The sequence below is a fragment of the Acidiphilium sp. C61 genome, assembly GCF_905116885.1.
Classification (GTDB): Bacteria; Pseudomonadota; Alphaproteobacteria; order Acetobacterales; family Acetobacteraceae; genus Acidiphilium.
Map to the genome: position 1 here is coordinate 2,845,991 of NZ_CAJHNI010000005.1, position 420,136 is coordinate 3,266,126.

At 68.2% G+C, this 420,136-nt stretch carries 378 protein-coding genes, 7 tRNA genes and 5 pseudogenes (1 of these 390 only partly in view); 206 read left to right on the plus strand and 184 right to left on the minus strand.

Annotated features, from left to right (window positions below):
* Positions 1 to 171: the end of a DUF167 domain-containing protein gene (locus tag HUW10_RS16150; RefSeq protein ID WP_174504409.1), read on the plus strand. The gene continues 183 nt to the left of window position 1, outside the view; the window shows 171 of its 354 coding nt (coding positions 184-354); its start codon lies off the left edge, out of view; the stop codon is at positions 169 to 171.
* Between the two features lie 37 nt (positions 172 to 208).
* Here the strand turns inward: HUW10_RS16150 and HUW10_RS16155 are convergent, their stop codons facing one another.
* The 3 genes from HUW10_RS16155 to HUW10_RS16165 all read right to left on the minus strand — a co-directional run bounded on the left by HUW10_RS16155 (position 209) and on the right by HUW10_RS16165 (position 2,200).
* Positions 209 to 805: a TIGR04282 family arsenosugar biosynthesis glycosyltransferase gene (locus HUW10_RS16155; protein WP_174504410.1), complete on the minus strand. Its 597-nt coding sequence runs from the start codon at positions 803 to 805 to the stop codon at positions 209 to 211.
* Between the two features lie 170 nt (positions 806 to 975).
* Positions 976 to 1,662 carry a septal ring lytic transglycosylase RlpA family protein gene (locus tag HUW10_RS16160; protein ID WP_236656455.1) on the minus strand — a complete coding sequence of 229 codons (687 nt, stop codon included), beginning with the start codon at positions 1,660 to 1,662 and terminating at the stop codon, positions 976 to 978.
* 70 nt (positions 1,663 to 1,732) lie between these two features.
* Positions 1,733 to 2,200: a DUF488 family protein gene (locus HUW10_RS16165; RefSeq protein ID WP_174504411.1), complete on the minus strand. Its 468-nt coding sequence runs from the start codon at positions 2,198 to 2,200 to the stop codon at positions 1,733 to 1,735.
* Positions 2,201 to 2,573: 373 nt separating this feature from the next.
* On the opposite strand from HUW10_RS16165, the gene HUW10_RS16170 reads away from it, so the two are divergent.
* Entirely contained in the window at positions 2,574 to 5,849 is a 3,276-nt protein-coding gene (locus tag HUW10_RS16170) for an EAL domain-containing protein (protein WP_174504412.1), read from the plus strand.
* Between the two features lie 58 nt (positions 5,850 to 5,907).
* On the opposite strand, the gene rnhA is transcribed toward HUW10_RS16170, so the two are convergent.
* Together rnhA and HUW10_RS16180 are read right to left on the minus strand one after the other, a co-directional pair.
* Positions 5,908 to 6,375: a ribonuclease HI gene (gene rnhA, locus HUW10_RS16175; protein ID WP_174504931.1), complete on the minus strand. Its 468-nt coding sequence runs from the start codon at positions 6,373 to 6,375 to the stop codon at positions 5,908 to 5,910.
* A 7-nt stretch (positions 6,376 to 6,382) separates the two neighbouring features.
* Positions 6,383 to 7,342 (minus strand): homoserine kinase, encoded by a 960-nt coding sequence (locus HUW10_RS16180; protein ID WP_174504413.1) that lies wholly within the window; start codon positions 7,340 to 7,342, stop codon positions 6,383 to 6,385.
* Positions 7,343 to 7,409: 67 nt separating this feature from the next.
* On the opposite strand from HUW10_RS16180, the gene HUW10_RS16185 reads away from it, so the two are divergent.
* The 8 genes from HUW10_RS16185 to HUW10_RS16220 all read left to right on the plus strand — a co-directional run bounded on the left by HUW10_RS16185 (position 7,410) and on the right by HUW10_RS16220 (position 14,943).
* Entirely contained in the window at positions 7,410 to 7,922 is a 513-nt protein-coding gene (locus HUW10_RS16185) for a hypothetical protein (RefSeq protein WP_236656456.1), read from the plus strand.
* Complete coding sequence (locus HUW10_RS16190) at positions 7,919 to 8,665, plus strand: class I SAM-dependent methyltransferase (RefSeq protein WP_174504415.1); 747 nt, start codon at positions 7,919 to 7,921, stop codon at positions 8,663 to 8,665. The genes HUW10_RS16185 and HUW10_RS16190 overlap by 4 nt, the downstream gene beginning before the upstream one ends.
* Positions 8,662 to 9,426: an SDR family oxidoreductase gene (locus HUW10_RS16195; protein WP_174504416.1), complete on the plus strand. Its 765-nt coding sequence runs from the start codon at positions 8,662 to 8,664 to the stop codon at positions 9,424 to 9,426. Before HUW10_RS16190 ends, HUW10_RS16195 begins: the two co-directional genes overlap by 4 nt.
* Positions 9,427 to 9,486: 60 nt before the next feature.
* Positions 9,487 to 10,107 carry a nucleotide exchange factor GrpE gene (locus HUW10_RS16200; RefSeq protein ID WP_174504417.1) on the plus strand — a complete coding sequence of 207 codons (621 nt, stop codon included), beginning with the start codon at positions 9,487 to 9,489 and terminating at the stop codon, positions 10,105 to 10,107.
* Between the two features lie 159 nt (positions 10,108 to 10,266).
* The gene (dnaK, locus tag HUW10_RS16205) at positions 10,267 to 12,171 is read left to right on the plus strand and encodes a molecular chaperone DnaK (protein WP_174504418.1); all 1,905 of its coding nucleotides are present in this window, start codon (positions 10,267 to 10,269) and stop codon (positions 12,169 to 12,171) included.
* 91 nt (positions 12,172 to 12,262) lie between these two features.
* Positions 12,263 to 13,417: a molecular chaperone DnaJ gene (gene dnaJ, locus HUW10_RS16210; RefSeq protein ID WP_174504932.1), complete on the plus strand. Its 1,155-nt coding sequence runs from the start codon at positions 12,263 to 12,265 to the stop codon at positions 13,415 to 13,417.
* A gap of 112 nt (positions 13,418 to 13,529) precedes the next feature.
* Positions 13,530 to 14,045 (plus strand): glycine zipper family protein, encoded by a 516-nt coding sequence (locus tag HUW10_RS16215; protein ID WP_174504419.1) that lies wholly within the window; start codon positions 13,530 to 13,532, stop codon positions 14,043 to 14,045.
* Positions 14,008 to 14,943 (plus strand): energy transducer TonB, encoded by a 936-nt coding sequence (locus HUW10_RS16220; protein WP_236656458.1) that lies wholly within the window; start codon positions 14,008 to 14,010, stop codon positions 14,941 to 14,943. The genes HUW10_RS16215 and HUW10_RS16220 overlap by 38 nt, the downstream gene beginning before the upstream one ends.
* A 53-nt stretch (positions 14,944 to 14,996) precedes the next feature.
* On the opposite strand, the gene HUW10_RS16225 is transcribed toward HUW10_RS16220, so the two are convergent.
* The gene (locus HUW10_RS16225) at positions 14,997 to 16,214 is read right to left on the minus strand and encodes a CaiB/BaiF CoA-transferase family protein (protein ID WP_174504420.1); all 1,218 of its coding nucleotides are present in this window, start codon (positions 16,212 to 16,214) and stop codon (positions 14,997 to 14,999) included.
* 83 nt (positions 16,215 to 16,297) lie between these two features.
* On the opposite strand from HUW10_RS16225, the gene HUW10_RS16230 reads away from it, so the two are divergent.
* Positions 16,298 to 17,080, plus strand: a complete 783-nt coding sequence (locus tag HUW10_RS16230) for an SDR family oxidoreductase (protein ID WP_174504421.1) — start codon at positions 16,298 to 16,300, stop codon at positions 17,078 to 17,080.
* 2 nt (positions 17,081 to 17,082) lie between these two features.
* A complete protein-coding gene (locus HUW10_RS16235) occupies positions 17,083 to 18,060 on the plus strand; it encodes an MBL fold metallo-hydrolase (protein WP_174504422.1) in 978 nt (325 codons plus the stop codon).
* Between the two features lie 68 nt (positions 18,061 to 18,128).
* On the opposite strand, the gene HUW10_RS16240 is transcribed toward HUW10_RS16235, so the two are convergent.
* Positions 18,129 to 18,632 (minus strand): OsmC family protein, encoded by a 504-nt coding sequence (locus tag HUW10_RS16240; RefSeq protein ID WP_174504423.1) that lies wholly within the window; start codon positions 18,630 to 18,632, stop codon positions 18,129 to 18,131.
* A 73-nt stretch (positions 18,633 to 18,705) separates the two neighbouring features.
* Positions 18,706 to 20,016, minus strand: coding sequence for a chloride channel protein (locus HUW10_RS16245; protein ID WP_174504424.1), 1,311 nt, complete (start codon positions 20,014 to 20,016; stop codon positions 18,706 to 18,708).
* Positions 20,017 to 20,194: 178 nt separating this feature from the next.
* Between HUW10_RS16245 and cydD the strand changes: the two genes are divergently transcribed.
* The 5 genes from cydD to HUW10_RS16270 all read left to right on the plus strand — a co-directional run bounded on the left by cydD (position 20,195) and on the right by HUW10_RS16270 (position 26,821).
* The gene (cydD, locus tag HUW10_RS16250; RefSeq protein WP_174504425.1) at positions 20,195 to 21,967 is read left to right on the plus strand and encodes a thiol reductant ABC exporter subunit CydD; all 1,773 of its coding nucleotides are present in this window, start codon (positions 20,195 to 20,197) and stop codon (positions 21,965 to 21,967) included.
* Positions 21,955 to 23,709 carry a thiol reductant ABC exporter subunit CydC gene (gene cydC / locus HUW10_RS16255; protein ID WP_174504426.1) on the plus strand — a complete coding sequence of 585 codons (1,755 nt, stop codon included), beginning with the start codon at positions 21,955 to 21,957 and terminating at the stop codon, positions 23,707 to 23,709. The genes cydD and cydC overlap by 13 nt, the downstream gene beginning before the upstream one ends.
* Positions 23,710 to 23,828: 119 nt before the next feature.
* Positions 23,829 to 25,442: a cytochrome ubiquinol oxidase subunit I gene (locus HUW10_RS16260; protein WP_174504427.1), complete on the plus strand. Its 1,614-nt coding sequence runs from the start codon at positions 23,829 to 23,831 to the stop codon at positions 25,440 to 25,442.
* A gap of 12 nt (positions 25,443 to 25,454) precedes the next feature.
* Positions 25,455 to 26,594: a cytochrome d ubiquinol oxidase subunit II gene (gene cydB / locus HUW10_RS16265; protein WP_174504428.1), complete on the plus strand. Its 1,140-nt coding sequence runs from the start codon at positions 25,455 to 25,457 to the stop codon at positions 26,592 to 26,594.
* Between the two features lie 17 nt (positions 26,595 to 26,611).
* Positions 26,612 to 26,821, plus strand: coding sequence for a hypothetical protein (locus HUW10_RS16270; RefSeq protein WP_174504429.1), 210 nt, complete (start codon positions 26,612 to 26,614; stop codon positions 26,819 to 26,821).
* Between the two features lie 258 nt (positions 26,822 to 27,079).
* Here HUW10_RS16270 and HUW10_RS16275 read toward each other — a convergent pair whose 3' ends face one another.
* Entirely contained in the window at positions 27,080 to 27,526 is a 447-nt protein-coding gene (locus HUW10_RS16275) for a hypothetical protein (protein WP_236656460.1), read from the minus strand.
* A gap of 224 nt (positions 27,527 to 27,750) precedes the next feature.
* Between HUW10_RS16275 and HUW10_RS16280 the strand changes: the two genes are divergently transcribed.
* Together HUW10_RS16280 and HUW10_RS16285 are read left to right on the plus strand one after the other, a co-directional pair.
* On the plus strand, positions 27,751 to 28,500 hold the full coding sequence (locus tag HUW10_RS16280) for a Crp/Fnr family transcriptional regulator (protein WP_236656461.1): 750 nt from the start codon (positions 27,751 to 27,753) through the stop codon (positions 28,498 to 28,500).
* A 121-nt stretch (positions 28,501 to 28,621) separates the two neighbouring features.
* Positions 28,622 to 29,323 (plus strand): CBS domain-containing protein, encoded by a 702-nt coding sequence (locus tag HUW10_RS16285; protein WP_174504431.1) that lies wholly within the window; start codon positions 28,622 to 28,624, stop codon positions 29,321 to 29,323.
* Positions 29,324 to 29,330: 7 nt separating this feature from the next.
* On the opposite strand, the gene HUW10_RS16290 is transcribed toward HUW10_RS16285, so the two are convergent.
* The gene (locus HUW10_RS16290) at positions 29,331 to 30,503 is read right to left on the minus strand and encodes a pyridoxal phosphate-dependent aminotransferase (RefSeq protein ID WP_174504432.1); all 1,173 of its coding nucleotides are present in this window, start codon (positions 30,501 to 30,503) and stop codon (positions 29,331 to 29,333) included.
* Between the two features lie 7 nt (positions 30,504 to 30,510).
* Positions 30,511 to 31,884, minus strand: a complete 1,374-nt coding sequence (locus HUW10_RS16295; protein WP_174504433.1) for a gamma-glutamyltransferase — start codon at positions 31,882 to 31,884, stop codon at positions 30,511 to 30,513.
* Between the two features lie 183 nt (positions 31,885 to 32,067).
* Between HUW10_RS16295 and HUW10_RS16300 the strand changes: the two genes are divergently transcribed.
* The 7 genes from HUW10_RS16300 (at position 32,068) to lpdA (ending at position 41,342) form a co-directional block, all read left to right on the plus strand.
* Positions 32,068 to 32,217 carry a hypothetical protein gene (locus tag HUW10_RS16300; RefSeq protein WP_174504434.1) on the plus strand — a complete coding sequence of 50 codons (150 nt, stop codon included), beginning with the start codon at positions 32,068 to 32,070 and terminating at the stop codon, positions 32,215 to 32,217.
* Positions 32,218 to 32,268: 51 nt separating this feature from the next.
* Positions 32,269 to 33,423, plus strand: a complete 1,155-nt coding sequence (zapE, locus tag HUW10_RS16305) for a cell division protein ZapE (RefSeq protein WP_174504435.1) — start codon at positions 32,269 to 32,271, stop codon at positions 33,421 to 33,423.
* A 121-nt stretch (positions 33,424 to 33,544) separates the two neighbouring features.
* Entirely contained in the window at positions 33,545 to 34,741 is a 1,197-nt protein-coding gene (gene sucC / locus HUW10_RS16310; RefSeq protein WP_174504436.1) for an ADP-forming succinate--CoA ligase subunit beta, read from the plus strand.
* Positions 34,741 to 35,616, plus strand: coding sequence for a succinate--CoA ligase subunit alpha (gene sucD, locus HUW10_RS16315; RefSeq protein WP_174504437.1), 876 nt, complete (start codon positions 34,741 to 34,743; stop codon positions 35,614 to 35,616). The genes sucC and sucD overlap by 1 nt, the downstream gene beginning before the upstream one ends.
* 216 nt (positions 35,617 to 35,832) lie before the next feature.
* On the plus strand, positions 35,833 to 38,682 hold the full coding sequence (locus HUW10_RS16320) for a 2-oxoglutarate dehydrogenase E1 component (protein ID WP_174504438.1): 2,850 nt from the start codon (positions 35,833 to 35,835) through the stop codon (positions 38,680 to 38,682).
* A gap of 34 nt (positions 38,683 to 38,716) precedes the next feature.
* Positions 38,717 to 39,940 (plus strand): 2-oxoglutarate dehydrogenase complex dihydrolipoyllysine-residue succinyltransferase, encoded by a 1,224-nt coding sequence (gene odhB, locus HUW10_RS16325; RefSeq protein ID WP_174504439.1) that lies wholly within the window; start codon positions 38,717 to 38,719, stop codon positions 39,938 to 39,940.
* Positions 39,941 to 39,950: 10 nt separating this feature from the next.
* Positions 39,951 to 41,342 carry a dihydrolipoyl dehydrogenase gene (lpdA, locus tag HUW10_RS16330; protein ID WP_174504440.1) on the plus strand — a complete coding sequence of 464 codons (1,392 nt, stop codon included), beginning with the start codon at positions 39,951 to 39,953 and terminating at the stop codon, positions 41,340 to 41,342.
* A 204-nt stretch (positions 41,343 to 41,546) separates the two neighbouring features.
* Here lpdA and HUW10_RS16335 read toward each other — a convergent pair whose 3' ends face one another.
* Genes HUW10_RS16335 through HUW10_RS16370 form a run of 8 tightly spaced genes read right to left on the minus strand, consistent with a single transcriptional unit; the run spans position 41,547 to position 51,382 of the window.
* Complete coding sequence (locus HUW10_RS16335; RefSeq protein ID WP_174504441.1) at positions 41,547 to 42,227, minus strand: metallophosphoesterase; 681 nt, start codon at positions 42,225 to 42,227, stop codon at positions 41,547 to 41,549.
* A complete protein-coding gene (locus HUW10_RS16340) occupies positions 42,224 to 43,546 on the minus strand; it encodes an MFS transporter (protein ID WP_236656462.1) in 1,323 nt (440 codons plus the stop codon). The genes HUW10_RS16335 and HUW10_RS16340 overlap by 4 nt, the downstream gene beginning before the upstream one ends.
* On the minus strand, positions 43,547 to 44,764 hold the full coding sequence (locus HUW10_RS16345; protein ID WP_174504442.1) for a cyclopropane-fatty-acyl-phospholipid synthase family protein: 1,218 nt from the start codon (positions 44,762 to 44,764) through the stop codon (positions 43,547 to 43,549).
* Entirely contained in the window at positions 44,761 to 45,525 is a 765-nt protein-coding gene (locus HUW10_RS16350; protein ID WP_174504443.1) for a DUF1365 domain-containing protein, read from the minus strand. The genes HUW10_RS16345 and HUW10_RS16350 overlap by 4 nt, the downstream gene beginning before the upstream one ends.
* Positions 45,522 to 46,802 (minus strand): NAD(P)/FAD-dependent oxidoreductase, encoded by a 1,281-nt coding sequence (locus HUW10_RS16355; RefSeq protein WP_174504444.1) that lies wholly within the window; start codon positions 46,800 to 46,802, stop codon positions 45,522 to 45,524. Before HUW10_RS16355 ends, HUW10_RS16350 begins: the two co-directional genes overlap by 4 nt.
* Complete coding sequence (locus HUW10_RS16360) at positions 46,799 to 48,214, minus strand: deoxyribodipyrimidine photo-lyase (RefSeq protein ID WP_174504935.1); 1,416 nt, start codon at positions 48,212 to 48,214, stop codon at positions 46,799 to 46,801. The genes HUW10_RS16355 and HUW10_RS16360 overlap by 4 nt, the downstream gene beginning before the upstream one ends.
* Positions 48,214 to 48,879, minus strand: a complete 666-nt coding sequence (pdeM, locus tag HUW10_RS16365; RefSeq protein WP_304503472.1) for a ligase-associated DNA damage response endonuclease PdeM — start codon at positions 48,877 to 48,879, stop codon at positions 48,214 to 48,216. The genes HUW10_RS16360 and pdeM overlap by 1 nt, the downstream gene beginning before the upstream one ends.
* A 28-nt stretch (positions 48,880 to 48,907) precedes the next feature.
* Positions 48,908 to 51,382, minus strand: a complete 2,475-nt coding sequence (locus tag HUW10_RS16370) for a ligase-associated DNA damage response DEXH box helicase (protein ID WP_174504446.1) — start codon at positions 51,380 to 51,382, stop codon at positions 48,908 to 48,910.
* Here HUW10_RS16370 and HUW10_RS16375 point away from each other — a divergent pair.
* Together HUW10_RS16375 and HUW10_RS16380 are read left to right on the plus strand one after the other, a co-directional pair.
* Positions 51,347 to 52,411: a ligase-associated DNA damage response exonuclease gene (locus HUW10_RS16375; protein WP_174504447.1), complete on the plus strand. Its 1,065-nt coding sequence runs from the start codon at positions 51,347 to 51,349 to the stop codon at positions 52,409 to 52,411. The genes HUW10_RS16370 and HUW10_RS16375 overlap by 36 nt on opposite strands.
* Positions 52,408 to 53,976: a cisplatin damage response ATP-dependent DNA ligase gene (locus HUW10_RS16380; protein WP_174504448.1), complete on the plus strand. Its 1,569-nt coding sequence runs from the start codon at positions 52,408 to 52,410 to the stop codon at positions 53,974 to 53,976. The genes HUW10_RS16375 and HUW10_RS16380 overlap by 4 nt, the downstream gene beginning before the upstream one ends.
* A gap of 161 nt (positions 53,977 to 54,137) precedes the next feature.
* Here the strand turns inward: HUW10_RS16380 and HUW10_RS16385 are convergent, their stop codons facing one another.
* The 3 genes from HUW10_RS16385 to HUW10_RS16395 are packed head-to-tail and all read right to left on the minus strand — an operon-like array spanning position 54,138 to position 55,974.
* On the minus strand, positions 54,138 to 55,283 hold the full coding sequence (locus HUW10_RS16385; RefSeq protein ID WP_174504449.1) for a 5-(carboxyamino)imidazole ribonucleotide synthase: 1,146 nt from the start codon (positions 55,281 to 55,283) through the stop codon (positions 54,138 to 54,140).
* Entirely contained in the window at positions 55,280 to 55,774 is a 495-nt protein-coding gene (gene purE / locus HUW10_RS16390) for a 5-(carboxyamino)imidazole ribonucleotide mutase (RefSeq protein ID WP_201712631.1), read from the minus strand. The genes HUW10_RS16385 and purE overlap by 4 nt, the downstream gene beginning before the upstream one ends.
* The gene (locus tag HUW10_RS16395; protein WP_174504450.1) at positions 55,771 to 55,974 is read right to left on the minus strand and encodes a YdcH family protein; all 204 of its coding nucleotides are present in this window, start codon (positions 55,972 to 55,974) and stop codon (positions 55,771 to 55,773) included. The genes purE and HUW10_RS16395 overlap by 4 nt, the downstream gene beginning before the upstream one ends.
* A gap of 209 nt (positions 55,975 to 56,183) precedes the next feature.
* On the opposite strand from HUW10_RS16395, the gene HUW10_RS16400 reads away from it, so the two are divergent.
* A complete protein-coding gene (locus HUW10_RS16400) occupies positions 56,184 to 56,351 on the plus strand; it encodes a YdcH family protein (RefSeq protein WP_174504451.1) in 168 nt (55 codons plus the stop codon).
* A 183-nt stretch (positions 56,352 to 56,534) separates the two neighbouring features.
* On the opposite strand, the gene HUW10_RS16405 is transcribed toward HUW10_RS16400, so the two are convergent.
* Entirely contained in the window at positions 56,535 to 57,116 is a 582-nt protein-coding gene (locus tag HUW10_RS16405) for a DUF1013 domain-containing protein (RefSeq protein WP_174504452.1), read from the minus strand.
* 209 nt (positions 57,117 to 57,325) lie between these two features.
* Between HUW10_RS16405 and moaA the strand changes: the two genes are divergently transcribed.
* From moaA to HUW10_RS16420, 3 genes are all read left to right on the plus strand, one after another.
* A complete protein-coding gene (gene moaA / locus HUW10_RS16410) occupies positions 57,326 to 58,312 on the plus strand; it encodes a GTP 3',8-cyclase MoaA (RefSeq protein ID WP_174504937.1) in 987 nt (328 codons plus the stop codon).
* Positions 58,313 to 58,638: 326 nt separating this feature from the next.
* The gene (locus tag HUW10_RS16415) at positions 58,639 to 59,748 is read left to right on the plus strand and encodes a diguanylate cyclase (protein ID WP_174504453.1); all 1,110 of its coding nucleotides are present in this window, start codon (positions 58,639 to 58,641) and stop codon (positions 59,746 to 59,748) included.
* 189 nt (positions 59,749 to 59,937) lie between these two features.
* Positions 59,938 to 60,689, plus strand: a protein-coding gene (locus HUW10_RS16420) for an IS5 family transposase (RefSeq protein ID WP_174502420.1) whose coding sequence is annotated in 2 segments (ribosomal slippage) — positions 59,938 to 60,268 and positions 60,268 to 60,689 — 753 coding nt in all. Because the reading frame shifts where the segments join, the coding sequence is not laid out codon by codon here.
* 22 nt (positions 60,690 to 60,711) lie between these two features.
* Here the strand turns inward: HUW10_RS16420 and HUW10_RS16425 are convergent.
* The 3 genes from HUW10_RS16425 to HUW10_RS16435 are packed head-to-tail and all read right to left on the minus strand — an operon-like array spanning position 60,712 to position 63,316.
* The gene (locus HUW10_RS16425; protein WP_174504454.1) at positions 60,712 to 61,500 is read right to left on the minus strand and encodes a M48 family metallopeptidase; all 789 of its coding nucleotides are present in this window, start codon (positions 61,498 to 61,500) and stop codon (positions 60,712 to 60,714) included.
* Positions 61,497 to 61,853: a hypothetical protein gene (locus HUW10_RS16430; protein ID WP_174504455.1), complete on the minus strand. Its 357-nt coding sequence runs from the start codon at positions 61,851 to 61,853 to the stop codon at positions 61,497 to 61,499. Before HUW10_RS16430 ends, HUW10_RS16425 begins: the two co-directional genes overlap by 4 nt.
* 8 nt (positions 61,854 to 61,861) lie before the next feature.
* Positions 61,862 to 63,316 carry a type II and III secretion system protein family protein gene (locus HUW10_RS16435; RefSeq protein ID WP_236656463.1) on the minus strand — a complete coding sequence of 485 codons (1,455 nt, stop codon included), beginning with the start codon at positions 63,314 to 63,316 and terminating at the stop codon, positions 61,862 to 61,864.
* A gap of 211 nt (positions 63,317 to 63,527) precedes the next feature.
* Here HUW10_RS16435 and HUW10_RS16440 point away from each other — a divergent pair, with 211 nt between their 5' ends.
* The 5 genes from HUW10_RS16440 to HUW10_RS16460 all read left to right on the plus strand — a co-directional run bounded on the left by HUW10_RS16440 (position 63,528) and on the right by HUW10_RS16460 (position 68,756).
* Positions 63,528 to 64,763 carry an ABC transporter substrate-binding protein gene (locus HUW10_RS16440; RefSeq protein WP_174504456.1) on the plus strand — a complete coding sequence of 412 codons (1,236 nt, stop codon included), beginning with the start codon at positions 63,528 to 63,530 and terminating at the stop codon, positions 64,761 to 64,763.
* Positions 64,764 to 64,838: 75 nt separating this feature from the next.
* Positions 64,839 to 65,714, plus strand: a complete 876-nt coding sequence (locus HUW10_RS16445; RefSeq protein WP_174504457.1) for a branched-chain amino acid ABC transporter permease — start codon at positions 64,839 to 64,841, stop codon at positions 65,712 to 65,714.
* The gene (locus tag HUW10_RS16450; protein WP_174504458.1) at positions 65,714 to 66,634 is read left to right on the plus strand and encodes a branched-chain amino acid ABC transporter permease; all 921 of its coding nucleotides are present in this window, start codon (positions 65,714 to 65,716) and stop codon (positions 66,632 to 66,634) included. The genes HUW10_RS16445 and HUW10_RS16450 overlap by 1 nt, the downstream gene beginning before the upstream one ends.
* Positions 66,631 to 68,106 (plus strand): ATP-binding cassette domain-containing protein, encoded by a 1,476-nt coding sequence (locus HUW10_RS16455; RefSeq protein WP_174504459.1) that lies wholly within the window; start codon positions 66,631 to 66,633, stop codon positions 68,104 to 68,106. Before HUW10_RS16450 ends, HUW10_RS16455 begins: the two co-directional genes overlap by 4 nt.
* A gap of 284 nt (positions 68,107 to 68,390) precedes the next feature.
* Entirely contained in the window at positions 68,391 to 68,756 is a 366-nt protein-coding gene (locus HUW10_RS16460) for a hypothetical protein (RefSeq protein WP_174504460.1), read from the plus strand.
* Here HUW10_RS16460 and HUW10_RS16465 read toward each other — a convergent pair.
* Positions 68,724 to 70,028 carry an RNA-guided endonuclease TnpB family protein gene (locus tag HUW10_RS16465; protein ID WP_174502112.1) on the minus strand — a complete coding sequence of 435 codons (1,305 nt, stop codon included), beginning with the start codon at positions 70,026 to 70,028 and terminating at the stop codon, positions 68,724 to 68,726. The two genes, HUW10_RS16460 and HUW10_RS16465, sit on opposite strands and share 33 nt — an antisense overlap.
* On the minus strand, positions 70,025 to 70,633 hold the full coding sequence (locus HUW10_RS16470; protein WP_174502111.1) for an IS607 family transposase: 609 nt from the start codon (positions 70,631 to 70,633) through the stop codon (positions 70,025 to 70,027). The genes HUW10_RS16465 and HUW10_RS16470 overlap by 4 nt, the downstream gene beginning before the upstream one ends.
* Positions 70,634 to 70,743: 110 nt before the next feature.
* On the opposite strand from HUW10_RS16470, the gene HUW10_RS16475 reads away from it, so the two are divergent.
* Positions 70,744 to 71,331 carry a transporter gene (locus tag HUW10_RS16475; protein ID WP_174504939.1) on the plus strand — a complete coding sequence of 196 codons (588 nt, stop codon included), beginning with the start codon at positions 70,744 to 70,746 and terminating at the stop codon, positions 71,329 to 71,331.
* A 149-nt stretch (positions 71,332 to 71,480) separates the two neighbouring features.
* Here the strand turns inward: HUW10_RS16475 and HUW10_RS16480 are convergent, their stop codons facing one another.
* The 6 genes from HUW10_RS16480 to HUW10_RS16505 form a co-directional block, all read right to left on the minus strand.
* Positions 71,481 to 72,074, minus strand: coding sequence for a DUF4142 domain-containing protein (locus tag HUW10_RS16480; protein WP_174504461.1), 594 nt, complete (start codon positions 72,072 to 72,074; stop codon positions 71,481 to 71,483).
* A 429-nt stretch (positions 72,075 to 72,503) separates the two neighbouring features.
* Positions 72,504 to 73,949, minus strand: a complete 1,446-nt coding sequence (locus tag HUW10_RS16485; RefSeq protein WP_236656464.1) for an MmgE/PrpD family protein — start codon at positions 73,947 to 73,949, stop codon at positions 72,504 to 72,506.
* Complete coding sequence (locus tag HUW10_RS16490; RefSeq protein ID WP_174504462.1) at positions 73,946 to 74,767, minus strand: CoA ester lyase; 822 nt, start codon at positions 74,765 to 74,767, stop codon at positions 73,946 to 73,948. The genes HUW10_RS16485 and HUW10_RS16490 overlap by 4 nt, the downstream gene beginning before the upstream one ends.
* Complete coding sequence (locus HUW10_RS16495; protein WP_174504463.1) at positions 74,764 to 75,675, minus strand: MaoC family dehydratase N-terminal domain-containing protein; 912 nt, start codon at positions 75,673 to 75,675, stop codon at positions 74,764 to 74,766. The genes HUW10_RS16490 and HUW10_RS16495 overlap by 4 nt, the downstream gene beginning before the upstream one ends.
* A 5-nt stretch (positions 75,676 to 75,680) precedes the next feature.
* On the minus strand, positions 75,681 to 76,820 hold the full coding sequence (locus tag HUW10_RS16500) for a CaiB/BaiF CoA-transferase family protein (protein WP_174504464.1): 1,140 nt from the start codon (positions 76,818 to 76,820) through the stop codon (positions 75,681 to 75,683).
* Positions 76,820 to 77,995, minus strand: coding sequence for an acyl-CoA dehydrogenase family protein (locus HUW10_RS16505; RefSeq protein WP_174504465.1), 1,176 nt, complete (start codon positions 77,993 to 77,995; stop codon positions 76,820 to 76,822). Before HUW10_RS16505 ends, HUW10_RS16500 begins: the two co-directional genes overlap by 1 nt.
* A 233-nt stretch (positions 77,996 to 78,228) precedes the next feature.
* Here HUW10_RS16505 and HUW10_RS16510 point away from each other — a divergent pair, with 233 nt between their 5' ends.
* Positions 78,229 to 79,557 (plus strand): MFS transporter, encoded by a 1,329-nt coding sequence (locus tag HUW10_RS16510; protein ID WP_174504466.1) that lies wholly within the window; start codon positions 78,229 to 78,231, stop codon positions 79,555 to 79,557.
* Between the two features lie 91 nt (positions 79,558 to 79,648).
* Here HUW10_RS16510 and HUW10_RS16515 read toward each other — a convergent pair whose 3' ends face one another.
* The 6 genes from HUW10_RS16515 to HUW10_RS16540 form a co-directional block, all read right to left on the minus strand.
* A complete protein-coding gene (locus tag HUW10_RS16515; RefSeq protein WP_174504467.1) occupies positions 79,649 to 79,972 on the minus strand; it encodes a hypothetical protein in 324 nt (107 codons plus the stop codon).
* A gap of 256 nt (positions 79,973 to 80,228) precedes the next feature.
* A tRNA-Arg gene (locus tag HUW10_RS16520) sits at positions 80,229 to 80,305 on the minus strand.
* Between the two features lie 79 nt (positions 80,306 to 80,384).
* On the minus strand, positions 80,385 to 80,696 hold the full coding sequence (locus HUW10_RS16525; RefSeq protein WP_174504468.1) for an ETC complex I subunit: 312 nt from the start codon (positions 80,694 to 80,696) through the stop codon (positions 80,385 to 80,387).
* Positions 80,697 to 80,723: 27 nt separating this feature from the next.
* A tRNA-Pro gene (locus tag HUW10_RS16530) sits at positions 80,724 to 80,797 on the minus strand.
* 48 nt (positions 80,798 to 80,845) lie between these two features.
* Complete coding sequence (locus HUW10_RS16535; protein ID WP_174504469.1) at positions 80,846 to 81,331, minus strand: DUF192 domain-containing protein; 486 nt, start codon at positions 81,329 to 81,331, stop codon at positions 80,846 to 80,848.
* A 19-nt stretch (positions 81,332 to 81,350) separates the two neighbouring features.
* Complete coding sequence (locus HUW10_RS16540) at positions 81,351 to 82,445, minus strand: acetoin utilization protein AcuC (protein ID WP_174504470.1); 1,095 nt, start codon at positions 82,443 to 82,445, stop codon at positions 81,351 to 81,353.
* Positions 82,446 to 82,490: 45 nt separating this feature from the next.
* On the opposite strand from HUW10_RS16540, the gene HUW10_RS16545 reads away from it, so the two are divergent.
* From HUW10_RS16545 to HUW10_RS16585, 9 genes are all read left to right on the plus strand, one after another.
* Entirely contained in the window at positions 82,491 to 84,071 is a 1,581-nt protein-coding gene (locus tag HUW10_RS16545; protein WP_174504471.1) for a peptide chain release factor 3, read from the plus strand.
* Positions 84,072 to 84,377: 306 nt separating this feature from the next.
* A complete protein-coding gene (locus tag HUW10_RS16550) occupies positions 84,378 to 85,328 on the plus strand; it encodes an HNH endonuclease (RefSeq protein WP_174504472.1) in 951 nt (316 codons plus the stop codon).
* A 654-nt stretch (positions 85,329 to 85,982) separates the two neighbouring features.
* Entirely contained in the window at positions 85,983 to 86,603 is a 621-nt protein-coding gene (locus HUW10_RS16555) for a Crp/Fnr family transcriptional regulator (RefSeq protein ID WP_174504473.1), read from the plus strand.
* A 233-nt stretch (positions 86,604 to 86,836) separates the two neighbouring features.
* A complete protein-coding gene (locus tag HUW10_RS16560) occupies positions 86,837 to 87,379 on the plus strand; it encodes a GNAT family N-acetyltransferase (protein WP_174504474.1) in 543 nt (180 codons plus the stop codon).
* A gap of 172 nt (positions 87,380 to 87,551) precedes the next feature.
* Entirely contained in the window at positions 87,552 to 88,811 is a 1,260-nt protein-coding gene (locus HUW10_RS16565) for a hypothetical protein (protein WP_217425401.1), read from the plus strand.
* Positions 88,812 to 89,123: 312 nt separating this feature from the next.
* On the plus strand, positions 89,124 to 89,660 hold the full coding sequence (locus tag HUW10_RS16570; protein WP_174504476.1) for a hypothetical protein: 537 nt from the start codon (positions 89,124 to 89,126) through the stop codon (positions 89,658 to 89,660).
* 283 nt (positions 89,661 to 89,943) lie between these two features.
* Positions 89,944 to 91,119 carry a restriction endonuclease gene (locus tag HUW10_RS16575; RefSeq protein WP_174504477.1) on the plus strand — a complete coding sequence of 392 codons (1,176 nt, stop codon included), beginning with the start codon at positions 89,944 to 89,946 and terminating at the stop codon, positions 91,117 to 91,119.
* An 81-nt stretch (positions 91,120 to 91,200) separates the two neighbouring features.
* Complete coding sequence (locus HUW10_RS16580) at positions 91,201 to 91,866, plus strand: hypothetical protein (protein ID WP_174504478.1); 666 nt, start codon at positions 91,201 to 91,203, stop codon at positions 91,864 to 91,866.
* 86 nt (positions 91,867 to 91,952) lie between these two features.
* Positions 91,953 to 93,515, plus strand: coding sequence for a lysine--tRNA ligase (locus HUW10_RS16585; RefSeq protein ID WP_174504479.1), 1,563 nt, complete (start codon positions 91,953 to 91,955; stop codon positions 93,513 to 93,515).
* A 42-nt stretch (positions 93,516 to 93,557) separates the two neighbouring features.
* Here HUW10_RS16585 and HUW10_RS16590 read toward each other — a convergent pair whose 3' ends face one another.
* From HUW10_RS16590 to HUW10_RS16600, 3 genes are read right to left on the minus strand one after another with little or no spacing between them, the layout of a single operon-like run.
* A complete protein-coding gene (locus HUW10_RS16590; RefSeq protein ID WP_174504480.1) occupies positions 93,558 to 94,307 on the minus strand; it encodes a GDSL-type esterase/lipase family protein in 750 nt (249 codons plus the stop codon).
* A complete protein-coding gene (locus HUW10_RS16595; protein ID WP_174504481.1) occupies positions 94,304 to 95,482 on the minus strand; it encodes an MFS transporter in 1,179 nt (392 codons plus the stop codon). The genes HUW10_RS16590 and HUW10_RS16595 overlap by 4 nt, the downstream gene beginning before the upstream one ends.
* Positions 95,482 to 96,330 (minus strand): undecaprenyl-diphosphate phosphatase, encoded by an 849-nt coding sequence (locus tag HUW10_RS16600; RefSeq protein ID WP_174504482.1) that lies wholly within the window; start codon positions 96,328 to 96,330, stop codon positions 95,482 to 95,484. The genes HUW10_RS16595 and HUW10_RS16600 overlap by 1 nt, the downstream gene beginning before the upstream one ends.
* Before the next feature lie 203 nt (positions 96,331 to 96,533).
* Here HUW10_RS16600 and HUW10_RS16605 point away from each other — a divergent pair, with 203 nt between their 5' ends.
* Both HUW10_RS16605 and HUW10_RS16610 read left to right on the plus strand, forming a co-directional pair.
* Positions 96,534 to 98,009: a DUF2142 domain-containing protein gene (locus HUW10_RS16605; RefSeq protein ID WP_174504483.1), complete on the plus strand. Its 1,476-nt coding sequence runs from the start codon at positions 96,534 to 96,536 to the stop codon at positions 98,007 to 98,009.
* 138 nt (positions 98,010 to 98,147) lie between these two features.
* On the plus strand, positions 98,148 to 99,137 hold the full coding sequence (locus tag HUW10_RS16610; protein ID WP_174504941.1) for a glycosyltransferase family 2 protein: 990 nt from the start codon (positions 98,148 to 98,150) through the stop codon (positions 99,135 to 99,137).
* Here the strand turns inward: HUW10_RS16610 and HUW10_RS16615 are convergent.
* The 3 genes from HUW10_RS16615 to HUW10_RS16625 are packed head-to-tail and all read right to left on the minus strand — an operon-like array spanning position 99,132 to position 102,104.
* Positions 99,132 to 99,569: a SufE family protein gene (locus tag HUW10_RS16615; protein WP_174504484.1), complete on the minus strand. Its 438-nt coding sequence runs from the start codon at positions 99,567 to 99,569 to the stop codon at positions 99,132 to 99,134. The two genes, HUW10_RS16610 and HUW10_RS16615, sit on opposite strands and share 6 nt — an antisense overlap.
* Positions 99,566 to 100,819 (minus strand): tyrosine--tRNA ligase, encoded by a 1,254-nt coding sequence (gene tyrS, locus HUW10_RS16620; protein WP_174504485.1) that lies wholly within the window; start codon positions 100,817 to 100,819, stop codon positions 99,566 to 99,568. Before tyrS ends, HUW10_RS16615 begins: the two co-directional genes overlap by 4 nt.
* Before the next feature lie 43 nt (positions 100,820 to 100,862).
* Positions 100,863 to 102,104 (minus strand): glycosyltransferase family 87 protein, encoded by a 1,242-nt coding sequence (locus HUW10_RS16625; protein ID WP_236656466.1) that lies wholly within the window; start codon positions 102,102 to 102,104, stop codon positions 100,863 to 100,865.
* Between the two features lie 99 nt (positions 102,105 to 102,203).
* On the opposite strand from HUW10_RS16625, the gene HUW10_RS16630 reads away from it, so the two are divergent.
* Positions 102,204 to 103,280: an anhydro-N-acetylmuramic acid kinase gene (locus tag HUW10_RS16630; protein ID WP_174504943.1), complete on the plus strand. Its 1,077-nt coding sequence runs from the start codon at positions 102,204 to 102,206 to the stop codon at positions 103,278 to 103,280.
* Positions 103,281 to 103,304: 24 nt separating this feature from the next.
* Here HUW10_RS16630 and topA read toward each other — a convergent pair whose 3' ends face one another.
* The 7 genes and pseudogenes from topA to HUW10_RS18710 all read right to left on the minus strand — a co-directional run.
* The gene (topA, locus tag HUW10_RS16635; protein ID WP_174504486.1) at positions 103,305 to 106,004 is read right to left on the minus strand and encodes a type I DNA topoisomerase; all 2,700 of its coding nucleotides are present in this window, start codon (positions 106,002 to 106,004) and stop codon (positions 103,305 to 103,307) included.
* Positions 106,005 to 106,023: 19 nt separating this feature from the next.
* Positions 106,024 to 107,145, minus strand: coding sequence for a DNA-processing protein DprA (dprA, locus tag HUW10_RS16640; RefSeq protein WP_174504487.1), 1,122 nt, complete (start codon positions 107,143 to 107,145; stop codon positions 106,024 to 106,026).
* Positions 107,142 to 107,720 carry a glycerol-3-phosphate 1-O-acyltransferase PlsY gene (gene plsY, locus HUW10_RS16645; RefSeq protein ID WP_174504488.1) on the minus strand — a complete coding sequence of 193 codons (579 nt, stop codon included), beginning with the start codon at positions 107,718 to 107,720 and terminating at the stop codon, positions 107,142 to 107,144. The genes dprA and plsY overlap by 4 nt, the downstream gene beginning before the upstream one ends.
* On the minus strand, positions 107,717 to 109,003 hold the full coding sequence (locus HUW10_RS16650; RefSeq protein ID WP_174504489.1) for a dihydroorotase family protein: 1,287 nt from the start codon (positions 109,001 to 109,003) through the stop codon (positions 107,717 to 107,719). Before HUW10_RS16650 ends, plsY begins: the two co-directional genes overlap by 4 nt.
* Positions 108,996 to 109,931, minus strand: a complete 936-nt coding sequence (locus HUW10_RS16655; protein ID WP_174504490.1) for an aspartate carbamoyltransferase catalytic subunit — start codon at positions 109,929 to 109,931, stop codon at positions 108,996 to 108,998. The genes HUW10_RS16650 and HUW10_RS16655 overlap by 8 nt, the downstream gene beginning before the upstream one ends.
* Before the next feature lie 45 nt (positions 109,932 to 109,976).
* Positions 109,977 to 110,573 (minus strand): S24 family peptidase, encoded by a 597-nt coding sequence (locus tag HUW10_RS18585; RefSeq protein WP_371808648.1) that lies wholly within the window; start codon positions 110,571 to 110,573, stop codon positions 109,977 to 109,979.
* Positions 110,574 to 110,585: 12 nt separating this feature from the next.
* A pseudogene (locus HUW10_RS18710) lies at positions 110,586 to 110,810 on the minus strand (helix-turn-helix transcriptional regulator); the annotation flags it as partial.
* A 152-nt stretch (positions 110,811 to 110,962) separates the two neighbouring features.
* Between HUW10_RS18710 and HUW10_RS16665 the strand changes: the two are divergent.
* The 3 genes from HUW10_RS16665 (at position 110,963) to HUW10_RS16675 (ending at position 112,972) form a co-directional block, all read left to right on the plus strand.
* Positions 110,963 to 111,193 (plus strand): hypothetical protein, encoded by a 231-nt coding sequence (locus HUW10_RS16665; RefSeq protein WP_174504492.1) that lies wholly within the window; start codon positions 110,963 to 110,965, stop codon positions 111,191 to 111,193.
* A gap of 54 nt (positions 111,194 to 111,247) precedes the next feature.
* Positions 111,248 to 112,048, plus strand: a complete 801-nt coding sequence (locus tag HUW10_RS16670) for a carbon-nitrogen hydrolase family protein (RefSeq protein WP_174504493.1) — start codon at positions 111,248 to 111,250, stop codon at positions 112,046 to 112,048.
* 172 nt (positions 112,049 to 112,220) lie between these two features.
* Positions 112,221 to 112,972, plus strand: a protein-coding gene (locus HUW10_RS16675) for an IS5 family transposase (protein WP_174502420.1) whose coding sequence is annotated in 2 segments (ribosomal slippage) — positions 112,221 to 112,551 and positions 112,551 to 112,972 — 753 coding nt in all. Because the reading frame shifts where the segments join, the coding sequence is not laid out codon by codon here.
* 84 nt (positions 112,973 to 113,056) lie between these two features.
* Here HUW10_RS16675 and HUW10_RS16680 read toward each other — a convergent pair.
* Positions 113,057 to 114,307, minus strand: coding sequence for a DNA methyltransferase (locus HUW10_RS16680; RefSeq protein WP_174504494.1), 1,251 nt, complete (start codon positions 114,305 to 114,307; stop codon positions 113,057 to 113,059).
* A 504-nt stretch (positions 114,308 to 114,811) separates the two neighbouring features.
* On the opposite strand from HUW10_RS16680, the gene HUW10_RS16685 reads away from it, so the two are divergent.
* Positions 114,812 to 114,955 (plus strand): hypothetical protein, encoded by a 144-nt coding sequence (locus HUW10_RS16685; RefSeq protein WP_174504495.1) that lies wholly within the window; start codon positions 114,812 to 114,814, stop codon positions 114,953 to 114,955.
* A 177-nt stretch (positions 114,956 to 115,132) separates the two neighbouring features.
* Here the strand turns inward: HUW10_RS16685 and HUW10_RS16690 are convergent, their stop codons facing one another.
* The 4 genes from HUW10_RS16690 to HUW10_RS16705 all read right to left on the minus strand — a co-directional run bounded on the left by HUW10_RS16690 (position 115,133) and on the right by HUW10_RS16705 (position 118,263).
* A complete protein-coding gene (locus tag HUW10_RS16690; RefSeq protein ID WP_174504496.1) occupies positions 115,133 to 116,149 on the minus strand; it encodes a ribonucleotide-diphosphate reductase subunit beta in 1,017 nt (338 codons plus the stop codon).
* Between the two features lie 277 nt (positions 116,150 to 116,426).
* Positions 116,427 to 117,236: an ABC transporter ATP-binding protein gene (locus HUW10_RS16695; RefSeq protein WP_174504497.1), complete on the minus strand. Its 810-nt coding sequence runs from the start codon at positions 117,234 to 117,236 to the stop codon at positions 116,427 to 116,429.
* A gap of 3 nt (positions 117,237 to 117,239) precedes the next feature.
* Positions 117,240 to 118,121 (minus strand): ABC transporter permease, encoded by an 882-nt coding sequence (locus tag HUW10_RS16700; RefSeq protein ID WP_174504498.1) that lies wholly within the window; start codon positions 118,119 to 118,121, stop codon positions 117,240 to 117,242.
* A gap of 67 nt (positions 118,122 to 118,188) precedes the next feature.
* Positions 118,189 to 118,263: transfer RNA gene (locus HUW10_RS16705), tRNA-Gln, on the minus strand.
* A gap of 152 nt (positions 118,264 to 118,415) precedes the next feature.
* Here HUW10_RS16705 and HUW10_RS16710 point away from each other — a divergent pair.
* A complete protein-coding gene (locus tag HUW10_RS16710; RefSeq protein ID WP_174504499.1) occupies positions 118,416 to 119,618 on the plus strand; it encodes a pyridoxal phosphate-dependent aminotransferase in 1,203 nt (400 codons plus the stop codon).
* 331 nt (positions 119,619 to 119,949) lie between these two features.
* Entirely contained in the window at positions 119,950 to 121,827 is a 1,878-nt protein-coding gene (locus HUW10_RS16715) for a ribonucleoside-diphosphate reductase subunit alpha (RefSeq protein WP_174504500.1), read from the plus strand.
* A gap of 88 nt (positions 121,828 to 121,915) precedes the next feature.
* Here the strand turns inward: HUW10_RS16715 and HUW10_RS16720 are convergent, their stop codons facing one another.
* The 4 genes from HUW10_RS16720 to argH are packed head-to-tail and all read right to left on the minus strand — an operon-like array spanning position 121,916 to position 127,138.
* Positions 121,916 to 124,255 (minus strand): DUF4175 family protein, encoded by a 2,340-nt coding sequence (locus HUW10_RS16720; RefSeq protein WP_174504501.1) that lies wholly within the window; start codon positions 124,253 to 124,255, stop codon positions 121,916 to 121,918.
* Positions 124,255 to 125,571 carry a diaminopimelate decarboxylase gene (lysA, locus tag HUW10_RS16725; protein WP_174504502.1) on the minus strand — a complete coding sequence of 439 codons (1,317 nt, stop codon included), beginning with the start codon at positions 125,569 to 125,571 and terminating at the stop codon, positions 124,255 to 124,257. Before lysA ends, HUW10_RS16720 begins: the two co-directional genes overlap by 1 nt.
* On the minus strand, positions 125,568 to 125,696 hold the full coding sequence (locus HUW10_RS18485; RefSeq protein ID WP_255540109.1) for a hypothetical protein: 129 nt from the start codon (positions 125,694 to 125,696) through the stop codon (positions 125,568 to 125,570). Before HUW10_RS18485 ends, lysA begins: the two co-directional genes overlap by 4 nt.
* Positions 125,693 to 127,138, minus strand: coding sequence for an argininosuccinate lyase (argH, locus tag HUW10_RS16730; RefSeq protein WP_174504503.1), 1,446 nt, complete (start codon positions 127,136 to 127,138; stop codon positions 125,693 to 125,695). Before argH ends, HUW10_RS18485 begins: the two co-directional genes overlap by 4 nt.
* Between argH and HUW10_RS16735 the strand changes: the two genes are divergently transcribed.
* The 3 genes from HUW10_RS16735 (at position 127,137) to HUW10_RS16745 (ending at position 129,719) form a co-directional block, all read left to right on the plus strand.
* Entirely contained in the window at positions 127,137 to 127,739 is a 603-nt protein-coding gene (locus HUW10_RS16735; protein ID WP_174504504.1) for a TlpA disulfide reductase family protein, read from the plus strand. The genes argH and HUW10_RS16735 overlap by 2 nt on opposite strands.
* A 75-nt stretch (positions 127,740 to 127,814) precedes the next feature.
* Positions 127,815 to 129,044, plus strand: coding sequence for an argininosuccinate synthase (locus HUW10_RS16740; RefSeq protein ID WP_174504505.1), 1,230 nt, complete (start codon positions 127,815 to 127,817; stop codon positions 129,042 to 129,044).
* 36 nt (positions 129,045 to 129,080) lie between these two features.
* Positions 129,081 to 129,719 (plus strand): hypothetical protein, encoded by a 639-nt coding sequence (locus HUW10_RS16745; RefSeq protein ID WP_174504506.1) that lies wholly within the window; start codon positions 129,081 to 129,083, stop codon positions 129,717 to 129,719.
* Here the strand turns inward: HUW10_RS16745 and HUW10_RS16750 are convergent.
* Positions 129,716 to 130,522, minus strand: a complete 807-nt coding sequence (locus tag HUW10_RS16750) for an IS5 family transposase (RefSeq protein WP_011930548.1) — start codon at positions 130,520 to 130,522, stop codon at positions 129,716 to 129,718. The two genes, HUW10_RS16745 and HUW10_RS16750, sit on opposite strands and share 4 nt — an antisense overlap.
* Here HUW10_RS16750 and HUW10_RS16755 point away from each other — a divergent pair.
* Both HUW10_RS16755 and HUW10_RS16760 read left to right on the plus strand, forming a co-directional pair.
* Complete coding sequence (locus HUW10_RS16755) at positions 130,521 to 130,940, plus strand: hypothetical protein (RefSeq protein ID WP_174504507.1); 420 nt, start codon at positions 130,521 to 130,523, stop codon at positions 130,938 to 130,940. The two genes, HUW10_RS16750 and HUW10_RS16755, sit on opposite strands and share 2 nt — an antisense overlap.
* Before the next feature lie 150 nt (positions 130,941 to 131,090).
* Entirely contained in the window at positions 131,091 to 131,657 is a 567-nt protein-coding gene (locus HUW10_RS16760) for a YMGG-like glycine zipper-containing protein (protein ID WP_174504508.1), read from the plus strand.
* A gap of 125 nt (positions 131,658 to 131,782) precedes the next feature.
* Here HUW10_RS16760 and der read toward each other — a convergent pair whose 3' ends face one another.
* The 3 genes from der to HUW10_RS16775 are packed head-to-tail and all read right to left on the minus strand — an operon-like array spanning position 131,783 to position 135,161.
* Positions 131,783 to 133,138 carry a ribosome biogenesis GTPase Der gene (gene der, locus HUW10_RS16765; RefSeq protein ID WP_174504509.1) on the minus strand — a complete coding sequence of 452 codons (1,356 nt, stop codon included), beginning with the start codon at positions 133,136 to 133,138 and terminating at the stop codon, positions 131,783 to 131,785.
* Positions 133,135 to 134,481: a PQQ-binding-like beta-propeller repeat protein gene (locus HUW10_RS16770; protein ID WP_236656468.1), complete on the minus strand. Its 1,347-nt coding sequence runs from the start codon at positions 134,479 to 134,481 to the stop codon at positions 133,135 to 133,137. The genes der and HUW10_RS16770 overlap by 4 nt, the downstream gene beginning before the upstream one ends.
* A gap of 11 nt (positions 134,482 to 134,492) precedes the next feature.
* On the minus strand, positions 134,493 to 135,161 hold the full coding sequence (locus HUW10_RS16775; protein ID WP_174504511.1) for a tetratricopeptide repeat protein: 669 nt from the start codon (positions 135,159 to 135,161) through the stop codon (positions 134,493 to 134,495).
* Between the two features lie 135 nt (positions 135,162 to 135,296).
* On the opposite strand from HUW10_RS16775, the gene HUW10_RS16780 reads away from it, so the two are divergent.
* Positions 135,297 to 135,659 (plus strand): hypothetical protein, encoded by a 363-nt coding sequence (locus HUW10_RS16780; RefSeq protein WP_236656470.1) that lies wholly within the window; start codon positions 135,297 to 135,299, stop codon positions 135,657 to 135,659.
* Positions 135,660 to 135,926: 267 nt separating this feature from the next.
* On the opposite strand, the gene rpsA is transcribed toward HUW10_RS16780, so the two are convergent.
* Positions 135,927 to 137,654 carry a 30S ribosomal protein S1 gene (gene rpsA, locus HUW10_RS16785; protein WP_174504512.1) on the minus strand — a complete coding sequence of 576 codons (1,728 nt, stop codon included), beginning with the start codon at positions 137,652 to 137,654 and terminating at the stop codon, positions 135,927 to 135,929.
* A 382-nt stretch (positions 137,655 to 138,036) separates the two neighbouring features.
* Between rpsA and HUW10_RS16790 the strand changes: the two genes are divergently transcribed.
* From HUW10_RS16790 to ligA, 3 genes are read left to right on the plus strand one after another with little or no spacing between them, the layout of a single operon-like run.
* The gene (locus tag HUW10_RS16790) at positions 138,037 to 138,951 is read left to right on the plus strand and encodes an outer membrane protein assembly factor BamD (protein WP_236656472.1); all 915 of its coding nucleotides are present in this window, start codon (positions 138,037 to 138,039) and stop codon (positions 138,949 to 138,951) included.
* Positions 138,952 to 138,969: 18 nt separating this feature from the next.
* Positions 138,970 to 140,649 carry a DNA repair protein RecN gene (gene recN, locus HUW10_RS16795; RefSeq protein ID WP_174504513.1) on the plus strand — a complete coding sequence of 560 codons (1,680 nt, stop codon included), beginning with the start codon at positions 138,970 to 138,972 and terminating at the stop codon, positions 140,647 to 140,649.
* Positions 140,646 to 142,685 (plus strand): NAD-dependent DNA ligase LigA, encoded by a 2,040-nt coding sequence (ligA, locus tag HUW10_RS16800; protein WP_174504514.1) that lies wholly within the window; start codon positions 140,646 to 140,648, stop codon positions 142,683 to 142,685. The genes recN and ligA overlap by 4 nt, the downstream gene beginning before the upstream one ends.
* Before the next feature lie 148 nt (positions 142,686 to 142,833).
* On the opposite strand, the gene dksA is transcribed toward ligA, so the two are convergent.
* The gene (gene dksA / locus HUW10_RS16805; protein WP_174504515.1) at positions 142,834 to 143,250 is read right to left on the minus strand and encodes an RNA polymerase-binding protein DksA; all 417 of its coding nucleotides are present in this window, start codon (positions 143,248 to 143,250) and stop codon (positions 142,834 to 142,836) included.
* Positions 143,251 to 143,371: 121 nt separating this feature from the next.
* A complete protein-coding gene (locus HUW10_RS16810) occupies positions 143,372 to 143,767 on the minus strand; it encodes a flagellar assembly protein FliX (protein ID WP_174504516.1) in 396 nt (131 codons plus the stop codon).
* Positions 143,768 to 143,889: 122 nt separating this feature from the next.
* Between HUW10_RS16810 and HUW10_RS16815 the strand changes: the two genes are divergently transcribed.
* The 4 genes from HUW10_RS16815 (at position 143,890) to HUW10_RS16830 (ending at position 146,957) form a co-directional block, all read left to right on the plus strand.
* Complete coding sequence (locus tag HUW10_RS16815; RefSeq protein ID WP_174504517.1) at positions 143,890 to 145,044, plus strand: flagellar basal body P-ring protein FlgI; 1,155 nt, start codon at positions 143,890 to 143,892, stop codon at positions 145,042 to 145,044.
* Complete coding sequence (locus HUW10_RS16820; RefSeq protein WP_174504518.1) at positions 145,041 to 145,472, plus strand: rod-binding protein; 432 nt, start codon at positions 145,041 to 145,043, stop codon at positions 145,470 to 145,472. Before HUW10_RS16815 ends, HUW10_RS16820 begins: the two co-directional genes overlap by 4 nt.
* Positions 145,469 to 145,876, plus strand: a complete 408-nt coding sequence (locus tag HUW10_RS16825; RefSeq protein WP_174504519.1) for a hypothetical protein — start codon at positions 145,469 to 145,471, stop codon at positions 145,874 to 145,876. The genes HUW10_RS16820 and HUW10_RS16825 overlap by 4 nt, the downstream gene beginning before the upstream one ends.
* A 64-nt stretch (positions 145,877 to 145,940) precedes the next feature.
* The gene (locus HUW10_RS16830; protein WP_174504520.1) at positions 145,941 to 146,957 is read left to right on the plus strand and encodes a glycosyltransferase family 4 protein; all 1,017 of its coding nucleotides are present in this window, start codon (positions 145,941 to 145,943) and stop codon (positions 146,955 to 146,957) included.
* Positions 146,958 to 147,188: 231 nt separating this feature from the next.
* Here HUW10_RS16830 and HUW10_RS16835 read toward each other — a convergent pair whose 3' ends face one another.
* From HUW10_RS16835 to HUW10_RS16880, 10 genes are all read right to left on the minus strand, one after another.
* The gene (locus HUW10_RS16835) at positions 147,189 to 148,928 is read right to left on the minus strand and encodes an ATP-binding protein (protein ID WP_174504521.1); all 1,740 of its coding nucleotides are present in this window, start codon (positions 148,926 to 148,928) and stop codon (positions 147,189 to 147,191) included.
* Between the two features lie 227 nt (positions 148,929 to 149,155).
* A complete protein-coding gene (locus HUW10_RS16840) occupies positions 149,156 to 149,788 on the minus strand; it encodes a VC0807 family protein (RefSeq protein ID WP_174504522.1) in 633 nt (210 codons plus the stop codon).
* Positions 149,785 to 151,710: a S9 family peptidase gene (locus tag HUW10_RS16845; RefSeq protein ID WP_174504523.1), complete on the minus strand. Its 1,926-nt coding sequence runs from the start codon at positions 151,708 to 151,710 to the stop codon at positions 149,785 to 149,787. Before HUW10_RS16845 ends, HUW10_RS16840 begins: the two co-directional genes overlap by 4 nt.
* 256 nt (positions 151,711 to 151,966) lie before the next feature.
* Complete coding sequence (locus HUW10_RS16850) at positions 151,967 to 152,758, minus strand: ABC transporter permease (RefSeq protein WP_174504524.1); 792 nt, start codon at positions 152,756 to 152,758, stop codon at positions 151,967 to 151,969.
* Complete coding sequence (locus HUW10_RS16855) at positions 152,755 to 153,354, minus strand: ATP-binding cassette domain-containing protein (RefSeq protein WP_174504525.1); 600 nt, start codon at positions 153,352 to 153,354, stop codon at positions 152,755 to 152,757. The genes HUW10_RS16850 and HUW10_RS16855 overlap by 4 nt, the downstream gene beginning before the upstream one ends.
* Before the next feature lie 4 nt (positions 153,355 to 153,358).
* Positions 153,359 to 154,765, minus strand: a complete 1,407-nt coding sequence (locus tag HUW10_RS16860; protein WP_174504526.1) for a dipeptidase — start codon at positions 154,763 to 154,765, stop codon at positions 153,359 to 153,361.
* Between the two features lie 65 nt (positions 154,766 to 154,830).
* Positions 154,831 to 155,118 carry a 4a-hydroxytetrahydrobiopterin dehydratase gene (locus HUW10_RS16865; protein ID WP_174504527.1) on the minus strand — a complete coding sequence of 96 codons (288 nt, stop codon included), beginning with the start codon at positions 155,116 to 155,118 and terminating at the stop codon, positions 154,831 to 154,833.
* On the minus strand, positions 155,115 to 155,753 hold the full coding sequence (locus tag HUW10_RS16870; protein WP_174504946.1) for a uracil-DNA glycosylase family protein: 639 nt from the start codon (positions 155,751 to 155,753) through the stop codon (positions 155,115 to 155,117). Before HUW10_RS16870 ends, HUW10_RS16865 begins: the two co-directional genes overlap by 4 nt.
* Positions 155,753 to 156,412 (minus strand): glutathione S-transferase family protein, encoded by a 660-nt coding sequence (locus HUW10_RS16875; protein WP_174504528.1) that lies wholly within the window; start codon positions 156,410 to 156,412, stop codon positions 155,753 to 155,755. Before HUW10_RS16875 ends, HUW10_RS16870 begins: the two co-directional genes overlap by 1 nt.
* Before the next feature lie 55 nt (positions 156,413 to 156,467).
* Positions 156,468 to 157,349 (minus strand): alpha/beta hydrolase, encoded by an 882-nt coding sequence (locus HUW10_RS16880; protein ID WP_236656474.1) that lies wholly within the window; start codon positions 157,347 to 157,349, stop codon positions 156,468 to 156,470.
* Between the two features lie 222 nt (positions 157,350 to 157,571).
* Between HUW10_RS16880 and HUW10_RS16885 the strand changes: the two genes are divergently transcribed.
* From HUW10_RS16885 to HUW10_RS16910, 6 genes and pseudogenes are all read left to right on the plus strand, one after another.
* Positions 157,572 to 157,814 (plus strand): hypothetical protein, encoded by a 243-nt coding sequence (locus tag HUW10_RS16885; protein ID WP_174504529.1) that lies wholly within the window; start codon positions 157,572 to 157,574, stop codon positions 157,812 to 157,814.
* 72 nt (positions 157,815 to 157,886) lie between these two features.
* Complete coding sequence (gene folP / locus HUW10_RS16890; protein WP_174504530.1) at positions 157,887 to 158,729, plus strand: dihydropteroate synthase; 843 nt, start codon at positions 157,887 to 157,889, stop codon at positions 158,727 to 158,729.
* A gap of 84 nt (positions 158,730 to 158,813) precedes the next feature.
* Complete coding sequence (glmM, locus tag HUW10_RS16895; protein ID WP_174504531.1) at positions 158,814 to 160,184, plus strand: phosphoglucosamine mutase; 1,371 nt, start codon at positions 158,814 to 158,816, stop codon at positions 160,182 to 160,184.
* An 8-nt stretch (positions 160,185 to 160,192) separates the two neighbouring features.
* Positions 160,193 to 161,008, plus strand: a pseudogene (thiD, locus tag HUW10_RS16900) (bifunctional hydroxymethylpyrimidine kinase/phosphomethylpyrimidine kinase); the annotation flags it as partial.
* 42 nt (positions 161,009 to 161,050) lie between these two features.
* A complete protein-coding gene (locus HUW10_RS16905) occupies positions 161,051 to 161,473 on the plus strand; it encodes an organic hydroperoxide resistance protein (RefSeq protein WP_174504948.1) in 423 nt (140 codons plus the stop codon).
* 115 nt (positions 161,474 to 161,588) lie between these two features.
* Complete coding sequence (locus HUW10_RS16910; protein ID WP_174504532.1) at positions 161,589 to 162,797, plus strand: histidine kinase; 1,209 nt, start codon at positions 161,589 to 161,591, stop codon at positions 162,795 to 162,797.
* A gap of 165 nt (positions 162,798 to 162,962) precedes the next feature.
* Here HUW10_RS16910 and HUW10_RS16915 read toward each other — a convergent pair whose 3' ends face one another.
* The gene (locus HUW10_RS16915; protein ID WP_174504949.1) at positions 162,963 to 164,243 is read right to left on the minus strand and encodes an amidohydrolase family protein; all 1,281 of its coding nucleotides are present in this window, start codon (positions 164,241 to 164,243) and stop codon (positions 162,963 to 162,965) included.
* Positions 164,240 to 164,827 carry a pyridoxamine 5'-phosphate oxidase gene (pdxH, locus tag HUW10_RS16920; RefSeq protein WP_174504533.1) on the minus strand — a complete coding sequence of 196 codons (588 nt, stop codon included), beginning with the start codon at positions 164,825 to 164,827 and terminating at the stop codon, positions 164,240 to 164,242. Before pdxH ends, HUW10_RS16915 begins: the two co-directional genes overlap by 4 nt.
* Before the next feature lie 102 nt (positions 164,828 to 164,929).
* Between pdxH and fabI the strand changes: the two genes are divergently transcribed.
* Entirely contained in the window at positions 164,930 to 165,766 is an 837-nt protein-coding gene (gene fabI, locus HUW10_RS16925; protein ID WP_174504534.1) for an enoyl-ACP reductase FabI, read from the plus strand.
* A gap of 202 nt (positions 165,767 to 165,968) precedes the next feature.
* Here the strand turns inward: fabI and HUW10_RS16930 are convergent, their stop codons facing one another.
* The 4 genes from HUW10_RS16930 to HUW10_RS16945 are packed head-to-tail and all read right to left on the minus strand — an operon-like array spanning position 165,969 to position 168,751.
* Positions 165,969 to 166,169: a hypothetical protein gene (locus HUW10_RS16930; RefSeq protein WP_174504535.1), complete on the minus strand. Its 201-nt coding sequence runs from the start codon at positions 166,167 to 166,169 to the stop codon at positions 165,969 to 165,971.
* Positions 166,170 to 166,216: 47 nt separating this feature from the next.
* Positions 166,217 to 167,002, minus strand: coding sequence for an ABC transporter permease (locus HUW10_RS16935; RefSeq protein ID WP_174504536.1), 786 nt, complete (start codon positions 167,000 to 167,002; stop codon positions 166,217 to 166,219).
* Entirely contained in the window at positions 166,999 to 167,739 is a 741-nt protein-coding gene (locus HUW10_RS16940) for an ABC transporter ATP-binding protein (RefSeq protein ID WP_174504537.1), read from the minus strand. The genes HUW10_RS16935 and HUW10_RS16940 overlap by 4 nt, the downstream gene beginning before the upstream one ends.
* A 1-nt stretch (position 167,740) precedes the next feature.
* Positions 167,741 to 168,751, minus strand: a complete 1,011-nt coding sequence (locus HUW10_RS16945; RefSeq protein WP_174504538.1) for an ABC transporter substrate-binding protein — start codon at positions 168,749 to 168,751, stop codon at positions 167,741 to 167,743.
* A gap of 72 nt (positions 168,752 to 168,823) precedes the next feature.
* On the opposite strand from HUW10_RS16945, the gene HUW10_RS16950 reads away from it, so the two are divergent.
* Positions 168,824 to 169,159, plus strand: coding sequence for a DUF1491 family protein (locus HUW10_RS16950; RefSeq protein WP_174504539.1), 336 nt, complete (start codon positions 168,824 to 168,826; stop codon positions 169,157 to 169,159).
* 160 nt (positions 169,160 to 169,319) lie between these two features.
* On the opposite strand, the gene HUW10_RS16955 is transcribed toward HUW10_RS16950, so the two are convergent.
* The 15 genes from HUW10_RS16955 to HUW10_RS17025 form a co-directional block, all read right to left on the minus strand.
* A complete protein-coding gene (locus HUW10_RS16955) occupies positions 169,320 to 170,144 on the minus strand; it encodes a formate/nitrite transporter family protein (protein ID WP_174504540.1) in 825 nt (274 codons plus the stop codon).
* Between the two features lie 346 nt (positions 170,145 to 170,490).
* Positions 170,491 to 170,727 carry a formate dehydrogenase subunit delta gene (locus HUW10_RS16960; protein WP_174504541.1) on the minus strand — a complete coding sequence of 79 codons (237 nt, stop codon included), beginning with the start codon at positions 170,725 to 170,727 and terminating at the stop codon, positions 170,491 to 170,493.
* On the minus strand, positions 170,717 to 171,544 hold the full coding sequence (fdhD, locus tag HUW10_RS16965; RefSeq protein WP_174504542.1) for a formate dehydrogenase accessory sulfurtransferase FdhD: 828 nt from the start codon (positions 171,542 to 171,544) through the stop codon (positions 170,717 to 170,719). Before fdhD ends, HUW10_RS16960 begins: the two co-directional genes overlap by 11 nt.
* Entirely contained in the window at positions 171,541 to 174,381 is a 2,841-nt protein-coding gene (fdhF, locus tag HUW10_RS16970; RefSeq protein WP_174504543.1) for a formate dehydrogenase subunit alpha, read from the minus strand. Before fdhF ends, fdhD begins: the two co-directional genes overlap by 4 nt.
* A 12-nt stretch (positions 174,382 to 174,393) precedes the next feature.
* A complete protein-coding gene (locus HUW10_RS16975) occupies positions 174,394 to 175,944 on the minus strand; it encodes an NADH-quinone oxidoreductase subunit NuoF (RefSeq protein WP_174504950.1) in 1,551 nt (516 codons plus the stop codon).
* Positions 175,944 to 176,417, minus strand: coding sequence for a formate dehydrogenase subunit gamma (locus HUW10_RS16980; RefSeq protein ID WP_174504544.1), 474 nt, complete (start codon positions 176,415 to 176,417; stop codon positions 175,944 to 175,946). The genes HUW10_RS16975 and HUW10_RS16980 overlap by 1 nt, the downstream gene beginning before the upstream one ends.
* Positions 176,418 to 176,556: 139 nt before the next feature.
* Entirely contained in the window at positions 176,557 to 177,468 is a 912-nt protein-coding gene (locus HUW10_RS16985) for a LysR family transcriptional regulator (protein ID WP_174504545.1), read from the minus strand.
* Positions 177,465 to 178,538, minus strand: coding sequence for an alcohol dehydrogenase (locus HUW10_RS16990; protein ID WP_174504546.1), 1,074 nt, complete (start codon positions 178,536 to 178,538; stop codon positions 177,465 to 177,467). The genes HUW10_RS16985 and HUW10_RS16990 overlap by 4 nt, the downstream gene beginning before the upstream one ends.
* 113 nt (positions 178,539 to 178,651) lie before the next feature.
* Positions 178,652 to 179,953 (minus strand): folylpolyglutamate synthase/dihydrofolate synthase family protein, encoded by a 1,302-nt coding sequence (locus HUW10_RS16995; protein WP_174504547.1) that lies wholly within the window; start codon positions 179,951 to 179,953, stop codon positions 178,652 to 178,654.
* Between the two features lie 34 nt (positions 179,954 to 179,987).
* On the minus strand, positions 179,988 to 180,857 hold the full coding sequence (gene accD, locus HUW10_RS17000; RefSeq protein ID WP_174504548.1) for an acetyl-CoA carboxylase, carboxyltransferase subunit beta: 870 nt from the start codon (positions 180,855 to 180,857) through the stop codon (positions 179,988 to 179,990).
* 10 nt (positions 180,858 to 180,867) lie between these two features.
* Complete coding sequence (locus HUW10_RS17005) at positions 180,868 to 181,350, minus strand: hypothetical protein (RefSeq protein ID WP_174504549.1); 483 nt, start codon at positions 181,348 to 181,350, stop codon at positions 180,868 to 180,870.
* Positions 181,351 to 181,402: 52 nt separating this feature from the next.
* Positions 181,403 to 182,143, minus strand: coding sequence for a gamma-glutamyl-gamma-aminobutyrate hydrolase family protein (locus HUW10_RS17010; protein ID WP_174504550.1), 741 nt, complete (start codon positions 182,141 to 182,143; stop codon positions 181,403 to 181,405).
* Positions 182,144 to 182,166: 23 nt separating this feature from the next.
* Positions 182,167 to 183,381 (minus strand): multidrug effflux MFS transporter, encoded by a 1,215-nt coding sequence (locus tag HUW10_RS17015; RefSeq protein WP_174504951.1) that lies wholly within the window; start codon positions 183,379 to 183,381, stop codon positions 182,167 to 182,169.
* Positions 183,382 to 183,457: 76 nt separating this feature from the next.
* On the minus strand, positions 183,458 to 183,847 hold the full coding sequence (locus tag HUW10_RS17020) for a YidH family protein (RefSeq protein WP_174504551.1): 390 nt from the start codon (positions 183,845 to 183,847) through the stop codon (positions 183,458 to 183,460).
* Positions 183,844 to 184,743, minus strand: coding sequence for a branched-chain amino acid aminotransferase (locus HUW10_RS17025; RefSeq protein ID WP_174504552.1), 900 nt, complete (start codon positions 184,741 to 184,743; stop codon positions 183,844 to 183,846). Before HUW10_RS17025 ends, HUW10_RS17020 begins: the two co-directional genes overlap by 4 nt.
* Before the next feature lie 206 nt (positions 184,744 to 184,949).
* Here HUW10_RS17025 and HUW10_RS17030 point away from each other — a divergent pair, with 206 nt between their 5' ends.
* From HUW10_RS17030 to HUW10_RS17080, 11 genes are all read left to right on the plus strand, one after another.
* A complete protein-coding gene (locus HUW10_RS17030; protein WP_174504553.1) occupies positions 184,950 to 185,468 on the plus strand; it encodes a MarR family winged helix-turn-helix transcriptional regulator in 519 nt (172 codons plus the stop codon).
* Complete coding sequence (locus HUW10_RS17035; RefSeq protein WP_174504554.1) at positions 185,465 to 186,163, plus strand: response regulator; 699 nt, start codon at positions 185,465 to 185,467, stop codon at positions 186,161 to 186,163. The genes HUW10_RS17030 and HUW10_RS17035 overlap by 4 nt, the downstream gene beginning before the upstream one ends.
* An 81-nt stretch (positions 186,164 to 186,244) precedes the next feature.
* Positions 186,245 to 187,573 carry an ATP-binding protein gene (locus HUW10_RS17040; protein ID WP_174504555.1) on the plus strand — a complete coding sequence of 443 codons (1,329 nt, stop codon included), beginning with the start codon at positions 186,245 to 186,247 and terminating at the stop codon, positions 187,571 to 187,573.
* A gap of 178 nt (positions 187,574 to 187,751) precedes the next feature.
* Complete coding sequence (locus tag HUW10_RS17045) at positions 187,752 to 189,389, plus strand: DEAD/DEAH box helicase (RefSeq protein ID WP_371808639.1); 1,638 nt, start codon at positions 187,752 to 187,754, stop codon at positions 189,387 to 189,389.
* Entirely contained in the window at positions 189,386 to 190,612 is a 1,227-nt protein-coding gene (locus tag HUW10_RS17050; RefSeq protein ID WP_174504557.1) for an acyl-CoA dehydrogenase, read from the plus strand. The genes HUW10_RS17045 and HUW10_RS17050 overlap by 4 nt, the downstream gene beginning before the upstream one ends.
* 318 nt (positions 190,613 to 190,930) lie before the next feature.
* Positions 190,931 to 193,318 carry a bifunctional diguanylate cyclase/phosphodiesterase gene (locus HUW10_RS17055; protein WP_174504558.1) on the plus strand — a complete coding sequence of 796 codons (2,388 nt, stop codon included), beginning with the start codon at positions 190,931 to 190,933 and terminating at the stop codon, positions 193,316 to 193,318.
* Positions 193,319 to 193,366: 48 nt separating this feature from the next.
* Positions 193,367 to 193,867, plus strand: coding sequence for a GatB/YqeY domain-containing protein (locus HUW10_RS17060; RefSeq protein WP_174504559.1), 501 nt, complete (start codon positions 193,367 to 193,369; stop codon positions 193,865 to 193,867).
* Positions 193,864 to 195,726 carry a DNA primase gene (gene dnaG / locus HUW10_RS17065; protein WP_174504560.1) on the plus strand — a complete coding sequence of 621 codons (1,863 nt, stop codon included), beginning with the start codon at positions 193,864 to 193,866 and terminating at the stop codon, positions 195,724 to 195,726. Before HUW10_RS17060 ends, dnaG begins: the two co-directional genes overlap by 4 nt.
* A gap of 45 nt (positions 195,727 to 195,771) precedes the next feature.
* A complete protein-coding gene (gene rpoD / locus HUW10_RS17070) occupies positions 195,772 to 197,688 on the plus strand; it encodes an RNA polymerase sigma factor RpoD (protein WP_174504561.1) in 1,917 nt (638 codons plus the stop codon).
* 8 nt (positions 197,689 to 197,696) lie between these two features.
* Positions 197,697 to 198,296, plus strand: a complete 600-nt coding sequence (locus tag HUW10_RS17075; RefSeq protein WP_174504562.1) for a GNAT family N-acetyltransferase — start codon at positions 197,697 to 197,699, stop codon at positions 198,294 to 198,296.
* Between the two features lie 36 nt (positions 198,297 to 198,332).
* On the plus strand, positions 198,333 to 199,007 hold the full coding sequence (locus HUW10_RS17080; protein WP_174504563.1) for an RluA family pseudouridine synthase: 675 nt from the start codon (positions 198,333 to 198,335) through the stop codon (positions 199,005 to 199,007).
* On the opposite strand, the gene HUW10_RS17085 is transcribed toward HUW10_RS17080, so the two are convergent.
* The 3 genes from HUW10_RS17085 to HUW10_RS17095 form a co-directional block, all read right to left on the minus strand.
* The gene (locus HUW10_RS17085) at positions 198,960 to 200,333 is read right to left on the minus strand and encodes a trehalose-6-phosphate synthase (protein WP_174504564.1); all 1,374 of its coding nucleotides are present in this window, start codon (positions 200,331 to 200,333) and stop codon (positions 198,960 to 198,962) included. The two genes, HUW10_RS17080 and HUW10_RS17085, sit on opposite strands and share 48 nt — an antisense overlap.
* A gap of 1 nt (position 200,334) precedes the next feature.
* Positions 200,335 to 201,045: a trehalose-phosphatase gene (gene otsB / locus HUW10_RS17090; RefSeq protein ID WP_174504565.1), complete on the minus strand. Its 711-nt coding sequence runs from the start codon at positions 201,043 to 201,045 to the stop codon at positions 200,335 to 200,337.
* A gap of 246 nt (positions 201,046 to 201,291) precedes the next feature.
* Complete coding sequence (locus tag HUW10_RS17095; RefSeq protein WP_174504566.1) at positions 201,292 to 202,809, minus strand: glycosyltransferase family 39 protein; 1,518 nt, start codon at positions 202,807 to 202,809, stop codon at positions 201,292 to 201,294.
* A gap of 119 nt (positions 202,810 to 202,928) precedes the next feature.
* On the opposite strand from HUW10_RS17095, the gene HUW10_RS17100 reads away from it, so the two are divergent.
* The 3 genes from HUW10_RS17100 to HUW10_RS17110 are packed head-to-tail and all read left to right on the plus strand — an operon-like array spanning position 202,929 to position 204,431.
* Positions 202,929 to 203,573 (plus strand): SCO family protein, encoded by a 645-nt coding sequence (locus HUW10_RS17100; RefSeq protein WP_174504567.1) that lies wholly within the window; start codon positions 202,929 to 202,931, stop codon positions 203,571 to 203,573.
* Entirely contained in the window at positions 203,573 to 204,043 is a 471-nt protein-coding gene (locus HUW10_RS17105) for a copper chaperone PCu(A)C (RefSeq protein WP_174504568.1), read from the plus strand. Before HUW10_RS17100 ends, HUW10_RS17105 begins: the two co-directional genes overlap by 1 nt.
* A gap of 22 nt (positions 204,044 to 204,065) precedes the next feature.
* Entirely contained in the window at positions 204,066 to 204,431 is a 366-nt protein-coding gene (locus HUW10_RS17110; RefSeq protein WP_174504569.1) for a c-type cytochrome, read from the plus strand.
* Between the two features lie 156 nt (positions 204,432 to 204,587).
* On the opposite strand, the gene HUW10_RS17115 is transcribed toward HUW10_RS17110, so the two are convergent.
* From HUW10_RS17115 to gatC, 4 genes are read right to left on the minus strand one after another with little or no spacing between them, the layout of a single operon-like run.
* Positions 204,588 to 205,292, minus strand: coding sequence for an SCO family protein (locus tag HUW10_RS17115; protein ID WP_174504570.1), 705 nt, complete (start codon positions 205,290 to 205,292; stop codon positions 204,588 to 204,590).
* Complete coding sequence (gatB, locus tag HUW10_RS17120; protein ID WP_174504571.1) at positions 205,289 to 206,755, minus strand: Asp-tRNA(Asn)/Glu-tRNA(Gln) amidotransferase subunit GatB; 1,467 nt, start codon at positions 206,753 to 206,755, stop codon at positions 205,289 to 205,291. The genes HUW10_RS17115 and gatB overlap by 4 nt, the downstream gene beginning before the upstream one ends.
* Positions 206,752 to 208,233, minus strand: coding sequence for an Asp-tRNA(Asn)/Glu-tRNA(Gln) amidotransferase subunit GatA (gene gatA / locus HUW10_RS17125; RefSeq protein ID WP_174504572.1), 1,482 nt, complete (start codon positions 208,231 to 208,233; stop codon positions 206,752 to 206,754). Before gatA ends, gatB begins: the two co-directional genes overlap by 4 nt.
* Positions 208,230 to 208,517: an Asp-tRNA(Asn)/Glu-tRNA(Gln) amidotransferase subunit GatC gene (gatC, locus tag HUW10_RS17130; RefSeq protein WP_174504573.1), complete on the minus strand. Its 288-nt coding sequence runs from the start codon at positions 208,515 to 208,517 to the stop codon at positions 208,230 to 208,232. The genes gatA and gatC overlap by 4 nt, the downstream gene beginning before the upstream one ends.
* A 46-nt stretch (positions 208,518 to 208,563) precedes the next feature.
* On the opposite strand from gatC, the gene ruvX reads away from it, so the two are divergent.
* The 4 genes from ruvX (at position 208,564) to HUW10_RS17150 (ending at position 210,898) form a co-directional block, all read left to right on the plus strand.
* Entirely contained in the window at positions 208,564 to 209,040 is a 477-nt protein-coding gene (gene ruvX, locus HUW10_RS17135) for a Holliday junction resolvase RuvX (protein WP_174504574.1), read from the plus strand.
* Between the two features lie 24 nt (positions 209,041 to 209,064).
* Positions 209,065 to 209,394: a hypothetical protein gene (locus tag HUW10_RS17140; protein WP_174504575.1), complete on the plus strand. Its 330-nt coding sequence runs from the start codon at positions 209,065 to 209,067 to the stop codon at positions 209,392 to 209,394.
* A 24-nt stretch (positions 209,395 to 209,418) separates the two neighbouring features.
* A complete protein-coding gene (locus HUW10_RS17145; RefSeq protein WP_174504576.1) occupies positions 209,419 to 210,177 on the plus strand; it encodes a glycosyltransferase in 759 nt (252 codons plus the stop codon).
* A 124-nt stretch (positions 210,178 to 210,301) separates the two neighbouring features.
* Positions 210,302 to 210,898 (plus strand): lysozyme, encoded by a 597-nt coding sequence (locus tag HUW10_RS17150; protein ID WP_174504577.1) that lies wholly within the window; start codon positions 210,302 to 210,304, stop codon positions 210,896 to 210,898.
* A 164-nt stretch (positions 210,899 to 211,062) separates the two neighbouring features.
* On the opposite strand, the gene HUW10_RS17155 is transcribed toward HUW10_RS17150, so the two are convergent.
* Complete coding sequence (locus HUW10_RS17155) at positions 211,063 to 211,953, minus strand: hypothetical protein (RefSeq protein ID WP_174504578.1); 891 nt, start codon at positions 211,951 to 211,953, stop codon at positions 211,063 to 211,065.
* A gap of 478 nt (positions 211,954 to 212,431) precedes the next feature.
* Here HUW10_RS17155 and HUW10_RS17160 point away from each other — a divergent pair, with 478 nt between their 5' ends.
* Entirely contained in the window at positions 212,432 to 213,247 is an 816-nt protein-coding gene (locus tag HUW10_RS17160) for a hypothetical protein (protein ID WP_174504579.1), read from the plus strand.
* A gap of 268 nt (positions 213,248 to 213,515) precedes the next feature.
* Entirely contained in the window at positions 213,516 to 214,139 is a 624-nt protein-coding gene (locus HUW10_RS17165) for a hypothetical protein (protein ID WP_174504580.1), read from the plus strand.
* A gap of 46 nt (positions 214,140 to 214,185) precedes the next feature.
* Here HUW10_RS17165 and mutL read toward each other — a convergent pair whose 3' ends face one another.
* The gene (gene mutL / locus HUW10_RS17170) at positions 214,186 to 215,910 is read right to left on the minus strand and encodes a DNA mismatch repair endonuclease MutL (RefSeq protein ID WP_174504581.1); all 1,725 of its coding nucleotides are present in this window, start codon (positions 215,908 to 215,910) and stop codon (positions 214,186 to 214,188) included.
* Positions 215,911 to 215,966: 56 nt separating this feature from the next.
* Here mutL and HUW10_RS17175 point away from each other — a divergent pair, with 56 nt between their 5' ends.
* Positions 215,967 to 216,875 (plus strand): alpha/beta hydrolase, encoded by a 909-nt coding sequence (locus HUW10_RS17175; RefSeq protein WP_174504582.1) that lies wholly within the window; start codon positions 215,967 to 215,969, stop codon positions 216,873 to 216,875.
* Here the strand turns inward: HUW10_RS17175 and HUW10_RS17180 are convergent.
* The 4 genes from HUW10_RS17180 to ileS all read right to left on the minus strand — a co-directional run bounded on the left by HUW10_RS17180 (position 216,835) and on the right by ileS (position 222,087).
* Positions 216,835 to 218,064 (minus strand): MFS transporter, encoded by a 1,230-nt coding sequence (locus HUW10_RS17180; RefSeq protein ID WP_174504583.1) that lies wholly within the window; start codon positions 218,062 to 218,064, stop codon positions 216,835 to 216,837. The genes HUW10_RS17175 and HUW10_RS17180 overlap by 41 nt on opposite strands.
* A gap of 77 nt (positions 218,065 to 218,141) precedes the next feature.
* On the minus strand, positions 218,142 to 218,714 hold the full coding sequence (locus HUW10_RS17185; RefSeq protein ID WP_174504584.1) for a DUF3035 domain-containing protein: 573 nt from the start codon (positions 218,712 to 218,714) through the stop codon (positions 218,142 to 218,144).
* Positions 218,711 to 219,262, minus strand: a complete 552-nt coding sequence (gene lspA / locus HUW10_RS17190; protein ID WP_174504585.1) for a signal peptidase II — start codon at positions 219,260 to 219,262, stop codon at positions 218,711 to 218,713. The genes HUW10_RS17185 and lspA overlap by 4 nt, the downstream gene beginning before the upstream one ends.
* On the minus strand, positions 219,259 to 222,087 hold the full coding sequence (gene ileS, locus HUW10_RS17195) for an isoleucine--tRNA ligase (RefSeq protein ID WP_174504586.1): 2,829 nt from the start codon (positions 222,085 to 222,087) through the stop codon (positions 219,259 to 219,261). Before ileS ends, lspA begins: the two co-directional genes overlap by 4 nt.
* Before the next feature lie 250 nt (positions 222,088 to 222,337).
* Here ileS and HUW10_RS17200 point away from each other — a divergent pair, with 250 nt between their 5' ends.
* The 6 genes from HUW10_RS17200 to HUW10_RS17225 all read left to right on the plus strand — a co-directional run bounded on the left by HUW10_RS17200 (position 222,338) and on the right by HUW10_RS17225 (position 228,338).
* Complete coding sequence (locus tag HUW10_RS17200; RefSeq protein ID WP_174504587.1) at positions 222,338 to 223,222, plus strand: sulfite oxidase heme-binding subunit YedZ; 885 nt, start codon at positions 222,338 to 222,340, stop codon at positions 223,220 to 223,222.
* A gap of 191 nt (positions 223,223 to 223,413) precedes the next feature.
* Complete coding sequence (locus HUW10_RS17205; protein ID WP_236656475.1) at positions 223,414 to 224,634, plus strand: hypothetical protein; 1,221 nt, start codon at positions 223,414 to 223,416, stop codon at positions 224,632 to 224,634.
* Positions 224,631 to 225,944, plus strand: a complete 1,314-nt coding sequence (locus tag HUW10_RS17210; RefSeq protein WP_174504589.1) for a hypothetical protein — start codon at positions 224,631 to 224,633, stop codon at positions 225,942 to 225,944. The genes HUW10_RS17205 and HUW10_RS17210 overlap by 4 nt, the downstream gene beginning before the upstream one ends.
* Entirely contained in the window at positions 225,941 to 227,224 is a 1,284-nt protein-coding gene (locus HUW10_RS17215; protein WP_174504590.1) for a Ni Fe-hydrogenase III large subunit, read from the plus strand. The genes HUW10_RS17210 and HUW10_RS17215 overlap by 4 nt, the downstream gene beginning before the upstream one ends.
* Before the next feature lie 27 nt (positions 227,225 to 227,251).
* Positions 227,252 to 227,740 (plus strand): NADH-quinone oxidoreductase subunit B family protein, encoded by a 489-nt coding sequence (locus HUW10_RS17220; protein WP_236656477.1) that lies wholly within the window; start codon positions 227,252 to 227,254, stop codon positions 227,738 to 227,740.
* Positions 227,733 to 228,338: a ribonuclease HII gene (locus tag HUW10_RS17225; RefSeq protein WP_174504592.1), complete on the plus strand. Its 606-nt coding sequence runs from the start codon at positions 227,733 to 227,735 to the stop codon at positions 228,336 to 228,338. Before HUW10_RS17220 ends, HUW10_RS17225 begins: the two co-directional genes overlap by 8 nt.
* Positions 228,339 to 228,413: 75 nt before the next feature.
* Here HUW10_RS17225 and HUW10_RS17230 read toward each other — a convergent pair whose 3' ends face one another.
* The 4 genes from HUW10_RS17230 to HUW10_RS17245 form a co-directional block, all read right to left on the minus strand.
* Positions 228,414 to 228,707, minus strand: coding sequence for a hypothetical protein (locus HUW10_RS17230; protein ID WP_174504593.1), 294 nt, complete (start codon positions 228,705 to 228,707; stop codon positions 228,414 to 228,416).
* A 181-nt stretch (positions 228,708 to 228,888) separates the two neighbouring features.
* Positions 228,889 to 230,733, minus strand: a complete 1,845-nt coding sequence (locus HUW10_RS17235) for a Hint domain-containing protein (protein ID WP_236656478.1) — start codon at positions 230,731 to 230,733, stop codon at positions 228,889 to 228,891.
* Positions 230,734 to 230,927: 194 nt separating this feature from the next.
* On the minus strand, positions 230,928 to 231,791 hold the full coding sequence (locus HUW10_RS17240; RefSeq protein ID WP_174504595.1) for a prephenate dehydratase: 864 nt from the start codon (positions 231,789 to 231,791) through the stop codon (positions 230,928 to 230,930).
* Positions 231,788 to 232,540: a 3-deoxy-manno-octulosonate cytidylyltransferase gene (locus HUW10_RS17245; protein ID WP_174504952.1), complete on the minus strand. Its 753-nt coding sequence runs from the start codon at positions 232,538 to 232,540 to the stop codon at positions 231,788 to 231,790. The genes HUW10_RS17240 and HUW10_RS17245 overlap by 4 nt, the downstream gene beginning before the upstream one ends.
* 83 nt (positions 232,541 to 232,623) lie before the next feature.
* On the opposite strand from HUW10_RS17245, the gene HUW10_RS17250 reads away from it, so the two are divergent.
* Genes HUW10_RS17250 through HUW10_RS17260 form a run of 3 tightly spaced genes read left to right on the plus strand, consistent with a single transcriptional unit; the run spans position 232,624 to position 235,252 of the window.
* The gene (locus HUW10_RS17250; RefSeq protein ID WP_174504596.1) at positions 232,624 to 234,048 is read left to right on the plus strand and encodes a c-type cytochrome; all 1,425 of its coding nucleotides are present in this window, start codon (positions 232,624 to 232,626) and stop codon (positions 234,046 to 234,048) included.
* Positions 234,045 to 234,815: an inositol monophosphatase family protein gene (locus HUW10_RS17255; RefSeq protein ID WP_174504597.1), complete on the plus strand. Its 771-nt coding sequence runs from the start codon at positions 234,045 to 234,047 to the stop codon at positions 234,813 to 234,815. Before HUW10_RS17250 ends, HUW10_RS17255 begins: the two co-directional genes overlap by 4 nt.
* Complete coding sequence (locus HUW10_RS17260) at positions 234,812 to 235,252, plus strand: GNAT family N-acetyltransferase (protein WP_174504598.1); 441 nt, start codon at positions 234,812 to 234,814, stop codon at positions 235,250 to 235,252. Before HUW10_RS17255 ends, HUW10_RS17260 begins: the two co-directional genes overlap by 4 nt.
* Positions 235,253 to 235,304: 52 nt before the next feature.
* On the opposite strand, the gene HUW10_RS17265 is transcribed toward HUW10_RS17260, so the two are convergent.
* Genes HUW10_RS17265 through HUW10_RS17295 form a run of 7 tightly spaced genes read right to left on the minus strand, consistent with a single transcriptional unit; the run spans position 235,305 to position 242,591 of the window.
* Positions 235,305 to 236,369 (minus strand): tartrate dehydrogenase, encoded by a 1,065-nt coding sequence (locus HUW10_RS17265; protein ID WP_174504599.1) that lies wholly within the window; start codon positions 236,367 to 236,369, stop codon positions 235,305 to 235,307.
* Positions 236,369 to 237,778: an APC family permease gene (locus HUW10_RS17270; protein ID WP_174504600.1), complete on the minus strand. Its 1,410-nt coding sequence runs from the start codon at positions 237,776 to 237,778 to the stop codon at positions 236,369 to 236,371. The genes HUW10_RS17265 and HUW10_RS17270 overlap by 1 nt, the downstream gene beginning before the upstream one ends.
* Before the next feature lie 56 nt (positions 237,779 to 237,834).
* Positions 237,835 to 238,734, minus strand: a complete 900-nt coding sequence (locus tag HUW10_RS17275) for a lysophospholipid acyltransferase family protein (RefSeq protein WP_174504601.1) — start codon at positions 238,732 to 238,734, stop codon at positions 237,835 to 237,837.
* Complete coding sequence (gene lpxK / locus HUW10_RS17280; RefSeq protein WP_174504602.1) at positions 238,731 to 239,678, minus strand: tetraacyldisaccharide 4'-kinase; 948 nt, start codon at positions 239,676 to 239,678, stop codon at positions 238,731 to 238,733. The genes HUW10_RS17275 and lpxK overlap by 4 nt, the downstream gene beginning before the upstream one ends.
* A complete protein-coding gene (locus HUW10_RS17285; RefSeq protein ID WP_174504603.1) occupies positions 239,678 to 240,946 on the minus strand; it encodes a 3-deoxy-D-manno-octulosonic acid transferase in 1,269 nt (422 codons plus the stop codon). The genes lpxK and HUW10_RS17285 overlap by 1 nt, the downstream gene beginning before the upstream one ends.
* Positions 240,931 to 241,650 (minus strand): lysophospholipid acyltransferase family protein, encoded by a 720-nt coding sequence (locus HUW10_RS17290; protein WP_174504604.1) that lies wholly within the window; start codon positions 241,648 to 241,650, stop codon positions 240,931 to 240,933. Before HUW10_RS17290 ends, HUW10_RS17285 begins: the two co-directional genes overlap by 16 nt.
* The gene (locus HUW10_RS17295; RefSeq protein WP_174504605.1) at positions 241,647 to 242,591 is read right to left on the minus strand and encodes a LysR substrate-binding domain-containing protein; all 945 of its coding nucleotides are present in this window, start codon (positions 242,589 to 242,591) and stop codon (positions 241,647 to 241,649) included. The genes HUW10_RS17290 and HUW10_RS17295 overlap by 4 nt, the downstream gene beginning before the upstream one ends.
* A gap of 179 nt (positions 242,592 to 242,770) precedes the next feature.
* Between HUW10_RS17295 and HUW10_RS17300 the strand changes: the two genes are divergently transcribed.
* The 13 genes from HUW10_RS17300 (at position 242,771) to HUW10_RS17360 (ending at position 258,861) form a co-directional block, all read left to right on the plus strand.
* Positions 242,771 to 243,190: a hypothetical protein gene (locus HUW10_RS17300; RefSeq protein WP_174504606.1), complete on the plus strand. Its 420-nt coding sequence runs from the start codon at positions 242,771 to 242,773 to the stop codon at positions 243,188 to 243,190.
* A gap of 30 nt (positions 243,191 to 243,220) precedes the next feature.
* The gene (locus HUW10_RS17305; RefSeq protein ID WP_174504607.1) at positions 243,221 to 243,634 is read left to right on the plus strand and encodes a hypothetical protein; all 414 of its coding nucleotides are present in this window, start codon (positions 243,221 to 243,223) and stop codon (positions 243,632 to 243,634) included.
* Between the two features lie 80 nt (positions 243,635 to 243,714).
* Positions 243,715 to 244,578 (plus strand): rod shape-determining protein MreC, encoded by an 864-nt coding sequence (gene mreC, locus HUW10_RS17310; RefSeq protein WP_174504608.1) that lies wholly within the window; start codon positions 243,715 to 243,717, stop codon positions 244,576 to 244,578.
* Between the two features lie 19 nt (positions 244,579 to 244,597).
* Positions 244,598 to 245,125 carry a rod shape-determining protein MreD gene (locus HUW10_RS17315; protein ID WP_174504609.1) on the plus strand — a complete coding sequence of 176 codons (528 nt, stop codon included), beginning with the start codon at positions 244,598 to 244,600 and terminating at the stop codon, positions 245,123 to 245,125.
* A 6-nt stretch (positions 245,126 to 245,131) separates the two neighbouring features.
* Positions 245,132 to 247,015 carry a penicillin-binding protein 2 gene (mrdA, locus tag HUW10_RS17320; RefSeq protein ID WP_174504610.1) on the plus strand — a complete coding sequence of 628 codons (1,884 nt, stop codon included), beginning with the start codon at positions 245,132 to 245,134 and terminating at the stop codon, positions 247,013 to 247,015.
* Complete coding sequence (gene rodA, locus HUW10_RS17325; protein WP_174504611.1) at positions 247,012 to 248,172, plus strand: rod shape-determining protein RodA; 1,161 nt, start codon at positions 247,012 to 247,014, stop codon at positions 248,170 to 248,172. Before mrdA ends, rodA begins: the two co-directional genes overlap by 4 nt.
* A gap of 183 nt (positions 248,173 to 248,355) precedes the next feature.
* Positions 248,356 to 249,585: an NO-inducible flavohemoprotein gene (gene hmpA, locus HUW10_RS17330; protein ID WP_174504612.1), complete on the plus strand. Its 1,230-nt coding sequence runs from the start codon at positions 248,356 to 248,358 to the stop codon at positions 249,583 to 249,585.
* 94 nt (positions 249,586 to 249,679) lie between these two features.
* Positions 249,680 to 250,648 carry a cyclase family protein gene (locus tag HUW10_RS17335; protein WP_174504613.1) on the plus strand — a complete coding sequence of 323 codons (969 nt, stop codon included), beginning with the start codon at positions 249,680 to 249,682 and terminating at the stop codon, positions 250,646 to 250,648.
* A gap of 10 nt (positions 250,649 to 250,658) precedes the next feature.
* Positions 250,659 to 252,305 carry a class I adenylate-forming enzyme family protein gene (locus HUW10_RS17340; RefSeq protein ID WP_174504614.1) on the plus strand — a complete coding sequence of 549 codons (1,647 nt, stop codon included), beginning with the start codon at positions 250,659 to 250,661 and terminating at the stop codon, positions 252,303 to 252,305.
* A 66-nt stretch (positions 252,306 to 252,371) separates the two neighbouring features.
* The gene (locus HUW10_RS17345; protein WP_236656481.1) at positions 252,372 to 256,871 is read left to right on the plus strand and encodes a Hint domain-containing protein; all 4,500 of its coding nucleotides are present in this window, start codon (positions 252,372 to 252,374) and stop codon (positions 256,869 to 256,871) included.
* Positions 256,872 to 257,061: 190 nt separating this feature from the next.
* Complete coding sequence (gene rpsD / locus HUW10_RS17350) at positions 257,062 to 257,676, plus strand: 30S ribosomal protein S4 (protein WP_174504615.1); 615 nt, start codon at positions 257,062 to 257,064, stop codon at positions 257,674 to 257,676.
* Between the two features lie 122 nt (positions 257,677 to 257,798).
* Positions 257,799 to 257,939: a hypothetical protein gene (locus tag HUW10_RS17355; RefSeq protein WP_174504616.1), complete on the plus strand. Its 141-nt coding sequence runs from the start codon at positions 257,799 to 257,801 to the stop codon at positions 257,937 to 257,939.
* Between the two features lie 167 nt (positions 257,940 to 258,106).
* A protein-coding gene (locus tag HUW10_RS17360) for an IS5 family transposase (RefSeq protein WP_371808636.1) occupies positions 258,107 to 258,861 on the plus strand; the annotation gives its coding sequence in 2 pieces (ribosomal slippage) (positions 258,107 to 258,427 and positions 258,430 to 258,861; 753 coding nt in all).
* 71 nt (positions 258,862 to 258,932) lie between these two features.
* Here HUW10_RS17360 and panB read toward each other — a convergent pair.
* Positions 258,933 to 259,739: a 3-methyl-2-oxobutanoate hydroxymethyltransferase gene (gene panB, locus HUW10_RS17365; protein ID WP_174504617.1), complete on the minus strand. Its 807-nt coding sequence runs from the start codon at positions 259,737 to 259,739 to the stop codon at positions 258,933 to 258,935.
* A 42-nt stretch (positions 259,740 to 259,781) separates the two neighbouring features.
* Complete coding sequence (locus tag HUW10_RS17370; protein WP_174504618.1) at positions 259,782 to 260,402, minus strand: carbonic anhydrase; 621 nt, start codon at positions 260,400 to 260,402, stop codon at positions 259,782 to 259,784.
* Positions 260,403 to 260,448: 46 nt separating this feature from the next.
* Here HUW10_RS17370 and HUW10_RS17375 point away from each other — a divergent pair, with 46 nt between their 5' ends.
* The 7 genes from HUW10_RS17375 (at position 260,449) to HUW10_RS17405 (ending at position 268,643) form a co-directional block, all read left to right on the plus strand.
* Entirely contained in the window at positions 260,449 to 260,607 is a 159-nt protein-coding gene (locus HUW10_RS17375) for a hypothetical protein (RefSeq protein WP_174504619.1), read from the plus strand.
* Positions 260,608 to 260,676: 69 nt separating this feature from the next.
* The gene (locus HUW10_RS17380) at positions 260,677 to 261,831 is read left to right on the plus strand and encodes a M20 aminoacylase family protein (RefSeq protein ID WP_174504620.1); all 1,155 of its coding nucleotides are present in this window, start codon (positions 260,677 to 260,679) and stop codon (positions 261,829 to 261,831) included.
* Between the two features lie 12 nt (positions 261,832 to 261,843).
* Entirely contained in the window at positions 261,844 to 263,067 is a 1,224-nt protein-coding gene (locus HUW10_RS17385; RefSeq protein WP_174504621.1) for a hypothetical protein, read from the plus strand.
* A gap of 19 nt (positions 263,068 to 263,086) precedes the next feature.
* The gene (gene recO, locus HUW10_RS17390; protein WP_174504622.1) at positions 263,087 to 263,842 is read left to right on the plus strand and encodes a DNA repair protein RecO; all 756 of its coding nucleotides are present in this window, start codon (positions 263,087 to 263,089) and stop codon (positions 263,840 to 263,842) included.
* Positions 263,832 to 266,066, plus strand: a complete 2,235-nt coding sequence (gene parC, locus HUW10_RS17395) for a DNA topoisomerase IV subunit A (protein WP_174504623.1) — start codon at positions 263,832 to 263,834, stop codon at positions 266,064 to 266,066. The genes recO and parC overlap by 11 nt, the downstream gene beginning before the upstream one ends.
* Positions 266,053 to 268,119: an FUSC family protein gene (locus tag HUW10_RS17400; protein WP_174504624.1), complete on the plus strand. Its 2,067-nt coding sequence runs from the start codon at positions 266,053 to 266,055 to the stop codon at positions 268,117 to 268,119. The genes parC and HUW10_RS17400 overlap by 14 nt, the downstream gene beginning before the upstream one ends.
* On the plus strand, positions 268,116 to 268,643 hold the full coding sequence (locus tag HUW10_RS17405; RefSeq protein WP_174504625.1) for a YqhA family protein: 528 nt from the start codon (positions 268,116 to 268,118) through the stop codon (positions 268,641 to 268,643). Before HUW10_RS17400 ends, HUW10_RS17405 begins: the two co-directional genes overlap by 4 nt.
* Here HUW10_RS17405 and HUW10_RS17410 read toward each other — a convergent pair.
* Entirely contained in the window at positions 268,634 to 269,776 is a 1,143-nt protein-coding gene (locus HUW10_RS17410; RefSeq protein ID WP_236656483.1) for a DUF563 domain-containing protein, read from the minus strand. The genes HUW10_RS17405 and HUW10_RS17410 overlap by 10 nt on opposite strands.
* Positions 269,715 to 271,259 (minus strand): leucyl aminopeptidase, encoded by a 1,545-nt coding sequence (locus HUW10_RS17415; RefSeq protein ID WP_174504626.1) that lies wholly within the window; start codon positions 271,257 to 271,259, stop codon positions 269,715 to 269,717. Before HUW10_RS17415 ends, HUW10_RS17410 begins: the two co-directional genes overlap by 62 nt.
* Positions 271,260 to 271,351: 92 nt before the next feature.
* On the opposite strand from HUW10_RS17415, the gene cysQ reads away from it, so the two are divergent.
* A complete protein-coding gene (cysQ, locus tag HUW10_RS17420; protein WP_174504627.1) occupies positions 271,352 to 272,122 on the plus strand; it encodes a 3'(2'),5'-bisphosphate nucleotidase CysQ in 771 nt (256 codons plus the stop codon).
* A gap of 21 nt (positions 272,123 to 272,143) precedes the next feature.
* On the opposite strand, the gene HUW10_RS17425 is transcribed toward cysQ, so the two are convergent.
* Positions 272,144 to 273,040 carry an ROK family protein gene (locus HUW10_RS17425; RefSeq protein ID WP_174504628.1) on the minus strand — a complete coding sequence of 299 codons (897 nt, stop codon included), beginning with the start codon at positions 273,038 to 273,040 and terminating at the stop codon, positions 272,144 to 272,146.
* A gap of 85 nt (positions 273,041 to 273,125) precedes the next feature.
* Here HUW10_RS17425 and HUW10_RS17430 point away from each other — a divergent pair, with 85 nt between their 5' ends.
* The 5 genes from HUW10_RS17430 (at position 273,126) to HUW10_RS17450 (ending at position 276,727) form a co-directional block, all read left to right on the plus strand.
* On the plus strand, positions 273,126 to 273,404 hold the full coding sequence (locus HUW10_RS17430; RefSeq protein WP_174504629.1) for a sulfurtransferase TusA family protein: 279 nt from the start codon (positions 273,126 to 273,128) through the stop codon (positions 273,402 to 273,404).
* Between the two features lie 46 nt (positions 273,405 to 273,450).
* Positions 273,451 to 274,380 (plus strand): histone deacetylase family protein, encoded by a 930-nt coding sequence (locus HUW10_RS17435; protein ID WP_174504630.1) that lies wholly within the window; start codon positions 273,451 to 273,453, stop codon positions 274,378 to 274,380.
* Positions 274,381 to 274,585: 205 nt separating this feature from the next.
* Complete coding sequence (locus HUW10_RS17440; RefSeq protein WP_174504631.1) at positions 274,586 to 274,852, plus strand: exodeoxyribonuclease VII small subunit; 267 nt, start codon at positions 274,586 to 274,588, stop codon at positions 274,850 to 274,852.
* Entirely contained in the window at positions 274,849 to 275,754 is a 906-nt protein-coding gene (locus HUW10_RS17445; protein ID WP_174504632.1) for a polyprenyl synthetase family protein, read from the plus strand. The genes HUW10_RS17440 and HUW10_RS17445 overlap by 4 nt, the downstream gene beginning before the upstream one ends.
* A gap of 10 nt (positions 275,755 to 275,764) precedes the next feature.
* Positions 275,765 to 276,727 (plus strand): glycosyltransferase family 2 protein, encoded by a 963-nt coding sequence (locus tag HUW10_RS17450; RefSeq protein WP_174504633.1) that lies wholly within the window; start codon positions 275,765 to 275,767, stop codon positions 276,725 to 276,727.
* Between the two features lie 51 nt (positions 276,728 to 276,778).
* Here the strand turns inward: HUW10_RS17450 and HUW10_RS17455 are convergent, their stop codons facing one another.
* Positions 276,779 to 278,404 carry an acyl-CoA synthetase gene (locus HUW10_RS17455; RefSeq protein WP_174504634.1) on the minus strand — a complete coding sequence of 542 codons (1,626 nt, stop codon included), beginning with the start codon at positions 278,402 to 278,404 and terminating at the stop codon, positions 276,779 to 276,781.
* Positions 278,405 to 278,661: 257 nt separating this feature from the next.
* On the opposite strand from HUW10_RS17455, the gene HUW10_RS17460 reads away from it, so the two are divergent.
* The 4 genes from HUW10_RS17460 (at position 278,662) to HUW10_RS17475 (ending at position 282,670) form a co-directional block, all read left to right on the plus strand.
* The gene (locus HUW10_RS17460) at positions 278,662 to 279,246 is read left to right on the plus strand and encodes a hypothetical protein (protein WP_174504635.1); all 585 of its coding nucleotides are present in this window, start codon (positions 278,662 to 278,664) and stop codon (positions 279,244 to 279,246) included.
* A 110-nt stretch (positions 279,247 to 279,356) separates the two neighbouring features.
* Positions 279,357 to 280,856 (plus strand): IMP dehydrogenase, encoded by a 1,500-nt coding sequence (gene guaB, locus HUW10_RS17465; RefSeq protein WP_174504636.1) that lies wholly within the window; start codon positions 279,357 to 279,359, stop codon positions 280,854 to 280,856.
* 3 nt (positions 280,857 to 280,859) lie between these two features.
* Complete coding sequence (locus HUW10_RS17470) at positions 280,860 to 282,140, plus strand: RsmB/NOP family class I SAM-dependent RNA methyltransferase (RefSeq protein WP_174504637.1); 1,281 nt, start codon at positions 280,860 to 280,862, stop codon at positions 282,138 to 282,140.
* Positions 282,137 to 282,670: a GNAT family N-acetyltransferase gene (locus HUW10_RS17475; RefSeq protein ID WP_174504638.1), complete on the plus strand. Its 534-nt coding sequence runs from the start codon at positions 282,137 to 282,139 to the stop codon at positions 282,668 to 282,670. Before HUW10_RS17470 ends, HUW10_RS17475 begins: the two co-directional genes overlap by 4 nt.
* Here the strand turns inward: HUW10_RS17475 and HUW10_RS17480 are convergent.
* From HUW10_RS17480 to HUW10_RS17500, 5 genes are all read right to left on the minus strand, one after another.
* The gene (locus HUW10_RS17480) at positions 282,663 to 283,625 is read right to left on the minus strand and encodes a tyrosine recombinase XerC (protein WP_174504639.1); all 963 of its coding nucleotides are present in this window, start codon (positions 283,623 to 283,625) and stop codon (positions 282,663 to 282,665) included. The genes HUW10_RS17475 and HUW10_RS17480 overlap by 8 nt on opposite strands.
* Positions 283,591 to 284,004, minus strand: a complete 414-nt coding sequence (locus tag HUW10_RS17485; RefSeq protein WP_174504640.1) for a biopolymer transporter ExbD — start codon at positions 284,002 to 284,004, stop codon at positions 283,591 to 283,593. The genes HUW10_RS17480 and HUW10_RS17485 overlap by 35 nt, the downstream gene beginning before the upstream one ends.
* Positions 284,005 to 284,007: 3 nt before the next feature.
* Positions 284,008 to 284,679, minus strand: a complete 672-nt coding sequence (locus HUW10_RS17490; protein WP_174504641.1) for a MotA/TolQ/ExbB proton channel family protein — start codon at positions 284,677 to 284,679, stop codon at positions 284,008 to 284,010.
* Between the two features lie 120 nt (positions 284,680 to 284,799).
* Positions 284,800 to 285,555: an energy transducer TonB gene (locus HUW10_RS18565; protein ID WP_174504642.1), complete on the minus strand. Its 756-nt coding sequence runs from the start codon at positions 285,553 to 285,555 to the stop codon at positions 284,800 to 284,802.
* A 66-nt stretch (positions 285,556 to 285,621) separates the two neighbouring features.
* On the minus strand, positions 285,622 to 286,491 hold the full coding sequence (locus HUW10_RS17500; RefSeq protein ID WP_174504643.1) for an ATP-binding protein: 870 nt from the start codon (positions 286,489 to 286,491) through the stop codon (positions 285,622 to 285,624).
* A gap of 106 nt (positions 286,492 to 286,597) precedes the next feature.
* Here HUW10_RS17500 and yajC point away from each other — a divergent pair, with 106 nt between their 5' ends.
* Complete coding sequence (gene yajC / locus HUW10_RS17505) at positions 286,598 to 286,957, plus strand: preprotein translocase subunit YajC (protein ID WP_174504644.1); 360 nt, start codon at positions 286,598 to 286,600, stop codon at positions 286,955 to 286,957.
* Between the two features lie 69 nt (positions 286,958 to 287,026).
* Here yajC and HUW10_RS17510 read toward each other — a convergent pair whose 3' ends face one another.
* Entirely contained in the window at positions 287,027 to 287,632 is a 606-nt protein-coding gene (locus HUW10_RS17510) for a superoxide dismutase (protein WP_174504645.1), read from the minus strand.
* 117 nt (positions 287,633 to 287,749) lie between these two features.
* Between HUW10_RS17510 and HUW10_RS17515 the strand changes: the two genes are divergently transcribed.
* From HUW10_RS17515 to HUW10_RS17540, 6 genes are all read left to right on the plus strand, one after another.
* Complete coding sequence (locus HUW10_RS17515) at positions 287,750 to 288,460, plus strand: squalene/phytoene synthase family protein (RefSeq protein WP_174504646.1); 711 nt, start codon at positions 287,750 to 287,752, stop codon at positions 288,458 to 288,460.
* Positions 288,461 to 288,505: 45 nt separating this feature from the next.
* A complete protein-coding gene (gene gyrA, locus HUW10_RS17520; RefSeq protein WP_174504647.1) occupies positions 288,506 to 291,238 on the plus strand; it encodes a DNA gyrase subunit A in 2,733 nt (910 codons plus the stop codon).
* Positions 291,231 to 291,740 carry a pantetheine-phosphate adenylyltransferase gene (gene coaD / locus HUW10_RS17525; protein ID WP_174504648.1) on the plus strand — a complete coding sequence of 170 codons (510 nt, stop codon included), beginning with the start codon at positions 291,231 to 291,233 and terminating at the stop codon, positions 291,738 to 291,740. Before gyrA ends, coaD begins: the two co-directional genes overlap by 8 nt.
* Positions 291,737 to 292,291 (plus strand): peptidylprolyl isomerase, encoded by a 555-nt coding sequence (locus HUW10_RS17530; RefSeq protein WP_174504649.1) that lies wholly within the window; start codon positions 291,737 to 291,739, stop codon positions 292,289 to 292,291. The genes coaD and HUW10_RS17530 overlap by 4 nt, the downstream gene beginning before the upstream one ends.
* Before the next feature lie 70 nt (positions 292,292 to 292,361).
* Positions 292,362 to 292,437: transfer RNA gene (locus tag HUW10_RS17535), tRNA-Lys, on the plus strand.
* A gap of 28 nt (positions 292,438 to 292,465) precedes the next feature.
* Positions 292,466 to 292,927 (plus strand): PH domain-containing protein, encoded by a 462-nt coding sequence (locus HUW10_RS17540; protein ID WP_174504650.1) that lies wholly within the window; start codon positions 292,466 to 292,468, stop codon positions 292,925 to 292,927.
* A 9-nt stretch (positions 292,928 to 292,936) separates the two neighbouring features.
* Here HUW10_RS17540 and HUW10_RS17545 read toward each other — a convergent pair whose 3' ends face one another.
* Entirely contained in the window at positions 292,937 to 293,761 is an 825-nt protein-coding gene (locus HUW10_RS17545; RefSeq protein WP_174504651.1) for a hypothetical protein, read from the minus strand.
* A 354-nt stretch (positions 293,762 to 294,115) separates the two neighbouring features.
* Between HUW10_RS17545 and HUW10_RS17550 the strand changes: the two genes are divergently transcribed.
* Together HUW10_RS17550 and recF are read left to right on the plus strand one after the other, a co-directional pair.
* The gene (locus HUW10_RS17550) at positions 294,116 to 295,546 is read left to right on the plus strand and encodes a short-chain fatty acyl-CoA regulator family protein (protein WP_174504652.1); all 1,431 of its coding nucleotides are present in this window, start codon (positions 294,116 to 294,118) and stop codon (positions 295,544 to 295,546) included.
* Between the two features lie 42 nt (positions 295,547 to 295,588).
* The gene (recF, locus tag HUW10_RS17555) at positions 295,589 to 296,728 is read left to right on the plus strand and encodes a DNA replication/repair protein RecF (RefSeq protein WP_174504653.1); all 1,140 of its coding nucleotides are present in this window, start codon (positions 295,589 to 295,591) and stop codon (positions 296,726 to 296,728) included.
* Positions 296,729 to 296,897: 169 nt separating this feature from the next.
* On the opposite strand, the gene HUW10_RS17560 is transcribed toward recF, so the two are convergent.
* The 3 genes from HUW10_RS17560 to HUW10_RS17570 form a co-directional block, all read right to left on the minus strand.
* Positions 296,898 to 297,827 (minus strand): bifunctional riboflavin kinase/FAD synthetase, encoded by a 930-nt coding sequence (locus HUW10_RS17560; protein ID WP_174504654.1) that lies wholly within the window; start codon positions 297,825 to 297,827, stop codon positions 296,898 to 296,900.
* Positions 297,824 to 298,285, minus strand: a complete 462-nt coding sequence (locus tag HUW10_RS17565; protein ID WP_174504655.1) for a MaoC family dehydratase — start codon at positions 298,283 to 298,285, stop codon at positions 297,824 to 297,826. Before HUW10_RS17565 ends, HUW10_RS17560 begins: the two co-directional genes overlap by 4 nt.
* A gap of 151 nt (positions 298,286 to 298,436) precedes the next feature.
* On the minus strand, positions 298,437 to 299,363 hold the full coding sequence (locus HUW10_RS17570; RefSeq protein ID WP_371808640.1) for a glycosyltransferase family 2 protein: 927 nt from the start codon (positions 299,361 to 299,363) through the stop codon (positions 298,437 to 298,439).
* Between the two features lie 144 nt (positions 299,364 to 299,507).
* On the opposite strand from HUW10_RS17570, the gene HUW10_RS17575 reads away from it, so the two are divergent.
* The 5 genes from HUW10_RS17575 (at position 299,508) to HUW10_RS18415 (ending at position 308,026) form a co-directional block, all read left to right on the plus strand.
* The gene (locus HUW10_RS17575) at positions 299,508 to 300,701 is read left to right on the plus strand and encodes a DUF2125 domain-containing protein (protein WP_174504656.1); all 1,194 of its coding nucleotides are present in this window, start codon (positions 299,508 to 299,510) and stop codon (positions 300,699 to 300,701) included.
* 39 nt (positions 300,702 to 300,740) lie between these two features.
* Positions 300,741 to 302,177, plus strand: a complete 1,437-nt coding sequence (locus HUW10_RS17580; RefSeq protein WP_174504956.1) for an MFS transporter — start codon at positions 300,741 to 300,743, stop codon at positions 302,175 to 302,177.
* A gap of 30 nt (positions 302,178 to 302,207) precedes the next feature.
* Positions 302,208 to 303,947, plus strand: a complete 1,740-nt coding sequence (locus HUW10_RS17585; RefSeq protein ID WP_174504657.1) for an ABC transporter ATP-binding protein — start codon at positions 302,208 to 302,210, stop codon at positions 303,945 to 303,947.
* Between the two features lie 588 nt (positions 303,948 to 304,535).
* Positions 304,536 to 305,732: an autotransporter strand-loop-strand O-heptosyltransferase gene (locus HUW10_RS17590; RefSeq protein ID WP_371808641.1), complete on the plus strand. Its 1,197-nt coding sequence runs from the start codon at positions 304,536 to 304,538 to the stop codon at positions 305,730 to 305,732.
* A 26-nt stretch (positions 305,733 to 305,758) separates the two neighbouring features.
* Positions 305,759 to 308,026: a Hint domain-containing protein gene (locus HUW10_RS18415; protein WP_236656487.1), complete on the plus strand. Its 2,268-nt coding sequence runs from the start codon at positions 305,759 to 305,761 to the stop codon at positions 308,024 to 308,026.
* Between the two features lie 410 nt (positions 308,027 to 308,436).
* Here HUW10_RS18415 and HUW10_RS17600 read toward each other — a convergent pair.
* A tRNA-Gly gene (locus tag HUW10_RS17600) sits at positions 308,437 to 308,511 on the minus strand.
* A gap of 434 nt (positions 308,512 to 308,945) precedes the next feature.
* Between HUW10_RS17600 and HUW10_RS17605 the strand changes: the two genes are divergently transcribed.
* From HUW10_RS17605 to HUW10_RS17625, 7 genes and pseudogenes are all read left to right on the plus strand, one after another.
* The gene (locus tag HUW10_RS17605; RefSeq protein ID WP_174504658.1) at positions 308,946 to 310,091 is read left to right on the plus strand and encodes a branched-chain amino acid ABC transporter substrate-binding protein; all 1,146 of its coding nucleotides are present in this window, start codon (positions 308,946 to 308,948) and stop codon (positions 310,089 to 310,091) included.
* A 31-nt stretch (positions 310,092 to 310,122) separates the two neighbouring features.
* On the plus strand, positions 310,123 to 311,025 hold the full coding sequence (locus HUW10_RS17610) for a branched-chain amino acid ABC transporter permease (protein ID WP_174504659.1): 903 nt from the start codon (positions 310,123 to 310,125) through the stop codon (positions 311,023 to 311,025).
* A pseudogene (locus HUW10_RS18495) lies at positions 311,025 to 311,531 on the plus strand (branched-chain amino acid ABC transporter permease); the annotation flags it as partial. The gene HUW10_RS17610 and the pseudogene HUW10_RS18495, both read left to right, overlap by 1 nt.
* Before the next feature lie 118 nt (positions 311,532 to 311,649).
* On the plus strand, positions 311,650 to 311,961 hold the full coding sequence (locus HUW10_RS18500) for a branched-chain amino acid ABC transporter permease (RefSeq protein ID WP_254592125.1): 312 nt from the start codon (positions 311,650 to 311,652) through the stop codon (positions 311,959 to 311,961).
* Positions 311,962 to 312,077: 116 nt separating this feature from the next.
* A pseudogene (locus tag HUW10_RS18715) lies at positions 312,078 to 312,437 on the plus strand (ATP-binding cassette domain-containing protein); the annotation flags it as partial.
* Positions 312,438 to 312,602: 165 nt separating this feature from the next.
* On the plus strand, positions 312,603 to 312,743 hold the full coding sequence (locus tag HUW10_RS18720; protein WP_371808649.1) for a hypothetical protein: 141 nt from the start codon (positions 312,603 to 312,605) through the stop codon (positions 312,741 to 312,743).
* On the plus strand, positions 312,740 to 313,462 hold the full coding sequence (locus HUW10_RS17625) for an ABC transporter ATP-binding protein (protein ID WP_174504661.1): 723 nt from the start codon (positions 312,740 to 312,742) through the stop codon (positions 313,460 to 313,462). The genes HUW10_RS18720 and HUW10_RS17625 overlap by 4 nt, the downstream gene beginning before the upstream one ends.
* A 7-nt stretch (positions 313,463 to 313,469) precedes the next feature.
* On the opposite strand, the gene HUW10_RS17630 is transcribed toward HUW10_RS17625, so the two are convergent.
* On the minus strand, positions 313,470 to 314,342 hold the full coding sequence (locus HUW10_RS17630; protein WP_174504662.1) for an ADP-polyphosphate phosphotransferase: 873 nt from the start codon (positions 314,340 to 314,342) through the stop codon (positions 313,470 to 313,472).
* A gap of 121 nt (positions 314,343 to 314,463) precedes the next feature.
* The gene (locus HUW10_RS18505; RefSeq protein ID WP_255540112.1) at positions 314,464 to 314,586 is read right to left on the minus strand and encodes a hypothetical protein; all 123 of its coding nucleotides are present in this window, start codon (positions 314,584 to 314,586) and stop codon (positions 314,464 to 314,466) included.
* A gap of 232 nt (positions 314,587 to 314,818) precedes the next feature.
* On the opposite strand from HUW10_RS18505, the gene HUW10_RS17635 reads away from it, so the two are divergent.
* On the plus strand, positions 314,819 to 315,982 hold the full coding sequence (locus HUW10_RS17635; protein WP_174504663.1) for an epoxide hydrolase family protein: 1,164 nt from the start codon (positions 314,819 to 314,821) through the stop codon (positions 315,980 to 315,982).
* A 118-nt stretch (positions 315,983 to 316,100) separates the two neighbouring features.
* On the opposite strand, the gene HUW10_RS17640 is transcribed toward HUW10_RS17635, so the two are convergent.
* The 4 genes from HUW10_RS17640 to HUW10_RS17650 all read right to left on the minus strand — a co-directional run bounded on the left by HUW10_RS17640 (position 316,101) and on the right by HUW10_RS17650 (position 317,694).
* Positions 316,101 to 316,724 (minus strand): DUF6969 family protein, encoded by a 624-nt coding sequence (locus tag HUW10_RS17640; protein WP_174504664.1) that lies wholly within the window; start codon positions 316,722 to 316,724, stop codon positions 316,101 to 316,103.
* A 31-nt stretch (positions 316,725 to 316,755) separates the two neighbouring features.
* Entirely contained in the window at positions 316,756 to 316,887 is a 132-nt protein-coding gene (locus HUW10_RS18510; protein ID WP_255540113.1) for a hypothetical protein, read from the minus strand.
* Positions 316,869 to 317,063, minus strand: a complete 195-nt coding sequence (locus HUW10_RS17645; RefSeq protein WP_174504665.1) for a hypothetical protein — start codon at positions 317,061 to 317,063, stop codon at positions 316,869 to 316,871. The genes HUW10_RS18510 and HUW10_RS17645 overlap by 19 nt, the downstream gene beginning before the upstream one ends.
* Positions 317,064 to 317,238: 175 nt before the next feature.
* Positions 317,239 to 317,694 carry a monooxygenase family protein gene (locus HUW10_RS17650; RefSeq protein ID WP_174504666.1) on the minus strand — a complete coding sequence of 152 codons (456 nt, stop codon included), beginning with the start codon at positions 317,692 to 317,694 and terminating at the stop codon, positions 317,239 to 317,241.
* A 180-nt stretch (positions 317,695 to 317,874) separates the two neighbouring features.
* Between HUW10_RS17650 and HUW10_RS17655 the strand changes: the two genes are divergently transcribed.
* From HUW10_RS17655 to HUW10_RS17665, 3 genes are all read left to right on the plus strand, one after another.
* Positions 317,875 to 318,438, plus strand: a complete 564-nt coding sequence (locus tag HUW10_RS17655) for a TetR/AcrR family transcriptional regulator (protein ID WP_174504667.1) — start codon at positions 317,875 to 317,877, stop codon at positions 318,436 to 318,438.
* A 63-nt stretch (positions 318,439 to 318,501) separates the two neighbouring features.
* Positions 318,502 to 319,256, plus strand: a protein-coding gene (locus tag HUW10_RS17660; RefSeq protein WP_371808631.1) for an IS5 family transposase whose coding sequence is annotated in 2 segments (ribosomal slippage) — positions 318,502 to 318,822 and positions 318,825 to 319,256 — 753 coding nt in all. Because the reading frame shifts where the segments join, the coding sequence is not laid out codon by codon here.
* A gap of 368 nt (positions 319,257 to 319,624) precedes the next feature.
* Entirely contained in the window at positions 319,625 to 321,577 is a 1,953-nt protein-coding gene (locus HUW10_RS17665; RefSeq protein ID WP_174504668.1) for a methyl-accepting chemotaxis protein, read from the plus strand.
* 194 nt (positions 321,578 to 321,771) lie between these two features.
* Here the strand turns inward: HUW10_RS17665 and HUW10_RS17670 are convergent, their stop codons facing one another.
* Entirely contained in the window at positions 321,772 to 322,125 is a 354-nt protein-coding gene (locus HUW10_RS17670; RefSeq protein ID WP_236656489.1) for a cytochrome c, read from the minus strand.
* Between the two features lie 606 nt (positions 322,126 to 322,731).
* Between HUW10_RS17670 and HUW10_RS17675 the strand changes: the two genes are divergently transcribed.
* On the plus strand, positions 322,732 to 325,113 hold the full coding sequence (locus HUW10_RS17675) for a TonB-dependent receptor (protein ID WP_174504669.1): 2,382 nt from the start codon (positions 322,732 to 322,734) through the stop codon (positions 325,111 to 325,113).
* A 155-nt stretch (positions 325,114 to 325,268) separates the two neighbouring features.
* Here the strand turns inward: HUW10_RS17675 and HUW10_RS17680 are convergent, their stop codons facing one another.
* Positions 325,269 to 326,408 carry a mechanosensitive ion channel family protein gene (locus tag HUW10_RS17680; protein WP_174504670.1) on the minus strand — a complete coding sequence of 380 codons (1,140 nt, stop codon included), beginning with the start codon at positions 326,406 to 326,408 and terminating at the stop codon, positions 325,269 to 325,271.
* Positions 326,409 to 326,627: 219 nt separating this feature from the next.
* Between HUW10_RS17680 and HUW10_RS17685 the strand changes: the two genes are divergently transcribed.
* On the plus strand, positions 326,628 to 327,275 hold the full coding sequence (locus HUW10_RS17685; protein ID WP_174504671.1) for a hypothetical protein: 648 nt from the start codon (positions 326,628 to 326,630) through the stop codon (positions 327,273 to 327,275).
* Positions 327,276 to 327,349: 74 nt separating this feature from the next.
* Here HUW10_RS17685 and arsH read toward each other — a convergent pair whose 3' ends face one another.
* From arsH to HUW10_RS18420, 4 genes and pseudogenes are all read right to left on the minus strand, one after another.
* Positions 327,350 to 328,093, minus strand: coding sequence for an arsenical resistance protein ArsH (gene arsH, locus HUW10_RS17690; protein WP_255540114.1), 744 nt, complete (start codon positions 328,091 to 328,093; stop codon positions 327,350 to 327,352).
* Between the two features lie 234 nt (positions 328,094 to 328,327).
* Positions 328,328 to 329,464: an NAD(P)H-binding protein gene (locus tag HUW10_RS17695; RefSeq protein ID WP_307781122.1), complete on the minus strand. Its 1,137-nt coding sequence runs from the start codon at positions 329,462 to 329,464 to the stop codon at positions 328,328 to 328,330.
* 225 nt (positions 329,465 to 329,689) lie between these two features.
* Positions 329,690 to 330,795 (minus strand): annotated as a pseudogene (locus tag HUW10_RS17700) (IS3 family transposase); the annotation flags it as partial.
* Complete coding sequence (locus HUW10_RS18420; RefSeq protein WP_236656491.1) at positions 330,770 to 331,006, minus strand: hypothetical protein; 237 nt, start codon at positions 331,004 to 331,006, stop codon at positions 330,770 to 330,772. The gene HUW10_RS18420 and the pseudogene HUW10_RS17700, both read right to left, overlap by 26 nt.
* Between HUW10_RS18420 and HUW10_RS18725 the strand changes: the two genes are divergently transcribed.
* Entirely contained in the window at positions 330,926 to 331,120 is a 195-nt protein-coding gene (locus HUW10_RS18725) for a hypothetical protein (RefSeq protein WP_371808642.1), read from the plus strand. The two genes, HUW10_RS18420 and HUW10_RS18725, sit on opposite strands and share 81 nt — an antisense overlap.
* Entirely contained in the window at positions 331,120 to 331,329 is a 210-nt protein-coding gene (locus tag HUW10_RS17710) for a thiol-disulfide oxidoreductase DCC family protein (RefSeq protein ID WP_174504673.1), read from the plus strand. Before HUW10_RS18725 ends, HUW10_RS17710 begins: the two co-directional genes overlap by 1 nt.
* Positions 331,330 to 331,425: 96 nt before the next feature.
* Here HUW10_RS17710 and HUW10_RS17715 read toward each other — a convergent pair.
* The 3 genes from HUW10_RS17715 to lepA all read right to left on the minus strand — a co-directional run bounded on the left by HUW10_RS17715 (position 331,426) and on the right by lepA (position 334,723).
* A tRNA-Ser gene (locus HUW10_RS17715) sits at positions 331,426 to 331,515 on the minus strand.
* Positions 331,516 to 331,568: 53 nt separating this feature from the next.
* Positions 331,569 to 332,912: a DNA recombination protein RmuC gene (locus HUW10_RS17720; RefSeq protein ID WP_236656492.1), complete on the minus strand. Its 1,344-nt coding sequence runs from the start codon at positions 332,910 to 332,912 to the stop codon at positions 331,569 to 331,571.
* A gap of 5 nt (positions 332,913 to 332,917) precedes the next feature.
* The gene (lepA, locus tag HUW10_RS17725) at positions 332,918 to 334,723 is read right to left on the minus strand and encodes a translation elongation factor 4 (RefSeq protein ID WP_174504674.1); all 1,806 of its coding nucleotides are present in this window, start codon (positions 334,721 to 334,723) and stop codon (positions 332,918 to 332,920) included.
* Between the two features lie 277 nt (positions 334,724 to 335,000).
* On the opposite strand from lepA, the gene HUW10_RS17735 reads away from it, so the two are divergent.
* The 8 genes from HUW10_RS17735 (at position 335,001) to HUW10_RS17770 (ending at position 346,051) form a co-directional block, all read left to right on the plus strand.
* Positions 335,001 to 337,832, plus strand: a complete 2,832-nt coding sequence (locus tag HUW10_RS17735) for a bifunctional transaldolase/phosoglucose isomerase (protein ID WP_174504676.1) — start codon at positions 335,001 to 335,003, stop codon at positions 337,830 to 337,832.
* 222 nt (positions 337,833 to 338,054) lie between these two features.
* On the plus strand, positions 338,055 to 339,074 hold the full coding sequence (gene gnd, locus HUW10_RS17740; protein WP_174504677.1) for a phosphogluconate dehydrogenase (NAD(+)-dependent, decarboxylating): 1,020 nt from the start codon (positions 338,055 to 338,057) through the stop codon (positions 339,072 to 339,074).
* Positions 339,071 to 340,666 (plus strand): glucose-6-phosphate dehydrogenase, encoded by a 1,596-nt coding sequence (gene zwf, locus HUW10_RS17745; protein ID WP_174504678.1) that lies wholly within the window; start codon positions 339,071 to 339,073, stop codon positions 340,664 to 340,666. Before gnd ends, zwf begins: the two co-directional genes overlap by 4 nt.
* On the plus strand, positions 340,663 to 341,484 hold the full coding sequence (locus HUW10_RS17750) for a Cof-type HAD-IIB family hydrolase (protein ID WP_174504679.1): 822 nt from the start codon (positions 340,663 to 340,665) through the stop codon (positions 341,482 to 341,484). The genes zwf and HUW10_RS17750 overlap by 4 nt, the downstream gene beginning before the upstream one ends.
* Positions 341,481 to 342,221, plus strand: a complete 741-nt coding sequence (gene pgl / locus HUW10_RS17755) for a 6-phosphogluconolactonase (protein WP_174504680.1) — start codon at positions 341,481 to 341,483, stop codon at positions 342,219 to 342,221. The genes HUW10_RS17750 and pgl overlap by 4 nt, the downstream gene beginning before the upstream one ends.
* A 12-nt stretch (positions 342,222 to 342,233) precedes the next feature.
* A complete protein-coding gene (gene rpiA / locus HUW10_RS17760) occupies positions 342,234 to 343,502 on the plus strand; it encodes a ribose 5-phosphate isomerase A (RefSeq protein WP_174504681.1) in 1,269 nt (422 codons plus the stop codon).
* A 67-nt stretch (positions 343,503 to 343,569) separates the two neighbouring features.
* Positions 343,570 to 345,354: a glycoside hydrolase family 15 protein gene (locus HUW10_RS17765; RefSeq protein WP_174504682.1), complete on the plus strand. Its 1,785-nt coding sequence runs from the start codon at positions 343,570 to 343,572 to the stop codon at positions 345,352 to 345,354.
* Positions 345,355 to 345,460: 106 nt separating this feature from the next.
* Entirely contained in the window at positions 345,461 to 346,051 is a 591-nt protein-coding gene (locus HUW10_RS17770; protein WP_236656493.1) for a YceI family protein, read from the plus strand.
* Positions 346,052 to 346,113: 62 nt separating this feature from the next.
* Here the strand turns inward: HUW10_RS17770 and HUW10_RS17775 are convergent, their stop codons facing one another.
* The 3 genes from HUW10_RS17775 to HUW10_RS17785 all read right to left on the minus strand — a co-directional run bounded on the left by HUW10_RS17775 (position 346,114) and on the right by HUW10_RS17785 (position 351,976).
* Entirely contained in the window at positions 346,114 to 347,832 is a 1,719-nt protein-coding gene (locus HUW10_RS17775; protein ID WP_174504683.1) for an AMP-binding protein, read from the minus strand.
* Between the two features lie 285 nt (positions 347,833 to 348,117).
* Positions 348,118 to 350,592 (minus strand): putative inorganic carbon transporter subunit DabA, encoded by a 2,475-nt coding sequence (locus tag HUW10_RS17780; RefSeq protein WP_174504684.1) that lies wholly within the window; start codon positions 350,590 to 350,592, stop codon positions 348,118 to 348,120.
* 13 nt (positions 350,593 to 350,605) lie between these two features.
* Positions 350,606 to 351,976, minus strand: coding sequence for a proton-conducting transporter membrane subunit (locus HUW10_RS17785; protein WP_174504685.1), 1,371 nt, complete (start codon positions 351,974 to 351,976; stop codon positions 350,606 to 350,608).
* Positions 351,977 to 352,075: 99 nt separating this feature from the next.
* On the opposite strand from HUW10_RS17785, the gene HUW10_RS17790 reads away from it, so the two are divergent.
* The gene (locus tag HUW10_RS17790) at positions 352,076 to 352,939 is read left to right on the plus strand and encodes a LysR substrate-binding domain-containing protein (protein ID WP_174504686.1); all 864 of its coding nucleotides are present in this window, start codon (positions 352,076 to 352,078) and stop codon (positions 352,937 to 352,939) included.
* A 34-nt stretch (positions 352,940 to 352,973) separates the two neighbouring features.
* Here the strand turns inward: HUW10_RS17790 and HUW10_RS17795 are convergent, their stop codons facing one another.
* Entirely contained in the window at positions 352,974 to 353,171 is a 198-nt protein-coding gene (locus HUW10_RS17795) for a hypothetical protein (protein ID WP_174504687.1), read from the minus strand.
* Between the two features lie 221 nt (positions 353,172 to 353,392).
* Here HUW10_RS17795 and HUW10_RS17800 point away from each other — a divergent pair, with 221 nt between their 5' ends.
* Positions 353,393 to 353,596 carry a DUF6726 family protein gene (locus tag HUW10_RS17800; protein ID WP_174504688.1) on the plus strand — a complete coding sequence of 68 codons (204 nt, stop codon included), beginning with the start codon at positions 353,393 to 353,395 and terminating at the stop codon, positions 353,594 to 353,596.
* A gap of 93 nt (positions 353,597 to 353,689) precedes the next feature.
* Here HUW10_RS17800 and HUW10_RS17805 read toward each other — a convergent pair whose 3' ends face one another.
* The gene (locus tag HUW10_RS17805; protein ID WP_174504689.1) at positions 353,690 to 355,858 is read right to left on the minus strand and encodes a malate synthase G; all 2,169 of its coding nucleotides are present in this window, start codon (positions 355,856 to 355,858) and stop codon (positions 353,690 to 353,692) included.
* 196 nt (positions 355,859 to 356,054) lie between these two features.
* Between HUW10_RS17805 and HUW10_RS17810 the strand changes: the two genes are divergently transcribed.
* Positions 356,055 to 356,828: a ferredoxin--NADP reductase gene (locus HUW10_RS17810; protein WP_174504690.1), complete on the plus strand. Its 774-nt coding sequence runs from the start codon at positions 356,055 to 356,057 to the stop codon at positions 356,826 to 356,828.
* Positions 356,829 to 356,905: 77 nt separating this feature from the next.
* Here HUW10_RS17810 and kdsA read toward each other — a convergent pair whose 3' ends face one another.
* From kdsA to tpiA, 4 genes are all read right to left on the minus strand, one after another.
* A complete protein-coding gene (gene kdsA / locus HUW10_RS17815; RefSeq protein WP_174504691.1) occupies positions 356,906 to 357,733 on the minus strand; it encodes a 3-deoxy-8-phosphooctulonate synthase in 828 nt (275 codons plus the stop codon).
* Entirely contained in the window at positions 357,730 to 359,361 is a 1,632-nt protein-coding gene (locus tag HUW10_RS17820) for a CTP synthase (RefSeq protein ID WP_174504692.1), read from the minus strand. The genes kdsA and HUW10_RS17820 overlap by 4 nt, the downstream gene beginning before the upstream one ends.
* Before the next feature lie 67 nt (positions 359,362 to 359,428).
* Positions 359,429 to 359,878, minus strand: coding sequence for a preprotein translocase subunit SecG (gene secG / locus HUW10_RS17825; protein WP_174504693.1), 450 nt, complete (start codon positions 359,876 to 359,878; stop codon positions 359,429 to 359,431).
* Between the two features lie 160 nt (positions 359,879 to 360,038).
* Positions 360,039 to 360,800: a triose-phosphate isomerase gene (tpiA, locus tag HUW10_RS17830; protein ID WP_174504694.1), complete on the minus strand. Its 762-nt coding sequence runs from the start codon at positions 360,798 to 360,800 to the stop codon at positions 360,039 to 360,041.
* A gap of 111 nt (positions 360,801 to 360,911) precedes the next feature.
* On the opposite strand from tpiA, the gene HUW10_RS17835 reads away from it, so the two are divergent.
* From HUW10_RS17835 to glp, 6 genes are read left to right on the plus strand one after another with little or no spacing between them, the layout of a single operon-like run.
* On the plus strand, positions 360,912 to 362,798 hold the full coding sequence (locus HUW10_RS17835) for a peptidylprolyl isomerase (RefSeq protein WP_174504695.1): 1,887 nt from the start codon (positions 360,912 to 360,914) through the stop codon (positions 362,796 to 362,798).
* A 10-nt stretch (positions 362,799 to 362,808) separates the two neighbouring features.
* A complete protein-coding gene (gene trpE / locus HUW10_RS17840; protein ID WP_174504696.1) occupies positions 362,809 to 364,323 on the plus strand; it encodes an anthranilate synthase component I in 1,515 nt (504 codons plus the stop codon).
* Positions 364,320 to 365,954, plus strand: coding sequence for a bifunctional anthranilate synthase component II/anthranilate phosphoribosyltransferase (locus tag HUW10_RS17845; protein ID WP_174504697.1), 1,635 nt, complete (start codon positions 364,320 to 364,322; stop codon positions 365,952 to 365,954). Before trpE ends, HUW10_RS17845 begins: the two co-directional genes overlap by 4 nt.
* Positions 365,955 to 365,958: 4 nt before the next feature.
* Positions 365,959 to 366,771, plus strand: coding sequence for an indole-3-glycerol phosphate synthase TrpC (gene trpC, locus HUW10_RS17850; protein ID WP_174504698.1), 813 nt, complete (start codon positions 365,959 to 365,961; stop codon positions 366,769 to 366,771).
* On the plus strand, positions 366,768 to 367,241 hold the full coding sequence (gene moaC, locus HUW10_RS17855) for a cyclic pyranopterin monophosphate synthase MoaC (protein WP_174504699.1): 474 nt from the start codon (positions 366,768 to 366,770) through the stop codon (positions 367,239 to 367,241). Before trpC ends, moaC begins: the two co-directional genes overlap by 4 nt.
* Before the next feature lie 3 nt (positions 367,242 to 367,244).
* The gene (gene glp / locus HUW10_RS17860) at positions 367,245 to 368,450 is read left to right on the plus strand and encodes a gephyrin-like molybdotransferase Glp (protein WP_174504700.1); all 1,206 of its coding nucleotides are present in this window, start codon (positions 367,245 to 367,247) and stop codon (positions 368,448 to 368,450) included.
* A gap of 262 nt (positions 368,451 to 368,712) precedes the next feature.
* On the opposite strand, the gene HUW10_RS17870 is transcribed toward glp, so the two are convergent.
* The 4 genes from HUW10_RS17870 to rho form a co-directional block, all read right to left on the minus strand.
* On the minus strand, positions 368,713 to 369,120 hold the full coding sequence (locus HUW10_RS17870; protein WP_236656494.1) for a DUF4149 domain-containing protein: 408 nt from the start codon (positions 369,118 to 369,120) through the stop codon (positions 368,713 to 368,715).
* Positions 369,121 to 369,124: 4 nt separating this feature from the next.
* Positions 369,125 to 370,432 (minus strand): adenosylhomocysteinase, encoded by a 1,308-nt coding sequence (gene ahcY, locus HUW10_RS17875; protein ID WP_174504701.1) that lies wholly within the window; start codon positions 370,430 to 370,432, stop codon positions 369,125 to 369,127.
* Positions 370,433 to 370,507: 75 nt separating this feature from the next.
* Complete coding sequence (locus HUW10_RS17880; protein ID WP_174504702.1) at positions 370,508 to 371,137, minus strand: LysE family translocator; 630 nt, start codon at positions 371,135 to 371,137, stop codon at positions 370,508 to 370,510.
* Positions 371,138 to 371,139: 2 nt separating this feature from the next.
* Complete coding sequence (rho, locus tag HUW10_RS17885; protein ID WP_174504703.1) at positions 371,140 to 372,414, minus strand: transcription termination factor Rho; 1,275 nt, start codon at positions 372,412 to 372,414, stop codon at positions 371,140 to 371,142.
* A 250-nt stretch (positions 372,415 to 372,664) separates the two neighbouring features.
* Here rho and HUW10_RS17890 point away from each other — a divergent pair, with 250 nt between their 5' ends.
* Genes HUW10_RS17890 through tldD form a run of 3 tightly spaced genes read left to right on the plus strand, consistent with a single transcriptional unit; the run spans position 372,665 to position 376,289 of the window.
* Positions 372,665 to 373,768, plus strand: coding sequence for a COX15/CtaA family protein (locus HUW10_RS17890; RefSeq protein ID WP_174504704.1), 1,104 nt, complete (start codon positions 372,665 to 372,667; stop codon positions 373,766 to 373,768).
* Positions 373,765 to 374,841, plus strand: a complete 1,077-nt coding sequence (locus tag HUW10_RS17895; protein WP_174504705.1) for a COX15/CtaA family protein — start codon at positions 373,765 to 373,767, stop codon at positions 374,839 to 374,841. Before HUW10_RS17890 ends, HUW10_RS17895 begins: the two co-directional genes overlap by 4 nt.
* Positions 374,838 to 376,289 (plus strand): metalloprotease TldD, encoded by a 1,452-nt coding sequence (gene tldD / locus HUW10_RS17900; protein WP_174504706.1) that lies wholly within the window; start codon positions 374,838 to 374,840, stop codon positions 376,287 to 376,289. The genes HUW10_RS17895 and tldD overlap by 4 nt, the downstream gene beginning before the upstream one ends.
* Before the next feature lie 64 nt (positions 376,290 to 376,353).
* Here the strand turns inward: tldD and HUW10_RS17905 are convergent, their stop codons facing one another.
* The 3 genes from HUW10_RS17905 to tkt form a co-directional block, all read right to left on the minus strand.
* The gene (locus tag HUW10_RS17905; RefSeq protein WP_174504707.1) at positions 376,354 to 377,547 is read right to left on the minus strand and encodes a phosphoglycerate kinase; all 1,194 of its coding nucleotides are present in this window, start codon (positions 377,545 to 377,547) and stop codon (positions 376,354 to 376,356) included.
* A complete protein-coding gene (gene gap / locus HUW10_RS17910) occupies positions 377,547 to 378,560 on the minus strand; it encodes a type I glyceraldehyde-3-phosphate dehydrogenase (RefSeq protein WP_174504708.1) in 1,014 nt (337 codons plus the stop codon). Before gap ends, HUW10_RS17905 begins: the two co-directional genes overlap by 1 nt.
* 64 nt (positions 378,561 to 378,624) lie before the next feature.
* Entirely contained in the window at positions 378,625 to 380,658 is a 2,034-nt protein-coding gene (gene tkt, locus HUW10_RS17915; protein ID WP_174504709.1) for a transketolase, read from the minus strand.
* Between the two features lie 289 nt (positions 380,659 to 380,947).
* Here tkt and HUW10_RS17920 point away from each other — a divergent pair, with 289 nt between their 5' ends.
* Positions 380,948 to 382,699, plus strand: coding sequence for an ABC transporter ATP-binding protein/permease (locus tag HUW10_RS17920; RefSeq protein ID WP_174504710.1), 1,752 nt, complete (start codon positions 380,948 to 380,950; stop codon positions 382,697 to 382,699).
* Positions 382,700 to 382,815: 116 nt separating this feature from the next.
* Here HUW10_RS17920 and HUW10_RS17925 read toward each other — a convergent pair whose 3' ends face one another.
* The 7 genes from HUW10_RS17925 to HUW10_RS17955 form a co-directional block, all read right to left on the minus strand.
* Positions 382,816 to 383,721: a glycosyltransferase gene (locus tag HUW10_RS17925; protein WP_174504711.1), complete on the minus strand. Its 906-nt coding sequence runs from the start codon at positions 383,719 to 383,721 to the stop codon at positions 382,816 to 382,818.
* Positions 383,718 to 384,623: a dTDP-4-dehydrorhamnose reductase gene (rfbD, locus tag HUW10_RS17930; protein ID WP_174504712.1), complete on the minus strand. Its 906-nt coding sequence runs from the start codon at positions 384,621 to 384,623 to the stop codon at positions 383,718 to 383,720. Before rfbD ends, HUW10_RS17925 begins: the two co-directional genes overlap by 4 nt.
* 1 nt (position 384,624) lies before the next feature.
* The gene (gene rfbC, locus HUW10_RS17935) at positions 384,625 to 385,179 is read right to left on the minus strand and encodes a dTDP-4-dehydrorhamnose 3,5-epimerase (protein ID WP_174504713.1); all 555 of its coding nucleotides are present in this window, start codon (positions 385,177 to 385,179) and stop codon (positions 384,625 to 384,627) included.
* Positions 385,176 to 386,057: a glucose-1-phosphate thymidylyltransferase RfbA gene (gene rfbA, locus HUW10_RS17940; protein WP_174504714.1), complete on the minus strand. Its 882-nt coding sequence runs from the start codon at positions 386,055 to 386,057 to the stop codon at positions 385,176 to 385,178. Before rfbA ends, rfbC begins: the two co-directional genes overlap by 4 nt.
* Positions 386,054 to 387,109 carry a dTDP-glucose 4,6-dehydratase gene (gene rfbB, locus HUW10_RS17945; protein WP_174504715.1) on the minus strand — a complete coding sequence of 352 codons (1,056 nt, stop codon included), beginning with the start codon at positions 387,107 to 387,109 and terminating at the stop codon, positions 386,054 to 386,056. Before rfbB ends, rfbA begins: the two co-directional genes overlap by 4 nt.
* Positions 387,110 to 387,432: 323 nt before the next feature.
* Entirely contained in the window at positions 387,433 to 391,215 is a 3,783-nt protein-coding gene (locus tag HUW10_RS17950) for a glycoside hydrolase family 99-like domain-containing protein (protein WP_174504716.1), read from the minus strand.
* On the minus strand, positions 391,212 to 392,879 hold the full coding sequence (locus HUW10_RS17955; RefSeq protein ID WP_236656496.1) for an amidase: 1,668 nt from the start codon (positions 392,877 to 392,879) through the stop codon (positions 391,212 to 391,214). The genes HUW10_RS17950 and HUW10_RS17955 overlap by 4 nt, the downstream gene beginning before the upstream one ends.
* A 74-nt stretch (positions 392,880 to 392,953) precedes the next feature.
* Between HUW10_RS17955 and HUW10_RS17960 the strand changes: the two genes are divergently transcribed.
* A complete protein-coding gene (locus tag HUW10_RS17960; RefSeq protein ID WP_174504717.1) occupies positions 392,954 to 394,135 on the plus strand; it encodes an FAD-binding domain-containing protein in 1,182 nt (393 codons plus the stop codon).
* 111 nt (positions 394,136 to 394,246) lie between these two features.
* Here HUW10_RS17960 and HUW10_RS17965 read toward each other — a convergent pair whose 3' ends face one another.
* On the minus strand, positions 394,247 to 395,023 hold the full coding sequence (locus HUW10_RS17965) for an SDR family oxidoreductase (protein ID WP_174504718.1): 777 nt from the start codon (positions 395,021 to 395,023) through the stop codon (positions 394,247 to 394,249).
* Positions 395,024 to 395,140: 117 nt separating this feature from the next.
* Between HUW10_RS17965 and HUW10_RS17970 the strand changes: the two genes are divergently transcribed.
* The 10 genes from HUW10_RS17970 to HUW10_RS18015 all read left to right on the plus strand — a co-directional run bounded on the left by HUW10_RS17970 (position 395,141) and on the right by HUW10_RS18015 (position 406,387).
* Positions 395,141 to 396,781, plus strand: coding sequence for a fatty acid--CoA ligase (locus tag HUW10_RS17970; protein WP_174504719.1), 1,641 nt, complete (start codon positions 395,141 to 395,143; stop codon positions 396,779 to 396,781).
* Positions 396,782 to 396,904: 123 nt separating this feature from the next.
* The gene (locus HUW10_RS17975) at positions 396,905 to 398,404 is read left to right on the plus strand and encodes an MmgE/PrpD family protein (protein ID WP_174504720.1); all 1,500 of its coding nucleotides are present in this window, start codon (positions 396,905 to 396,907) and stop codon (positions 398,402 to 398,404) included.
* Positions 398,405 to 398,423: 19 nt separating this feature from the next.
* Positions 398,424 to 399,575, plus strand: coding sequence for a 2-methylcitrate synthase (prpC, locus tag HUW10_RS17980; RefSeq protein WP_174504721.1), 1,152 nt, complete (start codon positions 398,424 to 398,426; stop codon positions 399,573 to 399,575).
* Between the two features lie 10 nt (positions 399,576 to 399,585).
* On the plus strand, positions 399,586 to 400,500 hold the full coding sequence (gene prpB / locus HUW10_RS17985) for a methylisocitrate lyase (protein WP_174504722.1): 915 nt from the start codon (positions 399,586 to 399,588) through the stop codon (positions 400,498 to 400,500).
* A 27-nt stretch (positions 400,501 to 400,527) separates the two neighbouring features.
* The gene (locus HUW10_RS17990; RefSeq protein ID WP_174504723.1) at positions 400,528 to 401,703 is read left to right on the plus strand and encodes an acyl-CoA dehydrogenase family protein; all 1,176 of its coding nucleotides are present in this window, start codon (positions 400,528 to 400,530) and stop codon (positions 401,701 to 401,703) included.
* Positions 401,700 to 402,773 (plus strand): enoyl-CoA hydratase/isomerase family protein, encoded by a 1,074-nt coding sequence (locus HUW10_RS17995; protein WP_174504724.1) that lies wholly within the window; start codon positions 401,700 to 401,702, stop codon positions 402,771 to 402,773. Before HUW10_RS17990 ends, HUW10_RS17995 begins: the two co-directional genes overlap by 4 nt.
* Before the next feature lie 13 nt (positions 402,774 to 402,786).
* A complete protein-coding gene (gene mmsB, locus HUW10_RS18000) occupies positions 402,787 to 403,686 on the plus strand; it encodes a 3-hydroxyisobutyrate dehydrogenase (protein WP_174504725.1) in 900 nt (299 codons plus the stop codon).
* A gap of 39 nt (positions 403,687 to 403,725) precedes the next feature.
* Positions 403,726 to 405,447: an AMP-binding protein gene (locus HUW10_RS18005; RefSeq protein WP_174504726.1), complete on the plus strand. Its 1,722-nt coding sequence runs from the start codon at positions 403,726 to 403,728 to the stop codon at positions 405,445 to 405,447.
* A 35-nt stretch (positions 405,448 to 405,482) separates the two neighbouring features.
* Positions 405,483 to 406,250: an SDR family NAD(P)-dependent oxidoreductase gene (locus tag HUW10_RS18010; protein WP_174504727.1), complete on the plus strand. Its 768-nt coding sequence runs from the start codon at positions 405,483 to 405,485 to the stop codon at positions 406,248 to 406,250.
* Between the two features lie 62 nt (positions 406,251 to 406,312).
* Positions 406,313 to 406,387, plus strand: a tRNA-Val gene (locus HUW10_RS18015).
* A gap of 1,227 nt (positions 406,388 to 407,614) precedes the next feature.
* Here HUW10_RS18015 and HUW10_RS18020 read toward each other — a convergent pair.
* Positions 407,615 to 408,832, minus strand: a complete 1,218-nt coding sequence (locus HUW10_RS18020; RefSeq protein ID WP_174502139.1) for a hypothetical protein — start codon at positions 408,830 to 408,832, stop codon at positions 407,615 to 407,617.
* Between the two features lie 105 nt (positions 408,833 to 408,937).
* Between HUW10_RS18020 and HUW10_RS18025 the strand changes: the two genes are divergently transcribed.
* On the plus strand, positions 408,938 to 409,771 hold the full coding sequence (locus HUW10_RS18025; protein WP_174504728.1) for a hypothetical protein: 834 nt from the start codon (positions 408,938 to 408,940) through the stop codon (positions 409,769 to 409,771).
* Between the two features lie 109 nt (positions 409,772 to 409,880).
* On the opposite strand, the gene HUW10_RS18030 is transcribed toward HUW10_RS18025, so the two are convergent.
* Entirely contained in the window at positions 409,881 to 410,327 is a 447-nt protein-coding gene (locus HUW10_RS18030) for a hypothetical protein (RefSeq protein ID WP_174502140.1), read from the minus strand.
* 382 nt (positions 410,328 to 410,709) lie between these two features.
* Between HUW10_RS18030 and HUW10_RS18730 the strand changes: the two genes are divergently transcribed.
* The 5 genes from HUW10_RS18730 (at position 410,710) to HUW10_RS18055 (ending at position 417,966) form a co-directional block, all read left to right on the plus strand.
* Positions 410,710 to 410,934: an AlpA family transcriptional regulator gene (locus HUW10_RS18730; RefSeq protein ID WP_174504729.1), complete on the plus strand. Its 225-nt coding sequence runs from the start codon at positions 410,710 to 410,712 to the stop codon at positions 410,932 to 410,934.
* A 40-nt stretch (positions 410,935 to 410,974) separates the two neighbouring features.
* Entirely contained in the window at positions 410,975 to 412,078 is a 1,104-nt protein-coding gene (locus HUW10_RS18040) for a PriCT-2 domain-containing protein (RefSeq protein WP_174504730.1), read from the plus strand.
* The gene (locus tag HUW10_RS18045) at positions 412,078 to 414,627 is read left to right on the plus strand and encodes a hypothetical protein (RefSeq protein WP_174502143.1); all 2,550 of its coding nucleotides are present in this window, start codon (positions 412,078 to 412,080) and stop codon (positions 414,625 to 414,627) included. Before HUW10_RS18040 ends, HUW10_RS18045 begins: the two co-directional genes overlap by 1 nt.
* A 1,429-nt stretch (positions 414,628 to 416,056) precedes the next feature.
* Complete coding sequence (locus tag HUW10_RS18050; RefSeq protein WP_174502144.1) at positions 416,057 to 417,277, plus strand: site-specific integrase; 1,221 nt, start codon at positions 416,057 to 416,059, stop codon at positions 417,275 to 417,277.
* The gene (locus HUW10_RS18055) at positions 417,277 to 417,966 is read left to right on the plus strand and encodes a hypothetical protein (RefSeq protein ID WP_174502145.1); all 690 of its coding nucleotides are present in this window, start codon (positions 417,277 to 417,279) and stop codon (positions 417,964 to 417,966) included. The genes HUW10_RS18050 and HUW10_RS18055 overlap by 1 nt, the downstream gene beginning before the upstream one ends.
* A 46-nt stretch (positions 417,967 to 418,012) precedes the next feature.
* Here the strand turns inward: HUW10_RS18055 and HUW10_RS18060 are convergent, their stop codons facing one another.
* Positions 418,013 to 418,342, minus strand: a complete 330-nt coding sequence (locus HUW10_RS18060) for a hypothetical protein (RefSeq protein WP_174502146.1) — start codon at positions 418,340 to 418,342, stop codon at positions 418,013 to 418,015.
* The gene (locus tag HUW10_RS18065) at positions 418,339 to 418,917 is read right to left on the minus strand and encodes a recombinase family protein (protein ID WP_174502147.1); all 579 of its coding nucleotides are present in this window, start codon (positions 418,915 to 418,917) and stop codon (positions 418,339 to 418,341) included. Before HUW10_RS18065 ends, HUW10_RS18060 begins: the two co-directional genes overlap by 4 nt.
* Before the next feature lie 803 nt (positions 418,918 to 419,720).
* Here HUW10_RS18065 and HUW10_RS18735 point away from each other — a divergent pair.
* Positions 419,721 to 420,047: a PadR family transcriptional regulator gene (locus tag HUW10_RS18735; RefSeq protein ID WP_174502153.1), complete on the plus strand. Its 327-nt coding sequence runs from the start codon at positions 419,721 to 419,723 to the stop codon at positions 420,045 to 420,047.
* Positions 420,048 to 420,136 lie beyond the last annotated feature (89 nt).

Here is a 420,136-nt window from a genome sequence, read left to right on the forward strand (position 1 = left end):
GCCAACGAGGCGGTGCTGAAGGCCCTGGCCGAAGGTCTCGGGCTCAGCCCGTCCCGGCTCGCCCTGCGCGCCGGCGCCCAGGCGCGCGACAAGCTGGTGCTGGCCGCAGGCCTCAGCGCCGCCGATCTCGCGCCCCGCCTCGCCGCACTCGGTCAGCAAAACGAAGCGTAAAGTTAGGGCATCATCCGGTCCCCCCGGATCCGCGATCTCAGGCTCGCGTCCCGAAGCGGGCAGGCGAGGGGATCGCGGTGTCCGCATCGGCCAGCGTCCGCAGCATCGCCACGCGATGATGCCGGAAATTGCGCAGCGTGTCGGCGAGCGTGTCCTCGCTCGACCACCTGACCCCGCCGAACGGATCGGCCGGCCGCCTGCCGGAGACGCCGATCAGCCAATACCCGCCATCGACCGCCGGGCCGAACACCGCCTGCGCGCCGCGCAACGCGTGCGCCGCCCGGCGCAGATCCTCCCGCGCGATGCCCGGAATATCGCTGCCGATGATGATCACCGGCCGCCGCCTGTAGTGCCGGAACACCCGTCCCATCCGCGCCCCGAGATCGCCGCGCCCCTGGCCAATGCGCTTTGGGCCAATGCGCCCGAAGCCGCGCATTGCGAACCGCGCGTGATGATCCGGCGTGAGCGCGACGATGCGCTCGAACCCGCGCAGCAAGCGCAGTTCCGCGAGCAGCCGCGCCAGCTCGCCGCGCGCGAAGCGCAGGGCGGCGCGATCGCCGATCCGCCGCGCCAGCCGCCGCTTGCCGACGCCAAGGCGCGGTACACGCGCGAACACGACGACAACCGGCGTCATCGCCCGCCCTCCGGCAGCATCATCAGCGACCGCGCCTTGGCCCGGCGCCGGGTCCGGCCTGTTCGCTCTCGCACGGCATCCGCATCTCCCGCATGGTTCGCATCGCTTTCGTCGGGAGCGCGTTGCAGGTTACGCGCGCATCGTCCAGCGGAGTCCCCCGCCGCGCCGGCTCAGCGGGTCACGTCGGCAGGACCGACCCGGCGCATGATCTGCCGGCTCGTCAGCACCGCGTGGTGGATTTCCGCCGGAGTCACGAGGGCGGCGCCCGCCCCGAGCCGCACCTTGCCATCCGGCTCGGGGATCGCGATCGGCTCGACCAGCACTCTCGCCACCCCCTCCCGCATCATCCCTAGCCGCACCGCGACGGCGGGGCTGACATCCAGCATCCGGCTCGGGACGAAGGGGCCACGATCGTCGACGGTGATGGTGGCGCTGGCGCCATTGGTAAGGTTGACCACCCGCGCCACGGTGCCGAGCGGCAGCGTCTTGCTGGCGGCAACGGCGGCTCTGGGGTTGAACCGCTGGCCGTCGGCGGTCCTGCGCCCGCGCAGGCGCGCGGCATAGAACGACGCCCGGCCGACCTCGCTGCGGCCGGTCAAATCCGTCGGCGGGTGCCGCACCGCCGCCACCGCGATCGGCTTCATCGCCTGCAACCGCGCCGCCTCCGCGAGCCCATGTAGTGCCGCGGGCGCCGCCGGCCGGGGCGGCGGCGGCGGCGGCAGGGCAAGCCCGGTCACCGGATGCAGCCCGGCGCACGAGACCAGCCCGAAACTGCACAGCACGACGAGCCCGAGGCGCATCGCCCCGCCCGCATGCCGCATCCTCGCCGCCCGGGCGCATCCTTTCGGTGTGTCCATGATCCAGATGGATGGCTGCCATGCGTGGCAGAATTAAGGCAATCGTCACGAAGTCGTATCAATCCATGTCTCATGGTGACGGGGTGGAGCCGTGCACGCTGAGATGCCTGATCCGGAATCCATAGCGCGCGGCCAGCATCTCGCCCACGCGCAGCCGGTGGCACTGGCAGGCCGAGGCCTCGTAGCAGAGCAGGCAGGAGGGCGAAGCCGCCGCCCAGGCCGCCGCCTCGGCAAGGGCGAAATCGGCCTCCGGCGTCGCCAGCCGCGCCTCGACGATCCGCCAGAACGTGTCCCATTGCCGCCGCCGGTTGGCTTCCCGTCCCTCGGCCGGCGTGCCCAGCGCCTTGAGATGCCGATACCCGATCCCGGCCTCCGCCAGCCCCGCGGCGAGGCTGCGCTTGGAAAACCCCGCGCGGCGCGACAGCGGCAGGTCCCGCACGTCGATCACCTGGCTGATGCCCGCATCGCGCAGGCACCGCACGAACGCGTCGAACCCGCAGGCCTCGTAGCCGATCGTCGCGATCTCGCCTGTCGCCATGGGCTGATCATAGTCCAGACCCCGCCATGCGGGCGAAAAAAAACCCCCGGACATTTCCGGGGGCCAAGTCGATGGGTCGAACTTCGGAACAGGGAACATCTCCGTCCTATCCGGCGGCGCCGTTCCGGCCGGTGGCGGCGACGTTGCTTTTACGTCAGGTTTTGCCCTGTTTGACGTTGATTTTTATACAAATTTGTTTACAAAAGAGTATTAGTTTGAAACAACAACACATATCGCGACAAAACGTCGAAATTTCTCTGGTTGAGGCGGGAGGCCCGGGTGACATTGTCCTGCTTCCGATACGGGCCTGACGATGTGATGTTTCCGTCTCGCCAGAGGCGGCACGCGCCAAACCACGCCGGAGCAAGACCGTTTGTCCCGCACTGAGCCTCATCCACTCCTGCGAGACACGACGGCGCGCCACGAGCGCGGCGCCGCGCCATCCGACTCCTCGTTCCACCGCATCGCCCGGCTGGCGGCGCACGGGCTCGACCTCCCGGCGGCGCTCGTCTTCCTGGTCGAGGGCAGGGCGCTGCGGCTCGCCGCCGTCTATGGCACCAGCCTCGCCCGGCTGCCTCGCGGCAGCGCGATCCTCGATGCCGCCTGCCGCGAAGCCGGCGGGCTGGTCCTGCCCGATGCCTGCGCGGAGCCGCGCTTCGCCGACGATCCGCTGGTCACCGGCCCGCCGCATGTCCGCTTTTTCGCCGCCGCCTGCCTCACTTTGCCCGACAGCCAGCCGATCGGCGCCGTCTGCGTCTTCTCGCCCTTGCCATCCCCCGCTTTCGCGAAGCGCGCCCGGTTGTTCCTGGCCGACCTCGCCGAGGCGGCGAGCGGCGAGCTCGAACACCGCCGGACCACCTTCCGCCAGACCCGCATCGCCGCCGACCTCGCCTACTGGAACCGCCTGTCCGAGGAGATCGCCGCCGCCGCCGGGTTCGACGAGGCGGTCGACCGCGCGCTGGCCCGCTGCGCCGAGCGCACCGGCGCCTCGCTCTGCTTCCTCGCCGGCTATCACCCGACCTACCGGCTGATCGAATACATCACCGCCCATGTCAGCCCCGACAGCGGGCTGCGCGGCTTCGACATGACCCGCTGGCCCGGCGGCCACGCCGTCGACGATGTCAGTTTCGGCGCTGGCCTCGCCGAAGACCGCATCATCGATTCCGGCCCGCTGCGCGACCTCGCCGACCTCCATGACTACGTCCATCTCAAGGCCCTGTTCCGCGCCGGGGTTCGCCGCCAGCTCGCCTATCCTTTCGACCTCGCCGACCGCCGCTTCGGCCTCGTGCTCGATTTCGAAACCCCCGCCATCCCCGAGAATACCGGCCGCCTGGTGCAGGATTTCCTCGCCCGGCTGGCGCCGCTGCTGATGGGAAGGCTGCGCGAGGATGCGCTCGAACGCGCCAACCGCACCCTGCGCACCATCCACGCCACCACCGAGGCCTTCGCCGGCCTCGCCACCGCCGAGGCGCTCTACGCCGCCCTCTGCTCCCTCGCCGTCGAAACCGGCGGCTACGACACGTGCTGGATCGGCCTCGCCGGCAACGAGCCCGGCCGGCCGATCCGCGTCGCCGCGTGCGCCGGCAACGGCGTCGCCTATGTCGAGCAGCTCCGCCTCTCCTGGGGTGACACGCCGGAGGGCCAGGGGCCGGCCGGCACCGCCATCCGCGAGGGCCGGATTTCCCGCTGGCGCGACATCGCGGTCGATCCGCGCTTCGAGCCCTGGCGCGCCCAGGCGCACGAGGCCGGCTTCCGCGCCTGCATGGCGCTCCCGATCGGCCTGCCCGCCACCCCGGCACCCGCGGTCTTCACCCTCTATTCCTCCAACCCGATGGCTTTCGGCGAGGAGGAACAGGCCCTGCTGGTCGAGCTGACCGCCAACCTGACCAAGGCGCTGCGCGATGTCGCGACCCGGCAGGAGCGTGACGCCGCACTCACCGCCCGCTCGATGAGCGAGCGGCGCATCGAATGGCTGCTCGCGGCGAGCGGCACGGTGCTCTACACCCTGTCCCTCCAGGAAAACGCCGCCCTGCCGCTCGAGATCAGCCGCAACATCATCGACCTGCTCGGCTACGCGCCCGAAGAGGTCAGCGGGCCGGACTGGTGGCCCCGCCACGTCCATCCCGACGACCTGCCGCGGGCCGGGCAGGGCGTCGCCCTCGCCATCGCCGCCGGGCATCACATCCACCGCTATCGCATCCGCCACCGCGATGGCGGGTTCCGCTGGATTCGCGACGAGCTGACCCTGCAGCGCGACGCCGACGGAAGTCCCTCCGCCATCGCCGGTGTGTGGATCGACATCACCGAACATCACGAGGCTGAGGAACAGATCTACCGCCTCGCCCATCTCGATCCGCTGACCGAGCTGCCCAATCGCCGCCTGCTCAACGAGCGCCTCGGCGCCGCCCTCGACGCGGCGCGGCGGGATGGCAGCCATGGCGCCCTGCTGTTCATCGATCTCGACCGGTTCAAGACGATCAACGACATGCTCGGCCACAGCGCCGGCGATGCGGCGCTGGGCGAAACCGCCCGCCGCCTGCGCCTCGCCATCCGCGCAACCGACACCATCGCGCGGATCGGCGGCGATGAATTCGTCGTCGTCCTCGCCCCGTCCGAGGCCTCCGCCGAGGCCGCCTCCGCCCACGCCACCGCGCTCGGCCACGCCCTGATCGAAACGGTGACGAGCCGCCCCATCTCGATCGGCGGGCGGCACTATCATCTCGGCGCCAGCATTGGCGTCACCCTGTTCCCGAAACCGGCGGACACGATCGACACGCTGATCCGCGAGGCGGATACCGCGATGTACCGGGCCAAGTCCGGCGATGGCGACGTGGTGATGTTCCGCCCGCAAATGTACCAGTCGATCCTCGACCGCCACGCCGTCGAGGACGACATCCGGAGCGCCCTGAAGGACGAGCGTTTCGAGATCTGGCTGCAGGAGCAGGTCGATGCCGCCGGCGCGCCGGCCGGGGTCGAGGCCCTGCTCCGCCTGCGCGGGCGCGACGGCCGGCTCACCCCGCCCGACCGCTTCGTCGGCGTCGCCGAATCCTCCGGCCTGATCGTCCCGCTCGGCCGCTGGCTGCTGGGCGAAACCTGCCGGCTGATGGCCCGCATCGGCGCCGACCGACCGGACTGGCGCATGTCGGTCAATGTCAGCCCGCGGCAGTTCCGCGATCCCGCCTTCGTCGCCGATGTTCTGGCCGCACTCGATCAGGAAGGTGTTTCCCCGGCACAGCTGACGCTCGAGATCACCGAGAACCTGCTGATCCGCGACCCCGAGGAGGTCGCCCGGATCATGGACACGCTGGCCGCGCGCGGCGTGCGCTTCTCGGTCGATGATTTCGGCACCGGCTATTCGAGCCTGCTCTACCTGCGGCGCCTGCCCATCCACGAGCTCAAGATCGACCGCGGCTTCATCTCCCAGGTGCCGCACGATGCCTCCGCCGTCGCCATCGTCGAGGCGATCCTCGCCATGGCCCGCCAGCTCGATCTTGATATCGTCGCCGAGGGCGTGGAGACCGCGGCGCATGTCGATTTCCTGCGCGCCCGCGGGCCGATGCGGATGCAGGGATATTTCTTCGCCGCCCCCCGCCCGGCCGCCGCCTGGCTCTCCGCCGCCCCCGCCGCCCCGCCTGCCGCGCCGATCTAGAGAATTATCCGGTCAGATGGGATCATCCGATCGGGTAAAGATGCTCTGGTCAGGCGCCTCACGGCTCCGCCGGCGCGCGGAGCATCGCCTCGCGCGCCGCGGTCGCGAGCTGGTCGACCCGCTCGTTCATCGGATCGCCGGCATGCCCGCGCACCCAGATCCACTCGATCTCGTGGGGCTTCGCGGCGGCGAGCACGCGCTGCCAGAGTTCGTAATTCGCCACCGGATCGCCCTGCGCGTTGCGCCAGTTCCGCCGCACCCAGCCGGTATGCCAGCGGGTGATGCCGTTGCGCAGATACTCGCTGTCGGTGTGCAGCTTCACCCGGCAGGGGCGCTTCAGCGCCTCCAGCGCGGCGGCGGCGGCGGTCAGCTCCATGCGGTTGTTGGTGGTCTCGCGCGCGGCGCCGGAAATCTCCCGCTCCGCCGCCCCGAAGCGCAGCACCGCCGCCCAGCCGCCGGCACCCGGATTGGGCTTGCAGCCGCCATCGGTCCAGATCTCGACCAGCCCCTCCGGCCCGGCCGTCATCGCCGGCTCAGACCCCATAATCCGCCGCCGATCCCGCCTGGAGGTGAAAGCGCAGCCGGCGGTAATAATCGAGCGGGTCCTTCCGCGTCACCAGCGCATCCTCCGGCGTGTTGATCCAGTCATAGAGCCGGGTGAGCAGGAAGCGGATCGCCGCCCCCCGGCACAGCACCGGCAGCGCCTCGGTCTCGGCGGCCGAAAGCGGGCGCACCGCCTGGTAGCCGCGCAGCAGCGCGCGGGATTTCGTGATGTTGAAGCTGAAATCCGGCTCGAAGCACCAGGCGTTGAGGCACACCGCGATGTCGTAGGCGTAAAGATCGGTCGCGGCGAAATAGAAATCGATCAGCCCCGAGATCGCGTGGTCGAGGAAGAACACGTTGTCGGGGAACAGGTCGGCATGGATATGGCCGCGCGGCAGATCCGCCGGCCAGGCGGCGAGGGTGGCCTCCAGTGCCGTGCGAACCTCCCCGGTCAGGCCCGGCAGCACCGCATCGCCGCTGTCGCCGCAGCGCCCGAGCAGCGGCGCCCAGCCCTGCGGGCCGAGCGCGTTCGCGCGGGTGGCCGCGTAATCCTCGCCGGCCAGATGCATCCGCGCCATCGCCGCGCCGAGCGGGCCGCAATGCGCAACCGTCGGCCGCCGCGGCCAGACGCCGGGCAGGAAGGTGGTGATCGAAGCGATCCGCCCGGCCAGCGGGTTGAGATTGGCGCCGTCGCGCGCGCGCACCGGCAGCGGGCAGGGCAGGGACTTCGCCGCCAGGTGCTCCATCAGCCCGAGAAACCACGGCAGCTCCGCCGGATCGACCCGCCGCTCGTAGAGCGTGAGGATGAAGTCGCCCGCCGTGGTCCGCAGCGAATAATTGCTGTTCTCGACCCCCTCGGCGATGCCGCGGAACGCGACCACGCGGCCGATATCATAGCCTTCGAGGAACGCGGCCAGCGCGTCGTCGGTCACTTCGGTATAGACTGCCATGAGTTCGGAGATGACCGATCGCCGTTTTGATGGCAAGGGAGGGTTAACAAATCGGATGGAGACCGCGTTGACCCGCATTGCCCGCCTTGCCGCCCTGTTCGCCCCGCTCGGTCTTGCCGCCTGCGCCGGTGGGCCGGGCCCGAAGCTCGACTGTCCGCAGGTCGCGGTGCTGCAACAGGCCGATCGCCTCGTCCGCGTCGCCGGCCCCGCCGACGATGTCGCGGCGCGGATCGTCGATGCGCGCGTCACCGGCGTTGCCGGCAAATGCGCGCCGCACGGCGATGCCGGCGAGCGCGTCGTCTTCCGCATCGGCTTCGCCGCCACCCGCGGCATTGCCGCCCGGCAGGACCGCTACACCCTGCCGTATTTCGTCGCGATCACCGAAGGCGACCGCATCATCGCCAAGCAGGTCTATCCGGTCCGCTTCGACTTCCGCCACGGCGCCACCCAGGCGGTGGCGACGACCAGGCCGATCCGGCTCGATTTCCCCCGCGCCCCGCGCAGCGCCACCCAGCAGGTGCTGGTCGGATTCCAGCTTACCCCGGCCGAGCGCGCCGCCGCGTCGCGGAGCGCGCGATGAGCCTCTCCGCCCCCGAGGTCATGGCCCATCATCAAGGGGCCGATTATCTCGACTGCCTGCGCCGTCTGCATCGCGCGCTCGCCCCGCGCCGCTATCTCGAGATCGGCGTCTGGCGCGGCGAATCCCTCGCCCTTGCCGAAGCCGAGAGCCTCGCGATCGACCCCGATTTCCAGCTCGACCGCGACGTCCTCGCCGGCAAGCCCGCCTGCCACCTGCATTCCTGCGGCAGCGACGCGTTCTTCGCCCGCCACGATCCGCTCGCCATCCTCGGCGGCCCGGTCGATTTCGCCTTTCTCGATGGCATGCACCGGTTCGAGTTCCTGCTGCGCGACTTCATCAATACCGAGCATGTCTGCCACAGCCGCAGCGTGATCGCCCTGCATGACTGCCTGCCGATCGACCCCAGGATCACCTTCCGCGACCAGAACGAGGAGCTGCGCCGCGATGCGGTGGTGCCCGGCTGGTGGGCCGGCGATGTCTGGAAGATGGCCGTGCTGCTGCGGCGCTACCGGCCAGACCTGCGGCTGCTCGCGCTCGATGCGCCGCCGACCGGCCTGCTCCTGGTCTCCGGGCTCGACCCCGCGAGTTCCCGCCTGGAGGAGGCCTACGAGGCGATGGTCGCGGAGATGATGGAGGTCGATCTCGCCGCCTTCGGCACCGCGCGCCTGTTCGCGCTGCTCGCCCCGCGCCCGACCGCCTTGCTCGACGATCCCGCCGCCCTCGACGCGGCGCTCTTCGCGTGAGCCCGCCCTTCGCGGGTGCCGCCCTCGTCACCGGCGGCGCGAAGCGGCTCGGCGCTTCCATCGTCCGCGCCCTGTCGGCGGCGGGCTTCCCGGTCGTCATCCACCACCGCGCCTCGTCGGCCGAGGCCGAGACCCTGGCCGCCGAGCTGCGCGCGCAGGGCGGGATCGCGCATGTCCTCGCCGCCGACCTCGCCGATCCCGCAGCGGTCGAAACCCTGATCGGCCGCGCCGCCGCCCTCGCCGGCCCGGTCAGCGTCCTGGTCAACAACGCCTCGCGCTTCGAATTCGATTCGGCCGCCAGCGTCACCGCCGCCTCGATCGCCGAGCATATCGCGCCCAACCTCGCCGCCCCGGTGCTGCTCGCGCGCGACATGGCGTCCGGCCTCGCCGGCCAGCCCGGCGTGATCGTCAACCTGCTCGACCAGAAACTCGCCAATCTCAACCCCGATTTCTTCTCCTACACCCTCGCCAAGGCCGGCCTCGCCGCGGCGACCGAGATGCTGGCGATGGCCCTCGCCCCGGCGATCCGCGTCTGCGGTGTCGCCCCCGGCCTCACCCTGATCGGCGCGAAGCAGAGCGAGGAGAATTTCCGCCGCGGCCAGGATGCCACGCCGCTGCGCCGCGGCTCGCAGCCCGAAGACATCGCCCGCGCCGTGCGCTTCATCGTCGAGACCCCCTCGCTCACCGGCACCACCCTCTATGTCGATGCCGGCGAGCACCTGATGCGCCGCCAGCGCGACGTCTCGTTCAGCGCCGGATAGCGCGGCGTCGTACCAGAGACGCCCTTGTGCCGGCGGGGGGCGTGCCCTAATTGCGGCGACATGACCGAAGACACGCTGAACGCCGGCCCCGACCACAAGACGGGCCCGGACCCCCTGGCGGCTGGCAGCGACACGGCGCCCGCCTCCGAGGCTGAACAGCTTGCCGCCGCCCACGAGCGGATCGCCGCCCTCGAGGCCGAGGCCGCCGATTTGCGCGACAAGTGGATCCGTTCCCAGGCCGACATGGAAAACCTGCGCGCCCGCACGCGGCGCGAGGTGGAGGATGCCCGGCTCTACGCGGTGCAGAAATTCGCCGCCGACGTTGCCGAGGCGGCCGAAAATCTCCGCCGCGGGCTCGATGCCCTGCCGCCGCCGCAGGAGGGCGAATCCCCGCTTCTCGCCAAGCTGCGCGACGGGTTCGCCGGCGTCGAGCGCAGCTTCATCGCCATGCTCGAGCGCAACGGCATCCGCGCCGATGAGGCGATCGGCGCCACCTTCGATGCCGACCGCCACCAGGCGATGGCCGAGCAGGAAACCGCCGACTCCCCGCCCGGCACGGTGATCCAGGCCTGGAGCCGGACATGGACGCTGAACGGCCGCCTGCTCCGCCCGGCGATGGTGGTGGTGGCGAAGGCGCCCTCCGGCGGCCAGCCCGGCAAGCCGCTCGATATCGAGGCCTGATCCCCGCGCGTCGGTCATCGCCGCTGCGCCAAAATTCCGGCCCCTCCGGCCAGCCGACCCCTTGTGCCCGCAGGGGTGGTTCAATACATCAAGCGGGCGAAACAATAGGGGTGTGCCCGATGCTTCGGGTCCGGCGCACCCGCTGAAAGGAGTGTTTCTATGAGCAAGGTCATCGGCATCGACCTCGGTACCACCAATTCCTGCGTCGCGATCATGGAGGGCAAGGATGTCCGCGTGGTCGAGAACAGCGAAGGCGCCCGCACGACACCCTCAATGATCGCCTTCTCCGAGAGCGGCGAGCGCCTGGTCGGCCAGTCCGCCAAGCGCCAGGCGGTCACCAACCCGACCAACACGCTTTACGCGGTCAAGCGCCTGATCGGCCGCCGCTACGAGGATCCCACCGTCGAGAAGGACAAGGGCCTCGTCTCCTACAATATCGTCCGCGGCGACAATGGCGATGCCTGGGTCGAATCCCGCGGCCAGCGCTTCGCGCCGAGCCAGATCTCGTCCTTCGTGCTCACCAAGATGAAGGAAACCGCCGAGGCCTATCTCGGCGAAGCCGTCACCCAGGCGGTCATCACCGTCCCCGCCTACTTCAACGACGCCCAGCGCCAGGCCACCAAGGACGCCGGCAAGATCGCCGGGCTCGAAGTGCTGCGCATCATCAACGAGCCCACCGCCGCGGCCCTCGCCTACGGCATGGACAAGAAGAACGGCGGCACCATCGCGGTCTACGACCTCGGCGGCGGCACGTTCGACGTCTCGATCCTCGAACTGGGCGATGGCGTGTTCGAGGTGAAATCCACCAATGGCGACACCTTCCTCGGCGGCGAGGATTTCGACCAGCGCGTGATCGACTACCTGGCCGACGAGTTCAAGCGCGAGCAGGGTATCGACCTGCGCAAGGACAAGCTGGCCCTCCAGCGCCTCAAGGAAGCCGCGGAAAAGGCCAAGATCGAGCTGTCCTCCTCGAAGGAAACCGAGATCAACCTGCCCTTCATCACCGCCGACGCCTCGGGGCCGAAGCATCTCGTGATGAAGCTGACCCGCGCCAAGCTCGAAAGCCTCGTCGATGATCTGGTCGAGCGCACGCTCGGCCCGTGCCGCGCGGCGCTGAAGGATGCCGGTGTGACCGCCGGCGAGATCGACGAGGTGATCCTGGTCGGCGGCATGACCCGCATGCCCAAGGTCATCGAGACGGTGAAGACCTTCTTCGGCAAGGAACCCGCCCGCAACGTCAACCCCGACGAGGTCGTGGCCATCGGCGCGGCCATCCAGGGCGCGGTGCTGAAGGGCGACGTCAAGGACGTCCTCCTGCTCGACGTCACCCCCCTCTCGCTCGGCATCGAGACGCTGGGCGGCGTGTTCACCCGCCTGATCGACCGCAACACCACGATCCCGACCAAGAAGAGCCAGACCTTCTCCACCGCCGACGACAACCAGACCGCCGTGACCATCAAGGTCTACCAGGGCGAGCGCGAGATGGCGGCGGACAACAAGCTGCTCGGCAATTTCGACCTGACCGGCATTCCCGCGGCCCCGCGCGGCGTGCCGCAGATCGAGGTCACCTTCGATATCGACGCCAACGGCATCGTCTCCGTCTCGGCCAAGGACAAGGCGACCGGCAAGGAGCAGCAGATCCGCATCCAGGCCTCCGGCGGCCTGTCGGACACCGATATCGAGCGCATGGTCAAGGATGCCGAGGCGAACGCCGCGGCCGACAAGGTCAAGCGCGAGCTGGTCGATGCCCGCAACCATGCCGACGGTCTCGTCCACCAGACCGAAAAGACGCTGAAGGACAACGAGGGCAAGGTCTCCGCCCAGGACAAGGGCGAGGCCGAGGCGGCCATCGCCGCGGTCCGCTCGGCGCTCGAGGGCAGCGATCTCGAGGCCATCAAGTCGGCCACCGAGCGGCTGACCCAGGTCGCGATGCGTGTCGGCGAGGCGATGTACAAGGCGCAGGCCGAGGCTGGCGCCGCCCAGCCGGGTGCCGAGTCCGCGCCGGGCGACAAGGTGGTCGACGCCGAGTTCGAGGATGTCGACGACAAGAAGAAGTCCGCGTGACGGTCGCCGCCGCACGATAGATGCTTGCCAGTCCCGGACCAGCGATGGTCCGGGACATTCTTGTTTCTGAGATTGTCGGGATTGAGCCGGGATCATGGCGAAGACGGATTATTATGAACTGCTCGGCGTATCGCGGAGCGCCGCCGCCGATGAGCTGAAAAAGGCCTATCGCAAGCTGGCGATGCAATATCACCCGGACCGCAATCCGGGCGATGCCGCGGCCGAGCAGAAATTCAAGGACATCAACGAAGCCTACGACGTCCTCAAGGACGAGCAGAAGCGCGCCGCCTATGACCGCTTCGGCCATGCCGCGTTCGAAGGCGGCGGGCCGGGTGCCGGCGGCTTTGGCGGCGGCGGCTTCGGCGGTTTCGGCGGGTTCGAGGGCGGCATCGGCGATATTTTCGAGCAGATGTTCGGCGAGGCGATGGGCGGGCGCCGCGGCGGCCGGGCCGAGCGCGGCGGGGCGGATATCCGCGCCGCCGTCGAGATCGACCTGACCCAGGCCTTCGCCGGCACCAAGAGCGAGATCCGGGTGCCGACGCGCGTCTCCTGCGATGCCTGTTCGGGCTCCGGCTCGGCCGACAAATCCGCCGCCAACGAGGCGTGTTCGACCTGCGGCGGCGCCGGTCGCGTGCGCGCCCAGCAGGGCTTCTTCGTCGTCGAGCGCACCTGCCCGACCTGCGGCGGCGCCGGCCGCACCGTCCGCAATCCCTGCCGGGTCTGCTCCGGCGTCGGCACCGTGCCGCGCGAGCGCACCCTCTCGGTCTCCATTCCCGCCGGCGTCGAGGATGGCACGCGCATCCGCCTCTCCGGCGAGGGCGAGGCCGGCGGCCGCGGCGCGCAGCCCGGCGATCTCTACGTCCATGTCGCGATCCGCCCGCATCCGATCTTCCAGCGCGACGGTGCGAACGTCTTCTGCCGCGTGCCGCTGCGCATGGCCCAGGCCGCCTTGGGCGGCGAGATCGAGGTTCCCGCGATCGATGGCTCCCGCGCCCGGGTCAAGATCCCCGCCGGCACCCAGACGGGCGACCAGTTCCGCCTGCGCGGCAAGGGGTTCTCGGTGCTGCGCAGTTCGGCGCGCGGCGACATGTATATCCAGGTCGCGGTCGAAACCCCGCAGAACCTGACCAGGCGCCAGCGCGAACTGCTCGAGGAATTCGAGCGCGAGGCCGGGACCACCGCCGCCGGCAGCCCCGAGCATGAAGGCTTCTTCGCCAAGGTGAAGGAATTTTTCGACGGATTGTAACAATCCCCCGCCGCCGCCCCGAAGCCAGGCTCCGGTGCGGCGGCGGGGCGTTGCTTTCCGCCGTGCCTCGCCCAACTATCCCGGCAGGCCGCCAACCAACAGGATGAACATCATGAAGCCAGTTCTGCCTGCCGCCGCCGCCATCGCCCTGCTTCTCGCCGGCTGCGCCGTAGCCCCGCCGAGCGGGCCGAGCGTGGTCTCGATGCCCGGCCCCGGAATCTCCTTCGACCAGTTCCGCCACGACGATTCGCTCTGCCGCTATTACGCGAGCCGCCAGATCAACCCGGCCGAGGCCCAGGCCGCCGGCCAGTCCGCCACCAACACCGCGGTCGGCGGCACCCTGCTCGGCGCCGCCGCCGGCGCGCTGCTCGGCGCTGCCGGCGGCAATGCCGGCACCGGGGCCGCGATCGGCGCGGGTTCCGGCCTGCTGCTCGGCAGCACCATGGGCGGCGGCAACGCCCAGAACGCGGCGGACTCGATGCAGGCGCGCTACAACGTCGCCTATGCCCAGTGTATGGTAGCGCACGGCAACAAGATGGAAGGCTATGCGCGCGGATACCGACCGTCCTACAATTACGGCGCGCCGTCCTATGCGCCGCCCGGCTACTACGCCTATCCGCATTACTGATCCGGTCCGCGCCGGCGGTGTCGCACTCGGTGCCGCGCCGCCGCCGATGGCGCGGCCGCGACGGCGCCGGCGCTGGCGGATTCCGCTCCCGGTCTCGATCGCCCTGCACGCGGCGATCCTGCTCCTGCTGCTCTACGTGGTGCATCGCCGTCGGTTGCCCGAGCCGCACCCCCAATCCGGCATCGAAGTCGTGTTTCAGAATTCCGGCCTGACCCACACGGCGAAGCACGACGCCGCCCCCGCAGAACCCCGCCACGCGCCCGAGGCCACACCATCCCTGCCGCCGCCGCCGCTTGCCGCCCCGCCGCCGCAACCAGCACCCAAGCCGGTTCCCGCGCCATCACCAGCGCCGCCCGCGGTCCATCTCGACACGCGCCAGTTCGCCCCGCCGCCGATGCAGGCCTCCATCGTCCCGCACGCCCCGCCGGTGCCGAAATCGCCGCCCCGCCCGTCTCGCCCGGCGCCGCGCCACAGCTATGTCGTGATGAACGGCATGTCCTTCGGCAGCCGGCCGAGCACCGCGCTCACCCATCGCAGCACGGCGCTCAACCTCGCCCCCGCCGCCCCCGACTTCAACCGCCATGCGCCCGACATCGTCTTCAAGGGCAAGGCCGGGCCGGACTGGCAGAGCGCCTTCAACAAATGGGTGAACACGCATGATTATTACCCCGAGGGTGCCGCCGCCCAGGGCCAGCAGGGCTCGGTGACGGTGAGCTTCACCGTGCTGCCCGACGGGCGGGTGATCGACCTGCACATGGTCAGCCGCTCCGGCGCGCCGCTGCTCGACATGGCGTGGTATGGGCTGTTCAACGGTGCGCAGGTGCCGAAATTCCCGCCCGGCTCGAAGGCGAAATCCGAGCAGGTGACGGCAACCATCCACTTCATCCTGATCCACTGACCCCGCCCCGTGCGGGGCAGGGCAGGGACCAGCCCCACGCGGCGGGGCAAAAATCAGCCGCGCCGGGCGCGGCGGATGACCCCCGCCGCCTCCAGCGCGGCGATCTCGGCCCCGGTATAGCCATGCTCGGCGAGGATCTCGTCGAGATGCGCGGCAAAGCCCGGCGGTGCCGCGTGCGGCCCGCCCGGCGTGCGCGAGAACTTGATCGGCGTGCCCAGCGTGCGCACCCCGTCCAGCTCCGCGACCATGGCGCGGTGGCGCGCGTGCTCGCTCTCCAGCGCCGCATCCACCGGCCGCACCGGCCCGGCCGGAATCCCGGCGCGGATCATCCGCTCGGCGAGTTCCTCGCCGTCATGCCCGGCGAGCGCCTCGCTCAGCGCCGCGGTCATCGCCGCGCGGTTGGCGAGCCGGTCGGCATTGGTGGCAAAGCGCGGATCGGCGGCGAGGTCCGGCCGCTCCAGCAGCGCGCAGAGCTTGCGGAACTGCCCGTCATTGCCGCCGGCGATGAAAATCTCGCAGGTCGCGGTCGGGAAGGTGTCATAGGGGGCGATGTTGGGATGGGCGTTGCCCGTCGCCGCCGGCCGCTTGCCGTTCAGCAGGTAATTCGCCGCCGCCGGGTGCAGCAGCGCCATGCCCGCATCGTGCAGCGTCATGTCGATGAACTGCCCGCGCCCCGAGCGCTGGCGCTCCTGCAACGCCATCAGGATGCCGACCGCCGAATACAGCCCGGTCGCGAGATCGACCACCGGCGTCCCCATCCTGAGCGGCCCCTCGCCGGGGCGGCCGTTGATGGTCATCAGCCCGGTCATCGCCTGCACCACCGCGTCATAGCCCGGCAGCCCGCCGAACGGCCCGTCGGCGCCGAACCCCGAGATCCGGCAATGCACGAGGCGCGGAAAGCGCGGGGCCAGCGCCGCCTGGCCGATATTCCACTTCTCCAGCGTGCCGGGCTTGAAATTCTCCACCAGCACGTCGGCCTCCTCCAGCAGCCGCAGCAGCACCGCGCGCCCCTGCTCGTGCGCGAGGTCGAGCGTCATCGCCCGCTTGTTGCGATTGGCACCGAGGAAATAGCTCGCATCCCGCGCCCCGTCCGCCCGCTCGAGGAAAGGCGGTCCCCAGTCGCGCACCTCGTCGCCCTGCGGCGGCTCGATCTTGATCACGTCCGCGCCGTGATCGGCGAGGATCATCGTGCAATACGGCCCGCCCAGCACCCTGGTCAGGTCGATCACCTTCAGCCCGGTCAGCGCGCGTTCGGTCATGGCGGCGATCATGGTCCCCTGTCGAATTCGGTGTCGCGCCCATCTGATGCTATGGACGCGGCCTCGACACAAGCAGGACAGGGAAGGGAGCGGAGATGGAACTCGGATTGAAGGGCAAGCGGGCGATCGTGTGCGCGGCCAGCAAGGGGCTCGGCCGCGCCGTGGCCGTCTCCCTCGCCCGCGAGGGCGTGGATCTGGTGATCACCGCGCGCGGCGAGGCGGCGCTGGCCGAAACGGCGGCGGCGATCCGCGCCGAAACCGGGGTGAAGGTCGAGATCGCGGCCGGCGACATCACCACCGAGGCGGGCCGCGCCGCGGCGCTCGCCCTCTGCCCCGCGCCGGACATCCTGATCAACAATGCCGGCGGCCCGCCCGCCGGCGATTTCCGCAAATTCACCGACGCCGACTGGGAAGCCGCCCTGCGCGCCAACATGCTCACCCCGATCGCGCTGATCCGCGCGACGGTGGATGGCATGATCGAGCGCCGCTTCGGCCGCATCGTCAACATCACCTCGGCGGCGGTGAAATCGCCGATCCCCGCCCTTGGCCTGTCCAATGGCGCCCGCGCCGGGCTCACCGGCTTCGTCGCCGGCCTCGCCCGCCAGGTCGCGAAGCACAACGTGACGATCAACAATCTTCTCCCCGGCCCCTTCATGACCGACCGTCTGCGGGACAACGCGGCCTCCGCCGCCCGCGCCTCCGGCCGCTCGGTCGAGGACGAGCTCGCCGCCCGCGCCGCCGCCAACCCGACCGGCCGCGTCGGCACGCCGGAGGAATTCGGCGATGCCTGCGCCTTCCTCTGCGGCGCACAGGCGGGCTTCATCGTCGGCCAGAACCTGCTGCTCGATGGCGGCGCCTTCAACGCGGCGTTCGGCTGACCTTGGCCTACCCGGTTTCGGATCATTACGACGGCGCCCGCTTCTTCAACCCCGAAGGCGCCCGCCGCCGCACCGGCCGCTTCCCGATGCTCCGCTGGGTCACGCGGCGCGAGGGACGGGCGAAATGGCCCGACCGGGTGGAAAACCGGATCTTTGCTCCGCCGCCCGCCGCGGTGGCGGCGGGCGAGGCGGCGGTGACCTTCATCGGCCATGCGAGCTTCCTGATCCGCCTGCCGGGCCTCGTGCTGCTGACCGACCCGATCCTCTCGGATCGCTGCTCGCCGGTCGGCTGGGCCGGGCCGCGCCGGGTCCGCCCGCCCGGCCTCACGCTCGAGGCGATGCCGAAGCCGGACGCGATCCTGCTCTCGCACAACCATTACGACCATTGCGACATCCCGACCCTCGCCGCCCTGCACGCGCGCTTCGGCCGCATCCCGATCTTCACCCCGCTCGGCAACCGCGCCTTTCTCACCCGCAAGGGGCTCGGCCCGGTCACCGAGCTTGACTGGTGGCACCATGCCGAGCTGCACGGCACCCGCATCACCCTGACCCCGGCGCGGCATTTCGCCGCCCGCACCCTGCGCGACCGCAACGCCACGCTCTGGGGCGGTTTCATGCTGCGCCATGAAGCCGGCCAGCTCTATTTCGCCGGCGACACCGGCTATACCGGCTATTTCCGCATGATCCGCGAGCGTCTCGGCCGCCCCGGCCTCGCCTTGCTGCCGATCGGCGCCTACGAGCCGCGCTGGTTCATGGGCAATGTCCACATGAACCCGGCGGATGCGGTGCGCGCCTTCGCCGAGCTGGGGGCGGCGCGGGCGGTGGGGATGCATTTCGGCACGTTCCAGCTCACCGACGAGGCGATCGACGCCCCGGAGCGCGACCTCGCCGCCGCCCGCGAGGCCGCCGGCCTGCCGGCCGCGCGTTTTTCCACGCTCGATGTCGGCGAGACCGGCCTGTTCCGCCTCGATCCCGGCTGACCGACCTCAGCCGGATCAAAAACCCGGCTGACTGCCCTCAGCCGGATCAAAAACCCGGCTGAAGGGGGTCAGCCGCGAATCGCCTCGATCCGCGGCGGGTTGCGCAGCGTCTGCAGGATCACGCAATAGCGCTCGGTGCTCTCGATCAGCCGGGCCACGCTTTTCTCGTCCGCATCGGTGTCGAGATCGAAGCGCAGCGAAATCTCGGTGACACCCACCGGCGTGGCGCGGTCGATCGCCAGCGTCCCGCGCGCGTCCCATACCCCCTCGGCGGTGATGCTGCCGCGCTTCACAATCACCCCCATCGCGGTCGCGACGGCGGACAGCGTCACCCCGGCGCAGGCGACCAGCGCCTCCAGCAGCATGTCGCCCGAACAGGCCTGCGAGCCGTCGCCGCCGGCCGCCTCGTGCAGCCCGGCGGTCACCTCGCCGTCATGGCCGCGCACCACGCAGGCGAGCCCGCCCTGCACGATCTCGCCCACCGCGCGCGAGACGATCCGCGCCGAGGCGGCATCCTCGCGGTATTTCTGCTTCAGCGGCGCCTGCAAGGCGCGGAGTTCGGCGGCATCCATCGCGGTCTCCCGGAAACTGTCCTGTGTCTTGCGGCGAGGATGCAGCCGCCGCCCCGCCGAGGCAAGCGGCGGATCAGCGATGCGCCTCGGGCGCCGGCTCCACCGTATTGGGCTTGGGGATCGGCCGGTTCTCGACGACGCGCAGGAACTGGTGCGACATCGCGTGATAGACCGGCTCCTTGCAGACCAGCCGCGAAGCCATGGTGCCGAGGATCGCGGCAATCCCGACCGGCACCGACATCGACGGATCGGAGGTCATCTCGATCACGATCACCGCCGCCGTCAGCGGCGACTGCACGACGCCGGCGAAATACCCGGCCATGCCCACCATCGCGAATCCCGCCACCGGCAATCCCGGCAGCAGATGCACGAACGCCGTGCCGACGCCGACGCCGACAGCGAGGGAGGGCGCGAAAATCCCCCCCGGAATCCCCGAGAGATACGACACCAGGGTGGCGAGGAATTTCAGCGGCGCGAAATCGACCGGCGGCAGCACGCCCGAAACCATCGCATCCCGCGCATTGGCATAGCTCGCATCGAACACCATCCCGTGCGAGGCGAAGCCGATCGCCGCGAGCACGAGGCCGCAGAAGGCGGCGAAAATCACCGGCTGCTTCTGCGCGAGGCGGTTGATCGCGCCGGGCAGGAACTTCCACGGTGTCACCAGGATCTGCGCGAACACCCCGCCCGCGAGCCCGCCGATCACGGCGCAGACCGGGATCAGCAGCCAGACCCAGTCCAGCTTCAGCACCGCGTGCGAGAAGCCGAAATAAGGCTGGTAGCCGAGGACGAACATCAGGGTGATGCCGCTCGCGAAGGCGGCGAGGATGATCGAGCGCACCTGCCGGTCATCGAAGCTGCGCGCCATCTCCTCGATCGCGAAGACGATGCCGGCCAGCGGCGCGTTGAAGGCGCAGGTGATGCCCGCCGCCCCCCCGGCGAGGATCAGCAGCCGCTGCAGCGCATGGGTGCGCTCCAGCCCCATCCGCCCGCAGATATTCATCGCAGCACAGCCGATCTGCACCGTCGGCCCCTCCTTGCCGATCGACGCGCCGCTCGCGAAGCCGATCAGCGTCAGCAGGAATTTCCCCACCGCGATCCGCAGCGACAGCACCGAATCGACATCGGCCGAATCCTGCATCTGCAACCCGGCCATCGCCTGCGGAATGCCCGAGCCCTGCGCGCCGGGAAACACCTGCCGGGTGAGATAGACGATGAGCGCGAGCCCCGCCGGGCAAAGCAGGAACACGATCCAGCCGTGCTGCGCCGTGACATGCTGGAACAGCGCCGTCGCGCGGACGACGCCGATGCCGAAGGCGATGGAGACCAGTCCGGTGATGATGGCGGCGAGAACGAAGATGAGATTGCGTTTCAATGCCGCCATGAATGAAGATCTCCCTGAAAAATGATCCCGGCGGCAGGGCCAGGCCACATCCCGCCGCGCCCGCGGGGCTTGCCCGATACCGCTTGATTCATGTCAATGCCAGAACGGGCACCGCATGTGAACCGTCCGCCGCCCGCGCCCGGCGCTGCGGCCGCCGGCGCCGCCTGAGAGGACAGACTTGACCGCACCATCCAACGAGGCTTCCGCCACCCCGCCCCGCCGCGCGCTCGACCGTCGCCTGATCGCGGCGGGGCAGGGGGCGCGGCGCTGGCTCGCGCTCGCCATCGGGCTCGGCCTCGCCGCCGGCCTCGCGGTGATCGCTCAGGCGCTGCTGCTCGCCCATGTCGTCACCGCGCTGATCTTCCGCCACGAAGCCGCCGCCGCGCTGGCGCTGCCGCTCGCGGCGCTGGCCGGGCTGCTGCTCCTGCGCGCGGCTTTGAGCTTTGCTGCTGAACACGCCGCCCACCACGCCGCCGCCGCGGTCAAGCTCTCGCTCCGCCGCACCCTGCTCGACCATCTCTTCGCCCTCGGCCCCGCTTACGCCGCCGGCGAGCGCAGCGCCGACCTCGCCGCCACCCTGCTCGACGGTGTCGAGGCGCTGGAGCCCTATCTCGCCCGCTACCTGCCGCAGATGGCGCTGGTCGCACTGGTCCCGCTCGCCATTCTCGCCGCCATCTTCCCGGTGGACTGGATCAGCTTCCTCGTCCTGCTCGTCACCGGCCCGATCATCCCGGTCTTCATGGTCTTTGTCGGCTACCGCGCCGAGGCGATCAACCGCCGGCAATGGCGCGAATTGCTGACCATGAGCGCCCGCTTCCTCGATGCCGTGCAGGGGATCACCACGCTGCGGCTGTTCGGCCGCGCGCGCGACGAGATCGCGCTGATCGGGCGCATCGCCGATGAATACCGCCGCGCCACCATGGCCGGGCTGCGCATCGCCTTCCTCACCTCGGCGGTGCTGGAATTCTTCGCCTCGCTCTCGATCGCCCTGGTCGCCGTGCTGTTCGGCGCGCGGCTGCTGCACGGGCATATCGGCTTCTTTCCCGCCTTCTTCGTGCTGCTGCTGGTGCCGGAATTCTTCCTCCCCCTGCGCGGCCTCGCCACCCATTACCACGCGCGAATGACGGCGCTGGCCGCCGCCGGCCGCATCTTCGACGTGCTCGATACACAACCCGCGACGACCTGGGGCGATGCCGCTCCGCCATCCGGTCCGCTGTCGCTGCGCTGCGCCGGCCTCACCATCGCCCACGAGCCCGGCCAGACGGTGCTGCACGGGATCGACTGCGCCTTTCCCGCCGGCACGCTCACCGCCATCGTCGGCCGCTCCGGTGCGGGCAAATCCACCCTCGCCGCCGCCCTGCTCGGCTTCGTCGCCCCGCACTCCGGCGCCGTCCTCGTCAATGACGACACCGCGCTCACCGCGCTCGACCGTGAGGCCTGGTGGGCGCAACTCGCCTATGTGCCGCAGACCCCCCGCGTCTTCGCCGGCACGATCGCCGCGAACCTGCGCCTCGCCCGGCCGGAAGCGGACGACGCGGCGCTGCGCGAGGCCCTCCGCCGCGCCCGCCTGCTCGACGAGATCGACCGCCTGCCCGCCGGGATCGAGACAAGCATCGGCGATGGCGGCGCCGGGCTCTCCGGCGGCCAGGTCCAGCGCCTCGCCCTTGCCCGCGCCTTCCTGCGCGACGCGCGGCTGCTGATCCTCGACGAAGCCACCGCCCATCTCGACCTCGAAACCGAGGCCGAGATCGCCGCCGCCATCGCCGACCTCGCCCGCGGCCGCACCGCGATCCTGATCGCCCACCGCCTCGCCACGGTGCGCCGGGCCGACCGCATCCTGGTGCTGGAGGGCGGGCGCCTCGCCGAATCCGGCACGCATGACGAGCTGCTCGCCCGCGGCGGCGCTTACGCCGCCCTGCTCGGCGCCGCGGAGGCACCATGCGCGACCTGATCCGCCTGCTCCGCCTCTACGCGCCCTACCGGGCCTGGGTGCTCGCCGGCGTAGCACTCGGCCTGCTCACCGTGCTGGCGAATTTCGCCCTGCTCGCGCTCTCCGGCTGGTTCCTCGCCGCCACCGGCGTCGCCGGCCTCGCCGGCTACGCGGCGCAGAACGTGTTCAATTTCTTCACCCCGGCCGCCGGGGTGCGCTTCTTCGCCACCCTGCGCGTGCTCGCCCGCTATGCCGGCAGGCTGGTCGATCACGAGGCGACGTTCCGCCTGCTCGCCCGGCTGCGGATGGTCGCCTATGCCGGGCTCGAACCGCTCGCCCCGGTCGGCCTCGCCGGCGAGCGCGGCGGCGACCTGCTCTCCCGCCTCGTCGCCGATATCGACCGGCTGGGCGATTTTTTTCTCCGCGTCGTCTCGCCCTTCGTGATCGCGGCTGCGGCGGCGCTGGTCATGGCGCTCGGCTTCGCCATCGTCTCGCCCGCGGCCGGGCTGCTGCTCCTGCTCGGCCTGACCATCGCCGGCGTCGCGGTGCCGCTGGCGAGCCTCGGTCTCGGCCGCAACCCCGCCCGCGCCGCCGTCGCGGTGCAGGTGCAGCTGCGCGCCGATCTCGTCGATTCCGTCCAGGGCATGGCCGAACTGCTCACCTGCAATGCGAGCGGGGCGATGGCGGCGCGGGTCGATGCGGCGAGCGTCGCCCTGCTCGCCGCCCAGCGCCGCCTCGCGGCGATCGCAGGCTTCGGCGCCGCCGCCATCCTGCTCGCCTCCGGCCTGACCATGCTGGCGATGCTCCCGCTCGCAGGCACGCTGGCGGCGGCGCACCGCATCGCCGGCCCGGTCATCGCCCTGCTCGCCCTCGGCGCGATGGCCGCCTTCGAAGCGGTCGCCCCGCTGCCGGCCGCCTTCCAGCTCCTCGGCGGCATGGCCGAATCCGCCCGCCGCGTCTTCGACCTGCTCGACCGTCCGCCCCCCGTCGCCGAGCCCGCCTCCAGCCCGCCCCGCCCGGCCCGGCTCGACCTCAGGCTCGATGGCGTCTCGCTCCGCTATCCCGACGCCGCCCATGCGGCGCTCGCCGGCATCGACCTCGCGATCGCCGAGGGCGAGCACGTCACCATTCTCGGCCGCAGCGGCGCGGGCAAGACCTCGCTGTTCAACCTGCTGCTCCGCTTCGCCCCGCCCGCGGCGGGCAGCGCCACGCTCGGCGGCGTCGATCTCGCCACCATCCGCGGCGATGACCTGCGCTCGCTCTTCACCGTGGTCTCGCAGACCACCGCGATCTTCGCCGGCACCCTGCGCGACAACCTCCTCCTCGCCCGCCCGGATGCCGACGACGCGGCACTCTGGCGCGCGCTCGAGATAGCCCGCCTCGCCGATTTCGTCAGCACCCGTCCCGACGGCCTCGATTCGCTGGTGGGCGAGGCGGGGGCAAAACTCTCCGGCGGCGAGGCGCGGCGGCTCTCGCTCGCCCGCGCCGCCCTGCGCGCCACCCCCTTCCTGCTGCTCGACGAGCCGACCGAGGGGCTCGACCCGCTGACCGAGGCTGAATTCCGCCGCGCGCTCGCCGGCCTTGCCGCCGGGCGCACGGTCATCGCCATCACCCACCGTCTCGACCACCTCGCCGATGACGACCGCGTGGTGATGCTGGAGCAGGGCCGCATCGTCGCCGATGGCCGCTTCGGCGCGCTCCGCCGGGGCGAGGGGCCTGTGGCGCGGCTGTCACGGCTGCGGGAGATGTCGCGCCACTTCTGAGCCCGCCTGCAACGGATTGATACAGATCAATGCGGCGCCGCCCCAGCGGTCTAACGCTCTGGGCAATGCCAACCACGGCCGGGCGGGGGTCCCGCCGGTCATCGGGCCAGGAGTTCACCATGATCGACCCGACAGTCGTCGACCTGTCGCGCCTGCAATTCGCGCTGACCGCGCTGTATCACTTCCTGTTCGTCCCCCTCACGCTGGGGATGACCTTCCTGCTCGCGACGATGGAGACGGTCTACGTCATCACCGGCAAGCAGATCTACAAGGACATGGCCCTGTTCTGGGGCAAGCTGTTCGGCATCAACTTCGCCATCGGCGTTGCCACCGGCCTGACCATGGAATTCGAGTTCGGCACCAACTGGTCGATGTATTCGCATTTCGTGGGCGACGTCTTCGGCACCCCGCTCGCCATCGAGGGGCTGATGGCCTTCTTCATGGAAAGCACCTTCATCGGCCTGATGATCTTCGGCTGGGACCGGCTGAGCCGCCCCGCCCACCTCGCCATCACCTATCTCGTCGCCCTCGGCTCGAATCTCTCGGCGCTGTGGATCCTGATCGCCAACGGCTTCATGCAGGACCCGACCGGCGCCAAATTCGACCCCGACACGATGCGGATGCAGTTCCACAGCTTCGCCTCCCTCGTCTTCAGCCAGGACGCGCAGGCGAAATTCGTCCACACCTCGATCGCCGGCTACGTCACCGGCTCGATGTTCGTGATGGGCATCTCCGCCTACTACCTGCTGCGCCGCCAGCACCGCGAATTCGCCGCCCGCTCCTTCCGCATCGCCGCGATTTTCGGGCTGATCTCCACCCTCGGCGTGGTCACGCTGGGCGATGCGCTCGGCCGGATGGACTATCTGGTGCAGCCCGCCAAGCTCGCCGCGATGGAAGGCATCTGGCACACCACCAAGGGGCCGGGCGCGCCGTGGCTGATCGCCGCCGTGCCGAACGACCGCACCCAGAAAAACGATTTCGAGATCGGCGTGCCCTATGTGCTGACCCCGCTGGTCGCGCATGCCTGGAACGTCCGCATCCCCGGCATCGCCGAACTCGAGCAGCAGGCGCAAACCCGCGCCGCCAAGGGCATCCAGGCGGTGATCGCGCTCAAGCAATATGGCGAAACCCACAGCCCGGCGGCACTCGCCGCCTTCCGCAAGAACGAGGCGGACATGGGCTACGGCTTCCTCGCCCAGCGCTTCGCGCCGGATCAGGATCTCTCCAGGATCACGCCCGCGAACCTGCCCGGCATCCTGCAGAAAACCGGCCGCGAATCGATCCCCAACGTCTTCGTCGAGTTCTGGAGCTTCCGCCTGATGGTCGGGCTTGGCCTCGCCTTCCTCGTGGTCTTCGCCTTCGGCGCCTATTACAGCCTGCGCAACGAGCTTGAGAAACACCCGATGGTGATGCGCGCGGCGATGTGGGCGATCCCGCTGCCGGTGCTGGCCTGCGAATTCGGCTGGATCACCGCCGAGAACGGCCGCCAGCCCTGGACGGTCTATGGCTGGCTGCCGACCTTCCAGTCCGCCTCCAGCCACTCGGTCGGCTACATGCTGTTCTCGCTGATCGGCTTCGCCCTGCTCTACAGCCTGTTCATCGCCGCCGAGCTTTACCTGATGTTCAAATACGCAAGGCTCGGCCCCGGCGAGCACGCCCATCCCCGCCCGGTCGAGGCTCCGGTCGGCGTCGGACTGATGCGCCCCGGCTTCGCCGACAAGTCCTGGCAATAAGGAAACCGCGCCATGGAACTCTATATCGCGCTCAAGCTCATCTGGGCGGTGCTGCTCGGGGTGCTGCTCTGCGGCCTCGCCATCATGGTGGGGATGGACATGGGGGTCGGCGCGCTGCTGCGCTTCGTCGGCCGCACCGATGCCGAGCGCCGCACCGCACTCGCCGTGATCGGCCCGCACTGGGATGGCAACCAGGTCTGGTTCATCCTCGGCGGCGGCGCCATCTTCGCCGCCTTCCCGACGCTCTACGCCACCTCCTTCTCGACCTTCTACGTGGTGATGATCCTGCTGCTCTTCAGCATGATCATGCGCCCGGTCGCCTTCGAATACCGCTCCAAGGTCGATGCAAGGCGCTGGCGCTCGACCTGGGACTGGGCATTCCTGATCTCCGGCGCCCTGCCGATGATCATCTACGGTGCCGCCTTCGGCAACGTGCTCCAGGGGGTGGGGTTCCATTTCGGCTGGGACGGCCAGTATTACCAGGACGAGAGCTTCGTCTGGTACCTGCTCAACCCCTTCGCGGTGATGTGCGGCGTGATGTCGCTCGCCCTTGCCGTCCATCAGGGCGGGGCGATGCTGATGATCCGCGGCGAGGGCCCGATCGCCGAGCGCGCCCGGCGCTACGCGGTGCCCGCCGGCCTGCTCGCCGCCGCCCTGTTCACGATCGGTGGCGTCTGGGTCCGCTTCATCAAGGGCTTCGCCTACACCGCCCCGGTCAACCCGGCGATGCCGGCGACCCCGCTCGGCGGCCCTGCGGTCGCGATGCGCGCGGGCGCCTGGATGGACAATTTCCACCAGCACCCGGTGCTCTGGCTGCTGCCGGCTGTGGGCCTGTTCGGCATGATCGCGGGCCTGCTCGCGCTCGCCGCCCGCAAGCCGATCCTCGGCTGGTGGCTCGGCGCGCTGGCCTGGATCGGCACGATCTTCACCACCGGGGCGGCGATGTTCCCCTTCCTGATGCCCTCCACCACCGCCCCGGCGCAGAGCCTGACGGTGTGGAACGCCTCCGGCAGCGCCTATAATCTCGGCTGGATGCTGGCCTTCGCGCTGGTCTTCGTGCCGATCATCCTGAGCTACACGGCCTGGGCCTTCCGCGTCATGCGCGGCAAGGTGAAAACCGAGGCCGTCATCGCCAACGACCACTCCTATTGAAGCGGGAGGCACCATCCATGCTGTCCATGATCAAGTTCGTCGCCCTCGGGGGCATCCTGGTCGCCGCCATCCTGCTCGCGGTGGTCACCGGCGATGAAGGCCCCTGGTATTTCGGCTGGCTCGTCGGCACGGTGATGATCGTGCTGATCGCCGCCAGCGGTGCCGTGCTGTTCGAGGCGCAGGAAAGCGCCGTCCGCGCCCGCAACCACAACAGCAACCACGTTTGAGGAGACCCCCCCATGCTCGGCGGACTCGAAGGCCTCATCCTGTTCATCCCGTTCGTCTATTTCGGGCTCTACGTCATCGCCTGGCTCTACGCCCGCCGCCATTTCCCCTGACGGCGCGGGAATGCGCGCGCGCCCCGATCCGCTGGATCGGGGCGCGTTGGCGCATCCGCCACCACGCGGTGCCGTATTCGGTTTATCAACACAACAGAGCACGACATCCGATCCTGATGGATCGGAACGTGCTCTGGAAAGAGGGGTTCAGAACAGGAACGTATGCTCGCCGGTGCTGGTCACCGCGCGGGCCATGGCGGCGAGCGCTTCCGTGGGCATGTCCGGCCCGGTCGAGACGATCCGCATCGCCCCGCAGCCGGCCGCCCGCGCCATCGCCGCGAGCCGCGTCGCCATGGCGGCGCGCAGCTCCCGCCCATGCAGCGGGTCCATCACCGCGAAGGGCCGCACAGCCATCACCATCCCGTGCTCGATGTCGCTCACGCACCGGTAACAGGCGAGGCCGCACGGATTGTCGCGCCGCACCCAGCGGATCGTGATCGTCCCGCGCCGGTTCGGGTCCGCCCCGAGCAGCCCGCGCGCGTGGCGGCGCCAGCGCGGCAAGTCCAGCCAGGGCTGCACGAGGCGCGCCAGCACGAAACACGGGTCGATCTGCGCCTCGTTCATCGGTTCAATCAGGAATGCCGGTTCGTGCATGATCCTCATCATCAATAAGCATGACAGGATTGCCCGCCACGACGCCGCCCGCCTTGATCGAAATCAAGTATTGCCGCCGGAACCCTGATCAAATTCCGGTTCAGATGCCGCCCCAGGCATGATTTCGATGACATAACGAACAGTCGGTTCAAAATGATTGCGGTTGCGCCCCGCGCGTCGGCTGGCCTAGATACAACATTCTGAGACGTCAGAAGGGCGCGCAGATGTTGGAGCAGCGGGATCGGGCGCATCGTTCGCCGATAAATCTTTCCGAAGCCATCATTCCGGGTCTGTGCGCGGGGTGCGGTGCGCGTCATATCGGCCTGTGCGACGCACTCGCCGACGAAGACCTGCACTTCCTCGCCAGCGTCGCCCGGCAGATCACGGTCGCCCGCGGCCACAGCTTCGCCATCGAGGGCGACAGCGCACGCTATTTCTTCAACATCAATGCCGGCACTGCCCGCCTGCACAAGGATCTGCCGGATGGCAGGCGGCAGATCACCGGCTTTGTCGGCCCCGGCGATTTCGTCGGCCTCGCCGCCGACGACCGCTACACCTTCAGCGCCGAGGCGATCGAGGATGTCCGCCTCTGCCGGTTCGACCGCACCGAGCTGCGCGGCGTCTTCTCCCGCTTCCCCGCACTCGAGCGCCGCCTGCTCGACGTCGCCTCGCACGAGCTGATCGTCGCCCAGGAACAGATGCTCCTGCTCGGCCGCAAGAGCGCGATCGAGCGTCTCGCCAGCTTCATCGATGGCTGGAGCCACCGCGCGATGCTGTGCGGCGGCGGCAGGGAATCGCTGCGCCTGCCGATGACCCGCACCGACCTTGCCGACTATCTCGGCCTGACCATCGAAACCGTCTCCCGCGCCCTCTCGGCGCTGCGCAAGCAGGGCGTGATCGACGTCACACCCGACCACAATATCAGCGTCGTCAAGCCGCACGCCCTGCACGAGATCGCCCGCGCCGGCGCCTAGAGCATCATCCGATCCATCGGGATCGGAGCGTGCTCTATTCGCCCGCGCCAGCGTTTGACGCAGGTCAATGCGCGCGGCGGGCAGCGCGCCCATCATCCCCCTCAGCCAGAAGGAGGATCCGATGAACGTGCGCGAGATCATGACGGTGGGGCCGCTCACCGTCGAGCCGGAAACCACCCTCGCTGATGCCGGCCGCATCATGCTGGACCAGAATCTCTCGGCCCTCCCGGTGATCGACCGCGGCGGCCGCCTGCTCGGCATCGTCACCGATGGCGACATGCTCCGCCGCCCCGAGCTTGAAACCGTGCCGGAAATCGGCTGGTGGCGCGGCTTCCTCGCCCCCGAAACCTCGGCCCGCCAGTTCGCGCGCACCCGCGGCCGCCATGTCGGCGAGATCATGACCACGCCGGTCCGCTCCGTCGGCCCCGACACGCCGCTCTCCGACGCGATCGACATCATGGAAACCTACCATGTGAAGCAACTGCCGGTGGTCCAGGGCGAGGTCCTGCTCGGCATGCTCAACCGCCGCAACATCCTCTCCCGCCTGATCACCGCCCTGCTGGTGATCGAGGACACGCCGGTGAGTGACGACGTGGTGGCAACCCGCATCCGCGCCGCCATCGAGAAAACCAACTGGGCGCCCAAGGCGACCATCGAGGTCAAGGTCGATCACGGTATCGCGACGCTCTCCGGCCCCGTCTTCAGCGATGCCGAGCGGATGGCGCTGATCGTGCTCGCCGAGGGGATCGGCGGCGTCCGCCGGGTGGCCGACGAAATGGTCTATGTCGATCCCACCAGCGGGGTCGCTTTCGGTTCCTACTGAAACAGCCTTACCTGCGTCCGGGCGGCGATTCGGTCAGCCGGCGCGCCGCCTCGGCGATGTCGGCCTCGTCCGCGCAATAGGAAAACCGCACGAAATCGCCGCCGCGCGCGGTGTCGAAATCATGCCCCGGCGTCGCCGCAATGTGCAGCTCGTGCAGCATCGCCCGGCAGAATTCGGCGCTGTCCTGCCCGCTCGCCGCGATGTCGGCATAGATGTAGAAGGCGCCATCCGCCGGCGAGAGCTTCGTCATCCCGGCGCGGGGCAGGGCGTCGAGCAGCAGGGCGCGCGAGCTTGCATAGGCATCGCGCCGCGCCGAGAGTTCGGCGTGGCAGTCGAACGCCGCCTCGGCCGCGCGCTGGGCGACATGCGGCGCGCAGATGAACATGTTCTGCGCCAGGCACTCCACCGGCCGCACCAGCTCCTCCGGCAGCACCATCCAGCCGACGCGCCATCCCGTCATCGAGAAATATTTCGAGAACGAGTTGATCACGATCGCCGAGGGGCTGAAGGCGGCGGCGGTGGCGGCCGGCGTGCCATAGGTCAGGCCGTGATAGATCTCGTCGCTGATCAGCCGGATGCCGTTCGCATGGCAGTGCCGGGTGAGGGCGGCGAGGTCGTCGGGATGCAGCATCGCCCCGGTCGGATTGGCCGGCGAGGCGATCAGCAGCCCGTCCGGCTGCGGATCGAGCGCTTCGAGCATCGCGACCGTCGGCTGGAACCCGGCCTCCTCGGTCGCCGGCAGCAGCAGCGGCCGCAGCCCGAGTGCTGTCATGATGTTCAGATAGGGCGGATAGCAGGGCGCGGCGAGGGCGATCGTGTCCCCCGGCTCGAACGCGGCGAGGAAGGCGAGCGGAAACCCGCCCGAGGCCCCGGCGGTCACCGCGATGCGCGCGGCGGGCAGGTCGAGCCCATACCAGTCGGCGTAATGCGCGGCGATCCGCCGGCGCAGCCCGGCAAGCCCCAGCGCCTCGGTATAGCCGAGCGGATCGCGCCCCTCCATCGCGCAGGCAATGGCGCGGCGCACCCCCTCGGGCGCGCCGGCGCCGGGCTGGCCGACCTCCATGCGGATCACCCGGCGATTCGCCGCTGCCGGACTCGCGGCGAGCGCATTGGCCGCCGAAATCACGTCCATCACCAGAAAGGGCGGAACCCGCCCCGCCGTGCCGGTTTTCAGTGCCATGGCCGCCTCAGCGCGACCCGATGGCGAGCCCGGCGCCGCGCGGATCGGCCACGGCGGCGCAGGATTTCGGCGCTCCCGGCAGCGTGCCCGAACAGGCGATCGCATTCGCCCGGCCCGGCGCCGGCACCGGATGCGGCATCGCCTGGCCGGCGCGCAGCGATTCGGCCATCGCCGCCCCGGCTGCGAGCGGCGCGCCCGCCTGTCCCGCTCCCGTCGTCACCGCGCGGAAGGCGCCATCCGTGGTCGCGAGCGCCACGCTCAGCAGCGGCGGGCTGACCCGCTTCGGCGAGGCGGCGAGCAGGATGCCCGTCCCGGTGGCGATCCGCCCGGTGCCGAACAGGTTGTTCATCGTCGTCGCACAGCCGACCACGCCGCCCTTCGCATCGGCGATCGCATATCCCGCCGAAGCCGGCAGCGCGCCGAACCCGGTCACATGCCGCGCAGCGGCGGCGGCAGCCAGCGCGTCGCGCCCCGCCCCGGCGAGATCGTCCGGCGCGCTCGCCAGCGCCTCTATCGCCGCGCGCGTGCCCATCCCGGCAGCGGTCGGCGGCAAAGCGATGTCCGCGCCCAGCGCATGAACGATATCCGGCGTGGCATAGCGCGCGGCATCGGCGCGCAGGTCGGTCGCGGTCAGCCCCGCGCCCGCCTCGGCCGCCCCGGCGAGCAGGCTGTCCGCCAGGTGCCCCTGGTAGAAGCTCAGCACCCCGCCGCTCTGCAACCGCGCGAGCGTGGCGGCGAGGTCCGGCTGGCGCAGCGTCTCGCCGGCCTGCAACAGCTGGCCGGCGGGGCTGGCGAACACGTTGCGCGCGGCCGGATCGGCCAGCAGCGCATCGCCCACCACGCCAAGATCAGCCGCCAGCGCGCGCGAAACCGGAACGCCGCCGCCGGCCATCGTGGCGGCGGGCGCCATGTCGGTGGCGAGCGGCAGGGCGCCGTAGCGCGCCTGCATGGCGAGCAGCCCGCGCGCCATCTGCGGCACCGCCGCCGGGCGCGCCGCCCCTGCCTGGCTGCCGCGCGGCGTGCCGGGCGGAAACAGCAATGCGACGGGGCGGCCGGTGCCGCCCTCGTCATGCGGCATGTCGATGAGACAAACAGCGCCGCCGCCGAGCCCGGCGCGCGAGGGCAGGGTGACGCCGAGGGCGAAGCCCGCCGCCACCGCGGCATCCACCGCATTGCCGCCCTTCTGCAGGATCTCGTGCGCCGCGACGCTCGCCTCCGGCACCGGCGTGACGACGAACCCCGCCACCGGCGCCTGCGGCTTCGGCTCGCCCAGCCGGGCGTTGCCGCCGCCGCCGACAAGTTCGTTCGACAGGCCGCAGCCGGCGAGCAGGAGTGCGGCGGCGAGCGGGGCGGTGCGGCGCAAGATCGACAAATTCGCCATCCTCGTGACTGTGGAATACGGCAGGAGCGAAACCGGGATAACCGCCTTCGCCCGGCCGGGCAACATTCGAGCCATCCAGCCCCGCGCCCGGCGCGGGTTGCGCCGCCGCCCCCGCACCCCAATTCGACGGCAATGCGGGACGGCGCGCCGCCCGCGAGGATGATGCAGCAGGAGACCGCAACAATGCTGACGACGATCGACGCGTGGCTGAACCGCACTTTGCGCAACCATGACAAGTTGCGCAAGCTGGCCTGGTTTTCGCTCATTTATGTCTCGAGCGTAATCGCTTTTGGAATTTTCGCCTTCGCCCTGCAGGCGCTCGTCCCCGCCTGACCGCCGGCCCGATGTTGCGCTGCCGCATGGAGTGCGCTACCCGCCCTGCTCATGCTCATGAAGGCTCCAGAGCGGACCGATGATGGATTGATGTCGGCCTACCGGGCGCTGATCGAGGCCGGCACGATCCTGCCGGACCCGGTGCAGCGCCGTGCCGCCGAGCGTCTGCACGAACTCTGGTCCCGCCTGCGCGCCTACGATCCCACCCCCAAGGCCCCGCCCAATGGCTGGCTCGGCCGCCTGCTCAACAAGAAGCGGGTGGACGAGGTGCCGGAGGATTACCCCTCGGGCCTTTATCTCGTGGGCGAGGTCGGCCGCGGCAAGTCCATGCTGATGGACCTGTTTTTCAGCGCCGCCGAGGTGCCGCGCAAGCGCCGGGTGCATTTCCACGAATTCATGCAGCAGGCCCATGCGAGGCTGCACCGGCTGCGCGCCGAGCGGCCCGACGAGGATGCGGTGCTCTCGCTCGCCGACGCCATCGCCGCCGAATCCGTGCTGCTCTGCTTCGACGAGTTCCAGGTCCACGATATCGGCGATGCGATGATCCTCGCCCGCCTGTTCGAGGCGCTGTTCGCCCGCGCCGTGGTCGTCGTCGCCACCTCGAACACGCTGCCGGACGATCTCTACCGCAACAAGCCGGGCTATGAGAGTTTCCGCCCCTTCATCGGCCTGCTCAAGCGCCATCTCGACGTGATGGTGCTCGATGGCGGGCGCGACTACCGGCGCGAGCGCGTGCGCGGCGCGCGCAACTGGTACGTCCCCGCCGATGGCCGGGCCGAGCGCGCTCTCGATGATGTGTTCGCCGAACTGACCGGCGGCGTCGCCCCGTGTGCCGAAACCCTCACCGTCTTCGGCCGCAAGCTCGCCGTGCCGCTCGCCGCCAGCGGCGTCGCCCGGTTCGACTTCGCCGCCCTCTGCGCCCAGGCGCTCGGCTCGGGTGATTATCTCGCCCTCGCCACCCATTACGACACCGTGCTGATCGACGGGATTCCCCGTCTTTCGCCGGACAATTTCGACGAAGCGCGGCGCTTCATCACCCTGATCGACGCGCTCTACGAGCACCGGGTGAAGCTCTACGCCTCGGCCGCGGCGGAACCCGCAGCACTCTACACCTCGGGCGAGGGGGTCGCGATCTTCGAGCGCACCGTCTCCCGCCTCGAGGAAATGCGCAGCGAGGCCTATTTCGCCCTCGCGCATCTCACCTGAGATGCTGTTGCGCCGTCCCGGCCATTGGTCTAGGCCGCACGACGGCGGTTCCGCCCAGGACGGACGGCGCGCAGGCAATCGGTTTCGACTGACAGGCGAATGATCACCGTAAGGGGGCCCAATGAACATACATGAATACCAGGCCAAGGAATTGCTGAAATCCTATGGCGTCGCGGTGCTGGACGGGCATGTCGCCTGGACCGGCGAGGAGGCCGCCGAGGCGGCGCGCAAGCTTCCCGGCCCGATCTATGTCGTGAAGTCGCAGATCCATGCCGGCGGCCGCGGCGCCGGCCATTTCAAGGACGATCCCGAGGGCAAGGGCGGTGTCCGCCTCGCGAAATCGCCCGAGGACGTCGCCGCCGCCGCCGAGGCGATGCTCGGCAACACGCTGGTGACCAAGCAGACCGGCGCCGCCGGCCGCGTCGTCCGCCGCGTCTATGTCGAGGCCGGCTGCGACATCAAACGCGAACTCTACCTCTCGCTGCTGGTCGACCGCGCGAAATCCGAGATCGTCATCATGGCCTCGACCGAGGGCGGCATGGAGATCGAGGAAGTCGCCGAGAAGCACCCTGAGAAAATTCTCCGCGTCGCGGTCGATCCGGCGAGCGGCATCTCCGGCTTCCACGCCCGCCGCCTCGGCTTCGGTCTCGGGCTCGACGCCACCCAGATGAAGGCCTTCGCGAAATTCGTGAACGCGATGTACAAGGCCTTCGTGGCACTCGACTGCGCGATCGTCGAGATCAACCCGCTGGTCGTCACCGGCGCCGGCGAGGTTGTCGCCCTCGACGCCAAGGTCAGCTTCGACGACAACGCGCTCTACCGTCACCCCGACCTCGAAAAGCTGCGCGACGAGGCCGAGGAAGACCCGAAGGAACTCGAAGCCGCCAAGCACAGCCTGAACTACGTGGCGCTGGATGGCTCGATCGGCTGCATGGTCAACGGCGCCGGCCTCGCGATGGCGACGATGGACATCATCAAGCTCTACGGCGCCGAGCCCGCGAACTTCCTCGATGTCGGCGGCGGGGCGACCAAGGAGCGCGTCACCGCGGCCTTCAAGATCATCCTGTCGGACCCGAATGTCGAAGGCATCCTGGTCAACATCTTCGGCGGCATCATGCGCTGCGACGTGATCGCCGAGGGCGTGGTCGCCGCGGCGCGCGAGGTCTCGCTCTCGGTGCCGCTGGTCGTCCGCCTCGAGGGCACCAACGTGCAGCTCGGCAAGGACATCCTCTCCAAATCCGGCCTGCCGATCATCGCGGCCGACAATCTCGCTGACGCGGCGCAGAAGATCGTCGCCGCCGTGAAGGAGGCCGCATAATGGCTATTCTCGTCAACGCCGAAACCAAGGTCATCACCCAGGGCTTCACCGGCGCGCAGGGCACCTTCCACTCCGAACAGGCGATCGCCTACGGCACCAAGGTCATGGGCGGCGTCACCCCGGGCAAGGGCGGCACCCGCCATCTCGACCTGCCGGTGTTCGACACCGTGGCCGAGGCCCGCGAGGCGACCGGCGCCGATGCGAGCGCGATCTACGTCCCGCCGCCCTTCGCGGCTGACGCCATCCTCGAGGCGATCGACGCCGAGATCCCGCTGATCGTCTGCATCACCGAGGGCATTCCGGTGCTCGACATGGTGAAGGTCCACCGCGCGCTCGCCGGCTCGAAATCGATCCTGGTCGGGCCGAACTGCCCGGGCGTCATCACGCCGGATGCCTGCAAGATCGGCATCATGCCGGGGCACATCCACCGCCGCGGCAAGGTCGGCATCGTGTCGCGCTCCGGCACGCTGACCTATGAGGCGGTGGCGCAGACCACGGCGGCCGGGCTCGGCCAGTCGAGCTGCGTCGGCATCGGCGGCGACCCGGTGAAAGGGCTCGATTTCGTTGACGTTCTGGAAATGTTTCTGGCCGATGATGAGACCGAGGCATTGATCATGATCGGCGAAATCGGCGGGCAGAGCGAGATCGAGGCGGCAGAGTTCCTGGCCCGCAACAAGGTGAAGAAGCCCACCGTGGGCTTCATCGCCGGCGTCACCGCGCCGCCGGGCCGCCGCATGGGGCATGCCGGCGCCGTGATCTCCGGCGGGCGCGACACCGCGCAGGCCAAGATCGAGGCGATGAAGCACGCCGGCATCCATGTGGCCGACAGCCCGGCTTCGCTGGGCAGCACCATGGTCAAGGCGCTTCGCGCCTGAGCCGGGAGACATCAGGCTTGTCGTTCCGTCTCCGATCGCCAAGGGTGCATGCAGGTGTGCATGCAGGGGTTCATGCAAGGAAAGCATCCCTGAGGCGATCCCTGACGGTGCAACGGCCTGACCGATTGGACTATGTGACGACCACGATTTGAAAGACGCGCCGGCTCCATGCCGGCGCGAACTCCATGAGCCAGATACGGCCGAGGGACATCTGAGATGGCGGGTGTGGATATTCTTGCGACAGCGATGAACGGCGGCAACGCGGCCTTCATCGCAAATCTTTATGCGAAATGGGTCGAGGCGCCTGATTCGGTCGATCCGGATTTCGCCAGCCTGTTCGCCGCCCTCGGCGACGATGCGCGATCGGTGCTGAGCGACGCGGCCGGCGCCTCCTGGGCGCCGCGACCGGTCAGCTTCGAGCGACCGGCAGCCCCTTCCGCACCGGGCAAGGATGCACCGCTTTCCCGCCAGGGCACGATCGATTCGATCCGTGCCCTGATGTTCATCCGGGCCTATCGCGTGCGCGGCCATCTCCAGGCCGATCTCGATCCGCTGGGCCTGCGCGAGCCCGGCCCCCATCCCGAGCTTGATCCCGCGACCTACGGCTTCACCGAGGCCGACATGGACCGGCCGATCTTCATCGACATGGTGCTGGGCCGCGAAACCGCGACGATGCGCGAGATCATCGCGATCCTGCGCGAGAGCTATTGCGGCAAGATCGGCGTCGAGTTCATGCACATCCAGGATCCCGAGCAGAAATCCTGGATCCAGCGCCGCGTCGAGGGCGCGCCCTGGCGCACCGCGCTCGATGCCGCCGGCAAGCGCCGCGTCCTCACCCAGCTCACCGAGGCCGAGGGCTTCGAGACCTTCTGCCAGCGCCGCTATGTCGGCACCAAGCGCTTCGGCCTCGAAGGCGGCGAAAGCACCATCCCCGCGCTGCACGCGATCATCGAGACCGCGGCGGAAGGCGGTGTTGGCGAAATCGCCATCGGCATGCCGCATCGCGGCCGGCTCAACACGCTGGTCAACATCGTCAAGAAGCCCTTCACCGCGGTCTTCTCCGAATTCGGCGGCGAGAGCTTCAAGCCGGATGCGGTGCAGGGCTCGGGCGACGTCAAATACCATCTCGGCACCTCGACCGACGTGATGATCGCCGGCCGCAAGGTGCATCTCTCGCTCCAGCCCAACCCCTCGCATCTCGAGGCGGTGGACCCGGTCGTCGCCGGCAAGGTCCGCGCCCGGCAGGACATGGCGGGCGACACCCGCGGCCGCCGCTCGGTCATGGGCATCCTGATGCATGGCGACGCCGCCTTCGCCGGCCAGGGCCTGGTCTATGAAACCCTGGCGATGAGCCAGCTCATCGGCTACCGCACCGGCGGCACGGTGCATATCGTGGTGAACAACCAGATCGGCTTCACCACCGTGCCGGCCCACGCCTATTCCGGCCTCTACTGCACCGATGTCGCCAAATCCGTGCAGTCGCCGATCTTCCACGTGAATGGCGACGATCCCGAGGCGGTCTCCTTCATCGCCCGGCTCGCCACCGAGTTCCGCATGGAATTCGGGGTGGATGTGGTGATCGACCTGGTCTGCTACCGCCGCCACGGCCATAACGAGACCGACGAGCCCGCCTTCACCCAGCCGCTGATGTATCAGGCGATCCGCGGCCGCAAGACCACCCGCACCCTCTACGCCGAGCGCCTCGCCGCCGAGGGCGCGGTCAGCACCGCCGAATCCGACCAGATCCACAAGGATTTCGTCGCCACCCTGGAAGAGGCCTACAAGGCCGCCGCCAGCTACAAGCCCAACAAGGCGGACTGGCTGGAAGGCCACTGGGCCGGCCTCAACTCCGCGCGCGACGAGGATGGCGAGACCGAGGAACCCACCGCCATCTCGCTCGAAACGCTGCGCCGGATCGGCGATGCGCTCGCCCACGTGCCCGAGGGGTTCGAGGTCAATCCCAAGATCGCCCGCCAGCTCGACGCCAAGGCCGAGATGATCCGCACCGGCGAGGGGATCGACTGGGCGACCGGCGAGGCCCTTGCCTTCGGCTCGCTCCTGCTCGAAGGCCATCGCGTCCGCCTCTCCGGCGAGGATTGCCAGCGCGGCACGTTCAGCCAGCGCCACGCCGTGCTGATCGACCAGACCAACCAGAACGAATACGTCCCCCTCAACAATATCGAGGACGCGCAGTCCCGCATCGAGATCTTCAACTCGCTGCTCTCCGAGGCCGGCGTGCTCGGCTTCGAATACGGCTACTCGCTGGCCGATCCGCGCACCCTCGTGCTCTGGGAAGGCCAGTTCGGCGACTTCGCCAATGGCGCGCAGGTCATCATCGACCAGTTCATCGCCGCCGGCGAGAGCAAGTGGCTGCGCATGTCCGGCCTGACCCTGCTGCTGCCGCACGGCTATGAAGGGCAGGGGCCGGAACATTCCTCCGCCCGTCCCGAGCGCTTCCTCCAGCTCTGCGCCGAGAACAACATGGCGGTGTGCAACATCACCACCCCGGCCAACTATTTCCACGCGCTGCGCCGCCAGCTGAAGCGGAACTTCCGCAAGCCGCTGATCATCATGACGCCGAAATCGCTGCTGCGGCACAAGCTCGCCGTCTCGACGCTGGATGACATGACCAACGGCTCTGCCTTCCGCACCGTCATCCCCGAGACCGACGCGCTGGTGGCCCCCGAGAAGGTGCGCCGCGTCGTGCTCTGCTCCGGCAAGGTCTATTACGACCTGCTGGCCGAGCGGCGGGACCGCGGGATCGACGATGTCGCGATCGTGCGGATCGAGCAGCTCTATCCCTTCCCCAGGAAGGCGCTCAAGACCGCGATCGAGGCCTATGTGAACGCCGAGGTGATCTGGTGCCAGGAAGAGCCCGAGAACATGGGCTACTGGCATTTCCTCGACCGCCGGATCGAGGCGACGCTGGAATGCACCGCAACGAAAATGGCCGCCTCGCGCCCGCGCTTTGCCGGCCGCAAGGCGGCGGCGAGCCCGGCGACGGGGCTGGCAAAGATCCATGCCGCCGAGCAGGCGGCCCTGGTCAGGGAAGCGCTCGGCGTCTGAGGCGCGGGCAGGAACAGGAAGTAAGGCAGGAAGCATGAGCACCGAAATCAAGGTTCCCACCCTCGGCGAGAGCGTGACCACCGCGACCGTCGCGCGCTGGATCAGGAAAGTGGGCGAGACCGTCGCCCAGGATGAGCCGATCGTCGAGCTGGAGACCGACAAGGTCACCGTCGAGGTCAACGCCCCGCAGGCCGGCACGATCGAGGCGATCGCCGCCGATGAGGGGGCCGAGGTCGAGGTCGGCGCCCTGCTGGGCACGATCGGTGCCGGCACCGGCGCCGCTGCCGCGCCGGAAGCCCGCCCGGCCGCCAACCCGCAGCCCGGCGTCAACCCGCCGCCGCCGCCCTCCGGCCCGGTCGCCCGCACCGGCCACGCGCCGATGCCGGCCGCGCAGAAAATGATGACCGAGCAGAAGATCGACGCCGCCCAGGTTGACGGCACCGGCAAGGACGGCCGCATCACCAAGGGCGACGTGCTGGCCTTCATCGAGACGCCGGCCGCAGCCACAGCGCCGGCAGCTCCCAGGGCAGCCCCCAGGGCGCCGCGCACCGCCGATGCGCGCGAGGAGCGGGTGAAGATGACCCGCCTGCGCAAGACCATCGCCGCAAGGCTGAAGGAAGCGCAGAACACCGCCGCCATGCTCACCACCTTCAACGAGGTGGACATGGGCCCGGTCATGGCGCTCCGCGCCGAATACAAGGACGTGTTCGAGAAGAAGCACAAGGGCATCCGCCTCGGCTTCATGAGCTTCTTCGTCCGCGCCTGCATCGCCGCCCTGCGCGAGTTCCCGGCGGTCAACGCCGAGATCGACGGCGACGAGATCGTCTACAAGAACTTCGTCAACATGGGCATCGCCGTCTCCAGCCCCTCGGGCCTGGTCGTGCCGGTGCTGCGCGATGCCGACCAGCTGAACTTCCCGCAGATCGAGGGCGCGATCGCCGATTTCGGCAAGCGCGCCCGCGACGGCGCGCTGAAGCTCGACGAGCTGTCGGGCGGCTCCTTCTCGATCACCAATGGCGGCGTGTTCGGCTCGCTGATGTCCACGCCGATCATCAACCCGCCGCAATCCGCCATTCTCGGCATGCACAAGATCCAGGACCGCCCGATGGCAGTCGGCGGCAAGGTCGAGATCCGGCCGATGATGTATCTCGCCCTGTCCTACGACCACCGCATCATCGATGGCCGCGAGGCGGTCTCCTTCCTCGTCCGGGTGAAGGAAAGCATCGAGGATCCCCGCCGCCTGCTGCTGGACATCTGAGGAGCGCATCATGGCCGATCAGTTCGACGTCATCGTCATCGGGGCCGGTCCGGGCGGCTATGTCTGCGCCATCCGCGCGGCCCAGCTCGGCATGAAGGTCGCGTGCGTGGAAAAGCGCGCGACCCTCGGCGGCACCTGCCTCAATGTGGGCTGCATCCCCTCCAAGGCGCTGCTGCAATCCTCCGAGAACTACCACGAGCTCCTGCACGGCTTCGCCCGCCACGGCGTCTCCGCCGAGAACGTCTCCTTCGATCTGGCCAGGATGATGGGCCACAAGGACGAGGTCGTCGGCGCCAACACCAAGGGCGTCGAGTTCCTCTTCAAGAAGAACAAGGTGACCTGGCTCAAGGGCGCCGCGTCGTTCAAATCCGCCAGCACGATCGTGGTTGACGGCAAGGAATACGGCGCGAAACACATCGTCATCGCCACCGGCAGCGAGAGCGTGCCGCTCCCCGGCGTCGAGATCGACGAAACGCAGATCGTCACCTCCACCGGCGCCATCGCGCTGGCGAGCGTGCCGAAGCATCTCGTGGTGATCGGCGGCGGCTATATCGGCCTCGAACTCGGCAGCGTCTGGCGTCGCCTTGGCGCCGAGGTCACCGTGGTCGAGTTCCTCGACCGGCTGGTGCCGACGATGGATGGCGAGGTCGCCACCGCCTTCCAGAAAACCCTCGGCAAGCTCGGCATGAAGTTCAAGCTCGGCACCAAGGTCACCGGCGCCGCCAAGACCGCCAAGGGCGTCACCCTCACGCTCGAACCCGCCAAGGGCGGTGCCGCCGAAACGCTGGAGGCCGATGTCGTCCTCGTCGCGATCGGCCGCCGCGCCCATACCGAGGCGCTCGGGCTCGACGCTGTGGGTGTCGCGACCGACGAGCGCGGCCGGGTCAAGACGAATGGCCACTACGCCACCAACGTCCCCGGCATCTACGCGATCGGCGACGTCATCGCCGGCCCGATGCTCGCCCACAAGGCCGAGGAAGAGGGCGTCGCCCTCGCCGAGCTGCTGGCCGGTCAGGCGGGCCATGTCAACTACGGCGCCATCCCCGGCGTGGTCTACACCTGGCCGGAAGTCGCCTCCGTCGGCAAGACCGAGGAAGAGCTGAAAGCCGAAGGTGTGGCCTACAAGGTCGGCAAATTCCCCTTCATGGCGAATGGCCGCGCCCGCGCCATGGGCGAGACCGACGGGTTCGTGAAGCTCCTCTCCGACAAAACGACCGACAAGCTGCTCGGCGCCCATATCATCGGCCCGGATGCCGGCACGATCATCGCCGAGCTGGTGCTGGCGATCGAGTTCGGCGCCTCCGCCGAGGATGTCGCCCGCACCAGCCACGCCCATCCCTCGCTCAACGAGGCGGTGAAGGAGGCGGCCCTGGCGGTCGACGGCCACGCCCTGCACATCTGACGTTTCGTCAGACTGGCTAAATGCGCCATGCCCCGATCTCCGGCAAGGAGATCGGGGCATTTCGATTTCCAGTCAGCGCATCTTGTCGGATCGATGTCCGTGCAGGACATCAGTGAAAATCGATGTCCGTGCAGGACATCAGTGAAAATCGATGTCCGTGCCGGACATCAGCGCAAATCGATGTCCATGCTGGACATCAGGATATCAGGATAAATCGATATCCAGCCAGGACAGATGCCCGCCCTTGCCGGCCCCGGTATCCATCATGATCGCCCGTCCGCTGGCGCGTCCCTCCAGCGTCAGCGGCCGCCCGTTGGTGCTGCGCTGGTCATGCCCGCAATAGACCGTCATGCCCTCGGGAATCCGGTCCACCCAGTCGAGCAACCGCTCGGGCTTGCCCATTCCCGTCACCCGCCCGGTGGTCTGGCCAAAGAGCGCGCGGGCGAGCAGCCGGTCGCGCTTGTCCGCCATCGTTCGCGGCCTGGTGAACAGCATCGCCGGATCGAACCCGCCATGCACGAACACCGCCCGCCCGGCGACGATCCAGGCCGGCGCCCGGCCGATCTCCTCCACCGCCCGCGCCGCCATCGCCGGATCGAGTGCGGCAATCGTCGCCGCCAGCGCCTCGCCCACCTGCACACCGTCCCCGCGCAGCGCGCGGGCGAGCTTGTAGTCGTGATTGCCAAGCAGAAACACCCCGCGCCCGGCATCGAGCAGGTCGAACATCAGCCGCAGCGCGCCCGGCGTGTCCGGCCCGTCATCGACGAGGTCGCCGAGCTGGACGACGAAGCGCTCCGTCGCGCAGGCAGCGGCGAAGGCCGCGGAATCGCCATGCACGTCGCCCACCACCCGCAGCTTCGCACCCGGCTGCAGCCGCGCCATCATGCCCGCACCGCGATCGCCGCGCGCAACTGCTCCTGCGCCGTCCGGTCGATCGGAAAGCGCCGCATGATCGCGGCGGCGGCGATCTTCAGCGCCGCCGGCACGCCGCAATAAAGCACGAGCAAAACCATGACCTGCATGGTCCCGTTCTGGCCGTGGGTCGAAAATCCCGCAAGCCCCAGCAGCGGAAAGGCGATCCCCGGCGCCAGCGCGTTGCCGGCCTTCTGCGCCATCGTCGCCGCGGCGAAATACAGCCCCGCCCGCTGCTCCCCGCTCGCCAACTCGTCGACATCGACGACATCCGCCTGGATCGCCGGCGGAATGGTGAAATCCGCCCCCAGCCCGGCGCCGGTGAACAGGCTGATCACGCCGAACCAGATGAGCGGATGCGCCGTATGCAGGATCGACGGCACGAAGCCGAAGGCAAGCCCCGAGACCGCCATCGCCAGCATCCACGCCCGATGCTTCCCCGCCCGCACCGAAAGCGCCAGCCAGAACGGCACCGAGACAACCCCCGCCGCGAAATAGACCAGCAGGATCGGCCCCGAGGCATCGGGCGCGTGCAGCACCTTGTCGAACACGATCAGGATGAGCGCCGCCGGCAGCCCGTTCGCCAGCCCGTTCACCGCCCAGGCCAGGATCAGCCGGCGAAACGGCGCATTGCCGCCGATCAGCCGCAGCGCTGCGCCGAGCCCCGCCGGCCGCATTGCCTGCTTCACCGGCTTCGGGTCCGGCACGGCGAGCAGCGCGAGCGCCACCGCCGGCCCCGCCAGCCCGATCGTCAGCAGCGCGAGCAGATGCGCCTGCCCGACATGCGAGGTGATGCCGAGCAGCACCGGCGCCAGCGCCGAGATCAGGATGCCGAGAATGGTCCCGCCCTCGCGCAGGCTGGTGATCCGCTGGCGCTCGGCATAATCGTCCGAAAGCTCCGCCCCCCACGCCCAATAGGGCAGCGAAAGCGCGGTCCACCCCCAGGTCACCAGCGCATAGAACACGAACAGCCAGAGCGCCCCCGCGCCGGCGGGCGGGAAGAACAGCCCGATCGCCCCCACCGCCGCCACCGGCATCGCCAGCGCCATGAACGGCTTGCGCCGCCCGAAGCGCGAGCGGCTGAGGTCGGAAAGCCGCCCCACCATCGGGTCGATCACCACATCGAAAATCCGCACCGCGGTCAGCACGACGCCGACGGTCGCAAGATCGAGCCGCATCGCCCCGGCCCAGAAATCCGGCAGGATCACCAGCAGCGGCAGGCCCAGCATCGCCAGCGGCAGGGCAGGGGCGGCGTAGGTCAGCAGCTGCCGCCGCGTCGTCCGCGCGGCCAATCAGCCCCGCGCGATCACGAACTGGCCGACATCGGTCCACCCGGCGCGGAACCCGGCCTCGCAATAGGCGAGATAGAACTCCCACAGCCGCTTGAACCGCGCGTCATATTGCCGCGACATCTTCGCGATCCGCGGCCAGGCGGACTGGAACGCCTCCTGCCAGCGCGACAGCGTCTCGGCATAATCCTGCCCGAAATGGAACGCGTCGCGCAGCGTGAACCCGGCGCGGCCGATCTCCGCGCGCAGCCGCGCCGGCGAGGGCAGCATGCCGCCGGGAAAGACATGGCGCTGGATGAAATCGGCGCTGCGCCGATACTCCTCGAAATACCGGTCGGCGATGGTGATCACCTGCAACCCGGCGAGCCCGCCCGGCGCCAGCCGCTCGCGCAGCGCGGTGAAATAGGCCGGCCAGTAGGTCTCGCCCACCGCCTCGAACATCTCGATCGAGGCGATCCGGTCGAAGGTCTCCGGCACGTCGCGATAATCCTGCAACCGGAATTCCACGCGCCCGCCGAGCCCCGCCGCGTCGATCCGCGCCTGCGCATAGGCGAGCTGCTCGCGCGAGAGGGTGATGCCGGTGACCTGCGCGCCATAATGCCGCGCCGCGATCTCGGCGAAACCGCCCCAGCCGCAGCCCACCTCCAGCACCCGCATCCCCGCTTCGAGCCCGAGGGCGCGGCAGAGCCGGTGATATTTCGCCTCCTGCGCGGCTTCCAGCCCGGCTTGTCCCGGCGCGAACACGGCGGCGGAATAGGTCATGCTGGGGTCGAGCCAGGCGGCGTAGAAATCGTTGCCGAGATCGTAATGCTCGGAGATGTTGCGCCGCGCGCCGCGCCGCGTGTTCGGCCGCAGCCGGTGGGCGATGAAATTCACCGCCCGCGCCCAGAGCTTGCCGCGCAGCAATTCCTCCCAGCTCTCCTCGTTCAGCGTGCCGAGATGCAGCACGTCGATCAGCCGGGGGCTGTCCCACCAGCCTTCGAGATAGGCTTCGGCGAGGCCAAGGCTGCCGCCGAAGGCGAGCCTCGCGATCATCCGCGCGTCGCGCACCACCAGCGTCGCGTTCGGCCCCGGTGCGGCGCCGGCGAAATGATGCACCGAGCCATCCGGCAGCACCACTTCCAGCGTGCCCACGCGGATCATCCGCGCGATGCCGAGGCCGAGGCGTAGCCTGCGGTCGCGCGGCAGCGGCGGGGCGGAGAGGGCGGTGGCGTCGGTCATGCAGGATCTCCTCGGACGATCGGCGGATGGCCGTCTTTCGGCTCGCTGTGAAACGTGGCGCCGCGCAGCAGCGTGAGCAGCGCCTCCCAATGGATTGCGGCGATGATCTTGAGCGGCAGCAGCGGCATAAGCAGCACCGCGCGGAGCAGTGCAGCGTCGGTGGCGTCCCGCCGGACCAGCGCCATCGAGGCGGTCAGCCGCGGCGCGGGCGCGCCATGAACGATCCGCACCGCGAAGCGCCGCCCCGGCGGGGTGAGGGTGAAGGCGTAGCCGCCCTGCATGTCGAACAGCGGCGAGACATGCATCCGCTTGTCCGCGCGCTGGCGGATCGGCGATCCCGAAGCCGCCGGGATCAGATAGCCGATCTGGTCGCCGAACGTGTTCTTCACCTGGTGCAGCACGGCGCCGAGCCGGCCCTCCCGGTCGTAGCAGATGTAAAAGCTGATCGGGTTGAACGCATACCCGAGGATACGGGGAATGGTGATCAAACGGATGCGCGCGGCGAAGGCGGAAAGTCCCGCCTCGCCCAGCGCCGCCTCCACCCAGGGGCGCAACGCGCTGCCGTCACGCGGCCCGTGGTCGCGGTCGTGCAGGGCGACGAGGCCGAAGCGATTGTGGCGAAACACCCGGCTCGCGCAAGCGAACCCGTCAATCGCGTCAAGATCGATATCGAGCATCCACAGCCGGTAGGCGAAGCTGCGCCTTGGCGGCGCATGGCGCACATGGCGCAGCACGCCCTCATAGATGCCCGCCCCGCTCATCGCGCCGCGTCCGTGCCCTGCCAGGGGATATCGAGCCCCATCGCCCGCGCCACCCGCACGGCCGAGGCGATGCCGTCCTCGTGAAACCCCCAGCCGGTCCAGGCGCCGGCGAACCACAGTCCGCCCCGCCCCTGGATCTCGCCGAGCCGCTCCTGCGCCGCCATCGCCGCCGCGTCGAATTGCGGATGGGTATAATCGCGCACCACCAGCACCGTGGCCGGATCAGGCGCGACCAGCGGGTTGAGGCTGACCAGCAGCGGCTCGGCGACCGCCAGCCCCTGCAAGCGGTTCATCCAGTAGGTAACGCTGACCGCCCTGCCATGATCGGCGGCGTCGCGGGCGAGATAGTTCCATGACGACCACACCGCCTGTCGCCGCGGCATCAGCGCCGTGTCGGTATGTAGCACCGCGCGGTTGGGCTGAAACCGCACCGCGCCCAGAATCCCCCGCGCGTCCGGCGAAGCGTCGGCCAGCATCGCCAGCGCCTGGTCGGCATGGCAGGCGAACACCACCTCGTCGAATGTTTCCTCTCCCGCATCGGTGACGACGATGACGCCGCCCTCCGCGCGCCGCACCTTTCGCACCGGCGCCGAAAGCCGCACCCGGTCGCCGAGTGAAGCCGCCACACGCTCGACATAGCGGCGCGAGCCGCCGGTCACCGTCCGCCATTGCGGCCGGTCGTTCAGCGTCAGCAGGCCGTGATTGTGGAAGAACCGGGCGAAATGCCGCGCCGGGAACGCCCGCATCCCCTCGACCGAGGCGGACCAGATCGCCGCCCCCATCGGCAGGATATGATCCTCGACGAAATCCCGGCCATAGCGGTTGCGATCGAGCCAGGCGCCGAGCGATTCATCGCCGGTCGCGTGCAGCAGCGACGGCGCCTCGCGGTTGAAGCGCATCACGTCGCGCAGCATGCGCAGGAAGCGCGGCCGCACCAGATTGCGCCGCTGCGCGAACAACTGCCCGAGCGAGCCGCCGCCATATTCGAGCTCGCCCCCACCGATCGACACGCCGAAGGACATGTCGGTGTCATGGGTGGCAACGCCGAGTTCGCGGAAAAAGGCTTCGAGATTCGGATAGTTGCGATCGTTCAGCACGATGAACCCGGTATCGACCGCGATCTCCTGCGTCCCGAGCCGCACATGCTGGGTATCGGCATGGCCGCCGAGGACCGGCGCCGCCTCGAACAGCACGACATCCCGCCGCGCGCGGGCCAGCCACGCCATCGCCATCCCGGCGATGCCGCCGCCGATCACGGCAAGCCGCCCCCCGCTCATGGCGCCGTCCCGCTGATCGCGGCGAAGGCGGCGAGTGCGCGCTCCCGCCCCTCGGAAAGCCCGACGATCGGGTTCGGATAGCGCGTCCCGAGCCTGATGCCGGCGCCGCGCAGCACGATCTCCGGCGCCTCCCATGGCGCGTGGACATACTTGTCCGGCAGATTGGCGAGTTCGGGCACGAAACGGCGGACATAGGCGCCGTCCGGGTCGAATTTCCGCCCCTGCAACACCGGGTTGAAGATGCGGAAATAGGGTGCTGCATCCGCCCCGCTGCCCGCCACCCATTGCCACGAGGCCGCGTTCGAGGCCGCATCGGCATCGACGAGACAGTCATGAAACCATCGCTCCCCCGCCTGCCAGGGCAGCAGCAGGTGCTTGACCAGGAAGGAGGCGACGATCATCCGCACCCGGTTATGCATCCAGCCGGTCTGCCAGAGCTGGCGCATCCCGGCATCGACGATGGGCACCCCCGTCCGCCCGCGCTGCCAGGCGGCGAGGTCCGCCGCACTCTCCCGCCAGGCCATGTTGGCGAATTGCGCCTTCATCGGCCGGGTCGCGAGATCCGGCGTGTGCCAGAGCAGATAGGCGGCGAATTCGCGCCAGATCAGCTCCTTGAGGAAGGTCTGCCGCGCCGCGTCGCGCCCCGCCGCCGCCGTGGCGTCGCGCCAGACCGCATCGATCGCGATCTCCCCCCAATGCAGATGCGGCGAGAGGCCCGAGGTGCCGGCAATCCCCGGCAGGTCGCGCTGGCGGTCGTATTCGCCGAAACCATTGGCGAGAAAGGCGTCGAGCCGCGCCCGCGCCCCGGCCTCGCCCGGCGTCCAGCTCGCCCGCAGCCCGCCGGCCCAGTCGGGCTGCGTCGGCAGCAGCCCCCAATCGGCGAGGCGCTCGCTGCCCGGGTCGCCGGCGGCTTCGATCCGCCCCGGTGCCGCGATCGGCGGGCGCGGCGCAAACGCCTCGAAACAGGCGCGGGAGAACGGCGTATACACGCCATAGACCCCGCCGGTCTTGGTGGTGATCCGCTCCGGGCCGAACATCAGCGCCGAGCGATGGCGGTGAAACCCGATCCCCGCATCCTGCAACGCCGCCGCCACGCGCCGGTCGGCATCGCGCAGCCAGGGCTCGTGCGCCCGCCCGGCATGGACGCCGACCGCGCCAATCTCCTTCGCCAGCGCCGGGATGATCGCCGCCGCATCGCCCCGCCGCAACACGAGCCGCCCACCGCGCGCGGCGAAATCGGCCGCAAGGGCGGCGAGCGAATGATGCAGCCACCAGCGCGACGCCCCGCCCGTCTCCGCCGCCGGGTCGAGCACGAAAACCGCCAGCACCGCGCCGCCCTCGATGGCGGCGGCCAGCGCCGGATTGTCGGCGAGGCGCAGGTCGTTGCGCAGCCAGAGCAGTGAAGTCGCCATCACGCGGCCTTTCCGGCATGGGCGAGGGGAAACGCATAAACCCGCTCGCGCCCGAGCAGGAACACCTGCCCGCCGCGCGGGAACAGGGCACGGATCGGCGGCGAAGTCACCTCCAGCCCGCCGGCATAGGCGCCGAAGGCCGGCAGCAGCACGCGATGCGAATCGGCCACGAAGCACGGCCGCGCCACCGCGGCCGCCCGCGTCGCGATCCGCGCCTTCGGATGGAAATGCCCGGAAAACTCGATCTGCCCTTGCGCCACCTCGCCGGCCACATGGCGAAACACGGCATCGCCCTCGGCGTGTTCGGCAAGCCCCGCGCCGGCATCGTGATTGCCCTCGATCCAGAGGAAGCGATGCGCCGCCTCCATCCGCGCGAGATGCGACGCCTCCTGCGCCGGCAGCCGGGCGCGGCCGGCCGCATCGTGGAAACTGTCGCCGAGCGCGATCACCCGCTCCGGCGCGTAGCGGCGCAACAGCAGCGCGAGCCGATCGAGCGTCGCCCGGCTGTCGTAAGGCGGCAGCAAGCCGCCGCGCGCGGCGATCGACGAGGCTTTCTCCAGATGCAGATCGGCGACGACCAGCGTCCGCCGGTCCGGCCAGAACACGGCGCCGGCGGGGTCGAGCAGGAAGCGCCCGGCGGCGCGGTGAATCGGTGCGGCAGTCATGATGCCGCTCATTTCACAAGCGCGTGCGTTAGACCAGAGTGCCCGTTCCCATCGCCTCGGCGACGAGCGCCTCCGCCTCGCCGAGCAGCGCCTCCTCGGCCTCGGCGCCGCCGACGCGCTCGCGCCCGATTTCCAGCAGCACCGGCACGGCGAGCGGCGAAACCCGGGGCAGGGCGCGGTGATGCACCCGCCCGCGCGCGCGCGCCAGCATCCCGGCGATGCGGGCGAGATCGACCAGCCCGTGCGCGGCATCGGCCCAGGTGGCGCGGAGGAGAATATGGCTTGGATCGTGCTTGCGGAGAACATCATAGATCAGATCGGTATTGACGGTGATCTGTCTACGGTTCTTTTCGCCGCCCGGATGCACCCGCTCGATCAGCCCGGCGATGACCGCGACATTGCGGAAACTGCGCCGCAGCATCGAGCTTTCCGCCATCCACGCATCCAGATCCTCGCCGAGCAGGTCCTCCTCGAACAACCGCCCGATCCCGGTCGGCTCCCGCGCGCACCAGATGCCGAGCACGTAATCGGTCGCGACATAGCCGAGCGGCTGGAAGCCGAGCCGCTCCAGCCGGCGGGTCAGCAGCATCCCCAGCGCCTGGTGCGCCTGCCGCCCCTCGAAGCAATACGCCACGAGATACCATCGCCCGCCGCGCGGAAACGTCTCCACCAGCAGGTCGTCCGGCGCCGGCAGCGCCGAGCGCGCCGCCTGCAGGCCGAGCCATTCGCGCACCGGTTCGGGAAAGCGGTCCCATGTCGCCGGCGTGTGCAGCATCAGCCGCACCCGGTCGGCGAGGTTGGTCGAAAGCGGCATCCGCCCGCCGACATAGGCCGGAATCTTCGGCTCCCCCGTCCCGCCCTCGGCACAGAGCACGCTGGTCTCGCGAATGCCGATAAAGCGCAGCAGCCGGCCGGCGAAGCGGAACGTGTCGCCCGGCGCCAGCATCGCCGCGAAATACTCCTCGACCTCGCCGAGCACCGCCCCGCCGCGCCCTGCGCCGAGCCGCACCTTCAGCACCGGCGCCTCGACGATGGTGCCGATATTCATCCGCAGCCGCCGCGCCACCGCCTCGCTGCGCACATGCACCACCCCCTCGGCATCGCGAAACAGGCGGCGATACCGCTCATACACCGCAAGCGCATACCCCCCGTCCTCGACGAAGCGCACCACCTGGTCGAAATCCTCCCGCGCCAGCGCGGCATAGGGCGCCGCTTCGGTAATCTCGGCGAACAGGTCGTCGGGATGGAAGGAGGCGGCGCAGGCGCAGCCCAGCACGTGCTGCGCCAGCACATCGAGCCCGCCCGGCCGTGGCGGATCGCCGTCGAGATCCTGCGCCGCCACCCCCTCGATCGCCGCGGCGCATTCCAGCACCTCGAAGCGGTTGGCCGGCACGAGCAGCGCGCGCGAGGCCTCGTCGAGCCGGTGATTGGCCCGCCCCAGCCGTTGCAGCAGGCGCGACACCCCCTTGGGCGCACCGATCTGGATCACCTGGTCCACCCCCGCCCAGTCGATGCCGAGATCGAGCGAGGAGGTCGCGACCACCGCGCGCAGCGTCCCGCCCGCCATCGCCGCCTCGACCCGCCGCCGCTGCTCCACCGCGAGGCTGCCGTGATGCAGCGCGATCGGCAGGGTCTCCTCGTTATGCTTCCACAGCGCCTCGAACATCAGCTCGGCCTGGGCGCGGGTGTTCACGAACACGATCGTCATCCGCGCCTCGCGGATGCGCGCCAGCACCGCCGCCGCCGCCATAAGCCCCATATGGCCGGACCACGGCATCCGCGCCGGCCCGATCAGCATCCCGATCTCCGGCGCCGCCCCGGCTTCGCCCGCGATCATCGCGGTCGCCCCACCCTTGCCATCCGGCGAAACCCAGGCGCGGATCGCCGCGGGATGGGCGATCGTCGCCGACAGCCCGATCCGCACCGCCCCCGGTGCGAGCCGCGCCAGCCGCGCGAGGCAGAGCGCGAGCTGGTCGCCCCGCTTGGTCCCGGCCAGCGCATGCACCTCGTCGATCACGATGGAAGCCAGCCCCGCGAAGCGCGACGCCGCCTCGGGATCGTAGAGCAGCAAGGCGAGGCTCTCCGGCGTGGTCAGCAGGATATGCGGCGGCCGCGCGCGCTGCCGCGCCCGCCGGTTCGCCGGCGTATCCCCGGTGCGGGTCTCGATGCGGATCGGCAGGCCCATCTCCGCCACCGGCGCTTCCAGGTTCCGCGCGATATCGGTGGCCAGCGCCTTCAGCGGGCTGACATAGATCGTGTGCAGCCCCTCGGGCGGCGCCTCCGCCAGCGCGATCAGGCTGGGCAGGAACCCGGCCAGCGTCTTGCCCCCGCCGGTGGGGGCGATCAGCAGCGCGCTCTCGCGCCGCCGCACCGCACCCAGCACGGCGAGCTGGTGCGGCCGCGGCGTCCAGCCGCGCGCGGCGAACCAGTCGGCGAAACGGGGGGGCAGGGCGGTCACGCGCCAGACATGGCAGACTTGGCGAAACCTGCAATCCGTCCCCATCTTCCCGCCATGCCTCCGCATCCCGAAACCTGGCTGCATCCCCGCCCCGAAGGGCTCCATTGCGTGCCCGGCGATTTCTTCATCGACCCCACCCGCGCCGTCGACCGCGCGGTGATCACCCATGGCCATGCCGACCATGCCCGGCCGGGCCATCGCCACGTGCTGGCCAGCGCCGAAACCCTCGCGATCATGCGGGTGCGGATGGGCGAGGCGCGGGCCGGCGCCGTGCAGCAGGCGGCCGCCCCGGGCGAGATCGTCCGCGTCAACGGCGTTGGAATCTCCCTCGTCCCCGCCGGCCATGTCCTCGGCTCCTGCCAGGTGGTGCTGGACTACGAGGGCAGCCGCGCGGTGATCTCGGGCGACTACAAGCGCCGGCGCGATCCCACCTGCGCGCCCTTCGTCCCGGTGGCGTGCGACGTGTTCGTCACCGAAGCGACCTTCGGCCTGCCGGTCTTCCGCCACCCGGACGCCGCGTCGGAAATCGCGAAACTGCTCCATTCCATGACGATCTTTCCCGCCCGCGCCCATCTCGTCGGCGCCTATGGTCTCGGCAAGGCGCAGCGGCTGATCGCCCTGCTGCGCGAAGCCGGATACGAGTCCCCGATCTACCTCCACGGCGCCCTGCAAAAACTCTGCGATCTCTATCAAGCCCTCGGCGTGTCCTTGGGCGATCTCCGCCCCGCCACGGTCGCCGACAAGGACGCGCTCAAGGGCGCCATCGTCCTCGCCCCGCCCTCGGCGGTGGCGGATCGCTGGGCGCGGCGGCTCGATGATCCGGTGATCGCAATCGCCTCGGGCTGGATGCGCGTCCGCCAGCGCGCCAAGGCCTCCGGCGTCGAGCTGCCGCTGGTGATCTCCGACCATGCCGACTGGGACGAGCTGCTCGCCACGGTGGAGGATGTCGCCGCCCCGGAAATCTGGGTCACCCATGGCGCCGAGGCGGCCCTGCTGCGCCAGCTCTCGCTGATGGGCCGGCGCGGCCGCGCGCTCAGCCTGATCGGCTATGGCGATGAGGCGGAGCAGGAATGAAACCCTTCGCCGACCTGCTGGAACGCCTGCTCTACACCACCGGGCGCAACGCCAAGATCGCACTCCTCGCCGATTACTTCGCCCACCGCCCCGATCCCGAGCGCGGCTACGCGCTCGCCGCTATCGCCGGCGCGCTCGATTTTCCCGGCGCGAAACCCGCCATGCTGCGCGAACTGGCCGCCGCCCGCACCGATCCCGAGCTGTTCGCCCTTTCCTATGATTTCGTCGGCGACCTCGCCGAGACCATCGCCCTGCTCTGGCCGCCGGCCGCGCGCGCGGCCCCGCCCGGCCTGCCCGATCTCGTCGCCGCCCTGCGCGCGGCGCCGCGCGCCGAAATCCCGGCGCTCATCGAAGCCTGGCTCGATGCGAGCGACGTCTCGACCCGCATCGCCCTGATCAAGCTGATCACCGGCGGCCTGCGCGTCGGCGCCGCACTGCGCCTCGCCAAACTCGCCCTGGCCCGGCAATTCGCCGTCGAGGCCGACGAGATCGAGGAAGTCTGGCACGGGCTGGAGCCGCCCTACACCGCGCTGTTCGACTGGCTGGAAGGCCGCGCCCCGCGCCCGGCCCCCGGTGCCGCCCCCGTCTTTCGCCCGCCGATGCTGGCCCACCCGATCGAGGCGGCGGATCTCGCGACACTCGACTGGTCCGCCCATCGCGCCGAATGGAAATGGGACGGCATCCGCGTGCAGCTCGTCTCCACCCCCGGCGGCAGCCGGCTCTACTCCCGCGGCGCGGAAGACATCTCCGCCGCCTTCCCCGAAATCGTCGCGGCGATGGATTTCAACGCCGTGCTCGATGGCGAGCTGCTGGTCATCCGCGATGGCGCGGTGGCCCCCTTCGCCGATCTCCAGCAGCGCCTCAACCGCAAGAGCGTCCCGGCGAAACTCCGCGCCGCCTACCCGGTCGGCGTGCGGCTGTATGACATGCTGTTCGAGGGCGAAACCGACCTCCGGGGCCTGCCCTTCGATGCCCGCCGCGCCCGGCTCGAAGCCTGGTTCGCCAGCACCTCTCCGGCGTCGATGGACCTTTCGGAGCTGATCCCTTTCGCCGCCGCCGCCGATCTCGCCGCCCTGCGCGCCGGCGCCCGCGATGCCGCGATCGAGGGGCTGATGCTCAAGCGCGCCGACAGCCCCTATCTCGCCGGCCGCCCAAAGGGCCATTGGTGGAAATGGAAGCGCGACCCGCTCAGCCTCGACTGCGTGCTGATGTATGCCCAGCGCGGCCACGGCAAGCGCTCCTCCTATTATTCCGACTACACCTTCGGCGTCTGGACGGCGGAGGGCGCGCTGGTGCCGGTCGGCAAGGCCTATTCCGGCTATACCGATGCCGAGCTGCAACGGCTCGACCGCTGGATCCGCGCCCACACGGTCGCGAGCTACGGCCCGGTGCGCGAGGTGGAGAAGGCGATCGTGCTGGAAGTCGGGTTCGACGCGGCGCAGCGTTCCACCCGCCACAAATCCGGCATCGCGCTGCGCTTCCCCCGTATCCTGCGGATCCGCGACGACAAGCCGGCCGCCGAGGCCGACACGCTGGAAACCGCGCGTCTGCTCCTGCCCAGCTAGAGCATCATCCGATCAGATGGAATCATCTGATCGGATAAAGATGCTCTAATTATCAACAAGATAGAGCATGACATCCGATCCGGATGGATCGGAACATGCTCTAGTCCTGTTTAGCCGCCAGCGGCAGCTTTACTGATCCGTGCCGCCTGCGAGCGGCAGGCTCACTGATCCGTGCCGCCTGCCAGCGGCCCGAGCGCCGCCCGGATGCCGAATTCGCCGGGCAGCGCGCCGTGCGGGAACAGCACGTTGACATGGCCGAGCTTGCGCCCCGGCCGCGCGGCGGTCTTGCCGTAATGATGCGGGATCAGCCCTGACGTCGCGACGATCCGCGGCCAGAGCGCGATATCCTCCGGCCCGACCAGGTTCTTCATCACCGCGTCGGAATGGCGGATCGCCGGCGGCAGGGGCAGCCCGGCGACGGCGCGGATATGCAGCTCGAACTGGCTGGCCGGGCAGGCATCGATCGTCCAGTGCCCGGAATTATGCGGCCGCGGCGCGATCTCGTTGGCCAGCACCTGGCCATCCCGGCCGATGAAGAACTCCACCGCGAGCAGCCCTACCAGGCCGATCCGCTCGGCGACGAGGCGCGCCATCTCCCGCGCCGTCTCCCGCAGCGCGGGGTCGAACGGGGCAGGGGCCAGGGTAAGATCGAGAATATGGTCGCGATGCCGGTTCTCGACCATGTCGAAGGCGCTGACCGTCCCATCCGCCCCGCGCGCGACGACGACCGACCCCTCCGCCGCGAAATCGACGAAGCCTTCCAGGATCAGCGGCTTCGGATGCAGCAGGCCAAAGGCCATCTCCGCCTCCGCCTCGGTGCGGATCAGCGCCTGGCCCTTGCCGTCATAGCCGAGCCGCGTGGTCTTGAGCACGGCGGGCAGGCCGATCGCGGCGATGGCGGCGGTCAGCTCCGCCATGGTTTCCACCGGCGCCCAGGGCGCGGTGCCGATGCCGGCCTCGTTGAGGAAACGCTTCTCCGCGATCCGGTCCTGGCTGATCCGCAGAATCTCCGGCCCCGGCCGCACCGGGCGGCGATCGGCCAGCAGGTCGAGCCCCTCGGCCGAGACGTTCTCGAACTCGAAGGTGATCACGTCCACCGCATCGGCGAAGCGCAGCAACGCGGCATTGTCGTCATAATCCGCCCGCGTCGTCGCGGCCGCGACCTGCGAGGCCGGCGCGTCGGGTTCGGGGGTGAAGATATGGCAGCGATAGCCGAGCCGAGCCGCCGCCATGGCGGACATGCGGCCGAGCTGGCCACCGCCGACGATGCCGATCGTGGCGTTGGGGGGAAGCGGAAAACCGGTCATTCTGTGGGCGGATCCTCGGGCAGGTCGGGCACGCTGTCGGTCTGGGTGCGGCGCCAGGCGTCGAGCCTGGCCTCGATTTCCTTGTCCGTCACCGCGAGCATCGCGGCGGCGAAGAGGGCGGCGTTGATCGCCCCGGCCTTGCCGATCGCGAAGGTAGCGACCGGCACGCCGCCGGGCATCTGCACGATCGAATGCAGGCTGTCCACCCCTTTCAGCGCCGCACTCTCCACCGGCACGCCGAGCACCGGCACCGGGGTGAGGGCGGCGACCATGCCGGGCAGATGCGCGGCCCCACCGGCCCCGGCGATGATCGCGGCCAGCCCCCGTCCGCGCGCTTCATGGGCATACTCGACCATCCGCAGCGGCGTGCGATGGGCGGAGACGACGCGCGCCTCGAAGGCGATGCCGAGTGCCTCAAGCGTCTCGGCGGCATGGCGCATGGTCGGCCAGTCCGACCGGCTGCCCATGATGATCCCGATGCGCGGCGTCACGCGATATCGTCCGGGATCAGCCGGCTTTCGAGCCTCAGGATCTGGTCGCGCAGCAGCAGCTTGCGCTTCTTCAGCCGCTGGATCTGCAACTGGTCGGTCAGCATCTCGTCGCCGAGCCGCGCGATCACCGAGTCGAGATCCCGGTGTTCGCTGCGCAGGCCGTGCAATTGGCGGAGCAGGTTGTCCTTGTCGGTCAGCATGTTTCGCTTCTAGCACAGCCGCGCGAGGCTGGCCTATCCCGGTTTTGCCCTCCCCGTGCCCCGCCGCCTTCCGCATGCTCGCCGGCGCGGGCGCGAATATAAAAGATTGATGACAACCGGAACGCGCAGGACTAGACTTTTGGTCAGGCGCCCGGCCGGGCACCGCCCGGCTTGCGCCACAACGATCCACACTCGGAAAGGAGTCGAGGATGAGCCTGCAAGCGAGACTGGAATCCCTGAAGCAACGTCACGCCGGCCTTGAATCCCGCATCAACGACGAGGACCGCCGGCCGCGACCGGATGATGAAAATCTCGCCCGGCTCAAACTGGAAAAACTTCGCCTGAAGGAAGAAATCGAGCGCATCCGCGTCAGCTGATCGGTGCGCCCCGGCACGAGACATCGTGCCGGAAAATCTGTCCGCACGAGACATCGTGCTGGAAAACATAGCGGCACGAGACATCGTGCCGGAAAAATTTATCGGCACGCGGTTCCGTGCCGTTTGACCCGCCCGGGCCGGATCACCGGTCCGGGCGCCTGATTTCCTGCGGTTGACCCGCTCTCAGGCCGCCTCGTCGCTCGAATCCGTCATCGGCTGCGGCACTTCCTCGCCTTCGCGCTCGATCCGCGCATTCGCCGCCCCCACCACGTCGTTTAGGTCGGACTGCTTGCACAGGCCGAGGATCACCGGGTCGCGCGGCTTGATATTGGCGCTGTTCCAGTGCGACTTGTCGCGCACCTTCTGGATCGTGTCCTTGGTGGTGCCGAGCAGCTTGACGATCTGCGCGTCCTGCACGTGCGGATAGTTGCGCAGCATGAACGCGATCGCATCCGGCCGGTCGATCCGCTTGGCCACCGGGGTATAGCGCGCCCCCTTGCTGCGCCGCCCGCCGGGGATGGCGGCCTGCAACATTTTCAGCCGCGCCTTGGGATCGGCCTCGCAGCGGCGGATTTCATCGGCGGTGGTCTGCTTGTTGGCGACCGGATCGTAGCCGACGATCCCCTGCGCCACCTCGCCATCGGCGATCGCCTGCACCTCGAGCGGATGCATGCCGCAGAAATCCGCGATCTGCTCGAAGGTCAAGGCGGTCTTCTCGATCAGCCACACCGCGGTGGCCTTCGGCATCAGGGGAAGCGTCATCATCATACCTCAGAGAGAGAGCGGCGCGCGCGGCCCTTCGGCGGCGGCGAACGCGCGGGCGTATATATTGCAGCAACATATGGTGCAGAGATCTTGTCCCGGTCAAGCCGCATGGCACGGAAATGCCGCAATTCCCCCCTGCGCCCGCCGCTCCAGCGGTTTGCGCCGCCGCGGGTCTTGCCTTTGGTCGCGCGAGCGTAAACATGACGCCCATGATCGACCCGTTCGGCCGCGCCATCACCTATCTCCGCATTTCGGTCACCGACCGCTGCGATTTCCGCTGCGTCTACTGCATGGCGGAGGACATGACCTTCCTGCCCAAGGCGGACCTGCTCTCGCTCGAGGAGCTGGAGCGGCTGGCCGGCGCCTTCGTCGATCTCGGCGTGCGCAAGCTGCGCCTGACCGGCGGCGAGCCGCTGGTCCGCCGTGGCGTGATGACGCTGCTCAACCGCCTCGGACAGCGTCTCGGCCACGGGCTCGACGAACTGACCCTGACCACCAATGGCAGCCAGCTCGGCCGATTCGCCGAAGACCTCGCCGCCGCCGGGGTGAAGCGGGTGAACGTCTCGATCGACACGCTCGATGCCGAAAAATTCCAGTCCATCACCCGCTGGGGCCGGCTGCCCCAGGTGATCGAGGGCGTGATGGCGGCGAAGGCGGCGGGGCTCAAGGTCAAGATCAACGCCGTGGCGCTCAGGGGCGTGAACGAGGACGAGTTCGACACGATGCTGGACTGGTGCGGCCAGCACGGCTTCGATTTCTGCCTGATCGAAACGATGCCGCTCGGCGAGGTCGACCAGGACCGGACCGATCAATACCTGCCGCTCTCCACCGTCCGCCAGCGCCTCGCCGCGCGCTGGACCCTGACGCCGACCGACTACGTCACCGGCGGCCCCGCCCGGTATTTCGACGTCGCCGAGACCGGCACGCGGCTCGGCTTCATCACCCCGCTCACGCATAATTTCTGCGAAGGCTGCAACCGGGTGCGGCTGACCTGCACCGGCACGCTCTATATGTGCCTCGGCCAGGACGACGCGGCGGATCTGCGCGCCGTCCTGCGCGGCTCGGACGATGACGCCGTGCTGCGCCAGGCGATCCGCGATGCGATCGCCCGCAAGCCGAAAGGCCATGATTTCGTGATCGACCGCGCCGGCCGCGCCCCCGCCGTCGCCCGCCACATGAGCGTGACCGGCGGGTAGGGGATCCGCCGCCGCCCGCCAGACCGGATGTGGCGTTCGCCGATAGCTGCAATCAGAATTTGCAACCGTGACATCCGATCGGCCGACATCTCCCGTATGCCTCATGACGGCAAACGCCGGCTTATGCACCGATTTGGTAGGTCCACGTCACCAAATCAAAATTTGACAAAGGTAAACATCTTGGATACGATTAGCGAATAATCGAGAATAAATATCAATAATAAAATACAACCTAAATACCTGTTTTTTGAGGGGCGCGGCAAGTCGGTCATCCCGGTCTTGCCATCAAAGTCAAAAACCAAATCATTGTCTCCGGGCGCTGAGGAATGGATCTTTCCTACATCTATCTGTTCTTCGACGGTATGACCGTGCTGGCCGGCATTCTTCTTGTCGTGACCGGCTTCCTTTCCGGCGCCGAAATGTTGAAATGGTGGGGTAGCGCCTATTTCATCGGCGCGGCCGGGCTCGGTGCCTTCATTGCCGGCAGGTTCGGCGCCCATTGGCTTGCCCACGGGCTGGCGCCCGGTCTCCTGCTGATGGCCTACGGGATGATGTGGCTGGGCGCGCGCCGCCTCGCCGGCCGGTCCAGCCCGATGCTGCTGGCCTTGCTGCCGGGCCTCGCCTGGTGGGCCATCGGCGCCACGCTCCCCTTCGCCGCCAAACCCTGGCTCTATCTCGTCGCGCAGACGCCGCTGACCCTGTTGATGATCGCGCTGCTGCTGGTCGAGGTCGTGCGGATTCCCGCCCCCGCGGCCGCGCGCTACCCGCTGGCGGCCGCCCTCGTCGTCCATGGCGTCTTCATCGTCGTTCGCGCCGCCGACCTGCTCCAGCACGGCACGCCCGCCGCGCTGCGGCTCTGGCTCGTCATCTCGGCCGGCGAGGGCATCATCTTCGTGTTCTGCGATGCGTTGTGCGCCAGCCATCTGGTGCGGATGCTGCGCGAGCGCCTGCTCGACAGCGCCGCCCATACCGACTTCCTCACCGGCGTGCTCAACCGCCGTGGCTTCACCATCCAGGCCGAGCGCCGCTTGCGCGCCACCTCCTGCATGCTGCTGGTGCTCGACATCGACGGCTTCAAGCGCATCAACGACACGCTCGGCCATGCCGAGGGCGACCGCCTGCTGCGCGAACTGGGCCGGATCTGCATGGAAAGCGTGCGCGCCGGCGATGTGGTCGGCCGGCTCGGCGGCGACGAATTCGCCATCCTGATCGATGGCGGCACCGGCGAAACCGCCTCCTCCATTGCCACCCGGATCCGCCAGGCCTTCGCCCAGACCCTCACGGCGCACGGGCTGGAAGTCGGGGTCAGCATCGGGATCGACGGCGCGAAACCCGGCAATACGCTGGATGACCTGCTGCGCCAGGCCGACATGCGGCTCTACCGCGCCAAGGGCAGCGCGCCGCGGGTCCGCAAGCTCGTCCTCGGCGCCGGCTGAACCCGCACCGCCTGCGCTCTCGCGCTAGAGCATCTTAATCCGATCGGATGGAACTATCTGATCGGATAAAGATGCTCTAATTATCAACAAGATAGAGCACGACATCCGATCCTGATGGATCGGAACGTGCTCTAGAGTTTGTGGGGATTTGGGATTCCCATTTGGGTGTTGCTGTGATTCAAGCTGTGAATGGAACGATTTGTACTGACGGACGCCCAATGGGCGAGGATGGAACCGCATTGTCTTGGCAAGGCGAGTGACCCTGGCCGCAGCGGGCGGGACAATCGGCTGTTTCTGGAAGCGGTACTTTGGATTGTCCGCACTGGCAGTCCGTGGCGTGATCTGCCTTCGATGTTTGGCAACTGGAGCACGGCCTACCGCCGGTTCAACGACTGGCGCCGCGCTGATGTTTTCAAACGGATTTTCGACGCGGTATCTGATGAACCCGATATGGAATACGCCATGGTCGACGCCACGATCGTCAAGGTCCACCGTCACGGCCAGGGCGCAAAAGGGGGACTCAAAGCCAGGCCATAGGCTGTTCCAAAGGTGGCATGACAACCAAAATCCTGGCGCTGACGGATGCCCTGGGCAACCTTGTGCGCTTTCGTCTCATGCCGGGCAATCGCCATGACGGCATCGAGGTCCCGCCACTGATCGACAACGTCGAATTCGGTGGATTGATCGCAGACAAGGCATTCGACAGCAACGCTCTGGTCGCAGAACTCAACGAAAGAGGCGCCCGGGTCGTCATTTCCCAGCATCCGGCCCGGGCACTGAAGCTGAAAATCGACCGCGAAATCTACAAATGGCGTCATCTGGTCGAGAATTTCTTCTGCAAGCTCAAAGAGTTCAAACGCATCGCCCTGCGCGCCTGCAAAACAGACCAGAGCTTCCAGGCAATGATCTACCTCGCCGCAGCCGTCATCAACTCACGATGAATCCCTACAAACCCTAGCGCAGTCAGTTGACCGCGCGCTTCGCCCCTGCAGCCGGCCGTGCCGCAAGCCGCGCCATCCGCGTCTCCACGGCGTCCGCCTCCGCCGCCGGCATCGTCGCGTCGAGCACCTGCCGCGCCGCGCCGTGATGGCCGGAAAGGGCGAGGGCGGCGGCATAATCCGCCCGCTCCGGCGCCGAAATCGGCCCGCCTTGCGCAAGCGGCGCGATGATCGCGGCGCCGGCGCCGGCATTGCCGCCAAGCGCCAGGGCAAGGCCGAGATTCGCCCGCGCCGCCCGGAAGTTGGGGCGCAGCGCCAGCGCCCGGCGGAAGGCCGGCGCCGCCGCGGCGAAGGCGCCGCGCTGGGACAGTGCCACTCCGAGATCGTTGAACGCCACAGCATTGTGCGGGTCGTCCCGCGTCGCCCGCCGGAACGCGGTCACCGCCCCGCGTCCGCCGCCGCGCAACGCGCAGCGGCCAAGCCCGATCTCCGCCCGCGCATCATGCGGTGCGGCGCCGAGCAGCGCGGTGTAATCGCGCGTCGCCGTCTGGCAGTCGCCGAGCAGATAGGCGGCATCTCCATGGATCAGCCGCGCCCGCACATTGCCCGGGTCGAGCTTCAGCACCGCATCGGCGACATGCAGCGCGAGATCCGGCCGGTTCCCCGCCAGCGCCGTCTCCGCCACGTTCAGCGTGTTGGCGCCGAGCGCCGGGCGTGCGGCGCTGGTCCGCGCCGGCCCAGCGCAGCCGGCGAGCGCCGCCGCGACAATGCCGAGCATCGCCCCTGGCAGCCACCGTGTCCTCCGCCCGGTCATTGGGTGATCCCCGACAGCCCGCCGGACGATGCCATGCCGCCGCCACCGCCACCGCCACCACCGCCGGCCCCGCCGAGCGGAGCTGCGCCGCCGCCGCCGCCTGCCGGCGCCTTCAGCGCGCTACCCACCGCCTTTTCCGCGATCGGCCCGGTCAGCCGCGCATCGCCGCGCCCGGCGACGAGATCATGCGGATTGACCAGCTCGATCGCGATATTGTGCATCGGCGCACCGTTCTCCCGCCATGTTCCCGGCCGCGCGAACGGGTCGCCCCCGGCGCAGCCGGCCAGCAGCAGCGCGCTCGCCCCGAGCAGGATGGCCGCGCGACCGTGCCGCCTTGCGCTGCGCTCGCCCATCGTCGTCCTCATCGCAGGATGAACCCGGCCTGGCCCGGCAGCACGACCGCGTGCCCGCCGCCATTGTCGCGCCCGAGAAAGACCCGCTGGATCTGGTTGGGCGGCGACCATCCCTGGTCCGGCGTCATCATCCGCCCCGCCTGGTCCACCGGCTTGACGAGATAGGGGGTCACGAGGATCACGAGTTCCTCCTCCTGCCGGTCGTAGCTGTCGGCGCGAAACGCGGCGCCGAGCACCGGAATGTCGCCGAGCCCCGGCACCGACTTGTCGGTCTGGTTGCTGCTGTTGCTGAGCAGGCCGGCGATGGCGAGGGTCTGTCCGCTGCCGATCACGACCGTTGTCGAGGCCGACTGGGTGGACAGCGACGGCACCACGATCGACGTGCCCGCCACCGCGATCTGGAAGGCGTTCTGCGTCGTCGGCGCGCTCACCGTCGGCTCGACATGCAGGATGATGCTGCCGTTATCGAGCACCACGGGGCGGAATTTCAGCTGCACGCCGAAATCCTTGTACTGCACCGTCACCTGGCCGTTCTGCCCGGGCACCGGCACCGGGAAGGAGCCGCCATCGATGAAGCTCGCGCTCTGCCCCGAGAGTGCGGTCAGCGTCGGCTCAGCCAGGATATGCGCGAGATTGTCGCTGTTCAGCGCGTCGAGAATGCTGTCGATCGCGCCGCCACCGGTCGAAAGCCCGGCATTGTAGCTCCCCGCGGCCGGCGTCGCCGGGCTCGATCCGTTCAGCACGTCGAGCGCGCTGAACCCGAACAGGAACTTGCCCACCGAAATCCCATTGCCCGCGCTCTGCCAGTTGATCCCGAGCTGCTGCGTGATCGTGCGCGACATCTGCGCGATCCGCACCTTGAGCGCCACCTGCTGCGGCAGCCGCACCTCGGTCTGATTGACCACGTGGCCGCCCTTGCCGGCGATCAGGTGCGCCTGCTGCATCACCTGGTAGTCCTGCACCGGCGTCGCCACCGTGCCGCGCACCACCACGCCATGCGCAGCACTGCTGATCGCGAGCCGCGCGCCGGGAGCCGTCCGCGCCGCGCCGGCGCGGATTGCCGCGGCGTGATAGGTGCCGGGGGTCACCGCGACCCGGAACGTCGCCACGTCATGCCCCTGCGAATCGGTCACGGCGATGGTGGTGAAGCCCGGCGCGGTGCCGAACACGAACAGCGTATGCGCGCTGGCCGGTCGCACCGACACCACTTTCGGATCGGCGACGAACACGTTCGCCGCGGTGCCGCGCAGCGTCACCAGCCTGCCGCTGCCCTGGGCGATGTTCAGCCGTCCGCCCGCCACCGCCACCGCCGCCGCGTGCCGCGCCTTCTGTCCGGCCGGGGCCGCCGCCGTGCCGCTCCCGATCGCGATCAGCGCCGCCAGCAGCCGCGTCGCCGCAAGCCTGGTTGAAAATCGCCGCGTCGTCCGCGCGGGCGGGAATATTCTGTCCGGTGGTGGAGCCAAGGCATTTTTCCTCAAACGGGACAGGTCTCAGGGGTGAGACGCGCTAGAGGTAAATTTACGGATGTTCTATTAACGAATGGTTGCCGTCGCGGATTTCGCGTGGCGAATTCCGAAAAGCGCCTTCCTGCGTGCGATACCCCCTTGCCGAATGCGCAACCTATGGCATGATCCCCTCAATCAAATTCAAAACTGCGAATAAGGGGAGCTACCAATGTCCAGAAAGAAAACAGCGTTCGCCGCCGCCTTCGCCGGCGCGGCCATGGCGGTGGTGCCGGTGGCGGCACAGGCCGCGAAGCCGATCGTCGTCGGCATCACCTCCGAAATTGGCACCATTCCCGGCAAGGCCATCGCCAATGGCGCGACACTCGCCGCCGAGCAGATCAACGCCGCCGGCGGGATCGACGGCCGGCCGATCAAGCTGGTGATCGAGGACGATCACCTTTCCACCACCGATGCCATCCGCTCCTTCCAGCGCATGGTGAGGCAGGATCACGCCGTCGCCATCATCGGCACCTTCGTCAGCGAGGTGGCGCTGGCGCTCGAACCCTGGGCCGCCCGCCTGCACGAGCCCTACATGATCACCGGTGCGGCCGCCAACGAGCTGTCCGAATACGTCCACAAGGACTTCAAGGCCCATCAATACATCTTCCACGCCTACATGCCGGCCGCCTATCTCGCCCGCGCGGTGTGCGACGCCTCGAAGGCGACCCTGGTCGACCAGTTCCACATGAAGACCGCCGTGGTCATGAGCGAGGACGCCGCCTGGACCAAGCCGCTCGACGCCGGCTACGATTCCTGCCTGCCCAAGATCGGCCTGAAGGTGCTCGACAATATCCGCTTCGCGCCCAACACGTCCGATTTCACCCCGATCTACCAGAAGATCGAGACGCTGAAGCCCAACGTCATCATCGCCGGCTGGGCCCATGTCGGCGTGCAGCCGACGGTGCAGTGGGCGCAGCAGAAAGTGCCCGTGGCGCTCGCCGGGATCAACGCCCAGGCCGGCTCCGACGTGTTCTGGAAAGCCACCAACGGCGCGACCGAGGGTGTGATCACCGGCAGCACCGCCGCCCCGGGCGTTGCCATCACGCCGAAAACCCTCCCCTTCACCGACGCCTATGTGAAGAAATTTGGTTACTCCCCGGCCTATTCGGCCTACTCGACCTATGATGCCGTCTATGCGCTCGCCGATGCGCTGAAGCGTGCGAAATCCACCAAGCCGCTGCCCATCGTCCATGCGCTGGAACAGACCAACATGGTCGGCACCCAGGGCCAGATCGCCTTTCAGGGCGCGAAGAGCAAGTTCGCCCACGCGCTGAAATACGGCCCCGACTATGTCACCGGCGTTGCCCTGCAATGGCAGGCCGGCCAGCAGAAATGCATCTGGCCGCTGAAGCTCGCCAACGCCAAGGCGAAGTTCCCCGGCTTCGTGCCCGTCCCGAAATCCTGACCCGCCCCGCGGTCCCGCCGGCCCTGTCGCCGGCGGGATCTGCCCACGTTTTCGTCTGACCTGGGAGGGTAGGACTTGCTAGCGATCCAGATCCTGATCGACGGTTTCGCGATCAGCACGCTCTACGCGCTCGGCGCGCTGGGCTTCACGCTCATCTTCGGCGTCTCCGGCGTCCTCAATCTCGCGCATGGCGGCCTGATGGTCATCGCCGCGATGATCGCCTGGTATCTCGATACCTCGCTCGGCTTCGGCCCCTATGTCGGCGCCCTCGCCGGCGTCGCCGTCTGCCTCGTCGCGGCCCTCGTGACCTATGGCGGCATCGTCCGCCCGATCGAGAATTCCCGCGCCGTGCCCGCGCATGAGCGCGAGCTGTTCGTGCTGACGGCGACCCTGCTCTGGGGCGTGATGATCCAGGAGTCGCTGTCCTACGCCTTCACCAACAGCCCGATCACGGTGCAGCCGCTGATCGCCGGCACGGTCTCCATCCTCGGCGTCCGCACCCCGATCAACGAGATCTTCATCGCCGCCGTCGCCTGGGCGGTGATGGGCGCGCTCTGGCTGCTGGTCAACCGCACCCAGGTCGGCCGCCGCCTGCTCGCCGCCTCGATCAACCCGCGGGCGCTCACCCTGCTCGGCTTCGAGCTCGACCGGATCTACCTCTTCGTCTGGGTGATCTACGGCCTGCTCGCGGGCATCGCCGGCGTGCTGCTCGGCAGCTTCCTCGGCTCGGGGTCCGATTACGTGCCGGGGCTGACCGGCAGCGCCTTCACCATTGTCGTGCTGGGCGGGCTCGGCTCGGTCTCCGGCACGCTGATCGCGGCCTATATCGTCGGCTACATCGAAACCGTCACCGCCTACCTGGTCTCGCCCTCGCTGCGCGAGGTGCCGGCCCTCATCCTTCTCGTCGTGGTGATCTACATGCGGCCGCAAGGGCTGCTGGGACGGCGCTGATGTCGACGATACCGAAATCCCGCCTGGCCGCGCTCGCGGTCTTCCTCATCGTGCTGGCGCTCTTCCCGCTCGGCGCCAATGGCTACATCCTCGGCGTGCTGACCACCGCCTTCTACTTCGCCGTCTTCGCGATGTCGTGGGATCTGCTGTTCGGCTATGCCGGCGAGGTCAATTTCGGCCCGACCTTCCTGATCGGCCTCGGCGCCTATGGCGCGGGCATGTCGAACGCGCTGCTCGGCCTGCCGGTGCCGCTCGCCATCGTCGTCGGCGCCCTCGCCGCGGTGGCCGGCGGCGTTGCCCTGGCCATCCCCGCATTGCGCCTCTCCGGCCCCTATCTCGGCCTGATCACCCTGGTCTCGGTGCTGCTGCTGCAACAGGCCATCGTCATCTTCGCCGGCGTCACCGGCGGCGAGATCGGCCTCTCGGTGCCGGACGTGCTCTCGATCAGCAGTGCGGCCAACTACGAATACGCGCTCGCCTTCATGCTGGTCAGCGGGCTGATCCTGTTCCTGATCTCCCGCTCCTCGCTGGGGATGATCCTGCAGGCCGCCGGGCAGGACCAGGTGGCCGCGGCAGCGCTCGGCTTCAACGCGACCCGCCACAAGATCCTCGCCTTCGCCGTCTCCGCGCTGTTCTCCGGCCTCGCCGGTGCCTTCCTCGTCTTCTATCTCGGCACCGCCTCGGTCAGCGCCGTGGTCGACATCTCGATCGGCGTGCGGGTGATCATCGCCGCCGTGCTCGGCGGCCGCCGCACCATCATCGGCGGCGCCATCGGCTCGGTCTTCCTCATCGTCGCCGGCGAACTCCTCCGCCCGATCGGCCAGCTCTCCACCTTCGTCGTCGCCCTGATCGCGCTGGTGGTGATCGTGCTGTTCCCGGACGGTCTGCTCGGCCTGCTGCCGCACCGGAGGGGCGCATGAACACCACCACCACCCCGCGCCTCGCCGTCAGCGGGCTGCACAAGCGCTTCGGCGGCCTCATCGCCGTCAAGTCGCTCGACTTCAACCTCTATCCCGGCGAGATCCTCGGCCTGATCGGCCCCAACGGCTCGGGCAAGTCCACGGTCATGCAGATGATCATGGGCGTCGTCCGCCCCACCGCCGGGCAGATCCTGCTCGACGGGCAGGACATCGCCGGCCGCCCGACCTACGACATCGCCCGCGCCGGGGTCGGCATCGTCTTCCAGCACTCCCGCCCGTTGCGGCTGCAAACCGTGCTGGAGAACATCCTGCTCGGCCTGCTGCCCGACAGCCTGAGCCGCCTCCGCCCGCCGCCGGGCGCGATCGAGACGGCGCGGCGAATCGGCGAGGAATGCGGCCTCGGCGAGGTGCTCGACCGCCTGCCGGCAACGCTCCCCTTCGCCGACCTGCGGCGGATGGAACTCGCCAAGGCGATCGCCCGCAACCCGAGCGTGGTGCTGGTCGACGAACCCTTCGCCGGCCTGACCAGTGCCGAGGTGCATGATTTCTCCGCCCTGATCCGCCGCTTCCGCGACCAGGGCCGCGCCGTCATGCTGGTCGACCACAACGTCAAGAGCATCGCCTCTCTGGCGGACCGCGTGCTCGCCCTCTATCTCGGCGAAAAGATCGCCGAAGGCTCCTCCGAGCAGGTGATGCAGGACGAAACCGTCCGCCGCGTCTATCTCGGCGGCGGCATCGAAACCCACGAACGCCCCGAGGCCGAGATCGCCGCCCACAAGGTGCTGCTCCAGGCCGAGGACATCAGCGTCTTCTACGGCAAGGCGCAGGCGCTGGAGAATGTCTCCCTCACCGTGCACGAGGGCGAGTTCGTCTCCATCGTCGGCCTCAACGGCGCCGGCAAGACCTCGCTGTTCAACGCCATCTCCGGCCTCGTCCCGTTCCGCGGCGCGATCAGCTGGGACGGGGCGAAGCGCGCCGGCGAATCGGCGGCGGCAATCGCGCGCGCCGGCATCGTCCAGTGCCCGGAAACCCGCGAGCTGTTCGGCCGCCTGTCGGTCGCCGAGAATCTCGAACTCGCCGGCCAGCGCCTGCCGCCCGGCGAACGCGCCTCCCGGCTCGACTGGCTGCACGAGCTGTTCCCCATCCTGCGCGTCCGCGGCACCCAGGAATCGCGCACCCTCTCCGGCGGCGAGCAGCAGATGCTCGCCATCGCCCGCTCGCTGATGCTCAAGCCGCGCCTGCTGATCCTCGACGAGCCGACCCTCGGCCTCGCCCCGGTCATCCTCGGCCAGCTGTCCGAGGCGCTGTCCCGCCTGCGCGAGACCACCGACATCACGGTCCTTCTCGGCGAGCAGAACGTCACCTTCGCCCTGCCGCATGCCGACCGTGTCTATGTCATCGAGCATGGCCGCATCATCTGGAACGGCACGCCCACGCGCTTCGCCGCGGAGGCGGGAACCGGCTACCTGTAAGGCCGGTTCCGCCGCGTGTTGATCGAATATTAACCCGTCTTCGCCTAGCCTGAGTGTGACCTTTACGTCACGATCTTACGTAAACGATAACGAAACTGCCCTATCCGGAGGTAATGAGATTGTCATTCTTCGTCACGAATGGCACCACACTATCATCCATCCGGATACTCGCTACCCGATCGGATGATATCGCCCCGATCGGCACTCCAGCAGGGGTTTCCCATTCCGGCAGGATCGGGAAATCTCCAAAAAAAAACCGTGACCACCCAACAAGGAGACCGTCCATGACCGACAAGACAGCCTCGAAATTCTCCCGCGCCGCTTTGTCCGTCGCCGGCGCCGCCTTCGGTGTCGGCCTCGCCGTCGCGGCGATGACCCTGCCGGCCCAGGCCGGCGGCCCGCTGCCGTATGACGCGCCGTCGCCGCCGCCCAATGTCAGCGTCGCGATGCTCTACAACCAGTTCGCCTCGGCGACCACGTTCTACACCCAGCACGGCACCAAGCTCGGCCACACCAACATCGAGACCGACGTGCCGATCCTCCGCCTCGTCCACACCTTCAACCCGGTGGACGGCATGCAATGGGGCGCGCAGCTCATCGTCCCCTATGTCTGCTTCCTAATTTGTGCGCACATGTGCGCACGGGTTTAGCTCTCGGTTCACTGACCGCAGTTTCACCGCCTCTTGCGAGGCGGCCAGCGCCGCAATCTCCCCGAGCGTTGCCGCCGGAATGCCCGGCGACGGTTCGGCCCAAGCCGGGCCTACCACGAGGTGTTCAAGGTTGATCGCCGCGTTCTCGTCGCGGTCGTGAACGGTGCCGCACTCGGCACATGCCCACGACCTGATAGAGAGCGGCAGCTTGTCCACGACGCAGCCGCAGGCCGAACACGTTTTGCTGGACGGGAAGAAGCGATCAGCCACATACACGTGGCCGCCGCGCATCCGCGCCTTGTATTCGAACTGCCGGCGAATCTCACCGAAAGCCGCGTCGGAGACAGAGCCGGCAAGGGCGTGGTTCTTGCCCATGCCGGCGACGTTCAGGTCTTCGAGGACGATCGTCTCGAAGGTGCTGGCAACTGCCGTGGTTGCCTTGTGGATGGCGTCGCGGCGGATGTTCGCCACGCGCCCATGCAGCTTCGCCAGCTGAGCGCGGCGCTTCCGCGTCCGGCGGCTCGTCTTGGCGGCCCGCTTCTTCCGGGCCTCTTCCTGCCGGCTGATGCGCCGGGAGAGCTTCTTGACGCGCCGCATCGCCTTGCGCAGCGCCTTCGGGTTCTCGATCTTCGTGCGCCCATCCGGCATTTGGCGCGACAACGCCATCAGCGCCGAGATGCCGAGATCGACACCAACGACGGAGCCGGGCGCAGGGTGTGCGGCTTCTGCGTCCGGCATCTCGCACTGGATCGCCACGAACCAGCGCCCGGCCTCGCGGCTGACGACAGCGCCGAGGATGCGCCCACCGATCCGCAGCGGTTCGCGCATCCGAACCCAGCCGAGGTTCGGGATGCGGATTTCGCCCCGATCCTTGCCGAACCGTTCACGACAGCTGTGCGCCTCGAACTGGTCGTTCCAAAGTGCGAAGCTGTCGTGCTGGCCTTTCTTCTTGAACTTCGGGTAGCCGGCCTTGGGCTGGCCCTTGGGTTTCTTCAGGTCACGGAAGAAGTTTCCGAAGGCCGTGCCGAGGTTCATGATTGCCTGACCACTGGCGCACTTCGTTACGTCGCACGACCAGGGAAATTCCGTGCGACGTACAGCGTTCCACTGCGCCTTGAGCTTCGTGGCGCTTGGCTTCTCACCGGCTTCGTATAGGCGTTTCCATTCCGCAAGGCCCCAGTTCCATGCGAAGCGCGCGGTGCCGGCGGCGCGGGCAAAGTGAATCGCCTGCTCGACGGTCGGGTCCAATGCGATCTTGTGGGCCAGGATCATGGCTTCACATCCTGGCCGATGGCTTCGCTGAGCTTCTTCTTGTAGTTGCGCAAACCGTAGAGCCGGCTTGAAAAACAATGCACGATGGTCATCAGGTCTTGGACCATCTCCTGTTCCGGCGACAGGCTTTCGTTGTTCAGCACGAGGATGTCGCAGCCGTGCGCCTTGCAGTGATGCTCGAACCACTGGTAGCCGAACCGCACCAGCCGATCCTTGTGTGCCAGAACGATAGTCCGCACCTCCCGGCGTGATACGGCGTCCATGATTTCGAGGAACCGCTTGCGGTTGAAGTTGAGGCCCCCGCCGACTTCTTCGATCCACTCGACATCCACAAGGCCGCGTGCCGCAGCGAATTCCTCCAGAACGCGCCTCTGATTTTTCAGGTCCGGCTTCTGCGCCGCCGACGAGACGCGACAGTAGGCGATGACCCGGTGCGGCTCGGGGCGTCCGATCTGCTGACCAAGGAACGTGTCCAACTGCTCCCGCGTGTAGGCCCGCCGCCCGGTCTTGGTCCTGCCGGCCGGAGAAAGCGTGCCCTCGCGGTCCCACCGCTGAAGCGTCTTCACGCCACGCCCGAGATAGGCAGCGGCTTCGCCTGTGGACATGAAGGCAGGAAACGGTGAGCGCATACGGCACTTTTAGGCACTTTCGAGCATAAAATCAATACCTAGAGTCTACCTCCTTCCTCGGCAACCAGCGGGTCGGCGGCCAGAGCCTGTCGCACCAGGGCGGCTTCGCCGAGCCGCAGCTCTCCGCCTTCATCTACCCGCTCAACAACCCCGCCGAGGACGAAACCGCCGTCCTCGCCTATTTCGTCAGCCCGCCCTCCGGGTCCTACAACCCCTCGATCGCGCTGAACGCCAGCACCAACAACTGGGTGAACAATCTCGAAATCGGCTTCACCCACAAAATCTTCGGCCAGGCCAAGGGCCGCCGGCTCGACCTCCAGGTCTGGGCCGATGGCTATGTCTATGGCGACACCAGCGTCTCCCCCGGCGTCCATCTGAAAACCGACCCGGTCGGCCAGCTGATCGTCTACGCGCCGTATTATTTCCACCCGCAGACGGCCGGTTATGTCGGCCTGAGCTTCGAGAAAACCTTCGGCGGCAGGGTGTCGGAGGTCAAGGCGGGCGTCACGACCGATACCGGCAACCGCAACGATTTCACCCGCCTCGGCATCATCGCCGGTTCGTTCCTCTCGCCCACCATCTTCGGCCAGGCCGAACTCTCGACCGACCTGCAAACCCGTGGCGGCGCGCGCAACAACGTCGTCTTCCTCGCCCAGGTCGGCAAGGTTTTCTGATCGACTAGAGCATCATCCGATCGGATGGAATCATCTGATCGGATGAAGATGCTCGGTTTATCAATATGATAGAGCACTACATCCGATCCAAAAGGATCGGAAAGTGCTCTAATGCGGGCGCCCGGACGGTCCTGCCGTCCGGGCGCTTTTCATTCTGCCATCCCCGGAGGCAGGGCGGCGCGCAGCATCGCGAGGTTGCGCTCCAGCACCGGCAGCCCATCGCGCGCGGTCTGCTGGAACGCCTGGTTCCGCCCCTCGCGCAGTTCGCCCTGGAACACCGCGATGGCGCTCTCATGGCTGCCGATCTCGTCGCGCAGGAACTCGACGGTCAGGTTCGGCTGCGGGTGATAATTGAGCGAGACGAGTTTTTCCTTGAGGTCGAAGGGCAGGGCGGTGGGCAGTCTCACGCCCTCGCGCGCCGCCAGCGCCTGCAGCCGCGGCGCATAGGTCGCGGCATCGGCGCAAACCTGCTCCACCGCCGCCCGCGCCGTCGGCTCGATCGGCCCGCGCCTGACGAACGAACAGGCGTCGAGATCGAAATTCACCAGTTGCGAGGCGGTGGTGACGAACGCGAGATCCGTCGGCCCCAGCGCCGCCCCCAGCGGCGCCTCTGCGGTGGTCGCGCAGCCGCCAAGCGCGAGCAGCGCGCCCAGCGCGGCGAGGCGGAAGCGCGCCCGCCCGGCGCGGCCTCTCGCATCAAGCGGGACAACAGATGCAGCAACGGGTCTGGTTGCAGCTTGCATGATCGTGATCCTCCATGGCGCGCCGGCACTCTTGCCGCGCCCGCCATCGTCCCCCGCGCAGCTGCCGCCGTCATTGATCTAGAGCACTTTCCGATCCGATTGGATCGGATGTAGTGCTCTATCATATTGATAAGTCGAGCATCTTTATCCGATCAGATGATTCCATCTGATCGGATGATGCTCTAGTTCATCGCCCGTGGCGGATTTCGCTTGCCCCATGCAGAAAAATAACCTAGGGTTGCATCGATGTTGGAAAGCAGACCAGAGATGGTTGTTTGACGCCTCATCTCCTCCCATCGATACAAACTGGCCCCGGACATGTCCGGGGCCTTTTTCTTGCCGGGATATTTGTCCCAAATTACGGGATTTTCATAGGTTCTGGGAATGGTCCAGAATTATATACTCGCTGTTAAGTAATTCCCGTTTTGTTCACAGCACCCCGTCTTGCGCCCCGTCTTGCGCCGCTCCCGGCCGGCTCAGCGCGAACAAGCCCGCCACCTCGTCCCGCGCGCCGAGGCCCAGCACCGCATCGGCCAGGCGCTCGGCCTGCGCCGCGCCCAACACCTGCCGCGTCAGCCCGTCGAACTTGGCGCGGAACGCCGCCTCGTCGGGAAACGTCTCCGGCTCGCCCCGCGGCACCACCACGCGCCGCACGAAACGCTGCCCCCGCGCGTGCACCGTCAGCTTGCCGGACATGTTCCGCGGAAACTCGGCCTCGATATCCGGGTCGTTCTCGCAGCGCACCCGCGCCATCAGCGCGCGGATCCCGGGGTCGTCCAGAAGCTCATAGCTCGCCCAGTCCATCCGGCCGGTCGCCAGCGCGGTGGCGATCACGAAGGGCCCGCTGAACTGCGCATCGACGATGTTTTCCGGCCGCGCCTTGCGCGAGGCCGGCTCGCCGATCAGCAGCATCCCCGCGCGCGAGATCCCGAGCGTCGCGTCCTCGATCTCCTCGGCCCGCAGCCCAAGCTCCGCCCGCAGCGCGATCGCCGCGTCGATCCCGGCATGACCCCAGCGGCACGAGGGATAGGGTTTCACCCCGGTCTTCATCAGCTCCCAGTCGGTGCCGAGCCCGGCCAGCACCCGCTCCGGCTCCGGCGCCGGGCTATAGGCGTTGAGAAACCCGTGCCGCCCCTCGATCGGCGCCGCCGCGCCCTTGAACCCCTCGCGCGCGAGGCAGGCGGCGGCCATTCCCGCCATCCCCGCCCAGCCCACCTGGAAGCGCTTGGTCCAGGCCCCGTTGGCGAGGAATTGCAAACTGCCCGCGGTCTGGCTGAGCACGATGCCGAAGCCCGACGCCATCGCCGCCGGGCTCAGCCCGAACACACGCCCGACCGCGGCCATCGCGCCGAAACTCCCGCAAGTCGCACTCGGATGGAAGCCGCGGTCGTAATGCGCGCCGGCCGGCAGCGCCAGGGCGAGCCGCAGCGCCACCTCATACCCCGCCGCGATCGCCGCGATCACCGTCGCCCCATCCGCCCCGCTCATCGCCGCCGCCCCCAGCGCCGCCGGGATCACCGGCGCGCCGGGATGCACGATCGCCGCCGCATGGGTGTCGTCGAAATCCAGCGAATGCACCAGCGCGCAGTTGATCAGCGTCGCCCCGGCGGCGGCATAACCGGCCGGATCGGCGAAAACCGGCGCCTCGCCATCCCCCATGCCCATCGCCCGCACCGCGGCGATCAGCGCCCTCGTGCTCTCCGCCGCCTCCCGCGCCCGCACCGCGTTGCCCACCGCGTCCAACGCCAGCAGGCCGATCCGCTGCGTCACCGCCGCCGGCAGATCCGCCATGCCCAGCCCGGCGGCGAAGCGCGCGAGGTCTCCGGTGATGCCCGCCTCGATGTCCGCGGCGTCGGTCGTCGTCGTCGTGCTCATGCCGTCCCGTCCTGTTCCCTTGTCTCGCCGGCGCGGGCGAGGATCTGCCGCGCCCGCAGCCGCACCGGCGCGTCCACCATCGTCCCGCCAACCGCGACCGCCCCCTCATCCCCGGCGGCGAGGATCTGCCGCGCCCAGTCGATCTCGGCCGCCGCCGGCGCGAAGCCGGCCCGCGCCGGGCCGATCTGTTTTGGATGGATGCAGAGCTTGCCGCCGAAACCGAGGCTCATCGCGTGGCGCGCGTCATCCTCGATCAGTGCCGCGTCATCGAGCGCCGGCGTCACCCCGTCGAGCGGCGCCGCCAGCCCGGCGAGGCGCGATGCCAGCACCAGCTCCGCCCGCGCCGGCAGCAGCACCTCGCGCAGATGCGTGGCGCCGAGATCGGCGCAATAATCGATGCTGCCGAAGGCCAGCCGCCGCACCGCCGGGCTCGCGGCGATCTCGCGCGCCATCGCCATGCCCCGCGCCGATTCGATCAGCGCGATCACCCCGCGCCCCATCGCGGCGCGCTCGGCCTGCGCTGGCGTCTCCGCCTTCGCCAGCACGATCCCGGCAACCGGCAGTGCGACGATCGCGGCAAGATCGTCCTCGTGCCATTCCGTGCCCGCCGCGTTCACCCGCACGAAGGCGGCAACCCCGGCCGGCAGCGTGGCGAACCCCTCCGCCAGCGCCGCCCGGGCCATCGCCTTGCGCGCCGGCGCCACCGCGTCCTCCAGATCGACGATCACCGCATCGGCGCCGCTCGCCGCCGCCTTGGCATAGCGCTCCGGCCGGTCCGCCGGCACGAACAGCGGCGCGATCGCGGCGAACCCGCTCATGCGGCCCGTGCCTCCATCGTCCGCTTGCCGTCATTGGTCTCGACCCAGAGTGCGAACCCATCCCCCTCGCGCCGCGCGCACAGCGCGAACACCTCGAAATCGAACAGCGGCTGCACCCCGCGGAAGCTGAAGCTCTCCGGCCGCCGCCCGCCGATCTCCTCGGCGAACTGCAACAGCCAGGTCGCCTGCAACGGCCCGTGCACGATCAACCCCGGATAGAACTCGACCCCGGTGACATAGCTGCGGTCGTAATGGATGCGATGGCCGTTGAACGTCACCGCCGAGTAGCGGAACAGCAGGGTCGGGCTCGCCGTCATCTCCCGCCGCCACGTCGCCGGCGCCGCCGCCTTGTCCGTCCCCGCCTTGTCGGTCACCGCTGCCGGCCGCGCTCCACCTGGCCCCGCCCCGCCTTGCCCCGCCCCGCCTTGCCCCGCCCCGCCTTGCCCCGCATCAAGGCCGCGATAGACGATGTCGTGCCGCTCGCGCAGCGCCACCCCCCGCGCGGTGGCGAGCGTGTGCCGCACCGTCACGAAACACAGCGTCCCGGTCCGCCCCTGCTTGACGACGACATCGCCGATCTCCGAACTGCGCCGCACCGTGTCGCCCACGCGCAGCGTGTCGTGGAATTCGAGCGCGCCGCCCGCCCACATCCGCCGGGGCAGGGGAACCGGCGGCAGGAATCCGCCGCGCGCCGGGTGCCCGTCGGCGCCGAGCCGCGCGCCCACCACCGTCGGCGGCGACAGGCACCAATGCACCGCGAGCGGCGCGATCTCGCCCGGCGCCGGCATCTCGTCGCCAAGATCGAGCGTCGCGCGGAACTCCCGCACCAGCCGCGGCGCGAGCACATCCTCCGCGGTTTCCTGTCGGCCGATCCACTGCCGCAGCATCGCCTCGTCAACCTGTTCCATCGCGCTCAACCTTTCCCGCCCGCCGCCGCGTCCAGCTCCGCGAGCACCGCTTCAGTATGCTCGCCGAGTGCCGGCACCCTGCCATAATCCCGCATCACCCCGGCCACGATCGCCGGCGGCGCCGGAATCGCCGCCGGCCCGGCTGCGGTCTCCACCGTGATCCGGCGCAGATGCGGATGCGCCGAAAGCGCCGCCATGTCGTTCATCCGCGCGAAGGCGAGGTCCGCGCGGTCCAACCTCTCGGCCAGTGCCGCGCCGGGCAGGCGGGCGAAGGCTTCGGCCACCGCCGCATCGGTCTCCGCCCGGTGGTTCACCCGCGCGACATTGCTGGAAAACCGCGGATCCTCCACCAGCTCCGACCGTTCGAGGATGTCGCGGCACAGCGTGTGCCACTCCCGCTCGCTCTGGATCGAGATCAGCACGGCGTCGCCATCCGCGGCGGTAAACACGCCATAGGGTGCGACCGAGGGATGCGCGAGGCCGACGCGCTTCGGCGGCCGCCCGGCCTCGGCGTTGAGCAGCGGCACCGCCAGCCAGTCGGCGATCACGTCGAACATCGAAATCCGGATATCCGCGCCTTGCCCGCTCTGTCCGCGCGCGATCAGCGCCTCCAGGATCGCCGCGTGCCCGGCCGCGCCGGTCGCGATATCCACGATCGAAATCCCCACCCGCGCCGGCTCGCCCGGCCCGCCGGTGATCGAGGCGAGCCCCGATTCCGCCTGGATCAGCAGGTCATAGGCCTTGCGCCCGGCCAGTGGTCCGCTCTCGCCATAGCCCGAGATCGAGCAGCAGATCAGCCGCTCGTGGGCGGCGCGCAGCGTCTCGATGCCGAGCCCCATCCGCGCCATCGCGCCGGGCTTGAGGTTCTGCACCAGGATATCCGCGGTCCCGATCAGTGCCGCCAGCCGCGCTCGCCCGTCCGGCGTGGCCAGATCGAGCACGACCGATTCCTTGCCCCGGTTGAGCCAGACGAAATAGCTCGACCCCGCCTTGAGCGCGTCGTCATAGAAGCGCGCGAAATCGCCCTCCGGCCGCTCGATCTTGATCACCCGCGCCCCCGCATCGGCGAGCCGCGCCGTGCAATAGGGCGCCGCCACCGCCTGCTCGACGGCGACGACCGTCAGCCCCGCCAGCGGCGCGCGCATCAATACGACCTCGGCATGCCGAGCACGTGTTCGGCGAGATACGACAGCACGAGATTGGTCGAGATCGGCGCCACCTGGTAAAGCCGCGTCTCGCGGAACTTGCGCTCGATGTCGTATTCGGCGGCGAAGCCGAACCCGCCATGGGTCTGGATGCAGGCTTCCGCCGCCTCCCACGAGGCTTCGGCCGCCAGCATCTTCGCCATGTTGGCCTCCGCCCCGCAATTCTGCCCCGCCTCGTAGCGCGCCGCCGCCTCGCGCACCATCAGCTCCGCCGCCCGCATCCGCGCATAGGCCCGCGCGATCGGGAACTGGATGCCCTGGTTCTGCCCGATCGGCCGGCCGAACACCTCCCGCCCGTTCGCATACGAGACCGACTTGCTGGTAAACCACTTGGCATCGCCGATGCACTCCGCCGCGATCAGGATGCGCTCCGCGTTCATGCCCGACAGGATATAGCGGAACCCCTTGCCCTCCTCGCCGACCAGCGTGTCCGCCGGGATCCGCAAATCATCGAAAAACACCTCCGTCGTCGCGTGGTTCATCATCGTGCGGATCGGGCGGATGGTCAGCCCGTTGCCGCGCGCCTCGCGCATGTCGATCAGGAACACCGAGAGCCCGTCGGTCTTCTTCGCCACCGCCTCGCGCGGCGTGGTGCGGGCGAGCAGCAGCATCAGGTCCGAATGCTCCGCCCGCGAGGTCCAGATCTTCTGGCCATTGACCACGTAGTGCCCGCCCTCGCGCCGCGCCGTGGTCTTGAGGGCGGTGGTGTCGGTGCCGCTGGTCGGCTCGGTCACGCCAAAGGCCTGCAACCGCAGCGCCCCGCTGGCGATCTGCGGCAGGTAGGTCGCCTTCTGTGCCGCGCTGCCATGCCGCAGCAGCGTGCCCATGATATACATCTGCGCATGGCAGGCCGCGCCGTTGCAGCCGCTCTGCTGGATCTCCTCCAGGATCGCCGCCGCCCCCGAAAGCGGCAGGCCCGAGCCGCCATATTCCTCCGGGATCAGCGCCGCCAGCCAGCCATCGCGGGCGAGCGCGCCGACGAACGCCTCCGGATAGGCGCCCTCCTCGTCGAGCCGGCGCCAGTATTCGCCCGGAAACCCGGCGCAGAGCTTGCGGATCTCGGTGCGGATCGCCGCATAGGCATCCTCCGCATGGGGTTCGGCGAAACCGTCCATTCTGTCTCCTCCTCGCGCCGCATCGCTCCGATCCGGCGATTTGTCCCGCGCGCAGCCTAACGCGCCGCTTCCCCCTCAGGAACCGGCGTCGTTTCGCTGGCAGCCATCGCATCCTGCGATGGCCCTGCCGGGCGGGCAAGGGGGCGAAACACCGTTCCGCTCTGAAAACGGATCGCGAGCGTGTTGACGAAACTGCCGATTTTCGGTCTGCTGCCTGCAGGGAGGACTTCCAGATGGCACATTCAACCACCGGTGCTGACGCGCCGAAGCCGTGGGCCGCGCGGCTCACGCCGTCGCATTGGCGCATCCTGACCGCGGCGTTTTTCGGCTGGGTCTTCGATGGCTATGAAACCTACGCGCTGATCACCGTGATCGGCCCGGCGATGATCGCCCTGCTGCCCGCGTCCGAGCGCAGCCACCTGCACCAGGCGGCCGGTCTCGCCATCGCCATCACCCTGCTCGGCTGGGCCGCCGGCGGCACGATCGGCGGCATCGTCGCCGACTATATCGGCCGCAAGCGGATGCTGCTGATCTCGGTGGTGGGCTACAGCGTGTTCACCGGCCTCACCGCCTTCAGCTCCTCGGTCCTCATGCTGGTGGCGTTCCGCTTCCTCACCGGCCTGTTTCTCGGCAGCGAATGGAGCACCGGCAACGCCCTGCTGGCCGAGACCTGGCCGAACGAGGCGCGGCCGAAAGGGGCGGGGTTCCTGCAATCGGGCTTCGGCTTCGGCGCGTTCCTCGCCGCCGCGGTGTGGTATTTTGTCCGCCCCCTCGGGCCGGAAGCCTGGCGGGTGATGTTCCTCGTCGGCGTGCTGCCCGGCTTCCTGGTGCTGATCCTGCGCAGCCGCATCGAGGAATCGGCGAGCTGGCTGGCAGCGGTGCGCGAGAAGCGCTGGGCGGTGACCGAGCGTACCCAACCCGTCGCCAGGGCCGATCGCCGGCCCTTCACCCTGTTCCAGCTCTTCGCCGACGCCGAGGGCCGCCGCCGCACCCTGCTGGCCTGCCTGATGTCGGTCGGCACCACGATGGGCTGGTGGGGCATCGCCACCTGGATTCCCGGCTTCGTCGGCGGGTTCGCAGCCCATCACGGCCTGAGCGGGCCCTACTGGGCGAGCGTCGCCGGCCTCGTCTACACCGCCGGCGCGATCCTCGGCTATCTCGCCTCCGGCTTCCTCGCGGACTGGATGGGCCGCCGGCTCTATCTCGTCTTCCTGTTCGCCGGCGGGCTGATCATGACGCCCGCGGTCTATCTCTGGTCGCACTCGCTGCCGGTCCTGCTGGCGGCCGCGCTGCTGAACGGGTTCTGGACGCTCGGCGCCTTCGCCTGGTACGCGATCTACCTGCCCGAGCTGTTCGCCACCAATGTGCGCGGCACCGCCTCGGCCTTCGTCTTCAACGCCTCGCGCTTCATCGCCTTTCTCGGCCCGCTGCTGGCCGGCCAGCTGATCGGCGCGCTGGGCGGGCTTGCGCATGTGGCGATGGATTTCTCGGTGATCTACCTGCTTGGCCTGTTGGTCGCCCCGTTCATGCCGGAAACCAGGGGGCAGCCGCTCCCCGAATGAGACGGCCGCAGGCGCCTTCCTTGCTCCGGCGCCTGAAAAAAACCTCGCCCTGCCGGCTGGTGCCGGCAGGGATGGTGCTCTGGGCTGCGGTTCAGGCTGCCTGGGGAACGGCGGTCGCCGAGAGGTCGACCCCGAGCTTCGCCGCCGCTGCGGCATTCTCGGCCTCCGAGCCGGCGAACCGGTAGCCTTCTTCAAGGAGCTTGGTCGTATAGCGCCGGTTATACGAGAAGGCGAAAATGAATCCGGCCACGCCAGCAGTTAAGATACTCAGGACGATAAAAATCAGCCCGATCATATAATCGCCACGAAATAAAGCGGGAAATCCACCGAAAAAAAACGTTGTCCAGCTAAATCCATAAAATCCATTTTTTGTTATTCCCGTCGCCGGGTTCTTCAACAAAATCTTCTTTGCCATAAATAGCCCTCCTGTATGAGGCGTATTAAATAGTTCTTCACTTTCTTGTCAAACAAAAGATTGTGAATTGACAATGTTTTTAACGATAAAACCTCACCGTGCGGCCCGGTCACGATCGTTCCATTTCCGGATGTATGGCGAGGCGGGGAAAGGTGTCCAGAATCCAGTTTTAGAGCACGTTCCGATCCATCAGGATCGGATGATGCTCTGGCGATTCGCGCCCCGGCACGCACAACAAGAATTGGCGGCGCAAAATTGGCGACCCTGGCGTGACTCGAACACGCAACCACCCGCTTAGAAGGCGGGTGCTCTATCCAGTTGAGCTACAGGGCCGTCCGGTCGCGACAATCGCTTAATTCGTCGCCGATTTCCAGCCACCACGACGCATCGGCGCGGGGGGCGGGCAGGGCGGTCAGTGGGTCCAGTTCGCCCGCCGGTCGGGGCGGAAATTATCGGCATAGGCCTTGGGCTTGCGGTGCCGCTCGGTCGGGATTTCGAGGTCGAAGGCGATGCCATGCGCCTCGGCATAGGCGATGGCCTCCTCGCGGGTCGCGAAGCGCAGCCGCACCTCGCTGGCCAGCATGTCGCCGCTGCCGGTCCAGCCCATCAGCGGGTCGATCCGCTTGGCCATCGCCGGCTCGAATTCCAGCACCCATTCCCTCGTCTTCGCCCAGCCGGACTGCATGGCGCTTTTCGGCGGCAAATAGATTCTGGCGCGGTTCATCGTGCAATTCCTCTCGGCCTGTCCGTCTCGGGGCGCCCGGATTCGAACCGGGGGCCTCTTGTACCCAAAACAAGCGCGCTACCAGGCTGCGCCACGCCCCGCTCGGACGATTGCTACCTACAGCGCCAGCAAGGTGCGAGGCAAGCGCCTCACTTGCCATTCCCGAATTGCGGCCCGATCACCTTGTCGCCGACATCGATGTCGTCCTTCGCGGTGATCCCGCCCTGCAACTCGATCGTCGCCGCCACGGGCACCCGGCTCGAAATGATCCGCAGGCTCTGCGGCACCGTGTCGTTGGCAATATGCCGGATCGTCCCGTGCGGCCCGACGAACACCATGTCCAGCGGCACCAGCGTGTTCTTCATCCACATCTCGGAAACCTGCGGCGGGCTCCACGGAAAGATCATCCCGCCATCGGCGGCAACACTCTTGCGGAACATCAGCCCGACTTCCTGCTGCTTCGGCGTCAGCGCCTGTTCCACCTTGAAGACGAAGCGCTTGCCATGCTGGTTGACGATGGTGATCGTCTCGGTCGGCAGCGTCGTCTGCGGCCCGGTGATCGCCGCCGCCGCCACCCCGCCGGCCAATCCGCCAGCAATCCCGGCCGCGAGGCAAAATCCCATCCAGCGTCTCATCGTCCTGCTCCTCATTGCATCACGCGGCGAGGCGGCGCACCTCATCCCGCACCACGCCCGCCTGCGGCGGATCGTCGAGGCGGGTGAGCCAGCGCGCCGGCCGTGGCCGCGACTGCTGGCGGAAATAGCTGATTCCCGCCAGCACGTCCAAGGCCGCCTGCGGCAGCGCCTCCGGCACCGCGTGCCCGTTCAGCATCCCCCACATCCCCGCCCAGGCCCGCCCGAGCGCATACGGATTGTACCCGCCCCCCCCGAGCACGATCAGCCGCGGCGCCAACCCCCGGATCGCCTCCAGCGCCGCCCACAACCCCCGGTTCGACAGCGCCAGCCGGCTCATCGGATCATCCGCCAGCGCATCCGCCCCCGGCAGGAACACGATCCCCTCCGGCCGCGCCGCCGCGATCGCCGGCAAAATCCGCGCCTCCATCAGGAACGCCAGCTCCGCGTCGCAAAACCCCTCCGGCACGGCGAAATTCAACACCCCCGCCGCCGCGTCGCTCGTCACCCCCGTCCGCGGCCAGCGCCCCGCCTCATGCACGCTGATCGTCGTCACCCGCCCATCGCGCGCGAACGCCGCCTCCACCCCATCGCCGTGATGCGCGTCGAGATCGAGATAGACCAGCCGCTCCAGCCCAAGGTCGAGCCACTCCATCAGCGCCAGCACCGCGTCGTTGATATAGCAGAACCCGCTCGCCCGCGCCGGCCAGGCATGATGGTTCCCCGCCGCCGGCACATGCGCGACCCCGCCCGAAGCCGTCAGCCTTGCCGCCAGCATCGCCCCCCCCGCCGAGGTCGCCGGCCGCCGATACACCGCGCGATGCACCGGATTGCCCTCCGCCCCGATGCCGAACCGCGCCCGCACCTCCGCCGGCACCGCCTGCGTCCGTTCCGCCGCCTCCAGCGCGTCGAGATAGGCCGGATCGTGAAACCGCTCCAGCGCCGCCCGCCCCGCCACCGGCGCCGTCCGATACTGCCCCGCCGCCAGCCACCCCATCGCCCGGATCAGATCCTCCGCCACCGGCGCGCGCATCGTCGCCAGCGGATGCGGCGGCACCGCGATCGCCGCCCGATACACCTCCGCCCCGATCAGCACCGCCTTGCGCGTCCCGCTCATCCGCCTTGCCTACCCATCACGCCCTGCCGTTGCTATAGGCTGGGCATGAGTGACGAATTGACAACGCTCGCGCAGGACGCTTCCCCCGCCAGCACCGGTGCCTTCCCCCGCCGCACCTTCGCGATCATCTCCCACCCCGACGCCGGCAAGACCACCCTGACCGAGAAGCTCCTCCTCTTCGGCGGCGCCATCCGCGAGGCCGGCATGGTCAAGGCCCGCCGCGAGCGCCGCAACACCCGCTCGGACTGGATGGCCATCGAACGCCAGCGCGGCATCTCCGTCACCTCCTCGGTCATGACCTTCACCTGGCACGACGTCGTCTTCAACCTGCTCGACACGCCAGGCCACCAGGACTTCTCCGAAGACACCTACCGCACCCTCACCGCGGTCGACGCCGCCGTCATGGTGATCGACGCCGCCCGCGGCATCGAGGCCCAGACCCTCAAGCTCTTCGAGGTCTGCCGCCTGCGCGACATCCCGATCATCACCTTCGTCAACAAGATCGACCGCGAAGGCCAGGACCCCTTCACCCTGCTCGATGAAATCGCGAGCACCCTCGCGCTCGACGTCTGCCCCCTGGTCTGGCCGGTCGGCATGGGCGGCCTCTTTCGCGGCTGCTGGGACATCCGCGCCAACCGCCCCATCGGCCGCGTCGCCCCGGATGGCGAACCCGCCGAACCCGTCATCATCCCCGACGACCAGATGGCCGAGCTGCGCGACGCCGTCGAACTCACCGGCGCCTACCCCGCCTTCGACCGCGAAGCCTTCCTCGCCGGCCACCTCACCCCCGTCGTCTTCGGCACCGCGCTCAAGGATTACGGCGTCGTCGAACTCCTCACCCTCCTCGCCGAACACGCCCCGCCGCCCACCACCCAGCGCGCCGAACCCCACCCCGTCCGCGCGGAACAGAAAACCGTCACCGGCTTCGTCTTCAAGGTCCAGGCCAACATGGACCCCAACCACCGCGACCGCATCGCCTTCACCCGCATCTGCTCCGGCCGGTTCCAGCGCGGCATGAAACTGCTCCACGTCCGCTCCGGCAAGCCGATGGCGATCCAGGCCCCGATCTTCTTCTTCGCCCAGGACCGCTCCCTCGCCGAGGAAGCCTTCCCCGGCGACATCATCGGCATCCCCAACCACGGCTCGCTGCGCGTGGGCGACACGCTGACCGAAGGCGAAACCCTCCGCTTCACCGGCATCCCGAGCTTCGCCCCCGAAATCCTCCGCCGCGTCGTCCTGACCGACCCGATGAAAGCCAAGCAGCTCCGCCGCGCCCTCGAAGACCTCGCCGAAGAAGGCGTCGCCCAGGTCTTCCGCCCGATGCTGGGTGCGGACTGGATCGTCGGCGTCGTCGGCGCCCTCCAGCTCGACGTCCTGCAAGCCCGCATCGACGCCGAATACAAAATCCCCATCCGCTTCGAACCCGCCCCCTACGTCACCGCCCGCTGGATTTCCTGCCCCGACCCCAAACGCCTGAAAGACTTCATCGAAGCCAACCAATCCACCCTCGGCCACGACCGCGACGACTCCCCCGTCTTCCTCGCCCGCGACACCTTCTCGCTCCGCTTCATCGCCGAACGCTGGCCCGAAATAACCTTCGCCACCACCCACCAATCCGCCTCATGATTCTGCTCCCCCCCCCCCCCCCCCGCTGCTGCGGCGGGGGAGGGGGGGCAGCTCTGTTATAAAAATTGCAACGCAGTCGTCGGTTCTAACAATATACCACTGTTTGCTGTAGGTGCGGCAAGTTCACCTTATGTCGTCATAATTTTCTTGATTGCATATGATGTGCAAACTAAAAAAAAACATTAAGACGAAATAAGCATATATGATGATTTATTGAATTAATTTATATTTAGATTTTTATTTATAAATTGATTAGATTCGATCATAAATTTGAATGTTTGTGGAGCATCGTACTGAATAGAGGAGATGAGTTGTTTGGTAGTAAATCGGTACAATCTACCCCGAAGTATCCCTGCAGAAATTAAGCGCCAGATACGACAAAGAGATGGATTTGGCTGTATTGTCTGCGGTAACGCCTATTATCAATTTGATCATATTGGTACGGAATTCAGAGATGCAGTGATACACGATCCATTGCAGATCATACTACTTTGCGGCAAATGTCATGACAGAAAGACTCGTGGAGTTTTATCAACCGAAACCCTATTATTACATGCTAAATCGCCTCGCTGCAAGCAGATTGATTTTTCTCGGGGAGAACTAGACATTGGTACAGCCCATCCAGAGATCGTTCTTGGTACGATCACAGCGAAAAATGTTAGATCCCTTCTAACGATTGATGAGGAAGAAGTATTTTCTATTTTGCCACCCCAAAAACCCGGTGAAGCATTCCGTATAAATGCATCGCTTTATAATCAAAATGGTGACCAAACGTTAAAGATTTTCGAAAATGAATTTCAAATATCAGTGTCAAACTGGGATGCTGAAATAATAGGTCAAAAATTAAAAATTAGGAGTCAATTAGGGAAGTTTAATCTTGTTCTCAGGGTCGATCCTCCAAAAAGATTAATTATTGAGCAACTAGATATGGTATATAAAAATTTTAATATAGAATGTAGAGAGGGACGAGATACAATTATAAAAAATAGAGAGACGTTATTAAAAACTAGCGGAGCAGAGCTTGATGGATGTGATATAGCTATTCTTGTGAAGGGCTTAGATCTGTCAATTGGTGTAGGTGGAGGATCTGTACACATAACAAAGATGAATTTTTCAATATCTAAAAGGGAACGTCCGCAAGCATCCAGCGTCTACCCAAATTTGTTCCAAAACGGTGCTCCAAAACTTCGGCGAAACGAGAAATGTTTCTGTGGTACTGGAAAAAAATATAAGTATTGCCACGGTCGTCTGAATTAAGTTTTGAATTACGCCTGATATCTTTGTTTCCAGAAAATTTCTCTATTCTGAATCTGACCTCACGGACGAAATTACAGCCTGACCGAAAAAATAGTTGAGTAATTTCAGTAGGCGGTGAATTGGTTCGTTCACGAATACAAACGGATATAACATAGCTTGGACTGAGATTCCTCATCAACGATAACTACACTTGTTCTGCCACTCAAAATAACTAAAAATAAGAGCCCCAGACATCGATCGCTGATCGAACGCGACTTCGATCTCTCCCCACGGAAATGTCGCCGGCAGCTTCCGTTGCGGCTTTGTCTCCATCGCCGCTCATACCCAAGCACACCAATGCCCACCCCGCCGCTTCAGGAATGGCCGAAATCCTACTTGCGTTGTCGAGGAGGCACTTTCATCACGTCTGTCTCATGGCCGCGATCGCTGATACAGGAAAGTAACAAAAATTTGTATATTTAGAATTGGAGACATATTTTAATCTTAGCAACGTAATCCTAATATATAGGTGAGCGGCATCAGGTTTCTGTGTTCTATTCGGACAAAACCTGTTCAGTCGGTCAGCCGTTGAGTATTTTATCTTTTCTAAACAGGTCTGATCTGATCGCCCTGTTCGGATACACAGCTGCGGGTGCGGTCTTCGCGACCTTCTGCATGCGGACCATGCGCCCGTTACGTTCGGTCGCGCTGCTCAGCAACATATTGTTCATCAGCTACGGCGCGCTGGGCCGCCTCTACCCAGTGCTGATCCTGCACGCCTGCCTGCTGCCGATGAATGCGTGGCGCTTGCTGCAAGTCTTGCGGCTCCAGCGTGCCTCCATCTCCGACAACGCCACCTTCGACGTCGCCATCCTCCGCCCGTACACAATGCGCCGCGACCTGCCTGCGGGGGCCACGCTCTTTCACCGTGGCGACCCGGCGAAGGAAGTGTTTTGGGTCGATACCGGCGAACTGGTGCTGCCGGACCTCGGCGTGGCTCTCGGACCGGGGAGCATCGTGGGCGAGCTTGGGGTTCTCTCGCGCCACGGCCAACACACCGCCACCGTGGCGGCGCGCACCGACTGCTCCCTGCTTGCGCTCTCCGCCACCAGGATGCAGAGCCTTTATTTCCAGCACCCTGGCTTCGCGCTTCACCTGCTGAATATGCTCGCCGACCGCCTGATCGAGCATCTCCCGCCCCCCTGCCAGTCCGGTTCGGGAACGCCTGAGCCAGGCTCCCTCGCGCCGCCCGTAGCGCTGACCGCCCAGGCGCCGAACTCATGTGGCAGCTTGTGACAGCCCGACATTTGGTGGGGTCGATGTAAAGAGTGTCTGTCAAAGCTGGAGCCGCAATCAATCTCGGCTTAGCTTCAGGCCTGATCCGCAACCGCACACCCCGCAGCCTTGCCGCTCAAAACAACGAGAGCATCATCAAACCGGATGGATTACCTGATCGGATAAAGATGCGCTGTTTATCAATATGATAGAGCACTACATCCGATCCATCAGCATCAGAAACGGTTTTAGCCATGGACATTATCGCCACCCCGCGCCTCGTTTTGCGAACCCCGCTTTCGGGCGACCTTCAACATCTGCACGACCATGTGCTGTCAGACGCAGACGTGATGAAGATGGCCTTTGCGGGCGCCTCCATGTCTTTTGAACAGTCGATCTCATTCTTCGAAGCCAATTTCGACCATGCGCATAGTGGCAGGAAGTTAGGCATTCTTGTTGAGCGCGACACTGCGGCGTTCGTCGGATTTGCAGGTTTGCTCCCGTGCAACGTCCTGAACCAGCCGGACTATGAATGCGGGTTTGTGCTCAGGCGTGCTGTCTGGGGGCGCGGATACGCGACCGAGATTGGACGTGGTCAAATCGAGTATGGTCTGGAGACACTTCAATTAAGCCGCCTCCTTGCTCAAGCCTCGCCTGAAAACGAGGGATCGATTTCCGTTCTGAAAAAACTGGGCATGGAATTCAAAACCTCGATCCAAAGCGCAGAGAGAGGGGAGCGGCATGTCTATGCCATCGATCGTCTCCCCCCGCCGCGGCGGGAGATGTTGCTCCGTTAGCCGACATGATAGAGCGCACCATCCGATCCGGCGGGATCGGGACCTGCTCCCGCAGCGCCTCAAAGAAATTCACCGAAAGGCCGCCTCGATGCCCCGCAATACCATCACATGGCAAACCACTTGCCTGGCGGTTAGTGTCGCCGTGGTGTCTCTGCTGACATGCTTTGGTCTGATGCATCCCTGGATTACGGGTGACACTGCAAGCTGGCTCGCCCCTTGCTCGGGGATCGCGTGCTTTGCCGGTGCACGCTTTCCGCTGTATCGCATCGTCTATCTGGTCATCACGTTTGACGGCCGGTTTCCCGCCCTGCTGCCTTGGGTGCAGGTCTCGCTATTCCTCGTCGCCGGGTTTCAACTGGCGTCCTCATCCCGTCGCGCCGGCGCATCGCCCGCCGCCGCCGCCGCGATTGCTCTAGCTTTTCCCCTCAGCAATATGCTGCTGATCTGGGGACGCGCCGAAATTCCCGAAATCCTTGCCCGCGCGGCTCTCCTCGCCGCCCTCGCGGCCTCGCTCGACGCCGCCATCGCCCCTGCCTCGCGCCTCGCCTCCCTCCGCGCCGGTATCTTCGGGAGTGCGGCCTATCTCCTCGACCCCGCGCAACTGCCCTTCATCGTCGTTCTCCCCATACTCATCGCGTGGCTCCAGCAACGCAGCAACACATCCCGCGCGCACTGGCTTCAGCCCACCCGCACGGCGGCGTTACTTGCGCTGCCCTTTCTTGTCATTGCCAGCGTCCGTCTCGCAACGCTGGATAGTTTCAACATTGTTTCGTTCGGCGGCTACGAGATCTCCGGCCTCGCCGCTGAAATCCTCACTCCGGCCACCGAAGCGGAATTGCCCCCCAGGCTGCGCCCGATCGGAGCCGAAATCCTGAGCCGCAAATCCGAACTCATCCGCAGTCGCCAGATCCCGGCAACGCCGCTGAATTCTACCGGTCACGCCTCTCTCGCCTCCGAGGCGATCGGTTATTTCGATATCTTCGCCCGCTATTATGACGTCATGCTCCGCGAGACCGTCCTTCCCCTCCGCCAGCCCCAGCAGAGCTGGGTGGCTTTCAATCACGAGATGCAGACATTTTCCTTCGCCGTCATCCGGCATGAAAAAGTGATCTATGTCCTCTGGATTGCCGGTGCGCTCGCGCGGCTGTTCGGACGCATGACGATGCTGAACCTCCCCTTCGTGCTGGCTGCCGCCGCACTTCTGCTGATCCTCATCATGCGCCGGCCAGTCACCCACCCCGCACCGCAACCGCGCGACACATGTCTCCTCTTCGGACTGACCGCCGCGTACACGATCGGCACCGGCATCCTCGGTTGCCTCGTCGCTTTCCCCGCCCAACGATATATCGACGGTGCGGGCCTCCTCATTACCGCCTGGCCTCTTTATGCCTGCTTTCATCTGACCGGACTTTTTGCCCCGGCTCGTACCTGATGCCGCGTCTCGCCTCATCTTGTTGTCCAGACCATCGTCCAATCAGATGGAATCATCTGATCGGATAAAGACGCTGGGTTTATCAACAGGATAGAGCACGACATCCAATCCGAAAGAATCGGAAACTGCTCTGGGCTCTATTCCCGTTTCCGCCACGCGCGCCGCAGTCCATCGCGTCGCCCGCCCACCGCAAATCCTTAGCGACCTAATCATTCATAGAAAAACTGTATAAGTTTGTTAATAATATTAAAATATATACACGATTCCAATATAAAAACGCTACAAAAACCAAAGAATGAAACGGAGTCGGTCGTGCAAGATACAATAAAATGGCTATTTTTTGGTTTTTTTATCGGAATAATTATTACGCTTCCAATCATCGTTTTCGTCGAATATGCTTATTTTGGAAATCTGTATTCTTTCACTCATTATCGTTTCAACGGCAGAAAGAGTATAGCCTATTTTTATCAGTCGCTGGACTTGATGTATATGGGAACCGGACAATTTATACATACAATAGATTATATAAATCACAGATCGAAACACCTTCATATCATTGTCACGCCCATAAGCATAAATGATTACAAGGTAAAAATCGCAAACGTGTCCCAAAACGCCTGCCGCCTCATTGTCGACATGTCGTACAGTTCAAACATAGTAAAATTCATATATATCAATGATACGGCAGTCGGCCTGTTTCACTTCCAGCCGATCAGCGGCCACTTCCTTCTCGTCGACGGCAAGGCCGTCTCCCCCGGCCAGGACGCCTACGCCCGGCGCCTGTGCGCCAGAACCGCCGGGCGCGTGCAGATCGGCATGGAAATATCGGCCCACCCGTCCAACACCTGAGCCGCCAGAATCTAACCCTGAAAGCCATCCCGGATATTTGTCGCTCATCTCAACAATCATAAACAAAACAATAAAAACCTGAAAACGCTATAATATTGGACGTTTTTTCCCATCTCCCGCCATTCTCAGCCCGCACCGGCTAGGGTAAAACCTCTCGCGGTGGGTTAGAGCATCACCCGGTCGGCCGAGCTCATCTGACCGGATCAGCATGCTCGCGATATCAATGAAACAGGGCGCGACACCCGCTCCAAAAGGATCGGCACGTGCTCCAGGGGAGATGGCGTTGATCTATCGATGCATCGATTGCGGGAAAACCTCCTTCGAAACCGAATGCCCGTGGTGCCCGGCGGCGCATGACGCCGATGAGCCCGCGTCGGGCGAAGCGGCGGCGCAGATCCCGCTCGATCCCGCCTTCCTCCCCGAATTTCAATACCGGCCCAGAAACCTGCTCCTTCGCCTGCTCCTGAAGCGGCGAAACCAGGCCCGGCTCGACACCGCGCGCAACAACATCCTGCAAAAATACGCCCGGTTCCGGATCCCCTATTTCGCCAATTTCATCGCCATCGCCGGCTCCGGCGAAGCTGGGCTCGAACTCGCCGCCCTGACCGACCCGGCGGCGAACGACAATCACTCGGATACCGCCATCTTCCGCGAAATCCTGGTCCGCAAAGGCTTCGCCGAATTGCGCGATGCGCCGGAACTCTTCGGCAAGCTTCTGCTCACCACCCGTTTCAGCGAGGATTACCGCGCGTTTTGCCTGGAGTCCGTGCCCCATGTCCGGGACAGCCTGCGCGAGACGCTGAAATCATGGATCGCCGAAACCGGCCCCCGCTTCAGGAACGACCTCTGCCTCTTTCTCCATGTCCTGTGGTCCAGCAACATCAGGCATCCCGAGTTGCCCTTCAACGATCGCGCCGCGACGACCTACGGAACGCCCCTGCTGCCCCGCCAGCGTGTCAGGGACGTGCTGGACATCTGCGAAGCCATTCATCTCGATCTCCTGGTCCAGCGCCTCGATGCCCGGCTGGTTCATTTCGACCCCGACCGCACCGTCTCGATCGCCCATGTCGATGCGATGAACACCGATGATTTCGAAAAATTCCTCGCCGCCCTGTTCAGGATCGCCGGCTTCGAAATCGATGAAACCCGGCCCGGCGGCGATCGCGGCAGCGTGATGTTCGGCGCCCAGTTCGGCAAACGCGTCGTCATCCACGCGATCAGCGAGTCCGGCAGCGTCGCCGCCGCCGCCGTGCAGGACGCGATCTCCGCCCGCAACGTCTACGCCTGCGACGACGCCATCGTCGTCACCAACGCCTACTTCACCAGATCCGCAACCGACCTCGCCAACGCCGCCGGCATCGCCTTGATCGACCGCGTCGAACTCCAGAACTATCTCGACGAATACAATCTCCGCATCACCGAGGCCTATCAGGAAGTGGCAAACCCCGCCCTCGCCTGAAGCAGGGCCAGCCCTGTCAACCACCTTCCCGCCTGCGCATGCTCCTTGCCTACCCCCCGCCGATCGTGCTTGTTAGAAAAAATGACAACCGAAGCCGCACCGCAGGGCTTTCTGCTCCGCTTCGTCGGCTTCATCGCCGCACTCTGCGCCTGCGTCGCCGCCGAGGGCATGCGCTGCCGCCGCGGCGGCCCGGTCACCGTTCTCGCCTGGTCCCGCCTGCGCCGCCTCTGCGCCCGCTTCGAATCCCTCGCCGCCAGGCCGCCCGCGTCGCCGCGCCATCGCGCCCGCCGTCCAGGCCGCGCCGCCGCGCGCTCACCTCTGCCACGCGCCGCCGCGCGCTCGCCCCTGCCGCGCGATTTCGGCTGGCTGCGGCAAACCTTTCCCGCCGCCGCCGCCCTCGCGCCGCAGCTCCGCGCCCTGCTCGATGCGCCGGACATGCAGGGCTTCATCGCCGCAACCCCCACCGCCGGCCGCATCCTCCGCCCGCTCTGCCACACGCTCGGCCTCCGCCTGCCGCCCATCCTCGCGCTGCCGCCCCGCAAGCGCAAACCACGGCCCAAACCCGCGCCCAAACCCGTGCCCGATCTTGCGCCCGATCCCGCGCCCGATCCCGCTTCGGCGGCGACCTACACCCGCATGAACCTGGCCGCCCCGCACCAGGCGCCTGCGCCCGGCGGCAAGCCAGTCACCCCCTGGCCCCGCCCGCCGGACCGCCGCTTCATCCCCCCACACCGCCTCCGCACCTGACGATCCGGCGCCCCCCGCGCCCGGCCGCACACCCATGCCCGATTCAAGCGTTTGACCCGGCCGCGCGCCAATCCTAAACGCAACGCATGACACAGTCCGAAGCCGATACCCCCACGAGCTGGCCCTTCCGCGAAGCCGAACGCGTCGTCCACCGCCTGCACAAATCGGGGAAATCCACGGCCCTGTTCGAAACCGGCTACGGCCCGTCCGGCCTGCCGCATATCGGCACCTTCATGGAGGTCGCCCGCACCTCCTGGATCAGGCTCGCCTTCACCAGACTCACCGGCCTGCCCTCGAAGCTGCTCGCCTTCTCCGATGACATGGACGCCTTGCGCAAAGTCCCCGGCAATGTTCCGCAGCAGGACATGCTGCGCGAATTCATCGGCCAGCCGCTCACCCGCGTGCCCGACCCCTTCGGCACCCATCCGAGCTTCGGCGCCCACAACAACGCCCGGCTGCAAGCCTTCCTCGACTCCTTCGGCTTCGAATACGAATTCGCCTCCTCCACCGAATACTACACCTCCGGCCGCTTCAACGACGCGCTGCGCGCCGTCGCCGCGAAGCACGATGTCATCCGCGACATCATCCGCCCGACCCTCGGCCCCGAGCGCCGCGCCACCTATTCGCCCATCCTGCCGCTGCACCCGCGCACCGGCCAGGTCATGCAGGTCGCGATCGACGAGGTCGATGTCGATGCCGCAACCGTCACCTGGCGCGATCCGGAAACCGGCATCCTCCACGAAACCTCGATCCTCGATGGCGGGGCCAAGCTGCAATGGAAGGCGGACTGGGCGATGCGCTGGTTCGCCCTCGGGGTGGACTACGAAATGTCCGGCAAGGACCTGATCGATTCCGTCCGTCTCTCCAGCGCCATCGTCCGCGCCCTCGGCGGCGAGCCGCCCGAAAGCTTCACCTACGAGCTGTTCCTCGACGAACACGGCCAGAAGATCAGCAAGTCGAAGGGTAACGGCCTCTCGGTCGAGCAATGGCTGACCTATGCCCCGGCCGAAAGCCTCGGCCAGTTCATGTTCGCTTCGCCCCAGCGTGCCAAGCGCCTGTATTTCGACGTCATCCCCCGCGCCACCGACGAATACCTGACCCACCAGGACAATCTGCGCGAAGGCAAGGGTAGGGCGGAGGACAATCCCGCCTGGTTCATCCATGGCGGCGACATCCCCACCGCGTCGAGCAGCCCGATCCCCTTCGCCATGCTGCTCAACCTCGCCTCGGTGGTGAACGCCGAAACCCCCGACCTGCTCTGGGGCTTCATCCGCGCCTACCGGCCCGAGGCAACGCCGGACACCGCCCCCTTCCTCGCCCGGCTGGTCGATTTCGCGGTCCGCTACTATCAGGATTTCATCAAGCCGGCGAAGCAATACCGCCCCCCCACCGAGCTGGAGCGCGCCGCCCTGCTCGACCTCGCGGATGCTCTGAAAACCATCCCCGATGATGCCGACGCCGAAGCCCTGCAGAACCTGCTCTACGACATCGGCAAGCGCCACCCCTTCGCCAGCCTGCGCGAATGGTTCGGCTGCCTTTACCAGGTCCTGCTCGGCCAGACCGAGGGCCCGCGTTTCGGCGGCTTCATCGCCCTGTACGGCATCGCCCCCACGATCGGCCTGATCGAACAGGGCCTCGCCCTCTCCTGATCGCGGGCCTGATCACGGGCCTGATCGCGGGCGCCGTTCAGGTCAGCGCATCAGCCGCTCGATCGTCGGCTGCAACGCGGCGGCGATCCGGCGCATGCCCTCGGCATCCGGGTGCAGCGCGGGCTCGGGGGGGTGCATCCGCGGATCTACATAGAGTGCCGGGTCGGGGCGGCCGCCGGTCTCCAGCACATGCCCGACATCGCGGAACGTGACGAGCGAGCTTGCGGCATAGTGGCGGGCGAGAGCCGCGTTGATTGTCCGCGTCTGCGCGCTGATCCACGCCGAGCGGATCGAGGGCAGGATGCCGAGCAGCAGCACATGCGCGCGGGGAACATGGCGGTGCAGATCATCCACCACCGCCTCGATTCCCGGCACCGTCTGCCCGGCCCCCCAATGGGTGCGGCCGAGATTGTTGGCGCCGATCAGCAGCACGACGAGTCTCGGATGCAGGCCGGCGAACTCGCCATGGTCGATCCGCCAGATCACGCTCGCCGTGGTGTCGCCGATCAGGCCGAAATTCAGCGCGTCGTAACGCCCGTAATAATGCCGCCAGATCGGCAGGATCTGCTGGTAGGGGTGCTTCCCCTCGCGATGCCAGTATTCGGTGATCGAATCGCCGAGCCAGACCAGCCGCGCATTGGGATGCGCGCGCGCCTCCTGCCTCGTGTGCTCGAAACGCTGCCGCCACCAGGGCAGGTCCATCCGCCCGATCGGCGCGGCGGCAAGATTGACATGCGCCTGGGCGGTGAGCGGAACAAGCAATGCCAGCAGCAGGCAGAGGCGAAGGATCATGCGGACCTCGATGGATCGTGGCGCCCGAAGACGCGAGGATAGAAGAACAGATACGCCCCCTGGAACAGCCCGGCGAGCAGGAAGGGTGCGGCGAGGGCGCCGGACTCGAACAGCACGCCGGCCAGCGCCGGGGCGACGCCGCGCGGGATGAGCACCGAGATCGTGTTGACGCTGGCGGCAAGCCCCCGCCGCTCGCTGCGCACAATGCCGAGGGCGACCGCCTGGCGCGCCCCGGCCGTGCCGCGGTTGAAGGCCGAGCGCAGGGCGTAGATGACCAGTGCCACGCCGAAGCTCGGCGCGAAGGGCAGGGCGAACAGGCTGACCAGCCCGATCCCGCGCATCAGCACCACCGCCCGCACCGTGCCGAGAAGCCGGGTCAGCCGCCCGGTGGTCAGTGCCGCGATCCCGGCCGCGGCGAAGGCGATCGCGAGCGCGGGGCCGATGGCGGCAGCCCCTGCATGGAAGCGGGCGGCGAACCACCAGGAGATGAACGGGCCGGACAGGCCGATCCCGGTGCCGTTGAGAACATTGAGCCCGGCGAGTTTCCACAGCAGGCTGTTCTCCGCCTTCGAGACGGCCTCGTGCCCCTCGGTCCGGGCGGCTTCAGGCAGGCGTGGCGGATCGGGGGTGAGGGCGAGCAGCAGGGTTGCGATCAGCGAGGCCGCGAGCGGCAGGGCGAACATCGGCCGCGCCGCGCCGATCAGCCCAGCCAGCACGGCGCCGATGGCCATGCCGAAAAACCCGATCGCGGTGTTGAGCGACAGCACCGTGCCGAACTCCCGCTTCTCGATCAGGCCGGACAGCCAGGATTGTTCCGCCGGCGCAAAGGGGCCGGCGGCGCCGTTCGCACCCCGGCCGAAGCCGCCGATCACCGCGGCGAAGGCGAGCGGCAGCGTCGCCTGGGTCAGCAGGCCGATCAGCGACGCAATCACCGAGATCGCCTCGTAGACGAGGACGAAGCGCTTGCGGCCGAAGCGGTCGCTGGCGGGGCCGACCAGCGTCGTCACCGCAACGGCGAACAGGATCGACAGGGCGAAGACAACGCCAAGCAGCGTGGCACTCCAGCCGAGCCTGGTCACATAAAGCGCGAAATCGACCACCAGCGCGCCCTGGGCGATGCTGCGCGCCCCGCGCGCGCCCATCAGGCGGGCGATGTCGGGGCGCGCCGTTGCCATCAGATGCCGGCCGGGATCAGGATCAGGCTCAGCCCGCCGAGAACGGCGCAGTAGAAGGCGAAGGGGCCGAGCGCCCAGCGGTCGTGATCGCGGAAATAGCGCATCAGGAAGGCGGTCGAGAGATACGCCACCACCCCGGCGACGATGGCGGCGATCACGGCGGTGCCGAACATGCCCCGCGCGGCGGCGGCGTGGTGCAGCAGATGCGGCACCTCGACCACGGCGGCGCCGGCGATCACCGGGGTCGCCATCAGGAAGGCGAAGCGGGCGGCGGCCTCGTGGTCGAGCCCGCGGGTCAGGCCGCCCACGATCGCCGAGCCCGAGCGCGACAGGCCGGGCAGGAAGGCGAGGCACTGGAACAGGCCGATGATCACGGCGTCGCGCAGCGTCATCTGGCCGATGCCGAACCCGTTCCCGGTGCGGCGTCGACGCAGCTTTTCGCCGATCACCAGCACCGCGCCGTTGGCGATGAGGAAGGCGGCGGCGATTTCGGGACTGGCGAAGAGATGCTGGATCGGCTTTTTCAGCGCGAAGCCGATGATCACGGCGGGCAGCGTGGCAACGACGAGGCGCAGCAGCAGGCCGCGCTGGGCATCGACCTCGCCGGGGTCGCCGCGGCCGAGCAGGCCGGTGAACATCGCCCACCATTCACGCCAGAAATAGAGCAGCAGCGCCGTCGCGGTGCCGACATGCAGAAGCACCACGAAGGGCAGGAAGGACGGCGCGGCCTGGTCGATCCGCCAGTGCAGCAGGGCGGGGACGATCACGACATGGCCAAGGCTGGAGACGGGAAAGAGTTCCGTGGCGCCTTGCAGGAAGGCGAACAGGATTGCGGTCAGCAGGGTCATGGCGGCTCCGGCGGTTGAGGGTGCGGCTTCCTTGGCAAACAAGTGGCGCAAAGGCAACGCGGCCGGGTGGCGGCCGCCAACCCGGCGCCGCCCGGCTTGCCATTCCTTCATCCGCCGCACATAGTTCCGTCATTATCCGGAGCCGTTTTTCGCGGTCTGACGTGAGCGTGCCGGCGCCGCATTGCTGAATTTGGAAACCACCATTGTCGATCTCTCCGCTGCGGATGTTTCAGCCCCTGTGCCGTCTGGTCTCTGCGCTCGCCCGGCCGCGAAGACTGGTTGCGCTGTTCCTCTGTTTCGGATTGGCGACCGGCACGGAACTCGCGTTCCTCGTGCCGATCGGCCAGGTGGCCGACGAGCCGTGTCAGATGGCGCGGGCCGATGGGTTGCTCTATGGCCAGCTTCTCGGCCATCGGGTGATAGATCCCCTCCAGCACCATGTCTCTTCCGCGGTGACCAACAACGCCGCCGTCGTCCGTATTTGGCAGCTGATGCTGGAGAACGGGGAAGGCAACAAGCGGGTCTCGCAGGCGCAGATGGCACAGGCGCGGGCGGTAAGGTGGTCCGGTCGCACGACGCTCATGGATTGTCCGAACACCGTTGCGTATTTTCCGGCGCTGTTCCTGCCGGCGACGATCGGGCTCGGCGCCGGTTGGCTCGCCGGCCTGTCGCCCTGGCGGACGGTGCTGCTCGGCCGGGTCCTGATGCTGGCGGCGTTTCTTGCCATGGGGGCGGCGGCGCTGGCGCTGGCGCGCTGGGGGCATGCCCTGCTGTTCGCGATGCTGATGCTGCCGATGACGGTGTCGCTCGCCGCCTCGTTCAACGTCGATGGCCAGATGATCGGCGCGGCCGCGCTCGCGGCGGCGCTGCTGACAAGCGATCCCGAGCGTGAGCCCGCCCGGCGCTGGCTCGCCGCCGCGCTGCTCGTGCTGATGATCATGACCAAGCCGCCCTACATGCCGCTGCTGTTCATCGGCCTGCTGCCGCTGGCGCAGCCGCGCTGGCGCGCCGTTCTGGCCCGGCTGTCACTGCTGGCGGTGCCGTCGCTGGTCTGGCTCGGCGTGGCGCATCATGTCTCGGCGGCGCCCATCTATCACGTCGCCCCCTACCATCCGGGGCCGCTCTGGCCCGGCCGGCACGACCTGTGGCTGACCACGATCGATCCGGCCGCCGGCCTGCGCAGCCTGATCGCGCATCCGCTTGCGGTGGCCCTGCTGCCCCTCCACGCCCTCGCCGCCAACGCGCCGCTCTACCTGCGCGAGGCGATCGGCACACTCGGCTGGCTCTCGGTCATACTGCCCCGATGGGACTATCAGGGCTGGAGCCTCGCCCTGCTCGTGGCACTCCTCGGCACGATGCTGGCCGGCCCCGCCGACCGTCGCTCGGCGGGCGATGCCGGGTTCGCGGCGCTGCTGGTGCTGGGCGGCGTGCTGGCGATGATGCTCGCGGTCTATCTGAGCTGGACCTATACCGGGTACGACCGGATCGACGGTATCCAGGGGCGCTATTTCCTGGTGATCCTGCCGTTTCTGCTTTTCCTGCGGCCCGGACCGGGCTGGAGACCGGGCACGGTGGCTTCGCGTCAGGCGATCGAGACGCTGGCCGCGCTGCCGGCGGCGGTGATGGCGCTGGCCAATCTCGCCGTGTTGCCGCAGATCCTGGCCCGGATCTTTTACTGAGCCGTGCAGGCGCCGTTTGCCGCGGCGCCGGTTTGCCGATAAAAGGAAATCACTCGCGTTATGGTTGTGATGGCGCCGGCCTCTGCGCGGCGCGCGCGGTCGCACGGCGCATGGCGCATGGCGCATGGCGCATGGCGCATGGCGCATGGCGCAGGAAAGGGACATGTCGTGTCGGCACAGGCAAGCCCGGTCACGGTTTCGGTCGTCGTGCCGTTTCACAACGAGGCCGGCAATGTGGCGCCGCTCTACGAGCGGCTCGCCACCGTGCTCGATGGCAGCGGCGAGAGCTGGGAGCTGGTCTGCGTCAATGACGGCAGCCGGGATGCGACGCTCGCCGCCCTGCTCGGCCTCGCCGCGCGCGATGCGCGGGTGCGGGTGATCGACCTGTCGCGCAATTTCGGCAAGGAGGCGGCGCTGACCGCCGGGCTCGACCATGCGCGCGGCGCGGTGGCGGTTCCACTCGACGCCGATTTGCAGGACCCGCCCGAGGCGATTCCCGCGCTGCTGGCGAAATGGCGCGAGGGTTATGACGTGGTCAACGCCACGCGGGTCTCGCGCGAGGGCGACGGCGCGGTGAAGCGGTGGACCGCGCACATGTTCTACCGGGTGATGAACCGGCTGAGCGATGTGCCGATCCCGCGCGATACCGGGGATTTCCGGCTGATCGCCCGGCCGGCGCTGGAGGCGCTGAAGCGGCTGCCGGAGCGGCGGCGGTTCATGAAGGGACTGTTCGCCTGGATCGGCTTCCGCACCACCACCATCGCCTATCACCGCGCCCCGCGCCATGCCGGGCGGACCAGCTGGACCTACTGGAAATTGTGGAATTTCGCGCTGGAGGGGGTGACCTCGTTTTCCAGCGCGCCGCTGCGGCTGGCTTCCTATCTCGGCTTCGCCGTCTCGGTCTTCGCCTTCGTCTACGCGGCGGTGACGATCTTTCGCAAGCTGGTCTATGGCAACCCGGTGCAGGGCTATCCCTCGCTGCTGGTCGCCATCCTGTTCCTCGGCGGGGTGCAGCTCATCGCCCTCGGCATGATCGGCGAATATCTCGGCCGGCTCTACGAGGAGAGCAAGCAGCGGCCGCTCTACATCGTGCGCGAAGTCATCGGCGGGAGCGCGCCGGACTCATGAGGCGGCGAAGCGCTGGATGCGTTCGGACATCGCCGCGACGCCGTTGCCGCGATTGCCGGACAAGGCGCCGATCAGCCCCCATTCCTTGAGGAAAACCGGCGGTGTGGCGCGGATCTCCGCCGGGGGGCGGCCGGAATAGACCTGCAACAGCATGGCGACGAGGCCGCTGACGATCGCGGCGTCCGACGCGCCGGCGAAATAGAGCTTCCCATCCGCGAGCTTCGGCTCCAGCCAGACCCGGCTCTGGCAGCCGGGCACCAGCCGGTCGTCGGTCTTCAGCGCCTCGGGGAAGGCGGGCAGCGCCTGGCCGAGTTCGATGATGAACTGGTAGCGGTCCATCCAGTCATCGAACAGGAACAGCTCGTCATGCAGGGCGGCGATCGCCGCGGCAGCGCTTTCCTGCGCGGGGGTGACGAAGGGCGGCGCGCTCATGCCGGGCGGACCAGGCGGTGGTGCTTCTTGCCGGACGAGAGCTTGGCCGCGCCGTCGATCACGTCGGCGAGGGTGACCATGTGCGCCTCCTCGGCGATCGGGGCGTCGTTGAGCCGCGCGCCGCCGCCGCGGATCAGCCGGCGCGCCTCGCCGTTGCTGGCGGCGAGCCCGGCTTTCACCAGCAGGGCGAAGGCGGGAATGCCGGCTGCAAGCTCGGCGGCGGGGATATCGATCCCCGGCAGGGTTTCCGCCGCCTCGCCGCCCTCGAAGGTGCGGCGCGCGGTCTCGGCCGCGGCCTCGGCGGCGGCGCGCCCGTGGCAGAGCGCGGTCGCCTCGGTGGCGAGGATCTTCTTCGCCTCGTTGATCTCGGCCCCTTGCAGCGCCTCCAGCCGGGCGATCTCGTCGAGCGGCAGGTCGGTAAACAGGCGCAGGAAGCGGCCGACATCCGCATCCTCGGTGTTGCGCCAGAACTGCCAGTAGTCGAACGGGCTGCGCCTTGCGGCCGAGAGCCAGACGGCGCCGGCCGCGGTCTTGCCCATCTTCGCCCCCGAGGCGGTGGTGATCAGCGGCGCGGTCAGGCCATAGACCTGCTTGGCGTCGGTGCGGCGGACGAGGTCGATGCCCTGGACGATGTTGCCCCACTGGTCCGACCCGCCCATCTGGAGCACCACGCCGTAGCGGCGGTTCAGCTCGCGGAAATCATAGGCCTGCAGGATCGAGTAGTTGAATTCGAGGAAGGTCAGCCCCTGTTCGCGCTCCAGCCGCGAGCGGACCGAGTCGAAGGACAGCATGCGGTTGACGCTGAAATGCACGCCGACCTCGCGCAGCAGGTCGATATAGCCGAGCGTATCCAGCCAGTCGGCATTGTTGACCATGACGGCGTCGGAGGGACCGTCGCCGAAGCGCAGATAGGCGGCGATGTTGTCGCGGATGCCGGCCATGTTCAGCGCGATCTGTTCCTCGGTGAGGAGCTGGCGGGCTTCTTCGCGGAAGGAGGGGTCGCCGATGCGGGTGGTGCCGCCGCCGAGAATGGCGACCGGCTTGTGCCCGTGCTTCTGCAGCAGGCGGAGCATCATGATCTGGATCATGTGGCCGACATGCAGGCTGTCGGCCGTGCAGTCGAAGCCGATATAGCCGGCGATCGGGCCGGCACGCATCGCCTCGCGCAGCCCTTCGGTGTCGGTGCACTGGAAAATGTAGCCGCGCGCTTCTGCCTCGCGCAGGAAATCGCCGGTATCGGTCATGATCATGGTTCCGCCGTGGTCGGGGTGGCCGCAACCGGCCCGTTTGTCTTCAGATGGGCGCGGGGTAGCACGCGGGGGCCGGCGTGCCAATTCCGCCCGTCGCACGCGCGGCGCGCAGGGCGCCGAGCAGGATCGCCAGCGGGGCGGCCTCGACATGCGCGAGGCTCGCCAGCAGCGGCCCGAGCACCGGCCAGAGCCAGAGCAGCACATCCGCCGGCTCCAGCCGGCCGCGCCGCCAGGCGAGCCAGGCGGTCATCACCGAAAGCGCGGCCATATCGTTCACATAGGCGTAGGGCGTGACGAGCAGGGTGAGGCAGACGGTGAGCGAGGCGCGGGCGACCGGGTCCGGCGCTGGAACTCGCCAGGCCCGCCAGCACCAGGTCGCGGCGGCCAGTGCCGCGGCGGCCTGCGCCGCGCCGGCAAGCGCCACGCTGGCGCCGAGGCTGCGCGCCATCCAGAACACCGACACACCGTTCAGCTCGTAGCGCGCCGGGAACGGGGCGACGAGATGGGCGTGCGCCGCCGCCATGCCCGGGCCGAGCCAGGCCGCCCAGATCGCCGGGCCGGTGATCAGGGTGATCGCGGCGGCCAGGGCGGCTGCCAGTGCTGCGCCGGTGGCAAGGCCCCGCCAGTCGCCGCGCGCGAGCAGCACCACCGGGCCGAGCAGCCCGGCCTGCGGCTTGAGCGAGAGCAGCCCGAACAGCGCGCCCGCCGCCGGTTGCCGGGCCGACGCCGCGGCGAGTGCGGCGATGAAGATGCAGCCCGAGAGCGGGCCGAATTCACCGATCGACACGCCGATGAGCGACGCGGGCCCGAGCAGCCCCGCCGCGATGACCGGCCATGGCGCGCCGGCGCGGCGTAGCAGGAACGGGCAGGGCAGGGCGATCAGGATCGTCCACACCAGCAGGCCGGCGCCGGGCGCGAGCGGGGCCAGCGGCAGCATCGCGAGAAGCGCCGGCGGCGGGTAGAAGAACTGCATGAAGCCCGGCAGCCCCGCCCCTACATGCGCCGCCGTCCAGCCAAGAAAGCGGAACGGCGTATAGAGGCTCGCCGGCGCGGCCGAGACGGCGATATGCGCGGCCGGCCAGAAGGCGAAGAAATCGCTCGGCAGCACCGCCGGCACCACCTGCTTCCCCTCGAACATGGCGGCGGCGATCACGCCCAGCACATGGAGCATCGCCCGTGCCGGCGACAGCCAGGCCAGGCTCGCGATGCCGAGCAACAGCCAGGGCAGGAAGGTGCGCCCGTTGACCGCCGGGCGGAAGCTGCCGCGCGCCGCGCGAGGTTCCACGTCCGATCCTTTGCTCCGGTTCTTGTAAACCCCGCCGCCGCGGCGGATAAGCGAAGCATGCCCGAAACAGGTTTCCAGACCGCTAACGACGGCGCCGCGCTGCACGCGATCGGCCTGATGAGCGGCACCTCGCTCGACGGGGTCGATGCCGCGGTGATCCGGACCGATGGCGAGCGCATCCTCGCTACCGGCCGCTCGGCCACGCTGTTCTACGAGGAGCCGCTCCGCGCCCGGCTGCGCGCCCTGCTCGACGCCGCCCCCGGACTGCCGGCCGACGACCCGGAACTCCGCGCGCTCGACCGCCTGCTGGCCGACCGCCATGCCGAGGCGGTGGCGATGGTGGCGAGCCGGGCCGATGTGGTGGGGTTCCACGGCCAGACCATCCTGCACGACCCCGACCGGCGGCGGACCTGGCAGATCGGCGATGCGGCGCATCTCGCCCACAAGACGCGGCTGCCGGTGGTGCATGATTTCCGCAGCGCCGATGTCGCCGCCGGCGGGCAGGGCGCGCCGCTCGCGCCGCTGTTCCACGCCGCCCTTGCCGAGGCGCTGGAGAAGCCGCTGCTGGTGGTCAATATCGGCGGGGTCGCCAACATCACCTGGCTCGGCCCGGCGGGCGAGGTACTGGCCTGCGACACCGGGCCCGGCAACGGCCCGCTGGACGACTGGGTGCAGCGCGCCACCGGCGCCGCCTTCGACGCTGACGGCGCGCTGGCCGCCGCCGGGCGTCTGGATGAGCGGCGTCTCGCGCGGCTGATGGACGATCCCTGGTTCGCGAGGCCGGCGCCGAAATCGCTCGACCGGCTGCATTTCTCCACCCGCCTCGCGGCGGCGACGGAGGGATTGTCCGCCGCGGACGGGGCGGCGCTGCTCGCCGCCTTCACCGCCGCGGCGATCGCGGCCTCGCCGCTGCCGGCGCCGCCGCTGCGCGTGCTGGTGGCCGGCGGCGGACGGCACAATGCCGCGATCATGGCGGCGCTGCGCCGGCACTTCGCCGCCCCGGTCGAGCCGGTCGAGGCGGTGGGCTGGGATGGCGATGCGCTGGAGGCGCAGTGTTTCGGGTTTCTCGCGGTTCGCGCCCTGCGCGGCCTGCCGCTCTCGCTGCCCGGGACGACCGGCGTGCCCGCGCCGCTCGCGGGCGGGCGGATCGTCCGGCCCGGCCCAGAGTCAGAATAGGAGTCGGAACCGGAAGCGGGCGGCTCAGCCGCCGGAGCGCGCGGCCTTGCGGGCGGCGGGCTTTGCCTTGGTGGCGGCCGCCTTCGGTTTCGCAGCGGCCTTCGGCTTCGCGGCGGCTTTCGGCTTCGCGCTGGCGGCCTTCGGCGCCGCCGCGTCCCTCGACTTTGCTGTGGGCGACTTTGCTGTGGGCGACTTTGCTGCGGGCTTGGCGCCCTTGCGGCCGCGCGGCGCCAGCGTCTTGCCCTTCTCGGCGAGCAGGGCGACCGCCTCCTCCAGCGTCACCGTGCCGAGTTCGCTGCCGCGCGGCAGGGTCGCGACCGTCTTGCCATGCTGGACATAGGGGCCGAAGCGGCCCTTGCGCGCGGTCACGCTCTCGCTGTCCTTCGGGTGCGGGCCGAGATCGCGGATGCCTTCCTGCTTCTTCGCCAGCACCATCACCGCGCGGTTGAGGCCGACGGCCAGCACGTCGTCATCCTTGTCGAGCGAGGCGAAGATCGGGCCCATCTTCACATACGGGCCGAACCGGCCGATGCCGGCCTGGATCTCCTGCTTCGTCTCCGGATGCACGCCGATCACGCGCGGCAGCGAGAGCAGGCCGATCGCCTGCTCCAGCGTGATCGCCTCGCCGGTCATCCCGCGCGGCAGGGCGGCGCGGCGGGGCTTCGCCTTCTTGTCCTCCGGATCGGGCTCGCCGAGCTGGACATAGAGACCATAGGGGCCGCGCCGCAGCGTGACGGGAATCCCCTCGGCATTTTCGCCGAGCTGCTTCATCCCGTCGCGCAGCTGCTCGCCCTCCTCCTCGCCGCCCTCGACGGCGAGGCGGCGGGTATACTGGCATTCGGGATAGTTCGAGCAGCCGATGAACGCGCCAAAGCGGCCGAGCCGCAGGCCGAGCCGGCCGCTGCCGCAGGCCTGGCAGACCCGCGGGTCCGACCCGTCCTCGCGGGCGGGGAAGAAATGCGGGCCGAGATCCTCGTCCAGCGCGTCGATCACGTCGGAGATCTTGAGATCCTTGATCTGCTCGACCGCGCCGGAGAAGTCGGCCCAGAAATCCCGCATCACCGCCCGCCAGTCGAGCCGGCCGTCGGAGACCTCGTCGAGCTTCTCCTCCAGATTGGCGGTGAAGCCGGTCTCGACGTACCGGCCGAAGAAGCCGACCAGGAAGGCCGTGACCAGCCGGCCGCGATCCTCGGGGATGAAGCGGCGGTTTTCCATCCGCACATAGTTGCGCTCGCGCAGCACGGTCAGGATCGAGGCATAGGTCGAGGGCCGGCCGATGCCGAGCTCCTCCATCCGCTTGACCAGGGTGGCCTCGGAAAAGCGCGGCGGCGGCTGGGTGAAATGCTGCTCGGCGGCCACCGGCCCGCTGGCGAGCGGGTCGGATTTCGCCATCGGCGGCAGCAGCCGCGCGGTCTCGTCCTCCGGGTCCTCGTCCATGCCCTCGCGGTAGAGCTTGAGGAAACCGTCGAAGGCGAGGATCGAGCCGGTGGCGCGCAGGGTGGTGCCGGCGGCATCGGCAAGCTCGACCGTGGTCTGGTCCAGCTCGGCCGACTGCATCTGCGAGGCGAGGGCGCGCTTGTAGATCAGCTCATACAGCCGCGCCTGCTCGGGCGAGAGATGGCGGGCGGCGCGCTCGGGGGTAAGGGCGAAATCGGTCGGGCGGATCGCCTCGTGGGCTTCCTGCGCGTTCTTCGCCTTGGACTGGTATTCGCGCGGGGCGGCGGGCAGGTAGTTCGCACCGAACGCGTTCTTCACCTGGTCGCGGGCGGCGGTGATCGCCTCGCGCGCCATCTGCACGCCGTCGGTTCGCATGTAGGTGATCAGGCCCACCGTCTCGCCGCCGATCTCCACCCCCTCGTAGAGCTGCTGGGCGGTGCGCATGATGGATTGCGCCGTCATATGCAGCTTGCGCGAGGCGTCCTGTTGCAGGGTCGAGGTGGTGAAGGGCGGCGGCGGGTTGCGGCGGACGCGCTTCTTCTCGATCGAGACGACGCTGAAGGTGCCGCGTTCGACCGCCGCCTTCGCCGCATCGGCCGCTGCCTTGTCCGCAAGGTCGAACTGGTCGAGCTTGCGGCCGTCGAGATGGGTGAGGCGGGCGCGGAACGGCGCGCCGGCGGGGGTGCGGAACTCGGCCTCGATCGTCCAGTATTCGCGCGGGCGGAACAGCTCGATCTCGGCCTCGCGCTCGCAGATCAGCCGCAGCGCGACCGACTGCACGCGCCCGGCGCTCTTGCTGCCGGGCAGCTTGCGCCAGAGCACCGGCGAGAGAGTGAAGCCGACCAGATAATCCAGCGCGCGGCGGGCGAGATAGGCTTCGATCAGCGGCGTGTCGAGGTCGCGCGGGGCGCGCAACGCCGCCTGCACCGCCGATTTGGTGATCTCGTTGAAGGTGATGCGGTGGACCTGCTTGCCCTTGAGCACGTTGCGCGCCTCGAGCATGGCGCGGACATGCCAGGAAATCGCCTCACCCTCGCGATCCGGGTCGGTGGCGAGGTAGAGCGTGTCCGCCCCTTTCAGCGCCTTGGCGATGGCGGCCACCTGGCGGTCGCCGCGGGCATCCTCCTCCCACGACATCGCGAAATCCTCGTCCGGGCGCACCGAGCCATCCTTCGGCGGCAGATCGCGGACATGGCCGAAGGAGGCGAGGACGGTGAACCCGTCGCCGAGATATTTGTTGATCGTCTTGGCCTTGGCCGGAGATTCAACGACGACGATGGCATTCATGTCTAGCGCGGTGTCCCGTTCAGCACTCTGAGAGCAGACAGACCCGGTTGCCCGGCAGGGTTTCGATCCGGCCGGCAAGTTCAAGCTCGGCCAGCACGGCAACAATGATCGGTGTGGAGAACTGGCAGTGCCGTGCCAGTTCGTCAACACCGACCGGGCTGGCGGAGAGCAGCGGCGGGATTTCGCGTCGGGCGCGGTCGAGCGCGTCGCCCGGCTCGGGCTCCGCCATCGGCGGCTCGGCGAGGCCGGCGGGCGGGGCGGCGATCCGCGCGTCGGGAAACAGCGCGCCGGGCCGGGGCGGCAGGTTGGCGAGGATGTCGGCGGCTGATTCGGCAAGCCATGCGCCCTGGCGGATCAGCTCGTTGCCACCGCGGGCGCGCTCGTCGAGCGGCGAGCCGGGCACGGCGAACAGCTCGCGGCCATAGTCGCGCGCGAAGCGGGCGGTGAGCAGGCTGCCCGAGCGCAGCGCCGCCTCGATGACGACGACGCCGAGGGCGAGGCCGGCGATGATGCGGTTGCGCTTGGGGAAATGCCGGGCGAGCGGTGCGGTGCCGGGCGGCGCCTCGGCCACCACGGCGCCAGCCTCGGCGATGCGGGCCTGCAGGTCGCGGTGTTCGGGCGGGTAGACCATGTCGAGCCCGCCGGGAATGGCCGCGATGGTGGTGCCCTCGCGCAGCGCCGCCGCGTGGGCAGCGGCGTCGATCCCGCGGGCGAGGCCGGAGACCACCGGATGCCCGGCGGCGGCGATCTCGCCGGCGATGTCCGCGGCGATCCGCCGTCCATTGGCCGTGGCGTTGCGTGCGCCGACCACGGCGACGATCTGGCGATGAAGCAGGGCGATGTCGCCTTTCACCGCGATGACCGGCGGCGCGTCCGGCAGCAAGGCGAGCAGCGGCGGATAATCCGCATCGCCGAGAAAGAGCAGCCTTGCGCCGAGTTCGGCATGGCGGTCGAGCTCGCGGTGGATGTCCGCGGGAGCGGGAATCCGCAGGGCGCCCCGCCGCCCGCCCATGCGCGCGAGGCCGGGCAGCGCGTCCAGCGCCTCCGCGGGGCTGGCGAAGCGCTCGCGCAGGCGGCGGAAGGTCTGGGGCCCCACGCCCTCGGTGCGGATCAGGCGCAGAAGCGTCGCCGGATCGCTCACGCCGACAGCCTGATCCTCGGCTCGGTGCCGGCGCGCAGCCGCGCGATGTTCGCCCGGTGCTTGAAGACGACGAGGGCGGCGATGGCGAGGGCGACCGGCGCCGCATGGAAGCGCCCGGACAGCAGGGCGAGCAGCGGGGCCGCGGCGAAGGCGGTCAGCGCGGCGAGGGAGGAAATCTTCCGCCAGAACGCCATGGCGAGCCAGATCAGGCAGCAGGCGGCGCCGACCGGAAAGACGAGGGCGAGCAGCACGCCGAGCCCGGTCGCCACCCCCTTGCCGCCGCGAAAGCCGAGCCAGACGGGGTAGAGATGGCCGATCACCGCGAACAGCGCGGCGAGATCGGCGGCCGTGCCGCCGGCATGGCGGGCGAGCAGCACGGCGGCGGCGCCCTTGCCGCCATCGAGCAGCAGGGTCAGCGCGGCGAGGCTCTTGCGCCCGGTGCGCAGCACGTTGGTCGCACCGATATTGCCCGAGCCGATCCGCCGCACATCGCCGAGCCCGGCCGCGCGGGTGAGCAGCAGGCCGAAGGGGATCGAACCGAGCAGGTAGCCGAGCAGGGCGTACAGCGCGATCATCCGTGCACCCGCCGCCCGGCCTTCCACGTGAAGCTGACCACCCCTTCGACCGGCCGTCCGTCGAAGGGCGTGTTCTGCGCCTTGCCGGGCAGGGCGCCGGCCTCGATCCGCCAGGGCCGCTCGGGGGCGAACAGGCAGAGATCGGCCGCGACACCGCGGGCGATGCGCCCGGCATCCAGCCCGAACAGCCGCGCCGGCCGGTCGGTCAGCAGGGAGAGTGCCGCGATCAGCCCGAGCCCGCCGGACTGCACCTGCGCCAGCGTCACCGCGAGCAGGGTGGCGAGGCCGGCGCCGCCAGGGGCGGCCTCGGCGAAGGGCAGGCGCTTGTCGTCGGCGTCGCGCGGCTGGTGGTCGGAGACCACGGCGTCGATCGTGCCATCGGCCAGAGCGGCGCAGACGGCGAGGCGGTCGGCCTCGCTGCGCAGCGGCGGCGACAGCTTCGCATAGGTGCGGAAATCGCCGATCGCGTTCTCGTTGAGGTCGAAATAGGGCGGCGCGGTGTCGCAGGTGATCGCGAGGCCCCGCCGTTTCGCGCCACGGATCAGGTCGAGCGCCTCGCCGGTCGAGACATGGGCGAAATGCACCGCGCCGCCGGTGAGTTCGGCAAGGCGGATGTCGCGCGCGACCATCATCGCCTCGGCGCAGGCCGGGATTCCGGGCAGGCCCATCAGCGTCGCCCGTGCCCCGGCGGTCGCCGCACCGCCGGCGGCAAGGCTCGGCTCCTCCGGATGCTGGACGATCATGGCGCCGAAGCCGCGCGCGTAGGACAGGGCGCGGCGCATCAGCCCGGCCGGGCCGATCGCCCGCGCGCCATCGGAGAAGGCGACCGCGCCGGCCGCGCGCAGCAGGCCGTATTCGGCGATCATCTCGCCCTTGCAGCCGCGCGTCGCCGCGCCGTAGGGGGCGATGGTGAGCCGCCCGGTCGCTGCCCCTGCACCGGCAAGGGCGCGGACCAGCGCCGGGTCGTCGGTGGCGGGGATATTGTCCGGCAGCACGGCGATGGTGGTGATGCCGGCGGCATTGGCGGCCTCGGCGGCGGTGGCGATGGTCTCGCGGTATTCATAGCCGGGCTCGCCGAGCGAGGCGCGGGCATCGACCAGGCCGGGGCAGAGGATCTGCTCGCCGGCGTCGATCATCACCGCCCCATCCGGCCGGCCGAGACCGGCGCCGAAATCGGCGATGACGCCGTCGCGCACCAGCAGGTCGCCCACCGCGTCGTGGCCGGTGGCGGGATCGACGATCCGCGCGCCGCGGATCAGCGTGTCGGGGGGCGTGTCATGCATGGGCGAGCGCCGTCCGGGCCAGCACGTCGAGCACCGCCATGCGGATGGCGACGCCCATTTCCACCTGCTCGCGAATCACCGAGCGGGTGGGGTCGTCGGCCACCTGGCTGTCGATCTCGACGCCGCGATTCATCGGGCCGGGATGCATCACCAGCGCGTCCGGCTTCGCCACGGCGAGCTTCGCGGCATCGAGCCCGTAGAAGGTGAAGAACTCGCGCGCGCTGGGGATCAGCCCGGCGCTCATCCGCTCGGTCTGCAACCGCAGCGCCATCACGATGTCGGCGTCGCGCAGGCCCTCGCGCATGTCATGGAACACGGTGGCGCCGAACTGATCGATCCCCGAGGGGATCAGCGTCGGCGGGCCAACCACGCGCACCCGGCTGCCCATCGCGGTGAGCAGCAGCAGGTTCGAGCGGGCGACGCGGGAATGCGCGATATCGCCGCAGATGGCGACGGTGAGGCCGGCGAGCGTGCCCTTGTTGCGGCGGATCGTCAGCGCGTCGAGCAGCGCCTGGGTCGGGTGTTCGTGCATCCCGTCGCCGGCGTTGATCACCGCGGCATCCACCTTCTGGGCGAGCAGCGCGGGCGCGCCGGAGGCCTTGTGGCGGACCACCAGCAGGTCGCAGTTCATCGCGTTCAGCGTCGCCGCGGTGTCGAGCAGGGTCTCGCCCTTGGAGACCGAGGAGGTCGAGACCGACATGTTGATCACATCGGCGCCGAGCCGCTTGCCGGCGAGCTCGAAGCTCGTGCGGGTGCGGGTGGAATCCTCGAAGAACAGGTTGATCAGGGTCCGGCCGCGCAGCACGTCCCGCCGCGTCTTGCCCGACCGGTTGAGCAGCACGTAGCTCTCGGCGAGGTCGAGCAGGGCGGAAATGTCGCGCGGGTGAAGACCTTCGATTCCCAGGAGATGGCGCGTCGGCAACCGCATGACGGTCTCCTTACAGCCCCGCCGCGCCGGCGGGAAGAGTGCCGCCTACTGGCTGATCCATACGATGCGCTGGAGGGCTACGACCGCCTCGGCCGGCAATGCGCGCGGCGCGGCGGCGGGGGTGAGCGCGGCAAGGTCGATCCGCGAGATGGTGCGGCGGAGCAGGCGGCCGGCGACGAGGCCGCCCGGCGCAAGCCGGGCCACCACGAGATCGCCCATCCGCACCGGCGCATCCGGCGAGACGATGACGACATGGCCGCGCCGGCAGACCGGCTCCAGCGAATCGTCCTCCACCACGAGGGCGAAGAGATGCGGATCATCGACGATGCCGGCCTCGGCAATGACCCGTTCCAGCCGGCGCCAGCCTGTGCCGCTGGGATAGCCCTCGTCGTCGAAGGACTCGTCATCGGCCGCGCCGAGGCCGATCACCGGCACCGCGCGCCAGACCGTGCCGGGCTGGACGCCGTCGGGCTCCGCCAGCGTCTCGGGCGGCGCGTCGTCAGGCGTTGCGGGCCTGGCTTCCGCCGGCGGTTCGTCGGGGATCATCGCGGCCTGAGCCGCGTCAGCAATCGCGGCCTGAGCCGCGTCAGCAATCGCGGCCTGAGCCGCGTCCGTCATTGCGGCTTGAGCCGCGTCCGTCATCGCGAGCGGGCTGCCAGCGGCCAGTGCCGCGAAGGTTTCGAATCCGGTTTGGCTGGCGGCCAGGATCTTGGCGATGCTCTCGGTGGAAGGCCAGCGCAGCCGCCCGTCCGGCGCGCGCCGCTTGGAGAGGTTGAAGCTGGTCGCGTCGAGCCCGGCGCTGCGCGCGAGCGCGGAGGGCGAGAGCCCGCGCTGCGCCGCCAGGGCGTCGATCGCACGCCAGATATCGTCATGCTGCATCGCGTTGGTCTTAACGGATTTACCCGGTTTGGGAAGAAAGATTTGCGGTAAACGGACAGTTAATGCTTGCGCAGAATACAACCTGTGGTTATTTTGTTCTTGTTATGTTCCTATCGGCCAGCCGGCCGGTGGTCACGCTGAGGAGACAGACCATGGCTTTCATCCTGCGCAACCTTTCCGTCCTCGCCTATGCCAACGGCTTCACTCTCTGGCACTACCGCGCAGGGGAGGGGGCGCTCGACACGCTGGGCGATGTCGGCTTTTTCGGCCCGGCCGCCGACCTGATCGCGCCGGGCGACATCGTGATGGCCTCGGGCGCCGCCGGGGCGCGGATGGGGGCGATCGCCCGCAGCGGCGACCAGCTGGTTCTGGCATCGATGTAAGGGCGGGCGCCGCGCCGATTGCCCCGCTGCCGGGGCGGGTCTATGCATCGAGGCATGAGCATCACCCTCGCCCTCTGCCAGACCGAGGGGCGGTTCGCCGATCCGGCGGGCGCACTCGACCTGCTCGCCGCCGAGGCGCGGGATGCCGCCTCGGCCGGCGCCGACCTCCTGGTGCTGCCCGAATTGTTTCTCTCCGGCTACAATCTCGGTCCGGCCCGGGCGCGGGCGCTGGCCCTCGCCCCCGAGAGCCCGGCGCTGGCCCGGGCGCAGGAGATCGCCCGCGTGGAAGGCATCGCGCTCTGTTTCGGCTTCCCCGAGCTGGTGGGCGATGCGGTGGCGAACAGCGCGGCGCTGATCGACGAGGCCGGCGGCGTGCGACTGATCTATCGCAAGGCGCATCTTTTCGGCGATCTCGACCGCGACATGTTCGCCGTGCGGGGCGAGGGGTTTCCGCTGGTCGCCTGGCGCGGGCTCAGTCTTGGCGTGGCGATTTGCTATGACATCGAATTCCCCGAAACCGCGCGGGTGATGGCGCTGGCGGGGGCCGACCTCGTTCTGGTGCCGACGGCGCTGATGCCGCCCTATCACGTGGTGGCGGACGCGCTGATCCCCGCCCGCGCCTATGAGAACCAGGTCTACATCGCCTATGCCAATCGCTGCGGCAGCGAGCCGGGCCTCGACTATATCGGCCAGTCCTCGATCTGCGGGCCGGATGGCGCGGTGCTGGCCCGGGCGGGGGCGACGCCGACCCGGCTGCTGGCCCGCATCGATCCTGCCCATCTGGCCGAAACCCGCCGGCGCGACACGCTGCTGGCCGACCGCCGGCCGGCGCTCTACGGCGCCATCGCGTCCTAGTGTCCTGCCCCTGAAATTCGTGGGTGAATTTCAGGGACAAGCAGGCCACTAAACGATTGTTTTTTCTAGTGTCCACTGTGAATCTGAAATCCGATGGATTTCAGATTCGGGACACTAGGGTTTGTGGGGATTTGGGATTCCCATTTGGGTGTTGCTGTGATTCAAGCTGTGAATGGAACGATTTGTACTGACGGACGCCCAATGGGCGAGGATGGAACCGCATTGTCTTGGCAAGGCGAGTGACCCTGGCCGCAGCGGGCGGGACAATCGGCTGTTTCTGGAAGCGGTACTTTGGATTGTCCGCACTGGCAGTCCGTGGCGTGATCTGCCTTCGATGTTTGGCAACTGGAGCACGGCCTACCGCCGGTTCAACGACTGGCGCCGCGCTGATGTTTTCAAACGGATTTTCGACGCGGTATCTGATGAACCCGATATGGAATACGCCATGGTCGACGCCACGATCGTCAAGGTCCACCGTCACGGCCAGGGCGCAAAAGGGGGACTCAAAGCCAGGCCATAGGCTGTTCCAAAGGTGGCATGACAACCAAAATCCTGGCGCTGACGGATGCCCTGGGCAACCTTGTGCGCTTTCGTCTCATGCCGGGCAATCGCCATGACGGCATCGAGGTCCCGCCACTGATCGACAACGTCGAATTCGGTGGATTGATCGCAGACAAGGCATTCGACAGCAACGCTCTGGTCGCAGAACTCAACGAAAGAGGCGCCCGGGTCGTCATTTCCCAGCATCCGGCCCGGGCACTGAAGCTGAAAATCGACCGCGAAATCTACAAATGGCGTCATCTGGTCGAGAATTTCTTCTGCAAGCTCAAAGAGTTCAAACGCATCGCCCTGCGCGCCTGCAAAACAGACCAGAGCTTCCAGGCAATGATCTACCTCGCCGCAGCCGTCATCAACTCACGATGAATCCCCACAAACCCTAGAGCGCTTTCCGATCCTCTCGGATCGGATGCCGTGCTCTACCATATTGATAAACAGAGCATCATCCGATCAGGTGATGCTCTGACCGCCGCCCCCGCTCCGGCGCAGCAGCACGACGCGGTTTGAATTCGTCCCGCGGGTGAAATTGCTCACCCCCCAGCAATTCGACGTCTTGGTGAAAAGCTGCCGGTTGACCAGCACGCCCAGCCGCTCGAACGGCAGGCCCGCCGCCGCCTGCCAGACCTGCCGTTCGAGCAGGATTCGCCCGCCCCGCACCTCGCCCACCTCGAAGGCGACATGCCCGCCCGGCCGTACCAGCCGGGCCAGCTCGGCGAGCGCGCGCCGGATCATCGCCATCCAGCCCGCCGCGCCGCGGTGCTGGCCGAGCGCCGCGGCGCCGGCATCGAGCCCGGCGAACCAGCAGCGCAGCCAGTTATCCGCCGCGTAGTCGACGACATCGAGAAAGGGCGGCGAGGTCACCGCGAGCGCGACCGCGCCGGCCTCGAGCGGGATGTCCCAGGCCGGGCCGGTGAACAGGCAGGGGCGCGCGCCGCCCAACACGGCACCACCCGGCATCGTGCCGTCGCGCAGCAGGGCGCGGGATTTGCGCAGGATCAGCGCGGCGATATCGCGCTCCGGCGGCGCGAGGCCGAGCCGCGCGTTGATCCGCAATTGCGATGCGACCGACACCGCCTGGTTGGGCGGCATCGAGCGGCCGGAGAAGAAGCCGGGGGAGTGGCCGGCGAGGCGGTTGAGCGCCACCATGCGAATCCAGTCCGCGACCGGATCGGGGCGGTCGTCGCCGGGCGGCGCGCGGGCGTCGATCCAGTCCCGCAGCGCCTCGAGCCGGGCCAGGGTTGCCGGGTGGTAGAAGGCGAGCAGCTCGGGCCGGCGGACCGCGCCGCGCGACCATTCGACCCGGCGCAGCGCCGCCTCGACCGCGTCCGGCCCGACCGGCCGCAGCCGTGGGCGGCACATCATCACCCCAAGCCCGCTGATGTCGTTGCCGCCGGCGCGCCGTCCCATCAGGGCGGCCTGCAGCGGCGTGGTGCCGCGCCCCATGAACGGGTCGAAGACGAGATCGCCGGGTGCGGTGAGGCGGGAGATGAAGAATTCCGGCAGTTGCGGCTTGAAGCAGGCGCGATAGGAAATCTCGTGGATCGCATGCGCCTGGCGCTGCCCCGCGGTCCAGAACGCATTGACGAAATAATCGATTCCCTCGGCGCGTTCGTGGAGCGTCGCGCTGCCGGGCGCGGCGAAAGCGAGAATGTCGCGAACCAGAGCAGAGTCCGCGGCAAGGGCGGGCTGCGTTTGGCGCATGGCTGAACCATATCAGCCCGGCGTTGCGGCTCCAAGCGGCGAGATCGCCGGCTGAACCGGGCATCATGGGGGAGATGACATCAAGTCTTCATTTGCCCGTGCGGCGCCCAATGTTAGAAGCGCGCGTCACGAACGATCGATGCGGTTCGAGGCTCCCGCGACTACCCGATGGGATGATCCTGTCCGATTTGACAAGGATACAACCATTATCAACACGATAGAGTGATGCGCCCGGCCCGCGAGGGCGGACGTTGCTCTAACAGAACAAGATGCGGAATCTTCCGTATCGTTTCCGGTTCTCGCACCGGAAGCGAAACGGTTTGTTAACGTCGCCCGCCTATTGCTGCCGCGTCCGCGCGCCGGGTTCGCGGTAGTGTCTCCACCAACTGATGACAGGTCGCCATGTCTGCTCTCACCGACGAAGCCCCGCCGCCCGACCGTCCCGGATCGCGGCCCCAATCCCGCCCCGAAGCGCGTACTGAAACTCGTGCCGAGTCCCGCTCCGTGTCCCGATCCGAACCGCGGTTCCTGCCGCCCGAGGACAGGCTGCTCTGGCCGCAGCTCTTCCCCTATCGCCGCCGCCGCGGCCGGGCTGCCCTCCACCCCGCGCCCCGGCAGGAGCGCGAGAGCGAGGAGAACGCGGCGTAGAGCATCATCCGATCAGATGGAATCATCTGATCGGATAAAGATGCTCGGTTTATCAGTATGACAGAGCACTACATCCGATCCAAAAGGATCGGAAAGTGCTCTAGAACACTGTCCGATCCTGACGGATCGGACATCCTGCTCCGCTGCGCGCCCCGGCTGGGCCCAGATCAGATCAGATCAGATCCAGGCCTCTTCCCAGGAGCCGACCGTCGAGGCCTTGCTGTATTCGGTGGCGCGGTTCTCGAAGAAATTCGCGTGCTCGACCGCGTTCAGCATCTCGTCGAGCCAGGGCAGCGGGTTCTTGTCGACATTGAAAAGCGGGTCGAGACCGAGCTGCAGCAGCCGGCGATCGGCGATGTAGCGGATATAGCGCTTCACCTCTTCCCCGGTCAGCCCTTCCACCGCGCCGAACTCGAACGCGAGGTCGATGAAGGCGTCCTCATGCTCGACGATGGTGGCACAGCACGTATAGAGTTCCTGGCGGAGCGTCTCGGTCCAGATTTCCGGGTTCTCGGCGACGAAGGTGCGGAACAGCCGGATGATCGACAGGCAGTGCAGGCTCTCGTCGCGCACCGACCAGGAGACGATCTGGCCCATCCCCTTCATCTTGTTGAAGCGCGGGAAGTTCAGCAGGATCGCGAAGGAGGCGAAGAGCTGCAGCCCCTCGGTGAAGGCGCCGAAGGCGGCCAGCGTCTTGGCGATCTCGTGCTTCGAGTCGACGCGGAATTCCTGCATGTAGTCGTACTTGTCCTTCATCTCCTTGTATTTGAGGAAGGCCGAGTATTCGACTTCGGGCATGCCGATGGTGTCGAGCAGATGCGAGTAGGCGGCGATGTGGATGGTCTCGATGTTCGAGAAGGCCGAGAGCATCATCAGCACCTCGGTCGGTTTGAACACCTGGCTGTAGTGCTTCATGTAGCAATTGTTCACCTCGACATCCGCCTGGGTGAAGAAGCGGAAGATCTGGGTGAGCAGGTTGCGCTCGCCCTCGGTGAGGTTCCGGTGCCAGTCCTTCACGTCGTCCGCGAGGGGGACTTCCTCGGGCAGCCAGTGCACGCGCTGCTGGGTCAGCCACGATTCGTAGGCCCAGGGGTAGCGGAACGGCTTGTAGACCGGGTTTTCGGTCAGCAGGTCGAAATGCGGCGGCGTCTCGACCGGAATGGGGGCGGCGGTGTCGGGCAGGGTAACGGACATTCGGGACGATCCTTGAGGGCGTGAGAGGCAGACATCAGGCGGGCGACGGTGACCCCGGCGGCCGGCCCCTGGCGCGCCGTCCACCGGTGCGGCGGCGGCTCGGTTGCAGGGAAGGGGGCATGATCACCGGTTTGATTCGCTCCCCACACTATGGGGGCAGAGCCGCCATCCGGCAACCCGGATCGGCGGCGCCTCATGCCGATTTTCACCCGATCTTGTGGCGAGTGCTGGCTTATCCACAATATGTTGTGGAGAGCGCGGCGTCCTGTGGCAGCGCTCAGTCCTGCGCCGGCAGCCGGTCGGCGACATCGCTCCGGCCATGCGCGGCAACCAGCTCGTCGTATTGCTGGGGCGGCAGATAGTCCGCGAGGACCTGCATCGGCAGGCCATCGGCGCGGATCTGCCCGCCCTCCAGCCAGAGCAGCCGGTTGCACCACTCCACCAGGATCGAGGGGCTGTGGCTGGCGAGCACGAGGATGTCGGCATGGCGCACCATGCCCTCGACCCGCCCGCGCGCCTTTTCCATGAAGGCGGCGTCGCCGGCGAGAATCCACTCGTCCATCAGCAGGATCTCGGGGGGAAAGGCGGTCGCCATCGCGAAGGCGAGGCGCACCACCATGCCGGAGGAATAATTGCGCACCGGCAGGTCGAGGAACTGGCCAAGCTCGGAGAAATCCTCGACATCCGCCTCCAGCCGGTCGATCTCCGGCCGCGGCAGGCCGAGGAAGCGGCCGCGCAGGCGGATGTTCTCCCGCCCCGTGAGATCGGGGTTCATGCCCTGCCCGGGATCGAGCAGCGATTGCAGCCGCCCTTCCATCGACAGGGAGCCTGCGGTCGGCTGGTAGATGCCCGAGAGGGCGCGCAGCAGGGTGGTCTTGCCCGAGCCGTTCGAGCCGATCAGCCCGAGCCGGTCGCCGGTCTTCAGCGAGAAGGAGATGTTGCGCAGCGCCTGCACCACCGGGCGGCTGCGCCGGTCCTGCGCGAAGCGCGACGAGGCATGGCCGAGCAGGGTTTTCTTCAGCGACCGGCTATCCCCGTGATAGAGCGGAAAATCCACCGAAATGTCGAAGGCGGTCAGATATGCCATGGTCTAGACCCAGTAGGCCACGCGGCCGCGCATCCGCGCGAAGCCGATTGCCGCGACGCCCACCAGCAGCGCCGAGACGCCGATCGCGGCCAGCACCAGCCGGGTGCTGATCGGGGTGCCGAGCAGCGGGGCGCGCAGGATTTCGAGGATGGGATAGAACGGGTTGAGATCGATCAGCAGCCGGCCGATCGGGTGGCTGTCCAGCACCTTGGCGTACCAGATCACCGGGGTGATGAAGAAGGCGATCTGCATCACCGAGAGGATGATCTGCGGCAGGTCGCGGAACCGCGCGCAGAGCGCGCCCATCAGCAGCGAGATCGCCAGCGCGTCGATCATCCAGAGCGCCAGGGCCGGGATCGCCAGCAGCGAATACAGGCTCTGATGCACGCCCATGATCAGGAACACGACGACGATCACGATCAGGTTATGCCCGAGCACGATCGTGTTGCGCACCACATTGCGCGCGGCGTGCACGCTGAAGGGCATGCGCGTGCCCTTGATCAGCGTGTCGGTCTGGGTGAAGCAGGTGCTCCCCTCCGAGATCAGCGTGTTGAGATAGGTCCACAGCACCAGCGAGATCGCGAGATAGGGCAGGTAGGTATGGATATCGGTGTGGAACAGCACGCCGTAGAGAAAGGCCATGGCGCCGACCTGCACGCCGGTCGAGATGGTCAGCCAGAACGGGCCGAGCGCCGAGCCGCGATAGCGCAGCTTGATGTCGTAGAACGCCAGCGTCCAGACCAGCTGCCACAGCCGCACGCCCTCCGCCATGTCGGCGAGCGCGAGCCGCGCCCGCTGCCCCCAGCCGCGATCGGCCGAGAGGGTGAAATGCGCCGTGCCGCGGAAGCTGGTCGGCAGCGGCGCTGCGGTCTGTGTTTCGTTCATGTCGGAACCCTGCTCCTGCCCGGTCCGGGCCGTCCTGATCCAGGCCAGAGGCGAAGCCCGCCGGCGCTGGCTGGGGTGGGAGGATTCGAACCTCCGCATGGCGGAATCAAAATCCGCTGCCTTACCGCTTGGCTACACCCCATCCGGGCCTGACTGATATGGCGTTGCCGCCGGCTCGGCAAGTCCCGCCATGTGCCGCCATGTGTGCAATTCGGGCCGGATGCCACGCCGCGCCCATGTTCATCGCACCATAGTTCGGTTACATCGAGGCCGTTGTCACGGGGAGTATCGCACATGAACCTGATCGCCGCACGCCTCAATCGCATCAGCCCGAGCCAGACGATCGCCATCTCGACCAAGGCGCGTCAGCTCAAGGCCGAGGGGCGCGACATCATCAGCCTCTCCGCCGGCGAGCCGGATTTCGACACGCCCGACCACATCAAGCGCGCCGCCATCGCCGCGATCGAGGCGGGCGAGACCAAATATACCGACGTCGCCGGCACCATGGCGCTGCGCAAGGCCGTCGCCGCGAAGTTCAAGCGCGACAACGGGATCGACTACACGCCGCAGGAAATCATCGTCTCGACCGGCGGCAAGCAGGTCATCTTCAACGCCATGCTCGCCACGATCGAGGCCGGCGACGAGGTGATCATCCCGACGCCGTGCTGGGTCAGCTACCCCGACATCGTCCAGCTCGCCGAGGGCAAGCCGGTCTTCGTGCCGTGCAGCCAGAACAACGGCTTCAAGCTGCGCGCCGAGGATCTCGAGGCGGCGATCACGCCGAAGACCAAGTGGCTGATGCTGAACTCGCCCTCGAACCCGACCGGGGCTGCCTATTCGGCGGAAGACCTCCGTCCGATCTGCGACGTGCTGCTCCGCCACCCCGACATCTGGGTGTTCACCGACGACATCTACGAGAAGCTCGTCTATGACGGGTTCAAGCCCGCCACCATCGTCGGCGTCGAGCCGAAGCTGCGCGAGCGCACGGTGACGATGAACGGCTGCTCCAAGGCCTATGCGATGACCGGCTGGCGAATCGGCTTCTGCGGCGCGCCGCTCGCGCTTACCAAGGCGATGGACAAGCTGCAGAGCCAGTCCACCTCGAACACCTCCTCGGTCAGCCAGGCCGCGGCCCTCGCCGCGCTGGAAGGCCCGGAGGATGCGATCGATGTCATGCGCGCCGCCTATCGCGAGCGGCGCGACCTCGTGGTCGCCATGCTGAACGAGGCGCCGGGCATCACCTGCGCGCGGCCCGAGGGCGCGTTCTACGTCTTCCCCTCGATCGCCGGCTGCCTCGGCAAGACCTCCGCGGGCGGCACGAAGATCGTCGATGACGAGGCCTTCGTCACCGCGCTGCTCGAAGAGCAGGGCGTCGCCGCCGTGCATGGCAGCGCCTTCGTCTATCCCGGCTATTTCCGGGTCAGCTACGCCACCTCGACCGAGGCGCTGCGCGACGCCTGCACCCGGATCCAGACCTTCTGCCAGGGGCTGCGCTGAGAGCCACTGGTTGACAACAGATTAGGGAACGTTCCGATCCGAAAGGAGCGGAACGTGCTCCAGAACCCGCGCGATGCGATTCGCGCGGGTTTTCTTTTGCCCAGTGCTGTCCGCGCTTGCTGTCCGCGCTTGCTGTCCGCGCTTGCTGTCCGCGCTTGCCGGCCTCCGGCGTCTTGGCTATCCTTGGAACAAACAATGAACACGCTTGCCGCCGCGGCACCGACTCGGGGCAAGAGAAATTTTTTGGACCAACTTGATCTAGTGTCGATTGCGCGCGGCCTGCCCAATATGTAGTGATGGGGGCGCGCTGAACCGAGGAGCTGCAACTGCGATGAACGCGATCAACCGACCCGAACCCGCATTGCTCGACACGGATGTCCAGATCCGCGGTGGGCACCAGATCAGGGTCGACCGCTCGCGCGACCAGCTGCTCACCGAATTCGGCCGCGCCACGCTGAACGACCGCTACCTGATGCCCGGCGAGGGCTATCAGGACCTGTTCGCCCGCGTCGCCTCCTATTACGGCGACGACGCCGAGCACGCCCAGCGGCTGTATGACTACATCAGCAAGCTGTGGTTCATGCCGGCCACCCCGGTGCTCTCGAACGGCGGCACCAAGCGCGGCCTGCCGATCTCCTGCTTCCTCAACGAAGCGTCGGACAGTCTCGAAGGCATCGTCGATCTCTGGAACGAGAATGTCTGGCTCGCCTCCAAGGGCGGGGGCATCGGCTCCTACTGGGGCAATCTCCGATCGATCGGCGAGAAGGTCGGCCAGAACGGCAAGACCTCCGGCGTGGTTCCCTTCATCCGGGTGATGGACAGCCTGACGCTGGCGATCAGCCAGGGCTCGCTGCGCCGCGGCTCGGCCGCCGTCTACCTGCCGATCTCGCATCCCGAGGTCGAGGAATTCATCGAGATCCGCCGCCCCACCGGCGGCGATCCGAACCGCAAGGCGCTCAACCTGCATCACGGCATCCTGGTCTCCGACGCGTTCATGCGCGCCGTCGAGGCGGACGAGATGTGGTCGCTCACCTCGCCCAAGGACGGCGCGCATGTCCGCTCCGTCTCTGCCCGCTCGCTCTGGATCCGCATCCTCACCGCGAGGATCGAGACCGGCGAGCCCTACATCATCTTCGGCGACCATGTGAACAACGCCCGCCCCGAGCACCACAAGCTCGCCGGCCTCGAGGTGAAAACCTCCAATCTCTGCGCCGAGATCACCCTGCCCACCGGGCTCGACCAGCACGGCCAGCAGCGCACCGCGGTCTGCTGCCTGTCCTCGATCAATCTCGAGACCTGGCTCGAATGGCACGACAATCCGCAATTCATCGAGGACGTGATGCGCTTCCTCGACAATGTGCTGCAGGATTTCATCGACAACGCGCCTGATTCGATGGCCCGCGCCAAATACGCCGCGATGCGCGAGCGCTCGGTCGGCCTCGGCGTGATGGGCTTCCACTCGCTGCTGCAAGCGCTCGGCATCCCCTTCGAGAGCGCGATGGCGAAGGCGTGGAACATCCGCATCTTCCGCCACATCCGCGCCGGCGCCGATGCCGCCTCGCGCAAGCTCGCCGAGGAACGCGGGCCCTGCCCGGATGCCGCCGAATATGGCGTGATGGAGCGCTTCTCCCACAAGATGGCGATCGCGCCGACCGCCTCGATCTCGATCATCGCCGGCAATTCCAGCCCGGGAATCGAGCCGATCGCCGCCAACGTGTTCCTGCAGAAGACCCTGTCCGGCAGCTTCTCGGTGCGCAACCGCCACCTCCAGCTTCTCCTCGCCGCCAAGGGCCGCGACGATGAGGAAACTTGGTCGAACATCACCGTCAACAAGGGCTCGGTCCAGCATCTCGACTTCCTGACCGACGATGAGAAAGCCGTCTTCAAGACCGCCTTCGAGCTCGACCAACGCTGGGTGATCGAGCACGCCGCCGACCGCACGCCCTATATCTGCCAGAGCCAGTCGATCAACGTGTTCCTGCCCGCCAATGTGCACAAGCGGGACCTGCACCAGATCCATTTTCAGGCCTGGAAGAAGGGCGTGAAGTCGCTCTATTACTGCCGCTCGCTGTCGATCCAGCGGGCCGACACGGTGAGCGAGAAGGTGCAGCGCCACGAGCATGGGGACGCCGCCCTTATCGCCAAGCTGCCGCCCGCCGCCGCGGCGACCAGCACCACCGATTACGAGGAATGCCTCGCCTGCCAGTAGAGCGAGTGCCGATAAAGCACGGAGAATAGAGATATTTCCGAAGGCCGCCGCGCATTGCCGGCGGCCTTTCGCCGTTCGGCGCCGCGCCTCACTCCCCGCCCAGCAGCCTGCCGTAATAGCGGTGCGCCTCCGCCGGCAGCTCCGGCGTCTGGTCGCGGCGGATCAGCGCGTTCTCGATCTGCCGCGCGGTGGAATGCAGCCCCGCCTTGCCGAGGCTGACATCGCTGGCGTTCTGGTTGCCGAACGCGCCATCGCCGCCGGCCGCGTTCTGCCCCGCCGCCACCTGCCCGCCGCCCGCCGGGCTCTGTCCCGCCATCGCCGCCAGCGCGCCCGCCGCCTGTTGCAGTGCGGCGATCGCCTGCCGCTCGCCGGAAAGCGCGGCCGGAATATCGCCGGTGCCGAGCGCGTTACGCGCGGCGGTCATCGCCCGCTGGCCCTGGCCGAGCGTGGACTGGCCGGGCAGGCCGGCCCCCTGCATCGACCGGGCGGCGGCGGCAAGCTGGCTGCGCAGCCCCTCCTGACTCTGTGCAAGGCCCGCAGCACCGGGCTGCGCCGGTAAAGCGGGCTGGCCACCCGGCGCCGGCATCGCGTCGCGCCGCGCGGTCCGGTCCATCAGCTTCGCTTCCCCGCGCATGATCGCGGCCAGCCGGCGTGCGGCCGCTTGCCGCTGCTGCTGTTGCTGTTGCTGTTGTGCTGCCGCCGAACCGCTCGCCTGCGGCGCGGTCAGCCGGTTCAGCATCTGCCTGAGCCTTGCCATGTCGCGCTCGGCCTGCGCCGTCTGCCCGGAGGCCAGCTCCTGCCGGATCTGGTGCGCCAGCCGGTCGATCGCCGCCCGCTGCGCCGCCTGCTGTGCCTGATCGCCGCGCGCGGACCGTGGCGTGGCGTCCTGCCGCGCCTGCATCGCCCGGTCGAGCCGCTGCATCAGCTGCCGAAACCGCGAAGGCGCCGTCTTCTGGCCGGACATGGGATGGGATAATTCCCGGGAAAGCTCATCCCGCAGCGCCTGCGCCGCCGCGTCGAGCTGGCGCGTCGCCTCGTAGGCGGTGCCAAGCTCGGCGCGCTGCACCAGCGTCCACAGCCCCGCCTCGGCCTGAGCGTAATCCGGGGTTTTCGGCCCGAATCCGGCGGCGAAATGGGCGAGTGCCGCGCGCGTCTCCGGCGTCAGCTTGCCCGGCGGCGCGGCGGCGAGGCTGCGGAGCCGCGCACCGAGCGCCGCGCGCCCCGGGGTGCCGCGCGCCAGCGCCTGGCGGATCGCCTCCAGCGCCCGCGCCGTCGGGTCGTGCAGCGCGGGCGCGGGCAGGAGGAGTTGCGCCGGCGCCGATGAGCCGGTCTGGCCGTCGCGGTTCACCGCCTCCAGCGTCGCCGCCACCTTCATGCCGGCGAGCGGGCTGGCCAGCAGGTCGAGCCGGGCGCTACCGGCGAAATCCTCGCCCTGCGGCTTTGCCACCGGCAGGGCGGCCCGGTCGGCGACGCCCCCCGGCGCCTCCACCGGCCGCAGCACGAGGCCGAGACGGGTCAGCCCGTAGCGGCTGCTGCCGCGCCAGGCGAGGCCGACGCGCCGCGCCGCCGGGGTCGGCGCCGGTGGCGCGGCGAAGCCGATTCGCGGCGGTGTCGGCGCGATCACGGTGATCGTCTTCCGGGCGATCCGGTCCCAGAACGGCCCGATGCTGAGCGTCGTCGAGCGGTCGAGCGTCTGCTGCGCGCGGAAACTGCCGGTGCCGATCCCGGCGAAACCCAGCGCCTTGCCGCCGATCCAGGCCGCCGGCGCGGCATTGCCGGCGCCGGTGACGATGATGGCGAGCGTGGAGCCGGCAAGTGCCGTCACCTTGTCCGTGCCGGCGCCGATCAGGCGCGGCGTCGCCCCCGCCCAGCGCGGCGGCGTGATCCAGGCCTGTACCGCAAGGCCCGGCCGGGCGAAGGGCGAGGTGAACTCGACACTGGCCGCGAGCCGCGATCCGGCCTGCGATCCGGCGGCGATCCAGGCGGCGATCACGCCGAGCAGGAGCAGGAAGCGCAGCGCGAACGGATCGTGTGCGGCGAAATCCGGCCGTGGCAAACCCACCCTGGCGGTGGCGAGGGCGCGATCGGTGCGGGCGCGATGCGCTTCCCAGAGCGGTGCCGCGCCGGCCAGCGCCGGCTCGTCGCCAAGGGCTGCGAGCGGGCGGTGCGGCAGGCGGGAATCGCGCTCGATCCTTCGGTCGGCTGCCTCCGGCGCGGGCGGGCGATAGTGCGTGATCGCGTGGCGCAGCGCGAGGCCAAGGCCGATCAGCGCGGCGAGATCGGCCCGCCAGCCGCCGAACCCGGCAAGCCCGACGATGAGGAATATCGCGATTACGCCGGCCGGCAGCATCGCGGCGAGGGCGACGGCCTCGATCACCAGAACGCGGCGCGCCCGCCGCCGCAGCCGGGCGAGGCGCGTCGCCGGCATTACCGGCGCTGCGGCACGATCTCGTCGCGCCAGAGATCGTCGAGCGCCTGCCGCCGGCGGATCAGCTGCGGCGCGCCATCGGCGATCATCACCTGGGCTGCCAGCGGCCGACCGTTATAGGTGCTGCTCATCGTCGCGCCATAGGCCCCGGCATCGAGCAGGGCGACCAGCGCGCCGGGCGCGAGATCGGGCAACTCGTAACTGCCGAACCGGTCGCTGCTCTCGCAGACCGGGCCGACCGCCTCGGCCGGCAGCGGCGCGCCGGCGGCATCGGCGGCGGCGACGGGGACGATGCCGTGAAGCGCGCCATAGAGCGCCGGGCGCATCAGGTCGTTCATCCCGGCATCGAGCACGACGAATCGCTCGGCACCGGCGCGCTTGACGAGCGTCACCCGGGCGATCAGCACGCCGGCCGGGCCGACCAGCCAGCGGCCGGGCTCGACGATCAGCTCCAGATCCTGGCCGCCGAGCACGCGGCGCACCATCGCCGCCTGCGCCGCGAAGGGGAAGGCGGCGCCGTCGTCATAGGGAATGCCGAATCCGCCGCCGAGATCAAAGCGGCGCACCGCCAGCCCCTCGCCGCGCAGCGTCTGGATCAGCCCGAGCACCCGCTGATACGCCGCCTCGAAGGCGGCGGGGGCGAAGATCTGGCTGCCGATATGGGTGGAAAACCCGACCGCCGCGATGCCGGGCAGGATGGCGGCGCGGCGGTAGAGCGCGCCCGCGTCATCGAAGCCGATGCCGAACTTGTCGCCCTTGCGGCCGGTGCTGATCTTGTCGTGCCCGCCGGCGGCGACATCCGGGTTCACCCGCAGCGCGACCGGTGCCGCACCCCCCATCGAAGCGGCGATGCCGGAGATCATCTCCAGCTCCTCGGCGCTCTCGACGTTGATCTGGCCGATCCCGGCTTCGAGCGCGCGGCGCAGCTCATCCTCCCGCTTGCCCACGCCGGAGAACACCATCGCCCCCGGCGCGATCCCGGCGGCGGCGGCGCGGGCGAACTCGCCGGCACTGGTCACATCCGCCCCGGCGCCGCCGGCCCGGACCAGGCTCAGAATGGCGAGATGGTCGTTCGCCTTCACCGCGTAGCGGATCGCCGGCGCCAGCCCCTCGGCTGCGAACGCGGCGCGCAGGCCGGCGAGCCGCCCCTCGATCGTCGCGGCGCTATAGACCCAGCTCGGCGTGCCATGGGCGGCGGCGATGGCGGCGAGCGGCACGCCATCGAGGCACAGCCCGTCCATCGCGTGGAACGACAGGTTCGGCCGGGCGGCAACGAGGCGGCGCCAGGCCTGGTCGCTGGTGAGGGCGTTCATCATTCGGAGGGATATTGGTGCGGATAGGTGATCTGCCCCGCCGGGCCGGGCGGCGAGGGCGCGCCGGCGCGGCCGCAGGCGGCGAGGGCGGCGCAGGCGAACAGGACGAGCAGCAGCCCGCGGGTCATGCCAGCGCCTCCTGCCAGCGCGCCGCGGCGCGGGCGACATTGTCCGGCGCGGTGCCGCCCAGGGTACGCCGCGCGGCGACCGAGGCCTCGATGGTCAGCACGTCATACACCGCCTCGGTGATCCGCGGCTCGATCTCCTGCATCACCGCGAGCGGCAGGGCGACGAGGTCGAGCCCGCGCGATTCCGCCGCACTCACGATCTGCCCGGTGACGTGATGGGCGGTGCGGAAGGGCAGGCCGAGATCGCGCACGAGATAATCGGCAAGATCCGTCGCGGTGGCGAAATCGGCGCCAGCCACCGCGCGCATCCGTGCTGCGTCCGGCTCCATGTCGCGCACCATGCCGGTCATCGCGGCCAGGCACAGCTCGGCGGCGTCGGCGGCGTCGAACACCGGCTCCTTGTCCTCCTGCATGTCCTTCGCATAGGCGAGCGGCAGCCCCTTCATCACCGCGAGCAGCCCGGTGAGCGCGCCGAAAATCCGCCCCGCCTTGGCCCGGGCCAGCTCGGCGGCGTCAGGATTGCGCTTCTGCGGCATGATCGACGAGCCGGTGGTATAGGCGTCGGACAGCCGGATGAAGCGATAGGGCGCGCTGGTCCAGATGATGATCTCCTCGGCGAAGCGCGAAAGATGCACCGCGAGGATGGAGAGGGCGGACAGGAATTCAAGCGCGAAGTCGCGGTCGGACACCGAATCGAGCGAATTCGCGGTCGGCCGGTCGAAGCCGAGGGCGGCGGCGGTCATGCCGCGATCGATCGGGAAGGTGGTGCCGGCAAGGGCCGCGGCGCCGAGCGGGCATTCGTTCAGCCGCCGGCGCGCATCGGCAAGGCGGCCGCGGTCGCGCCCGAGCATCTCGACATAGGCGAGCAGGTGATGCCCGAGCGTCACCGGCTGGGCGGTCTGCAGATGGGTGAAGCCGGGCATGATCGTCGCCGCGTGCTCGGCCGCGCGGTCCGCCAGCGCGCGCATCAGCCCGCGCACCTGCTCGTCGAGACTGTCGATCGCCTTGCGCACCCAGAGCCTGAAATCGGTCGCCACCTGGTCGTTGCGGCTGCGCCCGGTATGCAGCCGCCGCCCGGCCTCGCCGATCCGCGCGACCAGCCAGGCCTCGATATTGGTATGGATGTCCTCGAGTGCGGGGTCGAAGGTAAAGGCGCCATCGGCGATCGCCCCGGCGATCTCGCCGAGCCCGGCGCGGATCGCCGCCTCGTCCTCGGTCGAGATGATGCCCTGCGCCGCCAGCATGCCGGCATGGGCGAGGCTGCCCTCGATATCCTCCTGCCAGAGCCGCTGGTCGAACCCGATCGAGGCGTTGATCGCCTGCATCACGGATGCGGGACCGGCGGCGAAACGTCCGCCCCATTGCAGGCGGGATGGTTGCGCTCCGGCCGGTTCGGCACCAGAATTCGTCGTATTCGGATTGGAAGAGGTATCGGCGGTCATGCGTTTCGGGCTTTCTCGGCGGCGGTTCGCGCAACTGGGTGCGGGTCTTGTCCTGCCTGACTTAACTTCGCTCGCCGGGATCGGCAAATCCGCCGCGGCGATGACGCTGCCGGATGTCGGCCCCAATCTCGACGCCACCGTGCCGCAGCCGGTGCCGGATTTCCATTTCCTCGACGCCTCCGGCCGGCGGATGACGCTGGCCGCCTTCCGCGGCGAGGGGCTGGTGGTGAATTTCTGGGCCACCTGGTGCCCGCCCTGCCGCGCCGAACTGCCGACCCTGCTGGCGCTCGACCCGAAGATCCGCGCCGATGGCCTGCGCGTCCTGCCGATCTCGGTGGACAGCCAGGGGATCAAGGCGGTGCGCCCCTATTTCGCCCGCCACCACATCACCGGCGTGCCGATGCTGCTCGACCCGAGTTCGAGCGCGCTCGATGCGTTCAACATCGGCGGCATCCCCTTCACCGTGATCGTCGACCGCGCGGGGCAGATGGTCGCCTCGCTGCAAGGGGCGGGGGATTGGGACACGCCGGCGACCATCGCGCGGCTGCGCCGGCTGGTGGGGCCGAAATCGCACGCCGCACCGTCCACCACGTCGACCTGATCCGCCGCGCCGGCTCTTGCCGCGCCGCGATCCGGCTGATAGGCCGCGCCTGAGGCAGAACCGGGACAGAGAACGATGGCTGAAAACACCGTAAAGAAAGTTGTGCTGGCCTATTCGGGCGGGCTCGATACCAGTGTCATTCTCCGCTGGCTGCAGACCGAGCGCGGGGCGGAGGTCGTCACCTTCACCGCCGATCTCGGCCAGGGCGAGGAGCTGGAGCCGGCGCGGCGCAAGGCCGAGATGTTCGGCGTCAAGGAAATCTTCGTCGAGGATCTGCGCGAGACCTTCGTGAAGGATTTCGTCTTCCCGATGTTCCGCGCCAACGCGCTCTACGAGGGCCAGTATCTGCTCGGCACCTCGATCGCCCGGCCGCTGATCGCGCAGCGCCAGATCGAGATCGCCGAGGCGGTGGGGGCGGATGCGGTGGCCCATGGCGCGACCGGCAAGGGCAACGACCAGGTCCGCTTCGAACTCGCCTATTACGCGCTGAAGCCGGATGTGAAGGTCGTCGCCCCCTGGCGCGAGTGGAACCTGACCAGCCGCACGAAGCTGCTCGAATTCGCCGAGGCGCACCAGATCCCGATCTCCCGCGACAAGCGCGGCGAGGCGCCGTTCTCGGTCGATGCCAACCTGCTGCACTCCTCCTCCGAGGGCAAGATCCTCGAAGACCCCGCCGAGGCGCCGGACGAGATCGTCTACCAGCGGACGATCAGCCCCGAGGCGGCGCCGGATGTGGTCACTGAAATCAGCATCGATTTCGCGCAGGGTGATGCGGTCGCGCTCAACGGCGTCTCACTCTCGCCGGCCACACTGCTGACCAGGCTCAACGAGCTGGGCCGCGACAACGGCATCGGCCGGCTCGATCTCGTCGAGAACCGGTTCGTCGGCATGAAGTCGCGCGGCATCTACGAAACCCCGGGCGGCACGATCCTGCTCGCGGCGCATCGCGCCATCGAGAGCATCACGCTCGACCGCGAGGCCGCGCATCTGAAGGACAGCCTGATGCCGCGCTATGCCGAGCTGATCTATAACGGCTTCTGGTTCAGCCCCGAGCGGCGGATGCTGCAGGCACTGATCGACGCCAGCCAGAACTCGGTCACCGGCCGGGTGCGCCTGAAACTCTACAAGGGCAACGTGATCGTCGCCGGCCGCGAAAGCCCCAACTCGCTCTACTCGGCGCGGATGGTCACCTTCGAGGATGACGAGGGCGCCTACAACCAGCAGGACGCGGCGGGCTTCATCAAGCTGAACGCCCTGCGCTTGCGCCTGGGCGGCGCCATCGGCCGGCGCGGCGGCGCGCTGTAAAACCTTTCCGGCTGCATGAAAACGGGAGATTCATCCATGGATAATGTTTCGGAAAATATACAATTTTTACTTGAAAAGATAAATATTCTAGAATCAAAATTAAATAAAATTGAGAGCACCTTTCTGTCGTCAAATTATCTTCCACAGCCTCCATTTAATGAAAATAATAATACAAGTTTTATGAAATATTCAACCTGTTCATCAACTGATTTTTTTAATCCAAAATTTAATAAAATTTGTAATAAACTTAAAACACCTTTTGGATTTCATAGAAAATTATGGGAGTGGGTATTTATAATCCATCATTTAGAAAAAAATAACATCTTAAGGCAAGAGAAAAAAGGTCTGGTTTTTGGGGTTGGGACTGAGAGATTACCGTCTCTTTTTGCTAGTATGGGAGCTTTAATTGTTGCGACCGACGCGCCGCCAGAAATTGGTGATGCTTGGAAGGGTGGAAATCAGTTTAGTGAAAATCTTTCTGGACTCTATTTTGAAGACTTAATTGACTATCATAATTTTGAAAGACGTGTTTCGTATAAAACTTGCGATATGAATAATATAGATAGAGAATTTGTAGATTTTGATTTTAATTGGTCATCATGCTGCTTCGAGCATCTCGGTTCACTCGAAAATGGTATGAATTTTGTTAGAGTCCATTTCGAATCGGATTATTAACGAGCCAATCTGCGTAGCAGGAGAATGCTGGACGCGGCGTAGAGGAAGGCCTCGACACTCTCGATAGTGGCTTCGAAATCCTTTGCCAGCCGCCTGTTGCGATTGATCCAGGCGAAGAACCGTTCGACGACCCAGCGTCGAGCGATGACGGCGAAGCCGACCTGGTTGTTGGCCTTGCGCACCACCTCGATGCGGATCGGGCTGGCGTCGGCGACACGGGGCCCGGCATAGCCGCCATCTGCGTAGCCCAGCGCCACAAACGGCCAACTCGCACGCGACGCACGGAGCAGCGGTCCAGCCCCGTCACGATCCTGGATGGCCGCCGAATGGGCCTGCAGCTTGAGCGCCCGGCCGTCGGTATCGACCATGGCGTGCCGCTTGCGCCCCTTGATCTTCTTTCCAGCATCGTACCCCCGCGTGCCGCCACTCTCTGTCGTCTTGACGCTTTGACTGTCGATCACGGCCGCCGTCGGACTGGCCTCGCGACCCACCCTCTCGCGGTCGCGCATCACCAGATGGTGGTTGATCCGCTCCCAGGTGCCGTCGTCGCGGAACCGGGCAAACCAGCGATACGCCGTGGGCCACGGCGGAAAGTCCTTCGGCAGCAGGCTCCAGGCAATCCCACCACGCAAGACGTAGAAGATCGCGTTGACAATCTCGCGCATCTCCCACTTCCGATGCCGGCCGCATCGGCTCGGCGCGGGCAGGAACGGCGACAGGAGCAACCACTCCGCGTCGGTCACGTCACTTCCATAGCGCAGTCCGGTGCGGCTATGCTGCGCACGGGTGGTTGGCGTCCACATGGTGTCTCCGGCAAGGCTTCGAACACCTGCCCGGAATCACATTTGGCCCAACCATCCAACCCCTCATCAAAAACGTTCCGACCCCATTCCGAAATGGCCTCTTATAAATGCAGTAGAAAAAACACTAAAACCAAATGGACTTGCAGTTCATACCACTGAATTCAATCTTTCATCGAATAATGATACTCTTGAAACAGGTCATACTGTTATCTATCGAAGGCGAGATATTGAGGAATTGGTAAATCATCTTGAAAAACGTGGTCATTCTGTTGAAAGTTTTGTAATTGCACCTGATAGTCATCCATTAGATTTTCATGTCGATATTCCTCCTTATACACATGCTCCACATATCCGACTTATGTACGAAAAATATATTGTTACATCTGTTGGTTTGGTCATAAAGCGTGGCCGTAATTGATGAAATAGGATGTACTCCAGTCTGCTCCACAATCGCCACATTTCCACCATCGCCGGGCCATCTCTTGCCCGCATGGAGTTTTCATGGCTGCGTGCGGTCCGGTCCGGTCGGTCCGGCGAGAGATGCAGTCCATTTGTGGAGGAGCAGAGCATGACCCCGATCCCATCCCGCCTTTCCCCGCGCCGCTCCGGCGCTGCCGTCGCTGCGGTTGCGATGGCACTGGCGCTGGCCGGCTGCACCAACCCCTATGATCCCGGCCAGCGCGCCCTGGGGGGAGCGGCGATCGGCGCCGGCACGGGGGCCGCGATCGGGGCGGCCACCGGCGGCAGCCCCGCGACCGGCGCGCTGATCGGCGGCGCGGTCGGCGCCCTCGGTGGCGCGCTGACAACCCCGCAACCCGCCCCGCCGCCCGGCGCCTATGGCACCTATCGTCGCCCCGACGGGCCGCAAGGCGACCAGTATCGCCAGTACAACCAGTATCGGCAGGACGGCCAGTATCAGCAGGGCAACCAGTATCCGCAGGATGGCCAGTATCAGCAGGGCAACCAGTATCCGCAGGATGGCCAATACCGGCAGGATCACCGTGACCGCTACAACAACGGCGCTCCTGACCAGGGCAACCCGTACAACCAGGGGACTCCCTACAATCAGGGCAACCCCTATAATCAGGGAACCCCCTACAATCAGGGTAACGGCTACCAGAACGGCCAATATTAGAGCATCTCCCGATCCTCACGGATCGGATGTCGTGCTCTATCTCGTTGATAACCAGAGCGTCTTTATCCGATCAGGTGGCTCCATCTGATCGGATGATGCTCTGTCCGCGCCGCCGGTCCGCCGGCCTATTCGTCCACGTAGGGGTTCTTGGTGCCGCGCAGCGAAAGCCGGATCGGCGCGCCCTCGAGGCCGAACCGCTCGCGCAGCGAGTTCACCAGGTAGCGCTGGTAGCTGTCCGGCGTCAGCTCCGCCCGCGTGCCGAACACCGCGAAGCTCGGCGGTCGCGCCTTCACCTGGGTGATATAGCGCAGCTTGAGCCGCCGACCTTCGACCAGCGGCGGCGGAAACCGCTCCAGCGCGCTCTCGAACCAGCGGTTGAGCGCGGAGGTGGTCACCCGCGTGTTCCAGATCCGGTCCGCCTCGCGCACCGCCGGCAGCAGTTTCCTGACGCCCTCGCCGGTTTCGCCCGAAAGCGGCACCAGCGTGATCCCCTTCATCTGCGAGAGCGAGTGCTCGAGCCGTTCGAGAATGGCGCGGCGGGTGCGGTCGCGGTCTTCCACCAGGTCCCATTTGGTCAGCGCGATCACGCAGGCGCGCCCCTCGCGCTCGATCAGCCGGGCGATTGTGAAATCCTGATCGTGCAGCCCCTCATGCGCATCGATCGCGAGCACCACCGTATCGGCGAATTTCAGCGCCTCGATCGTCGATGAGGTCGAAAGCCTCTCCAGCCCCGCCTCGACCCGCGCGCGCCGGCGCAGCCCGGCAGTGTCGAACAGCCGGTAGACCCGCCCGTCCGAATCGGTCAGCTCGGCGGCGATCGCATCGCGCGTCAGGCCCGGTTCGGGGCCGGTGATCACCCGCTGTTCGCCCAGCAGCCGGTTCATCAGCGTCGACTTGCCGGCATTCGGCCGCCCGACGATGGCCAGATGCAACGGCCGCTCGCCATCCTCCTCCGCAGCGCCGTCCGCCTCCGGCAGCGCCTCGACGATGCGGTCGACCAGGTCGGAGACGCCCTCGTTATGCTCGGCCGAAACCGGCACCGGCTCGCCGAGGCCGAGCGCATAGGCCTCCAGCGCCGCATTGCTGCCGCTGCGCCCCTCCGCCTTGTTGGCGACGACGATCACCGGCTTGCCCGCCCGGCGCAGCCAGGTGGCGAAATGCCGGTCCTCCGGCAGCAGCCCGGCGCGGGCGTCGAACACGAACAGCACGAGATCGGCCTCGTCCACCGCCGTCCCGGTCGAGGCGCGCATCCGCCCCGGCAACGTGTCCGGCGGCGCTTCCTCCAGCCCTGCGGTGTCGATCAGCTGCACCTTCACCCCGGCAAGCTCACCCCAGGCTTCCTTGCGGTCGCGCGTGACCCCCGGCTCGTCGGCGACGAGCGCGATGCGCTTGCCCGCCAGCCGGTTGAACAGGGTGGATTTGCCGACATTCGGCCGCCCGCAGATCGCGACCCGCGGGGTGCGGGCAGGGGAGGTGGTCATCGATACGCGGTCAGCACCGCGTTGCGGGTCAGCGCGAACAGCGTCCCCGCAGCGGTGATCGCGGCGAGGTCGGCCTCGCCATTGAGGGCCAGACCCTGGTCGGGCGGGGTGAGCAGCCGGCCGGTCACGGCGTCGACCACGATCATCCGCCGGTCCGAGCCGGTCAGCAGCAGCCCCGCGCCGGCCACCAGCGGGCCGTGCCAGGTGAGCGGCTGGCGCCGCCGCGCCGGATTGCCATAGGCCGGCAGGTCGGTCACCCAGCCGACGACGCCGTCCGCCACCCGGATCGCCGCGAGGCGCTGCCCCTCGGTCAGCAGGAACAGCCAGTCGCCGGCAATGGCGGGGGTCTCGCCGCCGCCGGCGCCGATGCTCCAGATCCGCCGTCCCGAGCGCAGGTCGAAGGCGACGGTGGTGCCGGCGAGCCCGGTGGCGATCGCCAGCCCCCCGGCGATCACCGGGCTCGCGACGATGCTGGAGACATCGAGCGGATTGGTCTGGTCGTAGCCCGCGGCAAGGCTCTGCTCCCACACGGCGGAGCCGCCGGTAGCGTTCACCCCGGCCAGCACGCCCGAGCCGAAGCCGGCGACCACGATGCCATCCTGATAGGCCGGCGTGCCGGCGCCGAACATCGACCCGGCGGCGCCAGTCCCGGTCGGGAACCGCCAGGCGAAGGCGCCGGTCTTCGCATCGAAGGCCTGGAGCGTGTTGTCGAGCATGGTCACGAAGATCATCCCGCCGCCGAGCCCGGGGGCCGAGCGGAACGGCTGATCGAGCGTCTTGGTCCAGCGCGGCTTGCCGCTCGCCGGATCGAGGGCGAGGAGCTGGCCGAAGCCCGAGGCGACATACAGCGCCGCGTCATCCGCCGCGATCCCGCCGCCATAGGCGAAGCTGTTGTCGTGTCGCGGGCGCATCGGGCGCCGCCACAGCCGGTGCCCGTCGGCAACCGCGCGGGCCTCGACCACGCCATTGGCATCCATGGTGAACACCCGCCCGGCGGCGACCACGGGGGCTGCGTGCAGCGTGCGGCGATAGGTCGCGCCAGCGCCGACATCGTCGCGCCAGGCCATGCGCAGCCGCGCGGGCAGGGCGCTCACGCCGGCATCATGCGCGGCGGTGGCGCCGGCCTGGCCCCAGACCGTCCGCGTCTGCGGCGCCGGCAGCGTCACCGGTGGCGCCGCGGCGCCGGCGCGCAGCGGGTTGTGCGGCGGCAGCACCGGGATCTTGCGGCCCGGCACAGGCGGTTTCGGCGGCGTCGAGAGCAGGCCGCAGCCCGAGAGCATCGCCAGCGAGGACAGCAGCGCGCCGCGCCGCCCGATGGTGGAAAGGGCGCGAAGATCGGTCATGGTCCGGAGGGTCATCCCTTCAGTTTCGCAATCAGGCCCTGGGCGAGATTGCGCAGATTGGGCGCGGAGGCGGGATTGGCGCTGACCTCCGCCAGCAGCGCGCTGGCAGGGGCGGTCTTGCCGGCCTTGATGTCGAGCAGGGCGAGATCGAGCTGGGCCAGCGGCTGCCACGGATTGCCGGGCCGGTTCAGCGTCTGCAGCCCGGCGCGGGCGGCGGCATCGTCCTTCGCCCCCATCTCGTGCTGCGCGCCGAGCAGGATCGCGAGATCGCGGATCGTCGGCAGCGCGCCGCTGCCCGGTGCCGCGATCGCCGACCACTGGCGCTGCGCGGCCTGGCCATCGCCGCCCTGCTCATAGAGCGCTGCGGCGCGCAGCCGGGCGAGATTGGCATAGCCGGCCGGCGCGGTGGCGGCATATCCCGCGAGGCGCTTCGCATCGGCGAGATCGCCCGCCTTGGTCGCTCCGCCAGCCTGCTGGCCGATCTCGGCGATCAGCGCGGTGTAGCCTTCCGCCGCCCGCACATCGAGCTGATGGCGGTGCCACTGCCACGCCTTCCATCCGCCGATCGCGGCCAGCACGACCAGTGCGGCGGCAGCCATCGCGCCGGCATACCGGACGAGGAACTGCCGCGTGCGCTCGGCACGCAGGTCTTCGGCGACTTCATCGAAAATATCGGGCACTCGGGCTCTCGCTCGCTTGGCGCCGGGGAGGGGTATCCCGCGGGCTGGATCGGGTCATCGCGGCGGACCATAGCCGCGCGCGGCACGTTGGGCAACGTAACCAGGTCTTCATTTTTTCATGGCATTCTGCTGCCAATGCGACGAATGCTTGTCATGCTCTGTGCAATTCCGCTCGCCGGGTGCGGCATCGGCGCGGGTGCCACCGTGGCCGCGAATGTCGTCACCCTGACCACGATCCACCGCACCGTGCCGGATGCGGTCGTCTCGCTGGTCACCGGGCGCGACTGCTCGATGGTCCGGCTCGACCGGGACAAGAGCTATTGCGCGCCGAAATACATCCCGCCGCCGCCGCCGCCCTACTGCACCCAGACCCTGGGCGTCCCCGAATGCTGGGCCGATCCCGAAAAACTGCCGGACCACGCGCCGGAAATCGCCGAAGGCCCCTACCGCCTGACCACCCGCGCGCAGATCGAAAGCGCCGAGGGTCGCTGGCCCTAGAGCACTTTCCGATCCGATTGGATCGGATGTAGTGCTCTATCTTTTTGATAAATAGAGCATCATCCGATCGGATAAGGATGCTCTGTTTATCGATATGATAGGGCACGCCTCCCGCCCGGCATCACGGATCATGCCGCGTCCCGAACAACATCCGCAACGACAAACGCCGCCCCTGGGGGGGCGGCGTTCGCGTTGGTCCTGCGGAGCAAAGGCGCCGCCCGGCATCGCCCGGACCCGGCATGGCGCCGGAGCCGGGCGCGCGCCGGTTCAGTTCTCGCCCTGCGCCTGCTGGTTGCGGCGGCGGATGGCGGCGCCGAGGATGTCGCCGAGCGAGGCGCCCGAGTCGGACGAGCCGTAATCGGCCATCGCCTGCTTCTCCTCGTCGATCTCCTTGCCCTTGACCGTGAGCTGCAGCTTGCGCGCGGCGCGGTCGACGGCGGTGATCTTGGCGTCGATCTTCTCGCCCGGAGCGAACTTCTCCGGCCGCTGATCGGCCTTGTCGCGGGCGAGTTCGGCGCGGCGGATGAAGCCGGTGAGAACGTCGTCCACCTTCACCTCGAGGCCGTTCGCCTGCACGGCGGTGATCACGCAGGTCACGATCATGCCCTTGTGGACACGGTCGAGCACGCCGGCGGCGGGATCTTCCTCAAGCTGCTTCACGCCGAGGCTGATGCGCTCCTTCTCGACATCGACGTCGAGAACCTTCGCCTTGACCATGTCGCCCTTGTTGAACTTCGCCATGGCAAGTTCGCCCGGCTCGTCCCACGACAGGTCGGACATGTGGACCATGCCGTCGATCTCCGGCGCGAGGCCGACGAACAGACCGAACTCGGTCATGTTGCGGATCTCGCCTTCGACGATCGAGCCAACCGGATGCTCGTCGAGGAACTGCTCCCACGGGTTGCGCTGGACCTGCTTGAGACCGAGCGAGATGCGGCGCTTGCCGGCATCCACGTCGAGCACCATGACCTCGACTTCCTGGCTCGTCGCGACGATCTTGCCGGGATGCGCGTTCTTCTTGGTCCACGACATCTCGGAGACGTGCACGAGACCCTCGACGCCCGGCTCCAGCTCCACGAAGGCGCCGTAGTCGGTGATATTGGTGACCCGGCCGGTCGCCTTGATTCCGGGCGGATACTTGACGTCCACGCCTTCCCAGGGATCGGTCTCGAGCTGCTTCATGCCGAGGCTGATGCGCTGCGTGTCCGGGTTGAAGCGGATCACCTGCACCCGCACCGGCTGGCCGATGGTCAGCGCCTCGGCCGGATGGTTGATGCGGCGCCAGGCGATGTCGGTCACGTGCAGCAGGCCATCGACGCCGCCGAGATCGACGAAGGCGCCGTAATCGGTGATGTTCTTCACCACGCCATCGAGGATCTGGCCTTCCTTGAGGCCCTGGATCAGCTCGCTGCGCTGTTCCGCCCGGGTTTCCTCGAGCACGGCGCGGCGCGAGACCACGATGTTGCCGCGCGCGCGGTCCATCTTGAGGATCTGGAACGGCTGCTGCACGCCCATCAGCGGGGTGACGTCGCGCACCGGGCGGATATCGACCTGGCTGCCCGGCAGGAACGCCGTGGCGCCGCCGAGATCGACGGTGAAGCCGCCCTTGACGCGGCCGTGGATCACGCCGTTGACGCGGGCCTGCTGCTCATAGGCGCGCTCCAGCGCCGTCCATGCCTCCTCGCGACGCGCCTTCTCGCGCGACAGCACGATCGAGCCGTCCTTGTCCTCGTAGCGCTCGATATACAGGTCGAACGTGTCACCGGACTTGATCTCCTGGCCACCGAATTCCTTCAGCGGCACGCGGCCCTCGCTCTTCAGACCGACATCGACGACGACGAAATCATCATCGATGCGCGACACCCGGCCAGAGACGACCGAGCCCTCGAAGCCGGTATTGCTGCCGAGCGTGCTGTCGAGCAGCGCGGCGAAATCCTCGGTGCCGGAATTATGATCAGCGCCCTGCGAGCGCATGGCAGTTGCGGTTGAACCCATGAAGCGGTTTGAATCCTTGAAACGAGACCGTCTTGCGGCCGGTTTGGCTGGCGCGCCGCGCGGAGTTTCATCCGGTGCGGTCACGACTGTCCGGATCTGTCCGGACGAGGTTTCGGGTGCCGCCGTGGCGGACCGTTCCGGGGCGGCGCCGGCACTCCGCGAATCCCCCGAGCGGGAAATCCGCAGAACCGCGCGCTGTTCCGGCCGGGATAGTCCAATTCGTCCCGGCATCGGTCTGGCGACAAGCCGTGGACACCATGTCCGCGACTGTCGCGGGAATAGGCTTTTTCGCCCGGATTTGCAAGCTTTCCCGCACGTTTCGCCGCGCGCGGGCGGGCCAGAGGCTTCGCGGCGCCGAATCACATGCTATAAGCCGGCCCCGATGACGCATTCGCAGACTCCGGCTCGGCCGGCCCGCCTCACCCCCTCGCAGCCGCGCACGCGCCGGCGCCGCCCGCGCGCGCTGCCGGCCCTGCTCCTGCTCTCGCCGCTCGCCCTCGGCGGTTGCGGCCTGTTCGGCGGCAGCGCCAAGACCGGCGCCGACGCGGCCGCGCACAAGCACGCCGCCAAGCCGCTGCAACCGGCCGACGCCCTCTATGCCGAGGGCATCGCCCAGCTGCACAAGGGCGAGAACAAGAAGGCCGCCCAGCTCTTCGGCGAGATCGAGGTCAATTACCCCTACTCGACCTGGGAGAGCCACGCCGAGCTGCTCCAGGGCTACGCGCAATACCGCCGGCAGAATTTCGACTCCGCGGTAAGCGCGCTGAACCGCTTCATCGAGCTGCACCCGGCAAGCCCCGAAGCCGCCTACGCCTATTACCTGAAGGCGCTCTGCTTCTACGAGCAGATCGAGGACGTCCAGCGCGACCAAACCTTCACCCTCGAAGCCGCCCAGGCCTTGCAGGACGTGGTCTCCCGCTTCCCCGACAGCGCCTATGCCCGCGACGCCCGGATCAAGCTCCGCCTGGTCGAGAACCGTCTCGCCGGCCACCAGATGGAGATCGGCCGCTTCTACCAGCGGCAGAATCTCTACGCCGCGGCGATCAGCCGCTACCAGGTCGTGGTCCAGCAATACCAGACCACGACCTTCGCCCCCGAGGCGCTGGACCGGCTGGTGGAGTGCTATCTCGATCTCGGGCTGGTCAAGGAAGCGCGGCGGAACGCCGCCGTGCTCGGCCACAATTACCCCGGCTCGCGCTGGTACCTTCACGCCTATGACACGCTGCGCCGGCACGGGCTTGTGACCGACGCGGCGAAGCCGAAGGCCACGGGCGGGTTCCTCTTCGGCCTGCTCTGACCGGGGGCGGGCGGAGCCATGCTCACGGCGCTGTCCATCCGCGACGTCGTCCTGATCGACCGGCTGGATATCGGCTTCGAACCGGGCCTGACCGTCTTCACCGGCGAAACCGGCGCCGGCAAGTCCATCCTGCTCGATTCGCTCGGCCTCGCCCTGGGCGACCGCGCCGATGCCGGGCTGGTGCGCGCCGGCGCGGCCCGCGCAGTGGTCACCGCCTCCTTCGCCATTCCCGCCACCCATCCGGCGCTGGCGCTGCTGGCCGAGCAGGGGATCGAGACCGGCGATGAAATCCTGCTCCGCCGCATCGTCGCGCGCGATGGCAAGTCCCGCGCCCTGGTCAACGACCAGCCGGTGAGCGTGGCCCTGCTGCGCCGGGTCGCGGACCTGCTGATCGAGATCCAGGGCCAGCACGCCCAGTTCGGCCTGACCGACCCCGCAACCCAGCGCGAGATGCTCGACCGCTTCGGCGTCGCGCCCGCGCTGCGCGACGAGGTGGCCGCCGCCTTCTCCACCTGGCGCGCGGCGGAGGCGGCGCGCGAAGAGGCCGAGGCCGCGCTCGATGCCGCGCGGCGCGACGAGGAATTCCTCCGCCACGCGGCCGACGAACTCGCAACACTCGCGCCGCGCGCCGGCGAGGAGGAGGAACTCGCCGCCGCCCGCCAGCGCCTGCAAGGGGCGGAGCGCCGCGCCGAGGCGATCGGCGGCGCGCTTGCCGAGCTTGCCCCGCGCGAGCGCCGCTCCGCCGGACCGGCGGCGACGCTGCGTGCGGCCGCCCGCGCGCTCGCCCGCATCGCCGAGGCCGAGCAGGGCGCGTCGATCGGCCCCGCGCTCGCCGCGATCGAGCGCGCCGAGGAAGCCCTGGCCGAAGCCGAAACCCTGCTCTCCCGCGCCGTGTCCGAGGCCGAGGCCGATCCGCGCGGGCTGGAGGCGATCGAGGAGCGGCTGTTCGCCCTGCGCGGCATGGCGCGCAAGCACGCGGTGCCCGTCGTCGAACTGCCCGCCCTGCTCGAACGGTTCCGCGCCCGCCTCGCCACGCTCGATGCCGGCACCGAGGCTCTGTCCCGCGCCGAGGCGGCGAGCCGCACCGCCCGCACCGCCTATGGCGCGGCGGCCGCGACGCTGAGTGCCGCCCGGCAGGCGGCGGCCGAGCGCCTCGCCGCCGCCATCGCCGCCGAGCTTCCCCCGCTCCGGCTCGATCGCGCCCGCTTCCTCGTCGCCCGCACCGACCTCGCGGAGGCGCAGTGGAACGCGAACGGCGCCGATTCGGTGCGCTTCCTCGTCGCCACCAATCCCGGCAGCGCGCCCGGCCCGCTCGACAAGGTCGCCTCCGGCGGCGAGCTGTCCCGCCTGCTGCTGGCGCTGAACGTGGTGCTGGCCGGCGAATCGCCCGTCGCCGCCCTGATCTTCGACGAGGTGGACAGCGGCATCGGCGGCGCCACCGCGGCGGCGGTGGGCGATCGCCTCGCCCGGATCGCGCGCGACACCCAGGTTCTTGTCGTCACCCATTCGCCGCAGGTCGCCGCCCGCGCCGATTCCCACTTCCAGGTCAGCAAGGCGAGCGGGCGCGACCGCGCGATGACGCTCATCAGCCGGCTTGACGCCGCCGCACGGCAGGAGGAAATCGCCCGCATGCTTGCCGGAGAAACGATTACCGATGCCGCGCGCGACGCCGCGCGCAGCCTGCTGGGCCACTCGTGAGCGCCCGCCCGCCTGGCCTGCCCGATGCGGCCGACCCGCAGGCCCGCCTCGCCGAGCTGCTCGCCCGCCTCGCCGCGGCGGACGCCGCCTATTACCGCGACGATGCGCCGATCATGGACGACGCCGCCTATGACGCCCTGCGGCGCGAGGCCGAGTCGCTGCGCGCCGCCCATCCCGAAAGCGCCGCAGCCCTCGACCAGGTCGGCGCCACCCCCTCCGGCGCCTTCGGCAAGCTGCGCCACCGCGTGCCCATGCTCTCGCTCGACAACGTGTTCGAGCCTGCGGATTTCGCCGAATTCTGCGCCAGCATCCGCCGCTTTCTCGGCCTCGGCGTGGCCCCGCTCGCCTTCGTCGCCGAACCCAAGATCGACGGCCTGTCGATCTCGCTGACCTACGGGAACCGCCGCTTCATGCGCGGCGCCACGCGCGGCGACGGCACCGAGGGCGAGGACGTCACCGAAAACCTCCGCACCCTGCGCGAGCTGCCCGCCACCCTGCCGGACGACGCGCCCGATTTCATCGAGATCCGCGGCGAGGTCTACATGACCAAGACGGATTTCATCGCCCTCAACCAGGGCCAGTCCCGCCAGTTCGCCAACCCGCGCAACGCCGCAGCCGGCAGCCTCCGCCAGCTCGACCCCGCGATCACCGCCGCCCGCCGCCTCTCGCTCTTCGCCTATGCGCGGGGGGCTGCGAGTGCTGCGGTGGGCGCGACCCATTGGGACTATCTCGCCACGCTGCGGCGCTGGGGCTTCCCGGTCAACCCGCTGGCCGAACGGGTGAGCGAGGCGCAGGCCGAGGCGTTCCAGCGCTCGGTGGCCGAGCGCCGCGCCGGGCTCGACTACGATATCGACGGCGTCGTCTATAAAATCGACGATCTCGCGCTGCAGGAGCGCCTCGGCTTCGCCGGCCGCGCACCGCGCTGGGCGGTGGCCTGGAAATTCCCCGCCGAGCGGGCGCTGACCACCCTGCGCGGGATCGACATCCAGGTCGGCCGCACCGGCGCGCTCACCCCCCGCGCCCGGCTCGACCCGGTCAATGTCGGCGGCGTGCTGGTCAGCCACGCGACCCTGCACAACGAGGACGAGATCGCCCGCAAGGATGTGCGGATCGGCGACACGGTGGAGCTTCAGCGCGCCGGCGACGTCATCCCGCAGATCCTCCGCGCCCTGCCCGAGCGCCGGCCGGCCGATTCGGTGCCCTTCGTCTTCCCCGATCACTGCCCGGCCTGCGGCGCGCTGGCGATCCGCCCGGCCGGCGAGGTGGTGCGCCGCTGCACCGGCGGGCTGAGCTGCCCGGCCCAGGTGGTCGAGCGGCTGATCCATTTCTGCGCGCGCCCCGCCTTCGACATCGAGGGGATGGGGGAGCGGACGGTCGAGCAGTTCCACGCCCTCGGCTGGCTCCGGAGCCCTGCGGATATTTTTGCCATGCGCGACCGCGAGGCCGCGATCGCGGCACTGGAGGGCTGGGGCGAGGTTTCGGCGCGCAAGCTCGTCGCCGCGATCGAGGCGCGCCGGCGTGTGCCGTTCGCCCGCTTCATCTTCGCCCTCGGCATCAGGCGGATCGGCGAGCAGAACGCCAAGCTGCTGGCCCGCCACTATTCCTCCTATGCCGCCTGGCGCCAGCAGATGGAGCAGGCCGGCGTGATCGGCTCGGATGCGCGGCTGGAACTCGGCTCGATTTCCGGCATCGGCCCGTCGATCGCCGAGGAACTCGCCGGCTTCTTCGCCGAGCCGCACAACCGCGACCTGCTCGACCGGCTGGTGCCGACGCTGACCATCGAGGACGAGGTTGCGGCGGAAGGCGGCGCGCTCGCCGGCAAGACGATCGTCTTCACCGGCACGCTGGAAACGCTGACCCGCCCGGAGGCGAAGGCGCGGGCCGAGGCGCTGGGCGCCAAAGTCACCGAATCGGTCTCGAAAAAGACCGATTTCGTCGTGGTGGGGGCGGAAGCCGGCTCGAAGGCGGCAAAGGCCGCGAGCCTCGGCGTGACCATGCTGAGCGAAACTGAATTCCGCGAGATCGCGGGGTTGTAGAGCACTTTCCGATCCTGATGGATCGGATGTAGTGCTCTACTCTCTAATAACTTGAGCACGTTCCGATCCATCAGGATCGGATGCCATGCTCTATCTTGTTGCCAGGCAGAACACGCCCCGATCCGGATGGATCGGCGGTCTGCAGCACTCAGTCGTCCCGCTGGATGCGTTCCTGCCGCTCGTGGCGTTCCTGCGCCTCGATCGACAGGGTCGCGATCGGCCGCGCCATCAGCCGCTTCAGCCCGATCGGCTCGCCGGTTTCCTCGCAATAGCCATAGGTGCCGTTCTCGACCCGCGCCAGCGCCTGGTCGATCTTGCCGATCAGCTTGCGCGCGCGGTCGCGGGTGCGCAGTTCGAGCGCGCGGTCGGTCTCGACGCTCGCGCGGTCGGTGATGTCGGGCTCGAGGATGCCGCCTTCGGACAGGCTGGCGAGGGTTCCGTTCGCCTCCATCAGCAGGTCGTGCCGCCAGCGGAGCAGCTTCTGCCGGAAGAACTCGACCTGGGTCGGGTTCATGAACTCTTCATCATCGCTCGGGATGTAGTCCGGTGCAAGAGTAATTAACATGACTGTCACTTCCTCCAACGCACGGGCCCCGGGGTCAGTAAGGGTGAGGCCTCAGGCTGGCGGCTTATACCCGTGCCGACCGCCGCCGCCAAGGGCGGGGAGGGTGCAATTCACCTTATGGTCACAACCTGCCGTGGCGGGCGAGCTCGACCCGCGCGCGCAGGCGGATGGCGCCGACGATGGCGCGCAGCGCCGGGTCGGCCGGTAGCTCGATCTCTGCAGCACTCCGCGCCAGCGCGTCGAGATCCGGCGCGCCGCCGCCGAGAACCGCCCGTTGCAGCGCGGCCAGCGCGCCGAGCGCGCGTTCGCCGGCGCGTTTCGCTGCTCCCTGCCGGCGGGCCTCGCCGCCCTCGTCCTGCAACCCGATCAGCGCGGCGATGCTCACCGGGGCGAGGGCGGCGGTGGCGTGCTGCGCCGGGGCGGCGAGGCTGAAGCTCTCGCCGGCCGGCCGCGCCGTGCCGCCGCGCGCGGTGCCGCCGATGCCGCCCGGCCCGCCCAGTCCTGAAACCCGTGTCATCCTCACCTCCCTGGGCGCCTCGCGCGGGCGCGCCGCTTTCACCCGGCTGAATCCTTCCTTAGCTGCAAAATATTAACCTTTTCCTGCGAAACTCCGCCGCGTGACCAAAATGATCGCGCCAGATGACCCGAAATTTCTTTGATATCTCCTTCCGCGGCCGCCATCGCTGGCGCGCGGCAATTCTGCTGCTCTGGGCAGCTTTCTATCTGCTGTTCGCCTGCGCGCGGCCGGCATTCGCCGAGGTGCGGATCAAGGACATCACCGACATCCAGGGGATCCGCAACAACCAGCTGGTCGGCTACGGGCTGGTGGTCGGTCTCAAGGGCACCGGCGATTCGCTCAACAACTCGGTGTTTACCCGCCAGTCGCTGATCGGCATGCTCGAGCGCCTCGGCGTCAACACCCAGAGCCAGGCGGCCAACCTGCAGACCAAGGACATCGCCGCGGTGATGGTGACGGCGAACCTGCCCGCCTTCGTGCATAGCGGCGAGACGATCGACGTCACGGTCTCGGCGATGGGCGATGCGACCGACCTGACCGGCGGCACCCTGCTCGTCACCCCGCTGCTCGGCGCCGATGGCCGGGTCTATGCCGTGGCGCAGGGCTCGCTGGTCACCGGCGCGATCCAGGCGGCGGGGGCGAACGCATCCTTCACCCAGGGTGTGCCCACCGTCGGCCGCATCACCAATGGCGCCATCGTCGAGCGCTCGGTGAATTTCAAGCTTGCCGCGCAGAAGCAGCCCAAGCTCGAACTGCGCAACCCCGATTTCACCACCGCGACGCGCATTGCCCAGGTCATCAACGCGCGGCTCGGCCCCGGCATCGCCACGGTCGACGATCCGCGCACCATCACCCTCGACCTCGAGGGGCGCAACGTCGTGCAGAACCTCGCCGATATCGAGGATCTGCGGGTCCAGCCCTCCACGCCGGCGGTCGTCGTCGTCGACGAGGCGACGGGCACGATCGTGATGGGGGCGAATGTTCGCATCAGCACCGTCGCCATCGACGAGGGCAACATCACCGTCACGGTAAAGAACACCCCGGTGGTCAGCCAGCCCAACGCGCTGGCCGGCGGCAACACGGTCTCGACCGCGCAGACCTCGATTTCCGTCAAGAAGGGGAAAGGCAAGAGAATGGACATCGTCCAGGGCAATATCAGCCTGCAGCAGCTGGTCTCCAGCCTGAACGCGCTCGGCGTTGCGCCGCACGACATGATCAGCATCCTCCAGGCGATCAAGGCGGCCGGCGCCCTGCAGGCGCGGCTGGTCGTGCAATGAGCCTGAGCCCGATCCCCGGCGCCGCATCGGCCGTTTCACTCGATCAGCTCACCAGGCCCGTAGCAACCCCGCCCGCCCGCGGCACCGCGCCGATGAGCAATCAGGCCATCGTCCAGGCCGCCCACAAATTCGAGGCGATGGCGATCGCCCAGCTGCTCAAGCCGATGTTCGCCTCCGCCGGCTCCGCCGCGGCACCGTTCAGCGGCGGCGCGGTGGAAAAATCGTTCCGCCCCTTCTTCATCAACGCGGTCGCGAAATCGATCGAGGCGCGCGGCGGCCTCGGCCTCGCGCCGATGATCGAACAGGCGCTCCTGGCCGAGCGCGACAGCACCAAGCCCCAGCCCGCCACGGCGACCTCCCCTTCCAGCTCCGTCCCCGCCCCCGGCGGATCGGTCGCCCCATCCTTATCCCCAGGAGCCGGATCATGAACACCGAAACCTCGCCCTGCGGCCCCATCGCCGCCGCGGACGCCCTTGCCGCCATTCTCGAGGAAGAAAACCGCCGTCTTTCCCTGCACGATTTCGCCGCCAGCGCCACGCTGGAAGCGGCCAAGCGCGGGGCCATCGCCGCGTTCGAGGCGGCGATGGAAGCCGGCGCGAAGCTGCCGCCGCGCGAGCGCCGGCAGGCCGAGGCGGCGCAGCGCCGGCTGGAGAAGGCGGTCAGCGCCAATGGCGCGCTCCTGCGCGATGCGATCGAGACCCAGCAGCGCGTGATCCGCACCGTCATGCAGGCGCTCGACAACAGCCGCGCCGCGGTCGAGCCGCTGCAATCCTACGCGCAGGACGCCGCCGGCAGGCCGGTTCCGCCGGTCGCCTTCAACCTGCGCGCCTGATCGCGCCACACCTCTCTGGCACGCCTCTCTGGCCAGATCGGGGCGGCTGTGGCATGGCCGGCAAATGAAGCTGATCCTGATCACGGAAGCCCCGTTCGACTCGGTGACCGGGGCCTCGTTCTACCATCGCCGCCTGCTCACCGCCTGGCGCGAGGCGGGCGGCGGCGTCGAGATCTTCGCGCTCGATCAACCGGTCGGCCCCGATTTCGCCGATCGGCTGCGGCTGGATGGCCCGATCCTGCTGGAGGGCGCGGCCTTCGCCCATGCCCGCGCCGCGATCCCGGCGCTGCAGGCGCGCGGCGCCTTCGCCCTCATCCATCACCCGACCTCGCTCGAACCCGGCACGCCGGAAGATGTGCGGCAGGCGTTCAAGTCGCTGGAGCGGGAGGCGTTGCCCGGCTTCGCCCGGGTCATCGCCGCGAGCGAGCCGATCGCCGGGCGCCTGTCCGCCGAATTCGGCGTGCTGCACGACCGGATCAGCGTTCTCGTCCCGGGTACCGACCGCTACGAATGCCGCACGCTCAACCCGGTCCTGCCCGATGGCAGCCCCTGCGCGGTGCTTTCCCTCGGCACGCTGACCTATCGCAAGGGGCACGATATCCTGATCCGCGCGCTCGCCTCGCTGCACGATCTCGACTGGCGGCTGGTGATCGCCGGCGAGCTGCGCGACCCTGATTATGCCGAGGGTCTCGACCGGCTTGCCGCCGAGCTTGGCGTCGCGGCGAGGGTCGAGCGGCGGGGCCCGCTCACCGGCAGCGCGCTGGAGAATGCCTGGGCCGAAGCCGATCTCTTCGCCCTCGCCACCCGCTTCGAGGGGTTTGGCATGGCGGTCGCCGAGGCGATGGCGCGGGGCCTGCCGGTCGCGATCACCGATGGCGGTGCCGCCGGCGAACTGGTGCCGACCGGGGCAGGCATCGTCGCTCCGGTGGATGACGTGGCCCAGCTGGGCAAGGCGATGCGCCGGCTCGTCTTCAGCCCCGCGCTGCGGGCGCAGATGGGGGCGATCGCCTGGAAACACGCGCGCGGCCTGCCCCATTGGCCGGACCAGGCCCGGGCGCTGCGCGGTCTCGCGGCGGCCTGACCGCCGCCGCCCGGCATAGCATCGGCCTGACCGCCGCCGCCCGGCATAGCATCGGCCTGACCGCCGCCGCCCGGCATAGCATCGGCCTGACCGCCGCCGCCCGGCATAGCATCGGCCTGACCGCCGCCGCCCGGCATAGCATCGGCCTGACCGCCGCCGCCCGGCATAGCGGCGGCCTGACCGCCGCCGCCCGGCACAGCATCGGCCTGACCGCCGCCGCGCGTCGCCCACTCATCCTATCGGCGGTTTGTCATCATCGCCGTGCAGCAGGAGAAAAAGCTGCCGGCACAGGCACTCGAAGGTGAATGGCTTGCGCAGCATCGCCGTCCGCGCCGCCCCATCCCCTGTCACCGAATCTCCTGCCGCCACCTCTCCCGCCTCCTCGGCGAGCCCGGTGACGAACAGCACCGGCAGATCCGGCCGCATCTCGCGCGCGCTGGCGGCGAGGGCGAGCCCGTTCATCGCGCCGGGCAGGCCGATATCGGCGATCAGCAGGCCGATCGTCGGATCGGCGCGCAGCCAGTCGAGGCCGGATTCGGCCTCCGCCGCCTGCCGCACGGCAAATCCCTGCTCGCCCAGCATGTCGGCCAGCAGCGACCGCAGCGCGTCCTCGTCATCGACGATCAGCACCACGTCGCGCCCCGCCGGCAGGCGTGAGGCGAGCGGGGCCACCTCGGCCAGCGTCTCTGTCGCCGGTGCGGCCGGCATGTCCGCGGCGGGGCAGGGGATGAACAGGTCGACGGTGGTGCCCTCGCCGATCCGGCTGGCGATCTCGACATGCCCGCCCGATTGCTGGACGAAGCCATAGACCATCGACAGGCCGAGCCCGGTGCCCTGGCCGGCCGGCTTGGTGGTGAAGAACGGCTCGAAGGCCTGCGCCATCACCGCCTCCGTCATGCCTTTGCCGGTATCGGCGATGCCGATCCGCACATACGCCCCTTCGCCCCGGCGCTGGCCGCGTGGCGGCGGGCCGAGCATCGCGTTGGCCGCCGCCAGCGTCAGCACCCCGCCCTCCGGCATGGCGTCGCGCGCGTTGATCGCGAGGTTGAGCAGCGCGTTTTCCAGCTGGTTGCGGTCGCAGAAGCCAAGGCGGATATCGGGCGGGCAGATTGTCCGCACCGCGATTGCCGGCCCCGCCATGCGGTCGATCAGCTCGTGCATGTCCTCGATCAGCGCGGGGATGTCGATCGCGGCGGGGGCCAGCGTCTGCCGCCGCGCGAAGGCGAGCAGGCGCTGGGTGAGGCCGGCGGCGCGGGCGGCGGCGCTGCGCGCGCCATCGAGATACGACCGTGCGGCCACAATCTCACCCTGCTCCAGCCGTGCCGCCAGCATGTCGAGATTGCCGAGGATCCCGGTCAGGATATTGTTGAAATCATGCGAGATTCCGCCGGTCATCTGGCCGATGGCGTCCATCTTGTGCGCCTGCCGCAGCTCCGCCTCCACCGCCGCGCGCCCGCGCACCTCCGCCGTGGTGTCGCGCAGCACGACATGCGCGCCGTCGATCCGTCCGGCGCCGTCGATGATCGGCACCGAGGACAGGCCCAGCCAGACCCGCTCCGGCCTGCCGTTGCGGTCGGCGACGAGGCAATGATCCGGCAGGATCACGCATTCGCTCTCCAGCGTCCGGCGCAGAATGTCGAGGATGAGCCGCCGCACCCCGCCCGGCGCCTCGCGCGCCATCCGCCCGAGGCTGTGCGGATGCCACCGCCCGAGCAATGCGGCGCAGGCATCGTTGTAGATCAGCACGCCCTCCTTGCCCCACATGGTGGCGATGGCGGTCTGCGAGGCGCAGATCAGCTCGATCCGGCGGCGGCGGATCGCCGGCCACGAGCCGATCGGCCCGAGCGGCGTGGCCCCCCAGTCAAACGCCTCGATCAGCGCGCGCAGCGGGATCGGCGCGGCTCGATCGGGCTGCGGCGCGCGCGCCGGGCTGACGCGCGCCAGGGTCAGCGGAATGGAACCGGCCGTCATGTTGTGTTCGCCTCCATCCTGCGATGCGGGCGGATCCCGCCGCAGGCTTGCCACCATCGGAGTGGCCGTTCGGACGCCGCGTTCCGCATCGCGGTCCCTGCCGGCCCTCACGCACGGTCCCGGCACCGCAGCGCCCGTCCATGCGGGTCAATATATGGGACTTGGCGAAAACATTACAAATTAATAAGATAAATTTTAATAAAGATAAATTATTCGGCCGTGGCGCCTCACTCCCCGATCAGCCCGGCCTTCTCGGCGGCGCGGCCATAGAGGAAGGTCCACAGCATCAGCAGCCCGATGGTCGCGTAGCCGACGATCGGCCCGACGATGAGAAACCGGCCGACCGGCAGCGAAAACACCAGCACGCTGCGCACCGCCGTTTCCACCACCAGCCCGATGCCCCAGACGATCGTCATCACGCTCATCACCCGCCGGAATCCCGGCTGGTCGCGATGCGCCTCGAATTCCGCGCTGTCCTCGGCCGATTGCCGCTTCAGGCTGGCGCTGGCGAGCACATAGATCAGCGGCCGGCGGATCAGCGCCGAGCCGATGAACACGAGGCCGATCAGCCCGGTGATCAGCGATTCGCGCATCAGCAGCAGCTTGGGCGAGCCGCCGAGCGCGAAGCCGACCAGGGACAGCGCGATGCCGCCCAGCACCATGACCGAAATCGCATCCACCCGCCGGTGGCGCGCGAATTCGACGAGACTCCAGACGATCGGCGGCGCCGCCGAGGCCATGATCGCGTGGATCTCGCCGACATGCGGCTTGCTGAAATGATAGACCGTCCAGGGCAGCAGGAAATTGAACAGGATTTCCAGCGCCATCATGACGCGCTTGCGGGTGACGATGCCCTTCATCGCAGGATGTCCGCCCCTTCGAGGAGTTGCGCCGTCGAGCGGCCGATCTCGTCCGCCGCCAGCGCCTCCGCCCGCCCGCCGAGATGGGCGGCGAGGAAATGCTCGGTGATCGCGTTGAAGGCGATGCTGTTTTCCGGCCGCGCGAACCCGTGCCCCTCGTCGGGGAACAGCACGTAAGTCACCGCGATGCCCTTCGCCTTCAGCGCCGCCACCATCTGGTCGGATTCCGCCTGGTTCACCCGCGGATCGTTCGCCCCCTGGCCGATCAGCAGCGGCCGGGCGAGATGCGCCGCCTGGTGCACCGGCGAGCGCTCGCGCAGCAACGCCGCCCCCTCCGGCGTTGCCGGGTCGCCGAGCGCGCGGGTGAAGATGCTGCGCCCGGCCTCCCAATAGGGCGGAATCGTCGCGAGCAGCGTCTCGAGATTGGACGGGCCGACAATATCCACCCCGCAGGCGTAGCGCTCGGGGTTCCGCGTCATCGCGGCCAGCGTCGCGTAGCCGCCATAGGAGCCGCCCATGATGGCGATCCGGCTCGGATCGGCGATGCCCTGGCCGATCGCCCAGTCCACCGCATCGAGCAGGTCGTCATCCATTGCCCGGCCCCATTCGCGGTCGCCGGCCGTGAGGAACGCCTTGCCGAACCCGGTCGAGGCCCGGAAATTGACCGACAGCACGGCATAGCCCCGATTGGCCAGCCATTGGTGATACGGGTTGAACCCGAAGGAATCCCGCGCCCACGGCCCGCCATGCACCAGCAGCACCAGCGGGCGCGGCGCATCCCCCCCATCCGGCGGCACGGTGAGGTATGACACGAGCGACAACCCGTCCCGCGCGGCGATCACCACCGGGCGCATCGGCGCGAGCGTGGCTTCGGCAAGATCGGGGCGTGTGTCGTAGAGTTTTTCGAGCTGGCGGCTCTCGCGGTCATACAGCCAGGCGACGCCCGGCGCCGTGTCCGAGGCGGCGCCGACGATCCAGAACCGGTCGTCCTCGCTGCGCGACTGGATGCCCCAATCGCCGATCCCGGCGGCGTCGAGCGCGTCGAGATCCGGCTGGATCGCGGGATCGAGCGCCACGTAGCGGTTGCGCTCGTAATTCACCCCATAGGCGAGCGGCGTGTTCTCGTGCAGCCGGACGATGATCTCGCCGATATCCGCCCGCGCATCCTCGGCAAGCAGCGTGGCGTCGCCGGTCTCAAGGTCGAGCCGGAACAGTGCGGCGGTATCGCGCCCCGCGCTGCTCAGCATCAGCGTCGTCCGCCCATCGGTGGTGAACAGGCCGAGCACGCCCGAGGTCATCGCGTCTTCCGGCGCGAACCGCATGAACGGCGACCAACCGCCGGCGCCATCCGGGCGCAGCACCGTCTGGCTGCCGTCGCCCTCCAGCCGCGCGGCGAGGCGCAGGGCGAAATCCTCGTCCACATCGAAGCCGGCGAGGCCGGGATTTTCCGCGATCATCGTCGCCCGCCCGGTCGCGATCTCGATCCGGTAGAGATCCGGCCATTGCGGGTCGCGCGCATTGTGGCTGACCACCGCCTCGCCGGGATGGCGGCGGGAGAGCTTGACGATGCTCGCCTGGATCGGCCCGTGCGGCGTCAGGTCGCGCATCGCCCCGGTCTCGCGGTCGACGGCGTGGAGATGGAAATTCTCGTCCCCGTCATTGTCCTTGACCACGAGCAGATGCCGCCCGTCATGCGCCCAGGCATAGCCCGGAATGCCGCGCCGCCGCTCGTCGGTCAGCGGCTGCGCCGCGTCGATCCGCCCGCGCGGGGCGACGAACAGGTTCAGCACCCCGTTGCGCGGCGCGAGAAAGGCGATCGTGCCGCCATCGGGGCTGATCTGCGCCCCCGCCCGGCGCGGATTGCCGAACAGGGCGGCGCGCGGAATGAGGGGGAGGGCGGTGGTGTTTGTCGTGCGGTCCATGTGGACGTCCTATCGGAGATCGCGTCGCGGCGAAACCGCCGCGCCATTCAGCGCGGCGAAACCGCCGCGCCATTCAGCGTGGCGAAACCGCCGCGCCATTCAGTGCGGCGAAACCGCCGCGCCATTCAGTGCGGCGAAACCGCCGCGCCATTCAGTGCGGCGAAACCGCCGCGCCATTCAGTGCGGCGAAACCGCCGCGCCGGTCAGTGTGGCGAAACCGCCGCGCCGGTCAGTGCGGCGGTTTCGCCGCCGGGGCTCAGTGCAGCCGGTCGAGCCGCAGCCGCTCGCGCTCGTCGGTCAGCCGCCGTGCCGCGAAATAGGCCGCGCCCACGGCGGCGATGCCGGTCGCCCCGGCGAGCAGGAACATCAGCATGATCTGGTATTTCACCGCCGAAACCGGCGACAGCCCGGCCAGGATCTGCCCGGTCATGATGCCGGGCAGCGTCACCAGCCCGGCGGCGGACATGGTGTTGACGATCGGCAGCATCCCCCGCCGCACCGCCTCGCGGATCAGCGGGCGCATCGCGTCGCGGAAACGCGCCCCGAGGGCGAGCTGCGCCTCGATCGCGGCGCGCTCGCGCGTCACCGCCGAGAGCAGCGCGTCGAGCGAGAGCGAGGCGGCGTTGAGCGCGTTGCCGAGCATGATCCCGGCGAGCGGAATGGCATAGCGCGCGGCATACCAGGGTTCCGGGCGGATCGCGGTGGCGAGCGCGAAGATCGCGGTGATGAAGGTGGCCAGCGCCACGGCCGACAGCCCGGCGATCTGGTTGCCGTAGCGCACGAGCCGCCGCTCCGGCCGCGCCGCGACCTCGCGCCCCGCGATCGCGACCATCAGCAGGATGATGCCGAGCGTGAGCAGCGGCGCCTCGGCGGCGAAGACGAAGCGGAGCAGAAACCCGATCAGCAGCAGCTGCACCGCGCAGCGCGCCGCCGCGACCAGCAGCTGCCGGTGTAGCCTGAGGCCGAGCAGCACCGAGGCCAGCGCATCGACCAGCACGAGCGAGGCGGCGATCAGCAGGTCCGCCGGGGTGAGATCGATCGGGGTCATGCGAGGTTCAGCCGCCCGCCTTCGAGATGCATCCGGTGCGCGCCGAGCCGCTGCGCCTGCGCCTCGTCATGCGTCACCATCACGATCGCGGTGCCGGCGGCGAGCCGCAGCGCCAGCAGCGTCTCGACCAGCCCGGTCGCCTTCGGATCGAGCGCGCCGGTCGGCTCATCCAGCAGCAGCACATCGGGCCGGGGCAGGATGGTGCGGATCAGCGCGAGGCGCATCCGCTCGCCGGTCGACAGCCGGTGGATCGCCTGGTCGAGCAGCGCCGGCGCCAGGGCGAGCTGCGGCATCATCTCCGCTGCCGCCGCGCGGTCGGGGAAATGGGCGGCGGCGGTCTCGTGCCACCAGCCCGGCTCGGCCGGCAGATAGGCGACGCGCCGCCGCCATGATGGTGCCGGCATCGCCGCGCGGTCGGCCCCTCCCAGCGTCACCCGCCCCTCATGCGGGTCGAGATCCGCGATCATCCGCAGCAGCACCGACTTGCCCGCGCCGGACGGCCCGGTGATCGCCACCGCCTCGCCGCGCCCGAGGGTGAGGTCGAACGGCCCGCCCGCCGCGCCGCGCAGGCCGGCGGCCTCCAGGAAGCCGGCCACCGCCTCAGCCGGCGAAGGCGGCGAGCATCCGCGCCTCCGCCCGCATGCCGCGATGAAAGCAGCGCATCTCGAATTTCTCGTTCGGGCTGTGGATGCGGTCATCGTCGAGCCCGAAGCCGACCAGCAGGGTCTTGAGCCCGAGCTGCCGCTCGAACGCCTCGACCACGGGGATCGACGCGCCGCAGCCGGCCAGCACCGGCGCGCGGCCGAATTCCCGCTCCAGCGCCGCCCGCGCCGCGCGCACGAAGGGCAGATCCACCGGCACCACCAGCCCGGCCGAGGCGCCGTGCACCTCGAACCGCGCCGTCGCATCCGGCAGCAGCCGCGCGGTGACGAAATCCTTGAACCCCTCGACCACCTTCGCCGGGTCCTGCCCCGGCACCAGGCGGAAGGTGAGCTTCGCACCGGCCTCGGCGGGAATCACCGTCTTGGTGCCCTCGCCCTGATAGCCGCCGAAAATCCCGTTGATCTCGGCGGTCGGCCGCGCCCAGTTCTGCTCCAGCGCCGAGAACCCGCGCTCGCCGCTGGCATGGCGCAGCCCCACCCCGCCGAGCCAGGCGGCCTCGTCGAACCCGCTCGCCCGCCACGAGGCGAGCACATCCGCCGGAATGTCGAGAATCCCGTCATAGAAGCCCGGAATCGCCACCCGCCCGTCGGCGTCGAACAACTCGCCCAGAATCCGCGTCAGCGCGCGGATCGGGTTGAGCGCCGGCCCGCCGAACAGGCCGGAATGCAGGTCGCGATCGGGCCCTGCAATCCGCACCTCGACCGCCGCGAGCCCGCGCAGGCTGGTGGTGATCGCCGGGGTCTGCCGGTCCCACATGTTGGTGTCGGCGACGAGCACGAAATCCGCCTTCAGCGCGTCGCGCTCGGCCTCCAGCAGGGCGGCGAGCGAGGGGCTGCCGCATTCCTCCTCGCCCTCCAGCAGCACGGTGAGGTTCACCGGCAGGCCGCCCGTCACGTCGAGCCAGGCGCGCACCGCCTCCAGCACCATCATCACCTGGCCCTTGTCGTCCACCGCCCCGCGGGCGACCACGCGCGCCCCTTCCGGATGATCGACCAGCACCGGCGCGAACGGATCGCTCTCCCACAATTCCAGCGGATCGGCGGGCTGCACGTCGTAATGCCCGTAATACAGCACGGTCGGCGCCTCCGGCCCGGCGTGGTGATGCGTCGCGATCACCCCGGGCAGGCCCCTGGTCGCCGACAGGCGCGCCGCGAAACCCATCCCCGCGAGCAGGTCGCGCATGTGCGACGCGGCGCGCAGGCAATCCGCCCGGTGCGGCGAGGCCTCGGTCAGCCCCTGCGCGCTGATCGAGGGGATCCGCAGCAGCTCGAACCAGCGCCCGCGCGCGCTGTCCAGCTCCGCGTCGATATGGGCGAGAACGTCGTCGATCCTGTCGTTGCGCATCGGCTATCCCCCTGTTGGCGGCGCGACGATAGGGGAGGGCGCCGCGCCAGAAAAGCCGGCTCGGGTCAGGCCAGCCGGTCGATCGCCTCGGCGAGGCGGATATCGCGCGCCGAAAGCCCGCCCGCGTCATGGGTCGAGAGCAGGATCGTCACCCGGTTATAGACATTCGACCATTCCGGGTGATGGTCATGCGCCTCGGCCAGCAGTGCCACCCGCGTCATGAAGGCGAAGGCTTCCGAGAAATTGGCGAAGGTGAAGCGCCGCTCGATCGCGTCGCGCTCCTTCGCCAGCGTCCATTCCGGCAACAGGTCGACAAGGGCGGCGCGTTCGGCATCGGTCAGGCGGGGGATCATGTCGTGTCTCCTTGCGGTGAGAGGGCGGCGGCGAAAGCGTCGCGCAGGGCAGGGATCACCTCGGTCTCGAACCAGGGCCGCCGCGCCGCCCAGGCCCGTGTCCGCCAGGAGGGATGCGGCAGCGCAAACCGCGCGGGCAGATGCGCCGCGAAGCCGCGCACCCGCTCCTCCATCGACCCCTTGCCGAGATGATAGAGAATCGCGTGGCTGCCGACCAGCAGCGTGAGGCGGATCGCCGGCATCGCCGCGCGCAGCCGCGCCTGCCAGAGCCTGCCGCATTCCGGCCGGGGCGGGGCGTCGCCGCCGCGCGGAAGCCGTCCCGGGTAGCACAGCCCCATCGGCACGATCGCGATCCGGCTCTCGTCGTAGAACGCCTCCCGGTCGATGCCGAGCCAGTCGCGCAGCCGGTCGCCCGAGGGATCGTTCCAGGGAATCCCGCTCGCGTGAACCTTCGTCCCCGGCGCCTGCCCGACGATCAGCACCCGCGCCGTGGCCGAGATGCGGAACACCGGGCGCGGGCCGAGCGGCAGCGATGCGGCGCAGACCGTGCAGGCCCGCGCGGCTGCGGCCACCGCCTCGATCGTCTCGCCCCCGCCGCCATCCCCGCCCGCCGATACGGCGCCGAGCGGTGGGATCACGCCTCGAACCGGGCGATCTTCCACGCCTCGGGCTCGGCGGCGGCGGCGCGATACCAGGCATCGACCAGCTCATGCGCCCGCACCGCGGCGATATAGGCCGCGGTCGCGGCCGAGACCTCCGGCCGGTAGGTCAGCAGCCGCGAGACCACCGGCGCATACATCGCATCCGCCGCCGTCATCGCCGCGCCGAACAGGAACGGCCCGCCGGCGCCGAAGCGTGCGCGCGTCTCCGCCCAGATCGCCTCGATCCGGTCGAGATCGGCGCGCACCGCCGCCGCCGGCTCGGCGGGGTCCAGCCTGCGCGTGCAATTCATCGGCATGGCGAGGCGGAGTTCGCGGAAGCCGGAATGCATCTCGGCGGTGATGGCGCGGGCATGGGCGCGGGCGATGCGCGCCGCCGGCCAGAGCTGCGGCGCGATCTCGGCGCAATACTCGACGATGGCGAGACTGTCCCAGACCCGCGCGCCCTCGTGTTCGAGGAACGGCACCATCCCCGAGGGCGACGCCGCCTTGACCGCTGGCGTATGCCCGCCCGCCAGCGGGATCACCCGCTCCTCCACCGCGAGCCCGGCGAGCCGCACCGCCAGCCACCCGCGCAGCGACCACGAGGAATAGCGGCGGCTGCCGATATACAGGACCGATGAGGTGTCGTTCATGATCGAAGCTTAGAGCATCATCCGATCAGATGGAATCATCGGATCGGAACGTGCTCTAGCCCGGATGCTGCCGCCCCGCCATATCGGCCGTCCGCCCGCCATCGTCCCGCGCATCGCCCGGCTGCGGCGCGGTGCGGCCGATGAACGCGGCGATCTCCCGCCAGACCGGCGGCAGCAGCCCGAAGCTCGGCAGCACCGCGAGCAGCAAATTCACATGCGAGACCCGTTCGTAAACCCGCGTATCCACCACCGCGCCCTCCTGCCGCAGCCGGGCGGCGAGGGCAGCCGTGTTGGCCGGCGCGACGAGGCGATCCCGCGCGCCGGTGATCAGCAGCGATGGCGGGGCGGCGGCGCTCGCGTGGCTGATCGGCTGGCAGACCGGATCGTCGGCGAAGCGGTCGAAGATCCGGCGATAGACCGGCCCGGTCATCGGCAGGAAATCATAGGGCCCGGCGAGCCCGATGGCGCCGGCGAGTGCGGCTTCATCCTCCCCCGCAGCGGCGAGATAGTCCCCCTTCAGGGCGAGCATCATCGCGAGATAGGCCCCGGCGGAATGGCCAGCGACGAACACCGCCCGCCTGTCGCCGCCGAACTGCCCGGCATTCCGCCGCACGAAGGCGGTCGCCCGTGCGGCGTCGTCGATGAAATCCGGATAGCGCACCTCCGGATAAAGCCGGTAATCCGGGATCGCCACCACCAGGCCGAGCCGCGCCAGCGCCCGGCCGACAAAGGCGTATTCGCCCCGCGCGCCGCTCTGCCACGACCCGCCATAGAAAAACACCACCACCGGCAGCTTCCGCACGACCGGACCGGCCGGGCGATGGATGTCGAGACGGTGGCGCGGCCCCTCGCCATAGGCGATTCCGCCGAGGCTGATGGTGCCGAAGCGCGGCACGATGCGGTCGAGCAGGTCGGTCGAGCTGGGAAACCGGGGCATCAAGCGGATATGGCCGGAACTTCCTGCCCGGCAATATCTGCCGGCACGGCAAAATCTGCCGCCCTGCCGTCCGCCGCCCATGCCGCCTGCCCCTGCTGCCTGCGCCCGCCGCCCGCCGGCGCGCAGCCTCTGGCACGCTTCATGCAAAGTTCCCATCGGTCCGATCGGGATACAGGCGCCAAAACCGCGCTTCCCCCGCCCGGCAGTGAAAGGGTCACGCACATGATCATCCGCAATCTCGCCGCCGCCGCCCCGCCCGTCGCCTATGCCGGCGGCGTCGCCTCCACCAGCCATCCCGGCTTCGGCGCCGCGCTGCAGGCCACCCTCGCCGGGCTGCAGGCCACCCAGGCCGGCACGTCCGGCATGCTGCAGGGCATCGGCCCCGCCCAGGCGCTCCAGGCGGCGCAGCAGACGCTGGACGGCAAGCAGCATCACCACACGCTGACCATCCCCGGCCTCGGCTGAGCCCGCCGCCGCGCAGGTGCGCCGCCCGACCGGATGCTTCCCCCCGGCCGGGCGATGCTCTATCCGGCGCGGATGACCGACACCACTGAACCATCGCCGCGCTGGGCCGGGCTCAGCCTCGCCAACCCGCTCGTCATGGGCATCATCAACGTCACGCCGGACAGTTTCTCCGGCGGCGGCGCCGATCCCGATCCCCCTACCCTGATCGAGGCCGGGCGGGCCATGCGCGCGGCCGGTGCGGCGATCCTCGATGTCGGCGGCGAAAGCACCCGCCCCGGCGCCGCCGCGGTGCCGCCCGAGGCTGAAATCGCCCGCGTTGTCCCGGTCATCCGCGCGCTGGCGGGCGATGGCGCGGTGGTCTCGGTCGATACCCGCAACGCCGCCACCATGCGCGCCGCCCTCGAAGCCGGAGCGCGCATCGTCAACGACGTCTCCGGCCTGCGCCACGATCCCGAAGCCGCCGGGCTGGTCGCCGCCGCCGGCTGCCCGGTGATCCTGATGCACATGCGCGGCACCCCGGCGACGATGAACGCGCAGGCGGTCTACGCCGATCTCCTCGCCGATGTCGTGGCCGAGCTTGCCGCCACCCGCGACGCTGCCCTCGAAGCCGGCATCGCGCCGGCCGCCATCGCGCTCGATCCCGGCTTCGGCTTCGCCAAGCAGGGCGCGCAGAACGTGGCGCTGCTGCGCGCCCTGCCGGCGTTCCGCGCGCTCGGCCACCCGGTCCTGGCCGGCGTCTCGCGCAAGCGCTTCATCGGCGAGCTGGCCGGCGAGCCCGACCCCGCCCGCCGCGACCCCGGCTCCATCGCCGCCGCCCTGTTCGCTGCGGGGCAGGGGGCGGCGATCCTCCGCGTCCATGATGTCCCCGGCACGGTGCAGGCGCTGCGCGTCTGGCAGGCCCTCGCCGCGTCCTGACTGGACCGCGGGCGCGTCTCTTGGGATACTGCGCCCGCCGCTCCGCCCCGCGCCCGCCCGGCGCCAGCAAGGTTTCGATCCGCGATGAACCAGATCCCGCCCCGCCCCAAACGCCGCCTGTTCGGCACCGACGGTATTCGCGGCCGCGCCAACACCGCGCCGATGACAGCCGAAATCGCGCTGCGCCTCGGCCAGGCCGCCGGGCTGCGCTTCACCCGCGGCGATCACCGCCACCGCGTCATCATCGGCAAGGACACCCGCCTGTCCGGCTACATGCTCGAACCGGCGCTGACCGCCGGCTTCATCGGCGCCGGGATGGACGTGACGCTGGCCGGCCCGCTGCCCACCCCCGCCATCGCCATGCTCACCCGCAGCCTGCGCGCCGATCTCGGCGTCGTCATCTCCGCCTCGCACAACCCGTTCGAGGATAACGGCATCAAGCTGTTCGGCCCGGACGGCGCCAAGCTGTCCGACGTGGTGGAGGCCGAGATCGAGGCGCTGATGGAGCAGGATCTCGCCGGCCGCCTCGCCGCCGCCTCGGCGCTGGGCCGCGCCACGCGGCTGGTCGATGCCGCCGGCCGCTACGTCGAATCCGCGAAATCGAGCCTGCCGCGCGGCCTCCGGCTCGACGGGCTGCGCGTCGTGCTCGACTGCGCCAATGGCGCCGCCTACAAGGTCGCCCCGGCGGCGCTGTGGGAACTCGGCGCCGAGGTCATCCCCCTCGGCGTCAGCCCGGACGGGTTCAACATCAACCACGAATGCGGCTCGACCGTCCCCTCCGCCCTCTCGGCGGCGGTGGTGCGCCACCGCGCCGATATCGGCGTCGCCCTCGATGGCGATGCCGACCGCGTGATCCTCGCCGACGAGCGCGGCCGCATCATCGATGGCGACCAGGTGCTGGCGCTGATCGCCCGCGCCTTCCAGGCCGATGGCAGACTGTCCGGCGCCGGCATCGTCGCCACCGTGATGTCCAATCTCGGGCTGGAGCGCTACCTCGCCGGCCTCGGCCTCGCCCTGCACCGCACCCCGGTCGGCGACCGCTACGTCGCCGAAACCATGCGCGCGCACGGGCTCAATCTCGGCGGCGAGCAGTCCGGCCATGTCATCCTCGCCGATTTCGCCACCACCGGCGACGGGCTGATCGCCGCCCTCCAGGTGCTGGCGGTGCTGGTGCGCGAGGGACGGCCGGCGAGCGAGGTCTGCCGCCTCTTCACGCCATTGCCGCAATTGCTGCGCAATGTCCGCTACAGCGGCGCCTCGCCATTGCTCTCGCCCGTGGTCACGGCGGCGGCAACGGCGGCGGAGGCGCGGCTCGCCGGCAGCGGTCGCCTGCTGCTGCGCGCCTCCGGCACCGAGCCGCTGATCCGGGTGATGGCCGAGGGCGAGGACGAGGATCTCGTCGCCGCCGTGGTCGACGAGCTTTGCGCCGTGATCGAGGCGGAATCGGCGCGCTGAGCGCGGCAATGGGCTGGTTCCGCGTCCTCGCCATCGGCGGGTCGGACAGCGGCGGCGGCGCCGGCATCGAGGCCGACGTCAAGACCATAACCGCCCTGGGCGGCTACGCGATGACCGCGATCACCGCCGTCACCGCGCAGGACACCGCCGGCATCGCCGCCATCGCCCCGGTCCCGCCCGATCTCGTCGGCCGCGCCATCCGCATGGTGGTGGCCGATCTCGGCGTCGATGCGATCAAGCTCGGCATGCTCGGCAGGGCCGGGACGGCCGAGGAGGTCGCCCGGGCGATCTCGGCCGCCGCCCCCGCCGCCCCGCTGGTGCTCGACCCCGTCCTCGCCTCGACCAGCGGCACCGCGCTGGCCGGCGCGGGCGCGCTCGCAATCATCCGCGACCACCTGCTGCCGCGCGCCACGCTGATCACCCCCAATCGCGACGAGGCGGCGGCGCTCACCGGAGGCGCGGTGGACACGGCGGCGGACGCGCTGCGCGCCGGCGCCGCGCTGCTCGGCATGGGCGCGCGGGCGGTGCTGCTCAAGGGCGGCCATTTCGAGGGGGACACGCTGGTCGATCGCCTGTTCACCGCGGAGGGGATGACCGTCTTCACCCATCAGCGCATCGCAACGCGCCACACCCACGGCACCGGCTGCACGTTGGCGAGTGCCATCGCCTGCGGCCTCGCCCGCGGGCTGCCCCTGGCCGAGGCGATCGCCGCCGCCGAGGCGTTTCTCGCCGCCGCCCTGCGCGCGTCCCCCGGTTACGGCAGCGGCCACGGCCCGCTCGGCCATGCCCGCGCCGCGATGCCCTTGCAGGATCGCCCGCCGTCATCATCTCATGAACCTGTCAACGACAACACGGAGGAACCACCGATGAACCCCCTTTATCACGCGCGCGGCCACGCCACCGGCGGGCGCACCGGCCATGCCGAGACCAGCGACGGCCGCCTCAAGGTCGATCTGAGCACGCCGAAGGAACTCGGCGGCGATGGCGGTGTCGGCACCAACCCCGAGCAGCTCTTCGCGCTCGGCTATTCCGCCTGCTTTCTCGGCGCGCTGAAATACGTCGCCGGCCAGGAAAAGGTGAAGATCCCCGAGGACGCTGCGGTGCATGCCGAGGTCGGCATCGGCCCGCGCGACGACGGCACCGGCTTCGGCATCACCGCCCATCTCACCGTCACCATCCCCGGCATGGACCGCGCGGCGGCGGAAGACCTGGTGCGCAAGGCGGAAATCGTCTGCCCCTACGCGCATGCAACGCGGGGTAACATCGAGAGCAAATTCGCCGTCGGCTGAAAGCATTCCTTAAGCTTTTCGGTCTATCGGGATGTCATGAAGTCGGACACGGCCCAGGCATCCCGCAACGGACTTTCCGGCGCCCGGCTGCGCCCCGCACACCGGCGCGCCCGCCATGGATAGTATCGGCGGCAACATCGCGGTCGACGATGGCGGCCTTGGCGGCCGTCAGGAACAGATCACCGTCATCGGCTTTGCGCTCGATGCCGCGACCGAGACCGTGCTGCGCGAAGGATTGCAGGATCTCGCCCAGACCGGCATCCACAACACCGCCGACATCCGCCGCGGCACCGTCAAGACCGCCATCGCCACCCTCGCCAAGATGCCGACGCCGCAGATCGTCGTCGTCGATATCGGGCGGGACGAGCGGCCGATACAGGGCCTGCTCGAACTTGGCGACGTCATCGAGCCCTCGGTCTCGCTGCTCGTCATCGGCGAGATCGACGATGTCGATCTCTATCGCGACATCACCCGCCGCGTCGGCGCGGTGGACTACCTGTTCAAGCCGATCAACCGCGAGATCGTCACCCGCCACTTCGCCTCGCTGATCACCCGCAACGCCCCGGTGACCGACCTCACGCGCGGCGGCCGGGTGATCTCGGTCATCGGCGCCCGCGGTGGCGTCGGCACCAGCACCATCGCCGCCGCGCTGGCCTGGTATCTCGGCGTCGATGCCAGCCGCCACACCCTCCTGCTCGATGCCGATCCCTTCATCGGCCCGACACAGGAATGGTTCGGCGTGACCTTCCAGCATGCCTTCCAGTCGCTGCTGGCCGATCCGGGTGAGGATCCGGGGGCGGCGGTCGCCGCCGCCGTCTGCCCGGTGCGCAACCGCCTGCACGTGCTCGGCTCGCCGCCCGATCTCGAACGCCAGCCCGCAGCCCCGCCAGGCGCTGCCCGCCGCGTCATCGACGCGATCCGCATGCGGTTCAATTTCGTCATCGTCGATCTGCCCTTCATGCCGATCCAGCAGCACCGCGAACTGCTCGAACTCTCGCAGCACCGCATCATCGTGCTCGATCCGAGCCTCGCCAGCCTGCGCGACACGGTGCGGCTGATCGCCGCCGCGACCATACCGGGGCAGCCCCAGCGTCCCACCATCCTGCTCAACCGCGAGGGCGCGTCCGGCGGGCTGCGCCGCAAGCAGATCGAGGACGCGCTGAAGCGCAAGGTCGATCTCAGCCTGCACGACCTGCCGAAACTCTTCACCGGCCTCGCCGCGCAGGAGCGCTTTGCCGGGGCGCCCAAGGGGCCGCTGCTTCGCCTCATCGAAGACCTCGCCCGCGAAGCCGGGTTCGAGCGCGGCCGCAGCGCGCCCGCCTGATCCGGTCCAGCGTCTCAAATCCGCCTGCGCGCCAACACTTGCGCGCCCCGAACGCAAGCCCTTAGAGCACGTTCCGATCCATCAGGATCGGATGTCGTGCTCTATCTTGTTGATAATTAGAGCATCTTTATCCGATCGGATGATCCCATCTGATCGGATGATGCTCTAGCCGCCGGCCCGCAAGCCGATCTCCATCGCCGCGTCGCCCAACCGCAGCCGGCTCACCCGCGCCGGCGCCTCGGCAATCACGGCGCCGCCGCGTATAACCCGCCGCCGCGCCGCCCGGGTGCGGATCGCCTCGATCGGATCGGCCGCGTCGAGCTGCACCAGATCGCCCCGGCAGCCGGGGGCCATGCCATAGCCCGCGAGCCCCATCGCCCGCGCCGCGTTCGTCGTCACCGCGTCGAAACAGGCGCGCATCGCCTCCACCCCGGTCATCTGCGCGACATGCAGCCCCATCGAGGCCACCTCCAGCATGTCGTGCGTGCCGAGCGGATACCACGGGTCCATCACGCAATCATGCCCGAAGGCGACATTCACCCCCGCCGCCATCAGCTCCGGCACCCGCGTCAGGCCCCGCCGCTTCGGATAGGTATCGTGCCGCCCCTGCAACGTGATGTTGATCAGCGGATTGGCGATGGCGGAAATCCCCGCCTCGGCGATCAGCGGAATCAGCTTGCTCGCGTAGTAATTGTCCATCGAGTGCATCGAGGTGAGGTGTGAGCCGGCAACCCGCCCCTGCATCCCGTGCCGCACGGTCTCCGCCGCCAGCGTCTCGATATGGCGCGACAGCGGATCGTCGCTCTCGTCGCAATGCATGTCGACCATCATGCCGGCTTCGGCCGCGATCGCCATCAGCTGGCGCACGCTCTCGGCCCCGTCCGCCATGCTCCGCTCGAAATGCGGAATCCCCCCGATCACGTCGATCCCCATCGCCATCGCCCGGCGCAGGTTCTCCGCCGCGCGCGGGTAGCGCAGCCAGCCATCCTGCGGAAAGGCGACGAGCTGGATGGTGATCCACGGCGCCATCTCCGCCCGCAGCGCCGTCAGCGCCTCGACGGCGAGCAGCCGGTCGTCGCAGATATCGACATGCGAGCGGATCGCCCCGATCCCCTGCGCGATCGACCAGGTGCAGAGACGCTTCGCCCGCGCATGGATCGCCTCCACCGTGAGGTCCGGCTTCAGCTCGCCCCAGAGCGCGATCCCCTCCAGCAGCGTGCCGCTGCGGTTCAGCCGCGGCAGGCCGAGCGAGAGGGTGGAATCCAGATGCAGGTGCGAATCGACGAAAGGGGGCGCGACCAGATCCCCCGCCGCATCGATCACGGTCTCCGCCGTGGCGCCTAGCCCCGGCGCCACCGCCGCGATCACCCCGTCGCGGATCAGGATATCCACCCCGCGCCGCCCATCCGGCAGCGTCGCGTCGCGGATGAGCAGCCCGGCGGTCACGGGAACAGTCTCGTCGCCGTCCATCCCGCCCCGGCGCGGCTGAACACCGCCCGGTCATGCAGGCGGAACTCCCGGTCCTGCCAGAACTCGATCGTCTCCGGCGTCACATGCCAGCCCGACCAGTGCGGCGGGCGGGGGATCGGCCCCTCGGCATAGCGCGCGGTCGCCTCTTCCAGGCGCCGTTCAAGCTCCTCCCGCGCGCCGAGCGGGCGCGACTGGTCGGACGCCCAGGCGCCGAGCCGTGAAATCCGCGGCCGGCTGTCGAAATACGCATCCGCCTCTTCATCCGGCACGGTGCGGCACCGCCCCTCGATGCGGATCTGCCGCCGCAGCGACTTCCAGTGGAACAGCAGCGACACTGCCGGATTCGCCCGGATCTCCAGCGATTTCCGGCTCTCCAGGTTCGTGTAGAAAATAAATCCGGTTTCATCCCATGATTTCAGCAGCACGATCCGGGCCGAAGGCCGTCCGTCCGGCGTGGCGGTGGCCAGCGTCATCGCATTGGGATCATTGGGTTCGCTGGCCTCGGCGTCCTGCATCCAGGTGGCGAAAAGCCGGAACGGATCGGCACTGACATCGATCATCGGTTGCTCTCTCTTCCGTGTCGCAATATTTGATAGTCCATGCCGCCCCCTGCCACCACCCCGGCAGGGAAGGCCGCGACATGCCAGACTGGAGCCCCCGACATGCAGGAATCCACCCCGACCTACCCGCTCACCGGCACGCTGATGCGTGGCAAGCGCGGCGTCATCATGGGGGTTGCGAACAACCGCTCGATCGCCTGGGCCATCGCGCAGGCCGTCGCCGCGCAGGGCGGCGAACTCGCCTTCACCTATCAGGGCGAGGCGCTGGAGAAGCGCATCCGCCCGCTCGCCGAAAGTGTCGAGTCCGACCTCGTCATCCCCTGCGACGTCACCGACGATGCGGCACTCGACGATGCCTTCGCCGCCATCGCCGACCGCTGGGGCGAGATCGACTTCCTGGTCCACGCCATCGGCTTCGCCGACAAGCAGTTCCTCCGCGGCCGCTATGCCGACACGCCGCGCGCCGCCTTCCTCCAGGCGATGGACATTTCCTGCTTCTCCTTCACCGCGGCCGCCCAGCGCGCCTCGGCGCTGATGAAGCGCGGCGGCGCGATGGTGACGCTGACCTATCTCGGCGCCGAGCGCGTCACCCCGCACTACAACGTGATGGGCGTGGCCAAGGCGGCGCTGGAAGCCTCGGTGCGCTACCTCGCCGCCGATCTCGGGCGCGACGCGATCCGGGTCAACGGCCTGTCCGCCGGCCCGATCAAGACGCTCGCCGCCTCCGGCATCGGTGATTTCAGCTACATCCTGAAATGGAACCAGCTCAACGCGCCGCTGGAGCGCAACGTGATGCTGGAGGAAGTCGGCGCCTCCGGCCTCTATCTCCTGTCCGACCTCTCCCGCGGCGTGACCGGCGAGATCCACCACGTCGATTGCGGCTATCACATCGTCGGCATGAAGAACCCGATGGCGCCGGACATCGACGCCGTCGGGTAGCGCGGTTTCCGATCCCGATGGATCGGATGACGCTCTATTATCTTGACAATAAAAGAGTTTTTATCCGATCAGATGGAGCCATCTGACCGTATGATGCTTTAGAGCACGTTCCGATCCATCAGGATCGGATGTCGTGCTCTATGATATTGATAATTAGAGCATCTTTATCCGACCAGATGAGTCCATCTTACCGGATGATGCTCTAGATCGGCTTGTGCGCCCGGTCGATCAGCCGCCGCAGCAGGCCGGGTTTCTTCTCCGCCCGCGCCGGGGCGGCCACTGCCGAAGCCGCCTCGGCGGCGCGGCGGTCCTTGGTCTTCAGCCACTCGTCAAGGCTCATCTTGGCCTTGGCGGCGCGCTTGCGTTCATAGTCGAGCTGGGCATCGGTCATCTTGCGGGTCATGCGCGCGCCTGTGCCAGAACAACCCGCCAGTATCAAGCGCCCCCTGATCAAGTACCCTCGCGCGCATCCCGCCCGCCGGCGCCGAAGCGGCGCAGCATCGTCCGCTCGAAGGCGCCGAGTGCGGCATAGATCCCGATCCCGGTCAGCGCGAGCAAGGTGAGGGCGGCGAACATGCGCGGTATCTCCAGCCGGTAGCCGGCCTCCAGGATGCGCCCGGCCAGGCCGCCGGCAAACCCGCCCGAACTCGCGACGAACTCCGCCACCACCGCGCCCACCAGCGCCAGCGTGCCGGCAATCCGCAGCCCGGCGAGGAAGAAGGGCAGGGCGGATGGCAGCCGCAGCAGCGCCAGCGTCTGCCATCGGCTTGCCCCGTTCAGCCGGAACAGGTCGGCCAGCTCCGGCGGCGTCGCCGCCAGCCCCGCCGCAGTGTTGGACAGCACCGGGAAGAACGCGACGATGGTGGCGCAAACCACCATGGCGGCGAATTGCTGATGCACCCAGATGATGATCAGCGGTGCGATGGCGACCACCGGCGTCACCTGCAACACCACCGCCCAGGGCTGGATCGCCGCGCGCGCCAGCCGGCTCGCCGCCATCGCCATCGCCAGCGCCATGCCGAGCAACGCCGCCGCCAGCAGCGCCGCCCCGGTCACCGCGAGGGTCGAGACCAGCGACAGCAGCAGCGAGGCCCGGTCCGCCCAGAATGCGATCACGATCGCCGCCGGCCCCGGCAGCACGTAAGGCTTCACCCGCAAGCCGATCACCAGCCCCTGCCACAGCGCCAGCGCCGCAACGCCAAAGACGATCGGCGCCCATCGCTCGGCGCGTCTCATGCCGGCATCACCGCGCGCAGCGTCTCCGTCACCTCGCGGACCAGCGCGGCATAGGCTGGATCGGTCCGCCTATCCCCGCCCTCGGCGAGCGGGCTGGCAATCTCCGCGGCGATCCGCCCCGGCCGCGGCGTCATCACCACGATGCGCGTGGCGAGATACGCCGCCTCGTAGATCGAATGGGTGACGAACACGATCGTGCTGCCGGTCTCCCGCCACAGCGCCAGCAAATCATCCTGCAACCGATTGCGGGTGAATTCATCAAGGGCGGCGAACGGCTCGTCCATCAGCAGCAGCCGCGGCCGCGACACCAGCGCCCGCGCGATCGCCACCCGCATCCGCATCCCGCCCGACAAGGCGGCCGGCTTCGCATCCTCGAACCCCGCCAGCCCGAGTCGCGCCAGCAGCGCATGGACCGAGGCCGCGTCCTCCTCGAAGTGTTGCCCGGCGAGGCGCAGCGGCAAATGCACGTTCCGCGCCGCACTCGCCCAGGGGAGCAGCGTGGCATCCTGGAACACGAAGCCGATCTCGCCCGCGCCGGGTGCCGCACCCCCGTCCCAGGCCAGCCGCCCCGCATCCGGCGCATCGAGTCCGGCCAGCAGCCGCAGCAGCGTCGACTTGCCGCAGCCCGAGGGCCCGAGCAGGGCGACGAACTCGCCCCGCCCGATTTCCGCATCGATCCCCGCGAGCGCGACAATTCCCGTCCCGAACTGCCGCGTTACCTGCTCGAGCCGCACCATCTCAGCGCGCGGCCGCTTTCCCCTTCGGCAGGAAGCGCAGCGTATAGGCCTTGCGATAGTCGAACTGCGCCGGATACAGCCCGGCCGCGCGCATCTGCTCGTAGAAGCCCTTCCACCGCGCATCGGTCATCCCGCCGATCCCGATCTTCGCCGTGGTCGCATCCTCCACCACCTGATGCGCCTTGAGCTGGTCATAGCCGAATTTCAGCAGCGCCGGCGTCATGTCCGGGTTGGCCTTGCGGATCAGCGCGAAGGCGGGCGCCGGATTGCCGTCGAGATAGGATTTCCACCCCGCGGCCGACGCCTCGATGAAGCGGCGCACCACCGAGGGGTCGGTCTTGGCCAGCTTGCGCGAGGTCGCGATCAACTCGCCATACCCGTCGAACCCCGCCTGGTCGAGCCGCAGCACCACCGGGAAATGCCCGGTCTTCTGCTTCACGAGAAACGGCTCCGAGGTGAGAAACCCCTGCACCACGAGGTCCTTGCTGGTGAAGAACGGGGCGAGGCTGAAATCGTAGGGGCGGATCTGGCTGTCGCTATAGCCGTATTTCTGCTTGAGAAAGAGCCACCACCCCGCCCGCGTATCCGCCGAAATCGCGATCGGCTTGCCCTTGAGTGCGGCGAAACTGTCCTCGTTCGCGCCCCGATGCGCGATCAGCACGTCGATATCCTTCTGGAAGAACGCGGCGACCGCGACGAAGGGGATCTTCTGCTGCACGAAATTGAAGGCGAGGAAGCTGTTCGAGGTGATGTCGAAATCGAGCCGCCCGGCGAGCAGCAGCTGCGCGTTGTTCACCTGCGGCCCGCCCTCGCGGATCGTCACGTCGAGGCCATATCTGCGGTAGATGCCCTCCGCCACCGCCTGATAGAAGCCGCCATATTCGGCCTCGGCCACCCAGTCGAGCCCGAACGTGACCTTCTGCAGCTTCGGCGGCGAGGCGGCATGGGCCAGCGCCGGTGCGGCGCAGAGCAGCGTGGCAAGCAGTCGAGGCAAGGAGCGGAACCAGTCCATGAGCTTTTCCCCGTGGGTTTTCTTCAGTCATTATCAACAGAGTTCGGTACGGCCGTCGAGAGGTCAAGACCGATGAGCGAGCCGCGCATCAAGGCCGGCATCTGGGTGCAGATGGCGCTGCGGCTCGGCGCCGCCGATGGCAGGCCCGGCATGCTGCTGCATCGTGGCGACGAGGATGCCGGCGGCGTGCTGGTGCTGCTGCGCGGCCGGATGGGGGTGGTGATCCTGAGCCAGACGCGCGATGCGCTGGGCCGCCCGGCCTGGCTGCGCGCCACCGGCCCCGATCCGGTCGACGATGCGCGGGCCGATTCCTATGTCGAGAAGCAGCTCGGCTTCGACCCCGATCTCTGGGTCGTCGAGTTCGAGGCGCCGGACTATCTGCCGCCCTTCGAGGGCACGCTCATCTGAATGCAGAAGGGCCGCGCCTTCCGGCACGGCCCCTCGCTCTGGTCATGCGATTTAGAGCACGTTCCGATCCATCCGGATCGGATGTCGTGCTCTATCCTATTGATAATTAGAGCATCTTTATCCGATCAGATGATTCCATCTGATCGGATGATGCTCTAGCTCACTCCGCCGGTGCGGTCGCCGCCGCCGGCTCTGCCGCCGCCGTGGCGCCATGCGCGAGGTAGAGGCCAAGGGCCGTGATCACCACGGCGCCGACGATGTTGCCGAGCGTCACCGGGATCTCGTTCCAGACCCACCACTGCCCGACCGTCACCTTCGCACCGAGCATGATGCCGCAGGGGATCGCGAACATGTTGACCACGCAGTGCTCGAAGCCTTGCGCGACGAAGGCCATGATCGGCATGAACATCGCGAAGATCTTGCCGATCACCGAGCGCGAGACGAGCGCCATCACCGCGCCGAGGCTGACCATCCAGTTGCAGACCACGCCCTTGGAGAACGCGGTCAACCAGCCGGCGCCGCCGGCATGCATGTAGGGGATCACCTTGAGCGTCGCGATGGCGGCGATCTTCGCGCCCACCGCATCCGGTGCGACGGTGAAGAACTTGGTGTCGATCGCGGCGAAAAGTGCCGCATAGGCCAGGCTGCCGATCAGGTTGCCGACATAAACGAGCACCAGACCGCTGACGATGCTGCCGAAGCCGAGCCGCCCGACCATGCCGGCATAGGGCAGCAGCGCCGCGTTGCCGGTGAACAGTTCGAGGCCAAGCAGCACCAGCAGGATGAAGCCGACCGGGAAGAACATCGCGCTGACCACCAGATTGCCGGTGGCGACCAGGGCGGACACGAACAGCGTTGTCGTGAACCCGAGGAACAGGCCCGACAGGATGCCGGTGAGAACGATCGTCTTGGCCGGCAGGTTCCCCTTGGCGGTGCCCGCGTCTCTCATCGCCGCTGCGAGTGCGGGCGGATTCAACCAATCCATTGTTGTCGCTCCTTGTGCTTGGACTAGCCGCGCCATTACCATGTCACAGTATTTCGTCAACACATTTTCGTGTATTTCGGCATGAATTACGATATAAGCAGTCACGCTGTCCGGTCAGACCGCAAAACGACATGCAACAATAAAGAATTCCGCGTCAGTATTGAATGACGCGGCACCAATATTGAACGGATAGTAAGTTTTATTTGGACCGCCGCATCTTCTTTCGACGGAATTGCCGCCTCAGGCGCTAGAGCACGACATCCGATCCATCAGGATCGGTTTTCGTGCTCTAGCATGTCGATGATTAAAGAATCTTTATCCGGTCAGAGGATTCCGTCCGAACGGATCATGCTCTGGCGACTTCGCGGGACAGGCGATCCACCGCCGCGGCCGCGCTTTCTGTCAGCCCCGTGCCGCCATGCGCGCGGAAGGCGATGATCTTCGCCCGCATCCTGGGGTCCCAGAACTTGCGGATATGCGCCTCGATGCTGGCCACCGCCTCGTCATCGGCGGCGGTGTTGAAAAAAGTGGCGATCTGGTTCGCCATGTAGACGAGTTTGCGGTCCTGATCTTCAGGCGACATGGCTGGCAGCTCCAAAGCGAATGCGTGTTTCGTGGGTAAAAACTTCAAACCCGTCATCGCGCGCGACGGCGGCGAGCGTAATTCCGGCGGTTTCGGCGGCGCGGATCGCATGGGCGCTCGGCACCGACACCGCGACGATCACCGGCGCGCCGGCGACCGCGCATTTCTGGATCAGCTCGATCGAGACCCGGCTGGTCATCAGCACGACCCCGCCGGCGGCAGGCCGCCCGGCGCGGGCGAGGGCGCCGAACACCTTGTCGAGCGCGTTGTGCCGGCCGACATCCTCGCGCACCAGCACCGAACCATCGGCCGGGTCGAGAAACCCGGCGGCATGCACCGCCCTGGTCTCGCGGTTCAGCGCCTGCTGCCCGGCCATCGCCCGCATGCCCTGCATCACCGCCTCGGCCGAGACGCTCAGCGCCGAGCCGACCACCGGCAAGCGTCGGTTCGCCTCGGCGAGACTCTCCAGCCCGCACAGCCCGCAGCCGAGTGCACCGGCAAGGTGACGGCGCCGGCGGGCCAGCCGCTCGCCGATCTCGGTGCCAACCTGCATCCGGCACTCCACCCCGTCCTCGACGGCGACGATGCGGCACTCCCGCACATCCTCGGCGCGGTCGACGATGCCTTCCGACAGGCTGAACCCGATCGCGAAATCCTCGAGATCCCGCGGTGTCGCCATCATCACGGCATAGCCGACCCGGTCGTAGCTCAGCGCCACGGCCGTCTCCTCCGGCACCAGCCTGGTGCCGGCAACGACGTCGCCATGATGGAACGCCGTCGCCGCCACCCGCACGACAGGGGCGGGCAGAGACGTCATTCCGCCGGCACGGCCTCGATCTGCCGCGTCCGGCGGCCGAGATCGGCGTAGTCCTGCTGCGTCGCCGTCGGCCCGTTCGAGGGCGAGACCTGCACCGCCGTCACCTTGTATTCAGGGCAGTTGGTCGCCCAGTCCGAATAGTCGGTGGTGACGACATTGGCCATCGTCATCGGGTGATGGAAGGTGGTGTAGACCACCCCCGGCGCCACGCGGTCTGTCACCTTCGCGCGCAGCGAGGTCTCGCCGGCCCGGCTCGCGAGCTTGACCCACGCCCCGTCATTGATCCCGCGCTGCTCGGCATCGTGCGGATGGATCTCGAGCAGATCCTCCTCGTGCCAGGCGGTATTGGCGGTGCGCCGCGTCTGCGCGCCGACATTGTATTGCGACAGGATGCGCCCGGTGGTCAGCAGCAGCGGGAAGCGCGGCCCGGTCTTCTCGTCGGTCGCGACATATTCGGTGACAAAGAACCGCCCCCGGCCGCGGACGAACCCGTCCACATGCATCACCGGCGTGCCTTCCGGTGCGGTTTCGTTGCAGGGCCACTGCACCGAGCCTTCCCGCTCCAGCAGGCCGAAGGACACGCCCGAGAAGCTCGGCGTCAGCCGCGCGATCTCGTCCATGATCTCGGAGGGATGCGTGTAGTTCATGTTGTAGCCCAGCGCCCGGGCGATCAGCTGGGTGACCTCCCAGTCCTCGTAGCCGTTCTTCGGCGTCATCACCTTGCGCACGAGCTGGATGCGCCGCTCGGCATTGGTGAAGGTGCCGTTCTTCTCGAGGAAGGTCGAGCCCGGCAGGAACACATGGGCGAACTGCGCCGTCTCGTTCAGGAACAGATCCTGCACGACGACGCATTCCATCGCCGCGAGCCCGGCGGTGACATGCTTGATGTCCGGGTCGGACTGCGCGATGTCCTCGCCCTGGATGTAGAGCCCCTTGAACGTGCCATCCACCGCGGCGTCCAGCATGTTCGGGATGCGCAGTCCCGGCTCGCCATCGAGCGAAACGCCCCAATCGATCTCGAAAGCTTGCCGGACTTCCGGTGTCGAGACATGGCGATAGCCGCTGAACTCATGCGGGAAACTGCCCATGTCGCAGCTGCCCTGCACGTTGTTCTGCCCGCGCAGCGGGTTCACGCCGACGCCGACGCGGCCGATATTGCCGGTCGCCATCGCGAGATTGGCGAGCGCCATCACCGCCGTCGTGCCCTGGCTGTGCTCGGTCACGCCAAGCCCGTAATAGATCGCGGCATTCCCGCCCGTGGCGTAGAGCCGCGCCGCCGCCCGCACGAGTTGCGGATCGACGCCCGTGGTCGCCGCCAGCGCCTCGGGGCTGTTCCGCTCGGCGGCGGCGAACTCGGCCCACTGGGTAAAGGCGTCGAGATCGCAGCGCTCGCGGACGAAAGCCTCGTCGAAGAGGTTCTCGGTGACGATCACATGGGCGAGGGCGGTCAGCATGGCGACATTGGTGCCCGGCCGTAGCGGCAGATGATGCGCCGCCTCGACATGCGGGGTGCGGACGAGGTCGATCCGCCGCGGATCGATCACGATCAGCTTCGCCCCCTCGCGCAGCCGCTTCTTCATCCGCGAGCCGAACACCGGGTGGCCATCGGTCGGGTTGGCGCCGATCACCAGAATCACGTCGGCCTGCTCGACGCTGTCGAAATCCTGCGTCCCCGCCGAGGTGCCGAAGGTCTGCGACAGGCCATAGCCGGTCGGCGAGTGGCACACCCGCGCGCAGGTATCGACGTTATTGTTGCCGAACCCGGCGCGGACCAGCTTCTGCACGAGGAAGGTCTCCTCGTTGGTGCAGCGCGACGAGGTGATACCGCCGACCGAGCCCTTGCCATAGGTCGTCTGGATCCGCTTGAACTCCGAGGCGACATGGCTGATCGCCTCGTCCCACGACACTTCCCGCCACGGATCGGAAATCTTCGCCCGGATCATCGGCTTGGTGATCCGGTCCTGATGCGTCGCATAGCCCCAGGCGAAGCGCCCCTTCACGCAGGAATGGCCATGATTCGCCTTGCCGTCCTTGTAGGGCACCATGCGCACGAGTTCCTCGCCGCGCATTTCCGCCTTGAACGAGCAGCCCACACCGCAATAGGCGCAGGTCGTCACCACCGAATGTTCCGGCTGGCCGATCTCGACGACGGATTTCTCCATCAGCGTCGCGGTCGGGCAAGCCTGCACGCAGGCGCCGCACGACACGCACTCGGATTCGAAGAAACTCTCCTCCATCCCCGGCGAAACCTTTGAGTCGAAGCCGCGCCCGGCAATGGTCAGCGCGAAGGTGCCCTGCACCTCCTCGCAGGCCCGCACGCAGCGCGAGCAGACGATGCACTTGGCCGGATCGAACTGGAAATACGGGTTGGAGAGGTCCTTGGCCGAGTCGAGATGGTTCTCGCCCTCATAGCCATAGCGCACCTCCCGCAGCCCGACCGCGCCGGCCATGTCCTGCAACTCGCAATTGCCATTGGCCGAGCAGGTCAGGCAGTCCAGCGGGTGGTCGGAGATGTAAAGCTCCATCACCCCGCGGCGCAGCTTGCCGAGCCGCTCGTTCTGGGTGTGGACCACCATGCCCTCCGCCACCGGCGTGGTGCAGGAGGCCGGCGTGCCCGCGCGCCCCTCGATCTCCACGAGGCAGAGCCGGCACGAGCCGAAACTGTCCAGCATGTCGGTGGCGCAGAGCTTGGGGATCTGCGTGCCGATCTCCATCGCCGCCCGCATGACCGACGTGCCTTCCGGCACGCTGACCTTCACCCCGTCGATCGTCAGGGTAACGAGGCTTTCCGCCTCGCTGGGCTTGGTGCCGTAGTCGATTTCATGGACGAGACCCATGGTGGTTCTCCTTCACTCAGCTGCGGCGGGGAGTTTCGGCGCGCGAAACTCTTCCGGGAAATGGTTGATGGCGGACAGCACCGGATACGGCGTGAAGCCGCCCAGCGCGCAGAGCGAGCCGAATTTCATCGTCTCGCAGAGATCGCGCACTAGTGCCAGGTTCTTCTCCGGCTCGATGCCGGCGCGAAGGCGGTCGAACGTCTCCACCCCGCGCGTCGAGCCGATGCGGCAGGGCGTGCACTTGCCGCAGGATTCGAGGGCGCAGAATTCCATCGCGAAACGGGCCATCTGCACCATGTCGGCGGTGTCGTCGAACACCACGAGCCCGCCATGGCCGATCAGCCCGTCGCGCTTGGCGAAGGCCTCGTAATCATAGGGCGTGTCGAACATCGAGGGCGGGAAATAGGCGCCGAGCGGCCCGCCCGCCTGCACCGCCTTCACCGGCCGGCCCGATGCGGTGCCGCCGCCGATCTCGTTCACCAGCTCGCCCAGCGTCACGCCGAAGGCGCATTCGAACAGCCCGCCCTGCTTCACATTGCCGGCGAGCTGCACCGGCATCGTCCCGCGCGAGCGCCCGTAGCCGACCTCGGCATAGCGCTTCGCCCCCTCGGCGAGGATGAACGGCACGCTGGCGAGGCTGATCGTGTTGTTGATGATGGTCGGCCGGCCGAACAGCCCCTCGATCGCCGGCAACGGCGGCTTCGGCCGCACCTGCCCGCGCTTGCCCTCGAGGCTCTCCAGCAGCGAGGTCTCCTCGCCGCAGACATAGGCCCCGGCGCCGACCCGCACTTCGAGGTCGAAATCATGCGCGCTGCCGTTGATCCCCTTGCCGAGATAGCCGGCGCGCTCCGCCAGCTCGATCGCCCGGCGCATCATCCGGATCGCGAGCGGATATTCCGAGCGGATATAGACATATCCCTTGGTCGCGCCCACCGCGACACCCGCGATCGTCATGCCCTCGATCAGCATGAACGGATCGGCTTCCATGATCAGACGGTCGGCGAAGGTGCCGGAATCGCCCTCGTCGGCGTTGCAGACGATGTATTTCCGGTCCGCCGCCGCCCGGGCGACGGTCTCCCACTTGATCCCGGTCGGGAAGCCAGCACCGCCGCGCCCGCGCAGCCCGCTCTCCTTCACCGCGGCGACGGTCGCCGCCGGCCCCATCGACAGCGCGGCCTCCAGCCCCTTGTAGCCGCCATGATGGCGGTAATCCTCGAGCGAGAGCGGATCGATGATCCCGGCGCGGCCGAAGGTGAAGCGCGTCTGCTTTGCGAGATAGGCGATCTCCTCGACATGGCCGACGCATTTTTCATGCGGCGCGCCGTCGAAGAAGCGGGCCTCGAACAGCCCCGGCACGTCGGCGACGCCGATATTGCGATAGCCGATCCGCCCCGATGCGGTGGCGACCTCGACCAGCGGCTCCATGAAGAACATCCCGCGCGAGCCGTTGCGCACGATCGTCACCGGAATGTTGCGCGCCTGCGCCTCCGCCTCGATCGCGGCGGCAACCCGGTTCGCCCCGATCGCAACGGCGGCCATGTCCTGGGGTACGAAAATCTTCATCACGCGGCCTCCGCGACCAAAGCTTCGAGCGTGGCGGCATCGGCCCGCCCCACCGGCTCGTCGTCGAACAGCGCGCCCGGCGCCGTCGCGCACAGGCCAAGGCAATACACCGCCTCGACGGTGAGCCGCCCGTCCGGCGTGGTGCCGCCCCAGTCCAGCCCGAGCGCATCGAGCAGGCGCCGCGCATTCGCCTCCGACCCCATCGACTGGCAGGCCTCGGCCCGGCACAGTTTCAGCACGTGGCGGCCGGCCGGCTCGCGGCGGAAATCATGATAGAAGCTGATCACCCCATGAACTTCGGCGCGGGTGATGTTGAGCGCCTCGGCGATCAGCGGCTCCGCCGCGCGCGGCACATGCCCAAAACTCTCCTGCAATGCGTGCAGGATTGGCAGCAGCGGGCCTTCCTCGCCGACATGATCCCGGATCACGGCGCGTGCCGCGTCTTCGTTCCACTGGGCTGGCGTCTGGTCCATTCCGACTATCCCGTTTCCTCGCTCGGCCAGGATGACCGAGTCTCCTGCTTAAGCGATGCAGGTTAATGATTTCTCTATTATCCCCAAGTTCACGTCGGTAAACAAGCCAAAGACCGGATTGTTTGATAGAAAACGTCTATCAAACACCCGCCCGGCCGGGCGCGGCCAGCGCCGCCGCCCGCGCTTCCGCCACCTCCACCAGCGCCGCCACCAGCGGCGAGACCGGCTCGCGGTTCGGCAGCACCAGCCCGACCGCGTGAACCTCCTCCGGCCCGGTGATCGGGATCGCCCGCAGCCGCGGCGTCAGTCCGAAAATCTGCGCCAGCTTCTCCGGCAGCACGCAGGCCCAGCGCCCGGTCTGCACATGGCTCACCAGCACGACGATCGAGTTGCTCTCCAGCGTCGGCCGCAGCTCGGTGCCGGCATTGCGCAGCAGCCGGTCGAGAATCCGCCGGTTCTGCATGTCCGGCGTCAGCAGGCAGAGCGGGATCCGCCCGACCTCGGCCCAGCTCACCTGATCGCGCCGGCCGAGCGGCGCATCCGCCGCCGTCAGCAGCCGGTAGCGCTCCTCATAGAGCGGCACCACCCGGTTCTTGCCCACCGGCTCGTTGTCGATATAGGTCACCCCGGCATCGACCTCGAAATTCTCCAGCCGCCGCAGCACCTCGTTCGAGGTGCAGGACTGGATCGAGAACCGCACCGCATCGTGCTGGCGCCGATAGGGCGTCGTGAGTTCCGTGATCGTGGCCAGCGCGGTCGGGATCGCGGCGATCCGCAGCAACCCCGAAAGCCCCAGCTTCAGCGCGCGGATATCGGCGCGCATCGCCTGCATGTCGCCGACGATGCGCCGCGCCCAGTCGAGCACCCGCTCGCCCTCAGGGGTAAACCCCTGAAAGCGTGACGACCGCTCGACCAGCGGCATCCCCAGCGCCTCCTCCAGCGCGCGAATCCCCGCCGAGAAGGTGGGCTGGGTCACACCGCAGCTCTCCGCGCCGCGGCCGAAGTGCCGCTCGCGCGCCAGCGCCAGCAGGTATTCGAGCTTCTCGATCAAGCGCCCTCGGCCACCAGCACCAGCCGCCCGGTCACCTCGCCGGCCTTGAGCCGGTGGATCGCCGCATCCGCCTCGCGCTGCGGCACCGTCTCGATCTGCAGCTTCGGCAGCGCCCCGCCCTGGGCGAGATCGACCAGCTCGCGCAGATCGCCCGGCGTGCCGACGAAACTGCCCTGCAATGTCAGCGCCCGCATCGGCATGAAGGGCAGGGGGATGTTCAGCTCGCCGCCGAACAGCCCGACCATGATCAGCTTGCCGCCCTTGGCCAGCGCCGCATGCGCCGCCTTCGCCGTGCCCGAGCCGTTGACGAGGTCGATGATCGCCTCCGGCTGCCCGCCGCACGCCGCGATGATCGCCTTGTGCAGCGCCGGATCGTTGCCATCCACCACCGCGCTGGCGCCCGCCGCCAGCGCCGCCGCGCGCTTCGTCGCGCTGGTATCGACGCTGACGATCGCCCTGTGCCCGAGCGCGCGCAGCACCGCGATCGCCGACAGCCCGAGCCCGCCCGCGCCGATCAGCACCACCGGCGTGTCCGCCGGCAGCGGCATCACCTTGCGGATCGCGGCATAGACCGTGATGCCCGAACACGCATAGGTCGCCGCCAGCGCGGGATCGAGATCGCCGGGATCGACGAGGTGCCCCGCATGCGCCGCGATCACATGGGTCGCGTAGCCGCCATGCTGGTAGATGCCGAGCGAGCGCTGCTTGGCGCAGAGATTGTCCTCGCCCGCCTTGCACCGCGCGCATTCGCCGCAGCCGACCCAGGGATACACGATCCGCACATCCCCCACCTTCGCCCCGCTCGCCTCCGGCCCGAGCTTCACCACCCGGCCGACGATCTCATGGCCCAGCGCCAGCGGCAGCGTGATTCCCCGCCGCACGATCTCATAACGCCCGGCGCTGCCGAGATCGTAATACCCGTCCCAGAGATGCAGGTCGGAATGGCAGACGCCGCAATGCGTCACCTCCAGCAAGATCTCCTGCCCCTTCGGCTCGGGCATCGGCAGGTCGATTTCCTTCAGCGGCGCCCCGTTCTCGACAACGGCCCAGGCTTTCATCGTGGTGGACATTCCGGTCTCCCATTTTTGATCCACCGCGAGTATCGGGCGCATCGCGCCGTTCAGGCAAGCCGGGCCGGCCGCATGGCGCGGAAGATCAGCCCCGCGCCGCATGGCGCGTGAGTTCACCCTTCTGCCGGCGCCGCGTCCTGCCGTGCCAGGATCACCCCGGCGAGATAGAGCGAGCCGCAGATCAGCACCCGCTTCGGCGCCCCGTCCGCGGCGAGCCGCCGCAGCGCGGTTTCCACATCCGGCCCCGCCGTCGCCACCCCGCCCGACGCCTCGATGATCGCCTCGACCGGCAAGGCGAGATGCTGCCCCGGCTCGACCACCGCCTGCACCGATGCCGCCTGCGGCAGCAGGATGCGCAGGAATTCCGCGACGTCCTTGGCCTGCTTCATCCCGACGACGAGATGCGTCTCCCCCTCCCAGCCGGCCAAAACCTCGGCCAGCGCCTGCGCCCCGCCCGGATTATGCGCGCCATCGAGCCAGAGTTCCGAGCCCGAAGGCAGCAGCGCTTCCAGCGGCGCGGCGAGGCGCTGCAACCGCGCCGGCCATTCCGCCGCCGCCATGCCGCGCGCGAAAGCGGCCTCGCCGAACCCGAACCCGCCGGCGCGCAGGGCGGCGATGGCGATGCCGGCATTGTCGAATTGATGCGCGCCGGGCAGGGCAGGGCGGGGCAGCTCCAGCCGCCCGTCCTCATCCTCATACACAGCACCCGCGCCCTGCTGCATGATCCGCCACTGCCGCCCGCGCACCGCGAGCTTCACCCCGGCCGCCTTCGCCCTGGCATCCAGCACGGCCAGTACCTCCGGCGTCTGGAACCCGGTCACGGCCCGGCTGCCCGCCTTCATGATCCCGGCCTTCTCGGCGGCGATCACGGTTTCGGTATCGCCGAGGAATTCGCGGTGATCGAGCGAGATCGCGGTGATCGCGGCGGCTGCCGGCGGCGGGATCACGTTGGTCGCATCGAAGGTGCCGCCGAGCCCCACCTCGATGATGGCGATCTCCGCCGGGCGGGATGCGAACAGCACGAAGGCGGCGGCGGTGATCGCCTCGAACACGGTGATGGGGGCGGCGTCGTTCACCCGCTCCACCTCGTCGAGCGCTGCGTCCAGCTCGTCATCGCTGACCAGCGCGCCGGCCAGCCGGATGCGCTCGTTGAACCGCACGAGATGCGGCGAGGTATAGACATGCGCGCGCAGCCCCGCCGCCTCGGCCATGCCGCGCAGGAAGGCGCAGACGCTGCCCTTGCCGTTGGTCCCGGCGACATGGATCGTCGGCGGCAGGCGCCGCTCGGGATGGCCGAGCGCTGCCAGCAGCCGCTCCAGCCGTTCCAGCCGCAGGTCGATCAGCCGCGGATAGAGCGTGTGCAGCCGCTCGATCCGCGCATCGATCCGGCTCGATCCCGTCGCCGCCCCGCTCATGCCGCCCGCCTTGCGCCGCGCCTCACGCCGCGCCTCACGCCGCCTCCGCGTCCGGCCGCCCCACCTTGAGCAGGCCGAGCAGCCGCCCGAGCGTCGCCGCCATCTCGCCGCGCGCCAGCACCATGTCGACCATGCCGTGTTCGAGCAGGTATTCGGCGCGCTGGAAGCCTTCCGGCAGTTTCTCGCGGATCGTCTCCTCGATCACCCGCGCCCCGGCAAAGCCGATCAGCGCGTTCGGCTCGGCGATCTGGATATCGCCGAGCATCGCGAACGAGGCGGTCACCCCGCCGGTGGTCGGATCGGTCAGCACGACGATATAGGGCAGCCCCGCCTCGCGGACCATCTGCACCGCGATGGTGCTGCGCGGCATCTGCATCAGGCTCACCGGCCCTTCCTGCATCCGCGCCCCGCCCGAGGCGGTGAACACGATCAGCGCCGCCTTCTGCAACACCGCGAGCCGGGCGGCGGCGACCAGCGCCTCGCCCATCGCCGCCCCCATCGAGCCGCCCATGAAGCGGAAATCCATCGCCGCGATCACCGCCCGATGCCCGCCCACGGTGCCATGCGCGACCAGCACGGCATCCTCCATCCCGGTCTTCCTGCGTGCATCGGCGAGCCGGTCGGGATATTTCTTGCGATCCTGGAATTTCAGCGGATCGACCGGCACCCTGGGCAGGTCGATCCGCTGGAACTTGCCGCCATCGAAGGTCCAGGCCAGCCGCTCGGCCGCCGTCGCCCGCATGTGGTGGCCGCAATGCGGGCAGACCTTGAGGTTGGTCTCCAGTTCGCGGTGAAAGATCATCTGCTGGCAGGCGCTGCACTGATGCCAGAGATTGTCCGGCGCCTCCTTGCGCCCGAGCAGGGTGCGAATGCGCGGGCGGACGAATTCGGAAAGCCAGTTCATGTCGGGCCGGTCAGAAAATGCTGTTGATCAGGTCGTCGCCGAGGCCGAACCCGGCCCCCATCGCGATCGCCCGGCCAAAGCCCGAATTCAGGAACCCGCCGAGCAGCCCGCCGCCCTGCTGGGGATAGCCCTGCTGGGGGTATTGCGGCTGCGGCTGATACGCCGGCTGGGTCATTGGCTGACTCTGGGGCTGACCCTGGGGCTGGTAAGCCGGCTGAGACATCGGCTGAGTTTGGGGCACCGAGCCGGCGAGCGCGGCCGGCTGGTTCGCCACGAAATTGTGAAGCGCCTGGAGCAGCCCGCCCACCTGATTCTGCTCCGCCTGGATCGCCAGCGCGATCTCGCGCAGGTCCAGCAGCCACTCCCGCGCGTCCTGGTTCCCGGCGTCCCGCGCCGCTTGCAGCTTCTGCGCCAGCGCCTTCAGCTGGCCGGCCGTCTGCTGCGCCTGGCCCTGCAACTGGTCATATTGCGTGTCGATCGTCTGGATATCCATGGGACCCGTCCTTTCGCGTAAACCGTTCATATAGAATCAACGGCGGCAAAAGTCAGGCCGCCGCCCGCCCGCCGCGCCAGGCCCGGCACGCCTCGCCAAAGGCCGCGAACAGGCGCTGCCGGTCCGGCGCCTCCATCACCGCCCATTCCGGGTGCCATTGCACGGCGATGGCGAAGCCCGTCGCCCCCTCGACCCGCACCGCCTCGATCGTCCCGTCCGGCGCCACCGCCTCGGCCGCGAGCCCCGGCGCCAGCCGGTCGATCGCCTGGCCGTGCAGCGAATTGACCATGATCGTCTCCGCCCCGCAGATATGCCGCAGCGCGCCGCTCAGCCGCACCTCGTGCTTGAGCGCCATCTGCTCGGCCCGCGTGCCCTCGCCGGCGCGATGATCGAGCCGCCCGGGGAGCGTATGCACGCGCTGGTGCAGCGTCCCGCCAAGGGCGACGTTGAGTTCCTGCAACCCGCGGCAGATGCCGAGCACCGGCATCCCGCGGGCAAGGGCGGCGCGGATCAGCGGCAGCGTCGTCGCGTCGCGGTCGGCATCATGCGCGTCCGGCGTCTCGTCATTGGCAACGCCGTAGCGCGTCGGCATCACGTTGCTCGGGCTGCCGTTGAACAGGATGCCGTCCAGCCGGTCGAGCACGGCGATCATCGCCTCGCCTTCCGGCGGGATCAGCAGCGGCAGCGCGTCGCTCGCCGCGATCACCGCCTCGCCGTAGCGCGCCGGGGTCGCGTGCTGGTGGTGGTTGCCGATGAACTTGGTGCAGGCGGGAATGCCGATGATGCTGGGCATGAAATCCTCGTCAGGTGAGTCTGTCAGGTCAGGCGTCGGGGTCGGAAGGCGGCGGCGAGTGCGGCGAGGGACGCGCATGCGAACATGGCGAAGGCCATTGGCCGGGCGGTGCCGTCGGCGAAGGCGCCGACCAGCGCGCCGGTGATCGCCCCGCCGACATATTGCCAGGTGCCGAGCAGGGCCGAGGCCGAGCCCGCATGCGCCTGGTGCCGCGAGAGGGCGGCGACCAGCGCGCTTGGCAGCGTCAGCCCGTAACTCGCCTGGCAGATGAACAGCCCGGCGATGATCGGCAGCGGCCCGCCGCCGCGCAGCGCCGCCACCACCAGCACGATGGTCCCGCACAAAAGTGCGACGACCGAAGCCGAAATCACCGGCCGCAGCCCCGCCCGCGCCACCAGATGCGGGTTCCACTGGTTGAACCCGATATAGATCGCCGCATTCAGCCCGAACAGCAGCGCATAGGCGAGCGGGTGCCAGTGATACGCGCCGATGAACACCGCCGGCGTGCCGGCAAGATAGGCGAACAGCGCGCCGATCGCGAAGGTGCCGGTCAGCGCATGGGTCAGGAAGCCGCGCTCGGCGGCGATCTGCCCGTAGCGGATGATGATGGTGCGAAACCCCACCGTGCTCCGCCGCGAGACCGGCAGCGTATCCGGCAGCTTCACCCATACCATCGCGATCGCGACGATCCCGTAGAGCGTCGCCAGGACAAAGATCCACCGCCACGAGCCGAAGGCGATCACCGCGCTGCCGAGAATCGGGGCGATGATCGGCGCCACCCCCATCACCAGCATCAGCCGCGAGAACAGCATCGCCGCCGCCGGTCCGTCGGCGATGTCGCGCACCATCGCCCGCGGCACCACCACCGCGGCCGAGCCGCCAAAGGCGGCGAGCAGCCGGAACCACGACAGCGATGCCGTGTTCCATGCCAGCGTGCAGCCGATCGAGGCGGCGATATAGAGCCCGAGCCCGAGCAGGATCGGCAGCCGCCGCCCGGCCCGGTCGGAAAACGGCCCCTGCGTCATCTGCCCCGCGGCGAGCCCGGCGAAATAGGCGGCGAGCGTCAGCCCCGGCCCGGCCGGGTCGTGGAACTGCCGGGCGATGGTCGGAAAGGCAGGCAGATACATGTCGACCGACACCGGCCCGATCGCGATCAGGAAGCCGAGCAGCAGCGGCAGGCGCCGGCTCGTCGCGAGATCCGGCGCCGCTTCGGCGACAGCGCGTGGTGCGGATGACATCATCTGATCATAACGCCGCCGCGAAACCCGGCAAACGCCCCGTCAGCGCAATCCTGCCGGGCGTCGGCGATCTGGATCAGCCCGCCCCGCGCAGGATCGTCACCGCGAGATAGGCCGCGAGCCCCAGCCCGAGTGCGACGATCATCCCGGCGAGTGCCAGGTCGAGCCGGTCATTCCCCGGCGCGCGGGCGGCCTCGTCGAGAATCGCCCGCCGGTTGGCGACGAAGCGCAGCATCGCGGCGGCGACCATCAGCGCCCCGGCGATGATCAGCGCGATCCCCACCGCGTCCGAGGCCAGCGTCCCCGACACGGTGAAGGTGCGGCCGAGCGACTGCCCGGCCACCTGCAGAAACAGGTTGAAGCGTTCGACGAGAAAGCCGAACGCCATCACCGCGATGGCGGTGCGCACCCAGGCGAGGAAGGTGCGCTCGTTCGCCGCGTGGTCGCCAAACCGCGGTACGGTCACGCCGCCCGCTTGGCCACCTCTTCCGGCGACATGTGGACGAGGGCGGTATAATCCGCGATCAGCGTCTCGGTGATCGGGCCGGGGGTGAAGGTCAGCTCGCCGATCTGGCGCACCGGCGTCACCTCGGCGGCGGTGCCGGCGAGGAACACCTCGCTCGCCTTCGCCATCTCCTCGGGCAGGATGTGCCGCTCATGCACCGGGATCTGCCGCGCGCGGGCCAGCGCCATCACGGTGCGGCGGGTGATCCCGTCGAGGAAGCAATCCGGCGTCGGCGTGTGCAGTTCGCCGTCGATCGCGAAGAAAATGTTCGCCCCCGTCGCCTCGGCGACATGCCCGTCGAGGGTGAGCATCAGCGCGTCGTTGAACCCCTCGGCCTCGGCCGCGTGCTTCGAGAGCGTGCCGATCATGTAGAGCCCGGCGGCCTTCGAGGCGGTCGGCGCGGTCCGCGCGTCCGGCCGGCGCCACTGCGCCATGCCGAGGGTGATGCCCTTCATCCGGTCGTTGCCGAACAGGTTCGGCCACGGCCAGGCGGCGATGGCGAGATGGATTTTGGTCTGCTGGGCGGAAACCGCGAGCATCTCCGAGCCGCGCCAGGCGAGGGGGCGGACATAGGCGTCAGTCAGCCCGTTCGCCTTGAGCACCTCGTTGCAGGCGGCGTCGATCTCGTCGGCGGTGAAGGGAATGTCGAAGCCGAGCAGCTTGCCCGACTGGATCAGCCGGTTGGTATGGTCGCGGAGGCGGAAGATGTTCCCGCCATAGGACCGCTCGCCCTCGAAGACGGCGGAGGCGTAATGCAGCCCGTGGCTCAGCACGTGCAGCTTGGCATCCCGCCAGGGGCGCAGCGCGCCGTCCCACCAGATCATGCCGTCGCGGTCGTCAAACGGAATCAGACTCATCGCCTCGCGTCCTCTTTGATGTCGGTCTCCTCGAACGAGGAACCCAACTCTTAATCCAGGCCGCCCGCGATGGCCAAGCGATGTTTCTCAGGGAGCAGGAATGAGGTTTTGACGGCGATTGCGCGCGGCTGCGCAACGGTTCTTGCAGGAAAGCCATAATTCCTGTCTTATCACAGACGTCCCGCTTCAGTATGGGCATCGACGCCATGCACGAAAAGACAGCCCAACCCGGCACGGCTGCCGGTCTCCTTTTCCTCCGCGAGGAAGAACTCCGCCTCGCCCAGGACATGATCTTCTTCGCCAACCGCGACCTCGTGGCCGCGGCGGACGCGATTCTCGCGGAAATGGGCTTCGGCCGCGCGCATCACCGCACGCTGCATTTCATCGGCCGCAACCCCGGCCTGCCGGTCGGCGAGCTGCTACACATTCTCGGCATCGCCAAGCAGAGCCTCGCCCGCGTCCTCGGCCCGCTGATCCGCGATGGCTATGTCGAGCAGATTCCCGGCCGGGCGGATCGCCGCCAGCGCCTGCTCAGCCTCACGCCCGCGGGGGCGGCGCTGGAGCGCAAGCTGTTCGAGGCCCAGCGCGAGCGCCTGACCGCCGCCTTCCGCGAGGCCGGCGGCCCCGCCGTCGAGGGGTTCCGCCGCGTGCTGCGCGGCATGATGAAGGATGAGGCCCGCGCCTATCTCGACCGGGCCGATGCCGGGCGCACCGCGCGGCGATGAGCGGGGCGGCCGGCGCCCATATCCTGCTGGTCGATGACGATGCCCGCCTGCGCGCCCTGATGCAGCGCTACCTGGTCGAGAACGGCTTTCGCGTCACCGTCGCCGAAAGTGCCGCCGCCGCCCGCGAAACCCTGCGCGTGGTCGACCCCGACATGATGGTGCTCGACGTGATGATGCCCGAGGAAACCGGGCTCGACTTCGTCGAATCCCTCCGCGCCGACCGCGCGCCCGATCTGCCGATCCTGCTGCTCACCGCCCGCGGCGCGCCGGAAGACCGCATCGCCGGCTTCGAGGCGGGGGCGGATGATTATCTCGGCAAGCCGTTCGACCCGCGGGAATTGCTGCTGCGGATCCGCGCGATGCTCCGCCGCGCCGCGCCGCCCGCGCAGCAAGCCGGCCCGGTCCGGCTGGGGGCGGCGAGCTTCGATCCTGCCCGCGGCGAACTCACCACCCTGCGCGGCCCGGTCCGCCTGACCGGCGGCGAGGCGAGCCTGCTCGCCGTCCTCGCCGCCCGCGCCCATGAGGTGCTCTCGCGCGAGGCGCTGGCCGAGATCCTCGGCATGGACGAGGCCGGCGAACGCGCGATCGACGTGCAGGTGACCCGCCTGCGCCGCAAGATCGAGCCCGACCCGCGCGAGCCGCGCTACCTGCAAACCGTGCGCGGCCGCGGCTACGTCCTCAAGCCCGGCCCATGAGGCTCGCCTCATGAGACTAACCACAGTGAGACCCGCCCCATGAGACCCGTCACATGAGACTGGCCACATGAGACTGGCCACATGAGACTGGCCCCGCGCGGTCTCGAGCCCGACCGCGTGCTGCGCAAGATCCTGCCGCGCAGCCTGTTCGGCCGCACCCTGCTGATCGTGGTCCTGCCGCTGGTCCTGCTCGAGGGCGTCGCCCTGCAAATATTCTATGGCAGCCATCTCGACGTTCTCTCCCGCCGCCTCGCCGGCAGCGTCGCCGGCGAGATCGCCTTCGTGCTCGACCAGGCGACGCTCCACCCCGCCGCCCGCAGCCGCATCTTCGCCCACGCCGCCCGGCGCTTCGAGTTCCGCATCCGCGTCCATCCCGGCGCCACGCTCACCCCGCGCGGCCTGCCGCACGCCTTCGGCCCGGTCGATACCGATCTCGCCCGCGCCCTGCGGCAGAATCTCGACCGCGATTTCACCCTCGCCTGGCGCGGCCCGCCGGGGATGATCCGGGTCGACATCCAGCTCTCGGGCGGCGTGCTCACGGTCGATGTGCCGCGCAAGCGGCTCTATGTCGGCGCGCTCTACATCTTCTTCGCCTGGCTCGCCGGCGTCACCATCCTGCTGCTCGGCATCGCCATCCTGTTCCTGCGCAACCAGATCCGCGCCATCCGCCGCCTCGCCTTCGCCGCCGAGGCCTTCGGCATGGGGCGCGATCCCGGCCCGATCCGCCCCGAGGGCGCGATCGAGGTCCGCCGCGCCGCCACCGCCTTCAACCGGATGCAGGACCGCATCCGCCGCTTCCTCGTCCAGCGCACCGCGATGCTCGCCGGCGTCTCGCACGACCTGCGCACCCCGCTCACCCGGCTGCGCCTCGCCCTCGCGATGATGCCGCCCGACACCGCCGATCTCGAGGGCATGACCGAGGACATCGCCGAGATGGAGCGGCTGATCGGCCTCTACCTCACCTTCGCCCGCGGCGAGGGCACCGAGCAGCCGCAACCGGCCGACCTCGCCCTGCTGATCGAGGATCTGGCGGCGCGGGCGGCGCGCGGCGGCGCGCCGATCGGGCTCGATCTCGCCCCGCTCCCCCCGGTGGTGCTGCGGCCGGAGGCGATGCGCCGCGCGCTCGCCAACCTGCTCGACAATGCCGCCCGCCACGCCGCCGGCCGAATCGTCATCGGCGCCGCCCAGGAAGGCGGGCAAACCCTGCGGATCACCATCGACGATGACGGCCCCGGCCTCCCCGCAAGCCGCCGCGCGGCGATGCTGCGCCCCTTCGAGAGCGGCAGCGCCAGCGGCACCGGCCTTGGTCTCGCCATCGCGCGCGACATCGTCGCTGCCCATGGCGGCGACCTCCACCTCGCCGACAGCCCGCTCGGCGGCCTCCGGGTGATCGTCACCCTGCCGCTCTGAACACCGCAGCACACGGCAACACCTTGACTTTTACGTGGTCTGCACTGATACCGGAGGTGTGAAGGGCAGCGTTGAACGCCCTCCCGCCCATGCCCGATTTTCCCACCCGCGCCGTTATCCGCGCGTGGGCGAGCCGGCTGGGCCATATCAGTTTCTCTTGTCCGAATTGGTCCGCATATTGTCCGAATCCTGGGATATCGAGCCCCACACGCCCACCACCACTGCCACTGAACCGGCCGCCGAACCGCCGGCCGAAACCGGCTTCGCGCCGCTCGGCCTGTCCGAACCCATCCTCACAGCGCTCGCCGAGAAGGGCTACACGACGCCGACGCCGATCCAGGCGCAGGCGATCCCCGTCGTGCTGATGGGGCGGGACGTGCTGGCCTGCGCGCAGACCGGCACCGGCAAGACCGCGAGCTTCACCCTGCCGATGCTCGACATCCTGTCCGGCTCGCGCGCCCGCGCCCGGATGCCGCGCTCGCTCATCCTCGAGCCGACGCGCGAACTGGCCCTGCAGGTCGCCGAGAATTTCGTCCTCTACGGCAAACATCTGAAGCTCAACCACGCGCTGCTGATCGGCGGCGAGAGCATGGGCGAGCAACGCGACGTGCTGACCCGCGGGGTCGATGTGCTGATCGCCACCCCCGGCCGCCTCATCGACATTTTCGAGCGCGGCGGCCTGCTGCTCTCCGATGTCCGCGTGCTGGTGATCGACGAGGCCGACCGCATGCTCGACATGGGGTTCATCCCCGATATCGAGCGCATCGTCGCCATGCTGCCGGCGATGCGGCAGACGCTGTTCTTCTCCGCCACCATGGCGCCCGAAATCCGCCGCCTGGCCGACGCCTTCCTCTCGAACCCGAAGGAAATCACCGTCTCCCGCCCGGCCACCGTCGCCACCACCATCACCGAGGGCCTGTCCCTCGTCGCGACGCATGACAAGCGCGAGGCGCTGCGCCGGCTGATCCGCAGCGAGGAAGTGCAGAACGCGCTGGTGTTCTGCAACCGCAAGCGCGATGTCGACATTCTCTGCAAGTCGCTGGTCCGGCACCAGTTCTCCGCCGGCATGCTGCATGGCGACATGCCGCAATCGGCCCGTTTCGCGACGCTGGAGAAATTCAAGGCCGGCGAGATCCGCCTGCTCGTCTGCTCCGACGTCGCCGCCCGCGGCATCGATATCGGCGGCCTGTCGCATGTCTTCAATTTCGACGTCCCGCACCACGCCGAGGATTACGTTCACCGCATCGGCCGCACCGGCCGGGCGGGCCTGCAGGGCCGCGCCCTGACCCTCGCCGGCCCCGAGGACCGGATCGCGGTCGAGGCGATCGAGCGGCTCACCGGCCATGAAATCCCCCGCCTCGCCGTCGATGGTCTCGACCCGGTGGAGTGGGAGGAGTCCGACGGCCGTGGCCGCCGCGGCCGCGGCAAGGGCAGGGGAGCGGCGAAACCCGCCGCCAAGCCCGCCACCGCCGCCGAACCCGCGAGCCCCAAAGCCGCAACAACCGCCAGGTCCGGCGAGCGCCGCCGCCCCGAACGGTCCGAACGTCCCGACCGTCCCGAGCGGTCTGACCGCTCCGAGCGGTCCGAGCGTCCCGACCGCGCCGACCGCCCCGAGCGGTCTGACCGCGCCGAGCGCCCCGATCGGTCTGACCGCGCCGAGCGCGGCGGCCGCGCCGAATCCCCGCGCGATGCCGTGGTCGGCTTCGGCAACGACATTCCCGCCTTCATGCAGATCCGCCGGCGCGACACGTCCCGGCCCCGCGAGGAAGGCGCGGACCAGGACAAACACAACGAGGATACGGAAATCGCCGCATGAACGAGATCAAGAGGATAGACGAAGCCGCACCCCGCAAGACGGGCCGCAAGGGGGGGTTCACCCCGTTCGACTGGTCGGACGCCCTCCATCTCGACGCGCAACTGACCGAAGACGAGCGCGCCATCCGCGACATGGCGCACGAATACTGCCAGAACAAGCTCTTCCCGCGCGTCCTTAAAGGCTTCCGCGAAGAAAGCTTCGACCGTTCGATCATGTCCGAAATGGGCGAGCTGGGCTTTCTCGGCGCCACTTTGTCCACCCATGGCTGCGCCGATGTCTCTTATGTCGCCTACGGGCTGATCGCCCGCGAGGTCGAGCGCGTCGATTCCGGCTATCGCTCCGCCTTCTCGGTGCAGTCCTCGCTGGTGATGTACCCGATCTACGCCTTCGGCTCCGAGGCCCAGAAAGACCGCTACCTGCCGAAGCTGCGCACCGGCGAATGGGTCGGCTGCTTCGGCCTCACCGAGCCCGATGCCGGCTCCGATCCGGGTTCGATGCGCACCCGGGCGAAGAAGGTTGATGGCGGCTTTGTGCTGAACGGCTCGAAGACCTGGATCAGCAACTCGCCGATCGCCGATGTCTGCCTGGTCTGGGCCAAGGATGACGAGGGCGTGATCCGCGGCTTCCTGGTCGATCGCGACTCCAAAGGGCTGGAGACGCCCAAGATCGAAGGCAAGGTCTCGCTCCGCGCCTCGGTCACCGGCATGATCATGCTCTCGGACGTCTTCGTCCCCGAGGACCGCATGCTCCCCGGCGTGAAGGGCCTGCGCGGCCCGTTCTCCTGCCTCAACAACGCGCGCTACGGCATTGCCTGGGGCGCGCTGGGTGCTGCCGAATTCTGCTGGCACGCGGCCCGGCAATACACGCTGGACCGGCAGATGTTCGGTCGCCCCCTGGCCGGCACCCAGCTCGTCCAGAAGAAGCTGGCCGACATGCAGACCGAGATCACGCTCGGCCTGCACGGCGTGCTGCGCCTCGGCCGCCTGCTCGATGCCGGCGAGGCGGCGCCGGAAATGATCTCCCTGCTCAAGCGCAACAATTGCGGCAAGGCGCTCGACATCGCCCGCCTCGCGCGCGACATGCATGGCGGCAACGGCATCGTCGACGAGTACCACGTGATCCGTCACATGGTGAATCTCGAAACCGTCAACACCTATGAGGGTGCGCACGACGTCCACGCCCTCATCCTCGGCCGCGCCCAGACCGGCCTGTCCGCCTTCTGATCGCGCGGGCGCCATCCATCCTGCGGGATCGGATGGCGCCCGACGCTCTCGATAACCGGACCCTCCTCGCCCGGCCGGGCCAAGCCGTCCGGCCGGTTTTCATCCCGCTCCGCCCTCTCTGCCTGCGCCGCACATGCGTGCGCTGCTTGCAACATTGCGGCCATATGTATATATCGTTACATATAAATATCATTTTTGCTGCAAAAAATTGCAAACAGTGAACCTATTTAGAGAAACGCCAGTCCAGAGACGTGTCGTGGAACACTTCCCCCTGCCTCATGACTGATCTCGCCGCCCCCGCAGCAGCCCCCGCCGCCGATGTCTGACCTTTCCCGGCCATCGCCCGGGGGCCCGGCCGCCTTGCGCGGCGTCATCCGCGCGCTGCTGGGCGCGGATGCGGTGCCCCGCCACCTCGCCGAGTCGGTGGCGATCGAGGGGTTCGAGCTGCGCGCCCGGCTCACCCGGGTGGCGAGCCTGGTCGGCATGGGCATCGCCATCGTCCTCGCGGTCGATTTCCGCGCCACGCTGCACCGCCCGGCAGTGGCGGCGTCGCTCGCCGTGCTGCTGCTGGCCTGCCTCGTCCTGTTCGGCGTCGCCGCCGCTTGGCCCGCACTGCGCCGCCGCCGGTCCGACCTGCTGCTGATCCGCATCGCCTTCAACGGCGTCACGGCGGTGCTCGGCACCGCCTGGGCGGTCTATCTGAACCTGCTGATCCGCGCGGTGCCGCCGGATAGCCAGGGGCTGCTGATCGGCGTGTTCATCGGCCTGCTGTCCAGCGTCATTTCCGCCGGCCCGCTCGCCACCAGGCTCGCCTTCTGGCTGCCGCTCACCGCCGGCGCCTTCGCCGCCCTGCGCGTCTCGGCCAGTCTCTGGCAGCCCGCCATCGTGATCACGCTCGCCCTTTATTCCGCCTTCGTCCTGTTCACCATGGTCGTGCTCAACCGCCGCATGGTCGAGCACGGCGTCAGCACCTTCGAGCTGCGGCGGATCAACGAGACGATCCAGATGCTGCTGCGCGATTTCGAGGACAATGCGAGCGACTGGCTGTGGGAGACCGACGCCCGGCTGAACCTCGTCCATCCCTCGCCGCGTCTGGCCGAGGCAGCGCGCCGCGACGCCACCGCGATCGGCGGCAACCTGTTCACCTTCCTCGCCAGCCTCGGCGCCACGGATGCCAGCGCGGCCGATACCGATGCCGCCGATGGCAATGCCAATTCCGACCCCTATGCCGAACTGCGCCGTCAGATCGGCCTGCGCCGGCCGTTCCGCGACCTGCTGGTGCCGGTCGGCCCGGCGGATGACCGCCGCTGGTGGTCGCTCACCGGCAAGCCCACGCTCGACCATCACGGCCTCTTCGCCGGCTATCGCGGCGTCGGCTCGGATGTCACGGTGGCGCACAGCTCCCGCCAGCGGATCGATTTCCTCGCCCGTCACGATCCGCTGACCGAGCTGCTCAACCGCGCCGCTTTCGGCGTCCTGGCCGACCAGGCGCTCGCCACCGCCGGCGCCGCCATGCTCTATCTCGATCTCGACCAGTTCAAGGCGGTGAACGACAGCTACGGCCACGCCCTGGGGGACAGCCTGCTGCGCGCCGTCGCCGGCCGCCTGCGCGGCGCCATCCGCGACACCGACATCGCCGCCCGCCTTGGCGGCGACGAATTCGCCGTCCTGCTGCCCGGCGGCAGCCGGCTCGACGCGACCTCGATGGCCGACCGCATCATCGAGCGCCTCTCCCCGCCCTACGGGCTCGACGGCATGACGGTCGAGATCGGCGTCAGCATCGGCATCGCCCTCGCGCCCGAGGATGCCGACACGTCGGACGCCCTGCTGCGCAACGCCGATCTCGCCCTCTACCGCGCCAAGCAGCGCGGCCGCGGCGCCTGGCAGCTCTTCGACCAGGCGATGGACCGCCAGGTGCAGACCCAGCGCGGCCTGCGGCGCGACATCCGCCGCGCCCTGAACGACCGCGAACTCTTCCTCGAATACCAGCCGATCGTCGATCTGCGCAGCCGCCGGCTGCGCGCGGTCGAGGCGCTGGTGCGCTGGCGCCATCCCCAGCGCGGCGTGATCGGGCCGGAGGGTTTCATCGCCATCGCCGAGCGCGGCGGGCTGATCGGCGCCGTCACCCGCCATGTGCTGGCCGAGGCCGCCGCCTTCGCCCTGCGCCTGCCGCCCGAGATCTCGATCTCGATCAACCTCTCCGCCCTGCATCTGCGCGAGGCGCTGCAATTCGACCAGATTTCCGCGGTCATCGCCGCCTCCGGCCTCGATCCCCGGCGCATCGAGTTCGAAGTCACCGAAACCGCCCTGCTCTCCACCGACGACCGCACGATCGACAATCTCCGCCGCCTGCGCGCCCTTGGCTGCAGCATCGCGATCGACGATTTCGGCACCGGTTTCGCCGCCCTCTCCACCCTGCGCACCTTTCCCTTCGACCGCCTGAAGATCGACCGCAGCTTCATCCGCGAGCTTGATCGTCCGGGCAACGCCGCTCAGATCGTCAGGGCGATCATCGAGTTCAGCCGCACGCTCGGCCTGCGCGTCACCGTCGAGGGCGTCGAGACCGAGGCGCACGCCGCCGCCCTGCTGGCCTATCCCGACATCGATGCCCAGGGATATCTCTTTTCCCGGCCGCTCTCCGGCGATAGACTGCTCGTCCTTGCGGCGTCGGGCGTGCTGGCCGGCACGGGCGCGGCCTTCGGCTGACGGCCGCGCCGCCCCGCGTCCGCGGCCGGCACAAGTTCGGAGACCGTCATGACCGTCACACAAGCGAATGTTCCCGGCGAAGCCGCCGCCGCCCTGCGCGTCAGCCTGACCGAAGACCTGAAATCCGCCATGCGCGCGCGCGACGAGATCCGCGTCTCCACCCTGCGCATGGTCCTCGCCAAGGTGAAGGACGCCGACATCGCCGCCCGCCCGCGCGGCGTCGAGGCGATCGCCGAGGCCGAACTCGTCGCCCTGCTGCGCGGCATGGTCAAATCCCGCCGCGAGTCCGAGGCGCAATATCTCGCCGGCAACCGCCCCGAGCTTGCCGCGCGCGAGGCGGCGGAAATCGCCATCATCGAGGCCTATCTGCCGCAAACCCTCGCCGGTGCGGCGCTCGATGCCGCCATCGCCGCCGCCATAGCCGCCACCGGTGCGACCGGCCCGAAACAGATGGGCGCGGTCATCGCCGCGCTGAAGGCGGCGCACGGTGCGGCCCTCGACATGGCCGCCGCCTCGGCCGCGGTGAAGGCGAAGCTGGCCGGCGGATGAGCCTGCCGCCGCAATTTCTCGACGAGCTGCGCAACCGCACGCCGCTCGTCCCGCTGGTCGCCCGCCGCGTGCGCCTCGAGCGCGCCGGCCGCGACCAGAAAGGCTGCTGCCCGTTCCACAACGAGAAATCGCCTTCGTTCTACGTCTACGACGATCACTATCACTGCTTCGGCTGCGGCGCGCATGGCGACGCCATCAGCTTCGTGATGCAGAGCGAGGGGGCGAGCTTCATCGAGGCGATCGAGCGCCTCGCCGCCGAGGCCGGGCTGGAGGTGCCGAAGCCGAGCCCCGCCATCGCCGAGGCGCAGAAGCGCGAGGCGGAGCTGGCGGATGTGCTCGAAGCCGCGGCCGCCGAATACCGCCGCCGCCTCGCCGCCCCCGAGGGCGAGGCCGCCCGCGCCTATCTCGCCGCCCGCGGCCTCGATGCGCCGACCATCGCCCGCTTCGGCCTTGGCTGGTCGGGCGAGGGCAGGGGGGCGCTGCGCGCCGCACTCGCCCGCCAGGGCATCGCCGAATCCCGCCTCATCGAGGCCGGGCTGATGAAGGAGGGCGAGCGCGGCGCGGTCGATTATTTCTACAACCGCGTGATGTTCCCGATCCGCGACCGCAAGGGCCGCATGCTCAGCTTCGGCGGCCGCCTGCTCGGCGATGGCCAGCCGAAATACCTCAACGGCCCGGAAACCGCGCTCTTCTCCAAGCGCCGCACCCTCTACGGGCTCGACTCCGCCCGCCCCGCCATCCGCACCGGCGCGGCGCTGATCGTGGTGGAGGGCTATATGGACGTGATCGCGCTCGCCGCCGCCGGCTTCGCCGGCGCGGTCGCCCCGCTCGGCACCGCACTCACCGACTCCCATCTCGAGGAACTCTGGCGCCTCTCGCCGCGCCCCATCCTCTGCCTCGATGGCGATGCCGCCGGCCGCAGAGCGGCCCTGCGCACCATCGAACTCGCGCTGAAGCAGCTCACCCCCGAGCGCGGCCTCGCCGTGCTCGCCCTGCCGCCGGGCGATGATCCGGACAGTTTCGTCCGCCGTGAGGGCGCGTCCGCCTTCGCCGCCCGCCTCGCCGCGATCCCCTCGCTGGCCGACACGCTCTACGACCTGCTCGCCGAGGCGGCCGACCAGTCCACCCCGGAAGGCCGCGCCGCCCTGCGCGCCCGGCTGGAGGCGCTCGCCCGCCTGATCGACGACCGCGCCCTGGCCGGCGAATACCGCGCCGCCCTGCTCGACCGTTTCTTCGCCGCCCGGCGCGACCGCGCGTCCGCGGCCCGTCCCGGCGGCAGCGCGGCCTTCCGTCCTGGCTTTTCGCGTCCCGGCTTTTCGCGTTCCGGCTTTTCGCGTCCCGGCTTCGCCAACCCGCCGCTGCTCAACCTGCCCCGCCCTCCGATCGACACCGCCATCGCCCATCGCCGCCGCGCCCGGCTGCTGACCGGCCTGCTCATCGCCCATCCCGACCTGCTGCCGATGCTGGAGGAGGCCTTCGGCCTGCTCGCCTTGCCGGAGGAGTGCGCCCGCCTGCGCGCCGCGATGGCCGCATGGCTCGCCACCGCCGAAACCCTTGACTCTGAACACCTGCTCAACCATTTGACCCAGTCAGGTCTGGGTGAGGAGGCCGCTCTCGTTCTTGCCGGCATTCCGCGCCCCGGAACCGGAACCGACACGTCCGCAACCGGCGCCGATGCGTTGCAGTCGCTCTGGTACGGACTATACGGCCTGATGAATCTGGACTGGCTGCGGCAACAATGCGAGGAACAGAGACTGAGGTTCGAGCAGGATCCGACGCCCGAAAACAACACCCGTCTGCGGGCCCTCGTGGAAGCGCGCTATCGCGCCGAGCGGGGCGAAGCCGACCTTGACGCCTGAACCGAGCGCGCCCTTCGCGTTGCTGCCCTGGAGATTGATGCACTGATGGCGACCAAACAAGCTGCCCAAGCCGAGACCGCGGCGCCCGAGGCCGAGGCCGACACCGCAACGCTCGACATCCAGTCCGCCTCGGTCAAGCGCCTGATCGCCCGCGGCAAGGAGCGTGGCTACATCACCTTCGACGAGCTGAACGCCGTCCTCCCCTCCGAGCAGAACAGCTCCGAGCAGATCGAGGACGTGATGTCGATGCTCAGCGAAATGGGCATCCAGGTGGTCGAGGGCGAGGAAGGCGAGGAGCCGGAACCCGCCGCCCGCGCCGAGAAGGACGAGGAAGCGACCGAGGACGAGGAAACCGCCTCCGGCAACATCAGCGAGTCGAGCGGCAGCCGCACCGATGATCCGGTGCGGATGTATCTGCGCGAGATGGGCACGGTCGAGCTGCTCTCCCGCGAGGGCGAGATCGCCATCGCCAAGCGCATCGAGGCCGGGCGCGACATGATGATCGGCGGGCTCTGCGAAAGCCCGCTCACCTTCCGCGCGATCATCTCGTGGCATGAATCCCTCAAGGACGGGAAGATGCTGCTGCGCGACGTGATCGATCTCGAAGCCACCCAGGGCGGCGGCGATGCCGGCTTCAACCCCAACGCCCCGGTCGCCGAGGAACCCGAGGAGGACGAGGAAGGCGAATCCAGCGGCCTCTCGCTCTCCGCGGTCGAGGAGAAGCTCAAGCCCGAGGTCTTCGAAACCTTCACCGAGGTCGAGAAGCTCTACGAGAAGTTCATGAAGCTCCAGCACAAGCGGCTGGACGCGATGAACGCCGGCGAGGAAATGGCCTCCCGCTCGGAAAAGACCTACGAAAAGCTGCGCGACGAGCTGGTCGCCAAGGTCGAGCAGGTCAGCCTGCACAATAACCGCATCGAGGAGCTGGTGATCCAGCTCAAGGAGCTGAACCAGCGGCTCAACGGTCTGGAAGGCCAGATGCTGCGCCTCGCCGAGGGCTGCAAGATCACCCGCGAGGACTTCCTCGCCGCCTATCGCGGCCGCGAGATGGACCCGACCTGGCTGGACGACGTGGCCAAGCGCCCCGGCAAGGGCTGGAAAATCTTCGTCGAGCGCTACGGCACCCGCATCACCGAGCTGCGCGCCCAGATCGGCCGCATCGCCGCCGAGGCGCAGCTGCCGATCGAGGAATTCCGCCGCGTCTATGCCACCGTCTCGCGCGGCGAGCGCGATTCCACCCGCGCCAAGAAGGAAATGATCGAGGCCAATCTCCGCCTCGTCATCTCCATCGCCAAGAAATACACCAATCGCGGCCTGCAATTCCTCGACCTGATCCAGGAAGGCAATATCGGCCTGATGAAGGCGGTGGACAAATTCGAATACCGCCGCGGCTACAAGTTCTCGACCTACGCGACCTGGTGGATCCGCCAGGCGATCACCCGCTCGATCGCCGATCAGGCGCGCACCATCCGCATCCCGGTCCACATGATCGAGACGATCAACAAGCTGGTCCGCACCTCGCGGCAGATGCTGCACGAGATCGGCCGCGAGCCCACCCCCGAGGAACTGGCCGAGAAGCTCGGCATGCCGCTCGAGAAGGTGCGCAAGGTGCTCAAGATCGCCAAGGAGCCGATCTCCCTCGAAACCCCGATCGGCGACGAGGAAGACAGCCATCTCGGCGATTTCATCGAGGACAAGAACGCGATCATCCCGCTCGATGCCGCGGTTCACGCCAATCTGCGCGAAGCCGCGACCCGCGTGCTCTCCTCGCTCACCCCGCGCGAGGAGCGCGTGCTGCGCATGCGCTTCGGCATCGGCATGAACACCGACCACACGCTTGAGGAAGTCGGCCAGCAATTCAACGTCACCCGCGAGCGCATCCGCCAGATCGAGGCGAAGGCCCTGCGCAAGCTCAAGCATCCCTCGCGCAGCCGCAAGCTGAGGAGCTTCCTCGAGGACTGAGCCGCGCCATGCTCGAATATGCCCGCGTCCGCCCCGGCGAGAGTTTCGACCGCGCCTGCGTCACCGTGACCTTCCTGCGGATGGACCGCATGCCCGCCCGCACATGGCCCGACCTGCCTGAAGGCGCCACGATCGAGCCTGTGCCGCACATGGATCTCGCGACCTATCGCGACCTCTACGACCGTGTCGGCCAGCCCTGGCTGTGGTGGCTGCGGCGGATCATGCCGGATGCGATGCTCGCCCGCCTGCTGGCCGATCCGGCGATCGCGGTGTACGTGCTGCGGGTCGATGGCGCGGTCGCCGGCTTCTTCGAGCTGGACGCGACCTCCTGGCCGGATGTCAATCTGAGCTATTTCGGCCTGCTGCCCGAGGTGATCGGTCGCGGCCTCGGCTTCGCCCTGCTGGGGGCGGCGATCGAGCGGGTCTTCTCCGGCCCGGTCCGCGGCATGACGGTGAACACCTGCACCGCCGATCATCCCCGCGCCCTGCCGAACTACCAGCGCGCCGGCTTTCGCATCGTCCGCCGGATCGACGAGGTATGGGACATCCCGAGCCGCCTCGGCTTCGCGGTGCCCGCCCATCTCCGCCCCCCGCCGCGCCCGGCCTGAACCCGCGCCCGGCCATGGCACGACGCTGAGCGAGCGATGACCGAGCCCCGCATCCTCCACCACTCGACCCACCTGATCGTGATCGACAAGCCCGCCGGCCTGCCGAGCCATGCCGGCCGCGCCGGCGGCCCGAGCGTGGAAGACTGGTTCCCCCGCTGGCGGCGCGGCGCCGACGGGCCGTGGCTGGTCCACCGGCTCGATACCGACACTTCCGGCTGCCTCGCCATCGCCCGCCGCAAGACCACGCTGGTCGCGCTGCAACGCGCCTTCGCCGCCCGCCGCGTCGGCAAGACCTACTGGGCGATCGTCGAGGGTGTTCCGGCCGCGCCGCACGGCACGATCGAACTGGCGCTCGCCCGCCGCGCCACCCAGGGCGGCTGGCGCATCGCGCCCGATCCGCGCGGCGACCCCGCGATCACCGACTGGCGATGCCTCGCGGCGGGGCAGGGCAGGGCCCTGCTCGAACTCCGCCCGCGCACCGGCCGCACCCACCAGCTCCGCGTCCATTGCGCCGAATCCGGCTTCCCCATCGTCGGCGATCCACTCTACGGCACCGCTTCCGACGGGCTCTGCCTGCTCGCCCGCGCGCTCGCCCTGCCGCTGGAGCCGAAACTCACCGTCACCGCCGCGCCGCCCGTGCATATGCTGGCGGCGGCACGCGCCTCAGCGCTCGATCTCGCGCAACTGGTCGAGGAAGCTCCGGCAGAATGAGGCGGCGGTCCGCGCCCTGATCTTGCCGAGCAGCGCCGCATGCCGCGCGACCCGCTCCTCCGCCGGCATCAGCAGCGCCGCGTGCATCGCATCCGCCACCTGGTCGGCGTCATACGGATTGACGATCAGCGCCTCGGTCAGCTCCTCCGCCGCCCCGGCGAAGCGCGAGAGCACCAGCACCCCCGGGTCCGCCGGGTCCTGGGCGGCGATGAACTCCTTCGCCACCAGGTTCATCCCGTCGCGCAGCGGCGTCACCAGCCCGATGCTGGCGATCCGGTAGAACCCGGCGATGGTGGCGCGGTTCACCGCCCGCGTCATGTAGCGCAGCGGCGTCCAGTCGAAATCCGAATAGGCGCCGTTGATCTTGCCGGCCTGCCGGTCCAGCTCGTGCCGCAGCGCCTGATACCGGTCGACATCCTCGCGCGAGCGGGCGGCGATCTGCAACAGGCTGATCCGGCGCAGATGCTCGGGGTGCCGCTGGAACAGCCGGCCGAACGCGTCGAAGCGCTGCGGCAACCCCTTGGTATAGTCCAGCCGGTCCACCCCGATCGCCAGTGCCCGCCCCACCAGGCTCGACACCAGCCGCCGCGAATCCGCCATCCCCGCCGCCCGCTGCGCTGCGCGCGCGAAGCCCTCCGCGTCGATCCCCACCGGCGTTACCGTCGTCATCGTGCGGTGCCCGTCATGAACGAAGCCGCCCGCCCCGTCGCGGTGCAGCTCCATGCAGGAGGCGGCGCACTCCAGGAAATTCGCCCGGTCGCCCTCGGTCTGGAACCCGACGAGGTCCGCCGCCGCCATCGCCCGCACCAGCTGGCACGCCTCCGGCAGCACGTGCAGCATCGCCGGCGGCACGAAGGGGATATGCAGGAACAGCCCGATCCGGTTGGTGACGCCGCGCCGCCGCAGCGCCTCGGCCATGGTCAGCAGCTGGTAGTCATGGATCCAGATCACGTCGTCCGGGTCCAGCAGCGGCGCGAGCCGGGCGGCGAATCTCTCGTTGACCGCGAGATACCCCTCGAACTCGTCGCGCCGGAAGTCGAACAACCCGCTGCGGTAATGCAGCAGCGGCCACAGCGCGCCGTTGGAGAAGCCGACATAGAAGCGCCGATACTCCGCCTCGCTCAGATCGAGCGTCGCATAGGTGATGCCGCGATGCTCGGCGATGGCCGTCCGTCCCGCATCGCTCGCGCTCCGCCGTCCCGACCAGCCGAACCAGAGCGAGCCGGGGATCATCGCCTCCTCCAGCGCCACCGCCAGCCCGCCGGCCTTGGCCCCCTTGTCGGTGGGCAGCGACACCCGGTTGGACACGACGACGAGCCGCCCCATCTCACACCCCTCCCGGCACGAGGGCGCTGCCGAGCCAGGCCAGCACAGCACCCGGCCTGCCGCCGAAATCGCGATGCACATGCAGCCCATGCCCGCCTTGCGCCGCCGCCGCCGCGATCGCCTCCTCGTCGGTCACGTCATCGCCGACGAAAACCGGCACCCGCCCGGCGAAAGGCGGCCGCGCCATGAACCATTCCAGCGCGCGCCCCTTGCCCGCGCCGCGCGGGCGGATCTCCCAGGCCATGTTCGCCGCCAGCAATTCCACCTCGGGCGAGGCGGCGATCATCGCGCCGATCATCTCCCGCAGCGCCGTCCCGGCCGCGGGAGCCGCCCGGAAATGCGCGACCAGCGAGGCCGATTTCGCCTCGATCCGCACGCCCGGATGCGCCGCCGCCGCCGCCTCCAGCGCCGCCCGCCACGCCGCGCGGTTCGCCGTCTCGTGCAGCGGATGATGGATCACCCCCGCCGCGTCGCGCAGCACGAAGCCGTGCTCGGCGCCGGCGGGGAAGGGGGCGCCGGTCACCACGTCGATCTGCGCGAGCGACCGCCCCGAAAGGATCGCCAGCGCCCCGTCGCGCTGCGCCGCCAGCCCGCGCAGCATCGAAGCGAGCCCCTCGGGCACCGCCACCTCCTCCGCCGTCGGGGCAAATTCCAGCAACGTGCCGTCCAGGTCGAGGAACAGCGCGTGATCGCGCGTCAGGATCGGTTGCATTCATGACAAATGGGCATGGATGATGCCCCGATCAAGCAACGAGACCGATTCGGTTGCGGAACGCTGGAAGTTGCGGAACGCTAGAACACGTTCCGATCCATCAGGATCGGAACGTGTTCTATCTTTTTGATTACTAGAGCATCTTGATCCGATCAGATGAGCCCATCTGATCGGATGATGCTCTATCATACTGACAAACCGAGCATCTTTATCCGATCAGATGAGTTCATCTGATCGGATGATGCTCTAGCGCCGCGCCGCCGGCCAGGAGAGCAGATCGTGCCCCATCAGCACCGGCACCCGCAGCAGCACATGCCCGTCATGAACGATGTCGATCGGCGGCTCCACCGTGATCGAGCGGAACCGCGGCGCATAGCGTTTCTCGATCGCCGAGACCGATCCCGGCATCGCCGCGATCAGGATATTCTCTCCGATCAGCGATTGCGGCGGCGTGGTCACGCCGAATTCATGCGGATTGCCCTCGAACACCGTCATCCGCATTCCCGGCCCGACCGCATAGGCGATCTTCCCCGCATCGAACCAGCGCAGTGCCGCGAGCGCCAGCCCCGGCCGGTCGAGCTGCCCGCGCGCCTTGAGTGAAGCGCGGAAACTCGTCCAGTCGATCGCCTGCAAGGTGGGCGACTTTCCGGGCGGGAACATCGCATCGAACCCCGGCACGATGCCGAGCCGCACCTGCACGGCGATGAACAGCACCGCCACCGCCAGCAGCGCCGCCGTCCCCGCCGCCGCCCGGCCGATCCACAGAAGCAGCGCCCCGCGCTGGCGCACCGCCCAGTCGCCAAGCAGCGGGAACAACATGAGATACCCCGGCGCCGCCCAGTGGAACAAAATCTTGCGTGAGGACCACAACCCGATCACCGAGAACAGCGCCACCGGCACGACGCCGAGCCAGGCCAGCAGCCGCGCCCGCCGGTCGCGCCCAAGCAGCCCGCCGATCAGGAGCCCGATCATGGGGACGAAAATCCAGGGCGCGACGAACAGCGCCTCCCCGCCCCAGATCACGAAGGGCCGCAGCGGGTGCAGCGCCAGCCCGGCCGCCCGGTCGCCCTGATAGCCGAACGAGGCCCAGCCATTCAGCGCGTTCCAGATCACCACCGGCGAGAACATCCCCGCCGCCAGCACGCAGGCCACCCACGGCCCCGGCGTCGCCAGCGCCAGCCGCCCCCGCGCATCCACCAGCAGGAACAGCAGCGCCCCCGCCAGCACCAGCACCGCGTTGTATTTCGAGGCCATCGCGAGCCCGATCAGAATGCCCGCCAGCGGCCAGAATTCCGGATCGGGCGTGGCCGCCTGCTCCGTCCGCCCGATCCCCAGCGCCCGCGCCAGCGCCCAGGCGGCGCCGACCAGGAACGCATCCAGCGGCCCGTCCGGCAGCACCCAGGTGCCGAAGGCAAACGAGAACACGGGCGAGATATTCAACCCGATCACCGCCCACAGCCCCGCCGCCGGCGAGAACAGCCGCCGCGTCAGCCCGTACATCAGCCCGCTCGTCGCCGCGAACGTCGCGATGAACGGCAGCCGCACGATGAACGGCGTGTGCAGCCCGGTCAGCCGCTGGATGCCGAGTTCCATCCACCACGAGACCGGCGGATGATCGAAATACGACAGCTGGAACGTGTGCGCGGCGGCGACCATGTAGCTCTCGTCGATCCCGAGCCCCATGCCGGCGGCCAGCACCAGCCGCGCCAGCGTCGCGGCGAGAATGACGAGCAGCGCGGCGCTGCCCGGTTGCATCTGCTTCATGACCGCATCGCATGGCCGCGCCGCGCCGGCCGGTCAAGCGCTGCCGCCCTGTCCTCACGCGAGCCTGACTTGCCGGGTGCTGAATCCCGCTCTAACAAGGCCTCCCACGGAGGTTCACGATGTCACGACACGCCCTTGACCGCCGGGCCATGCTCGGCCTGTCCGGTTTCGCCCTCGGCGGCCTCGCCCTGCGCTCCGCCTCGGCCGAAAGCGCCCCCGCCGGCCCTGCCATCATCCCGCTCGAAGGCCATTTGCCGCCGCTCGCCTTGCACATGCAGGATGTCGAAACCGGCCAGACCGTCACCGCCTCCACCTTTCGCGGCCATCCGGTGATCCTCTATTTCGGCTTTACCCGCTGCCCGGACACCTGCCCGCTGACCCTGCAAAACGCGGCGAAACTCGTCCCCCTGCTCGGCAAGTACGGGAAGGATCTGCGGGTCGTCTTCGTCACCGTCGACCTCGCCTATGACACCGCCGCCCGGCTCAAGACCTTCGTCGCCAAATTCGGCCCGCCGCCGGTCTTCACCGGCCTGCGCGGCACGCCGGCGGAACTCAAGGCGGCGGCGCAGCGCTTCGGCGTCTATTACCGCGCCCCCACCGGCCCCGATTCGCCCGATCCCGAGGGCGCCATCCGCCACAGCAGCGCCACCTATCTCTTCGGGCCGAACGGGTGGGCCATCGCCCTGCTCGCGACCTTCCCCTCCTCGCGGCCCGACCTGCCCGGCGTGGCCGCGCTCATCCGCAAGACGATGGACAATTATTGATGCCGCGCCGCCCCGCTTTCCTCGCCGCCGTTCTGGTCGCCGCCGTTCTGGTCGCCGCAGGGCTGGCCCAGCCCGCCGCCGCCGCTCCCGCCGCCCCCGCGATCACCGCCAAAGATGGCTGGTTCCGCTACCTGCTGCCACAAATCCCGGCTGCCGGCTTCGTCACCCTGGCCAATGAAAGCGACAGCCCCGCAGTGCTCACCGGCGTCCGTTCCCCCGCCTGCGGCAGCGCCATGCTGCACCGCAGCCTGAACCATAGCGGGATGGACATGATGATCCACGTGCAATCCATCACCATCCCGGCCCATGGCAAATTCCGCTTCTCTCCCGGCGCCTATCACATCATGTGCATGAAGCCGCACATGGCGGTGGGACAGACCGCGAGCGTCACCCTGACATTCGCCGCCGCCCCGCCGCTCACCGTGCCCTTCACCGTCTATGGCGCCGATGGCCGCCCGGCCAGCCAGTAACACGGGAAGGCAAGATCTGCCCGTGTCGTATTTCCGGCCGGCGCTGCTCGCCACCCTCCTCCTGCCGCCGTCTCTCGCCGTGGCCGCCCTCCCGCCCCAAGGCGAAGCAGCGGGCAATCCGGCGCGCGGCGCAACCATCGTCGCCCATGGCACGGCGGGCGGGGTGCTGCCCTGCATGGTCTGTCACGGCGCCGATCTCGCCGGCAATCCCGCCATCGGCGCCCCGCGCCTCGCCGGCCTGAAGCCGGCGGCAACGCTCGCCGCCCTGTCCGCCATCGCCGCCGGACGGCAGGGGAAGAACTATGTGATGCGCCGCATCGCCCACGCGCTCACCGGCGCCGACCGCGCCGACATCGCCGCCTATCTCGCCACACTGACGCCACGCTAGAGCATCATCCGATCAGATGGAATCATCTGATCGGATAAAGATGCTCTAATTATCAACAAGATAGAGCACTTTCCGATCCTTTCGGATCGGATTTAGTGGTCTGTCATATTGATAAAGATGCTTTGACCGCGCGGTCAGGAGCAAGATGACGGCGCGTTACTCGAACCGCGCGAGCCAGCCCAGCACGCCGCCCGCCTTGCTCCGGTTCGCCGCCTCGATATCCGCGGCCAGCGCCTTGTAGTCGGGGTGCCGCGTCAGCCCGAGATCGGGGATGATGAACCGCGCCCGACCCTTCGCGTCGAACACATAGACCAGCGCCGAATGCACCACCTGGTATTTCAGCGGATCGGGCGAGGGATGCACCGATGCCACCACCCGATACCGCCGCGCCAGCCGGTAGATCTGGTCCGGCGTGCCCCGCAGGCCACGGAACTGCGTGTCGAACAGCGCCACATATTTCGCCAGCACCGCATCGGTGTCCCGCTTCGGATCGATGGTGACGAACAGGAACACCACGTTCTTCGCTGCCGGCCCCAGCGCGCGGAACAGCATGTGCAGCTTGTAGAGCGTGTCGGGGCAGACATCCGGGCAGTTGGTATAGCCGAAATAGAGCAGCACCGTCTTGCCGCGGAAATCCTGTGCGGTGACGGTCTTTCCCGTCTCCGCCTCGGTCATGGTGAAGCCGAGCGGCGGCACCAGCCCGCTCACCTCGACCACCCCGCCCTTGCCGAGCGGCACGCCGCTCAGCGTCGTCTGCGCCGCGGTCGCGGCAAAGGCGGTGGGGACAAAGGCAGCCGGGGCACAGGCGAGGCCGAGGGCGAGGCCGGCGCAGAGCAGCAGGGCGGCGAGGGCGCGGATCATGATGAAGCCGGCTCGCCGATCTTCCGCTTCAGCGCCTCGTTCACCAGCGCCGGGTTGCCCTTGCCCTGCATCGCCTTCATCACCTGGCCGACGAAGAAGCCGAACAGCTTGTCCTTGCCCGCCTTGTATTCGGCGAGCTTGTCGGCATTGGCGGCAACCACCCTGTCGATCGCCTCGTCGATCGCGCCGGTATCCGTCACCTGCTTCAGCCCGCGCGCCTCGACGATCGCGCCCGCCGCATCGCCGGTGTCGAACATCAGCTCCAGCACCTCCTTGGCGATCTTGCCGTTGATCGTCTTGTCGGTGATCAGGTCGAGCAGCTCGCCGAGCCGGGCGGCGGTCACCGGCGAGGTCTCGATGCTCGTCCCGGTGCGGTTGAGATGGGCGAAGAAATCGCCGAGCATCCAGTTCGCCACCAGCTTCGCATCGCGCCCGGCGACGACGGTCTCGAAGAAATCCGCCGTCACCTGCTCCATCACGAAAATCGACGCCTCGTAGCGCGACAGGCCAAAGTCGCGCATCAGCCGCGCCCGCTTCGCATCCGGCAGCTCCGGCAGCGTCGCCTTCAGCGACTCCACCCATGCCTCCTCCAGCACCAGCGGCAGCAGGTCCGGCTCGGGGAAATAGCGGTAGTCGTGCGCGTCCTCCTTGCTCCGCATCGAGCGGGTCACGCCGCGCGCCGGCTCGAACAGCCGCGTCTCCTGGTCCACCGTCCCGCCGGCTTCCCAGATCTCGATCTGCCGCTTCGCCTCCGCCTCGATCGCCTGCATCACGAAGCGGATCGAGTTGACGTTCTTGATCTCGCAGCGGGTGCGGAACGGCTCGCCATGCTTGCGCACCGACACGTTGACGTCCGCCCGCATCGAGCCCTCGTCCATGTTGCCGTCGCAGGTGCCGAGATAGCGCAGGATGGTGCGCAGCTTGCGCAGATAGGCGCCGGCCTCTTCCGGCGAGCGCATGTCCGGCTCGCTGACGATCTCCATCAGCGCCACCCCCGAGCGGTTGAGATCGATCAGCGACTTGCTCGGATGCTGGTCATGCATCGACTTGCCGGCATCCTGCTCCAGATGCAGCCGGGTGATCCCGATCGTCCGCGTCTCGCCCGATTCCAGCTCGATCTCGATCGCCCCGGCGCCCACGATCGGATGCTCGTACTGGCTGATCTGATAGCCCTGCGGCAGGTCGGCGTAGAAATAGTTCTTCCGGTCGAACCGCGAGACGAGGTTGATATGCGCGGCGAGCCCCAGCCCGGTGCGCACCGCCTGCGCCACGCATTCGCGGTTGATCACCGGCAGCATCCCCGGAAACCCGGCATCGACGAAGCTCACCTGGCTGTTCGGCGCGGCACCAAACGCCGTCGCCGCGCCGCTGAACAGTTTCGAGCGCGAGATCACCTGGGCATGGACCTCAAGCCCGATCACCAGCTCCCACGCGCCGGTCGTCCCCTCGATCACGTAGCTCATGCCGCACCTCCCGCGATCACGCCCGGCCTGTGCGCGAACCCCGCCGCCCGCTCCAGCACGGACGAGACGGCGAACACCGTCTCCTCGTCGAAATGCCGCCCCAGTACCTGCAAGCCGAGCGGCAGGCCGCCGGCATCCAGCCCCGCCGGCACGCTCATCCCCGGCACGCCGGCGAGCGAGGCCGGCACGGTGAACACGTCGTTGAGATACATCGTCACCGGATCGTCCATCTTCTCGCCCAGCGCGAACGCCGCCGAGGGGGCGGTCGGCGTCAGCAGCGCGTCCACCTTCGCGAACACCTCCTGGAAATCCCGCAGGATCAGCGCCCGCACCTTCTGCGCCTTGAGGTAATACGCGTCGTAATACCCGGCCGAGAGCACATAGGTCCCGATCATGATCCGCCGCTTCACCTCGTCGCCAAACCCGGCCGCCCGCGTGCGCTCATACAGGTCGATCAGGTCCTTGCCCTCGATGCGCGCGCCGAATCGCACCCCGTCATACCGCGCGAGGTTCGACGACGCTTCCGCCGGTGCGACGATGTAATACACCGGCAGCCCGTATTTCGTGTGCGGCAGCGAGACATCCACAATCTCCGCCCCCCCCCGCCGCAGCCAGTCGATCCCGTCCTGCCACAGCGTCTCGATCTCGCGCGGCATGCCCTCCACGCGATACTCCGCCGGAATCCCGATCCGGAGCCCCTTGACCCCGCGCGCGCACGCCGCCCGGAAATCCGGCACCGCCCGCTCCGCCGAGGTCGAATCCTTCGGATCGAACCCGCTCATCTCGCGCAGCAGGATCGCGCAATCCTCCACCGTCCGCGCCATCGGCCCCGCCTGGTCCAGCGACGAGGCAAACGCGATGATCCCGAACCGCGAGCACCGCCCATAGGTCGGCTTGATCCCGGCGATCCCGCTGAACGCCGCCGGCTGGCGGATCGACCCGCCGGTATCCGTCCCCGTCGCCCCCATCGCCATCCGTGCGGCCACCGCCGCGGCCGACCCGCCGGACGATCCGCCCGGCGCCAGCTTCGCGCCATCCGCCCGCTGCCACGGATTCTCCACCGGCCCGTAGCCCGACGTGATGTTGGATGACCCCATCGCGAACTCGTCGAGATTGGCCTTGCCCAGCATCACCGCCCCGGCCGCCTTCAGCCTGGCCGAAACCGTGCTCTCATACGGCGGCACGAACGGCTCCAGGATCCTCGATCCCGCCGTCGTCCGCACACCCTCGGTGCAGAACAGATCCTTCATCGCGATCGGAATGCCCGCAAGGGCAGGGGCCTCGCCCTTCGCCCGCGCATCATCCGCCGCCCGCGCCTGCTCCAGCGCCAGCTCCGGCGTCGTCGTGATGAACGCGTTCAGCCGCGGATTGAGCGCCTCCACCGCCGCCACATGCGCCTCGGCCAGCTCCACCGCCGAAACCTTTTTCGCCGCCAGCGCGTCCAGCGCCGCGGCGATCGTCATATCCATCAGGCTCATTCCACCACCTTCGGCACCGCAAAGAAATCGCCGATCCGCTCCGGCGCGTTCGCCAGCACGCGGTCGGGATAATTCCCGTCCGTCACCTCGTCCTCGCGCATCCTGAGCGCCATCTGCGCCCCGCCGGACAGCGGCGCGACACCCTCGACATCCACTTCCGCCAATTGTTCCACATAGCCGAGAATCGCGTTGAGCTCGCCTTGCATCCGCGTCACCTCCGCCTCGTCGAGGCGGATACGGGCGAGTTTCGCGATGCGGCTTACCGTCGCGTGATCGAGAGACATGACTGATCCCTTGGGTTTCTGAGCGCGCTGGACCATAAACGCGCGCATGACACTGTTCAACCTGACCGACCTCGCCGCCACCCTGCCGCGCAACGCAAGGCTCATCGGCCTCGACCCCGGATCGAAAATCATCGGCATCGCCCTTTCCGATGTCGGCCGCCGCCTCGCCACCCCTTACGGTGCGATGAAGCGCGGCAAGCTCGCCGATGCCGCCGCCACCATTCTCGACATCGCCCGCAAGGAAGGTGCCGCCGCCCTGATCATCGGCCTGCCCCTCTCGATGGACGGCTCCTTCGGCCCCGCCGCCCAGGCCGCGCGCGACTGGGCCCACGCCATCGCCCGCGAAACCGGCCTTCCCGTCGCGATGATGGACGAACGCCTCTCCTCCGCCGCCGTCAACCGCGCCCTCATCGAGGCCGATCTCTCCCGCGCCAAACGCGCCGGAAGGGTCGATGCCGCCGCCGCCTCCTACATGCTCCAGGGCGCGCTCGACCTGCTGAACGAACCCCGCCCCGAAGAATGACGCCGGAAGAATAACCCCCACCCCGTGAACACCGCCGCCATCCTCGCCCTCCTCGCCGCCGCCGCCACCCTCGAGATCGGCGGCGACGCCCTGATGCGCGCCGCCCTCCACCATCACGGCCTCGCCCGCGCCCCCTTCCTCGCCGCCGGCATCCTCGTCCTCGCCGCCTACGGCCTCGTGGTGAATCTCGGCCCATGGGATTTCGGACGCGTCCTCGGCATATACGTCACCCTCTTCTTCCTCATCGCCCAGCTGGTGAACTGGCTCGGCTTCGGCCTCCGCCCATCCCCCGCCATCCTCCTCGGCGGCGCCCTCATCTGCGCCGGCGGCCTGGTCATCACCCTCTTTCAATGACCCTCCGGCAATGACCCTCTGGCAATGACCATCCAGGCCCACATGTTCTGGCACGGCGACCCACCCCGCCGCCTCGAACGCCTCGCCATCCGCAGCGTCCTCGCCCAGGGCTACGCGCTCACCATCTGGACCTACACGCCCCAGCCCAACCTCCCCTCCGGTGTCACCACGGCCGACGCCGCCGCAATCCTCCCCCGCTCCGCCCTCTTCACCAACCGCCGCGTCTCCATCGCCAGCTTCGCCGACTGGTTTCGCTACATCGTCCTCTCCCGCCACGGCGGCCTCTGGACCGATTCCGACGTCATCGCCCTGCGCCCCGCCGCCGCCCTGCCGGCGCAGAAATTCCTCGTCACCCAGCGCGCCTGGTTCCACCGCCGCCTCCGCCCCCGCGGCTGGACAACCACCCTCAACAACAACGTGATCTTCAACCCCACCCCCACGAAGGGCGACGTGATCGACCTCGCCCTCGCCGTCGCCGAACGCTTCCCCAAGGACGCGATCGACTGGGGCGAACTCGGCCCCGACCTGCTGACCGCTCTCACCCGCCTCCACCCCGCCCACGGCTACGCCATCATGCCGCCCCGCTTCGCCAACCCGATCGGCTACTGGGAAAGCCCCGAAGCCCTGCTCCGCCCCAACCCGCCCCGCCTGCCCCCCGAATCCGCCTTCCTCCACGCCTATGGCGAAATGTGGCGCCGCGCCGGCATATCCCCCGACGCCCCGTTCCCCCCAGGCAGCCTCCTCGCCACCCTCGCCACACGCTTCGGCGAACCCAACCCCTGATCCCGCCCCGTTTTTTGCGACCCGCCTTTTACCCGGCCCGCCACCGTAATGTTATCAAACGTTAGTCTTTCTCACCCTCCCGCCCGCATGGCATCCTCGCCCGATCCAGCAGGAGAACGAGACAATGCCCGACACCACCCCACAATCCCCCACCATCCCCGCCGACCCCGCCCCCAATTTCACTAACACGCCCGACCCCAATACGCCCGACCCCACCACTCCCGACCCCAATACACCCGACACCGCCGCAATCCTCACCCTCGTCCTCGAAACCTTCATCATCCCCTTCGAAGGTTTTTCCCCCACCCCCTACCGCGACGCCGCCGGCACCTGGACCATCGGCTACGGCTCGACAAGCGACGAAACCAACACCCCCATCACCCCCACAACCCCACCCATCACCCGCACCACCGCCGAAACCCTCGCCCGCCGCGACCTCGCCACCGCCAACCAGACCGTCACCCGCGCCGTCACCGTCCCCCTGACCCCACACCAACAAGCCGCCCTCATCGACTTCGTCTACAACCTCGGCGCCGGCAACTTCCTCCGCTCCACCCTCCTCCGCTGCCTCAACAACGGCGACTACACCGCCGCCGCCGCCCAATTCCCCCGCTGGGACCTCGCCAACGGAATTTTGCTCGCCGGCCTCAAACGGAGACGCGAGGCGGAGGCGGCGTTATTTTGCTCCTCCGATCCGGGGGTGGGGGAGGGGGAGGGGTAGGGGTAGGGGAGGGGTAGGGGAGGGAGAGTTGCGGAAGTGTGATTTGGGCCGGTAGCCGACAGACAGTTTCCGGAGCCTATGGGTCAGAAGGCTGGCACGTCTGTAGCACGGTTATCTTTACGTCCCAGTGCATGATTAGATACAACCGCAATGAACCGACTGCATCAATTAAATCCACAAGCACGTAGTACCTCGATAAATTTCTCCGCCTGCGCTCTTACGTCAGCCCATTTCTCCTTGGGTGTGCCGTAGATCGCCCAGAATTTTGCTTCGTTGATGGCAAGCTTGCGATCATCGCCGCCCCCATGCTGGGTGATAAATCCCCAGAACCAAAGGTCATCCCATATGGTGGCTTCATCATTGGTTCTCCCGGCGACTTTGAATATCAAATCATTAATCGTGTCGAAATCAAGATTGCTTCCGGTAATGTGCTTGAAGATATACTTAATAACAGAGTCGACTGGCACGCGAACGAAATCGTCTGACGCAACATAAACGTTATCGAGGAAACGCAAATTGGTGTTCACTTCAAGAGTATGGACGTCAATAATTGACTTAATGAACAGCGCCGCAGTTTTTTCACCGAAACCTTTGCTGCCCGCGAGGACGTACCACATCCGGTCGAAAATCCCTCCGGTAGGACCCGGGACAGGGTCAGCAGAACTCAAATTAGATAACGCGTCTAGGAGATCTGTGGGATTTTGTACGGCGTCGAAGGTCGTCCTGTGATTAAACAGTATCTGCCAAGTTTCAGTGCTATCATCTAGTGATGGCCTGCTCTGCGTTTGAAGAATCGCGTACAAAAGCGCCGAGATGCGCGCGTAATTACCTCCCTGCGGACTCAAATAAGCAGAATAATACGCGTGCTGAGTTTGTCGATTGTAGGCCGTATTGTCTTTTAAGAACATAAATATTTCATCAAGATTACGTTTAATTTTAAAAATTTTATCTTTGACGTCATTGACGCGTATATTTTGTTCATTAATGTTATCGAATTTGACAGTTTTGAGCAGCCCGAGTTTCTTTCCGAATTTCAAAAAATCCTTGTCATTCATTGCTTGATCGGTCCATCGATGCTGTTGCATAACTAATATATAGCCGAATTAGGGTGTCGTTAATAGACGCGCTATTTAAAGCTGCCGGCCACAGTGGAGTATTTTAGACTATCTGACGGGATGCTTCTTCATCGGACCGATGCCATGAGGTCAGTGCTCTGTTTGAAATAAACAGCCATTTTAGGGGCGTCGAAAAAACTCGTGGAAAGACGAGTTTGGGCGACTGACCGCCGGTTGGCTGGTAGTCGGATCGGGGCCGGGAGCGAACAGGGAGGTTTCTGGCGGCCTGTTCAAAAGGCGATTATTGGCAATGTATCCAAAGATTTGTAGATTGGGTCCGCGCAGTGCAACCCATTAATCTGCGGCGGTATGAAAGTCGTGGGTATCGTTCACCTAAGCTACCTTTGGTTTCTCCCATGGGCGAGGTCTCTGACGAATGATGCTATCTCTACATAAATTTTCACGGTAGATTTTTCATATGAGTGACCAATATATATTTGTAAATTTGTTCGGAATTGCGAAAGAAGTTCTTTCTTCGCCGCTTTCCATTGCTATTTTCAGCACTTCTATTGCTGCTTTCGCTGGCACCTGGGGTGCCCAGCTTCTTGCCGAACGGACGGCACGGCGGAAAGAAATCTTGCGTGAAATAAGAGGTGTAAATGCGGCGCTGAGCTTTGCCTCCAATATCGCCAACACCTACATTGTGACCAAAAAGCAGCATACCAAAAATCTTGTTGCCAAATACAAACAGCAACGCACTGATCACGAATCCCATTACATGCGGATGAATGCATCAGCAATCTCTGCTGGCACCACTTTTTCTCTTAAACTCACACTGCAGACGATTTCGCTCCCATATTCTCCTATTGCGGAACTACAAAAAACTCTTTTAGATCTGAATAACCCGAGCGGTAGAGCTTTGCTTCTTCTAACTCCTCTGACGCAGTCTATCGAGGGTTTTGCCGACGTTGTGAAACAACGCAACGCTTGGATCGACGAAATTAAAAACACACCTGATAACGATGATACGAGGAGAATAAACCTTTATTTTGGTACTCCCTATGCTAATAACAGTGTTGATGATCGATACCCCAAATTGATGGAGGCCATAGAATATTACAACGACAGTTGCATCGGCTTTAGCCTTATACTCGTCAATGTACTTGAAGAGTACGGGGAAAAAATGGCCAAAGAATACGGTAAACATGCCCCGAAAATCGGCAGGCCAAGTTTTGAAAAAGCTAGTGATTTAATCCCTGATCTTAAAAAATACTTACCCTGGGTGAAGGTTTAAAGCTGGCTCTGTTGCGTTAATTTATCGATCGTCGCCCGCCTACTCGCCTCGTGATTGATTTCCGATACACCGAAACTAGGCCTGAACGTCCGTTCTGAGCGCATTTCCGACCCAACCGACCATCGCCTCCACGCACACAGAATTCGGGTGTTTGGATTACACACCGGGTCTCGCTGGCTTTTCGCCAACCGACAAAAAACACAAGCACCGGATCAAAACTAACAAAAAACCTTGCCCACCCCCACCCCCTCATGGGACTTTTGCTCCTGTGACCACCCCAAGCCCCACATCCCCCGGTTTTCTGCTCCTCCGCTTCGACGCCTTCATCGAAGCGCTCTGCGCCCATATCGCCGGGGAGGGGTTGCGGCACCGCGTCGCCGGGCCGCTCATCGTTCTCATCTGGCAGCGAATCCGCCGCCTCGCCGCCCGCTTCGCCCGCCTCGCCGTCGCCCCGCCGCACACCCCCCGCACCCGTCAGCGCCCGCACCGCGCCGGCCCGCCACACACCCTCCCGCAATCCTTCGGCTGGCTCTCCCGCCTCATCCCCGGAACCGCCTCCGTCGCCGCCCAATTCCGCGCCCTGCTCGACACCCCGGAAATGACGGCCCTCATCGCCGCCAACCCCGCAATCGGCCGCACCCTCCGCCCCCTCTGCCACACCATCGGCTTCCGCCCGCCGCCCTCCCTCCGCCGCCCGCGCACCAAACGCCCACAACCCGAACCGCAAACGCCGCAAACCACCGCCCAACCCGCCCAGGCGCCGCCCGCGCCCCGGCCAAACCCCCCACCACGATACGAAATCCCGCCCGCCAACGCGCCCTGGCCCCGCGCCCCCGGCGCCGCCCGCTTCAACCCCCCGCGCCGGAAACTCAGCGCCAAATTTAGCGCGTAACCCGCCAGCGCCTCATCGCGCCCAAATCGTTACGATTCCAAAACGATCAGCCGGCCCGGCCAAACATCCGCTCCAGATCGCCCTGCGTCAGCCGCAACACCGTCGGCCGCCCATGCGGGCAGGTCTGGGCGAGGGGGGTGGTCTCCATCGCCCGCAACAGCGCCTCCATCTCCGCAAAAGCGAGCCGCCGCCCCGCCCGCACCGACCGATGACACGCCATCCGGATCAGCACCGCATCCAGCCGCACCTCCAGCGCCGTCGCCGTCCCGCTCTCCGCCAGCGTATCCGCAACATCCCGCACCAGCCCCGAAGGATCGGCCCGCATCAGCGCCGCCGGCACCGCCCGCACCAGCACCGCCCCCGGCCCGAACGCCTCGATCTCCAGCCCCAGCCCCGCCAGCCGCCCGGCCGCCCCGAGCAGCCGCGCAATATCCTCCGCCCCCAGCTCCACCACCGCCGGCGCCAGCAGCGCCTGCGCCGGAATCACCCCCGAATCCCGCTCCGCCCGCAGCCGGATCTCCGTCAGCCGCTCATGCGCCGCATGCTGGTCCACCAGAACCAGCGTCCCATCCCCGCTCTGCGCCAGAATATACGTGTCAAACACCTGCGCGATCGGCGTCCCCAGCGGATACTCCGGCCGCACCTCCGGCAAAACCTCCGGCACAACCCGCCCCGGCGGCAAATCCAGCCCCCGCAGCTCCGCCTCCGCAAACCCCCGCGCCGCCCGTGGCATCGGCGCAGTCGCCCAGCCCGCCCGCGGCAACGAAACCGAAGGCGCCACCGCCAGCTCCGCCGGAATCGCCAGCGCCCGCTGCACCGCCCCGATCATCAGCGACCTCACCGCCTCCGGCGCCGCGAACCGCAACTCCGCCTTCGCCGGATGCACATTCACATCCAGCATCTCCGGCGGGATCTCCAGCCACAAGGCCGCCAGCGGATGCCGCCCCGCCGGAATCCGCTCCCGATACGCCAGCCGCAGCGCCATCCGCAAAAGCGGGTCCCGCACCGGCCGCCCGTTCACCACCATGTGCTGGTGTCGCCCCGTCGCCCGGGTCAGGCTCGCCGGCGAAATGAACCCCCGCAGCACCACCTCTTCCCGAACCGCCTCGATCTCCAGCAGCTTCTCCGCATCCCCCCGCCCGTAAATTGCCGCGACCCGCCCCCGCCGGTCCTGTGGCGGCAGGTCGAAACTCGTCGCCCCGTCGATCGTCAGCGAAAACCCCACCCCCGGTGCCGCCAGCGCCAGGTGCCGCACCGCATCGGCGCAGGCCGCCGCTTCCGAACCGGCACTCCGCAGAAATTTCCGCCGCGCCGGTGTCGCATGGAACAGATCCTCGACGATCACGCTCGTCCCCACCGGCCCGGCCACCGGCTCGACCTCCCGAACCGCCCCGCCATCGACCACGATCCGGGCCGCCGAATCCTGCCCCGCCGGGCGTGACGTCACGCTCAGCCGCCCTGCCGCCCCGATCGAGGGCAGCGCCTCGCCCCGAAACCCCAGCGTGGCAATCCGGACCAGCGCCTCGTCCGTCAGCTTCGAGGTGGCATGCCGTTCGATCGCCAGAGGCAGTTCCGCCTCCGGAATCCCGTGCCCGTCATCGGTCACCTCGATCCGCCCGATCCCCCCGCCCTCGATCGTCACCCCGATCCGCCGGGCCCCGGCATCCAGCGCATTCTCCACCAGTTCCTTGACCGCGGCGGCGGGCCGTTCGATCACCTCGCCGGCGGCGATACGGTTGATCGTGGTCGGGTCTAGGCGGCGGATCGGCATGACCCCATCTTACAGGCACTCAACCCCGATCTTCAATTCGCCACGGCACCCCACACATGACCAGCCTCGCTGCCCACCTGCTCAATCCGGTCCTGCGGTTCGAGGTCAAGCGAAAGCTGGCCAGGGCCCATGATTCCAAAACCCTCCAACGGGCGTTCCGCTCGCCCATGCCCACGCCGCGAGGGGCACGATATACGCCCTCGATCATCGGCGGCGTCCCCGGCGAATGGGTCGAACCCGCCTTCGGCGCCCCGCCGGCGATGACCGTGCTTTATCTGCATGGCGGCGGCTATGTCGTCTGCTCCGCCGAATCCCACCGCCCGATCACCGGCGGCCTCGCCTCAAGGGGCCTGCGGGTCTTCGCCGCCGATTACCGGCTCGCCCCGGCGCATCCGTTTCCCGCCGCGGTCGACGATGCCGAGGCCGCCTGGGCCGGCCTGATCGACCAGGGGTACGACCCCGCCGCCCTCGCCATCGCCGGCGACAGCGCCGGCGGCGGCCTCGCCCTGGCGCTGGCGCTGCGGCTCCGTGAGGCGGGGATGCCGATGCCGACACGGCTGCTGCTGTTCTCGCCCTGGACCGACCTTGCGGCGACCGGCGCCAGCATCGTCGAGAACGCCCGGCGCGATCCGATGATCAAGGCCAGCCGGCTGGCCGATGGCGCCCGGCCCTATCTCGCCGGGGCGGACCCGCGCAATCCGCTGGCCTCGCCGCTCTATGCCGATCTCGCCGGCCTGCCGCCGATGCTCACCCATGTCGGCGCGCGCGAGGTGCTGCGTGATGATTCCGTGCGCCTGCACGAAAAGGCGCTGGCCGCCGGCGTCGCCAGCCTGCTCCGGGTCTGGCCGGTGGTGCCGCATGTCTGGCCGATATTCCAGGCGATCCTGCCTGAGGGCCGCGCCACCCTCGATGAGAGCGCCGCCTTCATCCGTGGTGCCGCAGCCTCGCCCGGCGCCACTCGTTGATCGTGAAATAGATAAGGGCGGTCAGTGGCAGTGCTGCGCCGACAAGGGCGACGACGTGCCAGCCGCCGCGAATGAGTAGCGTGCTGGCCACGGCCGAGCCGGCGGCGCCGCCGAGGAAGAAGGCCGTCATGTAGGCGCCGTTGAGCCGGGCCCGAAGCTCGGGGGCGAGGGCGTAGATCGCGCGCTGGCCGAACAAATTATTGGCCTGCACGCCGAAATCGAGCAGCACGCCGGCGCCGGCGAGAAGGACGACGCTGTGGATGGAAGCGCCATAGCCCGAGATCAGGAACGACAGGGCGATCAGCCCGAGAGCCGTCGCCGTGCCGGGGCGGCCATATCCGGCATCGGCCAGCCGCCCGGCGATCGGTGCTGCGGCGGCGCCGGCGGCGCCGACCAGGGCGAAGATGGCGACACCGAGCTGCGTATAGTGGAATTCATGCAGCAGCAGCAGCGGTGCCGCCGTCCAGTACAGGGTGAAGGCGGCGAAGGCGCAGGTCTGATAGGCGGCACGGCGGCGCAGCGTCGGCTCGGTGCGGTAGAGGCCGAGCATCGAGACGATCAGCTCGCCATAGTGATGGTCGAGCTTCGGCGTCACGCGCGGCAGTTTCAGCCGCAGCAGGACCGTGAGTGCCGCGATCCCGGCGGCCGAGAGCCCGAACACCGCCCGCCAGCCGGCGAGCCAGGCGACGAAACTTGCCATCGGCCGGGCGAGCAGGATGCCGAGCAGCAGGCCGGCCATCACATTGCCCACCACCCGGCCGCGGATCGCATCCGGGGTGAGGGAGGCGATCATCGGCACCATGATCTGCACCGCCGCCGAGCTGACGCCGATCAGCAGCGAGGCGGCGAGAAAGCTCGCGCCGTTCCAGGCGAAGGCGGCAAGGGCGAGGGCGAGGGCGGAGGCGCCGACCATCCGCGCGATCAGCTTGCGGTTTTCCAGCAGGTCGCCCAGCGGCACCAGCAGCAGCAGGCCGGCGGCGTAGCCGAGCTGCGTCAGCGTCACCAGCAGGCTCGCGACCGCGGGCGGCAGGCCGATATCCGGCGCGATCGTGCCGACCAGCGGCTGCACGTAATAGATGTTGGCCACCACCGCGCCGGTGGCGACGGCAAAGAGCGTGGTCAGGGCGAAGGAGGGCGCGGCGCGGCCGGGTTGGGCCGCGGCCGGTGGGGCCGTGATGCTGTTCGACATGGCAGCGATATGTCCCGCGCGGAGGCGACTTCAAGCGGCGGGGCGGACGAACCGCACCCTTGCCGGTGGAAAACGGCTCAGAACAGGTCGAGGACCCGGCCGAGCAAGCCTTTCGATGCGCCGGCGGGTGCGGCTGCCGGGGTCGCACCCTTCGTCGCCGGTTCGCCGAGGGCGGCGTTTTCCTGCAGCCGCTTCTGTTCGGACTGCGCGTTGACCACCTGGTTGCCGCCCTGGGTCTTGCCGCCGAAGGACATCAGCGAATCCACGAAGCCGGTGCCGCGGCTTTCCTGTTCGGCCTGACGGTTGATGGTCGCGCGGATATGGGCGGGCGGAGTGGGACCAGCCTGTTGCAGCAGCGCCTGTTGCGCCGGGCCGAGGCTGGTGCTGCCCGGTTGCAAGGTGGATTGCGGGGCGAGGAGGCTCTGCGCCTCGCCAGCGGCGGAGACCTGCTGCGGCCGCGGCGCGCCGGGAACCGGCGGCGGCAGGGTTTGCAGATCCGGCGGCACGCTCAGCGGCGCCTCGGTGCCGACCGCGAACGCGTCCGGCGGGCTGAGTTCGAGCCCGAACGTCTTGGCGGGATGGCTGCAGCCGGCCAGCAGCAGCGGGCCGAGCAGCAGGAACGGAAGGGTCGCGCGCGATGAACGGGTCATGGCGTTTCCTTATCCTCGCGCGCCGGAGGCGGCAAGTGACCGGCGCGGTCGTGGCTGAACAGGCTTTCGAGGATCAGCGCGGCGATGCCGCCATCGATCGCGGCATCGGCGAGGTTGAACACGTACCAATGCAGGGTGCCGACATGGACATCGACGAAATCGACCACGGCGCCATAGCCGATTCGCGAGATGACATTGCCCGCGGCGCCGCCGATGATGGCGCCGAGGCCGAGGGTCGAGAGCAGTGAGGGGCTGCGCCAGAGCCAGACCGAGAGCCCGGCGATGGCCATTGTCGCGACGGCGATCAGCAGCAGCCGCGCATCGTCGCCGGCCAGGATGCCGAAGGTGACGCCGTGGTTCCAGACCATGGTGAAGTTGAGCATCGGCAGGATCGCGACGCTGCCGCGCCGCGGCAGGTCGAGCCCGTAGAGCACCCACGCCTTCGAGGCCTGGTCGATGGCCAGCACGACCAGCGCCATCAGCGCGCCGAATGCGCGGCGGCTTGCGTTACCCTGGGCGGGCGCGCCGGGATTTGCCGTACCCGTCATTCGACATACGAGCAGCAGCGGCGGCACAGGCCGGGATGCGCAGGGTTGCTTCCAACCTCGGGCAGCACTTTCCAGCAGCGCTCGCATTTCTCCCCGGCGGCGATCTCGACCACCGGCTCGGCGCGCAGCGGCGCGCTGGCCCCGGCACCTTCGGGTGCTGCGGCGATGTCGGTTGCCGCCGCCGAGGTGATCATGATCTCCGCCCAGTCCGCATCGCGCAGGGCTTCCGGCGCATCGACCGCGAAGGTGAGGACGATCTTCGCCTGCAGCGAGGCGGCGATGTCGCCGTTGCGGCGGGCCTCCTCGATCCGGGCATTGGCGATGCGGCGCACCGCGCGGATCTCGGTCCAGGCCTCGTCCAGCGCGTCGTCGCGCCAGGCGGCGGGAAGTTCGGGGAACTGCGCGAGATGCACGCAGGCCGCCTCGCCATGGCGGGCGCGCCAGGCCTCGTCGGCGGTGAAGGGCAGGACGGGGGCGAGCCATGTCGCGAGGCAGCGGAACAGGATGTCGAGCACGGTGCGGCAGGCGCGCCGCGTCTCGCTCTGGGCGACGAGCCCGCCCTCGGCATCGAGCCGGACGTCGCAATAGAGCGCGTCCTTGCGGATGTCGAAATAGAAGGCAGAGAGGTCGTTGTTGCAGAACTGGTGGATCGCCGGATAGACGCCGGTCCAGTCATGCGTCTCGACGGCGCGGCGCAGCATCGTATCGAGCCGGGAGAGGCGGTGCAGCACGTAGCGTTCGAGGGCCGGCATGTCGGCGGCCGGCATCGCCTCGGCCTCGGTAAAGCCGTCGAGCCCGCCAAGCACCCAGCGCAGCGTGTTGCGGATGCGGCGGTAGAGATCGGCCTGCTGCTTGAGGATGTCCTTGCCGATGCGCAGGTCGTTGTGGATGTCCGAATTCATCACCCACAGGCGCAGGATGTCGGCGCCATACTGGTCGATCACCTGCTGCGGCGCGGTGACGTTGCCGAGCGATTTCGACATCTTGCGGCCTTGCTCGTCGAGCACGAAGCCGTCGGTGACGATCGCCTTGAACGGCGCGGTGCCGCGGGTGCCGACCGCTTCCAGCAGCGAGGCCTGGAACCAGCCGCGATGCTGGTCGGAGCCTTCGAGATAGAGATCCGCCGGCCAGGGCATGCCGCGCGCCTCCAGCACGAAGGCGTGGGTCGAGCCGCTCTCGAACCAGACATCGACGATGTCGAAGACCTGCTCGAAATCGGCGGGGTCGTGGTCCGGCCCGAGGAAGTCGGCGGCGGGGCGGGCATACCAGGCATCGGCGCCCTCGGCCTCGAACAGGGCGCGGGTGCGGGCGAAGACCGCCGGATCGGCCAGGATCGACTTGTCGTCCCGGCGCACGAAAATCGCGATCGGCACGCCCCAGGCGCGCTGGCGGGAGATGCACCAGTCCGGCCGCGCCTCCACCATCGAGCGGATGCGGTTGCGGCCCTGGTCGGGCACGAAGGCGGTGCGGTCGAGCGCCTCCAGCGCGCGGGCGCGGATCGCCTCCTCGCCATCCATCCGGATGAACCAGTTGGGTCGGGCGAGATAGATCAGCGGCGCCTTGGACCGCCAGGAATGCGGATAGGAGTGGAGGAACTCCTCGCGCCGGAGCAGGCCGCCAGCTTCAGTGAGCGCGGCGCAGACCGGGTCGGCGGCCTTGTAGACATGCAGGCCGGCGAAGAGCGGCACGTCGGCTGCGTAGGTGCCGTCGTCGTTCACGGTTTCCGGCACCTCGATGCCATTGGCGCGGCAGAGGAAGAAATCGTCCTCGCCATGCGCGGGCGCCATGTGGACGAAGCCGGTGCCGGCCTCGGTGGTGACGAAATCGCCGAGCAGGAGCGGGACATCGTAATCATAGCCCTGGCCGCGCAGCGGGTGGGCGCAGACGAGGGCGCCGAGATCCTTGCCGCGCAGCGTCTGCTCGACCGCATGCGCGGTGATGCCGGTTTCGGCGGCGAAGGCATCGAGCAGCTCGGCGGCGACGACGAGGCGCTCGCCCTTGCGGGCGAGGCTGTGCTCGGTGGTGTCAGCGATGCGGATCACGACATATTCGAACTCCGGCCCGGCGGCGAGGGCGCGGTTGCCGGGGATGGTCCAGGGTGTCGTCGTCCAGATCACGATCGCCGCCCCCTCGAGATCGCCGCCGATCACCGGGAAGCGGACCCAGATCGCGGTGTCCCGCCGGTCCTGATACTCGACCTCGGCCTCGGCCAAGGCGGTCTTCTCGACCGGGCTCCACATCACCGGCCGCAGCCCGCGATAGAGCGCGCCGGAGGCGGCGAATTTGTGGATTTCCGCCGCAATGGCCGCTTCGGAGGCGAAATCCATCGTGGCGTAGCGGTTCGCCCAGTCGCCCTCGACGCCGAGGCGCTTGAACTCCTCGGCCTGCACGTCGAGCCAGTGCTGGGCATAGTCGCGGCATTCGCGGCGGAATTCGAGAACCGGAACCTCGTCCTTGTTGCGGCCCGCCTTGCGGTAGCCTTCCTCGACCTTCCACTCGATCGGCAGGCCATGACAGTCCCAGCCGGGGACGTAATTGGCGTCGAACCCGGCCATCTGGCGGGCGCGGTTGATCAGGTCCTTGTGGATCTTGTTCAGCGCGTGGCCGATATGCAAATTGCCGTTCGCATAGGGCGGGCCGTCATGCAGGATGAAGGGCGGCCGGCCGGCGGCATCGGCGCGCAGCCGGGCGAACAGGCCCGTCGCCGCCCAGCGCGCCAGCGCCTCTGGCTCGCGCTTCGGCAGGTCTCCGCGCATCGGAAAGCCGGTTCGCGGCAGGAAGACGGTGGCGCGGTAGTCACGCGGGCTGGACGGCTGGTCGTTCATCGAAAAGGCTCCGGCGGAGGAAAGGACAGTCGTGCAATCCCGGCCCTAGATCAGGACCGGGCGGCGAATTCGCGGGATGAGGCAGGCGGCGCGCCGTGCGGATGTCATGGCGAGAGGTTATGCGAGCCGCCACCCCGAACGGTCAAGCGCGGAATGTTGAACGGAATTTTGCTCTCATCCGCATCCGGATGGTGGTTGCGGGGCGAATTGAGGGCATATCTCTGGTCCCGCAACGCAAATCCGAGCCGCCATGCAGAACGCTGCCCCGCAAGCCGAAATCCCGGTTCGCCCGAAACGCCAGCCCCGCGTCTTCGGCGCGCCATGGCGCACGCCGGCCGGTCGGTTTTCCTGGCTGAAGGCGATTGCCCTCGCGCTCTGCATCGCCCCGGCGGGCTACATGCTGTGGGAGCGGCAGGCGGGACAGCTCGGCGGCCGGCCGACTCATGAGCTGATGCTGCAGACCGGATTCTGGGCGATCCGCTTCCTGCTGCTCGGCCTCGCCATCACCCCGGCGCGGGCGGTGTTCGACTGGATGCGGGTGGCGATGCTGCGGCGGATGCTGGGCCTCGCCGCGGCGGCGTATACGTTCGCGCATGTCGTTCTGTATGCGGCGGATGAGGGATACGCCATTGGATTCGTCTTGAATCAGATGTTTACGGTGTTCTACCTCATCCTCGGCACGATCGCGACGATCGGGCTGCTGGCGCTGGCCGCGACCTCCACCGATGCGGCGATGGCGCGGCTGGGACGGCGGTGGAAGGTGCTGCACCGGCTGGTCTATCCGATTGCCGCACTTTCGATCTGGCATTTCTTCCTGACCCAGAAGATCGACGTCGCCGCGGCGATGGTGCCCTTCGGCCTGTTTGCCTGGCTGATGCTGTGGCGTCTCGCGCCGCCAGAGTTCCGGCGCTCGCTGGCCGGGATCCTCGTCCTCGCCCTCGGCGCCGTGGCGCTCACTGCCGGTGGCGAGGCGGGATGGTATGCGCTGAATTCCGGGATCGATCCGTGGCGGGTGCTCGATGCCAATCTCTCGACCGCGCGGATCAGCCCGGCGGCCTTCGTCGCGGCCGATCTGGCGCTGCTGGCGCTGCTGGTCGCCGCGCGGCGGCTGCAGCGACACGCCGCTTCGGGCTAGAGCATCATCCGATCAGATGGACACATCTGGTCGGATAAAGATGCTCTGTTTATCAATATGATAGAGCATCATCCGATCCATCAGGATCGGCACGTGCCCTGAACCGTCACATCGGCGCCATACCCGACTCGGCCGGGCCCTGCTAGCAAGGGACCATGGCACGCCCTGCGCCCCGTTCGCTCGCGCGATTCTTGTCGATCGCCCCAATCATTGCTGCCGGCCTGGCACTGGCCGGGACGGTGCTGGCGCTGGGCGGCGCGGTGCTGCTGCCCGGCCCTCTGGCGGTCGCGCTGCCGGCGCTTGGTCCGGCGGGCGGGCTGGCGCTGGCGATCGATCCGGGCCGGGCGGAGCTGCTCGCCGCCGTGCTGGCGGGCGGATCTGCCGCGCTGCTGGCCGCGCCGGGCTTGGGTGGTTCCGCCATATTGCTAATTGCCGGCCTCGTCGTCATTCTCGCGAATAATCTCTACACGCTTGTTTTTGCGGCATTGATCGTGGGGTTTCTGGGCCTTCGCGACCGTGCGGCGCCGGCGGCGCTCGCCGTGCTGCCGGCCACGCTGCTGGCGCTGGCCGCGGCAACCGGGCTGCCAGGCATCATACTCGTGGCCGGGGCGGTGCTGTGTCCCGCCGGATATCTGCTCGCCGCGCTGGGGGGCGATCTGCGCCGGTTTGCCCAGGGGATGGCGATCGGGCTTGCCGGGCTGGCGCTGGTCGCGTCCGGGCTTGGCGATGCGACGGCGATGCGGCTCGCGCTCGAGACCGAAGCGCTGGCGGCGCCGGTGCTGGCGCTCGCGGCATCACGGATTGAGGACGCGACGGGTTCGCGCGCGCCGGATTGGCTGGGCGGGCTGGCGCGCGGCATGCCGGGCTTCGCGCTCTGCTTCGGCGGGGCGGTGTTCTGGGCGAGCCTGCTGCCGCCGGGGCCGGGTTTCGTCGCGTTTCAGGGCGCGTTCGCGGCGGCGCTGCGGGCGGGCTGGCCGGGTGATCTCGTCGCCATCGCCCTTGCTGGCGGCTTCGCGCTGGCCGGGTTCGCGGCGGCGGGGCTTTTCGCGCTGGTCTGCCTCGGCCGGCCGCGCAGCCTGCGCGCCGCTGCCGCCGAGGATCTGCCGCGCCGTGATCTCGTCGCGCTCGGCCTGCCGGTGGCCGCCGCCGCCGGGCTCGCCCTTGTCACCGCGCCGGTTCTGTTGCTGGTCCCGCTCGGGCTGCTGCTGGGACTGTGGCGCTGGAGCCTGCGCGCCGGGCCGGTCGAGGCGCCGCCCGTCGAGGACGGGTTTGCCCGCCCGCCCGCCTGGCTGCCCTTCGGCGATCCGGTGACGCAGATCAACGCGACGGGATTTGCCGCGCCCCTGCGCGGCCCGGCGACCTGGCTCGCCCGGCGGATCGGCGGGGCGCGCATCGCAGGGTGGTGGTCGTGATCCTCGCAGCCCTTGCCGGCCGGACGATGGCCACCTTGCTGTCCGTGGCGCTGCTTGGCGCGGCGGCGCTGCTGCTCGAATGCGTTCGTGCCCGGCTGGCCGGCGCGGTGGCGGGGGAGGCCGGCATGCCGTTCGCGCAGCCGGTGCGGGATCTGCGCCGCCTCCTGCGCAAGCGCCGCATCCGCCCGGCCTTCGCCTCGCCGCTGCATGGCATCTGGCCGTTGGCCGCGCTGGCGGTGACGATCACCCTGCTTGCCATCATGCCCGGTTTCGCGGCGGGGCAGCTCACCGCTGGGCTTGCCGGCCCGGCGCTGTTCGTCGGGCTGCTCGCGCTGGGGCGGGTGATACGGGTAATGGCAGGGATCGATCCCGGCATGGCCGGCCCCGGGCTTGCCGCGATCCGCCTTGCCGCGTCCGGTCTCGGGGCCGATCTCGGCTGGCTGCTCGGCTTCGCCGCCCTTGCCGCCGTGCCCCGCCCCGCGGTGGCGGAAGCGGGTCTCGCGGCGCTCGGTGTGCTGCTGGCCTGGCCCGACGCAGCACCGGTGCCCGGCGATTATGCCGGACCCGACCGTGCGGTGTTTCATGCCGAAGCCATGCTGCGCCGCGCCGCCGGGCTGGCGCTGCTGGTGGCGCTCATCGCCCCTTCCGGCCTCGCGCGGGCCACCGCGCCGCTGGGCTGGCCGGTGGGCATCGCGGTCTATGCCGCGAAATTCGCCATCGCGGCGGCGGCGCTCGGGGCGGTGCGGCTGGTGCTGCCGGGCGGCGCGCCGCGAACCGGCGTGATCCTCACGCTCGCCGCACTCGCCCTCGCACTGCTGGGCGGGGTGACGGCGGCGCGGCTCGGCATCGTCGCCGGGGTGCTCGGCATGGGCGGTGGCCTCGCGCTGCTCTGGCGGCGCTGGCCGGCGGCGGAGGCGCTCGCGTTGTTGCAGGGCGGAGCGGCGATGGTCGGGTTCGGGCTCGGCGATGTCCGCGGCGGGGCGACGATCCTCGCGGGGGTGGCGCTCGGCCGCATCGCCGTCGCCCTGGCGGGCGAGGGCGGGCTGCGGCGCTGGGCGATCGCGGCGCTGGCCGGGATGCCGCCCTTCGGCGTGTTCGCCGGCGATTTCCGCATCGCCAGCGCGGCCGCGACGGTCTCGCCGCTGCTGGCTTGCACGCTCGTCGCGCTGCTCGGGATCGGAGCCGCGCGCGGGCTGACGCTGCCGGCGGCGGGCGGCGCCGGCGAGAGGCCGGGGCGCGGGCCGGCCGTGTTGCTGCTGCTCGTCCTGATGGTGCTGCTCGGCGCGGCGCCGGTGGCGGGGCTGCGATGAGCGACGCGGAAATCGCGGCACTGCTCGCGGCAGCGCCGGTCGAGCCCTGCGGCGGCGCCGCGCTGCATCTGCTCGCGCCGGCGGACTGGCTGCGTCTCGCCGAGCTGGTGGACCCGGCGGATTTCGCCGGGCTGTTCGTCGCCGATGGCCGTGCCCATGCGCTGTTCTTTCGTGCGGCGCCGCTGCTGGTGGCGGTGGCGCTGGACAATGGCGCGTATCCCGCGCTTTCGCCGGCGATCCCCGAGGCTGGCTGGTATGAGCGGCGGGCGGCCGAAACCCATGGCGCGACCGCGACGGGTGCGACCGACACCCGGCCGGCCATCCGCCACGGCGAGGGCGACGCCGCCTGGCCGCGCTTCGACGCGCCGGCCGATGAGGGGGCGTTTCAGGTCGGGCAGGGGCCGGTCGCCGGGTTGATCGCCCGGCCGGTGCATCGCCGGTTCACCATCGCGGCGGGGCGGATTGCCCGGCTCGAACATCGCCACGGCTATGCCCACCGCGACATCGCGGCGCTGCTGCATGGCAAGTCGCCGCGCGCGGCGGCGCGTTTCGCGGCGCGGCTGGCCGGCGATGCGGTGGTGGCGCATGCGCTTGCCTTCGCCCGTGCCGCCGAGGCGGCGGGCGGGTGCGATATTCCGCCCCGCGCCGCGGCGCTGCGGGCGGCGATGCTGGATATCGAGCGGGTGACGGCGCATCTGCTGGCGCTGACGGCAGCGCTCGAGGCGGCGGGCCGGCCCGGGCTTGCGACCCGCCTGGGCCGCGTGCGGGACGATATCGCCGCTGCCGTGGCGGTGCTGTTCGGCCACCGGTTGATGATGGACGCGGTGACGCCCGGCGGGCTGGAGGTGGATGCCCGGCCGGAGGCGCTGCCGGCGCTCGCCGCCGCCCTGGCTGCGGCCGTGCCGTCGGTGCGGCTGGTGGGTGGATTTCGCGTCCGCCGGGCGCTGGGGCCGGCGGCGGCGCTGGCGCGCGACCGGGCGCGGGCGGTGCTGGCGCGCGTGAGCGCGATCGTGCCCGCGATCGAGGCGGCGCCGCCGGGCGAGATCGTGGCAGCACTGCCGCCGGTGAGCGCCGCCGGGCTCGGCTCGGCCGCCTCGTCGCGCGGGATGGTGCATCACTGGGTGAAGCTGCATGACGGGCAGATCGCGGCGGCGGCGCTGATCGACCCGGCGCCGCGCCTCGCGAGCCGCCTGGAGGAGGCGGCTGTCGGGCTGGATATCGAGGGCTTCGCCGTGCTGGAGGCATGCTACGCGGTGCCGACGGGGGCGATCGATGGATGACATCGATGGATGATAATGATGGATGACATGGACGATCCGGTCCGGGTGCTGGGTGCCCGGCTTGCGGCCACGGGCCAGGCGCTGCTCGGCCGGAGCCTCGCGGTGCGGCATGTCGATGCCGGCAGTTGCGGCGGCTGCGAGATCGAGATCGGCGCCTGCCGGCGGTTGCGCGGCGGCATGGCCGCGCAGGGCATCGTCCTGGTGGACGACATCCGCGCCGCCGATCTCCTGCTGGTGACCGGGGTGGCGACGCGCACCCTCGCCGAGGCGCTGCGCAAGAGCCTTGCCGGGATGGCGCCGCCGCGCTTCGTCGTCGCGGCCGGCGACTGCGCGCTGGATGGCGGCGTGTTCAAGGGCGCGCCGCCGGTTCTGGGCGGGGTGCAGGCGGTGATCCCGGTTGATCTGCTGATCGCCGGCTGTCCGCCCTCGCCACGGCAGATCCTTGCGGGGCTGACGGCGTTGCTGGAGGCGAATGCGCGCGAGGCACGGGCGAGGCGCACCGAGCCGCATGCCTGATTTCAGTCATGAGCGCGCCCTGGGCGGCGTGGTGGCGGGGGTCGACGAGGTCGGGCGCGGCCCGCTGGCCGGGCCGGTCGTGGCTGCCGCCGCCGTGCTGCCGCCCGACCTGCCGGCGGCGATCGTGGCAATGGTCGATGATTCGAAGCGTCTCTCGGCAGCACGGCGGGAGGCGGCGCTGACGGCACTGCTCGGTGCCGGCGCCGAGATCGCGGTGGCGGCTTCATCCGTTGCCGAGATCGAGGCGCTGAATATCCTGCGGGCCAGCCTGCTGGCGATGCGCCGGGCGGTGGCGCGGCTGCGGACCCGGCCCGACCGCGTGCTGGTCGATGGCAAGATCGCGCCGGATCTGCCGATGCCCTGCCGGTGCGTGGTGGGGGGGGATTCCCAGTCGCTGTCGATCGCGGCGGCGTCGATCGCGGCGAAGGTGGTGCGCGACCGGGCGATGGAGAGGCTGGCGCGGCGCCATCCCGGCTATGGCTGGGAGCGCAACGCCGGATACGGCACGGCGAGCCACCGTGCGGCGATTATCACCCTCGGGATCACCGCGCATCACCGGCGCGGCTTTGGCCCGTTGCTCAGAGAGCCCGGCGCCTGACATCTGGGGTCTGAAACGCTGCCACGCGGCCCTGTTCCGCGCGGCGCGAGCCAGACCCTGTCAGGGATCGGCCGGTCAGGCGTAGCGGCGTTCGGGGTGGCGCAGATGCCACAGCCGCTCATGCGCCGCGACGAGGCTTTCGATGCTCTTCCTGCGGTTGGCGTCGGGATGGATGGACCGGCGGGTGAGCAGGCGTTCGAGTATGCCGAGAAGATCTTCCGCAATCTCGTAATCGTCCTGGTCGCAGGCGTGGTGGAATGCGATCAGGATTTTATCCGAGAGACGGCGGCTGTAGCGGGTGGTCGACCGCTCGGCCTTGCCGGTGTCTTCGACGGCGGGGTTCTGGTGGTCGTTGTCGGTCAGGGACATGATCGAATTCCTGTTATTTCTGAGACCATATTACCAAATAGTAATCGAAATACCATACTTTTTAATGAACGAATTTCATTCGAATTAAAATTTCATATTACGAGTTCCTGAGCAACTTTATTCTTGAGATGAATTGGATCATATTTTAGACACATCGTACATCAAATACGTTTCCATTTCGTTAAAAGCGGCACAAATGAACGGCTTCGACGCCCGATCCGACGGCTGACTCTACGCGCCGCCACAGCTGCGGGAAAGCTGCGAGCCGGACAAAAAGCCGCGTCGCGCCCGCGGGCAGGCGGAGTTCGCCATGGCCGGTCGACCAGATCGCCTGATCGCCGGGGGCCTGGGGATGAAAGCCGCGGACCGCGCTGGCGGCGATGTCGAGCGGGCCGGTCTCGGTTCGCAATTCCGCGAGAGCGACGCCGAGCTGCCGCCGGTCGTCGGACGCGGGATCGATACAGCCGGGCACGAAGCGGGACGAGTGCAGGAAGGCCTTCCCGCCATGGCCGGGCGGCAGCGCGATCCATTCGCCGGGCACGAGCGGCATCACCGCGCCGCCGGCCCATAGCGCCGCATCGTCACTTGTCTCGACCATGAAGCCGAGAGCTTGGGCGCGGGCGTGCAGGGTTTCGCGGATCGCGCGCAGGCGGGCGCCGCCGGTGCAGAGCGGCGCGCAGGCGTCCCGGTCCCAGTTCAGACCGCGCACGATACAGGTTTCGGAGGCGGCGAAGCCGGCCCGGTTGCCGGTGTCGAGATAGCTTTCGCAGGGCGCGCCTTCGGCCAGCAGCAGGTCGTGCCGGACGAGTTCGACATGGTGATACGAGATGGCGAGGCAGGCCTCCTCCCGGCAGATGGTCGCGCCGTTGACGAGAAACCGCGCCGGCACTAGCACGCCGTCGAGCAGCAGGGCATGGTCGGGCGACAGGCGCAGGCGGCGCGCCGGCAGGCCGGGGGCGAGCGATCCGGCGGCGAAGCTGATCGGCTGCACCTGCTCCGGCGCGGGATGCGTGGTGAGATCGAGCACGCGCGATCCGGTCCAGATGACGGGCACGACGTGCCCTGCGGCGGTGACCACCCGGTCGCCGGCCGCGAGGGTTTCGACCGGACGCAGGCCGTTCGGCGTGAGGATCATCGTGCCACGCGCGTAGCAGGGCGGATTGGTGCTGGCCGTGGCCGCGGCGGTTTCGGTGGCGATGCCGGCGGTCAGGCTGAGTCCGCCCGGCCCCGTGGCGGCGAAGAGCGGCGCGGCATCGGCGCTGGTGAAGCGTCCCTCGACATGGCCCTGCGCGTCGAGCAGGCTGACCGTGGCGCCGCTTTCGCGGATCGATCCCCCGGCCAGGGAGGGCAGCAGGATGGCATCGTTGCCGGACAGGCCGCCGATGGTCACGTTCGCGCCGAGAAACGGGTCGGCGAGGGTGAGGGTTGCGCGGCCCGGCCCGAATTCGAAGGTCTGGCTGGAGACCGCGTCCGTGACGCGCACCGAGGTGCCGTCGCCGAGCGCGATCGTCCCGCCGCCCGAAAGCGCGCCGCCATCGACCACCAGCGTCCCGCCGGCGAGGTTGACGGCGCCGGCATTGTCGAACGCCGTGCCGCCTACCGACAGCGTGGCGCCGGTGCCGACCGTGATGGTGCCGGCATTGGTGAATTGCGGCGCGGCCGCACCGGGCAGGCCGGTGAGCGCGCCGATGTCGACCACCACATCGGCCGAGGATCCGCCTTCCAGCGTCATCGCCCCCGCCGCCATGATCTCGTCGCACGCGTAGAGATCGACATGGCCGGCAATATCGAGACGGGCGGCGGCGGCGAGGGTGATGGCGCCGCCATTGCCGGTCAGCCCCGCGGTGGCCTGCTGGCCGTCGAGCCGGAGCGTGTTCGCGATCGTGACGCCGGGATCGACCAGGGCCGACGCGCCGTCGATTTCAGCCGTGCCGCCGGCGCCGGGAACCGACGCCCCGCTCCAGTTCCACGCAGCGCTCCAGTCAGCGACGGCGCCGGAGGGCGGCTGGAAAAGATCTGTGGTCAAATTGCCCGTCATCAAATGTCCCCGACGGCCGGGCCGCGCACGTCATGTGACGGTGGCCGTGAAGAGGGCAATGTTTTGCGCCCGATACTGCCGCCGGGTTAGCAGGGCTGCGCGCAGGGTTCAAACAAATTCTTCACTATTTTCTAAAAAATCCCAAAAAACAAATGTTTTTAACGATTTTTCCACTACAGGTTTCAGTCGGCGCCCTGGCGGGCCATGCGCTGCTCCAGCCGGAAGGCGGCGGCGGGATAGACGCCGAGGATGCGGATTTCGCGGGAGAAGAAATCGAGTTCCTCGAGGGCGAGGCGGACGTTGCGCTGCTCGGGATGGCCGTCGATCTCGCAGAGGAACTGGGTGGCGGCGAACTGGCCGCCGACCATGTAGCTCTCCAGCCGCGTCATGTTCACCGAGTTGGTGGCGAAGCCGCCGAGCGCCTTGTAGAGCGCGGCCGGCACGTTGCGCACCCGGAAGACGAAGCTGGTGATCGGGTTCGGCGTGTCCGCCGGCGGCAGGCGCGGGGTGCGAGCCATGACGTAGAAGCGGGTGGTGTTGTGGGCGGCGTCCTCGACGTTGCGGCGGAGGATGTCGAGTCCGTAGATCTCGGCGGCGAGGGAGGAGGCGATCGCGGCGCGGGAGAGGTCGTTCCAGCGGGCGACGAGTTCGGCCGAGCCGGCGGTATCGGCCTCGACCACCGCGCGCGCGCCGAGTTCGCGCACCAGCGCCCGCACCTGGCCGAGGGCGACGGCGTGGGAATGCACCTGGCGGATGGCGTCGATCATGGCGCCGCGCGGGGCCAGCAGGCAGTGCTCCACGCGCTGGAAATGCTCACCGATGATCGACAGGCCGGACTCGGGCAGCAGGGCGTGCATGTCCGGCACCCGGCCGGCAAGCGAGTTCTCGGTCGGCAGCATGGCGTATTCGGCCTCGCCGGTCCGCACCGCCTCGATCGCCGCCTCGAAGGTCTGGCAGGGCAGGGTCGCCATGCCGGGATAGGCGGTGCGGCAGGCGAGGTCGGAATAGGCGCCGGGCGCGCCCTGGAAGGCGATTCGGTGGGTCATGCGGCAAGATCCCTGCGGGCGCGGTCGAGGTCTTCCCGGGTATCGACGCCGAAGGGCGCCCGGTCAATCCGTGCCGCACCGATCCGCAGGCCGAGTTCGAGGGCGCGGAGCTGTTCGAGCTTCTCGCGCAGCTCCAGCGGCGAGGGCGGGGCGGCGACGAAACGGTCGAGCGCCGCCCGGCGATAGGCATACACGCCGACATGGTGCCAGAGCGGCCCCGGCCCGGAGGGGATCGGGTGGCGCGAGAAATAGAGCGCCGGGGCGGTGGCCGCATCGCCGAAGCCGCAGGCGGCCTTGACCACCGAGGGGGCGGCGGCTTCCTCCGCCGTGGTGACCGGGGCGACGAGGGTGGCGATGTCGAATCCGGGATCGTCCAGCACGGCGACGAGGTCGCGCAGCGCGTCCGGCGGGAAGCCGGGCAGGTCGCCCTGAAGATTCACCACGATGTCATGAATGCCGGCCGGATCGAGCGCGGCGAGGGCGGCGTGGATGCGGTCGGACCCGCTGGGCAGGTCGGGATCGGTCAGCACTGCCGTGCCGCCCGCCGCGCGGACCGCCTCGGCGATCGCGGATTCGGCGCAGGCGACCGCAACCGGGCCGATCGCGGCCTCCTCGGCGCGGCGGAGAACATGGACGATCATCGGCAGCCCGCCGATCTCGGCAAGGGGTTTTCCGGGCAGCCGGGTCGAACCCAGGCGGGCGGGAATCAGGACGATGGGAGCCGGAATATCTGCCTCCTTGTAGGATATGGGGTCGCCACCATGGTTATCGCTTGTCGCACTTTCCTAAATCGCTATACATCCCCTCGTAAAGCTTTGGAGGGACCGCGCTTATGAGTGATCAGAACCACCCGTCTTCCGGCCACGGCGGCAAGGGCCGCGACCCGCTGCTGCTGAACAAGATTGCCGGGGGCGTCCTCTCGGCCGGGCTTCTGGTCTGGATCGCGATCCACGCCGCCGGGGTGATCACCGGCGAGAAGGATGTGAAAAAGCCGGTCATCAAGACCGCCGAGGCGCCGGTTGCGGCGCAGAGCAGCGGCATTCCCTCCATCGACGGGCTTATCCTCAAGGCCGATGTGAAGAAGGGCCAGGCCTTCGTGCAGCAGCAATGCGCGGCCTGCCACACGCTCAACAAGGGCGGCGCGGCCGGTGTCGGGCCGAACCTCTACGGCGTGATGGGCGACCCGATGTTCAAGAAGGCCGGCTATACCTTCTCCGGCGCGGTGGAGAAGGTGTCGTCCGGCGTCTGGACCTACCAGAAGATGAACGAGTGGCTGGACGATCCGCAGAAATTCGCGCCGGGCACCCGCATGGGCTATTCCGGCATCAAGAACGACAATGTCCGCGCCGATGCGATCGCCTATCTCCGCACGCTGGCGGACAGCCCGATCCCGCTGCCCAAGCCGGGCGCCGGCGGGTCGGCGGTGGCCTCGAAGGGCGCGGCGCCGGCGGGTCTCGATTCCGGCGCGCCGGTGATCGCCACCCTTTACGCCAGCGCCGACGCGGGCAAGGGCCAGGCTTTCTTCCAGCAGCAATGCGCCGCCTGCCACTCGGTGAACAAGGGCGGGGCGAACGGAGTCGGGCCGAACCTGTATGGTGTCGTCGGCGCGCCGATGTTCGCCAAGGCCGGCTATGCCTTCTCCGCCGCCGCGAAGCAGCATGCCGATGGCAAGTGGACGCCGCATGAGCTCGACGAATGGCTCTACGCGCCGATGAAGGCGGTGGCGGGCACGCACATGGCCTATCCGGGGATCAAGAACAACCAGACCCGGGCGGACGTGATCGCCTATCTCAACAAGCAGTCCGACCATCCGGTGAACCTCGCCGCGGCAGCCGGTCCCGCCGCGACGACGGCCGCCGCCGCGGGTGCGGCGCCGACCGGGCTCGATTCCAGCGCGCCTTCGGTGAAGGCGCTGATGGCGAATGCCGCGCCGGCCAAGGGTCAGGCGATGTTCCAGCAGCAATGCTCGGCCTGCCACTCGATCAACAAGGGCGGCGCGAATGGCGTCGGCCCCAATCTCTACGGTGTGGTCGGCGCGAAGATGTTCGCCGCGGCGGGCTACAGCTTCTCTGCGGCCGCGAAGAAGCAGTCGACCGGCGACTGGACCGTGCATGAGCTGAACGAATGGCTCTACGATCCGATGAAGGCGGTGGCGGGCACGCACATGGCCTATCCGGGCATCAAGAACAACGTCGCCCGGGCCAACATGATCGCCTATCTGAACCAGCAGTCCGACCATCCCGAAACCTTCAAATGAGGTTTGATCCGGTCGCCGTGGCCTCGGCCGCGGCGGACGCGGCGGGCGACGTGATCCGCGCGCATTTCCGGGCGCGGATCGATGTCGACACCAAGGCGGATGCCAGCCCGGTGACACTGGCGGATCGCGGCGCCGAAGCCGCGATCCGGCGCGTTCTCGACCAATATTGCCCGGACCATGCCGTGATCGGCGAGGAGATGGGCGGCAAGGAAGGTGGGCGGTTCACCTGGGTGATCGACCCGATCGATGGCACGCGGGCCTTCATCACCGGCCGGCCAGTGTTTGCGACCCTGATCGCGCTGCTGGAACATGGGCGGCCGATACTCGGCTTGATCGACCAGCCGGTGCTTGGCGAGCGATGGCTTGCCCATGAGGGCGAGCTGCGCTTTTCCGGCCCGCATGGCGGTGCGCCGGGGACGCGGATTGTCGCCTCGCTGGCCGAGGCGGAGCTGTCCTGCACCTCGCCCGACATGTTCACCGAACCGCAATTCGGCCGGTTCCGCCGGCTTGCCGGCGCCTGCCGGCGGGTGACCTATGGCGGCGATGCCTATGGCTACGGGCTGCTCGCCTTGGGGCAGATCGATGTCATCGCCGAAGCCGATCTCAAGCCGTGGGACTGGTCGGCGCTGGCCCCGGTGATCGAGGCGGCGGGCGGGGCGATGACCGACTGGCGCGGTGCGCCGCTCACCCTGGAGAGCGACGGCACGGCGCTGGCGCTCGGCAACCCCGCCCTGCTCGGCGACGCCGTGGCGCTGCTCGGCGGATGATGCCGCCGATCGTCCATCTGACCGCCGGCGCGGATGATCTTGCGGACTGGCTGGGCCGCTCCGAGGCGCTGCACCGGGTGCTGCGCCCGCATCTCCCCACTGATTACGAAGGGACGATGCGCCGGATCCTGGCCGGGGGAGCAGAAATGGCGCTGCTGCACGAGGCGGGCGTGCCGCGCGCGCTGGCGGTGTTCCGCGCCTTTCACGACACGGCGAACGGGTATCGGTTCTATATCGACGATCTCGTCACCGATGCCCCCTCCCGCAGCGCCGGGCATGGCGCCGCCCTGCTCGGCTGGTGCGAGGCGGAGGCGCGCCGGCGCGGCTGCACCCGGCTGACGCTCGAATCCGGCACCCATCGCGAGCGGGCGCACCGGTTCTATTTCCGCGAGGGCCTCGCCATCACCCTGTTCGGCTTCGCGAAGACGCTGGATTAGAGCGTCATCCGATCAGATGGACTCATCTGATCGGAACGTGCTCTGAGCGCGATCAGATCGCGGCGGCGATGGCCCCCGCCAGATCGTCCATCTTCGCGGTGCCGCCGAGATCGGGCGTCCGCGGGGAGGCGGGATCGCCGAGGGCGGTCTCGATCGCGCCCAGCACCAGCGCCGCGGCCTCGGCCTCGCCGAGATGATCGAGCATCATCGCCCCGGCCCAGATCGCACCCACCGGATTGGCGATGCGCTGGCCGAAGATGTCGGGGGCGGAGCCATGCACCGGCTCGAACATCGAGGGGAATTTCTTCTCCGGGTTGAGATTGGCCGAAGGTGCGACGGCAATCGTGCCGGTGACGCCGGGGCCGAGATCGGAGAGGATGTCGCCGAACAGGTTCGAGCCGACGACCACATCGAACCGCTCGGGGCTCATCACGAAGCGGGCCGCGAGAATGTCGATATGGTATTGATCGGCGCGGATCTCCGGATAGTCGGCGCCGATCGCGGCGAAGCGCTCGTCCCAGAACGGCATCGAGTGGAAGATCCCGTTCGACTTGGTCGCCGAGGTGACGTGCGGGCGGCCGAGGCGGCGGGCGAGGTCGAAGGCGTAGCGCAGGATGCGGTCGGTGCCGGCGCGGGTGAAGATCGCGGTCTGCTCGACGAACTCGCGCTCGGTGCCGGCGAACATCCGCCCGCCGATCTGGCTGTATTCGCCCTCGACATTCTCGCGCACCACCCAGAAATCGATATCGCCTGGCTTCTTGTTGGCGAGCGGGCAGGGCACGCCGGGCAGCAGGCGGACCGGGCGCAGATTTACATACTGGTCGAACTCGCGGCGGATCGGGATCAGCAGGCCCCAGAGCGAGATGTGGTCCGGCACGCCGGGATACCCGACCGCGCCGAGAAAGATCGCGTCGTGGTCGGCAAGCCTGGCGATGCCGTCCTCCGGCATCATCCGCCCGGTGGCTTTCCAGGTTTCGCAGCTCCAGTCGAAATCGCGCCAGTCGAGCGTGAAGCCGCAGGCGGAGGCCGCACGGTCGAGCACCGTGCGGGCCGCCGGGATCACCTCGCGGCCGATGCCGTCACCCTCGATGACGGCGATGCGGTGGCGGCGCGACATCAGTATTCCTCGTCGGCGACATAGGAGCCGATCTTCTGCACGAGGTCGGGGTCGCGCCTGGCGAGCGAGAGGCCATAGATGATCGAGAGGACCAGCACGCCGAGCGCCGCCCAGGGATAGATGTTGTAGGGGTAGGGCTGGCCGGGCTGGATCAGGCCCCAGAGCGGGAACAGCATCAGGATCGTGCCGAGGATGGGGATCAGCGCGTGCTTCACCGGGTTGAACTCGTTGCGGTGGTGGCGAAGCATGTAGACCGGCAGCGCGATGTTGGTGACGAGATAGGTCAGGATCACCGGGATCGTGCCGAGCGAGCCGGTCTCGCCGAAGAGATCGACCGGCTTGATGTTCCAGCCGAAGAAGATGACGATGCCGAGGGCCACCAGCACGTAGCTCCACATCGCGACGAAGGGCGTGCGGTGCTGCGGGTGGATCTTGCCGAAGAAGCGCGGCAGCAGCCCCTCGCGGCCGGAGCTGAACAGGATGCGCGCCTGGCTGTTGGTCAGGCCGAGCAGAGAGGAGAAGATGCTGGTGACGCCGGCGAGATAGGCGATGATCAGGAACGATGCCGCCGAGGCCTTGAACGCGTCGACGAAGGGAATATCCGCCTTGCCGATCGCGGTCGCATTGTTGTGGAAGGCGATCTCGGTGGCATAGGCGAGGAACATGTAGAGAATGCCGATCGACAGCGTGCCGATGATCAGCGCGCGGGGGATGTTGCGCCGCGCGTCGCGGGTTTCCTCGGCGAGGGTTGCCGAGTTTTCCCAGCCGATGAAGAGATAGATCGCGATCGGGAAGCCGAGGCCGATGCCCTTGAGCCCGCCGGAGAGATGGCTCCACTCGAACGGGGCGAGGCTGAGATGACCTGCATTGACCACCAGCATGGTGATCGCGCCGATCAGCAGCAGCGCGAGTTCGAAATAGAAGAACACGGCGGCCCAGGTGGTCGAGAGGGCGACGCCGCGCGAGACCAGGATGCCGACCAGGCCGGTTTCGAGCAGGCTGAGCAGCTGCCAGGGTATGTTCAGGCCGAGGAACAGCTTCAGCGTGTCATGCGCCCAGCCGCCCGAGATCACCACCACCGAGGAGGCGGCGACGACATATCCGAACACCACGAAAATCGAGGCCGCCGCCCCCGCCGCCGGGCCGAACGCCATGCCGATGAAGGTGACGAAGGAGCCGGTCGAGGGCCGGTATTTCGAGAATTCGGCAAGGGTGTTGGTCAGGAACAGCACCACCACCATGGCGACGAGGATGGTGAGCGGAGCGGCAACGCCGGCCCCGCTGACGATCAGCCCGAAGCCGAAGAAGAAACTCATCGCCGGTGCGATGTTCGCGAGCGTCGAGGCGACGATCTGCGGCAGGCCCAGCGCGTCGCGCTTGAGGCGGTGATGTGAACCCAGAACAGACATGATTTCTCCCGGATTTGTTATTGTCCGGCCACCTTAGCCGACGGGTGGGTGTTAGGCTACCGGCTTGGGCCAACGCCCAGCTTTGGCCAGCGTCGGTGCAGCCAGAGCCACTGGCCGGGACGCTGGCGCACCCAGCGCTCGATCGTCGCGTTCATCCAGGCGGTGCCGGCGGCGATGTCGGCCTCGCGGTCATCGGTGATTTCGATCCGGTGCAACGGCTCGAAGACGATGCGGATGCGCGCGGGGCCGATGCGTTCCGCCCGCACCGGCAGGATCGGGCACCGAAACTTGCGGGCGAAGACGGCGAGCGCCGGGGCGGTCATCGCATCGATGCCGAACAGCGGCGAGGCAATGCCGTCGTTCAGCTTCTGGTCCATCAGCATGCCGAGAATGCCGCCGCGCACCAGATGGGCATAGGAGCCGCGGGCCCCGGCGGCCCCCTTGGCGAACATGGTGACCGGCTCGCCGGTGGCCTGCTCGCGCAAATCGAGGATCAGGCGGTCGACCGCCGGGTTGGCGGCGGCGCGGTAGAAGAAGGCGAGCCGGACCCCGAGCCGGTGCAGCACCGGCGGGATCAGCTCCCAATTGCCGAAATGCGCGGTGAAGATGAGTGCCGGGCCACCCTGGGCGGCGAGGGCCAGGCAATGCTCGCGGCCGACGATCTCGTAGCCGGGGCCGGCGGCGGTTTCGCGCAGGGCGGCGAGATGGGGAAATTCGCCGGCGGTGCGGGCAAGGCTTTCCCACACCTCGCGGATGATGCGGCTTCGGGCGGCTTCGTCGAGTTCCGGCATGGCGCGGCGGAGATTCTGCTCGGCCACGCGCGAGGTCGGGATCAGCGGGCCGATGCCGCGCCCGAGCGCGCCGGCGAGATTGCTGGCCGCAACCGGGCCGAGGGCGCGGAAGATGCCGAGGAAGACGCGGGCGGCGGTGGTTTCGATCTGGTGCAGGAGGCTCATGTCAGGAACCGATCAAGCGCGGCCGGGTCGTCGAAGGCAAGCCCCGCCTCGATCACCGCGCAGCGCGCGCGGAATGCCGGCGGCAGTTTCACCGCATCCTTCGCGGTGGTGGCGAGGCGGGCGCCGAGGCGGCCGGCCTCGGCGTCGAGCCGGGCGAGATCGGCCGGGCGATAGGCGTGATGGTCGGGAAAGGGCAGCGCGCCGGCGAGCGTGACGCCGGCATCGCGCAGCGACTCGAAAAATTTCTCCGGCCGGCCGATTCCGGCGAAGCCGAGGATTCGGGTGCCGGCGAGTTGCCCGGCATCGCTGACGAGGCGTGCCGTGAGCACCGGCAGGGATGGCGGCAGCGCGGCGCGGGCGCCGGTGCGGTCGGCGCCGATCAGCACGGCGGCGGCGCAGCGCCCGGCGGCGGCGTCGACCGGCTCGCGCAGCGGCCCTGCCGGCAGCAGCCGCCCGTTGCCGAAGCCGGCCCCGCCATCGATGACGAGGAACGACGCGGTCTTCACCGGATCGGGGTTTTGCAGTCCGTCATCCATGACGATGGCGGTCGCGCCGGCGGCGACGGCCATCGCGGCGCCGGCCGCGCGGTCGCGGGCGACGATGGTGGGCGCGGTCGCGGCGAGGAGCAGCGCCTCGTCGCCGACATCGGCGGCGTCGTGCCGGGCGGGATCGACCCGCACCGGCCCGGCGAGGCGCCCGCCATGCCCGCGGGTGAGGGCGAAGACCGTCTCGCCCCGGTCGGCGAGGCGGGCGAGCAGGTGGCGCGCGAGGATGGTCTTGCCGGCGCCGCCGACCCCGGCATTGCCGGCGCAGAAGACGCGCGCGCCGGAGCCGTATCCCGGCCGGGCGACGCGCCTTGCCGTCAGCGCCCGCGTGATCACGCCGAGCGGGGCGAGCAGCGGTGCGGGGAAGGCATCGGTGGTCCAGAAGGCGGGGGCGCGCATCAGGGGGCCTTGTCTGGAACGGTGCGGGCGAGAACGATATGGGCGAGGCGGGCCGGCAGATCGGCGAGCCCGGCGCAGGCGGCGCGGCCGGCGGCGGCCATCGCGGCGCGGCGGGCGGGATCGTCGAGCAGGGTGGCGATGGCGGGGGCAAGATCGTCCGGCCCGGCGAGATCCGCAAGGGCGCCGGCCGCGCGCAGCGTTGCCGCGGCCTCGGCGAAATTCGTCAGATGCGGGCCGGTGAGCACGGGGCAGCCGAGCTGGGCGGCCTCGATCATGTTGTGGCCGCCGATGGGAACCAGCGAGCCGCCGATGAAGGAAACGGCGGCGAGACGGTAGAACAGGCCGAGTTCGCCCAGCGTATCGGCGAGGTAGAGCCCGCCGGCCGCGGGCGCCTCGCCGCGCGAGCGCCGGGAAACCGGCAGATCGCCGGCGAGACCGGCGATGGCGGCGGCGCGTTCGGGGTGGCGCGGCGCGATGATGGTGACGAGGCCGGGCCGGGTTGCACGCAGAATGCGATGCGCGGCGATCACCGGCGCATCCTCGCCCGGATGGGTGCTGGCGGCGAGGATGAACGGGCCGGCCGCGGCGGCGGCGAGAGCGGCGCGCGCGGCGGGGTCGTCCGGCAGGTCGGGGGCGGCGAATTTCAGGTTGCCCCAGGTCTCGACGCGGGTGAGGCCGAGGCCGCGCAGGGCGTCGGCATCCGGCGCCGATTGCGCGGCGATCAGCTGGAACCCGCCGAACAGGGCGCGGGCGAGGCGCGGGGCGCGGCGCCAGCGCGCGGCGCTGCGGGCGGACAGGCGGGCATTGAACAGGAAGCGGGGAATCCGCCGCGCGTCGAGCCCGGCGAGCAGGTTCGGCCAGATCTCGGATTCGAGGAACACCGCCGCGTCCGGCCGCCAATGGTCGAGAAAGCGCGCGGCATGGGCGGCGACGTCGAGCGGGACGAACTGGTGCAGCGCCCGCGCCCGCGACTGGGCAAGGGCGGCGGCGGTGCGGGTGCCGGTGGTCAGCAGCACGGTTGCCCTGTCGTCTGGTGCGCCGTCGGCCAGGGCGTCGATCATGCCGAGGGCGGACATCGTCTCGCCCATGCTGGCGGTATGGACCCAGACCAGCCGGCCCGGCGGTCGCGCGATCCCGGCGATGCCGTAGCGCTCCGGCAGGCGGGCGGCGATTTCCTTGCCGCGCCGCGCCCGCCGCGCCAGCCAGAGCGGCAGCAGCGGCGCGATCGCGGCGGTGGCGAGGCGATAGGCGGTCAGGGCCGGCGGCATCGGGCGAGCGCCTCGTCCAGCGTGCGGCTCATCTCGGCCTCGATTTGCGGCAGGGCGGTCGCCCAGTCGTCGCGCGGCACGGCGATCGGCGCCGCCGCGACCAGCGCGCCGCGGCCGAAGGGCAAAGGCAGGCGCATCGAATCCCAGCTGTCGAGCCCGATGGCGCGGCTGGTGGCGGCACCGGCGCAAACGACCGCCGCGCCGGTCAGCGCCGCGAGCTGGGCGACTCCCGCCGCCGCCCGCCGCCGCGGGCCGCGCGGCCCATCCGGCGTGATCACCACCGGGTGCCCGGCGCGCACCAGCCGGGCGAGTTCGAGCATCCCCGCGGCGCCGCCGCGCGAGGAGGAGGCCGAGATCGCTTCGAGCCCGAACCGGCGCAGCGCGTTGACCACGAGCTGGCCGTCGCGGTGGCGGCTGGCGAGCATGTGGATCGTCGGCGCACCCGCCGGGCGGCGCAGGGCGCGCATCGCCGCCGGCATCGAGGGAAGGCATTCGTGCCAGCAGGCGACGATTACCGGGGCGCCGGCGCCGACCGTGTCGAGCAGGGGCGCGGCATCGAACCGCCAGCGCGTGGTCCACAGGCTGAAGCCAAGCACAGCGCCGATCGCTTCGCCGATCCGGGCCTGGACGGCGGGCGACTGGGTGCGGGATTTCAGGGCGCGGATCATCGCGGTGGCGGTAGCACCTGCCGGGGGCGGCGTCATCCGGCTGCGGGGGCATGGGTGCAGGGCGGCCGGTTCTTGGCGAGCAGCGTGGCGAGGTCGCGGAACGCCGCCTCGCGCGGGTCGGAGCCGCGCCAGGCGAGCACGATCGTCCGCCCGGCATTGGTGTCGTCGAGCCGGCGGCAGACCACGAGATCGCGCAGCTCGGGCCGTGCGACCACCGCGAGTTCGGGCAGCAGCGAGTAGCCCTCGCCGGCGGCGATCATCTGCCAGAGCGTCTCCAGGCTGGTGGCGTGCCGGGTGACCGGCTTCGCATCGCAGAGGGAGAGCGCATGGTCGCGCAGGCAGTGGCCCTCTTCGAGGAGGAGCAGGTCCTGGGTCGGCAGGTCGTCGAGCATCAGCTGGCGCAGGCCGGCGAGCGCGTGGCCGGGCGGGGCGGCGAGCTGGAACGGCTCGAAGAACAGCGGGGCGGTGCCGAAGCGGCCCCGCGGCACCGGGGCGGCGAGCAGCACGACGTCGAGCGTGCCATCCGCCAGCCGTTCCAGCAGCCGCGCCGTCCGTCCCTCGGTAAGGCGCAGCGACAGGTCCGGCCGCACCGCGCGCAGCAACCGCAGCAGCGCCGGAAGATAATAGGGGCCGAGCGTCTCGATCGCGCCGAGGCCGAGCGTGCCGGCCAGCCCCTCCGGCTGATCGTGCGAGAGGGTGAGGAGGTGGCGGGCCTCGGCCATCACCCGTTCGATCTGCGCCAGCAGGGCGGTGCCGGCCGGGGTGAGCGTCACCCGCCGCCGCCCGCGTTCGAACAGGGTGACGCCGAGGATCGCCTCGAGCTTGCGGATCTGCTCGGACAGCGCCGGCTGGGAAACGCCGCAGCGCTCCGCCGCCTGGCCGAAATGCCGCAGTTCGGCGACGGCCTGGGCGTATTCCAGATCCCGCAGCGACAGGCCGGCAAGCGAGCGGGGCAGTTCGTCGAGTTGGGTGGTCATGCCCCTGTCTAATCGATTTTCCCGACCGAAGAACCCTGTCATAGATAATTCCTATGCTGTGGCGCGAGGGCGGCTGGCGGCTTGAAGCGCATGGCGGGGAGTCCCATTCCATGAAGATGGGCCATGAGAGAGGGGCGGTTTCGCCCCCGACGGCAGCGATACGACGAAAGGAGGCTCGCATGACGGACTGGACGGCAACGGGACGTGAGGCCGCGGACCGGCTGGGCGGCGAGTTCGACCGCTTCCAGCACGAATTCGAGGCGCTGCGCGCGCGGCTGGCCGGGCTGGCCGGCGAGATCGCGGGCAAGGCTGGCGATCATGCCGCTTCGGACGCGCAGACCGGCGCGCAGACCGGTGTGCAAGCTGGCGCCCAGGCCGGCACCCAGGCTTTCACCGAGTTGCGCGCTGCCCTCGATGGCCGGCTCGCCGGCATCGAGCGCGATATCGAGACGCTGAGCCGCGCCCTGCGCGTGCAGGGCGGCGCGGTGGCCGGGCGGATCGAGGACACGGTGCGGGAGAAGCCGCTGGCGGCGCTGGCGATGGCGGCCGGGCTCGGCTTCGTCGCGGCGCATCTGTTCCGCCGGCGCCGGGCGCCGTGAGCGCCGGCCCGGACCCGGCGGGGCGCTGAGGTGCTGCGCGGTCTCGTCGAGCTGTTCGATGGCGCGACCCTCCGGCGGCTTGGAGTGAGGATCGGCCTTGCGGCGGCTGCGCTGGCGCTGCTGCTGGCCGGACTCGGCTTCCTGCTCGCCGCCGCGACGGAGGCGCTCGGTGCGGCCATCGGTCCCGTGCATGCGGCGTTGGCGCTCGGCGGTGGGCTGATCCTCGTCGCGGTCGGGCTGCATGCGGTGGGCACCTATCGCTGGCGCCACCGCAAGCGCGCGTTGGCCGAGGCGGCGCGCGCCGGGGTGTGGCGCGAGGGTCTGGCCGTGGCGCTCGCGCTGCTCCGGCGCGATCCGGCGAAGATGGTGCTGGCCGGCCTCGTGCTGGGGGCGCTGGCCGAATATCTGCAGGGACGCGAACCGGACGATGCCGCGCCGCCATAATCCGGGGCGGCGGCTTGGACTCGGGTGCGGTTTGGCGTAAGACGGCCGCACCATAAACATTCATTAACGGAGCTTGCCGCATGCTGCGGCTGTCCATGCCCGTGCGAGCGGCGCTTGCCCGGCTAACCCTCCCCGTGATGCTGATGGCGTCGCTCGCCCTGGTTCTGGCCGGCCGCGCCGACCGGCACCTCGGAGATTTCCTGCGTACCCAGGTGGACGACGCGCTGGCGCCACTCTATCGCGCCGCGATCGCGCCGGTCGCCGCCCTCGAGAGCGACCGCGGGGCGCTGGGCTCCTGGCTGCACCTGCGCGCCGGCTATGCCGAGCTGGCCCGGCAGAACCACGAGCTGCGGCGGTGGCGCGCGGTGGCGCTCGCGCTCGAAGCGCAAAACGAATCGCTGAAATCCCAGCTCCATTATGTCCCGACGCCGACGCCCTCCTTCTTCACCGCGCGGGTGATCGCCGATCTTGGCGGGTTGTATTCCCGCTCGGTGCTCGTCACCCTGCCGCGCGAGCCGGGCGATGTGCACGATGCCGTGGCGATGGACGGGGCCGGCGTGGTCGGCCGCGTGATCGAGTCGGGCTCGCGCTCGGCGCGGGTGCTGCTGATCACCGACCTGAACAGCAAGGTGCCGGTCGCGATCGGCCCCGGCGGCGCGCGGGCGATGATGATCGGGCAGAATACCGGTGCGCCGCGGCTGCTCTACTGGGCGCCCGGCACCCCCCCGCGCGAGGGAGCGATCGTGCTGACCAGCAGCGTCGGCGGGGTGTTTCCGAACGGTCTGCCGATCGGGATCGTGCATTACGCGGGGCGCAACGACCCGGTGGTTGTGCCGTTCGCCCAGATGGACAGCCTGCGGGTGCTGCGCATTTTCGAATATGGCGCCGATGGTGTCGGCGGTGGCGGCAACACGGCGGGCGCGCACGCGCCGGGGGCGGCGTGAGGCGGGGATTCGCCCGCGGATGATGGATGTGGCGGAGGTCATGCGCGCGCTCGACCGCGCGGCGCGGGCGACGTTGCCGACCGCCGTGATCGTCGTGGTGGTGGTTCTGCTGGCGCTGCCGGGACTGTTCCCGGCGGCATCGGACGTGCGGGCGGGGTTCGTGATGTCGTCGGTATTTTTCTGGACGATCTACCGTCCGGCGGCGCTGCCCGCGCCGGTGGTCGCACTGATCGGGGTGCTGCTCGGCCTGATCGGGGACGTGCCGCTCGGCGTCTGGTCGGTGCTGCTGCTGCTTGAACAGGCGGTTGCCGGCATGTCGCGCCGGATTCTGTTGCGGCAGGGGTTCATGGTGATCTGGCTGGCCTTTGCCGGCTGCGCGCTCGCGGTGGTGACGCTCGAATGGCTGGCGCGGATGCTGCTGACATTCTCCACCTTGCCGGTGTTGCCAACCGTTCTGGAATTCGTCACCTGCGTGCTGATCTATCCGCTCGTGGTCGTGCCGCTGGCGCGCGCCCATGCCGGGCCGGCCGCGCCGGAACAGGCCTGAGCGGCGATGAAACGCGAACGCGAGATCCGCCCGATCTTCACCCGCCGCGCCCTGCTGCTCGGCGCCGCCGAACTCGGCGCCTTCGGCGTGCTCGGCACCCGCCTCTACCGGATGCAGGTGGTCGAGCACGGCAAATACGCCACGCTGGCGAAGCACAATTCCATCAACGAGCGTCTCGTCGCACCGATGCGCGGGCTGATCACCGACCGCTATGGCGCGCTGCTCGCCAGCAACAAGCGTCACTGGCGGGCGATGTTCATGATGGTCGAGGCGCCGGACCCGGCGGCGGTGATCACGCGCTTTGCCGGGATCGTCGGCCTCGATCCGGCCGAGACGGCGCGGATCATCCGCGAGCTGAAGGGCAAGCCGCACTATATCCCGCTGCTTTTGAAAGATTATCTGGACTGGCAGGACATGGCGCGGATCGAGGTCCACGCGACCGACCTGCCGGGCGTCTTCGTCGATGTCGGGGCCTCGCGGGTTTATCCGTTCGGCGCGCAGATGGCCCATGTGGTCGGCTATGTCGCACGGCCGACCCAGGCGGAGGCCGCCGCCAATCCGCTGCTCGCCCTGCCGGGGATGCGGGTGGGGCGCGCCGGCATCGAGCGGGTGCGCGACATGGCGCTGCGCGGCACGCCGGGCATCGTGCAGACCGAGGTGAACGTCCACGGCTCCGTGGTCCGCGTGCTGGACCGCGACAACGGCGTGCAGGGCCGCACGGTGCAGACGACGCTCGATGCCGGCCTGCAATCGATCGCGGCGCAGCGGCTCAGCGGGCAGTCGGGTGCCGCGGTGATGATCGACACCGAGAACGGCGAAGTGCTGACGCTGTCGAGCGAGCCGGGGTTCGATCCGACGCTGTTCGATACCGGCGTGCCGGAGACGGTCTGGAAATCATGGATGTCCAACCCGAGGCACCCGATGAGCGACCGGGCGACGCGCGGGCTCTACGCGCCGGGTTCGACGTTCAAGCCCTGCACCGCGCTCGCGGCGCTGGAGGCCGGGGTGATCACGCCGGATACCAGGTTCTTCTGCCCAGGCTATCTCAAGCTCGGCAATCACACCTTCTATTGCTGGGACCATTACGGGCATGGCCACATCAACGTGGTCACCGCCCTGCAACAGAGCTGCGACGTGTTCTTCTACCATGCGGCCCTGCTGGTCGGGATCGACCGGATGGCGGCGATGGGAAGGCGGCTCGGGCTGATCGGCAAGCCGCCGATCGGCCTGCCGGCCGTCTCCGAGGGGTTTCTGCCCACCACCGCCTGGGCGCGCCGCCGCCGGCTGGTCTGGACCAAGGGCAACACCGTGATCCAGGGCATCGGGCAGGGCTATACCCAGGTGACGCCGCTGGGGCTGGCCACGATGACGGCGCGGATCTCGACCGGTCGGGCGGTGGAGCCGCATGTCGCGCGGGGGATCGGGCGGAACCTTCTGCATCAGGACACGCCGGACCGCTGGCCGGATCTCGGCCTCGACGAACGCAGCCTCGCCGCGGTGCGCCAGGGGATGTTCGACGTGGTGAACACCACCAAGGGCACCGCCTATGCCGCGCGCCTCGCGCTGCCGGGGGTGTTCATGGCCGGCAAGACCGGCACGGCGCAGGTGCATGACAACACCCAGGCAGAGGAAAAGGCCAACCTGAACGACGCGACGCTGCCCTGGAAATTCCGCCCGAACGCCTTCTTCATCGCCTTTGCCCCGGCGCACGCGCCCCGGGTGGCGGTGGCGGTGGCGGTGGAGCATGGCGATGAGGGGGCGACCGCGGCGGCCCCGATCGCGCATGACCTCGTGACCGCGGCGCTGACCCGCGACCTGCGGGCCGCGCCGCCCGGCACCGTGATCGAGACGCCGGCCGAGGCCAGCGCGGGCGGGAACGGACCCGCATGACCCCGTTGCTGACCGACAAGACCTACCGTCCCTATTACGAGCGCGGGACCGGCATTCCGGCCAAGCTGCTGCGGATGAACTGGCTGTTCGTTCTCGCCTGCTGTGCGGTGGCGGGCATCGGCTATGCGGCGCTCTACTCGGCCGCGGGCGGGCATGGCCTGCCTTATGCCACGCCGCAGATCGAGCGCTTCTTCGCGGCACTGATCATGATGATCGGGATCGCGATGGTCGATATCCGGCTGATCGCGAAACTGGCCTGGCCGCTTTACGGGCTCGGGCTGGTGCTGCTGGTCGCGGTCTGGAAGTTCGGCCATGTCGGGCTCGGCGCCAAGCGCTGGCTCGATGTCGGCGGCGTGCACGTGCAACCCTCGGAGCTGATGAAGCTGTTCCTCGCACTCGCGCTCGGCGCCTGGTTCCAGCGCGCGAGCCACGAGCAGGTCGGCAATCCGCTGTTCCTCGTCCCGCCGGCGCTGACCGTCCTGCTGCCCGCGGTGCTGATCCTGAAGGAACCCAATCTCGGCACCGCCGTCATCACCATGAGCATCGGCGGCGCGGTGATGTTCGGCGCCGGGGTGCGGTGGTGGAAATTCGCGATCGTGCTGGCGCTCGTCGCCGTGATCGCGCCCTTCGCCTATCACCACCTGCATGGCTACCAGAAGGAGCGGATCCTCACCTTCCTGCATCCGGGGCGCGATCCGCTCGGCGCCGGCTACAACATCATCCAGTCGAAGATCGCGCTCGGCTCGGGCGGGATGTGGGGGCAGGGCTATCTGCACGGCTCGCAGAACCAGCTGAATTTCCTGCCCGAGAAGCAGACCGATTTCGTCTTCACCATCATCGCCGAGGAATTCGGCTTCGCCGGCTCGGCGGTGCTGCTCTCCATCCTGCTCTCGATGGTGGCGATGGCGACCTACACGGCGCTGCGCTGCCGCCACCAGTTCGGCCGGCTGGTGGCGATCGGCATCTCGACGAACCTGTTCCTGTATTGCTTCGTCAACCTGGCGATGGTGATGGGGCTCATTCCGGTGGGCGGCGTGCCGCTGCCGCTGGTCTCCTATGGCGGCTCGGCGCTGACCGCCGTGATGCTCGGATTCGGGGTGCTGATGTCGGTGCACGTCCACCGCGACGTCGAGTTCGAGGCCACCGACAGCCAATAGGTCTGCACGAGCACGCCATCCGCTCCGCAAGGATCGTAAAGGCCCTTACGCCTGTCGAGGCGGGACGGCGCATGGGTGATGCTCAAAACATGTATTTTGAATCCATGTTTTTAGGCGTATAAACCTGCATACGATATACATCTTTAATCGGGGTCCGCCCCACGCCGCAGGAAGAGATTGCCCATGCCCGCTCCGCTGTCCGACCGCACCGTCGCTCTCATCAAGGCCACCGTGCCCGCGCTTGAACAGCACGGGCTGGCCATCACCCGCCGGATGTATGAGCTGATGTTCCGCAACCCGGCGATCGCCGAGCTGTTCAACCAGTCGCACCAGGATGGTGCGGCCGCGCAGCCCAGGGCGCTGGCCGGCGCCGTGCTGGCCTATGCGCGGCATATCGACGATCTCGCGCCGCTCTCGGGCGCGGTCGAGCGGATCGCGCAGAAGCATGTCGCGCTGAACATCCTGCCCGAGCATTATCCGCATGTGGCGACCGCGCTGCTCGCGGCCATCGGCGATGTGCTGGGCGATGCGGCGAGTGCCGAGATCCTCGCCGCCTGGGGCGAGGCCTACTGGTTCCTTGCCGAGGTGCTGGTCGGCCGCGAGGCGTCGATCTATCGCGATCTCGCCGCTGCCCCCGGCGGCTGGAACGGCTGGCGGGATTTCGTGATCGAGGCGGTCGTGGAGGAGAGCAGCGTCATCCGCTCTTTCACCCTGGTGCCTGACGATGGCGGGCCCGTGCTGCGGCACCGCCCCGGCCAGTATCTCGGCTTCGCCTTCGACGTGCCGGGCATCGGCGCGCAGCGGCGCAATTATTCGATCTCCTGTGCGCCGAACGACCGCGCCTATCGCATCACCGTCAAGCGCGAGGCGATGGGGCGGATCTCCAACTGGCTGCACGGCCATGCAAGGCCCGGCACGATGCTGCGGGTGGCCGCGCCGGCGGGCGACTTCTTCCTCGATCCCGCATCGACGGCACCGGTCGCCCTGGTCAGCGGCGGCGTCGGCCTCACGCCGATGGTCAGCATGCTGGAGACAATCGTGGCGACGACGCCGCACCGGCCGGTCTTCTGGGTGCATGGTGCGCTGAACGGAAGCGTCCATGCCATGCGCGAGCATGTCCGCGCGCTGGAGGCGCAGGCGCCCGGCGTCTCGACCGCGACCTTCTATGCCGAGCCCGCGGCGGCGGATCGGCTGGGCGTCGACTACGATCACGAAGGTCTCGTCACCGCCGCCTTCCTGCACGCGCATGTGCCGGCGGAGACGGTGTTTCATGTCTGCGGGCCGAAGCCCTTCATGCGCGCGGTGATCGGCGGGCTCGCCGCGCTCGGCGTGCCGGGCGAGCGTCTGCGCTTCGAGTTCTTCGGCCCGGCGGACGAGGACCCGGCCGCTTTGTTCCAGACGGAAGCAGCCTGAGCCGGACAGTCTCGCTGCCTCTTGTGCCGCCCGGATGCGCGTTGCAGGATGCGTCCGGGCGGCAACGATCCGCCCCATCATGGAGGAAACGAAGATGGCCGGATCACTGCGCGCCGAGATTCCCGTTACCGAACTGCTGAAGGACGACCCGAAGAACTGGGGCCGCTGGGGGCCGGACGACGAGGTCGGCGGGCTCAACTTCCTCACCAGCGAGGAGGTGCTGCGCGGCGTGCAGTCGGTGAAGCAGGGCAGGACCTTCACCTTGCAGATCCAGATGTGCCACCCGAAGGGCGATCCGGTCTGGCCCGGCCGCAAGGACCCGGTGCGGATCAACGTGATGGACAAGGGCCATTACATGTGCGGCAAGGGCCCGGTGTTTCCCGGCCATGCCGAATACGCCGACGACGTGCTGTTCATGTATCTGCAGGGCTCGACGCAGTATGACGCGCTCGGCCATGTCTGGTGCGATGACACGCTCTACAACGGTTACGACGCGCGCACCACGGCGGGCGGCATGACCAAGGCCAGCGTGCTGCCGATCGCCGAGCGCGGCATCGTCGGCCGCGGCATCCTGATCGACATGGCCCGCCATCGCGGCAAGCCCTGGCTGGAACGCGCCGAGACCTTCACCCACGAAGACCTGATGGCGGCAGCCGAGAAACAGGGCACCAGAATCGAGAAGCACGACATCCTGATCATCCGCACCGGCTGGATCGGCTCCTACTACAAGCGCGAGAAGGACGAGTTCTACAAGGATTTCATGGAGCCGGGCCTGACCTATTCCAAGGAGCTGGTGAAGTGGTTCCACGAGATGGAGATCCCCAATCTCGTCACCGACACGATCGCCAACGAGATCACCGCCGACCCGGTTTCCGGCGTGGTGCTGCCGCTGCACAACGCGCTGATGCGCAATCTCGGCGTCACCTTTACCGAAATCGCCGCCCTCGACGACCTCGCCGATGATTGCGCGAAGGACGGGCAGTGGACCTTCCTCTACACCGCAGCGCCGCTCAAGGTCGTCAACGGCACCGGCGCGCCGGTGAACCCCGTCGTGATCAAGTAAGGACGCCTGGATGAGCATCTACGACGAGAAACCCTGGCTCGCGCTCTACGATGCGGGCCAGCCCGCAGAGATTGCGCCCGATTTCACCGATGCGCTGGCGATGTTCCGCGCCGCCGTGGCGCGGGCACCGCAGGCGCCGGCCATCCTCTATTTCGACGGCCGGATCAGCTACGCCGAGCTTGACCGGCTGAGCGACGGGCTGGCTGGCTATCTCGCGGCGCACGGCTTCGGCGCGGGGGACCGGCTGGCGGTCTACCTGCAGAACGTGCCGCAATTCGTCATCGCCATTCTCGGCGCCTGGAAAGCGGGGGGAATCGCGGTGGCGGTCAACCCGATGAACCGCGCGCGGGAAATCGGCATCCTGTTCGCCGACTGCACGCCGAAGGCGGTCGTCTGCCACGACACCACCTGCGACGAGACGGTGGGCGCGCTGGAGCCGGGGTTACGACCGCAGATCGTGCTGACCACCTCGGCCCTCGCCTTCCAGACCCGCAACGACAAGCGCGTCTTCGCCGGGATGCAGCGCGTGGCCTGCGCCGGGGCGGTCGATTTCGAGACGGCGATCGGGGCGGGCGGGGCGCTGCCGCCCACCCCCGCCTGCAAGCCGGACGACATCGCCTTCCTCGTCTACACTTCGGGGACGACCGGCGTGCCGAAGGGGGCGATGAACACCCATGGCAACGTCACCTTCAACGCCCAGACCTATCGTGACTGGATCGGGCTCGGCGAGGGCGCGCCCATCCTCGGCATCGCGCCGCTGTTCCACATCACCGGGCTGATCGGCCATATCGCCGCCGCCTTCATCACCGCATCCCCGTTGATCCTCGCCTATCGCTTCGAGCCGGGGGTGATGCTGGACGCGATCGAGGAACACAAGGCGGCGTTCACCATCGGCGCGATCACCGCCTTCATCGCGATGATGAACCACCCGGACGCCGCCCCCGCCAAGCTCGCCTCGATGACCAGGATCTATTCCGGCGGCGCGCCGATCCCGCCCAGCGTGGTCACCGCCTTCCGCGAGACATTCGGGCACTACATCCATAACGGCTACGGGCTGACCGAAACCAACTCGCCCACGCATGTCGTCCCGCTGTCGCGCGAGGCGCCGGTCGATCCGGCCTCGGGCGCGCTGTCGATCGGGGTGCCGGCCTACAACACCATCTCCTGGATCTGCGACGACGAGGGGCGGGAGTTGCCGGTGGGCGAGGTCGGCGAGATCGTCAGCCAGGGGCCGATGATCGTGCCGGGCTACTGGAACAAGCCGGACAAGACCGCCGAGGCGATCCGCAACGGCCGCTTCCATACCGGCGATGTCGGCTTCATGGATAAGGACGGCTGGTTCTACCTGGTCGACCGCAAGAAGGACATGATCAACGCCGCCGGCTACAAGGTCTGGCCGCGCGAGGTGGAGGACGTGCTCTACACCCATCCCGCGGTGCGCGAGGCGGCGGTGGTGGGCATCGCCGACGCCTATCGCGGCGAGACGGTGAAGGCCGTGATCAGCCTGCGGCCGGGGACGCAGGTGACGCAGGAGGAGATCGTCGCCTTCTGCAAGGAGCGCATGGCCGCCTACAAATATCCGCGCCTGGTCGAGATCATCGACGACCTGCCCAAGACCGTGACGGGCAAGATCCTGCGCCGGGAGCTGCGCGGGTAGAACGATCGGGTTGAACTACTTAAGGTAGAATAATATGATGCCGTCCTCACGCATGGGGGCGGCATCGTGTCCACATTCGAACTCATCGCGCCGGATGCGATCGGGCTGATCGAGGGGCTGACGCTGTCCTCCCTCGGCGGCGTGCCGCCCGGCGGGTTCGCCCTCGCCGGGCTCGCCGCCAGTGCCGCGACGACTGTCACCCTCTCCGGCGGCTACGGGTTTTCCGCCAGCACCGCCGGCGGGGCGAGTGTGTCGCAGGGCGGCGGCGCGATCACCCTGAGCGGCAGTGCGACGCAGGTGAACGCCGCGCTGGCGAGCCTCGCGCTCAGCGCCGCGACTTCCGGCACCGGGACGATCGCCATCACCGCGGCGAGCGGCGGGACGACGCTGTCCTCCTCCGTTGCGGTGCGCGCCCTGCCGGATTCGCCGCCCGCCTTCGTGGCGCCGCCCGCCGCGCTCACCCTCGCCGCCGGCAGCGCGCAGACGCTCGGCCTCGCGATTGCCGATGATCCCGCTTCCCTGCTCGCCGGATTCGGCCTCGGCGGCGAAACCCTCACCGTCAGCCTGATCGCCGATACGGGCGCGTTCCTGCTCGATGCCGCGTCCGTTGCGGCGATCGGCGTTGCCGGCAATGGCACCGGCACTCTGGTGCTGAGTGCCGCGGCGAGCGACCTCGCCGGTCTCGCCAGCGCGCTCGACGCGGTGCGCTTCGCCGCCACGGCAGCGGGCACGCTCGAATACGTGCTCCGCCAGTCCGGCGGCGTGCTGCCCGATGCGGTGACCAATGGCGGCCTGAGCATCGCCGTCACCGGCACGGTCGCCGGCGGGAGTGCGGGCTGGGCCGGCGGCGTCGGGGACTGGCAGAGCGCGGCGGACTGGTCCGGCGGGGTGGTGCCGGGCGTGGGCACGGATGTGACGCTCGGCAACGGCGCGGCGATCGGCGGCGAGGGGCTCGGCGCGGCGCTGGACGTGGCGGCCGGCGCATCGGTCGGGCTCGACGGGGCGTTCGGCGTCGCCACGGCGACGTTCGGCAGCGGTGCTACGGTCGCCATCGATGGCGCGCTGTCGATCGCCGGCGGGCTTGTGCTCGATGCCGCGACGCTGGTGGTCGGCGGCTCCGGCACCCTCGATGCCGCCGGGATCACGATCGGCGCGGATGGCGCGCTCGTCGCCTTCGGCGCGCTCGCGGCCAGCGGGCTCGCGGCGTCGGGAACGGCGCTGCTGCCCGGCGGCGGCACGCTGGCCGGCGCGCTCGATCTCGCGTCCGGCGGCGTGGTGGATTTCGCCGGCACGCTGCAAGCCGACGCCGCAGCGCCCGCCACCGGGTTCGACGCCATCTCCCTCGCCGCCGGCAGCACGCTCGAAGGGGCGGGGCTGCTGCTGGCGGGCAATTTCAGCGAACCGGAAACCATTGTCGGGCCCGGCACCATTCTCGCCCCCGGCCCGGCGCCGCTCGCCATCGCCGCCGGCAGCATCGGCGGCGGGGTCGATCTCGCGATCGCGCCGGGCGGCGTGCTGGAGCTGGGCACGGTCTCGCCGCTCTACGGCGTGTTCAACGCAACACCGGTGACCGTCGGCGCCGACGCCACGATCAGCTTCGCGCCGGGGGCCAGCACGGCGCAGGACGCCACCGCCTATGCCAGCACGCTCGGCGAGCAGGGCGGGGTCCTGGTGCTCGACAGCCCGGCCGATTTCGCCGCCACCCTGGCCGGCTTCGCCCCCGGCGACCGGATCGTCCTGCCCGGCCTCACCAGCCTGTCGGTGCTCAACGTCTCGACCACCGGGTTCGAGGTCGCGGGCCTCGTCGCCGGCAACACCACGCAGAGCGAGATCATCACCATCCATGCCGCGATCCCCGCCGGGGTGGCGCCGGTGGTGGAGACGGACCTGGCCGGGGATGCGGTGATCGGCCTGCGCGCCGCCACGGCCGCGCTGACGCTGAACGACGTGCCGGCCGCCGGCGCCTCGATCGAGGCGGTGAACGGTGTCGCGACACCGCTGATCGGTCTCGGCCTGCTGGTGCCGAGCAACGGCACGGCGGGGCTGCAACTCACCGTCAGCGCGGTTCATGGCGAGATCGTCGGCGCGGGTGGGACGGCCGCCGCCTCGCTGGTGCTGAGTGCGGCGACCGCGCTGGCGATGAACGCGGAACTCGCCGCTCTCGTCTATACCGCGCCGGGCGGCGGCACGGGCGATGTGCTGAACTTCGCCGGTGGCACCGGGCTTGCCGGGCTGAGTGCCGCGATCGGCATCGCGCTTGCCGCTCCCGGCACGCTCGATTTCTCGGGCACCGATGGCAGCCTGTTCAATGCCGGCTCGTCCTGGCGGGGCGGTGTGCCGCCGGCCAATGGCGATCTCGTGGTGTTTGCCAGCCATGCCGGCGCCCCGCTCCTGGTGGTGGGGCCCGGCGCCGCCAGCAGCGCCTCGGTCGCGGGCGCGTATGATTTCACCGGCACGATCGACCTGCCGGGCACCGGGGCCGCACTCGATATCGGCGCGGGCGGGATCGCGCTGTTCGATGCCGGCGCGGTGGTCACGCTCGGCGGCGGGGCGATGGTGGGCGATGCCGCCGGGGCGGGCACGCTGGGCGTTGCCGGGCGGCTCGACGCGGCGGGGACGATCGCCATCGCCGGCAGCGCGGCGGCGGGCAGCCGTCTCGATGTTTCCGGCAGCATCGCCGCCGCCGCACTGGTTCTCGGCAGCGGCGCGGCCGGCACCTTCGACCTGACCGGCGCTGCCGCGTTCGGCGCGGCGACGATCGATGGCTTCGGCGCGGTGACGGCGGTGGGCACCGCGGCACTCGGTTTCGGCACGTTCACGCTGGCGGGCGGCACGGTCGGGCTCGCGGGCGATGCGAGCCTCACCCTCGGCCCCGCGACCATCGCCGCGGGCGCCCTGCAACTTGCGGGATCCGCCCGGCTGTCCGGCACCGCCGGGCTCGATCTCGCCGGCGGCACGCTGGCGATCGGCGGGCTCGCCGCGGCATCGCTCGGCGGCGCGCTGGTGCTGGGCGGCGGTGCGGCGCTCGCGGTCGGCGGCACGCTCGATGCCGCCTCCCTGCTCGATTCGGGTGCTGCGACCCTTGCCGGCGGCACGCTCGCCCTGGCCGGCGCCGCCACGCTCGCGGCGGGGGCGGCGCTGACCCTTGAGGGCGGCGCGCTGCGCGCCGCTTCGATCAGCCTTGCAGCCGGTGCCACGCTCACCGGATATGGGCTGATCGGCACGATCGGCGCGCCCGGGCTCATCCCGGTCGATGCGGCGGGCACGCTGGAAGCGTCCGGCGGTACGCTGGCTTTGGGCGGCACGCTGGCCGGCGGCGCCACCATCGCGGCGGGTGCGGTGCTCGACCTCGCGGGGCCGGCCACCGGCGGCAGCATCGCCTTTGCCGGCGCCGATGGCACCCTTGCGATCAACGACGTCGCCGCGATGACCGATCCGGTGGTGAACATGGCCTCCGGCGACGCGATCGACCTGATCGGCGTCGCCCCCTCGCTGGTCAGCGATGCCGGCGGCACGCTCACGGTGAGCGGGCAGGGCGGGTTCGGCCTCGCCGAGGCGGCGGCGCAGGCGGCGATCGCGATCGGGACGGACGGGTTCGGCGGCACTTATGTCACCGTGGGCGGCGCCATGCCCTGCTTTGCCCGCGGCACGCGGCTGCTGACCGCGGACGGGTATCGGCCGGTCGAGACGCTGCGTCCCGGCCATCGGCTGGTGACCGAGGGGGGCGGCACGGAACCGATCGTCTGGATCGGCTCGCGGACGATCGACCTTTCGCGCGACGAGGCGGCGCCGCTGCTGCACCCGGTGATCATCACGCCGGGCGCTTTCGGCCCCGGCGTGCCGGCGTGCGCGGTGACGCTCTCGCCGCTGCACGCGGTGCTGGCGGGCGAGGGGCTGGTCCCGGCCTCGCTGCTGGTGAACGGCGCGACCGTGCTGCGCGACTGTTCGCGGTTTGCCGTGACCTATTACCATGTCGAACTCGCCCGCCATGCGGTGATCCGGGCGGAAAACCTGCCCTGCGAGACCTATCGCGACGATGGCAACCGCGACCGCTTCGCGGTGGAGCTCGGCGTGCCGGGCGCGCCGGCGTCGTCCTGCCGCCCGGTCGTCACGTCCGGCGCGGCGTTGCTGGCGGTCCGGGCGATGCTTCACTGCCGCGCCATCGAACTCGGGTATCAGATCGTGCATGGCGCGCAGGTCGACGCGCGGGCCGGCGACGCGCCGCCGATCCTGCCGCGCTGCCGCCGCGGGCGGCTCGATTTCATCCTGCTGGCGCCGGTGTTGCGGCTGGTGCTGCGCGCCCGCGCGACACCGCCCGCCTATACCGATCCCGCATCCGAAGACCGCCGCAGCCTCGGCATCTGTGCTGCAGGCGTGGTCGCCAACGGCGTGCGCCTGCCGGCCTGGCACGGCGTGGGCTGGTTCAGCCCGGACGAGGGGGATCGCGGCATGTGGAGCGGCGGGGCCGCCGAGCTGGTATTCGCCCGCCCGGCGCGGCGGGTCAGCCTCGATCTCGTCGGCAGCGTGCCGCGCTGGGTGCGAAACCCGGCGATGCTCGCGCTCTGACCCCGCTGGATTTGACAAGCGGCCGCGGCGTCACTAAGCGAACCGGTCACTGCCGGGAACGTGGACGCACCTTCGGGGTGCGCGCCCGTTCCGTCATGCTTGCGCGCCTGATCCATGGTGCAAGCGTGGCGGAGCCTACCGGTGCAACATCAGCGGCAGGTCCGCGTCAACAAGAAGGAGTGCGGCACGCATGACCAAGCGTACCGAGAGCAAGTACAAGATCAACCGCCGCCTCGGCGTCAATCTCTGGGGCCGGCCGAAATCCCCGATCAACAAGCGCGAATACGGCCCCGGCCAGCACGGCCAGCGCCGCAAGAAGCCGTCCGACTTCGGCGTGCAGCTGATGGCGAAGCAGAAGCTTCGCGGCTATTACGGCAATATCAGCGAGAAGCAGTTCTACAAGTATTACGAGGAGGCGGTGCGCCGTCGTGGCGATACTTCCGAGAACCTGATCGAACTGCTGGAGCGCCGGCTCGATGCGGTGGTCTATCGCATGAAGTTCGCGATCACCCCGTTCGCCTCGCGCCAGTTCGTCAGCCATGGCCACATCATGGTCAACGGCCGCCGCGTCAACATCGCCTCCTACCAGGTGCGCGACGGCGACGTGATCGAAGTGCGCGAGAAGTCGAAGCAGCTCGCCGTGGTGCTCGATTCGGTGCAGAGCGCCGAGCGCGACGTTCCGGAATATATCGAGGTCGACCACCGCGCGATGAAGGGCACCTTCGCCCGCGCGCCGAAGCTGGCCGACGTTCCCTATCCCGTGCAGATGGAACCGAACCTGGTCGTCGAGTTCTACTCGCGCTGATTTGGTTGTTCTGCTCGCGCTGACCCGGTTGCCGGTTTGACGTCATGGGGCCTGTATCCGCACCGGGTATGGGCCCCGTTTCGTTTCGGCCCCACGTTTCGTTTCGATCAAGGAGAGGCGGCATGACCACGACAAGGCGCATCATCGGCCTGGCCCTCGCGCTGGCGCTGGCGGGAACGCTGGCTGGTTGCGGGATGTTCGGATCGGCTGGTTCGGCGGGGAAGGGCAGCGCGACCCTCGCCATTCCGCAGCAGGGGCGCTAGAGCATCATCCGATCAGATGGAATCATCTGATCGGATAAAGATGCTCGGTTTGTCAGTATGATAGAGCACTACATCCGATCCAAAAGGATCGGAAAGTGCTCTAGGTTCTGTACCTATTGCCATGACTACGGGGCGTCTGATTCAAGTCTGTTTGGAGGACTTGGAACATGGCGGAACTTTTCTGGCTGAACAACACGCAATGGGCTGCGATCGAACCATTGCTGCCGAAGCTTGGCGGCAAGCCTCGGGTTGATGACCGCCGGGTGCTGAGCGGCATCCTGCATCGCTTTCGCGAGGGCTTGCGATGGCGAGCGCTTCCTGAGGCCTATGGGCCACGAACCACTGTGTTCAACCGGTTCAACCGCTGGAGCCAGCGTGGCCTCTGGCAGGAGATCTTCGCGGCGCTTGTCGCCTGCGCGGATCCGCCGCGCATCGCCATGGTGGACAGCACCTCGGTTCGGGCACATCGCGCGGCCGCGGGCGGTAAAGGGGGGCGCAAAGCCAGGCCATCGGCCGGTCGAGGGGTGGACGGACGACCAAGATCCACGCCGTCGCAGATGAGCAGGGACGCATCGCCGCACTCCTCCTGACGCCAGGACAGGCCTCCGACATCAGCGGCGCGAGGGCGCTTCTGCCCACAATACCGCCACCAGAAGAGCTGATCGCCGACAAGGCCTACGACGCTGATGATCTTCGCGCCTTCCTCACCCGCCAAGGCACCAGGCCGGTGATCTCGCCCATGCCCAACCGCCGCGCCATTCCGCCCTTCGACCCCGTCGCCTACAGAAAGCGCAATCTCATCGAACGCGCCTTCTGTAGGCTCAAGGACTGGCGCGCCATCGCCACACGATATGACAAAACCGCACGAAATTTCCTCGCTGGTATTTGCCTTGTCCTCGCCGTCACATCTTGGATCAGTTGAGTCCAGAGCCTAGAGCAGTATACTGATAACAGCCCACCCCCGCGGCGTGACGCCGATTTGCGGCTGACGCCCTATTCAGCGGGCGGGAAGGCGCCGGTGCGGACCTCGTCGGCATAGGCGCCGATCGCCTCGCGGACCACCCGGGCGCCATCGACATAGACCTTGGCGAAGCCGGGCACATAGCCGCCGGTCAGGCCCAGCACGTCGTGCATCACCAAAATCTGCGCGTCGGTCCCGTTGCCGGCGCCGATGCCGATGGTCGGCACGCGGACGCGCTGGGTGATCTCGGTGCCGAGCCCGGCCGGGATCGCCTCCATCAGCACCATGCGCGCGCCGGCTTCGGCGAGGGCGCCGGCTTCCTCGATCATCCGCGCCGCCGCGTCCTCGGTCTTGCCCTGCTTGCGGAAGCCGCCGAGCTGGCGGACATGCTGCGGCGTCAGCCCGATATGCGCGCAGACCGGCACGGCGCGGGCCGAGAGGAAGCCCACGGTCTCGACCATCGCCGCCCCGCCTTCGAGCTTGATGATGTCGGCGCCGGCCTTGAGCAGCTGGGCGGCGCTGGCGAAGGCCTGGGCCGGGCCGGCCTCGAAACTGCCGAAGGGCAGGTCGGCCATGATCAGGCAGGAGGGCGCGCCGCGCGCGACCATGCCGGTATGATAGACCATCTGCTCCAGCGTGACCCGCAGCGTGTCGCGTTCGCCCTGGACCGTCATGCCGAGGGAGTCGCCGATCAGGATGCCGTCGATCCCGGCGGCCTCGGCGAGCTTCGCGAAGGGATAGTCATAGGCGGTGATCAGGGCGCGGCGCTCGCCGTTGCGCTTCGCGCGTTCCCACGATCCGATCGATTTGCGGTCGGCCTTGCGATCTGCCGTTTCCATCGTCCTGCCTTCTGCCTTTCTGTGCTGGGATCTGCCTGCGCGCTACGAGGCTTCGGCAATCAGCCGCTCGCCATCCGCCGTGACCTCGCGCAGCGTGCCGCTCGATACGTCGAAATAGAAGCCATAGACGCCGAGCTGGCCGGCTTCATGCGCCTCGGCGATCCAGGGGAAGGTCATGAGGTTTTCGAGCGAGACCCGCACGCTCTCGATCTCGGCGCGGCGGGCAGCCTCGACCGGATCATCGGCGAAGCGGGCGGCGCGCTTGCGGGCCGGCTCGGCGATCCGCACCCAGTTCGCCACGAAATCGCGCGCCTCGGGCGGCGGCTCGTGCAGCAGCGCCGCGATGCCGCCGCAGGAGGAATGGCCGATCACCGCGATGCGCCGCACCCGCAGCACCCGCACCGCGAATTCAAGCGCCGCCGAGGTGCCGTGATTGGCGGTGTCCGGCGCGTAGGGGGGCACGAGATTGGCGATGTTGCGCACGGTAAAAACATCGCCGGGCGCGCAGTCGAAGATCATCTCCGGGGTCACCCGGGAATCGCAGCAGCCGATGGCGAGCGTGTGCGGCCTCTGCCCGTCGCGCGCCAGCGCCTCCAGGGTTTCCCGCTGCGACGGCCAGCGCCCGTTGCGGAACCGCCGATATCCGGCCAGCAGCTCTTCCATCTCGGCTCCTCATCCAGTGTCCCGAAGCTGAAAACCACCGGATTTCATGCTCAAGATGGACACTCTAAAAATCAGCGACCTGGTGGCCGGCCCGTCCCTGGAATTCATCCACGAATTGCAGGAGCGGGACACCGCCCCTCTGTCGATTAACACCCATGCCGCGATGCGGCAAACCTTGTCTCATTCCGTGAACCGCCCGGCCTGAGGCTGCGCCACCCCTTGCCGCGATGCGGCGGCGGCGCATACTCTGCCATGGAAGCTTCACAGGTGATCCATGCCCGATACCCATGCCGAGCGTCTCGCCCCGCAACTGACCGAATGGCGCCGCTACCTGCACCAGCACCCCGAACTCTCGTTGCAGGAGCGGAACACCGCGTCATTCGTGTGCGAACGGCTCACCGAGCTGGGGATTCCGTTCGAGGCCGGGATCGGCGGGCATGGCGTCGTCGCCACGCTGCGGCGCGGCGGCAACCGCAGCGTCGGCCTGCGGGCGGACATGGACGCGCTGCCGATCACCGAGGCGACCGGTCTGCCCTATGCCTCGAAAACCCCCGGCGTGATGCATGCCTGCGGGCATGACGGGCATACCACCTCGCTGCTGGGTGCGGCGATGCTGCTGCGCGACGATCCGGACTGGTCGGGCACCGTCCATCTCGTCTTCCAGCCCGCCGAGGAAGGCTTCGGCGGCGCGCTGGCGATGATGGAGGACGGGCTGTTCCGCCGGTTCCCGATGGAGCGCATCTTCGGCTATCACAACTGGCCGGGCCTGGAAGCGGGCGCGATCATGATCCATGACGGGCCGATGATGGCCCAGGGCGAGCGCCTCGCCATCGCCATCCACGGCCATGCCGGCCACGCGGCCATGCCCCATCTCACCGCCGATCCGGTGGTCTGCGCGGCGCAGATCATCGTCGCGCTGCAAGCGGTGGTCTCGCGCAACGTCAATCCGCTCGATGCCGCAGTGGTCTCGATCTGCGGCCTGAAGGGGGCCGACGCCGACAACCAGGTGCCCGAGACGGTGACCCTGCGCGGCACGGTGCGCGCCCTGCTGCCGGAGGTGTTCGATCACGTCGCCGCGCGGATCCGCGAGATCGTCGAGCACACCGCCGCCGCCATGGGCTGCCGTGGCGAGGTGACGTTCGAGCGACGGCTGGCCGCGACCATCAACCACCGGGAGGAGGCCGCGCGGGGCCGGCTGGTGGCGCAGGAGCGCGGGATGAAGGTTCTCGCCGACCTGCCGCCGACCATGGCGAGCGAGGATTTCGGCTGGTTCCTGCAGGAGGTTCCGGGCGCATATGCCTGGATCGGCAACGGCCCCGCCGCCCAGGGCGCGTTCCTGCACAACCAGAACTACGATTTCAACGACGCCATCCTGCCGGTGGCCGCCGGCTATCTCGCCGGCGTGGCGAAAGCGGCGCTGGCGGGCTGAAGCGAGGCGCCGATGGAGGATTTCCAGCCCCGCACGCCGGCTCCGCTGACCGCGGCGAAGCGGCGCGACATCGCCCGCCGTCTGGCCGCGGGCGAGAGCGCGCCCGCTGCAGCCGGCCGCGAAGCCAGCCCGCCGGCGGACGACCCAGCACGGCGCGTGCGCGACGCGGTGGCCGGGCGGGTCGGTCTGGTCAGCGTCAGCTTGCCCAATCTTGCCTATCCGCTCTGGGTCCGCGCCGGCAGCTGCGATGCCGCGGCCGCCATCGCGGCGGTGCGCGAGGCGGGCGGCGGGCTCGATCTGCCGTTCCTGCCGCACCGGATCATGGTGATCGGCGATGCCTATCTCGCCGTGGCACTCGCCGCTTCCTACCCGGATGCCGGGCTGGTCAGCGTCGAGCCGGTGCCGGACCGCGCCCGGCTGCACGCGCTCAACACGCTGCCATGGCGCCGCATCGCCACGATCCACAATCCCCTCGGCGTCGCCGGCACCCGCCTTGCCATCGTCACCGCCCCCGAAACCGGCGGCGAACGCCTGGTGCCGGACCCGAACGGCGAGATCGTGACGCTCGGGCTCGGCCAGGTATTGCAGCATTTCGGCTGGTCGAATGCCGACCTGCTGGTGATCGATCCGGCGGTCTGCCCCGATCTCGCCAATCCCGCGATCGACGCTGACCTTGCGGCCTTCAGGCGGATCATGATCCGCGCGGGCACGGCCGGCGGCGGGGCCGGGCTCGCCGCGCGCCTTCTGCCGCCCGCCTGGCGCGCCGGGGCGGCGCCGCACCATCTCGTCTTCGATCGCGCCGCCGCCGGGCCGCGCGCCGCCGCCCGCCGCCAGAAAGTGTTCGACCTCGCCGGCGACAGCATCGCCTGCACCCTGCCCGCGCAGGGCTGGCGGCCGGCCGGGGAGACCGGGTTCTGCCTCGCGCCGCCCGCCGGGGGAGGGGATGTCCGGCTTTCGCTGCGCTGTTTTGCCGCGGGGGCGTCGGGGTTCGAGGTGGGGCTGCGGCTGCTGCCCGCGCCGGTGGCGCCGACACGGCTTGCGATCGGCTTCGCCGCCGCGGATACGGGCCGGCCGATCCATCGCGCCGTGCGCGAGATCAGGCCGGGCGAGAGCGTGGTCTGGCGCTTCGACCTGCCGGTGTTTTTCGGCGAGGTCGACATCGTGTTCGAGGCCGCGGTGGCGGCGGGGGACGGGCCGGGCGGGTGGCTCGAACTCCACGATCCGGCCCTGCTCTGAACCGCGACGGGCCTTCAGGGTGGAGTGGAGCGAGCCGGCGATCGTCCTCAGCGTCGCTGCTTTCGGCGAGAGCGACCTGCGCGCCGTCGTCCTGACCGAGACGCAAGGCGCCTGGCACGGCCTCGCGCGCGGCGGGGCCGGCCGGCGCGGGGCGGCGATCTGGCAGGAAGGCAATCTGATCAACGCCCGCTGGGTCGCGCGGCTGCCCGAACAGCTCGGCAGCATCAGCGGCGAGCTGGTGCATCCCGCCGCCGCGATCGCGATGGCGGACAAGCTGGCGCTGGCGGTGCTGCGCGCCGCCTGTGCCGTCGCGTCCGGGGCGCTGCCGGAACGCGAGCCCCATCGCGGCGCCTTCATCCGGCTTGCCCGGCTGCTGGGCGGCATCGGCGTCGCCGGTGCTGCGCTGCCGGCGCTGGTGCGCTTCGAGCTGGAATTGCTGCGCGAGCTTGGCTACGGGCTCGACCTGTCGTGCTGCGCGCTGACCGGCACGGCGGCGGATCTCGCCTTCGTCTCGCCGCGCAGCGGCCGCGCCGTCTCGCGCGCCGCCGCCGGGGATTGGGCGCCGCGGCTGCTGAAGCTGCCTTCCTTCCTGCTCGACGAGGATGCCGCCGACGACGAGGCCGATCTCGCCGCCTGCCGCGACGGCCTGGCCCTGACCGGCCATTTCCTCGCGCGCGATGCGTTCGGCGCGCGCCACGCCCCGCTTCCCACGTCCCGGCTCGACCTCTATGACCGGCTGACCCGCAGGCTGAACGGAGACGACGATGCCCGATGATCTCCTGGGCAATGTTCAGGACACGAAACTCGCCACCGCCCTTTCGGAGCGGTACCTTGCCTATGCGCTCTCGACCATCATGGCGCGGTCGCTGCCGGATGTGCGCGACGGGCTGAAGCCGGTCCATCGCCGGCTGATCTTCGCGATGCGCCAGCTTCGGCTCGATCCGGGCTCGGGCTTCAAGAAATGCGCCCGCGTGGTGGGCGACGTGATGGGCAAGTTCCACCCGCATGGCGACATGTCGATCTACGAGGCGCTGGTCCGCCTCGCGCAGGATTTCGCCTCGCGCTACCCGCTGATCGAGGGCCAGGGCAATTTCGGCAATATCGACGGCGATAACGCCGCGGCGATGCGCTACACCGAAAGCCGGCTGACCGAGGTCGCCGCCGCGTTGCTGGAGGGGATCGACGAGGACGCCGTCGATTTCCGCCCGACCTATGACAACGAGGATTCCGAGCCCGTCGTCCTGCCCGGCGCGTTTCCCAACCTGCTGGCCAATGGCGCGGCCGGCATCGCCGTCGGCATGGCAACCTCGATCCCGCCGCACAACGCGGCCGAGCTCTGCGCCGCCGCGATCCATCTGATCCGCCATCCTGATGCCGGGACCGCGGCGCTGCTCGATTTCGTGCAGGGGCCGGATTTCCCGACCGGCGGCGAACTGGTCGAGGACCGTGCGACCCTGCTCTCCGCCTACGAGACCGGCCGCGGCTCGCTGCGGGTGCGGGCGCGCTGGAGCCGCAGCGACCTCAAGGGCGGGACGTGGCAGATCGTCGTCACCGAAATTCCCTACCAGGTGCAGAAATCCCGCCTCATCGAGCAGGTCGCGCAGCTGATGTCCGAGCGCAAGCTGCCCTTGCTGGGCGACATCCGCGACGAAAGCACCGAGCGCGTGCGCATCGTGCTCGAGCCGAAATCGCGCACCGTCGATCCGGACATGCTGATGGCGAGCCTGTTCCGCGCCACCGCCTTCGAGCAGCGCTTCAGCATGAACATGAACGTGATCGACGCCGACCGCACGCCGCGGGTGATGGGGCTGCGCGAGATGCTGCGCGCCTGGCTCGATCACCGGCACGAGGTGCTGGAGCGGCGCTCCCGCCACCGGCTCGCCGCGATCGCCCGCCGGCTGGAAATCCTCGAAGGCTATCTCGCGGTCTTTCTCAATCTCGACGAGGTGATCCGCATCATCCGCACCGAGGACGAGCCGAAACCCGCCCTCATCGCCGCCTTCACCCTGACCGACACCCAGGCCGAGGCCATCCTCAACATGCGGCTGCGCAGCCTGCGCCGGCTCGAGGAGATGGAAATCCGCAAGGAGCACAAGGCGCTGACCGCCGAGCGCGCGGCGCTGGATGCGATGATGGCCGATCCGGCGAAGCGCTGGGCGCGGATCGAGGCGGAAATCGAGGCGACGGCCAGCAAATTCGGCGGCGGCCCGGGCGCGCGGCGCACCACGATCAGCGGTGCTGCGGCGCTCACCGAGGTCGCGGTCGAGGCGCTGGTGGAGCGCGAGCCGCTCACCGTGATCCTGTCGGAGAAAGGCTGGATCCGCGCGCTCAAGGGCCATGCCGTGGCCGAGGCCGATCTGAAATTCAAGGAAGGCGACCGGCCGAAGGCGCTGCTGCGCTGCTCCAGCCTCGACCGGGTGACGGTTTTCGTGACCAATGGCCGGGTCTACAGCCTGCGCGCCGCCGAACTGCCGCGCGGCCGCGGCGATGGCCAGGCGATCCGGCTGGCGATCGATCTCGGCAACGAGGACGAGGTGGTGTCGCTGTTCATCGCCGATCCCGAGGCGCGCTATCTCGTTGCCGGCACCGACGGGCGGGGCTTCATCATCTCCGGCGCCGAGCTGGGTGCGGAGAAGCGCACCGGCAAGCAGATCCTCACCGTCCGGCCGGGGCAGGAGGCGATGCTGTGCCGCAAGATCGTGGGCGATCATCTCGCGGTGATCGGGCAGAACCGCAAGCTGCTGGTCTTCCCGCTCGACCAGGTGCCGGAAATGGCCCGCGGCGCCGGCGTGATCCTGCAGAAATACAAGGATGGCGGGCTGGCCGACGCCAAGGGCTTCACCCTTGCCGCCGGGCTGAGCTGGCGCCTTGGCGACAAGCTGCGCACCGAAACGCGGCTCGCCGAATGGCTGGGGGCGCGCGGCCAGGCCGGACGGCTGCCGCCGACCGGCTTCCCGCGCACCGGCACGTTCGGCCCGCCGGACGATGACGCGGGCTGATGCGCGACCCCGCCTGACCGATCGCGCGGGGCTGCCGCTGGCGGGCGGCAGCCTCGCGCTGAATTTCCGCGCCGTCTCGCTGCTTGAGGGGGTGCGCGCCGCGATCGCGGTTGCCGGCACGCTGGGCGCCGGCGCCTTGCTCGGCCTGCCGCAGCTCGGCCTTGCGGCACTCGGCGCGCTGCTCGCCTGTTTCACCGATCCGGGCGGCGCGCTGCGCGCCCGCCTGCCGCCAATGCTGGTCTTCGGCGTCGGCGGGGCGATCTGCCTCGGCCTGTTCCGCTTGCTGGACGGGGTGAGCCCGCTGCTGGCCATTCCGGTCGCCGGGCTCGGCATCTTCTGTTGCAGCCTCGCGCGGATCTATGGTCAGGGCGGGCTGCTCGCCGGCAACCTGCTGGCCGTGACCATCGTCCTCGCGCTCGACATGCCGACCGGCTCGCCCCTCGCCGCAGCGCATGCGGCGTTCGGCTTCTGGGCGGGAGCCGCGGAAGCCGCGATCCTGACCCTCGCCCTCTGGCGCATCCGCCCGTTCGGCCCGGCGCGCGCCGCGCTGGCGGATGCGGCGCTGGCGCTCGCCGAACTGGCCCGCGACCTTGCCGAACGCGAGGCGGATCCCGGCGGCGAGACCGGGTTCGACCTGCACGCCCGCGGCCATCGCCGGGCGGTGCGCGAGGCGATCGAGCGCGCCCGCGCCGTGATCCTGGCCACGCTGCGCCGGCGCGGCGCCGCCAGCCAGCGGGCGAACGTGCTCGTGCTCCGCATCGCCACGTTCGACCAGCTGTTCGGCGCGCTGATCGCGCTGGGCGAGGACATGGCCGCGCATGGCGGCGGCGATCAGGCGTCCCGCCGGGCGGCGGCGGGCATTGGCGACGTGCTGGCGGCGATGGCCCCGGCGCTGGAGGCGGGCCAGTCGCTCGACACCCCTGGCTTCCGCGCCGCACTCGGCGCGCTGCGCGAGGGGGCGGTCATCGCCTTGGGCGATCCGGCGCGGCGCCGGCCGCTCGCCGCGGCGCTCGACCGGCTTTCGGTGCTCATCACCGTCTCGAACGCACCCGGCGCGCCGGTCGCGGCCGAGAGCGCGCAGCCCGGGCTGATCGCCGCCATCCTCGCGCCGCTGCGCTCCAATCTCACCCTGGCGTCGGTGCCGCTGCGCCATGCGCTGCGGACGACACTGGTCGCCACCCCGGTTCTCGCCTTCGTCGCCTGGCTCGGCAACCCGTTCGGCCACTGGCTCGCCATCACCGTGATCCTCGTGCTGCAGCCGCATTTCTCGGCCACCTGGGTGCGCGCGGTCGAGCGGGTCGGCGGCACGGTCGCCGGCGGGCTGCTCGCCGCCGGCATCGGCCTCTTGGTGCACACGAGGCTGGATCTCGCAGTGGCGATGGTGCCGCTCACCATGTTCGCCTTCGCCGTGCGCGGGGTGAACTACAGCGCCTGGGTCGTGCTGCTCACGCCGATGATCGTGCTGCTGATCGAGCAGATCGATCCGGGAGCGAACCAGTGGGTCGTCGCCGCCTCGCGCGTCGGCTTCACGCTGGCCGGCGGCATCCTCGCGGTGGCCGCCAATCTCGTGCTCTGGCCGAGTTTCGAGGGCAACCGGCTTGGCGCGGCGCGGCTTGAGGCCATCGCCGCGCACCGCGCCTATCTCGTCGCGACCTTCGCCCATCTGGCCGCCGCGGCGCCGCCGCCCGAGGCCGCCCGCCGGCAGGCGGGGCTGGCGAGCAACAATCTCGAAGCCTCGATCGCGCGGGTGATGATGGAGCCGCACCGCGATGACGACAAGCTGCTGCGCGCCGCGATCGTCACCGATGCCGCCCTGCGCCGCACCGCCGGCAGGCTGGCGGCGCTCGCCCTCGAACCCCGGCCGGAGGCGGCGTTCAGGGCAGGCTGCCAGGCCTGGGGCGCGGCGCTCGCCGCCTGGTTCGATCCCGACCTGCCGGATCCGCCGCCCTTGCCCCCGCCGGTAGGCCTGCCCGCGATCGATGAGGGGCTTGCGCGGCTGGCCCGGCAGGCCGAACTTGTCCGCGAACGCGTGACGTCGGAGACCACCGCATGAGCGAACAACGCCCATCCCGCCGCAATGGCGGCGTCGTGCGCATCATCGAGGCGCTGCTGTTCGGCGGCCGCTGGCTGCTGGCGCCGCTCTATCTCGCGATGCTGGTGCTGCTGGCGCTGATCGTCGCACGGTTCATCGTCGAGCTCATCCATGCCGCCCCCGGCCTGATCGCGATGAGCGAGACGCAGGTGATCATGGCGACGCTGTCTCTGATCGACCTCTCGCTCACCGCCAACCTGATCGTGCTCGTGATACTCTCCGGCTACGAGAATTTCGTCGCCCGCATCACCCTGGCGGAAGGCGACCGCAGGCCGGAATGGATGGGCAGCATCGATTTCGGCGGGCTCAAGCTGAAAATGCTGGGCTCGATCACCGTGATCGCGGCGGTGCATGTGCTGCGGGTGTTTCTCGAGGTGCGCGCCGAGCCCGACCGCGTCGTGCTGTATCAGTCAGGCCTGATGCTGGCCCTGGTGCTCACCGGCCTATTGCTGGCGCTGACCGACCGCATCGCCGGTCACGACTGAAGCAGCGCCGCGAGGAAGCGGCGGAACCGGTCGGGCTCCACTGTATAGGCCTGCGGCGCGGTCTCGTGGATGCCCTCGCTCAGCAGGCCGATCCGCTGGCCGCGCAGTGCCGCGATCGCCGACTGGTCGAGCGCGTGGCAGCGGATCACGCCGGTCACGCAATCCGGCCCGGCAAAGATCGCGTTGTGCAGCCCCGAGCCCATCGGCCCCACGATCGCCCGCGCGCCGGCGAACAGCCCCATCTGTTCGGCGAAGGGCAGGGTTTCCGGCCGCAGCACGGCGAAGCCGAATTCGTCGCGGGCGATCGCGGCGATCTCGTCCTCGTTGGCGTAGCGGCGCTGCGGCGCATGCGGGTTGGCGAAATCGCCGCGGGCAACGAAGATCCGCTCCATCGGCATTGCCGGCGGGCGGGCGATGCGGGAGAGCATGTGGTCGATCAGCCCGCCCGTGAGCGGGTGATATCCGCCTGTGCGGCCGAGCAGCGGCAGGATGATGGCGTGGTCGAGATCGAGCTGCTCGCGCGCGGAATCGTACCAGATGGCCTCATCTGTATCGACACCGAAATGATCGCGCATGATCGCGATGAACCAGTCCGGCATCTCGCGGTCGAGCACCGGGCGGACCCCGTCGAGCAGCGACAGGAACCGGATGGCCAGCAGCAGCTTCGGCAGCATCTCGATCAGCAGATGGCCATAGACCCGCACGCCCCAGCCGTGAAAGACGAAGCCCGGCCGGGTCTCGCGCCGCACCGGCAGGGCGGCGAGATGCGCCGGCATCGCCCCGTCCTCCTGCTGCACGATTCGGCGAACATAGACAGGCATGACGCTCTCGTCGTCGAGCAGCGCGCCGCCATGCCAGACCAGCCCCGGCCCGGCGAGGCGCGCCCGCATCGGCCCGAGCATGGCGAGGTCGAAGGCCGCGCGCGGCGCCTCGGCGTGAAGCCGGATCCATTCCGGCGCGATGAACTCCGCATCCGCCGGCCGGGGGATGGGCAGGGCCGCCGGCATCGCGGCGCCGGCGAGGCGGATCCGCGGGATCGCGCCGCCCGCCGCGCGCAGCAGGCCGGAGGCTTCAGCGCTCGTAATGGTCGGCCACCAGCCGGTCGAGCAGGCGCACGCCGTAGCCGGTCGCACCTCTCGGGCCGACCGCGCCCTCCTTCGTCGCCCAGGCCATGCCGGCGATGTCCAGATGCGCCCAGGGCACCTTGTTGACGAAGCGCTGGAGGAACTGCGCCGCGGTGATCGAGCCGCCGGCCCGGCCGCCGCCGATATTCTTCATGTCGGCGATGTCGCAATCGATCAGCTTGTCATAGGCATCGCCCATCGGCATCCGCCACACGCCCTCGCCGGTGATCTTCGCCGCCTCGGCGAGCTGGCCGGCCAGCGTGTCGTCGTTCGAGAACAGGCCGGCATTCTCATGGCCGAGCGCCACGATGATCGCCCCGGTCAGGGTCGCGAGGTCGATCATGAAGCGCGGCTGGAACCGCTCCTGCGCGTAGGTCAGCACATCCGCCAGCACCAGCCGCCCCTCGGCGTCGGTATTGAGCACCTCGATCGTCTGGCCCGAGAGGGAGGTGACCACATCGCCCGGCCGCTGCGCGCTGCCGGAGGGCATGTTCTCGACCAGCCCGACCAGCCCGACCGCGTCGACCCGCGCCTTGCGCCCGGCCAGTGCCGCCATCAGCCCGATCACCGTGCCGGCGCCAGCCATGTCCCATTTCATGTCCTCCATCCCGGCGGCGGGCTTGATCGAGATGCCGCCGGTATCGAAGGTCACGCCCTTGCCGATGAAGACCAGCGGATCGCGCGGGACGGCGCGTGCCTTGCGCGCGGGTTTCACCGCCTGCTTCGCCTGCGCCTTGCGGCCGCCGGCCGGGGCTTCCGGCTCGGAGGCGCCGAGCCATTGCATCACCACCACGCGCGGCTCGTTGACGCTGCCGCGGGCAACGCCGAGCAGCGCGCCGAAGCCGCGTTTCTCAAGGTCGCGCTGGTCCATCACCTCGACCTTCACGCCGAGCGACTTCAGCGCCTTCGCACGGTCGGCCATCTCGGCCGGGGTGAGGATGTTGGCGGGCTCGGAGACGAGGTCGCGCGTCAGCTCCACCCCGGCGGCGAGGGCGGCGAGCGGCGTGAAGGCGGTGCGCGTCGCGGCGGCATCCGGCGCCAGCACCGTGAGGCGGGCGAGTTTCGGCCTCTGCTCCTCCTTCTGGCGGGTGCGGTAGCGATCGAACCGGTAGCTGCGCAGCCGCGCGCCGAGGGCGGCATGGGCGAGCAGGGCGGGTTCGAGCGCATCGGCGGCGAGGGCTGCCACCGGCTCCCTCAGCAGCATCGCCGCGGCGGAGGCGCCGGCGCTTTCGGCGCGATGCGGTGTCACGTCCTCGGCGGCGCCGAGGCCGATCAGCACGACCCGGTCGAGACCGCCGCCGGGCGCGATCAGCGTCGCGGTCTGGCCGCGCTTGCCGGTGAAGCGCGCCGCCGCCATCGCCCGGGCGAGGCCGCCATCGAGTGCCGCATCGAGTGCTGCCGCCACCCCCTCCGGTGCGGCCCCCTCGGCCAGCAGCAGGGCGAGGGCGCCGCTTTCGGGCAGCGCGGTCTTGGCAAAGCCGATGTCGATCATGCCGTCTTGTCCCGTTTTCCGTTTCGTTTTGCGTCGCGAACCAGCATGCCCGCCAATTTGGCGTTTTCCAAGCCCCGCGATATCAGGCGCGCATGAATGACAGTGAATTGCTCGAACTCGCCGCCTCGCTGGCCGAGGCCGCGGGGAGTGAAATCCTGGCCGTCCGCGCCGGCGGCTTCGCGGTCGACCGCAAGGCCGACGAAACCCCGGTCACCATTGCCGACACGCGGGCCGAACGCCTGATCGTCGAGGGTCTGCGCCGGGCCGCGCCGGAAATTCCGGTGATCGCCGAGGAGGAGGTCGCCGCCGGGCGGCAGACCGACCCGGGCCAGCGCTTCTGGCTGGTCGATCCGCTCGACGGCACGCGGGAATTCGCCGCCGGGCGGGACGAGTTCGCCGTCTGCATCGGGCTCGTGGTCGATGGGCGGGTGCGTCTCGGCGCGGTCGGCGCGCCGGCGGAAGGGGCGGTGTATGGCGGGATCGTGGGGCAGGGGGCGTGGCGGCAGACCAGCGCCGGCCGTAACCCGATCGCGGCCCGCACGCCGCCGGACGAGGGGATCACCGTCTATGCCTCGCGCCATTACGCCGACGATCCGCAGCTCGCCGCCTATCTCGCCCGCTACAAGGTGGCGCGGCTGACCAATATCGGCTCGGCGCTGAAATTCTGCCGCCTTGCCGAGGGGGCGGCGGATTTCTACCCCCGTCTCGGCCGGACCATGGAGTGGGACACGGCGGCGCCGCAGGCGGTGCTGGAGGCGGCCGGCGGCCGCGTTCTCACCATGGCGGATGAAACCCCGCTGCGCTACGGCAAGCAAGGGTTCGAGAACCCGCATTTCCTCTGCTTCGGCCGCCCTCCCGGCTGAAGGTGTGGGCCGTGCGCTCGCTCAGGGCGCCGGCCAGAGCCAGGCCGCGCCCCGCACGCCCGAGGAATCGCCGTGCTTGTTGCGGACCACCGGCGTGTCGAACGTATCGCTGATGATGTAGGGTTTCATCAGCCCCGGCAGGTCGGTGTAGAGATGGTCGAGGTTGGACAGCCCGCCGCCCAGCACGATCACGTCCGGGTCGAGGATGTTCACGATCATCGCGAGGCCCCGGGCCAGCCGCTCGGCATGTGTCGCGAGGGCGCGGATGGCGCGCTCCTCGCCGGCGGCGGCGCGTGCCGGCAGGCGGCCGGCATCGCGCGCACCCGGCCCATCGGCCTCGGCGGCGAGGGCGGGGCCGGCGATATAGGTTTCGAGGCACCCGGACTTGCCGCACCAGCACCGGCGCAGCGGCATTTCCTCCATGCGCGGCCAGGGCAGCGGGGTATGGCCCCATTCGCCGGCGATGTGATGCCGCCCTTCCAGCACCTTGCCGTCGACCACGATGCCGCCGCCGCAGCCGGTGCCGATGATCACGCCGAACACGCAATGCGCGCCCGCGCCCGCGCCATCCGCCGCCTCGCTCATCGCGAAGCAGTTCGCGTCGTTCGAGACGCGCACGGGCCGGCCGAGCTTGGTTTCGAGGTCCTTGTCGAACGGATTGCCGTTCAGCCGCTCGGAATTGGCGTTCTTGACCAGGCCGGTGGCCGGGCTGATCGTGCCGGGAATGCCGATGCCGACCCCGTGCGCCGTGCCGAGCTGCGCCTCCGCCTCCCGCACCAGTTCGGCGATGGTCTCGATCGTGCGGCCGTAATCCTGGGGGGTGGGCACGCGCTTGCGATGCGCGAGCGAGCCGTCCGGCATCAGCGCCGCGATCTCGATTTTGGTCCCGCCCAGGTCGATGCCGATGCGATAGGTCATGATCTGTCCCGTCCGTTGCGTTCGTCGCCTCTATCACGCCATTGGGCCTATTGCTCAAGAGGCGGCGAGGCGTCACCATGCCGTCATGGCGGACAGGCAGCTCGATGCGCGCTATCTGAAAGGGCCGATGCCGGTGCTGCGGGCGGCCCGCGAACTGCGCCGCCTGGCACCCGGAACGCGGCTGCGCGTGCTGGCGACCGACCCCGGCACCGTCGTCGATTTTCGTGATTTCTGCCGCGATGCCGGCCACGCGCTGGTCTCGTGGAGCGAGGTGAAGGGCGTGTTCAGCTTCACCATTCGTGCGGCCGGCGCCGCGCGCGAGGCCGCGCCCCACGAAGCAGTGCCGCGCGGTCCGGCGACATGAGCTGACGCCTCGGGAAATGTCAGAATAAGGGGAGATACCAAGAAAAATGACCGTGGCCCTGATCACCCATCCTGCCTGCTTCGAGCACGATACCGGCCCGCACCACCCCGAGCGCCCGGCCCGGCTGCGCGCCGTGCTCGCCGCGCTGGAGACCCCCGAATTCCAGCACCTGCTGCGCGAGGTCGCCCCCGAAGCCCCCGAGTCGGCGCTGCGGGCGGTGCATCACGACGCCTATGTCGACTCGATTCTCGCGAAACTGCCGGCAGAGGGCGAGAAGGTGCATCTCGACGCCGACACGCTGATGAGCCGGGGCAGCCTTGCCGCCGCGCTGCGCTCGGCCGGCGGTGCCATGCGCGGGGTCGACGCGGTGATGGAGGGCTGGGCGCGGGCCGCCTTCGTCGCCACCCGCCCGCCCGGCCATCATGCCGAACCCGACCGGGCGATGGGGTTCTGTCTCTTCGCCAATGCCGCGATCGCCGCGCACCATGCCCGCGCGCGGGGCCTCCGGCGCATCGCCGTGGTCGATTTCGACGTGCATCACGGCAACGGCACCCAGGCGATGTTCGAGACCGATGCCGACCTGTTCTATGCCTCGTCGCACCAATACCCCTGCTACCCCGGCACCGGCCGGCCCTCCGAGCGCGGGGTGGCCGGCAATATCGTCAATGCCGTGCTGCCGCCGGGCTCGGGCTCCGAGGCCTTCCGCGCCGCCTGGCAGGAGACGCTGCTGCCGGCGCTGGAGCGTTTCGCGCCCGAGCTGCTGATCGTCTCGGCCGGGTTCGATGCGCATAAATTCGACCCGCTCGCCGAACTCAACGTGGAAACCGCCGATTTCGCCTGGCTGACCGAGGCGCTGGTGGGCATTGCCGACCGTCATTGCGGCGGCAGGGTGGTCTCGCTGCTCGAAGGCGGGTACGACCTCGATGCACTCGCCGCCGGCACCGCCGCCCATGTCCGCGCCTTGATGCGGCACTGATCCGGGGCTAGAGCATCATCCGGTCAGATGGAATGATATGGCCGGATAAAGATGCTCTGATAATCAACAGGATAGAGCATCATCCGGTCAGATGGGATCATCCGATCAGTTAAAGAAGCTCGGTTTGTCAATATGATAGAGTGCTACATTCGATCCATGGGATCGAAAAGGTCTCTATCGCGAGGAAAACTTGGGAGTTTTGATCATGGCCGCAGCCAAGCCGGATGCCGGCGCCCCCGATACGGGGCCGGACATCGACAAGTTGTCCTTCGAGGATGCCCTGGCCGAGCTTGAGCGCATCGTGCGCGGGCTGGAAACCGGGCAGCAGAAACTTGAGGACGCGATCGCGGCTTATGAGCGTGGCAGTCGCCTCAAGCAGCATTGCGAGGCGCGTCTGGCCGAGGCGGAGAGCCGCGTGCAGTCGATCGTCGCGCGCGCCGATGGCGCCCTCGCGCTGAAGGACGACCAGTGAGCGCCGCCGGGTCGGATGACGCCCTCGCCGCGGCGCTGCGCGATGCCGCCGCACTGATCGAGACCGAGCTGGACGTGCTGTTGCCCCTGCCGGAGGGCGAGGAGCGGCCGCTGGTCGAGGCGATGCGCTACGCGGTGCTCGGCGGCGGCAAGCGGATGCGCGGTTTCCTCGTGATCGAGACGGCGCGGCTGTTTTCGGTCAACCTCACCTGCGCGGTGCGGGTGGCCGCCGCGGTCGAGATGCTGCACGCCTATTCGCTGGTGCATGACGACCTGCCGGCGATGGACGATGACGATCTGCGCCGCGGCAAGCCCTCCTGCCACAAGGCCTTCGACGAGGCGACCGCGATCCTCGCCGGCGATGCGCTGCAGACCCGCGCCTTCGAGGTGCTGGCCGAGCCCGATACCCATTCCGACCCCGAGGTGCGCTGCGAACTGGTGCTCGCCCTTGCGGCGGCCTCCGGCGCGCGCGGCATGGTCGGCGGCCAGATGATCGACATCGTCTCGGAAGGAAAGCAGCTCGAACCGCCGGTGATCACCCGCCTGCAAGCGCTCAAGACCGGGCGGCTGATCCAGTTCAGCGCCGAGGCCGGCGCCATTCTCGGCCGCGCGCAGGGCTCGCAGCGCCACCATATCGCCGGCTACGGGCGGGATCTCGGCGCGGCCTTCCAGATCGCCGACGACATTCTCGACGAGGAAGGCTCGGCTGCGAGCCTCGGCAAGACCGCCGGCAAGGATGCGGCCCAGGGCAAGGCGACGATGGTCGCGGTGATGGGCATCGAGCGCGCGCGCACCCATGCGGCGCATCTCGCCAGCCAGGCCGCCGCCTATCTCGACGGGTTCGGCGCGCAGGCCGACCTGCTGCGCGGCCTCGCCGCCTTCACCGTCAGCCGCCGGAGCTGACCGGCGGGCGATGCGGATCGTCATCGCCAGCCGGATTCTGAACGAGGAGGACATTGTCGAGGCCTTCGTGCGCCACAACGCGACCTTCGCGGCGCACCTGCTCTTCCTCGACAATGGCAGCACCGACCGCACACTCGCGATCCTGCTTGCGCTGCGCGACGAGGGGCTGCCGATCTCGGTGTTCCAGGCGCGCGCCGTCGGCTTCGACGAGGCGCGGGTGAATTCCTGGCTCTACGAGACCGCGGACGGGCTGCACCGGGCGGACTGGGTGGCGTTTCTCGACGTCGACGAGTTCATCGTCGCGGGCGAGGACGGGCTGGCCCCGCTTCTGGCCGCCGCACCGGCGCCGGCGGTGGCGCTTCCGCTCGTGAATTATCACGATACCGCCGATGACGATCCCGCCGAGCTGGTCATTCCGCGGCGGCTGCGCTGGCGCGCGCGGCAGATGCCGCCGGTGCCCAAGGTCATCGTGCGCGGCGGCTTCGGGGCGCGCTGCGCGATCGCACCGGGCAATCACGGCGCGTCGGTCGATGGCGTCGCATTGCCGCACGTGGGGCTGCCCGGCGCTTCACTCGCGCATTATCCCCGCCGCTCCGGTTGGCACGACCTGCAGAAATCCGCCATCGGCTGGCTCAAGGTGCTGGCCGCCGGCGGGCACGCGGCGCAGGCGGGGTATTCGGCGCATTACCGGGTGCCCTTCGAGCGTCTGCGCGATGCGCCGGCAAGCCTGCTGCGCGAGCCGGCCTATCTCGCCCAGCCGGTCGATCCGGCGCGGATGGTGCTCGACCCGATCGCGTATAGCGGCGGCGAGTTGCGCCATACGGTGCCGTCCGACCCGGCGATGCGCGCGCTCGCGGCAGCACTGCACCATGCCGAGGCGCTTGCCCGTGCCCATGGGCGGCTGCTCGACGAATCGGCCGAGGCGCGCAGCCTGGTCGCGCGATGGAACGGCGAGCGCAACTTCCTGTTCTGACCGGATGACGCTTCCAGAGCGTCGTCCGATCGGATGACGCCCTCGCGTCGCTCAGCCTTCCCGCGCCCGTTCGCGCAGCACGTATTTCTGGATCTTGCCGGTCGATGTCTTCGGCAGCTCGCTGAACACGATGCGCTTCGGCGCCTTGAAACGCGCCATGTTCTGCTGGCAGAAGCCGATGATCTCCTCCGCCGTCGCGGTCATCTCCGGCCGCAGCACGACGAAGGCGCAGGGCACCTCGCCCCATTTCTCGTCCGGCGCGGCCACCACGGCCGCCTCCAGCACCGCCGGATGCCGATAGAGCACGGTCTCGATCTCGATGGTGGAGATGTTTTCCCCGCCGGAAATGATGATGTCCTTCGAGCGGTCCTTGAGCTCGATATAGCCATCCGGGTGCATCACGCCGAGATCGCCGGTCGCGAACCAGCCGCCGGCGAAGGATTTTTCCGTCGCCGCCGCGTCCTTCAGGTAGCCCATCATGACGATGTTGCCGCGCAGGAACACCTCGCCCATCGTCGTCCCGTCGGCCGGCACCGGCGCGCGGGTGGCCGGATCGGCGACCATCGCCCCTTCCTCGACCGCGTAGGTCACGCCCTGCCGCGCCCGCAGCGCCGCGCGTTCCGGCGCCGGCCGGCCATCCCACGCCTCCTGCCAGGCGCAATAGGTCACCGGGCCGTAGGTTTCGGTCAGCCCGTAGACATGGGTGAGATCGACGCCGAGCCCTTCCATCGCCTCGATCACGGCGGCAGGCGGCGGCGCGCCCGCGGTCATCATCGCGACCCCGCGCCCGGCATAGACCGCGCGCTGCGGCTCCGGCGCGTTGATCATCATGTTCATGATCACCGGGGCGCCGCAGAGATGCGTCACCCCATGCCGCTCCACGGCGGCGGCGATATGCGCCGCGTCGATCCGCCGCAGGCAGACATGCGTTCCCGCCAGCGCGGTGATGGTCCAGGGGAAGCACCAGCCGTTGCAGTGGAACATCGGCAGCGTCCAGAGATAGACCGGGTGCTGGCGCATGTTCCAGGTGATGGCGTTGCCGAGCCCGTTCAGATAGGCGCCGCGATGATGATAGACGACGCCCTTGGGCTTGCCGGTGGTGCCGGAGGTATAGTTCAGCGCGATCGCCGACCATTCGTCGTCGGGGAATTGCCAGTCGAATCCCGCCGTGCCGGTGGCGAGAAAGTCCTCGTACTCCATCGCGCCGAGACGCGCGCCGCCCGGCCCCTCGGGATCGTCGATATCGATCACCGGCGGCGCGGCATCGCCTAGCTCGGCCAGCGCCGCCCCGATCACCGGCGCGAATTCGGTGTCGGTCAGCAGCAGCTTCGCCTCGCCATGGCGCAGGATATAGGCGATGGTCGGCGCATCCAGCCTGGTGTTGAGCGTGTTCAATACCGCCCCCGCCATCGCGACCCCGAAATGCGCCTCGACCATGGCCGGGATGTTGGGCGCCATCACCGCGACGACATCGCCCCGCCCGATCCCCCGCGCCGCCAGCGCCGCGCCGAGCTGCTTGCAGCGGGCGAAGGTTTCCGCCCAGCTCCGCCGGATCGCGCCGTGAACCACCGCCGTCCGTTCCGGCCAGACCCTCGCCGTCCGCGCGAGGAAGGAGAGCGGCGACAGCGCCTGGTAATTCGCTGCGGTCTTTTCGAGGCCGGCGGTGAAATCGGTCATGGGGTTTCCTCGGCGTGGCGGTTTGTTTGCCGGCAGGATATCAGCCGCTTCCCCGCGCCGCCATCCCGCCCGCGCGCGACGATGTGAACGGGAAGGGGCGCGGATGACGCTGGACATGGCGGGGTGGGGCGCCAAGATCGGCATCGGTCAGCGGGATGCCCGCCGGCGCCGGACCGCCTCATCCCGCCTTGCCAGACTTGCCGAAATCCCAGACTTGCCGAAATCCCAGACTTGCCGAAATCGAAGGAGTCACGCCGATGATCCGTTCCTTCCTGCCCCTTGCCGCGGCGGCGCTGGTCCTGCCCGTGGCCGCCCTGCCTGCCACCGCCCTGGCCGCGCCGCCCGCGCCGCCCGCGGCGATCGTGGTCGTGCCCGTCGCGGTGCCGGTGGTGGCGATGCCCGCCGCCCCGATGGCCCTGTTCCGCGAGATGGACGCGATGCAGCGCGCGATGCAGGTGCAGATGGCAGCGCTCGCGCGTCTTGCCGCGCGCCCGCCGGCGCTCCCGGCGATGGCCGGCCTCGCCGCGCCGCCAGTCGGCGGCGTGCGCATCACCATGGTCGCCGCCGGCGGGGGCAAGGGTGTGTGCAGCGAGCAGATGGAGATCATGCCGGGGCACGATGGAAGGATGCACGTCTTCGTCCGCCGCAGCGCCGGCTGCGCGCCGCAGGCCGCCGCGATGCCCTCCCACCCGCCGCATAAGCTTGGCGGCTACCCGCCGCGGGCGCTTGGCGGCTATCCGCCGCAGGCCCGTCCGCGTCTGCCGGCGGACGCGCTGCCGCCGCCCTCGAGGATGATCGAGGCGGAGGACCTGGTTCCCGGCCGGGCGCGCGCGGCCGGCTGAGGCCGCAAGATCCGGCGCCGCCCGGTCTGCCCTGCGCCGCCGGCCTTGCCGGATCGGCGGGAGCCAGATAGTAGGGATCGCCAAGGTCCGCAAACCGGCAAGGACGCACCATGGCTCCCAGCAACGACGTTTCTCTCCCGCGCGGCGCAGACCGCATCACCGAGGCCTATGCCTTCGATGATGTGCTGCTTGTGCCCGGCTTTTCCACGGTGCTGCCGGCTGCGGCGAGCACCCGCACGCGGCTGACGCGCACCATCTCGCTCAACATCCCGGTCATTTCCGCCGCGATGGACACCGTCACCGAGGCGCAGATGGCGATCGCCATGGCGCAGCAGGGCGGCATCGGCGTGGTGCACAAGAACCTCTCGATCGAGGACCAGGCCGACCATGTCCGCCAGGTCAAGAAATTCGAGAGCGGCATGGTGGTCAACCCGCTCACCATCCATCCCGAGCAGACCCTGGCCGAGGCACAGGCGCTGATGGCGCAGCACCGGATTTCCGGCGTTCCCGTGGTCGAGCGCGGCACCAACCGCCTTGTCGGCATTCTCACCCATCGCGACGTCCGCTTCGCGACCGACCCCGCCGCCCGCGTCCACGAACTGATGACGCGGGATAACCTTGTCACCGCGCCGGCGAACGTGGCGCCCGAAGTTGCCCGCTCGCTGCTGCACAAGCACCGGATCGAGAAGCTGCTGGTGGTGGACGAGGCCTATCGCTGCGTCGGCCTGATCACCGTCAAGGACATGGACAAGGCGGAGGCGCATCCGCTGGCCAACAAGGACGAGCTTGGCCGCCTGCGCGTCGCCGCGGCGACCGGCGTCGGCGAGGACGGCGCGCGTCGCGCCGAGGCGTTGATCGCGGCCGGGGTGGATGTCGTCGTGGTCGATACCGCGCACGGCCATTCCGAGGGCGTGCTGCGCGCCGTCGCCCGGATCAAGGAACGCTCGAACGCGGTGCAGATCGTCGCCGGCAACGTCGCCACCCCCGAAGCCGCCGCGGCGCTGATCGAGGCGGGGGCGGATGCGATCAAGATCGGCATCGGGCCGGGCAGCATCTGCACCACAAGGGTCGTCGCCGGCGTCGGCGTGCCGCAATTCTCCGCCGTGATGGAAACCGCCGCCGCCTGCCACGCGGCGGATGTCCCCGCCATCGCCGATGGCGGCATCCGCACCTCGGGCGACGTGGTCAAGGCGCTCGCCGCCGGCGCCGATTGCGTGATGATTGGCTCGCTCCTCGCCGGCACCGACGAGGCGCCCGGCGAGGTGTTCCTCTACCAGGGACGATCCTACAAATCCTATCGCGGCATGGGCAGCCTCGGCGCGATGGCCCGCGGCTCGGCCGACCGCTATTTCCAGCAGGACATCAAGGATTCGCTGAAGCTCGTGCCGGAAGGCATCGAGGGCCGCGTCGGCTACAAGGGGCCGATGGCAGGCGTCGTGCACCAGCTCGTCGGCGGCCTGCGCGCCGGCATGGGCTATACCGGCTGCGCCACGATCGCGGAGCTGCAGACCAAGGCGCAGTTCCGCCGCATCACCGGCGCCGGCCTGCGCGAGAGCCACGTTCATGACGTGGCGATCACGCGCGAGGCCCCGAATTACCGGCAGGACTGAGACTTGACCCCCGCGGGCCGGCTGCAGGCGGCAATCGAGCTGCTGGAGGCGATCGAGACGGATCGCCGCCCAGCCGACGCCATCGCCAACGACTTCCTGCGCACCCGCCGCTTCATCGGCGGCGGCGACCGGCGCGAGATCAGCGAGATCGTCTGGTCGGTGCTGCGCGCCCGCCGCCGGCTCGGCTGGTGGCTCGACCGTGTCGAAGCCGAGCCGACGGCGCGCCTGCTGATCGCCGCGCTGCACGTGCTCACCGGCATGAAGGCACAGCGCGTCGCCGGCCTGTTCGGCGTGATGCGGTTCGCCCCGCCGCCGCTCGACGCCGCCGAGCGCCGCGCGCTCGACCGGCTCGATACCCACACGCTCGATCATCCCTCGATGCCCGAGGCGATCCAGCTGGAAATCCCCGATTTCGCGCTGCCCCTGCTGCGGGAGCGCTTCGGCGACCGGCTGGCGGCCGAATGCGCCGCGATGATGCAGCCCGCGCCGCTCGATCTGCGGGTCAACCTGCTCAAGGCGACCCGCGAGGCGGCGCTGGATGCGCTGGCCGGCGCCGGGCTGAAGGCGGAGATCACGCGGCTCAGCCCGTGGGGCCTGCGCCTCGCCGGCCGGCAGAACGTCACCGTCGCGGCCCCGTTCCGCGACGGGCTGGTCGAAATCCAGGACGAGGGCAGCCAGCTCGTCGCCCTGCTCGCCGGGGCGCAACCGGGCATGCGCGTCGCCGATTACTGCGCAGGCGCCGGCGGCAAGACGCTGGCGATGGCGATGACGATGGCCAACAAGGGACACATCATCGCCTGCGATGTCTCCGCGCCGCGGCTCGATGGCGCGATCCGCCGGCTGCGCCGCGCCGGGGTCCACAATGCCGAGCGCCACCTGCTCGAATCGGGCGACAAATGGGTGAAGCGCCAGGAGAAGAAATTCGACCGCGTGCTGGTCGATGCGCCCTGCACCGGCGCGGGCACCTGGCGGCGCAACCCGGATGCGAGGCTGAAGCTGACCGAGACCGACCTTGCCGAGCTCACGGCCAAGCAGGCGGCGATCCTCGATGCCGCGCAGCGCCTGGTCAAGCCGGGCGGCTGGCTGGTCTATGCCACCTGTTCGGTGCTGCGCCCGGAGAACGAGGCGCAGATCGAGGGCTTTCTCGCCCGCCATCCCGATTTCGCGATCCTGCCGGTCGCCGACGGATTGCCGGCCTATCTGCATGGCGACACGCTGCGCCTGTCCCCGGCGCGCGACGGCACCGACGGATTTTTCGCCTGTCGGATGGAGCGGCGTGGATGATCGCGATCCGCCGCGCCCGCACCGCGGATGCGCGCGGCATCGGCGCCGTGCACGTGGAAAGCTGGCGGAGCGCCTATGCCGGCGTCCTGCCCGAACCAGTGCTCACCGGCCTCTCGGCGCCGGACCAGGCGGAGTATTACAACCGGGTGATCCGCAGCGGTGCCGTCGTGCATGTGGCGGTCGCCTCCGGTCCCGAACGGCCTGAAGCCGGCCGAAGCGGCGATGTCGTCGCCTTCGTGACCGGGCGGCGCCGTGGCGATGGCGTCGCCGATGCCGAGATCGAGACGCTTTACGTGCTCGACGATTTCCGCGAGCGCGGGCTCGGCCGGCAGCTGCTCACCGCGGCGATGGCGCATCTCGCCGGACGGGGCTGCGCCTCGGCGATCCTGTGGGTCCTGGCCGACAATCCCGCCCGCTGGTTCTACGAGCGCATGGGCGGGCGGCGCGTGGCGGATGGCAGCGTCGAGGTCGGCGGGGTCGACGTGCCGCAGATCGCCTATCGCTGGGACGGGATCGAGCGCTTCATCTGACATCCCTGGCACGGGGATGCGCCGCCTGCCAGACATCCATCAGCCGCGCGGTATCCACCGCGGTGTAGCGCTGGGTCGTCGAGAGGCTGGCATGGCCGAGCAATTCCTGGATCGCCCTGAGATCGGCGCCGTTGGCCAGCAGATGCGTCGCGAAGGAATGGCGCAGCGCATGGGGTGTCGCATGCTCCGGCAGGTTGTTCAGCCGGCGGAAGTCGCGCAGCCGGCGCTGCACCACGCCGGGATTGAGCCGCCCGCCGCGCGCGCCGAGAAAAAGCGGCGACTCGGGCGCAGGTGCGGGGTGATGCCGCAGCCAGGCGGCGATTTCCCGCCGCAGCACCGCCAGCAGCGGCACGATCCGCTGCCGCCCGCCCTTGCCGCGAACCACGAGCGGCGCGCCGTCCGGCGGCAGATCGCCGATATCGAGCCCCAGCGCCTCGTGGATGCGCAGCCCGGCGCCATAGAGCAGCGCCATCAAGGCCGTGTCGCGCGCCGCAAGCGCCGGGCTTGCCGCATCGTCGCCGAGGCTTTCGACCACGGCGACGGCATCCGGCGCGCTCAGCGCGCGGGGCAGGGGGCGGCGTGCTCGGGGCGTGCGCAGCAGGAAGGGCGCCTCGTTGACGATGCCGTGGCGGCGGCGAAGCCAATGGAAAAAGCTGCGCACCGCGGAGAGTTTCTTCGCCCGCGTCGCGTTGCCGATGCCATCGGCGGCGTCCCTCGCCAGCCAGGCCCGGAAATCCGCAAGGCTCAGCGCCGCGAGATCGGCCCCTGCGGGCTCGGCGCCGATATGCCGGCTGACGAAGCCGACAAATCCGGCGAGATCCGCGCCATAGGTCGACACGGTGAGCAGTGCGGCCCGCCGCTCGCCGGCCAGGTGGCCGAGAAAGCCGAGGCGCAGCGCCTCGGCCGTGGTCCTGCCGGCCTCAGCCGCCGGCCCGTCTGGTGGCGAGTCCGACATTGACGATCCCGGATTTGCGCACGGTGTCCATCACCTGCATCAGACGCTGGTAGCGGATATCCTTGTCGCCGGCGATGACGACATCGACATTCCGCTTCGCCGCGAGAACCTGGCCGAGATAGTCGCGCAGCCCCGCCAGGGTAACCACCTGGTTCTTCACATGCAGCGCGCCGGCGGCGTCGATCATCACCACCACCTGGGCGGGCTTGAGTTCCTTCGCCGTCTGCGCGCCCGGCAGCTTCAGCGCGACGCCGGAATCGGGGATCATCTTCAGCACGATCATCACGAAGAACACGAGCAGGAACATCATGATGTCGATCATCGGCACGATTTCGAGCCGCGGGCGTTCGCGCTCGATGAGGTCGCGGCGGCGGCGCATCGCTCAGACCCGCGCCACGCCGGCGGCGCGGCGTTTCGGCGCGTCCTCGGCCGCATCGTCACCGGCGAGGCCGCGCCCGTGCAGCCGGTTGATCAGCACCACCTTGATGAGTTCGAGCTGCTGCACGATCCGGCGGGTCAGGTTGTTGAAATAGTTGACGAGATAGACCGCGATGATGGCGATCAGCAGGCCGGCGCCGGTCGAGACCAGCGCATCCGCGATCCCGCCCGTCACCTTCGCCGGGCCGCCATTGCTCGACAGCACGTCGAAGGCCTGGATCATGCCGATGATCGTGCCGAACAGGCCGAGCAGCGGGGCGATCGTCACCGCGGTGTCGAGAATCCAGAGCCCGCGGGTGATCCGCGGCATCGCGTCCATGATCTCTTCCTCGAGATGGTTGTCGAGCTCGTCGGCGGTTTCCCCGCGCGAGGCGAGGGCGGTGGCGATGAGGTGGCCTTGCAGCGTCGTGCCGTGGCGCGCGGCGAGGTCGCGCAGCCCGGCCGGATTGCCGTAGCCCACCGCGCGCAGCGCGGCATGGATACGCCGCCCGGCGCCGAGCGTGCGCGTGAGCAGCCAGAACCGTTCGAGCCCGACCACGATCGTCACCAGCAGCAATACCGGCATCACCGCCAGCAGGCCGCCCGTCATCATGACCAGACGGACGATTTCATTCATCGGCTCAGCTCCTCGTTCATCCTGCCCCGCGCTGGCGCGCCGCCGGGGCGGTTCAATCCTATAGCCGCAATCCGCGCGGGGGCGAAAACCCGCCCGCCGATCTCAATCCCGACCATCGCTCTAGCCGCGAACGCGGATCTGGATGGGCACCGCGAAACTCTTGTCGGCGGTGCCGGGGAAGGGCGGGAAATGATGCTGCCGCACCGCATCGAGTGCGGCGCGATCGATCAGCGGGTTGCCGCTGCTGCGGTAGATCCGTGCTGAGAGCAGCTTTCCATCCGGGGCGAGGGTGAATTCGATGAACGCGATGCCGCGAACGCCGAGCATGCGCATCGTCTGCGTGACATGCACCTCGCGCTGCAACGGTGCGCGCAGGCTGGCGGCGTATTGCGCGAAATCGAAAGCCGGCTGCGGCGGCGGCGTCTTCGCCTTCGGCGGCGGCGCGGGATGCGGCACCGGATGGGGAACCGGGTGTTGCTTCGGCGCCGGGCGCGGCGGCGGCGGGCGATGCACCACTTTCGGCAGCGGCCTCGATAGCGGTTTGGGGGGCGGCATCGGCGATGGCGCGGGCGGTGGCGGCAGCGGTGCGGGTTGCGGCGGCGGCGGGACCGGCGGCGGCGGCACCGGCAGCGGCGGGGGCGGCGGCTGCACCGGCTTGGGTGGCAGCGGCAAGGGCGGCGCGAGCCGGACCAGGTGCACGGTGGTCGCCGGGACGATGGGCGTGCGGTAGCGCGGCAGGTGCCGGGCGGCGTAGAGCGCGCCGGCGGCGATCAGCCCGACCAGCGCGAGCCCCGCCGCCGTTGCGCGCGGCAGGCCAAGCTCGTCCGGCCGCCAGGAGCGGGCGGCGCCGTTCGTCGTCGCCCCCTCCGTCGTCATGCGCGGCTCGGGTGCTGGTCCGGGTTGCTGGTCACGCCCCTGTCTTCGGGGGGCGGCCCAGGGCTGTCAAGGCGCCGCTCCGGCCTCGATGCGGCGGCCGAGCCGTCCGGCGAGATCGCAGATGAACTGCCACGCCACCCGCCCCGACCGCGCTCCCCGCGTCACCGACCATTCCACCGCCTCGGCATGCAGGGTTTCGGTGTCGACATCGAGGGCGAACGCCTTCGCATACCCCTCGATCATGGCGAAGAAGGTCTGCTGATCACAATTGTGAAAGCCGAGCCAGATGCCGAACCGGTCCGAGAGCGACACTTTCTCCTCGGTCGCTTCCGAGGCGTGGATCGCGGTGCTGCGCTCGTTCTCGATCATGTCGCGCGGCATCAGGTGCCGCCGGTTCGAGGTCGCGTAGAACAGCACGTTGTCCGGCCGGCCCTTGATCCCGCCATCGAGCACCGATTTCAGCGCCTTGTAGTCGGCATCCTCGCGCTCGAAGCTGAGATCGTCGCACAGGATCAGGCACTGGCGGGGCTGGCCGCGCAGGATGTCGAGCAGCGCGGGCAGGGTGGCGATGTCCTCGCGATGGATCTCGATCAGCGCGAGGCTGCCGGGATAGGCCCGATTCGCCGCCGCATGCGCGGCCTTCACCAGCGAGGACTTGCCCATCCCGCGCGCCCCCCACAGCATCGCGTTGTTGGCCGGCAGGGCGCGGGCGAAGCGCAGCGTGTTCTCGGTCAGGATGTCCTTCTGCCGCTCCACGCCCTGCAACAGCCCGATCGGCACGCGCGAGACCTGCTCCACCGGCTCCAGCGCCGCGCGCTCGGGATGCCAGACATAGGCATCGTGCGCGGTCACCTCGGCCGCCGGCGGCGGCGGCGGGGCGAGGCGGTCGAGCGCATCGGCGATGCGGGCGAGCAGGTCGTGTGTCGGCTGGTCCATGACGTCTCCTCAGGCAGGCCCCGCGCGGCTTGACGGGGCGGGCGTGCAAACTATGGTCCCGCCCGAGCAAGGACAAGCTTCACCACAGCAGATCGGGATATTCCGCATGTTCATCGCCACCGCCTACGCTGCCGGACAGTCATCGCCATCGGACATCACGGCGGCGGTGATCAATTTCGCACCGCTGGTGCTGATCGTCATCGTCTTCTACTTCATCCTGATCCGCCCGCAGCAGCAGCAGGCCAAGGCCCAGAAGGCGCGGCTCGCCTCGATCCGCCGCGGCGACAAGGTGGTGACTGGCGGCGGCATTGTCGGCCAGGTGGTCAAGGCGCTGGACGGCGCCGAGGAAATCGAGGTCGACATCGCCCCCAATGTCCGCATCACCGTGCTGCGCAGCACGATCAGCAACGTGCTGACCGATTCGAAGCCGGCCGAGACCAAGGCGGCCGAGCCGAAGAAGAAGTAGGCGCCGCAAACGGCAACGGCCCCGGAGCGAAACTCCGGGGCCGCGAATATCGTCAGGCTTTGCCCGGCCTCAGCCCAGCAGATGCGCGGCGTGGGCGTAGTTGGCCAGATTGTCGAGCCAGTTCTGGATATAGTCCGGCCGGCGATTGCGGAAATCGAGATAGTAGGAGTGTTCCCACACATCGAGGCCGAGCAGCGGCTTGCCCTCGCCCGTCGCGACCGGGTTGGAGCCGTTCGGCGTCTTGGTGACGGCGAGCTTGCCGCCCGGGGTCAGGATCAGCCAGGCCCAGCCCGAGCCGAACTGGGTGGTGCCGGCGGTCTTGAACGCGTCCTTGAACTGCGCGACGCCGCCGAAATCCTCGACGAGCTTCGCCTCCAGCCGGCCCGGCAGCTTGCCGCCATCGGTGGGCGACATGCACTGCCAGAACAGGTTGTGGTTCCAGTGTTGCCCGGCATTGTTGAACACCGGCGCGAGATCGGCCTTGTTGTAGGTGAAGGCGACGATCTCCTCCAGGCTCTTGCCCTGCAGGTCGGCGTTCTTCTCGACGAAGCCGTTCAGCGCCGTCACATAGGCCTGATGGTGCTTGCCGTGGTGAAGTTCGAGCGTTTCCTGGCACATGCCATGCGCGGCAAGGGCTGCGTGCGCATACGGCAACGCGGGGAGTTCAAAGGCCATGGGGCATCTCCGATCCGGTTTGGGCTTCTGTTTCGGCGCCGGCACGGGGCGTGCCGACCGCTCGCACGGTAGCTATGGTCCGGCCCTGCCAGCGTCAAGCATCGAAAGAGTTTCGCAATGACCGAACCCGACCTCGCCGCCCTTCTCCGCCGCGTTGATCCGGACCGTTTTCTCGGCGCGATCTTCGCCCCGCCGGAAGCACGGCGCTGGCTGTTCGTGCTCTACGCCTTCAACCACGAGCTGGCCCGCGCGCGCGAGGTGGCGAGCCAGCCGCCGCTGGCGCTGATCCGGCTGCACTGGTGGCGCGAGGTGGTGGAAGGGGCCGAGCGCGCCCATCCGCTGGCCGCTTCCCTCCGCGCCGGCCTCGCCGGGGGCATCTTTTCCGCCGCCGCGCTGACCGCGCTGATCGATGCGCGCGAGGCCGAGGCCGAACCGATTCCCGACCGCGCCGCCTTTCTCGCCTATGCGCGCGGCACGGCGGGCGGGCTGGCGCGGAGTGCCGGCACGGTGCTTGGCGTGACCGATTTCGATGAGCTGGCGGCGCTGGAGGATCTCGGCACCGGCTATGGCATTGCCGGCATTCTCCGCGCCGCCCCGGCACTTGCAGCCGCCGGGCGCGACCTGCTGCCGCAGGACGGCACCGATCCCGCATCCCTGCGCGAGGATGCCGCCCGCCTGCTGCGCCGCCGGGCGCCGCGCCAGGGCCTCGCCGCCGCCCTGCCGGCGGTGCTCGCCCGTCGCGATCTGCATCGCCCCGCCGGCCCGGCGCCGCGTGGCCTTGCCGACCGGATCGCCGTCATTTTCGCCGGGCTGACCGGGCGCTGTTGAGCCGCACCCCTCGCCCCCGCGCGGCGCAGGTGATATGACGCCGGCATGACTGACACGACCGACCAGACCGAAGGGCCAAGCGGCCAGGTGCCCGTGACGATCGAGCAGGAGATGCGCCGCTCCTATCTCGATTACGCCATGTCCGTGATCGTCTCGCGCGCCCTGCCGGATGCGCGGGACGGGCTGAAGCCGGTGCATCGCCGCATCCTCTACGCCATGCAGGAATCGGGCAACACGCCGGACAAGCCCTATCGCAAATCCGCCCGCATGGTCGGCGATGTCATGGGCAAGTATCACCCGCATGGCGACGCCGCGATCTATGACGCCGCGGTCCGCATGGCCCAGGGCTTCTCGATGCGGGTGCCGCTGATCGACGGCCAGGGCAATTTCGGCTCGGTCGACGGCGATCCGCCGGCAGCGATGCGCTACACCGAGGCCCGCCTCGCCGATGCCGCGATGGCGCTGCTCGCCGATATCGACAAGGACACGGTCGATTTCCAGCCGACCTATGACGAGAGCGACAGCGAGCCCCGCGTCCTGCCCGCCGCCTTCCCGAACCTGCTGGTCAATGGCGGCAACGGCATCGCCGTCGGCATGGCGACCAACATTCCCCCCCACAATCCCGCCGAGATCATCGACGCGACGCTGCATCTCATCGCCCAGCCGGAGGCGACGCTGGATGATCTGATGCGGATCGTCCCCGGCCCGGATTTCCCGACCGGCGGCATCATTCTCGGCCGCTCCGGCATCCGCAGCGCCTTCGAGACCGGCCGTGGCGGCATCGTCGTGCGCGCGCGGACCGTCATCGAGGAAATCCGCAAGGACCGCATGGCGATCATCGTCGGCGAGCTGCCCTACCAGGTGAACAAGGCGACCCTGCTCGAACGCATCGCCGAGCTGGTGCGGGCCAAGGAAATCGAGGGCATCGCCGACCTGCGCGACGAGAGCGACCGCGAGGGCATGCGGATGGTGATCGAGCTGAAGCGCGACGCCACGCCGGAAATCGTGCTCAACCATCTCTACCGCTTCACCCAGATGCAGACCGGCTTCGGCATCAACATGCTCGCCCTCGATGGCGGCCGGCCGCGCCAGCTCGGCCTGCGCGATGCGCTGGACTGCTTCATCACCTTCCGCGAGGACGTGATCCTCCGCCGCTCGCGCTTCGAGCTGAACAAGGCGCGCGACCGGGCGCACCTGCTGGTCGGGCTCGGCATCGCGGTGGCGAATATCGACGCGGTGATCGCGCTGATCCGCGCCGCCCCGGACGCCGCCTCCGCCAGAGCCGCCCTGATGGCGCGGGACTGGCCGGCCGGCGATGTCCGCCCGCTGCTCGAACTGATCGACGATCACGGCAACCAGATCTCGCCGGATGGCACCGTGCGCCTGACCGAGGCGCAGGCCCGCGGCATTCTCGAACTGCGCCTCCAGCGCCTGACCGGGCTCGAACGCGAAAAGATCCAGTCCGAACTCGCCGAGGTCGGCCGCCGCATCGGCGAGCTGCTCGAAATCATCGCCTCCCGCCCGCGCCGGCTCGAGGTGATGCGCGACGAGCTGATCGCCATCCGCGCGCGCATCGCCGCCCCGCGCCTGACCAGCATCGAGGACAGCGTCGCCGACCAGGACGATGAAAGCCTGATCGAGCCCGGCCAGATGGTCGTCACCATGACGCGCGACGGCTTCATCAAGCGCACCCCGCTCGAATCCTTCCGCGCCCAGAACCGCGGCGGCCGCGGCCGCGCCGCCGCCTCGATGCGCGGCGACGACGTGATCACCCGCAGCTTCAACGCCCATACCCACCAGTTCGTGCTGTTCTTCAGCCAGGGCGGCAAGGCGTTCCGCGAAAAGGTCTGGCGCCTGCCCGAATCGGCGCCGGCGGCGAAGGGCAGGGCGATCGTCAACATCCTGCCCGAGCTGAACGGCGACGCCGTCACCGCCGTGCTGCCGCTGCCGCAGGATGAAAGCCTGTGGAACGACCTGCACCTCGTCTTCGCCACCGCCTCGGGCAATGTGCGGCGTAATCGCCTCGCCGATTTCCGCAACGTGCGCTCGACCGGCCTGATCGCGATGAAGCTCGACGAGGGCGACCGCCTGATCGGCGTCGCCACCTGCCGCGAGGGCGACGACGTGTTCCTCGCCACCCGCCAGGCCCGCTGCATCCGCTTCCAGATCACCGACGAGACCCTGCGCGTCTTCGCCGGCCGCGACTCCAGCGGCGTGCGCGGCATCCGCCTCGGCGCCGGCGACGAGGTGATCTCGCTCTCCGTGCTCCGCCATGTCGAGGCGAATGTGGACGAGCGCGCGGCCTACCTGAAATACGCCGCCGCCCAGCGCCGCACCGGCAGCGAGGAGCCCGAGGCCGATGCCGTGGAAAACGACGAGGCGGCGGCCGACATCCAGCTCGCCCCCGAGCGGATCGCCGAGCTGCAATCGGCCGAGGAAATGCTCCTCACCGTCACCACCGGCGGCTTCGGCAAGCTCTCCTCGGCCTATGAATACCGCGTCACCGGCCGCGGCGGGCAGGGCATCGGCAATATCGCGCTCGCCGCGCGCAATGGCCGCGCGGTTGCCGCGAGCTTCCCCGTCCGGCCGGGCGACGACATCATGCTGGTAACCGACCAGGGCAAGCTGATCCGCGCGCCGGTCGATCAGGTGCGCATCACCGGCCGCCAGGCGATGGGTGTCACACTCGTGCGGGTCGAGAAAGATGAGCAGGTGACCAGCGTTTTCCCGGTCATCGACGATGGCGAGGAGGAAGGCTTGGAGGAACGGGATGCGTGAGGGCGGCTTGGTCGGGCTGTATCCGGGAACCTTCGATCCGATCACCAACGGACATCTCGACATCATCGGCCGCGCCGCGCAGCTCTGCGCGAAGCTGGTCATCGGTGTCGCGCGCAACGCCGGCAAGGGGCCGCTCTTCCCCACCGACGAGCGGGTCGAGATGGTGCGCGCCGAGATCGCGCCGATCGCCGCGCGCACCGGCACCGTGATCGACGTCCAGCCGTTCGACTCGCTGCTGATCGGCTTCGCCCAGCAGGTCGGCGCACAAGTGATCGTGCGCGGCTTGCGCGCGGTCTCCGACTTCGATTACGAGTTCCAGATGGCCGGGATGAACGCACGGCTCGACCAGCAGATCGAAACCATCTTCCTGATGGCGAGTGAGCGGCACCAGTTCATCTCCTCGCGCTTCGTGAAGGAAATTGCCCAGCTGGGCGGCGACATCTCGAGCTTCGTTCCGAAACTGACCTTGGAGAGGACCCTTCGCCGGGTTGGCAGACCATGATCATCAGACGCCGCACGCTATTAGCCGCCGCCGCATCCACCCCTCTTGCCGGAGTTTTCATGTCCGAATCCGCTTCCGCCGCCAGCCCGTCGAACACCATCCACCTGACGCTGCCCTTCGGCGTCGTCACGATCGAGCTGCGCCCCGACCTCGCGCCGAAAACCTGCGAGCAGATCCGCACGCTGACCGCCCGCGGCTTCTATGACGGCTGCGAGTTCTTCCGCGTGATCGCCGGCTTCATGGCGCAGACCGGCGACCCGTCCAACACCGGCACCGGCGGCAGCAACCTGCCCAACGTCCCCGCCGAGTTCACCGACAAGGCGAAGTTCCTGACCGGGTCTCTCGGCATGGCCCGCACCGCCGACCCCAATAGCGGCAACAGCCAGTTCTTCATCTGCTTCGCCCCCGCCGCCTGGCTCGACGGGCAATACACGCTGTTCGGCCAGGTCACCGCGGGGATGGACTTCGTCGACCAGATCAAGAAGGGCCAGGGCCAGAGCGGCCGCGTCACCGACCCGACCAAGATCATCAAGATGGAACTCGCCGCGTAATACCGGCAATCCGTCTCAGCCTCTTGACGAACCCCGCCGGAATTGGTCTTTCCGGCGGGTCATCTGGTGAGAGCCCGTAGCTCAGTTGGTAGAGCACGAGACTTTTAATCTTGGGGTCCAGGGTTCGAATCCCTGCGGGCTCACCATGACCCACACGGCGCGGAGAGCCTCTCCTTGAGCTATATCGAGCAGGTCCTGCAGCCTGACGAAACCGTGCTGAGCTGGACGCATCTCCACTGGTTCGTCTATCTGCGCGGGATGTTCACCATTGTCATCGCCTTTGCCCTCATCGTGGCGGGCGGCGTGGCATCCCCCCGTTCGGCGACGATCCTGCATTTCGCGGCGGCGGCGGCGTTCCTCCTCGGCTGCTGGCTGCTGTTCGTCGCCTGGCTTCGGCGCATGTCGACCGAGCTTGCGGTCACCGACCGGCGGGTGATCCACAAAAGCGGCATTTTCGGCCGCACCACGCATGAGATGAGCCTGGACAAGGTCGAGAGCGTCGAGGTCCGCCAGTCCCTGGCCGGCCGCCTGTTCAATTACGGCACGGTGATTGTGCGCGGCACGGGGTCCACCTGGGAACCATTCCCGCGCATTGCCGACCCGCTGGTCTTCCGCAGCAGCATCACCGCCGCCTGATCCGGCATTTCAGGCGGCGTTCGCCGAATCGATCACCACCAGCAATCCGCCGGCGAGCGGCGAGGGGGTGCGGTCGGCCGGCAGCGTCGCCGCCATCCGCATGTTGTCCCGTGCTTCGGCCTCCTGCTCCCGGTCCAGCACGCCGTGGCGATCGAGAAAGCGGTTCATTGCCGCCGAGATCCGCACGCATCCCTGCGAGGCCGGGTGCCCGAGGCGCGGCTCCAGCAGGTCGGGATCGGTCGCATGCACCAGCAGCCGGATCTCGCCGGTCTCGCCATCGCGCCGCCAGCCTTTTTCCGCGACCCGCCAGCCGAAATCCCAGACCCGCATGCCCTTGAGGCCAAGCCCGCGCACATGGTTTTCGTTGAATGTGCCAAGCGCGCGGTAATCGAGAATGGACGTGGTGTGGGCGAACACGCCGACCGGGGTGATAAAGTATCCGCGCCGCCCGGATTGCCCGGTCGAGACCGCGTCGCAGCCGACCACCCGCCACGATTCCGACGGGGCGGCGGCGACGAGGCAGAGTCGTTGCACGCTGTGATCGCGATTGACGACGACAATGAGCTGCGGCCGGGTCAGGCTGACACCCGCGCGCGCCAGCGTGCCCTGCGTCGCCGCAATCCAGGCGGCGGCGGCGGCGGGTGCGGGGAGGGTGGCGCGCGGCACCTCGCGCGCCAGCGCCGCCCGTGTCTCTGCGGTCTCGGCATCGAAGATCGTGCCCGCGGTGCCGCGCGCCGGCTCTGGGCGTGGCAGCGCCGTCCGAAGCGCCGGACGCGCGCAGCCTGCCAGCACGACCGCCAGCGCCAGCCACATCCCGGTGCGCAACCGTCTCATCATGCCCTCCGCCGCAGCCTCGATGCCGAACATGAGCTAGACGAAGTGCATCGGTCATTGATCCAGCGCAGCCCCCTGTTTGACCGGCACGGTCCGCGGCATTAGAGCATCATCCGATCAGATGGAATCATCTGATCGGATAAACATGCTCTACTTATCAATATGCTAGAGCACTACATCCGATCCAAAAGGATCGGAACGTGCTCTAGAGCGTCATCCGGTTGATCATCAATGGTATTTCCAGTCCATCGGGCGCGATCATCCGATCGGTCGATGGTCTGACTATCGCCGGCCGCTTCCCACCTTGCGCCACGTCGCGCCGGCAGGGCCTGGCCACGTCGAGGGATTTGTCTTTTGCGTGAACCAAAACTTTTCGCCGGTGCCCGAATCAGACTGATCCGCGAGCAGCGCGGCCTGCAGCAGCGCAATGTCGCCCGCCAGCTCGGCCTGTCGCCAAGCTACATGAACCAGATCGAGAACGACCGGCGGCCGGTGCCCTCGCGCCTTGCCGCACCGCTCTGCGATCTCCTCGGCATTCCGCCGGCCGAGCTGTCCGGCGATGACGAGGTCCGCCGCGCCGGCGACCTGCTCGAAGCCGCCCTCGACCCCGCCCTCGGCCCCGGCCGGCTGACCTTCGCCGAGGCCCGCGTCGCGGTGCGCGACACGCCGGAGCTTGCCCGCCGCTTCATCGCCCTCTATGCCGCCTACCGCTCGCTGCAAACCCGCGTCGCGCGCGATACCGCCCTCGGGCGCGAGGAACCCGGCCCCTTGCCGCCCTATGACGAGGTGCGCGACTGGGTGCAGTCCGAGCGGAACTACTTCCACGAGATCGACCTCGCGGCCGAGCGCCTCGCCGCCGACATTCACCCGGCGCTCGGCCACGAATCTGCGGCACTCGAACATCATCTGGCCACCGCGCACCGGATCGAGGTCGTGCTCTCGGCCAATCTCCTGCCCGACGGCATTCTCTGGCAGATCGACCGGCGCAACCGCCGGCTGCTGATCGCCGAGGAAATGCGGCTCGAAACCCGCCGGTTCTCCCTCGCCCATGTGATCGGCCTGCTCAGCCATGGAAAGCTGATCTCGCGCCTGGTCGAGCGGGCGAAATTCTCTTCCGATGCGGCGCGCGGCATCGCCCGCGTCGCGCTGGCCAATTATTTCGCCGGCGCGCTGATCATGCCCTATGGCGGCTTTCTCGCCGAGGCGGAGGCCGAGCGATACGACATCCAGCGCCTGCAAATCCGCTTCCAGGCGAGTTTCGAGCAGGTCTGCCACCGGCTCAGCACGTTGCAGCGGCCGGGCGCGCAGGGAATTCCGTTCTTCTTCCTCAAGACCGATGTGGCCGGCAACGTGCTCAAGCGCAGCAGCGCCACGCGCTTCCGCTTCGACCGTTTCGGCGGCCCGTGCCCGCTCTGGAATGTCTACCAGGCGTTTTCGCAGCCGGGAAAAATCTCGGTCCAGCTCGCCCAGCCGCCGGGCGAGACCACCTATATCAGCATCGCCCGCACGGTCGGCGGCGGCGGCACGTCCTACCTCGCGCGGCCGCGCGCCGTCGCGGTCGGTCTCGGCTGCGAGATCCAGTATGCGCCCCGGATCGTCTACGCCGCCGGGCTCGATCTCGACCGGCCGGGTGCCATCGACCCGATCGGCCCCGGCTGCCGCTCCTGCCTGCGGGTTTCCTGCCGGCATCGCGCCATGCCGCCGATCGATGGCACGATCGATGTCGGCACCGCCGAGCGCGGCGTGGTGCCCTACCGGGTCAGCCGCCCGTTGCCCGGCGGCTGACGCCATCTGGCCGCGGGAGGCGGCCTCGACTATCAGAACCGGATGACGAACCCCGGCATTTCCGCGCGTTCCGCCGCCGCGTTGCGGATCGCCTCGCTTCGCCTTGCCGATTTCCGGTCCTACGCCCGGCTCGACTGGCAGCCCGGCGGCAAGATCGTCGCCCTTGCCGGGCCGAACGGCGCGGGCAAGACCAATCTGCTCGAAGCCGTTTCGCTGCTCGCGCCGGGCCGGGGCCTGCGGGGCGCGCGCCTCGCCGAGCTGGCCCGCCATGCGCCGGGCGCCGCCGGCGGCTGGGCCGTTGCCGCGAGGCTCGCGGGCAAGGAGGGCGGATTCGCGATCGGGACAGGCATCGAGGCGGGGCAGGGGGATCGCCGGCGCCTGCTGCTGGATGGCGAGCCGGTGCCGGCTTCGCGCCTCGCCGCCCGGTTTTCCTGCCTCTGGCTCACCCCGCAGATGGACCGGCTGTTCACCGAGGGGGCCTCATCCCGCCGCCGGTTTCTCGACCGCCTGGTGCTCGCCCTCGAACCGGCCCATGCCAGCGAGGTCGCTGCCTTCGAATCCGCCTCGGCCAACCGCAACCGGCTGATCGAGGCCGGGCGGTACGACCCGCTCTGGCTCGCCACGATCGAGGATTCGATGGCCCGCCACGCCGCCGCACTCACCGCGTCCCGGCTCTACGTCATCGAGCGGCTCAACGCGCTGCTCGCCGCCGGCACCGCCGATCCGTTCCCCGCCGCGCGCCTGTCGCTCGACTGCCCGATCGGCGCCGAACTCGCGCGCCGCCCGGCGCTGGAGGTCGAGGAGTGGCTGCGCGCCCGCTATGCCGCCTCGCGTGCCGAGCCGGTCGCCGCGATCTCGCCGCAGCGCGCCGATCTCGGTCTCGCCCAGGCGGCGAGCGGCCTCGTCGCGGCGCTGGCCTCGACCGGGCAGCAACGCGCGATGCTGGTGTCGATCGTTCTCGCGCATGTGGCGCTGGTCGCCTCCGCCCGGGGCACGGCGCCGGTGCTGCTGCTCGACGAGCCGTTCGTGCATCTCGATGCCGCGCACCGGATGGCACTCGGCGATGCCCTGCAGCGCGGGGAGGCGCAGGTGTTCTGCACCGCGACCGAGCGCGAGCAGTTCGCCGCCCTCGGCGATGCCGCGATCTGGACGGTCGGCGAGGGCGGTCTTCGCCGCGATTGAGGCATTGGTGCAAGAGGATGGCGCCCCTCGCGCATCAACAGCGCTCTGCCCTAGAGCATCATCCGATCAGATGGAATCATCTGATCGGATTAAGATGCTCTGGTTATCAGTAAGATAGAGCACGACATCCGATCCTGATGGATCGGAACGTGCTCTAATCGGGCTTCGGTCAGATCGCCGCCAGCAGGCGCCGCGCCTCCTGCGCATCGGCCACGATCTGCGCCCGCAGCGCGTCGAAATCGGCGTAGCGCCGCTCCTCGCGGATGAAATGGTGCAGCGAGACGGTGATATCCTGGCCGTAGAGATCGCCGGCGAAGTCGAACAGATGCGCCTCCAGCCGCGAGATCGCGCCCTCCGCCACGGTCGGGCGGCGCCCGATATTGGCGACGCCCTTGACCCTGCTGCCGTCCTTGAGCCGCACCGTCACCGCATAAACGCCGCGTGCGGGTTCCAGATGCCGGCCGAGTGCGACGTTGGCGGTGGGAAAGCCGATCGTCCGCCCCCGCGCGTCGCCATGCGCGACCACGCCGCGAATCGCGTGCGGCCGGCCGAGCAGTGCGGCGGCGCGTTCCGGATAGCCATCCTGCAACAGCCGGCGGATCCGGCTGGAGGAAATCGGGCCCTCGGCATCATCCAGATGCGGCACGACCGTGAGGCCGATGCCATGCAATTCCGCGGTCTCGCGCAGCAGGGCGACATCGCCGCCCCGGCGGTGGCCGAAGGCGAAATCCGCGCCGCATGCCAGATGCGCCGCGCCGATGCCGCGATGCAGCACCTCGCCGATGAATGCCTCGGCGCTCAGCTGCGAGAAGGCGCGATCGAAGCTGAGTTCATAGAGAAAATCGATCCCCTCTTCTTCCAGCGCCGCCGCCCGCTCGGCCTCCAGCATCAGCCGGAACGGCGGGTCCTCGGGGCGGAAGAACTCCCGCGGGTGCGGCGCGAAGGTGAGCACGGCGCGTGGCGCCTCCGGCCCTGCCGCGTGTGCTGCGCGCAGCACTTCGATATGGCCGCGATGCATCCCGTCGAAATTGCCGAGTGCCACCGAAGCGCCGCGCGCGTCCGCGGGAATCGCCGTCCAGTCGTGGAAGACGCGGATCATTCGGCGGCGCGCTTCTCGTTCTGCGCCACGGCGACGACGGCCTCGGAAGGCGGGATCACCACCGCCTCGCCCTCGATCACCACCTTGCCGCGGACGAAGCACCGCGTGCGCATCGTCGCCCGCCGCTTCTCGTGATCGAGCGAGGCGACCTCGACCTCGGCGGTGACGGTATCGCCGATCCGCACCGGCGCGCGAAACCGCATCGACTGGGTAAGATAGATCGTGCCCAGCCCCGGCAGCACCGTGCCGAGCACGGCCGAGATCAGGCTGCCGCACAGCATCCCATGCGCGACCCGCCCCTTGAACAGCGTCTCGTCGGCCAACTCCTGGTTCAGGTGAACCGGGTTGGTATCCATCGATACCGCCGAAAACAGCAGGATATCGGCCTCGGTGATGGTTTTTCCGAGCGCGGCGGTCTGGCCGGGCTGGAGCTGATCGAAGGGGACGCAGCTGGGCATGGGAACTCCCGTCGCGGGTCAAGCTATCGCGATGCACAAAGCGCCGGATCGGGGCGCCGGGTCAAGGCCCCCGGTCAAGGCTCTGGTCAAGGCTCCCGCTCAAGGCCCCGGATCAAGGCCCCGGATCAAGGCCCCGGGTCAACGCTCTGGATCAGGGCTCTGGGGCTGGATGGCGCAGATAGGCGAGCAGCCGGGTTTCCCGCCGCCCGCGGGTCACCGTGTCGAGGATGACGCCGGTGGTCAGGCTCAGCGCGCCGGCGAGGACGATGCCGGTCGCCAGCACCGCGGTCGGCAGGCGCGGCACGAGGCCGGTGCGCAGATACGTCACGATGACCGGTGCGATGAGCACGGCAGCGGCCAGAAACGCCGCGAGGCCGAGCGCGCCGAAAAAGGCCAGCGGCCGCTCGTGCCGCAGCAGCCGCAGGATCAGCCGGAGGATGCGCCAGCCATCGCTCCAGGTTCGCAGCTTGCTGGCCGATCCCGCCGGGCGCGGGCGGTATTCGCCCTCGACATGGGCGATCGGCAGCGCGAGTTCGAGCGCGTGGACCGCAAGCTCGGTCTCGATGTCGAACCCGGTCGCCAGCACCGGGAAGGATTTCACGAAGCGGCGCGACAGCACCTTGTAGCCGGAGAGCATGTCCTCGACCCGGTCGCCGAAAATGGCGCGGACCGCCCCGGTGAGCAGGTGGTTGCCGAACCGGTGGCCGCTGCGATAGGCGGCGGCATCGGTCTCGCGCCGCACACAGTTGACGAGGTCGTATGGCCCGCGCCGCGCGAGCGCGATCATCGCCGGGGCCAGGGTGGCGTCATAGGTGTCGTCGCCATCCGCCATGACATAGAGATCGGCCTGGATGTCGCGGAACATCCGCCGCACCACGTATCCCTTGCCCTGCAAGCTCTCCTGACGAACGATCGCGCCCGCTTCGCGCGCGATCGCGGCGGTATCGTCGGTCGAATTGTTGTCGAAAACATAGATCTCCGCACCCGGCAAGGCGTCGCGGAACGCGCGGATGACAGCGCCGATCGCCGCCGCCTCGTTGTGACAAGGTAGGAGAACCGCGATCTTCGGCTCCGTCATCGTGATCCAGCTCCGTATTGGCGGGCTCCGGTGTAGCCGCCGTGGTGCTGCCGGTAAACCGGGATGTCGGCCGGTTTGGCCTTGGGCGGGGCCGCAGCTACAGTAAGGATGCGCATGTGACCCGCGCAGCTGAAAGGACGCAAGATGCGAAGCCTGGTCCGTTTTCTGTCCCTCGCGCTGGTGGTCGTGGCGATCGTCTGGCTCGGGCTGTGGTGGTATGCCGAAAGCCGCCTTGCCCTGGCGGTGGACCAGGTGGCCACCGTGCTGCGCTCGCATGGCTGGACGGTCACGCGCGGCGCGATCACCCGCGGCACCTCGCCGCTCCGGGCCGAGGTTCTGGTGAGCGGGCTGCGCCTCACGCCGCCCGTTGCGAACGGCCCGGCGCCGACGATCGGGATTCCCGCGCTGGACCTGATGGTGCGTCCCGGCACGCCGTTCACGCTGAACCTCACCCCCGCATCGACATGGCGTCTCGCGCTGGTCGATGGCCCTTCGGCGACGCTGCATTTCGGCAGCATCGCCGCCGCCGAGCAATTCGATCCGGCCGCGCTGCTCCAGGGATCGGACAATCCGCTTCGCGCCGGCAGCTTCCACGCGACCGATCTCAGGATCGACAGCCAGAACACCAACTTCACCCTGCTCAGCATCGCGGCGATCTCCGTCACCACCACCCGCAACCCGCGCGCCGGCACCGCCGAGACCGCGTTTTCCCTCCACGAAAAGCTGTCCGGGCTGGCGCTGTCGCCGATCTTCACCACGCTGGGCGACCTGCCCTTCGGCGGCAAGCTCGGCCGGCTCAGCCTCGATCTTGCCGTCTCCGGCCCCGCCGCCGAACTGCCGGCCGGGCTTGCCGGCGCCTTCGCCCCCACCATCGCGGGCCCGGCCGGGCAGACAAGCGCCGTGGCCCCGGCAGATTTCATGGCGCTCTGGCAGCAAGCGGCCCCGGCGCTGCATCGCTGGGCGCAGGATGGCGGGCATGGCAGCCTCGGTGTCCGGCTTGCGGTCGGCCCGCTCGATGCCACCGGCAAGGGTGAGTTCGGCTTCGATTCCCGCGTCCAGCCGCGCGGCCGTATGCACCTGGTCGCCGATGGGTTCGGCGCCGCGCTCGGCACGATCTCGACCCATTATCCAGGTCTCGTCGGTGGCATCAGCGCGCTCACCGCAGCCGCGTCGCCCTTTCTGGTCCGCGGGCCGAAAGACAGCCAGCGCCTCGCCGTCACCTTCGGTCTGGCTGATGGCAAGCTGACCGCGAACGGCACCGACCTCATGACGGTGCCGCCCCTGGCCTGGCCCGCGCCGCCGCCGCCGACCGCCGGAGCGCCGAAACCGAAAGGCTGAGACGTGACCGATCTCGCCCCCGACGACGAGGCCGGCCCGATGCTGCCGCCGCACAGGATGCGCCTGACCGCGCTGATCGTCGCCACGGCGCTGTTCATGCAGAATCTCGACGGCACCATCGTGGCCACCGCCCTGCCGGCGATGGCAAAGAGCTTCCACGCCGATCCGCTGCACATGAGCCTCGCGCTCACCTCCTACCTGATCGCGCTCGCGGTCTTCATCCCCGCCTCCGGCTGGGTTGCCGACCGCTTCGGCAGCCGGACGGTGTTCCGGGCGGCGATTGTCGTCTTCACCCTCGGGTCGATTTTCTGCGGCCTGTCGCAGAGCCTGGGCGAACTGATCGCGGCGCGCATTTTCCAGGGGCTCGGCGGGGCGATGATGGTGCCGGTCGGCCGGCTGCTGCTGCTCCGGTCGGTCCGCCGGCGCGACATGATCGCGGCCACGTCGTGGCTCACCATGCCGGCCCTGCTAGGCCCCATCATCGGCCCGCCGCTCGGCGGCTTCATCGTCACCTATCTCTCCTGGCGCTGGACCTTCGACATCAACGTGCCCATCGGCCTGATCGGCATCGTCGCGGTGACCCGGCATATCCGCGAGGTGAGGGACGAGGCGGAGGCCGGCCGGCTCGATCTTGCCGGCCTGGTCTGGAGCGGCCTTGCCATGGCGCTGCTGATGGCCGGCTTCGAGACGATCGGCCGCGGCATCATTCCCCTGCGCTGGAGCCTCTTGTGCTTCGCCGGCGGCGTGGCGGCCGCACTCGCCTATGTCCGGCATGCGCGCCACCATCCGCACCCGGTGCTCGACCTGACGCTGATGCGGATCGACACGTTCGCGAACTCGACGATCGCCGGCAGCCTCTTCCGCGTGCTGGCCGGCGCCATGCCGTTCCTGCTGCCGCTGATGCTCCAGCTCGGCTTCGGCGACACCGCGGCGAAATCCGGCACGATCACCTTCGCCGCGGCCATCGGCGCGCTGGCGATGAAGCCGCTGGCCGAGCCGGTCCTCCGCCGCCTCGGCTTTCGCGTGGCGATGATGCTGTTCGGCGGCCTCGCGGTGGTCTTCACCGCTGCCTGCGCGGCGTTCCGGCCCGGCTGGCCGGAACTCGGGCTCGACGCGGTGCTGCTGGTCGGCGGCGTGTTCCGCTCGTTGCAGTTCACCGCCCTCAACACCATCGCCTATGCCGATGTGCCGCGCAGCCGGATGAGTGCCGCGACGAGCTTCTACGCCACGTTCCAGCAGATCACCCTGACCCTCGGCATATCGGTTGCCGCCGGGGCGCTGGAATTCACCACTTCACTGGCCGGGCACACCGAACCCGCGATCGCCGATTACGGCTGGGCCTTCCTCATCGTCAGCGCCATCGGCGCGCTCTCGGTGCCGGTCTGTGCCCGGCTCTCGCCGGGGGCGGGCGAGGCGCTGAGCGGTCACGCCGCAGCTTCACCGGCGATTGACGCGAACCCGGCGCCGCGCCAGTAACGCGGTATCGCAAGCGGAAACGGATCTCTCATGATGGAAACCGGCAGCAGCATCGCGCTCGCGCGGCGGCTGTGGCGGCAACATGTCACCGCCTATCGCGGCCGCGTCGCGCTGATCATCGTCGCCACCCTGGTGATGTCGGGCACGACGGCGCTCTACCCCGCGCTGATCGACCGCGCCTTCACCATGTTCGCCAAGCGCGATCCGCGGATCCTGTACCAGGTGCCGCTGATCGTGCTCGTCGTCACCGTGATCAAGGCGCTCGCACAATACGCCCAGACGCTGCTGACGCAGCAGGTCGTGCTCGGCACCATCCGCCGCCTGCAGGTTTCGATGTTCGGGCATCTGACCAGCGCCGAACTGGTGCGGATCGACCGCGAGCCGCCGGCAGCGCTCGCCGCCCGCTTCACCACCGATGCCACGGTGATCCGCGAGGCGATGAGCCGCGCGGTGAACGGCATCGCCGATTTCTTCACGCTGATCGGGCTGGTCGGCACCATGCTCTGGATCGACTGGGAACTGAGCCTGATCGCCGCCCTGCTTTACCCGCTGGCCGGGCTGCCGATCCAGAAGATCGGCCGTCGCATCCGCCGCGCCTCGGGCGGCATGCAGGAGCGGATGGGCGAAGCCGCGTCCCTGCTCAACGAGAGCTTCGCCCAGGCCCGCACCGTCCGCGCCTATGGGCTCGAGGAGGATGAACGCCGCCGGGCGGACCGGGCGTTCGAGCATCTGTATCGGGCGCTGATGCGAATGATCCGCGGGCGGGCCGCGCTCGATCCGGTGCTGGAAGTCCTCGGCGGCCTCGCCATCGCCCTCGTCATCGGCTTTGCCGGCTGGCGGCATGCCGCCGGCGCTGCGGGCATCGGCAATTTCACCGGCTTCGTGGCGGCGCTGCTGATCGCCTCCCGCCCGTTGCGCGCGCTCGGCACGATGAATGCCGCGGTGCAGGAAGGCATGGCGGGGCTGGAGCGCGTGTTCCGCGTGATCGACGAGCCTTCCGTCATCGTCGAGCGCCCCGGCGCCGCGAAGCTGCCGCCCGGTCCCGGCCGGGTGGAATTCCGCCATGTCGGGTTCGCCTATCCGGATGGCAGGCCGGGGCTGCGCGATCTGTCCTTCGTCGCCGAGCCGGGGCGCACTCTCGCCCTGGTCGGCGCGTCGGGCGCTGGCAAATCGACGGCGCTGGCCCTGATCCCCCGGCTCTACGAGGCCGATCGCGGCGCGATCCTGATCGATGGCGCCGACATCGCCGCCGTCTCCCTCCAATCCCTGCGCGGCGCGATCGCCTATGTCGGCCAGGACGCGCTGCTGTTCGACGACACGATTGCCGCCAATATCGGGATGGGCCGCAAGGGCGCCTCGCCCGCCGAGATCCGGGCGGCGGCCGAGGCGGCGGCGGCAGGCTTCATCGCCGATCTGCCCGAGGGGTTCGAAACCCGTGTCGGCGTCAATGGCCAGCGGCTTTCGGGCGGCCAGCGCCAGCGCGTGGCCCTGGCCCGCGCCCTGCTGCGCGATCCGCGGATCCTGCTGCTCGACGAGGCAACCAGCGCGCTGGACGCCGAGAGCGAGGCGGCGGTGCAGGAGGCGCTCGCCCGCCTTCGCCGCGGCCGCACCACCATCGTCGTGGCGCACCGCCTCGCCACGGTGCGGGATGCCGACAGGATCGTGGTGGTTGCGGATGGGGTGGTCGTGGAGCAGGGCACGCATGCCGACCTGATGGCGGGTGAGGGGGCTTTCGCCCGCCTCGTGCGCGCGCAGGCACTCTCGTCATAGAGCATTTTCCGCCCCCCGGATCGGATGAAGCTCTCGCCCGCTCCCCCGCTCCCCCGTCCGCCCATCCGTCGCCCTGATCGTCGTGAGCGGCGGGCGAAGACGCTGTCACACGGCGCGTTGCGGCAGATCTTGCGGTCCCGAGGCCGGTGCGGCAAGACTCGCGAACGCGCCGGGCGCACCTGTCCCGCGCCGTCTCGGTGATCTAAAATTAGAATACACAAGACAAAAATAAGTAAACTAAATATGTTATTTAAACAAAAATCGTATAAATAAAAATATAAATCTGGAAATAGTCTTAAAAATAATCGGATAAAATTTATTGAAACATTCTCCAGTGCTGGTATTGATTGACCGAACGTTATTAATTCCTCTATAACCGAGACGAACGAAATCGGTATTTGGCTTTCGTTAGTTTTGGCAAGGATGGCCGTGCTTCAGTGTCCTGAAGACCCACGGCAGCGTTTGAGACAGCTTTTAGGATAGCGTTTGACGATCTGGGCTATAAGAGAAAATTCTCTTTTTATATGAAAAATATCATTTAAGCGGCATAAACTGATCTGAATATTGAATTGACAGAGGATTGCTTCGTTGAGCTCGGCTTACATTAACCCGCCGGAAATGCCGGTTTGCGAGGCGCCGCTTGGAATTCGTTATGATTTTCTCGATGGCGCGCGTGTCTATCTCCCCGAACTCGAGGGGGGTGCGTGGTTCGTAACGCTGACGGATGCGGATTCAGGTCTTGTCGTTTATCAGAACGAGATCAAGACCGGCGTTCTCAAGTCGAAAAAGAGGTATTTTGTCCGTTTTGAAATCAAGATCCAGCGACGTAGCGATGCAGGCGACATGGAGCCTGTCTTCCAGCACGTGCTCGATCTCCGGGATCAGAACGTGGTCGTGCAGATACCGGTCGGCACCATCGGCGACGTCTTTGCCTGGTTTCCCTATGTCTCGCGGTTCGCGGCGGCGCGGCAGGCGAGGGTCACCTGTGTCATGTCGCCGGCGCTCATTCCGCTGTTCGAGGCAACCTATCCGGAGCTTCGGCTGATGACGGCCGCGCAGCTCGAAGCCGACAGCACCCTGCAACGGGCCTATGCGAACTATCACATCGGCCTGTTCTTCAAGGACACCGAAAACACGTTGCAGCCGACCGATTTCCGCCATGTCGGCCTGCACAAGACGGCCGCCTACATTCTGGGGGTGGATCCGTCGGAAATCCGGCCCCGGATCGCGCTCGAGGATGATACGAGGCCGATCGCGGAGCCCTATGTCTGCATCGCGACGCAGAGTTCGGCCCAGTGCAAATACTGGAACAATCCCACGGGATGGCTCGACGTCGTTAGTCACTTGAAGGCAAGGGGCTACCGGGTGATCTGCATCGACCAGAAGCCGGTACACGGCGCCGGCTATGTGTGGAACCGGATTCCGCATGGCGCCGAGGACGAGACCGGAGACCGCCCGCTGGCCGAGCGCGCCCGCTGGCTGAAGCACGCCGCGTTTTTTGTTGGGTTGAGTTCCGGCCTTTCATGGCTGGCCTGGGCTATGGAGACTCCCGTCGTGATGATTTCGGGGTTCACGCACCCCACCAATGAATTCGAAACACCGTATCGCGTCATCAACTGGCATGCCTGCAATTCATGCTGGAACGATCCGCGTGAAATGTTCGATCACAATGATTTTTTCTGGTGTCCACGGCACGCGAACACCTCAAAGCAGTTTGAGTGTACGCGTCTGATCACGTCCGAACAGGTCATCAGAACGATCGAACCTCTCCTCAACATTGAATAACCTGCGTTTGTAAAAAGGAATTGAATATGGCCACGAATTTGAATGGAACCTGGTCTGCGGTAAACACCAACGGGACCACCCAGTATCTCAGCAACGGGGTGACCGTTACCGGCCTCGTCAATCTCGACGCGGGCGCGACGCTGATTGTCGAGCAGGGCGCGACTGCCAGCGGGCTGACGAACACAGGTGCCGGCGTCACCATCAATGTTTCAGGTGGCGGCGTGGTCGAAAACTCGACTCTGAGCGGTGCCAGTCTCCAGGTTTCCTCCGGCGGCTCCAGCCTCAACAACTTTATCGTCGGCAGCGGCGGTCTGATCACTGTCGCTCCTTCAGGCATTGTGTCCGGCACATTCGTAAGTGCTGGCGCTGCGGCAAACTTCCAGAACGGCGCCATTGTCGATCAGGCCACGGCCAACAACACCCAGCGCACTTTGCTTAACGGATATTCATACTGGTCTGCCGTGAACAACAACGGCACCACTGTCTATACGAATGGCAGCACAACCGTCAGCGGCCTGGTCGAACTGGCCGGCGGAACCACTCTCAACATCGAGAGCGGCGCCGTTGTCTCGGGGATGATCGTTGATAACGGTGGTACCTCGAAAGCCACAGTAAACGTTAGTGCGGGCGGCGAATTGCTCAGCTCGGTCATCAATAACGCGTACATGTATGGCTATGGCGGCACCACCAGTGGCAACGTGATCAACGGGGGGATGCAAACTTATAATGGCGGTTCGTCGGTCAACGATACCTTCATCAATAATATTAACCCCTCTACTTATATGCCTACCGTCTATTTCAATGTGGGCACTACGCTCAGCGGCGCGCTGGTTGAGAGCGGCGGTAATATCGCTATCAACACCGGTGCAACCGTGTCGAACATTATCGCGGGTGCCGGTGGCACCATCAGCTCCGGTGGCATGGCGACAACCCAATACAATGAGCCGGTCCTTACCGGCGGCACCGTGTCGGCGGTTAACGTCAACGGCACAACACAATATCTGAGTAACGGCCAGACCATTGCCGGCCCTGTCGCTCTCGGTGCGAACACCACACTGATCGTGGAGAGCGGCGCGGTCGTCTCCGGAAATGCCGTGACGTTCGGGGCTGGCGATACGGTCAGCGTCAACAGCGGCGGCGAACTGCTCAGCGCGTCCCTCTCCGGCGGCACGCTCGACGTGACTGCGGGTGGCGTGACGAGCGGCAACGCATTGACGTCCGACTCCGTGAACATCTCCTCCGGCGGCGAATCGATCGGGGACACGTTCAGCAGCGGCACCAACACCACCGTGTCGAGCGGCGGCCAGGTGTTCAGCCCGCTGGAGGCGACCAGTGGGGCCACTCTCACGGTCTCGTCAGGCGGCATCTTTAACCCGAACAACCCGAACAACCCCTGCTTTGCCGCGGGAACGCTGATCGCGACCGCGCGCGGCCCAGTGGCCGTGGAACACCTCACCGCCGGCGAAACCGTCCTCCTGCACGATGGCGGCACCGCCCCGGTGGTCTGGCTGGGCAAGCGCACGATCGACCTCACCCGCCATCCGCGGCCGGAAGCGGTGCAGCCTGTCGTCATCTCCGCCAACGCGATTGCAGACAACGTTCCGGCCCGCGACCTGGTCGTCTCCCCGGATCACGCATTCTACCTCGAAGGCGTGCTGATCCCGGCCAAGATCCTGGTCAACGGCACGACGATCCGCCAGGTCACGATGCGCGAGGTCACGTATTTCCACGTCGAACTGCCGTTCCACGCGGTGCTGCTGGCCGAGGGCATGGCAACGGAAAGCTACCTCGAAACCGGCAATCGCGGCGCGTTCGAGAACGGTGGCGAGGCCCTGATCCTGCACCCGGATTTCGCGCAGTCCCTCCGCGAGACGCGCAGCTGCGCGCCCTTCGCCGACCATGGTCCGCTCGTCGAGAGGGCCCGGGCGCGGATCCTCGACCGTGCTGCGATCGAGACGACACAGGACGCCGCGGTCGTCGCGATCCATCGGCAGGACGGCAGCGTCGTGATCGCATCCCGGACGGCGGTCCCCGGTGAACTGACCGCCGATCCGCGCGATCGCCGCGTTCTCGGCGTCAAGATCGGCGCCCTGAAAGCAGGGGGCGAGCCGATCGCGCTCGATCACCCCGGCCTTGCCGAAGGCTGGCACGATGTCGAGCCCAATGGCCGCTGGACCAATGGCGCCGCGGTGATCCCGGCCGAGCTGGTGCAGGGCAGGAACGTGGAAATCACGATCGCCACGACCCTGGCATATCCGGTGACCGCGGACAGCCGCATGGCGTCCGTCGGCTAACAAACAACCATGCGCCGCGCCCCCGGAACCCCCGGTGGCGTGGCCCATGACGCAACAAGCCCGGCCAGGCGCCATGCCTGTCCGGGCTTTTTCGTCGCTGTCCGGTTTTGCATCCACCCACGCCCCGCCATCGGCTTCGAGCGCCGCAAGCGACCTCACGTACGAGATGACGCCCGGAACAATGCTCTATCTTGTCGATACCCGGAGCATCTTTACCCGATCGGATGACTCCCTCTGATCGGATGATTCTCCAGCGAATGAGCCCCGCCACCCGAATCCGGTCAGACGAGGCGAAGCTGAATTTGCTCCAGCTGAATGCATTCTGTTTGGAACCCCCCAGACAAAGGGCCCCCAAAGCAAAAAGCGGCCCCGAAGGACCGCTCTAAACCGCTGATTTCCTATAGAAAATCTGGAGCGGGCGAAGGGATTCGAACCCTCGACCACAACCTTGGCAAGGTTGTGCTCTACCCCTGAGCTACGCCCGCGCTCCGTGAGGGGCTTTCTACTCAGCTTCGTGCAGCTTGGCAAGCGGGTCTCCTCTCCAAATTCGGGTAGCTGGTCAGCGCCGCATGTCTGCCTGTCCGCGCCCGCCTCGCATCGCGCCATGGCCCGGATATGGGCGCGCATGATCCTGGGAATTCAAGCCTGATACATTCGTGAACTCAAAACTCGTTTCGCTCTCGCGGCCGGGCAGGGCAGTCATCGAACGACATCTGAAATTTTTTTATTGAAAAAAGACAGGTCAAAATTCAATGAAATGAGGCCGGTCGGGCCGATCAACGCCACCGATCGTGCCAGGCATCTCGCTCTGCTTTCCCCGTCTCGGAATGAATACCCATTTTTACTGTCTGTGCAAAAGGTTGCAATGCGGGCGCGGTTGCGACAGGCTTGCTCAGTCGAATGACAAAAGGAGAACGCGATGGGACACAAAACGGGGATTGGGCTGGCATCGGCTTTCGCATTGGTGGCGGCGACCATTGCCGGCCATGCCGCCTCAGGGCCGATCAAGATCGGCGTGCAGGCGCCCATCACCGGCGCCTATGCCGATGAAGGGCAGGGCATCGAGAAGGCCGTGAAGCTGCTGGCCGAGCAGCAGAACGCCAAGGGCGGCCTGCTCGGCCGCAAGATCGAGGTCAAGGCCTGCGATGACGAAGGCAAGGCCTCCCAGGCGGCCATCTGCGCGCGCCAGCTGGTCAATGACGGCGTGGTCGCCGTGATCGGCTCCTACACCAGCGGCGCCGCCCTCGCGGCCGAGCCGATCTACGCGCGCTCGAACGTCATCCAGACCTCGGATGGCACCAGCAACAAGCTGCTCTCGCGCGGCTACAAGACCTGGTTCGGCAACGCGGCACCCAACAGCGCCGAGGCGAAGTTCACCGCGCACTACATGGTCGATGCGCGCCACTTCAAGCGCATCGCGGTGCTGACCGACCATTCGAGCTTCGCCACCGGCCTCGCCGATGCGGTGATCCAGAACATCAAGGCCGACCATGGCAAGGTGGTCGACAAGGCCTTCATCTCCGCCGGCTCGCAGAATTTCACGCCGGTGCTGACCAAGCTGAAGGCGCTGAAGCCGGACGCGATCTATTTCTCCGGCTATTACTCGGATGGCGGGCTGATCAAGGCGCAGATGGCCCAGCTCGGCATCACCGCGGCCTTCGTCGGCGGTGACGCCAACCAGAACGTCGCCTTCGGCAAGATCGCCGGCTCCGCGGCGAAGGGCGCCATCATCGTCAACGTGCCCGGCCCGGAACAGCTTCCCTATCCCGCCGCCAAGGCCTTCGTCGCCGCCTACAAGGCGAAATATCACCAGAGCCCGCCTTCGGTGTTCACCCTCACCAATGCCGATGGCATGCGCGCGGTGATGCAGGCGATCGAGCAGACCAAAAGCGTCAAGCCGGCGAAGCTCGAACATTACCTGCACAACATGAAGAGCTTCGATGGCCTGACCGGCCAGTTCCGCTGGAACGCCAAGGGCAAGCGCGTCGGCAGCCCGTTCACCGCCTTCGAGGTGAATGCCGACGGGAGCTACACGATCGTCTACCCGGCCCCCAAGGCTGGCTGACGACCCGAGCGCGCGCGGAGGAGGCATCGCCATGGGAACGTTCATCCAGCAGGTCTTCAACGGCCTGACGGTCGGAGGCATCTACGCCCTCATCGCGCTGGGCTACACGATGGTCTATGGCGTGATGCGCCTGATCAACTTCGCCCATGGCGATCTCTGCATCCTCGGCGCCTTCATCGGCCTGACCTTCCTCACCTCGCTCGGCGGTGCCGGCCATCCCGGCGCCGCCCTGCTGATCCTCGCCTTCGTCGCGGCGGTCGTGGTGGTGGCGGTCGCCGGCGTCGTGCTCGAACTCGCCGCCTACCGGCCGCTGCGCAAGGCGGATCGCCTCGCCGCCGTGGTCTCCGCACTCGGCGCGTCGTTGCTGATCGAGAACGGAATCATGCTGATCTGGAGCCCCCAGGTCAGCGTGTTTCCCTCCGGCCTGCTGCCGGCGATCACGTTTCACATCGCCGGCGCGTCGATCAGCTTCGTGCAGGTGATGATCATCCTCGTCTCCTTCCTGCTGATGGCGGCACTCTACCTGTTCGTGAACCACACCCGCTTCGGTACCGCGATCCGCGCCGCCGCGATCGACCAGGACGCCGCGCGGCTGATGGGCATCAACGTCAACCGCGTAATCGCCAGCGTCTTCGTCATCGGCCCGGCGCTCGGCGCGGTGGGCGGGCTGTTCGTCGGCGTCTATTATCGCGAAGTCTATTTCACCATGGGCTGGACCTACGGGCTCTATGCCTTCATCGCCGCCATTCTCGGCGGCATCGGCAACATCCCGGGGGCGATGCTCGGCGGCATCCTGCTCGGCCTCTTCAACGCCTTCGCCGCCGGCTATCTCTCAAGCTCCTGGCAGGACGCGATCACCTTCGCGCTGCTGATCGGAATCCTGCTGATCCGGCCTTCGGGAATCCTGGGCGAACGCGTCGCGGAGAAAGTGTGATGAGCGCCACCGCAACCCGCAACACCGGCATCGCGGTCTGGATCCTCGGCCTGGCGCTGCCGCTCGCGCTGAACAGCGCCTGGGTCTCGGTCGCCGCGATCTTCGCGATCTATGGCATCGTCGCCTTGTCGGAAGACATCATTCTCGGCCGCGCCGGCATGTTCGACATGGGCCACGCCGTCTATTTCGGCATCGGCGCCTATGTCACGGCAATCCTGAACGTCACCTTCAACTGGCCGATCTTCTTCACCATCCCCTTCGCCATCCTGCTCGCCGCCGCCTTCGGCGCCCTGCTCGCCGCCCCGCTGATCCGCCTGCGCGGCGACTATCTGCTGGTCGCCAGCATCGGCTTCAACGCGATCTTTGTCCTTGCGATGCAGAACGACCTGTTCGGCCTCACCGGCGGGTCGGACGGCATCACCGGCATCGGCGTGCCCTCGCTGTTCGGCCTGCAGATCGAGAGCCAGAACGCGATGTTCTGGCTCGACTGGGTGGTGCTCGGCATCGTGCTGCTGTTGATGCGCAATCTCGACGGCTCCGAATTCGGCCGCGCGCTGCGCTATCTCAAGCAGGCTCAAGCAGGACGAACTCGCCGCGACGACGATCGGCGTCAACCCGCGCAAGGTGAAAACGCTCGCCTTCGCCATCGGCGCCGGCCTCGCCGGCCTCGCCGGCACGCTGTTTGCGGTGCAGCTCTCCACCGTCAGCCCGTCCTCCTTCAAGTTCACCGAATCGGTGACGCTGTTCGCCATCGTCATCGTCGGCGGCCAGGGCTCGATCCCCGGCGTGCTGCTCGGCACCGCGCTGATGTTCGTCCTGCCCCAGGTCTTCCGCGACTTCGCCCAATACCGCTACCTGGTCTTCGGCTTCGCGATGATCCTGGTGATGGTGCTGCGCCCGCAGGGGCTGTGGCCGCGGCGGGGGGCGCGGGCATGAGCGCGCTGCTCGAACTCCAGGGGCTGGGCATCCGCTTCGGCGGGCTGCGCGCGGTCGACAAGCTCTCCTTCACCGTCGACAAGGGGCAGATCGTCGCCCTGATCGGCCCGAACGGCGCCGGCAAGACGACCGTGTTCAACATGATCACCGGCGTCTACCGGCCGACCGAGGGCAGCATCCGCTTCGAGGGCCAGGACATCACCGCCCGCCGCCCGCATCTCGTCGCCGCCGCCGGCATCATGCGGACCTTCCAGACGATCCGGCTGTTTCCCGAAATGTCGGTGCTGGAAAACGTCCGCGCCGGCTGCCACCTGCGGGTGCGCCAGCAATGGTGGCAGGGGCTGCTCAGCCTGCCATCGCAGCGGCGGGAGGAGGCGGCACTGGCCGAACGCGCGCACGACATCCTGCGCCGCCTCGATCTCGATTCTTTCGCCCATGACCGCGCGGTCTCGCTGCCCTATGGCGTGCAGCGCCGCGTCGAGCTGGCCCGCACGCTGGCGGCCGATCCCAAGATGATCATTCTCGACGAGCCGGCCGCCGGCCTGAACGACAATGAATCCGCCGCCCTCAGCGAGACGATCTTCGGCATCCGCGACAGCGGCATCACCGTGCTGCTGGTCGAGCACGACATGAACGTGGTGATGAGCGTCGCCGACAAGATCGTGGTGATCAATTTCGGCCAGAAGATCGCCGAGGGCGGGCCGGACGACATCCGCAACGACACGCAGGTGATCGAGGCCTATCTCGGGCGCGATGACGACGAGGAGGAGGGCGTATCGTGAGCCTGCTCGAAATCGCCGACCTCAAGGTCAATTACGGACAGATCGAGGCGCTGAAAGGCGTCTCGCTGCGGGTGGAACAGCGCGAGATCGTGGCGATCCTCGGTGCCAACGGCGCCGGCAAGACCACGCTGATGCGCACGATCTCGGGGCTGCTGTCGCCGCGCAGCGGGTCGGTGATCTTCGAGGGGACCGACATCACCCGCATGGGGGCGGACCGCATCGTCCGCCTCGGCATCGCCCAGTCGCCCGAGGGGCGGCGGGTGTTCGGCACGCTGAGCGTGATGGAGAATCTCCGCCTCGGCGCCTTCACCCGCCCGGCGGGCGAGGTCGCCGGCTCGCTCGACTTCGTGCTGGAGATGTTCCCCCGCCTCGCCGAGCGGCGCGGCCAGCTCGCCGGCACGATGTCCGGCGGCGAGCAGCAGATGCTGGCGATCGGCCGGGCGCTGATGGCGAAGCCGCGCCTGCTGCTGCTCGACGAGCCGAGCCTCGGCCTCGCGCCGATCATCGTGCAGGGCATTTTCCGCACCCTGCGCGAGATCGCGAATAGCGGCGTCACCATCCTCATCGTCGAGCAGAACGCCCGCAGCGCGCTGAAACTCGCCGATCGCGGCTACGTGCTCGAAGTCGGTCGCTTCGTCATCGAGGACGACGCGAAAACGCTGCTGACCTCGCCCGAGGTGCAGGCCGCCTATCTCGGCGGCGAGCGCAAGAAACCCTGACGCGCCGTCAGGATTTCGCGAGGTCCTTGCGGATGCTGGCGAGCTCCTTCTTCCGCTTGCCGCTCACCTCGGGATAGCTCATGTCCAGCTCCTGCATCGTCTCCAGCAGGATGTTCGAGATGATCAGGCGGGCGTTGTGTTTGTCGTCCGCCGGCACCGCGTACCAGGGCGCGTTCACCGTGCTGGTCGCGTTCAGGCAATCCTGATACGCTTCCATGTAATCCTTCCAGTATTTCCGCTCCTCGACATCGGCGGTGCTGAACTTCCAGTTCTTCGAGGGATCGTCGATCCGGTCGATCAGCCGGCGCAACTGCTCCTCCTTCGAGAGGTGCAGGAAGATCTTGACGATCTTCGTGCCGTTTCCCGACAGATGGCGTTCGAAATCGTTGATCGAGCGATAGCGATGATCCCAGATCGAGCTGGCCTCCTTCGGCGGCGCCGGCACGCCCTCGTTGGCGAGGATCTCGGGATGCACGCGCGCGATCAGCACCTCCTCGTAATAGGAGCGGTTGAAGATGCCGATCCGCCCGCGCTCGGGCAGGTCGCGCGTCGTGCGCCAGAGGAAATCGTGCTGGAGTTCGACCGCACTCGGATGCTTGAAGCTGAACACCTGGCAGCCTTGCGGGTTCACGCCGGACATCACGTGCTTGATCGCGCCATCCTTGCCGGCCGCGTCCATCGCCTGGAAAATGACAAGCACGGCATGGCGGTTCGAGGCGTAGAGCAGTTGCTGCATCTCGCTGAGCCGCTTGATGTGATCGTCGAGTTCCGCGCGATAGTCGCTCTTGGAGTCAAAGAGCGGATCGACCGCGGTCGGCCAGGACGACAGGTCGACCGGAACGCTCGGGTGAATGCGGAATTGTCGGGAATTGATGGTCATGGCGACACTCCGGGCGAGAGCATCATATGATCAGGTAAAGATGCTCTATCTTGCTGATAACCAGAGCATCACACTGGGCCGCTGCCGGAAGCGTGTCAAAGCCCGGCCGGATCGCTCCCGATCAGGAAAAGAAGGGCAGGATGATCAGCGCCAGGCCGGTGGCCAACAGAAAGCGCGGCGACAAGCCGAGCAGAGAGTGTCGGCGTAAAAAGATCTTGCGGCGTGGCGGAAACGTCGTGTTCATGTGATCTCGAGCCCAGTCAAATGTATAAAAGTTAAAAAGTGCTCAATAATTTTACATTTTTGGATAGATTTATTAACGTTAATTAGAGCGATTCCCGGCCTCGCGCAAATGGTAAATATCCCGTTTCAGCGTGTTGAACCCGCCGCGGTCCTGCGCGTTTCCCCCGCCCGGCCTTGTGCCCCGTTGCCGGCTGGCGCATCCTCCGCTCGCCATCTGTATCGGGGGAGGAATGATGACAGGGGATCAGCAATTTCGCCTGAACATTCCCGAAACCGCGCTCGACGATCTGCGCCAGCGTCTCCTGCGCACAAGGCTGCCGGACGAAGCGCCCGGCGCGCCCTGGGCGTTCGGCACCGATGTCGCCTATCTGCGCGACCTCGCATCCTATTGGGCAACCGGGTTCGATTGGCGCGCCCAGGAAGCCGCGCTCAACGAGTTCCCGCAATTCCGCATCGAGATCGACGGTGAGCCACTGCATTTCCTGCATGTGGAAGGGCGCGGCCCGTCGCCCATGCCGCTGCTGCTGATGCATGGCTGGCCCGGTTCCGTCTTCGAGTTTCTCGACATCATCCCCCGCCTCACCGATCCCGCCCGCTTCGGCGGCGATCCTGCCGATGCCTGCACGGTGGTGGCGCCGTCGCTGCCGGGCTTCGCCCTCTCGTTCCGTCCCGGCCAGCCCCGCCACGGCGTCCCCGGCATGGCGGACATCCTGGCCCGGCTGATGACGGATGTGCTCGGCTACCGGCGGTTCGGCGCGCAAGGCGGCGACTGGGGGGCCGGCGTCGCCAGCCGGCTCGCCGTCGTGCATCCCCACCGCCTACTCGGCATTCACCTGAATTACCTGATGGCCGCCCGCCACGCGATTTCCCCATCCCCCGACAATACCGACGCCGAGCGGCGCTATCTCGCCAGCCTCGATGACTGGACGCGCGAGGAAACCGCCTACACGATCATCCAGGGCACCAAGCCGCAGACCCTCGCCTTCGCGCTGGCCGATTCGCCCGCCGGGCTTGCGGCATGGATGGTGGAGAAGTTCCGCACCTGGTCGGATTGCGGCGGCGTCATCGAGCGCGCGATCGATCGCGACCGCATGCTCGCGAACATCGCGCTCTACTGGTTCACCGGCGCCATCGGCTCGTCCTTCTGGCCCTATTACGCCCGCGCCCATGGCAGCGTGATCCAGCCGCCCGGCACCACGATCGACGTGCCGATGGGCTATGCCGAATTCCCGCATGAAATCCTGCGCCCGCCGCGTTCTGTCGCCGCCCGCGTCTTCACCGACATAAGGCGCTGGACGGTGATGGAGCGGGGAGGGCACTTCGCCGCGATGGAACAGCCGGACCTGCTGGCCGAGGATATTCTCGCCTTCTTCAATCCGCTGCGCGCGCCGTCCTGAACGCAGCCGGCCGGCTGGAGCATCTTCCGATCCATCCGGATCGGATGTCGTGCTCTATCTTGTTGATAATTAGAGCATCTTTATCCGATCAGATGTTTCCATCCGATCGGATGACGCTCTAGCCGCCCTCCATCCGCTCCAGCCGGGCGCGCAGCCGCGCCAGCGTGGCCGGCAGGTCGATCCGCATGGTGCTGAGAATCTCCAGCCCTTCATCGGCCTTGGGGTCGCGCGGCGCAATCCGCGCCGCATGAACGGCAAGACGCCGGTCCCGCCGGCGCAGCAATGCGGCGAGCTGCGGACGATACAGCCGGAACAGCGCGCCGAGCGCCTTGTTGACATCCCGATCCCCCGGCGCCTCCGGCCAGGCCATGCGGTGCAGTTGCGGGATCAGGCGGTCCGCCGGCACATAATCGTCATTGGTGACCCAGCGATTGGTGGTGAACATCCTGGCGGGGCGGCCATGGTCATCGAGGCCGATGGCAACGACATGCGTCATCCCCGCCTTGCTCTTCCGGCGCAGGAAGCAATGGATGTGCCCGCTCTCGATCGGCCCGCGATGGGCATGGAAATAATACTGCGCCCCGGTCAGCTTATCGCGAATATCATCGGGCGGATAATGCTCGAACGCGACGAACGGCGCCGTCCCGAGCAGGGCGGTCACCAGATTGCGGCCCGATGATTCGATCTCGCCCAGGGCCGCAACGAGATCGACCGCCGCTTCCGCACGCTCCTCGAACCTCACGGCGCGCTCGGCCTGTCATCGCTGCCGGTTGTCATCCTTCCTCCCGCGACACCAGCCGGGGTGCGGGCCGGGGCAGGGCGCCGATCGCAGCGCCGCGATCGCAGCGCCCCTGCCGCACCTCCATCCCCCGGCCGGCCTCTGGCGTCACTTGCTGGCGCAGCATCCCTTTTTCATGCTCTTCGCCTTCTTCTGGCTTGCCTTGTGGCTCATCTTCTTGCCCCCGCATTTGGACATCTTGGCCGAGCAGGCCGCGAAGGCCGGGGTCGGAACGGTGGCGGCGACGAGACCGCCAAGGCTGATTGCGGTGCCGAGCGTGAGCATGGAGGCTTTGAATTTCATTCTGGCTGCTTCCGTGATGGGGTCCGCGCATGCGCCAATCGCATCCGCTACCTCCAGATATGCTCGAACTCGCCCGAGGTTACAGCGACGCCGAAAAAAACTTGCCCCCACCGCCCATCGCCCATCGCCCACCGCCCATCGCTCACCCGCGCGATGCGACCGGCCAGCGCTCGCCTCAGGGCCGCCCGGCGAGGCGCTGGCGCGACGATGCGGTGTCGCGGTCGCGCGGCCGCAGCGGCGCGAAGGTGCCGAACCCCGTCTTGCGGTCCAGATCGAGATAGATTCCTTCCATCCCGCCGCCACGCTGATAGGCCTCGTGCCAGATCGCGGTGCCGCCGGTATCGGCGCTGAACGCGCGCCACCAATCCTTGTGCGGCGCGCTGCGGGTAAACCGTTCGAGCGACTCGAGGTCGCGCCAGTATTGCCGTATGCCGACATGGTTGATGCGCCACAGGAATGTCTCGTGGTGCAGCAGCCCCTCCGGGGCCTGCCGCGCCATCGCCCCGATCGGCCGGCCGACGCCGAACAGCGTGCGCAGGCCGGCAAGCGTCTTCACCTTCATGCCGAGCAGGACGACGACGAGGTCCGGATACGCCGAAAGATCCGCGATTTCAGCCTGGGTCTTCATCATCCTGCTCCCGATGGGGTGATCGTCCTGCCGGCCTGATCCGCCCCGGAGCCTCCCAGAAGCCGTCCCAGAAGCCGCTTTGGGACCGCGTGTTTCGGTGTGGACCCTGAACGGCGCGGCGCCTTGCTTCCGGTCGCCGCGACTTCATGTTTACAATGTCAACATGTCATGCGAATGTTAACGATGTCAACTTCGAAATATCACCATGGCGATCTGCGCCAGAGCCTGATCGAAGCGGGCGCGACCCTGCTCCGCGACGAGGGCAGGGCAGGCCTCACCTTGCGCGCCGCGTCCCGCATCGCCGGCGTCTCCCCGACCGCCTCCTATCGCCATTTCGCCGACAAGGACGCCCTGCTGGAAGCGATCGCCGATCACGGATTCGCCCTGCTGGAGGCGGCCTTGCGCGCCGCCGATACCGATCCCGACGACCGTGCCGCGCTCTGCCGGCAGGGCGTCGCCTATGTCGAATTCGCCGTGGCCCATCCGGACCTGTTCCGGCTGATGTTCAGCGGCGTCCATGCCAGGCGCAACAAGAGCGCGGGGCATGCTGCCCGGCACGGCGCGTTTGCGGTGCTGGCCGACCGCGTCGCGCGACGCGTCGGGCCGGCGAAAGCCGCCACAATCACCCTCGCCGCATGGTCGATCGTCCACGGCCTCGCCGCGCTGATCGTCGAGCAGCGCGTCGCGGCACCCGACCCGGCCGCGCTGGCGGCACGGATCGTTCCCCTGCTGAACCTGGATTTCTAGGTTCTGTACCTATTGCCATGACTACGGGGCGTCTGATTCAAGTCTGTTTGGAGGACTTGGAACATGGCGGAACTTTTCTGGCTGAACGACACGCAATGGGCTGCGATCGAACCATTGCTGCCGAAGCTTGGCGGCAAGCCTCGGGTTGATGACCGCCGGGTGCTGAGCGGCATCCTGCATCGCTTTCGCGAGGGCTTGCGATGGCGAGCGCTTCCTGAGGCCTATGGGCCACGAACCACTGTGTTCAACCGGTTCAACCGCTGGAGCCAGCGTGGCCTCTGGCAGGAGATCTTCGCGGCGCTTGTCGCCTGCGCGGATCCGCCGCGCATCGCCATGGTGGACAGCACCTCGGTTCGGGCACATCGCGCGGCCGCGGGCGGTAAAGGGGGGCGCAAAGCCAGGCCATCGGCCGGTCGAGGGGTGGACGGACGACCAAGATCCACGCCGTCGCAGATGAGCAGGGACGCATCGCCGCACTCCTCCTGACGCCAGGACAGGCCTCCGACATCAGCGGCGCGAGGGCGCTTCTGCCCACAATACCGCCACCAGAAGAGCTGATCGCCGACAAAGCCTACGACGCTGATGATCTTCGCGCCTTCCTCACCCGCCAAGGCACCAGGCCGGTGATCTCGCCCATGCCCAACCGCCGCGCCATTCCGCACTTCGACCCCGTCGCCTACAGAAAGCGCAATCTCATCGAACGCGCCTTCTGCAGGCTCAAGGACTGGCGCGCCATCGCCACACGATATGACAAAACCGCACGAAATTTCCTCGCTGGTATTTGCCTCGTCCTCGCCGTCACATCATGGATCAGTTGAGTCCAGAGCCTAGAGCACTTTCCGATCCCTTCGGATCGGATGTAGTGCTCTATTTTTCTGATAAACAAAGCACTTTCCGATCCCTTCGGATCGGATGTAGTGCTCTATCTTTCTGATAAACAAAGCACGTTCCGATCCTGATGGACCGGATCTCGGCGCTGGGCGCTGGGCGCTGGGCGCTGGGCGCGGGACCGGGTTGCCGCAGGAAGGCGCTAATCAATTATAAACATGTTTGTTTCATATAACTTTTCACATCCCGGCGTCGCGGCGGACGGAAGGAGACCACGCAGCATGCCGCAGGCCATCTCTTGAGTAGCGGCCCGAGTCTGCCGGGGGGCGCGGGCCGATGACGACGAATGGAAGATCGCATGCGCTCGCTGTCCATATCCCTCAAATTCAATCTCGTTCTCGCCCTGTTTGCCGTCTTCGCCCTCGCATCCGGCATCTATTCCAGCCTTGCCATCGCCCGGATCGATCGCCACGCCGAAAACATCACCAGAACGCTGGCCCGCGCCGAGACGCTCGAAATCCTCGCCAACCGCGCCATCCAGACCTTCGTGGTCGATCGTGAGTGGCAGGCGCTGGCCACCACGCCGCACGCCTACGCCAGGGCAGGCGAGGGGGCCCGGCAGTCAATGACGTTCTTCAACACCATGCTCGATGACGCGATCAAGGCGTTGCCATCCGAGCGCAAGCCGCTGGCAGACTTCAAGCGCCGCGGCAACGCGCTCGCCCGCGAGAGCTGCGTCGCGGCGCAGCCGCCGGTGAACGGCAATACGGATGTGATCACCGATCCGCCGACCCGCCAGCGCCTGCTGACCGTCTGCCTCCCCACCCTGCCGCCGCTCACGGCGGACATGATCGCCGAGCGCGTCCGGATGGACAGGCTGACCAGCGCCCGCCTCGCCGCGATGTCGCATGAAACCCGGAACACGATCCTCGTCACCCTGATCGGCCTGATCGCCGGCTTCATCCTGGTAATGGCGGTGGCCCAGCTCATCATCCGCCGCGGTGTGACCGGGCCGCTGCGCGCGCTCGGCGGCACCATGATGCGGCTGATGCGGGGCGATCTCGATGTGCAGGTCGAGGTCGAGCGGCGCGACGAAATCGGCGACATGGCGCGCTCCGTCGCGGTGTTCCAGGAGAACGCCCGCAAGACGCTGAGCCTCGAACAGGAAGCCGCCGCGATGCGCGCGCGCGAGGAGGCGGAGCGCGCCCGCAGCGAGGCGGAAAAGGCCGAAGCCGCCGCGCAGCAGATGTTCGTGGTCGGCGAACTCGCCCAGGGCCTCGCCAGCCTGTCGAACGGCGATCTGACCATCCAGCTGACAAAGCCCTTCGCCGGCGTCCACGAGCAGTTGCGGCAGGATTTCAACATGGCGGTCACCCGCCTCGGCGAGACGACGCGCGCGATCGCCGAGGCCGCGCAGAAAATCTCCATGGTCTCGACCGAGATCACCGAGGCGACGGACAATCTGTCCAGCCGCACCGAACAGCAGGCCGCCAGCCTCGAGCAGAGTGCCGCCGCGATCAACGAACTCACCGCAACGCTCAACCGCACCGCGACCAGCAGCGCCGAGGCGCATCAGGTGACCCTGACCGCGCGCGAGCGGGCGGAAACCTCGGGAACGGTGATGCGCGAGGCCGTCGTCGCGATGAGCGCGATCGAGGCATCGACCAGGCAGATTTCCGACATTCTCGGCGTCATCGACGAAATCGCCTTCCAGACCAATCTCCTGGCGCTGAACGCCGGGGTCGAGGCGGCGCGCGCGGGCGATGCCGGGCGGGGCTTCGCCGTGGTCGCAACCGAAGTCCGCGCCCTGGCCCAGCGCTCGGCCGATGCGGCGAAGGAGATCAAGACGCTCATCGGCAAGTCGGATCGCGAGGTCACCACCGGGGTGAAACTCGTGAGCAACACCGAGCAGGCAATGCTTGGCATCCTCGCCGAAGTCGGCACGATGAGCGGGTTGATCGCCGAGATCGCGGAAGCGGCGAAGGAGCAGGCCACCGGGCTCGACCAGGTCAACACCGCGGTCGGCCAGATGGACCAGATGACCCAGCAGAACGCGGCCATGGCCGAGCAGACGACCGCCGCGACCCGTGGATTGATGGGAGAAGCCCAGCTCCTCGCCGAGCGGGTCGCCCAGTTCAAGCTGGGCCAGCCTGTCGCGACGTCCGCCCCACCCCGTCCCGCCCCATCTCGTCCCGCAGCGTCCCGTCCCGCAACATCCCGGCCGGCAACCGCGCCCCGCAAGCCTACCGCAGCACCGGCTGCCGCGGCACAATTTGCCGAAACCGACGGACAGGCCTGGGCGGAATTCTGAGGGATCGCCCGCCGGCGCTGCGCCTTCCATCGGCCGAAAACGAAATCCCCTTTCCACCCGCGAGGATGGAAAGGGGAGTGTCGGAAGCTGGAGCACGTTCCGATCCGAAAGGATCGGATGACGCTCCAAGGGCCCGCGTCAGGCCGAACGCCGTGTCACGCCGTCATCGGCGCCGCACGGCACCCGGCCGGGTTTCAGGCGTGCAGGGTCTTGAGATAGGCGATGATATCCAGCGCCTGGGCCTTGCTCAGGCGGCCCTTCCACGCGGGCATGGGCTGATCGAGCCGGTCGCCATCCTCGTCGCGCGCATCGAGAATGGCGCGGACCAGCAGCTTGGTGCTGTGGTGATAGGTGTTTTCAAGCCCGGGGGCGCGCAGGTTTGCCGACACCGCCTTGCCGAAATGCACGCCACCGGCGCCGTTCGCACGATGGCAGCCGCTGCAATGCGCCATGTAAAGGGTCTTGCCGGTGGTGACCGCGCTGGCATGCGCAAGGCCGGTGCCGGCCAGCAGCGAGGCGAAGATCGCGCCAACGATAAAGCGTTTCATGATGTCAGGCTCCTGTGACCTAAGAATAATGCTGGATTGGACGCGGCGAACGGCGAAAGACCGATCATCTGACCTGAAGTTTTCAAACCTGTACGCCAGATGCGCGTGTATCTGCAACGAAACGACCGGTGTCAATCAGGTCGAGGGCGGTTCCCGAACCATCGTTCCGAAGACAAGGTGTGGTCTTTCCGTTCTTGCTGATAAATTGCAGAGGTTACGATTTATTTCATTACTGTGAAATCACCATGACAATTTCTCACCCGCACCCCAGCCCGTCCCGCTTCCCTTGCCGCGCGCGGCAAATCACATTTCTTCAATGTAACAAAAAAATCACCGAAATCCACCAAAGGCGTGATCCTGTTTTTCAATTTATTCTGTAAAACAACTTTCACATATGAGTATCCCCGGCGAATTTCGGCTCGAAACCATCCGGAAACCCTCGCTCATCCGCCCGATATTGTCCTTCTGCCCGGGGCGTGACTTCAAACCTTAACGTGACGAAACGTAACCTCCCCTCTAGACGCGGGCCCATCGTTCACCGCTTGGCTGGAACCCGCGACATCGCCCTTGTCGCGCTCCGCGTTTACTCTGGGAGAGAGCCGGATAATGAAATTATCCAACATCGTTTCCGTTAGTTCGACACTGCGCACCGCCTTGCTCGCGGGCGCCAGTGTGTTCGCGCTCATGCCACACGCTCACGCCCAGACCGTCAGTGCCGGACAGGTTTCGGCGACGGCGACCACGAAATATTACACGCATCTTGGCAAATCGAGCGTCAAGCTCACCAAGAAGAAAATCTTCAAATCCGCGCAGTCGCAGGCGGTCGTCAGCCGGCAGGACATCCAGGCCCTCGGCCCGTCGACCAGCTCGGCCGGCGCACTGTCCGCGGCGCCGGGCGTGCAGATCCGCGGCTATGGCGGCAATTCCGATACCGCCCGCTACCAGATCCAGCTGCGCGGTTCGAAGGTCGGCTGGTCATCGACGAACGGCGACGCCGAGCGCAACGGCCTGACCGTCCTGTTCGACGGCATTCCGATGAACAACACGATTTCCCATAACGGCCAGTGGGACTCCAACGAAATCCCCATCACCCAGCTCTTCAGCGGCATCAACGTCATCTACGGCCCGGGCAACCCGGATACCCGCTGGTTCGACTCGGTCGGCGGCACGATCAACTATGTCCCGGTCCAGCCCACCAAGCGCCCGCACTACCAGGTCGGCATCGCCTATGGCAGCCAGCAGACCGAAAACCTCCATTTCATCTTCGATACCGGCGAATACAATGGCTGGAGCGGCGTCATCGGCGGCGGCTATGCCGGTGCCAAGAGCTACTGGGGCGGAACCTCGGTCGGGCACTATAGCTGGCCCGCCCAGTCGCACGCGATCTATGCAAAGCTGGTCAAGGATTTTTCCAACGGCTCGCTCAGCTTCGCCGTCTATAACGACAACAACGTCGAATACGCGCCGCGCCCGAGTTTCATTCCGCTGACCCCGATCCCCGGCGTCACCGTCACCGGCTATTCCGGCTCGCCGCTGTTCAGCCAGCAGACCTCAGGGTTCTACGGCACCGGCACGCCGGATATCTGGTTCAAGCAGCTGCAGGTCCGCGACACCATCCTCTACAGCAAGATGTCGGTCGCGCTGTCGAAGGACATGACCTTCCATAACAATCTCTGGTATCGCTGGGGTCATCGCGTCCATTACCGCGTCAACAATTACGGCACCAATTCGCCGCTCGCGGGTGCGGCCTACGCCCCGAACTCGACCAACAGCGAATATTATTACCCGACCACGAATCAATATGGCGATAATCTCTATTTCGATTATCACCTGCCCTATAACGACATCAAATTCGGCGGCTATGTCATCTACGAGCGGTATTACTCGCCCTACCGCGGCTACAACTATCTCGGCGTTGGCGGATCGACCCAGCAAAATCCGGCGCAAATCCAGAAATTCACTGTCTACACCACCTACGCCAACGCCTTCCTGCAAGACACGATCCACCCGTTCAAAGGGTTCTCGATCACGCCCGGCATCGCCGAGGTGTCCTACCACACCGATTTCCACAACGATCTTCCGATCGGTGGCACCAACCAGATCGGCGCCGGCGATGGCTCCAAGACCTTTGTCCGCGCCGAACCCTCGATCGGGCTGCGCTACGAGGTCACACCCTGGGCCGCGCTCTACGGCAGCATGGCGATCTCCTACCAGAACCCGACCGACAATGCCTTCGGCGCCAACCAGCAAAATCCTGTCAACCTCTCGATCCTGAAGCCGACCCAGGCGCGCGACTACGAAATCGGCCTCAAGCTGTTCAGCGATCACGTGCCCTATTTGCATCACGCGACGCTGAACCTGAACTACTTCAACGATACGCTGACCGACGAAGCGATTTCAATCTATCATACGAACATCGTCAGCTCCTCGCTGGCGGCGGCGAATGCCCGGCTGCAGGGCGTGCAGCTCGATGCCTCGGTCGAGCCGAATTTCCATTGGCGCGGCTTCGTCAATGCAAGCTTCGACAACAACAAGTATCTGCAATACGAGACCGGCGGCGTCGTCTATCACAACGAGCCGATCTCCTATAATCCGAACCTGTTGCTGAATTTCGGCCTGAACTACCGCACCTTCGTGGGCTCGACGCTGGTGACCCTCGGCTTCCTCGATCAATATACGGGTTCGCAGCACTACTTCAACAACAACACCAACAACGTCTCGTCGCGCAAGCTGTCGGGGTTCAATGTCGCCAACCTCTCGATCACGGCGAACATTCCGGTGCCGAAAAGCCTCTCGCGCGGCGTGAAGGTTCTCGAACTGTCCTTCAACATCAACAATCTCTTCGACACCAAGTATAACGACAACGGCTACATCACGAGCGGTGGCTATTTCGGCACCAACTCGCTCGGCACGAATACCGCCAACGCGATCCTGGTCCAGCCGGGCGCCCCGCGGCAGTTCATCGCGGGTCTGACCGCGAAGTTCTGAGAGCGCTGTCCGGTCCGGTCGGGTATTCCAACCCGACCGGCTCTATCGGAATGTTAGAGAGCGTTCCGATCCATCCGGATCGGGACGTGCTTTATCCTCTCGATAACCAGCGCATCTTTATCCGGTCAGATGATTTCATCTGATTGGATGATGCTCTACCCCGGCCGCACGCCGCCGGCCGCCATCGCCATGTCTACAGGTGCTGCCTGCGGCATCGGCCCGGCAAGCCGCACCTCGGAGACCGGCAAGGCAAGCTCCGCCCCGTGCAGCCGCACGATCCGCCCCAGCTCGATCAGCAGCCGCTCCTGGATCGCGAGCGACTCCGCCCACACCACCGTCCGGGTGAAGCACCACACCATGATCTGCAATGCGTGCGTGCCATACTGGTCGAAATACACCATCGCGCCGAGCGACTGGTCGATGTCGGGATGATTGTCGACATGCTGGCGGCACGCCTCGGTGATCGCTTCCAGCCGGTCGAAATCGGCGTAGCGGATCGCGATCGTGGTGCTGATCTGCCGCGCCTGCATCCGCGGCGGCGTCTGCACCACCGATGAATTGAAAATCTGGTTCGGCACGTAATAGGGCCTGGTGTCGAAGCCGCGCAGCGTCGTGGTCCGCCAGCCGATATGCTCGACCGTGCCATACACGTTCTGCGAGGGCAGCACGATCCACTCGCCCACCTTGAACGGCCGGTCGAGATAGACCACCAGCGCGCCGAACAGGTTGGCGGTCACACCCTGCGCGGCGAAGCCGACGGCGATGCCCGCCACCCCGCCAAAGGCGAGCAGGCTGGCGATCGAGAAATTCAGCTCCCGCAGCACCATCATCCCGATCACCGCGACCACGAGAATGCGCGTGATCTTGCCGATCGCATCGACCAGCATCGGGTCCGGGGTCTCGCCGCGCCGCGCCGCGACATGCGCCGGATAGGCGCGCTCGCCCACCGCGACCACGCGCAGCGCCGCCCAGGCGATCGTCAGCAGCATCACCACCTTGAGCACCACCGGCAGGATCGCCAGCAGACCCGTGAGGCGCAGCGGCGTCGCCACCGCGAGGGCGGTGAAATACAGCGCCAGCGCCCAGATCCCGACGACGACCGGCGGCAGCAGGCGGGCGAAGATCGCGGCGCGCATCCGGTGCCCGTGCCGCTCCGACCAGCGCGCGAGGATCCCCAGCGCCGCGCGCGAGGAAGCGGTGCCGCCGATGCCGAGCAGCAGCGCGACCGCAACGCCGATGATGGTCGAAAGATGGGCCATCCAGAACGATGCCGTTCCGGCCACGAGATTTTGCATTTGTGTTCGCTCCTCCGCGGATGGGCCCGGCAGGTGAGCGCCGGGGCGGAGTCCGTGCCGCGCACGGACCATGGGGCATGAACGGCGGGCGAAGCCCCCGCGCACGCACAATCAGTCGGTGCTCTGGAGGTGGGGGCGGGGAGGGGCGCTGTAAACCCGGCGGCGGCGAATCCGCTTTCGCCTTGCCCACCCAAGGCACTTCATGGTCTTGTTTTGTTCATGACGATTGCCGTTCGCTTCGCCGCCATCATCGATGGTCTACGCCGCGCCGTCGCCGCGCGCGCGGTGAAGGATGCGTTCTTCGTGTTCGACCAGACGATGAAGCCCGCATCGCCGCACCGGCCGCTGGTGGTCCGGCTCTGGACGTGGCTGGGCCGTCTGTCCCGCCGCTTCACCGCCCTTGCTGCCGGCGCCCCGAAGAAGCGCGCCCCGAAGAAGCGCGCTCAAGCCCCGCAACTTTCCCCCTCTCGCGCAGCCATCTCCAGCACGGCCAACCCCCTGCCGCGCCACCGCGCCTGGCTGCTCGCCCCGGTGCCCGAATCCCGTTGCAGTGCCAGCCAGCTCCGCGCCCTGCTCGACGATCCCGAAGCCCTCGCCCTGATCGGGTCGGATCCGCGCTTCGCCCGGCTGCTCCGCCCGCTCTGCCACATGCTGGGACTCCGCCTGCCGCCCTGTCTCGTCAGGACAGCGCGGCCGCACCCGGCCCAGCCACCGCCGCACCAGGCGCATGATCCGCGCGTTGCACCCGCCAGCGCTTCGCCCGTCGCATCCCCTGGCACATCGCCCGGCATATCGCCCGGTACGTCCTTTGGCATATCCTCGGACGTCACGCCGCCATGGCTGCATCCGCCGCCGGTGCCCACCTGAAACGCGACACCGCATCGCTCCGCACCCACAGGGTCGCGGAGCCGCGCGCGCTGCCCGCGCGGGTCAATCCCGGCTCAGAGTTTCGTGGTCGTCTCCGCCGGCAGCTGCGCCCGCCGCTCGCTGTAGCGATCCACCAGATACTCGGCCCGGTCGCGCAGCAGCCAGGTGAAGCGCACCAGCTCCTCCATCACATCGACCAGCCGGTCGTAATAGGGCGAGGGCAGCATCCGCCCGTCCGCGTCGAATTGCTCATAGGCCTTGGCGACGCTGGACTGGTTGGGAATGGTGAACATCCGCATCCACCGCCCGAGCAGGCGCAGCGTGTTCACCGCGTTGAAACTCTGCGACCCGCCCGAAACCTGCATCACCGCCAGCACTCGCCCCTGGGTCGGCCGCACCGCGCCGATCTCCAGCGGAATCCAGTCGATCTGGTTCTTCATCACCCCGGTGATCGCGCCATGCATTTCCGGACTGCACCAGACCTGCGCCTCCGACCACAGCGAGAGCGCGCGCAGCTCCTGCACCTTCGGATGATCGGCCGAAACGCTTTGCGCCACCGGCAGCTCGCGCGGATCGAAAATCCGCGCCTCCGCCCCCATCAGCCCGAGCAGCCGCGCCGCCTCCTCGATGAGAAACCGCGAATAGGAGCGCTCGCGCAGCGATCCATACAGCAGCAGCACCCGCGGCCGGTGCGTCGCCCGCGCCACCGGCTCCAGCCGCGCTGGATCGGGCATCGCCAGACACGCCCGCTCGAGCGCCGGAAAGCCGTCACCGCCACCATCCCTGAACCGCTCGTCCTGCTGCATCACCCGCCCCATGTTCCCATCACGACCCCACCGCCAAGCGGCCCGATCCCCTATGACGAAACACCCCAAAGGTCCATGTGCGACCTGCAGCACCGAATCCAGTGGCAGAGGGAAAGTCCGCTCGTTTTGTATAAAATATATTTGGGAGCATCATCCGATCAGATGGAATCATCTGATCGAATAAAGATGCTCTGTTTATCAACAAGATAGAGCACGACATCCAATCCGGATTGATCGGAACGTGCTCTAGAAGACGGCGTGATCTCCACGTTCCGGCGCGGGCGCTCCAGCTAGAACTGAGCGGTAGAAGTCAAAAAGGGTTTGCGTTCCCGTCGAAGGCGTTGCGGTTGCGTCGTAATCGCCCGTTTTCGGGTCCAATACGAGCATGGATTCAGTGGCGTAATAGCGGCCGATTCGCGCCAGTTCCGCCTTTTGCGCCAGCGACGGCGAGATGCGGCCCAGGGCCCCGAGCCCCCCCGCAATCATGTCGAGGAGGGCCACCGGCACCGATCGAAATTTGGGCGGGCGGCCCAGCAGCGCGAACAGGGCCTCGCCCTGCTGACGCGGTGTGATTGCGTCACCAGGGCCGCCGATCGGCAGGATGCGGTTCAAACGATCTTCCTCCTGGAGGCAGTCAGCAATGTAATCAGCCAGATCGTCATCGCTGATGGGCTTGCAGGCGGTCAGGTTGCCGTTGCCAAAGACCAGGAAGGGTTGCCCGCGCCGCACGCGCTCGATTTGGCCCGACAGCGACTTAAAGAAGGCTGTCGGTCGCACGATGGAATAGCTCAAGCCGGACTCGATCAGCGCCGCTTCGAAGGCAAGCTTGGCTTGCTGAAAGGCGAGGAGCGGCTTTTGTACACAGATGGCGGATAGCAGCACAAAATGGCCGACGCCGGCCTGCCTCGCAGCATTCAGAACGTTGAGGTGAGCGCCATAGTCGATCGCCCAGGCGTCTTTGGGCGCACCCGTGCGCGAGGCCAAACAGGATACCAGGGCGTCGAACCGCTCGCCTGCAAATCCGTCGCGAGAAAGCGAAACAGCGTCGGTTGGATCCAGCACCCTTACCGCTGCTCCCTGCAAGGCCCTAGCGATCTCCGCCTGCCCAAGCGATCCGCCAACGCCAGAGCGCGTCCGGACGAAACAGACGACCTCGTGCCCACGCCGCACGAGTGCTGCGGCCGTCGCGCGGCCGATGGTGCCGCTGGCTCCAAGGACACAAACGCGTTTGCGCACCTTCGCGCGAGGTGCGTCTGGCGTAGTCGCGGGTTCGACGGTGCGGGTGAGTCCCAATTCCGGCACGGTTGTCCCTACGCTCTCCGACATGGTCTCATCAACAGCCCGGCTCACACGTTGCAGCCAATTTTGAGGTTTGTACCACATCGCGCGGTATCGTGATCTGTGAAGTGGACCCTTTGGTGTGGACCACTTGGGGCGGGATTTAAGATGGAAGCTGATCCGTTCTGATCTCCCAAAGGGCTATCAAGCTACCTGCTGTTGTTGCGGCTGTGGAGATGTGGGCAACGTGGTAGCGTTGTCCAAGCTTCTCCGCAGGATAAGCGTCATATCCACGGCCGCCGGCGGCAGAATGCCGACCATTGCTTCGCGCCACACCGCCATCGGCGCGCGGTTGTCCAACGCCATGTGAGGGCGTTGGTGGTTGTAGAAGTCAAACCATTGGCCCAGGCCGGCGCGCAGTTCCGTGCCGTCAGCGTAGCCCTTGATATACAGGTCTTCGTATTTCAGCGATCGCCAGAGCCGCTCGATGAACACGTTGTCCATCCAGCGCCCCTTGCCGTCCATCGAGATCCGGATCTCCGCCGCGGTCAGGACGTCGGTGAACGCCATCGAGGTGAATTGCGAACCCTGGTCGGTGTTGAAGATTTCCGGCTTGCCGAACCGGGACAGGGCCTCTTCGAGCGCCGAGATGCAAAAGCCGGTGTCCATCGTGTTCGAGACCCGCCAGGCCAGCACCGCTCGGCTATGCCAGTCCATGATCGCCACCAGGTAGAGAAAGCCGCGGCCCATCGGCAGGTAGGTGATATCGGCGCACCAGACCCGGTTCGGCCGGTCGATCACCAGGTCCCGTAACAGATACGGGTAGATCCGGTGCCCCGCCGACGGCTTGCTGGTCCGCGGCTTCGGCCCGAGCGCCGCAATCCCCATCAGCCGCATCAGCCGTTGCACTCGCTTGCGGTTGACCCGCAGCCCCTCGGCCGCGAGCACCGCCATCAGCCGGCGCGAGCCCAGAAACGGCCAGCGCAAAAACAGCTCGTCGATCCGCCGCATCACGTCCAGATCATTGTCGTTCGCCGCACGACGCCGTCGGTACACCCCGGATCGCGCCAGCCCTAGCAGCGCGCACTGCCGGCGGATCGACAGCACAGCATGATCGCGATCGAGCTTCGCTCGCCGGTCCGGCACGCTCATCTTCCGGACCTCTTTGCTAAAAAATCGTTCTCGATCGTCAGTTGGCCGATTTTCGCATGCAGCTTCTCGATCTCCCGCTGCCCGGCGGCCTCCGCATCCTGCCCGATCTTCGGATCAAACGCCCGCGCCGCCTGCTCCTGCAGTTGCTTCTTCCAAGCGTAAATCTGGTTCGGATGAACCTGATACCGCGCCGCCAAGTCAGCAACCGTTGCCTGCTCGCGCAGCGCCTCCAAGGCAATCTTCGCCTTCAGCCCCGCCTCAATCTTCCGTCTCGTCTTGCTCATGTTCCGCTCCGTCTATCATGACAAAACGGCCAATTTCCAACTTAGCCCCTGGTCCCATTTCTAGGATCCACTTCACTACGCCACGATCGACGCGGTTGAGACCTTTGTTGACCACCATTACGAGGAACAGGTGCGCAAACTGCCAGATCATGGGCCTGGCGGCGCGCTGCGCGCGCTGCTGGTCGCCTGCCAGGCGGATGAGGTGGAACATCGTGATCAGGCGCGGGCCGCGGCCATAGCCGGCCCCGGCAGGCTGACGCTGGGATGGCAGTGGCTGGTTGGCGCCGGCAGCGCGTTGGCCGTTTTGGCTGCCCGGCGGGTGTAATGACCGCCCGTCCAACCGTTTATTACGATGGCGGCTGTCCGGTTTGTTCGCGGGAGGTCCAGGTCTACAAGGCCCGCGGCGGATCTGCTTCCTTCGTCTGGGTGGATGTGGCGCAGGCGGACGAGGCAGCGCTTGGACCCGGATTGACGCGTGATGACGCACTCGCGCGCATGCATGTGCGGCGCGCGGATGGGACCATGGTCAATTGAGGGGTATCTCGTGAGACGGATTAGGACGCCGCCACGGAGGAAAGTGATGAGATTTCAGGTGGTTGATACTGATTGAGATCGCGTGAGAAGCGAAACTGGCGGAGGGAGTGGGATTCGAACCCACGGTACGTTTTCACGCACACACGCTTTCCAAGCGTGCGCCTTCGACCGCTCGGCCATCCCTCCGGCGCAGCGGCTTCATAGCCAACAACCGCGCCGGGCTCAAGCGGGGGGTGGCGTTATTCCTCGGCGGTGTCGAGATCGAGCAGGGCAGGGGCTTCGGTGGGGTCGAGCTCGTCGATGTCGCGCAGCTTGCGGCCGACGGCGCGGATGCGGACCTGGGTGCTGTCGATCCCTTTCGAGAGCTGTTCGGCGCGTTTCGCCAGCGCCTCGATGCTCTCGCCGAGCTTGCCCCATTCGAGCTTCACCGCCGAGAGGATGCGGCCGATTTCGCCGGCGCGGCGCTCGAGCTGGACGGTGAAATGGCCAACCCGGATCGTGTGCAGCAAGGCGGGCAGCAGGCTCGGGCTCTGGATCAGCACCCGGTGCTCGCGCTGCACCTGCTCGACCAGGCCGGGAATCCGGGCAACCTCGGCGAACAGGCCCTCGCTCGGCAGGTACAGGATCGCGATATCCGTCGTGCGGGGCGGGCGGATGTATTTCTGGGCGATCTTCTTCGCCTCGTCGCGGATGCGGGCGCTGAGCGCCCGCAGCGCCTGGGTTTCGCCGTCGCGGTCGCCCGCCTCGGCGGCGAGCAGCAGGCGGTCGTAATCCTCGGTCGGGAATTTCGCGTCGATCGGTAGCCAGACCGGCTGATCCCCCTCGCGCACCGGCATGCGCAGCGCGAATTCGACCGCCTCGGCGCCGTTCGGATCGGCGCGGAAATTGGCTTCGAACGTGCCGGGCGGCAGCGTGTCGTCCAGCGTCTGGCGGATCTGCGCCTCGCCCCAGCCGCCGCGCGATTTCACGTTGGCGAACAGCCGCTTGAGATCGCCCACCTGGGTGGCGACCGACTGCACCTGGCCGATCGCCTGCTGCACCTGGGCGAACTGCTCGGCCACGCGCTGGAAGCTCTCGCCGATCTTCTGCTCCAGCGCCGATTGCAGCTTCTCGTCCACCGCCGCGCGCATCGCGTCGAGCTTGGCTTCATTGCCGGTGCGGATTTCATCGAGCTTCTGCTCGACGCGGCCGCGCAGCGCCTCCTGCCCCTCGCGCAGGGCGAGCGAGACGCCGGCGAGATCGCGGTTCATCCGATCGGCGAGCAGCGTCTGGCTCTCGGTCAGCCGGGCGATCGCGGCCATGGTCTCGCTGAGCCCCTGGGCGCGGCCGGCCTGCGCCGCCGATTCGGCCTCGGCCAGCTTGCCGGCGAGCAGGAGGGAGAGGTCGCTCATCGCGCCGTGCAGCCGCGCGAGCTGCTCGCCTTGCGCCCGCGCGCCGTCCTGCACGCGGTCGAACGCCTCGCGCAGCCCGGCGCGGGATTGTTCGGCGATCTCGCCGCGCAGGGCGGCGATCTGGCGGGATTGCAGGAGCGCGAGGGCGACGAGGATCGCGGTGCCGATCGCGGCGATGGCGGCGGCGAGCACCGGGCTCAGGCGTCCATCTTCAGGGCGGCGAGGAAGGCGGTCTGCGGGATTTCGACCTTGCCGAACTGGCGCATCCGCTTCTTGCCCTCCTTCTGCTTCTCCAGCAGCTTGCGCTTGCGGCTGATGTCGCCGCCATAGCACTTGGCGGTGACGTCCTTCGACAGCGCGCCGAGGGTTTCGCGGGCGATCACCCGGCCGCCGATCGCCGCCTGGATGGCGATCTTGAAGAGCTGCCGGGGGATCAGGTCCTTCAGCTTGGCGCAGATCGCGCGGCCGCGGGTGTCGGCGACGGAGCGATGGGCGATGAAGGCCAGCGCGTCCACCGGCTCCTGGTTGACCAGGATGGAGATCTTCACGAGATCGCCGTCGACATAGTCGTCCATCTGGTAGTCGAAGCTGGCATAGCCGCGGCTGACCGATTTCAGCCGGTCGTAGAAATCGAACACCACCTCGTTGAGCGGCAGCCGGTAGACCGCCATGGCGCGGTTGCCGACATAGGTGAGGTCGACCTGCTGGCCGCGGCGCTCGTTGCAGAGGGTAAGGACGGCGCCGAGATAATCGTCCGGCACCATGATGGTGGCGCGGATCCACGGCTCCTCGATATGGTCGATGATCGAGCCGTCCGGCATGTCCGCCGGGTTGTGCAGCTCCATCATCTCGCCGCTGGTCTTGTAGAGCCGGTAGACCACCGAGGGCGCCGTCGCGATCAGGTCGAGATCGAATTCGCGCGACAGGCGCTCCTGGATGATTTCGAGGTGCAGCAGGCCGAGAAAGCCGCAGCGGAAGCCGAAGCCGAGCGCCGCCGAGGTCTCGGCCTCGTAATGGAAGCTCGCATCGTTGAGCCGCAGCTTGGCGAGGCTGTCGCGCAGCTTCTCGAAATCGTCGGCATCGACCGGGTAGAGCCCGCACCAGACCACCGGGATCGACGGCTTGAAGCCGGGCAGGGGTTCGGTGGCGGGGACGCGGTCGTCGGTGATCGTGTCGCCCACGTTGCAGTCGGCCACCGTCTTGATGGCGGCGGTGATGTAGCCGATCTCGCCGGGGCCGAGATCGGCCTGCGGGGTCAGCTTCGGCGAGAAGGTGCCGACCTGGTCGATGGTATGGACGGCGCCGTTCGACATCATGCGGACGCGCTGGCCCTTGCGCAGCCGACCGTCGCGCACGCGCACGAGAATGATCACACCGAGATAGGGGTCATACCAGCTATCGACCAGCATCGCCTTGAGCGGGGCGGCGGCGTCGCCCTTCGGCGGCGGCAGGCGGGTGACGAGCGCTTCCAGCACCGCCTCGATATTGATGCCGGTCTTGGCGGAGATCTCCACCGCGTCCGATGCGTCGAGCCCGATCACGTCCTCGATCTGCTGCTTCACCCGCTCGGGCTCGGCGGCCGGCAGGTCGATCTTGTTGAGCACGGGGACGATCTCGTGATTGGCGTCGATCGCCTGGTACACGTTCGCCAGCGTCTGCGCCTCCACGCCCTGCGAGGCGTCGACCACCAGCAGCGAGCCCTCGCAGGCGGCGAGCGAGCGGCTCACCTCGTAGGCGAAATCGACATGGCCGGGCGTGTCCATCAGGTTCAGGACATAGGTCTGGCCGTCCTTCGCCTTGTAGTTGAGGCGCACGGTCTGCGCCTTGATGGTGATCCCGCGCTCTTTCTCGATATCCATGTTGTCGAGCACCTGCTCGGTCATCTCGCGGGCGGAGAGCGCGCCGGTGGTCTGGATCAGCCGGTCGGCCAGGGTCGATTTGCCGTGGTCGATATGGGCGATGATCGAGAAGTTGCGGATCAGTTCGGTGGGGGTCGAGGTCATGCGCGCTCTTTAATCGAGATCGGGGCTTCTGTCAGCTTCATTGCGCGGCGGCGGCGCCCGGCCGGTGCGGCGCTGATCGATATATCTCGGTCGCATCGCGCCATTGAAAAGAGCGATCGGTTGCGCCACACACGCTTGCGGTCACGGAACGGTGACGCGGCGGGACGTGACATCGGCGCTGTGCCTTCCCATGTCCCGGACAGGATCGGCGTTCTGCCGATACGCCCGCTCCGGCACCGGACCGTCGTCCATCACGACCTGCGTTGAGGAGATCTGCATGAACCCCCTGAAACAACTCGCTGAAGCCGGGCAGGCGCCCTGGCTCGATTTCGTGCAGCGCGGCCTGATCGAGGGGGGGGAGCTTGCCGCCATGATCGAGCGCGACGGGATCAGGGGGGTGACGTCGAACCCGGCGATCTTCGAAAAGGCGATCGCGCATGCGCCGGAATACGGCTCGGCGTTCGAGCGCTTCGTCGCCGCCCATGACGGCACGCCGATGGAGATCTACGAGCATCTGGCGATCGCCGACATCCAGGCCGCGGCGGACGCGCTGGCGCCGGTCTACCGCGACACCTCCGGGCGCGACGGGTTCATCAGCCTCGAGGTCTCGCCCTATCTCGCCAACGACACGCAAGGGACGATCGACGAGGCGCGGCGGCTCTGGGCGGCGGTGGACCGGCCGAACCTGATGATCAAGGTGCCGGCGACCTCGGCCGGAATCCCCGCGATCCACGCGCTGATCGCCGAGGGGATGTCGGTCAATGTGACGCTGCTGTTCGCCGTGCCGCGCTACGAGGCCGTGGCGCAATCCTATATCGCCGGGCTTGAGGATTATGCGGCGAAGGGCGGCGATGTCTCGAAGGTGGCCAGTGTTGCGAGTTTCTTCGTCAGCCGGATCGACAACGTGATCGACCGCGAGTTGCAGGCCCGGATCGATGCCGGCGGACCGGCGGGCACGATCCAGCCGCTGCTTGGTCAGGCGGCGATCGCCAATGCCAAGGTCGCCTATCAGAGTTTCCGCCGGATCTTCGCCGGCGAGGGCTGGGCCGCGCTCGCCGCCAGGGGGGCGCAGGTGCAGCGCCTGCTCTGGGCCTCGACCAGCGTGAAGAACCCCGCCTATCCCGACACGCTCTATGTCGAGCGGCTGATCGGCCGCGACACGGTGAACACCATGCCGCCGGCGACGATGGACGCCTTCCGCGATCACGGCACGGTGGTGCATGATGCGGTGGAACATGAGGTCGAGGCGGCGCATGCCGCGCTGACCGCGATCGAGGCGCAGGGGATTTCGCTGGCGAGCGTCACCCAGGACCTGGTCGAGGACGGCGTGCGGCAGTTCGCCGAGGCGTTCGACAAGCTGCTCGGCGCGGTCGCGGCGAAGCGCGAGGCGCTGGTCGCGGTCAATCCGGCGCGCATCGAGGCGCCGGAGGAGATCGCCCGCGCGGTGGACGAGGCCGCCGCTGGCTGGCGGGACGATGGCACGATCCGCCGGCTCTGGGCGGGCGATGCCCGCGTGTGGAGCGGGGCGGACGAGGCGGACTGGCTCGGGTGGCTCGGCATTGTCGGGCAGGAACACGCGCATGTCGGCACGCTGGTCCGCTTCGCCAACACGATCCGCGAGGCCGGCTTCACCCATGTCGCACTGCTCGGCATGGGCGGATCGAGCCTCGGGCCCGAGGTGCTCGCCACCAGTTTCGGCCACCGTCCCGGCTGGCCGCGGTTTCACATGCTCGACAGCACCGATCCCGCGCAGCTCCGCGCGCTGGAGGCGAAGCTCGACCTGGCGAGGACGATGTTCATCGTCTCGTCGAAATCGGGCGGCACGCTGGAGCCGAACATCATGCTCGCGCATTTCCGCGCCCGCATGATCGAGACGGTGGGCGAGGCCGGCTGGGCGCGGCATTTCACCGCCGTCACCGATCCCGGCTCCTCGCTCGAACAGGTCGCGAAACAGGCGCAGTTCGCGCATCTGTTCCACGGCGTGAAATCGATCGGCGGGCGCTATTCGGTGCTGTCGAAATTCGGCCTGGTGCCGGCGGCGGCGATGGGGATCGACGTGTCCGACCTGCTGGTGCGGACGGCGCGCATGGTCGCCTCCTGTGCTGCGAGCGTGCCGGCGGACCGCAATCCCGGCGTCCGGCTCGGCCTGCTGCTCGGCACCGCCGCGACGCGGTTCGGCCGCGACAAGGTCACGATCGTGACCACGAAGCGGATCGCCGGGCTTGGCGCCTGGCTCGAACAGCTGATCGCCGAATCCACCGGCAAGCACGGCCACGGGCTGATCCCGGTCGATGGCGAGGCGCTTGGCGCGCCGGCCGTCTATGGCCATGACCGCGTCTTCGCCCAGCTCGTGCTCAGGGGTGAGGAGGATGAGGCCCAGGATGCAAGGCTCGCCGCACTGGCGCAGGCCGGGCATCCGGTGGTGCGGATCACGCTCGACGACGTCGCCCAGATCGGCCAGGAATTCTTCCGCTGGGAAATGGCGACCGCGGTGGCCGGCGCCATCATCGGCATCAACCCGTTCGACCAGCCGGATGTCGAGGCGAGCAAGGTGAAGACCCGCGCGCTGACCGACGCCTACGAGGCGGGCACGGCGGTGGCATCCCCCGCGCCGGCATTCAGCGCCAACGGCGTGGCCATCTTCGCCGACGCCGCCAATGAAGCGGCACTCGGCCGGCACAACACGCTGTCCGCCTGGGTGAAGCAGCATTTCCATCGCGCCGGGGCCGGGGATTATATCGGCCTGCTCGCCTATATCGAGCAGACGCCCGCGCATGAGGCGGCGCTGGCCGCCATCCGGCTGCGGCTGCGCGATGCCCGCAAGGTTGCGACCTGCGTCGGCTTCGGGCCGCGCTTCCTCCATTCCACCGGCCAGGCCTACAAGGGCGGGCCGAACACAGGCGTATTCCTGCAGATCACCGCCGACGACGCGGCGGATCTCCCCGTGCCCGGCCATCGCTACAGTTTCGGCCAGGTGAAGGGGGCACAGGCGGAAGGCGATCTCGGCGTTCTCGTCGAACGTGAGCGCCGGGCCATCCGCGTTCACCTCACCGAGGTGGAGGCGGGGCTGGCCGAACTGGCGAAGGCCATCGACCACGCCTTCGCCTGAGCCTCGAGCATCATCCGGTCAGATGAAACCATCTGACCGGACAAGGATGCTCAGGCTAACAGACTACAGAGCACGACATCCGATCCGGATGGATCGGAACATGCTCTAGCGGGCGCGCAGCTCCGCGCCCGACCGGAGACCATTGACGAGCGCCTGGCACGGCGGCCCCGCATCGCGGGACCGTCAGCGGCCCGGCGCGGCAACAGGAACGGAGACAGAGCCATGAAGATCGGTGTGATCGGCCTTGGCCGGATGGGCGCCAACATTGCCCGCCGCCTGATGCACGGCGGCCATGACTGCGTGGTGTTCGACACATCCGCGAAGGCCGTCGAGACGCTTGCGGCGGAAGGTGCGACGGGGGCGCGCGACCTCGCCGGCCTCGTGCGGGCGCTGGACCCGCCGCGCGTCCTCTGGGTGATGCTGCCGGCCGGGCGGATCACCAGCGAGACGATCGACGCGCTAGGCGAGATGCTCGGGCGGGACGATGTCGTCATCGACGGAGGCAACAGCTTCTATCGCGACGATATCGCTCATGCCACGCGGCTGAACCGCAAGGGAATCCATTTCGTCGATGTCGGCACCTCGGGCGGCGTGTGGGGGCTGGAGCGCGGCTATTGCATGATGATCGGCGGCGAGGACGAGGTCGTCCGCCGGCTCGATCAGGTGTTCCGCACGCTGGCGCCGGGGCTTGGCGGGATCGAGCGCACGCCCGGCCGCGCCGCGCGCGATCCGCGGGCCGAGCTGGGCTACATCCATGCCGGGCCGAACGGCGCCGGGCATTTCGTCAAGATGGTGCATAACGGCATCGAATACGGGTTGATGCAGGCCTATGCCGAAGGGTTCGCGATCCTGCGCAACCGCGACGCCGAAGCGCTGCCCGAAGCGGAGCGATATGATCTCGATGTCGCCGACATCGCCGAGGTGTGGCGGCGCGGCAGCGTGATCTCCTCCTGGCTGCTCGACCTCACCGCCGCGGCGCTGGCGCGCGACGGGGCGCTGTCCGACTATAGCGGCTATGTCGAGGATTCCGGCGAGGGGCGCTGGACGATCAACGCCGCGATCGAGGAGGCGGTGCCGGCGGATGTGCTGACCGCCGCCCTCTTCGCCCGCTTCCGCTCCCGCCTCGATCATACCTTCGGCGAGAAGATCCTCTCGGCCATGCGCCAGGGGTTCGGCGGCCATCTGGAGCAGGGGCAGGGCGCGCAAGGGCAGGGCGGCACGACGCCGGGAGGTGCGGCATGACCGCGCCGGCGCAACCCTCCCGCCAGCCGGATGCGGCACCCGCCGGGCCGTGCAGCGTGGTGATCTTCGGCGCCGCCGGCGACCTGACCCGCCGGCTGCTGGTGCCGGCCCTGTTCAACCTTGCCAATACCGGGCTGGTGAACGAGCATTTCGGCCTGCTGGGCGCCGATATCGCCGATCTCGATGCCGCCGGCTGGACCGGCTCGCTGCGCGCGATGCTGGAGAGCTTCGTCGGCGATCCCGAGGCCGAGGACCAGATCGGCCAGGTCGACGATGCGGCGTGGAATCGCCTGACCGCGCATGCCGACTATGTGAAGGGCGATTTCACCGAGGATGCGTTCTACGAAGCCCTGAAATCCCGGCTGGAGGCGATCGAAGCCGCGCAAGGCACCGGCGGCAACCGGCTGTTCTACCTCGCCGTGGCCGACCGGTTCTTCGCGCCGATCGTCGAGCATCTCGGCCGCGCCGGCCTGCTGGCCGAGCACGCGGCGGGTGAGGGGGCGGCGAGCGAGAGGGCGTGGCGGCGGATCGTCGTCGAGAAACCGTTCGGCCATGACCTCGCCTCGGCCAGGGCGCTGAACCGGCGGTTGCTCGACGTGGTCGCGGAGCGGCAGATCTACCGGATCGATCATTTCCTCGGCAAGGAAACGGTGCAGAACATCATGGCGCTGCGGTTCGGCAACGGACTCTTCGATCCGCTCTGGAACCGCGACCGCATCGATCACGTGCAGATCACCGTGGCCGAGACGGTCGGCGTCGAAGGGCGGGCGAAATTCTACGAGCAGGCCGGCGCGCTGCGCGACATGGTGCCCAATCATGTGTTCCAGCTCGTCGCGATGGTCGCGATGGAGCCGCCGGTGGGCGTGCGGGCCGAGGCGATCCGCGACAAGAAACTCGAACTCTTCTCCGCCATCCGCACGATGCGGCCGGAGGATGCGGTGCGCGGGCAATATGGCGCGGGCGAGGCGTCCGGCCGCACGGCGCGCGCCTATCGCGAGGAACCGGGCGTTGCGGCGGCGTCGGACACCGAGACTTATGTCGCGCTGCGCCTTGCCATCGACAACTGGCGCTGGGCCGGCGTGCCCTTCTATCTGCGCACCGGCAAGCACCTCGCCGAACGCATGACGGAAATCGCCATCCGCTTCCGCAAGCAGCCGCTGGCGCCGTTCAAGGGCGCGTCGATCGGCGATCTGCCACCCAACTGGCTGGTGCTGCGCATCCAGCCCGATGAGGGCATCGCCATCGAGTTCGAGGTGAAGCAGCCCGGCCAGACCATGCGGCTTGCCCCGGCGCGGATGCAGTTCCGCTATCGCGACCGCTTCCGGCCGGAGCCGAATGTCGGCTACGAAACCCTGCTCTATGATTGCATGATCGGCGACCAGACGCTGTTCCAGCGGGCCGACATGGTCGAGGAAACCTGGCGCGTGGTCGGCGATGTGCTCGCTGACTGGGCCAGCCGGAAGGCGGAGGGATTTCCGAACTACCGCAGCTTCAGTGAAGGCCCGGAGGCGGCGGACCGGCTGCTGTCCGAGGATGACCCGACGCGGCGGTGGCGGCCGGTCGCGCTCGATCCCGCGGAGCACGGGGCGTGAGACGTGCGATCGATCTCGTGATCGCCGATGTCGACGGCACGCTGGTGACTGACGACAAGCGGCTGACGATGGCGACGCGGCAGGCCGTTGCCGCCTTGCGCGAGGCGGGCATCCGTTTCGCGATCACCAGCGGGCGGCCGCCGCGCGGCATGCGGATGCTGAGCGCGCCGCTCGGTATCGACACGCCCCTCGCCGGCTTCAACGGCGGCGTGATGATGGCGCCGGATTTCAGCCATGTCGTCGCCGCGCACGATCTCGATGACGGGGTGATCGGCCGGGCGGTCGGGTTGCTCGACGATCACGGGCTCGATGCCTGGCTCTATACGCATGACCGCTGGCTGGTGCGCGACGGCGCCGCGCCGCATGTCGCGCGCGAGCGGCGGACGGTGGCGTTCGACCCCGAGATCGTCGGGCGGTTCGACCTTGCCGGCCTGCATGGCGTGGTCAAGATCGTCGGCGTGACCGACGATGCGGTGCGGATGCAGGCCTGCCGCGAGGCCGCGCGCGAGGTGCTCGGCGAGGGTGTGACGGCGAATTGCTCGCAGCCCTATTATCTCGACATCACCAGCACGCAGGCGAACAAGGGCGCGGTGGTCGACGCGCTGGCCGAGCGTCTGGGCATTCCGCACGCGCGGATCGCGACCATCGGCGACATGCCCAACGATGTCGCCATGTTCGCCCGCAGCGGTTGCGCGATCGCAATGGGCAACGCGGATGATGATGTGAGGCGCAAGGCCCATTACACGACATCGACGAATGACGAGGACGGCTTTGCCGAAGCGATGCGGCGCTTCGTGCTGGAGGGGAGAACCGGATGAAACCCGTGCGTGGTGAACTTGTCGTGGTGCCGGATGCAGAAGCCTTCGCGGACCAGGGGGCGCGGCTCTTCGCGGCGGCGGCGGCGGCGGCGGCGGGCGAGCGCTTCGTCGCCTGCATTGCCGGCGGATCGACCCCGCGGGCGCTGTATGAGCGGCTCGCCGAGGCGCCGTGGCGCGAGACGATCGACTGGGCGCGCATCGATCTCGTGCTCGGCGACGAGCGCTTCGTCGCGCCGGAGGACGCGAAGAGCAATGTCCGGATGATCCGCGAGGCGCTGGTCGACCGGCTGCCGGTGCCGCCCCGCCTGCATCCGGTGCCCTTCGCCGGCATGACCGTCGATCAGGCCGCCGCCGCCTATCAGCTTGACCTCGCCGCGATCCATGGCGGGGAACTGCTCGATCCGGCGCGTCCGGTCTTCGATCTGTGCCTGCTCGGCATGGGCGATGACGGGCACACCGCCTCGCTGCTGCCCGGGCAGGAGGATCTGCTCGGCGAGCGGCAGCGCTGGGTGATGCCGGTGACCAAGGGGCGGCCGGAGCCGCGCGTCACCCTGACCTACCCGATCCTGGAGAGCGCGCGGCTGGTGGTGTTTCTCGTCTCCGGTGCCGGCAAGCGCGAGATGCTCGACCGCGTTCTCGGCGGCGCCGATCGCGATGCTCCGGCAGCCCGCCTCGCGCCGGCGGGGCGGCTGGTCTGGCTCGCCGATCGGGCCGCCGCCGGGCGCTGGGCAGGCTGAGGGGCGCGGCGCATGGGCATTGATCCTGAAATTGGCAAGCGTGCCGTGGCGCGCGAAGCCGCCGGTCTCGTCGCCGCCGGCATGCGGGTGGGGCTCGGCACCGGGACGACGGCGGCGCACTTCATCGACGCGCTGGCCGCGCGCGTCCGCGCCGAGGCGCTCGACATCGCATGCGTCGCGACGTCGGAGCAGACGGCGGCACAGGCGGAGGCGCTCGGCCTGCGCCTCGCCCCGTTCGATGCGGCGCTCGATCTCGCGGTCGATGGCGCCGACGAGATCGAGTTCGGCACGCTGCGGCTGATCAAGGGCGCCGGCGGCGCGCTGCTGCGCGAGAAACTGGTGGCGCAATCGGCGCGGCGCTTCATCGTCATCGCCGATCGGCGCAAGCTGGTCTCACGGCTCGGCACGCGGGCGCGTCTGCCGGTCGAGATCGTCCAGCACGGGGCGGAGCGGACCTGCGCGCGTCTCGCCGAGCTGGGGCTTGCCCCGGCGCTACGCATTGCGGCGGGGACGCGGTTCATCACCGATGGCGGCCATCACATCGCCGATTGCACCCTGCCGGCGGATATCGCGCCGGAGGCGCTCGACTCTGGCTTGCGCACGATCGCCGGCGTTGTCGAGACCGGGTTTTTCCTCTCGGGCTGTGCTGCGGCGATCATCGGCGATGAGCATGGCGCGATCCGCAACTTCGACGGCGATCCGGTTTCGTCCGCCGGGCTGGCGCCGGTTGCCGCCATGCTGCGCCGCCTCGACCTGCCGAAGCCGGTCGCACCGCCGCGCCTCGCGGTCATGGGGGTGTCGGCATCCGGCAAATCCACCATCGGCCTGTTGCTGGCCGATGCGCTCGGCGTGCCGTTCTGCGACGGCGATGATCTGCACCCGCAGGCGAACCGGGCGAAGATGCACGCGGGCAAGCAGCTCGACGACGAGGACCGGATGCCCTGGCTGCACCGCATCGCCATGCGCCTTGCGGAATGGCGGAGGACGGGCACGGGCGGCGTGATCGTCAGCTCGCTGCTGACGCGCCGTTATCGCGACCTGGTGCGCGGCGGTGCGGGTCCATTCACGCTCGTTCATCTCGACGGGTCGCGAGAGCTGCTCGCCGCGCGGATCGCGGCGCGGCGCGGCCATTTCATGCCGGCCTCGCTGCTCGACAGCCAGCTCGCAACGCTGGAGCCGCCGGCGGCGGACGAGGATCCGATCGTCATGAACATCGATGCGCCGCCCTTTTCCATCGTGCGGCGGATCGTCGCCGAACTCGCGCGGCGACAGGGAGGCTGACAAGCAGTTTTGCAATGTCTGCCGCGGCCGCGGCGCGGCGGCGGACCCATGGCAGCGGGAGACAATCATGAGCCAGAGAATTGAGGATTACGCGATCATCGGCGACCGGCAGACGGCGGCGCTGGTGGGCAAGGACGGATCGATCGATTTCCTGTGCCTGCCGCGCTTCGATTCCGATCCGTGTTTCGCGGCACTGCTCGGCACGCGCGAGAACGGCCGTTGGCGGATCGCCCCGGATTTGCCGGTGCGCCGGGTGGAGCGGCGCTACCGGCCGGAGACGCTGGTGCTGGAAACCGATCTTCACACCGATGACGGCGCCGTCAGGATCACCGACTGCATGGTGCCGCATCCGCATGACACGACGCGGCTGGCCCGCATCGTCACCGGCCTGTCCGGGCGGGTCGCGATGCGGCTCGATCTCGTCTTCCGCTTCGGCTTCGGCGGGGTCGTGCCCTGGGTGCAGCGGCTGCCGGGCCATGAGGGGCTGGTCGCCATCGCCGGGCCGGACATGGTGGTGGTGTGGGGCGATGTGCCGATGACCGGGCGTAACCAGCACACCGAGGCGGCGTTCAGCGTCGCCGCCGGCGAGACGGTGGAATTCGGCCTCGAATGGCTGCCCTCGCACCGGCGGGTGCCGCGGCGGTTCAACGTCGCGGCGGGGGTGGAACAGGCGGCGGAGAGCTGGCGCGGCTGGGCGCGGCGTGTGCCGGTGGCCGGGCAGTGGGCGGAGATCGTCCGCCGGTCGCTGATCACGCTGCGGGCGCTGACCCATTGGGAGACCGGCGGGATCGTCGCCGCGGCGACGACCTCGCTGCCCGAGCAGCTCGGCGGCGGGCGCAACTGGGATTACCGGTTCTGCTGGCTGCGTGATGCGAGTTTCACACTGCAGGCGCTGATGAATGCGGGCTATCGCGAGGAGGCGCATGCCTGGTCGCGCTGGCTCGACCGCGCGATCGCCGGCGGCGCGGATGATATCCAGATCATGTATGGCATCGCCGGCGAGCGGCGGCTGGAGGAGCGGACGATCGACTGGCTCGACGGCTATGAGGGCTCGCGCCCGGTGCGCGCCGGCAATGCCGCGGCCGGGCAGCGCCAGCTCGATGTGTTCGGCGAGGTGATGAACGCGCTCTACCAGGCGCATGTCGGCGGCGCGCAGCGGGACGAGAACAGCTGGAGCATCCGCCGCGTGCTGCTCGAAACCCTTGAGCGGATCTGGGCCGAGCCGGATGAGGGGATCTGGGAGGTGCGCGGCGGGCGGCAGCAATTCGTCCATTCCAAGGTGATGGCCTGGGTCGCCTTCGACCGGGCGATCCGCTCGGTCGAGGATTATGGCTATGACGGGCCGGTGGAGCGCTGGCGCGAGATCCGCCGGCAGATCCACGACGAGGTCTGCGCGAAGGGGTTCGACAGCGGGATGAACAGCTTCGTGCAGGCCTATGGCTCGAAGACGCTCGATGCCAGCCTGCTGCTGATGACGATCGTCGGCTTCCTGCCGCCGGAGGATCCGCGCATGCGCGGCACCATCGCCGCGATCGAGCGGACCCTGTTGCAGGACGGGTTCGTCCGCCGCTACGACACGCAGTCCGGCAAGGACGGTCTGGAGGGCAACGAGGGCGTGTTCCTCGCGTGCAGCTTCTGGCTGGTGGACAATTACGCGATGATGGGCCGGCAGGAAGAGGCCGAGGCCCTGTTCGAGAAACTCGTTGCCCTGCGCAACGATGTCGGGCTGTTCGCCGAGGAATACGACACGGTCAACCGCCGGCAGATCGGCAATTTCCCGCAGGCCTTCACCCATGTCGCGCTGGTCAACGCGGCGCTGCGGCTCAGCGGCGCGGCACAGGTGGCGGGATAGGGGCCGGGCGGCGCATCGTCATTGACCGCTGCCGATCGCCGGGGACAGGATTACCAAATCTTCATCCAAGCGTGCGACGATCCGCCACCGGGTCCGGGAGACTGCCATGCCACGCCTTGCCAATCGCCTTGTCATTCGCCTCGCCGTGACGGTTGCCCTGGCGCTCGCCATGGTGCCGATCCTCGGCGGTAGGGCGCGCGCGGGTGAGGAGCAGCTGATTCTGACGCCGGGCAACATGCTGGCGCGAACCCATTCGACCGCGCTGCTCTTCACCATCACCGGCACCTATCGGCAGCTCTCCGGGACGCTCGTGTTCGACCCCGCGGCGAATACCTGCCGGATCGACGTGACATTCGTCACCGCCAGCCTCGCCTTGCCGAACGCGCTGGTGCGCGCGCAGGTGTTGTCGCGCGGGTTTCTCGATCCCGAGCAGTATCCGCAGACAAGCTTCACCGGGCATTGTGCCGCGGGCGGCACAAGGATCGACGGCAAGCTCACGATGCACGGGCAGACCCATCCGTTCAGCATGGTCCTGACAAAGCGGATGGCCGGCGGCAGGCTGGTCGGGTTTCACACGGTCGGCCGGCTGGACCGGCAGCGCTGGGGGATCGATGGGCTGAACATGCTGGTCGGCCGCACCATCACCGTGATCGACGACATCTCGCTTGACGGTCGGCGGCCGAACCCGGCCGGCTGACGCCATTCAGGCCTGCGCGCGGGTGGCAGGCGCGTGTGTGGCAGGCGGGCGGGCGTTGCGTGTCAGTGCGCGGCCGGCGGGCGCAACTCGCGCCGGAGGATCTTGCCGACCGGGGATTTCGGCAATTCCTCGTGGCGGAACTCGACGATCTTGGGCATCTTGTAGGAGGTGAGGTTGCGCCGGCAGTGTTCGAGCAGTGCCGCCTCGGTCAGCCGGTCCGATTTCGGCACGACCACGATCTTCACCCGCTCGCCGGAGACAGCGTCGGGAACGCCGATGGCAGCGGCCTCCCGCACGTCCGGGTGCATCATCACCACCTCCTCGATCTCGGAGGGATAGACGTTGAAGCCCGAGACCAGGATCATTTCCTTCAGCCGGTCGACGAGGCGGATGAAGCCCCGCTCGTCCATCACCCCGATATCTCCGGTTGCCAGCCAGCCCGCCGCATCGATCACCAGCGCGGTCTCCGCCGGGCGCTGCCAGTAGCCGCGCATCACCTGCGGGCCGCGCACGCAGATCTCGCCTTCCTCGCCGATGCCGGCCCAGCTGCCATCGGCACGGCGCAGCCGCACCATGGTCGAGGGCAGCGGCAGGCCGACCGTGCCGTTGAAGCCCATCCGGTCGGGATGGTTCATGTCGATCGGGTTCATGCAGACCACGGGCGAGCATTCGGTCAGGCCATACCCCTCGCTCACCGGCAGGCCGGTGGTGGCCTGCCAGCGCGCCGCGACGTCGGCCCGGGTCGCGGCGCCGCCGGCGATGACGAGGCGCAGGCGCGAGACGTCGAGGCGGCGAAACCCCTCATGGTCCAGCAGGTTGCTGAACAGGGTGTTGATCCCGACCATCACCTCGAATTTTTCGTGGCGGATGCTGCGCAGCACGTGGCCGGTATCGCGGGGGTTGGCGATCAGCACGTTGCGGCCGCCGAGCGCCATGAACATGAACAGGTTCACCGTCAGCGAAAACACGTGATAGAGCGGCAACAGGGTGAGGATGTTCAGCCGTGCGCCGGCGGCTTCACCGCCGCTCCAGGCCGAGGTCTGCAGGATGTTGGCGATGATGTTGCGGTGGGTGAGCATCGCGCCCTTGGCAACGCCGGTCGTCCCGCCGGTATATTGCAGGAAGGCGATATCGTCCTGGCCGGTCGGGACCGCGCGCAGGCCGGCTCTGCGTCCCTCCGCCAGCGCGGCGTTGAACCGCACCCCGCGCAGCCGGTGCGGCGGCACCGCCCTTGCGACGTGGCGGACCGAAAAATCGAGCACGAGGCCGCGCAGCCCGCCGATCAGATCGCCGATCGCGGCGATGACGACGGTTTCGACCCCGGTGCCCTCGATCCCGCGTTCGGCGGTGGCGGCGAAGGTCTCGAACACCACGAGCAGGCGCGCGCCGCTGTCGCGCAACTGGTGGTGCAACTCACGAGGGGTGTAGAGCGGATTGACGTTGACGACGGTGGCGCCGGCCAGCAGCGTGCCGAAGACCGCGACCGGGTATTGCAGCGAATTCGGCATCATCAGCGCAACGCGGTCGCCTTTGCCGAGCCCGCGCGATTGCAGGAACCCGGCGAAGGCCCGCGCCCGCTCAAGTGTTTGCGCATAGGTCATCGGCGCGCCGGCGCTGACGAAGGCCGGGTGCGGACCATGCTCCCGCACCCAGGCTTCCAGCATGTGGTTGAGCGAGGGAATGGCATCGAGCTGTTCTTCGATGTCGTGCGGAACGCCGTCGCGATAGGCGCCGAACCAGATGCCGTCCGTCGTGGCGTGGTCCTCGTATGTCACGGTCATCCGGTTGTCCTCCGTGAAATGCGGCAGGCGAAGATCCACCCTCGCCTGGCAATGATCCGTGATGGATGTTGTCTTTTGGTTAACGAGGTTACGTATACGACAATCAGTTCGGCTGACAAGGGGTCACGCGGAGATGTGAAGCGCCACGCCAGGCGCCGCGCGCAGACGCAAAGACTCGACACCATGGGTCGCGATCAGCGAGACATGGTATGAGTGGCCAAAAGCAGCGCCCGCGATCATCCGGTCAGGGCGAGCGATCCTGCCGGATGATGCGGGCGGCGGCGGTCAGGAAGCGGGGCGGAGTGCGGCGATCTCGCGCCAGGCGTGGCATGCGCCGGTATGCGGATCGATGACGACCGGCAGAACCCAGCGATGGGCGAACAGGCGCCGGATTGTGGCATTGCCGGCGACGGCGGCCTCGACGCGGGCGGCCGGCGCATGGATGACGACGAGCAGCCGCTGCGGCACATGCGCCGGGGTGCCGTCGTCATGGAACAGCGACTGGCGGGGCAGGCCGGTCCGCAGGTCGCCGCCATTGCCGAGCACCACGCCGATCCGGCCGACCGGGTTGTGCAGCGTCTTGTCGCCGGCGCCGAGGCGGTCGTTGTCGATCGTCGAGAACAGGTACTGGCAGTTGATCCATTGTGCGACGACCATCGGTGCCGCGAGGATGGCCGCCAGCGCCGCGCCGCTGTTGTCGTTTTCCCAGTCATAGCTGTGCAGGAAGGCGCGGCCGCCGAGATCGGCATCGCGGGTCATGGCGCGCGGGCCGATAATGAAGGCGGCGTTGCCGGTGAGGCCCCATTCGGGCCGGACATCCGCCCAGTGCGCGGCGGCCGTGTCGGGATCGTCGGTGGCGCGGCCCGGTGAAGCCGCGCGCGCGGCCCGGCTCGCGGCGGCGGCGCGGGCGAGATCGCGCGCGAGGGCGTCGATCGCCGCGGCGTGGCTGGCGGGGGCGGAAGCGGTGTCGAACAGGGTCACGGTTTCGGCCGTGGTGTTGTGTTCGGCGGCGAGGAACCAGGTACCCTCGGGGATCGGCTTGCCCTCCGCCGCGAGGGAGGTGCGAACCGCCTCGTCATTGAGGATGGCCGCCAGCGTGCGCGCATTGGCGCCGCCGCCATGGCCGCCGCAGGCGCCGCAATCCAGCGTCGAGCGATAGGGGTTGTTGCTGGCCTCGGCAGCATGGCCGACCAGCACGACGAGCGGCGCGGTGCCGGCCGTCGGCAGGCCGGTGAGGTCGAACAGCGCGCGGGCGCTGGCAAGCCGGGTCTCGAAGGGCAGGCCGGTGCATGTGCCATGCGGCGCGATTGCCGGCGCGAGGTGGGTCGGGTCGCCGTGCCACAGCCGCCGCAGCCGCCGCATCGCGCGCGGCGCCAGCGTGTTGGCGATCATCATCGCGGCCCCCAGCGGGCCCGCGGCCTCGGCGGTGGCGAAGCTGGTGCCGAGACCCGTCTTCAGCTCGCCAAAGCTCGCATTGGCCCGCGCCCCGGCGCGCCCGGCGGCAAGGCTGCGGCGGGCCGCCGCATCCGCTCCTGGCGCTGCGGCGAGTTCGAGATCGTGCAGCGGCGTGGCGAGTGCGGGAAGCTGCGGCCGGCGCTCGCCATCCGGCAGGCGCAGCGCGATGGGCAGGCCGAAAAATCCGGCATAGCCGAAGGTTTCGTAGGCGCCGGCCGCTTCGACCGCGCGGCGCAGCGGCTCCGACCGCACATCGATGCAGAAGACGAGTTGCGCTGCCGCGGGCGCGGCATCGGCGGTATGGTGCGGCTGGCGGGCGATGCGGGCGATCAGGTCGTCGCGATAGGCGCGCTCGGCGGCGTGCTGGAAGATCAGGCCGAGATCGGTGTCGTCCATCGCCGCGATATCGTCGAGCGCGGGGGCGGCGAGCACCGGCGAGAACCCGAAATGCCGGGCGATGCTGGCCCGGGTGGCGGCGGCCGCGTCACGCGGTGCGGGGAAGGCGGCGGCCGGCGCGCCGAGGGCGAGATCGCCGAGCAGCAGGAGCGCGATCAGGTCGGCCATGCTGGCCGGCGCGGCTTCGGTCTGCTCCCGTCCGGCATGCGCCTCGCGCCAGTTGATATGGCCGGCCCAGCCCGGCAGCCGTGCGACGCGCGCCGTCAGTGCTGCCATGCGGCCGGCATCCGGCACGCCCAGCCGGTCGAGCGCCCAGGCGATGGCGGGCAGGGCGGCACGCGGCGCCTGGCCCAGAAGGTCGGGGCGCGCCGCGAAGGCCGGCTCGTGCGGCAGCATGCCGAGCACGGCGGCGTAGAGTCCGAGGCTGCTGCCGGGCAGTTTCAGCGCGGCGGTGCCACGGTCGAAGAAGGTGGCGCACCAGCGGGCGACGAGCATCGCGGCAGGATCGGCGGGCGCGGGCATCGGCGGTGATGGCGGCAGGTCGAACAGTCGTGCCATCAGGCAGTCGAACGGGGTGACGTCCGGGCCAAGGCTGTGGAAGGCTGCATCCAGCCCGCCGAGCCGCTCGATCGCGATATCGCGCACGGCATCGCGCGGCGGCTGGCCCCGTTGCGCGAGGCTGCGCCAGAGATCGAGCTGCAGTGCCGCGCGGGCGCCATACTGCCGCGCCCCGGCGCGGATCGCGGTTTCGAACGGATGGTCCTCGAAGGCGGCGAGCGGGTTGACCGCGATAGCGCCATCCAGCGGCCAGAGCGCGGGGACGGCGCGCGCCGCGGCGGCGATCTGGGCGTCCAGCGTTTCGGTGGCCTCGGGAGCGGCGAAAGTGGGTCTGGCGAGATCGACATTCATGGGTCGGGTCCTTTCAGGCGTTCAGCAGCCGGACATGCAGCGGGCGGGGCAGGCCGGTTCCGCCCTGGCGCAGCAGCGCCTGCGCGACGCCGCCGGCGAGGAAGAGGGCCGCGAGCGCGAACACGAGGCCATCGCCGCCGGGGGACGCGGTGGGTGGGGCGGCGAGCAGCGCCTCGGTCGCGCCGAGCCCGGCGAGGTACAAGCCCGACAGGACGGGCAGCAGCAGGAACATCCGCTTCGTGCCGGCCGAGAGGGTGGCGCCAACCCCGGTGGCGATTGCCAGGGCGGTGGGCAGCAGCGCCGCGCCGGTGACCAGGCCATGAGCATCGAGCCAGGCGATGGCAGCGAGGGCGAGCAGTGCCGCGATCGCGGTGATGGCTGCGCCCTGCGGCCGCGCTGGCCGCAGCACCGGGCCGATGGCGGCGCCGGAACCGAGGAACAGCCAGGCCTTGAACAGCCCGTGCGCGAAGAGGTGCCAGAGCGCCGCGGCATCGCCGCCGAGGCCGCAGGTGAGGATCATGAAGCCCATCTGCGCGATGGTCGATCCGGCGAGGGATTGCTTGATCTCCGGCCGGACGAGCTGGAGGAAGCCGCCCCAGAATGCCGCGAACAGGCCGGCGCCGATGGCGAGCGCCTGCACCGCCGGTGCGGCGGCGAGCACGGCGGCGAAGCGGATCAGCAGGAAGCCCCCGGCATTGACGAGACCGGCATGCATCAGGGCGGAGACCGGGGTGGGCGCCGTCATCGAGCGCATCAGCCAGGCGGAGAACGGCGGCAGGGCCGAGCGGGCCATCGCGGCGAGGAGGAGCAGGCCGGCGGCAAGGCCCTGGAGCGCGGCCGGCAGCGATGCGGCGCCGTTGATCATCGCCGCAATGTCCGGCGAGCCCGTATGGGCGCCGAGCAGGGCGAGGGCGGCAAGGAGTGCCGCATCGCCGATCACGAAGGCGCGCCGTGCCTGCTGCGCGGCAGCCGCGGCGGCGGGCGTCCCGGCATGGCCGATCAGCCCGGCAAGCAACTGGCCGCTGGCGACCCAGACCGGCAGGAACACCAGCGCATTGCCGGCATGGACGAGCACAAGAACCGAGGCCAGCAGCAGCGAAACCCGCGTTGCATAGGCACGGCGGCGCGGATCGGCGCGCATGTAACGGGTGGAGAAGGACAGCACCACGGCGCCCACGAAGCTGGTGAGCAGGGTGAGGCTCGCGGCGAGTCCGTCGGCCGGGCCGGGTGCGGCCCAAAGCTGCGCGATCAGCCCGGCCGCGGCGGCGAGGCTTGCCCAGCCGGCGCGTTCCGCGCGCCGCAGGCTGCGCTCGCCGCTGCGATCCGCCGCGGCGAAGGCGGCGCCACCAAGGGCGAAGCAGGCGGGAAGATAAGAAAAATCCATGTGCGGGCTCCTTCCCGCAATCCGGTATGACAAGGGCATTGATTTGTGAAACGAGTTATCGATATCTCAAGCATTGGAAAAATTAATGATGAGATGCCGATGCCCCTTCGCACCCTCGATCTCGACCTGCTGCGCAGTTTCGTGACCATCGCCGATGCGGGCGGCTTCACCCGCGCCGGGGAGATGCTGGGGCGCACGCAATCCGCCGTTAGCCTGCAGATGAAACGCCTTGAGGACATGCTCGGCCGGCCGGTCTTCGCGCGCGGGCCGCGCCATCTGCGCCTGACCGACGAAGGGGAACGCCTGCTCGGGCATGCGCGGCAGCTGCTGCGGCTGAACGATGCGGCGCTTGCCGATCTGCTGGAGCCGGAAGTCGCGGGGCTGGTGCGGCTCGGCGTGCCGGAGGATTTCGCCACGGTGCATCTGCCGAAGGTTTTGGCGGCCTTCGTGGATGCGCATCCGAGAGTCGAGCTGGAAGTGACCTGCGATCTGACGCTCAACCTGGAGGAGGGGTTCCGGGCCGGGCGATTCGATCTCGTGCTGGTCAAGCGGGAGCCGGATGTGGCGCTGGAGGGCACGCGGGTCTGGCGCGAGCCGCTGGTCTGGGTGGCGCGGGACCGGCTTTCGGTCCCCGGGCAGGGGCCGGTGCCGCTGATCGTCTCGCCGCAGCCCTGCGTATATCGGCGGCGGGCCGTCGCGGCGCTGGATGCGATCGGCTGCCCCTGGCGCTGCGCCTATACCTCGACCAGCCTTGCCGGAACCCAGGCAGCGGTGCGCGCCGGCCTCGGCGTCGCCGTGCTGCCGCGGGAGATGTGCCCGGATTTCCTGACGCCGTTGCCGCAGGGCGACCGGCTGCCGCCGCTCGCCGATACCGAGATCGCGCTGATCGAGTTGCCCGGCGCCTCGGCGACGGCGCACCGGTTTGCCCAGCACGTCGCCGCCGCACTCGAACGCGGGGCATAGAGCATCTTTATCCGATCAGATGCGGCGATCGGGATCAGTTGCGCGATTCGAGGCGCTGGATCGATTTCAGCTGATGGGTGAATGCCGTGCGTCCGCCGGTATGGGACAGGCTCTGGACCGTGGCGCCCTGCTGCTGTTGCGGCCCGCTTGCGGCCGGCATGGCCTGTGCCGCGACCGGGGCTATGCCGACCATGATGGCGAGGGCGGCGGTGATCATCGTTCTTGTGCGCATGGAAAAACTCCGTGTTGGTGATGCGGGACGCGCCCGCTTGCAACGGAGATGGGTCGCCGCGGGTGGCGCCGGAACATCCGGGTGGCGGCTAATACTCATGCCGTGCGCGTATGAGCGGGCGGGGCACCGCGAACGCTGCGGTGAACGGTGCGGCGCCGGCACGGCGATGGCGAGGCGCCAGGGCATTGACGCGGACCGCCCGGGTTTGGTTCGATGCGATCATGAAAACAGGAATTCTGCGTTGCGCCTCCCTGGTGGCGCTGTTCGCCGGCCTTGCCGGCGGTCTTTCGGGCTGCGGGCTGGCGGCGGCGCCGTGCCGGGTGACATCGGCGGGGCTGAAGATCATCCCGCTGGTGGGGCCGGTGGCGGCGGCGCCGAGCGATGCCTGCGCCAACGCGATCGACCCGACGCCCACGCGAAGCTGATCCTCTACTCCTCCTGACATCGCCCGCTGCCGCTGAGGGTGCGGAGAGCGTGCACCGCCGCGCCCGGTGCGGACGCGGCGGCGGAGCAAAAGATCAGGCGGAGGCTTTGGCCTCGCGCCGGCGGTCGTGCAGGATGAACTCGGTGTAGCCGTTCGGCTGGGTGCGACCCTTGAGAACGAGGTCGCACGCCGCCTGGAAGGCGATACCGTCGAAGCCCGGCGCAATGTTGCGATAGGCCGGGTCGCCCGCGTTCTGGCCATCGACCACCGCGGCCATGCGCTTCATCGTCTCCATCACCTGGGCCTCGGAGACGATGCCGTGATGCAGCCAGTTGGCGATGTGCTGGGCGGAGATGCGCAGGGTGGCGCGGTCTTCCATCAGCGCGACGTTGTGGATGTCCGGCACCTTGGAGCAGCCGATCCCCTGGTCGATCCAGCGGACGACGTAGCCGAGGATGCCCTGGGCGTTGTTGTCGAGCTCCTGCTGGATGTCGTCCGGCTGCCAGTTCGGGCGGTCGGCCAGCGGGATGGTCAGCAGGTCGGTGAGCGAGCCCATCGGGCGGGAGGCCAGTTCGGCCTGGCGGGCGGCGACATCGACCATGTGGTAGTGCAGGGCGTGCAGCGTGGCCGCGGTGGGCGAGGGCACCCAGGCGGTATTGGCGCCGGCGCGGGGGTGGCCGACCTTCTGGTCGAGCATGGCCGCCATCGCGTCGGGCGCGGCCCACATGCCCTTGCCGATCTGGGCGTGGCCGGGCAGGCCGCAGACGATGCCGATATCGACGTTGCGGTCCTCATACGCCTTGATCCAGGGCGTATTCCTGATCTCGTTCTTGCGGATCATCGGGCCGGCCTCGATCGAGGTGTGGATTTCGTCGCCGGTGCGGTCGAGGAAGCCGGTGTTGATGAAGAAGATGCGGCTGGCGGCGGCGGCGATGCAGGCCTTGAGATTGGCCGAGGTGCGGCGCTCCTCGTCCATGATCCCCATTTTCAGCGTGTCCGGCGCGAGGCCGAGCAGGGCTTCGGTCGCGGCGAAGAGGCTGTTGGCGTAGGCCACCTCGTCGGCGCCGTGCATCTTCGGCTTGACGATGTAGACCGAGCCGGCGCGGGAGTTGCGCAGCCCGCTGGTGCGGCGGATGTCATGCAGGCCGCAGAGGGAGGTCACCACGAGGTCGAGCATCGTCTCGGGGATCGGTTTGCCGGCGGCATCGAGGACGGTGTCGGTATAGATGTGGTGGCCGACATTGCGGACCAGCATCAGCACCCGGCCGGGAAGGGTGAGGGTCGAGCCGTCCGGCGCGGTGTAGGCGCGGTCGGGGTTGAGGGCGCGGGTAAAGGTCTTGCCGCCCTTCTCGACCTGTTCCTCCAGCGTGCCGGCCATCAGGCCGAGCCAGTTGCGGTAGACCAGCACCTTGTCCTCGGCATCGACGGCGGCGACGCTGTCCTCGGCGTCCATGATCGAGCTGATCGCGGATTCGACGATGAGGTCGGCGATGCCGGCCTTGTCCGTCCGGCCGATCGGGCTGGTCGGGTCGATCGCGATCTCGACATGCAGGTTGTGATGGCGGAGCAGGATGGCGGTGGGGGCGGCGGCGTCGCCGCGATAGCCGACGAACTGGTCGGCGTGTTTGAGGCCGGTCTCGCCGCTTTCGAGCACGGCGGCGAGATGGCCGTTGTGCACGCGCAAGGCGCGGATATCGGCGTGGCTGCCGGTCGCCAGCGGGAAATGATCGTCGAGGAAGGCGCGGCCGCGGGCGACGACGGCGGCGCCGCGCTGCGGGTTATAGGCCTTGCCGCGCTCGAGCCCGCCGGATTCGGAAATGGCGTCGGTGCCGTAGAGCGCGTCGTAGAGGCTGCCCCAGCGGGCATTGGCGGCGTTCAGCGCGTAGCGGGCGTTCATCACCGGCACGACGAGCTGCGGGCCGGCGATGGCGGCGATTTCGGGATCGACGCGCGCCGAGGTGACCTTCACCGCGCCGGGCTCGGGCTTGAGATAGCCGATCTCGCGCAGGAAGGCCTCGTAGGCGGCGGGGTCGATCGGCTGGCCACGGCGGGAGCGGTGCCAGTCATCGATCGCGGCCTGGAGACGGTCGCGCTCGGCGAGCAGCTCGGCGTTGCGGGGGGCGTGGCGGGCGACCAGATCGGCAAAACCCTGCCAGAAGGAAGCCGGCGCGAGTCCGGTGCCGGGCAGCGCCTCGGTCTCGATGAACTGGTGAAGCTCGGCGGCGACGCGCAGGCCCGCCGCGTCCACGTAGGTCTGAGTCATTGGTTCGTCTCCTTGATCTGCGCGGTTTTTGGCCAAACCGGCCGGTCTTGTCGAGGGGTGGGAGGCGCTTGCAGCGCTGCCATGGGCAGATCTGCCCCGCCCGGGCTTGATATCGCCGCCTCCCTCCGCAATTAACAGGGCCGATCATGAACATCCGGTGACGCCGGACGGACGAACGACGGAGTTTTCCCGACAGATGAGCGCCTTCAATACCGAAACCGTCACCCAGGTCCATCACTGGACCGATCGGCTGTTCAGCTTCACCGTGACCCGCGATCCGGCGTTCCGCTTCATCGCCGGGCAATTCACCATGATCGGGCTCGAGGTCGAGGGCAAGAAGCTGCTGCGGGCCTATTCGATGGCCAGCGCAAGCTATGACGATCATCTGGAATTCTTCAGCATCAAGGTGCCGGACGGACCGCTGACCTCGCGGCTGCAGCACGTCAAGCCGGGCGATCCGGTGCTGGTGGGGCGCAAGCCGACCGGCACACTGCTGGCCGACAACATGCACCCCGGCGAGCGTCTCTATCTTCTGGGCACCGGCACCGGGCTCGCGCCGTTCATGAGCATCATCCGCGAGCCGGATATCTACGAGCGGTTCAGCCAGGTGGTGCTGATCCATGGCTGCCGGCACATCAGCGACCTCGCCTATGAGGATTACATCACCAAGACCCTGCCGGCGGACGAGTTCATCGGCCCGCAGGTCTCCAGACAGCTGCTCTATTACCCGACGGTGACGCGCGAGCCGTTCCGGCATAACGGGCGGATCACCCAGATTCTCGAAACCGGCAATTTCGGCCCGGGGATCGACCTTCCGCCGCTCGCGCCCAAGGGCGACCGGGTGATGCTCTGCGGCAGCCCTGTCTTTCTCGACGACATGGTGCAGCTGCTGGAGCGGCGCGGCTTTACCGAGGGCAGTTCGTCCCGCCCCGGCGAATACGTGATCGAGAAGGCGTTCGTCGAGAAATGATGCGGGGACGCTGAGGGCGCCGCCGCGCCGGGAGCGGCGCGGTCCAGACCAGTCCGCCGCGCCGGGAGCGGCGCGGGTCAGGCCGATTTGGCCAGGCGGTCGAACCGGAGCAGGCGGGCGAGCAGGGCGGGCATCTCCGCCAGGGGGATCATGTTCGGCCCGTCGGAGGGCGCACGGTCGGGATCCGGGTGGCATTCGATGAAGACCGCGGCGCAGCCGACCGCAAGGGCGGCGCGGGCGAGGATCGGGGCGAATTCGCGCTGGCCGCCCGACGCGGTGCCCTGGCCGCCCGGTTGCTGGACCGAATGGGTCGCGTCGAATACCACCGGATAGCCGGTCTGCGCCATGATCGGCAAAGCCCGCAGGTCGGAGACCAGGGTGTTGTAGCCAAAGGAGGCGCCGCGCTCGGTGAGCAGGATGCGTTCGTTGCCGGTGCTGGCGATCTTGGCGGCGACGTTGCGCATGTCCCACGGCGCGAGGAACTGGCCCTTCTTGACGTTGATCGCCCGACCGGTATGGCCGGCAGCCAGCAGCAGGTCGGTCTGGCGGCAGAGGAAGGCGGGGATCTGCAGCACGTCCACCGCCTCGGCGGCGGGGGCGCACTGGGCGGCGTCGTGCACGTCGGTCAGCACCGGGATGCCGAATTTCGCCCGGATATCGGCGAGGATCTGCAACCCCTGCGCCATGCCGACGCCGCGCCCGGCGGTGAGCGAGGTGCGGTTGGCCTTGTCGTAGCTCGACTTGAAGATCAGGCCGATGCCAAGCTCGCGCGTCATCGCCGCGAGCGCGCCGGCGACCTCGCCCGCATGCTCGGCGCTCTCGATCTGGCAGGGGCCGGCGATGAGGGTGAAGGGCAGGTCGTTGCCGACGCGCAGATCGCCGATCTCGACCGTCTTCATGATCATACCAGCCTCATCTGCTTGACCGCCGCCTCGATGAAGCCGGCGAAGAGCGGATGCGGGTCGAAGGGTTTCGATTTCAGCTCGGGGTGGTACTGCACGCCGATGAACCAGGGATGGTCGGGGTATTCGACGATTTCCGGCAGCAGCCCGTCCGGCGAGAGGCCGGAGAAGCGCAGGCCGGCGGATTCCAGCCGCTCGCGGTAGTGGATGTTGACCTCGTAGCGATGGCGGTGGCGTTCCTCGATCGTCGCGGCGTCGCCATAGACGGCACGGACGAGGCTGCCCTCCACCAGGGTGGCGGCATAGGCGCCGAGGCGCATGGTGCCGCCGAGATTGCCTTCGGCGGCGCGGCGCTCGATCTCGTTGCCGCGGGCCCATTCGGTGAGCAGGCCGACCACCGGCACCTCGCAGGGGCCGAATTCGGTGGAGGAGGCCTGGGGCAGGCCGGCGAGATTCCGCGCCGCCTCGATCACCGCCATCTGCATGCCGAAGCAGATGCCGAGGAAGGGGACGTTGCGCTCGCGGGCGAAGCGCACCGCCTCGATCTTGCCGCCGGTCCCGCGCTCGCCGAAGCCGCCGGGGACGAGGATGCCGTGCACCCCGTCGAGCCGGGCGACGGCGCCGGGCTGCTCGAAGATTTCGGAATCGACCCAGTCGAGCCGGACCCGCACCCGGTTGGCGATGCCGCCATGGGTCAGCGCTTCGCCGAGCGACTTATAGGAGTCGAGCAGGTTGGTGTATTTGCCGACGACGGCGATGGTGACCTCGCCCTCCGGGTTGTGCACCGTCTCGACGATGTGGCGCCAGCGATCGAGATCGGGCTCGGCATCGTGCGGCAGGCTGAAATGGCGGAGCACCTCGCGGTCGAGCCCGGCCTCGTGATACGAGATCGGCACCTCATAGATCGTGCTCACGTCGAGGGCGGGGACCACCGCCTCGGGGCGGACATTGCAGAACAGTGCGATCTTGCGGCGCTCGCCCTCGGGGATCGGGCGGTCGCAACGGCAGATCAGCATGTGCGGCTGGATGCCGACATTCAGCAATTCCTTGACGGAATGCTGGGTCGGCTTGGTCTTCAGCTCGCCGGCGCTCGGGATGTAGGGCACCAGGGTGAGGTGGACGAACATCGCATCGTGCGAGCCGAGTTCGTTGCCGAGCTGGCGGATGGCTTCGAGGAAGGGCAGGCTCTCGATGTCGCCCACCGTGCCGCCGATCTCGACGAGGACGAAATCGAGCCCGGCGGTGTCGCGCAGGATGGCCTGCTTGATGGCGTCGGTGATGTGCGGGATCACCTGCACGGTGGCGCCGAGATAATCGCCGCGGCGCTCGCGGGCGATGACCTCGGAATAGATGCGGCCGGTCGTCGCGTTGTCCGACTTGGTGGCGTGCACACCGGTGAAGCGCTCGTAATGGCCGAGATCGAGATCGGTCTCGGCGCCGTCGTCGGTAACGAAGACCTCGCCGTGCTGGTACGGGCTCATCGTGCCCGGATCGACGTTGAGATAGGGGTCGAGCTTGCGCAGGCGGACCGAATAGCCGCGGGCCTGAAGCAGCGCGCCGAGGGAGGCGGAGGCGATACCCTTGCCGAGCGAGGAAACCACGCCGCCGGTGATGAAGACATACCGGGTCATGGGCCTTCGCCATAGCAGAGGGCGGCGCGGTGCAAAACCCCGCGCCGGGCAAAAGAGGAGATTCGCATTACTGCTTTGTCGGCGCCGGGGCGCTCGGTGCGGGTTTTGCGGGGGGGGCCGTCTTGGATGGCGCCGCCTGGGATGTCGCCTTCTGGGCAGCAACCGGCGCCGCGGGAGCCGATTCGCCAGGGACCGGCGGCAGCGGGGCGAGCGGCGAGGCGGGGGCGGCGTTTCTTGCCGGGCCTGCCGGCGACGGCGCGTTCAGGATCGCCTCGGCCGAGCCGCCGCCGCTGTGCCGGTAGAGCAGGGCGAGAACCAGCGAGAGCACCATGAACAGCGTCGCCAGCACCGCGGTGACCCGTGTGAGCAGGTTGGCGGTGCCGCGCCCGGTCATGAAGCTGCCCATGCCCTGGCTGGTGCCGAGGCCGAGGCCGCCGCCCTCGCTGCGCTGGATCAGCACGACACCGATCAGGGCAATGGTGATGAACGCCTGGAGGACGAGCAGAACGGTAATCATGGGAGCGTGGCGGCCTTTCGGAGTGACGCGCGGGTTCTAGAGCATCAGCCCGCCGGATGGAACCGCCCGGCGGGGTCTGGACATCCGATTGTCGGGTCGATGCTCTGATGACCAGTCAAGATAGAGCACGACATCCGATCCACCGGGATCGGGACGTGCTCTAGTCCCGCGGGGCGGCGGAGGCAATCGCGAGGAAATCCTCTGCCTTGAGGCTGGCGCCGCCGACCAGGGCGCCGCCGACCTCGGGCAGAGCGAGCAGGGCAGCCGCGTTGGAGGGTTTGACCGAGCCGCCATAGAGGATCGGCATCGTCGCCCCGGCGGCGCCGAGCTGGCGGCGCAGGGCAGCGCGGATCGAGGCGTGCATCGCCGCGACATCCTCATCGGTGGGGGTGCGGCCGGTGCCGATCGCCCAGACCGGTTCATAGGCGATGATCCCGGGGGCGATGACGCCGGGCACGGTCTGGCCCGCCAGCTCCTCCGGCAGACTGCCGGCGAGCTGCGCGCGGACCACGGTTTCGGCCTCGCCGGAATCGCGCTCCGCCTCGGTTTCGCCGACGCAGATGATCGGGATCAGGCCGGCGGCGATCGCGGTGCGCGCCTTTTCACGCACGATGGCCGAGGATTCGGCATGATCGGCGCGGCGTTCGGAATGGCCGAGAATGACATGGGTGGCGCCGAGTTCGGCCAGCAGATCGGCCGACAGATCGCCCGTGTGCGCGCCGGAGCGCTGTACCGCGCAATCCTGCGCGCCGAGGGCGACCGGGGCGCCGGCGAGGGCAGCGCGCAGCGGGGCGATCAGCGGCGCCGGCGGGCAGACCAGCAGCTCCGCACCCGGGGACGTGGCGCGCAGCGTTTCGGCATAGGCGGCGATGCCGGCGAGTGTGCCGTTCATCTTCCAGTTTCCGGCGATCAGCTGGGGCATCCGCGTCTCCCTTTGCAATGGCGCGAAGGAGGTAGACGAGGCGGGGCCGGGTGGCAATCGGGCGCGCCCGTGGTAAGACGCGGCTTTCCCGCTGGATGAGGTTGCTGCCGCATGCTTTCGATGATCCGCCAACTGCTCGACAATTGGATCGTGCGCGCGTTTTTCGTCGTGCTGATCGGCGTGTTCGTGTTCTGGGGCGTCTCCAGCGTGGTGATGGGCATCGGCGCCTCCGACGCGATCGCGACCGTGGGCGGGCAGCCGATCAAGATCGAGGCGGTGAATGCAGACTACCAGCGCACGCTGAACGCCTACGCGACGCGGAACAGCGGCCGCGAACCGAGCAAGGGCGAGCGTCGGCTGTTCGCCGATCAGGCGCTGGGCTCGGCGATCGACCGCGCGGCGATGCAGCTCGAGGCGCGGCGCATGGGGGTGGTGGCACCGCCCTCGGCGATCCGCCAGCAGGTTTTCGCGATCCCGGCCTTTCACGGGCCGGACGGCAAGTTCGACAAGGCGACCTTCAACGCCGTGCTCGCCAATCACAGCCTGACGCCGGCGGCGTTCATGGCCGAGATCGCCAGCGGACTGAAATCGTCGCAGATCATCGATGCGCTGACCGCCGGGGTGAACGCGCCGGCGCCGCTGGTCGACCAGATCTTCGCCTATGCCGCGCAGGAGCGGACGGTGCAGTTCGCGACACTGCCGCTCGCCGACGCCACCCCGCCGCCGGCCCCGGCCGAGACCGTGCTGCGGCGCTATTGGCGGGATCATCCGGAGCGGTTCTCGACGCCGGCCTTGCGCGTGGCCGACGTGGTGGTGCTGTCGCCGGCGCTGATCGCCAGGGGCGAGACGGTGACGCAGGCCGAGATCGCGGCGCAATACCAGCAGGAGAAGGCGAAATTCGCGCAGGCGCCGAAGCGGACCGTCGAGATCGTCACAGCGGAGGACGCGAAGAGCGCGGCCGAGCTGGCGAAGACCTGGAAAAGCGGGGCCGACTGGGCGGCGGTGCAGAAGGCGGCGGCGGCGGCGAGTGCCACCGCTGTCGTCATGACCGACGCGAAACCCTCCGACCTGCCCTCGGCGGCGCTGGCCAAGGCGGTATTCGCGGCGACGCCGGATGAGGTCTCCGCTCCGGTGAAGGGTTCGCTCGGCATCTACGTGTTCAGGGTTACCAAGGCGGTTGCCGGCGGCGACAAGCCGCTCTCCGCGGTGACGGACCAGATCCGCGCCGAGATCCAGCTGCGCAAGGCGCGCAACGTGGTGGACAATACGCTGAGCCACCTGCAGGATGCGCTGGCGGGCAGCACCGCACTCGGCAAGCTGCCGGCGAGCCTGCATCTCGCCCAGGCGCAGGTGAGCGTGGACCGCCAGGGAATGACGGTGGACGGCAAGCCGGCGGGGATTCCCGGGCCAGCGGCGCTGCGGCAGGCGATCGTCAAGGCGATTTTCGACACTGCCCCCGGCAATACCCCGCAGGCGGTGAGCGGGCCGGGCGATAGCTATTATGCCATCGCAGTCCACCGGATCATCAAGCCGGCGCTCAAGCCCTATGACAAGGTGAAGGCCGATGTGCTGGCCGACTGGACCGGCGCGCAGGTGGAGCGGCAGGAAGAGGTCGCGGCGGCGAAGCTGCTGACCGCGGTGAAGGGCGGCAAGAGCCTGGCGGCAGCGGCCTCTGCGGCAGGGCTGACGGTAACGACCGCGGCACCGATGACGCGCGCGAAGCCGGCCAAGGGCGTGCCGCCGCAACTCGCCCAGGTGGCGTTCAGCCTGAAGAAAGGCGAGCCCACCATGGTGCAGACGCAGGCGGGGTTCGTCGTCGGTGTGGTGACCGACATCGCCGAGCCGAAGCCGGGCAGCAACGAGGCGTTCCGCCAGCGCATTTCCGAGTCGCTCGGGCAGTCGATGCAGAACGACGTGCTGCAGACCTATGCCGCGGCGCTGCGCCAGCGCGACCATGTCAAGATCAACACCAAGCTGTTGAACCAGATCAGCAATTGAGGCCAGCGAGATGACATCCGAGACCAACCAGCACGCCCGTTTCCGCGCCGCCTATAATGCCGGGCGGGGCGCGCTGGCCTGGCGCCTGCTCGCCGCCGACCTGATCACGCCGGTCGCCGCCTTCCTCAAGCTCGCGCATGGCACGGCGCATTCCTTCCTGCTCGAAAGCGTCGAGGGTGGGGCAGCGCGCGGGCGCTATTCGGTGATCGGCTTCGCACCGGACCTGATCTGGCGGTGCGACCGCGGCGAGGTCAGCGTGAACTGCGATCCGGCCGCGGATGCTGAAGGCTATGCGGCCGATCCGCGCCCGGCCTTCGAGAGCCTGCGCGACCTGATCGCGGCGACGCGGCTCGACCTGCCGGACCATCTGCCGCCGATGACCGGCGGGCTGGTCGGTTATCTCGGCTATGACATGGTGCGGCTGATGGAGGAGTTGCCGGCGGAAAAGCCGGACGTGCTCGGGATTCCCGATGGCGTGCTGATGCGCCCGGGGGTGTTCGCGATTTTCGATTCGGTGCGCGACGAAATCACGCTGGCCGCCCCGGTCTGGCCGCGCGCGGGGGTTTCGGCGGCGGAGGCGTGGAGCCTCGCGACCGGGCGGATCGAGGCGGCGATGGCGGCCCTCGACCGGCCGACGCCGGCGCTGCCCGGCCATGCCGCGCCGGCCGGGCCGGCGAGTTCGAACATGAGCGAGGACGAGTTCCGCGCGATGGTGCTGCGGGGCAAGGACTACATCGCCGCCGGCGACGTGTTCCAGGTGGTGGCGAGCCAGCGCTTCGAGCAGGAATTCACGCTCCCGCCTTTCGCGCTGTATCGCTCGCTGCGGCGGATCAACCCCGCGCCGTTCCTGTTCTTCCTCGATTTCGGCGCCTACCAGGCGGTCGGTTCCAGCCCTGAGATCCTAGTGCGGCTGCGCGACGGCACGGTGACGATCCGCCCGCTCGCCGGCACCCGCCGGCGCGGGGCGACGCGCGCCGAGGACGAGGCGCTGGAGACCGAGCTGCTGGAAGACCCGAAGGAGCGCGCCGAGCACCTGATGCTGCTCGATCTCGCGCGCAACGATATCGGCCGCGTCGCCGAGATCGGCTCGGTCAACGTGACCGAGAGTTTCGTGATCGAGCGGTTCTCGCACGTGATGCACATCTCCTCGAATGTCGAGGGCCGTATCCGGCCCGAGGCCGACGCGCTGGACGCGCTGATCGCCGGCTTCCCGGCGGGCACGCTCTCGGGCGCGCCGAAGGTGCGGGCGATGGAGATCATCGAGGAGTTCGAGCCCTCGCGGCGCGGGCTCTATGGCGGGTGCATCGGCTATTTCGCCGCCAACGGAACGATGGATACGTGCATCGCGCTGCGCACCGCGCTGATCAAGGACGGGCGGCTCTATGTCCAGGCCGGGGTCGGCATCGTCGCCGATTCGGACCCCGACGCCGAGCTTGCCGAGAGCCACGCCAAGGCGCGCGCGCTGTTCCGCGCCGCCGAGGATGCCGGCCAGTACGTCACCCCCAACGAGGCGCCGGCACGATGATCCTGCTGATCGACAACTACGACAGTTTCACCTTCAACCTCGTCCAGTTCTTCGGCGATCTCGGGGCGGAATGCGCGGTGCATCGCAACGACCGGATCAGCGTGGAGGAGGCGCTGGCGATGCGGCCGGAGGCGATCGTGCTTTCGCCCGGGCCATGCACGCCGAACGAGGCGGGGATCTGCCTCGACCTCATCGCGGCGGCGGCCGGCAAGGTGCCGATTCTCGGCGTCTGCCTCGGGCACCAGGCGATCGGCCAGGCCTTCGGCGGGCGGGTGGTGCGCGCGCCGGTGCCGATGCATGGCAAGATCTCGCCGATCCGGCACCAGGGGTCGGACGTGTTCGAGACGCTGCCCGACCCGTTCGAGGCGACGCGCTATCACTCGCTGATCGTCGAGCGCGAGGGATTGCCGGAGTCGCTGATCCCCACCGCCTTCACCGAGGACGGGCTGATCATGGGGTTGCGGCACCGCGACCTGCCGATCTTCGGCGTGCAGTTCCACCCCGAGAGCATCGCCACCGCGCACGGGCACACGCTGCTGCGCAACTTCCTTGGCATCGCTCGCGGGCGGAACCAGGGGGCGGGCGAGATTCTCGCCGATCTCAAGCCGGTGCTCGACCGGCTGGGGCGGGGCGAGACGATGTCCGAGGAACTGGCCGAGGCGGCGTTCGGCGCGGTGATCGACGGCAAGGCGAATGACGCGCAGATCGCCGGGATGCTGATGGCGATGCGGGTGCGGCGCGAGACGGTGGCGGAGCTGACCGGCGCGGTGCGGGCGATGCGCGCGCGGATGCGGCCGATTGCGGCACCGCCTGGGGCGATCGATGTCTGCGGCACCGGCGGCGATGGCGTGGGCACGCTCAACATCTCGACCGCGGTGACCTTCGTGCTCGCCGGCGCCGGCGTGCCGGTGGCCAAGCACGGCAACCGCGCGCTCTCCTCGCGTGCTGGGGCGGCGGATGTGCTGACCGCGCTCGGCGTGAAGGTGGAGCCGCCCTTCGAGCGGCTGGCGGCGATCCTGCGCGAGGCGGGCTGTGTGTTCCTCTACGCGCCGCGCCACCATGCGGGGCTGCGCCATGCCGCCGCGGCGCGGATCGCGCTCGGCACCCGCACGATCTTCAACCTGCTGGGCCCGCTCGCCAACCCGGCCTCGGTGAAGCGGCAGCTGGTGGGCGTGTTCGACCCCGCCTGGGCGCGACCGATGGCGGAGACGCTGGCCGGGCTCGGCACCGAGCGGGCGATGGTGGTGCATGGCCAGGGGTTGGACGAGCTGACCATTGCCGGGGAGAGCCATGTCGTCTCGCTCGAGGGCGGGCGGATCGTCGAGATGACGGTGACCCCCGAGGATGCCGGGCTTGCCCGCGCGCCGCTGGAGGCGATCATCGGCGGCGATGCCGCGCACAACGCCGCGGCGCTGCGCAACCTGCTCGCCGGCGCGCCCGGCGCGTATCGCGATGCCGTGCTGCTGAACGCGGCGGCGGCGCTGATAGTTGCAGGGCGGGCGGAAACCCTGCGCGAGGGCGCGGCACTCGCGGCCCGCGCGATCGATGACGGTGCCGCCGCGGCGGCGCTGGAGCGGCTGCGCCGCGCCGGCACGGCGGCAGACGCGGCAACAACCCGGGAAATGGCCTGATCCAATGAACGAGACGATCGAACAGGACGTGCTGAAGACGATCTGCGCCGACAAGCTAGCCGAGGTTGAGGCGGCGAAAGCGGAGACCGGGCTTGAGGAGATGCGCGCACGGGCGAAGGATGCGCCGCCGCCGCGCGGCTTCGCCCGGGCACTGATGGATGCTGCGGCCTCCGGGCGGACCGGGTTGATCGCCGAGGTCAAGAAGGCGTCGCCCTCGGCCGGGCTGATCCGCGCTGATTTCGACCCGGCGGCGATTGCCCGCGCCTATCAGGAGGGCGGGGCGGTGTGCCTTTCGGTGCTGACCGACCGGAAATATTTCCAGGGCGAGGTGGCGCATCTGCAGGCGGCGCGCGAGGCGGTGGACCTGCCGGTACTGCGCAAGGATTTCATCCTCGACGAGTGGCAGATCTACGAAAGCCGCGCGATGGGGGCGGACTGCATCCTGCTGATCATGGCGGCGCTGAGCGACGAGCAGGCGCGGGCGTTCGAGGAGCTGGCGAGCGCGCTCGACATGAGCGTGCTGGTGGAAGTGCATGACGAGGCGGAGCTTGATCGCGCGCTTGGGCTGCAGGCCCGGTTGATCGGCATCAACAACCGCAATCTCAAGACGATGCAGACCGATATTGCGGTCTCGGAGCGGCTGGCCGGGCAGATCCCGCCGGAGCGCTTTGTGGTCGCGGAAAGCGGCATCCGCGACTATGCCGACATCACCAGGCTGAAGGCGGTGGGGGTGCAGGGCATCCTGGTCGGCGAGAGCCTGATGCGGCAGGGCGACATCGTCGCCGCGACGCGCCGGCTGCTCGGGCTCGGGGCATGAGCCTCACCCATATCGACGAGCGTGGGGCGGCGCGGATGGTCGATGTCTCGGGCAAGGCCGAGACGGCGCGGGAAGCCAGCGCCGCCTGCCACGTGACGATGCGGGCGGAGACCCTGGCGCTGGTGACCGCGGGCACGGCGAAAAAGGGCGACGTGCTGGCGACGGCGCGGATTGCCGGGATCATGGCGGCGAAGCGGACCTCGGAGCTGATCCCGCTCTGCCATCCGCTGGCGATTGCCGGGGTGATCGTGGAGCTGGAGCCGGATGCGGCGTTGCCGGGCATCCGCATCGCGGCGACGGTGAAGACCACCGGGCCGACCGGGGTGGAGATGGAGGCGCTGACCGCGGCCTCGGTCGCGGCGCTGACGGTATATGACATGCTGAAGGCGGCGGAGCGGGAGATGCGGATCGAGGGGCTGCGGGTGATCCGCAAGTCCGGCGGGAAATCGGGCGATTTCAGACAGGAGTAAGCGATGATCAGCGTCGAGGAGGCACGAGCGCGGATTCTGGCGCTGATGGCGCCGACCGGCGCGGAAATCGTCCCGCTGGCGGCGGCTGCGGGTCGGGTGCTGGCCGAGCCGGTGGTCGCACGGCTGACCCAGCCGCCGCATGACGTTTCGGCGATGGACGGGTTCGCGTTGCGCGCCGCCGATGGCGTGGCGGGGACGCGGCTGCGGGTGATTGGCGCGGCGCCGGCAGGGCACCCGTTCGCGGGGACGGTGGGGCCGGGCGAGGCGGTGCGGCTGTTCACCGGCAGCGTGGTGCCGGCCGGGGCGGACGCTATCATCATTCAGGAAGACACCGAGCATGACGACGCCTCGGTGACGCTGCGCGAGGCGGCGCGGCCGGGGCGGCATATCCGCCGGGCGGGCCAGGATTTCGCTGCCGGCGAGACGCTGCTGGCGCCGGGGCGGGTGCTGGGCGCGCGTGATGTCGGGCTGGCGGCGGCGGCGAACCATCCCTGGCTCGCGGTGCGGCGGCGGCCGGTTGTCGCGGTGCTGGCGACTGGCGACGAGATCGCCATGCCGGGCGAGCCGATTCCGCCGGGCGGCATCGTCAGTTCCAATTCGCACGCGCTGGCGGCCTATATCCGTGCGGTGGGTGGCGAGGCAATGATCCTGCCGGTGGCGCCGGACGATCGCGCCGCGATCGGGGCGGCGGCGGAAGCGGCGGCGCGGGCCGACCTGCTGGTGACGACCGGGGGGGCGAGCGTCGGCGCGCATGACCTGGTGCAGGCGGGGCTGGCCGAGCGGGGGCTCGACGTCGATTTCTGGAAGATCGCGATGCGGCCGGGCAAGCCGCTGATGGCGGGGATGCTGGGCGGCGTGCCGGTGCTGGGGCTGCCGGGGAATCCGGTGTCAGCGCTGGTCTGCGCGGTGCTGTTCCTCGGCCCGGCGATCGCGCGGCTGACCGGGCGGGCGGACGATGCGCCGCCGACCGAAGCCGCGCGCTGCACCGTGGCGCTGGCGGCGAACGATCATCGGGCGGACCATCTGCGGGCGACGCTGGCGCGGGATGCGGCGGGCGACTGGAGCGTGACGCCGTTTCCGGTGCAGGATTCGGCGATGCTGAGCCGGTTGGCGCAGGCCGATGCGCTGCTGCTGCGCGCACCAAATTCGCCGGCCGAGCCGGAAGGCGCGATCGTGCGGGTGATCAGGCTCGACTCATGCGGGATGTGAGCGACCCCTGATCCGGAAGATCAAAAGCCGCTCACAAGCCTTTGCCATTTCAAAAAAATCAGACGGCGAGGCCGGCCAGCAGGACGAAGACGATCACGAACTGGACGGCGTTGACCCAGACCGAAAGCCGGTGGCCGCGCTGGAAATCGACCTGATTGCCAGCGTCGCGCACCGCTGATCAGGCTCGACTCATGCGGGATGTGAGCGACCCCTGATCCGGAAGATCAAAAGCCGCTCACAAGCCTTTGCCATTTCAAAAAAATCAGACGGCGAGGCCGGCCAGCAGGACGAAGACGATCACGAACTGGACGGCGTTGACCCAGACCGAAAGCCGGTGGCCGCGCTGGAAATCGACCTGATTGCCAGCGTCGCGCACCGCATTGAGATGCGGCATCCATTCGAGCCAGAGCCAGAGGGTGACGCCGGTGACGATCACCGCCAGCAGCGCGTACCACGGGTTGCCGCGGATCAGCAGGCCGATGGCGGCAAGCGCCGAGGTGACAATGATGAACAGGTAGTAGCGCGGGAAGGCGGCCCGGATGAACGGGCCGGCCACGTCCGGCGGCAGTTTCGAGAAGACCAGCGGGGTCATCACCCCGCCGAAGAACAGCATGCCGCCGAACAGGGCGGCGAGCGCCATGACTGCGATGAAGCTGCCCATCTCCGTCATCTCCTCAGTAACGGTAGTCGTCGTGCTTGAAGGGGCCGGCGGCCTCGACGCCGATATACTCCGCCTGCGCCCGGCTCAGCTTCGTCAGCTTGGCGCCGACCTTCTCGAGATGCAGGGCCGCGACCTTTTCGTCGAGATGCTTGGGCAGGACGTAGACCTTCCGCTCGTAGCGGCCGGACGGTGCGTTCCACAGCTCGATCTGCGCGAGAACCTGGTTGGTGAAGCTCGCCGACATGACGAAGGAGGGGTGCCCGGTGGCGTTGCCGAGATTGACCAGCCGGCCCTCGGAGAGAACGATCAGGCGCTTGCCGTCGGGGAAGACGACCTCGTCGACCTGCGGCTTCACGTTTTCCCACTTGTAATTGCGCAGGCTCTCGATCTGGATCTCGGAGTCAAAGTGCCCGATATTGCAGACGATGGCGCGGTGCTTCATCGCCCGCATGTGGTCGGCGGTGATGACGTCGATATTGCCGGTGGCGGTGACGAAGATGTCGCCCTTCGGCGCGGCCTCGTCCATCGTGATGACTTCGTAGCCTTCCATTGCCGCCTGGAGGGCGCAGATCGGGTCGATTTCGGTCACCATCACGCGGCAGCCGGCATTGCGCAGGCTGGCGGCCGAGCCCTTGCCGACATCGCCGAAGCCGGCGACGACGGCGATCTTGCCGGCCATCATCACATCGGTGCCGCGGCGGATGCCGTCGACCAGGCTTTCGCGGCAGCCATAGAGATTGTCGAATTTCGACTTGGTGACGCTGTCGTTCACGTTGATGGCGGGGCAGAGCAGCGAGCCGTCGCGCGCCATTTCGCGCAGGCGATGCACGCCGGTCGTGGTTTCCTCGGAAATGCCACGGATGTCGGCCATCATTTCGGGGTATTTGTCGTGCATCAGCTTGGTGAGGTCGCCGCCATCATCGAGGATCATGTTCGGCGTCCAGCCGTCCGGGCCGCGCACCGTCTGTTCGATGCACCACCAGAATTCCTCCTCGTTCATGCCCTTCCAGGCGAAGACCGGCACGCCGGCGGCGGCCACACCGGCGGCGGCGTGGTCCTGGGTCGAGAAGATGTTGCAGGACGACCAGCGGACGGTGGCGCCGAGATCGACCAGGGTTTCGATCAGCACCGCGGTCTGGATCGTCATGTGCAGGCAGCCGGCGATGCGCGCACCCTTGAGCGGCTTTGATGTCCCGAATTCCGCACGCAGGGCCATCAGGCCCGGCATTTCGGTTTCAGCCATCGAGATTTCCTTGCGGCCCCAGTCGGCGAGTGTGATGTCGCGGACCTTGTAATCCGTGGGCTGGTTGGCGTCGGGCATAGGAATGTCTCCGTCTGGATTCTGGGCGGGATATAGGGGGTGGTCGGGTGATTGCAAAACGTTTCGGCGAGCGGATTACACCGCCGCGCCGAGGATGCGTGCGCCGATCGCGATCAGCAGCGTGCCGACGGTGCGCTCGATCCACAGCCCGGCGCGGCGATAGGCGCGCTGGACGCGGGCGCCGGAGAACAGCAGGGTGACCAGGCAATACCAGGCGGCTTCCTGCAAGCCGACGACCGCGATGGCGGCAAAGGTCATCCAGAGCGGGATATGGGCGGGCAACAGGGCAACGAAGATGCTGGTGAAGAAGATCACGATCTTCGGATTGCCGAGATTGAGTGCTGCGCCGGTGGCGACGGCGCGCAGGAAGCCAAAGCTGCCATTGCCGGCGGGGCCGGCAAGGTCGAGCTTCGGCGGCGGGGCGCGCCAGGCGCTGATGCCGATCCAGACCAGATACAGGCCGCCGGCGATCTGGATCGCCTCATAGAGCGTTGCGAAACGGGCCATTACGAGGGACACGCCGAAGCAGGCGGCGGCGGCCCAGGTGGTGGCCGCAATGGCGACACCGAGGCTGAGGCCGAAGCCCGCCGCCCTGCCGCGCCCGGCCGCTGCCCGGCTGACCAGCAGGAAGGCCGGGCCGGGGCTGATGATGCCGATGAAGTTGGCGAGCGCCAGTTCGGCCAGCGGCAGTGCGTAGGGTGACATGGTCAGGTGTTCATGGCCTCGAAGAAGTCGTTGTTGGTCTTGCTGTATTTGAGCTTGTCGAGCAGGAAGTCCATGGCCTCGCCGGGGCCCATCGGGTTGAGGATGCGACGCAGCACCCACATTTTCGACAGCGTCGCGCGCTCCACCAGCAGCTCTTCCTTGCGGGTGCCCGACTTGGTGATGTCGATCGCCGGGAAGGTGCGCTTGTCGGAGAGCTTGCGGTCGAGGATGAGTTCGGAGTTGCCGGTGCCCTTGAACTCTTCGAAGATCACCTCGTCCATGCGGCTGCCAGTGTCGATCAGCGCGGTGGCGATGATGGTGAGCGAGCCGCCTTCTTCGATGTTGCGCGCGGCGCCGAAGAAGCGCTTCGGCTTCTGCAGGGCGTTGGCATCGACGCCGCCGGTGAGCACCTTGCCCGAGGAGGGGACGACCGCGTTGTAGGCGCGGGCGAGGCGGGTGATCGAGTCGAGCAGGATCACCACGTCGCGCTTGTGCTCGACGAGGCGCTTGGCCTTTTCCAGCACCATCTCGGTGACCTGGACGTGGCGGGTCGCCGGTTCGTCGAAGGTGGAGGCGACGACCTCGCCCTTCACGGTGCGGGCCATGTCGGTCACTTCCTCGGGGCGCTCGTCGATCAGCAGCACGATGAGGAAGGCTTCGGGGTGGTTGGCTGAGATCGAGGTGGCGATGCTCTGCAGCATTACCGTCTTGCCGGTGCGCGGCGGGGCGACGATGAGGGCGCGCTGGCCCTTGCCGATCGGGGCGATGAGATCCATCACCCGGGCGGTGTAGTCCTTCTGCTGGCCCTTGGCCGGCGGCGGCGCGTCCTCGACTTCCATCCGCAGGCGCTGGTTGGGATAGAGCGGGGTGAGGTTGTCGAAATTGATCCGGTGGCGCACCGCGTCCGGCGCCTCGAAATTGATCGTGTCGACCTTCTGCAGCGAGAAATAGCGCTCGCCTTCCTTGGGCGCGCGGATCTCGCCGGCGACGGTGTCGCCGGTGCGCAGGCCGAATCGGCGGATCTGCGCCGGAGAGACGTAGATGTCATCCGGCCCGGGGAGGTAGTTGCTCTGCGGGCTGCGCAGGAAGCCGAACCCGTCGGGCAGGGTTTCCAGCGTGCCGTCGCCATGGATCGCCTGGTCGTTCTCGGCATAGGCCTTGAGAATGGCGAACATCATGTCCTGCTTGCGCAGCGACGACGCGTTCTCGACCTGCAGTTCCTCGGCGAGGTTGAGCAGGTCGGTCGGGGATTTGGCCTTGAGTTCGGCGAGCTTCATGGGGATTCCGCGAGGTGAGGTGCCCGTGGCGTAAAAGGGTACGGGCCGGTTCGGAGTGTAATTGGGAGAATGCCCGGTAACGAGCCGGAGGCGGCGGGCGTGTTTGTCCCGCTGTGACGCACACATGGCGCAACTGCGGCGCGAGGTCAAGATTGAACGAAAGGGCAGATCACCGCGAGACGCGGGTTTACAAGCCGGATTTCAGGTGCAAATCCGCGTCTGGTAACGGACAGATGCGGGAAATGGTCTGATGGCATCGCAATCGGTGGCGGGTTTTGCCGGCTCTTTGGGCACACGCGAGGCGCGGGCGGCAAGCCCGGAAAGCCGGCGGATGGTGGCGATCTGGCTGTTCGTCAGCTTCGCGCTGATCGTCGAGATGTTCGGAATCGGTGCCTATGTGCAGAACATGAATGCCGGCCTGTCGATCATGACGTGGCAGCCGGTCTCGGGCGTCATTCCGCCGCTGACCCATGCGGCGTGGGAGCGGATGTTCGCGCTCTACAAGACGATTCCGCAATACAAGCAGCTCAATCACGGCATGGACCTTGCCGGGTTCAAGGCGATTTTCTGGCCGGAATGGATCCACCGGATGTGGGGCCGGCTGCTCGGCTTCGATTTCGGCGTGCCTCTGGCCTGGTTCCTCTGGACCGGGCGGATCGAGCGGCGGCTGCGGCCCTGGCTGGTGACGCTGTTCGTCCTGGGTGGGGTGCAGGGGCTGATCGGCTGGTGGATGGTCGCCTCCGGCTTCCAGCCGGGGCTGACCGAGGTTTCGGTGTTCCGGCTCTCGGTGCACTATTGTTTCGCGACCCTGCTCGCGATTGCCGTGTTCGCCACCGCGCTGACCGTGCTGAAGCCGGCCGAGGCGCGGCTGCCGCCGGCGGAGGCTGCGCGCTATGCGGGGGTGCGGCGGATCGCGATGGGCTCGATCGTGCTGATCGTGATCGCCATCGTGGCGGGGACGTTCCTCTCCGGAACCCATGCCTATACGATCGATAACACGTTCCCGCTGATGCAGGGGCGCTGGGTGCCGCCGGATTACGCGGCGCTGCATCCGTTCTGGACCAATTTATTCCTCAACAAGGCGGCGACGCAGTTCGACCACCGGCTGCTCGGCACGGTGGCGGCGGCGGGCGTGCTGGCTGCGGTGGTAGTGGCGGTCCGCGCCGACCTGCCGGCGCGGGCGCGCGACGCGTTCCTGGTGATGGGCGCGCTGCTGATCGTGCAGTATATTCTCGGCGTGACCACGCTCGTCTCGAAAATCCTGGATATCGGCATCGTGCACCAGCTCAACGCGGTGCTGCTGCTGGCGGCCGCGGTGTGGGCCTGGTTCGAACTGCGCGGGCGGCCGGCATGAGCGGGACGGCGGCGCGGGGGGACCGGCTGGTCGGCACCTGGCTGCTCGTCATCTGTTTCATGATCTTCGGCATGGTGGTGGGCGGCGGCCATGCGCGGACGATCGGCGCGGGGTTCGTGATCCAGACCTGGCAGCCCTTTACCGGCATCATCCCGCCGCTGACCCATGCCGCATGGGAGCACGCCTTCGGCCTCTACAAGGCGACGGCGCAGTATCAGGCGATGCAGTCGAAGATGACGCTCGCTCAGTTCCAGTCGCTCTATCTGCCGATGTTCCTCGACCGCGACTGGGGACGGTTGATGGCGGTGGTGTTCCTGGTGCCGCTGGCGGTTTTCCGGCTGCGGGGGCGGATTTCGAACCGGCTGGCGGCCTGGCTGCTGTTCCTGTTCGCGCTCGGCGCCGGCGAGGCGGCGATGGGCTGGTACATGACCTATCAGGGCATGACGAGCCGTATCCTGCAGCCTTCGCCGCTCTATCTCGGGCCGCATTTCGTGCTGGCGATGCTGATCTTCACCGCAATGCTGTGGACCGCGCTGACGCTGCGTTCTCCCGAACCCGTGAGGCTGCCGGGCCTCGCCCGGTTGCGCGGGCTGCTGAGCGTCTCGATCGGGCTGATCATCGCCACGATCGGCCTCGGCGCGCTGGTGGCGGCGAGCGGCGCGCTCAAGGTTTACAATACATTCCCGCTGATGGACGGCCACGCGCTGCCGCCGCATGCGCTGGCGCTGCATCCGCTCTGGCTCAATTTCCTCGCCAACAAGGCGACGGTGCAGTTCGATCACCGGGTGGTGGCGACGGTGACGGCGGTCGTCGTCGTGATCGCCGCGGCGATGGGGCTGCGCGCGCCGGTGGGGGCGAAGGCACGCGACCTGTTCCTGCTCTTGGCCGGGCTGGTTTCGCTCCAATATATTCTTGGCATGAGCACGCTGGTCTCGGGTATGGCCGAACTCGGCTATGTGCACGAGCTGAACGCCGTGCTTCTGCTCGCCGCCTGCATCGCCTGCCGCCACGCTCTGCGGGGTGCGACGGCGGCGGTGCCGCTTCCCGCCTATGAAATGAAGGCCGCTGAATGATGTCCGACACGATGCAAGACATGCTCGCCACCGCCGACCGGCTGTTCCATGGCAATGACGGGCTCGACGTGATCGAGGCGCGGCGGGCCATCGCCCCCGTGCTGGAGGCCGCCGACGATGGCGAGCTGTTCCTGGAATATCGCGAATCCGAGGTGGTGAGCCTGGATGACGGGCGGATCCGCAATGCGAATTTCGACAGCCGGCGCGGTTTCGGCCTGCGCGCGGTGACCGGCGAGGCGGCGGTCTATGCCCATGCCGGGGAGATTTCCGACGCGGCCCTGGCGCGCGCGGTGGAGACGCTGCGCGCGGCGCGGCAGGGCGATGCCGGCACGGTGGCGGTCGCCCCCGCGGCGGCAACGCGCAGGCTCTATACCGAACATAATCCGCTCGCGGAGATGCCCTTCGCGGCGCGGGCGGCGCTGCTCGGCGAGATCGACGCCTATGCCCGCGGCGCCGATCCGCGCGTGGTGCAGGTGATGGCGAGCCTGGCCGGCGAGTGGCAGGTGGTCGAGATCCTGCGGGCGGATGGGGTGCGCGTGGCCGATGTGCGGCCGCTGGTGGTGCTGCATGTTTCCGTGGTGATGGAGCAGGACGGGCGGCGCGAATCCGGCGGCCACGGCGCCGGCGGGCGCGCGACCTATGAGGGCGTGACGGCGCCGGCCTTCTGGCGGGCGGCTGTGGACGAATCGATCCGCAAGGCGGCGCTGAACCTCGACAGCGTGCCGGCGCCGGCCGGCGAGATGCCGGTGGTGCTCGGCGCGGGCTGGCCGGGCATTCTGCTGCATGAGGCGATCGGGCATGGGCTGGAGGGCGATTTCAACCGCAAGAAGACCTCGGCCTTTGCCGGGCTGATGGGCAAGCGCGTTGGCTCGAAAGGTGTCACCGTGGTCGATGACGGCACGATCCCTGACCGGCGCGGTTCGCTGAGCGTGGATGACGAAGGGACGCCGAGCGGGCGCACCGTGCTCATCGAGGACGGCATCCTGACCGGCTACATGCAGGACCGGCAGAACGCGCGGCTGATGGGCATGACGCCGACGGGCAATGGGCGGCGGCAATCCTACGCGCATCTGCCGATGCCGCGGATGACCAACACCATCATGCTGGAAGGCGAGGCCAGCCGGGAGGACATGATCCGCTCGGTCAAGCGCGGCATCTATGCGGCGAATTTCGGCGGCGGGCAGGTCGATATCACCTCGGGCAAGTTCGTGTTCACCGCCTCGGAAGCCTACCTGATCGAGGATGGGCGGGTCGGCGCACCGGTGAAGGGGGCGACGCTGATCGGCAACGGGCCGGACGCGCTGACCCGGGTGGAGATGATCGGCAATGACCTGGAACTCGATCCCGGCATCGGCACCTGCGGCAAGAACGGGCAGGGCGTGCCGGTGGGCGTCGGGCAGCCGAGCATCCTGATGGGCGGGCTGACGGTGGGCGGCACCGCCTCCTGAAACGAAGACCGCCGGCCCGGGGAACCGGACCGGCGGGTTCAGACGTCGATGGCGCGCCGATCGATCAGCGCGGCGTGAGCGCTGCCACTCCCGGCAGGGTCTTGCCTTCCATCCACTCAAGAAAGGCGCCGCCGGCCGAGGAGACATAGGTCAGGCGATCGGTGACGCCGGCAAGGCGGAGTGCGGCCACCGTGTCGCCGCCACCGGCGACCGAGATCAGCCCGCCGGCCGTGGCCTCCGCCACCGCAGCGGCGAGGCGCATGGTCGAGGCGTCGAAAGGCGGGGTCTCGAAGGCGCCGAGCGGGCCGTTCCAGATCAGCGTTTTCAGCGCCTTCACCGCAGCGATGATTGCCTCGGTGGTGGCGGGGCCGACATCGAGCGCCATTGCGTTCGCCGGCACCGCGTTCGCCGGTACGGTTTCGGTGGGCGGGTTCGGCGCGAAGGTCTCGCTGACCACGAAATCCGACGGCAGCAGGATTCGGCAGCCATGCGTCGCAGCGGCTTCGACGATGGCGCGGGCGGTATCGTGCAGGGCGGGTTCCTGCAGCGACTTGCCGAGTTCCGCGCCCTGGGCGGCAAGGAAGGTGTTCGCCATCGCGCCGCCGATCACCAGCAGGTCGACCTTGGTGATCAGGTTGGTCAGCAGGTCGAGTTTGGTGGAGACTTTCGAGCCGCCGACGATGGCGCCGACCGGGCGTTTCGGGTGGCTGAGCGCGGCTTCGAGGGCGGCCAGCTCTGCCTGCATCAGCCGGCCGGCATAGGCGGGCAGGAGATGGGCGAGACCCTCGGTGGTGGCATGGGCGCGGTGGGCGGCGGAGAAGGCGTCGTTGACGAAGATGTCGCCATTGGCGGCGATCGCCTTCGCCAGGCCAGGGTCGTTGCTCTCCTCGCCGGGATGGAAGCGGGTGTTTTCCAGCACGAGGATGTCGCCCTCCGCCATCGCGGCGACGGCAGCCCCGGCCTCGGGGCCGATGCAGTCAGCGGCGAAGGCGGTGGGCCGGCGCAGCACCTCACCGAGCGCGGCGGCGACGGGGCGGAGCGACATCTCCGGCACGACCTTGCCCTTCGGCCGGTCGAAATGCGACAGCACGATCACCTTCGCACCCTTGCCGGCGAGCTCGACGATGGTCGGCGAGAGGCGCTCGATGCGGGTGAGGTCGGTGATCCGGCCGTCGCGCAGCGGGACGTTGAGGTCGGCGCGCACGAGGACGCGCTTTCCCCTGACATCGACCCCGTCGAGCGGGCGCCAGTCCGCCATCAGAGCGATCCGAACAGGGCGGCGGTGTCGCTCATCCGGTTCGAGAAGCCCCATTCATTGTCGTACCAGCCCATGACGCGGGTGAGCGCGTTGTCGATCACTGCGGTCTGCGGCGCGTCGAAGCTGCAGGAATAGGCGACGTGGTTGAAGTCGGCGCTGACCAGGGCCTCGGTCGAATAGTCGAGGATGCCCTTGAGCTTGCCCTCGGCGGCGGCCTTCATCGCCGCGTTGATCTCGTCCTTGCTGGCCTGCTTCTTCAGGTTCACGTCGAGCGAGACGAGCGAGACGTTCGGGGTGGGCACGCGGATCGCGGTGCCGTCGAGCTTGCCCTGGAGCTCGGGCAGGACGAGGCCGACGGCGCGGGCCGCGCCCGTGGTGGTCGGGATCATCGAGAGGGCGGCGGCGCGGGCGCGGTGACGATCCTTGTGCAGGGTGTCCACCGTCTTCTGGTCGCCGGTATAGGAGTGGATGGTGACCATGTAGCCACGCTCGATCCCGAAGGTCTCGTGCAGCACCATCGCCATCGGTGCGAGGCAGTTGGTGGTGCAGGAGGCGTTGGAGATGATCGTCATGTCCTTTGTCAGCGTGTGGTGGTTCACGCCGTAGACGATGGTGGCGTCCACCCCGTCGGCCGGGGCGGAGACCAGGACCTTGCGGGCGCCGGCCTCGATCAGCTTCGCCGCGGCGTCGCGCTTGGTGAACAGGCCGGTGCATTCCATCGCCAGGTCGACGCCCTGCATCGGTACCTTCGCCGGGTCGCGCTCGGCGGAGACGCGGATCGGCGCGTAGGTGCGACCGGCATTGGTAATGACGATGCTGTCACCCTTCACCTCGACGGTGCCGGGGAAGCGGCCATGCACCGAGTCGTAGCGGAGCAGGTGGGCGTTGTCCTCGACGCTTCCGAGGTCGTTGATCAGGACGCATTCGACGTCGGAACGCCCGCTCTCGATCATCGCGCGCAGCACGAGGCGCCCGATGCGGCCGAATCCGTTGATCGCGACTTTGACGGTCATGTGAAGAAGTCTCCCTCGAAAACGTTCAGGTGAGCCGGAGGCGGTGATAGTGTCGATGGCGGAATTACAGCTTCGCTTTCACTGCCGCAACGATCGCCTCGGCGGTGATGCCGAAATGCTGGAACAGCTTCTGGTATGGCGCGCTGGCGCCGAAGCCGTGCATGCCGATGAAGGTGCCATCGGCCCCGAGCAGGCGTTCCCAGCCGAACCCGACCGCCGCCTCGACGCCGACTCGCGGAGCCTCGCCAAGCACCTCGGTGCGGTAGCCGGGGTCCTGGCGATCGAGCAGTTCGAAGCTCGGCACCGATGCCACGGCGACCGCGATGCCCTCGGCCGCCAGCATCTCGCGCGCCTTGAGCGCAAGGGCGACTTCCGAGCCGGTGGCGAGGATGGTGGCGCGGCGCGGCCCCTCGGCCGGGGCGACGACATAGCCGCCGCGGGCGGAGAGGTTTTCAGCGCCGTGGTCGCGCGGCAGGGTCGGCATCGCCTGGCGGCTGAGTACGAGCAGGACCGGGCCGTCCTTGTGCTTCAGCGCGATGTCCCAGCATTCGGCGGTTTCCATCGCATCGCCGGGGCGCAGCACCAGGACATTGGGCATGGCGCGGAACGAGGCGAGATGCTCGACCGGCTGATGGGTCGGCCCATCCTCGCCGAGGCCGATCGAATCGTGGGTGAGCACGAAGATCGAACGGATGCGCATCAGCGCGGCGAGGCGGATGGCCGGGCGGCAATAGTCGGAGAAGATGAAGAACGTGCCGCCATAGGGGATCAGCCCGCCATGCAGGGCGAGGCCGTTCAGCGTCGTCCCCATGCCGTGCTCGCGCACGCCGAAATGGATGTAGCGACCGGAATGGTCCTTCGCGGTGAATACGCCCATCGATTTTACGAACGTGTTGTTCGAGGGGGTGAGGTCGGCCGAGCCGCCGACCATTTCGGGGACCACGGGGACCACCGCGTCGAGCGCCATCTGGCTGGCCTGGCGGGTGGCGATGTTGGGCTTCTCGGCAGCGATCTTCTCGCGCAGGGCGGCCATCGCGGTGGTGTAGTCGGGCGGCAGGTCACCGGCGAGGGCGGCATCGAAGGCAGCGCGCTGGTTGCTCGCTGCGTGGCGCTTTGCCCAGGCCCGGTGCGCGCCGGCGCTGCGCGCCCCGGCCCCGCGCCAGGGGGCGAGGATGTCGTCCGGTACGGTGAAGGGTGGCGCGGTCCAACCGAGCAGGGCCTTGGCGGCGGCTGCTTCGTCGGCGCCGAGGGGCGAACCGTGGGTGGCCGGGGTGCCGGCCTTTTTCGGCGCGCCGAAGCCGATGATGGTGCGGCAGGCGATCAGCGTCGGCTTGCGGCTGCGCAGGGCGAAGCGGATGGCGGATTCGATCTGCTCGGGGTCATGCCCGTCGATCCGGCGGGTAGCCCAGCCATAGCCGGCGAAGCGCTTGAGCACGTCGTCGGTCATCGAGATGTCGGTGCCGCCGTCGATCGAGATTTCGTTGTCATCGTAAAAGACGGTGAGCTTGTTCAGGCCGAGATGCCCGGCGATGGCGCAGGCCTCGTGGGACACGCCTTCCATCATGTCGCCATCCGAGGCGATGACCCAGGTGCGGTGATCGACCATGCCCTTGCCGAAGCGGGCGGCGAGCATGCGCTCGGCGAGGGCGAAGCCGGTCGCCGTGGAAATGCCCTGGCCGAGCGGACCGGTGGTCATTTCGATGGCCGGATGCTCGATCCGCTCGGGATGGCCGGCGGCGCGGGCGCCGAGCTGGCGGAACTGGCGCAGATCGTCGATCGACATGCCCTCGTAGCCGGTGAGGTGCAGCAGCGCGTAGAGCAGCATCGAGCCGTGGCCGGCGGAGAGGATGAAGCGGTCGCGGTCCGGCCAGTGCGGATCGGCGGCGTCGAACTTCATGAATTTCGTCCACAGCACGGTCGCGACATCGGCCATGCCCATCGGCATGCCGGGATGGCCGGACTTCGCGGCCTCGACGCCGTCGATCGCCAGCGCGCGAACGGCGTTGGCAAGCTGCCGCATCTCGGTCATCGGGCGGGCGAGAACCGCGTTCTGGCGCTCCAGCGCAATCTCGTTGCCGGCGGTGTCGCTACTGGCCATGTCATCCCTCCTGTTCGGGCCCCGGTCTTAAGACCCGCGCCCGGCATCGGCAAGTCGGCTTTGAGCAATGCCCGTCAGGCATGATTGAGCCCGAAGGGACGCGTGCGATGGACCGGAGGTTTGAAGCCGGGGCGGGATATTCAACCGCCGAGCCGGCTTCCGCGCTCACGATGGCGCGAGAGCGATGCGCCGGAATGCGCCCGGATGCTGATGATATGGCGCTGCCGGCTGGTCTTGCGCCATCCGCGCCTATATGGGGGCGGGAACACCTGTGGATGCGGAGACAGAGATGGACGACGAGCTCGCCCGGACCGGATTTTTCTACCGCCTGTTTTACGTCGCCAAGCCGTTCTTCCGCTCTGAGGAGCGGCGGATCGCCTGGGGGCTGATGATCGTCAACGTCGTCATGGTGCTGGTGATCGTGGCGATGAACTACGCGCTGACGGTCTGGAACGGATCGTTCTTCGATGCGATGCAGCGCTACGACGTGGCGAAAATCTGGCGCCTGTTCTGGATCTTTCTCGGGCTGGCGGCGATGGTCGTGGTGATCAACACGGCGAGCCAGTATCTCGTGCAGATCTTCCAGATCCGCTGGCGGCGGTGGATGACCGGACACATGGTCGATGGCTGGATGGACCGGCAGGCGCATTACCGGATGCAGCTTGACGACCGCGATGTCGACAATCCCGACCAGCGCATCTCCGACGATATCGATTTCTTCACCGGCCAGACGGTGAACCTGCCGCTCAATGCCTTGCAGTCGGTTGTCACGATCGTCTCGTTCTCGGTGATGCTCTGGTTGCTCAGCCGCAATCTCCGGCTGTTCGGCGTCTATGTTCCCGGCCTGCTGCTGTGGATGAACCTGGTCTATGCGATCGGCGGCACGTGGCTGATCCTGATCATTGGCAAGCCATTGTTCTGGCTCAACAATATCCAGCAGCGCATGCAGGGAAACTTCCGCTTCGAGCTGGTCCGCGTGCGGGACAACTCCGAGGCCATCGCGACGGCGCAGAGCGGGGCCGCGGAGGCGACGCGGCTGAAGCGGAATTTCGCGCCGGTGGTGGAGATATTCTATCGCCGGATCTACCGCACGGTATTCGTCAACACGTTCAACTTCTCCTTCAATACGTTGGGCGGGCTGCTTGCCTTCGGCCTGGTGATCCCGTCCTATCTCGCCAAGCGGATCCTGATCGGCACGGTCTCGCAGACCAACAACGCCTTTGGCCAGACCCAGCAGGCCTTTGCCTTCATCCTCAACAATTTCAGCTCGATCGGGCAGGGTTATCTGTCGATCACCGAATGGCGGGCGGTCGTCGATCGTCTCTACGCGCTGGAGGTGAGCATGCGGCATCATCACGAAGCCGCGGCGGCGCCGCGGATCGTCTATGAGCGCGGGGACGATGCGGGGCTTGCGATCGAACACCTCTCGCTCACCCTGCCGGACGGACGCAAGCTGCTCGATGCGCTCGATCTGCGGGTTGCCCCCGGCGAGAGGCTCCTGCTCAACGGGCCGACAGGATCGGGGAAGAGCACGCTGGTCCGCGCCATCGCCGGGATCTGGCCTTTCGGCGAGGGGCGGGTGACGAGGCCCGCCGGACGGATGCTGTTCGTGCCGCAGCGGCCGTATCTCGCGAATGGCCGGTTGATCGAAAGCATCGGCTTTCCCTATGCCGAGGTGCTCGATCCCGCTTCGGTGGCGGCGGTGCTGCAACGGGTGGGGCTTGGCCATCTCGTCGACCGGCTCGATTCCGAGCAGGCCTGGGACCGCGAACTTTCGCTCGGCGAACAGCAGCGGATCGGCTTTGCGCGCTGCGTGCTGCTCCGCCCGGATGTGGTGATCCTCGACGAGGCGACTTCCTCGCTGGACGAGGCCTATGAGGCCTCGATGTATCAGATCCTGCTCGAGGAATTACCGGAGGCGACAATCATCAGCGTCGGCCATCGCTCGACCATCATCCGCTACCACACCCGGCGACTCCACCTTGCCGGAGATGGCGGCTGGCGGGTGGAGATGCTGACGGCCGGGGAGCCTGCGAAATAGGCAGGCGTCCCTTTGGAGCACTTTCCGATCCTTTTGGATCGGATGTAGTGCTCTATCACATTGATAAACAGAGCATCTTTATCCGATCAGATGATTCCATCTGATCGGATGATGCTCTAGCCGAGGACAAACCAGAGGCGGAACAGCAGGTTTTCGAGCGGCGTCTGCCGTGACAGCCCGGGGCAGCGCATGGCGCTGAGACGTGGGGCGAAGCCGCCATCGAGTCCGGCGGCGATGCGGGCGAGATCGGCGCGCGCTGTGGCGGCGAGCAGGTCGCCATGCGCCTCCAGCTGGCGGACATGACGCCGCATCATCGTCATGAAGATATCAGGGCCGCGTTTTATCGCACCGACGGCGCGGGCCACGGTCGTGCGGGGCGATCCGATCAGGTTACCCTCGTGCTGCCGGTAGAGCACGACCGGCTTGGGATCGACCGTGATCGAGCCACCGCAGGCGCTGACCACGATGTAGCTCCACCAGTCATGCACCGTGCCGGCCGGGCCAGGGATGCGGCAGATGAGGTCGGCGGCGGCGCGATTCATGACCGCCGTATTGCCATGGACGACGTTCTGCGTGAGGCAGGCCGGAAAGCCGGGTTTGCGGGCGGGCAGGTTCGAGAGCCGGCGGCTCTGGAGATTGGCATCGACCAGATACTGCCGGGCAGTATAGAGGCGCGGGCCTGAATTCTGCCCGCTCAGCGCCAGCCGGGCACGGGCGAGCTTTTCGGGCAGCCAGACATCGTCCTGATCGGCGAAGGCGATGATCCGTGCGTCTTTCGCAGCGGCGAGAAGGGAAAGGAAGCTCTGCCCGGCGCCGAGATGTATGCCGGAATTGGGCGCCTCGCGGCAGCGTTCGGCGCCGATGCGGCCGGCGAAACCGGCCATGATCTCCCGTGTCGCATCCGACGAGCCGTCATCACGCCAGAGCAGGCACCAGTTGCGATCGGTCTGCGCCTCGAAGCTCGCGAGCTGGTCGGACAGAAACTGCGCACCGTTATAGGTGGAGAGCAGGATGGTGATCACGATGCGCGCTCCTGGGCGAGGAGTGCGGGGACGATGCGGGCGGTGGCGTCTTTCCAGTGCGGGAGAGCGAGGCCGAAGGTTTGTCGGAGTTTTGTAGTGTCGAGCCGGGAGTCGGCGGGGCGGCGTGCGGGGGTGGGCCAGTCTGCGGTGGCGATGGGGATGATTTCGGGGTGCGGCGTGCCGTGGCGGGCGGCGATGGCGAGGATTTCGGTGGCGAAGCCGTGCCAGGTGGTGTCGCCGGCGCTGGTGGCGTGGAAGATGCCGGCGAAGCCGGGCTGCCATCCCGCGGCGACGATGCGGGCGGCGATGGCGAGGATGGCTTCGGCGAGATCTTCGGCGGCGGTGGGGGCGCCGCGCTGGTCGGCGACGACGCGCAGCGCCGACAGGCGGGAGGCGGCGGCGATCATGGTGCGGGCGAAATTCTTGCCGCTGGCGGAAAACACCCAGGCGGTGCGGAGGATGATGGCCTCGGCGCCAGAGGCGAGAATGGCGGCCTCGCCGGCGGCCTTGCTTTCGCCATAGACGCCGAGCGGGGCGATCGGGTCGGTTTCGGTGTAGGGCGCGCCCTTGGTGCCGTCGAACACATAGTCGGTCGAGACATGGATGAGGGGGATACCGCGGGCGCGGCAGAGAGTGGCGAGGGTGGCGGGGCCGTCGCGATTGGCGCGGAAGGCGGCGTCGGCGCTGGCTTCCGCGGCGTCGACGGCGGTCCAGGCGGCGGCGTTGACGACGAGTGCGGGATCGGCGTCGGCGAGGGCGGCGGCGATTGTTTCCGGTGCGTCGAAATCGAAGCCGGGGCGGCCGACAGCGTGGAATCGGGTGTTGGTTCTGGCCGCGTGCAAGGACAAAGCATGGCCGAGCTGGCCGCTCACACCAGTGATCAGGATCGGGCGGGTATCCATCTCAGATCCTGAACCAGGGATCGGCCTCGGCAAGGCGGGGCAGGAGATTGTCCTTGTTCGAGAGCAGGGCGCCATCGGCGGGGATCGGCCAGGGCAAAGCGAGATCGGGGTCGTTCCAGATGACGCCACGCTCGGAGGCTTTGTCGTAAGGGGCGGTGACCTTGTAGACGACCTCGGTTTCGGGCTCGATCGTGCAGAACCCGTGCAGGAAGCCGGGCGGGATCCAGAGCTGGGCGCCGTTGGCGGCGGAGAGTTCGGCAGCGGCAAAGTGGCCGAAGCTCGGCGAGCCGTGGCGGATATCGACCGCGACATCCCAGATCGCGCCGCGGATGCAGCGGACGAGCTTGCCCTGGACGAAGGGGGCGATCTGGCAGTGCAGGCCGCGGATGGTGCCGGGGCGGGTGGAGGAGGAATGGTTGTCCTGCACGAAGGATTCGGTGAAACCGAGGGCGTCCAGCTTCGCCTGATTCCAGGTTTCGCTGAACCAGCCGCGGGAATCGGCGAAGCGCGGCGGGGTGACGAGCTTCACCTCGGGAAGGTTGAGGGACTCGATCATGCCGCCTCTCCATCCGCGAGTTCGTGCAACACGCGGCCGAGCGCGGTCTTGCCGAGGAGGGCGGCGTGATGGCGCAATGTGTCGGCGTCGATGAAGCCCATGCGGAAGGCGACTTCCTCGGGGCAACCGACAAGCTGTCCCTGGCGCGCCTGGATGGTCTGCACGAAGGTTGCGGCCTGGAGCAGGGAGTCGGGAGTGCCGGCGTCGAGCCATGCGGTGCCGCGGCCGAGGCGCTCGACGGTGAGCGAACCGTCGTCGAGATAGAGGCGGTTGAGATCGGTGATCTCGAGTTCGCCGCGCGCCGAGGGGCGGATGCGGTGGGCGAACTCCGTCACACGGTGATCGTAGAAATAGAGGCCGGTTACAGCCCAGTGAGACAGGGGATTGGCGGGCTTTTCGACGATGTCGGTGGCGCGGCCGGCGCTGTCGAAGGAGACGACGCCGTAGCGCTCGGGATCGCGCACCTGATAGGCGAAGACGGTCGCGCCTGTGTCTCGGCTGGCGGCCTGGCGCAGCGCGAGCGAGAGATGGTCGGCGTGGATCAGGTTGTCGCCGAGAGCGAGGGCGCAGGCTTCGCCGCCAAGCCAGTCCTCGCCGATCAGAAAGGCCTGGGCGAGACCGTCCGGCGAGGGCTGGGCGACATAGTCGATATGGATGCCATACTGGCTGCCATCGCCGAGCAGGCGGCGGAATTGCGGCAGATCCTGCGGTGTGGAGATCAGCAGCAGGTCGCGGATGCCGGCGAGCAGCAGGGTCGACAGCGGATAATAGATCATCGGCTTGTCGTAGACCGGGAGCAGCTGCTTCGAGGCGGCGAGGGTGGAGGGGTGAAGGCGGGTGCCGGAGCCGCCGGCGAGGATGATGCCCTTGCGGATCATGCCGCGTTCCCGAGGCGCTGGCCGGCATAGCGCCGGGCGTGGATGGCGCGCCACCAGCTCTCGTTGGCGAGATACCAGTCGACGGTGCGGGCGAGACCGGCTTCGAAATCATGCGTGGCATGCCAGGCGAGTGCCGCCTCGCTGCGTGAGGGGTCGATCTCGTAGCGGAAATCGTGGCCGGGACGGTCGGTGACGAAGGTGATCAGCCGCTCGCGCGGGCCGGCGGGATCGGGGCGGCGCGCGTCCAGCAAGCGGCAGATGGTGCGGACGACGTCGAGATTGGAGCGGGGCTGACGGGCGCCGATGGCGTAGGTCTCGCCGGGCGTGCCGGTGAGGGCGACGGCAAGGAGCGCCTCGGCGTGATCCTCGACGAATAGCCAGTCCCGCATGTTGGAGCCATCGCCGTAGACGGGCAGGGGTTTGCCTTCCAGCGCGTTGATCAGCACCAGCGGAATGAGTTTCTCGGGGAACTGCCAGGGGCCGTAATTGTTGGTGGTGTTGGAGACGATGGTCGGCAGGCCGTAGGTATGCTGCCAGGCGCGGACAAGATGATCCGAGGCGGCCTTGCTGGCGGCATAGGGGCTGCGGGGGTTGTAGGGGGTGGTTTCGGTGAACGGGGCATCGCCGGGTTCGAGGGCGCCGAACACTTCGTCGGTCGAGATGTGGTGGAAGCGGAAGCGGCGCCGGGCAGGCTCGTCCAGGGTGGCGAACCAGGCGCGGACGGCCTCGAGCAGGACGAAGGTGCCGGTAATGTTGGTGTCGATGAAATCGCGCGGCCCGTCGATCGAGCGGTCGACATGCGATTCGGCGGCGAGATGCATCACGATGTCCGGCCGGTGCGTCTCGAAGACGGCGCGCATTGCCGTGGCATCGGTGATGTCGGCCTGGACAAGGTGATGACGCGGGTGCCCCAGTGCCTCGCCCAGAGCCTCTTCCGAGGCGGCGTAGGTCATCTTGTCGACCGTCACTGCCTCATGGGGCGTATGACCGACGATACGCCGGACAACTGCCGAACCGATAAACCCACAACCGCCAGTAATAAGAAATTTCATTTGAGATCAGGCATATCTTCAAAAATAAACGAGGCCGATAATTGGTCTCGCTCAAATGTTGGAATTTATAGACAATAACAAATCAATTTATGGATGGACGCAGAGACAATGACCTCGACTTCCATGTTTGTAACTAGCATTTCTGACGGTATAAGAAAACGGTCTGATCTAAGAAATATTAGAATAATATTTGATCTAAATCATCAAAAAATCTAAAAATATATTACATTTTAAAAATCGATATAATTTTGAAATAAGCCTAATTTTTGAACAAAAAAATCTGATATGGTTACGATATCGAATGTAAATCTTAAAATTTAGTTTCAACTCCGCCTGGCTGATCCGCGAGGAGCTTTCTGCCCTGTGCCTCGGGCTGAGGTGGCGCTGCCAGCGCTGGGCCGGGCACGGTGGGCGAATTCGTCCCGCCAGCGGCGCTGCGCGGCCCGAATATCGTCGTCGAGATCGAGCAGCCGGTCCGCGATGTCATGGATCCGGGCGATTTCCTCAAGATGCGCGGCGGCGGCGAGGGTGCCGGTTGCGCCGGCTTCGTGCCGGCGGTGGATGTTCAGCGGTTCGGCGACCCACACGACATTGCCCGCCGCATGGGCAAGCATGTCGAGGTAAAGCCGCCAGTCGCCGGCAAGGCGAAATGTCGGGAGTTCGTCGCCGAGGCGGGAGAGGCTGGCCAGCAGGGAATCCCGCCGGAACAGCACGCCGCTCACATTCAGCACGAGATTGCGCACCGCAAGGAAGCGGGTGGCGAACTCTCGCGCCCCCATCGTCATCGACGTCGCGAGTTCCGGCGCGCCGGCTTCGAGGTAATAACGCCGGTAATCCGGCATGAGCGGGTTGCCATCGGCATCGATGCTCCGAGAGTCGGCGATTGCCATCACCGCGTCCGGCGCGGCGGCGAGGGCGTCGACCAGAGCGGCGAGGAGGCCTGGCGCGGCATCGTCATCGGCTTCGGCAATCCAGACGAAAGTGCCACGCGCCTTTTCAGCAGCTTCACGCCATTGGCCGAAAGGCGAGCCGGTATTGCTCGCGTTGGTGCGGATGGACAGGCTGCGGCGCCATGTCGCGGCGGTCTCCCGTGCGACCTTGACCGAATTGTCGGTCGAGGCGTCGTCGAACAGGGTGATGTCCTCGACCGGGTAGGTCTGGCCGAAAATTCCGGCCAGGCGGCGCGGGAGATGTTGCTCGTAATTGTAGTTGGTCACGAAACACGAGATCCGCACAAGATCGGGCTTGGCCAGCGCCAACAGGTGGCGGGCATAGGCGTTGAAGTCGAACCGCCGCGCGGCTTCGGCGCTAATGCGAGGCCGGTCGGCCGCGAGGGCTGCATGATCGAGCCGCGCGGCGGTCGCCGCTGCGAAGGCGGCGACGTCGCCGGCTGGCACGCTGGCACCCGCGCCGGTTTCGCGCAGGAGGTCGGGGATGCCGCCGGCGCCCGCGAAGGCAATCGCGGGCAGGCCGGCGCTCATGGCCTCGATTACCGTCGTCGGCAGCGGATCCTCGCGCGAGGTCAGCGCGTAGAGATCGGCGCCGCAATAGGCAGGCGCGACGTCGCTGGTGAAGGGCAGCAGCTGGAAGCGGCCGGTCTCGCGCGCTGCGTCGATCTCGGTCCCGAGATAGTCGCGGACCCAGAGATGGGTCTCGCCGAGCCAGATGAAGTGGATATCCCGCCGAGTCGTGACGAGCAGGCGGAAAACCTGCAGGAACAGGTCGAACCCCTTGCGCAGGTCGCCGAAACCGACACCGAGCACGACAAAGGCGCCCGGTGGGATGCCGTGACTGGCGCGGAAGCGTTTGCGCGCCGCCGCGTCGTAGCTGACATTCTGATAGTTGCCCTGGGGGACGACATGCGCCGCGGGGGCTATATCAAGCGCCGCGCATAACGTGTCGCGCACGTGCTCCGATGAGAACACAGTCGCGGCCGCCGCGCGCATGCCCTGGCGGGCGACGCCGCGCAGCGATTTCTCCTCCACCAGCCGCGGCATTTCATGAACCAGCAAAACGCCGCGAAGTCCCTGTTCGGCCAGCGGTATGCAGACCCGCGCCGAGGCGAGGCTGTTGACGATCGCGGCGTCGATTCCCAGCGCGCGGTAGGATGCGACATGACGTTGCAGCGCCGCCTCGTTGGGGGCGAGGTCGACGATGCCCTCGGCCTCGTAGTCCGGAACAAGTTCGCCGCCGCTCAGCAGCAGGATGCGCGGGACGATGCCATGTTCCCGGCGCAGGGTGCGGGCGAGGTGCAGAAGCAGCATCTGCGCGCCATGGGGCAGGGCGTCGTGCCCTACCAGCAGGATGTTCGGGGCGGCTCCTGCGGCTGCGCGGCCGGCAATCGCACGGGCGGTGGCATTCAGGAAGGCGGCGCCATAATGCAGGTCGGGTTCGAGATAGGCGCCCTCGGCCCATTCGTTCCACGCGTTGATGCAGACGATCGGCTCGCCCTGCACCGGATTGCGGCGGGCCCGCTCGATCAGCGCGGCAAGCCAGGCCTGGTATGTCGCCGGTGTTGCGTCATGCAGCACGACTCCCGCGCCCTCGCGGCGGGGGTCGTTGTCCCAGCCGGTCACGGCGGTGCGGATCAGCGGAAAGGCGGGGTCGGGGTCGGCGAGGGACGTGGCGACGATGTCGTTGTAATGATAGACATCGGCCGAAAACTCGGGATCGAAAAGATCGAGCGAGGCGTTCAGCTTCGGCGTGTCCACGACGAGCTTGTGCGGGGGAAATTCGACGGCGCCGTCGAGACCGTGCCGCCTCGGGTCGTAGTCATGGAAGCTCTGGGCCATGAAAAGCAGGGGATCCTCGCCGTGGCGATCCATGAACAGCCGGCGCCAGCGGGCGATGGTCGCTTCCGGGTCAGGGATGAGCGCGGCGCGGTAGATCATGAGCAGCGGCCGGCCTTCGAGCCGGATGTAGCGCGGATCGGCGAAATGGCGGGCGAAATCGTCGACCAGCGCCGTGTCGTCCTGCGGGAGATAGTCCTGGGCGAGCAGGATTTCGCGCTCCAGCCCGTCCCACCGCCGGGTCCAGTTCTCGTTCGCCCACATCAGGCAGAACTTCATGTCGAGCGAGGGGTCGGCAAGGAAGCGCTCGACCGGCTTGTCCAGCAGTCGCCGGCGGTTGAACCAGTAGTAGTAGAACACGAAACCGCCCAGGCCCGCCTCCTTTGCCATGGTAATCTGGCGGAGCATGACCGAGGGGTCATCGAGCGAATAGAAGCCGAGATCGCGCGGCGCGCGGGGCTGGTAATGCCCGGCGAAGCGGGGGGTGGCACGGGCCAGATTTGTCCATTCGGTGAAGCCGGTTCCCCACCAGGCGTCGTTTTCCGGGATCGTGTGGAACTGCGGCAGGTAGTAGGCGAGAACGGTGGCAAGACGCGGCGCGCCTGCCGGCAAGGGCTGGCGCGGCTCGAAACTGTCGGCCGGGCGGGTTGCCGCGCGCACCGCGCCGACGATGAGCCGTTCGGCGGTGGGCCGAACCGGCTGGAACCCGCCGTCGCGATGCGCGAGATAATGCAGGAACGGATTGCCGCCGGCGATCTCGGTGGCATAGCGGGCGGCGTAGAAGGCGATGTCGAAATCAGGGCAGGGGTCGCGCAACTCGGAAGCGCCGAAAGCGCAGAAATGTTCGAACGGATCGTTGCCGGAGGCCGCGACATCGGGGTTGTGGTCGAGGTACCACCGGGAATCGAACAATGGGACCGGGCTGACCTTGCCGGTGCGGCGGCGGGCGAGGTAGTCGGCGAGGGCGTTCTGGGCCTCCGGGATGCCGTAGCTCTCACGATACCAGGCGGCGTGGAACAACGGTGACGGATCGCGTCCCTCGCGATCGCCGAACTGAATGTAATGCAGCAGCGGATTGACGCCGGAGGTGGCGATATCCGGATTGCGGGCGAGATAGTAGGCGGGATCGAAGAACGGGTTCGGCCGAAGACCGACGCGCCAGCCCCGATCGCAGAAATCGACCAGCGGATCGGTGTCTTTGGGCAGATCCCGCGCCTGCAGCGTGTAATGGCCGGGATCGAACAGGGTGCTCGCGCGAATGATGTGAAGTTGGTCCGCGATATCGTGCGCGTTGGGGGCCGTTTCGGGTTGTTTCATCCGGCGCTGTGTCCTTTCATGCCGCCGCGCCGGCTCAGCGGCGGGCGGAGGTCGAGCGCGCAGCGCCCGGCGAGGGCGTGGCCCGCGGCGAGCAGCCTGGCTTCGTCGAACAGTCTTCCCCACAGGCAGAGCGCCGCCGGCACGGGTCGCGGCGGTGCCTGTTCGGGGGCGGCGAGCCCGGCCGAGGGGCGAGGGGGCGTGTTGGTGAAGCCGATGGGCATGCACAGGCAGGGATGGCCGGTGAAGGCTGCCAGCGTGTGCAGCGGGCCGGCGGCGAAGGGGGCGGCGAGAAGATCGACCTCGGCGAAGAGATCGGCCATGGCCTGCATCCCGCGCCGGCGCAAGCGATCGAGCTGGACATGATCGACCGCCGAGAGAAACCGGGCGAGGCGGAACTGGTTCGGCCAGGCGGCCTCGTCCTGCCGGGCGAGAAGATCATCGCGGTCCGAAAGCGTGAGCGGCTCGAAGCTGGCGGCGGCTTCGGCCATCAGCACTGAAACAAGGCTCTCCCAGGGCAGCTTGGGCAGCGCCACCCGCACGAGGGTGACGCCGAGCGCGCGCAGCTGGTCCAGCGCCCACCGCGCCGCGCCGCATTCGGCGCCGGCGAAATCGCCGTCGAGAACGCCAAGCCGCAGGCCCTCGGGGTTGCCTGCGGCAGCGCCGCCGAAAGGGATATCCCGGCTCGACGGATCGCCGGGGTCGGCGCCGTTGAGGGCGGCGAGCACGAGCGCCGTGTCGGCGATGTCGCGGCAGAGCGGCCCGATCCGGTCGAGGCTCGGGCACAGCGGCATGACGCCGGTGCGCGCGATCCTGCCGAAGCTCGGCCGCAGGCCAACGGCACCGCAGCGCGCAGCGGGGGCGACGATCGAGCCGAGGGTTTCGGTGCCGAGCGCAAAGCCGCAGAGTCCGGCGGCGACGGCCGCGGCGGAACCGGACGACGAGCCAGAGGCGCCTTCATCGGGGTTCCAGGGATTGCGGGTGCGTCCGCCATGCCAGACATCGCCATAGCCCAGCGCGCCGACCACCGTCTTGCCCAGCAGCACGGCGCCGGCCGCGCGCAGCCGCCGCACGACAACCGCATCATCCGGCGGAAGCCGGTCGCGGAACGGTTCCGCGCCCCAATCGGTGATGATGCCGGCCGTGTCGATCAAATCCTTGCAGGCCCAGGGAACGCCATGCAGCGGTCCGGCCCAGTCGCCCCGCGCGGCGCGGTGATCGAGGGCGGCTGCGTCGTCCAGCGCTGCCGGGTTGAGCCGGGCGAAGGCGCCGAGGGCGGGATCGAGCCGGGCGATCCGCTCGAAATAGATGGTGGTCAGCCGCACCGCGCTCAGCTCGCCGGCGCGGATCCAGGCGGCCTGGGCGCTGGCGGGGGCAAAGGCGATCGCCTCGTCGTCTTCGGCCCCGGGAAAGGGAAGCGTCGGGCGGGGCAGGATCAGCGGCCCGGGATCGGGCATGTCGAAGCCGGGCAGGCGCGGTTCGAACACGCATGCCGGCGCCAGATCATCGTCCAGCGTCACCGCGCGGCGGGCGCGGGCGAGATCGATCTGGGCCGCGATGGCCTGGGCAATCAGCGCCCGCTCCGGCGCGGTCTGCTCGATGCCGAGGACGCGTTCGGCAGCAGCGATATCGGCGCTGGTCGCTTCGTGCCGGATCTGTTTGTCCACTCAAACCTCCCGTCAGTCTGTTTCGCCGATCCCGCCGGCATTGCCAAGAGCCGCGGAGGCGCCATCTGCCGGGCATGAGTTCCGAACCGATACCGACCCGCGCCGCCGGGCTGCAGCATCTCGCCGATTTCCTGCCGCGCGCCGGAGCGCGCTACGCCGCCGGCCGCAATACCGATCCGGGACCGGAGACGAAAGGTGCGGTCTCGCGCCTGTCGCCCTGGCTGCGTCACCGGCTGCTCACCGAGGCGGAGGTGGCGCGGGCGGCGATGGCGGCGCATGGCGAGGCGGCGACAAAATTCATCGAGGAGGTGGGCTGGCGAACCTACTGGAAGGGCTGGCTGGAGCACCGGCCCGGCGTGTTCGAGCTCTATTGCGCCGGGTTGCGGCGGGCGGAGAACCGGCTGGCGACCGAAGCGGGGCTGCGGCGGGCCTTTCACGATGCCTGCGCGGGGCAGACCGGGATCGACTGTTTCGATTCATGGGCGCGGGAGATCGCCGCGCGGAATTATCTGCACAATCATGCGCGGATGTGGTTCGCCTCGATCTGGATCTTCACGCTGCGTCTGCCCTGGGAACTCGGGGCAGATTTCTTCCTCCGGCACCTGCTCGATGGCGATATCGCATCTAACACATTGTCATGGCGGTGGGTGGCAGGGCTACATACGCCGGGCAAGCACTATCTCGCGCGGGCGGAGAATATCACGCGCTTCACCGGCGGACGGTTCGATCCGCGCGGGCTGCTCGACGAGACGGCGGAACCGCTCGCGGAAACAATGACACCGGCGGCGGCGCGGGCGCCGCGCTTCGACCCGCCGCCTTCGGGCGATGTCGCGCTGCTGCTGCATGAGGAGGATTGCGCGGCCGAGATGCTCGATCTTGCCGGCTGCACGGTGCGGGCGGTGGCGGCGGTGGCGATGCCGGAGGCGCGGGCGCGCGGCGGGGTAGCGCCGGCGGTGGCTGCCTTCGCCCGCGGTGCGGTGATGGATGCGATGGCGCGGGCGGCGGCGCTGTTCGGCGTTGGCCCGGTGTTGCTGGAAGTGGACGATCTCGCCGGCTGGGCGGCGGCGCACCGGCTGACGGTGGTGACCGCGCATCCGCCCATCGGGCCGGTCGCGCAGGCGCTGGCGGCGGCGGATGTGGGGGCGGCGCGCATTGCCCGCGCCTGGGACCGCGCCTTGTGGCCGCATGCGGGGCGCGGGTTCTTCGGCTTCCGCCCCCGGATCGGCGACGCGGTGGCCGCCGCGTCCGGGGACTGAGCGGCGCTTAGAGCATCATCCGATCAGATGGAATCATCTGATCGGATAAAGATGCTCTATTTATCAACAAGATAGAGCACTACATCCGATCCGGAAGGATCGGAAAGTGCTCTAGATCACGCCGGAGCCGCCATCGACCGCGAGGATCTGGCCGGTGATGTGGCCGGAGGCGGCGGTGCAGAAGAGCAGGGCGGCGCCCTTGAGGTCGGCATCGTTGCCGAGCTTGTTCATCGGCGTCTTCGCCAGGATCTTTTCCTCGAACTGGCCGAGGAGCCCACGCGTCATCTTCGAGGGGAAGAAGCCGGGGGCGAGCGCGTTCACCGTGATGTTGTGCGGACCCCATTCGGCGGCGAGCGCGCGGGTCATGTTCACCACCGCACCTTTCGAGGTGTTGTAGGGGATGGTGCCGGTGATGTCCGGGTGATGGCCGCGCAGCCCCGCGATCGAGGCGATGTTGAGCACCTTGCCGAACTTGCGGGGGATCATCGAGCGGGCGGCGATCGCCTGGGTGAGGAAGAACAGGTTGTTGACGTTGAGGTTCATCACCCGCGCCCAGGCCTCGGGCGTGACGTCGACCGCAGGGGCACCCCAGGTGGCGCCGGCATTGTTCACCAGGATATCGACCGGGCCGGCGGCCAGCACCGAGTCGGCCAGCGCCTTCGGCCCGTCTTCCTTGCCGAGATCGCTGACATGGGCGGTGGCGGTGATGCCGAGACCGGCGAGGTGCTTCACCGCCTCGTCCAGTTCGTCCGCCTTGCGCGCGGAGATGGCGATCGTGGCGCCGAACTCGCCGAGCGCCTCGGCGATCTGCAGCCCGAGCCCGCGCGAGCCGCCGGTGATCAGGGCGCGCTTGCCGGTCAGGTCGAACAGGGATTTCAGAGCGATCATTCGGGTTTCCTCATCGTTGCTGGCCCGTTCCGGGCGGGGTTGACGGGCGCGATACGCGTCTATCCTATGGGGCGCAAGCCCTCCTGCCAATCGGGGGCGAACCGGAGGATGTGACCCATGAACGAGGCGTACGAACCGTTCCGCTACCGGCTGCTGATCGGCCAGTTGCTGAAGATGCCGATCGCGCAGGCAAGCCGTCGGGAGATCGTCTATCGCGGGGACACGCGGCTGACCTATTCGCAATTCGCCGCCCGCGTGCACCGGTTCGGCGGTCTTCTGGGCGAACTCGGCGCCGGCATGGGCACGCGCGTCGCCTTCATGGACTGGGACAGCCACCGCTATCTCGAGGCCTATTTCGCGGTGCCGATGGCCGGCGCTGTGCTGATGATGGTGAATATCCGCCTCAGCCCCGAGCAGATCGCCTACACGATCGATCATTCCGGGGCGGAAATCCTGTTCGTGCACGCGGATTTCCTGCCGGTTCTGGCGGCGATCCGCGAGCAGCTGCCGAAGCTGCGCAAGGTGGTGCTGATCCGCGACGACGAGAGCGCCGTGCCGGAGGGTTTCGCCGGCGAGTATGAAACGATGCTGGCGGCGACGGCGCCGCTCGCCGCGTTTCCGGAATTCGACGAGGACACGCTGGCGACGACCTTCTACACGACGGGCACGACCGGCCTGCCCAAGGGGGTGATGTTCACCCACCGCCAGCTCGTGCTGCACACGCTGATGGTGCTGACCGGGATCAATGTTTCTGGACTGAATGGCGGCCTCTCCCGCGAGGATGTCTACATGCCGCTGACGCCGATGTTTCATGTCCACGCCTGGGGGTTTCCCTATGCGGCGACGATGCTCGGCATGCAGCAGGTCTATGTCGGCCGGTTCCAGCCCGACACCGTGCTGCGCCTCCTGGCGGAGGAGAAGGTCACGGTTTCGCATTGCGTGCCGACGATCATGCACATGCTTCTCAACGCGCCGGCTGGGAAAGCGGCGGATTTCAGCCGCTGGCGCGTCGTCATCGGCGGTTCGGCGCTGCCGCGCCCGCTCTGTGAGGAGGCGCTGGCGCGTGGGATCGACATCTATGCCGGATATGGCATGTCCGAAACCTGCCCGGTGATGACGCTGGCGCAGTTGCGCGGCGATATTCTCGACACGCTGCCGGACCGGGTCGAGGCCGAGATCGGCTATCGGATGGCGGCGGGCCTGCCGGGGCCGCTGGTCGAGGTGCGCATCGTCGACGACGAGATGAACGACGTGCCGCATGACGGCAGGTCGGTCGGCGAGGTGGTGACGCGCACCCCTGCGCTCACCCCCGGCTATGCCGGAAACCCGGAAGCATCGGCGGCGCTGTGGCGCGGCGGCTGGCTGCATACCGGCGATATCGGCACGATCGACACGGATGGATATCTGCGGATCGTCGACCGGGTGAAGGACGTGATCAAGACCGGCGGGGAGTGGATTTCCTCGATCGGGCTGGAGGAGATCCTGCTCACCCATCCGGCCGTCTCCGAGGCGGCGGTGGTCGGCATTCCCGACGAGCGCTGGGGCGAGCGCCCGGTGGCTTTCGTCGTGCTTCGCGCGGGCATGGAGGCCGACGAGGCGGCGCTGCGCAGTCATGTCCAGGCCCGCGCCGATGCCGGCGCGATCTCGCGATACGCGGTGCCCGACCGGGTGGTTCATGTCGAGGCCCTCGACAAGACCTCTGTCGGCAAGCTCGACAAGAAGGCGATGCGGGCCCGCGCCGTGGGTGCGGACGGGTGAATTCACAAAATTTGCAATACCGTCGCGGTGCTTTGATCCAACTTGCTGCAATTCGCTTGTCATCTGCGAAGTGCCGGGTCTATTGCGACTAGTCATCATCCTGCAACCACGAGCGGAACCGCCATGAAACTTCACGAAGTCCGTGTTCACCCCTCGAAATCGCTGCTCAAGCGCGATAATCAGCTGGCCTGGAAGATCGCCGGCGTGGCGGCGGACAAGGTGACCGTCGACAAGGACGTGACGGCGATGATCATCAACCGGATCATCGACAACGCGGCGGTGGCGGTGGCTTCGGTCAATCGCGGGCCGGTGGTTTCGGCGCGGGCCATGGCGCTCGGCCATGCGAAACGCGGCGGGGCGACGGTGTTCGGCCTGCCGGCGCGCAAGACGGTGAGCCCGGAATGGGCGGCCTGGGCAAACGGCACGGCGGTGCGCGAGCTCGATTATCACGACACCTTCCTCGCCGCCGACTATTCGCACCCGGGCGACAATATTCCGCCGATCCTCGCGGTCGGCCAGGTGATGGAGCGCTCCGGGCGCGACCTGATCCGCGGCATCGCGACCGGGTACGAGATCCAGATCAACCTCGTGCGGGCGATCTGCCTGCACGAATGGAAGAAGGATCACATCGCGCATCTCGCCCCGGCGCAAGCGGCAGGCATCGGCGCGCTGCTCGGGCTGAAGCAGGAGACGATCTTCCAGGCGGTGCAGCAGGCGGTGCATGTCAGCTTCACCACGCGGCAGAGCCGCAAGGGCGAGATCAGCTCGTGGAAGGCCTTCGCACCCGCCCATGCCGGCAAGCTCGCGATCGAGGCGGTCGACCGCGCGATGCGTGGCGAGGGCGCGCCGAGCCCGATCTATGAGGGCGAGGACAGCGTGATCGCCTGGATGCTGGGCGGCAAGGACGCAGTCTATCATGTGCCGCTGCCGGGCAAGGGCGAGGCCAAGCGCGCGATCATGGACAGCTACACCAAGGAGCATTCGGCCGAGTATCAGAGCCAGGCGCTGATCGACCTCGCTTTCCGGATGCGCGAGCAGATCGAGAATTTCGATGCGATCGAAAAGATCACGATCCACACCTCGCACCATACCCATTACGTGATCGGAACCGGGGCGAACGACCCGCAGAAGATGGACCCGAAGGCGAGCCGCGAAACGCTCGACCACTCCATCATGTATATCTTTGCGGTCGCGCTCCAGGATGGCACCTGGCACCATGTCGACAGCTACGCGCCGAAGCGGGCGCGGCGGGCGGATACGGTGGCGCTGTGGCACAAGATCGAAACCGCCGAGGACCCGGAATGGACGCGCCGCTACCACGCCACCGATCCGGCCGAGAAGGCCTTCGGCGGCCGCGTCGAGATCCGGTTCAAGGATGGTAGCACGCTGGTCGACGAACTGGCGGTGGCCAACGCGCATTCGCTCGGCGCCCGCCCCTTCGAGCGCGCGGACTATATCCGCAAGTTCGAGACGCTGACCGACGGCATCATCTCGCCGCGCGAAGCCGCCCGCTTCCTTGAAGCGGTGCAGGACCTGGCGCGGCTGCCGGCGGGCGAGCTCGACCGGCTGAATGTCGCCTTGCCCGCGGGCGCGCTGCTCGAAGGCAAGCCGGGCATCTTCTGAGACGCAAGGAACAGACAGCATGAGCGAGACCACGACGGCGCCGAAGCCGAAGAAGTCGGTCGCCCTTTCGGGGGTTGCCGCGGGTAATACCGCGCTGTGCAGCGTCGGCCGCAGCGGCAACGACCTGCATTACCGCGGCTATGACATTCTCGACATTGCCGAGACGTGCAGCTTCGAGGAGATCGCGCATCTGCTCATCCATGGCACGCTGCCCACCTCGGCGGAGCTTTCGGCCTATCTCGCGAAACTGCAGGCGCTGCGCGGGCTGCCGGATGCGGTGCGCAAGGTGATGGAGGCGCTGCCGGCGGCGGCGCACCCGATGGACGTCATGCGCAGCGGCGTCTCCGCCCTGGGCTGCGTGCTGCCGGAGGCGCACGACCACAACCCGGCCGGTGCGCGCGACGTGGCGGACCGGCTGATCGCCTCACTCGGCTCGATGCTGCTCTACTGGTATCATTTCAGCACCAATGGCCGTCGCATCGAGGTCGAGACCGACGATGGGTCGATCGGCGCGCATTTCCTGCACCTGCTGCACGGCCGGCGGCCGGTCGATGCCTGGGTGCGGGCGATGCATACCTCGCTCATCCTGTATGCTGAACATGAATTCAACGCCTCGACCTTCGCCGCGCGCGTCGTCGCCGGCACCGGGTCTGACATCCATTCGGCGATCACTGCCGGCATCGGTGCGCTGCGCGGGCCGAAGCATGGCGGCGCCAACGAGTTCGCCTTCGAGGTGCAGAAGCGCTACGCCGACCCTGACGAGGCGGAGGCGGATATCCGCCGGCGCATCGAGGCGCGCGAGGTCATCATCGGCTTTGGCCATCCGGTCTATACCATCGCCGATCCGCGCAACGTGGTGATCAAGCGCGTCGCCCAGTCGCTCTCGGAGCAGGCGGGATCGATGAAGATGTTCAACATCGCCGCGCGGATCGAGAGCGTTATGCACGACGCGAAGCGGATGTTCCCAAATCTCGACTGGTTCTCGGCCGTGTCGTACCACATGATGGGTGTGCCGACCGCGATGTTCACGCCGCTCTTCGTGATCGCGCGGACCGCCGGCTGGAGCGCGCACGTGATGGAACAGCGCGCCGACAACAAGATCATTCGTCCCTCGGCCAATTACGTAGGGCCGGAGGATCGCAAGTTCGTGCCGCTCGAAAAGCGCGGCTGAGGAGGGTTCGATGAGCTATCTGCAAGCATCCGGCCTGCCGGAGCGCGCCGCCGGGCTGCGCTTCCGCGAACTCGTCGAGCGCGGGCCGATCGTGCATATTCCGGGCGCGCATAACGGGCTTGCCGGGCGCCAGGCGATGCGGGCCGGGTTCGAGGCGTGTTATCTCTCCGGGGCGGCGATGACCGCCTCGATGGGGCTGCCGGATCTCGGCATCATCACCGTCGACGAAGTGTGTTTCTTCGTCCGCCAGGTGGCGCGGGCCTCCGGCCTTCCGGTGGTCGTCGATGGCGACACCGGCTATGGCGAGGCGCTCAACGTGATGCACATGGTGCGCAGCTTCGAGGATGCCGGTGCGGGCGCCGTGCATATCGAGGACCAGCTGCTGCCGAAGAAATGCGGCCATCTGAACGACAAGAAGCTCGCCGATGCGCGCGACATGGCGGCGAAGGTGGCGGCGGCCGCCCATGCGCGCCGGAATCTCTACATCATCGCGCGCACCGATGCCGCGGCGAGCGAGGGGATGGACGGCGCGGTGGCCCGGGCGAAGATGTATGTCGAGGCCGGGGCGGATGCGATTTTCCCCGAAGCGCTCTACAGCGCCGATATGTTCCGCGAATTCGCCCGCCGGATGCCCGGCGTGCCGCTGCTCGCCAACATGACCGAGTTCGGCCGCACGCCGTTCTTCACCGCCGCCGAGTTCGAGGAAATGGGCTACCGGATGGTGATCTGGCCGGTCACCTCGCTGCGGGTTTCGGCGAAGGCGGTGGAAACTCTCTACACCGCGATCAGGCGCGATGGCGGTGCGCAGAACTGCGTCGAGGCGATGCTGACGCGCGCCGAATTGTACGAGACCATCGACTATGCCGGGTTCGAGGCGCTGGATGCGACGATCGTCAAGACCGTCGTGCCCGAGCCGATCGGCTGACGGAGACGCCGCTTTCGGGAGGAACCAATGAACGCCACGACGCCATCCGACGCAACGCCGCAATTCGCGCTCGATGAGGCGCAGCGCGCGATTGCCGAGATGGCGCGCGGCTTCGCCGATGAGCGGCTCGCACCGCACGCGGTTGCCTGGGACGAGGCGAAGCATTTTCCTGTCGACGTGATCCGCGAGGGTGCCGCCCTCGGCATGGGCGGGATCTATGTGCGCGAGGAGAGCGGCGGCTCGGGGCTGACCCGGCTCGACGCGGCGTTGATCTTCGAGGCACTGGCGACCGGCTGCCCCGCGGTTTCGGCCTATATGTCGATCCACAACATGGTGGCCTGGATGGTCGACCGGTTCGGTGACGACGCGCAGCGCCGGAACCTGCTGCCGGCGCTGGTGAGCATGGAGCATCTCGCCAGCTACTGTCTGACCGAGCCGGGCGCGGGATCGGATGCGGCGGCGCTGAAGACGAAGGCGGTGCGCGATGGCGATGATTACGTGCTCGACGGCGTCAAGCAGTTCATCTCGGGTGCGGGGGCAACCGACCTTTACCTGGTGATGGCGCGCAGCGGCGGCGCCGGGCCGCGCGGGATTTCCTCCTTCTTGGTGCCGAAGGATGCCAAGGGTCTGGGCTTCGGCGCCAACGAACGGAAAATGGGCTGGAACGCGCAGCCGACCCGCCAGGTGATTTTCGAATCCTGCCGTATTCCGGCGCGCTTCCGGCTCGGCGCGGAAGGCGAGGGGTTCCGCATCGCGATGAGCGGGCTCGATGGCGGGCGGGTGAATATTGGCGCCTGTTCGCTCGGCGGCGCGCAGGCGGCGCTGGAGAAGGCGCAGCGATACATGGGCGAGCGCGAGGCATTTGGCCGGCGGCTGGAAGATTTCCAGGCGTTGCAGTTCCGGCTTGCGGATATGGCGACCGAGCTGGAGGCGGCGCGGATCTTCCTGTGGTCGGCTGCAGCTTCACTCGACCGCGGCGAGGCGGACGCGACGCGGCGCTGTGCGATGGCGAAGCGGATCGCCACCGATACCGGTTTCAACGTTGCCAACAACGCGCTGCAACTGTTCGGCGGCTACGGGTATCTCGCCGAATACGGCATCGAGAAGATCGTGCGCGATCTGCGGGTGCATCAGATTCTGGAAGGGACGAACGAAATCATGAGACTGATCGTTGCGCGCGGCCTGGTCGGGCGGAACGCATGAGCGGGGAGATCACCGCGGATGTCGACATCCGGATCGAGGGGCGGGTCGGCCGGATCAGCCTGAACCGGCCGCGGGCGCTGAACGCGCTGACGCACGACATGGAAGTGGCGATCGACGCGGCACTGCTGCGCTGGGCGGATGATCCTTCCGTCGCCTTCGTGATGGTGGACGGGCGCGGCGAGCGCGGGCTCTGCGCGGGCGGCGATATCCGCGCGCTGTACGATGCGGCGAAGAGCGGCGGCGAACGCCTCGCCTTTCCGTTCTTTGGCGACGAATACAGGATGAACGCGCATATCGCGAATTATCCGAAACCCTTCGTGGCACTGATGGACGGGATCGTGATGGGCGGCGGCGTCGGCATTTCGGCGCACGGGTCGCACCGCATCGTCACCGAGCGGACGATGCTGGCGATGCCGGAGGTCGGCATCGGCTTCGTGCCGGATGTCGGCGGCACCTTCCTGCTCGGGCGGATGCCGGGCGAGACCGGCATTCACGCGGCACTGACCGCGCACCGGATGACCGGCGCCGATGCGGTCTCGTGCGGCATCGCCGATCATTATGTGGAAAGCCGGCATCTGCCGGCGCTGACAGCGGCTCTCGCGGCGCTGGTCGATGGCGCCGATGTCGATGACTGCATCGCTGCCTTCGCGACGGCTGCGCCGGCCTCGCCGCTGCTCGCAGCGCGCACCTGGATCGACGATTGCTACAAGGCGCCGACAGCGGAGGCAATTCTCGCGGCGCTGGAGGCGCATGCCGAACCGGCGGCGCGCGAGGCAGCCGCAACGATCAGGCGGATGTCGCCGACCTCGGTGAAGCTCAGCCTGCGCCTCGTGCGTGCGGCGCGGGGCGATGCGAAGGTGGAAACCGCGATCGACCGCGAATTCCGCGTCGCGGTGCGCTGTGTCGCCGCGCATGATTTCGTCGAGGGCGTGCGGGCGCAGCTCGTCGACAAGGACCGCAATCCACGCTGGCAGCCGGCGACGCTCGAAGCGGTGGACGATGACGCGCTCGATGCATATTTCGCGCCGCTCGGCGCCGACGAGCTGGGGCTCGACGCACTAACAACCTGACAGGAGGACACGCATGGCACGGATCGGATTCATCGGCCTGGGCAACATGGGCGGCCCGATGGCCGCCAATCTGGTCCGCGCGGGCCATGCTGTGCTCGGCTTCGACACCGTGCCTGCTGCGCGCGAGGCGGCGGCGGCGGCAGGTGTGACGATCGTCGAGCTTGCCGCCGATGCGGCGCGCGACGCCGATGCGGTGATCACCATGCTGCCTTCCGGCCCGATCGTACGCGCGGTCTATGAGGCGGCGGACGGCATTCTGCCGGCAGCGCGGGCCGGCACGCTGTTCATCGACTGCTCGACGATCGATGTCGATTCTGCCCGTGCCGCGCACGCGGTGGCGGCGGGGCGGGGCATGCTGTCGCTCGATGCGCCGGTCTCCGGCGGGGTGGGCGGGGCCAGCGCGGGGACGCTGACTTTCATGGCCGGCGGCAGCGCCGAGGCGTTCGAGCGCGGCGAGCCGCTGCTGGCGGCGATGGGCCGGCGCATCGTGCATTGCGGCGGGGCCGGGGCCGGGCAGGCGGCGAAAATCTGCAACAACATGATCCTCGGCATCTCAATGATCGCGGTGAGCGAGGCTTTTGCCCTGGCCGACCGGCTTGGGCTCGACCGGCAGAAACTGTTCGACGTGGCTTCCACTGCCTCGGGCCAGTGCTGGTCGCTGACCTCCTATTGCCCGGTGCCGGGGCCGGTGCCGGCGAGCCCGGCGAACCACGAATACCGGCCGGGCTTCGCCGCAGCACTGATGCTGAAGGATCTTGGCCTCGCGATGGAGGCGTCGGCGGCGACCGGGACCGAGACCGCGCTCGGCCGCCATGCGCGCGACATCTACGCCGCCTTCGCCGAAGCCGGGCATGGCGGCGAGGATTTTTCCGCGATCTTCCGGGCGATCTCGGCGGCGTCGAAACCCGCCTGAGCGGTGCCGAGGCGCGGAACCAGAACAAAGGAAACGTCCATGACCGACTTCATCGCCGCGCGGCAGTTCCTTCTCGACCACCGGACCGATCTTGCCGTCGCCTCCGCCGGATTCCGCTGGCCGGAGGCGCGGGATTTCAACTGGGCGCTCGACTGGTTCGACGCGCATCTCGCCCGCGATGCTGGCAGCGCGCAGCGCCCGGCGCTGTGGATCGCCGATCCGGCAGGCGGGGAGGACGTGCGGCTGAGCTTCGCCGAATTGTCCGCCCGCTCGAACCGGACGGCGAATTTCCTCCGCGCCCAGGGCGTGCGGCGGGGCGACCGGCTGATCCTGCTGCTCGGCAATGTCGTGCCGCTCTGGGATGTGATGCTGGCGGCGATCAAGCTCGGCGCGGTGGTGATTCCGGCAACGACCCTGCTGACGCCTGAGGAGTTGCAGGACCGGGTGGAACGCGGAGCGGCGCGTTTCGTGGTGACGACGGCGGACCAGGCGGCGAAGTTCGACGCGGTGGCAGGCTCGTTCCAGCGGATCGCGATCGGCGGCGCGCCCGATGGGTGGACGCCCTACGCGCCGGGGGGCGAGAGCGCCGATTTCGTGCCGGACGGGCCGACGCGGGCGGATGATCCTCTGCTGCTCTATTTCACCTCGGGTACCACGGCGAAGCCGAAACTCGTTCTGCATTCGCACTATTCCTATCCGGTCGGCAGCCTCTCGACGATGTACTGGATCGGGTTGCAGCCGGGGGATGTGCATCTGAACATTTCATCGCCGGGCTGGGCGAAGCACGCCTGGAGCAGTTTCTTCGCGCCGTGGAACGCGGGGGCGACGGTGTTCATCGTCAACCAGCCGCGCTTCGAGGCGAAGGCGCTGCTCGATACGCTGGTCCGCTGCAAGGTGACGACGCTCTGCGCGCCGCCGACGGTCTGGCGGCTGCTGATCCAGAACGATCTCGCACAATGGAAGGTAGCACTGCGCGAGTTGGCCTGCGCCGGCGAGCCGCTGAACGCCGAGATCATCGACCGGGTGCGGGCGATGTGGGGGCTGACGATCCGCGATGGCTACGGCCAGACCGAGACGACCGCGCAGATCGGCAATTCGCCGGGCCAGGCGGTGAAGCCGGGGTCGATGGGGAGGCCGCTGCCGGGCTATCGCATCGCCATTCTCGACCAGGCGAACGATTCGGTGACCGAGGGCGAGGTGGCGCTGCCGCTCGGCGCGGCGCGGCCGGCCGGGCTAATGCGCGGCTATGTCGATGCCGCAACCGGCGCGCTGCGCGGCACCGACGGCGCCTATTACCGGACCGGCGATGTCGCTCAGATCGACGCCGATGGCTATCTCACCTTTGTCGGGCGCGCGGATGACGTGTTCAAGTCGTCCGATTACCGGATCAGCCCGTTCGAGCTTGAGAGCGTGCTGATCGAGCACGCCAGCGTCGCCGAGGCGGCGGTGGTGCCGAAGCCGGACGAGATCCGCCTCTCGGTGCCGGTCGCCTATGTCGCGCTGGTGCCCGGCGCGGTGGCGGACCGGGCGACCGCGCTGTCGATCTTCCGGCATGCGCGAGCGCGGCTGGCGCCGTTCAAGCGCATCCGCGAGATCGTGTTCGTCACCGATCTGCCTAAAACGATTTCGGGGAAGATCCGGCGCGTGCAGCTGCGGCGCGGCGAGGCGGGCGGCGAGGCTGGGCTGGCGGGCGAGGTGGTGCGCTTCGCCGAGAGCGCATTTCCAGAGTTGGCCTCGGGCGAGGGCGGCGCCCAGGCATGATGGCACGCCGGGCAATCTGACGGGGTGGAGTAAAAATGGACATTCGCGACAGGGTATTTCTGATCACCGGCGGTGGCTCCGGGCTTGGTGCGGCCGCGGCGCGTGCACTTGCCGCGCAGGGCGGGCGCGTGATGCTTGCGGATGTGGCCGAGGGGCCGGGCATGGCGCTGGCGGCGGAACTTGGAGCGGCCGCGCGGTTCGTGCGGACGGATGTGACGGATGCCGGCCAGGCGGAGGCTGCTGTCGCGACTGCGCGGGCGGCGTTTGGCGGGCTGCACGGGCTGGTGAACTGCGCCGGAATCGTGCTGGGCGAGAAGGTGCTGGGACGCGACGGGCCGGCATCGCTCGAGCGGTTCGCACGGGTGATTTCGGTAAACCTCATCGGCACGTTCAACATTATCCGCCTCGCCGCCGCGGCGATGGCGGAAGGTGCGCCGGATGAGGGCGGCGAGCGCGGGGTGATCGTGAACACCGCCTCGATCGCGGCGTTCGACGGGCAGATCGGCCAGGCCGCCTATGCCGCCTCGAAGGCCGGGGTGGCCGGCATGACGCTGCCGCTGGCGCGGGAGTTGGCGCGCAACGGAATCCGGGTGATGACGATCGCGCCCGGCGTGTTCGAAACCCCGATGATGGCCGGCCTGCCGGACGAGGCGCAACACACCCTCGGCGCCGCCGTACCGTTTCCGCCGCGACTCGGACGGCCGTCGGAATATGCCGCGCTGGTCTGCCATATCATCGGGAACACGATGCTGAACGGTGAAACAATTCGGTTGGATGGTGCCTTGCGGATGGCGCCGCGCTGACCGGCTCCGACCCTCTTGCATCGCGGGGCGGCGGCCTGTAATACCCGGTGCACCGCATCGGCGGGCGCGTAGCTCAGCGGGAGAGCACTGCCTTGACATGGCAGGGGTCACAGGTTCAATCCCTGTCGCGCCCACCACTCAAATCCGCGAAATCACACTGTTTTCTCGAAGACGGCCCGGTTGTACCTCCGGCTTTGAGGCTGTTCAGCGAGCACACAGCGAGCGACGCACGCCTTGTTTCCTGCGGTTCTCAGCCGATGGGAAGCGGAGCGAGCGGCGGCATCGAGGTGATGTCCGAGATGGTGGGATAGGTCTCGGGGACGGTCGTTCGAGGCGCCTCGGCTGGCACGACTCGGTCGCAGGTACCGGCGGTAGGAACCAGCCAGCGAGCAACCAGCGAGCAGGCGCAGCCTATAGATCACGCCGTCGTGAGGCTCGGTAGGGGCGGTTACGGACGGCAGAATGCGGCGGAACGGTCATCCCCACGGTCACCCAGACCGCCTGTCGGGCGCATCCTGACCGTCTCTGGACCGCTGCGGCGAGCGTCGACCGTGGCGTCGCGACTGCCGGCACTGGGTCGCGCGCGGCACGTGGGAGGAAGGTCATCCCCACGGTCATCCAGACCGTCGGCCGAGCGCAGGAGATGATCTCGGCGCCGCTGGCGCTCTGGATCATCAAGCCGGACGCTCGCCGCTGAACGGTCCCGCGAGCCGTCCTTCGGCCGTGTCCATCGGCACGCGATGCGCACGTCGATAATCGCGAGGATGTTCGGCGCATCGGATTCCGACATGGCGTCGCCCGAGAGGCCGGATCGATCCGAGAGATGCTCATCCACACCATCACCCAGATCGTCTTGCGGGAGCGCCTTGACCGTCTCGACACCGGTGCCGCGAGGAACCGGAGCGGCGGTGTCATGGCGCGCGAGAGCCGGCGGGAGGACGCGCGAGGTAGGGCGCGATGGTCACCCTCACGGTCGCAGGGACCGTCTTCCCGAGCGCCTGAGATCATCTCGGCGCCGCTGGCGCTCTGGATCATCGGCCCGGACGCCGCGAGATGAACGGTTCCGAGACCGTCTCCATGAGCATGCGCCGATGACCACGCCGATATTCGGCGCACCGGATTCCGTCATGTGGTCTGGCATGAGGGTTGGCGCGATCCGCGCGAGATGATCACTCCCACGGTCACCGAGACCGTCTTCCTGAGCGCTTCCCGACGATCCCCGGATCGCGGCGCGTCACAGAGGATCGCCTGCGCGCTGTGACGGACGGTATCCGCGACCGGCTGCCGAAAGCATCGATCATGGTTGGGTGATGATCGTGTCCGTCGGCGATCACCGCTTCCTCCGGTGATCGCCTCGGGTGCCCCTACGCCGCCTTCTGCGGGTGAGCCTCAATGTGGACCCGCGTGTACGAGAGCGACGCGAGCCTTGCGTTCGACCATTCGCGGATGGTCTCGCCCATCGAGACAGCGTACTGCGGCGCCTGTTCTGTGGCCGCGTGACACCGATTCCTGCGTGTCTCGGCGAGATCGATGATCGCCGTGGTGGCCGTCGGTTCGTCCATGAGGTCCTCGGCGTCGTTCTCGTGGTTGACCGGGGCCTGCATCCCCGTGACCTCGAAGCACGCCAGCGGGCCGTGCATCTGTTCGAGTTGGTCACGCAGCCAATCGATGCGACCCGGCATGCACAGCGCCTCGCGCTTCTTCTGGCGTGCGCCCCGCGCCTGATACCGGATCAGGAATGCAGACGGGGACAAATCCATATAAGTAGTAATTATAGGGGTTTGTCCCCGTGTGACCTGCGCGCGCCGCAGCGCCTTCTTCGCGGCCTCCTCGGAACAGAACAGGTCCGGATAGACACGGCAGGCGTCCGAAGGCGACAGGAGCGCCGCACCGCGCCCGAGCATCTTCTCGACGACATCCGGTGTGATCTCGCGCCACGACGTCAACGTATCCACCGAGAACGGCAGGACGACATCGTTGAGCACGAAGATGCGTGCCGGATTGTCCGCCGTTCGGTTGACGCCGCGAGCACGCCCGACCGCCTGAATCACTTCTGCGTCCGTGATCGCGCGCCGGATGCTTTCGAGTGAGGGATCGACGAAACCCTTCCGAGAAATCGGTTCGCCACGACCATCACGCATCAGGATGTAATCGACGACGTCCGTCAGCTCGGTGATCTCGGGATGCATGCCGGTCAGCGCGACCGCATGGTCACGGTGAGTATGTTGCGTCGCGAGCGGTCGGCCGATCACGAATAGACAGTCCACCACGCCGAAAGCATCGAGACCGGCGATGGCATTGAAATGTGCCACATCGACGCCGGGGATGCCGGTGAATTCGGCTTCTGCGCCGTGATACGTGATCACCAAGCCGGTGCCGTCACCCACCTGCAGCCGAATGAAATCCCGGATGTTACGGATGCGACGGGCGCGCCGTCTGTCCTCGGCGGTGCCCCCCTCGGTAGGAAGCACGGACGTCTTGCCAAAACCACCTGTGAGGAGACCTTTCTTGTCGACCGTCGGGAGCACTTGCGTCACATGCTGATGCGGCGTGGCGGCGCGCAATGAGGCCGTCAGACGCATGTGCGGAAGGAAAGCCCTGACCTGATCAAGGGCCAGTGTGGCGCAGGGCAACCCGATAGTCTATGTGCAGGCAGCAGTGCTACACTTTGACCCAATGGCCCCACGATGACCGAACATCGCCCATTTTTAGAAGACGGTTCCGCGTCTGGCATATCTCGAACGGCCTTTCGGCGAATGCGGAAGGCGCAAAAGCTGGAGCTAATGATTGAGTGGTTTGGCCAAAACTACGAGGACCCCGCCGAACGCACACCCTATCAAAGCGCCGAAGGCGGCTACCTCTGGATTTGGGGAGGGCCGCATGACGCGCGTGACGTGCTATATACGAAGTTTGGGAGTTTGGTTTCAGAAGGGCTCATCGACGAAGCGGTGCAGGAGATAGAAGCTGAAGGCACGGTCGATTGGGCTTCGAAGCCTACACGTGAAGATTATGACGAAACTGCCCCCCCCGACGAACCTATCGCTCTGGATGTCTTTCTAGACGAACCTAGCGCTGAGTACGGAACGCTCGGCGAACGTACCGCTCGTGCAGAAGCGCGGGCCGCGGTTGAACAACTTCGCGCAGAACTGGATCAGGTTCGACCTATCGGCATTGGCCACAATCGGCCACCGGCCAGTGAGTCCGAAGCTGCAGAAGATGAGGGCGCCAACCTTGAGGAACTGCGTCATGCCGCCGCAGAACTCAGCGCCGAACTGTCAAAATCCAAGCCGACCATCGCATTTGTTAAGCGGTGGGCGTCGCCCCTCCGGAATGCGATCATTGCAACTGCAAAGTGGGGCGCGGAAAAGCTCAACAAGGCGATAGACGCGGCAATGGCAACCGCAGGAAGCATTGTAGGGGGGGGAGCGGTCGCATGGCTCGCGAGTCTCGACCCGGCACTTCATCATGCATTCGGCGCGTTGGTGAAGTGGCTGGAAATAGCAGCCAAGCCTATTTTTTAGATACAAATTCAAAAGTGAACGCAGACGAGCACGTCGCGGCTTCCTATGTAACGGGACAGCCCGCAGGGCATGTCGTCGGAAAGAGAGCACCCCAAGCCCCCTGCTCCTCTCAGAACTGCAGATCGTAGTGCTCGTCGTGATTGTCGGTGCAAGTCCCGATACCATGCGGATTGAGCCCCGCCTGAATCTGCATGCTGCAGGTTAGCATCGTTCCCTTGTCGCCGTGCAGGAAACCCCTCGCATTGGCCATGTTCGAGCGGACAGTAGTGAAACTTTCGCCTGAGGGAACACCGCCACCTACGTTTGCGACGCCGAAAGAACTCGCTTGGGCTGAAGGCAAAACGCCGACGTATGAACCTGTGAAGGCTTCGCCAGTCTTTTGATTGAATGCCTTCATGCCGCCCGTGTGGAACTCCTTTTGGATGGAGAAGCTCAGGACAGTCCCGTCGTTGCTATAGATCGTGCCGGGAATCCATCCGCCTATCATCGTGCAGCCGACCAGACCAATGCTTGCGACGTACGCGATAGCACGAAAGACCAATTTCAGACGGCGCATTACGAGTCCCTTGCACCTGCATCCAATGGCACACCTCAACAAAGCGCCGTTCTATTAGTGCCGTAATTGTATTGCAAGCGCACCGAACTCGACATGAGGAGCCGGGGCCGACATGACCAGCGGACCACTTATCGTGGGCATTGGACGAAGAGGTCACGCCGGCTCCACAGATCGACGTTCTTGAATGATTCTTCACCGGCGCGTTGTTCGGCGATACGGCGATCCCCGGCCGAGTGAGGGTGGTGTCAGCGTAAGCCGAACCAAATGTGACGACTGGGACGCAGACCCGTTCGCGGCCGGCGCAGGTGGGAGAAGATCGCGAGCTAAATAGATATGGACGAGGCAATTCGGCCTCGGGTAAAATGCCGGAATTAGACGAAAAATGGATTTTCGAACCACGAACTGGCTCACGCGGGACAATTTGTCCCAAATTTTGGGAATCGCCCGTTCAACGCTGGATAACGCTGCGGCCCGTGGTTACGGACCGCCGTTCTACCGCGTTGGGCGGCTGATTCGGTACGACGCGACCGAAGTGCAAGCGTGGATCGACGCCGGGTACACTGTCCCCAAGCGTACAGCCACGAGCGGCTTTTTCGAGACGAACTGACAGAAGACTACGCCCGGCGCAGACACGCCGGGCGCATTGATTGGGCATTATTTTGATGAACACTTCTATTTATGACGGCGCTGACAATGATCGAAATTTTTCATCAGCTTCAGACGCCGAACTGCATTTGATCTTGGCGGGAGAAGCGCGGTATTTCCGGTCCTCTATTTTTCGCTGTGGTTACCTTCCAGTTCCTCTCGCCAGTGCCGAGAAGGTCCCCTCGGAGCACGATTGGCCGACCAAGGCCCGTGCCCGTGCTGGCCAAACAGAGTGGACCGATCCGATCACGGCTCGCGACTGGAACAGCGGTATTCTCTGCGCCGGCCTCTACGCCGTCGACGTGGATGTTGATGATCCGGATGCCGCCGACGAGGTAACGGCCGCGCTGCTCGACACGCTCGGACCGTCGCCGGCAAAGCGCGTTCGCGGCCATACCTCGCCTCGATATCTCGCGCTGTACCGCGCCGAAGGCGAGTCGAGAAAGCAGAAGGTGGGTAAGGTCGACGGCTACAAGGTCGAAATCCTCGGCCTCGGCCAACAGTGCATGGTCCACGGCATCCATCCCGATCTCGGAGTCGTCGAATGGATCACGCCTGAGGGCCGCTCGGATGACGGTCTCGCGCGGGTTCCGCGTGAGACCCTGCCTCTGATCAAGGCGGTCCAGATCGCCGAGTTCCTCTCCCGGTGCCGCACGATCTTCGGCATCGGCGACGATGAGCCGAAGACGACAGACCCGGAACCGTGGGCACCGCACGGCCGCGAGCGCAGCGACTACACCGACAACGATGTCGCCGACATCGTGGCCCACCTCCCGGCTGACACGGGCTACGATGACTGGGTCGCTGTGCTGTCTGCCATCTATCGCGCGACCGGTGGCAGCGCCCGTGGCCGCGATCTCGCTCACGAGTACAGCCGCAAGAGCCCAGCCTACCGGCACCGGTCCGTCGACGAGAAATGGTGTGCCTTTCGCCACGGTGGCGCGCTGCGGCACGATTTCGGCCATCTTCTCAACCGCGTGAAGGAGGCCGAGCCCGGCTACCTGACGCCCAGCTTCCGCGCGAAGCTCTCCTCGGCCCGTCTTGAACATGCGCCCGCATCGGCCGGGGTTCCCGCCGATCAGGTCATCATGGACGCTGATTTCTGATGACCCCGGAGCAGTACGAGAAGCATATCGCGGCGGTCTGCGATCAGATTGCTGCGAAGTCGAACGCGGGTGAAGTCATCGATCCCACCGCCATCAACGCTCGGCTCGAAGCCGGGAACCCGGCCAACTGGCCGATCCACGCTCTGTGCGCCAAACTCCGGGTGCCGGGTTTCCATGGACCGCGCCACGAACCGGCTCTTGCCAGCGCGGCGGCGGTCCGCGTCAAAATGGTGCGGGAGATCCAGAACGTCATCGACAAAGTTCTGACGTGGCACCGAAGCGGAAGCGGTGACGCCGGCGTAGCCGGTCTTCATTTCGCCATGCACGTCGATGTTGGCCTTGGAAAATCCTCCGCCGTGCGACGAGAGGTGCACCGCTTCATATCTGAGGCGCGCGCGGCCGGGAGCCCGCACCGGGTGCTCTGGCTCGTGCCCCACCATAGGCTCGCGGATGAGACACTGAAGGAGTTCAGGCTGCTCGGGATCAAAGCTATCATCTGGCGCGGTCGCGATACCATTGATCCCGGCTCGGGTCAGACAATGTGCCGTGACCTCGACGCGATCAATGAAGCGCAAGCCGTCCACGCCGACGTGGGAAAGACTGTCTGCGGCACTCAGGGAGGGCCGCAGTGCCCGTTTCGGGGTGGCTGTCAGTACTTGCAGCAGAAGCAAGCCGCCGCATCCGCCGACGTCATCATCGCGGCCACCAACGCGCTGTTTGCGCCGATCCCGATTTCGGTCAGCGATTTCGGCATTGTGGTCGTAGACGAAGGGTTCTGGCAGCGTGGCGTACAAAAGAAGCGTGACATTACCCTTTCATCGTTCGCCTCCGATGTACGTCGCAATCCGGTCCTCGCGAACGGCGCCGCCGATCCGAGTGGGACCCGCAAGCTCTATGGCTGGTGCACCATCGTCGAGCGTGCAGCGGCCGCCGCGGCCGAAAATGAGTTCCTAACCTCCGCATCCTTCAACGGCCTGCTGACCATCGCCGACGCGCAGGCGGCAGCCAAGCTGGAGTGGGCGCGCAAGGTGGACACGACACGCCTACTCCGGCCGACGATGAGCGCCGCGGATCGGGAAGCGGCCTTGGACAAGGCTGCTGTGAACCGCACTCTCGCGCGCCGTGCAGAGATGTGGCGTGCCATCGAGGCGATGCTCTCCGGCGCGGAGGACGGTCGGCTGCAGAAGATCGAGGAACGTTGCTCTTCGGGCAGGCAGGCGAAGCTGGCCCTGTACGGACGACATCAGGTCAATGAGGCCCTCTCGCGGCTTCCCATCCTACACCTCGATGCCACACTGGCCCTTGATCAGGTCAGGGCTTTCCTTCCGCACATGCGTCTGACGGCCTCATTGCGCGCCGCCACGCCGCATCAGCATGTGACGCAAGTGCTCCCGACGGTCGACAAGAAAGGTCTCCTCACAGGTGGTTTTGGCAAGACGTCCGTGCTTCCTACCGAGGGGGGCACCGCCGAGGACAGACGGCGCGCCCGTCGCATCCGTAACATCCGGGATTTCATTCGGCTGCAGGTGGGTGACGGCACCGGCTTGGTGATCACGTATCACGGCGCAGAAGCCGAATTCACCGGCATCCCCGGCGTCGATGTGGCACATTTCAATGCCATCGCCGGTCTCGATGCTTTCGGCGTGGTGGACTGTCTATTCGTGATCGGCCGACCGCTCGCGACGCAACATACTCACCGTGACCATGCGGTCGCGCTGACCGGCATGCATCCCGAGATCACCGAGCTGACGGACGTCGTCGATTACATCCTGATGCGTGATGGTCGTGGCGAACCGATTTCTCGGAAGGGTTTCGTCGATCCCTCACTCGAAAGCATCCGGCGCGCGATCACGGACGCAGAAGTGATTCAGGCGGTCGGGCGTGCTCGCGGCGTCAACCGAACGGCGGACAATCCGGCACGCATCTTCGTGCTCAACGATGTCGTCCTGCCGTTCTCGGTGGATACGTTGACGTCGTGGCGCGAGATCACACCGGATGTCGTCGAGAAGATGCTCGGGCGCGGTGCGGCGCTCCTGTCGCCTTCGGACGCCTGCCGTGTCTATCCGGACCTGTTCTGTTCCGAGGAGGCCGCGAAGAAGGCGCTGCGGCGCGCGCAGGTCACACGGGGACAAACCCCTATAATTACTACTTATATGGATTTGTCCCCGTCTGCATTCCTGATCCGGTATCAGGCGCGGGGCGCACGCCAGAAGAAGCGCGAGGCGCTGTGCATGCCGGGTCGCATCGATTGGCTGCGTGACCAACTCGAACAGATGCACGGCCCGCTGGCGTGCTTCGAGGTCACGGGGATGCAGGCCCCGGTCAACCACGAGAACGACGCCGAGGACCTCATGGACGAACCGACGGCCACCACGGCGATCATCGATCTCGCCGAGACACGCAGGAATCGGTGTCACGCGGCCACAGAACAGGCGCCGCAGTACGCTGTCTCGATGGGCGAGACCATCCGCGAATGGTCGAACGCAAGGCTCGCGTCGCTCTCGTACACGCGGGTCCACATTGAGGCTCACCCGCAGAAGGCGGCGTAGGGGCACCCGAGGCGATCACCGGAGGAAGCGGTGATCGCCGACGGACACGATCATCACCCAACCATGATCGATGCTTTCGGCAGCCGGTCGCGGATACCGTCCGTCACAGCGCGCAGGCGATCCTCTGTGACGCGCCGCGATCCGGGGATCGTCGGGAAGCGCTCAGGAAGACGGTCTCGGTGACCGTGGGAGTGATCATCTCGCGCGGATCGCGCCAACCCTCATGCCAGACCACATGACGGAATCCGGTGCGCCGAATATCGGCGTGGTCATCGGCGCATGCTCATGGAGACGGTCTCGGAACCGTTCATCTCGCGGCGTCCGGGCCGATGATCCAGAGCGCCAGCGGCGCCGAGATGATCTCAGGCGCTCGGGAAGACGGTCCCTGCGACCGTGAGGGTGACCATCGCGCCCTACCTCGCGCGTCCTCCCGCCGGCTCTCGCGCGCCATGACACCGCCGCTCCGGTTCCTCGCGGCACCGGTGTCGAGACGGTCAAGGCGCTCCCGCAAGACGATCTGGGTGATGGTGTGGATGAGCATCTCTCGGATCGATCCGGCCTCTCGGGCGACGCCATGTCGGAATCCGATGCGCCGAACATCCTCGCGATTATCGACGTGCGCATCGCGTGCCGATGGACACGGCCGAAGGACGGCTCGCGGGACCGTTCAGCGGCGAGCGTCCGGCTTGATGATCCAGAGCGCCAGCGGCGCCGAGATCATCTCCTGCGCTCGGCCGACGGTCTGGATGACCGTGGGGATGACCTTCCTCCCACGTGCCGCGCGCGACCCAGTGCCGGCAGTCGCGACGCCACGGTCGACGCTCGCCGCAGCGGTCCAGAGACGGTCAGGATGCGCCCGACAGGCGGTCTGGGTGACCGTGGGGATGACCGTTCCGCCGCATTCTGCCGTCCGTAACCGCCCCTACCGAGCCTCACGACGGCGTGATCTATAGGCTGCGCCTGCTCGCTGGTTGCTCGCTGGCTGGTTCCTACCGCCGGTACCTGCGACCGAGTCGTGCCAGCCGAGGCGCCTCGAACGACCGTCCCCGAGACCTATCCCACCATCTCGGACATCACCTCGATGCCGCCGCTCGCTCCGCTTCCCATCGGCTGAGAACCGCAGGAAACAAGGCGTGCGTCGCTCGCTGTGTGCTCGCTGAACAGCCTCAAAGCCGGAGGTACAACCGGGCCGTCTTCGAGAAAACAGTGTGATTTCGCGGATTTGAGTGGTGGGCGCGACAGGGATTGAACCTGTGACCCCTGCCATGTCAACGTCGTGACGGAAGGGGAATCCTCGTGATTTTGGGTGAGGACGCGATGCGTTTTGGCACCTGCTGCTCGCTGTATGCTCGCTGATTTCAGTAGACAAATCGCCGATCCGTGAGAACCAGCTACCGAAGGGGTACGGAAGCTGGGCGCACGGATTGGATTGCGGATCGTCGAGGGGCTCAAAGTCGGCGAGACCGTGTGGGACACCATGGTCATTGGTTTCGGTGCGCGCCGGCAGCGTGGACGGCCGACCTATGTTTTTCGATATCGAACAAAGGAAGGTCGGCAGCGGACCTACACGATAGGCCGTCATGGATCGCCATGGACACCGGACGAGGCGAGGGCCGAGGCGATCAGGCTGTTACGGATCGTGATCGATGGCGGTGACCCGAGCGGCGAGCGCCAGATCGAGCATCAGGTGATTTCGATGGCGGACCTCTGTGACGAGTATCTCGCTGATGCCGCGGCCGGCCGGATACTGACGCGGCGCGGGGTCGCAAAGAGCGCGAGCACCATCGCGACCGACCACTGCCGCGTCGACGCACATATTCGTCCTCTGGTCGGCCACCTGCCGGTCGCCTCGATCTCGCGGCAGGACATCGAGCGCATGATGATCGACATCATCGCGGGCAAAACGCACAAACGGGTCAAGCTCGATAGGCTCCGTGCCGTGTCGCACGTCCGTGGTGGACGCGGTGCCGCGAGCCGGACGATGGGGCTGCTCGGAGCCATCATGACGTACGCCGTACGGCGCGGGCTCCGCGAGGACAATCCCTGCCGGCTGGTGATCAAGCCGGCTGACGGCCGCCGCGAGCGCCGGCTCGATGACGCCGAATACCGTGCGCTCGGCACTGCGCTGGATGTGGCCGAGGCCGGGGGCGAATGGCCGCCTGCACTCGCCGCGATCCGTTTCCTCGCGCTCACGGGCTGGCGGCGCGGCGAGGTTCTCGGGCTGCGATACGCGGAGATCGACGTGGCGCGATCAACCGCTCGACTTGCCGCGACCAAGACCGGCGCGTCGATGCGACCGCTGTGCACGACTGCGTGTCAGATGATAGAGGCGATGGCGCCGGGTGAATTCGTCTTCAAGTCGGCCGGCGGGGATGCGCCGATAGCCAATTTTCGACGCGTATGGGAGCGGGTCGTCTATCGTGCCGCGGGGCTACCACGCGACGTGACGCCGCACGTGCTGCGCCACTCGTACGCCAGCGTCGCCGCCGATCTCGGGCTGCCCGATGCGACCATCGGCTCGCTGCTCGGGCACCGGGGCCATACTGTGACACGGCGCTACATCCACGTCGCCGACACGACGTTGATCGCCGCCGCCGATACCGTGGCGACGCGGATCGTCACACTGATGCGCAGCGATCCGGCACCCTGATGGAGGCGACGACGAGCACGGACAGCGTGTATGGGATTGTCCATGTCGAACACCGCATCCCATGGCGCGGTGCAGAACTGACCTTCACGTCGTACGAGCTGCAGCTTGTGCTCAGGCTCGCGGACGGCGGCCACGTTCCTCTCGCGGATTTGCCAATCGCGTGGGCGTTTGTTGAGAGATTCAAAAAAGACGGTCTGGATTTCAAAGAGGTTGCCGCGGCGATCTCGCAGACGGTGAGCCCCTCGTCGCCACACCTAGGTTTCTTGGACGACAGCGCCATCAACGACAGCCCGGAACTGCTCGCCATCGCAGAAGCGATCTACGTCCAACACAATGATAGATGGCGGGAGGAGGACGCCGACTTTTGGACGACAGCCGTCCTGTTTCCGTCGTCTACTGGCCTGCCGGTCACGATTTGGCTGCCGACGATGCTGTCGACCGATCAGCGGGCGGTCGTGCTCGTGGCGACTTCTCCAAGCGAACAAATGGACGCGACGAACGCCGCGATCCTTGGTGTCCAGCCCGAACCACATCTCATCGTGGGTCCGCTGGACCCGGCCTACGAGGCCGCTGCCGTCTCATGGATTCGCGCCAATAGGGAACCGCTGCTAGCCCGCTGGAGCGGTGTGATCGACAGTGCCGAGATGATTCGCCGGCTGCGACTACTTGGTCCCGATCATCACTCTTGAGGTCGGTTTCGAGGCCCCCCGGAACCTGCGGCATCGGCCCGGTCGATCACTGGCGACGACGCTTCCGCTTCTTCTGCAACCGCTTTTGTCTTTTCGCTTCTCGGTCCCATGCTGCCGAAATGGCGGCTCGCAGGAGCGCGGCCATCTCGTCGAGATGGCGGTCGTATTCCGCTGGCGTCATCGTCTCTAGGATGTCGGTGAAGAGATTGGGTTTGATGTCGCCGGGGGGATCGAACGACAGATCGAGGCCGAGAACAGCGGCGACGTCCTGCATGTCTTCGATCTGATCGGCTGTGTAGCGCGACGATTTGACCGGGTGATCCGGTTGATCACGATCTTCGCCGGGGTCGTCAAAACCATTTTCCCGGTCGTTCATGCTGCGTGATCCAGCACAGCGCGCCGTCCGCCGGGGATAGTCCGATACAGCGTCGATGGCGCGACGCCGAGTTGTTTGGCGATCTCGGCGCCGCTGAGAGTTCCCGCCGCAAGCATCGCCTGCGCCGCGCGGACCTTGCCGTCGTCGAGCGCGCGCGGACGACCGCCCTTTCGGCCTCGCGCTGCCGCCGCTGCCAAGCCGGCTTGCGTGCGCTCGACCAACACCTCGCGTTCCATCTGCGCCAACGCCCCGAGAAGGGAGTAGACAAACCGGCCTGCCGTCGTCGTCGTGTCGATCCCTTCGGTCAAGCTGCGAAGCGCGATCTCTCGCTGCTTGAGGTCCTCGGCCACTTTGATCAGATGCTGCAACGACCGACCGAGCCGGTCGAGCCGCCAGACCACCAGCGTGTCACCGGCTCGTGCCGCGTCGAGCAGCGCGGTCAGCTGCGGTCGGTCCGTCCGTGCCCCGCTCGCCGTCTCAGTCCAGATGCGGTCGCACCCGGCCGCGCGAAGGGCGTCGTGCTGCAGGTCGTGGTTCTGGTCACCCGTCGAGACGCGAGCGTAACCGATAAGCATCCTGTTCTCCCGAAACTCATCCACGCCGTCCGTTCTCGGACGACCAGTTTCAGGATATGATAGCGCGACAATCTGTCAGCTTTTTTCTGCAGTTTTCGGATACGGTTTTCGGAGACATAACGCGTTGACCCGAAAACCACCGTTTAGGCGAGCACGGTCAGAGGATGACGACGATGAACGGGCTCAGGTTGGTCACGGCGGGTACGTCCGGCGTACCGGTCACCACGGAGACGGTCACCGACCCGCACCATCAAGCTCCACCGTCCCGTCTACACTGATTGTCGCGGAGAGCATCACTGGCACCGCTCATCACGATCCCCGCTCGTCATGACGGTCGTCCTACAAGCACCACACCGCGCCACCGACCGTCCATGCTCACACCGGCACCCGAGATCGCCGGGTGGATCACCGAACAATTCAAAGGGCCGTCTCTATACAGACGGGCCGCTCAGAGGCATGCGGTAGAAGCTGTGAGAAATGGGTCGAGGGATGCTGCCCCGAGAGCGGCACAGGTCGAAGGGGTTGCCGGCGATACTCGGCGGGGCGGCTGTGGGAAAACATAATAAAGGGTGTCGCGGTGAAAGAACTTCGTCGCCGCGGTGGTTGATCCGTTGAAAACTGCCCGCTGATCAAACATTTTGCTTGCACGGCATCGCTACAGATGATATCTACTACAAAGTGTAAAAAACATTGTCACGAAGCTCATTGGACCTTTCGCAGACACACTCCCTCGCAGACACACTCCCTCGCAGACACACTCCCTCGCAGACACACTCCCTCGCAGACACATTCGCAAAACAGAAATGCCACGTAGAACCCTTGGAACTTTTGAACTTACTGTACTCAGGACATTGATCCAGCAGCCAGAGGACGCTTACGGCGTCACGTTGTTGGACCGAATCTCGGAGAGGACTGGTCACGATGCGAGTATTGGAGCGTTGTATACGACCCTTGACCGAATGGAACGCAAGGGGCTCGTTTCATCATGGTGGGGAGAAGCGACCGCCGAACGCGGCGGACGGCGGAAGCGCTTTTATAGAATCGAGACCGCCGGACGAGAAGCAGTCCATCAAACGGAAGAACACCTGCGTCATCTATTGGGGGCCGACGGCGCGTTCGCAGGGGCGTGATCAATGAGTGTTGGCATAGTCGAGCAGGAAAATACTGAGAAGAGAAGTATCGATAACGAAACGACGCGAGCCGTGTTGAAGGCCCTTGA

Bases quoted from the DNA above. Each gene is read 5' to 3' on its own strand.
- HUW10_RS16155 (WP_174504410.1), bottom strand. From the start codon at position 805: ATGACGCCGGTTGTCGTCGTGTTCGCGCGTGTACCGCGCCTTGGCGTC.
- HUW10_RS16160 (WP_236656455.1), bottom strand. From the start codon at position 1,662: ATGGACACACCGAAAGGATGCGCCCGGGCGGCGAGGATGCGGCATGCG.
- HUW10_RS16165 (WP_174504411.1), bottom strand. From the start codon at position 2,200: ATGGCGACAGGCGAGATCGCGACGATCGGCTACGAGGCCTGCGGGTTC.
- rnhA (WP_174504931.1), bottom strand. From the start codon at position 6,375: ATGACGGCCGGGCCGGAGGGGCTGGTCGAGATCTGGACCGATGGCGGC.
- HUW10_RS16180 (WP_174504413.1), bottom strand. From the start codon at position 7,342: ATGGCAGTCTATACCGAAGTGACCGACGACGCGCTGGCCGCGTTCCTC.
- HUW10_RS16190 (WP_174504415.1), top strand. From the start codon at position 7,919: ATGAGCCTCTCCGCCCCCGAGGTCATGGCCCATCATCAAGGGGCCGAT.
- HUW10_RS16200 (WP_174504417.1), top strand. From the start codon at position 9,487: ATGACCGAAGACACGCTGAACGCCGGCCCCGACCACAAGACGGGCCCG.
- dnaK (WP_174504418.1), top strand. From the start codon at position 10,267: ATGAGCAAGGTCATCGGCATCGACCTCGGTACCACCAATTCCTGCGTC.
- HUW10_RS16215 (WP_174504419.1), top strand. From the start codon at position 13,530: ATGAAGCCAGTTCTGCCTGCCGCCGCCGCCATCGCCCTGCTTCTCGCC.
- HUW10_RS16220 (WP_236656458.1), top strand. From the start codon at position 14,008: ATGCGCCGCCCGGCTACTACGCCTATCCGCATTACTGATCCGGTCCGC.
- HUW10_RS16225 (WP_174504420.1), bottom strand. From the start codon at position 16,214: ATGATCGCCGCCATGACCGAACGCGCGCTGACCGGGCTGAAGGTGATC.
- HUW10_RS16230 (WP_174504421.1), top strand. From the start codon at position 16,298: ATGGAACTCGGATTGAAGGGCAAGCGGGCGATCGTGTGCGCGGCCAGC.
- HUW10_RS16240 (WP_174504423.1), bottom strand. From the start codon at position 18,632: ATGGATGCCGCCGAACTCCGCGCCTTGCAGGCGCCGCTGAAGCAGAAA.
- HUW10_RS16245 (WP_174504424.1), bottom strand. From the start codon at position 20,016: ATGGCGGCATTGAAACGCAATCTCATCTTCGTTCTCGCCGCCATCATC.
- cydC (WP_174504426.1), top strand. From the start codon at position 21,955: ATGCGCGACCTGATCCGCCTGCTCCGCCTCTACGCGCCCTACCGGGCC.
- HUW10_RS16260 (WP_174504427.1), top strand. From the start codon at position 23,829: ATGATCGACCCGACAGTCGTCGACCTGTCGCGCCTGCAATTCGCGCTG.
- cydB (WP_174504428.1), top strand. From the start codon at position 25,455: ATGGAACTCTATATCGCGCTCAAGCTCATCTGGGCGGTGCTGCTCGGG.
- HUW10_RS16270 (WP_174504429.1), top strand. From the start codon at position 26,612: ATGCTGTCCATGATCAAGTTCGTCGCCCTCGGGGGCATCCTGGTCGCC.
- HUW10_RS16275 (WP_236656460.1), bottom strand. From the start codon at position 27,526: ATGCACGAACCGGCATTCCTGATTGAACCGATGAACGAGGCGCAGATC.
- HUW10_RS16280 (WP_236656461.1), top strand. From the start codon at position 27,751: ATGTTGGAGCAGCGGGATCGGGCGCATCGTTCGCCGATAAATCTTTCC.
- HUW10_RS16285 (WP_174504431.1), top strand. From the start codon at position 28,622: ATGAACGTGCGCGAGATCATGACGGTGGGGCCGCTCACCGTCGAGCCG.
- HUW10_RS16290 (WP_174504432.1), bottom strand. From the start codon at position 30,503: ATGGCACTGAAAACCGGCACGGCGGGGCGGGTTCCGCCCTTTCTGGTG.
- HUW10_RS16295 (WP_174504433.1), bottom strand. From the start codon at position 31,884: ATGGCGAATTTGTCGATCTTGCGCCGCACCGCCCCGCTCGCCGCCGCA.
- HUW10_RS16300 (WP_174504434.1), top strand. From the start codon at position 32,068: ATGCTGACGACGATCGACGCGTGGCTGAACCGCACTTTGCGCAACCAT.
- zapE (WP_174504435.1), top strand. From the start codon at position 32,269: ATGCTCATGAAGGCTCCAGAGCGGACCGATGATGGATTGATGTCGGCC.
- sucC (WP_174504436.1), top strand. From the start codon at position 33,545: ATGAACATACATGAATACCAGGCCAAGGAATTGCTGAAATCCTATGGC.
- sucD (WP_174504437.1), top strand. From the start codon at position 34,741: ATGGCTATTCTCGTCAACGCCGAAACCAAGGTCATCACCCAGGGCTTC.
- HUW10_RS16320 (WP_174504438.1), top strand. From the start codon at position 35,833: ATGGCGGGTGTGGATATTCTTGCGACAGCGATGAACGGCGGCAACGCG.
- odhB (WP_174504439.1), top strand. From the start codon at position 38,717: ATGAGCACCGAAATCAAGGTTCCCACCCTCGGCGAGAGCGTGACCACC.
- lpdA (WP_174504440.1), top strand. From the start codon at position 39,951: ATGGCCGATCAGTTCGACGTCATCGTCATCGGGGCCGGTCCGGGCGGC.
- HUW10_RS16335 (WP_174504441.1), bottom strand. From the start codon at position 42,227: ATGATGGCGCGGCTGCAGCCGGGTGCGAAGCTGCGGGTGGTGGGCGAC.
- HUW10_RS16345 (WP_174504442.1), bottom strand. From the start codon at position 44,764: ATGACCGACGCCACCGCCCTCTCCGCCCCGCCGCTGCCGCGCGACCGC.
- HUW10_RS16350 (WP_174504443.1), bottom strand. From the start codon at position 45,525: ATGAGCGGGGCGGGCATCTATGAGGGCGTGCTGCGCCATGTGCGCCAT.
- HUW10_RS16355 (WP_174504444.1), bottom strand. From the start codon at position 46,802: ATGAGCGGGGGGCGGCTTGCCGTGATCGGCGGCGGCATCGCCGGGATG.
- HUW10_RS16360 (WP_174504935.1), bottom strand. From the start codon at position 48,214: ATGGCGACTTCACTGCTCTGGCTGCGCAACGACCTGCGCCTCGCCGAC.
- pdeM (WP_304503472.1), bottom strand. From the start codon at position 48,879: ATGACTGCCGCACCGATTCACCGCGCCGCCGGGCGCTTCCTGCTCGAC.
- HUW10_RS16375 (WP_174504447.1), top strand. From the start codon at position 51,347: ATGGCAGACTTGGCGAAACCTGCAATCCGTCCCCATCTTCCCGCCATG.
- HUW10_RS16370 (WP_174504446.1), bottom strand. From the start codon at position 51,382: ATGGGGACGGATTGCAGGTTTCGCCAAGTCTGCCATGTCTGGCGCGTG.
- HUW10_RS16380 (WP_174504448.1), top strand. From the start codon at position 52,408: ATGAAACCCTTCGCCGACCTGCTGGAACGCCTGCTCTACACCACCGGG.
- HUW10_RS16385 (WP_174504449.1), bottom strand. From the start codon at position 55,283: ATGACCGGTTTTCCGCTTCCCCCCAACGCCACGATCGGCATCGTCGGC.
- HUW10_RS16395 (WP_174504450.1), bottom strand. From the start codon at position 55,974: ATGCTGACCGACAAGGACAACCTGCTCCGCCAATTGCACGGCCTGCGC.
- HUW10_RS16400 (WP_174504451.1), top strand. From the start codon at position 56,184: ATGAGCCTGCAAGCGAGACTGGAATCCCTGAAGCAACGTCACGCCGGC.
- HUW10_RS16405 (WP_174504452.1), bottom strand. From the start codon at position 57,116: ATGATGACGCTTCCCCTGATGCCGAAGGCCACCGCGGTGTGGCTGATC.
- moaA (WP_174504937.1), top strand. From the start codon at position 57,326: ATGATCGACCCGTTCGGCCGCGCCATCACCTATCTCCGCATTTCGGTC.
- HUW10_RS16415 (WP_174504453.1), top strand. From the start codon at position 58,639: ATGGATCTTTCCTACATCTATCTGTTCTTCGACGGTATGACCGTGCTG.
- HUW10_RS16425 (WP_174504454.1), bottom strand. From the start codon at position 61,500: ATGACCGGGCGGAGGACACGGTGGCTGCCAGGGGCGATGCTCGGCATT.
- HUW10_RS16430 (WP_174504455.1), bottom strand. From the start codon at position 61,853: ATGGGCGAGCGCAGCGCAAGGCGGCACGGTCGCGCGGCCATCCTGCTC.
- HUW10_RS16440 (WP_174504456.1), top strand. From the start codon at position 63,528: ATGTCCAGAAAGAAAACAGCGTTCGCCGCCGCCTTCGCCGGCGCGGCC.
- HUW10_RS16450 (WP_174504458.1), top strand. From the start codon at position 65,714: ATGTCGACGATACCGAAATCCCGCCTGGCCGCGCTCGCGGTCTTCCTC.
- HUW10_RS16455 (WP_174504459.1), top strand. From the start codon at position 66,631: ATGAACACCACCACCACCCCGCGCCTCGCCGTCAGCGGGCTGCACAAG.
- HUW10_RS16460 (WP_174504460.1), top strand. From the start codon at position 68,391: ATGACCGACAAGACAGCCTCGAAATTCTCCCGCGCCGCTTTGTCCGTC.
- HUW10_RS16465 (WP_174502112.1), bottom strand. From the start codon at position 70,028: ATGATCCTGGCCCACAAGATCGCATTGGACCCGACCGTCGAGCAGGCG.
- HUW10_RS16470 (WP_174502111.1), bottom strand. From the start codon at position 70,633: ATGTCCACAGGCGAAGCCGCTGCCTATCTCGGGCGTGGCGTGAAGACG.
- HUW10_RS16480 (WP_174504461.1), bottom strand. From the start codon at position 72,074: ATGCAAGCTGCAACCAGACCCGTTGCTGCATCTGTTGTCCCGCTTGAT.
- HUW10_RS16485 (WP_236656464.1), bottom strand. From the start codon at position 73,949: ATGAGCACGACGACGACGACCGACGCCGCGGACATCGAGGCGGGCATC.
- HUW10_RS16490 (WP_174504462.1), bottom strand. From the start codon at position 74,767: ATGAGCGGGTTCGCCGCGATCGCGCCGCTGTTCGTGCCGGCGGACCGG.
- HUW10_RS16495 (WP_174504463.1), bottom strand. From the start codon at position 75,675: ATGGAACAGGTTGACGAGGCGATGCTGCGGCAGTGGATCGGCCGACAG.
- HUW10_RS16500 (WP_174504464.1), bottom strand. From the start codon at position 76,820: ATGCGCGCGCCGCTGGCGGGGCTGACGGTCGTCGCCGTCGAGCAGGCG.
- HUW10_RS16505 (WP_174504465.1), bottom strand. From the start codon at position 77,995: ATGGACGGTTTCGCCGAACCCCATGCGGAGGATGCCTATGCGGCGATC.
- HUW10_RS16510 (WP_174504466.1), top strand. From the start codon at position 78,229: ATGGCACATTCAACCACCGGTGCTGACGCGCCGAAGCCGTGGGCCGCG.
- HUW10_RS16515 (WP_174504467.1), bottom strand. From the start codon at position 79,972: ATGGCAAAGAAGATTTTGTTGAAGAACCCGGCGACGGGAATAACAAAA.
- HUW10_RS16525 (WP_174504468.1), bottom strand. From the start codon at position 80,696: ATGAACCGCGCCAGAATCTATTTGCCGCCGAAAAGCGCCATGCAGTCC.
- HUW10_RS16535 (WP_174504469.1), bottom strand. From the start codon at position 81,331: ATGAGACGCTGGATGGGATTTTGCCTCGCGGCCGGGATTGCTGGCGGA.
- HUW10_RS16540 (WP_174504470.1), bottom strand. From the start codon at position 82,445: ATGAGCGGGACGCGCAAGGCGGTGCTGATCGGGGCGGAGGTGTATCGG.
- HUW10_RS16545 (WP_174504471.1), top strand. From the start codon at position 82,491: ATGAGTGACGAATTGACAACGCTCGCGCAGGACGCTTCCCCCGCCAGC.
- HUW10_RS16550 (WP_174504472.1), top strand. From the start codon at position 84,378: ATGAGTTGTTTGGTAGTAAATCGGTACAATCTACCCCGAAGTATCCCT.
- HUW10_RS16555 (WP_174504473.1), top strand. From the start codon at position 85,983: ATGCGGACCATGCGCCCGTTACGTTCGGTCGCGCTGCTCAGCAACATA.
- HUW10_RS16560 (WP_174504474.1), top strand. From the start codon at position 86,837: ATGGACATTATCGCCACCCCGCGCCTCGTTTTGCGAACCCCGCTTTCG.
- HUW10_RS16565 (WP_217425401.1), top strand. From the start codon at position 87,552: ATGCATCCCTGGATTACGGGTGACACTGCAAGCTGGCTCGCCCCTTGC.
- HUW10_RS16580 (WP_174504478.1), top strand. From the start codon at position 91,201: ATGACAACCGAAGCCGCACCGCAGGGCTTTCTGCTCCGCTTCGTCGGC.
- HUW10_RS16585 (WP_174504479.1), top strand. From the start codon at position 91,953: ATGACACAGTCCGAAGCCGATACCCCCACGAGCTGGCCCTTCCGCGAA.
- HUW10_RS16590 (WP_174504480.1), bottom strand. From the start codon at position 94,307: ATGATCCTTCGCCTCTGCCTGCTGCTGGCATTGCTTGTTCCGCTCACC.
- HUW10_RS16595 (WP_174504481.1), bottom strand. From the start codon at position 95,482: ATGGCAACGGCGCGCCCCGACATCGCCCGCCTGATGGGCGCGCGCGGG.
- HUW10_RS16600 (WP_174504482.1), bottom strand. From the start codon at position 96,330: ATGACCCTGCTGACCGCAATCCTGTTCGCCTTCCTGCAAGGCGCCACG.
- HUW10_RS16610 (WP_174504941.1), top strand. From the start codon at position 98,148: ATGGCGCATGGCGCAGGAAAGGGACATGTCGTGTCGGCACAGGCAAGC.
- HUW10_RS16615 (WP_174504484.1), bottom strand. From the start codon at position 99,569: ATGAGCGCGCCGCCCTTCGTCACCCCCGCGCAGGAAAGCGCTGCCGCG.
- tyrS (WP_174504485.1), bottom strand. From the start codon at position 100,819: ATGATCATGACCGATACCGGCGATTTCCTGCGCGAGGCAGAAGCGCGC.
- topA (WP_174504486.1), bottom strand. From the start codon at position 106,004: ATGAATGCCATCGTCGTCGTTGAATCTCCGGCCAAGGCCAAGACGATC.
- plsY (WP_174504488.1), bottom strand. From the start codon at position 107,720: ATGATCGCGCTGTACGCCCTGCTCGGCTACCTGCTCGGTTCGATCCCC.
- HUW10_RS16650 (WP_174504489.1), bottom strand. From the start codon at position 109,003: ATGCATGACACGCCCCCCGACACGCTGATCCGCGGCGCGCGGATCGTC.
- HUW10_RS16655 (WP_174504490.1), bottom strand. From the start codon at position 109,931: ATGCGGTTGCCGACGCGCCATCTCCTGGGAATCGAAGGTCTTCACCCG.
- HUW10_RS18585 (WP_371808648.1), bottom strand. From the start codon at position 110,573: ATGACGGACGCGGCTCAAGCCGCAATGACGGACGCGGCTCAGGCCGCG.
- HUW10_RS16665 (WP_174504492.1), top strand. From the start codon at position 110,963: ATGGCTTTCATCCTGCGCAACCTTTCCGTCCTCGCCTATGCCAACGGC.
- HUW10_RS16670 (WP_174504493.1), top strand. From the start codon at position 111,248: ATGAGCATCACCCTCGCCCTCTGCCAGACCGAGGGGCGGTTCGCCGAT.
- HUW10_RS16680 (WP_174504494.1), bottom strand. From the start codon at position 114,307: ATGCGCCAAACGCAGCCCGCCCTTGCCGCGGACTCTGCTCTGGTTCGC.
- HUW10_RS16690 (WP_174504496.1), bottom strand. From the start codon at position 116,149: ATGTCCGTTACCCTGCCCGACACCGCCGCCCCCATTCCGGTCGAGACG.
- HUW10_RS16695 (WP_174504497.1), bottom strand. From the start codon at position 117,236: ATGGCATATCTGACCGCCTTCGACATTTCGGTGGATTTTCCGCTCTAT.
- HUW10_RS16700 (WP_174504498.1), bottom strand. From the start codon at position 118,121: ATGAACGAAACACAGACCGCAGCGCCGCTGCCGACCAGCTTCCGCGGC.
- HUW10_RS16710 (WP_174504499.1), top strand. From the start codon at position 118,416: ATGAACCTGATCGCCGCACGCCTCAATCGCATCAGCCCGAGCCAGACG.
- HUW10_RS16715 (WP_174504500.1), top strand. From the start codon at position 119,950: ATGAACGCGATCAACCGACCCGAACCCGCATTGCTCGACACGGATGTC.
- HUW10_RS16720 (WP_174504501.1), bottom strand. From the start codon at position 124,255: ATGCCGGCGACGCGCCTCGCCCGGCTGCGGCGGCGGGCGCGCCGCGTT.
- lysA (WP_174504502.1), bottom strand. From the start codon at position 125,571: ATGATGAACGCCCTCACCAGCGACCAGGCCTGGCGCCGCCTCGTTGCC.
- HUW10_RS18485 (WP_255540109.1), bottom strand. From the start codon at position 125,696: ATGACCCGCGGGCTGCTGCTCGTCCTGTTCGCCTGCGCCGCCCTCGCC.
- HUW10_RS16735 (WP_174504504.1), top strand. From the start codon at position 127,137: ATGCGTTTCGGGCTTTCTCGGCGGCGGTTCGCGCAACTGGGTGCGGGT.
- argH (WP_174504503.1), bottom strand. From the start codon at position 127,138: ATGACCGCCGATACCTCTTCCAATCCGAATACGACGAATTCTGGTGCC.
- HUW10_RS16740 (WP_174504505.1), top strand. From the start codon at position 127,815: ATGGCTGAAAACACCGTAAAGAAAGTTGTGCTGGCCTATTCGGGCGGG.
- HUW10_RS16745 (WP_174504506.1), top strand. From the start codon at position 129,081: ATGGATAATGTTTCGGAAAATATACAATTTTTACTTGAAAAGATAAAT.
- HUW10_RS16755 (WP_174504507.1), top strand. From the start codon at position 130,521: ATGGTGTCTCCGGCAAGGCTTCGAACACCTGCCCGGAATCACATTTGG.
- HUW10_RS16750 (WP_011930548.1), bottom strand. From the start codon at position 130,522: ATGTGGACGCCAACCACCCGTGCGCAGCATAGCCGCACCGGACTGCGC.
- HUW10_RS16760 (WP_174504508.1), top strand. From the start codon at position 131,091: ATGACCCCGATCCCATCCCGCCTTTCCCCGCGCCGCTCCGGCGCTGCC.
- der (WP_174504509.1), bottom strand. From the start codon at position 133,138: ATGACCACCTCCCCTGCCCGCACCCCGCGGGTCGCGATCTGCGGGCGG.
- HUW10_RS16770 (WP_236656468.1), bottom strand. From the start codon at position 134,481: ATGACCGATCTTCGCGCCCTTTCCACCATCGGGCGGCGCGGCGCGCTG.
- HUW10_RS16780 (WP_236656470.1), top strand. From the start codon at position 135,297: ATGCGACGAATGCTTGTCATGCTCTGTGCAATTCCGCTCGCCGGGTGC.
- rpsA (WP_174504512.1), bottom strand. From the start codon at position 137,654: ATGGGTTCAACCGCAACTGCCATGCGCTCGCAGGGCGCTGATCATAAT.
- HUW10_RS16790 (WP_236656472.1), top strand. From the start codon at position 138,037: ATGACGCATTCGCAGACTCCGGCTCGGCCGGCCCGCCTCACCCCCTCG.
- recN (WP_174504513.1), top strand. From the start codon at position 138,970: ATGCTCACGGCGCTGTCCATCCGCGACGTCGTCCTGATCGACCGGCTG.
- dksA (WP_174504515.1), bottom strand. From the start codon at position 143,250: ATGTTAATTACTCTTGCACCGGACTACATCCCGAGCGATGATGAAGAG.
- HUW10_RS16810 (WP_174504516.1), bottom strand. From the start codon at position 143,767: ATGACACGGGTTTCAGGACTGGGCGGGCCGGGCGGCATCGGCGGCACC.
- HUW10_RS16815 (WP_174504517.1), top strand. From the start codon at position 143,890: ATGACCCGAAATTTCTTTGATATCTCCTTCCGCGGCCGCCATCGCTGG.
- HUW10_RS16820 (WP_174504518.1), top strand. From the start codon at position 145,041: ATGAGCCTGAGCCCGATCCCCGGCGCCGCATCGGCCGTTTCACTCGAT.
- HUW10_RS16825 (WP_174504519.1), top strand. From the start codon at position 145,469: ATGAACACCGAAACCTCGCCCTGCGGCCCCATCGCCGCCGCGGACGCC.
- HUW10_RS16830 (WP_174504520.1), top strand. From the start codon at position 145,941: ATGAAGCTGATCCTGATCACGGAAGCCCCGTTCGACTCGGTGACCGGG.
- HUW10_RS16835 (WP_174504521.1), bottom strand. From the start codon at position 148,928: ATGACGGCCGGTTCCATTCCGCTGACCCTGGCGCGCGTCAGCCCGGCG.
- HUW10_RS16840 (WP_174504522.1), bottom strand. From the start codon at position 149,788: ATGAAGGGCATCGTCACCCGCAAGCGCGTCATGATGGCGCTGGAAATC.
- HUW10_RS16845 (WP_174504523.1), bottom strand. From the start codon at position 151,710: ATGGACCGCACGACAAACACCACCGCCCTCCCCCTCATTCCGCGCGCC.
- HUW10_RS16850 (WP_174504524.1), bottom strand. From the start codon at position 152,758: ATGACCCCGATCGATCTCACCCCGGCGGACCTGCTGATCGCCGCCTCG.
- HUW10_RS16860 (WP_174504526.1), bottom strand. From the start codon at position 154,765: ATGCGCAACGACAGGATCGACGACGTTCTCGCCCATATCGACGCGGAG.
- HUW10_RS16865 (WP_174504527.1), bottom strand. From the start codon at position 155,118: ATGATCCCCCGCCTGACCGATGCCGAACGCGCCGCCCTTGTCGACCTG.
- HUW10_RS16875 (WP_174504528.1), bottom strand. From the start codon at position 156,412: ATGAACGACACCTCATCGGTCCTGTATATCGGCAGCCGCCGCTATTCC.
- HUW10_RS16880 (WP_236656474.1), bottom strand. From the start codon at position 157,349: ATGCCCCGGTTTCCCAGCTCGACCGACCTGCTCGACCGCATCGTGCCG.
- HUW10_RS16885 (WP_174504529.1), top strand. From the start codon at position 157,572: ATGATCATCCGCAATCTCGCCGCCGCCGCCCCGCCCGTCGCCTATGCC.
- folP (WP_174504530.1), top strand. From the start codon at position 157,887: ATGACCGACACCACTGAACCATCGCCGCGCTGGGCCGGGCTCAGCCTC.
- glmM (WP_174504531.1), top strand. From the start codon at position 158,814: ATGAACCAGATCCCGCCCCGCCCCAAACGCCGCCTGTTCGGCACCGAC.
- HUW10_RS16905 (WP_174504948.1), top strand. From the start codon at position 161,051: ATGAACCCCCTTTATCACGCGCGCGGCCACGCCACCGGCGGGCGCACC.
- HUW10_RS16910 (WP_174504532.1), top strand. From the start codon at position 161,589: ATGGATAGTATCGGCGGCAACATCGCGGTCGACGATGGCGGCCTTGGC.
- pdxH (WP_174504533.1), bottom strand. From the start codon at position 164,827: ATGATCGATGTCAGTGCCGATCCGTTCCGGCTTTTCGCCACCTGGATG.
- fabI (WP_174504534.1), top strand. From the start codon at position 164,930: ATGCAGGAATCCACCCCGACCTACCCGCTCACCGGCACGCTGATGCGT.
- HUW10_RS16930 (WP_174504535.1), bottom strand. From the start codon at position 166,169: ATGACCCGCAAGATGACCGATGCCCAGCTCGACTATGAACGCAAGCGC.
- HUW10_RS16935 (WP_174504536.1), bottom strand. From the start codon at position 167,002: ATGAGACGCGCCGAGCGATGGGCGCCGATCGTCTTTGGCGTTGCGGCG.
- HUW10_RS16940 (WP_174504537.1), bottom strand. From the start codon at position 167,739: ATGGTGCGGCTCGAGCAGGTAACGCGGCAGTTCGGGACGGGAATTGTC.
- HUW10_RS16945 (WP_174504538.1), bottom strand. From the start codon at position 168,751: ATGGACTGGTTCCGCTCCTTGCCTCGACTGCTTGCCACGCTGCTCTGC.
- HUW10_RS16950 (WP_174504539.1), top strand. From the start codon at position 168,824: ATGAGCGAGCCGCGCATCAAGGCCGGCATCTGGGTGCAGATGGCGCTG.
- HUW10_RS16955 (WP_174504540.1), bottom strand. From the start codon at position 170,144: ATGGATTGGTTGAATCCGCCCGCACTCGCAGCGGCGATGAGAGACGCG.
- HUW10_RS16960 (WP_174504541.1), bottom strand. From the start codon at position 170,727: ATGTCGCCTGAAGATCAGGACCGCAAACTCGTCTACATGGCGAACCAG.
- fdhD (WP_174504542.1), bottom strand. From the start codon at position 171,544: ATGACGTCTCTGCCCGCCCCTGTCGTGCGGGTGGCGGCGACGGCGTTC.
- fdhF (WP_174504543.1), bottom strand. From the start codon at position 174,381: ATGGGTCTCGTCCATGAAATCGACTACGGCACCAAGCCCAGCGAGGCG.
- HUW10_RS16975 (WP_174504950.1), bottom strand. From the start codon at position 175,944: ATGAAGATTTTCGTACCCCAGGACATGGCCGCCGTTGCGATCGGGGCG.
- HUW10_RS16980 (WP_174504544.1), bottom strand. From the start codon at position 176,417: ATGGACCAGACGCCAGCCCAGTGGAACGAAGACGCGGCACGCGCCGTG.
- HUW10_RS16990 (WP_174504546.1), bottom strand. From the start codon at position 178,538: ATGTCCACCACGATGAAAGCCTGGGCCGTTGTCGAGAACGGGGCGCCG.
- HUW10_RS16995 (WP_174504547.1), bottom strand. From the start codon at position 179,953: ATGAGCGGGGCGGCGACGGGATCGAGCCGGATCGATGCGCGGATCGAG.
- accD (WP_174504548.1), bottom strand. From the start codon at position 180,857: ATGAACTGGCTTTCCGAATTCGTCCGCCCGCGCATTCGCACCCTGCTC.
- HUW10_RS17005 (WP_174504549.1), bottom strand. From the start codon at position 181,350: ATGGATATCCAGACGATCGACACGCAATATGACCAGTTGCAGGGCCAG.
- HUW10_RS17010 (WP_174504550.1), bottom strand. From the start codon at position 182,143: ATGCCCAGCATCATCGGCATTCCCGCCTGCACCAAGTTCATCGGCAAC.
- HUW10_RS17015 (WP_174504951.1), bottom strand. From the start codon at position 183,381: ATGTCATCCGCACCACGCGCTGTCGCCGAAGCGGCGCCGGATCTCGCG.
- HUW10_RS17025 (WP_174504552.1), bottom strand. From the start codon at position 184,743: ATGAGTCTGATTCCGTTTGACGACCGCGACGGCATGATCTGGTGGGAC.
- HUW10_RS17030 (WP_174504553.1), top strand. From the start codon at position 184,950: ATGCACGAAAAGACAGCCCAACCCGGCACGGCTGCCGGTCTCCTTTTC.
- HUW10_RS17035 (WP_174504554.1), top strand. From the start codon at position 185,465: ATGAGCGGGGCGGCCGGCGCCCATATCCTGCTGGTCGATGACGATGCC.
- HUW10_RS17040 (WP_174504555.1), top strand. From the start codon at position 186,245: ATGAGACTGGCCCCGCGCGGTCTCGAGCCCGACCGCGTGCTGCGCAAG.
- HUW10_RS17050 (WP_174504557.1), top strand. From the start codon at position 189,386: ATGAACGAGATCAAGAGGATAGACGAAGCCGCACCCCGCAAGACGGGC.
- HUW10_RS17055 (WP_174504558.1), top strand. From the start codon at position 190,931: ATGTCTGACCTTTCCCGGCCATCGCCCGGGGGCCCGGCCGCCTTGCGC.
- HUW10_RS17060 (WP_174504559.1), top strand. From the start codon at position 193,367: ATGACCGTCACACAAGCGAATGTTCCCGGCGAAGCCGCCGCCGCCCTG.
- dnaG (WP_174504560.1), top strand. From the start codon at position 193,864: ATGAGCCTGCCGCCGCAATTTCTCGACGAGCTGCGCAACCGCACGCCG.
- rpoD (WP_174504561.1), top strand. From the start codon at position 195,772: ATGGCGACCAAACAAGCTGCCCAAGCCGAGACCGCGGCGCCCGAGGCC.
- HUW10_RS17075 (WP_174504562.1), top strand. From the start codon at position 197,697: ATGCTCGAATATGCCCGCGTCCGCCCCGGCGAGAGTTTCGACCGCGCC.
- HUW10_RS17080 (WP_174504563.1), top strand. From the start codon at position 198,333: ATGACCGAGCCCCGCATCCTCCACCACTCGACCCACCTGATCGTGATC.
- HUW10_RS17085 (WP_174504564.1), bottom strand. From the start codon at position 200,333: ATGGGGCGGCTCGTCGTCGTGTCCAACCGGGTGTCGCTGCCCACCGAC.
- otsB (WP_174504565.1), bottom strand. From the start codon at position 201,045: ATGCAACCGATCCTGACGCGCGATCACGCGCTGTTCCTCGACCTGGAC.
- HUW10_RS17095 (WP_174504566.1), bottom strand. From the start codon at position 202,809: ATGAAGCAGATGCAACCGGGCAGCGCCGCGCTGCTCGTCATTCTCGCC.
- HUW10_RS17100 (WP_174504567.1), top strand. From the start codon at position 202,929: ATGTCACGACACGCCCTTGACCGCCGGGCCATGCTCGGCCTGTCCGGT.
- HUW10_RS17105 (WP_174504568.1), top strand. From the start codon at position 203,573: ATGCCGCGCCGCCCCGCTTTCCTCGCCGCCGTTCTGGTCGCCGCCGTT.
- HUW10_RS17115 (WP_174504570.1), bottom strand. From the start codon at position 205,292: ATGATCCGCGCCCTCGCCGCCCTGCTGCTCTGCGCCGGCCTCGCCCTC.
- gatB (WP_174504571.1), bottom strand. From the start codon at position 206,755: ATGAGCTACGTGATCGAGGGGACGACCGGCGCGTGGGAGCTGGTGATC.
- gatA (WP_174504572.1), bottom strand. From the start codon at position 208,233: ATGAGCCTGATGGATATGACGATCGCCGCGGCGCTGGACGCGCTGGCG.
- gatC (WP_174504573.1), bottom strand. From the start codon at position 208,517: ATGTCTCTCGATCACGCGACGGTAAGCCGCATCGCGAAACTCGCCCGT.
- ruvX (WP_174504574.1), top strand. From the start codon at position 208,564: ATGACACTGTTCAACCTGACCGACCTCGCCGCCACCCTGCCGCGCAAC.
- HUW10_RS17145 (WP_174504576.1), top strand. From the start codon at position 209,419: ATGACCATCCAGGCCCACATGTTCTGGCACGGCGACCCACCCCGCCGC.
- HUW10_RS17150 (WP_174504577.1), top strand. From the start codon at position 210,302: ATGCCCGACACCACCCCACAATCCCCCACCATCCCCGCCGACCCCGCC.
- HUW10_RS17155 (WP_174504578.1), bottom strand. From the start codon at position 211,953: ATGAATGACAAGGATTTTTTGAAATTCGGAAAGAAACTCGGGCTGCTC.
- HUW10_RS17160 (WP_174504579.1), top strand. From the start codon at position 212,432: ATGAGTGACCAATATATATTTGTAAATTTGTTCGGAATTGCGAAAGAA.
- mutL (WP_174504581.1), bottom strand. From the start codon at position 215,910: ATGCCGATCCGCCGCCTAGACCCGACCACGATCAACCGTATCGCCGCC.
- HUW10_RS17175 (WP_174504582.1), top strand. From the start codon at position 215,967: ATGACCAGCCTCGCTGCCCACCTGCTCAATCCGGTCCTGCGGTTCGAG.
- HUW10_RS17180 (WP_174504583.1), bottom strand. From the start codon at position 218,064: ATGTCGAACAGCATCACGGCCCCACCGGCCGCGGCCCAACCCGGCCGC.
- HUW10_RS17185 (WP_174504584.1), bottom strand. From the start codon at position 218,714: ATGACCCGTTCATCGCGCGCGACCCTTCCGTTCCTGCTGCTCGGCCCG.
- lspA (WP_174504585.1), bottom strand. From the start codon at position 219,262: ATGACGGGTACGGCAAATCCCGGCGCGCCCGCCCAGGGTAACGCAAGC.
- ileS (WP_174504586.1), bottom strand. From the start codon at position 222,087: ATGAACGACCAGCCGTCCAGCCCGCGTGACTACCGCGCCACCGTCTTC.
- HUW10_RS17200 (WP_174504587.1), top strand. From the start codon at position 222,338: ATGCAGAACGCTGCCCCGCAAGCCGAAATCCCGGTTCGCCCGAAACGC.
- HUW10_RS17215 (WP_174504590.1), top strand. From the start codon at position 225,941: ATGAGCGACGCGGAAATCGCGGCACTGCTCGCGGCAGCGCCGGTCGAG.
- HUW10_RS17220 (WP_236656477.1), top strand. From the start codon at position 227,252: ATGGACGATCCGGTCCGGGTGCTGGGTGCCCGGCTTGCGGCCACGGGC.
- HUW10_RS17225 (WP_174504592.1), top strand. From the start codon at position 227,733: ATGCCTGATTTCAGTCATGAGCGCGCCCTGGGCGGCGTGGTGGCGGGG.
- HUW10_RS17230 (WP_174504593.1), bottom strand. From the start codon at position 228,707: ATGTCCCTGACCGACAACGACCACCAGAACCCCGCCGTCGAAGACACC.
- HUW10_RS17240 (WP_174504595.1), bottom strand. From the start codon at position 231,791: ATGACCCACCGAATCGCCTTCCAGGGCGCGCCCGGCGCCTATTCCGAC.
- HUW10_RS17250 (WP_174504596.1), top strand. From the start codon at position 232,624: ATGAGTGATCAGAACCACCCGTCTTCCGGCCACGGCGGCAAGGGCCGC.
- HUW10_RS17255 (WP_174504597.1), top strand. From the start codon at position 234,045: ATGAGGTTTGATCCGGTCGCCGTGGCCTCGGCCGCGGCGGACGCGGCG.
- HUW10_RS17260 (WP_174504598.1), top strand. From the start codon at position 234,812: ATGATGCCGCCGATCGTCCATCTGACCGCCGGCGCGGATGATCTTGCG.
- HUW10_RS17265 (WP_174504599.1), bottom strand. From the start codon at position 236,369: ATGTCGCGCCGCCACCGCATCGCCGTCATCGAGGGTGACGGCATCGGC.
- HUW10_RS17270 (WP_174504600.1), bottom strand. From the start codon at position 237,778: ATGTCTGTTCTGGGTTCACATCACCGCCTCAAGCGCGACGCGCTGGGC.
- HUW10_RS17275 (WP_174504601.1), bottom strand. From the start codon at position 238,734: ATGAGCCTCCTGCACCAGATCGAAACCACCGCCGCCCGCGTCTTCCTC.
- lpxK (WP_174504602.1), bottom strand. From the start codon at position 239,678: ATGCGCGCCCCCGCCTTCTGGACCACCGATGCCTTCCCCGCACCGCTG.
- HUW10_RS17285 (WP_174504603.1), bottom strand. From the start codon at position 240,946: ATGCCGCCGGCCCTGACCGCCTATCGCCTCGCCACCGCCGCGATCGCG.
- HUW10_RS17290 (WP_174504604.1), bottom strand. From the start codon at position 241,650: ATGACGCCGCCCCCGGCAGGTGCTACCGCCACCGCGATGATCCGCGCC.
- HUW10_RS17295 (WP_174504605.1), bottom strand. From the start codon at position 242,591: ATGACCACCCAACTCGACGAACTGCCCCGCTCGCTTGCCGGCCTGTCG.
- HUW10_RS17300 (WP_174504606.1), top strand. From the start codon at position 242,771: ATGACGGACTGGACGGCAACGGGACGTGAGGCCGCGGACCGGCTGGGC.
- mreC (WP_174504608.1), top strand. From the start codon at position 243,715: ATGCTGCGGCTGTCCATGCCCGTGCGAGCGGCGCTTGCCCGGCTAACC.
- HUW10_RS17315 (WP_174504609.1), top strand. From the start codon at position 244,598: ATGATGGATGTGGCGGAGGTCATGCGCGCGCTCGACCGCGCGGCGCGG.
- mrdA (WP_174504610.1), top strand. From the start codon at position 245,132: ATGAAACGCGAACGCGAGATCCGCCCGATCTTCACCCGCCGCGCCCTG.
- rodA (WP_174504611.1), top strand. From the start codon at position 247,012: ATGACCCCGTTGCTGACCGACAAGACCTACCGTCCCTATTACGAGCGC.
- hmpA (WP_174504612.1), top strand. From the start codon at position 248,356: ATGCCCGCTCCGCTGTCCGACCGCACCGTCGCTCTCATCAAGGCCACC.
- HUW10_RS17335 (WP_174504613.1), top strand. From the start codon at position 249,680: ATGGCCGGATCACTGCGCGCCGAGATTCCCGTTACCGAACTGCTGAAG.
- HUW10_RS17340 (WP_174504614.1), top strand. From the start codon at position 250,659: ATGAGCATCTACGACGAGAAACCCTGGCTCGCGCTCTACGATGCGGGC.
- rpsD (WP_174504615.1), top strand. From the start codon at position 257,062: ATGACCAAGCGTACCGAGAGCAAGTACAAGATCAACCGCCGCCTCGGC.
- HUW10_RS17355 (WP_174504616.1), top strand. From the start codon at position 257,799: ATGACCACGACAAGGCGCATCATCGGCCTGGCCCTCGCGCTGGCGCTG.
- panB (WP_174504617.1), bottom strand. From the start codon at position 259,739: ATGGAAACGGCAGATCGCAAGGCCGACCGCAAATCGATCGGATCGTGG.
- HUW10_RS17370 (WP_174504618.1), bottom strand. From the start codon at position 260,402: ATGGAAGAGCTGCTGGCCGGATATCGGCGGTTCCGCAACGGGCGCTGG.
- HUW10_RS17375 (WP_174504619.1), top strand. From the start codon at position 260,449: ATGCTCAAGATGGACACTCTAAAAATCAGCGACCTGGTGGCCGGCCCG.
- HUW10_RS17380 (WP_174504620.1), top strand. From the start codon at position 260,677: ATGCCCGATACCCATGCCGAGCGTCTCGCCCCGCAACTGACCGAATGG.
- HUW10_RS17385 (WP_174504621.1), top strand. From the start codon at position 261,844: ATGGAGGATTTCCAGCCCCGCACGCCGGCTCCGCTGACCGCGGCGAAG.
- parC (WP_174504623.1), top strand. From the start codon at position 263,832: ATGCCCGATGATCTCCTGGGCAATGTTCAGGACACGAAACTCGCCACC.
- HUW10_RS17400 (WP_174504624.1), top strand. From the start codon at position 266,053: ATGACGCGGGCTGATGCGCGACCCCGCCTGACCGATCGCGCGGGGCTG.
- HUW10_RS17405 (WP_174504625.1), top strand. From the start codon at position 268,116: ATGAGCGAACAACGCCCATCCCGCCGCAATGGCGGCGTCGTGCGCATC.
- HUW10_RS17415 (WP_174504626.1), bottom strand. From the start codon at position 271,259: ATGATCGACATCGGCTTTGCCAAGACCGCGCTGCCCGAAAGCGGCGCC.
- cysQ (WP_174504627.1), top strand. From the start codon at position 271,352: ATGAATGACAGTGAATTGCTCGAACTCGCCGCCTCGCTGGCCGAGGCC.
- HUW10_RS17425 (WP_174504628.1), bottom strand. From the start codon at position 273,040: ATGACCTATCGCATCGGCATCGACCTGGGCGGGACCAAAATCGAGATC.
- HUW10_RS17430 (WP_174504629.1), top strand. From the start codon at position 273,126: ATGGCGGACAGGCAGCTCGATGCGCGCTATCTGAAAGGGCCGATGCCG.
- HUW10_RS17435 (WP_174504630.1), top strand. From the start codon at position 273,451: ATGACCGTGGCCCTGATCACCCATCCTGCCTGCTTCGAGCACGATACC.
- HUW10_RS17440 (WP_174504631.1), top strand. From the start codon at position 274,586: ATGGCCGCAGCCAAGCCGGATGCCGGCGCCCCCGATACGGGGCCGGAC.
- HUW10_RS17450 (WP_174504633.1), top strand. From the start codon at position 275,765: ATGCGGATCGTCATCGCCAGCCGGATTCTGAACGAGGAGGACATTGTC.
- HUW10_RS17455 (WP_174504634.1), bottom strand. From the start codon at position 278,404: ATGACCGATTTCACCGCCGGCCTCGAAAAGACCGCAGCGAATTACCAG.
- HUW10_RS17460 (WP_174504635.1), top strand. From the start codon at position 278,662: ATGATCCGTTCCTTCCTGCCCCTTGCCGCGGCGGCGCTGGTCCTGCCC.
- guaB (WP_174504636.1), top strand. From the start codon at position 279,357: ATGGCTCCCAGCAACGACGTTTCTCTCCCGCGCGGCGCAGACCGCATC.
- HUW10_RS17475 (WP_174504638.1), top strand. From the start codon at position 282,137: ATGATCGCGATCCGCCGCGCCCGCACCGCGGATGCGCGCGGCATCGGC.
- HUW10_RS17480 (WP_174504639.1), bottom strand. From the start codon at position 283,625: ATGTCGGACTCGCCACCAGACGGGCCGGCGGCTGAGGCCGGCAGGACC.
- HUW10_RS17485 (WP_174504640.1), bottom strand. From the start codon at position 284,004: ATGCGCCGCCGCCGCGACCTCATCGAGCGCGAACGCCCGCGGCTCGAA.
- HUW10_RS17490 (WP_174504641.1), bottom strand. From the start codon at position 284,679: ATGAATGAAATCGTCCGTCTGGTCATGATGACGGGCGGCCTGCTGGCG.
- HUW10_RS18565 (WP_174504642.1), bottom strand. From the start codon at position 285,555: ATGACGACGGAGGGGGCGACGACGAACGGCGCCGCCCGCTCCTGGCGG.
- HUW10_RS17500 (WP_174504643.1), bottom strand. From the start codon at position 286,491: ATGGACCAGCCGACACACGACCTGCTCGCCCGCATCGCCGATGCGCTC.
- yajC (WP_174504644.1), top strand. From the start codon at position 286,598: ATGTTCATCGCCACCGCCTACGCTGCCGGACAGTCATCGCCATCGGAC.
- HUW10_RS17510 (WP_174504645.1), bottom strand. From the start codon at position 287,632: ATGGCCTTTGAACTCCCCGCGTTGCCGTATGCGCACGCAGCCCTTGCC.
- HUW10_RS17515 (WP_174504646.1), top strand. From the start codon at position 287,750: ATGACCGAACCCGACCTCGCCGCCCTTCTCCGCCGCGTTGATCCGGAC.
- gyrA (WP_174504647.1), top strand. From the start codon at position 288,506: ATGACTGACACGACCGACCAGACCGAAGGGCCAAGCGGCCAGGTGCCC.
- coaD (WP_174504648.1), top strand. From the start codon at position 291,231: ATGCGTGAGGGCGGCTTGGTCGGGCTGTATCCGGGAACCTTCGATCCG.
- HUW10_RS17530 (WP_174504649.1), top strand. From the start codon at position 291,737: ATGATCATCAGACGCCGCACGCTATTAGCCGCCGCCGCATCCACCCCT.
- HUW10_RS17545 (WP_174504651.1), bottom strand. From the start codon at position 293,761: ATGAGACGGTTGCGCACCGGGATGTGGCTGGCGCTGGCGGTCGTGCTG.
- recF (WP_174504653.1), top strand. From the start codon at position 295,589: ATGACGAACCCCGGCATTTCCGCGCGTTCCGCCGCCGCGTTGCGGATC.
- HUW10_RS17560 (WP_174504654.1), bottom strand. From the start codon at position 297,827: ATGATCCGCGTCTTCCACGACTGGACGGCGATTCCCGCGGACGCGCGC.
- HUW10_RS17565 (WP_174504655.1), bottom strand. From the start codon at position 298,285: ATGCCCAGCTGCGTCCCCTTCGATCAGCTCCAGCCCGGCCAGACCGCC.
- HUW10_RS17570 (WP_371808640.1), bottom strand. From the start codon at position 299,363: ATGACGGAGCCGAAGATCGCGGTTCTCCTACCTTGTCACAACGAGGCG.
- HUW10_RS17575 (WP_174504656.1), top strand. From the start codon at position 299,508: ATGCGAAGCCTGGTCCGTTTTCTGTCCCTCGCGCTGGTGGTCGTGGCG.
- HUW10_RS17580 (WP_174504956.1), top strand. From the start codon at position 300,741: ATGCTGCCGCCGCACAGGATGCGCCTGACCGCGCTGATCGTCGCCACG.
- HUW10_RS17585 (WP_174504657.1), top strand. From the start codon at position 302,208: ATGATGGAAACCGGCAGCAGCATCGCGCTCGCGCGGCGGCTGTGGCGG.
- HUW10_RS18415 (WP_236656487.1), top strand. From the start codon at position 305,759: ATGGCCACGAATTTGAATGGAACCTGGTCTGCGGTAAACACCAACGGG.
- HUW10_RS17605 (WP_174504658.1), top strand. From the start codon at position 308,946: ATGGGACACAAAACGGGGATTGGGCTGGCATCGGCTTTCGCATTGGTG.
- HUW10_RS17610 (WP_174504659.1), top strand. From the start codon at position 310,123: ATGGGAACGTTCATCCAGCAGGTCTTCAACGGCCTGACGGTCGGAGGC.
- HUW10_RS18720 (WP_371808649.1), top strand. From the start codon at position 312,603: ATGAGCGTCGCCGACAAGATCGTGGTGATCAATTTCGGCCAGAAGATC.
- HUW10_RS17630 (WP_174504662.1), bottom strand. From the start codon at position 314,342: ATGACCATCAATTCCCGACAATTCCGCATTCACCCGAGCGTTCCGGTC.
- HUW10_RS18505 (WP_255540112.1), bottom strand. From the start codon at position 314,586: ATGAACACGACGTTTCCGCCACGCCGCAAGATCTTTTTACGCCGACAC.
- HUW10_RS17635 (WP_174504663.1), top strand. From the start codon at position 314,819: ATGACAGGGGATCAGCAATTTCGCCTGAACATTCCCGAAACCGCGCTC.
- HUW10_RS18510 (WP_255540113.1), bottom strand. From the start codon at position 316,887: ATGCTGCGCCAGCAAGTGACGCCAGAGGCCGGCCGGGGGATGGAGGTG.
- HUW10_RS17645 (WP_174504665.1), bottom strand. From the start codon at position 317,063: ATGAAATTCAAAGCCTCCATGCTCACGCTCGGCACCGCAATCAGCCTT.
- HUW10_RS17650 (WP_174504666.1), bottom strand. From the start codon at position 317,694: ATGATGAAGACCCAGGCTGAAATCGCGGATCTTTCGGCGTATCCGGAC.
- HUW10_RS17655 (WP_174504667.1), top strand. From the start codon at position 317,875: ATGTCAACTTCGAAATATCACCATGGCGATCTGCGCCAGAGCCTGATC.
- HUW10_RS17665 (WP_174504668.1), top strand. From the start codon at position 319,625: ATGCGCTCGCTGTCCATATCCCTCAAATTCAATCTCGTTCTCGCCCTG.
- HUW10_RS17670 (WP_236656489.1), bottom strand. From the start codon at position 322,125: ATGAAACGCTTTATCGTTGGCGCGATCTTCGCCTCGCTGCTGGCCGGC.
- HUW10_RS17675 (WP_174504669.1), top strand. From the start codon at position 322,732: ATGAAATTATCCAACATCGTTTCCGTTAGTTCGACACTGCGCACCGCC.
- HUW10_RS17680 (WP_174504670.1), bottom strand. From the start codon at position 326,408: ATGCAAAATCTCGTGGCCGGAACGGCATCGTTCTGGATGGCCCATCTT.
- HUW10_RS17685 (WP_174504671.1), top strand. From the start codon at position 326,628: ATGACGATTGCCGTTCGCTTCGCCGCCATCATCGATGGTCTACGCCGC.
- arsH (WP_255540114.1), bottom strand. From the start codon at position 328,093: ATGGGGCGGGTGATGCAGCAGGACGAGCGGTTCAGGGATGGTGGCGGT.
- HUW10_RS17695 (WP_307781122.1), bottom strand. From the start codon at position 329,464: ATGTGGTACAAACCTCAAAATTGGCTGCAACGTGTGAGCCGGGCTGTT.
- HUW10_RS18420 (WP_236656491.1), bottom strand. From the start codon at position 331,006: ATGTTCCACCTCATCCGCCTGGCAGGCGACCAGCAGCGCGCGCAGCGC.
- HUW10_RS17710 (WP_174504673.1), top strand. From the start codon at position 331,120: ATGACCGCCCGTCCAACCGTTTATTACGATGGCGGCTGTCCGGTTTGT.
- lepA (WP_174504674.1), bottom strand. From the start codon at position 334,723: ATGACCTCGACCCCCACCGAACTGATCCGCAACTTCTCGATCATCGCC.
- HUW10_RS17735 (WP_174504676.1), top strand. From the start codon at position 335,001: ATGAACCCCCTGAAACAACTCGCTGAAGCCGGGCAGGCGCCCTGGCTC.
- gnd (WP_174504677.1), top strand. From the start codon at position 338,055: ATGAAGATCGGTGTGATCGGCCTTGGCCGGATGGGCGCCAACATTGCC.
- zwf (WP_174504678.1), top strand. From the start codon at position 339,071: ATGACCGCGCCGGCGCAACCCTCCCGCCAGCCGGATGCGGCACCCGCC.
- pgl (WP_174504680.1), top strand. From the start codon at position 341,481: ATGAAACCCGTGCGTGGTGAACTTGTCGTGGTGCCGGATGCAGAAGCC.
- rpiA (WP_174504681.1), top strand. From the start codon at position 342,234: ATGGGCATTGATCCTGAAATTGGCAAGCGTGCCGTGGCGCGCGAAGCC.
- HUW10_RS17765 (WP_174504682.1), top strand. From the start codon at position 343,570: ATGAGCCAGAGAATTGAGGATTACGCGATCATCGGCGACCGGCAGACG.
- HUW10_RS17770 (WP_236656493.1), top strand. From the start codon at position 345,461: ATGCCACGCCTTGCCAATCGCCTTGTCATTCGCCTCGCCGTGACGGTT.
- HUW10_RS17775 (WP_174504683.1), bottom strand. From the start codon at position 347,832: ATGACCGTGACATACGAGGACCACGCCACGACGGACGGCATCTGGTTC.
- HUW10_RS17780 (WP_174504684.1), bottom strand. From the start codon at position 350,592: ATGAATGTCGATCTCGCCAGACCCACTTTCGCCGCTCCCGAGGCCACC.
- HUW10_RS17785 (WP_174504685.1), bottom strand. From the start codon at position 351,976: ATGGATTTTTCTTATCTTCCCGCCTGCTTCGCCCTTGGTGGCGCCGCC.
- HUW10_RS17790 (WP_174504686.1), top strand. From the start codon at position 352,076: ATGCCCCTTCGCACCCTCGATCTCGACCTGCTGCGCAGTTTCGTGACC.
- HUW10_RS17795 (WP_174504687.1), bottom strand. From the start codon at position 353,171: ATGCGCACAAGAACGATGATCACCGCCGCCCTCGCCATCATGGTCGGC.
- HUW10_RS17800 (WP_174504688.1), top strand. From the start codon at position 353,393: ATGAAAACAGGAATTCTGCGTTGCGCCTCCCTGGTGGCGCTGTTCGCC.
- HUW10_RS17805 (WP_174504689.1), bottom strand. From the start codon at position 355,858: ATGACTCAGACCTACGTGGACGCGGCGGGCCTGCGCGTCGCCGCCGAG.
- HUW10_RS17810 (WP_174504690.1), top strand. From the start codon at position 356,055: ATGAGCGCCTTCAATACCGAAACCGTCACCCAGGTCCATCACTGGACC.
- kdsA (WP_174504691.1), bottom strand. From the start codon at position 357,733: ATGATCATGAAGACGGTCGAGATCGGCGATCTGCGCGTCGGCAACGAC.
- HUW10_RS17820 (WP_174504692.1), bottom strand. From the start codon at position 359,361: ATGACCCGGTATGTCTTCATCACCGGCGGCGTGGTTTCCTCGCTCGGC.
- secG (WP_174504693.1), bottom strand. From the start codon at position 359,878: ATGATTACCGTTCTGCTCGTCCTCCAGGCGTTCATCACCATTGCCCTG.
- tpiA (WP_174504694.1), bottom strand. From the start codon at position 360,800: ATGCCCCAGCTGATCGCCGGAAACTGGAAGATGAACGGCACACTCGCC.
- HUW10_RS17835 (WP_174504695.1), top strand. From the start codon at position 360,912: ATGCTTTCGATGATCCGCCAACTGCTCGACAATTGGATCGTGCGCGCG.
- trpE (WP_174504696.1), top strand. From the start codon at position 362,809: ATGACATCCGAGACCAACCAGCACGCCCGTTTCCGCGCCGCCTATAAT.
- HUW10_RS17845 (WP_174504697.1), top strand. From the start codon at position 364,320: ATGATCCTGCTGATCGACAACTACGACAGTTTCACCTTCAACCTCGTC.
- trpC (WP_174504698.1), top strand. From the start codon at position 365,959: ATGAACGAGACGATCGAACAGGACGTGCTGAAGACGATCTGCGCCGAC.
- moaC (WP_174504699.1), top strand. From the start codon at position 366,768: ATGAGCCTCACCCATATCGACGAGCGTGGGGCGGCGCGGATGGTCGAT.
- glp (WP_174504700.1), top strand. From the start codon at position 367,245: ATGATCAGCGTCGAGGAGGCACGAGCGCGGATTCTGGCGCTGATGGCG.
- HUW10_RS17870 (WP_236656494.1), bottom strand. From the start codon at position 369,120: ATGACGGAGATGGGCAGCTTCATCGCAGTCATGGCGCTCGCCGCCCTG.
- ahcY (WP_174504701.1), bottom strand. From the start codon at position 370,432: ATGCCCGACGCCAACCAGCCCACGGATTACAAGGTCCGCGACATCACA.
- HUW10_RS17880 (WP_174504702.1), bottom strand. From the start codon at position 371,137: ATGTCACCCTACGCACTGCCGCTGGCCGAACTGGCGCTCGCCAACTTC.
- rho (WP_174504703.1), bottom strand. From the start codon at position 372,414: ATGAAGCTCGCCGAACTCAAGGCCAAATCCCCGACCGACCTGCTCAAC.
- HUW10_RS17890 (WP_174504704.1), top strand. From the start codon at position 372,665: ATGGCATCGCAATCGGTGGCGGGTTTTGCCGGCTCTTTGGGCACACGC.
- HUW10_RS17895 (WP_174504705.1), top strand. From the start codon at position 373,765: ATGAGCGGGACGGCGGCGCGGGGGGACCGGCTGGTCGGCACCTGGCTG.
- tldD (WP_174504706.1), top strand. From the start codon at position 374,838: ATGATGTCCGACACGATGCAAGACATGCTCGCCACCGCCGACCGGCTG.
- HUW10_RS17905 (WP_174504707.1), bottom strand. From the start codon at position 377,547: ATGGCGGACTGGCGCCCGCTCGACGGGGTCGATGTCAGGGGAAAGCGC.
- gap (WP_174504708.1), bottom strand. From the start codon at position 378,560: ATGACCGTCAAAGTCGCGATCAACGGATTCGGCCGCATCGGGCGCCTC.
- tkt (WP_174504709.1), bottom strand. From the start codon at position 380,658: ATGGCCAGTAGCGACACCGCCGGCAACGAGATTGCGCTGGAGCGCCAG.
- HUW10_RS17920 (WP_174504710.1), top strand. From the start codon at position 380,948: ATGGACGACGAGCTCGCCCGGACCGGATTTTTCTACCGCCTGTTTTAC.
- rfbD (WP_174504712.1), bottom strand. From the start codon at position 384,623: ATGGATACCCGCCCGATCCTGATCACTGGTGTGAGCGGCCAGCTCGGC.
- rfbC (WP_174504713.1), bottom strand. From the start codon at position 385,179: ATGATCGAGTCCCTCAACCTTCCCGAGGTGAAGCTCGTCACCCCGCCG.
- rfbA (WP_174504714.1), bottom strand. From the start codon at position 386,057: ATGATCCGCAAGGGCATCATCCTCGCCGGCGGCTCCGGCACCCGCCTT.
- rfbB (WP_174504715.1), bottom strand. From the start codon at position 387,109: ATGAAATTTCTTATTACTGGCGGTTGTGGGTTTATCGGTTCGGCAGTT.
- HUW10_RS17950 (WP_174504716.1), bottom strand. From the start codon at position 391,215: ATGAAACAACCCGAAACGGCCCCCAACGCGCACGATATCGCGGACCAA.
- HUW10_RS17960 (WP_174504717.1), top strand. From the start codon at position 392,954: ATGAGTTCCGAACCGATACCGACCCGCGCCGCCGGGCTGCAGCATCTC.
- HUW10_RS17965 (WP_174504718.1), bottom strand. From the start codon at position 395,023: ATGATCGCTCTGAAATCCCTGTTCGACCTGACCGGCAAGCGCGCCCTG.
- HUW10_RS17970 (WP_174504719.1), top strand. From the start codon at position 395,141: ATGAACGAGGCGTACGAACCGTTCCGCTACCGGCTGCTGATCGGCCAG.
- HUW10_RS17975 (WP_174504720.1), top strand. From the start codon at position 396,905: ATGAAACTTCACGAAGTCCGTGTTCACCCCTCGAAATCGCTGCTCAAG.
- prpC (WP_174504721.1), top strand. From the start codon at position 398,424: ATGAGCGAGACCACGACGGCGCCGAAGCCGAAGAAGTCGGTCGCCCTT.
- prpB (WP_174504722.1), top strand. From the start codon at position 399,586: ATGAGCTATCTGCAAGCATCCGGCCTGCCGGAGCGCGCCGCCGGGCTG.
- HUW10_RS17990 (WP_174504723.1), top strand. From the start codon at position 400,528: ATGAACGCCACGACGCCATCCGACGCAACGCCGCAATTCGCGCTCGAT.
- HUW10_RS17995 (WP_174504724.1), top strand. From the start codon at position 401,700: ATGAGCGGGGAGATCACCGCGGATGTCGACATCCGGATCGAGGGGCGG.
- mmsB (WP_174504725.1), top strand. From the start codon at position 402,787: ATGGCACGGATCGGATTCATCGGCCTGGGCAACATGGGCGGCCCGATG.
- HUW10_RS18005 (WP_174504726.1), top strand. From the start codon at position 403,726: ATGACCGACTTCATCGCCGCGCGGCAGTTCCTTCTCGACCACCGGACC.
- HUW10_RS18010 (WP_174504727.1), top strand. From the start codon at position 405,483: ATGGACATTCGCGACAGGGTATTTCTGATCACCGGCGGTGGCTCCGGG.
- HUW10_RS18020 (WP_174502139.1), bottom strand. From the start codon at position 408,832: ATGCGTCTGACGGCCTCATTGCGCGCCGCCACGCCGCATCAGCATGTG.
- HUW10_RS18025 (WP_174504728.1), top strand. From the start codon at position 408,938: ATGACCGAACATCGCCCATTTTTAGAAGACGGTTCCGCGTCTGGCATA.
- HUW10_RS18030 (WP_174502140.1), bottom strand. From the start codon at position 410,327: ATGCGCCGTCTGAAATTGGTCTTTCGTGCTATCGCGTACGTCGCAAGC.
- HUW10_RS18730 (WP_174504729.1), top strand. From the start codon at position 410,710: ATGGATTTTCGAACCACGAACTGGCTCACGCGGGACAATTTGTCCCAA.
- HUW10_RS18045 (WP_174502143.1), top strand. From the start codon at position 412,078: ATGACCCCGGAGCAGTACGAGAAGCATATCGCGGCGGTCTGCGATCAG.
- HUW10_RS18055 (WP_174502145.1), top strand. From the start codon at position 417,277: ATGGAGGCGACGACGAGCACGGACAGCGTGTATGGGATTGTCCATGTC.
- HUW10_RS18060 (WP_174502146.1), bottom strand. From the start codon at position 418,342: ATGAACGACCGGGAAAATGGTTTTGACGACCCCGGCGAAGATCGTGAT.
- HUW10_RS18065 (WP_174502147.1), bottom strand. From the start codon at position 418,917: ATGCTTATCGGTTACGCTCGCGTCTCGACGGGTGACCAGAACCACGAC.
- HUW10_RS18735 (WP_174502153.1), top strand. From the start codon at position 419,721: ATGCCACGTAGAACCCTTGGAACTTTTGAACTTACTGTACTCAGGACA.